457 protein-coding genes, 6 tRNA genes and 1 other RNA gene (2 of these 464 running past the window's edge) are annotated in these 451,599 nt (G+C 58.9%); 171 read left to right on the forward strand and 293 right to left on the reverse strand.

The features are described from left to right. On the reverse strand, positions 1–1,300 hold the 5' portion of the coding sequence (gene ffh / locus msub_RS06885) for a signal recognition particle protein (protein ID WP_048495331.1). The gene continues 89 nt to the left of window position 1, outside the view; the window shows 1,300 of its 1,389 coding nt (coding positions 1–1,300); its start codon is at positions 1,298–1,300; its stop codon lies beyond the left edge, outside the window. A gap of 183 nt (positions 1,301–1,483) precedes the next feature. Here ffh and msub_RS06890 point away from each other — a divergent pair, with 183 nt between their 5' ends. The 5 genes from msub_RS06890 (at position 1,484) to msub_RS06910 (ending at position 7,616) form a co-directional block, all read left to right on the forward strand. Then, positions 1,484–2,290, forward strand: coding sequence for a cytochrome C assembly family protein (locus msub_RS06890; RefSeq protein WP_048495332.1), 807 nt, complete (start codon positions 1,484–1,486; stop codon positions 2,288–2,290). 84 nt (positions 2,291–2,374) lie between these two features. Further along, a complete protein-coding gene (locus tag msub_RS06895) occupies positions 2,375–3,658 on the forward strand; it encodes an HlyC/CorC family transporter (RefSeq protein WP_048495333.1) in 1,284 nt (427 codons plus the stop codon). A 172-nt stretch (positions 3,659–3,830) separates the two neighbouring features. Beyond that, positions 3,831–4,433 (forward strand): Yip1 family protein, encoded by a 603-nt coding sequence (locus msub_RS06900; protein WP_048495334.1) that lies wholly within the window; start codon positions 3,831–3,833, stop codon positions 4,431–4,433. Positions 4,434–4,629: 196 nt separating this feature from the next. Beyond that, complete coding sequence (locus msub_RS06905) at positions 4,630–6,852, forward strand: DUF1631 domain-containing protein (protein ID WP_048495335.1); 2,223 nt, start codon at positions 4,630–4,632, stop codon at positions 6,850–6,852. A gap of 5 nt (positions 6,853–6,857) precedes the next feature. After that, positions 6,858–7,616 (forward strand): energy transducer TonB family protein, encoded by a 759-nt coding sequence (locus msub_RS06910; RefSeq protein WP_048495336.1) that lies wholly within the window; start codon positions 6,858–6,860, stop codon positions 7,614–7,616. A gap of 13 nt (positions 7,617–7,629) precedes the next feature. Here the strand turns inward: msub_RS06910 and grxD are convergent, their stop codons facing one another. Further along, the gene (grxD, locus tag msub_RS06915; RefSeq protein ID WP_048495337.1) at positions 7,630–7,956 is read right to left on the reverse strand and encodes a Grx4 family monothiol glutaredoxin; all 327 of its coding nucleotides are present in this window, start codon (positions 7,954–7,956) and stop codon (positions 7,630–7,632) included. Positions 7,957–8,193: 237 nt separating this feature from the next. On the opposite strand from grxD, the gene argF reads away from it, so the two are divergent. Together argF and msub_RS06925 are read left to right on the forward strand one after the other, a co-directional pair. Then, a complete protein-coding gene (argF, locus tag msub_RS06920) occupies positions 8,194–9,108 on the forward strand; it encodes an ornithine carbamoyltransferase (protein ID WP_048495338.1) in 915 nt (304 codons plus the stop codon). A 4-nt stretch (positions 9,109–9,112) separates the two neighbouring features. Further along, positions 9,113–10,186 carry an ABC transporter ATP-binding protein gene (locus msub_RS06925; RefSeq protein WP_048495339.1) on the forward strand — a complete coding sequence of 358 codons (1,074 nt, stop codon included), beginning with the start codon at positions 9,113–9,115 and terminating at the stop codon, positions 10,184–10,186. A 7-nt stretch (positions 10,187–10,193) separates the two neighbouring features. Here msub_RS06925 and glpK read toward each other — a convergent pair whose 3' ends face one another. The 3 genes from glpK to msub_RS06940 form a co-directional block, all read right to left on the reverse strand. Further along, complete coding sequence (gene glpK, locus msub_RS06930; RefSeq protein ID WP_048495340.1) at positions 10,194–11,675, reverse strand: glycerol kinase GlpK; 1,482 nt, start codon at positions 11,673–11,675, stop codon at positions 10,194–10,196. Positions 11,676–11,933: 258 nt separating this feature from the next. Then, complete coding sequence (locus msub_RS06935; protein WP_048495341.1) at positions 11,934–13,508, reverse strand: ATP-binding protein; 1,575 nt, start codon at positions 13,506–13,508, stop codon at positions 11,934–11,936. A gap of 67 nt (positions 13,509–13,575) precedes the next feature. Then, positions 13,576–14,313, reverse strand: coding sequence for a response regulator (locus tag msub_RS06940; RefSeq protein ID WP_048495342.1), 738 nt, complete (start codon positions 14,311–14,313; stop codon positions 13,576–13,578). 246 nt (positions 14,314–14,559) lie between these two features. On the opposite strand from msub_RS06940, the gene msub_RS06945 reads away from it, so the two are divergent. After that, complete coding sequence (locus msub_RS06945) at positions 14,560–15,321, forward strand: GNAT family N-acetyltransferase (RefSeq protein ID WP_048495343.1); 762 nt, start codon at positions 14,560–14,562, stop codon at positions 15,319–15,321. A gap of 27 nt (positions 15,322–15,348) precedes the next feature. After that, entirely contained in the window at positions 15,349–16,209 is an 861-nt protein-coding gene (locus tag msub_RS06950; RefSeq protein ID WP_048495344.1) for a lysophospholipid acyltransferase family protein, read from the forward strand. On the opposite strand, the gene msub_RS06955 is transcribed toward msub_RS06950, so the two are convergent. The 4 genes from msub_RS06955 to msub_RS06970 all read right to left on the reverse strand — a co-directional run bounded on the left by msub_RS06955 (position 16,127) and on the right by msub_RS06970 (position 20,565). Next, positions 16,127–16,597 (reverse strand): FKBP-type peptidyl-prolyl cis-trans isomerase, encoded by a 471-nt coding sequence (locus msub_RS06955; protein WP_048495345.1) that lies wholly within the window; start codon positions 16,595–16,597, stop codon positions 16,127–16,129. The two genes, msub_RS06950 and msub_RS06955, sit on opposite strands and share 83 nt — an antisense overlap. After that, positions 16,597–18,807 (reverse strand): acetyl-CoA hydrolase/transferase C-terminal domain-containing protein, encoded by a 2,211-nt coding sequence (locus msub_RS06960; protein ID WP_048495346.1) that lies wholly within the window; start codon positions 18,805–18,807, stop codon positions 16,597–16,599. Before msub_RS06960 ends, msub_RS06955 begins: the two co-directional genes overlap by 1 nt. A gap of 171 nt (positions 18,808–18,978) precedes the next feature. Next, the gene (locus msub_RS06965) at positions 18,979–19,302 is read right to left on the reverse strand and encodes a hypothetical protein (protein WP_048495347.1); all 324 of its coding nucleotides are present in this window, start codon (positions 19,300–19,302) and stop codon (positions 18,979–18,981) included. Between the two features lie 225 nt (positions 19,303–19,527). Further along, positions 19,528–20,565, reverse strand: coding sequence for an NADP(H)-dependent aldo-keto reductase (locus msub_RS06970; RefSeq protein ID WP_048495348.1), 1,038 nt, complete (start codon positions 20,563–20,565; stop codon positions 19,528–19,530). 114 nt (positions 20,566–20,679) lie between these two features. On the opposite strand from msub_RS06970, the gene msub_RS06975 reads away from it, so the two are divergent. Together msub_RS06975 and msub_RS06980 are read left to right on the forward strand one after the other, a co-directional pair. After that, the gene (locus msub_RS06975; protein ID WP_048495349.1) at positions 20,680–21,900 is read left to right on the forward strand and encodes a glycosyltransferase family 4 protein; all 1,221 of its coding nucleotides are present in this window, start codon (positions 20,680–20,682) and stop codon (positions 21,898–21,900) included. Beyond that, positions 21,866–22,444: a phosphatase PAP2 family protein gene (locus tag msub_RS06980; RefSeq protein ID WP_048495350.1), complete on the forward strand. Its 579-nt coding sequence runs from the start codon at positions 21,866–21,868 to the stop codon at positions 22,442–22,444. The genes msub_RS06975 and msub_RS06980 overlap by 35 nt, the downstream gene beginning before the upstream one ends. Here msub_RS06980 and dinB read toward each other — a convergent pair. After that, positions 22,441–23,505: a DNA polymerase IV gene (dinB, locus tag msub_RS06985; protein WP_048495351.1), complete on the reverse strand. Its 1,065-nt coding sequence runs from the start codon at positions 23,503–23,505 to the stop codon at positions 22,441–22,443. The genes msub_RS06980 and dinB overlap by 4 nt on opposite strands. 115 nt (positions 23,506–23,620) lie before the next feature. Between dinB and msub_RS06990 the strand changes: the two genes are divergently transcribed. From msub_RS06990 to msub_RS07020, 7 genes are all read left to right on the forward strand, one after another. Continuing rightward, entirely contained in the window at positions 23,621–23,899 is a 279-nt protein-coding gene (locus msub_RS06990) for a DUF1244 domain-containing protein (RefSeq protein ID WP_048495352.1), read from the forward strand. Between the two features lie 103 nt (positions 23,900–24,002). After that, positions 24,003–24,758 carry a septum site-determining protein MinC gene (minC, locus tag msub_RS06995; protein ID WP_048495353.1) on the forward strand — a complete coding sequence of 252 codons (756 nt, stop codon included), beginning with the start codon at positions 24,003–24,005 and terminating at the stop codon, positions 24,756–24,758. Positions 24,759–24,835: 77 nt separating this feature from the next. Further along, complete coding sequence (gene minD / locus msub_RS07000; RefSeq protein ID WP_048495354.1) at positions 24,836–25,648, forward strand: septum site-determining protein MinD; 813 nt, start codon at positions 24,836–24,838, stop codon at positions 25,646–25,648. A 3-nt stretch (positions 25,649–25,651) separates the two neighbouring features. After that, positions 25,652–25,906: a cell division topological specificity factor MinE gene (minE, locus tag msub_RS07005; protein WP_048495355.1), complete on the forward strand. Its 255-nt coding sequence runs from the start codon at positions 25,652–25,654 to the stop codon at positions 25,904–25,906. 157 nt (positions 25,907–26,063) lie between these two features. Beyond that, complete coding sequence (locus tag msub_RS07010) at positions 26,064–26,798, forward strand: START domain-containing protein (protein ID WP_048495356.1); 735 nt, start codon at positions 26,064–26,066, stop codon at positions 26,796–26,798. Between the two features lie 83 nt (positions 26,799–26,881). Then, positions 26,882–27,373, forward strand: a complete 492-nt coding sequence (locus msub_RS07015) for a CBS domain-containing protein (protein ID WP_048495357.1) — start codon at positions 26,882–26,884, stop codon at positions 27,371–27,373. Between the two features lie 24 nt (positions 27,374–27,397). Continuing rightward, on the forward strand, positions 27,398–28,783 hold the full coding sequence (locus tag msub_RS07020) for a PhoH family protein (protein ID WP_048495358.1): 1,386 nt from the start codon (positions 27,398–27,400) through the stop codon (positions 28,781–28,783). Between the two features lie 83 nt (positions 28,784–28,866). Here msub_RS07020 and msub_RS07025 read toward each other — a convergent pair whose 3' ends face one another. The 4 genes from msub_RS07025 to msub_RS07040 all read right to left on the reverse strand — a co-directional run bounded on the left by msub_RS07025 (position 28,867) and on the right by msub_RS07040 (position 35,375). Next, positions 28,867–30,219, reverse strand: a complete 1,353-nt coding sequence (locus msub_RS07025; RefSeq protein ID WP_048495359.1) for a sigma-54-dependent transcriptional regulator — start codon at positions 30,217–30,219, stop codon at positions 28,867–28,869. Further along, positions 30,216–32,030, reverse strand: a complete 1,815-nt coding sequence (locus tag msub_RS07030) for a sensor histidine kinase (RefSeq protein WP_048495360.1) — start codon at positions 32,028–32,030, stop codon at positions 30,216–30,218. Before msub_RS07030 ends, msub_RS07025 begins: the two co-directional genes overlap by 4 nt. A gap of 91 nt (positions 32,031–32,121) precedes the next feature. After that, positions 32,122–34,308, reverse strand: a complete 2,187-nt coding sequence (locus msub_RS07035; protein ID WP_048495361.1) for a TRAP transporter permease — start codon at positions 34,306–34,308, stop codon at positions 32,122–32,124. Between the two features lie 89 nt (positions 34,309–34,397). Further along, positions 34,398–35,375, reverse strand: coding sequence for a TAXI family TRAP transporter solute-binding subunit (locus msub_RS07040; RefSeq protein WP_048495362.1), 978 nt, complete (start codon positions 35,373–35,375; stop codon positions 34,398–34,400). A gap of 334 nt (positions 35,376–35,709) precedes the next feature. Between msub_RS07040 and msub_RS07045 the strand changes: the two genes are divergently transcribed. After that, positions 35,710–37,371: a sensor domain-containing diguanylate cyclase gene (locus msub_RS07045; RefSeq protein WP_048495363.1), complete on the forward strand. Its 1,662-nt coding sequence runs from the start codon at positions 35,710–35,712 to the stop codon at positions 37,369–37,371. A gap of 14 nt (positions 37,372–37,385) precedes the next feature. On the opposite strand, the gene msub_RS07050 is transcribed toward msub_RS07045, so the two are convergent. The 6 genes from msub_RS07050 to msub_RS07075 are packed head-to-tail and all read right to left on the reverse strand — an operon-like array spanning position 37,386 to position 41,996. Beyond that, on the reverse strand, positions 37,386–37,811 hold the full coding sequence (locus tag msub_RS07050; RefSeq protein ID WP_048495364.1) for a secondary thiamine-phosphate synthase enzyme YjbQ: 426 nt from the start codon (positions 37,809–37,811) through the stop codon (positions 37,386–37,388). A 14-nt stretch (positions 37,812–37,825) separates the two neighbouring features. Next, a complete protein-coding gene (locus msub_RS07055; RefSeq protein WP_048495365.1) occupies positions 37,826–38,890 on the reverse strand; it encodes a succinylglutamate desuccinylase/aspartoacylase family protein in 1,065 nt (354 codons plus the stop codon). A gap of 3 nt (positions 38,891–38,893) precedes the next feature. Beyond that, complete coding sequence (gene rimK / locus msub_RS07060; protein ID WP_048497012.1) at positions 38,894–39,799, reverse strand: 30S ribosomal protein S6--L-glutamate ligase; 906 nt, start codon at positions 39,797–39,799, stop codon at positions 38,894–38,896. A 3-nt stretch (positions 39,800–39,802) separates the two neighbouring features. Continuing rightward, positions 39,803–40,294, reverse strand: a complete 492-nt coding sequence (locus tag msub_RS07065; RefSeq protein WP_048495366.1) for an ATP-dependent zinc protease family protein — start codon at positions 40,292–40,294, stop codon at positions 39,803–39,805. Then, a complete protein-coding gene (locus tag msub_RS07070; RefSeq protein ID WP_048495367.1) occupies positions 40,275–41,135 on the reverse strand; it encodes a mechanosensitive ion channel family protein in 861 nt (286 codons plus the stop codon). The genes msub_RS07065 and msub_RS07070 overlap by 20 nt, the downstream gene beginning before the upstream one ends. A 51-nt stretch (positions 41,136–41,186) precedes the next feature. Continuing rightward, positions 41,187–41,996 carry a hypothetical protein gene (locus msub_RS07075; protein WP_048495368.1) on the reverse strand — a complete coding sequence of 270 codons (810 nt, stop codon included), beginning with the start codon at positions 41,994–41,996 and terminating at the stop codon, positions 41,187–41,189. Between the two features lie 178 nt (positions 41,997–42,174). Between msub_RS07075 and phrB the strand changes: the two genes are divergently transcribed. Next, complete coding sequence (gene phrB / locus msub_RS07080; protein WP_048495369.1) at positions 42,175–43,578, forward strand: deoxyribodipyrimidine photo-lyase; 1,404 nt, start codon at positions 42,175–42,177, stop codon at positions 43,576–43,578. Positions 43,579–43,730: 152 nt separating this feature from the next. Here the strand turns inward: phrB and msub_RS07085 are convergent, their stop codons facing one another. From msub_RS07085 to hemA, 4 genes are read right to left on the reverse strand one after another with little or no spacing between them, the layout of a single operon-like run. Further along, positions 43,731–44,477 carry a molybdopterin-synthase adenylyltransferase MoeB gene (locus msub_RS07085; protein ID WP_048495370.1) on the reverse strand — a complete coding sequence of 249 codons (747 nt, stop codon included), beginning with the start codon at positions 44,475–44,477 and terminating at the stop codon, positions 43,731–43,733. Between the two features lie 16 nt (positions 44,478–44,493). Then, positions 44,494–45,363, reverse strand: a complete 870-nt coding sequence (gene prmC / locus msub_RS07090; protein ID WP_048495371.1) for a peptide chain release factor N(5)-glutamine methyltransferase — start codon at positions 45,361–45,363, stop codon at positions 44,494–44,496. Then, positions 45,353–46,441 carry a peptide chain release factor 1 gene (gene prfA, locus msub_RS07095; protein WP_048495372.1) on the reverse strand — a complete coding sequence of 363 codons (1,089 nt, stop codon included), beginning with the start codon at positions 46,439–46,441 and terminating at the stop codon, positions 45,353–45,355. Before prfA ends, prmC begins: the two co-directional genes overlap by 11 nt. Next, positions 46,438–47,727, reverse strand: a complete 1,290-nt coding sequence (gene hemA, locus msub_RS07100; protein WP_048495373.1) for a glutamyl-tRNA reductase — start codon at positions 47,725–47,727, stop codon at positions 46,438–46,440. The genes prfA and hemA overlap by 4 nt, the downstream gene beginning before the upstream one ends. Before the next feature lie 248 nt (positions 47,728–47,975). Here hemA and msub_RS07105 point away from each other — a divergent pair, with 248 nt between their 5' ends. The 9 genes from msub_RS07105 (at position 47,976) to msub_RS07145 (ending at position 55,034) form a co-directional block, all read left to right on the forward strand. Continuing rightward, complete coding sequence (locus msub_RS07105; RefSeq protein ID WP_053077939.1) at positions 47,976–49,721, forward strand: tetratricopeptide repeat protein; 1,746 nt, start codon at positions 47,976–47,978, stop codon at positions 49,719–49,721. After that, complete coding sequence (gene lolB / locus msub_RS07110; RefSeq protein WP_048495375.1) at positions 49,721–50,353, forward strand: lipoprotein insertase outer membrane protein LolB; 633 nt, start codon at positions 49,721–49,723, stop codon at positions 50,351–50,353. The genes msub_RS07105 and lolB overlap by 1 nt, the downstream gene beginning before the upstream one ends. Next, positions 50,350–51,213 carry a 4-(cytidine 5'-diphospho)-2-C-methyl-D-erythritol kinase gene (gene ispE, locus msub_RS07115; protein ID WP_048495376.1) on the forward strand — a complete coding sequence of 288 codons (864 nt, stop codon included), beginning with the start codon at positions 50,350–50,352 and terminating at the stop codon, positions 51,211–51,213. Before lolB ends, ispE begins: the two co-directional genes overlap by 4 nt. Before the next feature lie 19 nt (positions 51,214–51,232). Further along, positions 51,233–51,307: transfer RNA gene (locus msub_RS07120), tRNA-Gln, on the forward strand. A gap of 52 nt (positions 51,308–51,359) precedes the next feature. Further along, positions 51,360–52,310: a ribose-phosphate diphosphokinase gene (locus msub_RS07125; RefSeq protein WP_048495377.1), complete on the forward strand. Its 951-nt coding sequence runs from the start codon at positions 51,360–51,362 to the stop codon at positions 52,308–52,310. A 166-nt stretch (positions 52,311–52,476) separates the two neighbouring features. Further along, a complete protein-coding gene (locus msub_RS07130; RefSeq protein ID WP_048495378.1) occupies positions 52,477–53,121 on the forward strand; it encodes a 50S ribosomal protein L25/general stress protein Ctc in 645 nt (214 codons plus the stop codon). Positions 53,122–53,151: 30 nt separating this feature from the next. Next, entirely contained in the window at positions 53,152–53,739 is a 588-nt protein-coding gene (gene pth, locus msub_RS07135; protein ID WP_048495379.1) for an aminoacyl-tRNA hydrolase, read from the forward strand. Positions 53,740–53,774: 35 nt separating this feature from the next. After that, positions 53,775–54,866 carry a redox-regulated ATPase YchF gene (gene ychF / locus msub_RS07140; RefSeq protein ID WP_048495380.1) on the forward strand — a complete coding sequence of 364 codons (1,092 nt, stop codon included), beginning with the start codon at positions 53,775–53,777 and terminating at the stop codon, positions 54,864–54,866. A gap of 91 nt (positions 54,867–54,957) precedes the next feature. Continuing rightward, positions 54,958–55,034: transfer RNA gene (locus tag msub_RS07145), tRNA-Met, on the forward strand. 21 nt (positions 55,035–55,055) lie between these two features. On the opposite strand, the gene msub_RS07150 is transcribed toward msub_RS07145, so the two are convergent. The 18 genes from msub_RS07150 to msub_RS07235 form a co-directional block, all read right to left on the reverse strand. Beyond that, on the reverse strand, positions 55,056–56,171 hold the full coding sequence (locus msub_RS07150; RefSeq protein WP_048495381.1) for a tyrosine-type recombinase/integrase: 1,116 nt from the start codon (positions 56,169–56,171) through the stop codon (positions 55,056–55,058). A gap of 220 nt (positions 56,172–56,391) precedes the next feature. Then, on the reverse strand, positions 56,392–56,787 hold the full coding sequence (locus msub_RS07155; RefSeq protein WP_048495382.1) for a hypothetical protein: 396 nt from the start codon (positions 56,785–56,787) through the stop codon (positions 56,392–56,394). Continuing rightward, positions 56,784–57,110 (reverse strand): hypothetical protein, encoded by a 327-nt coding sequence (locus tag msub_RS07160; protein WP_048495383.1) that lies wholly within the window; start codon positions 57,108–57,110, stop codon positions 56,784–56,786. Before msub_RS07160 ends, msub_RS07155 begins: the two co-directional genes overlap by 4 nt. A gap of 111 nt (positions 57,111–57,221) precedes the next feature. Further along, a complete protein-coding gene (locus msub_RS07165) occupies positions 57,222–57,482 on the reverse strand; it encodes a hypothetical protein (protein WP_048495384.1) in 261 nt (86 codons plus the stop codon). Then, complete coding sequence (locus tag msub_RS07170) at positions 57,479–58,708, reverse strand: hypothetical protein (RefSeq protein ID WP_048495385.1); 1,230 nt, start codon at positions 58,706–58,708, stop codon at positions 57,479–57,481. The genes msub_RS07165 and msub_RS07170 overlap by 4 nt, the downstream gene beginning before the upstream one ends. After that, positions 58,705–58,980, reverse strand: coding sequence for a hypothetical protein (locus tag msub_RS07175; protein WP_048495386.1), 276 nt, complete (start codon positions 58,978–58,980; stop codon positions 58,705–58,707). Before msub_RS07175 ends, msub_RS07170 begins: the two co-directional genes overlap by 4 nt. A gap of 3 nt (positions 58,981–58,983) precedes the next feature. Continuing rightward, positions 58,984–59,355 (reverse strand): hypothetical protein, encoded by a 372-nt coding sequence (locus tag msub_RS07180; RefSeq protein ID WP_197083798.1) that lies wholly within the window; start codon positions 59,353–59,355, stop codon positions 58,984–58,986. After that, entirely contained in the window at positions 59,336–59,629 is a 294-nt protein-coding gene (locus tag msub_RS07185) for a hypothetical protein (protein WP_227506664.1), read from the reverse strand. Before msub_RS07185 ends, msub_RS07180 begins: the two co-directional genes overlap by 20 nt. Before the next feature lie 6 nt (positions 59,630–59,635). Next, complete coding sequence (locus tag msub_RS07190) at positions 59,636–59,863, reverse strand: hypothetical protein (RefSeq protein ID WP_048495389.1); 228 nt, start codon at positions 59,861–59,863, stop codon at positions 59,636–59,638. Continuing rightward, positions 59,857–60,048: a hypothetical protein gene (locus msub_RS07195; RefSeq protein ID WP_048495390.1), complete on the reverse strand. Its 192-nt coding sequence runs from the start codon at positions 60,046–60,048 to the stop codon at positions 59,857–59,859. Before msub_RS07195 ends, msub_RS07190 begins: the two co-directional genes overlap by 7 nt. Next, positions 60,029–60,289, reverse strand: a complete 261-nt coding sequence (locus tag msub_RS07200) for a hypothetical protein (protein ID WP_048495391.1) — start codon at positions 60,287–60,289, stop codon at positions 60,029–60,031. Before msub_RS07200 ends, msub_RS07195 begins: the two co-directional genes overlap by 20 nt. After that, positions 60,289–60,636 carry a hypothetical protein gene (locus msub_RS07205; protein WP_048495392.1) on the reverse strand — a complete coding sequence of 116 codons (348 nt, stop codon included), beginning with the start codon at positions 60,634–60,636 and terminating at the stop codon, positions 60,289–60,291. The genes msub_RS07200 and msub_RS07205 overlap by 1 nt, the downstream gene beginning before the upstream one ends. Continuing rightward, entirely contained in the window at positions 60,630–61,253 is a 624-nt protein-coding gene (locus msub_RS07210; RefSeq protein WP_048495393.1) for an HNH endonuclease signature motif containing protein, read from the reverse strand. The genes msub_RS07205 and msub_RS07210 overlap by 7 nt, the downstream gene beginning before the upstream one ends. Before the next feature lie 3 nt (positions 61,254–61,256). Further along, the gene (locus tag msub_RS07215) at positions 61,257–61,478 is read right to left on the reverse strand and encodes a hypothetical protein (protein ID WP_048495394.1); all 222 of its coding nucleotides are present in this window, start codon (positions 61,476–61,478) and stop codon (positions 61,257–61,259) included. Positions 61,479–61,482: 4 nt separating this feature from the next. After that, positions 61,483–61,692 carry a hypothetical protein gene (locus msub_RS07220; RefSeq protein WP_048495395.1) on the reverse strand — a complete coding sequence of 70 codons (210 nt, stop codon included), beginning with the start codon at positions 61,690–61,692 and terminating at the stop codon, positions 61,483–61,485. After that, entirely contained in the window at positions 61,685–61,873 is a 189-nt protein-coding gene (locus msub_RS07225) for a carbon storage regulator (RefSeq protein ID WP_048495396.1), read from the reverse strand. The genes msub_RS07220 and msub_RS07225 overlap by 8 nt, the downstream gene beginning before the upstream one ends. Positions 61,874–61,888: 15 nt before the next feature. Beyond that, positions 61,889–62,344 (reverse strand): hypothetical protein, encoded by a 456-nt coding sequence (locus msub_RS07230; protein WP_048495397.1) that lies wholly within the window; start codon positions 62,342–62,344, stop codon positions 61,889–61,891. Between the two features lie 14 nt (positions 62,345–62,358). Beyond that, positions 62,359–62,748, reverse strand: coding sequence for a response regulator transcription factor (locus tag msub_RS07235; protein WP_082146427.1), 390 nt, complete (start codon positions 62,746–62,748; stop codon positions 62,359–62,361). A gap of 170 nt (positions 62,749–62,918) precedes the next feature. Between msub_RS07235 and msub_RS07240 the strand changes: the two genes are divergently transcribed. From msub_RS07240 to msub_RS07250, 3 genes are read left to right on the forward strand one after another with little or no spacing between them, the layout of a single operon-like run. Next, complete coding sequence (locus msub_RS07240; RefSeq protein WP_048497013.1) at positions 62,919–63,185, forward strand: BrnT family toxin; 267 nt, start codon at positions 62,919–62,921, stop codon at positions 63,183–63,185. Next, the gene (locus msub_RS07245; RefSeq protein WP_048495399.1) at positions 63,172–63,468 is read left to right on the forward strand and encodes a BrnA antitoxin family protein; all 297 of its coding nucleotides are present in this window, start codon (positions 63,172–63,174) and stop codon (positions 63,466–63,468) included. The genes msub_RS07240 and msub_RS07245 overlap by 14 nt, the downstream gene beginning before the upstream one ends. 1 nt (position 63,469) lies before the next feature. After that, on the forward strand, positions 63,470–63,859 hold the full coding sequence (locus tag msub_RS07250) for a type II toxin-antitoxin system HicB family antitoxin (protein WP_048495400.1): 390 nt from the start codon (positions 63,470–63,472) through the stop codon (positions 63,857–63,859). Here msub_RS07250 and msub_RS07255 read toward each other — a convergent pair whose 3' ends face one another. From msub_RS07255 to msub_RS07265, 3 genes are read right to left on the reverse strand one after another with little or no spacing between them, the layout of a single operon-like run. Further along, positions 63,860–64,732 (reverse strand): hypothetical protein, encoded by an 873-nt coding sequence (locus tag msub_RS07255; protein ID WP_156182728.1) that lies wholly within the window; start codon positions 64,730–64,732, stop codon positions 63,860–63,862. Continuing rightward, positions 64,729–65,478 carry a HipA family kinase gene (locus msub_RS07260; RefSeq protein ID WP_048495402.1) on the reverse strand — a complete coding sequence of 250 codons (750 nt, stop codon included), beginning with the start codon at positions 65,476–65,478 and terminating at the stop codon, positions 64,729–64,731. The genes msub_RS07255 and msub_RS07260 overlap by 4 nt, the downstream gene beginning before the upstream one ends. A 4-nt stretch (positions 65,479–65,482) precedes the next feature. After that, entirely contained in the window at positions 65,483–65,947 is a 465-nt protein-coding gene (locus tag msub_RS07265; RefSeq protein ID WP_197083799.1) for a helix-turn-helix domain-containing protein, read from the reverse strand. A gap of 103 nt (positions 65,948–66,050) precedes the next feature. Here msub_RS07265 and msub_RS07270 point away from each other — a divergent pair, with 103 nt between their 5' ends. Then, on the forward strand, positions 66,051–66,407 hold the full coding sequence (locus msub_RS07270) for a transcriptional regulator (protein ID WP_048495404.1): 357 nt from the start codon (positions 66,051–66,053) through the stop codon (positions 66,405–66,407). Between the two features lie 97 nt (positions 66,408–66,504). Here msub_RS07270 and msub_RS21505 read toward each other — a convergent pair whose 3' ends face one another. Further along, complete coding sequence (locus tag msub_RS21505) at positions 66,505–66,657, reverse strand: hypothetical protein (protein ID WP_156182729.1); 153 nt, start codon at positions 66,655–66,657, stop codon at positions 66,505–66,507. A 184-nt stretch (positions 66,658–66,841) separates the two neighbouring features. On the opposite strand from msub_RS21505, the gene msub_RS07275 reads away from it, so the two are divergent. From msub_RS07275 to msub_RS07430, 32 genes are all read left to right on the forward strand, one after another. Continuing rightward, positions 66,842–66,913 (forward strand) — tRNA-Met (locus msub_RS07275). A gap of 24 nt (positions 66,914–66,937) precedes the next feature. Then, positions 66,938–67,138 (forward strand): hypothetical protein, encoded by a 201-nt coding sequence (locus msub_RS07280; protein WP_048495405.1) that lies wholly within the window; start codon positions 66,938–66,940, stop codon positions 67,136–67,138. 147 nt (positions 67,139–67,285) lie between these two features. After that, on the forward strand, positions 67,286–67,696 hold the full coding sequence (locus tag msub_RS07285) for a hypothetical protein (protein WP_048495406.1): 411 nt from the start codon (positions 67,286–67,288) through the stop codon (positions 67,694–67,696). 66 nt (positions 67,697–67,762) lie between these two features. Next, positions 67,763–68,509, forward strand: a complete 747-nt coding sequence (locus msub_RS07290; protein WP_082146540.1) for a Rha family transcriptional regulator — start codon at positions 67,763–67,765, stop codon at positions 68,507–68,509. After that, entirely contained in the window at positions 68,506–69,786 is a 1,281-nt protein-coding gene (locus msub_RS21010; RefSeq protein ID WP_082146428.1) for an HNH endonuclease, read from the forward strand. Before msub_RS07290 ends, msub_RS21010 begins: the two co-directional genes overlap by 4 nt. Then, the gene (locus tag msub_RS07305; RefSeq protein ID WP_048495407.1) at positions 69,773–70,447 is read left to right on the forward strand and encodes a DUF6475 domain-containing protein; all 675 of its coding nucleotides are present in this window, start codon (positions 69,773–69,775) and stop codon (positions 70,445–70,447) included. Before msub_RS21010 ends, msub_RS07305 begins: the two co-directional genes overlap by 14 nt. Next, positions 70,444–70,806 carry a hypothetical protein gene (locus msub_RS07310; RefSeq protein ID WP_156182730.1) on the forward strand — a complete coding sequence of 121 codons (363 nt, stop codon included), beginning with the start codon at positions 70,444–70,446 and terminating at the stop codon, positions 70,804–70,806. Before msub_RS07305 ends, msub_RS07310 begins: the two co-directional genes overlap by 4 nt. 151 nt (positions 70,807–70,957) lie before the next feature. Beyond that, positions 70,958–71,269: a hypothetical protein gene (locus msub_RS07315; RefSeq protein ID WP_156182731.1), complete on the forward strand. Its 312-nt coding sequence runs from the start codon at positions 70,958–70,960 to the stop codon at positions 71,267–71,269. Position 71,270: 1 nt separating this feature from the next. After that, a complete protein-coding gene (locus msub_RS07320) occupies positions 71,271–71,603 on the forward strand; it encodes a nuclease domain-containing protein (protein ID WP_048495410.1) in 333 nt (110 codons plus the stop codon). Beyond that, positions 71,603–72,115, forward strand: a complete 513-nt coding sequence (locus msub_RS07325) for a hypothetical protein (RefSeq protein ID WP_048495411.1) — start codon at positions 71,603–71,605, stop codon at positions 72,113–72,115. Before msub_RS07320 ends, msub_RS07325 begins: the two co-directional genes overlap by 1 nt. 240 nt (positions 72,116–72,355) lie before the next feature. After that, complete coding sequence (locus tag msub_RS07330; protein ID WP_048495412.1) at positions 72,356–72,772, forward strand: glycoside hydrolase family protein; 417 nt, start codon at positions 72,356–72,358, stop codon at positions 72,770–72,772. After that, on the forward strand, positions 72,772–73,062 hold the full coding sequence (locus tag msub_RS07335; protein ID WP_048495413.1) for a hypothetical protein: 291 nt from the start codon (positions 72,772–72,774) through the stop codon (positions 73,060–73,062). Before msub_RS07330 ends, msub_RS07335 begins: the two co-directional genes overlap by 1 nt. Beyond that, on the forward strand, positions 73,062–73,493 hold the full coding sequence (locus msub_RS07340) for a holin family protein (RefSeq protein ID WP_197083800.1): 432 nt from the start codon (positions 73,062–73,064) through the stop codon (positions 73,491–73,493). Before msub_RS07335 ends, msub_RS07340 begins: the two co-directional genes overlap by 1 nt. Then, a complete protein-coding gene (locus msub_RS21015; RefSeq protein ID WP_082146429.1) occupies positions 73,494–73,877 on the forward strand; it encodes an HNH endonuclease in 384 nt (127 codons plus the stop codon). An 86-nt stretch (positions 73,878–73,963) separates the two neighbouring features. Next, positions 73,964–74,347 carry a terminase gene (locus msub_RS07345; protein WP_048495414.1) on the forward strand — a complete coding sequence of 128 codons (384 nt, stop codon included), beginning with the start codon at positions 73,964–73,966 and terminating at the stop codon, positions 74,345–74,347. Beyond that, entirely contained in the window at positions 74,347–76,047 is a 1,701-nt protein-coding gene (locus msub_RS07350) for a terminase large subunit (protein ID WP_048495415.1), read from the forward strand. The genes msub_RS07345 and msub_RS07350 overlap by 1 nt, the downstream gene beginning before the upstream one ends. Further along, positions 76,047–77,318 carry a phage portal protein gene (locus msub_RS07355; RefSeq protein ID WP_082146430.1) on the forward strand — a complete coding sequence of 424 codons (1,272 nt, stop codon included), beginning with the start codon at positions 76,047–76,049 and terminating at the stop codon, positions 77,316–77,318. Before msub_RS07350 ends, msub_RS07355 begins: the two co-directional genes overlap by 1 nt. Further along, entirely contained in the window at positions 77,299–78,006 is a 708-nt protein-coding gene (locus msub_RS07360) for a head maturation protease, ClpP-related (RefSeq protein WP_053077940.1), read from the forward strand. Before msub_RS07355 ends, msub_RS07360 begins: the two co-directional genes overlap by 20 nt. 69 nt (positions 78,007–78,075) lie before the next feature. Continuing rightward, complete coding sequence (locus msub_RS07365; protein WP_048495416.1) at positions 78,076–79,311, forward strand: phage major capsid protein; 1,236 nt, start codon at positions 78,076–78,078, stop codon at positions 79,309–79,311. A gap of 60 nt (positions 79,312–79,371) precedes the next feature. Next, a complete protein-coding gene (locus msub_RS07370; protein ID WP_048495417.1) occupies positions 79,372–79,560 on the forward strand; it encodes a hypothetical protein in 189 nt (62 codons plus the stop codon). After that, positions 79,557–80,084, forward strand: a complete 528-nt coding sequence (locus msub_RS07375; RefSeq protein ID WP_048495418.1) for a head-tail connector protein — start codon at positions 79,557–79,559, stop codon at positions 80,082–80,084. The genes msub_RS07370 and msub_RS07375 overlap by 4 nt, the downstream gene beginning before the upstream one ends. Beyond that, positions 80,084–80,605, forward strand: a complete 522-nt coding sequence (locus msub_RS07380; protein ID WP_048495419.1) for a head-tail adaptor protein — start codon at positions 80,084–80,086, stop codon at positions 80,603–80,605. The genes msub_RS07375 and msub_RS07380 overlap by 1 nt, the downstream gene beginning before the upstream one ends. After that, positions 80,602–81,156, forward strand: a complete 555-nt coding sequence (locus msub_RS07385) for a phage tail protein (protein ID WP_048495420.1) — start codon at positions 80,602–80,604, stop codon at positions 81,154–81,156. Before msub_RS07380 ends, msub_RS07385 begins: the two co-directional genes overlap by 4 nt. Before the next feature lie 2 nt (positions 81,157–81,158). Next, positions 81,159–81,620, forward strand: coding sequence for a hypothetical protein (locus msub_RS07390; protein ID WP_048495421.1), 462 nt, complete (start codon positions 81,159–81,161; stop codon positions 81,618–81,620). A gap of 11 nt (positions 81,621–81,631) precedes the next feature. Further along, positions 81,632–82,366 (forward strand): phage tail tube protein, encoded by a 735-nt coding sequence (locus msub_RS07395; RefSeq protein ID WP_048495422.1) that lies wholly within the window; start codon positions 81,632–81,634, stop codon positions 82,364–82,366. 75 nt (positions 82,367–82,441) lie between these two features. Next, positions 82,442–85,525, forward strand: coding sequence for a hypothetical protein (locus tag msub_RS07400; protein ID WP_048495423.1), 3,084 nt, complete (start codon positions 82,442–82,444; stop codon positions 85,523–85,525). Between the two features lie 2 nt (positions 85,526–85,527). Then, on the forward strand, positions 85,528–85,917 hold the full coding sequence (locus msub_RS07405) for a hypothetical protein (RefSeq protein WP_082146431.1): 390 nt from the start codon (positions 85,528–85,530) through the stop codon (positions 85,915–85,917). Beyond that, on the forward strand, positions 85,914–87,395 hold the full coding sequence (locus msub_RS07410; RefSeq protein WP_048495424.1) for a hypothetical protein: 1,482 nt from the start codon (positions 85,914–85,916) through the stop codon (positions 87,393–87,395). The genes msub_RS07405 and msub_RS07410 overlap by 4 nt, the downstream gene beginning before the upstream one ends. 12 nt (positions 87,396–87,407) lie before the next feature. Further along, positions 87,408–89,528 carry a hypothetical protein gene (locus msub_RS07415; protein ID WP_048495425.1) on the forward strand — a complete coding sequence of 707 codons (2,121 nt, stop codon included), beginning with the start codon at positions 87,408–87,410 and terminating at the stop codon, positions 89,526–89,528. Next, positions 89,528–90,454: a discoidin domain-containing protein gene (locus msub_RS07420; protein ID WP_048495426.1), complete on the forward strand. Its 927-nt coding sequence runs from the start codon at positions 89,528–89,530 to the stop codon at positions 90,452–90,454. The genes msub_RS07415 and msub_RS07420 overlap by 1 nt, the downstream gene beginning before the upstream one ends. Then, positions 90,451–92,349 carry a hypothetical protein gene (locus msub_RS07425; protein WP_048495427.1) on the forward strand — a complete coding sequence of 633 codons (1,899 nt, stop codon included), beginning with the start codon at positions 90,451–90,453 and terminating at the stop codon, positions 92,347–92,349. The genes msub_RS07420 and msub_RS07425 overlap by 4 nt, the downstream gene beginning before the upstream one ends. Further along, positions 92,349–92,582, forward strand: coding sequence for a hypothetical protein (locus tag msub_RS07430; protein WP_048495428.1), 234 nt, complete (start codon positions 92,349–92,351; stop codon positions 92,580–92,582). Before msub_RS07425 ends, msub_RS07430 begins: the two co-directional genes overlap by 1 nt. On the opposite strand, the gene msub_RS07435 is transcribed toward msub_RS07430, so the two are convergent. The 13 genes from msub_RS07435 to msub_RS07495 form a co-directional block, all read right to left on the reverse strand. Next, positions 92,579–93,103, reverse strand: a complete 525-nt coding sequence (locus msub_RS07435; RefSeq protein WP_048495429.1) for a hypothetical protein — start codon at positions 93,101–93,103, stop codon at positions 92,579–92,581. The genes msub_RS07430 and msub_RS07435 overlap by 4 nt on opposite strands. 10 nt (positions 93,104–93,113) lie before the next feature. Next, entirely contained in the window at positions 93,114–93,581 is a 468-nt protein-coding gene (locus msub_RS07440; protein ID WP_048495430.1) for a DUF4124 domain-containing protein, read from the reverse strand. Between the two features lie 516 nt (positions 93,582–94,097). After that, positions 94,098–94,904, reverse strand: coding sequence for a DNA adenine methylase (locus msub_RS07450; RefSeq protein ID WP_048494146.1), 807 nt, complete (start codon positions 94,902–94,904; stop codon positions 94,098–94,100). Further along, on the reverse strand, positions 94,855–95,043 hold the full coding sequence (locus msub_RS21020; RefSeq protein ID WP_082146364.1) for a Com family DNA-binding transcriptional regulator: 189 nt from the start codon (positions 95,041–95,043) through the stop codon (positions 94,855–94,857). The genes msub_RS07450 and msub_RS21020 overlap by 50 nt, the downstream gene beginning before the upstream one ends. Positions 95,044–95,190: 147 nt before the next feature. Next, positions 95,191–95,616: a C40 family peptidase gene (locus tag msub_RS07455; RefSeq protein WP_048494145.1), complete on the reverse strand. Its 426-nt coding sequence runs from the start codon at positions 95,614–95,616 to the stop codon at positions 95,191–95,193. Continuing rightward, on the reverse strand, positions 95,613–96,191 hold the full coding sequence (locus msub_RS07460) for a hypothetical protein (RefSeq protein WP_048494144.1): 579 nt from the start codon (positions 96,189–96,191) through the stop codon (positions 95,613–95,615). The genes msub_RS07455 and msub_RS07460 overlap by 4 nt, the downstream gene beginning before the upstream one ends. Before the next feature lie 9 nt (positions 96,192–96,200). Beyond that, entirely contained in the window at positions 96,201–97,148 is a 948-nt protein-coding gene (locus msub_RS07465) for a gp53-like domain-containing protein (RefSeq protein ID WP_048494143.1), read from the reverse strand. Further along, on the reverse strand, positions 97,148–97,735 hold the full coding sequence (locus msub_RS07470) for a YmfQ family protein (protein ID WP_048494142.1): 588 nt from the start codon (positions 97,733–97,735) through the stop codon (positions 97,148–97,150). Before msub_RS07470 ends, msub_RS07465 begins: the two co-directional genes overlap by 1 nt. Then, positions 97,726–98,787 (reverse strand): baseplate J/gp47 family protein, encoded by a 1,062-nt coding sequence (locus tag msub_RS07475; RefSeq protein ID WP_048494141.1) that lies wholly within the window; start codon positions 98,785–98,787, stop codon positions 97,726–97,728. Before msub_RS07475 ends, msub_RS07470 begins: the two co-directional genes overlap by 10 nt. Before the next feature lie 3 nt (positions 98,788–98,790). After that, positions 98,791–99,231 carry a phage GP46 family protein gene (locus msub_RS07480; RefSeq protein ID WP_048494140.1) on the reverse strand — a complete coding sequence of 147 codons (441 nt, stop codon included), beginning with the start codon at positions 99,229–99,231 and terminating at the stop codon, positions 98,791–98,793. Then, the gene (locus tag msub_RS07485; protein ID WP_048494139.1) at positions 99,231–99,860 is read right to left on the reverse strand and encodes a phage baseplate assembly protein V; all 630 of its coding nucleotides are present in this window, start codon (positions 99,858–99,860) and stop codon (positions 99,231–99,233) included. The genes msub_RS07480 and msub_RS07485 overlap by 1 nt, the downstream gene beginning before the upstream one ends. Then, entirely contained in the window at positions 99,854–100,894 is a 1,041-nt protein-coding gene (locus msub_RS07490; protein WP_048494138.1) for a phage baseplate assembly protein, read from the reverse strand. The genes msub_RS07485 and msub_RS07490 overlap by 7 nt, the downstream gene beginning before the upstream one ends. After that, positions 100,887–102,047 carry a DNA circularization protein gene (locus tag msub_RS07495; protein ID WP_048494137.1) on the reverse strand — a complete coding sequence of 387 codons (1,161 nt, stop codon included), beginning with the start codon at positions 102,045–102,047 and terminating at the stop codon, positions 100,887–100,889. Before msub_RS07495 ends, msub_RS07490 begins: the two co-directional genes overlap by 8 nt. A gap of 38 nt (positions 102,048–102,085) precedes the next feature. Here msub_RS07495 and msub_RS07500 point away from each other — a divergent pair, with 38 nt between their 5' ends. Beyond that, a complete protein-coding gene (locus tag msub_RS07500; protein WP_156182732.1) occupies positions 102,086–102,955 on the forward strand; it encodes a hypothetical protein in 870 nt (289 codons plus the stop codon). A gap of 2 nt (positions 102,956–102,957) precedes the next feature. Here the strand turns inward: msub_RS07500 and msub_RS07505 are convergent, their stop codons facing one another. The 38 genes from msub_RS07505 to msub_RS07690 form a co-directional block, all read right to left on the reverse strand. Then, positions 102,958–104,790, reverse strand: coding sequence for a phage tail tape measure protein (locus msub_RS07505; RefSeq protein ID WP_048494135.1), 1,833 nt, complete (start codon positions 104,788–104,790; stop codon positions 102,958–102,960). A 108-nt stretch (positions 104,791–104,898) separates the two neighbouring features. After that, complete coding sequence (locus tag msub_RS07510; protein WP_053077919.1) at positions 104,899–105,300, reverse strand: phage tail assembly protein; 402 nt, start codon at positions 105,298–105,300, stop codon at positions 104,899–104,901. Then, positions 105,300–105,656, reverse strand: coding sequence for a phage tail tube protein (locus tag msub_RS07515; RefSeq protein WP_048495432.1), 357 nt, complete (start codon positions 105,654–105,656; stop codon positions 105,300–105,302). The genes msub_RS07510 and msub_RS07515 overlap by 1 nt, the downstream gene beginning before the upstream one ends. 41 nt (positions 105,657–105,697) lie before the next feature. Continuing rightward, the gene (locus tag msub_RS07520; RefSeq protein ID WP_048495433.1) at positions 105,698–107,176 is read right to left on the reverse strand and encodes a phage tail sheath subtilisin-like domain-containing protein; all 1,479 of its coding nucleotides are present in this window, start codon (positions 107,174–107,176) and stop codon (positions 105,698–105,700) included. Between the two features lie 3 nt (positions 107,177–107,179). Further along, positions 107,180–107,413, reverse strand: a complete 234-nt coding sequence (locus msub_RS07525) for a DUF2635 domain-containing protein (protein ID WP_048495434.1) — start codon at positions 107,411–107,413, stop codon at positions 107,180–107,182. 12 nt (positions 107,414–107,425) lie between these two features. Next, positions 107,426–107,983 carry a phage protein Gp37 gene (locus msub_RS07530; protein WP_048495435.1) on the reverse strand — a complete coding sequence of 186 codons (558 nt, stop codon included), beginning with the start codon at positions 107,981–107,983 and terminating at the stop codon, positions 107,426–107,428. Further along, the gene (locus msub_RS07535; protein WP_053077941.1) at positions 107,983–108,390 is read right to left on the reverse strand and encodes a gp436 family protein; all 408 of its coding nucleotides are present in this window, start codon (positions 108,388–108,390) and stop codon (positions 107,983–107,985) included. Before msub_RS07535 ends, msub_RS07530 begins: the two co-directional genes overlap by 1 nt. Positions 108,391–108,396: 6 nt before the next feature. Continuing rightward, a complete protein-coding gene (locus msub_RS07540; protein ID WP_048495436.1) occupies positions 108,397–108,924 on the reverse strand; it encodes a hypothetical protein in 528 nt (175 codons plus the stop codon). Between the two features lie 71 nt (positions 108,925–108,995). Next, entirely contained in the window at positions 108,996–109,898 is a 903-nt protein-coding gene (locus tag msub_RS07545; RefSeq protein ID WP_048495437.1) for a Mu-like prophage major head subunit gpT family protein, read from the reverse strand. A gap of 22 nt (positions 109,899–109,920) precedes the next feature. Then, positions 109,921–110,352, reverse strand: a complete 432-nt coding sequence (locus msub_RS07550; protein WP_048495438.1) for a hypothetical protein — start codon at positions 110,350–110,352, stop codon at positions 109,921–109,923. 38 nt (positions 110,353–110,390) lie between these two features. After that, a complete protein-coding gene (locus msub_RS07555) occupies positions 110,391–111,512 on the reverse strand; it encodes a phage protease (RefSeq protein ID WP_048495439.1) in 1,122 nt (373 codons plus the stop codon). Positions 111,513–111,731: 219 nt separating this feature from the next. Next, positions 111,732–112,181, reverse strand: a complete 450-nt coding sequence (locus msub_RS07560; RefSeq protein ID WP_053077942.1) for a phage virion morphogenesis protein — start codon at positions 112,179–112,181, stop codon at positions 111,732–111,734. Beyond that, a complete protein-coding gene (locus msub_RS07565) occupies positions 112,181–113,422 on the reverse strand; it encodes a PBECR2 nuclease fold domain-containing protein (RefSeq protein WP_048495440.1) in 1,242 nt (413 codons plus the stop codon). The genes msub_RS07560 and msub_RS07565 overlap by 1 nt, the downstream gene beginning before the upstream one ends. Next, complete coding sequence (locus tag msub_RS07570) at positions 113,422–115,050, reverse strand: DUF935 domain-containing protein (protein WP_048495441.1); 1,629 nt, start codon at positions 115,048–115,050, stop codon at positions 113,422–113,424. Before msub_RS07570 ends, msub_RS07565 begins: the two co-directional genes overlap by 1 nt. Next, complete coding sequence (locus msub_RS07575) at positions 115,044–116,588, reverse strand: terminase large subunit domain-containing protein (RefSeq protein WP_082146432.1); 1,545 nt, start codon at positions 116,586–116,588, stop codon at positions 115,044–115,046. The genes msub_RS07570 and msub_RS07575 overlap by 7 nt, the downstream gene beginning before the upstream one ends. Then, positions 116,585–117,169 carry a DUF3486 family protein gene (locus msub_RS07580; protein WP_048495442.1) on the reverse strand — a complete coding sequence of 195 codons (585 nt, stop codon included), beginning with the start codon at positions 117,167–117,169 and terminating at the stop codon, positions 116,585–116,587. Before msub_RS07580 ends, msub_RS07575 begins: the two co-directional genes overlap by 4 nt. A 3-nt stretch (positions 117,170–117,172) precedes the next feature. Next, the gene (locus msub_RS07585) at positions 117,173–117,469 is read right to left on the reverse strand and encodes a VpaChn25_0724 family phage protein (RefSeq protein ID WP_048495443.1); all 297 of its coding nucleotides are present in this window, start codon (positions 117,467–117,469) and stop codon (positions 117,173–117,175) included. Further along, positions 117,466–117,882, reverse strand: a complete 417-nt coding sequence (locus msub_RS07590) for a hypothetical protein (RefSeq protein ID WP_048495444.1) — start codon at positions 117,880–117,882, stop codon at positions 117,466–117,468. The genes msub_RS07585 and msub_RS07590 overlap by 4 nt, the downstream gene beginning before the upstream one ends. 9 nt (positions 117,883–117,891) lie before the next feature. After that, entirely contained in the window at positions 117,892–118,146 is a 255-nt protein-coding gene (locus tag msub_RS07595) for a hypothetical protein (RefSeq protein WP_197083801.1), read from the reverse strand. Next, the gene (locus tag msub_RS07600; protein ID WP_048495445.1) at positions 118,143–118,394 is read right to left on the reverse strand and encodes a hypothetical protein; all 252 of its coding nucleotides are present in this window, start codon (positions 118,392–118,394) and stop codon (positions 118,143–118,145) included. The genes msub_RS07595 and msub_RS07600 overlap by 4 nt, the downstream gene beginning before the upstream one ends. Continuing rightward, positions 118,381–118,617 (reverse strand): hypothetical protein, encoded by a 237-nt coding sequence (locus msub_RS07605; RefSeq protein WP_048495446.1) that lies wholly within the window; start codon positions 118,615–118,617, stop codon positions 118,381–118,383. The genes msub_RS07600 and msub_RS07605 overlap by 14 nt, the downstream gene beginning before the upstream one ends. A 9-nt stretch (positions 118,618–118,626) precedes the next feature. After that, a complete protein-coding gene (locus tag msub_RS07610; protein ID WP_048495447.1) occupies positions 118,627–118,983 on the reverse strand; it encodes a D-Ala-D-Ala carboxypeptidase family metallohydrolase in 357 nt (118 codons plus the stop codon). Beyond that, positions 118,980–119,510 (reverse strand): hypothetical protein, encoded by a 531-nt coding sequence (locus tag msub_RS07615; protein WP_048495448.1) that lies wholly within the window; start codon positions 119,508–119,510, stop codon positions 118,980–118,982. The genes msub_RS07610 and msub_RS07615 overlap by 4 nt, the downstream gene beginning before the upstream one ends. Positions 119,511–119,691: 181 nt before the next feature. Then, positions 119,692–120,117: a Mor transcription activator family protein gene (locus msub_RS07620; protein WP_048495449.1), complete on the reverse strand. Its 426-nt coding sequence runs from the start codon at positions 120,115–120,117 to the stop codon at positions 119,692–119,694. Next, a complete protein-coding gene (locus msub_RS07625; protein WP_048495450.1) occupies positions 120,110–120,529 on the reverse strand; it encodes a gp16 family protein in 420 nt (139 codons plus the stop codon). Before msub_RS07625 ends, msub_RS07620 begins: the two co-directional genes overlap by 8 nt. Then, the gene (locus msub_RS21760) at positions 120,526–120,894 is read right to left on the reverse strand and encodes a hypothetical protein (RefSeq protein ID WP_197083802.1); all 369 of its coding nucleotides are present in this window, start codon (positions 120,892–120,894) and stop codon (positions 120,526–120,528) included. Before msub_RS21760 ends, msub_RS07625 begins: the two co-directional genes overlap by 4 nt. Then, complete coding sequence (locus msub_RS07635) at positions 120,891–121,310, reverse strand: hypothetical protein (protein WP_048495451.1); 420 nt, start codon at positions 121,308–121,310, stop codon at positions 120,891–120,893. The genes msub_RS21760 and msub_RS07635 overlap by 4 nt, the downstream gene beginning before the upstream one ends. Positions 121,311–121,313: 3 nt before the next feature. Beyond that, on the reverse strand, positions 121,314–121,700 hold the full coding sequence (locus msub_RS07640) for a hypothetical protein (RefSeq protein WP_048495452.1): 387 nt from the start codon (positions 121,698–121,700) through the stop codon (positions 121,314–121,316). After that, complete coding sequence (locus msub_RS07645; protein WP_048495453.1) at positions 121,697–121,945, reverse strand: hypothetical protein; 249 nt, start codon at positions 121,943–121,945, stop codon at positions 121,697–121,699. Before msub_RS07645 ends, msub_RS07640 begins: the two co-directional genes overlap by 4 nt. A 215-nt stretch (positions 121,946–122,160) precedes the next feature. After that, positions 122,161–122,223, reverse strand: an RNA gene (locus msub_RS21025) — hammerhead ribozyme type II. Further along, on the reverse strand, positions 122,222–122,464 hold the full coding sequence (locus tag msub_RS07655) for a hypothetical protein (RefSeq protein WP_048495455.1): 243 nt from the start codon (positions 122,462–122,464) through the stop codon (positions 122,222–122,224). The genes msub_RS21025 and msub_RS07655 overlap by 2 nt, the downstream gene beginning before the upstream one ends. 1 nt (position 122,465) lies before the next feature. After that, positions 122,466–123,092, reverse strand: a complete 627-nt coding sequence (locus tag msub_RS07660; protein ID WP_048495456.1) for a DUF3164 family protein — start codon at positions 123,090–123,092, stop codon at positions 122,466–122,468. Continuing rightward, positions 123,089–123,481 carry a hypothetical protein gene (locus msub_RS07665; RefSeq protein WP_156182733.1) on the reverse strand — a complete coding sequence of 131 codons (393 nt, stop codon included), beginning with the start codon at positions 123,479–123,481 and terminating at the stop codon, positions 123,089–123,091. Before msub_RS07665 ends, msub_RS07660 begins: the two co-directional genes overlap by 4 nt. Next, positions 123,478–123,789, reverse strand: a complete 312-nt coding sequence (locus msub_RS07670; RefSeq protein ID WP_048495458.1) for a hypothetical protein — start codon at positions 123,787–123,789, stop codon at positions 123,478–123,480. Before msub_RS07670 ends, msub_RS07665 begins: the two co-directional genes overlap by 4 nt. After that, the gene (locus msub_RS07675) at positions 123,782–124,168 is read right to left on the reverse strand and encodes a hypothetical protein (protein ID WP_048495459.1); all 387 of its coding nucleotides are present in this window, start codon (positions 124,166–124,168) and stop codon (positions 123,782–123,784) included. The genes msub_RS07670 and msub_RS07675 overlap by 8 nt, the downstream gene beginning before the upstream one ends. Beyond that, the gene (locus msub_RS07680) at positions 124,165–124,800 is read right to left on the reverse strand and encodes a hypothetical protein (protein ID WP_048495460.1); all 636 of its coding nucleotides are present in this window, start codon (positions 124,798–124,800) and stop codon (positions 124,165–124,167) included. The genes msub_RS07675 and msub_RS07680 overlap by 4 nt, the downstream gene beginning before the upstream one ends. Positions 124,801–124,802: 2 nt before the next feature. After that, positions 124,803–125,420, reverse strand: coding sequence for an AAA family ATPase (locus msub_RS07685; protein WP_197083803.1), 618 nt, complete (start codon positions 125,418–125,420; stop codon positions 124,803–124,805). A gap of 143 nt (positions 125,421–125,563) precedes the next feature. Continuing rightward, positions 125,564–127,660, reverse strand: a complete 2,097-nt coding sequence (locus tag msub_RS07690) for a DNA-binding protein (protein ID WP_197083804.1) — start codon at positions 127,658–127,660, stop codon at positions 125,564–125,566. 87 nt (positions 127,661–127,747) lie between these two features. Between msub_RS07690 and msub_RS07695 the strand changes: the two genes are divergently transcribed. Next, positions 127,748–128,011, forward strand: a complete 264-nt coding sequence (locus msub_RS07695; RefSeq protein ID WP_048495462.1) for a hypothetical protein — start codon at positions 127,748–127,750, stop codon at positions 128,009–128,011. On the opposite strand, the gene msub_RS07700 is transcribed toward msub_RS07695, so the two are convergent. The 3 genes from msub_RS07700 to msub_RS07710 are packed head-to-tail and all read right to left on the reverse strand — an operon-like array spanning position 127,992 to position 129,192. Beyond that, complete coding sequence (locus tag msub_RS07700) at positions 127,992–128,420, reverse strand: hypothetical protein (protein WP_048495463.1); 429 nt, start codon at positions 128,418–128,420, stop codon at positions 127,992–127,994. The two genes, msub_RS07695 and msub_RS07700, sit on opposite strands and share 20 nt — an antisense overlap. Next, entirely contained in the window at positions 128,417–128,854 is a 438-nt protein-coding gene (locus msub_RS07705) for a hypothetical protein (protein ID WP_048495464.1), read from the reverse strand. Before msub_RS07705 ends, msub_RS07700 begins: the two co-directional genes overlap by 4 nt. 2 nt (positions 128,855–128,856) lie before the next feature. Then, on the reverse strand, positions 128,857–129,192 hold the full coding sequence (locus msub_RS07710) for a helix-turn-helix domain-containing protein (RefSeq protein WP_053077943.1): 336 nt from the start codon (positions 129,190–129,192) through the stop codon (positions 128,857–128,859). A gap of 214 nt (positions 129,193–129,406) precedes the next feature. Here msub_RS07710 and msub_RS07715 point away from each other — a divergent pair, with 214 nt between their 5' ends. After that, positions 129,407–130,108: a S24 family peptidase gene (locus msub_RS07715; RefSeq protein WP_048495465.1), complete on the forward strand. Its 702-nt coding sequence runs from the start codon at positions 129,407–129,409 to the stop codon at positions 130,106–130,108. 352 nt (positions 130,109–130,460) lie between these two features. On the opposite strand, the gene msub_RS07720 is transcribed toward msub_RS07715, so the two are convergent. The 16 genes from msub_RS07720 to rpsB all read right to left on the reverse strand — a co-directional run bounded on the left by msub_RS07720 (position 130,461) and on the right by rpsB (position 145,299). Further along, positions 130,461–130,537: transfer RNA gene (locus tag msub_RS07720), tRNA-Met, on the reverse strand. A 97-nt stretch (positions 130,538–130,634) separates the two neighbouring features. Further along, positions 130,635–131,321 carry a ribonuclease HII gene (rnhB, locus tag msub_RS07725; RefSeq protein ID WP_048495466.1) on the reverse strand — a complete coding sequence of 229 codons (687 nt, stop codon included), beginning with the start codon at positions 131,319–131,321 and terminating at the stop codon, positions 130,635–130,637. Beyond that, on the reverse strand, positions 131,321–132,505 hold the full coding sequence (gene lpxB / locus msub_RS07730) for a lipid-A-disaccharide synthase (RefSeq protein ID WP_048495467.1): 1,185 nt from the start codon (positions 132,503–132,505) through the stop codon (positions 131,321–131,323). The genes rnhB and lpxB overlap by 1 nt, the downstream gene beginning before the upstream one ends. An 18-nt stretch (positions 132,506–132,523) precedes the next feature. Next, positions 132,524–133,315: an acyl-ACP--UDP-N-acetylglucosamine O-acyltransferase gene (lpxA, locus tag msub_RS07735; protein WP_048495468.1), complete on the reverse strand. Its 792-nt coding sequence runs from the start codon at positions 133,313–133,315 to the stop codon at positions 132,524–132,526. Further along, positions 133,315–133,752: a 3-hydroxyacyl-ACP dehydratase FabZ gene (gene fabZ, locus msub_RS07740; RefSeq protein WP_082146541.1), complete on the reverse strand. Its 438-nt coding sequence runs from the start codon at positions 133,750–133,752 to the stop codon at positions 133,315–133,317. The genes lpxA and fabZ overlap by 1 nt, the downstream gene beginning before the upstream one ends. A gap of 14 nt (positions 133,753–133,766) precedes the next feature. Beyond that, a complete protein-coding gene (gene lpxD / locus msub_RS07745) occupies positions 133,767–134,792 on the reverse strand; it encodes a UDP-3-O-(3-hydroxymyristoyl)glucosamine N-acyltransferase (RefSeq protein WP_048495470.1) in 1,026 nt (341 codons plus the stop codon). A gap of 45 nt (positions 134,793–134,837) precedes the next feature. Then, a complete protein-coding gene (locus msub_RS07750; protein WP_048495471.1) occupies positions 134,838–135,335 on the reverse strand; it encodes an OmpH family outer membrane protein in 498 nt (165 codons plus the stop codon). A 45-nt stretch (positions 135,336–135,380) separates the two neighbouring features. Continuing rightward, complete coding sequence (gene bamA / locus msub_RS07755; protein WP_048495472.1) at positions 135,381–137,699, reverse strand: outer membrane protein assembly factor BamA; 2,319 nt, start codon at positions 137,697–137,699, stop codon at positions 135,381–135,383. Positions 137,700–137,743: 44 nt separating this feature from the next. Continuing rightward, the gene (rseP, locus tag msub_RS07760; protein ID WP_048495473.1) at positions 137,744–139,093 is read right to left on the reverse strand and encodes an RIP metalloprotease RseP; all 1,350 of its coding nucleotides are present in this window, start codon (positions 139,091–139,093) and stop codon (positions 137,744–137,746) included. A gap of 48 nt (positions 139,094–139,141) precedes the next feature. Continuing rightward, the gene (gene ispC, locus msub_RS07765; RefSeq protein ID WP_048495474.1) at positions 139,142–140,326 is read right to left on the reverse strand and encodes a 1-deoxy-D-xylulose-5-phosphate reductoisomerase; all 1,185 of its coding nucleotides are present in this window, start codon (positions 140,324–140,326) and stop codon (positions 139,142–139,144) included. A 2-nt stretch (positions 140,327–140,328) separates the two neighbouring features. Continuing rightward, complete coding sequence (locus msub_RS07770; RefSeq protein ID WP_048495475.1) at positions 140,329–141,168, reverse strand: phosphatidate cytidylyltransferase; 840 nt, start codon at positions 141,166–141,168, stop codon at positions 140,329–140,331. 21 nt (positions 141,169–141,189) lie between these two features. Further along, positions 141,190–141,960, reverse strand: a complete 771-nt coding sequence (gene uppS, locus msub_RS07775; RefSeq protein WP_048495476.1) for a polyprenyl diphosphate synthase — start codon at positions 141,958–141,960, stop codon at positions 141,190–141,192. A gap of 71 nt (positions 141,961–142,031) precedes the next feature. After that, complete coding sequence (gene frr / locus msub_RS07780) at positions 142,032–142,589, reverse strand: ribosome recycling factor (protein ID WP_048495477.1); 558 nt, start codon at positions 142,587–142,589, stop codon at positions 142,032–142,034. 81 nt (positions 142,590–142,670) lie between these two features. Next, entirely contained in the window at positions 142,671–143,399 is a 729-nt protein-coding gene (gene pyrH / locus msub_RS07785) for a UMP kinase (protein ID WP_048495478.1), read from the reverse strand. Positions 143,400–143,584: 185 nt separating this feature from the next. Then, the gene (tsf, locus tag msub_RS07790; RefSeq protein WP_048495479.1) at positions 143,585–144,454 is read right to left on the reverse strand and encodes a translation elongation factor Ts; all 870 of its coding nucleotides are present in this window, start codon (positions 144,452–144,454) and stop codon (positions 143,585–143,587) included. A gap of 92 nt (positions 144,455–144,546) precedes the next feature. Further along, positions 144,547–145,299, reverse strand: coding sequence for a 30S ribosomal protein S2 (gene rpsB, locus msub_RS07795; protein WP_048495480.1), 753 nt, complete (start codon positions 145,297–145,299; stop codon positions 144,547–144,549). Positions 145,300–145,552: 253 nt separating this feature from the next. Here rpsB and map point away from each other — a divergent pair, with 253 nt between their 5' ends. The 6 genes from map to dapE all read left to right on the forward strand — a co-directional run bounded on the left by map (position 145,553) and on the right by dapE (position 152,820). Further along, complete coding sequence (gene map, locus msub_RS07800) at positions 145,553–146,323, forward strand: type I methionyl aminopeptidase (RefSeq protein ID WP_048495481.1); 771 nt, start codon at positions 145,553–145,555, stop codon at positions 146,321–146,323. Further along, on the forward strand, positions 146,324–148,969 hold the full coding sequence (locus tag msub_RS07805; RefSeq protein WP_048495482.1) for a [protein-PII] uridylyltransferase: 2,646 nt from the start codon (positions 146,324–146,326) through the stop codon (positions 148,967–148,969). After that, complete coding sequence (gene dapC, locus msub_RS07810; protein ID WP_048495483.1) at positions 148,966–150,180, forward strand: succinyldiaminopimelate transaminase; 1,215 nt, start codon at positions 148,966–148,968, stop codon at positions 150,178–150,180. Before msub_RS07805 ends, dapC begins: the two co-directional genes overlap by 4 nt. 33 nt (positions 150,181–150,213) lie before the next feature. Beyond that, positions 150,214–150,558 (forward strand): ArsC family reductase, encoded by a 345-nt coding sequence (locus msub_RS07815; protein ID WP_048495484.1) that lies wholly within the window; start codon positions 150,214–150,216, stop codon positions 150,556–150,558. 110 nt (positions 150,559–150,668) lie between these two features. Continuing rightward, positions 150,669–151,697: a 2,3,4,5-tetrahydropyridine-2,6-dicarboxylate N-succinyltransferase gene (dapD, locus tag msub_RS07820; RefSeq protein ID WP_048495485.1), complete on the forward strand. Its 1,029-nt coding sequence runs from the start codon at positions 150,669–150,671 to the stop codon at positions 151,695–151,697. Beyond that, positions 151,684–152,820, forward strand: a complete 1,137-nt coding sequence (gene dapE / locus msub_RS07825; protein WP_048495486.1) for a succinyl-diaminopimelate desuccinylase — start codon at positions 151,684–151,686, stop codon at positions 152,818–152,820. Before dapD ends, dapE begins: the two co-directional genes overlap by 14 nt. A 76-nt stretch (positions 152,821–152,896) precedes the next feature. On the opposite strand, the gene msub_RS07830 is transcribed toward dapE, so the two are convergent. Then, a complete protein-coding gene (locus msub_RS07830; RefSeq protein ID WP_048495487.1) occupies positions 152,897–153,115 on the reverse strand; it encodes a SlyX family protein in 219 nt (72 codons plus the stop codon). A 223-nt stretch (positions 153,116–153,338) separates the two neighbouring features. Here msub_RS07830 and msub_RS22465 point away from each other — a divergent pair, with 223 nt between their 5' ends. Then, a complete protein-coding gene (locus tag msub_RS22465; RefSeq protein ID WP_048495488.1) occupies positions 153,339–153,872 on the forward strand; it encodes a cold-shock protein in 534 nt (177 codons plus the stop codon). 46 nt (positions 153,873–153,918) lie between these two features. Here the strand turns inward: msub_RS22465 and msub_RS07840 are convergent, their stop codons facing one another. From msub_RS07840 to msub_RS07850, 3 genes are all read right to left on the reverse strand, one after another. Continuing rightward, complete coding sequence (locus tag msub_RS07840) at positions 153,919–154,293, reverse strand: hypothetical protein (RefSeq protein WP_048495489.1); 375 nt, start codon at positions 154,291–154,293, stop codon at positions 153,919–153,921. Further along, on the reverse strand, positions 154,265–155,689 hold the full coding sequence (locus tag msub_RS07845; protein WP_048495490.1) for a hypothetical protein: 1,425 nt from the start codon (positions 155,687–155,689) through the stop codon (positions 154,265–154,267). The genes msub_RS07840 and msub_RS07845 overlap by 29 nt, the downstream gene beginning before the upstream one ends. A 98-nt stretch (positions 155,690–155,787) precedes the next feature. After that, positions 155,788–156,228: a VOC family protein gene (locus tag msub_RS07850; RefSeq protein ID WP_048495491.1), complete on the reverse strand. Its 441-nt coding sequence runs from the start codon at positions 156,226–156,228 to the stop codon at positions 155,788–155,790. Between the two features lie 75 nt (positions 156,229–156,303). Between msub_RS07850 and msub_RS07855 the strand changes: the two genes are divergently transcribed. Continuing rightward, the gene (locus tag msub_RS07855) at positions 156,304–157,200 is read left to right on the forward strand and encodes a DUF1853 family protein (protein ID WP_048495492.1); all 897 of its coding nucleotides are present in this window, start codon (positions 156,304–156,306) and stop codon (positions 157,198–157,200) included. A 7-nt stretch (positions 157,201–157,207) separates the two neighbouring features. On the opposite strand, the gene msub_RS07860 is transcribed toward msub_RS07855, so the two are convergent. The 9 genes from msub_RS07860 to msub_RS07895 form a co-directional block, all read right to left on the reverse strand. Beyond that, a complete protein-coding gene (locus msub_RS07860; protein ID WP_227506665.1) occupies positions 157,208–157,786 on the reverse strand; it encodes an AAA family ATPase in 579 nt (192 codons plus the stop codon). Then, entirely contained in the window at positions 157,770–158,183 is a 414-nt protein-coding gene (locus msub_RS07865) for a TA system antitoxin ParD family protein (RefSeq protein ID WP_048495494.1), read from the reverse strand. The genes msub_RS07860 and msub_RS07865 overlap by 17 nt, the downstream gene beginning before the upstream one ends. Before the next feature lie 90 nt (positions 158,184–158,273). Beyond that, positions 158,274–159,350 (reverse strand): hypothetical protein, encoded by a 1,077-nt coding sequence (locus msub_RS07870; protein WP_048495495.1) that lies wholly within the window; start codon positions 159,348–159,350, stop codon positions 158,274–158,276. Next, positions 159,347–160,102: a hypothetical protein gene (locus msub_RS22060; protein WP_227506666.1), complete on the reverse strand. Its 756-nt coding sequence runs from the start codon at positions 160,100–160,102 to the stop codon at positions 159,347–159,349. Before msub_RS22060 ends, msub_RS07870 begins: the two co-directional genes overlap by 4 nt. 51 nt (positions 160,103–160,153) lie before the next feature. Continuing rightward, complete coding sequence (locus msub_RS21775) at positions 160,154–160,474, reverse strand: hypothetical protein (RefSeq protein ID WP_197083805.1); 321 nt, start codon at positions 160,472–160,474, stop codon at positions 160,154–160,156. Further along, on the reverse strand, positions 160,474–160,800 hold the full coding sequence (locus msub_RS07880; protein ID WP_048495496.1) for a hypothetical protein: 327 nt from the start codon (positions 160,798–160,800) through the stop codon (positions 160,474–160,476). Before msub_RS07880 ends, msub_RS21775 begins: the two co-directional genes overlap by 1 nt. A 138-nt stretch (positions 160,801–160,938) precedes the next feature. Continuing rightward, positions 160,939–162,192: a hypothetical protein gene (locus tag msub_RS07885; RefSeq protein ID WP_048495497.1), complete on the reverse strand. Its 1,254-nt coding sequence runs from the start codon at positions 162,190–162,192 to the stop codon at positions 160,939–160,941. Then, a complete protein-coding gene (locus msub_RS07890) occupies positions 162,189–163,442 on the reverse strand; it encodes a hypothetical protein (protein ID WP_048495498.1) in 1,254 nt (417 codons plus the stop codon). Before msub_RS07890 ends, msub_RS07885 begins: the two co-directional genes overlap by 4 nt. Further along, positions 163,439–163,936 carry a hypothetical protein gene (locus msub_RS07895; RefSeq protein ID WP_048495499.1) on the reverse strand — a complete coding sequence of 166 codons (498 nt, stop codon included), beginning with the start codon at positions 163,934–163,936 and terminating at the stop codon, positions 163,439–163,441. Before msub_RS07895 ends, msub_RS07890 begins: the two co-directional genes overlap by 4 nt. 119 nt (positions 163,937–164,055) lie before the next feature. Here msub_RS07895 and msub_RS21515 point away from each other — a divergent pair, with 119 nt between their 5' ends. After that, positions 164,056–164,280 carry a hypothetical protein gene (locus tag msub_RS21515; RefSeq protein ID WP_156182734.1) on the forward strand — a complete coding sequence of 75 codons (225 nt, stop codon included), beginning with the start codon at positions 164,056–164,058 and terminating at the stop codon, positions 164,278–164,280. Here the strand turns inward: msub_RS21515 and msub_RS07900 are convergent. The 4 genes from msub_RS07900 to msub_RS22065 are packed head-to-tail and all read right to left on the reverse strand — an operon-like array spanning position 164,241 to position 168,964. Continuing rightward, complete coding sequence (locus msub_RS07900) at positions 164,241–165,497, reverse strand: hypothetical protein (RefSeq protein ID WP_048495500.1); 1,257 nt, start codon at positions 165,495–165,497, stop codon at positions 164,241–164,243. The two genes, msub_RS21515 and msub_RS07900, sit on opposite strands and share 40 nt — an antisense overlap. Next, positions 165,494–167,731 (reverse strand): hypothetical protein, encoded by a 2,238-nt coding sequence (locus tag msub_RS07905; protein ID WP_048495501.1) that lies wholly within the window; start codon positions 167,729–167,731, stop codon positions 165,494–165,496. The genes msub_RS07900 and msub_RS07905 overlap by 4 nt, the downstream gene beginning before the upstream one ends. Before the next feature lie 41 nt (positions 167,732–167,772). Further along, on the reverse strand, positions 167,773–168,156 hold the full coding sequence (locus msub_RS07910; protein WP_048495502.1) for a hypothetical protein: 384 nt from the start codon (positions 168,154–168,156) through the stop codon (positions 167,773–167,775). A gap of 58 nt (positions 168,157–168,214) precedes the next feature. After that, positions 168,215–168,964: a hypothetical protein gene (locus msub_RS22065; RefSeq protein ID WP_227506667.1), complete on the reverse strand. Its 750-nt coding sequence runs from the start codon at positions 168,962–168,964 to the stop codon at positions 168,215–168,217. On the opposite strand from msub_RS22065, the gene msub_RS21785 reads away from it, so the two are divergent. Then, positions 168,963–169,208, forward strand: coding sequence for a hypothetical protein (locus msub_RS21785; protein ID WP_197083806.1), 246 nt, complete (start codon positions 168,963–168,965; stop codon positions 169,206–169,208). The two genes, msub_RS22065 and msub_RS21785, sit on opposite strands and share 2 nt — an antisense overlap. Positions 169,209–169,449: 241 nt before the next feature. On the opposite strand, the gene msub_RS22070 is transcribed toward msub_RS21785, so the two are convergent. The 4 genes from msub_RS22070 to msub_RS07935 form a co-directional block, all read right to left on the reverse strand. Further along, positions 169,450–170,577: a hypothetical protein gene (locus msub_RS22070; protein WP_048495504.1), complete on the reverse strand. Its 1,128-nt coding sequence runs from the start codon at positions 170,575–170,577 to the stop codon at positions 169,450–169,452. Further along, positions 170,577–174,059 carry a toxin VasX gene (locus msub_RS22075; RefSeq protein WP_048495505.1) on the reverse strand — a complete coding sequence of 1,161 codons (3,483 nt, stop codon included), beginning with the start codon at positions 174,057–174,059 and terminating at the stop codon, positions 170,577–170,579. Before msub_RS22075 ends, msub_RS22070 begins: the two co-directional genes overlap by 1 nt. A gap of 312 nt (positions 174,060–174,371) precedes the next feature. Beyond that, complete coding sequence (locus msub_RS22080; RefSeq protein WP_227506668.1) at positions 174,372–174,887, reverse strand: DUF4123 domain-containing protein; 516 nt, start codon at positions 174,885–174,887, stop codon at positions 174,372–174,374. Further along, positions 174,884–176,956, reverse strand: coding sequence for a type VI secretion system Vgr family protein (locus msub_RS07935; protein ID WP_048495506.1), 2,073 nt, complete (start codon positions 176,954–176,956; stop codon positions 174,884–174,886). The genes msub_RS22080 and msub_RS07935 overlap by 4 nt, the downstream gene beginning before the upstream one ends. A 179-nt stretch (positions 176,957–177,135) precedes the next feature. Here msub_RS07935 and msub_RS07940 point away from each other — a divergent pair, with 179 nt between their 5' ends. After that, positions 177,136–178,161, forward strand: a complete 1,026-nt coding sequence (locus tag msub_RS07940) for an NADP-dependent oxidoreductase (RefSeq protein ID WP_048495507.1) — start codon at positions 177,136–177,138, stop codon at positions 178,159–178,161. A 32-nt stretch (positions 178,162–178,193) separates the two neighbouring features. On the opposite strand, the gene msub_RS07945 is transcribed toward msub_RS07940, so the two are convergent. The 5 genes from msub_RS07945 to msub_RS07965 all read right to left on the reverse strand — a co-directional run bounded on the left by msub_RS07945 (position 178,194) and on the right by msub_RS07965 (position 184,006). Next, on the reverse strand, positions 178,194–179,162 hold the full coding sequence (locus msub_RS07945; RefSeq protein ID WP_048495508.1) for an NAD(P)H-quinone oxidoreductase: 969 nt from the start codon (positions 179,160–179,162) through the stop codon (positions 178,194–178,196). Between the two features lie 81 nt (positions 179,163–179,243). Next, on the reverse strand, positions 179,244–180,983 hold the full coding sequence (locus msub_RS07950; RefSeq protein ID WP_048495509.1) for a sugar phosphorylase: 1,740 nt from the start codon (positions 180,981–180,983) through the stop codon (positions 179,244–179,246). Further along, positions 180,980–182,203 carry a glycosyltransferase family protein gene (locus tag msub_RS07955; protein ID WP_048495510.1) on the reverse strand — a complete coding sequence of 408 codons (1,224 nt, stop codon included), beginning with the start codon at positions 182,201–182,203 and terminating at the stop codon, positions 180,980–180,982. The genes msub_RS07950 and msub_RS07955 overlap by 4 nt, the downstream gene beginning before the upstream one ends. Before the next feature lie 36 nt (positions 182,204–182,239). Continuing rightward, positions 182,240–183,055, reverse strand: a complete 816-nt coding sequence (locus tag msub_RS07960) for an HAD-IIB family hydrolase (protein WP_048495511.1) — start codon at positions 183,053–183,055, stop codon at positions 182,240–182,242. A 12-nt stretch (positions 183,056–183,067) separates the two neighbouring features. Continuing rightward, positions 183,068–184,006: a hypothetical protein gene (locus msub_RS07965; protein WP_048495512.1), complete on the reverse strand. Its 939-nt coding sequence runs from the start codon at positions 184,004–184,006 to the stop codon at positions 183,068–183,070. Positions 184,007–184,081: 75 nt separating this feature from the next. On the opposite strand from msub_RS07965, the gene msub_RS07970 reads away from it, so the two are divergent. After that, on the forward strand, positions 184,082–185,536 hold the full coding sequence (locus msub_RS07970) for a protein adenylyltransferase SelO (protein WP_048495513.1): 1,455 nt from the start codon (positions 184,082–184,084) through the stop codon (positions 185,534–185,536). Positions 185,537–185,623: 87 nt separating this feature from the next. Here msub_RS07970 and msub_RS07975 read toward each other — a convergent pair whose 3' ends face one another. Further along, complete coding sequence (locus msub_RS07975) at positions 185,624–187,138, reverse strand: fumarate hydratase (protein ID WP_048495514.1); 1,515 nt, start codon at positions 187,136–187,138, stop codon at positions 185,624–185,626. A gap of 414 nt (positions 187,139–187,552) precedes the next feature. Here msub_RS07975 and msub_RS07980 point away from each other — a divergent pair, with 414 nt between their 5' ends. After that, positions 187,553–190,930 carry a hypothetical protein gene (locus msub_RS07980; RefSeq protein ID WP_048495515.1) on the forward strand — a complete coding sequence of 1,126 codons (3,378 nt, stop codon included), beginning with the start codon at positions 187,553–187,555 and terminating at the stop codon, positions 190,928–190,930. Between the two features lie 58 nt (positions 190,931–190,988). On the opposite strand, the gene msub_RS07985 is transcribed toward msub_RS07980, so the two are convergent. From msub_RS07985 to msub_RS07995, 3 genes are all read right to left on the reverse strand, one after another. Further along, positions 190,989–191,552, reverse strand: coding sequence for a CoA transferase (locus msub_RS07985; protein WP_227506669.1), 564 nt, complete (start codon positions 191,550–191,552; stop codon positions 190,989–190,991). Positions 191,553–191,793: 241 nt separating this feature from the next. Continuing rightward, entirely contained in the window at positions 191,794–194,421 is a 2,628-nt protein-coding gene (locus tag msub_RS07990) for a penicillin acylase family protein (RefSeq protein ID WP_048495516.1), read from the reverse strand. Positions 194,422–194,535: 114 nt separating this feature from the next. Beyond that, positions 194,536–195,657, reverse strand: a complete 1,122-nt coding sequence (locus tag msub_RS07995) for a CaiB/BaiF CoA transferase family protein (protein WP_048495517.1) — start codon at positions 195,655–195,657, stop codon at positions 194,536–194,538. 185 nt (positions 195,658–195,842) lie between these two features. On the opposite strand from msub_RS07995, the gene msub_RS08000 reads away from it, so the two are divergent. Beyond that, the gene (locus msub_RS08000) at positions 195,843–196,862 is read left to right on the forward strand and encodes an AraC family transcriptional regulator (protein WP_048497028.1); all 1,020 of its coding nucleotides are present in this window, start codon (positions 195,843–195,845) and stop codon (positions 196,860–196,862) included. 10 nt (positions 196,863–196,872) lie between these two features. Here the strand turns inward: msub_RS08000 and msub_RS08005 are convergent, their stop codons facing one another. Continuing rightward, the gene (locus tag msub_RS08005) at positions 196,873–197,718 is read right to left on the reverse strand and encodes a hypothetical protein (protein ID WP_048495518.1); all 846 of its coding nucleotides are present in this window, start codon (positions 197,716–197,718) and stop codon (positions 196,873–196,875) included. A 5-nt stretch (positions 197,719–197,723) separates the two neighbouring features. After that, positions 197,724–199,214 (reverse strand): DNA recombination protein RmuC, encoded by a 1,491-nt coding sequence (gene rmuC, locus msub_RS08010; protein ID WP_048495519.1) that lies wholly within the window; start codon positions 199,212–199,214, stop codon positions 197,724–197,726. 288 nt (positions 199,215–199,502) lie between these two features. Between rmuC and msub_RS08015 the strand changes: the two genes are divergently transcribed. The 4 genes from msub_RS08015 (at position 199,503) to msub_RS08030 (ending at position 203,300) form a co-directional block, all read left to right on the forward strand. Continuing rightward, positions 199,503–199,892 (forward strand): hypothetical protein, encoded by a 390-nt coding sequence (locus msub_RS08015; RefSeq protein ID WP_048495520.1) that lies wholly within the window; start codon positions 199,503–199,505, stop codon positions 199,890–199,892. Positions 199,893–200,039: 147 nt separating this feature from the next. Continuing rightward, complete coding sequence (locus msub_RS08020) at positions 200,040–200,837, forward strand: ATP-dependent zinc protease family protein (protein ID WP_048495521.1); 798 nt, start codon at positions 200,040–200,042, stop codon at positions 200,835–200,837. After that, positions 200,834–202,351, forward strand: coding sequence for an inactive transglutaminase family protein (locus tag msub_RS08025; RefSeq protein ID WP_048495522.1), 1,518 nt, complete (start codon positions 200,834–200,836; stop codon positions 202,349–202,351). The genes msub_RS08020 and msub_RS08025 overlap by 4 nt, the downstream gene beginning before the upstream one ends. Before the next feature lies 1 nt (position 202,352). After that, entirely contained in the window at positions 202,353–203,300 is a 948-nt protein-coding gene (locus tag msub_RS08030) for an alpha-L-glutamate ligase-like protein (RefSeq protein WP_048495523.1), read from the forward strand. A 52-nt stretch (positions 203,301–203,352) separates the two neighbouring features. Here the strand turns inward: msub_RS08030 and msub_RS08035 are convergent, their stop codons facing one another. Further along, positions 203,353–204,942 carry a BCCT family transporter gene (locus msub_RS08035; protein ID WP_048495524.1) on the reverse strand — a complete coding sequence of 530 codons (1,590 nt, stop codon included), beginning with the start codon at positions 204,940–204,942 and terminating at the stop codon, positions 203,353–203,355. A 247-nt stretch (positions 204,943–205,189) separates the two neighbouring features. Between msub_RS08035 and msub_RS08040 the strand changes: the two genes are divergently transcribed. The 8 genes from msub_RS08040 (at position 205,190) to msub_RS08075 (ending at position 213,028) form a co-directional block, all read left to right on the forward strand. Beyond that, positions 205,190–206,836: an FMN-binding glutamate synthase family protein gene (locus tag msub_RS08040; protein WP_048495525.1), complete on the forward strand. Its 1,647-nt coding sequence runs from the start codon at positions 205,190–205,192 to the stop codon at positions 206,834–206,836. A gap of 118 nt (positions 206,837–206,954) precedes the next feature. Continuing rightward, positions 206,955–207,031, forward strand: a tRNA-Pro gene (locus tag msub_RS08045). Positions 207,032–207,385: 354 nt separating this feature from the next. Then, positions 207,386–208,318, forward strand: a complete 933-nt coding sequence (gene cyoA, locus msub_RS08050) for a ubiquinol oxidase subunit II (RefSeq protein ID WP_048495526.1) — start codon at positions 207,386–207,388, stop codon at positions 208,316–208,318. Between the two features lie 4 nt (positions 208,319–208,322). Next, entirely contained in the window at positions 208,323–210,314 is a 1,992-nt protein-coding gene (cyoB, locus tag msub_RS08055; RefSeq protein WP_048495527.1) for a cytochrome o ubiquinol oxidase subunit I, read from the forward strand. Between the two features lie 2 nt (positions 210,315–210,316). Further along, on the forward strand, positions 210,317–210,943 hold the full coding sequence (gene cyoC / locus msub_RS08060) for a cytochrome o ubiquinol oxidase subunit III (RefSeq protein WP_048495528.1): 627 nt from the start codon (positions 210,317–210,319) through the stop codon (positions 210,941–210,943). After that, on the forward strand, positions 210,943–211,269 hold the full coding sequence (gene cyoD / locus msub_RS08065) for a cytochrome o ubiquinol oxidase subunit IV (protein WP_048495529.1): 327 nt from the start codon (positions 210,943–210,945) through the stop codon (positions 211,267–211,269). Before cyoC ends, cyoD begins: the two co-directional genes overlap by 1 nt. Beyond that, the gene (cyoE, locus tag msub_RS08070) at positions 211,269–212,159 is read left to right on the forward strand and encodes a heme o synthase (protein WP_197083873.1); all 891 of its coding nucleotides are present in this window, start codon (positions 211,269–211,271) and stop codon (positions 212,157–212,159) included. Before cyoD ends, cyoE begins: the two co-directional genes overlap by 1 nt. A 257-nt stretch (positions 212,160–212,416) precedes the next feature. Continuing rightward, complete coding sequence (locus tag msub_RS08075; RefSeq protein ID WP_048495530.1) at positions 212,417–213,028, forward strand: Yip1 family protein; 612 nt, start codon at positions 212,417–212,419, stop codon at positions 213,026–213,028. A gap of 37 nt (positions 213,029–213,065) precedes the next feature. On the opposite strand, the gene msub_RS08080 is transcribed toward msub_RS08075, so the two are convergent. The 23 genes from msub_RS08080 to msub_RS08190 form a co-directional block, all read right to left on the reverse strand. Beyond that, positions 213,066–214,553, reverse strand: a complete 1,488-nt coding sequence (locus msub_RS08080) for a DHA2 family efflux MFS transporter permease subunit (protein ID WP_156182807.1) — start codon at positions 214,551–214,553, stop codon at positions 213,066–213,068. Between the two features lie 53 nt (positions 214,554–214,606). Further along, positions 214,607–215,752 carry an HlyD family secretion protein gene (locus msub_RS08085; RefSeq protein ID WP_048495532.1) on the reverse strand — a complete coding sequence of 382 codons (1,146 nt, stop codon included), beginning with the start codon at positions 215,750–215,752 and terminating at the stop codon, positions 214,607–214,609. A gap of 214 nt (positions 215,753–215,966) precedes the next feature. Further along, complete coding sequence (locus tag msub_RS08090; protein WP_048495533.1) at positions 215,967–216,332, reverse strand: MerR family transcriptional regulator; 366 nt, start codon at positions 216,330–216,332, stop codon at positions 215,967–215,969. Further along, positions 216,313–216,615: an integration host factor subunit alpha gene (ihfA, locus tag msub_RS08095; protein WP_007151838.1), complete on the reverse strand. Its 303-nt coding sequence runs from the start codon at positions 216,613–216,615 to the stop codon at positions 216,313–216,315. The genes msub_RS08090 and ihfA overlap by 20 nt, the downstream gene beginning before the upstream one ends. 3 nt (positions 216,616–216,618) lie before the next feature. Further along, complete coding sequence (pheT, locus tag msub_RS08100; protein ID WP_048495534.1) at positions 216,619–218,991, reverse strand: phenylalanine--tRNA ligase subunit beta; 2,373 nt, start codon at positions 218,989–218,991, stop codon at positions 216,619–216,621. Positions 218,992–219,053: 62 nt separating this feature from the next. Continuing rightward, positions 219,054–220,052, reverse strand: coding sequence for a phenylalanine--tRNA ligase subunit alpha (gene pheS, locus msub_RS08105; RefSeq protein WP_048495535.1), 999 nt, complete (start codon positions 220,050–220,052; stop codon positions 219,054–219,056). Between the two features lie 151 nt (positions 220,053–220,203). After that, positions 220,204–220,557, reverse strand: coding sequence for a 50S ribosomal protein L20 (gene rplT, locus msub_RS08110; RefSeq protein ID WP_048495536.1), 354 nt, complete (start codon positions 220,555–220,557; stop codon positions 220,204–220,206). A 49-nt stretch (positions 220,558–220,606) separates the two neighbouring features. Continuing rightward, positions 220,607–220,798 (reverse strand): 50S ribosomal protein L35, encoded by a 192-nt coding sequence (gene rpmI, locus msub_RS08115; protein ID WP_007151842.1) that lies wholly within the window; start codon positions 220,796–220,798, stop codon positions 220,607–220,609. A gap of 94 nt (positions 220,799–220,892) precedes the next feature. After that, positions 220,893–221,438, reverse strand: coding sequence for a translation initiation factor IF-3 (gene infC / locus msub_RS21030; RefSeq protein ID WP_082146433.1), 546 nt, complete (start codon positions 221,436–221,438; stop codon positions 220,893–220,895). Continuing rightward, positions 221,435–223,360, reverse strand: coding sequence for a threonine--tRNA ligase (gene thrS, locus msub_RS08125; RefSeq protein ID WP_048495538.1), 1,926 nt, complete (start codon positions 223,358–223,360; stop codon positions 221,435–221,437). The genes infC and thrS overlap by 4 nt, the downstream gene beginning before the upstream one ends. A 153-nt stretch (positions 223,361–223,513) precedes the next feature. Next, entirely contained in the window at positions 223,514–226,120 is a 2,607-nt protein-coding gene (locus msub_RS08130; protein ID WP_048495539.1) for a TRAP transporter permease, read from the reverse strand. Positions 226,121–226,195: 75 nt separating this feature from the next. Next, positions 226,196–227,179 (reverse strand): TAXI family TRAP transporter solute-binding subunit, encoded by a 984-nt coding sequence (locus tag msub_RS08135; RefSeq protein ID WP_048495540.1) that lies wholly within the window; start codon positions 227,177–227,179, stop codon positions 226,196–226,198. A 185-nt stretch (positions 227,180–227,364) separates the two neighbouring features. Further along, complete coding sequence (locus msub_RS08140; RefSeq protein WP_048495541.1) at positions 227,365–229,749, reverse strand: efflux RND transporter permease subunit; 2,385 nt, start codon at positions 229,747–229,749, stop codon at positions 227,365–227,367. A 46-nt stretch (positions 229,750–229,795) separates the two neighbouring features. Then, positions 229,796–230,890 (reverse strand): WD40/YVTN/BNR-like repeat-containing protein, encoded by a 1,095-nt coding sequence (locus tag msub_RS08145; RefSeq protein WP_227506670.1) that lies wholly within the window; start codon positions 230,888–230,890, stop codon positions 229,796–229,798. A gap of 201 nt (positions 230,891–231,091) precedes the next feature. Then, a complete protein-coding gene (locus msub_RS08150) occupies positions 231,092–232,480 on the reverse strand; it encodes a DUF1329 domain-containing protein (RefSeq protein ID WP_048495543.1) in 1,389 nt (462 codons plus the stop codon). A 188-nt stretch (positions 232,481–232,668) separates the two neighbouring features. Beyond that, a complete protein-coding gene (gene pepN, locus msub_RS08155) occupies positions 232,669–235,311 on the reverse strand; it encodes an aminopeptidase N (protein WP_048495544.1) in 2,643 nt (880 codons plus the stop codon). Positions 235,312–235,393: 82 nt separating this feature from the next. Next, positions 235,394–236,233, reverse strand: coding sequence for a DUF2797 domain-containing protein (locus tag msub_RS08160; protein WP_048495545.1), 840 nt, complete (start codon positions 236,231–236,233; stop codon positions 235,394–235,396). After that, positions 236,230–236,520, reverse strand: a complete 291-nt coding sequence (locus msub_RS08165) for a YeaC family protein (protein ID WP_048495546.1) — start codon at positions 236,518–236,520, stop codon at positions 236,230–236,232. Before msub_RS08165 ends, msub_RS08160 begins: the two co-directional genes overlap by 4 nt. A gap of 173 nt (positions 236,521–236,693) precedes the next feature. Then, entirely contained in the window at positions 236,694–237,548 is an 855-nt protein-coding gene (locus tag msub_RS08170) for a rhomboid family intramembrane serine protease (RefSeq protein ID WP_048495547.1), read from the reverse strand. Positions 237,549–237,591: 43 nt separating this feature from the next. Beyond that, positions 237,592–238,605, reverse strand: a complete 1,014-nt coding sequence (locus msub_RS08175; RefSeq protein WP_048495548.1) for a metallophosphoesterase — start codon at positions 238,603–238,605, stop codon at positions 237,592–237,594. A 2-nt stretch (positions 238,606–238,607) separates the two neighbouring features. Beyond that, positions 238,608–239,492, reverse strand: a complete 885-nt coding sequence (locus tag msub_RS08180; RefSeq protein ID WP_048495549.1) for an NAD(+) kinase — start codon at positions 239,490–239,492, stop codon at positions 238,608–238,610. A gap of 111 nt (positions 239,493–239,603) precedes the next feature. After that, the gene (locus tag msub_RS08185) at positions 239,604–240,851 is read right to left on the reverse strand and encodes a hypothetical protein (protein ID WP_048495550.1); all 1,248 of its coding nucleotides are present in this window, start codon (positions 240,849–240,851) and stop codon (positions 239,604–239,606) included. Between the two features lie 204 nt (positions 240,852–241,055). Next, positions 241,056–243,125 carry an NADPH-dependent 2,4-dienoyl-CoA reductase gene (locus tag msub_RS08190; RefSeq protein ID WP_048495551.1) on the reverse strand — a complete coding sequence of 690 codons (2,070 nt, stop codon included), beginning with the start codon at positions 243,123–243,125 and terminating at the stop codon, positions 241,056–241,058. Between the two features lie 144 nt (positions 243,126–243,269). Here msub_RS08190 and msub_RS08195 point away from each other — a divergent pair, with 144 nt between their 5' ends. After that, on the forward strand, positions 243,270–244,319 hold the full coding sequence (locus msub_RS08195) for an AraC family transcriptional regulator (protein ID WP_048495552.1): 1,050 nt from the start codon (positions 243,270–243,272) through the stop codon (positions 244,317–244,319). 202 nt (positions 244,320–244,521) lie between these two features. Here msub_RS08195 and msub_RS08200 read toward each other — a convergent pair. Both msub_RS08200 and msub_RS08205 read right to left on the reverse strand, forming a co-directional pair. Continuing rightward, positions 244,522–244,598, reverse strand: a tRNA-Asp gene (locus msub_RS08200). A gap of 138 nt (positions 244,599–244,736) precedes the next feature. After that, positions 244,737–245,768: an AraC family transcriptional regulator gene (locus msub_RS08205; RefSeq protein ID WP_048495553.1), complete on the reverse strand. Its 1,032-nt coding sequence runs from the start codon at positions 245,766–245,768 to the stop codon at positions 244,737–244,739. A gap of 263 nt (positions 245,769–246,031) precedes the next feature. Here msub_RS08205 and msub_RS08210 point away from each other — a divergent pair, with 263 nt between their 5' ends. Then, positions 246,032–246,904 carry a MaoC family dehydratase gene (locus tag msub_RS08210; protein ID WP_048495554.1) on the forward strand — a complete coding sequence of 291 codons (873 nt, stop codon included), beginning with the start codon at positions 246,032–246,034 and terminating at the stop codon, positions 246,902–246,904. On the opposite strand, the gene msub_RS08215 is transcribed toward msub_RS08210, so the two are convergent. Genes msub_RS08215 through msub_RS08225 form a run of 3 tightly spaced genes read right to left on the reverse strand, consistent with a single transcriptional unit; the run spans position 246,901 to position 251,604 of the window. After that, complete coding sequence (locus msub_RS08215; RefSeq protein WP_048495555.1) at positions 246,901–248,484, reverse strand: ATP-binding response regulator; 1,584 nt, start codon at positions 248,482–248,484, stop codon at positions 246,901–246,903. The two genes, msub_RS08210 and msub_RS08215, sit on opposite strands and share 4 nt — an antisense overlap. Before the next feature lie 45 nt (positions 248,485–248,529). Next, positions 248,530–249,156: a response regulator FixJ gene (fixJ, locus tag msub_RS08220; protein WP_048495556.1), complete on the reverse strand. Its 627-nt coding sequence runs from the start codon at positions 249,154–249,156 to the stop codon at positions 248,530–248,532. Between the two features lie 39 nt (positions 249,157–249,195). Continuing rightward, complete coding sequence (locus msub_RS08225) at positions 249,196–251,604, reverse strand: Lon protease family protein (RefSeq protein ID WP_048497030.1); 2,409 nt, start codon at positions 251,602–251,604, stop codon at positions 249,196–249,198. Between the two features lie 244 nt (positions 251,605–251,848). On the opposite strand from msub_RS08225, the gene msub_RS08230 reads away from it, so the two are divergent. Beyond that, positions 251,849–252,226: a PilZ domain-containing protein gene (locus msub_RS08230; protein WP_048495557.1), complete on the forward strand. Its 378-nt coding sequence runs from the start codon at positions 251,849–251,851 to the stop codon at positions 252,224–252,226. A 15-nt stretch (positions 252,227–252,241) separates the two neighbouring features. On the opposite strand, the gene msub_RS08235 is transcribed toward msub_RS08230, so the two are convergent. Further along, entirely contained in the window at positions 252,242–252,712 is a 471-nt protein-coding gene (locus msub_RS08235; RefSeq protein WP_048495558.1) for a flavodoxin family protein, read from the reverse strand. A 275-nt stretch (positions 252,713–252,987) separates the two neighbouring features. Between msub_RS08235 and msub_RS08240 the strand changes: the two genes are divergently transcribed. Further along, positions 252,988–253,203 carry a hypothetical protein gene (locus tag msub_RS08240; RefSeq protein WP_048495559.1) on the forward strand — a complete coding sequence of 72 codons (216 nt, stop codon included), beginning with the start codon at positions 252,988–252,990 and terminating at the stop codon, positions 253,201–253,203. Here msub_RS08240 and recA read toward each other — a convergent pair. Further along, positions 253,200–254,246: a recombinase RecA gene (gene recA, locus msub_RS08245; protein ID WP_048497031.1), complete on the reverse strand. Its 1,047-nt coding sequence runs from the start codon at positions 254,244–254,246 to the stop codon at positions 253,200–253,202. The two genes, msub_RS08240 and recA, sit on opposite strands and share 4 nt — an antisense overlap. Positions 254,247–254,412: 166 nt before the next feature. Continuing rightward, positions 254,413–254,913 (reverse strand): nicotinamide-nucleotide amidase, encoded by a 501-nt coding sequence (gene pncC, locus msub_RS08250; protein ID WP_048495560.1) that lies wholly within the window; start codon positions 254,911–254,913, stop codon positions 254,413–254,415. Between the two features lie 81 nt (positions 254,914–254,994). Here pncC and mutS point away from each other — a divergent pair, with 81 nt between their 5' ends. Together mutS and fdxA are read left to right on the forward strand one after the other, a co-directional pair. Beyond that, positions 254,995–257,628, forward strand: coding sequence for a DNA mismatch repair protein MutS (mutS, locus tag msub_RS08255; protein WP_048495561.1), 2,634 nt, complete (start codon positions 254,995–254,997; stop codon positions 257,626–257,628). Positions 257,629–257,779: 151 nt separating this feature from the next. After that, complete coding sequence (fdxA, locus tag msub_RS08260; RefSeq protein WP_008170541.1) at positions 257,780–258,103, forward strand: ferredoxin FdxA; 324 nt, start codon at positions 257,780–257,782, stop codon at positions 258,101–258,103. 72 nt (positions 258,104–258,175) lie between these two features. Here the strand turns inward: fdxA and msub_RS08265 are convergent, their stop codons facing one another. The 5 genes from msub_RS08265 to msub_RS08285 all read right to left on the reverse strand — a co-directional run bounded on the left by msub_RS08265 (position 258,176) and on the right by msub_RS08285 (position 263,852). Then, the gene (locus msub_RS08265) at positions 258,176–258,814 is read right to left on the reverse strand and encodes a LysE family translocator (protein WP_048495562.1); all 639 of its coding nucleotides are present in this window, start codon (positions 258,812–258,814) and stop codon (positions 258,176–258,178) included. A 56-nt stretch (positions 258,815–258,870) separates the two neighbouring features. Further along, positions 258,871–259,905: a hypothetical protein gene (locus tag msub_RS08270; RefSeq protein ID WP_048495563.1), complete on the reverse strand. Its 1,035-nt coding sequence runs from the start codon at positions 259,903–259,905 to the stop codon at positions 258,871–258,873. Positions 259,906–260,045: 140 nt separating this feature from the next. After that, positions 260,046–260,996: a DegV family protein gene (locus msub_RS08275; protein WP_048495564.1), complete on the reverse strand. Its 951-nt coding sequence runs from the start codon at positions 260,994–260,996 to the stop codon at positions 260,046–260,048. 96 nt (positions 260,997–261,092) lie between these two features. Further along, complete coding sequence (locus msub_RS08280; protein ID WP_048495565.1) at positions 261,093–261,941, reverse strand: metal-dependent hydrolase; 849 nt, start codon at positions 261,939–261,941, stop codon at positions 261,093–261,095. A gap of 282 nt (positions 261,942–262,223) precedes the next feature. After that, entirely contained in the window at positions 262,224–263,852 is a 1,629-nt protein-coding gene (locus msub_RS08285; protein WP_048495566.1) for an acyl-CoA synthetase, read from the reverse strand. A gap of 152 nt (positions 263,853–264,004) precedes the next feature. On the opposite strand from msub_RS08285, the gene msub_RS08290 reads away from it, so the two are divergent. Next, the gene (locus tag msub_RS08290; RefSeq protein ID WP_048495567.1) at positions 264,005–265,105 is read left to right on the forward strand and encodes an ATP-binding protein; all 1,101 of its coding nucleotides are present in this window, start codon (positions 264,005–264,007) and stop codon (positions 265,103–265,105) included. Further along, positions 265,098–265,754 (forward strand): response regulator transcription factor, encoded by a 657-nt coding sequence (locus msub_RS08295; RefSeq protein ID WP_048495568.1) that lies wholly within the window; start codon positions 265,098–265,100, stop codon positions 265,752–265,754. The genes msub_RS08290 and msub_RS08295 overlap by 8 nt, the downstream gene beginning before the upstream one ends. Positions 265,755–265,760: 6 nt before the next feature. On the opposite strand, the gene msub_RS08300 is transcribed toward msub_RS08295, so the two are convergent. Further along, the gene (locus msub_RS08300) at positions 265,761–267,176 is read right to left on the reverse strand and encodes an aminotransferase-like domain-containing protein (RefSeq protein WP_048495569.1); all 1,416 of its coding nucleotides are present in this window, start codon (positions 267,174–267,176) and stop codon (positions 265,761–265,763) included. A 233-nt stretch (positions 267,177–267,409) separates the two neighbouring features. On the opposite strand from msub_RS08300, the gene msub_RS08305 reads away from it, so the two are divergent. The 3 genes from msub_RS08305 to msub_RS08315 are packed head-to-tail and all read left to right on the forward strand — an operon-like array spanning position 267,410 to position 269,879. Then, a complete protein-coding gene (locus tag msub_RS08305) occupies positions 267,410–268,216 on the forward strand; it encodes a PhzF family phenazine biosynthesis protein (RefSeq protein ID WP_048495570.1) in 807 nt (268 codons plus the stop codon). Positions 268,217–268,259: 43 nt separating this feature from the next. Then, positions 268,260–269,453, forward strand: coding sequence for a BaiN/RdsA family NAD(P)/FAD-dependent oxidoreductase (locus msub_RS08310; protein WP_048495571.1), 1,194 nt, complete (start codon positions 268,260–268,262; stop codon positions 269,451–269,453). A gap of 18 nt (positions 269,454–269,471) precedes the next feature. After that, on the forward strand, positions 269,472–269,879 hold the full coding sequence (locus tag msub_RS08315; protein WP_048495572.1) for a GFA family protein: 408 nt from the start codon (positions 269,472–269,474) through the stop codon (positions 269,877–269,879). A 36-nt stretch (positions 269,880–269,915) separates the two neighbouring features. On the opposite strand, the gene msub_RS08320 is transcribed toward msub_RS08315, so the two are convergent. The 5 genes from msub_RS08320 to dctP all read right to left on the reverse strand — a co-directional run bounded on the left by msub_RS08320 (position 269,916) and on the right by dctP (position 275,773). Beyond that, positions 269,916–271,445, reverse strand: a complete 1,530-nt coding sequence (locus msub_RS08320; RefSeq protein ID WP_048495573.1) for a malonate--CoA ligase — start codon at positions 271,443–271,445, stop codon at positions 269,916–269,918. Then, a complete protein-coding gene (locus msub_RS08325; RefSeq protein WP_048495574.1) occupies positions 271,442–272,803 on the reverse strand; it encodes a malonyl-CoA decarboxylase in 1,362 nt (453 codons plus the stop codon). The genes msub_RS08320 and msub_RS08325 overlap by 4 nt, the downstream gene beginning before the upstream one ends. 22 nt (positions 272,804–272,825) lie before the next feature. Then, positions 272,826–274,163, reverse strand: a complete 1,338-nt coding sequence (locus tag msub_RS08330) for a TRAP transporter large permease (protein WP_048495575.1) — start codon at positions 274,161–274,163, stop codon at positions 272,826–272,828. Between the two features lie 2 nt (positions 274,164–274,165). After that, a complete protein-coding gene (locus msub_RS08335; RefSeq protein ID WP_048495576.1) occupies positions 274,166–274,687 on the reverse strand; it encodes a TRAP transporter small permease subunit in 522 nt (173 codons plus the stop codon). 87 nt (positions 274,688–274,774) lie between these two features. Further along, the gene (dctP, locus tag msub_RS08340; RefSeq protein ID WP_048495577.1) at positions 274,775–275,773 is read right to left on the reverse strand and encodes a TRAP transporter substrate-binding protein DctP; all 999 of its coding nucleotides are present in this window, start codon (positions 275,771–275,773) and stop codon (positions 274,775–274,777) included. 140 nt (positions 275,774–275,913) lie between these two features. Here dctP and msub_RS08345 point away from each other — a divergent pair, with 140 nt between their 5' ends. Beyond that, entirely contained in the window at positions 275,914–276,588 is a 675-nt protein-coding gene (locus tag msub_RS08345) for a GntR family transcriptional regulator (RefSeq protein WP_048495578.1), read from the forward strand. A gap of 29 nt (positions 276,589–276,617) precedes the next feature. Here msub_RS08345 and msub_RS08350 read toward each other — a convergent pair whose 3' ends face one another. Further along, positions 276,618–277,544, reverse strand: a complete 927-nt coding sequence (locus msub_RS08350) for a universal stress protein (RefSeq protein ID WP_048495579.1) — start codon at positions 277,542–277,544, stop codon at positions 276,618–276,620. A 1-nt stretch (position 277,545) separates the two neighbouring features. Next, complete coding sequence (locus msub_RS08355) at positions 277,546–279,033, reverse strand: SulP family inorganic anion transporter (RefSeq protein ID WP_048495580.1); 1,488 nt, start codon at positions 279,031–279,033, stop codon at positions 277,546–277,548. Between the two features lie 328 nt (positions 279,034–279,361). On the opposite strand from msub_RS08355, the gene msub_RS08360 reads away from it, so the two are divergent. Continuing rightward, the gene (locus msub_RS08360) at positions 279,362–280,642 is read left to right on the forward strand and encodes an MgtC/SapB family protein (RefSeq protein ID WP_048495581.1); all 1,281 of its coding nucleotides are present in this window, start codon (positions 279,362–279,364) and stop codon (positions 280,640–280,642) included. 4 nt (positions 280,643–280,646) lie between these two features. Here the strand turns inward: msub_RS08360 and alkB are convergent, their stop codons facing one another. Beyond that, positions 280,647–281,297, reverse strand: coding sequence for a DNA oxidative demethylase AlkB (gene alkB, locus msub_RS08365; protein WP_048495582.1), 651 nt, complete (start codon positions 281,295–281,297; stop codon positions 280,647–280,649). Between the two features lie 120 nt (positions 281,298–281,417). Here alkB and msub_RS08370 point away from each other — a divergent pair, with 120 nt between their 5' ends. Beyond that, positions 281,418–284,243, forward strand: coding sequence for an HD domain-containing phosphohydrolase (locus msub_RS08370; RefSeq protein ID WP_048495583.1), 2,826 nt, complete (start codon positions 281,418–281,420; stop codon positions 284,241–284,243). Between the two features lie 49 nt (positions 284,244–284,292). Beyond that, positions 284,293–285,072: a co-chaperone DjlA gene (gene djlA, locus msub_RS08375; protein ID WP_048495584.1), complete on the forward strand. Its 780-nt coding sequence runs from the start codon at positions 284,293–284,295 to the stop codon at positions 285,070–285,072. 12 nt (positions 285,073–285,084) lie between these two features. Here the strand turns inward: djlA and msub_RS08380 are convergent, their stop codons facing one another. After that, positions 285,085–285,693 (reverse strand): methyltransferase family protein, encoded by a 609-nt coding sequence (locus msub_RS08380; RefSeq protein WP_048495585.1) that lies wholly within the window; start codon positions 285,691–285,693, stop codon positions 285,085–285,087. A gap of 279 nt (positions 285,694–285,972) precedes the next feature. Here msub_RS08380 and msub_RS08385 point away from each other — a divergent pair, with 279 nt between their 5' ends. Continuing rightward, positions 285,973–287,841, forward strand: coding sequence for a sensor domain-containing phosphodiesterase (locus msub_RS08385; protein ID WP_227506672.1), 1,869 nt, complete (start codon positions 285,973–285,975; stop codon positions 287,839–287,841). Here msub_RS08385 and msub_RS22525 read toward each other — a convergent pair. From msub_RS22525 to msub_RS08395, 3 genes are read right to left on the reverse strand one after another with little or no spacing between them, the layout of a single operon-like run. After that, positions 287,816–287,926 (reverse strand): pseudouridine synthase, encoded by a 111-nt coding sequence (locus msub_RS22525; protein WP_337956241.1) that lies wholly within the window; start codon positions 287,924–287,926, stop codon positions 287,816–287,818. The two genes, msub_RS08385 and msub_RS22525, sit on opposite strands and share 26 nt — an antisense overlap. 51 nt (positions 287,927–287,977) lie before the next feature. Further along, the gene (locus msub_RS08390; RefSeq protein ID WP_048495586.1) at positions 287,978–291,061 is read right to left on the reverse strand and encodes an efflux RND transporter permease subunit; all 3,084 of its coding nucleotides are present in this window, start codon (positions 291,059–291,061) and stop codon (positions 287,978–287,980) included. 5 nt (positions 291,062–291,066) lie between these two features. Continuing rightward, complete coding sequence (locus msub_RS08395) at positions 291,067–292,149, reverse strand: efflux RND transporter periplasmic adaptor subunit (protein WP_048495587.1); 1,083 nt, start codon at positions 292,147–292,149, stop codon at positions 291,067–291,069. 309 nt (positions 292,150–292,458) lie between these two features. Here msub_RS08395 and ilvG point away from each other — a divergent pair, with 309 nt between their 5' ends. Together ilvG and msub_RS08405 are read left to right on the forward strand one after the other, a co-directional pair. Beyond that, positions 292,459–294,159, forward strand: a complete 1,701-nt coding sequence (gene ilvG / locus msub_RS08400) for an acetolactate synthase 2 catalytic subunit (RefSeq protein WP_048495588.1) — start codon at positions 292,459–292,461, stop codon at positions 294,157–294,159. After that, complete coding sequence (locus msub_RS08405) at positions 294,156–294,434, forward strand: ACT domain-containing protein (RefSeq protein WP_048495589.1); 279 nt, start codon at positions 294,156–294,158, stop codon at positions 294,432–294,434. The genes ilvG and msub_RS08405 overlap by 4 nt, the downstream gene beginning before the upstream one ends. A 442-nt stretch (positions 294,435–294,876) precedes the next feature. Here the strand turns inward: msub_RS08405 and cynS are convergent, their stop codons facing one another. The 17 genes from cynS to msub_RS08490 all read right to left on the reverse strand — a co-directional run bounded on the left by cynS (position 294,877) and on the right by msub_RS08490 (position 316,797). After that, a complete protein-coding gene (cynS, locus tag msub_RS08410) occupies positions 294,877–295,320 on the reverse strand; it encodes a cyanase (protein ID WP_048495590.1) in 444 nt (147 codons plus the stop codon). Positions 295,321–295,467: 147 nt separating this feature from the next. Next, the gene (locus tag msub_RS08415) at positions 295,468–296,823 is read right to left on the reverse strand and encodes a phosphohexomutase domain-containing protein (RefSeq protein ID WP_048495591.1); all 1,356 of its coding nucleotides are present in this window, start codon (positions 296,821–296,823) and stop codon (positions 295,468–295,470) included. Positions 296,824–296,906: 83 nt separating this feature from the next. Beyond that, positions 296,907–298,370: a mannose-1-phosphate guanylyltransferase/mannose-6-phosphate isomerase gene (locus tag msub_RS08420; protein WP_048495592.1), complete on the reverse strand. Its 1,464-nt coding sequence runs from the start codon at positions 298,368–298,370 to the stop codon at positions 296,907–296,909. Between the two features lie 96 nt (positions 298,371–298,466). Further along, positions 298,467–299,648 (reverse strand): alginate lyase family protein, encoded by a 1,182-nt coding sequence (locus msub_RS08425; RefSeq protein ID WP_082146435.1) that lies wholly within the window; start codon positions 299,646–299,648, stop codon positions 298,467–298,469. Between the two features lie 33 nt (positions 299,649–299,681). Beyond that, a complete protein-coding gene (locus tag msub_RS08430) occupies positions 299,682–301,106 on the reverse strand; it encodes an alginate O-acetyltransferase AlgX-related protein (protein WP_048495594.1) in 1,425 nt (474 codons plus the stop codon). Continuing rightward, positions 301,103–301,753: an alginate O-acetyltransferase AlgF gene (locus msub_RS08435; RefSeq protein ID WP_156182735.1), complete on the reverse strand. Its 651-nt coding sequence runs from the start codon at positions 301,751–301,753 to the stop codon at positions 301,103–301,105. The genes msub_RS08430 and msub_RS08435 overlap by 4 nt, the downstream gene beginning before the upstream one ends. 11 nt (positions 301,754–301,764) lie before the next feature. After that, positions 301,765–302,916 carry an alginate O-acetyltransferase gene (locus tag msub_RS08440; RefSeq protein WP_048495596.1) on the reverse strand — a complete coding sequence of 384 codons (1,152 nt, stop codon included), beginning with the start codon at positions 302,914–302,916 and terminating at the stop codon, positions 301,765–301,767. Between the two features lie 9 nt (positions 302,917–302,925). Beyond that, the gene (locus msub_RS08445) at positions 302,926–304,362 is read right to left on the reverse strand and encodes an MBOAT family O-acyltransferase (RefSeq protein ID WP_048495597.1); all 1,437 of its coding nucleotides are present in this window, start codon (positions 304,360–304,362) and stop codon (positions 302,926–302,928) included. Position 304,363: 1 nt separating this feature from the next. Then, on the reverse strand, positions 304,364–305,953 hold the full coding sequence (locus msub_RS08450) for a NosD domain-containing protein (RefSeq protein WP_048495598.1): 1,590 nt from the start codon (positions 305,951–305,953) through the stop codon (positions 304,364–304,366). Positions 305,954–305,962: 9 nt separating this feature from the next. Then, positions 305,963–307,402, reverse strand: coding sequence for an alginate export family protein (locus tag msub_RS08455; RefSeq protein WP_048495599.1), 1,440 nt, complete (start codon positions 307,400–307,402; stop codon positions 305,963–305,965). A 5-nt stretch (positions 307,403–307,407) separates the two neighbouring features. Continuing rightward, the gene (locus msub_RS08460) at positions 307,408–308,784 is read right to left on the reverse strand and encodes an SEL1-like repeat protein (protein ID WP_048495600.1); all 1,377 of its coding nucleotides are present in this window, start codon (positions 308,782–308,784) and stop codon (positions 307,408–307,410) included. A gap of 13 nt (positions 308,785–308,797) precedes the next feature. Further along, positions 308,798–309,967: a PilZ domain-containing protein gene (locus msub_RS08465; RefSeq protein ID WP_048495601.1), complete on the reverse strand. Its 1,170-nt coding sequence runs from the start codon at positions 309,965–309,967 to the stop codon at positions 308,798–308,800. A gap of 62 nt (positions 309,968–310,029) precedes the next feature. Then, positions 310,030–311,514 carry a glycosyltransferase family 2 protein gene (locus msub_RS08470; protein ID WP_048495602.1) on the reverse strand — a complete coding sequence of 495 codons (1,485 nt, stop codon included), beginning with the start codon at positions 311,512–311,514 and terminating at the stop codon, positions 310,030–310,032. Between the two features lie 92 nt (positions 311,515–311,606). Further along, the gene (locus msub_RS08475; protein ID WP_048495603.1) at positions 311,607–312,917 is read right to left on the reverse strand and encodes a nucleotide sugar dehydrogenase; all 1,311 of its coding nucleotides are present in this window, start codon (positions 312,915–312,917) and stop codon (positions 311,607–311,609) included. Between the two features lie 598 nt (positions 312,918–313,515). Then, a complete protein-coding gene (locus tag msub_RS08480; protein WP_048495604.1) occupies positions 313,516–314,697 on the reverse strand; it encodes a thiolase family protein in 1,182 nt (393 codons plus the stop codon). Between the two features lie 162 nt (positions 314,698–314,859). Further along, entirely contained in the window at positions 314,860–316,011 is a 1,152-nt protein-coding gene (locus tag msub_RS08485) for an acyl-CoA dehydrogenase family protein (RefSeq protein WP_048495605.1), read from the reverse strand. Between the two features lie 24 nt (positions 316,012–316,035). After that, positions 316,036–316,797 carry an SDR family NAD(P)-dependent oxidoreductase gene (locus tag msub_RS08490; protein ID WP_048495606.1) on the reverse strand — a complete coding sequence of 254 codons (762 nt, stop codon included), beginning with the start codon at positions 316,795–316,797 and terminating at the stop codon, positions 316,036–316,038. 104 nt (positions 316,798–316,901) lie between these two features. On the opposite strand from msub_RS08490, the gene msub_RS08495 reads away from it, so the two are divergent. The 10 genes from msub_RS08495 to msub_RS08540 all read left to right on the forward strand — a co-directional run bounded on the left by msub_RS08495 (position 316,902) and on the right by msub_RS08540 (position 327,313). Beyond that, positions 316,902–317,345, forward strand: coding sequence for a MerR family transcriptional regulator (locus msub_RS08495; RefSeq protein WP_048495607.1), 444 nt, complete (start codon positions 316,902–316,904; stop codon positions 317,343–317,345). A 26-nt stretch (positions 317,346–317,371) separates the two neighbouring features. Further along, positions 317,372–318,541, forward strand: a complete 1,170-nt coding sequence (locus msub_RS08500) for an isovaleryl-CoA dehydrogenase (RefSeq protein ID WP_048495608.1) — start codon at positions 317,372–317,374, stop codon at positions 318,539–318,541. Between the two features lie 207 nt (positions 318,542–318,748). Next, positions 318,749–320,356 (forward strand): carboxyl transferase domain-containing protein, encoded by a 1,608-nt coding sequence (locus msub_RS08505; RefSeq protein WP_048495609.1) that lies wholly within the window; start codon positions 318,749–318,751, stop codon positions 320,354–320,356. A 14-nt stretch (positions 320,357–320,370) separates the two neighbouring features. Next, entirely contained in the window at positions 320,371–321,177 is an 807-nt protein-coding gene (locus msub_RS08510; protein WP_048497033.1) for an enoyl-CoA hydratase-related protein, read from the forward strand. A gap of 1 nt (position 321,178) precedes the next feature. Next, positions 321,179–323,173: an acetyl/propionyl/methylcrotonyl-CoA carboxylase subunit alpha gene (locus msub_RS08515; protein ID WP_048495610.1), complete on the forward strand. Its 1,995-nt coding sequence runs from the start codon at positions 321,179–321,181 to the stop codon at positions 323,171–323,173. Next, on the forward strand, positions 323,173–324,081 hold the full coding sequence (locus tag msub_RS08520; protein ID WP_048495611.1) for a hydroxymethylglutaryl-CoA lyase: 909 nt from the start codon (positions 323,173–323,175) through the stop codon (positions 324,079–324,081). Before msub_RS08515 ends, msub_RS08520 begins: the two co-directional genes overlap by 1 nt. A gap of 145 nt (positions 324,082–324,226) precedes the next feature. After that, positions 324,227–324,805 carry a peroxidase-related enzyme gene (locus msub_RS08525; protein WP_048495612.1) on the forward strand — a complete coding sequence of 193 codons (579 nt, stop codon included), beginning with the start codon at positions 324,227–324,229 and terminating at the stop codon, positions 324,803–324,805. A gap of 50 nt (positions 324,806–324,855) precedes the next feature. After that, on the forward strand, positions 324,856–326,556 hold the full coding sequence (locus msub_RS08530) for an AMP-binding protein (protein WP_082146436.1): 1,701 nt from the start codon (positions 324,856–324,858) through the stop codon (positions 326,554–326,556). Between the two features lie 185 nt (positions 326,557–326,741). Further along, the gene (locus tag msub_RS08535; protein WP_048495613.1) at positions 326,742–327,020 is read left to right on the forward strand and encodes a type II toxin-antitoxin system RelE/ParE family toxin; all 279 of its coding nucleotides are present in this window, start codon (positions 326,742–326,744) and stop codon (positions 327,018–327,020) included. After that, positions 327,020–327,313 (forward strand): HigA family addiction module antitoxin, encoded by a 294-nt coding sequence (locus msub_RS08540; protein ID WP_048495614.1) that lies wholly within the window; start codon positions 327,020–327,022, stop codon positions 327,311–327,313. The genes msub_RS08535 and msub_RS08540 overlap by 1 nt, the downstream gene beginning before the upstream one ends. A gap of 201 nt (positions 327,314–327,514) precedes the next feature. Here the strand turns inward: msub_RS08540 and msub_RS08545 are convergent, their stop codons facing one another. Then, positions 327,515–328,435: a DUF2914 domain-containing protein gene (locus tag msub_RS08545; protein ID WP_156182737.1), complete on the reverse strand. Its 921-nt coding sequence runs from the start codon at positions 328,433–328,435 to the stop codon at positions 327,515–327,517. Between the two features lie 278 nt (positions 328,436–328,713). Between msub_RS08545 and msub_RS08550 the strand changes: the two genes are divergently transcribed. After that, the gene (locus msub_RS08550) at positions 328,714–329,349 is read left to right on the forward strand and encodes a trypsin-like serine peptidase (protein WP_227506674.1); all 636 of its coding nucleotides are present in this window, start codon (positions 328,714–328,716) and stop codon (positions 329,347–329,349) included. Beyond that, entirely contained in the window at positions 329,285–329,659 is a 375-nt protein-coding gene (locus msub_RS22085) for a trypsin-like serine peptidase (protein WP_227506675.1), read from the forward strand. The genes msub_RS08550 and msub_RS22085 overlap by 65 nt, the downstream gene beginning before the upstream one ends. A 508-nt stretch (positions 329,660–330,167) precedes the next feature. On the opposite strand, the gene msub_RS08555 is transcribed toward msub_RS22085, so the two are convergent. From msub_RS08555 to msub_RS08565, 3 genes are all read right to left on the reverse strand, one after another. Then, positions 330,168–330,545 (reverse strand): nuclear transport factor 2 family protein, encoded by a 378-nt coding sequence (locus msub_RS08555; protein WP_048495616.1) that lies wholly within the window; start codon positions 330,543–330,545, stop codon positions 330,168–330,170. 139 nt (positions 330,546–330,684) lie between these two features. Continuing rightward, positions 330,685–330,951, reverse strand: a complete 267-nt coding sequence (locus msub_RS08560; RefSeq protein ID WP_082146437.1) for a DksA/TraR family C4-type zinc finger protein — start codon at positions 330,949–330,951, stop codon at positions 330,685–330,687. 211 nt (positions 330,952–331,162) lie between these two features. Continuing rightward, the gene (locus msub_RS08565) at positions 331,163–331,429 is read right to left on the reverse strand and encodes a hypothetical protein (RefSeq protein WP_048495618.1); all 267 of its coding nucleotides are present in this window, start codon (positions 331,427–331,429) and stop codon (positions 331,163–331,165) included. 120 nt (positions 331,430–331,549) lie between these two features. Here msub_RS08565 and msub_RS08570 point away from each other — a divergent pair, with 120 nt between their 5' ends. The 8 genes from msub_RS08570 to msub_RS08605 all read left to right on the forward strand — a co-directional run bounded on the left by msub_RS08570 (position 331,550) and on the right by msub_RS08605 (position 339,958). After that, on the forward strand, positions 331,550–332,662 hold the full coding sequence (locus msub_RS08570; protein ID WP_048495619.1) for a type III polyketide synthase: 1,113 nt from the start codon (positions 331,550–331,552) through the stop codon (positions 332,660–332,662). Between the two features lie 43 nt (positions 332,663–332,705). Then, positions 332,706–333,368, forward strand: coding sequence for a methyltransferase domain-containing protein (locus msub_RS08575; protein ID WP_197083807.1), 663 nt, complete (start codon positions 332,706–332,708; stop codon positions 333,366–333,368). Positions 333,369–333,373: 5 nt separating this feature from the next. Further along, positions 333,374–334,549 carry an NAD(P)/FAD-dependent oxidoreductase gene (locus msub_RS08580; RefSeq protein WP_082146438.1) on the forward strand — a complete coding sequence of 392 codons (1,176 nt, stop codon included), beginning with the start codon at positions 333,374–333,376 and terminating at the stop codon, positions 334,547–334,549. Between the two features lie 96 nt (positions 334,550–334,645). Next, entirely contained in the window at positions 334,646–335,683 is a 1,038-nt protein-coding gene (locus tag msub_RS08585; protein WP_048495622.1) for a fatty acid desaturase family protein, read from the forward strand. A 170-nt stretch (positions 335,684–335,853) separates the two neighbouring features. Then, positions 335,854–336,414 carry a LemA family protein gene (locus tag msub_RS08590; RefSeq protein ID WP_227506787.1) on the forward strand — a complete coding sequence of 187 codons (561 nt, stop codon included), beginning with the start codon at positions 335,854–335,856 and terminating at the stop codon, positions 336,412–336,414. Further along, positions 336,414–337,178: a TPM domain-containing protein gene (locus msub_RS08595; RefSeq protein ID WP_048495624.1), complete on the forward strand. Its 765-nt coding sequence runs from the start codon at positions 336,414–336,416 to the stop codon at positions 337,176–337,178. The genes msub_RS08590 and msub_RS08595 overlap by 1 nt, the downstream gene beginning before the upstream one ends. Positions 337,179–337,236: 58 nt before the next feature. Then, positions 337,237–337,854 (forward strand): TPM domain-containing protein, encoded by a 618-nt coding sequence (locus tag msub_RS08600; protein ID WP_048495625.1) that lies wholly within the window; start codon positions 337,237–337,239, stop codon positions 337,852–337,854. 118 nt (positions 337,855–337,972) lie between these two features. Then, positions 337,973–339,958: a hypothetical protein gene (locus tag msub_RS08605; RefSeq protein WP_048495626.1), complete on the forward strand. Its 1,986-nt coding sequence runs from the start codon at positions 337,973–337,975 to the stop codon at positions 339,956–339,958. A gap of 35 nt (positions 339,959–339,993) precedes the next feature. Here msub_RS08605 and msub_RS08610 read toward each other — a convergent pair whose 3' ends face one another. From msub_RS08610 to osmF, 5 genes are all read right to left on the reverse strand, one after another. After that, positions 339,994–341,265, reverse strand: coding sequence for an MFS transporter (locus msub_RS08610; protein WP_048495627.1), 1,272 nt, complete (start codon positions 341,263–341,265; stop codon positions 339,994–339,996). A gap of 88 nt (positions 341,266–341,353) precedes the next feature. Then, a complete protein-coding gene (locus msub_RS08615) occupies positions 341,354–342,097 on the reverse strand; it encodes an ABC transporter permease (protein ID WP_048495628.1) in 744 nt (247 codons plus the stop codon). Further along, complete coding sequence (locus tag msub_RS08620) at positions 342,097–343,044, reverse strand: ABC transporter ATP-binding protein (protein WP_048495629.1); 948 nt, start codon at positions 343,042–343,044, stop codon at positions 342,097–342,099. The genes msub_RS08615 and msub_RS08620 overlap by 1 nt, the downstream gene beginning before the upstream one ends. Positions 343,045–343,064: 20 nt before the next feature. Then, a complete protein-coding gene (locus msub_RS08625; RefSeq protein WP_048495630.1) occupies positions 343,065–344,252 on the reverse strand; it encodes an ABC transporter permease in 1,188 nt (395 codons plus the stop codon). 3 nt (positions 344,253–344,255) lie between these two features. Continuing rightward, a complete protein-coding gene (osmF, locus tag msub_RS08630; protein WP_264750646.1) occupies positions 344,256–345,164 on the reverse strand; it encodes a glycine betaine ABC transporter substrate-binding protein OsmF in 909 nt (302 codons plus the stop codon). Positions 345,165–345,368: 204 nt separating this feature from the next. Here osmF and msub_RS08635 point away from each other — a divergent pair, with 204 nt between their 5' ends. Beyond that, positions 345,369–346,445, forward strand: a complete 1,077-nt coding sequence (locus tag msub_RS08635; RefSeq protein WP_048495632.1) for a TauD/TfdA dioxygenase family protein — start codon at positions 345,369–345,371, stop codon at positions 346,443–346,445. Positions 346,446–346,470: 25 nt separating this feature from the next. On the opposite strand, the gene msub_RS08640 is transcribed toward msub_RS08635, so the two are convergent. Then, positions 346,471–346,779 carry a hypothetical protein gene (locus tag msub_RS08640; protein ID WP_227506676.1) on the reverse strand — a complete coding sequence of 103 codons (309 nt, stop codon included), beginning with the start codon at positions 346,777–346,779 and terminating at the stop codon, positions 346,471–346,473. A 118-nt stretch (positions 346,780–346,897) separates the two neighbouring features. Between msub_RS08640 and msub_RS08645 the strand changes: the two genes are divergently transcribed. After that, a complete protein-coding gene (locus msub_RS08645) occupies positions 346,898–347,107 on the forward strand; it encodes a hypothetical protein (RefSeq protein WP_048495633.1) in 210 nt (69 codons plus the stop codon). A 5-nt stretch (positions 347,108–347,112) separates the two neighbouring features. On the opposite strand, the gene msub_RS08650 is transcribed toward msub_RS08645, so the two are convergent. From msub_RS08650 to msub_RS08660, 4 genes are all read right to left on the reverse strand, one after another. Further along, positions 347,113–348,048: a M14 family metallopeptidase gene (locus msub_RS08650; protein ID WP_048495634.1), complete on the reverse strand. Its 936-nt coding sequence runs from the start codon at positions 348,046–348,048 to the stop codon at positions 347,113–347,115. Between the two features lie 265 nt (positions 348,049–348,313). Beyond that, on the reverse strand, positions 348,314–348,472 hold the full coding sequence (locus tag msub_RS22090) for a hypothetical protein (protein WP_227506677.1): 159 nt from the start codon (positions 348,470–348,472) through the stop codon (positions 348,314–348,316). Between the two features lie 85 nt (positions 348,473–348,557). Beyond that, complete coding sequence (locus tag msub_RS08655) at positions 348,558–348,860, reverse strand: type II toxin-antitoxin system RelE/ParE family toxin (RefSeq protein ID WP_048495635.1); 303 nt, start codon at positions 348,858–348,860, stop codon at positions 348,558–348,560. Then, positions 348,848–349,105 (reverse strand): type II toxin-antitoxin system Phd/YefM family antitoxin, encoded by a 258-nt coding sequence (locus msub_RS08660; protein WP_022992576.1) that lies wholly within the window; start codon positions 349,103–349,105, stop codon positions 348,848–348,850. Before msub_RS08660 ends, msub_RS08655 begins: the two co-directional genes overlap by 13 nt. Before the next feature lie 242 nt (positions 349,106–349,347). Between msub_RS08660 and msub_RS08670 the strand changes: the two genes are divergently transcribed. The 3 genes from msub_RS08670 (at position 349,348) to msub_RS08680 (ending at position 351,646) form a co-directional block, all read left to right on the forward strand. After that, a protein-coding gene (locus msub_RS08670; RefSeq protein ID WP_406564694.1) for an IS3 family transposase occupies positions 349,348–350,900 on the forward strand; the annotation gives its coding sequence in 2 pieces (ribosomal slippage) (positions 349,348–349,816 and positions 349,816–350,900; 1,554 coding nt in all). Between the two features lie 187 nt (positions 350,901–351,087). Further along, on the forward strand, positions 351,088–351,399 hold the full coding sequence (locus msub_RS08675) for a BrnT family toxin (RefSeq protein WP_048495638.1): 312 nt from the start codon (positions 351,088–351,090) through the stop codon (positions 351,397–351,399). Next, positions 351,374–351,646: a BrnA antitoxin family protein gene (locus msub_RS08680; protein ID WP_027830482.1), complete on the forward strand. Its 273-nt coding sequence runs from the start codon at positions 351,374–351,376 to the stop codon at positions 351,644–351,646. The genes msub_RS08675 and msub_RS08680 overlap by 26 nt, the downstream gene beginning before the upstream one ends. A gap of 159 nt (positions 351,647–351,805) precedes the next feature. On the opposite strand, the gene msub_RS08685 is transcribed toward msub_RS08680, so the two are convergent. The 9 genes from msub_RS08685 to msub_RS08725 all read right to left on the reverse strand — a co-directional run bounded on the left by msub_RS08685 (position 351,806) and on the right by msub_RS08725 (position 359,123). Next, positions 351,806–352,159, reverse strand: coding sequence for a RidA family protein (locus tag msub_RS08685; RefSeq protein WP_048495639.1), 354 nt, complete (start codon positions 352,157–352,159; stop codon positions 351,806–351,808). 44 nt (positions 352,160–352,203) lie between these two features. Further along, positions 352,204–353,241 (reverse strand): histone deacetylase family protein, encoded by a 1,038-nt coding sequence (locus msub_RS08690; protein ID WP_048495640.1) that lies wholly within the window; start codon positions 353,239–353,241, stop codon positions 352,204–352,206. A gap of 10 nt (positions 353,242–353,251) precedes the next feature. After that, positions 353,252–354,037 (reverse strand): amino acid ABC transporter ATP-binding protein, encoded by a 786-nt coding sequence (locus tag msub_RS08695; RefSeq protein WP_319803304.1) that lies wholly within the window; start codon positions 354,035–354,037, stop codon positions 353,252–353,254. A gap of 37 nt (positions 354,038–354,074) precedes the next feature. Then, entirely contained in the window at positions 354,075–354,728 is a 654-nt protein-coding gene (locus msub_RS08700; RefSeq protein WP_048495641.1) for an amino acid ABC transporter permease, read from the reverse strand. Positions 354,729–354,740: 12 nt separating this feature from the next. After that, positions 354,741–355,397 (reverse strand): amino acid ABC transporter permease, encoded by a 657-nt coding sequence (locus msub_RS08705; RefSeq protein WP_048495642.1) that lies wholly within the window; start codon positions 355,395–355,397, stop codon positions 354,741–354,743. A gap of 104 nt (positions 355,398–355,501) precedes the next feature. Beyond that, positions 355,502–356,305 carry a transporter substrate-binding domain-containing protein gene (locus msub_RS08710; RefSeq protein WP_048495643.1) on the reverse strand — a complete coding sequence of 268 codons (804 nt, stop codon included), beginning with the start codon at positions 356,303–356,305 and terminating at the stop codon, positions 355,502–355,504. 166 nt (positions 356,306–356,471) lie between these two features. After that, positions 356,472–357,104 carry a 3-oxoacid CoA-transferase subunit B gene (locus tag msub_RS08715; protein WP_156182739.1) on the reverse strand — a complete coding sequence of 211 codons (633 nt, stop codon included), beginning with the start codon at positions 357,102–357,104 and terminating at the stop codon, positions 356,472–356,474. Further along, complete coding sequence (locus msub_RS08720) at positions 357,091–357,786, reverse strand: CoA transferase subunit A (protein ID WP_048495644.1); 696 nt, start codon at positions 357,784–357,786, stop codon at positions 357,091–357,093. Before msub_RS08720 ends, msub_RS08715 begins: the two co-directional genes overlap by 14 nt. Next, a complete protein-coding gene (locus msub_RS08725; RefSeq protein ID WP_048495645.1) occupies positions 357,783–359,123 on the reverse strand; it encodes an aminotransferase family protein in 1,341 nt (446 codons plus the stop codon). Before msub_RS08725 ends, msub_RS08720 begins: the two co-directional genes overlap by 4 nt. Positions 359,124–359,137: 14 nt before the next feature. Between msub_RS08725 and msub_RS08730 the strand changes: the two genes are divergently transcribed. Then, positions 359,138–360,226: a LysR family transcriptional regulator gene (locus msub_RS08730; RefSeq protein WP_227506678.1), complete on the forward strand. Its 1,089-nt coding sequence runs from the start codon at positions 359,138–359,140 to the stop codon at positions 360,224–360,226. Positions 360,227–360,237: 11 nt separating this feature from the next. Here the strand turns inward: msub_RS08730 and msub_RS21050 are convergent, their stop codons facing one another. Both msub_RS21050 and msub_RS08735 read right to left on the reverse strand, forming a co-directional pair. Beyond that, positions 360,238–360,717 (reverse strand): GNAT family N-acetyltransferase, encoded by a 480-nt coding sequence (locus msub_RS21050; protein ID WP_082146439.1) that lies wholly within the window; start codon positions 360,715–360,717, stop codon positions 360,238–360,240. A 172-nt stretch (positions 360,718–360,889) separates the two neighbouring features. After that, positions 360,890–361,141 carry a DUF3303 domain-containing protein gene (locus msub_RS08735; protein ID WP_048495647.1) on the reverse strand — a complete coding sequence of 84 codons (252 nt, stop codon included), beginning with the start codon at positions 361,139–361,141 and terminating at the stop codon, positions 360,890–360,892. 359 nt (positions 361,142–361,500) lie between these two features. Between msub_RS08735 and msub_RS08740 the strand changes: the two genes are divergently transcribed. Together msub_RS08740 and msub_RS08745 are read left to right on the forward strand one after the other, a co-directional pair. After that, on the forward strand, positions 361,501–361,725 hold the full coding sequence (locus tag msub_RS08740; protein WP_048495648.1) for a hypothetical protein: 225 nt from the start codon (positions 361,501–361,503) through the stop codon (positions 361,723–361,725). A 180-nt stretch (positions 361,726–361,905) separates the two neighbouring features. Continuing rightward, entirely contained in the window at positions 361,906–362,949 is a 1,044-nt protein-coding gene (locus msub_RS08745; RefSeq protein ID WP_048495649.1) for an IS110 family RNA-guided transposase, read from the forward strand. Positions 362,950–363,413: 464 nt separating this feature from the next. On the opposite strand, the gene msub_RS08750 is transcribed toward msub_RS08745, so the two are convergent. From msub_RS08750 to msub_RS08760, 4 genes are all read right to left on the reverse strand, one after another. Further along, positions 363,414–363,728 carry a HigA family addiction module antitoxin gene (locus msub_RS08750; RefSeq protein WP_048495650.1) on the reverse strand — a complete coding sequence of 105 codons (315 nt, stop codon included), beginning with the start codon at positions 363,726–363,728 and terminating at the stop codon, positions 363,414–363,416. Between the two features lie 14 nt (positions 363,729–363,742). After that, a complete protein-coding gene (locus msub_RS21055; RefSeq protein ID WP_082146440.1) occupies positions 363,743–364,024 on the reverse strand; it encodes a type II toxin-antitoxin system RelE/ParE family toxin in 282 nt (93 codons plus the stop codon). Positions 364,025–364,178: 154 nt separating this feature from the next. After that, positions 364,179–365,348, reverse strand: coding sequence for a reverse transcriptase domain-containing protein (locus tag msub_RS08755; protein ID WP_048495651.1), 1,170 nt, complete (start codon positions 365,346–365,348; stop codon positions 364,179–364,181). Positions 365,349–365,884: 536 nt separating this feature from the next. Then, the gene (locus msub_RS08760; protein ID WP_048495652.1) at positions 365,885–366,214 is read right to left on the reverse strand and encodes a DHCW motif cupin fold protein; all 330 of its coding nucleotides are present in this window, start codon (positions 366,212–366,214) and stop codon (positions 365,885–365,887) included. A 946-nt stretch (positions 366,215–367,160) separates the two neighbouring features. On the opposite strand from msub_RS08760, the gene msub_RS08765 reads away from it, so the two are divergent. Together msub_RS08765 and msub_RS08770 are read left to right on the forward strand one after the other, a co-directional pair. Then, positions 367,161–367,532, forward strand: a complete 372-nt coding sequence (locus msub_RS08765) for a DMT family transporter (RefSeq protein WP_082146441.1) — start codon at positions 367,161–367,163, stop codon at positions 367,530–367,532. Between the two features lie 26 nt (positions 367,533–367,558). After that, the gene (locus msub_RS08770; protein ID WP_048495654.1) at positions 367,559–368,284 is read left to right on the forward strand and encodes an SGNH/GDSL hydrolase family protein; all 726 of its coding nucleotides are present in this window, start codon (positions 367,559–367,561) and stop codon (positions 368,282–368,284) included. A gap of 21 nt (positions 368,285–368,305) precedes the next feature. On the opposite strand, the gene msub_RS08775 is transcribed toward msub_RS08770, so the two are convergent. Beyond that, the gene (locus msub_RS08775) at positions 368,306–369,985 is read right to left on the reverse strand and encodes an NAD-dependent malic enzyme (RefSeq protein WP_048495655.1); all 1,680 of its coding nucleotides are present in this window, start codon (positions 369,983–369,985) and stop codon (positions 368,306–368,308) included. A 364-nt stretch (positions 369,986–370,349) separates the two neighbouring features. Here msub_RS08775 and msub_RS08780 point away from each other — a divergent pair, with 364 nt between their 5' ends. Then, the gene (locus msub_RS08780) at positions 370,350–371,132 is read left to right on the forward strand and encodes a DUF5602 domain-containing protein (protein WP_048495656.1); all 783 of its coding nucleotides are present in this window, start codon (positions 370,350–370,352) and stop codon (positions 371,130–371,132) included. 7 nt (positions 371,133–371,139) lie between these two features. Here msub_RS08780 and msub_RS08785 read toward each other — a convergent pair whose 3' ends face one another. Together msub_RS08785 and msub_RS08790 are read right to left on the reverse strand one after the other, a co-directional pair. Continuing rightward, complete coding sequence (locus msub_RS08785) at positions 371,140–372,798, reverse strand: acetolactate synthase large subunit (RefSeq protein WP_048495657.1); 1,659 nt, start codon at positions 372,796–372,798, stop codon at positions 371,140–371,142. An 82-nt stretch (positions 372,799–372,880) separates the two neighbouring features. Next, positions 372,881–374,494 carry an FAD-dependent oxidoreductase gene (locus msub_RS08790; protein ID WP_048495658.1) on the reverse strand — a complete coding sequence of 538 codons (1,614 nt, stop codon included), beginning with the start codon at positions 374,492–374,494 and terminating at the stop codon, positions 372,881–372,883. An 88-nt stretch (positions 374,495–374,582) separates the two neighbouring features. Here msub_RS08790 and msub_RS08795 point away from each other — a divergent pair, with 88 nt between their 5' ends. The 6 genes from msub_RS08795 (at position 374,583) to msub_RS08820 (ending at position 380,148) form a co-directional block, all read left to right on the forward strand. Continuing rightward, positions 374,583–375,596, forward strand: a complete 1,014-nt coding sequence (locus msub_RS08795) for an AraC family transcriptional regulator (protein ID WP_048495659.1) — start codon at positions 374,583–374,585, stop codon at positions 375,594–375,596. 130 nt (positions 375,597–375,726) lie between these two features. Continuing rightward, the gene (phnC, locus tag msub_RS08800) at positions 375,727–376,575 is read left to right on the forward strand and encodes a phosphonate ABC transporter ATP-binding protein (RefSeq protein WP_048495660.1); all 849 of its coding nucleotides are present in this window, start codon (positions 375,727–375,729) and stop codon (positions 376,573–376,575) included. Beyond that, on the forward strand, positions 376,572–377,435 hold the full coding sequence (phnD, locus tag msub_RS08805; RefSeq protein ID WP_048495661.1) for a phosphate/phosphite/phosphonate ABC transporter substrate-binding protein: 864 nt from the start codon (positions 376,572–376,574) through the stop codon (positions 377,433–377,435). The genes phnC and phnD overlap by 4 nt, the downstream gene beginning before the upstream one ends. An 8-nt stretch (positions 377,436–377,443) precedes the next feature. Beyond that, a complete protein-coding gene (phnE, locus tag msub_RS08810; RefSeq protein ID WP_048495662.1) occupies positions 377,444–378,274 on the forward strand; it encodes a phosphonate ABC transporter, permease protein PhnE in 831 nt (276 codons plus the stop codon). A gap of 9 nt (positions 378,275–378,283) precedes the next feature. Next, positions 378,284–379,294 carry a phosphonate dehydrogenase gene (locus msub_RS08815; RefSeq protein ID WP_048495663.1) on the forward strand — a complete coding sequence of 337 codons (1,011 nt, stop codon included), beginning with the start codon at positions 378,284–378,286 and terminating at the stop codon, positions 379,292–379,294. Further along, positions 379,288–380,148, forward strand: coding sequence for a LysR family transcriptional regulator (locus msub_RS08820; protein ID WP_048495664.1), 861 nt, complete (start codon positions 379,288–379,290; stop codon positions 380,146–380,148). Before msub_RS08815 ends, msub_RS08820 begins: the two co-directional genes overlap by 7 nt. A gap of 19 nt (positions 380,149–380,167) precedes the next feature. Here the strand turns inward: msub_RS08820 and msub_RS08825 are convergent, their stop codons facing one another. Continuing rightward, positions 380,168–380,839: an SDR family oxidoreductase gene (locus msub_RS08825; RefSeq protein ID WP_048495665.1), complete on the reverse strand. Its 672-nt coding sequence runs from the start codon at positions 380,837–380,839 to the stop codon at positions 380,168–380,170. A 211-nt stretch (positions 380,840–381,050) separates the two neighbouring features. Further along, positions 381,051–382,334 carry an NAD(P)/FAD-dependent oxidoreductase gene (locus msub_RS08830; RefSeq protein WP_048495666.1) on the reverse strand — a complete coding sequence of 428 codons (1,284 nt, stop codon included), beginning with the start codon at positions 382,332–382,334 and terminating at the stop codon, positions 381,051–381,053. Positions 382,335–382,514: 180 nt separating this feature from the next. Between msub_RS08830 and msub_RS08835 the strand changes: the two genes are divergently transcribed. Beyond that, on the forward strand, positions 382,515–384,032 hold the full coding sequence (locus msub_RS08835) for an aldehyde dehydrogenase (RefSeq protein ID WP_048495667.1): 1,518 nt from the start codon (positions 382,515–382,517) through the stop codon (positions 384,030–384,032). A gap of 55 nt (positions 384,033–384,087) precedes the next feature. Here msub_RS08835 and msub_RS08840 read toward each other — a convergent pair whose 3' ends face one another. Next, on the reverse strand, positions 384,088–385,452 hold the full coding sequence (locus msub_RS08840; RefSeq protein WP_048495668.1) for a glutamine synthetase family protein: 1,365 nt from the start codon (positions 385,450–385,452) through the stop codon (positions 384,088–384,090). A 257-nt stretch (positions 385,453–385,709) separates the two neighbouring features. Here msub_RS08840 and msub_RS08845 point away from each other — a divergent pair, with 257 nt between their 5' ends. Beyond that, entirely contained in the window at positions 385,710–386,039 is a 330-nt protein-coding gene (locus tag msub_RS08845; RefSeq protein WP_048495669.1) for a hypothetical protein, read from the forward strand. Positions 386,040–386,058: 19 nt separating this feature from the next. On the opposite strand, the gene msub_RS08850 is transcribed toward msub_RS08845, so the two are convergent. The 3 genes from msub_RS08850 to msub_RS08860 form a co-directional block, all read right to left on the reverse strand. Next, on the reverse strand, positions 386,059–387,384 hold the full coding sequence (locus msub_RS08850) for a sensor domain-containing protein (protein ID WP_048495670.1): 1,326 nt from the start codon (positions 387,382–387,384) through the stop codon (positions 386,059–386,061). After that, complete coding sequence (locus tag msub_RS08855) at positions 387,381–387,617, reverse strand: hypothetical protein (protein WP_048495671.1); 237 nt, start codon at positions 387,615–387,617, stop codon at positions 387,381–387,383. Before msub_RS08855 ends, msub_RS08850 begins: the two co-directional genes overlap by 4 nt. A gap of 90 nt (positions 387,618–387,707) precedes the next feature. Continuing rightward, positions 387,708–388,985: a hypothetical protein gene (locus tag msub_RS08860; RefSeq protein ID WP_227506679.1), complete on the reverse strand. Its 1,278-nt coding sequence runs from the start codon at positions 388,983–388,985 to the stop codon at positions 387,708–387,710. 529 nt (positions 388,986–389,514) lie between these two features. Between msub_RS08860 and msub_RS08865 the strand changes: the two genes are divergently transcribed. Genes msub_RS08865 through msub_RS08880 form a run of 4 tightly spaced genes read left to right on the forward strand, consistent with a single transcriptional unit; the run spans position 389,515 to position 393,489 of the window. After that, a complete protein-coding gene (locus tag msub_RS08865) occupies positions 389,515–390,621 on the forward strand; it encodes a polyamine ABC transporter substrate-binding protein (protein WP_048495672.1) in 1,107 nt (368 codons plus the stop codon). Between the two features lie 3 nt (positions 390,622–390,624). Next, positions 390,625–391,743 (forward strand): polyamine ABC transporter ATP-binding protein, encoded by a 1,119-nt coding sequence (potA, locus tag msub_RS08870; RefSeq protein WP_048495673.1) that lies wholly within the window; start codon positions 390,625–390,627, stop codon positions 391,741–391,743. Between the two features lie 2 nt (positions 391,744–391,745). Then, positions 391,746–392,675, forward strand: a complete 930-nt coding sequence (locus msub_RS08875; RefSeq protein ID WP_048495674.1) for an ABC transporter permease subunit — start codon at positions 391,746–391,748, stop codon at positions 392,673–392,675. After that, positions 392,668–393,489 (forward strand): ABC transporter permease subunit, encoded by an 822-nt coding sequence (locus msub_RS08880; protein WP_048495675.1) that lies wholly within the window; start codon positions 392,668–392,670, stop codon positions 393,487–393,489. Before msub_RS08875 ends, msub_RS08880 begins: the two co-directional genes overlap by 8 nt. A gap of 4 nt (positions 393,490–393,493) precedes the next feature. Here the strand turns inward: msub_RS08880 and msub_RS08885 are convergent, their stop codons facing one another. The 14 genes from msub_RS08885 to msub_RS08950 all read right to left on the reverse strand — a co-directional run bounded on the left by msub_RS08885 (position 393,494) and on the right by msub_RS08950 (position 407,323). Further along, a complete protein-coding gene (locus msub_RS08885) occupies positions 393,494–394,798 on the reverse strand; it encodes a TRAP transporter large permease (protein ID WP_048495676.1) in 1,305 nt (434 codons plus the stop codon). Then, complete coding sequence (locus msub_RS08890) at positions 394,788–395,282, reverse strand: TRAP transporter small permease (protein ID WP_048495677.1); 495 nt, start codon at positions 395,280–395,282, stop codon at positions 394,788–394,790. Before msub_RS08890 ends, msub_RS08885 begins: the two co-directional genes overlap by 11 nt. A 61-nt stretch (positions 395,283–395,343) precedes the next feature. After that, entirely contained in the window at positions 395,344–396,354 is a 1,011-nt protein-coding gene (locus msub_RS08895) for a DctP family TRAP transporter solute-binding subunit (protein WP_048497039.1), read from the reverse strand. A 26-nt stretch (positions 396,355–396,380) separates the two neighbouring features. Continuing rightward, positions 396,381–397,376, reverse strand: a complete 996-nt coding sequence (locus msub_RS08900) for a branched-chain amino acid ABC transporter permease (RefSeq protein ID WP_048495678.1) — start codon at positions 397,374–397,376, stop codon at positions 396,381–396,383. A 2-nt stretch (positions 397,377–397,378) separates the two neighbouring features. Beyond that, the gene (locus msub_RS08905; protein ID WP_048495679.1) at positions 397,379–398,266 is read right to left on the reverse strand and encodes a branched-chain amino acid ABC transporter permease; all 888 of its coding nucleotides are present in this window, start codon (positions 398,264–398,266) and stop codon (positions 397,379–397,381) included. A gap of 115 nt (positions 398,267–398,381) precedes the next feature. Next, positions 398,382–399,596, reverse strand: a complete 1,215-nt coding sequence (locus msub_RS08910) for an ABC transporter substrate-binding protein (protein WP_048495680.1) — start codon at positions 399,594–399,596, stop codon at positions 398,382–398,384. An 80-nt stretch (positions 399,597–399,676) separates the two neighbouring features. Beyond that, positions 399,677–400,399: an ABC transporter ATP-binding protein gene (locus msub_RS08915; protein WP_048495681.1), complete on the reverse strand. Its 723-nt coding sequence runs from the start codon at positions 400,397–400,399 to the stop codon at positions 399,677–399,679. Beyond that, positions 400,396–401,181 carry an ABC transporter ATP-binding protein gene (locus msub_RS08920; protein WP_048495682.1) on the reverse strand — a complete coding sequence of 262 codons (786 nt, stop codon included), beginning with the start codon at positions 401,179–401,181 and terminating at the stop codon, positions 400,396–400,398. The genes msub_RS08915 and msub_RS08920 overlap by 4 nt, the downstream gene beginning before the upstream one ends. Positions 401,182–401,259: 78 nt before the next feature. After that, a complete protein-coding gene (locus tag msub_RS08925; protein WP_048495683.1) occupies positions 401,260–402,063 on the reverse strand; it encodes an alpha/beta fold hydrolase in 804 nt (267 codons plus the stop codon). 4 nt (positions 402,064–402,067) lie between these two features. Further along, on the reverse strand, positions 402,068–402,484 hold the full coding sequence (locus msub_RS08930) for a PaaI family thioesterase (RefSeq protein WP_048495684.1): 417 nt from the start codon (positions 402,482–402,484) through the stop codon (positions 402,068–402,070). Next, positions 402,481–404,130 carry an AMP-binding protein gene (locus tag msub_RS08935; RefSeq protein ID WP_048495685.1) on the reverse strand — a complete coding sequence of 550 codons (1,650 nt, stop codon included), beginning with the start codon at positions 404,128–404,130 and terminating at the stop codon, positions 402,481–402,483. Before msub_RS08935 ends, msub_RS08930 begins: the two co-directional genes overlap by 4 nt. Before the next feature lie 158 nt (positions 404,131–404,288). Next, entirely contained in the window at positions 404,289–405,350 is a 1,062-nt protein-coding gene (locus tag msub_RS08940; protein ID WP_048495686.1) for a proline racemase family protein, read from the reverse strand. Continuing rightward, entirely contained in the window at positions 405,350–406,492 is a 1,143-nt protein-coding gene (locus msub_RS08945) for a zinc-binding dehydrogenase (RefSeq protein ID WP_048495687.1), read from the reverse strand. The genes msub_RS08940 and msub_RS08945 overlap by 1 nt, the downstream gene beginning before the upstream one ends. A gap of 132 nt (positions 406,493–406,624) precedes the next feature. After that, complete coding sequence (locus msub_RS08950; protein WP_048495688.1) at positions 406,625–407,323, reverse strand: DUF3592 domain-containing protein; 699 nt, start codon at positions 407,321–407,323, stop codon at positions 406,625–406,627. Positions 407,324–407,538: 215 nt separating this feature from the next. Between msub_RS08950 and msub_RS08955 the strand changes: the two genes are divergently transcribed. Continuing rightward, on the forward strand, positions 407,539–408,396 hold the full coding sequence (locus msub_RS08955) for a formylglycine-generating enzyme family protein (protein WP_048495689.1): 858 nt from the start codon (positions 407,539–407,541) through the stop codon (positions 408,394–408,396). A gap of 12 nt (positions 408,397–408,408) precedes the next feature. Here the strand turns inward: msub_RS08955 and msub_RS08960 are convergent, their stop codons facing one another. The 5 genes from msub_RS08960 to msub_RS08980 form a co-directional block, all read right to left on the reverse strand. Beyond that, positions 408,409–410,991, reverse strand: a complete 2,583-nt coding sequence (locus msub_RS08960) for a hypothetical protein (RefSeq protein WP_048495690.1) — start codon at positions 410,989–410,991, stop codon at positions 408,409–408,411. Then, positions 410,978–411,838, reverse strand: coding sequence for a DUF4123 domain-containing protein (locus msub_RS08965; protein ID WP_048495691.1), 861 nt, complete (start codon positions 411,836–411,838; stop codon positions 410,978–410,980). Before msub_RS08965 ends, msub_RS08960 begins: the two co-directional genes overlap by 14 nt. After that, positions 411,807–413,921, reverse strand: coding sequence for a type VI secretion system Vgr family protein (locus tag msub_RS08970; protein ID WP_048495692.1), 2,115 nt, complete (start codon positions 413,919–413,921; stop codon positions 411,807–411,809). Before msub_RS08970 ends, msub_RS08965 begins: the two co-directional genes overlap by 32 nt. A 132-nt stretch (positions 413,922–414,053) precedes the next feature. Then, positions 414,054–414,533 carry a hypothetical protein gene (locus tag msub_RS08975; RefSeq protein WP_048495693.1) on the reverse strand — a complete coding sequence of 160 codons (480 nt, stop codon included), beginning with the start codon at positions 414,531–414,533 and terminating at the stop codon, positions 414,054–414,056. Positions 414,534–414,535: 2 nt separating this feature from the next. Further along, positions 414,536–414,859, reverse strand: a complete 324-nt coding sequence (locus msub_RS08980; RefSeq protein ID WP_197083809.1) for a DUF883 family protein — start codon at positions 414,857–414,859, stop codon at positions 414,536–414,538. A gap of 267 nt (positions 414,860–415,126) precedes the next feature. Here msub_RS08980 and msub_RS08985 point away from each other — a divergent pair, with 267 nt between their 5' ends. Further along, positions 415,127–415,555, forward strand: coding sequence for a nucleotidyltransferase substrate binding protein (locus msub_RS08985; protein ID WP_048495695.1), 429 nt, complete (start codon positions 415,127–415,129; stop codon positions 415,553–415,555). Further along, entirely contained in the window at positions 415,542–415,892 is a 351-nt protein-coding gene (locus tag msub_RS08990) for a nucleotidyltransferase family protein (RefSeq protein ID WP_048495696.1), read from the forward strand. The genes msub_RS08985 and msub_RS08990 overlap by 14 nt, the downstream gene beginning before the upstream one ends. Positions 415,893–415,982: 90 nt before the next feature. Here msub_RS08990 and msub_RS08995 read toward each other — a convergent pair whose 3' ends face one another. From msub_RS08995 to msub_RS09015, 5 genes are all read right to left on the reverse strand, one after another. Next, positions 415,983–416,282, reverse strand: coding sequence for a CcdB family protein (locus msub_RS08995; RefSeq protein ID WP_048495697.1), 300 nt, complete (start codon positions 416,280–416,282; stop codon positions 415,983–415,985). Continuing rightward, positions 416,282–416,527, reverse strand: a complete 246-nt coding sequence (locus msub_RS09000) for a type II toxin-antitoxin system CcdA family antitoxin (protein ID WP_048495698.1) — start codon at positions 416,525–416,527, stop codon at positions 416,282–416,284. Before msub_RS09000 ends, msub_RS08995 begins: the two co-directional genes overlap by 1 nt. 174 nt (positions 416,528–416,701) lie before the next feature. Beyond that, positions 416,702–417,004 (reverse strand): helix-turn-helix domain-containing protein, encoded by a 303-nt coding sequence (locus tag msub_RS09005; RefSeq protein ID WP_048495699.1) that lies wholly within the window; start codon positions 417,002–417,004, stop codon positions 416,702–416,704. A gap of 176 nt (positions 417,005–417,180) precedes the next feature. Next, positions 417,181–417,486, reverse strand: coding sequence for a BrnA antitoxin family protein (locus tag msub_RS09010; RefSeq protein ID WP_048495700.1), 306 nt, complete (start codon positions 417,484–417,486; stop codon positions 417,181–417,183). Between the two features lie 309 nt (positions 417,487–417,795). Further along, positions 417,796–418,239, reverse strand: coding sequence for a pilin (locus msub_RS09015; RefSeq protein WP_048495701.1), 444 nt, complete (start codon positions 418,237–418,239; stop codon positions 417,796–417,798). A gap of 422 nt (positions 418,240–418,661) precedes the next feature. On the opposite strand from msub_RS09015, the gene pilB reads away from it, so the two are divergent. The 12 genes from pilB (at position 418,662) to msub_RS09075 (ending at position 432,852) form a co-directional block, all read left to right on the forward strand. Beyond that, positions 418,662–420,380: a type IV-A pilus assembly ATPase PilB gene (gene pilB / locus msub_RS09020; RefSeq protein WP_048495702.1), complete on the forward strand. Its 1,719-nt coding sequence runs from the start codon at positions 418,662–418,664 to the stop codon at positions 420,378–420,380. 2 nt (positions 420,381–420,382) lie between these two features. Beyond that, positions 420,383–421,603 (forward strand): type II secretion system F family protein, encoded by a 1,221-nt coding sequence (locus msub_RS09025; RefSeq protein ID WP_048495703.1) that lies wholly within the window; start codon positions 420,383–420,385, stop codon positions 421,601–421,603. A gap of 144 nt (positions 421,604–421,747) precedes the next feature. Further along, a complete protein-coding gene (locus msub_RS09030; RefSeq protein ID WP_048495704.1) occupies positions 421,748–422,623 on the forward strand; it encodes a prepilin peptidase in 876 nt (291 codons plus the stop codon). Continuing rightward, positions 422,623–423,345, forward strand: coding sequence for a dephospho-CoA kinase (gene coaE, locus msub_RS09035; protein ID WP_082146444.1), 723 nt, complete (start codon positions 422,623–422,625; stop codon positions 423,343–423,345). Before msub_RS09030 ends, coaE begins: the two co-directional genes overlap by 1 nt. Then, on the forward strand, positions 423,317–424,432 hold the full coding sequence (locus msub_RS09040; RefSeq protein WP_227506680.1) for a hypothetical protein: 1,116 nt from the start codon (positions 423,317–423,319) through the stop codon (positions 424,430–424,432). Before coaE ends, msub_RS09040 begins: the two co-directional genes overlap by 29 nt. 129 nt (positions 424,433–424,561) lie before the next feature. After that, on the forward strand, positions 424,562–425,305 hold the full coding sequence (gene tsaA / locus msub_RS09045) for a tRNA (N6-threonylcarbamoyladenosine(37)-N6)-methyltransferase TrmO (RefSeq protein WP_048495706.1): 744 nt from the start codon (positions 424,562–424,564) through the stop codon (positions 425,303–425,305). Positions 425,306–425,348: 43 nt separating this feature from the next. Beyond that, on the forward strand, positions 425,349–427,700 hold the full coding sequence (locus msub_RS09050) for a response regulator (RefSeq protein ID WP_048495707.1): 2,352 nt from the start codon (positions 425,349–425,351) through the stop codon (positions 427,698–427,700). Between the two features lie 48 nt (positions 427,701–427,748). After that, the gene (gene yacG, locus msub_RS09055) at positions 427,749–427,937 is read left to right on the forward strand and encodes a DNA gyrase inhibitor YacG (RefSeq protein ID WP_048495708.1); all 189 of its coding nucleotides are present in this window, start codon (positions 427,749–427,751) and stop codon (positions 427,935–427,937) included. Between the two features lie 117 nt (positions 427,938–428,054). Further along, positions 428,055–428,615, forward strand: a complete 561-nt coding sequence (locus msub_RS09060) for a YfaZ family outer membrane protein (protein WP_048495709.1) — start codon at positions 428,055–428,057, stop codon at positions 428,613–428,615. 122 nt (positions 428,616–428,737) lie between these two features. Next, positions 428,738–430,909, forward strand: coding sequence for a hypothetical protein (locus msub_RS09065; RefSeq protein ID WP_048495710.1), 2,172 nt, complete (start codon positions 428,738–428,740; stop codon positions 430,907–430,909). A 92-nt stretch (positions 430,910–431,001) separates the two neighbouring features. Next, positions 431,002–431,937, forward strand: coding sequence for a glucosaminidase domain-containing protein (locus tag msub_RS09070; protein ID WP_048495711.1), 936 nt, complete (start codon positions 431,002–431,004; stop codon positions 431,935–431,937). A 12-nt stretch (positions 431,938–431,949) separates the two neighbouring features. Further along, complete coding sequence (locus tag msub_RS09075; RefSeq protein ID WP_048495712.1) at positions 431,950–432,852, forward strand: acyltransferase; 903 nt, start codon at positions 431,950–431,952, stop codon at positions 432,850–432,852. A 36-nt stretch (positions 432,853–432,888) separates the two neighbouring features. On the opposite strand, the gene msub_RS09080 is transcribed toward msub_RS09075, so the two are convergent. The 5 genes from msub_RS09080 to zapE all read right to left on the reverse strand — a co-directional run bounded on the left by msub_RS09080 (position 432,889) and on the right by zapE (position 441,757). After that, entirely contained in the window at positions 432,889–435,591 is a 2,703-nt protein-coding gene (locus tag msub_RS09080; protein WP_048495713.1) for a helix-turn-helix transcriptional regulator, read from the reverse strand. A gap of 214 nt (positions 435,592–435,805) precedes the next feature. Continuing rightward, the gene (locus tag msub_RS09085) at positions 435,806–437,167 is read right to left on the reverse strand and encodes a DUF1329 domain-containing protein (RefSeq protein WP_048495714.1); all 1,362 of its coding nucleotides are present in this window, start codon (positions 437,165–437,167) and stop codon (positions 435,806–435,808) included. Between the two features lie 33 nt (positions 437,168–437,200). Further along, complete coding sequence (locus msub_RS09090; protein WP_048495715.1) at positions 437,201–439,093, reverse strand: DUF1302 domain-containing protein; 1,893 nt, start codon at positions 439,091–439,093, stop codon at positions 437,201–437,203. Between the two features lie 295 nt (positions 439,094–439,388). Continuing rightward, positions 439,389–440,573, reverse strand: a complete 1,185-nt coding sequence (locus tag msub_RS09095; protein WP_048495716.1) for a thiolase family protein — start codon at positions 440,571–440,573, stop codon at positions 439,389–439,391. A gap of 86 nt (positions 440,574–440,659) precedes the next feature. Next, the gene (gene zapE, locus msub_RS09100; protein ID WP_227506789.1) at positions 440,660–441,757 is read right to left on the reverse strand and encodes a cell division protein ZapE; all 1,098 of its coding nucleotides are present in this window, start codon (positions 441,755–441,757) and stop codon (positions 440,660–440,662) included. 231 nt (positions 441,758–441,988) lie between these two features. On the opposite strand from zapE, the gene msub_RS09105 reads away from it, so the two are divergent. Then, positions 441,989–442,429 (forward strand): YhcB family protein, encoded by a 441-nt coding sequence (locus msub_RS09105; protein ID WP_048495718.1) that lies wholly within the window; start codon positions 441,989–441,991, stop codon positions 442,427–442,429. 227 nt (positions 442,430–442,656) lie between these two features. Here the strand turns inward: msub_RS09105 and msub_RS09110 are convergent, their stop codons facing one another. From msub_RS09110 to msub_RS09160, 11 genes are all read right to left on the reverse strand, one after another. Next, complete coding sequence (locus msub_RS09110; RefSeq protein WP_048495719.1) at positions 442,657–443,400, reverse strand: Nif3-like dinuclear metal center hexameric protein; 744 nt, start codon at positions 443,398–443,400, stop codon at positions 442,657–442,659. A 167-nt stretch (positions 443,401–443,567) separates the two neighbouring features. After that, complete coding sequence (gene hisC, locus msub_RS09115; protein ID WP_048495720.1) at positions 443,568–444,620, reverse strand: histidinol-phosphate transaminase; 1,053 nt, start codon at positions 444,618–444,620, stop codon at positions 443,568–443,570. A gap of 276 nt (positions 444,621–444,896) precedes the next feature. Next, entirely contained in the window at positions 444,897–446,204 is a 1,308-nt protein-coding gene (gene hisD / locus msub_RS09120; protein ID WP_048495721.1) for a histidinol dehydrogenase, read from the reverse strand. A 287-nt stretch (positions 446,205–446,491) separates the two neighbouring features. Further along, positions 446,492–447,133, reverse strand: coding sequence for an ATP phosphoribosyltransferase (gene hisG, locus msub_RS09125; RefSeq protein WP_048495722.1), 642 nt, complete (start codon positions 447,131–447,133; stop codon positions 446,492–446,494). Between the two features lie 29 nt (positions 447,134–447,162). Beyond that, positions 447,163–448,425 (reverse strand): UDP-N-acetylglucosamine 1-carboxyvinyltransferase, encoded by a 1,263-nt coding sequence (gene murA, locus msub_RS09130; RefSeq protein ID WP_048495723.1) that lies wholly within the window; start codon positions 448,423–448,425, stop codon positions 447,163–447,165. 28 nt (positions 448,426–448,453) lie between these two features. Then, positions 448,454–448,696 (reverse strand): BolA family protein, encoded by a 243-nt coding sequence (locus tag msub_RS09135; RefSeq protein ID WP_048495724.1) that lies wholly within the window; start codon positions 448,694–448,696, stop codon positions 448,454–448,456. Between the two features lie 103 nt (positions 448,697–448,799). Next, positions 448,800–449,132 (reverse strand): STAS domain-containing protein, encoded by a 333-nt coding sequence (locus msub_RS09140; RefSeq protein WP_053077945.1) that lies wholly within the window; start codon positions 449,130–449,132, stop codon positions 448,800–448,802. After that, positions 449,129–449,743: an MlaC/ttg2D family ABC transporter substrate-binding protein gene (locus msub_RS09145; RefSeq protein ID WP_406564704.1), complete on the reverse strand. Its 615-nt coding sequence runs from the start codon at positions 449,741–449,743 to the stop codon at positions 449,129–449,131. The genes msub_RS09140 and msub_RS09145 overlap by 4 nt, the downstream gene beginning before the upstream one ends. Before the next feature lie 86 nt (positions 449,744–449,829). Next, positions 449,830–450,279, reverse strand: coding sequence for an outer membrane lipid asymmetry maintenance protein MlaD (mlaD, locus tag msub_RS09150; protein WP_048495726.1), 450 nt, complete (start codon positions 450,277–450,279; stop codon positions 449,830–449,832). 34 nt (positions 450,280–450,313) lie between these two features. Then, complete coding sequence (gene mlaE / locus msub_RS09155) at positions 450,314–451,096, reverse strand: lipid asymmetry maintenance ABC transporter permease subunit MlaE (RefSeq protein ID WP_048495727.1); 783 nt, start codon at positions 451,094–451,096, stop codon at positions 450,314–450,316. Continuing rightward, positions 451,093–451,599, reverse strand: the 3' portion of a protein-coding gene (locus msub_RS09160) for an ATP-binding cassette domain-containing protein (RefSeq protein WP_048495728.1). It continues 306 nt past the right edge of the window; 507 of the gene's 813 nt are visible here — the last part of the coding sequence; the start codon falls outside the window, past its right edge — the gene reads right to left on this strand; it ends in the stop codon at positions 451,093–451,095. Before msub_RS09160 ends, mlaE begins: the two co-directional genes overlap by 4 nt.

A 451,599-nucleotide genomic window follows, 5' to 3' on the forward strand; every position in this document is an offset into this window, starting at 1 on the left:
CCTTTTTGCCAAACTTTTTCATCATTTTCTGCATTTGCTTGTGCTGTTTCAGCAAGCGATTGACGTCCTGGATCTGTGTGCCCGAGCCGCTGGCAATACGGCGCTTGCGGGAATTGTTGATGACATCCGGGTAGCGGCGCTCCTTTGGCGTCATCGAGCAGATGATGGCCTCCATCTGCCCCATGGACTTGTCATTGACCTGCTGCTGGGCCACCTGGGCCATCTGCCCCATGCCCGGAAGCTTGTCGAGCAGACCACCAATACCGCCCATACTCTTCATTTGCTGCAACTGATCCCGGAAATCCTCGAGATCAAAGCTTTTGCCCTTCTTGATCTTCTTGCTGAGTTTCTGGGCCTTCTTCTGATCCAGCTTGCGCTCCGCCTCCTCTATGAGGGAAAGCACATCGCCCATACCGAGAATCCGGGAGGCGACCCGGTCCGGGTAAAACGGCTCCAGGGCATCGGACTTCTCGCCCACGCCCAGGAACTTGATCGGCTTACCGGTAATGTGGCGGACCGACAGGGCCGCACCGCCCCTGGCATCGCCATCGGTTTTGGTCAGCACCACGCCCGTCAACGGCAAAGCGTCATTGAAGGCCTTGGCCGTGTTGGCCGCATCCTGGCCGGTCATGGCATCAACCACAAACAGGGTTTCCACCGGATTGACGGCTTTGTGCAGCCGGCCAATCTCACCCATCATCTGCTCGTCGACATGGAGGCGGCCGGCGGTATCAAGAATGACCACATCGATGTGCTTCTTACGGGCAGCCGCAATCGCGCCTTCGGCAATAGCAACCGGATCCTGATCCGCGGTACTCGGGAAAAACTCGACACCAACTTCACCGGCCAGGGTCTCCAACTGGCGAATCGCGGCCGGGCGGTATACGTCGGCACTGACAACCAGCACAGACTTTTTCTGGCGCTCCTTGAGGAAACGGGAAAGCTTGGCAACCGTGGTTGTCTTACCGGCACCCTGCAGGCCGGCCATCATGATCACCGCCGGCGGCTGCACGCTCAGGTTGAGGGATTCGTTGCCCGCACCCATCACCCGCTCAAGCTCCTGCTGAACGACCTTGATAAACACCTGGCCCGGGGTCAGGCTGCGCTGCACCTCCTGCCCGATCGCACGCGCGCGCACTCCCTCGACAAAATCCTTCACCACTGGCAGGGCAACATCCGCCTCCAGCAGGGCCATTCGCACCTCTCTGAGGGTGTCCTTTATATTGTCATCGGTAAGGCGCGCCTGGCCGGAGATCTTGCGCAGACTGCCGGAAAGTCGATCTTGGAGGTTCTCAAACATGTTGCTCTTCCGTACCCCGGATAAATTGAGTGCCCGAACCAGGGAAGCCACCAGTGGCTCCTTGATTCCAGTTGCATAATCGCGACATTATAACCAGACTATCGCCCTGAAACGACCAGCCCGGTCAAATCGGCTGCCGCCAACGCCGATCCCCCAGTCAGAACAGTGGTTAATAAGGAAGTCATGGGAACGCTGATTCTCGCGGTCACCTCTCTTTTTCTGTACAGCGTTGGTACTGCGCTGCAAGCCCTGCATTTCAGGGGGCGGGTTGAAAGCAATCTCGCCATCACCACGCTTATTGGCCTGCTTGCACTGACCAGCCATGGACTCCTCATCGCCCAGACCGTTCACCACGACGGAGGCTTTGATTTCAGCTTCTTCAAAAGCTCAGTACTGATTTCCTGGCTTATCGCGTTCCTTCTGCTCGGCCTCAATCTGAAAAAGCCGGTTCAGAATCTGTTCCTGGGCGTGTACCCGCTGGCCGGGCTCACGATTGTCATGGTGCTGATCGTCCATGGCCCTTCCCGACTGGTCTCGGACCAGAGCTATGGCATGCTCTCCCATATCGCCTTGTCGGTGACAGCCTACAGCCTGTTTACACTCGCGGCTATCCAGGCGGTGCTTCTGTATTTCCAGAACCGCCAGTTAAAGCACAATTACAACAGCCTCCTGGTACGCAACCTGCCTCCGCTGCAGACCATGGAGTCGCTGCTGTTCGAAATGGTCTGGGCCGGCGTAGTCCTGCTTATTCTGGCGATCATAACCGGCGCCCTCTTTGTCGAAGACCTTTTCGCCCAGAATCTCGCCCATAAAACCCTGTTCTCGATACTCTCCCTGATGGTCTTTGTGGCGCTCCTGGTCGGCCGGTATACCAAAGGCTGGCGCGGCATCACGGCCAGCCGCTGGACCCTGGCCGGCTGCGCACTGCTGATGCTGGCATTCTATGGCAGCAAGTTCGTTCTGGAACTGATTTTCCAGAGAGGCGGCTAGAGCCACCGCCCACGCAGACCTGTTGACACAGCCACCCCCACACCCTATTTTCGCTACTTGTCTGCAATATAAGGACGTTATCTTTTGAACGAAACATCGCTTACCGCGCTGTTTATTCTTCTTGTCGGACTGATCCTGCTTTCCGCTTTCTTTTCCAGCTCGGAAACAGGGATGATGTCCCTCAATCGTTACCGCCTCAAGCATATGGCCAAAACCGGCCATAAAGGCGCCAAACGTGCCCAGGACCTGCTGAAGCGGACAGACCAGCTGATCGGAATCATTCTGATCGGCAACAACTTCGTCAATATCTTCGCCTCATCGATTGCCACGGTTATTGCAATACGCGTCTGGGGCGACGCCGGCATCGCGATCGCCACAGTCCTGCTGACCATCGTAATCCTGATCTTTGCCGAGGTGACCCCGAAATCGCTGGCTGCCCTGTTTCCCGAGAAAATTGCGTTTCCCGCCAGCCACATTCTCGGGCCACTGCTGAAGATCCTTTACCCCTTTGTATGGGCTGTGAACCTGTTTACCGGGGGCATACTGAAGCTGCTCGGGGTTTCGGCGGCAGACGCCGCCAGTGACCACCTCAGCCGGGAGGAGCTCAGGACCCTGGTCAATGAGGCCGGCGCACTGATTCCCGCCAAGCACAAAGACATGCTGGTGAGCATTCTTGATCTGGAAAAAGTGACGGTCAATGACATCATGGTGCCCCGTAACGAAGTGATCGGCATCGACCTGGAAGACGACACCGACACCATTCTTCGCCAGCTCCGCAGCAGCCAGCATACCCGGATGCCGGTCTACAAAGGTGACATCAACAACATCCAGGGCATTCTGCACCTGCGGAGCGTGTCCAAGCTGCTCCAGCATGATGAGATCAACAAGGCCATGATCATGCAACTGTGCCAGGAACCCTATTTCATCCCGGAAAGCACGCCACTGAATACCCAACTGATCAACTTCCAGAAAGGCCGGCGCAGGTTTGGCGTGGTGGTCGACGAGTACGGTGATGTTCTTGGCCTGGCGACACTGGAGGACATACTGGAAGAGATCGTCGGTGACTTCACCACCGATTATGCAGCCACCAGCCCGGACATCATCCCCCAGGACAACGGCACCTTTATCATTGACGGCACGGCGGCAGTGCGCACCATCAACAAGACCCTGGGCTGGAAGTTGCCCACGGACGGACCGAAAACCCTCAACGGCCTGATTACCGAAACCCTGGAAAATATTCCGGACACCAACGTCTGCCTGAAAGTCAGCGGCCACCGTGTGGAAGTGTTGCAGATCAAGGACAATGTCGTGAAGGCCGCTATTGTGCACCCGAAAAAGCGCAAAAAGCGCGCACTTTCGCTGAGCTGAATGGATCCGGCACCCGGCCTTTTCTTATCACCGCTCCTTCCGCCATAGACGCTTCCGCTATAGCCACGCCTCCTGTTGGAAGATCAAAGTTTAACCAGCCGCTTGACCGCCACCAACCCGGCACCAACACTGAAGATGCGTGCGACACAAAATAACCACAAGGAATGCATCCATGAGCCTGACTCATAGTTTTGGCCTGCTTGCCCACCCGGATCGGGAATGGGAAGCGATCCGTAATGAATCCGAATCCGTCACAAGACTCTACGCCGGCCATATATTGTTGCTGGCACTGATACCGGCCGTCGCCGGCTTCTACGGCACTTCCCAGGTGGGCTGGCAAATAGGTGACGGCCAGATCACCCGGCTCTCTGTTGGCAGTGCATTGCAGCTATCGGTACTCTTTTACGCCGCGATGCTCGCGGGCATCTTTGTGCTGGGCAAGTTCATCGATTTCTTTGCTGCCACCTACGATGCGGTTGAGCGGACACCCAGGGGCGTTGCCCTGGCTGCCTACACATCGACTCCTATTTTCCTGATCGGGGTAATTGCGGCTTACCCGAACATCTGGGTCAATATGCTGGCCGGTCTCGCGGCTGCCGCCTACGCTGTCTATCTGCTCTACGAAGGGCTGCCCATACTGATGAAAATCCCGGAAGACCGTGGATTCATGTTTGCGTCCGCGGTGCTTACGGTTGGGCTGGTGATGTTTGTCGCATTACTGGCCATCAGCGTGGTTATCTGGAGCATGGGTATCGGCCCTGTCTACGTGAGCTGAACGCAATTTCTTTCGCCGGGTCAGCAACCTGCATGTAGGTGCCCTGAGGGACACCCCATATTTTGTGATTTCGGTCCAAGGTTAGCGTTTAGTCATGTTAACCTTGACGGAAATGCGGTAAATTTAACCGATAATCAGAATCAAAGGTTCTTAAGCTCGGTCATGTATCCGGTTGAGGCGTAAACAGGAGTCTGCCATGAACAAGCAGTCCGGAATACATTACCTCCGTGAGCATCGGGAAGCGGGGAGTAACAAGCCGGTTCCTGCGGAGGTCACCCGCATCCGGGACACGGTAGTCGCCGGGCTGGGAGATTTGCTCCAGGGCGCCTTTGACGCCGTCGACGATTCACTGTTTGAGCTGGCCAACAACGCGCGCAGCAATAATGAGCAGAATCGCTACTTCGAAGCCATGCGCGAAATCCGCATCAAGCGCAAGGGTGTGGAGCGGCACTTCCAGAATACCGTCGCCCAGTATTTCGCCAACCCGCCCCATGCCGGGGCTGTCCAGGATAATAACCCGGCCGCGCAGGCCAGCGCCGATACCCTGTCCCTGGTGGGGAACGACGACCTGGAAGAGCAGGTTGCACTGAACGCCATGATCACCAAGGCGAAGGCCCATTTTCAGGGCCCGTTACTGCAACTCCAGACCCGCTTCAGCCAGGTTTACCCCGAAGCCACCGACGAGTCGCCGGTCAATCCGATGGCGCCGGAGCATCTTTGCAGCGCCTTTACCGAGGCGATTCAGGCCCTGGAAATCCAGATTCGGGAACGCCTGATTCTGCTCAAGCAGTTTGATCGCTACGTTGTCTCCAATCTCGGCATGCTGCTGGACGAAGCCAACCGCATTCTGATCCAGGCCGGCGTTATCCCCAACTTCCGGTATCACGGCAAAGCCGGGCACCAGCAGGACAGCTCAAAAGCACAAGCGCCGGGCACAGGGACAGCCGGAGCCCCGGACTCCGCAACTCACGCAACCGCCGGCGAATCCGTCCACAGCAGTGCCGTGTTCAACCAGATCCGGCAGATGCTGGCACTTCAGAGGGCCAATGCCGGGATACCGCCCCGATCATCCGATCCCAACGTTCGCGTCGTCAGTGATTCGGAGCTGGCCAGCCTGCTGAACTCGCTGCCTCTGGCCGATGCCCGCCCCAACCAGGGCGACCTGAGTAACGGAGAACCCCTCACCGTCGACCTGAGACAGTTGATGCAGCAACTGCTTGCCAGGGCTGATGCGGGGGATGGCCGGAAACCGGCACTGAACGAAGTTGACGAAGATCTCATCAACCTGGTCTCCATGCTGTTCGAGTTTATCCTCGATGACTACAACCTGTCCGCCCCGGTTCAGGTTCTGATCAGCCGTCTTCAGATTCCGATCCTGAAGGTCGTCATTCGGGACAAGAGCTTTTTCAGCCAGGCCACACACCCGGCCCGACGACTGCTCAACTCCCTTGCGCGAGCGGGCATCGGCTGGAGCAGCAGTGATGAGAAAACCAGGGACAAACTGTATAACCAGATTCACAACATTGTTCAGCGGATTCTCAACGAATTCGACGGCGACGTTGCACTGTTCGAGACACTGAACCAGGAGTTCGAAAAGTTCCTGGAGAGAGAGAACCGCAAGGCTGCACTCGTTGAGCAGCGGACGCGGGAATCGGAAAGAGGACGCATCAAATCCCAGACGGCACAGCAAACAGTTGATAACCTGTTGAAAGAAAAGGTGGCTCGCTACAAACTGCCGGCATCGATTCACGACATTCTGATGAATGGCTGGAGCCGGGTGATGTTTCTCGCCTACCTCAGGGACGACGTTGAACATCGCTGGCACGCGACGGTAAAAGTGGTTGATGACCTGATCTGGTGCCTGCACCCCCATCAGCAAGATGAGGAGCGGGATCAATGGGTTCGGGTTGTGCCGGGCCTTCTGAAAGCCTTGAGATCAGGCCTGGATGAAGTGTCCTACAACTCGTCCAGGATGGATGAAATGATGGGCCACCTGAAGCATGAACTGGCCGAAGCTTTCAGAACCAATGCGGCCATCGAAGCTCGGCAGGACTCATCCGAAGAGGTTGAAGAAGAGGAAATCTCCACCCTGCACCAGACGGCGGTCGAGAGACAGCAGGAACTGGAGGAAGCCGCCATTTCCGAGTATGTCGCCCAGATTGACAGCATTGAAATCGGTAACTGGGTAGAGTTCCGCCTTGTCAATGGGGCCAACTTCCGGTGCAAGCTTTCCGCCATCATCGATGAGGCCGACTGCTTTGTCTTTGTGAACCGGATGGGGCTCAAGGTGATCGAGAAAACCAGGGTCCAACTGGCCCATGAGATGCGCCGTGGTCGCCTGACCCTGCTGGAACAGGGCGCTCTGATCGATCGGGCGCTGGATGCGGTTGTCGGCACCTTGCGGAGCAAGACGGCCTGACATCAATGGTCGAAGAAGGCAATACCAGTGCCGTTCCGGCACGATACCGGATCGGTCTCGCGTTATCCCTGGCGCTCATGTTCCACACGCTCGTGCTCTCCGGCCTGCCTTCTCCGGTGACAGAGCAGAAGGTTGAGCACCGGCAAAGCCTGGAGTTTGAGCTGATCACCCCGGGCACTGACCAGACCGCCCGGCCAGCACCCGACGCCAATGCAACCAGCCGGCCCATACCTCTCATTCCACGTTTCAGCGCGGAACCTGCGTCCGAGCCGGTGGTAACCCGTCAGGCGCCAGAATCCCCGAGGGTTCCGGAACCGGTTATCTCCGAACCTCCGGCCCAAAAACCAGAAACCACAGAGGCTACCCGCCAATCATCACCCAGCCACAGCGCCCGCGCAGGCGAGGTAACACGGACGGAAACGCAAGAGACTGAAGCGACGATCACGCGAATTACCAACTCGCCGGTTGAGCAGGATCCCTACGTGGTGACCCTGGCCACCCATCTGGGCCACCAACTTGAACAGGCCAGGGTTCCGGCCATGCGGGCGCTGTCCCGGATTGTGTCCATGGAAGTAGAGCTGCAACTGCTTGATAACGGCGCCCTGACCCGGGCAAGGGTACTGAAATCGACGGGAATTGACGGTATTGATGAAGCGGCCTACCGGGCAGCCTTGGCGGCAAGCCCCTACCCGAGGCCACCTGAAGGGGAGAACAGCCAGAACCGTTTCGAAGTTGAACTGGTGTTCACCCCAAAACGGCTCTGACTAATGGCCTTGCTCAGGCTTCTGCCTGCTTAGCAGCCTCTTTGACCAACTTGGCCAGCTCACCACTCTCGGACATCTCCAGAATTATGTCGCAGCCACCAACCAGCTCACCATTAATGTAGAGCTGTGGGTAGGTCGGCCAGCTGGAGTATACCTTGAGTGCCTCACGAAGCTCCTGATTGTCCAGGATGTTCACGAATGCGAAGCGCTCGCCACAGGCCATCAGAGCCTGCGAGGTCTTGGCAGAAAAGCCACACTGCGGCGCCTGCGGGCTACCCTTCATATAGAGAATAATCGGGTTCTCATCGAGCTGGCTTTTAATGGTTTCATTGATATCCATGAACATTCCCCTCAGTTGGAACAGTCTTGCCACACGGCAATTCGTTTTACGACATTGTACACGGCTGCCTCACCGCTCACCAAACTCCACGATTTGACCTTTCGCAACACTGCCGGTTCCATGCCTGTTGCGGCGTTGTCATACCTGCTCCGACGGGCTAGACTTGATGCCCCGTTTTTCAGGCAACGTTCAGGCAATCCCGCCAGCCACGGGATTCGTTGAGATAAGGGCCACTTCATGGCGGCAAGACATTTTCTGACATTGAATGACATGACAACCAGTGAGCTGGAAAGCCTGGTTGATCATGCCACCGCGCTTCGCAAGGAGTGGCGGCAGGGTAAGCTGCGGGACTCGCTGAAGAATCGAATTCTTGCAATGATCTTCGAGAAGTCTTCAACGCGCACCCGGGTTTCCTTTGAAGCCGGCATGGCCCAGCTCGGCGGCTCCGCCATGTTCCTGTCGCCACGGGACACCCAGCTTGGCCGGGGTGAACCCATTGAAGACTCTGCCATCGTCATCTCCAGTATGGTGGATGCGGTAATGATCCGCACCTTTGCCCACGAGACGGTTGAACGCTTTGCCGCCGCTTCCCGGGTGCCGGTTATCAATGCCCTGACGGATGAGTTCCACCCCTGCCAGTTGCTGGCCGACATGCAGACCTACCGGGAACATCGCGGCAGCATTCGCGGTGCCACCGTGGCCTGGATCGGCGACGGCAATAATATGTGCCACTCCTACATTAACGCGGCGACCCAGTTTGATTTTCACCTGAATGTGGCATGCCCGGAAGGCTACGAGCCCTCAGACGACCTGATCAAGGTACACGCCGACCGGGTCACGCTGTTCCGCGAACCGGCAGAGGCAGCCCGTAATGCGGACCTGCTGGTCACGGATGTGTGGGCCTCCATGGGCCAGGAAGACGAGCAGAAAGCGCGCCGGGACGCATTCAGTGGCTACCAGATCAATCCGGAACTGCTGGCCGTCGCGGATAGAGACGCCCTCTTCATGCACTGCCTTCCGGCCCACCGGGGCGAGGAGATTTCAGCAGACATGCTGGAGCACCCTGCCTCCGTCGTGTGGGAAGAGGCTGAGAACCGCCTGCACGCCCAGAAAGCCCTGCTTGAGTTTCTAATTCTCAATCGTCTGGACTGACCCCATGAGTACCACCGCTCCACCTCCTGAAGACTGGCTGCTTGAGGTCAACAATCTGTCGTGTGGCTACGGCGGCGATTCCGTGGTCAAGGATGTCAGCTTTGCCTTGAGCCATGGCGACATTGGCTGCCTGCTGGGTCCCAGTGGCTGCGGCAAAAGCACCATCCTGCGGGCCCTGGCGGGGTTTCTGCCATTAACGGGGGGGGAGATCCGCCTTGAGTCCCAGGCCATCAGTCTGCCCGGCCGCACCCTGCCGCCGGAGAAGCGCCGAATCGGCATGGTGTTCCAGGACTACGCCCTGTTCCCGCACCTGACCATTGCCGACAACGTTGGTTTCGGGCTGCGTAATATGGCCAAGGCCGAGAGGCGGCAGAAAGTCATGGAACTGCTCAATGTGGTTCACCTCCAGGATCTCGCGGACAACTATCCGCATGAACTGTCCGGTGGCCAGCAGCAACGGGTTGCACTGGCACGTGCGCTGGCCCCCGAGCCCACCCTGATCCTGCTGGATGAGCCGTTTTCCAACCTCGATGCCGATCTGCGCCGGCGCCTGAGCCTGGATGTTCGTGAAATCCTCAAGACACTGGGCATCAGCGCTATCCTGGTGACCCACGATCAGCAGGAAGCCTTCGCCATGTGTGATCAGGTGGCGGTGTTGCGGGACGGCCGGATCCAGCAGTGGGACGTGCCGTACAATCTGTATCATGAGCCTGCCAACCGCTTCGTCGCCAGTTTCGTCGGCCAGGGCGGCTTCATTCCGGGCAAGGCCCTGGGGCCGGACACCATCGACTCGGAACTGGGCGTCATCCACGGCAACCGCGCCTACAGGTGGTCACCGGGCACCCTTCTGGATGTGCTGATACGGCCCGATGATATCGTCCACGACCCGGACTCGGATCTGCAGCCCAAGGTGGTCGAGAAAACCTTCGCAGGCACGTCCACCCTCTACCGGTTCCGCTGTTCCGAAGACACCGAGTTCGAAGCCCTGTTCCGGAGCCATCTGGATTTCCATCTGGGCGAGCATGTCCCGGTGCGCGTGGAGGCGGACCACCTGATCGCGTTCGAGCGCACCGCCTGAACCAGCGTCAGTTGTTACAGACCCGCTCCACGGCATCAAGCCAGCCGGCATAGAGCGATTCGCGCAGGGCTGGCCGCATGCCGGGGCGGAACCGGCGTTCACACGCCCAGAGCCCGGATATCTGCTCAAGACTATCGAATACGCCGGTCTGCAGCCCGGCGAGGTAGGCGGCCCCGAGCGCCGTGGTCTCTGTTACCTTCGGCCGGTCAACGGTGACATTCAGAATGTCCGCCAGAAACTGCATCAGCCAGTCGTTCACCACCATACCGCCATCCACCCGCAGGGTCTCAAGCCGCGCGCCGTCGTTCTGGATGGCGCGCACCAGGTCCTTGGTCTGGTAACACACCGATTGCAGACCCGCCGTGACGATCTCGCCAATCCCCGTATCCCGGGTCAGGCCCATGATGGCCCCGCGGGCATGAGGGTCCCAGTGCGGCGCACCCAGGCCGGTAAATGCGGGCACCAGATAAACCGGGTTCTCCACCCCAACGGCCTCTGCATGCGCCGCAGACTCATTAGCGTGCGCGATCAGCTTCAGCCCGTCTCGCAGCCATTGCATGGCGGCCCCGGCAACAAAAATACTGCCCTCCACCGCATAACAGGGTTTGCCATTCAGGCGGTAGGCCATGGTCGTCAGCAACCGATTCTCGGAACGAACCGCCTGATCCCCGGTGTTGAGCATCAGAAAGCATCCGGTACCGTAGGTGCTCTTGGCCATGCCCGGACTGAAACAGGCCTGGCCCACCAGGGCGGCGTGCTGGTCGCCGGCAATGCCCGCAATAATGACGGGGCTGCCCAGCCACCGGGATTCCGAAGTGCCGTAATCCGCCGCACTGTCCAGCACCTCCGGCAACAGGGCGCGGGGCACACGGAACAGGGCCAGAAGTTCGTCGTCCCAGTCCTGCGTGTGAATATTGAAAAGCGCCGTGCGTGAGGCATTGGTAGCGTCGGTGCGATGGGACTTGCCGTCGGTAAGGTTCCACAACAGCCAGCTGTCCACTGTGCCGAACGCCAGTTCGCCGGATTCTGCCCGGGCTCGGGCGCCGTCTACGTTATCCAGAATCCAGGCAATCTTGGTGGCGGAGAAATAGGGATCTATCAGCAGGCCGGTGCGCTCGACAACGCTGTCTTCGTGCCCGTCGGACTTGAGCTTGGTGCACCAGGAGGCGGTGCGACGATCCTGCCAGACAATGGCATGGTAGATCGGCTCTCCGGTGGCGCGATCCCAGATGACGGTAGTTTCCCGCTGGTTGGTGATACCAATGCCGGCCAGATCACTGGCTTTGATACCGGCCTTGCCCAGGGCACTCCGACAGACGGCCAGACTGCTGTCCCAGATCTCCCGGGCATCGTGCTCAACCCAGCCGTCTTTGGGGAAATATTGATGGAACTCCTGCTGGTCGGCAGCAACACTGGTGCCCATCTGGTCAAAAACAATGGCACGGGAACTGGTTGTACCCTGATCAATCGCAAGAAGATAGCGGGTCATGGACGGCCTCCTTTTGTTTTCCCGATTCTAGCAGCAGTGCAGCCGGGAAAGAGTGACCAATCCTGAATTTGATGGCGGGCAAACAAAAAAAAGGCCGGAAAACCGGCCTTCAAATGACGAATGAAACAAGGAAAGTTCGTAAGAACTACAACCTCAAAAGTCATCCCTTACGCTTTGAATTATCGGTGGGGATGCCGGAAACTTCAGTAGTGCTTGTGTAGCGGCTTTGTTACATCAGGTGAGGCAATGAGGACTGATTCACACAACGGCTTCCAAAGACTTCTTTCGCGGCCAGACCAGACTGAATCTGGCACCGCCCAGGGTGTCGCTCCTGCCGACGAAAGCCTGGCCGCCATGCCAGTAGAGTATCCGCCGGACGATGGACAAACCGAGGCCGTAGCCGCCTGACGTGCGGGTCCGGCTGTCGTCCAGCCGGGCAAAGGCGGTAAACACCTTTTCCCAGTCCTGCTCCGGAATACCCGGGCCGTCGTCTTCCACGTCGATCCGGCAATTGTCTTCGTCAAAATGACAATTTACGACAACCCTGCCTTCGGCATAGCGGCCTGCGTTCCCTACGAGATTCTGGATCGCCCGATGCAGATAGCGCGGCTCCACATCGGACAGCGCCCAGGTTTCGGAGGCATCTTCGATCTTGCCTTCGATGCTCAACTGGGGCCTTATCAACTGTTGCTCCGCCACGACCTGACGAACAATATCAGTCACCGAGCATTCCTGGAGGGAGAACACCGGTCCGCCCTGCTCGAGCCTGGCGTATGTGAGAATCTCATCAATCAGCTCATCGAGTTCCTGGATATCCCCGTCAATCCCGTCCAGTTGCCGCTGCATCGAGGCCTGGTCCTTGCAGTCCTCAATCATCTGGACGCCAAACCGGATTCGGGCCACAGGGGTACGCAACTCGTGGGACACCGCATGAATCATTTCCCGCTGCACCTGAACCAGCCGTTGCATATGCTCGGCCATACCATTAAAGGACGCTGCGAGCCGGGAAATCAGGGTCCCCTCGCCCGCCTGAACTCTTGCACTCATGTCCCCGCGAGCTATACGAACCGCCACTGACTCAACGGTTCTAAGGTTGCTGTCCACTTCCCGGAGGGCCAGGAACAGGGCCAGGCCAAGCACTCCGCCGAGCACCAGCACCAGCATGAGAACAACGGGCCAGGCCCAGGGGTTGAAAGGCGGGGGCATATCAATCCGGTAAAGCTCCCCATCCGAGAGCCGGATAATCACTCTGCCATCGCCACCGGAGTCCGCCGGATAGAAGGCCAGCCCGCGCTCGGCCACCTGATCCAGCACATCCGGCCCCGGCAGCAGAGCACGGTCATTCAGTGGCCGGACATCCACATGCAAAGCCCGGGCTATTTGCGAGGCAACGTCCGGGCGGTTCGCCAGCGTGGTCGAATCCAGGTGCCAGCGGAAGATCAGGCCGATGGTTTCGGACACATCATGGTAGGGATGGGCAAGACGCAGTTGAAGTACCTGCCCGGAAAGATCGGTGGCCAGCACCCGGTACCCGATGTCACTGTCGATGCTGACAACCTGACCATAACCCAGCCTCTCCAGTGCCACCCGGGACAGGGCGAATTCCGATGCATCGGCAACCCTGAGATCGACCGTCTGCTTCAGCCAGTGATACTGATGTGCCGGTGCCGGTGCGGACGCCAGCCAACGCATCAGCGGCGCCGGGAACTGTTCATGCCAGTACTGCGAACGAACGGAATTGAGGCCGGCAAACAGGAAAACACAGAGCAGGACAACCAGCGCAGACAGGCCGGCAAGGGGGGCATAGAGCTTAAGGAAGAACTTCAGGGGCATTTTACCAACCCTGGCATGGAACACCGGAGTGCAGACTGCCCGCACCCCGGTTCCAGAGACTGAATCGTCAGGCTTCCTTTACGAACAGGTAACCTTTACTGCGAACGGTCTTGATACGTCGAGGGTGGATAGGATCATCCCCGATTTTGGGGCGAATCCGCGACACCCGCACATCTATTGAGCGGTCCTGGCCGTCGTACTCGATGCCGCGCAGTGCGGTAAAGATCTCTTCCCGGCTGAGCACCCGGCCTGCGTTACTGGCCAACAGCCAGAGCAAGTCAAATTCAGCGCTGGTCAGATCAATACTCTGTTCGTTCAGCCAGGCTTCACGCATGGAGCGGTCAACCACAAGGTCATTGAACTGGAGGCGCACCGGCTCTTCACCCGCAGCGTCATCGCCCGCTCCCTGCCCGGTCTCTGTTACTCGCCTGAGCATGGCGCGGATACGGGCCAGCAGAACCCTGGGCTTGACCGGCTTGCCGATGTAATCGTCGGCGCCCATTTCAAGCCCGAGGACTTGGTCCAGATCATCCGTACGGGCCGTCAGCATGATAATCGGGCCGGAATAAAACGGCCGCACCCGGCGACAGATGGAAAGACCATCCTCCCCCGGCAGCATCAGATCCAGCACCACCAGATCGGGCTGCTCGTTGCGGATCCGCTCAACCGCAGGGCCACCATGAGTTTCAAGGGAGACGGTCAACCCGTTGCTTTCAAGGTATTCCCGGGTCAACTCAGCCAATCGCTCGTCGTCCTCGACAATCAGAATTCGCCAGCTTTCGTTTGTCTGTTCCACGCCATCCATCTCTGGTTTTGTTATTCCGGTTTCAGGTCATTCTGTGTACCTGACAATACAGGCAACCTGCTGTAACAGCAATTATACATGCTATTCAGAAATATACATGGAACCGCTGCTTGGTTACAGCCTGTGACACAGCGCCCGGAAAAGTCACCTGGCACGGCGATGTCACAGATACGTCACCTCGTGGTCACCGGTGTGTCACACCGTATTCATAGGCTTTCGGGAAATGGATACAAAAGAGACCACGCCATGACCACACAGACCGCGAAAGCCCGCCGCAATGCACGCCAGCTGAAAGCCGACCTGACCCGGTGCCCGAAAAGGTTGGAGGCGGCGCAGCGCCTGCGCTACCGGGTGTTCTCGGAAGAGTACGAAAGCGATCTCGGAGCGGAAACACCGGGCCTCGATGCCGATGCATTCGACGCCGTGTGCGACCACCTCATTGTGACGGACCAGGACACCGGTGAACTGGTGGCAACCACCCGGATCCTGCATCAGGAAAACTCCCGGGCCGTAGGCGGTTTCTACTCGGCCGGCGAGTTTGATCTGAGCGCCCTGGATAATCTGCCGGGCACAATCGCCGAACTGGGCCGCACCTGCGTCCACCCGGACTATCGCAACGGCGCCACCATCAGCCTGCTCTGGTCTGCCGTAGCCGACTATCTGGTTGAACGGGATGTCGAATATATGATCGGGTGTGCCAGCATCGGTATGTCCGATGGCGGCCTGAAAGCCTGGCGTATTGCCCGCCACCTGCAGAAGGAATATCTGGCCGACCCGGCGTTCCTGGTCAAACCACGCCGGGAACTGCCCCATCTGACCGACACCCGGGACAACGACCGCCCGGTTGACGTACCCGCCCTTATCCGGGCCTACATGCGGCTGGGCGCGAGAGTCTGTGGCGAGCCGTGCTGGGACCCGGATTTCCGCTGCGCGGACCTGCTGGTCCTGCTGGAAGTCCGGAAACTGGCCGGCCGGTACAGCCGGCATTACATGCGTTCGGTGCCCTGAAGCCGGAACCCGCAGGAGGTCAAAAGCATGGGCTGGCTCCGACTGGGCGTTCGCCTCACCACCTTTACACTTTTTCTGGCGGCCACCACGTCCATCGCGACGGCCTTGCGCCTGGCGGATGGCATAACCCGGCGAACCGCCGACCGAACCCCCTGGGCCCGGTTCTGCTTCCGCTGGGCCTGCCGCTGCCTGGGACTGGACATCCACCAGCACGGTGCACCCGCAGACACCAACGTTCTGTTTGTCAGCAATCACATCAGCTGGACAGACATCCCGATCCTGGGCAGCCTGGCGCCGACCCGCTTCCTCTCGAAGGCAGAAGTCGGCCAGTGGCCGCTCATCGGCTGGCTTGCCAGGGAAGCGGGCACGCTCTTTATCAGGCGAGGCGGCGGACAGGCCAGGCGGGTCCGCAACCAGATCAGCGAAAACCTGAAAGCCGGTGAGTCCGTCCTGGTCTTCCCGGAGGGCACAACCAGCGCTGGCCTGACCGTGCTACCTCTCCACGGGCTCCTGCTCAAAGCCGCGTCAGAAAGCAACACGCCCATTCAGCCCGTCACCATCAGTTACCGTCGCGCGGGGCGGCCGGACCATCTGGCCCCGTTCATTGGTGACGATGACTTTCACCGCCACCTTCCGAGAATGCTCCGGCAGCCACCGGCAAGAGTGGATGTGGTTTTCCATCCGGTGGTCACAGTACCGGCAGAGACCGGAGCCGGCGATCTTACCCGCCAGCTACGTGAGGTGATGCTCGAAGGACTCGCCCGCGTTCACCGGGGCGAGCTGGATGATGGCGAAGCGTGCCCGGTCAGAACAGCGGGCGGCCCTGAGCGACCTCATCTTCCGTCGCTTCACGGCGGCCAACAATCTCCAGATCAAAGTACAGGGTGAAACCCGCCAGCGGGTGGTTGGCGTCTACCCTCACCAGATTACCATCGATACCGACCACCTGAACGATTTGCGCCTCATCCCCGGTGTTGGTCTGGAACTTCATGCCCACCTGAAGGTTTTCCACCCCCTCAAACAGTGAGCGGGGCACCTTGCGCACCAGCTCCGGCTTGGGCTCGCCATAGGCCATCGCCGGCGGCACCGTTACCTCCAGACAATCGCCCACATTGCGGTCTTTCACCGCCTGCTGGATGCCCTCGATAATCTCGGGGCTGCCGTAGACAAAATGCAGCGGCTCGCTGCCCTCGGAAGTATCGACCAGCTCGCCAATCTTGTTCTTCAACACATAATGAACGGTAAAAACGTCGGGTCTTGCTTGTGAAGCTGTCATCAGGGTTTCGAGTTTCCTGTATCCGGTGGTGTTTCGAGCTGCTGCAGGCCGTGAATAACCAGTCGCCGGTCCAGCTTGTCCCGCAATCCGGAAGGGCTGGTCAGGCCCATGCGCTCAAGCAGGGCGCCATAGCGGCTTTCGTCGTCCCGGGCCCGGAGGGCCTGCCACAGGGTCGCCAGTTTACCACGGCGAGTCGACGTTGCGGCCTTCAGCCCCTTAAGGGCTTTCCCTAAGGTCAGTTCTTCATCGGTGAAATCCCGGCCAAAGGGGAACGGCGGGAACAGCCCGGTATCGCCACTCAGCGATACTGCATGCCGGACTGCCTCGGGCGTGTTATTGCACCAGGAAGCCGGCAGCCTGAAAGCGGAATCCACCTTGCCCACTTTCTGGGCCTGCTCAAGAAGTTCCTGCTGGAAGCGGGAGTCGGCAATCCGAATCAGCCTCAGATACACCTGTTCATCCGGCTGCCCCCTCAGATCCGCAATGCCGTACTCGGTGATCACGATGTCCCGGAGGTGCCGCGGAATGGTGCAGTGGCCGTAGTTGAACACAATGTTCGACAACACCTTGCCATGGGACTGCCGGGTGCTGCGAAGCGTCAGTATGGACCGGGCACCCGGCAGCTCATGAGCCATCGCCACAAAGTTGTACTGCCCACCTACACCACTGACCACCCGGCCATCCTCCAGCCCATCCGACACGCCGGCGCCGTTGAGGGTGTACATCATCGCCGAATTGATAAACCGGCCGTGAACCCGCTGCGCCGCCTTCAGCTTCTGATCACCAAACCGGTGATCATACAGATGGTTTATAAAGTTCACGCTGGTCATGCTGATCCGGGCACGCTGGTCGTCCGGCAATTCCCTGAGCGACTGGTAGAACCTTTCCGGGCCCACGTAGAAGCCCCCGTGCATGACAATGCCGCCGGTGAGCCGGTCGCCCAGAATCAGGGTCTGAATGGCTTCCCGGGCCTCGGGATCGTCCAGATCGCCTTCCACAGACTGATCCCCCGCACACAGCCGACCACCCCTGAATTCCACGGTGTCCCGGAAGATGCCGTAGCGGATCAACCAGCGCACATCCCGGGCCCGCAAGGGGCTGTCGATCAGTTTCTCCCGGCGCAATACATCCAGCGTCACCAGCGACACCTGCCCAGTGACGTCCCCGCGATTGAGCAGTGCCTGAAGGCCCGCATGGTCATACACCTCACGCCGGAGGATGCCCTGTTCCATCAGGTAGAGAAAGCCATCGACCATCATCTCGCTGCAGCCATAGAGTCCCTGCTCGAACGGACCGGTACCACCTGCTTCGGTGACCACCGGAAAATGCTCGTCAACCCGAAGGTGATCGAAGACAGCACGCCAGGCCTGGTTGTGTCTGTGCCGGAGTATGGCACTGTGAACCAGGGCGGCGCCCAGCGAACCGATGCCGACCTGGAGGGTGCCGCCGTCCTTCAGCAGGGCGCTGGCGTAGAATCCGATCAGATGATCTTCCGGGCTTACCGACATTTCCGGGGCCGAGAAAAGCGGGTAATCACTGGAAGGCTGCTCAAGCACCATATCAAAACGGTCGGCCCCGATAGCGGCATCGTGCCCGAACCATGGCAGATTCCGGTTCAGTTCCGCCACCAGGGCGACGGGCGTGCCCGCCTCTTCCCGCTCCCGCAGCAGCGGGATCAGATCCAGCGTCAGATCCGGATTACAACTCAGGCTCACCTGCCCCGGTTGGCCGTGGGCATCGCCCGGTGCCACCATCTGTGCGACCACATTGACACTCAGGGCCATCAGGTCACGAACCGCGTGGGTGTAGTTGGTACAGACGTAATGGCGCTGCTGGGAACGATTGTTGAGATAGCTCCCGGCCTTGAAAAAGAACTCGGAGACCTGGACGTTTTGCGGCAGGCGATTGGCGGATACGTCCCGGGCATAGGCCAGCTCCGGGATGGCGCCGTAAAGGCGCTCCACGAACGGCCCCAGGAACCGCTGCTCCAGCGATGAACTGCCTTTCGGGGCCAGAAGCGAAAGTGCGGTGACAATGTGCAGGCGGATCTCGGGGTCATCCTTGGCCCGCTGATAGAGCGCATTCACGAACCGGACGGGCTTGCCCAGCCCCAGCGGCAACCCCAGGGTAATGTTTTTGCCGACCCGGCGAATCACCTCATCAACGCAGGCGTTCACATCATTCGAAACCTGCCCTCTTGTCCCTGCCATTACAAAGCTCCTTATCGGCTGAACCACATGTCACCAGAGGGGATGATCACACGAGCTACCAGCTCAGACAATGCGCGAGGTCATGATTGCGAGGCGTGGGACAGAGAGATGTCGTGGCGGGCGAACGCGGGCGCCGGGTAGAAGTAAGTCAGCAGGGAATACGAAAAGCGGTCAGAACTTCCATCTCAGGTTCAGGCAGGCGCCCTCGTTCAGCAGTGCAATTCCGTGGTCGGCCTGGGCGGGGTCGGAGGCATAGTGCTTGCCGGAATCCTTGGAGCGGCTCAATGTAAGGCTCAAAAGGCGCGATCCGATTTCGGTAAAGGCCTCGGACTCGTCGTCCTTGAAATCCCCGGACATCCGTTCCTGCAGCTCATAGAGCTGCTCGGCTGTCGGGGCTTTTTCGATCTCTTCGAACACACGCCCGGCGGCTTCGGCACGGACGACGAAAGCGACGAGATTGAGGGCGAGTAATGCGACAAAGATGCGAATAATCATGACACTGACAGAGACCTTTTTTCCGAAGCGGGAGTCTACGGATACCTATGGCTAAAGTCTAATGATTCAGCGCCAGAAAGATGTGAGTTTGCACACAAACACGCCGCCTTTTTGTCACGAGATCAGCGCTTTTTTGTCAAAAAAAGATCCCCGATGTTTCAGTCTGTAACAACACCCCCATCCATCCGGAGATGGACAGGAGTTCCGCTTATCCAACGGGGACGTTCACGGGCAGGGGTAGGTGAACTCCTGGTGAATCGCCTCAATGGCCTGCTGCACCTCCGGGCTCAGGGTGACACCGGCGGAGCCAATGTTTTCGCGCAGTTGCTCCATGGATGTCGCCCCAATGATGTTACTGGTGACAAAGCTGCGGCTGTTGACATAGGCAAGCGCCATCTGGACCGGCGACAGCCCGTGCTGGCGGGCGAGCTCGACATAGGCCCGGGTGGCTTCCATGCCGCGGCTGTTGGTATAACGGCTGAACCGCTCATACAGGGTCATCCGCGCTTTTTCCGGCCACTTGCCGCCCAGATACTTGCCGGACAGCATACCGAAGGCCAGCGGCGAATAGGCCAGCAAGCCTGCCTGCTCCCGGTGGGCAATTTCCGCCATACCCACCTCGAACGACCGGTTCAGGAGGTTGTACGGGTTCTGGATGCTGGCCACCCGTGGCCAGCTCTTCTCGCGGGCCAGGCGCAGGTATTCCATGGTGCCCCAGGGCGTTTCGTTGGACAGGCCGACATGCCGGATCTTGCCCGCCTTGACCAGTTCATCCAGCGCCCCGAGGGTTTCTTCGATGGGCGTAAACTGTTCGTCCGGGTTGTTTTCATACCCCAGCTTGCCAAAGAAATTGGTCGCGCGGTCCGGCCAGTGCACCTGGTACAGATCGATGTAATCCGTCTGAAGGCGCTGCAGGCTGGCGTCGCAGGCGGCAACGATATGATCGCGGGTCAGGCGCGGCCCGTTACGCAGGTAACTCAGGCCATTGCCGGGGCCGGCGACCTTGGACGCAATCACCAGATCATCGCGCCGGCCTCTCCTGGCCAGCCAGTTGCCCAGATAGGTCTCGGTCAGCCCCTGGGTCTCCGCCTTCGGGGGCACCGGGTACATCTCCGCGGCATCAATGAAGTTGATGCCCTCGGCCATGGCGTAATCCAGCTGCTCGAATGCTTCCTGCTCGGTGTTCTGCTCGCCCCAGGTCATGGTGCCCAGGCAGATCAGGGTAACGTCGATATCCGTCTTTCCAAGCTTTCGTGTTTGCATATCGTCTCCGATTCGTTGCGATTAACGGGTAAAGGGAATGTCACGGGAGTGTCGCAGAACTGTCATGCCAGGTTTCCATAGTAGAAGCATGTCAGAAGAAGCACAGGAAACACCGTGACCAAGACCACGCAGGCCACCCGGCGCCAACAACACATTACCATTGTTTCGGAGACTTTTCCCCCGGAAATCAATGGCGTGGCAAACACGCTCAGGCACCTGTGCCAGGGGCTGATGCAGCGTGGGCACCGGGTAACCGTTATACGGCCGCGACAGCAACATGAGAGCAAGGGGTATTTCGCCAGCGCCGGAGAGGCCCTGTTCAACCGCGAGCATCTGGTTACCGGGTTGCCGCTGCCCGGCTACGCCAATCTGCGATTCGGCCTGGTACGCAGCAGCCGGCTGGAGAGACTCTGGGCAGCGGACCGCCCCGACGCGGTTTACGTGGCCACCCAGGGGCCGCTTGGTGTCGCCGCCACCACCGCGGCAAAGCAACTGGGCATTCCGGTGAGTTCCGGATTCCATACCAATTTCCACAGCTACAGCCGCTACTACGGTGTCGGCATGCTTGAACGGCTGCTCTGCCTCTACGGGCGATGGTTCCATAACCGCACCGCCATCACCCTGGTCCCCACCCGAAAAATGCAACAGAAAACCGGCGCCATGGGCATCCCGGCGACAGGGCTTTGGAGCCGGGGGGTTGATTGTCACCGTTTCAGCCCTCATCTAAGGGATAATGCTCTGCGCCAATCCTGGGGGCTTGAGGCCAACGACCGGGCCATCCTCTATGTGGGTCGACTGGCACCGGAGAAAAACCTTCGCATGGCAGTTGCCTGCTTCGAGCGCATCCGCGGGCTTCACCCCCAGGCAAAGTTTGTGCTGGTGGGCGATGGCCCGCTTCGGCGACAACTGGCCGAACGTCATCCGGACTACATTTTCTGTGGCACCCGCCGGGGCAACGACCTGGCCCGGCATTTCGCATCCGGTGATCTGTTCCTGTTCCCCAGCAAAACCGACACCTTCGGCAATGTTGTTCTCGAAGCCATGGCCAGTGGGCTTGGCGTGGTTGCCTTTGATGACGCCGCTGCCGCGGAACACATCCGGCACGAAGAAAACGGCATGAAAGTGCCGCTGGACCAGGACGAGGCCTATGTGGACAGCGCCCTCCGGCTGGTCGACCAGCCGACACTGCTGAACCGGATTCGGGCCCAGGCCCGCCTGGACGCCCTGGAACTGAGCTGGAATTCGCAAATCGAACAGTTTGAACAACTGGTTTTCAACCAAACCGCAAAGGCCGGATACCATGTCATCAACAAGCAAAGCGTCTCGCTTCTTTGATCTGGCGGATCAGCGGGAATACGCGTTCTGCCAGTCCATCAACCGCGCCGTTCGGTTCAGGGCAGCACTGGGTTACTTGCGGCTGACCAGCCGGCTCGGAGACGGCTGGTTCTGGTATGCCCTGATTCTTGTCATTCCCCTGATCTACCCGGTCTCGGGGCCTGGCCTGGCTCTGCTGATGGCACTGACCGGACTTTCCTGCACTCTTGCTTACAAGCTGCTCAAACGATGGCTGATCCGGGAACGGCCGTTTATTTCATTTCCGGCCATCAACTGCGGCACGCCGCCGCTGGACCGCTACAGTTTTCCCTCCGGCCACACACTCCATGCCGCCTGCTTTCAGGTTATGCTGGCCCTGGCAGAGCCGGTCCTGGCGTTGGCGGTACTGCCCTTCACCCTCAGTGTTGCCGCGTCACGGGTGATACTCGGATTGCATTACCCCAGCGATGTTCTCGCGGGCGCCCTGATCGGCGGACTGATGGGGTACGCAGCCATGGCCCTGGCCTACAGTGATTTTGTATTGCTCTTCGGCGGGGCGGCCTAATCAAACAGACGTAACTGGGTAACCGGTGCGTCATCGTTACGAAAACGCACGCCCAGCCCCAGCAATCGTACCGGTCTTTCCCGGTTAGTCACCAGCTCGGCAAGCAACGGCCGATAATCTTCCAGGGCAGGTTCCCGAATATGCTCGCGCACCCGCTCCAGGGTGTGCGTGGAAAAGTCGCTATATCGGATCTTGATAAACAGCTTGTGGATGGGCTTCTGTCTCGCCTTGCGGGATAGCCGCAGATTCAGGTCAGCCACCAGGGAAGCCATGACCGTCTCGCACGCCGCCATATCCGGCAGATCCTGGGAAAAGGTCTTTTCCACACTGACCGACTTGGCGATCCGCGACACCACCACCGGCCGCTCATCCCGGCCATGGGCCATTTCATGCAGGCGATAGCCCTGTTTGCCGAAACGATCGATCAGAATCTCCGCCCCGAGCGCCTGCATATCACCGCAGGTCTGAACCCCCAAAGCATGCAGTTTCGCTGCAGTCACCTGGCCGACCCCGAACAACTTTTCAACGGGGAGTTGCCGGACAAACCCTTCAACATCCTGCGGCCGGATCACAAACAGCCCGTCCGGCTTTTCCCAGTCGCTGGCAATCTTGGCCAGAAACTTGTTGGGGGCGACACCGGCCGAAATGGTAATGCCGACTTCCTGGCAAACCCGCTCCCGCAAGTGGCGAGCCATGAGGGTAGCGCTGCCCTTGTAGTCGGAAATGTCGGAGACATCGAGGAAAGCCTCATCCAGGGACAGGGGCTCGACCAGATCGGTCAGTTCCCTGAGTATCGCCATCACCTGCTGCGATACTGCCCGATACCGCGCCATATCCGGCGGCACGGTTACCAGCCCCGGGCACAGCCGCCGGGCCTCACTGCCCGGCATGGCGGAGCGAACCCCGAAGGCACGGGCCTTGTAGTTGCAGGTGGTTACCACGCCCCGGCCACCGTCGCCACCCACCGCCAGCGGAACCTCGCGCAGGCTGGGGTCGTCCCGCATTTCCACTGCCGCGTAGAAGCAGTCACAATCCACATGGATGATCTTGCGTTGTGGCATAATCAGGGGGCTCGCGTCGGCATTCTGTACATTTATACAGCCTTGTATCTTAAGCTAACATGCAGAGAATGTCAGGAACCCTGATCACCGGCGCACAATCCACTGCGAGGTCCCTATGAGCAACCCGATTCCCGAATCAGAACGCACCGAAATTGAAGCTGCGGCATTCCGCTATCTGGTCAAGCACCTGCGCGACCATACCGACGTCCAGAACATCGACCTGATGAACCTGGCCGGTTTCTGCCGAAATTGCCTATCCAAATGGTACCGCGCCGAGGCCAGCGAGCGCGGCTTCGAGATTTCCGACCCGCAGGCCCGGGAAGAAATCTACGGCATGCCCTACGAAGACTGGAAAGCCCTCTACCAGACCGGCCCGAAGCAGGACCACAAGTAATGACGGTCAACGCCGCCGGCTGGTCCGGCATCCGGTTTGACGGCGCTCCACTCCGGCAGCGTTCCAACCCATCTGATCACACCACCAGGGAAGACACGCATTCATGAGCGATACCGCCACCTCCGGGGTACAACAGGGTTTTCAGCTAAAAAGCGCCAGCGTATCCATGACCGCCCTGGAGCTCTATTATTTTGATGACCGGGAGTTCGAGGAAATCCTGCGCGACAAGATCAGCCAGGCACCGGGCTTCTTCAAGGACACCCCGCTAATCATCAGCCTGGAAAAGTACCAGGGGCTGGACAGCGAGCTCGATTTCTTCAAGATCATCGGTACCTGCCGACGCAACCATATCCACGTGATCGGTGTTCGCGGTGGCAATGACGACCAGCGCCGGCTGGCCCGGGGCGCCGCACTGGCTCTCCTGCCCGGCAGCGGCCAGCGCGACCGGGCCCATGAAACCGACCAGCCCGCTGCTGCGGAGGCCGAAACCGCCCCCGCACCGTCGGCCAGTGCCGGTGACCCGCCCCCTGCGCGAATCATCAGCCAGCCGGTTCGCTCCGGCCAGCAAATCCACGCACCGGAAGGTGACCTGGTGATTCTGGCGCCGGTCCAGGCCGGGGCCGAAGTACTCGCGGCAGGCAATATTCACGTGTACGGTCCATTACGGGGCCGGGCCCTGGCAGGCATCCACGGGGCGGAGTCCGCAAGGATATTCTGCCAATCCCTTGAGGCAGAGCTTGTGTCCATTGCGGGACACTATAAAATCTCCGAGGATCTTCAGGATAATGGCTGGAAAAGCGCTGTGCAGATCCAGCTCAGGGACGACCTGCTGGTGGTGACGCCACTGGACAAGGCCTGATATTGGAGCGCAATACAATAACTTGACCGGATAATTCGGCAGACACGACGAATCCACCGAGAAACAGGAACAGAACCTTGGCTAGAATCATTGTCGTTACCTCAGGAAAGGGCGGCGTTGGCAAAACCACCACCAGCGCCTCGATCAGCACCGGCCTTGCCAAACGGGGCCACAAAACCGTTGTTATTGATTTTGACGTGGGCCTGCGCAACCTGGACCTGATCATGAACTGCGAGCGTCGGGTAGTGTACGACTTCGTCAACGTGATCCAGGGCGAAGCCTCCCTGAACCAGGCCCTGATCCGGGACAAGCGCGTCAACACGCTGTATATCCTTCCCGCGTCCCAGACCCGGGAAAAGGAAGCGCTTACCAAGGAAGGCGTCGAAAAAGTCATTAACGAGTTGTCCGAGACCTTCGACTACATCGTCTGCGATTCTCCCGCCGGCATTGAACATGGCGCCATGATGGCCCTGTACTACGCGGACGAAGCCGTGGTGGTCACCAATCCGGAAGTATCCTCGGTACGGGATTCGGATCGCATTCTGGGCATCTTGCAGAGCAAATCCCGGCGGGCCGAGATGAGCCAGGACCCGGTCAAGGAGCACCTCCTGCTCACCCGCTACAACCCTTCACGGGTAGAGAAAGGCGAAATGCTGTCGGTGGCCGACGTTGAGGAAATTCTCGCCATCCCACTGCTCGGGGTTATCCCGGAAAGCCAGATTGTGCTGAACGCCTCCAACCAGGGCGTGCCGGTGATTCTGGAGGAAGACAGCGACGCCGGCCAGGCATACGATGACGCGGTCGCACGGCTGCTGGGCGAGGAGCGGGAACACCGCTTCATGACCTCCCAGAAGAAGGGCTTTTTCTCACGGATGTTCAAGGGAGGCTAAGGGATGAGTTTCCTGGATTACTTCAAAGGCAAAAAGAGCAAAAACACGGCCAATGTGGCCAAAGAACGGCTCCAGATCATTGTCGCCCACGAACGGGGTCAGCGGGACCAGCCGGACTACCTGCCACAGCTGCAACAGGAACTGCTGGCGGTTATCCGCAAGTATGTCCAGATCAGCGACGACATGGTTCAGGTAGAAGTCGACCGGAATGAAAGCTGTTCCGTACTGGAACTGAACGTCACGCTTCCCGAACGATAACCACGAACGCCTGCCCCTCCCGGGGCAGGCTTTTGCCCGTCATCAGCGCCCCCCGATCAACAAGCCGTTACCTGGTTCACAATCCCCCGCTTCCATCGCCAAGCCAAGCTGAGCCTCATGCTAGACTCGGCCCACCATCATCAAGGAAGTGTGCGTTATGAGAGAGACCAGAGCCCACGGCACTGCGGGCCGGGCGTCTGCTATCAGAGGGCTGGCATGGGTATGTCTGATTTCTGCACTGGCCGCTTCTGCCCGGGCCGAACTGCCGGCGGAAAATGACAACGCCTGGACACTGCGCAAGGAAGACGGCCAGATCCGTGTCTATACCATCGATCAGCCCGGCTCCAGCTTCAAGGCCTTCAAGGCCGTCGGCGTGATCGATGCCCCCATCGAAAACCTGATGGCAGTAATGATCAACCCCGGTTCCTGTGTTGAATGGGTCTACAACTGCACCGAGTCCCGCGTCCTGGGTGAAGGTGGCTTCCACGACCGGTATGCCTATTCGGTCAATGACATGCCCTGGCCGGTTACGGACCGGGACTACGTGTTGCGCATCCGCACCCGGGGTGACCAGTCGTCCGGAGAAGTGGTCATGGATCTCAACGCCACGCCGAACAAGCTGGCGGCAAATGAGGATCGGGTCCGGGTCGACCGCTCCGACACCCTGTACCGGTTCACGCCCGAGGGCGACAGCACCCGGATGGTCTGGGTCCAGCATACCGACCCCAACGGGTCACTGCCCGGCTGGCTGGTGAACTCCCTGCTGGTGGACATTCCCGTGCGCTCCATGCAGGCACTGGAGCGGGTCGCCAATTTTGAGAAGTACCAGGGATACGAGCTGATCTACGGCCAACAGGGCGAGCTGGTCGGGGTAGACCGGCGAAAACCCTGAGCCAAGGTACTCCGGAAAGGATGACGCCCGATGCATCACACGCTAAGCTGCATGCAGGGACTTCAACAGGCAGGCACCGTTTAATGACCGTTCTCGCTTACGAGATCATGACTCCAAGCATCAAGGCCGTTCCACAATCCTGGACCATGGATCGGCTCGCCCGCTTCCTCACCGACAACGAAATAACCGGCAGTCCCGTTACTGACGATGACGGCGAGATTGTCGGCATTGCCACCCTGAAAGACATCACCGAGTTCCGGTGGAATGCCACCCGCTCCGATGCCGACCGGCACCTGACACCGGAAGAACACGAGGCAGCCCGCCACCTGCGCATGGTTCTCTTTGAAGAAATGGGCAAGGTACCGGTGGAAGTGCGGGATATCATGACGCCCATCGTTTTATCGGTTGACGAGACGACGCCCGTGCGCGACATTGCGAATATCATGATGCGCGAACACCTGCACCGGATCTTTGTCACCAGCGACTCAAAAATCACCGGCATCATAACCACTTACGATATGCTGAAAGTGATCTCGGATAAGGAGCTCACGCAACGCTGTGCCCGTAACGACTGAGCCACCAGAGAGGTAGCGCCACCTATGCCCAGAGCATCGCAAGCTCGCAGAAAGATGTACGTCCTCGACACCAACGTCCTGATTCACGACCCGAACGCCCTCCTGAACTTTGAAGAACACGATGTCATCATCCCGATGACGGTCCTCGAAGAACTCGACAGTCTCAAAACCGGCAAACAGGCCGTGGCCGCCGACTGCCGGCAGGCCATCCGTAACATCGACAAACTGCTGGGCGATGCCAGTCCGAAGGAAATCGAGAAAGGCGTGCCCATCGTTCGGGGCAAGAAGGCCGCCCCCCTGGGCAGTCTGTCGATTCTGATGAGCACGGAGCAGACCGGCGACCACTCTCTCCCCGAGCATCTTAACGACAACAAGATCATCAACACCCTGGCCGCTTTGCAGAACCGGCACAAGTCCCGGGACATCATCCTGGTGTCCAAGGACATCAATATGCGCCTGAAGGCCCGGGGCTTCGGGGTGGAAGCCCAGGACTACCACAACGATCAACTGCTCGACGATATTGATTTGCTACCCAAGGGCTACCGGGAATTCCCGAATTCGTTCTGGGATACCATTGAGAAGGTTGAAACCGTCCAGAGGGAAGGCAGCACCGAGCACATTCTGAAACGCGAGGGCGACCTGGCCAGGCTCAATATCAACGAGTTCGTCGTGGACGAGCTAGGCTTTGTCGGCAAGGTGGTCGACCTGAGCGACACCCAGATCGTGATCAAGGATCTGCACCAGCATGACCTTATGAATGAAGAGGTCTGGGGCCTGGTACCCCGTGACATTTACCAGGCCATGGCCCTGAATCTGTTGCTGGACCCGGACATCCACCTGGTCAACCTCACCGGTTCCGCCGGCTCGGGCAAGACGATCCTGGCTCTGGCTGCCTGCATCGAAATGACCGTGGCCAGCAAACTGTACAAGCGCATCATCGCCACCCGCTCCACCCAGGGGCTGGATGAAGACATCGGTTTCCTGCCCGGCACCGAAGCAGAGAAAATGGAGCCCTGGCTCGGGGCCATCGTCGATAACCTGGAAGCGCTGCACGAAGACGATGAGAACATGACCGCCAGCGTGGACTACATCCTCAGCAAGGTGCCGCTGCACTTCAAATCGATGAACTACATCCGCGGCCGCAGTTTCCAGCACAGCCTGATCATCATCGATGAATCCCAGAACCTGACGCCACACCAGATCAAGACCATCATTACCCGCGCCGGCAACGGCTCCAAGGTGATCTGCCTGGGCAACCTGGCGCAGATCGACACTCCCTACCTGAGCGCCCTGAGCTCCGGCCTGACCTACATGACCGAACGCTTCAAGGGTTTCCGCCATGGTGGCCACATCCATCTGCAGGGTGTGCCGCGCTCGGTTCTGGCCGAGTTTGCTGAAGCAAACCTGTAATCGGAGGTTGGTGAAAAAGGGGTCAGAACCTCGGTTCTGACCCCGTCTTCAGGCAGGCTGGAATCTGGCGCGTACTCCAGGGGTCAGTCCTTGAACTGCGCCTTGTCCAGGCCATGCTTGCGCATCTTGTCGTACAGGGTCTTGCGGGCGATGCCGAGCTGCACCATGGTGTCCTTGATGCTGCCATGGCAGGTGTTCAGGGCGTTGACAATGGCAGAACGCTCGAACCCGTCCATCATCTCGCCCAGGGTCTGGCGACCGGCCACGCTGGCGGTGTCGTTTGGCTCGTTCTCGCTCAGGGCGGCGGGCCCGAGCAGGACATAACGCTCGGCCAGATTCCTCAGTTCCCGGACATTACCGGGCCAGGAGTGCTGCATCAGGCGGGCCGCCTGCCCGGCATCCAGGGGAATACTCTCCCGGTCGTACCGGGCGGCGGCGATCAGGACAAAATGGTGAAACAGCACCGGAATATCGTCCTTGCGTTCCCGTAACGGCGGGATATCCACCTTTACCACGTTCAGCCGGTAGTACAGGTCGGAGCGGAACTCGCCGTCATCGCTGAGTTTTTTCAGATCCGCCTTGGTGGCGGCGATAATACGCACATCCACTTCCTGCACCTGATTGCTGCCCAGGCGCTCCACCCGCTGCTCCTCCAGCACGCGCAGCAGCTTGACCTGCAGCGCCATGGGCATGCTTTCCACTTCGTCCAGGAACAGCGTCCCCTTGTGGGCATGCTCAATCTTGCCGATCCGGCGCTTGTCCGCACCGGTAAAGGCGCCCGCCTCATGGCCGAACAGCTCACTCTCGATCAGGTTCTCGGGCACAGCACCACAGTTAATGGCGACAAAGTTGTGCGCACTCCGGGCGCTGTTCTCGTGGATATAGCGGGCCAGCGCATCCTTACCGGAGCCGGTCTCCCCGTGCAGAAGAATGTTGGCGGAAATATCCAGGAGCGGATCAATGGTCGCCATCACTTTCTGCATTGATGGCGAATCCCCCAGAATCCGCGGCCCGGGCCTGGCCAGGTGCCGCAGCTGGGCTTTCAGCCTACGGTTCTCCAGAGCCAGATGGCGCTTTTCCAGGGCATGCCGGAGCAGCTCGATCAGTTCGTCCTGATCAAAAGGCTTCTCGATAAAATCGTAGGCACCCTGCTGCATGGCGGTGACCGCGGTGCTGATATCCCCCTGGCCAGTCAGGATAATCACCGGAATGGTCTCATCCATGGCACGGATCCGCTCCAGCATCTGCAGGCCGGTCATCTCTGGCATGTTGTAGTCACAGAGCACCACCCCGTCGTAATCGGCGCTGATGCGCTTCAGGGCGGACGGGCCATCTTCAAAACAGCTGACCGGCAACTCTTCCAGAGTCAGGGTCTGGGCAATGGCCTGCCTGATATGGGGGTCATCATCGACAAAAATTACCGAGGGTTCTGTCATTCCGTGGCCTCCCGCTTTTTAAGCGTCAATACGAATTCGGCACCCGGGCCGTCCAGCCGGTTCCGGCCGGTGAGAGTACCGCCAAGAGCATCGACAATCTGGCGGGAAATGGACAATCCCAGCCCGAGACCCTGCTTGACCGATTTGGTGGTAAAAAAGGGCTCAAAAATCTGCTCCGTATTGCCCTGCAGGCCTGGCCCGTTATCCCGCACCAGACACTTCCAGAACGCATCGGTTTGCTCAATATCAATGAGTATCTGCGGCTGCGCCACATCCTCCACCGCCTGCACCGCATTGGCCAGCAGATTCACCATCACCTGCTCGATACGGATCAGGTCACCGTGACACAGCGCGGGACGCTCGGGACGGTGCCACTGCATATCAATATCCGAGCTGGCCTGCTGGGCCGTAATGATCTTGAGCGAGGCGTCGACCGGCAGCCGCAAGTCGACGACTGCCGGCGGCCCCTCGGATTTGCGGGCAAACACCTTGAACTGGCGCGTGAGCTCGGCCATCTTGTCGCACAACTGGACAATCTCCGAGAGGTTGGCATCCACCATGTCGTCCGCGCCCTTCTCCAGGAACCGGCGGCTGTTTCTGGCGTAGGTCTGAATGGCGGTCAGTGGCTGGTTCATCTCGTGGTTCAGCCCGGCCGACATCTGCCCCAGCACCGCCAGTTTGGCGGCCTGGATCAGCTCCTGCTGGGTTTCGCGGAGCTCGTTCTGGGTACGCTCCCGCTCCCGTATCTCTTCCAGGAGCTGCCGGTTCGAACTCTCCAGGTCTGCGGTTCTCTCGGCCACCCGCCGCTCCAGCTGCTCTCCCCGCAACGCAAGTTCCGCTTCCCGGCGATAGCGTTCACGCAGATACAGCCAGGTCAGTAACCCACCGAAAAACAGGGCCGCGCCACCCAGCACAAAGGCAAGGCGCGTCCAGAGAACCGACCGAGTACTGACCATAACCTGCAGGGTCCAGTCCAGCCTGGGCAAGGCGGTACGGACGCTCAGGTACTCCATCCCGTTACCGTTGCCCAGGAGCCGTATTTTCTCAGACTGCTCAGACACGCCCAACGGGCTGCCGAGCTTTTGCATCGGGATAGGCGCAAGATCCCGCCCCGGATATCGCTGATGTGATTCCGCCTCCGGCGTGACGCCCGAATCCGGCTCAAAATCACGGTAAAGCCAGCCTGGCTCACTGGCCAGAAAGCTGATGCCCGCCTTATCCAGCACCACCATTTCCGCTTCACTGAGCGAAGCGGGTCGATGCCACTGGGATTCCAGCTCGTGCACCAGAACCTTCACGACAATAACACCCAGCAATGTGCCGCGGCTGTCCAGTATAGGGTGGGAAAAATACAGCCCGCGTTCACGGGACATCAGCCCCAGGGCGAAATAAATGGCCGAATCCCTGGATTCCACGGCCTCATAGAAGTAGGGGCGAAACGCATAGTTGCTACCAACAAAACTGTCCTCCTGCTGGTAGTTGTTGGCTGCGATGGTCAGGCCGTTCACATCAATCAGGTAGACATCGGAACTGCCAACGATGGTGGCCATCCGCTGCATCTCTTCGTTGGCCTGCAGAATGACTCCCGGCGCATCCGGGTTTTCCAGAGCTTTCTCGAGCAGCGGGTGCTCGGCCATCAGCTCAGGGATCGGAAGGTATCGATTCAGCTCGTTGGCGACGAGCTGGCGGTAGCGGAAAGACTCCTCGAGGCTTTCCTGTTCTACCTGCCGGTAACCGGCCCAGCCGCCCAGTGCCCAGGACACCAGGAGGGTAAGGCCGAAAACCAGAAAGGCTGCAATCCTGAAGGACATAAATCCCGGTTCCTGACAAAATCGCTAGGGTAGCGCCCGGAACCGGGCAGAACAACCACGCCTTGACGCGGCTGCCCTGCCCTTCAATGGATCAGGCGGCCACAGATGCCAACCGCTGCCTGCGCTGACGCTGGGCCAGAAACACGACCACCGCAATCACCACACCGACCAGATCTGTCCAGATACCACCTTCAATCATCAGCAGTGCAGACGCAATCAGCAGGATACGAACCAGCCAGGAAGCCCGGACCTCACCAAACCAGCCCAGAACACCGCCCGACAGCAGGTATACACCAAAGGTTGCGGTTACCAGGGCCCGGGCAATATCGAACCAGGGCGCATCCATCAGCAAGGCGCCGTTATAGAAGAACATGAACGGCACGATAAACGCGGCGATACCGATGCGGAACGAGGCGACCGAGGTTTCCATGGCATTGGCTCCGGAAATGCCTGCCGCCGCATAGGAGGCCAGGGCCACCGGTGGCGTAATGGCCGACACCACGGCGAAGTAGAACACAAAGAAATGCGCCGTGAGTGGTTCTATACCCAACTGCACAAGCCCCGGTGCCACCACCGATGCCGCCACGGCGTAGGCTGCCGTTGTCGGCATGCCCATACCCAGCAGTATCGAAATGAACATGGCGAAAATCAGTGCCAGCAGTTGGCTGGTCGCCGCCACATCAAGCAGCAGAACCGAGAAGCGCGCGCCCACACCCGTCAGCGAGATGACACCGACAATCACACCGGCTGCCGCACAAACCACGATAATCTGGATCGACATCATGGACGCGATATCCAGCGCACGCAGGATTGAACGGAAACCCATCTTGTTCGGCGACAGCCAGCTCACCACAGCCGCCGAGATGGTCGCCAGAGTACCGGCACGGATCACCGAATAGCCCTGAAACAGCGCATAGATAAGAATGATAATGGGGATAAACAGATAGACCTGCTTGATCAGCTTACGCAACTTCGGCAGCTCATCTTCGCGCATGCCCCGCATGCCCATCTTGGCAGCCTCGAAGTCGACCATGAAGTAGACCGAAGCGAAGTACAGGATGGAAGGAATGATCGCGGCGATGGCAATTTCCGTGTAGGGAATGCCGGTAATCTCCGCCATGATGAACGCGCCTGCGCCCATGATCGGCGGCATGATCTGCCCGCCGGTAGAGGCCGCCGCTTCAACTGCGCCGGCGGACTTCTTGGAGTAACCCACCTTCTTCATCAGCGGGATGGTCAGGGAACCGGTGGAGACCACGTTACCGGCGCTGGTGCCGTTGATCATGCCCATCAGGCCGGACGCAAAAATGGCCACCTTGGCCGGGCCACCGCGGGAGCGACCGGCTGCCGCGAAGGCAAAGTTCACAAAGTAATCCCCCACCTTCGAGGCCTGCAGGAAGGCTGCAAAAATGATGAACAGAATAATGTAGGTGGAAGACACCGCCGTGGTTGGCCCCAGAATACCGGCATCGGTATACACCTGGCTGAAAAAGCGCTGCACAGACAACCCCGGGTACCCCAGGAAGCCCGGCAAGTATGGGCCGACAAACACATAAACCAGGAACACCAGCCCGATCACCACCAGTGCCAGGCCGGCAACCCGCCGGGTCAGCTCCATGATCAGCGCCGTGCCAGCGACAGCAGCAAAAGAAATACCCACAGGTGCGAACGAGGTACCCGTGGTCATCCGCATCGTGGTGTTGTAAACCACCAGGAAATACGACGCAACGGCAATGGCACAGACAACCAGCACCATGTCGGGAACGCTCAACCGCGATCGTTCACGCTGGTGGAACCAGCTCAGCACAATCCCGATAGCGGAGGCCGCCAGCAGGGGCCAGCCGAAATGCCAGGTTTCCAGCTCGGGCGGAATACGCATGGCGCCATTGGCAACCATCTGGCTGAAAGAAAACGTCTGATAAAGCGCATAGAGTGCGGGCAACAGTGCAACAGCACCAAACCAGGTAGTCCACCTGTTACGGGCGCCACCGTCCTCTCGGGACACAAAGCGGGCACCGGCAAACAGAACAAAGCCCAACACCAGGGCACCGGCTACGTGAACAATCCGGTAGCTCCAGGTTTCCATCGGGGCAATATTCAGGGTGTAAAGATGGAACGACGAGAACGCAATCGTCAGAGCGGTAACAAATTTCAGCATCCCACCCTCGAATAACCGGCGATTGGGCTCAACCGGCTCTTCGTCGACGTCGTGGGCAAGAATATGGTCATCGTCCGGCAGTGCCGGGGTCGGATCCTTGGGAGAGTGTTCGGTGGTCATGATAAACCCTGCCTACAGGAAAAACTGGGCCGGCATTAAGCCGGCCGGCCGACGGGGGCCAGTGCGGCCCCCTTTACACACAACGGTAGTTACTTGATCTGGCTTTCAGGGATCTCGTAACCGTTTTCGTTGAACCAGCGAGCTGCGCCCGGATGCCAGGGCAGAACGGTGTTCTTGGTGTAGTTTTTCGGGATAGACGTACGGGCCGCCTTGTGGATGGAAACCATCTTGTCATTGTTCTCCATGGTCAGCTTGGTGATTTCATACACCAGGCTTTCCGGAACGTCACAGTTGGCGATGGCAAAGTTCCACATGGAGACCACGCGGGAATCTTTCTCCAGGGACTGATAAGTACTTGCAGGAATCACGAACTCGGAAACAGGGAAGTTGTCAGTGATCTTCTTGGCTTCCTCGTCCGTCATGCCAATGATGTTCACGTCAGTCTGCACTTCCAGCTGGCTGACCGCCGGAATGGGAATACCCGCAGCAAAGGCAACAACGTCGATCAGGCCATCCTGCAGTTGGGTTCCCAGATCGGACCAGCTACCGTTGCGACGCTCGAAGTTCACGCCCAGGGTTTCCATCATGCGCGGGAAGTAGGTATCAGAGGTGGAACCTGCAGGGCCGAAGCCAATGGTAGCACCGTCTGGAATGTCAGAAATGGAGGTAATGCCTGAATCAGACAGTGCGGTTACGGAGAACGGAGTCTCGTACATCGGGAAGATGGCGCAAACGTTGTCCATCTTCACACCCGGCGCCAGCGGGCTGTTGCCTTCCATGGATTCCCGTGCCGGGCCCATGGTGGTCAGGCCAAACTGCAGGTTGCCGGTGTGCACCAGCGCCATGTTCTGCATCGGGCCACCGGTAATTTCGGCGCCACCGGAAATGCCAAGGTTCTCGGCCACAAAGTTGGCCCAGCCAGAACCGTAGGCGAAGTAAGTACCGCCCTGGCTTGCCGTACCCACGGTAAAGCTGTCAGGCCAGCCCTCACGATCCTGTGCGGAAGCCGGATTGGCCACAACCAGAGTAGAAGCGAACGCTGCCGCCATGACGAGTTGGGTTTTCATGAAGAATGCTCCCCGTTTCATTTTGTTTGTTTGGGTATTTGGCGCTGCCCGGTTCGGACCACGCTGCCTCATGCAAAGGCAAGGACCAGGCCAGGTTCTAAAACTGCTTAAAAAACAATTTTCTTTTGAGTAAATCTGGACCATAGGGCTCAGGAATGGGTGAGATATCACCCACCCAATTCTGGCAATGAGTGAAAATCGCCCCAAACTGTCAAATGTTGTGCAACGTCTTCCATTGCCGGAATTTACTGTTCAAACTCTGATCAGGTCAGGGTCACCATTTATATTGTGCCCAGCCCAACCTGGAACAGCTGCCCGCATCAAGGCCAAAGCCATGTCGATTTCCGCAAAGACCACTGCATTGATTGTGCTGATGGGCGTTTTGCTTTCATTATCGGCCTTTGTTGTCCAACGAAGCATTGTCTATCCCGCCTTTCACGAAATCGAGGTCGACTACGCCAGGAACAACATTGACCGGGTGGTCCGGAAATTGGATACCCAGCGACAAGCCATTGATTTCACCGTGTACGACTGGTCGGCATGGAATGATACCTACTCGTTCATACAAAGCGGCGATCCGGAGTACATCGAATCCAATCTGTATCCGGACACCTTCCTCAACTTCGGGTTCGATGTTGCGCTATTTCTTAACCTTGACGGGGAGGTGGTCTGGGGCAGCGTTTACGACTTCCCATCGGACGGCGGCATCGTCGACCTGACCGCAGCCCACCTTGATGACGTAGTGGCGGCTACGGCCAAATTCACTGGCCGAATTGATCCGGAAGAAGACATTGATGACCAGGCAACGAGCGGTGTTGTCCAGGTGGCCGGCATCCCGGTTCTATTTGCCATGCGGCCGATTGTGCAGAGCGACGGATCTGGCCCTCACAAGGGTTATGTGGTGTTTGGCCAGTTTCTGGATGACGAGCTGATAACCACACTTTCAGAGCAGATTGTCCAGGATTTCAGCATCGAGCCAGTCCCGGAAAACACCGCCCCGGCTGCCCCCGACAACTACTCGCTGAAAATCATTGACCAGAGCACGCTCTCCGCCTCGAAGATCTACAGTATCGAAGGCATACCAACCCTGCGGGCAACAGCCATTCTGCCCCGCAACATCACCGAACTTGGCAGAGACATTACCTATTACGGTATCGCCCTTCTAATTTTGTTGTGCATTGCTCTCGCAACGGCACTACTGGCACTGTTCCGCTGGATTGTCGTAAAGCCGATCATGAGCCTGAGGACTGATATATCGAGTATATCCAGTGCCATGGATTATTCTCTTCGGGCCAGTATCAAGAACAACGACGAAATCGGAGCCCTGTCACGGGAGTTCAACTCCATGCTGCAGATGATTGAATCCAACAACACAGAATTGCTGCGGCTGAATGACGAGTTGACCTCGAAGCATCAAACGGTGCTTGAAGTCCAGAGTGACCTACAGGCAGCCAATGCTGAACTGAAACGTCTTTCAGAGCACGACCCTCTCACCGGCCTCTCAAACCGACTGGCCCTCGAGAAGAAATTGGAGCAGGCCTGGGGAATACTCTGCCGAACCGGCGACCCTCTCACCGTCATGCTCGTCGATATCGACTTATTCAAACTGTACAATGACCGTTATGGGCATCAGGCGGGCGACCGAACCCTGAAGCAGGTTGCGGACATCCTGGCGAACGCCATGAAGCGAAAATCGGACATGGCCGCACGATACGGTGGTGAGGAATTCCTTTTGGTGCTCCCGGGCACAAACGCCGAAGACGCCCTGAGTATTGCCGCGTCCATAAGGGAACAAGTCATTGCAGCAAATATTGAGCACGACTGCAGCGCTATCGAGCCCTTCCTGACTATCAGCATCGGAATTTCATCGGTAGTGCCCCACGCTGGTCTTACGACGGGGGATCTTGTCAGGGCGGCAGACAAGGCCCTTTACACAGTCAAAGGGAGTGGCAGAAACAATTTCAGGTACGAGCCAGTTGATACAACTGGCCAATAAAAGCGTCCATCGGCTCACCAACGGCCCTGCAGCGTCGCCACAATCCGGCGGCTGGCTGCACGATCGCGGTGTTCACACAGGTAAATGCCCTGCCAGGTGCCGAGCGCAAGCCGGCCGTGGCTAACCGGCAGCATCAACGAGGGACCGATCAGGATGCTCTTGATGTGGGCCGGCATGTCATCCGGCCCTTCCATGACGTGCTGATAATGCGGCGCGTTCTCCGGCACCATCACGTTGAAGTGGCGCTCCAGATCGCCGCGCACATCCGGGTCTGCGTTTTCATTGACCGCCAGCGAGGCCGAGGTGTGCTGGATAAACAGGTGCAGCAGCCCGACCTCACAGTTGGTCAGTTGCGGCGCCTGGGCAACGATTTCATTAGTCACCAGATGAAACCCCCGAGGTAGGGGCGCCAGTTCAATAAAACTCTGATCCCAGATCATGGCTAACCTCGCGCTTATTTCTGCCGGTCATCCCAGGGGTGAACGGGCACAACAGCATCGCCCACGTCGCTCTCATAGCTGCTGCGGAAATAATCCATGGCCTTTTCCGCCTCACTGAGCTCATCGAACCGGGCAATGTGGTAGATCGCCTCCCCTTCGTTCACCAGGGGCAGGTTATTCACACAGATGACGATGCCGGAACAGGGGGAGAGTACCGCCGTCTCGGACTCACCAAACGGGTCCGCCACCATGGCCAGTTTCTGGCCCTTGCGAACCTTCTGGCCCAGGCTCGCCACCGGGCGCATGATGCCGTCTATGTCGGTTCGCACCCACTGGGAGTTGGCGGCGGTCTCCGAACGCTTTCTTGGCGCCTTCGGGCCCTTCTTGGCGGGGATCATTTCCAGTTCCCGCATCACCCGGATCACGCCCTTCACGCCACTGGAGATCACCACATCGTCGAACCTCAGGGCTTCCCCGCCCTCGAAGGTGACCACCGGAATATCCTGGGAATCGGCGTAGGCCCGCAGGCTGCCCTCGCGCAAGCCGGCATTGATGATGATGGGCGCGCCAAAGGCCTCCGCCATGCGGGTGGTTTCCGGATTTTTCAGTTCGGCCCGGATCTGGGGCAGGTTGAAGCGGTGGATGGCGCCGGTGTGAAGATCGATGATGTGGGTGACCTTCTCCATGATCTGCGTGCGCAGCAAGTAGGCAATCCGGCCGCCCAGGGAACCGGTTTCGCTGCCTGGAAAACACCGATTCAGGTCCCGCCGGTCCGGCAGGTAGCGGGTGCGCTGCACAAACCCGAATATGTTGACGATGGGCACTGCCACCAGGGTGCCGCGCAGGTGGCGCAGCGCGGAATTGGTCAGCACCCGCCGGACGATCTCCACCCCGTTGATTTCGTCGCCGTGAATGGCGCCACACACCATCAGAACGGGCCCGTCGCGCCGGCCATGCACCACTTCCACCGGAATATGCAGTGGTGTGTGGGTGTAGAGTTTGGCCACGGGCACTTCCACGGTCTGGCGGGTGCCTGCCTTGATCTGGGTACCAATGAATTCAAAGGGTGCTCGGGCCATGGTCTAGCCCCTACCCTTGGTTCGGGTTTTCCAGGGCTGCTGATTCTTTTCCAGCCAGTTCACAATCATGCCGGCCACGTTCTTGCCCGTTGCGTTTTCAATGCCCTCAAGGCCCGGGGATGAATTCACCTCCATCACCAGGGGCCCGCGGCTGGAGCGCAGCAGGTCAACGCCCGCCACATTCAGGCCCATGGCCTTGGCGGCAGTGATCGCGGTACGGCGCTCTTCCGGTGTAATCCGGATCAGCGAGGCGGTGCCGCCACGATGCAGGTTGGATCGGAATTCGCCCTCGGCGCCCTGGCGCTTCATGGCGGCAATCACCTTGTCGCCAATCACAAAGCAGCGGATGTCTGCACCACCGGCTTCCTTGATAAATTCCTGCACCAGAATGTCTGCCTTCAGGCCCATGAAGGCCTCGATAACGCTCTCCGCCGCCTTCCGGGTTTCCGCCAGCACAACACCGATGCCCTGGGTGCCCTGCAGCAGTTTGATCACCACCGGCGCGCCGCCCACCATCTTCAGCAATTCCGGCACGTTATCCGGCTTGTTGGCGAAGCCGGTCACCGGCATTCCCACGCCCTTGCGCGCCAGCAGCTGCAGCGAGCGCAACTTGTCCCGGGAGCGGGTGATGGCCACCGATTCGTTAACCGGAAACACCCCCATCATCTCGAACTGGCGCAACACAGCGGTGCCGTAGAAGGTCACCGAGGCCCCGATTCGCGGGATCACCACATCAAAGTTCTCCAGAACCTCTTCGTGATAGTGGATCTGGGGGTTCGCCGAGGTGATGTTCATGGAGCAGTGCAGGCAGTCAATCACCTTCACTTCATGGCCACGGTTAAGGCCTTCCTCAACCAGACGGCGGGTCGAGTAGAGATGGCGGTTTCGCGACAATACTGCAATTTTCATCATTCATTCCTTAGGGGCCGGTTCACCGGCAAGATAGGAAGCTTCAGGATAGATCTGTGAGCGCCCGGCCATGGCGGTTCGGCCCAGCAGCATCCGGAACCGCATGGAATCGCGGTTGGTCAATGTCATTTCAATGGGCCAGCTCTGGCCGCCGATCACCAGTGTGGTTTCGATCACCAGGCGCATTTCCTTGTGCCCCCCGGAATCGGAGACGTTTCGCTCGTCCAGCACCCGGGCATCGCACTCCACCACCTGATGCAGATCGTTCTGCACCGGGTGCACCCAGAAGCGCACACGCCGCTCGCCGTTGGCGGTGTAGGGCTCGGTGCGGAAGGTGTGCAGGCAGGACGTGCGGGCCCCGGTATCAATCTTCGCCTTGATGCGGCGGATATCCAGATCCGGCAACGCCACCCATTCGCGCCACCCGAGGCTGACCTTGTTCTCGGCGGGTGTCGGGGCAATGGTTTTGATGACTTCAGCTGTCTTTGTTGGCATCCAGCAGATCCTTTTCAGTGTTTGTTCCCGGCCCCAGCAACTGAACACGGAAGGGCTCAGAATGGCTACCGGCATACACGCTGGTATGGGGGAACGGGATTTCAATCTCCGCGTGGTCCAGGGCTTTCTTGATAGCGACCATCATGCCGCTCCGGCCCTCAAGTACCCTCTCCTTTGGCACCCAGAAAGAAAACTGCACATCCACAGAAGACGGACCGAAGGCCGTGACAAGCGTGAAAGGCTTGGGCTCTTCCAGGCAGCTCGGGTCTTTTTCCGCCAGTTCCAGGAGCAATGCCTCCACCCGTTCCACATCCTCAGCGTAGGCAATTCCCAGCATCAGGTCGAGCCGGCGGATGGGGAACCGGGAGCGGTTGATCACCCGGGTCTTGATCAGGGTTTCATTGGGAATGCGAACAAACAGGTTATCGGCCGTCCGCAACTTCACGCTGAGCATGTCGATGCCGATCACTTCGCCAAGGGTTGCATCCACTTCGATGAAATCACCAATCTCAAAGGGTTTCTCGACCAGCAGGAACAGGCCGCTGATCATATTCGATGCCGAGGTCTGCGAGGCAAAACCGATAGCCACGGTGAGAATACCCGCCGCCCCCAGAACCACATCCAGGGAGAACCCGGCCTCCCGCAGCGACGCAATACTGAACAGAACCACAATCACGTAAAACACCAGGCGGCGCACCATCACCGTGTGATGGCGGGAAGACCGCCCCGCCATAAACCGGGAAACACTCCGGCCCGCAAGAGACCCGAGAAACAGGCCAAGAACCAGCAAAAAACCAGAGCTCAGCCACTGTCCCCAGGCGATGTCGGTAAAGACCTTCATTGCGCCCGCTTGAATTGACTCCAGCAAAGTATCGACTCCGTCAGATCCGTTTTAACCAAACATCCGGTCGAAGGCCCGCACCAGGCGCCCCCGGGCCAGTTTTTCCCGAGCGTCTGCCACCGGTCGGCAGGTTCCCGCGGCCGCCAGCAGGAATTGATCCACATGCAGGCTGGCAGAATTCATATCGGTTTCCACCTCCACCGTTACCCCGGGCGTCCACAACTGGCCCCGTTCATTCTGGTGCAACGACAGCAACGGAGTGGGCAGACTGAACCGTTCAAGCAACAAGGGCTCGGAGCGCCGGTTGATCAGGGTGACTGGCGTTACCGCTCGCCACGGCCGCTTGGGCACGGCCTCAAGCACCATCCGCGCATAACTCGTTGAGGAATAGCAAAGCTCCCCTTCCATAGTGTTCCGGCCGACCCAGGTCAGCGAGGGGAGCGCCAGCGGGACTTCCGCCAACATGGTTTGCCTTTCACCCACACAGACCTTCATCCATACCGGTGTTCCCACATAGATCGTGCAGCGGCCGCCGGCGGGAATCGTCAGAGGCTGATAGGGGCGGATCACGGTGGGAAGATTGGCGACCGCCGGCACAAAGGTTACCGCCGACGACTGTTTCTCCCGGACAAACCGCTGCAGGGGAACGCTGGCAGCGGGTAATGTATGGCCTATGGTTTCCGTCCAACTGGCCGGATCGGTATCCAGCTCCAGGGTTTCCGAACGAATCTGCCACTCCAGATCGAGCAGCGTCACCCACAGACGGATATGGCCCAGTTGGTGAAACTGGGTCTGACCAGAGGCCAGGGCGTATGGCTGGCCCCAGACGCCGTCACGGCGGTTCTCGTTATTATTCTCCATTCCCGGCACAGAACTCCCCAAAGCGCGACGGCCTGAATTGCAGGCAAGGTTGTAGGCAAAGTTGGCTTAACTATAATCCAATCAGCCACCCCGGGCGAATATCCAAGTCAGTGATTTTATTGAAGCACCGGGATGTAATTACCCCTACGCCCGCTCCTCAGATGACGATGGATTACGGATGACACAACTGGTCTGGTTCCGAAACGATCTCCGGCTCGCCGACAACCCGGCCCTCACGGCCGCCTGCGAGAGCACCGAACAGGTCCGGGCCTGTTTTATCCTCACCCCGGGCCAATGGCAGGTCCACGACTGGTCCCCGGCCCGGGTGCAGTTTGTTATCGCCCACGCCAATGCCCTCGCGGCAGAACTGGCCGGGCTGGGCATACCGCTCTGCTTTATCTACGCCGAACGTTTCGAAGACAGCCTCGGGAAACTGGAAAGCCACTGCCGGGAACACGGCATCCAAACGCTGCACTTCAACGAGGAATATGGCGTTAACGAACGCAAACGGGACAAGGCCATCAAACACCGCCTTGATGAGCTCGATATCGCCGTTCGCAAATACCGCGACCAGACCGTAGCACCGGTGGGCGAGATCCTGACCCAACAAAATGAGCCCTATTCCGTCTTTACACCCTTTTCGAGACGCTGGCGCAGCTGGATAGACGAAACCCATCCTGGCCTGTTCCCGACTCCCACCGCCAGGGGCAATGCGGTTGCCCCGGAAAAGATCGACACCGTTCCAGAGGCCTTTCGAGACGCCCCGGAGCCTCTAGTACCCACCGGCGAAAACGCCGCCCACGATCAGCTCGAACACTTCCTGGAAAAACGCGGCGGAGCGTACAAGGAAAAACGGGACTTCCCAGCCATCGACGGAACCAGCCTGATCTCCCCCTATCTGGCCAACGGCGTTCTGTCCGGCCGGCAATGCCTGATCGCGGCAAGGCAGGCCCAGGGCTCCGGCGGCAACCAGGAGGGCCTGGGAACCTGGATCAACGAAATCGCCTGGCGCGACTTCTACATCAACATCCTCTACCACTACCCCCGGGTCAGCATGCACCGAGCCTTCAAACCGGAAACCGAGAATCTCGAGTGGAACACCCCCGGCGGCCATTTTGAAGCCTGGAAAACCGGCAACACCGGCGTCCCCATCGTCGACGCCGCCATGCGCCAGCTCAACCAGACCGGCTGGATGCACAACCGCCTGCGCATGATCACCGCCATGTACCTCACCAAGAACCTGTTCATCGACTGGCGCCTGGGCGAGGCTTACTTCATGTCCCGGCTGGTGGATGGCTTCCTGGCCTCCAACAACGGCGGCTGGCAATGGAGCGCCTCCACCGGCACCGACGCCGCCCCCTACTTCCGGGTCTTCAACCCGGTCACCCAGAGCGAACGCTTCGACCCCAATGGCGACTTCATCCGCCAATGGGTGCCGGAACTGGCCAGGCTGGACAAAAAACGGATTCACGACCCCGGCGCGAAAGGCGGTGTAATTCCAAAAGGGTATCCCAGACAGATTGTTGATCTTAAGGAAAGCAGAAAAGAGGCCATCGCAAAATTTCAGGCACTTAAAAACTGAAAAAGTTTGGACGGCTGACTCAAAACCCGGAAGCGGGCTTGGCGATGGTCTGCCCAAAACCCTGCGGAGCCATGGATGGCGGAGCGGAGCCTACAGGGACGTATTCACGGCGTGTTTTGGGCAGACCATCGCCAAGCCCGCCGGCACAGAAGTCAGACAGAACAAACCGGACAGGACGGATCCCGGGCCAGCTTCATTTCCCGCCACTGCATCTCCCAGGCATCCAGAATCAGCAACCGCCCGACCAGAGGCGTCCCCACCCCGGAAATCACCTTGATGGCCTCCATAGCCTGGGCCGCCCCGATCATTCCCACCAGAGGTGCAATCACCCCCGCCTCCGAACAGGTCAGATCCTCATTGCCCTGCTCCGGATACAGGCAGTGATAACAGGGGCTGTTCTCCTGCCGGCTGTCATACACCGAAAGCTGCCCCTCGCCCCGTATCGCGGCACCGGACACCAGCGGCACTTTTGCCGCCACACAGGCACGATTCAGCGCAAACCGGGTCTTGAAATTATCCGTGCAGTCCACCACCAGGCTCGCCTCCTCAACCTGCCGGGCCAGTGCCTGCCCCTCAAGGCGCTGGTTCAAGGCAGTCACCGATACCAGCGGATTGATTCGCCGAACATGGTCAGCCAGTTTTTCCGCCTTGTACTCACCCAACTGGCCCTGCTCAAAACCAATCTGGCGCTGAAGGTTGGCCAGCTCAATGGTGTCGTTATCTACCAGGGTAAGATGGCCAACGCCAGCCGCGCCGAGGTAAAGCGCCACCGGGCAGCCCAGCCCCCCGGCACCGATGACCAGCACCCGGGCTGATTTCAGGGCCTCCTGCCCGGCAATGTCGAACCTTGGCAACAGAATCTGCCGGCTGTAGCGCAATAATTCGTCGTCACTGAGCATCTGCATCCCCCTGTTATCAAACCGACCGGTTACCGGGGCCAGACTGGCCCCACTGCCCAAGGGTCATCCGGTCACGACCACCATAGTCCTGCAAGCCCTGCACATTGGCAAACCCCCGGTCACGGAATAGCAATGCGACCGGTTCTGCCTGGTCAAACCCATGCTCCACCAACAACCAGCCACCCTCAACCAGCCAGTCCGGCGCCTGTTCCACAATCAACCGGAGATCATCCAGGCCATCTCGGCCGGAGACCAGGGCCGAGGCCGGCTCGAAGCGCACATCGCCCTCGGCCAGGTGGTGGTCATTGTCCGGTATATAGGGTGGATTGGAGACAATCAGATCAAAACGGGCGGTTTCCAGCTGCGAGAACCAGGAACTCTTGACCACCGACACCGGCAACCCCAGCGATGCGGCATTCTCACGCGCCAGCGCCACGGCCTCATCCACCGCATCGCACGCCGTTACCCGCCAGCCCGGGTGTTCACTGGCAAGTGCCAGGGCGATGGCACCGGTGCCGGTCCCCAGATCGAGAACGCTGGCCCGCTCCGGCAAGGGTAAACCCAGGGCGGTCTCCACCAGGCACTCGGTATCCGGGCGGGGAATCAGGGTGGCAGCACTCACTTTCAGTGCCAGTGACCAGAACGCCTGTTCCCCGAGCAGGTAGGCCACCGGCGTGCCGGCAACGCGTTCGGCCACCAGCCTCTCGAAGGCCTCGGCCTGCGATTCGGTGACTTCACGCTCCGGCCAGGCCCGGAAGCTGGTTCGGCTGAGCCCGGTAATGTGGCTCAGCAGCAGCTCGGCGTCCAGTCTCGGAGAATCGCTGCCAATGCGGGCAGAGGCCTCAGTCAGAAGGGCCTCACAAGTCAGTGAGGGTTTACTGGTCATCGGCAAGGGCGGCGAGGAGCTCCGCCTGGTGCTCCTGCTGCAGCGGCACAACCACGGCATCGAGATCGCCGGCAATGACTTCGTCGAGCTTGTAGAGCGTCAGGTTGATACGGTGGTCAGTCACCCGCCCCTGGGGGAAATTGTAGGTGCGAATGCGCTCGGAACGATCCCCGCTGCCAACCAGGCTCTTGCGGGTTTCCGCCATGGATTTCTGCTGCCGCTCGGTCTCGGCATTCTGCAACCTCGAGGCCAGAAGGCTCATGGCCTTGGCCCGGTTCTTGTGCTGCGAACGCTCTTCCTGGCACTCCACCACTATGCCGGTGGGCAGATGGGTAATACGAATGGCGGAATCCGTCTTGTTAACATGCTGGCCGCCGGCCCCCGAAGACCGGAAGGTATCCACCCGAAGATCCGCCTTGTTGATCTCGATGGCCTCGGCTTCATCGGCTTCCGGCATTACCGCGACAGTGCAGGCCGAGGTATGGATACGACCCTGGGATTCGGTTTCCGGAACGCGCTGCACCCGGTGGGCGCCGGATTCAAATTTCAAGGCCCCGTAGACGCCTTCACCGGCCACCCGGGCAATCAGCTCCTTGTAGCCGCCATGCTCACCTTCGCTCTCGCTCAGCACCTCAACCTGCCAGCGGCGGCGCTCGGCGTAGCGCGCATACATCCTGAACAGATCCCCGGCAAAAATGGCGGCCTCGTCGCCACCGGTGCCGGCGCGGATCTCGAGAAACACGTTCTTGCCGTCGTTCGGGTCTTTTGGCAGCATCAGGCGCTGGAGTTCCTCGTCCAGCTCCTCGTTTTTCTGCTGCGCCAGCTCCATCTCTTCCTTGGCCATATCGCGCATGTCGGCATCACCATCCTTCGCCAACTCCCGGGCAGCCTCGATATCATCGAGCGACTCCCGCCAGGCCTGGAAGCAATGAACAATGGGCTCGATCTCGGCAAACTCCCGGGAAAGGTCCCTGAATTTGTCCTGCTGCGAGATAATCGAAGAATCACTGAGCAAAGCGCTGACTTCCTCGAAGCGGTCTGTCAGCTGCTCGAGGCGGGATTGAATCGAAGGTTTCATAGTTTTTCCGGGGTCGTCGTCGCGTCCGCGTCCAGTGCATCCAGCTGGTGCAACTCACGCAGCCACTCTGTCACCTCGGTGCGACCTTCTGTGGTGGCCTTGCGAACCTGAACAGAAGGCTCATGCAGGAGTTTGTTGGTAAGACCCCGGGCCATGCCACGCAGCACTGTCTCAGGGTCAGCGCCATTGCGCAGGGCGCGCAGGGCTTTTTCGGTCTCGGCATCACGCAGGAGCTCGGCGCGCTGACGGAACTGTTTGAGTGTAGACACCGCATCCAGAGCTCTCAGCTGGCTCAGGAAATCCTGAACCCCCGCGACCACAAGATTCTCCGCTTCCCGGGCAGCGCCCTCGCGGGAACGGATGTTTTCTTCGATCACCTGGCGCAGGTCATCAACGGTGTACAGGTAGACATCGGCCAGCGAGGCCACCTCCGGCTCGATATCCCGGGGCACCGCGATATCCACCATGAAATAGGGCCGGTGCTTGCGCTGCTTCAGGGCACGCTCAACGGCGCCCTTGCCAAGAATCGGCAGCGGGCTCGCGGTGGAGGAGATAATAATGTCGACATCCGCCAGGTGTTGTGGAATATCGGAAAGAATAATGCCCTTGCCACCCCGGGACTCGGCCAGTGCCTGGGCCCGCTCCAGGGTGCGGTTGGCCACCAGGAAATCTTTCACGCCGGCGTCCGCCAGATGCCGGGCCACCAGCTCAATGGTCTTGCCGGCCCCGATCAGCAATGCCTTGTTACGGGACATGTCGGCAAAAATATGGTGCGCCATGCTCACCGCGGCATAGGCAACGGAAACGGGGTTCTCACCAATGGCGGTCTGGGTGCGCACCCGCTTTGCCACTGAAAAGGTGTGCTCAAACAAACGGGACAGGAAGGCACCGCTGGCGCCGTGCTCCCGGGCCAGCACGTAGGCGTCCTTGAGCTGGCCAAGAATCTGCGGCTCGCCAAGCACCATGGAATCCAGGCCGGCAGCCACACGCATCATATGGCGCACGGCATCACCGTCACGATGCAGGTAAAGGGCCTGTTCCAGCTCGGCTACATCCATGTCATGAAAGCCGGCAAGCCAGCGAAGCACCATGGGGACGCAGTCATCATCGCCCGCCAGATAGAGTTCGGTACGGTTGCAGGTGGAGAGAATGGCCGCCTCACTGGCACCGGACGTAGCCCGGAGCTCGGCAAACGCCTCGGCCATGCGCTCGGGCGTGAACGCCACCCGCTCCCGTAATTCAACGGGGGCCGTGCGATGATTGATTCCCAGCGTTACCAGTGCCATTTCGTTGTTACACAACCTTCTGCCGATGAGCGGTGCAAATACGCGCAATTACCAGCCATTTTAACGGCCAGAGGCCCGGGCTGCCACCCAAAACCGCTGCGGCTTCGGCAAGTGCGGACGGGTTGGGCAAGATCAGGCGCTTATGCCATTATAGGGTCTCGGCTGCTGCCGGAACCCGATCTACCTCAAGAAAAGGGGCTGGAGCGTGGTTATTTCTGATGCGTTTTCGACATATCATGGGAAGTTGCATGCACAAATCCGTACCGTTTCTGGCTACCTGCCTGCTTGGCCTGACACTGACAGGCTGCGCCAGCTTCACCGGCACCAGCGAAATGCCCGCCCCCAAAGAAGCCGCCACGACGGAGAAGAAACCAGAGACACAGACTCCGATTGAATACGCCGACTTCGAGCCGGAAACACTGTACCTGCTGCTGTCCGCGGAAATCGCCGCCCAGCGGGGCCGTTACGACATTACGTTGGTGAATTACCTCAAGGCCGCCAAACAGTCCCGGGATCAGGGCGTGATCGAACGCGCCATGCGAATCGCCCAGTCCCTGAATGGCGACAATGCCCAGCGGCAGCTGGCCGAACTCTGGCTGGAGGTCGACCCCAACAACCTGCAGGCGCACCGGATTTCCGCGATCCAGGCGGTAAAGGGCAGCGATCTCAAGACTGCCATCTATCACATGGAGCAGATCATGGAGCAAGGGGGCGATGCCGATTTCGACAGCCTTGCCGCCATGGCCTCCAACCTGCCTCCGGAGCAGCAGCAGGAACTGCTGGCTTTATATGAAGAGATGGCCCAACGCCACCCCGACAGTCCCGAGCTTGGTTACAGCATCGCCCTGCTGCTCAAGGTTACAGGGCAGCCGGAGCAGGCCCTTGACCGGCTCGAGCCGCTGCTGGAAGAGAACCCCAACTTCCAGCCCGCAATAGTTCTCAAGGGCGACCTGCTTTACCAGACCGGCAAAAAAGGCCGCGCCCTCGACTACCTCATGGCCAATACCCGGCGCTTTCCCGACAACCGGCAGTTGGGCACCCTCTATGGGCGGATGCTGATTAACGAAGGTGAACTGCAGGCCGCCCAGGACGAATTCAGCCGCCTGGTACAGCAGCACCCGGATATCCCGGGCCTCCGGCTGTCCCACGCGCTGGTGGCACTGGAAAACGGCCAGACAGACCTGGCAAAAGAAGAGCTGACCCGGCTGTCCGAGCGGGGCCACCACACCAGCGAAGCCAACTATTACCTGGGCCGCATTGCAGACCAGGCCGGCAACACCGAACAGGCCATTGGGTACTACCAGAGCGTCGAAGAGGGCAATTACTACTTTCCCGCACTGGCCCGTGCCAGTTCGCTGCTGGCAGAAAACGGCCAACTCGATGACGCCATTGACAGAATCCGGAGGCTCCGGGATGCCAACCCGAGGCAGTCGGAAAACTTCTGGCTGCTGGAGGTAAACCTGCTTCTGGACGAAGGGCAGCAGCAGGAGGCCCTGAGCACTGCAACCGAAGCCCTGGCGGAACATCCGGACAATATCGAGATCCGCTATGCCCGGGCCATGCTTTACGACACGCTGGATCATCCGGCCAAGGCCGAAGCGGACCTCAGGCAGATTATTGAACAGGACCCTGAAAACGCCGTCGCGCTGAATGCCCTCGGCTATATTCTGACCACCCGAACCGACCGGCTCCAGGAAGCCCGCCGTTACATCGAAAGGGCACTGGCACTGGACCCGGAAAACCCGGCGATTCTCGACAGCATGGGCTGGGTGTTGTTTCTTGAGGGCCAGATCCAGCCCGCACTGAAGTATCTGTCCCGCGCCTGGGCCGCCTATCCGGACCCGGAAGTGGCGGCCCATTACGGCGAAGCCCTCTGGATGAATGGCGCCGAGGAACAGGCCCGAATCATCTGGCAGAAAGGCCTGGACCAGGATCCGGATCATGAAATTCTTAACGAAACCATTGACCGGTTGACGAACGGTGGTGTGCAGTAATGAAACTTGCGCGGACCCTGGCTGCATGCCTCATGCTCGCCACCCTAGGCGCCTGCACCAGCATTCAGGTCGAACCCCTGCCGGAGGGGATGACAGACCAGCCGCCTGAGAACTGGACGACCCGATCGGCCAGTCTCGGGCAACTTGATCACTGGACGCTCTCGGGCAAGCTGGCCGTCCGCCAGCCATCGGACAGCGGCACCGCCATCATCAACCACTGGATCCAGGACGGCGAAGCCTATGATCTGGCACTGTCCTCGTCTTTCCTGGGCATGGGCAGCACCAGGCTCAAAGGCGTTCCCGGGTTCATCGAGCTGACCCTGCCCAACGGGGAGACCTACCGCTCCGGCGACCCGGAGTCTCTGGTGAAAGCGGCCACCGGCTGGCAACTGCCCCTGGACAATCTGGCCTGGTGGATCCGCGGCCTGCCCTCACCCGGCAGCGATTATCGCCTGCTGTTTGATGAACAGGGCAGCCTGGCGATCATCCGGCAAAACGGCTGGGAGATTCGCTACGACCGCTGGCACGAGTTTCTTGCCAGCTATCCGGCACTGCCCGCCCGCATCACGGCCCTGAAAAACGACAAAAGGGTACGGCTGGTGGTGAGCAACTGGCAGGAGCTGCGGCCGTGAGTCCCGGCATCAGCCTGCCGTCACCGGCCAAGCTGAATCTGTTCCTGCACATTGTCGGCCGCCGGCCAGACGGCTACCACGAGCTGCAGACCCTGTTCCAGTTTCTGGAATACGGCGATGAGCTCAGCTTCACCCTGACCCCCGATCAGCCCGGCGTAAGACTTGCCAGCTCCATCCCGAACGTCCCCGATAACGACAACCTGGTCATCCGCGCCGCCAAAGCCCTGATGACACTCAGCGACAAAGGGCTGCCTGGGGTCACCATCACCATCGACAAGCGACTGCCCATGGGCGGAGGCCTCGGGGGCGGCAGCTCCAACGCCGCAACCACTCTGCTTGGGCTGAACCACCTTTGGAACCTGGGCCTCAGCAACGATGAACTGGCCGGTATCGGCCTGACCCTGGGCGCCGACGTGCCGGTATTTGTGCGCGGCCACGCGGCCTTTGGTGAAGGGGTTGGCGAAAAGCTGACCAACGCCAATCCACCGCAAGACTGGTTCGTGGTGATCAAGCCTGCCTGTAACCTGAACACTGGCAAGATTTTTTCCGAGCAAGGGTTGACAAGGAACACCCCGAGAATCAAAATAGCGCCCGCTTTTGAGGGAGACGCCTCGAGGTACCGAAACGACTGTGAGGGTGTAGTTCGCAAACTGTATCCTGAGGTTAACCAGAGCCTGGAATGGCTTTCAAAATTCGGACCTGCAAGATTAACCGGAACCGGGGCTTGCATATTTGGACGTTTCCCGACAGAATCCGCAGCCCGGATCATCTGGGAAAGCAAACCCTCCGGCGTCACGGGGTTCGTAGCTAAAGGGGTGAACATCTCACCTCTACACAAAAAGCTAGCTGAGCTGAAATGATGCCAAAAAAGCACGATACTGGGGTGTCGCCAAGTGGTAAGGCAACGGGTTTTGATCCCGTCATGCGCAGGTTCGAATCCTGCCACCCCAGCCACCTTTCTCCCGCTTCTTCTGAATCAAACGCCGATACTGAGAAGGATGCCGTCGTGTCCAAACTGATGATTTTTGCTGGCAATGCCAACCCGGACCTTGCCAGGGCCATCGCCCAGAAACTGCATATTCCCATGGGCCAGGCCACTGTAGGCCGCTTCAGCGACGGCGAAACCACCGTCGAGATCAACGAGAACGTACGCGGCCATGATGTGTTCATCATCCAGCCGACCTGCTACCCCACCAACGATAACCTGATGGAACTGATCGTGATGGCCGACGCACTTCGCCGTGCATCCGCAACACGCGTCACTGCCGTTATCCCCTACTATGGATACGCCCGCCAGGATCGCCGGGTCCGCTCAACCCGTGTCGCCATCAGCGCCAAAGTGGTCGCCGACATGATCTCCAGCATCGGTGTTGACCGCGTGCTGACAGTCGACCTGCACGCCGACCAGATTCAGGGCTTCTTTGATATCCCGGTAGACAACATCTACGCCACACCGGTGATGCTCGACGACATCTTCAAGCAGCGTTTCGAGAATTTCATCGTGGTATCCCCGGATGTTGGCGGCGTTGTTCGCGCCCGCGCCGTGGCCAAGCGCCTCGACGACGCGGATCTTGCCATCATCGACAAACGCCGCCCGAAGGCCAACGTTTCCCAGGTAATGCACATCATCGGTGATGTCAAAGACAAGACCTGTATTCTGGTGGATGACATCATTGATACCGCCGGCACCCTGTGCAAGGCCGCCAACGCCCTGAAAGAGCACGGTGCCGCCCGGGTGGTTGCCTACATCACCCATCCGGTGCTGTCCGGTCCGGCCATTGACAACATCAACGCCTCACAACTGGACGAACTTGTGGTGTGCGATACCATTCCTCTGGGTGACAAAGCGAAGAATTGTGATAGAATCCGCGTCCTCGAAATGGCGGGCCTGCTTGCGGAGTCTATTCGACGAGTAAGCAACGAAGAATCCATCAGCGCCATGTTCGAGAATGTCTGACCGGCCATCCGGCCCTTTTGTTCAGGCATAACAAGCAGTTACCGGGTCGGGAGCCTACACAGGCTCCCGTCTCTTTTAGTCAGCCGGAAACATCCGGCTTTTCAGAAACATCACCTGATCCAACGCCTGGTCGCGGGCAGTTCAGGTGACGATTGAGGTTAATACCATGTCTCAGGAATTTGTTATCGAAGCATTTCCTCGCGACGATCAGGGGAGAGGTGCGAGCCGCCGCCTGCGTCGTGAGGAGCGTAAAATTCCGGCCATCATCTATGGTGGCGGAAAAGACGCAACTGCGATTTCCATCTGGCACAACGAGCTGAAAAAGGCCCTGGAAAACGAAGCGTTCTTCTCTCACGTCCTGACCGTTGAGCTGAACGGCAAGAAAGAAAGCGTGATCCTGAAGGACCTGCAGCGTCACCCGTACAAGCCGCTGCTGACCCACGCTGACTTCCTGCGTGTCGACAAGGACCACGAGATCCACGTCAACGTTCCGCTGCACTTCATGAATGAAGAAAGCGCACCGGCCATCAAGCTCCAGGGCGGCGTAGCGAACCACCAGATCACCGAAGTGGAAGTGATCTGTCTGCCGCAGAACCTGCCAGAGTTCATCGAAGTGGACATGGCGACCGTGGAAATGGATCAGGTAGTTCACCTGAGCGACCTGAAACTGCCGAATGGCGTCAAGATTGCCGCTCTGCTTCAGGGCGAAGATCACGACCTGCCTGTTGTGGCTATCCACAAGCCGCGCGGTGCCAAGGTTGATGATGCCGAAGACGGCGAAGAAGGTGAAGAAGGCGAAGACAAGGAGTAATTGCTCCTGTACTGAGGAGGGCAGCGGCGAATGGCGCAGGATATTGTCATGGTGGTTGGCCTGGGGAATCCCGGCGCCGACTACGAGAATACCCGCCACAATGCCGGTGCCCTTTTCGTCGAAGCTCTGGCCCGCGCCGCGGGCCAGACGCTCCGCCCCGAAAAGAAGTACCACGGGCTATACGCACGCATACAATGGCAGGGTCTCGACCTGCACCTCCTGAATCCCACCACGTTTATGAATCGCAGCGGCCTGGCCATCAAGGCGCTGGCGGATTTTTTCAAGATTCAGCCCCAACAGATTCTGGTCGCCCACGACGAACTCGACCTGCCCCCGGGTACCGCCAAACTCAAGAAAGGCGGCGGGCACGGTGGACACAACGGCCTGCGGGACACCATCGCTCACCTGGGCACCAACGAGTTCCAGAGACTGCGCATCGGCATCGGCCACCCCGGTGACAGCCGCAAGGTAACCGGTTACGTTCTCGGCCGCCTGGGCAAACAGGAAACCGAAGAGCTGAGCGCGGTAATTGATGAAATCATGCGGGTGCTGCCCGATGCAGCCAGTGGCAAACTCCCTGCCGCGATGAATCGCTTGCACAGCTTCAAACCGGTATAATCCGGCAAAATTTCCAGTACCAGCAGAGGCATTCCATGGGATTTAACTGCGGCATCGTCGGCCTTCCCAACGTCGGCAAATCCACCCTGTTCAACGCGCTCACCAAATCCGGCATCGGTGCGGAGAACTTCCCGTTCTGCACCATTGAGCCCAACGCCGGGGTTGTCGCCATGCCGGACCCGCGTCTGACCAAACTGGCCGAGATCGTGAAGCCCGAACGCGTGGTGCCCACCACCATGGAATTCGTCGACATCGCTGGTCTGGTCGCAGGCGCCTCCAAGGGCGAAGGCCTCGGCAACCAGTTCCTGGCCAACATCCGCCAGACCGACGCCATTGCCCATGTAGTGCGCTGCTTTGAAGACGGCAACGTTATTCACGTGGCCAACAAGGTCGACCCGGCCTCCGACATCGAGGTGATCAACACCGAACTGGCCCTGGCCGATCTGGAAACCGTGGAGAAAGCCATCAAGCGGGTTCAGCGCGTAGCCAAAAGCGGCGACAAGGAAGCCAAGGCCCAACTTGAGATCTTCGAGAAGCTTCTGCCGGTGCTGAACGAAGGCAAACCCGTGCGCAGCATGAACCTGGACAAGGACCGGATGGCTCTGATCCGTGAACTCTGCCTGCTCACCGTCAAGCCCACTATGTACATTGCCAACGTCAGCGAAGACGGGTTCGAGAACAACCCGCACCTGGACACCGTGAAAAAGATTGCGGAATCCGAGAACGCGGTTGTCGTGCCTATCTGCAACAAGATAGAAGCCGAAATCTCCGAACTGGAAGACGATGAAAAGTCCATGTTCCTGGAAGAAATGGGCATGGAAGAGCCGGGCCTCGACCGAGTAATCCGCGCTGGCTACAGCCTGCTGGGCCTGCAGACCTACTTTACCGCCGGTGTGAAAGAAGTGCGCGCCTGGACGGTGAAGATCGGCGCCACAGCGCCTCAGGCTGCGGGCGTTATCCACACCGACTTCGAGCGTGGTTTTATCCGGGCCGAAGTGGTGAGCTACGACGATTTCGTCAAGTACAACGGCGAAGCCGGCGCCAAGGATGCCGGTAAATGGCGCCTGGAAGGCAAGGAATATATTGTTAAGGACGGCGACGTTATCCACTTCCGCTTCAACGTGTAATTTTTCAGGAAAATCCGGGACCAAGTCTTGACACCAAGGGCCCAAATACTGAAAATACGCGCCTCGTTCGGGGCGATGCCCAAAGCGAAATGGCAAGGTAGCTCAGTTGGTTAGAGCACAGCACTCATAATGCTGGGGTCGGCGGTTCGACTCCGCCCCTTGCTACCAAGATTTACAAAGGGTTGCGACTCACGTCGTGACCCTTTTTTTTGCCTCTGTGGGCATTTTGTGCCCAAACCGGAATTTCACCACGGCCACGCCATCGGAATCCGGTCCTCTCTTCTCCGCGATCAGCTCCACCGCTTTCACCAGTTCAGCGACCTCCGCCCCCGAGTAGTGTGTGGTAACCGATCCGCGTTTGTGCCCCAGCAGCTCTGCCCGGGTTTCTTCATTTACCCCTGCGGCCCTCAGCCTCCTGCCGAAGGTGTGCCGGAGATCGTGCCCGCGGACATGTGTGAGCCCTGCCTTCTTCCGCCCTTTCCTCCAGGCGTTATTGAAGATAGAGGCCACCGGCCGGCTGCTGAAGGTAAACACCTGGTGTTCGTGCTTCCCTCGCTGGCGGTTTACCACTGCTCTCGCCGTTGCATTCAGGACCACCAGCCGGTCACAACCGTTCTTCGTGGCGCTGGCGGGCAGGATGAACCCGAACCCCTTACCAGGTAACGACACCTCCCACTCCCACTTCAGAGCGCAGATCTCGCTTTCCCGGCACCCGGTATGAACCGCGAACTCGGCCATATCCTTCAGGTGCTCCGGCAGCTCCTGGAAGAGCCTGCCCTGCTCTGCCCAGGTCACCGGTGCCGGGTCCCGCTTGTCCTTCCAGTCCACATCCGGAATCATCGGGGCGGTTTCCAGCCAGGTCATCCCGTATTCGTCCCGCCACAGCTCCGCGCATAGCCTGAGAATCCTCCGGGCCACGGCCAGCGATCGGTTAACCGTGCCAGCCTTCACCCCCTCTTTCCGGCGCATCTCAATGAAGCGTTGCAGCGTTCCTGAGTGCACCTGGTTCAAGGGCATCTTCCCGATGTATGGATCCAGGGCCTTCAGATCCTGCACGTCCCGCTTTATACTCCGTTTGTGTGCAAACTCCCGGGCGTACCTGAGAGCTGCCTCCCGCCAGATTCGGCTTGGCCGAACACCGTAGACCGAAGCCTGGCGGATTTCCTCGAGCCTTCGGACGAGGTACTGCTCTGCCTCTACCCGATCGCTCGTTCCAGTGCTTTCGCGAATCCTCCGTCCGTTAATTCGCTTCTCGATGTGCCATGTCCCGCCACGGAGGCGGAGACCGTTCCCACTTTTCGACATGCTACTTCACTCCATTTTTGGGCCGGAGCACGCCCTCGCCGAGAAATATACTCGTCCAGGGCACTGTCCAAATCAAGGCGATCGAATCCCTTTCCGATCTCGCCTATCGGAATTTCAGTGAGATACGGCCGAATTTCTTTATTAAAAACTTCCCGCCCCATCCCGCAATAGTCCGGGGCCTGGCCTGCCCGAATGATCCGCGGCTGAATCATTACTTCCGTCATGAAGGCACCCCCTCTGGCAGTGAATAGCGATACTGAAAGCCCCGATAGTTCCCCAGGTGCGGGGATGAACTCCCGAAGTAGACCGGCTCCGCATGAATCAGGCCCCGACTTGCCATCAGGTCCAGGTGCCGCGACAGGGTGCACCTATCAACTGGCAACCCGATCGCCTTGTCCATGTCATACCAATGAACAGTCCCGCCTCTTAGTACCTCTATCACCCGATCCATCAGCCAGAATAGAGTTGGCACCTCCAGAGTGATAAGGCCATGCAGATCTTTGTACTTGGCCAGAAACTCCTCGGCTCGATAGGTCCGAGTTGCTGGCGGCATGTAGCCCCCATGCTCAAAAGTTGGTGCTGGCGGTTCAGAGGCAAACATTTCTATCTGGCTCACGCTGCGTCCTCCCGCTCTTCGGCACAGGTCTCGCAGTAGCCAGACTCCTCCAGCTCGTCAAACCAAAGTTCGCAGCCTTTGCAGGATGGCGGGCTGTCTATAACGTGAGGCTCGCCAGCTGCCAGCTTCTTCTGATCAGCAGCGCGTTCTTTTAGCCAGGCGTCGCGCCCGATTCGGTGCCCGCGAATATCGGTGTATTCGCAGCCATCGCAGACGCAAGACTGGTTGAAAGCCAGAACCTTTGCCTGCCGGAATGATTCGGCGAAAACGAGAGCCGCTCCATCAATGGGTTCGCCAGCGTGCATCATGTAGGCTTTAAGCATTTCTATCTCCTACCAGGCAAATTCAGGCCGCACTGGCGGAAGCCACAAGTGCCGCATGTTTGCATCTTTGATCAGCCGGCTATCCTCCGGGAAAACCTCGAGGGCCAGCCACTAACCGAAACCGCATTCCTTCTTGATCTGCTGAAGCTCATCCCAGGTAATGCCGTCCTTCCACTTCCCGCCGGCCTTTCGCTTAACCCGGTTCACACTCAGCCGGCAATAGCCGCCCCGCTCTGCGAACACCTGGACCATGAACTTTTTGCTGACCAGAACCCGAATCGGTTTGTTGTTGCCCCGGTAAACGGGCCAGCGTTCTTCTGGAAGCTCGGTCAGCTGGCGGGGCAGCGGATCGAGTAACGTTTTTTGGCTCATTGGTCACGCCCCGCCCTGTCGGCTTCGTCGGCTTGCTGGCGGAGTCGTTGGGCAACGTGAGCAGCTGCAGTGCCTATGATTTGTTTCTGAGAAGTCCAGGGGATCTGGAAGTCCTGAGCGTAGGTGACGTCGCCCCCGCAAACCTCGCAGTCATTGTCCGGCTCGTCGAAGTAGCAAGCGCTGCAAGTCATTTCCTCTGTGAATTTAAAGCTGCCCAGCATTTCAGCTTTCATTTCAGAAGTTGGCTTTATCGCCTCAACTGCCTCTGCCTGCTTCCGCAAAATAAATGGGTCGGGGTCGGCTCCGATGCCTTTCGTTATGAGCTCGTACATTTCCTTGCTCAAATTGCCCGCATCCTTCAGGGCCACGGCAATGTTTTCCAGAACGTCAGATTGGACTGCAACCATTGCCTCGGCTGATTCGAGCTGACCTCTCAAAGCTTCAACTTCTCCCCCAGAAGCCACCTCAGCGCCTTTGGCTGATTGTGCTCGATTGTTCCAAAGCTCGACGGCATAGGCTGTATTTGCGTTTTGAACTGCAATCTCAGCAGGGCATCGATAACAGCCAACAGTGCCCCCAGCACCGCCAACATCAGAGGAACCGCAGAACGGGCATGGCAGAGGATCGGATTTAGGCTCAGTTTCTGGAGGCTTGGGATCGTCTTTAAGATGCTCATCATTGAGGCGCCGTTCTTCCTCCATTGCTCCGAGAGCATCTCCAATAGGTACATCAGGCCCCTCAAACAGCGGGTCAATGTCCCTCTCCGGAACAGGCTTGGTACCGCCATCAATGTCGGCACCATCCTCTGAGTCCGCTGGCTCATTGAATCCGCACTCGTTGCAGTACAAAGCATCGCAATATGGATCGGCTGGGTTCGCCTGAGTCATCTTTGCCCCGCAGTCTGGGCAGCTGTAATCAGAGGTATGTTCGGCTGGCGGATCTTCACCTTTATCGCTTTCCAGCCAGGTAACTCGGCCAAGGTCAGAGACCGCTGCCCAAGCTCCTGCCTCGTTCTTCACCAGCACGCCATGAACGGTAGCGCCCATCTGCTCGAGCTTCTTTTGTGCGATGCTGGACAGGCCGCCGCCGGCTGAAGCCATGGCCGATTGCAGCGCTTCGTATTCGTCCTGCCACAGCCGGAAGATTGCTCGGCCTTCCTCGTCTTTAGCGAACTGGTCGAACTCGTGGTTTAGCACGAAGTCTCGGAATTCGTGGTGTTTGCTCACAGCAACCTCTCCTGTATTGCAGTTCTCGGCTCCGGCCTGTTGGTCACGTCCACCAGGTGAACGAACGGCTCCGGCTCGTGGCTGTTGCATATCTCGGTGGCGAACACCTCGGCGCCGTGCAGATCGCACCTGCCCCAGGGTGTGCGTGTTGGTTTTGGTGCGCTGGCGTAGCGGGCCTTGAAGGGGCAGTGCTTGTCCTCGTCCCACCCGACCGGCTTATAGTGTTCGCAGCTATCACAGGCCCGGGGCATCTGTATAAGTGACTGGCTCACGGCCTACTCCTTGAACCCGAAGGTGCATTGCTCTGCCGCAATGGCCCGGCGGATGTCCTCGTTGGTGTTGAAAGTCAGCACCAGGGCCCGGTAATAATTGTGCAGATCGCCAGCCTCGTTGATCTGAATGTTGCCCATGACCTCCAGTCCGGCATGTGGTAGCTTTGCCTCACTGGCCATCTCTGCCCGTGCAGCTTCTTTCCCGGCGTCATAGGCCTTGTGCGCCATCCAGTACACATACCGAAAGTTGGCCCCGCTGGTGCGGTTCATGAGTGCGTCGTCGCCATCCTTCTTCCACCATGCATCGAATTCCGCTGACGCCTTTGGTGCATCTGGGTTATACACTTCCTCGAAATCACTCACTTTCCACCTCATGTTCACGTGGCTTTCCGCGCAGGCACTTACCATCCGGACCCATATCGAACGGGCAGTTACAGTCGGGATAGCTGCACACATTTTCTTTTCGTGACATGTCACGATCTTTGTAAACCAGTGCCAGGATGTACTCGGTCTGGTCGTCGAACTCCCGAAGCCGGGCCGCCTCCTCGATCGCCGCCCGTTCGTTGGCGGCCAACTCCATCGTGAAAAGCTTCATGTCCAGGAACTTGTTCCGCTCACGCTGGCGGCGTTTACGTTCGGTTGGTGTCATGGCCATCTACATATCCCCCAGCACGTTGAGCGCCTTCCGGCCCGCCTTCATCAGGGCCTTTCTGTGGCTGATCTTCTGGATGCCGTTGGCGTTCATGTAGTGCAGCGTCTCGGCAACTTCAGTAAGTGTGCGGACCGGGCTGCTTCCGGCGTTCAACACCATGGACACCTCGCAATCATGGGCGGAAGAACCAATAATCATGGCCACCCTTTTCTTCTGTGCTTCCGTCAGCATGCTTCCCTCTCCTCATTCTTCAGATGCTCCACCCACACTTGCCACTGCTCAGGCTGGAGCCATGTCCCGTCCTTCAGCACCACACAGCCGCTTGAATGGGCATAGGCCAGGCCGGTACTCTCGATGAGTTCGATAATCGCCTCAGCGCGATCCTCGTGGCTCAGATCAGTTACCTGCGTGTGCACGGCGTACAATCCTCGCTATCCGGCTCACGGTATGGCGGCAACTCTCTGCAGAGTCCGGGCGCTTGTGCATCGGCATCCGGCGATCGAGCAGGCAGACCAGGATTTCCCGCTTCATGTGCCGGAGAATCCGCAGTTCGTTCTTCATCTCGGCCAGTTCCAGGAGCGCTTCCCGCTTGCTGGCTTCTGCCTTGTCCCGCTGGTCGTTCAGGCTGAGGATGGTTCTGGCTGTAGTTCCGTCCATCAGTGCACCCAACCTCTTCGAAATTCATCAACGAACCGGCCGGCCACATGTAGAAAATCCTGTTTGGTGTAGGCGCTCCATTTCTTGAGGTCTGCGATCACTTCCTGGAAGTAAGCCTTGCGGTTAATCAGCTGCCCGCCCGTGAGCGGCTTCGGTGAATCCAGGTAGTAAACCTCGCCAGCGCCCTTGCAGACCTCGCAGTCTTTATCCAGCTCGCTGTCGCAGCAGGGGCACACGGAGTAGAAGTGGCCAAATCCATCGCACTCCTCACAGGGAACAGCAGGGTTCTCCTCCTCGAGGACCTGCTTTTTCGCCTCGCGCCACTGCTCATAGCTTGCAATCAACATGTCAGCTCCCGTTTCCGTTTGTTCGCTGCCAGCTTGATCCTGGCCAGGTTGTGGAGAACATCGAAGCTCCCCTCTGGCGGGTTCTCCATGGCGAAGAACTTATTCAGGATCGCGTTCTCCGCCATGCTCACCAGCACCAGATTGTCCGGAGAGAAGTTCTGCTTATCACCATCCTTCAACCGCACAATGTGCTTTAGCGGTACCGGCCGGCCGTGGTATTCCTCCCACTTCATGACGTGCACGAACTTCCAGTTCTTGCGGCTCATCCCTGGCGGCGCATCATCACGAACCTTTCGCTTCAGGTAGCCATCCTTGTCGACCGTCTCGGTACCAACCGGCACGGTCGTTTGCGGCTTGTGCCCGGGCCTGAACTGATTCTCAGCAACACGCCCGCCTGGCTGATAGCTGACGCCCTTGTTCCAGCTTGTTTGTCCTGGCCGAAAGCACCCTGGCCTCTCTCGCTCCAGATATGCCGGAGACTTTTTCAGCCCCAACGTCTGCGCCCGATTCTTGATGGCGCTGTAGGAGCAGCCCATCACCTTGGCGATCGTCCTGTTATTGGTCTCCGGGTACAGCGATCGCAGCCAGTAATCCCGTTGCTCATTCCAGGCCGCCATGGTTCACTCCAGCATCTTCGGGCCGGTGGTCATGCCGTGCTCACGCTTGTACTTCTCGGCATCCAGGACAAGCCTCGCGTTGGAAACCACCTCTTTGCTGACGCCGGTGATCGCCTTGCTCCGCTCGATCTCTTCCTCCAGAAGCTGGCCCTTCAGGTCTTCGTCACTCAGGCGTTCGAGCTGGGCAAAGAGGTGATCATTTAAATCAGACAGTTTGTTTTTCACGGGGTCATTCCTCCCTGGTTTCGTTTTCAATCTGCTCGAGGAGCTCTCGCTCCGTGGATTCACGTTCGATCTGCTTCAGGAGCTCGTCAGAATTCCTGACTGCCGCTTGGTAGGTGTTCAGCGGCGCGGCCCCCATCTTTGCCAGGCCGGTTAGATCCTTGAGCACCTGGTACAGCTCAGGTGCGTACTTTTGCTTTACTGCCAGCTCAGGCATGAGCCTTCTCCCGTCTCTTGCGCAGGTGGATTTCCTCGCGATCGACAGAGACTTTCTGGCTGGCGATCACGCCCATACGCACCTGAGCCCCGCGGTTATCGATGACCACAACCTTGATGGTCTCGCCTGATTCCGTCTCCATAACCAGGGCTTCGCCGGGCCTTCGCGTCAATATCAGCATCTGTACCTCCTCGAGTTATGCCGCGCCTGGGCCCGGCTGGGGAATTTCACGGATACGGGTCGGCATCCGGGCAACGTTGGACTGGGTCTCGCCAACTAAAACCTCCCAGCGCATGGCGCCTTCATAGGCGTTACCGCCGGTAGCCACCCATTGCTTGCCGGTGTCGTCCAGTGCGATGCAGCCAGGCTCCCAGCCACTGGGATGATCCAGCCACCGCCACCAGGCAACGGCCTTGCCTTTGAAAAAGATCACGTAGCCGCCGCTATCAACCTTGTCGTACTGCTTCCGGAAGATGGTCGACTGTCGCTTCATCTGGCTCAGCGATGACCGCCGCACGGCTCGTTCCTTGGGAACCGCCGTGTAGTTGCGCCCATCCCGGGCAAGCCTGAGCTCGCAGCCAATGGACTCCAGCGCCTGCATCATCTGGCCCTGGGTTACCTGCTCCGGCAGTTCGATGGTGAGAGTTGCCATGGTTGTTCTCCTGGTTAAGCGCGGTTTTCACGGATTGCGTTACGGCCAATCACATTGCGCACAGCTGGCGGCCGTGTGCCGGTCATCGGTGTGGGCCTGCTGCGCAGTGCGGGAAGTGTTGAGAAGGCCATGAGAGCCCATGCAAGCATCCGGGCCCGGAAAAGCCCCTGCATCCAGCCCTGGGAAATCAGATCCAGCCGCGTCAAGGCGTGAAACTGGTCCTTGGCCTCGTCCAGGTGCCACTCAACAGTGGCCGGGGAAATGCCCAGCTCCCTGGCAATCGCCTTGCTGCTCATGCCTCGGGCCGCCAGCTTCAAAACTTCAGCGCGGCGCGGTGGCAGCAGCGTGGTGTCCGCCAGCTCCACTTCCATTCGGGGGTAGGTTGGTTTTTGTCTTCTGCCCATGATGTTGTCTCCCTGATCAACGTTATGGCCAAACAATAGCAACGCTATTATTAATATTCAATAGTAGCGCTATTATTTTTTCAAACCTTTTTGCTGACGCCAGCAAAATGGTAGCGCCGACCCTCCGGAAACTGCTTGCCGCCTTCACTTTCTGTATGCACAATAAGCTCATGAACATTGACTTCGACCCCGCCAAGGATGCCGCCAACCGTGAAAAGCACGGCGTGGCCCTATCCGAGGCCGAAAACATGGAATGGGACACGCTGTGGGCGTTCCCGGATGAACGGAAGCACTACGGGGAGGAGCGAATGGTGGGCTTTGCCTACATCGGGTTACGGCTTTACTGCGTGGTGTATACCGACAGGGCCGATGCCCGCAGGGTTATCAGCCTTCGCAAGGCCAATACGCGGGAGATGAAACGCTATGCCGAAGCTTAAACGAGACATTATCTGGCCAACCGACGAAGAAGAGGCCGAAATCAACGCCGGCATTGCCGCCGATCCGGACACCTACGAGCTAACAGACGAAGAGTTCAAGCGGCTGCGCCCTATGGGGAGACCCAAGGCCGAGATCACTAAGGAGCGAATCACAATCCGCCTGTCGCCGGAGGTCGTGGAGACCTTCCGGGCCACGGGCAAGGGCTGGCAGTCGCGGATGGACAGAGCTCTGCGGGAGTACGTGCGGGAGCACAGCCAGTCAGACATTGAGCGGCTGGGATAGCATGCTGTTCCCGGTTTATGTACATACAGGCGACGACAACCACGCCCATGGCGCGGAAGTGCCGGACTTCCCCGGCTGCTTCTCTGCGGCGGACGGCTGGGACGAGCTGGCGGGCAACATCCAGGAGGCGGTAGAGCTGTACTGCGAGGATGAGGACATGGTGGTGCCCTCAGCGACCCCGCTGGAAAAGCTGATAAGCAATCCGGACTACCAGGGCGGAATCTGGATGATGGTAGATATCGACACCGGCAAGCTGAAAACTAAATCAGTTCGGCTGAACGTCAGCCTGCCGGAGGGGTTGTTGCGCCGGATTGATGACGAAGCAAAGAGCCGGCACATGAGCCGGTCGGCCTTTCTGGCGATGTCTGCACAGCGGGAGCTGGGCGCCTGACTAGGCGGCTTCACCATTGAGGATGTGTCGCACGGCGCCTTCCGGGCTCTGCACTCCGTGCACCCTCAGCTCCTGCTGATCTGCCTCTTCCACGAGCTCGTGGAACACTTCGTAAACCCGGTTGATGTCGCTCTCGCTGAAGCTGGGGTCGTTCTTGCCCGGTCGATACAGGATCAGCTCGAAGTTTTCGATCTGAAACAGTCCGGTATGGCCCTTATCCCTCAGGGAGATCAACTCCCACATCTTTGACTTGGCGGTTCGGTTATAGGTGGACAGTCCATTGCCTGGCACGATTCTGGAAAGCTGCGCCACGTAGTTTCCACCCACATAGTCAAACGTTGTGGGAGATCCGCCGGTGTAGAGCTGCAGTTTGCGGCTGAAATTGCGCACCAGTTCCGGGTGCTCCTGAGCCATCGCCTCTTTCACCTGGGTGAGCCATCGATCCGATACGGTCACCTCCACATCGTCATCGGCAGTGAAATCGGCCATACGACTGAGAAAGGCGCTGTTCCTCGCAGTTGTTCGAAGCATCATGGTCAGGTCTTCAACCCGCCCGGATCTGGCTTCGCCGGGATAAACTCCGGTCATAGGTGGTTGCCAGGTGCCCAGCACCGCTCCGGTTTTCAGGTGGTGCTCCAGACTGTTGACGACCAAGTTAATCATTTCCAGAAAGCCCGGTCCCGCGTGGCCCAGCATGCACTTGGCTGTCGATTCCCGAATAACGGGCACCACTTTATAAGCCCGGTCAGCCCCTTGCGCTGCTACCGCGACGCACAGCCGTTCCCCTGAACCGGCTATGGGCTCCATGAATACGGCCATACCCTCGGCCTGGTATTGTGGAAGCTCTGGGAATGGAGAGCTTTTGGCAGTCATGGCAGAAGACCCAGTTGGTTACCGTGCCTGGCAAGCAGTGCCGGCATCTTGGAAAGTCGCGTTTCCAATGATGATAGCGTATCCCGGCACCGTTCATACATCCCAATATATTCACTTTGCGAAGCAATCTGGATCTCTTCCGGGTCAATTTGCCGGCACCTGGCCGCGAATGGACCACTATTTCTATGCATTCGTGCCGGGCCCAGGTCGCCCTCCCAGTCTCTTATGCAGCCAGCGAGAATATTTTCGCACGGAAGGTCCGCCTTCGGCTCTTTGAGCGTCGACCACAGGGATAGCGCATGGTCGATCAGCACCCAGTTATCCTCTCCACCCCACAGAAGATTGCCGCCATGCCTGTCCGGGTTGGCTATCCACTCGTCAAACAATGCCACCTCATGAAGCTTGTCCCAGCTCGACAGCATCTGGACGACAACGGGGTCGTGGCGATTAAGCCACTGCTTGATGGAGGGTGCGCCAGCGTCCTCGCTCCCTGAGAAATAACCTCCGCCAAGCAGATCGCCCGGGTCGCGAACGATATACGCCCTACTCACCGGCAACCCCAGCTCTGTCGCCAGCAGGGACGCCAGGCATTCGGCCAAGATCTCCTCTTTGGTGGTTTTCTTGACGTACAGGCGCCGGTCACCCTCATGTGTAAGGGCGTCGGCAACCCATACCTCTGAAACATTATCCAGCCCTTCAAGGCGGCGTGGCTCGGTATACAGGGTCGCAAACCCAATAGGCTGCATAGCCTTACTCCTTTGCTGCGATCCTATTGGCGATCTGTGTGAGTAGATTAATGTCGGCATCAGTCAGCCGCCCATCCGCGGCCGCTTCGGCGATCTGCATCAGCTGCTTGTACGACCTGAGGGTGGCCTTTGATAAAAGCGCGGAAAATTCCGGCGGCACATTTGCTGGCGGATTATCAGAACCAGGTGCGTAGGGTTGGCCAGTAAATTCAAAGTCGGCAATTCCGTGTTTCGAAAGCTCTGCAGCCAACCTGGGCGAGATATCGGAGGGGCTTACGTCTAATGCGCGAGATATTTTAAGCAGAGCTGGGAGCCCAATCGGGATCTTCCCGTTCAGATATTGATTGAACGCACCCTGAGTTTTCCAGCCACAGCGATATGCAACCTCTTCTTGTGAGATTTTCCCTTTAAATTCGAGCTCCCATAGGCGCTTAAGCCTCTTGGAATCGGCAATTTGTTCTTCGGACAAGTTCCGCTTGGTCTCCATTACGGCATTGAATAGCAAAACTATTACCTCGCACAAATAGCAATACTATTGATCTCTGGTAATAGCATCACTAATATCTCAGATCATGAAGACACTACGCGCATACATGGCCCGCAACCGGGTCACTCAACGGCAGCTTGCTGAGCACCTGAAGGTTACTCAGGGGCTGATCTATCAATGGCTTTCGGGGCATCGGAAGGTCTCCGCCGAAAAAGTTCTTTCGGTTTGCGAAGCCACCGACTGGCAAATCACCCCCCACGAACTTCGTCCGGACATCTACCCAAACCAAACAGACGGCATTCCAATCGAGCTGTCTGCTGACTTTTGGGACCGCCGGAGGGCTGAGCGCCGGGCCGCTGAACGCCGAGACGGAGAACGACGCGATCACGAGCGCCGGGGGCCAGACTCTCCTGTCGATCACGGCCCGGAGGATGCCGCCTGATGGTTTCCATTGAACCACTTACGGGCTGGCGGGATACCCGTCTGACTGCGGGTGTATATCTGTACAGGGTTTGAGTGAAGCGCGAGCTGCAGCGCTATCAGAAGCAGCCGGTAAAGCTGGCCAGGCAGAGGATCGCCGAGGTGCCGACATTGCAGCCGGGGACAGGGTCCCGGCGATAGAACGCCAGCAGACTGAGGCAAAGGTTCCCACGACCACCGCCCTCGCTGATCAGTCCGACTGACTCCCGCAAGGAGTCCGTATCCCCAACTTGTAAGGATTTCTTACACGTTCGGGATGCGTAAAGGGTTGGGAGTTTCCCGGCCGACGCATAAACCGCAATGACATTGCGAACTTGTGGCTCCCACCGGTAGGGGGTCTGGGCTGCCTCCCTTCAAAAGGCATACGGCGGTGGTACCGGATAACCCGCCAGCTATGCAGGCATGGAGAAACGGTGTCTCGCTGGGCTCATAACCCGGATATCGGAGGGTTCGACTCCCTCGCCTGCTACCACCAAACAAAGGTTTTCGAAAATGACACTGGAAGAGCTGCTGAGAACGAAGAAAAAGGGCATCAACGGCGTGAGCAAGCGGGAAGTAGAGGTGCCGCTCACTTTCGTTGTCGATATCGGCCAGGAGCGAGAGGACGGAGTCCACTTCTACATCCACCCAGCCGATGAAAATGGCGAGACCCTGGACTTCCTTGTGAAGGGCAATGAGCTCACACCGATTTAAGTCTCTCGGCGAGTGGAATGCATACGTCGCCGCCGGCGCCGATCGGGAAGAGAGAAAGGCCAGGCTGGCGGAGTGTCCGGAGTCACTACGAGAAAACGTGACATGTCACGTTAAGACAGTTTTTGAATTACGCAGTCGGAGCAGGCAATGCCAGAAAAACTCGAAATCATCCTTCCCTGGCCGCACAAGGCCCTGAGCCCGAACTCAAGAGGTCATTGGGCGAAGAAGGCCCGGGCCGCAGAAGTCTATCGGTACACCTGCAAGATGATCTCCCTGGAAACCATCCAGGCTGGAAAGTGGGATCTACAGCCCCTGCGTGATCTGGTTGGCGCCGGCGGAGAGATTCATGTGTTCCTGGACTTCTATCCGCCCAACCGCCGGGCCCGGGATGACGACAACATTATTGCAGCGTTCAAGTCTGGCCGTGATGGGCTGGCGGACGCACTGAAGATCGATGACTGCCACTTCCGGACACATCCATTCCTGAAACGCGACGAAATCGTTAGGCCGGGCGGAGAGATTCGGGTGGTGGTTACGGGGAAAGGGCCAGAGGCCTAAAAAACAAAACCCCGGGTCATGGGCTGGCAGGCCTACCGGGGTATTGCGGACGAGATAGGAGGAATTATGAATCAACTTGCGACCACAATCAACGATGGCCATCTCACCATGAGCAGCCGGGAAATTGCTCAGGTTGTGGAGTCCCGGCACGACAAAGTAAAGCAATCCATTGAAAGGCTATCACAGCGAGGCCTTGTGAGTTTTACCCCAGTGGGGGAAAAGTCCGACACAGGGCGTCCGGGGGTGGTCTACCACGTCAGCAAGCGTGACAGCTATGTGATTGTGGCTCAGCTGTCGCCCGAGTTCACCGCCCGGCTTGTCGATCGGTGGCAGGAACTGGAAGCGCAAGCCTTGAATCTGCCTGACTTCAGCAATCCCGCGATAGCGGCCCGGGCCTGGGCCGATGAGGTGGAGAAGAGCCAAACCCTTCAGATTGAGAATCAGAAGCAAGCCGCACAGATCGAGTCGCTGCAGAACCTGTTCGTGGACGGCATGACGCCCACGGAGTTCGCCAAGCGCCTGAACGGTGTGAACTGCCAGAAGGCCAACCAGGCTCTGGCCAACCGCAAATGGCTGTACCAAGACTTTGGTGGAGGCTGGCGTGTCAGCTCCTACGCTCGCGATCGCTACCTCACAGAGCGCCAGAGCAACATCCAACGCAATAGCGGACAGGTTGTTGTTTGCTGCACTCCCGTACTGCTGCGCAAGGGCGCCATTCAAATGCACAAATTTTACCTGGCGGGAGAGCTGCCAATGAAACAGACCTGGAACGGGCAGTTCACCCACGACAAAGCCATGCAGGGGGCTGCATGAGCATTATCGAACTGATGGCCCGGCCGATAGCCTTCCAGCGTGCGTTCGTGGATCTCGGCGTGGGCATTGCCGGCGCCCTGATGTTGTCTCAATGCATCTACTGGGCCAAACGTGTCACCGATGAAGATGGCTGGTTCTACAAGTCCCAGCAGGACTGGGAGGAAGAGACCGGCATGAACCGCCGGGAGCAGGAACGGGCGCGGAAAGCGCTGAAGTCCATTGGCGTGCTTGAGGAGAAGCGCCGAGGTGTCCCGGCTAAGATGTACTTCCGTGTCAACGAACAAGCGCTGGAGAAGGCCCTGCTCGGATCGCCGCAGGCCCTGGAGCTTGAGGACGCACTGGAAACCTACAGGTCCACTCTGAACGGCCTCTCGAAGACCGGCCTGATGCGTGCGAAGAAGCTGGGCGCGAAGGCCGAGTACGTCGATTACAGCGCCGTACTGAAGCGCGACGGCATGGTGTGCGGATGCTGCCAGAAGCCGATTGTGTACGGCCCGGGCCAACACGGAAAGGCGCTTTGCTTCGACCACAAGAAGCCACTGGCGGAAGGTGGCGACCATACCGAAGACAACATTCAGCCTGCCCACGTGGCCTGCAACGTGAGAAAGGGCGGCACGTCGCAATCCAGTATGTCTACACAAGACAAACTGAGTATGTCTAGGGTAGAGCAGCCCAGTATGTCTACGGTAGACAAACAAGAGTGTCTACCCAAGGCAAACAAGTCTGCTTTGATCGAGCAAACTATTACAGAGATTACTACAGAGACTACTCCAGAGATTACGGCAGAGAGAACGTCCGGACCTGACCGGCCGGACGACTCCTCGCCCCCTTCCGGCGAAACCAACCCCGAACCCGACCCGGAACCTAACCGGCCAGACGCCGCGATTCAGAACGGCCGCTTCTGGGGCAACCAGGACGACCTGGACCTGGCCGTGTGGATGTGGGATCGGCTGGCGGAGCAGCTGGGGCAGGACAAGCCTCGCCAGCCCAACTTCTCCCGCTGGGCTAACACCATCCGGCTGATGCGGGAACAGGACAACCGCGATCCCCGGCATATCCGGGTGCTCTACAACTGGTGCCGCCAGCACGATTTCTGGGCTGCCAACATCCAGAGCCCCGACAAGCTTCGGGATAAGTGGTCCCAGCTCGTCCTGCAGCGGAAAACTGAGCGCCGAAAGCCGGCAGCGGAATCCCGGGACGATCGCAATGCCGCACTTCAGAGAATTCACGAGCAGAGAAACTCAGGCCAATCGGGGGTGACCTATGAACACCAATGACATGGAAGCATTCGACCAGATCTGGAGTGAGGCTCACGAGGTCTATGGCAGGAAACCGGAGCCGCGGGTTGTGTACATGGTGTTCCAGGCACTGATCTCTTTCCCGCTTCAGGATATCGAGCGGGCGCTTTGCCGGCACCTAACCAACCCGGATACCGGTCAGTACCCACCGAAGCCGGCAGACATCGTCCGCCTGATCCAGGGCAGCAGCCAGACCACCAGTGGCGAGGCCTGGGCAAAAGTCGATCGGGCCATCCGCTGTGTCGGCAACTACCGCACCGTGGTCTTCGATGATCCCAAGATTCACGCAGCGATCGACCGCCTGGGTGGCTGGCAGAAGATCTCCATGACCGACGAGAAGGAATACCCGTTTCTCCGGAACAACTTTCTGAAGCTTTACCAGGGCTTCACCGTCCAGCCCCCGGAGACCTTCCCACGGAAACTGATCGGCACCTGTGAGCACGAGAACAGCCAGCACGATTCGTTCATGCGGGGCAGATCAAAGAATGAGCCGGTAATGATTGGCGATCCGGAGCGGGCCCGGCTGGTTTACCAGGGCGGCGGTGACCAGGGCGTTGCCAAGATCCGCCAGCAAGGGACTCAGGAGTATCTTGAATCAGCGATCGACAACCAGGTAAAGCGCCTTGGGGGTGTTGCGTGAGCATAAGCCGTTTTTCAAAAACGAGGGCGAGGCAGGCTGCCAAGGACTACATGCACGGCGCCAGCCTTCGGGCTGAGTCTGCCGAGCTGTCGGACAAGTGCCTTGCCGGGAAGTTTGCCTGCCATGTAACGACCATCAAGAAGGTCCGGGAGCACATGCCGGTTTCCGCTCTCGATCAGGATGACCAGGAGCTGATCCGGCAGTGTGCGGCTGAAAAGGCCCGCATTGATGTTCAGTTGCCCAGGCTCACCAAGGCGTTTCTCACCCGCCACTACGGAATCAGCACCGAAGCCCTCGATCTCGAGCTGGAGCTGGCGGGCTGGGATGGAAGCTCACGGGAAAAACGAGGTGCGGCTTGATTATCCCTGATGATGTCATCGCCCACTGCCAGGCCCACCCAGGCTGTAAAGGATGTCCTCTTGGGACGTGTGAGGCCCCATTGGTGCCAATAACGGATCCACGCTGGGATAAATGGCTGGCGGACCGGATCAAAGCAGTGAGGGAGGCCAGGTGAAAAAGAGAAGTGGCCCGGCGTTCAACCAGGAGAAGCGCCCGCTCAAGCCCTGCCCGCAATGCCATGGCGCCGGCTTCATCAAGCCGATGTTCTACCAGATGCCCTGCGATCGCTGCGAGGCATCGGGTGTTGTCTGCAAGGAAACCGGTGAAAGCCTCACAAAGGAAGACCTGGTGATTCAGCTCAGAATCCGGCTGACGGAACGTAACCAGGAGCTGGTGGAAGTCAGGAGGCAGATGGCGGCCATGAGGGCGGAGAGCAACGGCCGGGGCTACGGCGCTGGCGGATCCAGATACCACGGGGACTGAGATGCTGCAGAAGACGACACCGATACACTCCAAGAAGATCAGGGACGCAGCCCGGAATCAGCCCTGCACCTTGCAGATAGTTGGCGTGTGCAACGGGGACTGGTCGACAACCGTTCTGGCTCACCTCCCGGACGAGAGCCACGGCATCGCCCGAAAGAGTGACGATCTGTCCGCCTGCTTTGCCTGCGATTCATGCCATAGCGTGATCGATGGCCGAATGAAGTGGCCACCCATGGAGCTGGAGCACAAAGACTGGTACTTCCGCCGTGCCCAGATCCGCACCTGGCGGGTTCTCTTCCAGGAAGACGTTTTCTCGATTAAAGGAGCTGCTTGATGGCCGAGCAAAACCGCAAGACGCCTTACCAGCGCCGGGCCCGGGAGGCAGCCCAGCGGGAAGTAGACCGCTTCATTGCCTACCTGCAAGGGCTGGATACCATCGACCAGCTGGCACACCAGGGCCGTAGCATCATGGGCATGTGGGCTGAGTTTGAGGGCAAGCCGCCCTCTGGATCAGGGTTCAATGGATTCTGCATGCTGGCGGACAAACTGGAGAAGATCCGGCTCCGCCAGATGCCTGAGGAGTTTGCCCGGGCCTACGATCGTTTGAGCCGAATGGCCAGCAGGGCACCAAAGCAGGTAGACGCCCTCTGTGTCGATCGCTTCTATCGTGGGCGTACCAAGGTGGCCATTGATCCGTTCACCGAGAAGCGCTATGAGATCCACTGGAACGACTCCGCGTGTGCGCAGCTGCTGGGTTGCTCCGTGAAGGTGTTCCAGCGGAGGGTGACCAAGGGCTATGGCCAGCTTGAGTGGATGCTTGGATTTCGGGAATCTGCAGCCGCCTGACACTAAATGTTGACTTCAGGGGTCCAACAGATACACTATTTGGTAGCTGGTCAAACTGACCTCAAACGAAACCGCCCTCCCCTCGGAGCTGGCGGTTTTTTTGTGCCCGAATCAGATACGACGTGCGGCCTGCTCGGGCATATCCATAGCCGCTCGGTGAGATTGGCGCCCTCTTTGCAGTTCACCAGCCTCAACCAACCATGACTATTCGCCCGCCACTGAGCGGGCTTTTTTATGCCTATGAATCGCCAACTTCTCAGATCACAGCTGGAGCGCCACGAAGGCCTCCGCCTGAAGCCCTATCGCGACACTGTGGGCAAGCTGACCATCGGCTACGGCCGGAACTTGGAAGACGTGGGTATCAGTCACGATGAGGCTGACTTCATGCTCGACAACGATATCGACCAGGTTGAGCGCCAGCTGGAAACCGTGGACGAGTACAACGAGCTGGACCCGGTGCGCCAGGCCGTGATTGCAAATATGGCGTTCAATCTTGGGTTTCACGGCCTGATGCAGTTCCGGAACATGTGGGCGGCTGTTGGTCGTCGGGACTGGGAATCTGCATCAGAGGAAATGATGCAATCGAAATGGGCCCGCCAAGTTGGCGTGAGAGCCGTTGAGCTGTCGGAAATCATGCGGACTGGCGAGGTGCAGTAGTGGATCAGATGGAATACGACCGGCGCCACTGGCACATCAGTAAGTCGATCAGCATTGGCCATATCATGACGACGTTGACCGCATTGCTGGCGGCACTGTGGTTCTTCGCCCAACAGGATACGCGCATCAGCAACCTGGAGCTCAACGTTAAGCACCTGCAAGCCCAGAATGTTCTGGAGCGCGACCGCACAAATCGTAAGTTTGACGAACTGAAGGCCGACCTGCAGCGGATAAACTCAAAGCTGGATCGCCTGATCGAAAGCATGCTGGACAACAAGCGGAGCAACTGATGAGCCTGACCATCCCTGTAATCGACGGCCTGCTGGATATCGGCGGCAAGCTCATTGATCGGGTGTTCCCGGATCCAGAGCAAGCGGCCAAGGCCAAGGCCGAACTGGTCACCCTCCAACAGCGAGGAGAACTCAAGGAGCTTGAGACGCGGATGAGCGCGATCCTCGCCGAGGCCAACAGCTCAGACCCATGGACCAGCCGCGCCCGCCCCTCGTTCATGTATGTGATCTACCTGATGATTCTCGCGTCCATCCCCATGGGCATCCTGCATGCGGTAAACCCAGAGGCTGCCGTCAGTATTGCCGAGGGTATGAAGGCCTGGCTGGCAGCGATCCCAGACTCACTATGGACGCTGTTCGGCGTGGGCTATGTGGGCTATGCCACTGCCCGCAGTGTTGATAAGCGCAGCATACTCAAGGGTAAGGGCTGAGTGCCTGCCCGTCCTCTCAAGCCCTGCTGCGCCCCTCAATGCAGTGAGCTGGTGCGAGGCCAGCGCTACTGCGACCGGCACCAACACCTGGCAAAGCAACGCGACCCGGTGAAGGATCGGGAGCGTGGCAGTAGCGCCAAGCGCGGCTATGGCAACAAGTGGAAGAAGGCCCGGCTGACCTTCCTGTCTTATCACCCGCTGTGTACGGAGTGCGACAGACAGGGCAGGACCACGGCCGCGACGGACGTTGACCATATCGTGCCTCACCGTGGCGATCCGAAACTGTTCTGGTCGCAATCCAACTGGCAGGCGCTCTGCCGGTCATGCCACTCGGCAAAGACAGCGCGTGAGGATGGTGGATTTGGCAACAGACGCGAGCGATAGGGGGGCGGGTCGAAACTCTACAGCCTTAAAAGGCTCGACCGCGTGCCTAACGCAAATTTTTACATCCGCAAAATCAAGGTTTTGAAATGGCCCGGCCAAGAACCCCGACCAACGTCCTGGAAATGAAAGGCGCGTTCAAGAAAGATCCCCAGCGCGCCCGCCAGGACCCGGAGGTTTCCGGGAAACTGAAGGCCCCGCCGGAGCATCTCACCGAAGTCCAGAAGGCTATCTGGAAGGACATCGTGAAGGCCGCACCCAAAGGGGTGATCACTGAGTCTGACCGGTTCAGCCTTGAGATTTGCTGCATCCTTCTGGCGCAATTCCGGCTCGAACCATTGGAATTTCCGGCGGCAAAGCTGGTGCGGCTCGAGGCACTGCTCGGGAAGATGGGCATGACCCCGGCAGACCGGGCCAAAGTCGCGGGTCCGGCCCAGAAGAAACCCCAGGGCAACCCGTTTGCTGAGCTGTAATGGCTGCCAAAAAACAGTACCTGCTGGTCAAGCAGGCCGAGGACTACGCCCGGGCCGTCATCGCCGGCAAGATTGTCGCCTGCAAGTGGATCCGCCTGGCCTGCAAGCGGCACCTGGCAGACAAGCGAGCCAGCCGGAAACGGGACTATCCCTATAAGTTCGACCCGGCCCTGGCGGAGAAGGTCGCCAAGTTCCTACAGCTGCTGCCCCACACCAAGGGCAAGTGGGCCAGCAAGCGGCAGACCATCAAGCTCGAACCCTGGCAGCTGTTCGCGGTGTGCGTCCCATTCGGGTGGATCCGCAAGAAGGACCGAACCCGCCGGTACCGGACGATCACCGTCTTCGTGCCCAGAAAGAACGGCAAGTCGATCATCGGCGGCGGCCTGGGGCTGTACATGTTCTCCGCGGATGGCGAGTTCGGCGCAGAGATCTACTCCGGTGCCACCACCGAGAAGCAGGCCTGGGAGGTATTCCGGCCGGCCAAGCTGATGGCCGAGCGAACGCCACCGCTCCGGGAGCACTTCGGGATCGATGTGAATGCCTCGAGCATGATCCGGATGGAGGACGGCAGCCGGTTTGAACCGGTGATCGGCAAACCTGGCGACGGCTCCTCGCCCAGCTGCGCGATTGTGGATGAGTACCACGAGCACAACGACAGCACGCTCTTCGACACCATGGAAACCGGCATGGGCGCCCGGGAGCAACCGTTGATGCTGGTGATCACCACGGCCGGCTCCAGTATTGGCGGCCCCTGCCACCAGCTGATCCGCGATTGTGAGCGCATGCTCGAGGGCTCCATCCAGCGGGACGACCTCTGGGCGATGCTCTACACCATCGACGAAGGCGACGACTGGACAAGCGAAGAGGTCCTGAAAAAGGCCAACCCGAATTACGGCGTCTCGATCAGCGGTGACTTCCTGGAAGCGCGGCAACGCGAGGCCATGCAGTCCACCGCCAAGCAGGCCACATTCCGAACCAAACACCTGAACCAGTGGGTGGGTGCCAAGGAAGCCTGGATGAACATGATCAAGTGGCAGCAGCAACCGGAGCGCAAAACGCTCAGTGAGCTGGAAGGCCGGCGCTGCATTATCGGCCTGGACCTGGCCAGCAAGATTGACGTGGCCGCCACCTTGCTGCTGTTCCCGCCGGCGGAGGGTGACCCGAACTGGCATCTGCACGGGCGCTACTACCTGCCCGAAGCGCGGGTGCTTGAGCACGTAGACAGCAACTCCAGCCGGTACATGGAGTTCAACGCCCTGGGCCTGATGTCACTGACGGACGGCGAGGTGATCGATTACGAAGTCATCAAGGACGACCTCCGAGAGTTCGCCGGGCGGTTCGATCTTGAGCAGGTGGCCTATGACCCATGGCAGGCCACCCAGCTGGCACAGGAGATGGAGGCCGAAGGGCTCACCATGGTTGAAGTCCGGCAGACCGTCCAGAACATCAGCGAGCCCATGAAGGAACTGGAGAAGCTGGTGCTTGAGAAGAAGCTGGCACACGGCAACTGCCCGGTTCTCACCTGGATGGCATCCAACGTGGTGGCCAAGATCGATGCCAAGGACAACATCTACCCCAACAAGGAGCGGGCCGACAACAAAATCGATGGCATTGTCGGCGCCATCATGGCGATCAGCCGGGCGATTCGTACCGAGAAAGAGGACGAATACGTGGACACATCTTTCATAGGCCTACTTTGATGCGATTTTTCAACCGGAAGCAGAACATGGAGCGCCTCGAGGCCGAGCTCGAGAACGCCAAGCATGATCTGCAGTCCATCAAGAACGAGACCCAGAACTGGTCCGCTGGCTGGGAATCCCTGCAGGACATGTTCCGTGCCAACGTTGGCCCGGCCGGGGTGCGGGTGGATGAGACCACGGCCATGCGAGTGTCTGCGGTCTATGCCTGCGTTCGGTTGATTGCCGGGGCCCTGGGTAGCCTGCCGCTGCAGATCTACCGGCGCACCGCTGAAGGCCGTGAGAAGGATGTCAAGCACCGGCTTTACCGCGTGCTGCACATGCAGCCAAACCCGGTTGTATCCGCCGTTGTGTTCTGGGAAACGGTGGTCACCCACCTGCTGCTGGCGGGCAACAGTTACAGCCTGATCGGCCGCACCCGCGGCGGCGAGCCCACCACCCTGACCCTGCTGAAACCCAGCCAGGTTGAGGTGCAGGAGAAAGGCGGGCGTCTCATCTACCTGGTGCTGTTCGACGATGGCAAGTGGGCGGCCTATGACCAGGACGACATCCTGCATGTGGCCGGTGTTGGCTGGGACGGCAAGAAAGGGATCAGCGTGATCCGTTCCGTTGGCCAGAACAGCATCGGCACCGCCCTCGCTGCAGACGAGTACAGCGGCCGGTTCTTCAGTAACGACGCCACGCCCCGGGGTTACATCAAGTTTCCCGAGGGCAAGAAGCTCAACGACGAGCAGGCCAAGATCATCCGGGATTACTGGTTTGAGAAACACCAGGGCCTGAGCAATAGCCACCTGCCGGCCGTGCTCCCTGATGGCGGTGAGTTCAAGGAGATCACCATCTCCGCTGAAGACGCCCAGCTGATCGAAACCCGGCGCTTCCAGGTAAACGACATTGCGCGGATCTTCGGGGTACCGCCGCACATGATCGGCGAAACCTCCGGCTCCACAAGCTGGGGCACGGGCATCGAGCAGCAGTCCATCGGCTTTGTGGTCTACACCCTGCGCCCTCACCTCACCCGCATCGAGCAGGAAGTGAACCGCAAGCTGTTCAGTGCGGGCACGCACTACGTGGAATTCAACGTGTCCGGACTGCTTCGGGGTGACACGAAAGCCCGCAACGAGGCTTACCAGATTGCCCTGGGCGGCAACCAGCTGCCGGGCTACATGACCGTCAACGAGATCCGCAAGCTTGAGAACCTCTCGCCGGTAGCCGGTGGGGACGACATTTACCGCCCGCTTACGGGAGCCACGAACAATGAAGAACCAACTGCTTAACCTGATCCGGGATAACGTCCAGGAGAAGCGCGACTTCCGCGTCAAGAACATGGGCGAAGAAGCCACCCTGTATCTCTACGATGTGATCGACGACATGTGGGGCATCTCTGCCGAGATGGTGGCCAGGGAGCTGGCGGACATTACAGCCAGCACCATTCACCTCCGCATCAACAGCCCGGGTGGTGACGTATTCGCAGCGCGGGCCATTCAGACAGCGCTGGCCCAGCACCCCGCCAGGGTCATCGCCCACATCGATGGCGTGGCAGCCAGCGCGGCCACGTTCATAACTGCCGCTGCCGATGAGATCCGCATGACAGATGGCGGCTTTTACATGATCCACAAGGGCTGGACGATCACCATGGGCAACGCCGACGACATGCGATCCGTCGCCGGCTTGCTGGACCAGGTGGACGAAAGCATTGTCCGAACGCTCGTGGCGCGCACCGGCCAGAGCGACACCGACATCCTGCAATGGATGGCAGAGGAAACCTGGATGAGCGCGCAGGAAGCGAAAGACCGGGGCTTTATCGATGAGATCGACGAGGTGTCCAAGGGCAGTGCGGCCCAGAACATGCGGCGCTTCGACCTCTCAGCCTACGAAAAGGCCCCCGAAATCCCCGAACCTGAACCCGACCAACTGGCGGCCCGCGCCCACCTTGAGCGCCGCCTGAACCTACTTGGAGTTTAGCGGGCACCGCTAAGCACCTTCACAGCCGCCTTCGGGCGGTTTTTTTATGGGACCAGAGGAGAACAACCTATGTCCATCCAAGCACTGCGCGAGAAGCGCACTGACCTGGCGGCTAACGCCCGCAAGCTGCTCGATGAGGTTAAGCCCGACGACTGGAAGGCGGAACACAACGAGCGTTACGACAACCTGGTAAACGAGATCGACCAGCTCGACTCCCAGATCGACCGGCACCAGAAGCAGCTGGATATCGAAGCCTCCAACCGCCAGTCCATCCAGGACCGGGCCGAAGAGCGCGGGATCTCCACCGACGAAGCGAACCACATCGCCAACAAGGAAAAGGACATCTTCCTGACCTACATGCGCGGTGGCATCAACGCCCTGGACGATGAGCAGCGTAACCACGTGTTGGCCAAAGCCCGGGAAGTGCGCAACGCCATGTCCACCGGCACCGGCTCCGAGGGTGGGTACCTGGTGCCGCGCGAATTCGCCGCCAGCATGCTGCAGGCGCTGAAGCAATACGGCGGCATGCGCGAAGTGGCCACCATCATCCAGACCGCCTCCGGCGCGGGCATGGACTGGCCGACCACAGACGCAACCTCGGAAGAGGGCGAGATCGTCGGCGAGAACGCTGCCGTCGCGCAGCAGGATGCCACCTTCGGAACCAAGGTGCTGGACACCTTCAAGTTCAGTTCCAAGTCCATTGCGGTTCCGTTCGAGCTGCTGCAGGACAGCGAGATCGACCTGGAAGCGCACATCCGTGAGCGCCTGCAGCAGCGCCTGGGCCGCATCACCAACCGCCTGTTCACCAACGGTTCTGGTACCGGCCAGCCCATGGGCATCGTGACCGCCTCCGGCGCGGGCAAGATTGCCGCCACTGGCCAGACCACCACGGTCACCTACGATGATCTTCTGGATCTCAAGCACAGCGTCGACCCGGCTTACCGGATGAACGCCGCCTGGGCTTTCCACGACCAGACCCTGAAGGCGATCAAGAAGCTCAAGGACACGCAGGACCGCCCGCTGTGGGTGCCCGGCATTGCCATGGGTGAGCCCGACACCATCGACGGCGAGCGGTACGTGGTGAATCAGCACATCCCGCAGATGGCCGCTGGCGTGAAATCCATCCTCTACGGTGACATGAGCCGCTACATCATCCGCGATGTGATGCAGTTCATGCTGTTCCGGATGACCGACTCCAAGTACACGGAGAAAGGCCAGGTGGGCTTCCTCGCGTTCATGCGCTCCGGCGGCAACCTGATGGACGTTGGCGGTGCGGTGAAGGCGTACCAGAACTCCGCTACCTAATGAGGGGGAGGCTCCGGCCTCCCCCTCTCCCTGACCCATTGATTACCCGAGGAGACAACCATGGCAACGGCCAAGAAAAAAGCGCTCGTACTGGTGGACTACCATCCGCTGGGCCTGAACTGCGGCGATTACGTTGAACTGCCCGAGGGCCAGTTGAAAGAGCTGGAAGCGGAAGGCATCGTGGACACCAACGCCCCGGCTCCGAAAGCGCCCGAGAAGACCAAGGACGACGGTGAGCCCATCGAATGATCACCCTGCAGGAAGCAAAATCCCACCTGCGGATTGAGCCGGAATTTGTTGAAGAGGATGCGTTGATCGAGTCGTTGATCAGCGCAGCCATCCTCAGCCTGGAGCACCAGACCGGGCGAGCATTCCGGGACCGGGAAGAGACCCTGATCCTCGACCGGTGGGAACAGCCGGTCCGGCTTCCGTGGTGGCCCGTGCAGGCGATCAACGAGATCACCTATTTTGACGCAGACGGCGTGCAGCAAACCCTGCCGGGGTACTCGCTGGATCTGCGGACTATCCCTGCAACCCTGACACCCTATCCAAACGAGACCTGGCCGGAGGCGAAACAGCGCCCCCAGGCCATTACCATCAAGGTGCAGGTAGGGATGCAGGAACTGCCTGAGGATCTCAAGCGGGCCGCCCTGCTGTTGATCGGTAATCTCTACGAGAATCGTGAGGCGGTTGTGGTCGGAACCATCGTGGCCACTCTTCCCATGGCCGTGGACTTCCTGATCCAGCCCTACCGAATACTGAGGATTGCCTGATGCGCGCCGGCCTCATGTCGTCCCGCCTCCGTGTGCTAGATGCCGGTACCGAGATCGGCAAGCTCTGGGCGGACGTGCGCCCGCCTCTCGATGTAAGCGAGCAGACCAGCCTCAGAGAGAGCGGCCAAACCAAGATACTGGTGCGACCTCATTACACGCTCCGGCCTGGCATGCTCCTCGAGGGCGGCGGCCAGCTGTACGTCATCGACGGCATGGCCGACCGCCTGGTCAAAAAGCAGGACATACACCTGAGCTGCACCCGCCTGCTCGGCCGGCCCGGGGTGTACCGACAGGCCAACACCACCGAGACTACGGCCCGCGTGTTCGTCGCCACCAGCACCCCCTATGTCGGGCTGGACGGCCAACTGATGCAGCACCGGTACCGGCTCGAGATTCCGAGCATTGACCGACCCGCGCCCTGGCACCCGGGAGACAAAATCATTGTCGATGGTGTGGAGTACCCGCTCACCGGCCTGGCCGAGGATGGCGACAACGGTCTGATCGTGGCGTACACCTCATGAGCTACACCCTCCAGACCCAAGGCGCTGATCGCCTGGCCAGCCTGCTGGGTGCATTTGATAAAGAGACCGAGCGGGCCCAGAAGAACGCCCTCAACGCCGCCGCCTCGGAATTCAAGCGCGGCTTCGTCAATGACATTAGCGCCGGTACCGGGCTGAAAAAGAAGCTGGTTAGAGGCCGAATTCGAGTCAGTCGCGCCAAGGGCGCAGCCGGCGAAGCTCGGATAATCCCGGACAGCCAGGGCTTGCCCATTACCGAATACACCTGGCGACCCGAACCTGCCGGCCATCCGACCCGGGCCCGGATTCTTATTCGCTGGTTTGGGGGCTGGAAAGTTGCGGCCGGGTTCATCAACCCCGAATCCGAACGGCCCCTGCCTTTGAAAACGATCACATCAAAAGGCCGCCGGCGGCGCCCTGTTCTGGCTCACGGCGTCAGCGTGGCTGCTGCTTTCAAGCATGTGCGGGACGACGGTCGACTGGATCGATACTCAGCGCGCCTGGCGGAAATATTTGAAGAAAAGCTCGAAGAGCAGATCAACCGGAGAGCCTGACCATGGCCGACCCCAAATCACTGAGGGTGATCAAGCACCTGCAGTCAGCGCTTGAGCAGATAAATACGCCCGACTACAGCACCGATGCAGGCACCCGAATCAGCCGAGGCCGGAAGCGCATCAGCAACCAGGAGACATTTCCCCTTCTGATCATTCACGAGGGAGAGGAAGAAGTCGTCAAAACCGTTGGCATTGAGCAGGTACAAAACCGCTTGAACGTGACCATCGAAGGTTGGGTTCAGGCTGATCCGGTAAACCCGCTCGATGATGCGCATCTGCTGCTGGCAGACATCAAGAAGTCTTTGTTTCCGGCGCTCGAAAATCGCAGCAATCCCGGGCTGATCGTCAGGGTTTCATACCTGGGGCGCGTGATCGATCCGCCCGATGACGGCTCCCGTTCCTGTTCTGTCTCTGTCCTGCTCGCCATTGACTGGACAGAACATCTCACCGACCCCACGAAATAGAGGATCGAACTATGGCTGAGCAAATCAACGAGGCGTATATCGGCTCCGGTATCGTCTACATCAACGGCCGCGACGTAGGCAACTGCTCGAACGTGAACTTCGCGATCGAACAGGAAACCCAATCGCAGCGTAATTACCGGGGCGGTGGCGGCAACTTTGCCTCCGTTACGAATATCACCTCCGTCGCCCTCTCCATGGAGCTGGCAAACTTCAGCAACGCCAACCTGGCGCTTGCTCTTCGTGGTGTTGTGGATGTGGTTGCCGCAGGCTCCGTGGTTGCGGAGAACGTCACGGCCGTTGCCGGTGGCCTGGCCGAAACGGCCAAGATGATCGATATGACCGATCCGGCAACCACCGTCACCGTCAAGGATGAAACCGACACCACCACCTACGTTCAGGGCACGGACTACGAAGTAACGGCCGCCGGCCTCAAGATTCTGAGTACCGGCTCGATTACCGACGGTGAAGTGCTTCACGTGGATTACGACAACAAAGGCACCAACGTTCTGGAAGCCCTGGTGGAATCCGGCTCGGAAGTTCGAGTGGTGCTGGATGGTATCAACGACGCTACCGGCAAGCCGGTGACGGTTAAGGTGCACCGCTGGAAGCCCTCCCCAACCAATGGCCTTGGCCTGATCTCTGACAGCTTCGCGACCTTCAGCATCGAAGGTGAAGTACTGGCCGATGAGACCATCCAGGCTGCTGGCAAATCCAAGTTCTTCAGCCGGGCCGCTGCGACTGCCTGAACCATCACCAACCAGGTGGGGCCGACCGGCCCCGCCTGATCTCCCTCCCCGCATTGACCACCCCAGGACAACCCGATGGCGCTGAAAGACTCGATCATTAACCTGGTCCTCAAAGGCAAGGATCTGATTTCCCCGGCCACGGAATCCGCGTCTGAAAGTGTCAGCAAGCTGCAGGAACGCAGTACCGAACTGAGCGCGGCTCTGGAAAAGCTCACCAATACCGAACGAAATATTTCTCAGTTCCGGCGTCTCGGACAAGAAACCGAGCGATTGAAGGCCAACTGGCAGGATGCTGAATACGAACTGGAACAGCTGAAAGCAGGTTTTGAAGCGACTGAGAAGCCAACAAAGGCTATGGCTCGGGAGTTGCAGCAAGCCGAGAAAGCAGCCGAAGACTCCAAAATTGCCTGGGCCCGGAACAGGCAAGAACTGGACAAGCTCAGCCCTCAACTGAAGGCCGCCGGCGTTAACCTGGAGAACCTCGACCAATCCCAGGACGACGTGCAGCAATCCGCCATGCGGTTGCGCTCTGACCTTACCGCCGTCAACACCCAGCTCAACCGGCAGGAGGCGGCCGCGAAAGAGGCGGCACAGGGCACCGAGGCTCTGGGCGATCAGGCCGACAAAACCTCCGGGGTACTGAGTAAGCTGGGTGCAGGCCTGCAAACCATTATCACTGGTGCGGCAGCACTGGCGGCTGGTATCGGCGCATCCGTCGCCACTCTCACCCTGTTTTCCCGCAGCCAGGCCTCAGTGGCAGACGCCCTGACCAACACCTCAAACGCCATAGGCGTCAACCGCGAGGCTCTACAGGTCTGGCAGATCGCCGGCGAGCGCGTTGGCCTCACGGGTGAAAAGGTCACCGACATCCTGCGGGGTGTTACCGAGCGGCTGGGTGAATTTGCGGCTACCGGCGGGGGCGAAGCCGTCGATGTAATGGAGCGTTTGAATCTCAGCGTTGAGGATTTCCAGGGATTGCGGCCAGAAGGCCAGATGCTCCGGTTTGCCCAGGCCATTGAGGGCCTGCCGAAAGCCGAGCAGGTAGCCCTCCTGGAGATGCTGGCCAGCGACGCCAGCCAGCTCCAGCCCCTGCTGGAGAAGAACGCCGCGGGCCTCAAGGCCATTGCCGCCGAAGCCCGGCAGGCTGGCGCGATTTATTCCGAGGAAGAGCTGGACAAGCTCGTCCGCGCCAACGACATCTACAATACCATCACCACCAAGATCCAGGGCCTCACACGCCGAATCGGCATTGAGCTGGCTCCCGCGGTTGCTGATGCCAGTGACAAGCTGCTCGCGCTGTTCAACCAGAACGAGGGTGCCGACAAGCTCGTCGAGCTGTTCAAGCGGTTGATTACCTGGGCTGGGGAGATGGGAACGAGCCTGATCGAAAATGCCGACAGCATCGGCCGGGCCTTTGGCAAGCTGTGGGACACAATTCAGTCCGGCGCCAGTGGAGCGATGGCGGTGTTCCGTGGCCTGCAGACGGTGGTTGCCGGCTGGGCCACGGGGGTTGCGGGTAGCTTTGCCACTGTGCTCAGCATCGTTCAAGGTGTCGCATTTGCGCTGAATGAAGTTGGAGCGGTCAGTGATCAGGCTTACAACAGCATCCGCGCAAAAGCAGAGGCTGCCAGGGCCACCACCCAGGCGTTGGCGGAGCAGACGGTCGAATACGGACGAAAAGCGATTGAATCCGGGATAGGCGTTGTTACGGCCTTTGATGACGCCGCCAAGTCTGCTGACAAATTGGAGAAAGCCGTCAAGCGTGGGGTGGGCACGCTGGAAAAAATGCCGGACAAGATCAAACCGGTAAAGCAGGAAACCGATAACGCCACGGAATCAGCTGACAAACTCACTGAGGCGTACAAAACGCTGGGCGTCACCAGTCAGGCCGAGCTCAACAAAGCCGCCACCACGGCCCGCGATGCGTTCGCACAGATTTCAGAAAGCGGAACCGCCACCCAGGAGAAGGTGTCCAGCGCCTTTCAGGCCTATGCCCAGGCGGTCATTGAAACCGGCGATGCGGCGAAGATAAAAGCTCTCGAGACTGAGGCCGCGAATCTTGGACTGAGAGACGCGCTCAAAGAGGTCCAGACTCAGGCCGATAAAACAGGAACAACCGCTGCTGGCAACGCGCAGAAAACCGCCGACGAGACCGACAAGGCCGCCAAGTCCACCAAGGACCTGGCCGATGAGACGAAAAAAGCCGCCGCCGAGGCTGAAGAAGCCCGGAACAAATTCAGGGAAACTTGGGGCGCAGCCTTTGCCAAGGCTATCTCCAACGCCCGCGAACAGGTCACCGCCCTGTCAGCTGCTGCCCGCAACCTGTTCGAAATTAAGATCGGCGGCAACGCGTTTGTTGGTGAGACACGAACCGCCGCCGAAGCCCTCGAGCGCGCCACTCAACGGACGGAGGAACTGGCCAGCGCCAGACGCCGGCTGATGTCTAACAGCTTCGCTGCATGGTTTGCGGACACCGCATTGGCGGCGGCCCAGGTGGAAAAACAGTTCTACGCCCAGGCCGTAGCCCTGGAAAACCTCACTGAAAAGGTCAATTCCGGCTCGCTCTCTATGAGCCAGCTCTCCCGCCTCAGTGAAACCGCCTCCAACAAATTCAACCTGCTGGACCAGCAGCGCCTGAGCGGCCTCCAAAGCGCCATCGATGCCGCCAAGCAGAAGATGCAGAGCCTCAGCGATACGGCAGACAGCACCCTCAGCAGTCTGCGCCAGAGACTGGCGGACATCCAGGGCGACACCGAAGAGGCTCAGCGCATCCAGTTTGAACAGGAACGCAAGCGCCTGCAGGAGCAACTGGAGCAAGCTAGGGAAGCCGGTGCCGACGCTGCCGCCGCTGATTACCAGCAGTCCCTAGACACCCTGGAGAAGATCTACCAGGTAGAACAACGCAACCGTCGGGAACAGGAGAACGCCCGGGAAAAGGCCGCAGCAGACAGAGCCCGGGAGCAACAGCTGGCAGAGTTGCAGCGGCAAAAGGCGGAACGATCGGCCAGTACAACCACCAACCGGCAGGACAGTGTGCAATCACGACCTACCCAGACCATCGTACTGCAGGGGCCGGGCGGGGCAAAAACAGAAGTGCAGACCAGCGACCCGTCCGCCCTGCTCCAGGTACTTGAAGAAACCGGTCTACGGAGCTCATAACCATGGATATCACCCTGAGCGATGGCACCACCTCCCTCACCCTGCCACCCGATATGCAGTGGACAGACGAGTTTGGCTGGACCCCGGTGGAGCACAGCACCGACTACAGCGCCACCGGCAGCCTGATTGTGCAGGAGGGCGAGCGACAGGACGGCAGGCCAATCACCCTGGCCACCGGCGATGGCCGTGTGCTCACCCGGGCGGAGCTGCTCCAACTCTATGCGCTGGCCGCAATACCGAACCAGGTGCTGACGCTGACCCTCTGGGGCCGGACCTTCAGCGTTATGTTCCGTCGCCCGGCCCTCGAGGCACAGGAGCTTTACCGGCAGGCCAACCCCGGCACCGATCACCCCTATACCGTCACCATTAACCTGATGGAGATCACCCCATGACAATCACCAGCGACCAGATCGTCCTCTCGGAATCCGAGGTTATGGCCGATACGGATGATGGCGGCGGCCGCATGAGCGGGCGGATCGTCGTCTCCGGCCAGATCAACAACACGTTCCCGGATATCAGCCGGATCGACCGGGTATACGGCCGCGTGAACCTCCGCAAGTTGTACCTGTTCGTGAACGCCGCCAACCAGGACACCCTACTGGGCGCGCACACCATCCTTAGCGACCGGCCTGATGACCCGAACGTCCATGTGCTGCTGTTCAACACCGAGAGCCACACCGACCGCCGGATTGATGCGCAGGACAGAATCGAGAGCTACGTGGTCGCCAGCAACGAGGCGCCGGTCTGGCTGCGGGGACGGCAGCTTGCAGGTCAGCGGGCGATACAGGCCCTGGCCCGAACCAATAACCAGCAGGATCCGGAGCCCGGGCAGATCTATGTGCTAACAGACCTTGACGCCGGCAGCGAGCAGTACGTCCGCATCACCGGCGTCGAGATCAAGGAGCAGACGTTCACCATCGACCGTGGCAGCTATGGCTTCTACAACTTCCAGCTCAAGACCTACGTGATCGAACTGGCCCAGCCGCTGGAATATGACTTCGATGGCAGCGACCCGCACCCGACCGGCAACCTCAAGGACAACATCAAGATCCTGAAAACCCAGGTGGCCGACGCCGCCAAGTATTTCGGCGCCTCCCCACTGGCCGCCCCTGCCGCAGTGGGCGATCGCGTCATCACCGTGCAAAGCACCTATTCCCCGCTGGTGCCCAGCGCCCAGAGCGAGAACGCCATCACCGACCAGGCCGCCGGCGCCCAAGCCGCCATCATCCAGCCGGCCAGCAACAACACCATCACCGTCAGCGCCGACGACGTAACCACCGACACCAACGGCGCTGGCATCTACTACACGGGGCGGGCCATTGTCCCGGGCACTCTGGTGATCTCGGGCAGTAACGGCCAGTACACCGACCAAGGCGGCAAGCTGGTCTACACCGGGGGCAGCAACAACCTGGACACTGAAAACAGCGCGGTCGATTACATCAACGGCGAGATCCGGGCGTTTTACTCGGGCGGCAGCCGATTCAATTCGGTCACGCTCACCTTCCAGCCCGGGGCCGTGGTCAACCAGCAGACCAAGCAGGCCAGTCTGGAGGTCAACCAGCAAACCCGCAGCCTGACGTGGGTGCACCAGACCGAGCCCAAAGCCTCCCCGGCCACACTCACCGTGGAGTACCGGGCGCAGGGTAACTGGTATCTGCTGCGGGATTATGGCGCCGGCGAGCTCACCGGCGACGGCACAGGCACCATCGACTACGCCACCGGCACCGTCAACTTCACCCTGGCCGCGCTGCCGGATGCCGGCACCAACATCATCATCGCCTGGGGTGAGAAGCAGGGCACGGTCATCGAGGCCGGCGCCACCATCCCGGACGCCCCCACCATCCGATTTGAAGTCGGCGAAACCGTTTAAGGAGTTACCCGCATGGGCATGGTCGCACAACCCTATACCTTCGCCAGCGCACAGATTAAGCGCAATCTGTCCGCCGGCAGCGTCGTCGTCAAATGGACGACCGGCGGTACACAGTACACCCTGACCGATGACGGCGCTGGCGGACTGACCGGCGCCGGCACCGGTACCATCAGCTACTCAAACGGCCTGATCTTCATCAACCCGGACCCAGCCCCGAGCCCGGCAGGTGGCGACTACACCATTGAGTACGAGGACTGGCAGGGCACCACCAAGTTGACGGACAGCATCACCCTGGTCACCACTGCCGGGTCTGATACCACCTACAGCCCGGCAGTCGCTATGCGGCCCGGCTCAGTGGATATTCGGCTCAGCGTGCAAAGGATCGCAAAACGCTGGATCTATCTGCCAATATCCGGAAAGACGGACCGCATCGAGTACACCACCGATCAAGTGGCCATCACTGACGACGGGAACGGAAACCTGCGCCGAGAAAAAGGCGGGCCTGTACTGGGCACCGTCAATTATGCAACCGGCGAAATCACCTTTGACGCCAGGCAGAGCTATGACTACAAGATTTATCCCGAAGCTTCCTTAATTGGTAGCGGAATCTATTGGAGAGTCGATACAGAATCGGCGATAGAGTCCTACAACGGAACCACCGCGACCATCGAATGGACAGATCCGGCCGACCCGGTTCAGGTTCGCAGCACCACGCGCCCTATCCCAGGGCTGACCATCGACCTGACGCCGACCAGCAGCCGCACCATCATTCCGAACAGCGTTCTGTTCCAGATCGGCAGCACCCTCTACCGCGACCAGGACGGCGCCATCGTCAAAGACTGGTCGCCTGTCACCAACACCGGCACCGCCGTCGGCAGCATCGACTACGCCTCCGGACTGGCCACGTTGACTGACTACCCGGCGGACACCCCAACCAGCACCCCAGTCACGCTGCTGGCCTGCCTGACAACGCTCAACCAGGCCCCAGCGAACCGAACCATCTTCCGGACCGCCGGATCGCCGCTGCGGGAGGGAAGCCTGATCGTCAACGCCACCGACATCGAGGGCAACCAGGTCACGCTGAACGCTGACACGGCGGGCAACCTCACCGGAGGTAGCATCGTCTCCGGGTTCGTGGATACGCAAACCGGGCTGGTCACGATTCAGTGGTCGGACGACACCGCCTCAAGCGGTCCGCCCGTGGTGCCCAGCACCGTGCGTTACAGCGCCGTCAGCTATACATTCCTGCCGTTGGACGCCGATCTGGTTGGTCTCGATGCTACCCGCCTGCCCAGCGATGGCCGCGTCCCTCAGTTCAACCTGGGAGACGTGATCGTGGTCAGCAACACCCAGAGCACCGAGCTGGCCACCGTCACCGCCGGGCAGGTGGTGGACTTCGGCCGCGTCAATCAGGCCGAGGCCTGGGTGGAGGGTGCTAACGGCAACCGGCTGGATCCGGCACAGTACACCCTCGACACCACCGCCGGCACCCTGACCTTTGCCGACCCGCTGGCGCTGGTCGATGTGGACGCCAACGCCGTCACCGAACCGCTCACCGTCTACAACCGCGTGGAAGACATGGGGTTGGCCACCGACGTACAGATCGGCGGGCAGATCGGCCTGAATATTCCGCTCTCCCAGGACTACACCGCCGGCGAAACCATCGCCAGTGCAGCCGTGCTCTATGGCGACCTACGCGCCCGCACCTATAACGCCTTTCATCAGCAGGCATGGAGCGGCACCTGGTCCGATGATCTGGTCGGTAACAGCACTACCGCCAAGTACAACCTGGTGAGCAACCCCATCGAGATCACCAACCAGGGCGCGATCAAGGAACGCTGGGCAATCCGGTTTACCAGCAGCACCAGCTTTGAGGTAATCGGGGAGACCGTGGGCGTGGTCGCCACCGGGAACATCAGCGCCGACTTGGCGCCAACCAACCAGGCCACTGGCGCACCGTACTTCACCATCCGATCCGCCGGCTGGGGCAGTGGCTGGGTAAGCGGCAACACCTTGCGTTTCAACACAGATGGCGGACAGGCACCCTTCTGGGTGGCGCGTACGATCGTGGCGGGGCGGGCCGTCGAAGAGACTGACCAATTCGCCACGCAGAACAGGGGGGATGCTGACTAATGGCAGAGCAAGCAAGCAAAGTTTCAGGCGTCGTCCAAATTGACGGCAACCCGGCCCAGCGCACTGTCCGCGCATTCGGGTATAGCGCAACTAGCCACAACATCGATGGCCAAGCCGTTGACCTAAGCAGATCCCTTGGTCACGCCTACAGCGACCCAGACACCGGTGAGTACACCATCGATCTGCTGGCCGGCTACGGATACGAGGTTTTCGTAGTGGCCTTCGACGACTACGGCCTAGACTTTGCCCCTGACCTCAACGTGGCCGTGGGCGACCGTGTTCATCCGACCACCCCGAACGGTTACGTTTGGGAATGCACAAGTTCCGGAACCTTGCCGACCGACGAGCCTACTTGGATTGTGGATACTGAGACATCTCAGATATACGGCACCTCCTCGATGATCGCCAAGCCATTCTACCGGCCAATGGTGCATGGGCCAGTAAAGCCGGTAGTTATGGTGGTGGATACACCAACGGTAAATGTGTCGTCGTTCTGGCGCTTATACATAACTGAAAATAGCGGATCGGAAACCAGCTACACCGCAGCTATGGCAGAATTTAAGTTTTTCGATGCTAATGGAACGTATTTCCCGGCAACTTCTGGCGCAGTGTTGTTTAGCAGCCAAAATAACACCACTTCTAATTCCGCAAGCAACGCCTTTGATGACGACGTATCGAACTACTGGTGTTCAAATGGCAGTGATCCGCTACCGCAATGGATTGGCTACGAGTTTCCAGAGCCTTTAGAGGTTTCTGCAGTGACTCTAGAATCTGGCCCGACTTCCTTTTTCGTACAAAGGATGCCGATAACATTCGACATTCAGCGATCAGATGATGGCGTGACATGGGAGACTGTAAAAAGCATCACTGCCGATCCGACATGGACGGAAAATGAAACTAGAACCTACTCGCTAACGGCGTCATGACCTACGCCCCGGAAACCGATCCGCTCTCCGTCGCACTAGACCTCGGCAGCCAGTACAGCCCGGTACTGGACCCGCTCGCGCTGGACTTCGATCTGGCCGAGTCGAGCGGCGGTTTCATCTATCGAAAGCCACCCCTGGCCGTGCCCCACGGCTACCTGAGCGCCCAGGCCAGTCAGCAGGCCAGCGACCGCCGGATTCAGGGGCACGCCCTCGCCAACCCCGAGGACGGCGCCGGCAGGCAGCACCGGAGCGAGCAGGCACGCGTTCTGGGCCTCGACGGCTACGCCAGCGGCTGGGATCGCGTACCACCAAGGGACAAGCGGCAAAACCCTTTCAGCGGCGACGAGGCCACCCCGCTCGATCTCAGGGCCGAACGTGCCCGCTGGGCCAAAGTGCCCGAGCGCGACGCCCCCGCCGGCTACGGCCGACAGGCGTGGGACGTTCAGACGCCGAAGGACCGGCGTGCCGATCAGGGCTTCAACGATCCGCGCGACCACAACGTCACCAGCACCGCCAGAGCTTACGATTCGATCCTGAACTGGCAGGTCCCGCCGCCGGAAGTGGTCAACCTGGAACATGACGAAACCCTGAATCTGGTGCGCTCTCCCTACACCCCGTCCGGGGCGCTGGTAGTCGATTTCGAGCTGGTACCGGAGGCCCTGCTGGTCGAGGTGAAACCCCCGACCCGATCCGTGGACAGTCAGCCCGACGTGCCCGGCTGGTCGCTTAAGGAAGCACTGGACGGGCGCACGATCCACCCGTGGGACAGAAAGCCCCGGCTCGGTACCGAGATCGAAATGCCAAGCGCGGTCATCCCGGACCCGCCAATCAACGAGCCGCCGCCCGCACCGGAAATCAAAAGGACCTACCGAATCATGAACAGCAGCAGCCTGCTCGAAGCCGTTACCGGTACGCCCCTGGAGTTTAAAGGCCTGACAATCGATCTGGACGCGGACAGCTTTGCATGGACCATGAGTTGCACCATCCTCAACCGAGCCAGCATGGATCAGATCCGCCCCACCGTCGCCGGCCCTGCTGAGGTGATCGCGACCATCAACGGCCATGAGTGGCGGTTTGTCATCGAGCGATACAGCCTCAACAAGCAATTTGCCCGGGAGGCTTACACGGTCAAAGGGGTATCCCGTTCCCAGTTGCTGGCGGAGCCTTACGCGCCCAAGCGCACCGGCCGCATCGAGACCCAGACAACGATGATGCAAGCCATCGCCGACCAGCTCCAGTACACCGGCTTTACCGCACAGCTCCAGACCGGGCTCTATGATTACGTGATCCCGGCAGGCGCCTGGGGGTGGGAGGATAAAACCGCCATGCAGGTGATCACCGAACTGGCGGAGTCCATTGGCGCCGTGGTGGTGCCAGACCAGGAGCAGGACATCCTGCACATCCGCCACCGGTACCGCCAAATCGGGCCCTGGAACTACGACACACTGACCGCCGGCGAGATCGACACCATCATCCAGGACGCCATGGTGATCAGTTACTCCGGCCAGTGGGAGCCGCAGCCGGAGTACAACTCGGTGTTTGTCAGCGGCGTCACCGACGGCGTCGCCATCGATGTCATCCGAACAAGCACCGCCGGAGACAAGCCCGCCCCGGACATCTTTGCAGACCTCAACGTCGAGGCGGCACAGTGCCGGCTCCGTGGCCTGACCGCGATCGCCGCCAGCGGTAACCAGGAGATCGTGACCATCGAGACGGTATTGCCAACCAGCGGATCCCCTGGCCTCATTCAGCCAGCCATGCTGGCGGAGTACCGGGATTCAACAGAACCGGCCAACAATTGGCGCGGCAACGTCCTGGGCAACAGCATCAGCGTCAGCAACCCCGGTACTGGCCGCGTCACCCAGACCGTCAAACTTGAAAGGCACTATTACTGATGGCAACCGTTAACCCGTGGAAACGATTTCAGAGGCTGCTCCCGCGAGCCGGCCGATACACCGTCACCATCGACCAGGTAAACGCCGACGGCACAAGCCTGGCCACCCGGCGGGACGGACAACGTGTAAGGCTGAAAGGTGGGCTGGTGTCGGCCGGAAAGAAGGCGTGGGTAGAGGGGGAGCAGATCATCGGCGAGGCACCGGATCTGCCCAGCGCCACGCAGTATGTTTAACCCTTAGATAACACACCCTGAACTGCATCTGCATCCCAGCTGGCAGATCCATCCAGGGTCGGCATGGCTTCAGCTTTCAGCTCTTTGGCGATCTCATCCGGAGAAAGTCCGTCACCGCGGAGGCTTTTTATCAGATCTTTTATTGTCTCAGCCTGAGCGGAGCTGGCTTTTTTAGCGGGTTCCGGGCGCGGCTTAATGGGTGCCGGTGCTTTCGCTGGCGGAGCCTTTAGCTTATTTTCCTTGGCTTGCATGCTCACAAGCTCGCCGAGGTATTCTGCGCTAAGCCTGGTGTTACTCTCGGAGTCCAGAAAAACCTGAATGATCTCCGCAACAGCTATAGACAAAATGACGAATGTAACCGCGCCAACGAACATCCCCCCGGCAACGGCCGTGCTACCGTCATTCCATATCGTTACAATTGCAGAAACGACAAGAACAGCGCCTACCAAGTAACCAAAGGCTTTATACCAGGCAGCAATAATCCTTAGAGCCGGGTACTTTTCTTTATCTGAATTCGCCATAAATCATCCCTTAATACGTGCGGTAATATCCGCTCCAGTCTGAAACGCAACCGTGTTTGAAATAGACGTAGTTGGCAGAGCCACCTGGATAGTGGTAAGCCCACTGTATTGAGCTGCCACCTGTACGCACACTGCTGGGAGGTCCCCAGGACCTGCGGACATCCGCCGGCTTCATACCCCGAGTGATCTTATTCTCGATCTGCAGGCGCCTCATCCGAGTGGAGTTGATATAAGGACATGGATCGCTGGTTGATTCGCTGGCTCGCTTTTCTGGTTCGTAAAATTCTGCATCAGTACCAGTATCGAACCGGCCGCCGATAGCTGGGGCGGGCTGATGATCAAGCTTTTTAGCGTCTTCTCCGCAGGGCTCATCGGAGAACACGGCCTGACCATTGATCGTGCATTTATAGACTGCGGCGTTCGCCGCTGCTGGCATAGCCAACAGCATCGATATAGAAATGATGACTTCCTTGAGCATACTAACCTCCGTTCCGAACACCTTAGCTGAATCACCGGAAGGCGGTTGTTAAAAACTGCAAAATATAAGACAAATATTGTGGGCATACCCCGAAATTTAGGGGTGAATTTTGGAACCACTGTGGGCATTTTGTGGCCACACCATGAACATGGATGTGCATTTATAGGGGAATGTGGGCGAGGGCGTCCGGCATGACCTTAATTAAATCAGATAGTTATAATTGCTGGCAGCACTCATAATGCTGGGGTCGGCGGTTCGACTCCGCCCCTTGCTACCAGTATTCTGAAAAGCCCGACTCGAAAGAGCCGGGCTTTTTTGTTGCTGAATCAATCCCGAAAAGTCCACCAAGTCTTCACTGCTTTTGATTCACCCTCCGGCACACCCAATTAACGTTACCAGCCCTGCTCCGGTTCCACCAGGTATGGCATACTCAATAGCCGAAACCCACAAAGTGTAAACGCGCGCCGGATTTGGCACCGAGTGGCGCCGGACTTGGCACACGCAAACCACGGTAAATCACCGCTCAAATAGACCAGCCTGCCCCCTCGGGACCGGAGCCTTTTCCCAGCTTCCGTAAATGAGCTCAACGCAGCTTGAGGGCTTGTCTGAACCACCCACAGTGTACTGATAATCGACCTCTACAACGTGAAGGCCACTGAAGGCCGATCTGACATCAGGATGGTCGTTGATGCTTATGATCATCTCACCATCGATTGACTTGGCGAGAGACGCCATAGACTCATATTCCTCGAACCCAAAAGGAACTCCGTATCCTTCGGTTTGCCAGTATGGTGGGTCTAGGTAAAACAGAGTGCCGGGGCGGTCGTACTTCTGGATTATCTTTTTCCAGTCGAGGTGCTCGATCGTTGTGCCCGAAAGCCGATAGTGGGCCTCGGCCAGGTCATGCTCAAGTGTGTAGATGTTCCACCGAGGACGGCTGGTGGCGCTTGTTCCAAAGCACTGACCATCGACCTTGCCACCGAACGCCTGCTTTTGCAGGTATAGGAAGCGCGCAGCCCGCTGGACGTCCGTCATGGTCTCAGGCGGGGTCTGGCTCATCCACTCCCAGTGCTGCCGACTCGATAGCAGCCACTTGAACTGTTTGTACAGCTCCTCCAGGTGGTACTTGACCACGCGGTAAAGGTTAACCAAGTCGCCATTCACATCATTCAAGATCTCGACCTTGGAAGGATCCTTCATGAAAAACAGTGCAGCTGCGCCGCAGAATGGTTCTACGTAGCAGCTGTGGTCTGGGAACAGCGGGATAATGTGATCAGCGAGTTTTCGTTTGCCGCCGATCCAGGGTACGAGAGGTTTTGCCATGGGAGTACTTCACATCCTTTTCCATGGGACTCGCGGTCCTCTCGTTGATTTTCCCGCAGCGCGGGCATTTGATTTCTAGTTGTTCAAACAAACCCTTAGCGAGCAGCCTGTTGCAACTACCACAACGGATGTTATGCATGTGAACCTACCTTGTTTCTGGTAGGCTTTCTCGCGCCGTGACGTCGCGGTGAGAAAGCCTTGGCTGGTTCACAGCGCCTAGCTCGCTGTGTTCTGGTGGCCCTCTAGCGTGGCAGCGCTATTGGGTCGCTTTCTCTTTTCTTCAAAATTAATCGATGGCTTCCAGCAGTGGAGACAATAGGATGTCGCGGGGGGTGACCCTCCATACCTTGTCGAAACGGAGCAACGGATGCCCGGCCTGTTGGAAAGCCCAGGCAATCAGCTCAGAACAAAACCAGGAGTCTTGCTCCTGCCAGTTACGGCGAAAGCCCCATCCAAAGATGCCGGGCCAGTCGTAGGGCCGGCCAATCTGGCTGCGGGCGGCCTCAACAACCTCAGCAGGCGCAGCCACCTGGAAGCGAACAGACGCCTTAACCGGCTCGGGATCTCGCACGGAGACACCGAAACGGGCCGTGGCGCCCAGCAGCCGGCCATCGTCCAGAACCAGGTCCACATGGCTGAACGGCGACCAGGTGGCCCAGCGGATCACCCGGTTGCCGATGCCTTTGGTGGTGGAGAATTGCAGGGTGATCATGGTTTCAGGGCTTCTAGCTGGTCTATATAAGGCTGGGCGACCACCTCCATGTCATGTGCGGATGACTGGTCGGTGGCCGCGTCGACAGCGGCTTTCCCAGATAGGCGGATCTGGCGGATGTTACTGAGAACTTGTGTCCAGGCTGCGGCAGTAGCTTCGATGTTCTGGGCCGATTCCTCTGCAGAAATACCTGCAGCGTCTGCCCACACCTGAATATCTGCCGGCACCGAATTTGCCGGACTGCCGGCCGCACGCCACTCTTTTGTGGCCTCCAGCGCCTGGCGATATTCCTGCTCCACCAGTTGGCCATCACTTACGTAGCGTTGGCGGGCTTGTCCCGCAGCCCGGTCGATGGCTTGCTTGGCTGATTTTCGCCGATCGGCCAAAACGGGTATCGGCTTCGACTCCAAGTACGGCCTGCCATCTGAATCAACCTTTATCGTGCTTCCGTCCGCCTGCCCGTTGATCAATGTAGCGTGATCTTCATATGAAATCTCGACAACGTCGGCAGGCAGGTTGTCGTGAATGGCGTCATCGAAAAATCCACCGGCAGTCTTGCTAAAGTAAAGTGCCATATACGACTCCTAGTATCCGAAAGCGAAGTATTGAGCAGCCATCCCTGCCTGCTTGGAAGGGCCTGTAGGGTCGAGCCTGCGTCCCGCGCCTCGAATTTCCGTCAAAGTGCTATTACCGTTGGTTCCGTAAACAGTCGCGGTGTCCGTGTCCCAAAGTCCTCCAGTAGCTGAATCCGCATTTGCCTCAGTTAATACTGCGCCCAAGAACGCGTTTGGGAAGGCGATCGGAAAGAAAGCTGCTATGAAGCCCTGACTATCGGTAGCTGCTTTACCCCATTGAATGATCAGACCACCTGGAAGCCTCTGATAACCACTGTCCGCCAGATTCTGGTTCCCGCCTTTAAATGCTGCCAACAAAGCTGCGCCATCGATCAACCGTCCGGCGTCGAAGGCCTGAGCCTCGGCATCCGTCGCCACCAACACCGGCGCAGTCCAGTCGGTCACACCGTCCGCAATGAGCACTAAGCGCCGGGAAACGGTCAGGGACAGGCTGGCAGCACCCTCGATGGTGTCCGGGTTCGTGCCGTCCGGGGTCACCGTCACGGCGTTGGCGCTGCTGTCGGTGCGGGCGATTGTGTAGCCCAGGCCCTTATTGCCAGCAGAGGCCGGCAAATTCAGTGTCACATCGCCTGCACTAGCATCCACCAGCACCAGCCCGGCCTCGGCCACGGTCAGGGACTTCGGCGAGTCCGCACTGGTAACGGTCGTAACACCACGGGCAGAAAGCCGACTTACAGCTTCGACCACCTGTTGCAAGTCCGTGTGATCCGGTTGCTGGCCTGATTTCGAGACCAAGGCCACCAGGCTCTCCAGAATCATGTGGTACCAGTAAGCACCCGGAATTGTCGCGGGGATACCCTGCGCGGGGTTGCCATCGGTCGGATAACCTGCACTGGGCGTTTGTGGAGCCTGCGGCGCCGACTGCGTTGCATTGCGCTCATAAACTCTATCGACCATCAGTCCTCTCCATAAGCAAATAGAACACGGGTATGCGCCGGCTTCAGGCGCTCAATAACACACTCCAAGCGGTCGTTGCCCCACGTGGCAAGGGCCTCGCCGACGTTGCCGATGACGGAGTGATAGATCACGGTTTCCTCGGCGCTGCGCACGGTGAAAGCCCATCGCCAGGCGATGCCATAGATCGGCTTGTCAACCGGGTCGCCAACGGTATGCGCGGTGTAGTCTTCCACCGCAACGGCGTAACCGAGATCCGCCGCCAGTTCCTGAAAGTACTTGCGGCTGGCACCGCCGGTACTCGTGAACACTCGCAACAGGGCCGCTCGACGCTCTGCGATGGTCTGCTCACGGTCGACACAAGGATCAGGCAAGCCGGCCACTCGCTCCCAGTCGCTGAGCAGCTCATAGGCGGTACGCGGATCCGCCTCGTTGATCAGCACATCCGCCCGACCGTCCAATCGTTCGAACGCGCCAGCCCGAGCAGCCAGAAGTTGCTGCCAAAGGCTCTCGGGCGCTTGCGGCAGAGCTGCCCCGGGCGGAGCCAGCTGATTCATCAGGTCTTTATACTGGTCACGGCTTAAAGCCATGTCGGTGTCCCCAGAACGGCGATTTCGTTAATGGCATGCACCACATCCGTGTCAGGCATCACCAGTTCATGGCGGCTGTCTCCGGCGGCTACGTAGATGACACCGGATAGCTGCTCTCGATATAGAGTGCCACCAGGCTTGGCCACATCGGTCAGAAAGTCCTTGAGTGCGGCACTTACCCGATCGCGGGCTTGCTGGGTGTCAGGCGTTAGACGGATGCTCGGATCTAACGGTTTGGCCACTGGTTTAACAGCATAAAACCCTCTGGCGGCCACCGGACGCTCCCCATCGATGTAGGTCTCGACCGCCTGTATGACGGCATCGGTGGGAATAATGTTGGCCAGTTCGTCGCACACCAGGCGCAGGGACACCTCCCCTTCGTCCGGTTGATGCGGGTAAACCCAGGCCCGGGTCACATCCGGATGCGCCTCGAGGGCCCAGCCAATGTAATCCGCCTCGCTGCCCCCATGGGGCTGCCGGCGAATCCGCTCCAGCAGTCGCTCCCGGAGCCGCTCAATGTCCTCTTGATCGGCGCCGCCAGTGAGCCCCTCTGTATCTACTGTGGCCTCAGCATTCACGCCGCTTACCGGTTCCACAAAACGCAGCGTGGCGCCGGCATCCAGATTGCCGGAGGCACCAGGCTCTACAGCCGTGAGTTGCGCCACCGCATTGCCCTGAGCATCCAGAGTCACGGTGTCGTCCACCGTGTAGACCGCACCGCTGTCATGCTCAAGCTCTGTATCCTGCAACACCTGCGCGCCGGAGGTGCCGGTCAACAGCACCGGGCCAGTGGCAGACACCGCCTCTTCCCGCTCGATCCGCCAGATGCCTGCCCAGCGTTCCAGGTACTCCGCATCCGCAGTGTCGATCATCAGTTGCTTGGCCAGCCACGCCAGATAGCCATAAAGGCCATGAGCCACACCGGCATCCACATCGGCAATCACCCGCAGTAGCGACCGGCGCAACTCCGGACGTGCCGACGACACCCGACCCCGGATATCGGCCCGGACGCCTTCGGCCAGTTCGGTTAAGCTCGGCGAGTTCCAGGGCATCGATTACCTCCACACATAGTCAAATTGTTGCGCCAGGCGCGTGCCGTCACCACGGATCACAGCCACGTCGATCAGCAGCCGGTCACCACCCACCGTGCGCGCTTCCACTTCGATATCGGTGGCCACGCGGTCATCCAGCAACCATTGCAGCGCCTCCCGGGCGTAGCCCTCGGCACGCCGGCGAACTTCCTCCAGATCCTTCTCGCGGCTCAGCAGCCAGAGGCGCGAGCCAAACTGGTCACCCTGCCGATCGGCCAGGGCGTCGGCCCACCAGCCACGCCGGTCGGTGGTGCCGTCTGGCAAGGCGTCGTCCGCACGGGCGCGGCGATCGCTCAGGAGTGACAGCGCCACGGCCGTGCGCATGCCATCGTCAGCCAGTAGGTCGCCGTTGGTACCAAGAGACACGTCCAGCTCCCCATTGAGTCCCTTTAGGCGCACATCCATCAGATCATCCCCTGGTTGGGCGAATCAGTCGGCCCACCGTTGTCGTTTTCATTGTGGGTATGGCTGTTGTAGGTACCGCGCATGTCACTCATGGTGCCTACGCCGTCCTGCACCTGGCCGGCCGCCACCATGTTGCCGCCGGCGTTGATGTTCTGCTCAACCACCAGGTTGCCGGTGGCCGTGGTCAGCGGCGTGTCCAGGGTGACGGACGTGCTGGCGATCACCCGTACCTCCGGCGCCGTCACTTCCACCGCGTTACCGGCGTTCAGGCGCACCACGCGACCGCGCGCGAACACCAGCTCGTCGCCCTCATCGGTGTAAAGCGCCACCTCACCCTCGGCCAAGCCCTTGCGGCGGTACCGGCGGTCGCTGGCCACCAGCGCCACCAGGTGGCCACGGGCACCGCCCACGGCAGCGGCGATGGTCTCCGCGCCCTTCAGCGGTCGAGCCGTAAACCCGTACGGCTCCATGTGCTCCAGGTTGCGGGTTTCGCCCTTGAGCAGGCTCATCTGCAGGCGCTGCAGCCCTGCGCTGGATTCGGTACGGCCAACCACGCCCCGGCTGATCAGCAGGCGCAGGCGGCGCCACAGCGGCGACAGCAGTTTGTAAGCCTCGCGCGCATTCACCACACACTCTCCTCTTGCTCGGGCTCCGGCTGGGCCTGCAGGTCAAAGCTGCTGGGCGGGGCCACACGGATCTCGCTGCGTTCGCCGCGCTCATCGAGCAGCAGCTGCACCTCAGTGATCAGCCACTCCACGCCATCCAGCCCCAGCCAACGATCGCGCACTGGCACGATGTCCCCCGGCCGCCAGATGCCCTGGGCGTGCTGCCAGCCGGCCACCGTGTAAGTCACGCCCCGGGATTCACCCCAGCGCCGGCGCACTTCCCAATCCGCCCGTTGCTTACAGGAGCTGCGATCCACACCGGTGTCACAAACCACCAACGTGGGGCGGTACCGACCAATACCAGTGTCCTTGGCCCGGCCCTCCGGCTCGCTGGCTGTTTCACCCCAGATGGCGTCGTCGGCCACGCTTTGGCCTTGGACAATCACTTCGCTGAACCGGTCCCGATCGCTGAAGCGGCCGCTGGCCGTGCGGATGTTCTCGCCCAGGGCCAGCTCCGTGCTCAAGCGCCCGCGCGGCGGCCGGGTGATCACCAGGCGGCCATCGGCATCCGGTACCAGAATGAGTGCGCGGTAACTGGCAATCTGGGCCAGGGCCTCGGCGTAGGTCTGGCCAGGCTCCACCTCCAGGCTACGAATCGGCCCGCCCACGTTGATCTCGGCCACCACCTCAATGCCAAAAGGCCGGGCCAGCTTGCGGGCGATCTGCAGCACGGTCTGGGACGTCTCAATCGGTTGGGCGGTACCGGAGGCATCCACCAGGTCTGCCGTTTTAGAACGGCCGCTAACCACCAGGCTGTGCGTGCGGGCGTCGTAACTAGGCAGCACGTCGTCGATGTAACCGGTAATCACGCGCTCGCCGTCAATCTCTACCGTCACCGACTGGCCCGGGCGCAGCGGCCGGGGCTCAGGTGAGTCCGCCCATTTCTCGGTCAGGCTTACCTCGAAGGTGTCCGCCATCTGTTTCAGGCTCCGGCGGATGGTCACGTTCTTCCAGCCGCCGTGGAGCTTTCCATCTACGCGCAACATCAGCTCACTCACTCAGCACCTCCAGCTCCGAACCACCGGGCACCGCACCTGGATGACGGACGCGGTTGCGGGCCACGATCTCCTCGCTGCGGGTGGCGTCGCCATACAGGCGATGGGCGATCACCAGCGCCGGCATGGCGCGGCGGGTGTTGAATACAGTCAGCTCTGGCAGGGCGGTACCGCGCCGGCGCAGGTCATCCACCACGGCCGCGCGCAGAGACACCAGGCGTTGAGTGGTTGCCGGTGTGGGTGGCTCCGTGGTGGAGAGCGGGTCGGTCAAGCCACGGTGGATGGTCTCCAGGCTTTGCTGGGCACTGTCGCGGGTGTTGTAGGTCCAGCTGGCAGAGGCACGGGCAGCCGCCACGGCTGAGCCACGGCGAACCAGGTTAACGGCAGCGGTCTGCGCCTGGGCCTGCAGGCGGGTGTCCAGTGGAGCGGTTAGCGATGCGGACCGGGTCTCACCGGCACCGAACAGCGCCTCATAGGAACGCAGTGCCCGCAATGGCTCGGCCAGCCGATCGGCAATGCCCACCAGGCTGTCTATGATGGCCACGCCCAATTCACCTGGCGTGCGGATTACGCGGGCAATGGTGCCGCCGATATCGCCGGCGATGCCTTCCGCGTCTTGAAGGGCATTCAGAATGGCGGTTTCCACCTCTTCCACCCGATCAGCGGCCAGGTCGACGATCTCGAACTGCTCCTCAAACTCCGCCTGCAGGGCATCGAAGGCGCTCTCGGCGCGGTCTTCCACCACCTTCTGGGTGTCTGCCACCGCACGCGGGTACCGGGGCTTGTCATCCGCCCGAACGACGGTAAGGGTTACCCGGGCCATGCCGCCTTCGCGGGTGGTTTCGGTGATGCGCGGCTCACCAATCACCACCACCTGGTGTGTGCCGTAATAGCTGTGGCGCATCTCAAAGGCACCCGGCAGCTCCAGGGCATCCGCCAGGCGGTTGCGCTGTGCGTCGTAATCGTCACCCACCAGGTAGCCGGTGATCTGCCACTCCCGCGCCTTGCGGCCCAGGTCTTCGGCGTAGGGCTCATCGCGCAGGGGGTACTCGTGCACTTCCACACGGCGACCAGGTGAGATGGAGCCGCGCTCCAGGTAAAGCACCACGCCCCGGAACTCGGCGGTGCCGTCTCCGATTCGATCTCTCCAGGTCATTGGGCTATGCTCCTCGGATAGATGGAGGGAGTGTAATGATGAGCAATTGGATTCGAGTCCCGCTGGGAATGCTGGCCGGCCTGTTGATTTACATCGTGGTTTCTCAAGCCGGGGATGACCGCACCTTGGAGATGAAAATCAGCGCCGAACAGGCGACCCAAGAAGACATTCAAAAAGCTAAGGGCTACCTGGCCGGCTTTCTGGAGACCTGCCCAACCCTCTTTAACAAATTCGAAGACCGCATTGTTGAAGGCCCCACTATTGAGTTGAAAAGCCCCATGCCGTATCGAGAAGACACCTACGGCTGGCCCCTGGAAGTGGAAGTCAGTCTCGTGGTTGCCCCTGATGGCGGCGTGGCCAGCGGTCACCACGTTTATTATTACCTGTGGGACGATGTATGGCTTACACAGAAGCATCAGGGGGCTGAGTTTTGCGGCCGCCAAGGAAAAGCCGGCAGAGACACCGTCGTCTACACCAAAGGCGAGCCCAAAAGTAACGCCCCTATCGGCGTCACTATCGACCCGGCCGAGAAAGCCGAATCCGAAGCGATCGCCAGCAAGCTGGGACTCAGCCATGGAGAAAGGTACAGCTATCGCGAGTGGCGGCTGGACACCCTGGAAAGGTTCCGGTACCACCTGCCGGCCATTGGTGACTGCGGCACCTGGACCGAACCTAAGGACTGTGATCGGCAAGCCAGATATGAGGGCGTGGAACTCATCTACTGCTCTCACGGGAAAGACCGATACGGCGCTTGTGTCCGGCCCGGGGATGGCCCCTTTCTGGAGACCTACTACCTGACCGAGCACGATGTGACCCTCCTGGCAGAGGAACACCTGACCGATGAGGGGAGCTACTTCAAGCTGCTGCAACTTGCTGAGGGACGCCAACCAGATATTTACAAAAACTGAGTTCACGGCCAGATCCCCCATGCCCCAGAGTCAACGTCCAGGTCCGGGCCACCCGGACCTTTCTCTGGGGTCGCCCCACGCACTCGACCATCCTGATCGATCTGAATCCTCACAGTGCTCTCGCCACGGCCTTCGTTGTAGCGGATAGCCCGCTGCGCTTCATCGTTGCCGAACGCAGCCAATACGCGGGCCACGCTCTCGCCGATAGCCTCGCCAATGTTGCGGCCGGTCTCAGTGCCCAGCATCCCCTGATCGGTCAGCAACTTATTGCTGACGAGTGAGCCCACTCCATATCCAGCAGCGCCAGCAGCTCCCACTGCCAACCCTGCCGTACCCATCACGCCGAGCCCTGCGGTTGGCAACATTCTCAAAGACGGCGCACGGCGCGCCATGCGCCAGTTGCTGACACGGTTTGCACGGCGCCTGTTACCCCTGGAACCACCAGCCCCGCCACGAGCATCAGCGCCAGCACCAAACCCACCACCCGGCATGTTGACGACATAGACGGGTTGAACTCCGGACGCTTCCTCAAGAGCCTTGCCAACTGCAACACCGGTACCTAAGCCTCCGAAACGTTGCAGCAGCTTGCCGCCACCTTTGGCCAAAGCCAGACCGCCGGCCGCTGCCGCCAGCCCGCCGCCGATCATTTCCTTGCCGCTGAGATTCTGTTCATCCAGAAGATATTTGACTGCGTTTTCTACGGCCTCATTGATTGGCTTTGCGAACTCATCTGCTGCACCAGAGAGAGCATTCTTGAGGCGGGCGACCTGATCAACCGAATTCGACAACGCCTCTTCGAGATCCCTGCTGATCGTGCCAGCGCTGTTCAAAATGTCTCTGGTCTTGGTTCTGGCGCCGGCAATCGCATCCCCGGACAAAAGCGTTCTAAGACCCTTGATTGTGTCGAGGTCAGCATTGCCAAAAGCTGCTTCAATAGCGCCGGCCCTCTGCTGATCGGTCTCCAGCTCCTGATACCTGGATGCAATATCGTCCAGCACGTCGAAAGCTGCACGGCGGTCACCCTCGGCGTTATAGAAGCTAACCCCCGTCGCGTTTTGAGCACGCTCCATGTATTTGGAATTGGTGAATAACCGCAGAGTCGAATCAACTAAGGTAGCCAGACGTTCCGGGTTTCTCTCGATCATCGAGAGCTGCTCGATGAAGCCCAGGGTGTCCGCAAATTCGAGGCCCGCAGATTTGGCATTAACACCGACTCGGGCAAAAATGCTCGACAAATCCTCCAGCTCGGCATTACCCAGTCGTCCGGCTTTGGTCATTTGATCAATCAAGGCCAGCGCTGTTTTCGGGTTAGAAAGGTCAAACTTGAATGCCTCTCCAGCAACTCCAACAGCCGAGGCAAGCACTTCAGCGTTAGAACCGGTCACCGCCATGGCCGGGTTAATGGCCATAATCGTGGCCAGCGCCTGCTCCCAGCTCTGACCAGCCTGAATAAGGCTGTTAAAGCCGTTCAGCAAGGATCCGAGAGACTGGCCAGTCTCCTCACTCATCCGGTGCAGCTCGGCTCTGAGCAACTGAGACTGCTCTACGGTGGCGCCCGCAGTCTGTCGGATCTGGATAAGCTGCTTATCCAACTTGGCGGACTCAACAGCCAGCCGGACACCCGCGTAACCGGCAGCGGCACCGCCGAGCATGGCGGTGTAGCGCCCGCCGAGGGACTCCAGGGTGCGCCCCAAACCACTGGTCACCCGCTGCAGGCGGCTCATGTGCCGGCTGCCGTTGGTGGCCAGCTGGCGCATGGAGCCTTCGTAACGCCTGGCGTTTCGTTCCAGGTTGCCCCGCAGGTTCATCACCACGCTGGCGCGCAATTCGCTCATGCTGAGTCCTTCCGGGTTTGTTGGATGTATCGCATTAACTGGCGCGGTGTCATGCCGCGCTGCTCGGCCTCACTCCAGCCGGTGTGGGTGGCAACCCTCCAGATCGCTTTAGTCAGCGTCCGGACGGCCGCCTTCGCCTCGCCCCCGTTTCACCACCTCCTGCTGCACCTGGTTGATACTGCCGGCGTTGAGGTTGCCGGTCGTGGCCAGCAGCAGGTCGAGGTCTTCGGGGTCCAGCTTGCGCAGCAGCTTCATGTCCAGCGGGCCGCTGATGTCGCCCACGCTGACGATCTGCCGGCGCAGCACTTCCATGCTGCTGCGCGATGGGCTGCTCACCAGCATGGGCTCCACGCCACCGTCGCCGGTGGGCACCATCATCAGGCGCTCGGAGGCTTCCTGGGCGTCCAGAATGTCGCCGGCCGTGGGCTCACGCAGGGTCACTTCCTTGTGCACCTCCTCACCCAGGGCCAGGCCATGGATCAATGCAACGGTGATTCGTGCGCCCGCCATCAGATCCGCTCCACGCCGTAACCGCTCCAGTTCAGCCGCACGCCGCCGTTGCCGCTGCTCAGCTCGACCGTGTCGGTTACGAACGCGCGGCGCAGCATGTAGCCATCCCCGGTGTCGGTCTCAAACAGCACGGTGGCACCGGTAATGCGGCCCAGGGCCAGCAGGTCGGTGTTTTCGGTGTGGCGCACCGTGGTGGTGAGCGTTGGGGCTTCCGGGGTTTCCCGGTGGCCCTGCACACCACGGGGCCCCATCACGGCCTCGCGGCTCACGCCGCCCACGTTCAGGGTGGCGTCCACGTCGGTGAGCAGCTCCTCGCCATCCACCTTGACGGTGGCTTTGCCGGTAATCTGGCTCATGTCTCTTTACTCCTGTCTCTCAATGCCAGGGGCGTCAGGCCTTACTGGCGGAACTGGGTCTGCATGGCGTGGATGCGGTACTGGCCAACCAGCTTGGGCGAGTCAATCACGTTCATGCGCTTGGGGTCGGCCGGGTCGATGTTGGCGGTCAGGCTCTCGGCGTAGCCGGCGTAGTCCTGGGCCCAGCCGCTGGTCATGAAGTCGCGGTACAGGTCCAGCAGCTCCGCCTTGATCACCCGGGGCGTCACGATCGGCTGGCCAGCGCCGTAGTTGCCGGCGTCGGCATCGCCGGCCAGCTTGTGGCGCGGGTACTTCGAGAGGATGCGGCTGATCTGCTCGTAGCGGATCCGCTCCAGGGTTTCCGGCACCTGGATGTCCAGGTAGGCATCGCTGGCCACGCCGGCGCTGTTGGTCTGGAAGGTGGTGATCTCCCGGTTGATCTGCACGGTGCCGTCGTTGGCCACGGTGAAGGTGGCAATGCCGTCGTACAGCAGCAGGTTGCGCTCGGCCTTGGTCCAGGCCAGAGAGGTACGCGGGCCGATCAGCCCTGGCAACGCCAGGTACTGGAGCGGCCGGGCCGGGTCGTTGCTCAGTGAGCCCGCCGACACCATGGCGTAGGTCACCGCCCACAACCAGGTTGGGCTGGCTGCCAGGTTGGTGCCCATCACGGTCAGGTGCGGGTTGTTGTGGCCGCTGCCAAAGGTGCCCGTCTCAGAGTGAGTGCCCCGGAACGCGGTGAACGCCCGGGCACCCTGCTGCACCATTGGGCCCCAGCGGCGGTCCAGCTCGTTCTTGAGCTCTCCCAGGTTGGCGGTGTCGTTGTAGGGGCAGGCGATGTAGTGGTACCACTGGTCACCCATGGCGGCGATCGCAGCGGCCAGATCCGGATTGGCGGCCCCGTTGGCCATCGCCCCAAAGGTCAGGGTGACGCCATTCGGGCTTACCTCGTCCTGGCGGTTGAGATCCAGATCGATGTCGTTGCCGGTCTCGCCAGCCCAGCGACAGGTGAGGTTCACTTTGGTGGTATCCACGCCGTCCACGGCCGCGGTCACCGGCAAACGATCGTCAGCGGTGATGGCCGCAACCATACTCTGGGCGATATCGGCGGCCGCATCGGCGGCGTCAACCGCAACACGCACCCGGTAACCGGCGATGTACAGCGCCAGGGTACCCGGCACGGTGGCCGTGCCAGCCACGGTGATGCTCCCGGTAGCCTTCACGCCGGTACCGTCGTCATCCAGAGGGATGGCCCAGGTTTCCATGTAGGGGTCGATCTCCAGTGCCGCGCGGATCATCTCGGCGATCATGGAGCCGCGGCCGTAGAAGCGGTCGGCCTGTTCGGCGCTGGTGACCCGCTCAACCGAGAGGGCGGGCTTTTCAGCAGCCGCGCTGCGCTGGCCCAGCACCAGCAGGCGGGTCTGCCATACGCCACTGTTGGCCAGGCGGTCATCGAACTCGATGAACACGCCCGGAATGCGCAGCGCGCTGGGGATGTCATTGAATACACCGGCGGTAATCATGGCTTACTCCTGGGTGTCAGTGGATTTGGCGGCGGTTTTGGCACTCGCCTTTTTCGGGGCGGTGGCCGTTACCAGGTCGCCATCGCGCAGGCGACGGCGGATGTACTGGCTGGGTTCTACCCAGGCGCCCTCGTCCGGGATCGGCGTGCCGTTCTCCCGGCGCACCTGCAGCACACCGGCGGCGGGTTTGGCCGGGTCACGCTGGCGAGGCTTCACGTAAATGCGTTCTTTGGCCACGGATCACTCCTCCTACTCTGGCTGGTTCAGATCTGCCCGGCTTTGCAGCTCGGGATCGTCCGCATCACCCACCTGATGGGTGCCGGTGTAAAGCTCAAAATCGTTCAAAGTGTTCACATCAAAGGCGGGCGGGAAGGTCAACCGCAGCCGGTAGGCCAGGCCGTAGATCACCACGCCTTCCTTGTCGAACCGGTCGGAGTACAGGTTGTCGATGCTCTCCAGGCTCAGGCTGCCGATATTGTCCACCTTCAGCCCATGCACGGCAGGCGCCACGCGCTCCACCAATTCGTAAGCGCCCACCTGGCGGCTGTTGCCCCGGCGGCGTTCACGCTCGCCACTGGCGTGGGAGGTCACCACGTAAACCACGTATCGGGCATTGGTGGTGGCCTGGGTGTTGTCGCCACCGCCGCTGCTGCCACCCCAGGCCACGTAAACACCTGGTGTTCTTCGCAGCGCTGCGCGCAGGGTGGCCTCGCTCCAGCGCCCCGGCAGATCCTCCACCGTGCGCACGTGCGCACCCAGCACCGCCTGGCAGCGCTCGATGATGGCGTCCTCAATGGTGGCCAGCATCAGAAGCCACCGCCGTTAAAGGTGCGCCGGCCGGTGTCGAACTGCGCGTCACCAACCGAGGATTCCGTCGGTACCCGGGTGCCCAGCTTTACCTGGCCGCTGGCCACGGAGCGCAGGAACTTGACCGCGTCGTCGTAGCGCTTGGTCACCTGATCAGTTGCCCGGTTGTCGTAGAGCCGGTACCGGGCGATGTCCGTGCAGTAGGCGGTGACGATGCGCGGCACCGGGTCCATCGGCACCGGATAGCCACCGGCAGACACAAAGCCGTCGATCTCGCCACTGGCGTCCTCAATGGCCTTGTCGACCACCGACTGGTCGATGACTGCCCCAGTGCTGTCAGGCACCAGATCCAGCAGCTCGTTCTCGCCGAACCGCTCGATCAGGTCATCCAGGGTGCAGTAGGGCATGATGGCTTACTCCTCGGACTCGGCCGGGTAGGTCACGTCCTCGACAATCAGTGCCGGGTCTTCCTTGATCGCTTTCACCTGCTCGTCGGTGAGGGACTCCAGGTCCACACCGATGGGCTCGCGGCCAAAGCGAATGCCGGCACGCCGGCGACTGCCCACACGGCGGCGGGTACGCACCCACAGCGCGGCCTTCTCGCCCTCGGGCGGGTTGTCGTTGTCGCCCTCCGGGTCTGGGGTCTGCTCGCCCTGGTCATTCTGGTTGCCGGTTTCCTGGGTGTTGTCACCCTGGGCGTCCTCGGGCTTGGCGTCGCCAGCCGGCTCTGCAACGTGCTGCCCAGCCTCGCCCGTGGCGCTCGCACTCTCTGGCGCTTGCGGTGCCTGGGCGTTATCGGTGGTGCCTTCCTTGGCGGCCTGGTCCTTGGCCGGCTCCGTTGCTTCGGTTTCCTTGGCGCCCTGGCCAGGTTGGGTATTCGGTTCCGCTGCCTTGGTGCTGGCGGCGGCCTTGGTTTTTGCGGTGCTCTTGCGTGCTGCCATGATCGGTCTCCTGAAAAAACCCGCCCCACGCGAGGGCGGGTTTTCTAACGCTTTACCGGGTGCCTACTGCCTTAGCTGCTGGGCAGCCAGGAGTTCATCACCAGGGTGGAGGTGTTGGCCCATTCGTTGGTCTCGCCGCCGGCGGCCAGGGCGTTCTGCAGCACCTTGCGCGCGGGGCCTTCCAGGTTGTTGGGCACCATGGTGTGGCTATGGCGCAACGCCAGCGGGCGGCCGTAGTCGCCTTTCAGCTCCTGCAGGCGTTTGCGGGCAGCCTCGTAGTTGGCCGCCGTGAAGTCCTGGCGGGACCGCACCACCAACTGCCACAGGCCGGGGCCTGCGTTCACCCGGGCATCCACGCCGAACAGGAACTTGTCCTTCATGAACACTTCGGAGTCCGTCAGGCTGGTAATCGAGCGGAAGTCATAGTCCCGGCGGCGCTGGAACACCAGCGGCTTGATCGCGCGGGTCAGGTCCATCACGTACCAGGCCGGGCCAACACCGCCCATGTCGTTGCTCACGGACTGTTCCGCGCCGTTCTCATCCAGCACCGGGTGGTCGGTGTCGAACAGCGGCTGGCCGTCGTAGCACTCGGGGTTAGCCGTGAGTACTTCCACCGCCAGTTCGTTCGGATGCTCGCGGGAGCTGCGGCCGAACTCCTGGAACACCGGCCCATACAGACCGTAGGTGTCGTCCTCGATGCTGTCGCGGGGCACGCCCTCGGTCAGCTCGAACTTGCGGTTCTTGATCGAGAAGTCCGCGCCCTCGAGGGAGTGGATAACCCGATCACCTACCCATTCGCGCAAACGCGGCAGGGTTTTGAGGAAGGGGTACACCTCCACGGCGGTGGTGCTGGGCACCACGGTACAGAAGCTCTCGTACAGGGAGCCCTGGTCGCCCAGCGAGGTCATGCCCTGCTGGAAGTTCATTCTGTAGGCCTGGAACAGCGCCTGCAGGCTTGCGTTGGTCAAATCCATCGGATGGCTCCTAGGTTATCGGTTAGGCGTTCACGCCGTTGGTCGGGTCGATGTTTACCCAGACGCCGGTGTCGTCGACGCCATCGACGATGCCTGCCACTGAGCGGGTGGCGGTGGCGTCGGTCTTGGCCACCGTCTGGTTGTCGACGATGTAACAGAGCTTGCCGATGTCGGCGCGCACAACCTCGTCAGCGCCGGCACTGTTGGCAAAATGAAAGCAACCACGGGAAATGGTCACTTCCTTGTCGCCGTCGGCACCGCCTGAGTTATCCACAAACTCGTCGAATCGGCCCAGGGCGGTCAGCCCGGTGGCCGTGATGCCCGGCTCGGCAAAGCCGCCCGCGCCCATTACAGCGATCGTGCCGGCGTAGGCAATCACGCCTGCCTTGACGGCGTGGCCCCGGCTGTAACCGGCGCGGGTCGGGGTGTTTCGGTTTTTGGTGGCCGCTACCATCAGGGTGTCCTCCCGTTATTCGGTCAGTGGTTCAACGCTCAGGCCTGGCTGGCCAGCGTCTCTTTGTAGGTCTTGGGGTCCAGGCCCATGTTCTTGCACACGGCCAGCTGCTCTTCGGTCAGCTCACCGTCGTTGTTGCCTTCAGGCTGCCGGCCGTTGGTCTGGGTGCCCTTGAGGGCGGCAATACCCGGGGCGTCCTTCAGGTGTGCCTTGAGCGCGGCCAGGCCCTGGCTCTTCAGCCATTCGGCGTGCGCCTTGCCGGCGATGCGGCCATCCTTGAGGCCTTCCTCCACCAGGTTGTTCAGCTCCTGCTGGTCACCGCCTTGCTTCAGGGCGGCCAGCTGCTGATTCACTTCGTTGTAAACCGCGCGGGGCACGTACTGGGTCAGGTCTGGTTCAGCGGCTTTGCCGGCCTTGCTCTTGAGCGCGGCCACGGCCTCGGCCGGCTTTTCGTCATCGCCCAGTTCCAGGGCCTGGCGCACTTCGTCTGCCTGGCTGGCTTTGGCTTTCAGGGCGGCCAGGTGCTGGTCGATCTGCTCGTCGGTGGCGTCGGCTTTGAGGCCCAGCGCCTTGATCAACTGTTCACGTTTCACGGAGTCTTCCTCCTCGTGTTCGGCTTCATGGGTTGCCATGCGGGCGGCGGCCAGCTCAGTGATGGCGCCGTCGTCGATGGCAGGCGTGTTGGTGAGTGCGAGATGCAACAGATCCAGCACCGCGCCAGTGCTGGCGTGGTACGGGAACACAGGGGAGAGGTAGCGGTACTCCCGGGCCTCAATGGCGGCGCGCGCCTTGTCGGTCCAGTCGATGCGGCCATACAGGCCGTCCTCCCGCCACTCCAGTGAGCGAGGGTCCACCCAACCGGCCGCCGGGGCCGGCTTGCCGTTGACCTCCGACAGCAGAATCTGGTGCTCGTAGTCGATGGCGATGTCGGTGCTGCGGCTGGACGCCTTGCGGATCACGGCCTGGGCGCCGGCTTCATCCAGCACCCACGGCCCCTGGCCCGCCATGGAGCCCCGGGGCGCATCAAAGCGGCCGGCAGGGATCAGCCGGGTCTTGTCGTCGGCCAGCCGCACTTCCAGGGCGCACACCGCAATGGGTTGGCGGGTGGTGGCCTGGCTGCAGGCTGCAAGGGTCTGGGTGTTCACTGCGTGTCGGTTCATGGGGCCAGATTGCCGGCCCCGGGGTGGAGTCAGGATATAAAGCGGTTTGGTAGTTTTTGAGGTGTGGGTGGGCGCTTCGCGCAACCGTGGGTCAGACTGTCGGATCGGATGGCCCGCTGGAGGAAATCTAACGCGGGTCTAACGGGCCTTTCGGGGTTTTCTGGTGCCATCGCCCCGGGTGGGCTTTCTGAGTCGCTGTAGCGGCTCTGAGGGCGTTGCTTAATTCAAACCCAGGGGGTGGCCCATGAAATCGAGCAGGGTCTGCACGGCAGCACGCTCATCATCCGGTGACAGGCCCAGCCAGGGGCGGGCCGGAATACCGCGCTCATCGTCACCGAACTGGTGGGTAGCTGCGTACACCCGATCGCTGCCGTACTCGAGCTGGTCCGCATCGGCCCGGTAGCGCTGAGTGTCTCGCAGATAGGTGTTCAATACCAGGATCTCATCCTTGCGGCGCTTCTTCCGTTTGCGGTAGGCCTCGCTCAGGGGCTCCCACGGTTCGCCTTCCGGGCTCTCCTGGGCGTCGAACCGGTCGCGGTGGCTCAGCAGCAGGTCTTCGCCGATGGCCTCGAACGCGGGGCGGGCGTTGCCGCCCCGGTCGGCCAGCGCCTGCAGGGCTCGCTCCAGCCGCTCGGTCTCGATGCGCCATTGCAGGTTCACCCCGGCCATCAGTCGTCCTCACCCCGGCGGTACAGCCGCACGCCCTGGCGCAGGCGCTGCAGCTCGGCGTTGTCTTCTCCGGTGGCGGTGGTACCCGCCCAGCCATCGCGGCCCCACTCAAAGATGGCCACGGCCACGCCCTCATCACCTGGCAGCGCAAAACGGGCCAGGTAACGCCGGCGCAACACCGCCCGCTGGTCATCGCCGGGCAGCTCGGCCGCCACCCAGATCTCGTCCGGATCGCGCAGCGCCTCGGCCAGCACGCCCAGGTATCGGCGGTCGGTGCCGGCCGGCAACTGCCAGGCATCGTCAGCGGCCTGGAACAGCGCCTCGCTGATGGGCAGAGGCTCACCAACGGCGTCATCAAAGCGCACGGGTTCACCACCACGGCGGGCACCGAACACACCGAGGAATCGGTCCACGGCGGCCGTGTCGCTCTCCGCCTGGTCCGGCAGATCAACGCCAAAGCGGCGGGGCCCGGGCATCGGGTCAGTCGCTGGCCGGGGCGGGAATGGCCCGCGTGTGCCGCGTAACGGGCCGTCCAGTTGCGGCGGGGTTACGCTGCGCACCCGATCGGCACCCGGGCGGTGCTCAAAGCCGGGGTCGATACCCTTCGGTACACGCACGGTGCGTGGGCTGGGGCCATTGGCCCCCACCACTTTCTCCTCCCACTCGATCTCCGGGCCCTGGTCCAGCACGGTGTAGCCCCGGCGCTCGGCCTCGGCCCGGCTGATCATGTACTTCTTGCAGGTGCAGCCCCAGCCATTCTTCGGGCTCCACACACCCCACCAGGGATCGTCCAGCGGCACCACCTTGCCATCGTTGGCCAGGTGTTCCGGGCGGGGGTTCTCGCTGCCGCCGTGGCGGTAGAGCCCGAACGGCCGCAGGCGGCGCAGCTCCGGGTCCGCCATCTGCGCTTCACGTCCGGCGTTGTAGCTCTGCATCAGGTTGGTTTCGTAGATCACCCGCGTGCGCCAGCCCCGGGAGCCGTTGTAGCTCCAGCCGTGGCGCTCCACGATCTGGTCGAAGTCCTTGCGGAAGTCCTGCAGGGTGGTGCCGTTCTCGATGGCCTTGAGCACCGAGCGCTGGAAGTCCTCCACGATGGCCATGCGATTGGCACCAGCGACCATGAAGGCGTGATCGTTCTCGCGGCCGTAGATGTCGGTCCAGGCGCGGGTGGGCACGGCCACCTTCTCGCGCAGGTACTCGATCTGTTCCCGGAACGGCAGGTTGCCATAGCGCACGGCCATCAGCGCACCTCATCCAGCAGGTCGGCACGACCGGCCAGCTGGGCGGCGGCCAGGGCATCGCCCATCACCTCCGCCAGGTTGCCGATCGGCAGGCTCGCCGACAGCTCCACCAGGCGGTCGCGCAGGTCTTCCAGACTCTCGGCCTGTTCCACCGCCTGGCGAATGGCTTCCACCTGGGCGGTCTCGGCCTCGGCGGCGGCTTTGGCCAGAGTCTCCAACTGTGCGGCCTGCTCCTCGCCATCCAGGTTGGGCTCGTCCTGGCGCAGGGCTGCTATCGGTTGCGGGGTGTCGGGTTGGGCCGTCAGTGCCTGGCGCAGCACACTCAGGCCAGGGGCCTCCGGCTTCTGTTTCGGCTGCAGCACTTCGTCGTCGTCAGCCGCTCGGGGAATGCCGGTGCGCTCATGCAGCCACCAGGTGGGGATGCGCGCACCCATGTCGACAAACACCGGCAATGACTCCGACAGCGTCTTGTAGTCCTCGGTCTCGCCCATGTCGAGGTAGAAGCGCGGGGCCCGGTTGACCTTCTCGATGCCGTAGTTCAGGCAGGCCATCGGCCACAGAATATCCCGGCGAATGGTGCCGGCGTACTGGCGCACGTCGGAACGGATCAGGCTGGCCTGGCCGCGCTCATGAACATTACCCAGAGCATTGGTGTTGGTGCCTTCGCCCGTGCCGCTGGTGAGCGTGCCGCCCAGGATGGCCTTGGCCTTGGCGCGCTCGCACCAGTTCATCATGGCCACGTACACATCGGCCCGGCCCTGGGCCGCTTCCAGGAAGTCGATGGCCATGCCTTCGGGGATGATGCCGGCAGCGTTCTGGCCCAGGGTGACCACCGCCCGCAACAGGGTGGCTTTTTCCTTGTCGGAGGCGTTGCGGGGGTACTTGCCCACCCGCGCCGGCATGCCGTAGATCTCCAGCAGCTGGGCCAGGTCGCCCAGGGCGTAGTTCTGGAACAGGTACGGCCACACCAGCATGCGGTGCAGGCCGCTGCGGGCGATGTAGCCGGGCTTGGCCTTGTGCCGGTGCTGAACCCAGCCCAGTGGCCATAGTGGTGCACCGGTCAGGCTCATGTCACGCAGGGTGAGCTGGTTCTGGTCATCCGGGTGCAGGCGGAACCAAGACTGCGGCCGCAGCTGCGGCTGCTCGATGTAGCGCAGGCTGCCATCACGGCCCCAGGACAACTCCAAATTGGAAAAGCCATGGCCGATGGCGGAGCCCATGTCCAGGATCAGGTCTTCCACTTCCAGCGAGCTGAAAACCTCGGCGGCGTGCTCGGCGGCCTTACGCTCGGCGCTGCTCGCACCATCCGGCGGCACAATCTGCCACTCCAGTTCGGCGGCCAGCTGCCGGCGCTTGCCCAGATCCGCACCGATCTGGGGGTCTTTCTCTTCCATGTCCTCGAACAGTTCGTGCTGGGCCTTGGGATCGCCGTGCTCGGCGGCTTCCAGGATCTCGTACAGCCTGGCCGGGGTCAGCCCCTTGGTGGGGTGCTCCGCAAACTCCCGGCGCAGGATGCCCACGCGGGCCTCCTGGGTCTGCTGTTCTTCCAGGGCCTTGCCCAGGTCTTCCTTGCCTTCGCCGTCATCGCCAAACAGGCGGCCGGCCAGGCGTTTCAGTCCGTTCACCATGCACCACCTCCAATGCCAAAGCCGGATAGATTCAAATTGTCCCCGTCGTCATCGTTGTGGCTGCCCGGGCGGGGTGCCGGGGTGAATTCGATTTCCACGCCGTCCATATCGGAGGCGCTGTCGGCCAGCACGATGGCCATGGCGGCGTCACCGTGGCGGGTGCCGGCCTTGTTGGTCTTGCCCTCCGGCAGTCGGGCCACACCGCGCACCAGGGTAAAGGCGCGGTAGTCTTCCAGCAGCTCGTCACTCTTAGGGATGGTAATGCCGCCATCCTCAAACCGGGCCTTGTGCTTGGGCATGCGCTCGCGGTACCAGTTTTCGGTGGCCATCACCTGGTCCACCAGTGAGCCCCACTCATCCCGGGCGGCCTCGCCCAGGTAACTGCCGTTGCCCCGGCTGTCGATGGCCACGCCGCACAGCCTGGGCAGGCCGTTGCCAACGGCGAACAGCACCTGTTCCTGCTGCTTGAACGGCACGTTGTGCATCTCCACCAGGAACGGCACCGTGCGGTGCAGGGTGGAGCCGATCTCCATGGGGGCAATCACCGACAGGTCACCGCTGCGGGCAAAGTCCTGGCCCAGGGCATGGCGGCGCTGCCGGTCCAGGGTGCGCAGCACGGGCTCCAGGTGCTCGCGGATCCAGTCGCCCATGGCGTCCCGGCGGGCAGGTTCCGGCAGGGCGTTGAACTCGCGGGTACCGTCAAAGCGCAGCACCGGGGCATCGGCCATGCAGGCCTCCACCTGTACCCGTGTCAGGTAGCTGCCGCCACCCAGGGCCGGAATGCAGAACAGCTCCTCGTCTTCGTTGGGCTTGTAGCGGTTGATCAGTTGCTGGCGCCACTGCACCTCCGCCTCGCGGGTCCAGGTCTGACCGGTGACCTGGCAGATGCGCCGGTACAGGCCATCGGCCAGGGCGTTGTCCAGGTCCACACGGTGCAGGCTGTAGTCGTAACGCCCGGCGCGGATGTCGTTGATCAGCGTATTGAACGGGTTGTCCTCGCCGTTGTGGGTGCTGATGATGCGGATCTGGCCGCCCCAGATGGTCATGGCCATGGCGGCCTTCAGCAGCTCCTCGATGTCGTCGACGAAGGCGGCCTCATCAATCACCAGGCGCTCACCGGGCCGGCCCTTGGAGCGCAGGTTGCGCGGGTTGCTGGTGAACGCCTGGATCTGATGGCCGGAATCAAACTTGATAGTGTAGGTGAGGATCTGTTTGTCATCCGCTTCGATCACGGACTCCTCGATCTGGCTGGCAGCAGCCTGGTATGCCTTGGCCCAGCCGGCGCAGTCCTGGATAAACCCCTGGGTCATCTCCTTGTTGTAGGAGATGTAATAGACGTTGGCGCCCTCGTCGCTGGCCGCGTACAGAACATCGTCAGCCGCCTCGGCGTAGGACAGGCCGATCCGGCGGCTTTTCTCAATCACCTTTACAGCGCTGTTATCCGCCACCCACTTCTGCTGGTAACCCAGCAGGATGGCAGCGGTGCTGACCGGCTGGCTCGCGTCGGCCACAGCCTGGGCGAGGGGCTTCTGGTTCATGCCATGCCCTCAAGAATGGCCGCACGCAGGGCGGCCACGCCCTCTTTGGACAGGCCCTGGGCCCGGGCGGCGCTCTCGGCGCTCGCAGCCGCTTCTTCCGCCGCGCGTTCACGTTCCTGTTTGCGGATCTCCGCCTCGCGCTTGACGTTCTCGGAGCTGGCCCGCTCCAGCCGGGTAACGGACAGGGACAGTTCCTTGACCATCTCAATCACCGCCGGCATGGACTCTTCAGTCAGCTCGCCCTCCTGGAGCTTCAGCGCCAGGTCAAAGGCCATGGAGCGGAGCATCTCGTTCACCAGGTTGCCGAGCTGGCCCTGAGGCTGTGCACCCAGCTTGGCAATCCACATCTCCGCCACTTCGCGGCTCTGGCGCAGTTTCTCACCCACCTGGTTCATGCGCACGGCGTAGCGGTTGACGGCGCTCTTGCTCAGGCGCTCTTCGTGCCCTTCCGCCTCCAGGATGTCGTTGATTCGCGCCGTGGCCTGCAACTGGGTAACGCGGGGGTCGCGCAGCAGCGCTTGCAGCTGCTCGCGCACGTCGTCCGGCAGGCGCTCAACACTGCCCGGTCTCACTCGGCCCATGGTTCAGCCCTCCAGGCGCGGCCGCGCCACGCCGGGCACGCGGGCACGGCCCAGGGCCACGTCCTCGCCCCGGGCGGTCAGGCGCGCCACTTGAATGTCTCCGGCCTGTGTCAGCGTCACCAGTCCCTGTTCCTGAAGCCAGGCCAGCTCCGTGCGCAGCGCATCCCGGGACAGCTCATGCCCCACACTGCCCAGAACACCCCGCAATACCGCCTCGTTGTGGCTGTATCCGGGGTCTTCCTCCAGCGCCTGCAGGATTACCAGGCGTTGGTCTGCCGCTGTGTACTGGCGGTAATTCATGTGTCACCCCGCTTCTCGTTTAACAGGTACTCATTGATCATGGCCAACTGCCGGTTCATGGCGACCATCTGGCCGCTCATGTTCTCCATTTGCTCAGCCACCCGGCTCATCCGTTTGTGGGTGATGGCCATGTCGTGGTGCGTGGGTACCACTGTCAGCTGGTGCTCCGCCACGTCCATCCGGCGCTCCAGGTGGCCAACCCGGCTTTCCAGGTGACCGCGCTTTTCGTCATCATCGTCTTCCTTGTCGTCCATGCGCTGGGTGAGCGCTGCCGAGACCTTCTCGATGGCCCGGGCGTTCACCTTGCTGCGTTGGGTGATGTGGGTGTACACGGCCAGCAACACCAGCCCGATCAGCTGCAACAGATCCAGCCCGAGCTTGAGATAGCCGGGATCAACATCAAACCACCCCATAACGTCCCCTTACTGCTGTGGCGTGTGTGTGCTCTGAATGATCGATTCCAGCAGCTCGGCGTAGTCGCGCCGTTGCCGGTCCCGGTTGACCAGTGCGGTGTAGGTTTCGTCGCTCAGGCACTGGAGCTGTTCGCCGCTGACGCTCGGGAGCTCCGGCCGGGGCGGCACTGGTAACGGTGTGGTGACGTACTCAATGGCCGGCGTGGTGCAGCCGGTCAAAAGCACCACGAGAAATAACCACCAGCTCTTTACAAGTGTTCTCACCAGTGGCCCTCCAGGTCATCGCGTTTCTGCGTGTCCGGCTTTGTACGCTGCTCGCGCTGGCGTTTGCCGGTTCTGGCCATGGCCTGGGTGGCGCTGGCCTGGGCATCGCTGGCCGCCCGGTTGTGTTCGGCCCGTCGGGTTTCCGCCTGGCGGGTGGCCTTCTCAGCGTCGCCCCGTTTTTTGAAGGCGTAGCCCAGGGCACCCAAAACCGCGATGGCGGCACCGATCAGCAGCTCAAGTATTCCCACGGCTGGCCTCCATGCTTTTCTGTTTCCACTCACGCCCCACCCAGATGGCGAGGATCAGCGCCACAGCGCTGCCATAGACGCCGGCGTCCATTTGGGGCATCTCGCCCAGCGGGCCCAGGGTCATGCCGGCAATCAGGAATTTAACGGTGACCACCAGCCAACTGATGGCCACGAAGGGCAGCGTGCGGCTGGGGGTACCTCGGGTGTCGGGCCAGGCAATCATGGCGTTCTCCTATCCGCGCCAACGGGCGGGGCCGTTGGTGCGGGTGTCGATGTGGGTGAAGGTGTCATAGCGGCCGATGCTGAGATCGGGGTAGGTTTTCTCCAGCCACTGGCTGACCAGTGGCGGATCCACGCCTTCCACCTGGATGTCAGCGGCACGGCCGCGCAGGTGCTGGCTGTTCGGGCTACCGCCAACATTGGCGTTATGGGATTCACAGCGACAGCCACTGGTGATCGTGATCGGTGCGTTGAAGTGCTTGCGCACGTCCTGCACAACCCGCAGCAGCACGGCGTCTACGGTGTCAAAACCACACCCGCATTTGCAGGCAAACTCGGCGCGCTGGAAGTTCTTGCTGATCTGGCTCATTGGCTCAGCTCCTTTTCGGTATCAATGAGGCGCCGGCCCAGTGCCATCAGCCGGCGCACCTCAGCCAGGTTGTTGGCCTTCTGAGCAGCGGCGATCTGGGCGCTCAGGACTTCGGCGAGTTCACACAGCAGGCAGGCCATCTCAATGGATGGCTTGGCCGGTTCTGGTGCGTTAGAGGTGTGTGTGGTGGCCGGGGTGTCTAACGATTTTTCCACAGTGGGTTTGGCCTTGCCGGCAGCCAGGGCCAGCTGCTCACGTCCCCATGGGGTGAGCTGGAAGCCGGTGCGATCGGGGTTGTCGCGCAATGGCTGCACGTCCAGGTAACCGGTGGTCTGAAGGCCGGCCAGGTTGTTGGCCACCTTGGCCTTGTCCTGTTCGTTGGCTGCGTTCATGGCCACGCAGATCAGAGGTCCGGGAACGGCCGTGCGGCGCTGGCGCTGAAGGTCCGCCACCGTATTGAGCAGGCGACGACGAGCCGCCACCCGGGGCAATACCGGTGATGCGTCGGTGGTGCAGGTTTCAGTCATGATCGCCTCGCCTGATCGTGGGTGGTCAGCAGTTCAGTGACCTTCAGGCTATCGGCGGGGCGCTATAAGGAGGGAATAAAGCGGATTATTAAATGCCCAGCGGTTCAGGCATTTGTCGGAGAATAATTCGGGGGATAATCGGAAAAGAGAAAAGGCGTTGGCCGGGCGACTACCGCGCTGGCTAGTCGCCGAACAGCCCCGGTTGCAGGCGGGCGCGGATCATCTTGCGCTGGCGTGCCAGAATCGAATAAATCTGCACCTCGGTCAAGTGGTAGGCCTTGGCCAGCTCGCTGACGTTGGTGCCGTTGTGGCGCTCCCAGATCTCCCGGTCCCTCAAGGCCGTCTCCAGCTGCTCGCCCTTGGGCACATACAGGCTGCGGCCGCCGGCGAAACCGGCCAGCGCACGCACGGCCCGGAAGGCCAGCCGTCGGGCATCCGCCACCACGGCGCCATCCCGAACGAACGCGGCCTCCAGAATGCTCAGCATGTCGGTCAGCCCCTGGGGCCACTTGGCCAGGATCTCCGGATCGTCCATGTATTCCAGCATAGAATCGTCCAGCTCGTCCTCGAATAGGGCCAGGGTTTGCTCATGGTCGTGATTACCCATTGATTCTTCTCCCGTGTCGCCGTGCGTCTACCAGTAGTCCCTGCATCAGGCGGAATAGCTGGTCATCGTCCAGCCAGTCCACCCGATCCACCTGGAACATGCGCTGGGCCATGCCGTCGGCGTAGGCCCAGGGCCGGCCCGCCTCGGCCAGCAGCGCTTCCACTTTATCCATCACCGCCTTGCGGCTGGGCGGGGTGCGTGGTTTCTTGCGGCCGGCTTTCTTGCCGGGCTTCGGCACCCAGCCCAGGCGGCGGAATTCATCCAGCACCTGGCTGAGCTGCCTCGCGTTCAAATGCTTGGCGCTGCGAACGCCAGCCACCCGGGCCAGCAGCGCCCGATAGGTGTCGTCGTCCATGCCCAGTTCTTTGGCCGCGATATGCACCTGCGCCAGGCCGCGTTGATTGATGCTCATGGCTGCACCCTTGCGGCAGCTCCGGCCTTACGGGCGGCGCGGGATGGCAATAGTGCATAGCAGGCCTTGCAGGGCTGCTGGCTGCGGCCGCCGGCCTGAAAGTAGAACTCTTTGTCGTCCGGCCAGAAGTCGTTGCACTTGGTGCAACGCAGCTCCTGCCCGAGTTCGGTATGGCGCAGGTTCTCGGCCTCCCATTCCAGCTTGCGGATCCGGCTGTGCAGCTTGTTGGCCACCGCTTTCTGCAGGCCTGGCACGTCCAGCGCCGCGCGGCACTCGTCCAGATCAAAGCGCTCGACGGCATAGATGCGATCGGCGGCGCTTTGGGGGCCGTAGCCGTGGTCATTGAGGAAGGGGTTGTCACTCACAGCGTGTCCTCCTGTTTGGCCGGCTTCAGTTCGAGATCCGGGAAGTGTTTCTTCAGGTGCCGTACCAGGCTCTTTGGCGTGTTCCAGTACGGCATGAAGGCGCAGGTTTGCAGGGCCGTCATCTCATCGGCGCGCTTCTTCCCGAACACCCGCTTCAGGCTTTTGTACTCGCTCAGCTTGTAAGGACGGGTGCGGTACGGCCGCCAGAATCGTGCTTGTGGGTGCTCAGGCTCGCCTTCCGCCGTAGCCTTGTACCACTGGCCTTCGATCCAGCCATCCACGTAGACCTCAACCACCAGGCGCTCTTTGTACAGGCGTCTCAAAAACGTCAATTCGTGGCCATCAGCGACAGCCGCCACGCTGCAAAAGAAACCTGACAGGCCTTCTTCCAATTGCTGCCACTTGTTGTTGCTCATAACTCAGCCTCTGATCGTGTAGTAAGTTCCATCGCCTACCCAAAAGAGCCCGTGCTTGTCTTTCAGGTCACAGACAAAGCTGATGCCCTCCATGGTCGGCTCCAAATTGAGCGCCCTTAGAGGCCAGCCTTCGTCTTCCCCGGCGTCATCAATGCAAATCATTCCGTGACGCCTCAAGAGCCCAGTCATTCTTCCGCAGAACCTGGAGTCAACCTTCAGGTACTTGGCTAGATTTTCTGGGCTGGCATTGCCGGCGATATCTCGGGCGTAAAAGATGACCATCAGCAAACGCACGCACAGGACACCTTCGTCCGGGCCGGTCCTAAAAGGCAGCAAAGCGGATAGCCTTGCCAGGTCAACATATGTAGGTTCTTTTAAAATCTTGATCATGCTTCCTCCACCGGCAGCCAGCCGGCTTTGAGCCGCCGGACACCCTCGATCAATTCCGGATCGACGTCTTGCTGCTCCATCCGCAATACCAATTCGGTGCGAGCCTCAGAAAATCGAGTTGACATAAACTCCCAGTCCAGCCGGGCCTGCAACTCACCCGGGAAACGCAGGCCCCAGGGCTCAGCCTCCGCCGCCCTCAATTCGCCGCGATGTACGTCGACGTCATCAAATCCATACACCTTCATGTCCGCTTCCTCTTTCCTTAGTGCCAGGCGTGAACGCTAATCACGACGGCAACTACTGCCCCGAATACGACGCACCATGCGGCCTGCTTTCGAGCGAAGTACTTGCCAGCGTTGAATCCTCGGGCGTACGCCTTGTCCTCTGGCGTCTTTGCAAGGTGCACCCGCAGCTCGTCAGTCAGTCGTTCCATATCAGGCATCGCTCGGCACTCCGGTTTGTTTGGCTGCTCATCAGTACCAGGCCACCACGCCTGGCAGACGCCCCGTAGGGCGTTTCGCTTAGTGACTCTTGGTAGTGGCCACCGGGCGAAGCAGTTGCTCTTCCTTCACCTTGAACATCTCGTGGATGGCGTCGCGTATGGCTTCCACGCCCACCAGTGCCAGGTGCTGCACGGCGGTTTCGTCGCTGCCCAGGCCCCGGTACTTGTCCGCGAAGCTCAGTCCCACCTGGACACCCTGATCGGTCGCCTCGATGGTGATGGTGGCCTGGGTGCCCATTGGCTTTTTCGGTTGCTCGCTCATGTCACACTCCCGCGATATCTAGGCTGATGGCTTTGTACTGGTCGGTTTCGCCCACGCGCTCATACAGGCGGATGTAGCTCTTGGAGCCGGTGACCTGCACCGCGTCGCTGATAGCGTCCATAGCCTTGAGCCAGCGCGCGTCGGAGATGTTCAGGCGGCGCAGGCCCAGCACCTGGCCGGTGCGGATGTTGCCGGCCTGGTCCACACGGAAGGCGTCCTGCACGATGGCGGCTACTTCAGGGCGGGCGTCGGCAGTCCATTCGGTCAGGCACTGGTCAATCAGGGCCTTGGCCGCCTGCAGGCGCTCATCAAAGCTGATGCTTTCCTGAATGGCGCGTTGGATCTTGTAGCGGCCGTCAAAGCTCACCAGCTGGACGTTGCCCTTGCGCCCACCCATCTGCACGCCGTACTCCTGGGCAGAGGTTTCCACGAAGGCGTGAATCTCGCTGAAGGCGTCGCCTTTGAAGTCCCGCAGCTCTTCCCGCAGGGCCTTGGCACGATCCACCAGGCCGTAGACCAGCTCGTCCCGCAGCTTGTCCACTTCCTTGATTTGGTCCTCCGGGATCAGGCGGCCCCGGGCGTCGGTGCGGTAGCCCTCAAGGTTCGGGCTCTTGTTGGCATTGCTCATGATGTTGCTCCTTTGGTTGTTTCAAGTGCCCGGGCGGCCGGGCGGGATTCGGAGATGGTGGGGTAGCTGCAGCGTGGGCAGGCGCCCTCGACCAGGTGATGGTCCACCAGGCCGCACCAGTCGCAGCGGCCCACGGTGGTGATGCAGTACATCGGGCCCTGCATGCTGGCGGCGGTGCGCACGCGCCCATCGGCGATCAGCCCGGCCAGGGCCCGGTCGACCGTCACCACCGGCAGGCGAGTGGCCGCGACAAGTTCCGCGCCAGTGGCACAGCCGCCGTGGGCTTGCAGGCACTCCAGGGTGCGCTCCCGGTGGCGCTGGCGGATCATCTGCTGCAGGAATCGCTCGTCGATCTCGACGGGGTACTGATCAAAGCAAACGATCGTCATGTGCGGCTCCATCCCGGCATGCCTGACGGCTTGCGGCGCGGGTGGCGGTGGTGGTGCAGGATCTCCACCACGGTGCCGTTGCGGCGCGGCAGGTGGTCTACCTCCGCTTCTACCGGCACGGGCACCTCAGCGGCGTCGATACGGGCTTGCGCCTGGCGCTGCTTTGGCAACAGCGGGAAGGGCTCGTCTGCCAGGTGTTCGTAGCGCTGCGGGTTGGCCAGGTACTGCTCCAGGCTTATGCCGTGGCCCTTCAGGTGCAGCTCCACGTAACGGTCGGCGTAGTGCTCAAGGTAGGGAACGCTATACATGGTTCTTGCCTCGCTCGGGGCCGGTGGCCGCCGCGTTGGGGTTGTTGGTGCAGCCCTGGCAGGTGCGCCAGATACGCATGGCCATCGGGTTGTGGGTGGGGGCTGGCCGCTCGCGGTAGGCCCGGCATTGCTCCGTGGTGATCATCTTTCCCTGGGCCGGGCAGTGGATGCCGTCCAGGGCTTCGAGCACCCGGCGCTCCATGCGGTCAGTGCTGGGGCTGGAGTAGTTATTGGCCAGCAGCAGCGACACGGCAGTGCGCGAGATACCGATGCGCTCGGCGGTCCGGGTGCGGTTGCTGGCCCGGACTTCAGCGGCCAGCAGCTCCACCCAGCGCGGGGGCTCCTCGCCCCAGGCGGAGATATCGACGGTGCGTTTCATGCGTCACCTCCGCCGTCGCGGCCGTGGCGGGTGTACACCACCTCGCCGGTGTTGGGGTCGAACACCTGTTTCAGGCGCTGGATCATCGGTGCGCGGGGCCCAGTCCAGCGGCTGGTAATCAGGCGGTACCGGGCGAACCGCCCGGGGCGGCCTGCGCGCACGGTTTGCAGGTACCCGGCGCCGGCCAGCATCACGCAGTATTCGTTGGCGGTTTTCTCGGCCACCGGGAAGTCCGGAGTGCTGGCCGCTCGGGCCAGATCCTGCGAGGTGAACTCGCCGATGATCTTGATGGTGCGCCACATCTGCTCGCGGCCTCGGCCCTGGGTGACTTCGGTGCCGTCCTTGCGAACCCGGGGGGCGTCCAGCCCGCAGTCTTTCACCAGCTCGTACTGCACCGATGGCCCCGGCGCGCCTTCGATGGGGCGCAGGTAGCCGGCGGCCACCAGGCCTGCCATGTAATCGCGCACTCGACCTTTCGGGGCCCACTCGGCACCCAGCATCCACACGTCGCGCACGGTGATCGGCTCGCCGCCCTTGTGCAGCTTGCGCATGATTTCCCACATCGACTGGCGGTCGCCCTTTGGCCCCTGGGCTTCCAGGTGCACGGGTTTGCGGGTGGTGGTCTTCGCCATGATCAACCCCTCCGCGCCGGCGGCTGACCGGTATGGATGGTGCGTTCACCCCAGGTGTCCAGGTCCACCCGCTCCCAGCCGTTGGCCAGTGCCTCGCTGTGGATCCGGTACAGGTTGACGGCCACCCGGCGCAGGCAGCCACGCACCCGGTCGTTCACGGCCTGCAGCAGATCGTCGTCCATGTCCACATCCGGGTAGCTGCGGCTGGCCAGCTCGCGCACGTCGTTCAGGCTGGCCTTCTGGGCAGGCACCCATTCCAGTACCCGGTTGTGCAGGCGCTCCAGGCGTGCCATGGAGGTAGGCACACGCTCCTCGCCGATCAGGATCAGGGTGCCCTGGCTGGCGTTGTAGATGTCGGTCAACACATTGGCGGCCGCCTTGTCGATCACGTACTGGACGTCGTCGACAATCAGCGGGCGAGCGGACCGGCTGAGCTGCTCGGCCACCTGGTCGACCATCTCGCTGAGGGTTTTCATGGGGATGATGCCCATCTCCCGCAGGATGGCGACCAGGAAAGCCTTTTTCGTCCAGCTCTCCCGGCACTCCACGTAGTAGGCGCGGTGCAGGTTGGCGGCGTAGGCGGCCGCCAGGGATTTGCCGTAGCCGCTCGGGCCGTACATCACCACCAGGCCGGGCAGCTCGGGGGCCGGTTGGCCGCGCTCTCCACGGCGTGGGCGAGCAGGCCGACGTTGGTCAGTGGTACAATGGTGTTGACGCTCATATAAACTCCTGAGGTTTTTGCTTGGGTGTCAGGGCCATGCGCTTACATGGCCTTCCGAGTGCCGGCGGGCGCATTCCCGCTGGCACTCATTTCCATCACGCGCTGGATAGCGCGGAATCCGGTTGTTTTCGGGTAGCTCTCCCACCACTTCCGTTCAGCCTCGGCCAGCGTCTCGCCGGCGCTCTGGCGTTTATCCAGGGCGTGCCACAGGTGGTACCGCTGGGTGGGGTCTTCGGGTATCTGGAAGGTTTCGGCCTTCGGTGCCGCCAGTTCGCGGGCCTTGGCGCGGCCGGCTTCCAGCAGCTTTTCGTTGTCGTCATTGGCAGACAGGGGCTCGATCACGCGGATCTCCACGTCCTGGCCGGTGATGGTTTTGGCCTTGGTGCCCAGGCGGTTGAGCTGGCCTTTCACACGCTTGTCAGCGGCGCGCTGGATCATGCTCTGAGGCATTGCCGGGGTGGCGTTGCCGTTCAGTTCGGCCTCGCCCAGCAGCTCGCCCTCCAGGGTGAACACGCCCACGCGGGTCTCGTCGCGGTAATCCCAGGCCACCTTGACCTCTTCGCCGTGGAAGTCCCGCAGCAGGTCCAGGAAGTAAATGCCGCCGTTGATGCGCACTTCGCCCCGGTGCGTCTTGCGCACTTCCTGCGGCCGGGTGAGTGAGGCCACCAGGTCGGCCTCGGCGCTCACCGGCTCCCAGCCTTCCGCCTCGGCGCTGGCCAGCGCTTCCATGGGGCTCTGGTGGCGCATCCGGCCGGTCTCCAGATCGCGGATCTTGGGCAGCGACGAGTGCGGGGTGTGGTTGTAGCGCTCGACGGCGTCGCACAGGCCGTCGTAAAACTCCTGAAAGCTCGGTATGTGCAGCGGCTTCAGCCCGTTTTTGATGGCCTGGCGGGAGAGCTTGTGCACCCGGGTGGCGGCCTCTTTGTCCATGTCCGGGCCGATGTAGCTGTCCAGGGTTTTGGCGTAGCGGATCAGGATGGACTGGTGCGGCCGTTCGATGATGCCCCGGCCCTGGGAGTTGTAGGGCAGCGCGTTGGTGAAGGTGCCGCCCAGGCGGTCGACGACTTCCCGCACCGGGTCGTTGTCAAAGCCGGCGCCATTATCGGAATAGAACACGGCGAACATGCCGTTGCGGGTGATGCCGTCCCGCAGGGCGTCCAGGGTGGCCAGGATGGACTCGGCCAGGTTGACGGCAACACCGACAATGCGCTTGGTGCCCCAGTCGATCACCATGGTGATCTCCGGCTTGAAGGCCTGGCCGGTGATCGGGTTGATCACCTCGCTCTTGAAGGTGTGACCATCGCCCACCCACACATCGTTTGGCCACAAGTGATCGAAGGTGCGGCGCTTGAAAGGTTGAACCGCCTTCAGGTCACGCGGCCCCATGCGGCCACGCTCCCGGGCCTCCGGGCTCATCTTGCGCAATTGCCGGTACACCTGGTCGATGGATGGGTGCGGACCAGGTGAGCGCTCCACAAACATCTGGTAGGCCGCCGCTACCGGGGGCTTCTGGGGGCGCTGATAGAACTTGAGGAACCGGGGCAGCCACTCCGGTACGGTCATGTCAGCCTTGCGCCGCTTCGGGGCCAGGGCCCGCTCGCCGTGCTCCCGGAAGTCGGAGAGCCAGCGCTTGAGGGTGCGTTCGGACAGGTTGCGCGTGGCGGTCTTGCGATCATTCGCCAGCACCGCCCGCTCGGCCAGATACGGCGTTAGATCTCCCAGGGCCGCCTTGGCGACTAACGTTTGAATGGCCTTCTGCTGGGTGGTCAGGGTGCACAGCCGCTCGATCTCCCGCACGAGCGCCACCCGGGCGCCCATCACCTGCAGCTGGGTCTCGTTCAACTGCTCGTAGCTTTCCGGTTTGCGGGCCGGGGTCGGTGTGGCGGTGCTGGTCTGTACCGGATGGTCCGGCTCGGCGCTGTCCACCAGGCGTTCCAGCAGGGCGTCCCGGGTTTCCTGGGGGAGGCTGGCAAAGGCGTATTCGCGGCCACCGCCTTTGCCCTTGCGCTTTTTGAAGTCCCAGCCTTCCGCCTTGGCCCGGCGAATAAGCGCGCTCACGCTGGTGGGTACACCTGGCATTCCTGCCAGCTCAGCCGCCGTGAAATAAGACTGGACCATGGGAGACGTGCGGCAGTTCATGACCGATCCCCCCGGAATTGGCGGGGGCTCACCCCTCCGCTATGGTTAGAGGTGCCAACCAAACCAACCAAGGCAAAAGGAGCCCCCATGGCAAAGGGAACAGATTTTGATATTGAAGAGATGCAGCGCACCCGAGCTGAGAACATGCGGACTGCCGCTGCTGGCGTGTGGCACTCATACTTCGGCCAGTGCGTGGAGAAGCTCATGATGAAAGGTCGACCAGTAACGAAAGAGGCCGTTATCGCTGAGCTGCAGGCTGAAATAGAAGGGCGGCCAGAAAACTCGGATGCCCGGATCATTGCCGAAACGGTCTTACGCAAGGTCGAGAGCATTACTTCCGATCCTTCTTAACATCACCCGAAAGGGAGTTGAAAAGTCCGGCCAGTAACTTTTCTGGCTGGGCTCTCGTCAGAGCTGCCTGGTGCAATATCCGGATGCTCACGGACTGGTCAGTGATCCCCCAGCTCTCATAGGCATACTTGGACATTTCTTTCAGGGCCCAAGTGGCAGGCCCCCAGGTAAAGTCGCTGGCCTCCTGAGGCGCTGCGGTTAGAGCCTCATCGATAATCTGCCCAGCCCTTTCAAGCAGCTTGTAGGGGCCAGACTTCTGTATCCGTACACTGAACTCGACAGCGGTCATGCCCTCTGCGATAGCCTGAGATATAAGGTCACTCATGACCTGTATGGCTTCTTCGCTTCCGAGGCAGGCAGCGACCGCGAATGCCTGGTGGTGATCTTTCGTCAGGTCAGACTGCTTCATTCCTCTTCTCCCATCAGTCGCTTCAGTTCCTTCATGTCGTGCTGCAGCCGGTCCTTCATCTGCTGCATCTTTCCGTACTGCGCCGCCAGCGCCTCTTTTCCGTAGGCCACACGGCCGCCGCGCATGTGCACCATCCAGTCGGTAAAGGCGTGGGTGTGGCACACCTCTTCCAGCAGCGGAACCCGGTACAGCGGAATGTTGTGCTCGCTCCGGCCCGGGCTCGACCAGGCATCCAGCATGTGCTTGGACACGTCGTCGCCAGACAGCCGGCTCATCTGGGCCGCGATCTCGTAACGATCGTGTGGGGAGTGCTTCAAGACAGCGCCCACCAGCTCGCTTACCTGGGCGGCATAGTTTCCACTGCCTGGCAGCGGGACCACCGGCTGGGGCACCTCGAAGATGTCAATCGTGGCGGTGTCTTTGACCCTGCGCATATTTATGCGCTCCGCGCCAGTTGACAGTGCGCGATAGCGTTAGATTTTGTATGCTTAGTGCATACCTGCTCCTTGCGTTCTCCCACATTCGGACGTTCGCGGAGCGGCGCGCCGTGCGGATGCCAGCGGTCGGGCCAGATGTCCTGGGGAGCCAGTTCCAGCTTCCGGGCAATGGCCCGCTCAACACGCGGGTACCGCACGCGCTTGACGTTATTGACAGACTGCCTGGAAACGCCCAGATCCTGGGCAACCTTGGCAAGGGACGATCCACGCATACGGAGCTGGAATTTCACCCACTCCCACAGCAGTTCTGGATCGGTCGGAATCTTGGTTTTCATGCGTCACCTCGGTGGCGTTTTTTTGGGTCGTCTATCGTGTTCTAGGAAATAAACATAGCGCGGATTTATGTGTCGTGCAAGCGGATAAAAGTGCATTAGCTTCAGATAAAAGAATATCTGCATTTTTATGTGTGCATCGCGTCAAAGTTCGAGGCGCGCCATTTACTGGCCGCCTTTAATTTATTTGCATTTTTTTCAATGCTTTAGGGTAACTATGACGGAGCAAGCAGGAGAAATAGACGACGTCAAAGTTGATACAAACAACTTTGACGCATTCAGGGAGCGCCTAAAAATCGCGATGGGTTCCGATAGCGCGCGCGTTTTTGCGCGCAAGTGCCGACTCTCAGAAGGTGCCATACGCAGTTATCTGAGCGGCGAGACCTTCCCGACACTCGATCGCCTGGCGATGATCGCCTCGGCAGCTGATGTTGGTGCCGACTGGCTGGCGTTCGGCTTCAGCAAGGAGGAATTGAAGAGGGAGGTGCCACAACCTGCAGGCATGGAAGACTACGCCTTCGTGCCGCTCTATGATGCCCAGTGCAGCGCCGGAGACGGCGCCTGGAACGAGCACTCCAGGGTACTGACCCACCTGAGCTTTACGCGCTACAGCCTGCGCAAGAAAGGGCTGACGCCGGAGCAGCTCTCCGCCATCCGCATTGACGGCGACTCCATGGAGCCGGTACTACACAGCGGCGACACGGTCCTGATCGACCACACCAGGACCACGATTGAGGGCGAGGGCATCTACGTGTTGCGCCTGGACGATCACCTCTACGCCAAGCGCCTGCAGCGCAATTTCGACGGCGTGGTGATCATCAGTGAGAATAAACAGTACCAGCCCGTCACAGTCCCCAGGGACAGGCTGAACGAGCTGGAGGTAATAGGCAGGGCGGTGTGGTCTGCGGGCTGGCTTTGATCATGACGCCTGGCGTTTTTTCTGATCAGGCCTCGACTCAATTCTGTTTCTGGCCTCGAACAGAATCGGCGCTCTGATCAAGTGCCAAACATCGCGCCAAACTTGAGAGCTTTGATGATATATCGGGCTTATTGTGATTGGCGCTACATTTGGCACAAGCTGGCCGCCCGGTTACTTCTAAATGCCTGATGTGCTTGAATTCTCCCCATTCAATCCCGCTGATTCCCAGCTAATCCCGGTTGTGCCAAACATAACCCTAGTTCACAAATTGGCACAGCGAGGGCGCAGAGAGAATTTCAGGGCAAAAACAAAAAAGGCAGACCAGTAAGTGACTGATCTGCCTTCCTAAATATGGTAGCGGGGGCAGGATTCGAACCTACGACCTTCGGGTTATGAGCCCGACGAGCTACCAGACTGCTCCACCCCGCATCAAACTTTTGCACTGAACTGCACTTACAAAACTGTTTGTTTTCCGGGGAACCCCCCGATCAACGTGCGCGTATATTAAGGATTCGTTCTCGTACTGTCAATCGGTATCTTCAAAAAGGTCGGTTCGGTATTGCAGAGTTTCCGGTTCCGGCAGCACACTTCCCTGATAGAGGCCCACTTCGTCAATAACCTCCTGGACCGGCCGGAAGGAGCGGCGGTGCTCGGGCGTTGCGCCGAGGCGGCGCAGTGCTTCCATGTGCACCGGGGTCGGGTAGCCTTTGTGCTGGGCCAGGCCGAAGCCGGGGAATCGGGCTTCCAGCGCTTCCATCTCGCGATCCCGGGTTACCTTGGCGATGATGGAGGCCGCACTGATTGCCTCTACGCGGCTGTCGCCCTTGATCACCGGCTCCGATGGCCAGTGCCATTTGGGGCAGCGGTTGCCATCCACCAGCACGTACTCGGGCGCAATTGCGAGGCCGGAAACGGCGCGCTCCATCGCCAGCATGGTGGCCTGGTAGATGTTCAGCTTATCGATCTCACGGGCCTCACAGCGGCCGATGCTCCAGGCACTGGCGTGTTTCAGGATATCATCGTAAAGGGCATTGCGGCGCTTTTCGGAGAGCTTCTTTGAGTCCGCCAGGCCCGCGATGGGGCGTTCCGGATCCAGGATAACCGCGGCCGTAACAACCGCGCCAATCAGAGGCCCCCGACCTACTTCGTCTACACCGGCCAGCAGCGAGCCGGTATAACGGCACTCAAACGGGGGCAAGGCAGCTCTGGGCATCAGTTTTTCGCGCCTTCCACCAGTTCCGAGATGGCCTGAGCGGCTTTCTCATCGGCACCCTGCTTCAGGGTGTAATGCAATTCAGTGAAGGCTTCTTTGAGCCGTGCCCGCTCTTCGCTGTTCTCCAGGCGCTCAAGCACTGCGGCGCCCAGGCTTTCGGCGGTGGCGTCATCCTGAAGCAGTTCAGGTACCAGCTGGCGCTTGGCCAGCAGGTTGGGCAGGGCCACGAAGGGTACCTTCACCAGTTTCGAGAGCAAGGCATAACTGAACCCGCTCAGACGGTAACCCACGACCATGGGTTTTTTCAGCAACATGGCTTCCAGCGTGGCGGTGCCGGACGCGAGCAGAACCACATCGGAAGCTGCCATCACATCCCGGGAGCGACCCCGAACGACGGTGACGGGCAACGTCACGTCCAGTGCATCCACAAGGTCCCGGACCTGCTTCTCACGTTCGCGGTTCACACAGGGGATCACCAGTTGAAGATCCGGGCGTTTTTCCTGAATCCAGCGGGAGGCCTCAAGAAACAGGGTGCCAAGGCGCTCCACTTCCCCGGCCCGACTTCCGGGCAGAACTGCCAGCACCGGTGCATTGGCATCAAGGCCGAGGGATTTCCGCACCTCCAGAGTATCGGGTTCAATGGGTATGCGGTCTGCCAGAGGATGACCGACAAACGCCACCGGCACCTGATGCTCTTCATAGAACCGGGCTTCAAAGGGAAACAGGGTGAGCATGAGATTGACGGATTTGGCGATCTTGAAGATCCGCTTCTGGCGCCAGGCCCACACCGAAGGGCTCACATAATGCACGGAAAGGATACCGGCCTCCCGGCAACGCCGTTCGATGGCCAGAGTGAAATCCGGGGAATCGATACCAATAACAACATCCGGTGGTGTCGTAAAAAAATACGCCAGTAACCGGGCCCGGATACTGAACAGCTCACGGATTCTGCCCAGCACTTCCACCAGACCCATCACCGACAGGCGTTCCATGGGCACGAGCGAGTGAAAACCCTCGGCGATCATCTCATCGCCGCCAATGCCAACAAAGCGGGCATTGGGGTAGCGGTACCGGAGGGAACGGATCAGGCCGGCACCGAGAATGTCTCCCGATGCCTCGCCGGCAATGACTCCGAAGGTGATTTTGCGCTTACTGACGAGCGCCTTGGAAGGATGGTCCGTCACCGGCTGGCTCCCGCCCTGTTAGCGGATGATCCCGCGGTCTGCTCCACGGAGGGAGTCTATGAGGGCGCGCACTTCAGGAACATCGGAATAGTCTTTTTCCAGTTCCGTCACAGCTTGCTCGGTGGTCAGGCCATTGCGGTAGATCACCTTGTAGGCACGGCGTAATGCCAGCAGCACTTCCTTGCTGAACCCGCGGCGCCTGAGGCCTTCCACGTTCATACCGTGGGGCTGGGCGGACTGGCCGCTGGCCATTACGTAGGCCGGTATGTCTTTAAGTACGATACTGCCGCCGGCAGCCATACTGTGGGTACCAATGTGGCAGAATTGATGAACCATGGTACCACCACCCAGAATAGCGTAATCACCGACCGACACGTGGCCGGCGAGGGTCGCGCAATTGGCCAGTATGGTGTTGTCGCCTATGATGCAGTCATGGGCCACATGCACGTAGGCCATGAGCAGGTTGCCGCTGCCAATCCGGGTTTCACCGCGATCCTGGACCGTGCCACGGTGGACGGTGCAGTTCTCGCGGATGATGTTGTTGTCACCGATCACCAGGGTTGTCGGCTCGCCCGCGTATTTCTTGTCCTGGCACTCTTCGCCAATGCTACAAAACTGGAAAATGCGGTTGTTGCGGCCAATAACGGTTGGGCCCTTAACCACCACATGGGAAAGAATTTCGGTGCCATCTCCGATTTCCACATTCGGGCCAATATAGCTCCAGGGACCAACCGTTACGTTATTCCCTAGCCTGGCTGACGGGTCCACAATCGCCTGAGGATGGACACCCGACCAGTCATTTGTCGCCATCAAACTTCTCTCTCAGCGGTCAGAATCTCTGCCACGCAGACGACTTCTCCGTCGACCAGTGCGCGACAATCGAATTTGTAAATACCACGCTTTCCTGAGATCAGTTCTGATTCCATACACAATTGATCCCCAGGCAAAACGGGGCGCTTCCAGCGCGCCTTGCTGGCCCCGGCCAGGTATTGTACCACGCCGTCAGAGGGTTTCCGGCCCACGGTCACAAAACCGAGAATGCCTGAGAGCTGAGCCATGGCTTCAATGATCAGAACTCCAGGCATGATCGGGTTGTTCGGAAAATGGCCCTGGAAGAACTCCTCATTAAAGGAAAGGTTCTTGTAGCCCTTTATCGACTGCCCCTTTTCCAGCTCGGTTACCCGATCAACCAGCAAAAACGGGTATCGGTGCGGCAGGTATTCCAGGATTTCTTTGGTATTCATTATCATGTTGATCGGCCTCAGCCCTCTGATTTCTTTTCCAGTTCTTTAATCCGTCGCGCCAAGGCGTCAAGCTGGCGAAAACGGACGGCGTTCTTGCGCCATTGCCGGTTGGTATCCGCGCTGGTTCCGGAAGAGTACACGCCCGGCTCCCGGATATCACCCGTCACCAGAGTCATGCCCGTCAGATGAACCTGATCAGTGATCTCCAGATGTCCGGCCACGCCGGACGCGCCGCCGAAGACACAATGCTTTCCAATACGGGTGCTGCCGGCAATGCCGACCATTGCCGCCATGGCACTGTGCTCGCCGATGCAGACGTTGTGGGCAATCTGGATCAGGTTATCGAGCTTCACACCATTTCCAATGACGGTGTCATCAAGTGCGCCGCGATCGATGGTGGTATTCGCCCCTACTTCCACATCGTCCCCGAGAACAACACGACCCAGTTGCGCAATGCGGTGCCAGACACCCTTTTCGTTGGCAAAGCCAAAACCATCAGAACCGATCACGGCGCCACTCAGGATATGGCAGCGCTGACCCAGCACAACGTCGTGCGCCAGGGTTACTCGTGGCCGGATCACAGTCCCGGCACCAATCCGGGTGCGCGCGCCAATAACCGACCCGGCCCCGATCACCACTTTTTCGCCAACCTCAACCTCCGCCTCGATAACCACGTTCGGGCCGATGCAGGCGTCGTCAGCGAGGCTTGCCGAAGGGTCAATCACCGCCGTTGGGTGAACACCCGGAGAGGCAACCGGTGCGGGATCAAACCAGTGACTGAGCCGGGCATAGCCCAGGTAGGGATTGTCCAGTAACAGGACATTGGTAGGAGCATCTTTTGCTGTGGCGGGCGACGCGATGATCGCCGAAGCCCGGGTGTCCGCCAGATATCTTGCATAGGAAGGGTTAGCCAGGAAACTGATCTGGCCAGGCCCGGCTGCCTGCAAGGTTGCCAGACCCGAAACCCGCACATCAGGATCGCCCCGAAGCTCTGCGCCAAGTGCGCTGGCAATCTCTCCCAGGCAGTAAGACCTTTCTGTCATCAGGGACTCCCAAGCAACTTCAGGGCATCGCATGCCCTTAGCAGGTTAACGGTTCAGTTTTTCAAGAAGCTGGGAGGTCAGGTTCATTTCCGGCTTCACATAAACAACCGCTTCACTCGGCAGAATCAGGTCAAGCTCGTTTTCTTCCAGAAGCTCTTTGACAGCCGCATCCACTTCCGGACGGGCCTCTTCCAGGAATGCCTGCTTGCGCTGGCTGACCGTGGCATCAAGTTTCTGCTTGAGGTAATTGAACTCTTTCACTTTTTCCTGGAATTCACCGGCCAGCTTGTTGCGTTCGGTCTCGTTCATCATGGCGCCGTCTTTCTTCAGGCGCTCCTGGAGCTTACGGGCCTGCTCCTGCACTTCACGGACTTTGGCTTCCTCGCCGGCAAAATCCTTCTGGAGCGATTCACTGAAGGCCTTGGCATCGTCTGAGGAGAACAGTGCCTGCCGCAAATCGACCACACCAATTTTGGTTTCCGCCATGGCAGGGAAAGAAAACGCCATCAGCACAGCGGCGAACATCAATAGGAATCGGGACATTGCTTTTCTCCTGGTTTTCATCCGTAGGTTGTTATTATCCATGCTTTAGAAGGTCTGGCCCAGTGAGAACTGGAACACCTGGGTGTCGTCCCCCGGCTCATCGTTCAGCGGTTTCGCCAGGCTGAAGGCCAGAGGACCGACCGCCGTAATCCACTGGAAGCCAATACCGGCAGACAGCCGCACTTCCCCAAGTTCCGGATCAAACCCACGGTCGGTGTCAAAAACCTGACCGGCGTCCACAAAGAACGATGTTCTCATGGAGCGGGTGTCACCGGCGAAGGGCGTCGGGAAAATCAGCTCAAGACCACCCTCGGTGAGCAGATTGCCACCAAACGGGTCAGGATCAGAAAAGTCGTTGGGGCTATTCGTGGCCCTTTGGCCCAGGGAGTTGGCCTGATAACCACGAACCGAGCCAAATCCCCCGGTATAGAAATGCTCATAAAAGGGCATCTGGTCACGCCCCCCGTAGCCGTCACCGTAGCCAATTTCCGAGCGTGCGCGAAATACCCAGCGATTGTTATCGGTAATCGGGTAGTAGAAATCGGTTTTATGGCTCACTTTGTAGAAAGTCAGGTCACTGCCCGGCACCGCTATATCAAGCGACAAAGACTGGCTGTAGCCGTCAGAAGGCAAAACACCCCGGTTGAGCGTGCTCCGGCGCCAGCTGCCGAACAGGAAGAAGTTATTGAAGGTATCCCCTTCTTCTTCAATGAAATTCGTCACTTCCTGCGAGGTAAAAAGGCCCTGTTTCAGATTGGACTGGGTGAACCCGGCCCCAAAATTCAGCCGGGTGATACTGTCAATCGGGTACCCAAAGGTGACACGGCCGCCGTACTCGTCCAGCAGGAAAGAGGAAATATCTTCATCTTCGTAGTCGGTCTGGCGGGCAAAAAGGCTGAAACCCCGGCTCACACCATCGACGGTGTAATACGGATCGAGATAGGAAACATTGGCACTTTTGACCGAATCGCTGACATTCACCCCAAAGGACACTCGCTTGCCGGTACCAAAGAAGTTGTTCTCAGACACGTTGGCACCAAGAATTACCCCAGAATCCTGCGAGAAGCCCACGGAGGCCGAAAGACTGCCGGTTGGCTGCTCTTCAACCGCGTAGTTCACATCAACCAGATCGTCGGTGCCGGGCACTGGCACCGTCTCTACGTTCACTGTCTTGAAGAAGCCGAGACGTTCGAGCTTGGTCTTGGAGAATTCAATGCGGTCAGAGGAGGCGACACCCCCTTCCATCTGGGTCATTTCCTGGCGAAGCACATCGTCGCGGGTGGACACGTTGCCATCAAAATTAATACGGCGCACATAGGCCCGCTTGCCAGGCTCCACAAAGAAAGTTACCGCAGCGGTATTACCCTCACCCGGTTCAGGAACGGCATTGACACTGGCGAATGCATAGCCCTCACGGCCTAGCCGGAAGGCCAGGGCTTCGGAGATTGCAGTCATGCGCGAGCGGGAGAACACATCGCCCTTTTTCACCGGGATAAGAGACCGCAACTCTTCCTCACCGACAATCAGCTCACCGCGCAGATTGATCTCCGAGATGGTGTATTGGGGGCCCTCATTCATCGCGATGGCGATAAAGACCTTTTGCTTGTCGGGCGAAATGGAGACCTGACTGGATTCCACCGTGAAGTCGAGGTAACCGCGATCAAGATAGAATGATCGCAGCGATTCCAGATCCCCGCTGAGGCGCTCTCGGGCATACTTGTCGGAGCTGGTAAGCGAGTTCCACCAGCTTGTGGTCTGCAATTCAAACAGATCCCGCAACTCCTCGTCGGTGAAATCCTTGTTTCCGATCAGATTGATGTGATGGATCGCCGCCACAGAGCCTTCGTTGATATCCAGGCGGATAGCAACGCGATTCCTTGGCAACTCCTCTGCCGTTGCCTTTACCCGGGCGTTATAACGCCCCTGGGCAATGTAGGACCGAAGAATTTCAAGCTCCAGACGTTCAAGTGTCGCCCGCAGAAAAACCTGCCCTTCCTGCAACCCTGCCCCGGCAAGCGCATCCTTCAGCATATCGGTTTCAATATTCTTGTTGCCCTCGATCTCGATATTGCTGATGGACGGCCGTTCCCGAACCGTCACAATCAGAACGCCACCATCACGGCTGGCCTCGATGTCGGTAAACAGCCCTGTCCGGAACAGGGACTTGATCGCGTCGGCCAGCTCAGCCTCGTCCAACTGTTCTCCGATATTGACGGGAAAGGCCGAGAAAACGGTACCGGCGGGAACCCTCTGCAGGCCCTCCACCTCAATGTCTGCGACTGTGAACTGGTCTGCAAACGCCGGTTTCATGCCGGACACGGCCACAGCGAGGCCAACGGCTACACTTAGAAGAGAACGTCTCATTCAAATATTTCGCCTGGTTAATGCGCGTAAGGAGCCCGCAATTCTCACAACCGCATCAGGTCGTTGTAAAGAGCAAACACCATTAATGTGAGGATCATTGCCATACCAATTCGTAACCCGAATGCCTGAACACCCTCGGAAAGCGGCTTTCCGCGGAGGGCCTCGATGCCGTAGTACAAAATATGACCACCATCAAGGACCGGCACCGGCAGGAGGTTCAGAATGCCCAGACTCACGCTGAGATAGGCGAGAAAGCGCACAAAATCTTCAAATCCCGAGCTCACACTGGCTTCGGCAACCCTGGCAATGGTTATTGGCCCGCTCAGATTGCTGGGTGACAGCAGACCCGTGATCATTTTCTTGATCGCCACGAGGGTCAGCCGGGTGTCGGCCCAGGTTTCACTGAGGGCCACGGGAACCGCGGCAAACGGCCCATAGCTGACTTCGCGAATCACTTCATCCGGCCACGGGATGGCCTTAACGCCGGCTCCGATAAAGCCGACACGCTCGCCGCTATCCTCCTGTTTCGTTTCAGGCGTCACGGGGATGGTACGCCGGGTACCATTGCGCTCAACGGTCATCTGGATGGTCTGCTCCGGGGCATTGCGGACCAACTCGACCAGCTCGAACCAGCTGCTGACCGGCTCTCCATTAATGGAAACGACACGATCCCCGGTTTTCAGCCCGGCCGCCTGAGCCCGACCACCCTCTGAAATCTGGCCCAGCACCGGTGGAACCTCCGGACGCCAGGGGGTAATGCCGAATTCCGCCAGCGGATTCGGAGTCTCCTCGCTCAGACGCCAGCCGGCCAGATCGCCTGTCAGCGTGCCGCGGGCGCCGTCGTCCGATATTTCCATGGAAATCGGCCCCTGCTCCCCGGTTCGCTCGAGAATGCGCATGTTCACGTCGCGCCAGGAGGCAACCTGGTGGCCATCCACCGCATGGATTTCCATGCCTTCCTGCAGGCCGACGCGCGCGGCCACACTCTCATCGGCAACCTGGCCGACAATGGGGGCAATGTGAGTAACCCCCACCACACTCAGCAGCCAATAGGCGAAAATGGCAAAAATAAAGTTTGCCAGCGGGCCCGCAGCAGCTATGGCGATTCGCCGTGAAGGCGACTTGGAGGTAAATGCCTGGTCTTTCAATTCTTCCGGAACCGGCCCTTCCCGTTCGTCCAGCATTTTAACGTAGCCGCCCAGCGGGATCGCGGCGATGGCGAATTCAGTACCGTGTCTGTCGTACCAGGAATACAGCGGCTTTCCGAAACCAACGGAGAAACGGAGTACTTTCACGCCACACCGGCGGGCAACCCAGAAGTGACCATATTCGTGCAGGGTCACCAGGATTCCCAAGGTCAGCGCAAGTGCCAGAACGGATTCAATAATCTGCATATCTTTCCTGATTGATGGCTTCAACCGGGCAGCAATCTGTCCCGGGTATCAGACAGTTAACAGACCAATCTGTTCCCGTGCCCGGGCCCGTGCTTCGGTGTCCTTGGCGAAGATAACGTCAAAACTGTCGGCCGCTTCTACCGGGGTCGCAACCAGCGTTCGCTCTATAATAACGGGGATATCCGCAAAACAAAGGTTACCTTCAAGAAAGGCGGCAACCGCAACCTCGTTCGCCGCATTCAGCACCGCCGGTGCGGTGCCACCCGCCTCGAATGCTTCGGCCGCCAGTCGCAGGCAGGGGAAGCGAACCAGATCCGGGCGCTCGAAGTGAAATCGGCCGATAGTGAACAGGTCCAGAGGCGCGACACCGGCGTCAATGCGTTCCGGCCAGGCCAGGCCATTGGCAATCGGTGTTCTCATATCCGGGCTGCCAAGCTGGGCCAGCACAGAGCCATCGGCATACTCTACCATGGAATGAATGATGCTCTCCGGGTGAACATGCACCTCCACCCGCTCCGGCGTTGTATTGAACAGCCAGCAGGCCTCAATCAGCTCCAGGCCCTTGTTCATCAGCGTTGCCGAATCGACGGAAATCTTTTGCCCCATGGACCAGTTTGGATGGGCGCAGGCCTGGGAAGGCGTGACCGTGCGGAGATCCTCAGCGGTGTGCTCGCGGAACGGGCCACCGGACGCGGTCAGCAGAATCCGGGTGATACCCGCAGCTTCAGGGTCCCGGATTTTATCAGCCGGCATGCACTGGAAAATAGCATTGTGTTCGGAATCGATCGGCAAGAGTTCGGCGCCGGCCTCGGCGACGGCATCCATGAACAGTTTGCCGGACATGACCAACGCTTCCTTGTTGGCGAGAAGTACCCGCTTGCCGGACCGCACCGCGGCGAGCGTCGGCGACAGGCCAGCGGCGCCAACGATGGCCGCCATCACGGTATCCGCCTCCGGCGCGGACGCGACTTCACAAAGCCCCTCCATGCCACCCAGAACCCGGGTATCCGGTACATCGGACAGTAGCCCGGCAAGTTTTCTGGCGGCTTCGGGGTCAGCCATCACGGCGAACCTGGGCCGGAATTCGCGGCACAGAACGGCCAGCTCTTCCACTCGGGTACTGGCAGTCAGCGCATACACCGAGAACCGGCCAGGGTGCCGGCGGATAACATCCAGGGTACTCAGGCCGATGGAACCTGTTGCCCCCAGTATGCTGATATGACGGGTTACCATAATCACCAGTGCCCGGTTATGAGCCAGCCAAGCTGGGTAATGATCAGGGCGAACACGGGAATGGCAGCGGTAAGGCTGTCTATTCGGTCCATGATTCCGCCGTGGCCGGGCAGCAGTTGGCTGCTATCCTTGATGCCGCGGAAACGCTTGAGCATGCTCTCCAACAGATCCCCAAGCACGGAGACGAGCCCCGTCGCCAGGCTGGCAGCCACCAGCAGCAGCGTTTCGCCGGTTCCGGCCGAGGCCAGCGTACTTACCACAAGGGCAAAGATACCCACCGCCACAAGCCCGCCCCAGACACCCGCCCAGGATTTACCGGGGCTGACCCGGGGCGCGAGCTTGGCCTTGCCGAATGCCCGCCCGGCAAAATAGGCACCAATATCGGCGACCCAGACCACGCAGAACACATACAGGATAAGGAGCAGATTACTGGTGCTGTCACCAAACTGGAAGCCACCAGTACGCAAATGATTCAGCCCGACCCAGGCCGGAACCAGAACGAACAGCCCCATGACCGCCCGTGCCGGCACGCTACCCCATTTATCCGATCCCGACGGGTAACTGCGAACCAGCAGAAAACCGACAAACCACCAGACCAGCGCCAGCCATAGCACCGCAACAAAGGAAACGTTCAGCAACCCATACAGGAGGGCAGCCGTTACCAGGGCATAGGCTATGCGGCCAGCCGGGCTTTCAATGCCGGACATGTTCGCCCACTCCCAGGCGCCTGCCGTAATAATTGCCCCGGTAAACAGGGCGAACCCCATGGGTGGGAGAAAGAAAATCCCGCCAATGGCGATGGGGGCAAGGATCAGTGCGGTGATAATTCGGGTTTTTAACACGGTTAACGTCGCTATCGTTCGTTATTGTTGTATGGCCTTGGCCGCTATCTGATCATCTGTCTGGCCAAAACGACGCTGGCGACCGGCGTAGGCCTGCAGGGCCTTGCGCATTTCCTCTTCCTGGAAATCGGGCCAGTACACCGGTGAGAAGTAGAGTTCGGTGTACGCCAGTTGCCACAACATGAAATTGCTGACCCGCTGCTCACCGGCAGTCCGGATCATCAGGTCCGGCATCGGCAGATCACCGATACTGAGATGCTGTTGGATAAGGTCATCGGTGATATCAGAGGGTGCCAATTGCCCGACCCTTACCTTCTCGGCAACCTGGCGGGTCGCCTGGGTGATATCCCAGTGGCCGCCGTAATTGGCAGCAATCACCAGGGTCATTCGGGCGTTATTGCGGGTCAGTTCCTCCGCCGCTTCCATGTGCTCCTGCAGGGCCGGGCTGAAGGCGGAGCGATCGCCGATGATTCTGAGGCGGATGTCATTACGATGGAGCTTGCGCACTTCCCGCTCCAGGGCAAACAGGAAAAGCTTCATCAACGCGGAAACTTCATCCTGGGGACGGCGCCAGTTTTCGCTCGAGAATGCGAACAGAGTGAGCACTTCGACACCTTCACGGGCACAGGTTTCCACCACCGCCCTGACTGCATCCACTCCGGCCCTGTGGCCCGCCACTCCCTTCAGCCGGCGGGCCTTGGCCCACCGGTTGTTACCGTCCATGATAATGGCCACATGCCGGGGCCGGCTGTCTGCCGACACCGGAATCTCTGCGGATACAGTTCCCGTCATGAAATCCCCTGTGCAGCCGGGGCGCGTGGAAGCACCGGCCTTTCAATTCGCTTGCAAGTGAACCCGGACGGTCAAACCGCCATCAGATCCTCTTCTTTGGACTTGAGCATCTTTTCGACTTCAGCAATGTAGCGGTCGGTCAGCTTCTGGATATCGTCCTCACCCTTGCGCTCGTCGTCCTCGGTGATTTCCTTTTCCTTCAACAGCTCCTTGATCATGCTGTTGGCGTCTCGGCGTGCATTCCGGATAGAGACCCGACCGTGCTCGGCATCGGCCTTCGCCTGCTTGACCATTTCCTTGCGGGTTTCCTCGGTCAGCATGGGCATCGGAATACGGATGATGTCGCCACTGGTGGCCGGATTGAGGCCCAGATCGGAGCTCATAATGGCCTTCTCGATGGTCGGCATCAGGTTTTTCTCCCAGGGCGAGACGGTCAGAGTCCGGTTGTCTTCAACGTTAACACTGGCCACCTGCTTCAGCGGCGTCTCCTGGCCGTAGTAATTCACCATAACGCTGTCCAGGATGGACGGGTGGGCCCGGCCGGTACGGATCTTGTTAAACGCCGAGTGCAGAGACTCCAGGCTCTTCTTCATTTTCTTTTCGGCTTCGGCTTTGATGTCGTTAATCACTTCAGCATCCTCAAGTCGTTCGTCATGTCATTCGGTAATCTGGCCCCTCTGGAAACAGGCGAAGAGGCCGGGACAGCCATGTTATTCGATCAGTGTACCTTCTTTTTCACCGGTTACGATGCGGATCAGCGCGCCTGCACGATTCATATCGAATACCCGCAGCGGCATACCGTGATCCCTGGCAAGGCAGATTGCGGTCAGATCCATCACGCCCAGCTTCTTGTCCAGGACCTCATCGTAGGTGAGGTGGTCGTATTTTTCGGCACTGCTGTCGAGGTGTGGATCTGCAGAATATACGCCATCTACCTTGGTGGCCTTGAGCACGGCATCGGCCTCAATTTCAATACCACGGAGGCAGGCGGCTGAATCCGTCGTGAAGAAGGGGTTACCGGTACCGGCACAGAAGATCACCACATCGCCGTCCTTGAGATCCCTCACTGCCCGGCGACGGTCGTAATGCTCGACAATCCCGCTCATGGGAATGGCAGACATCACACGGGTCCGGATGTTGGAACGTTCGAGCGCGTCGCGCATGGCAAGGCCATTCATGACCGTGGCCAGCATGCCCATGTGGTCGCCGGTTACCCTATCCATGCCCGCCGCGTTAAGGGCTGCACCGCGAAACAGGTTGCCACCCCCGATAACCAGGCCAACCTGGACACCGATGCCGATCAGCGCACCGATTTCCAGGGCCATGCGATCAAGAACTTTGGGATCAATACCGAAATCGTGTTCTCCCATCAGGGCCTCACCACTGAGCTTGAGCAGAACACGCTTGTATCTGGGCTGGCTTTTCGATGATGTCGGCATGGTGATCCCCTTTTCGTCTGTTGGCTGCTATCCGGTGTAATACCCGTCGCAGGCTTGTATCTGACATACTCCTTGCAAAAAGGGGTATCTCAGATACAAGCCCGCCACGAGAGCCGGAACTTCCCCGGCTAACGTGGCAGACTCAGCTGGCGCAAAGGCAATAGCCCGCTGCGCCAAAAGAAGGATCAGGCCTTGCCTGTGCCGGCTGCAGCAGCAACCTCGGCAGCAAAGTCTACTTGCTCCTTCTCGATACCTTCACCCACTTCAAGGCGAACGAAGCCGACCAGGTCGCCACCGACAGACTTGATCAGTTCACCCACGGTCTGATCCGGGTTCTTGACGAAAGGCTGCTCGACAAGGCTGTTTTCCTTGAGGAACTTCTTGATCCGGCCACCCATCATCTTTTCAACGATTTCGGCAGGCTTGCCTTCCATATCCGGCTGGGCCTTGATTACTTCCTTCTCTTTCTCAAGTTCCTCGGCAGGCATCTCTTCCGGCTTGCCAACGCGCGGGTTTACAGCCGCAGCGTGCATGGCGATGTCGCGAGCCACTTCCGGATCACCGGCAGTCAGGGCAACGACGGAAGCAATCTTGTTGTTGCTGTGGACATAGCCACCCACAACCGGACCCTCAACCTTGACGATGCGGCGTACAGTGATGTTCTCGCCGATCTTCTGGACCAGCGCCTCACGCTTGGCCTCCAGATCGCCTTCCATCAGCTTGGCAACGTCGGTTTCGCCTTTCTCGAAAGCCACGTTCAGAACATCGTTGGCGAAATTGACGAAGTTGTCGTCACGGGCAACGAAATCTGTTTCGGAGTTCACTTCCAGAATGTACGCAACGGTGTTGTCGTCAGAGATCTTGATCAGCGACACACCTTCAGCGGCGGTACGGCCGGCTTTTTTGGCGGCCTTCAGGCCGGAAGACTTGCGCAGCTCTTCGATTGCAGCGTCAACACTGCCTTCAGCTTCCACGAGTGCCTTTTTGCACTCCATCATGCCAAGGCCGGTACGCTCACGCAGCTCTTTGACCATTGCAGCGGTAATTGCAGCCATGTTCAATCCTCTCAACTGTTCCGAATTCGGTGGGGAGGTATGCCCGGATAGGCCCCGGGCATACCTTACATCTCAAACGTGAAGGTAACGCGTCACTCAGCGGCTGGAGCAGCGCCTTCAGCGTCTTCGCTGACTTCGATAAATTCGTCAGCGCCGGCACCGCCGGCCTGGGCGGCTTCAATGCAGGTGTTTGCCACGGCTTGCACGTAGATCTGGATAGCACGAATGGCATCGTCATTGCCCGGAATGACGTAATCAACACCGTCCGGATCGCTGTTGGTATCCACAACACCGATTACAGGAATGCCAAGCTTGTTGGCTTCCTTGATAGCGATGCGCTCGTGGTCGACGTCAATAACGAACAGTGCGTCCGGCAGACCGCCCATATCCTTGATACCACCGATGGAGCGCTCGAGACGGTCCATTTCGCGGGTACGGTCCAGGGCTTCTTTCTTGGTCAGCTTGTCGAAGGTGCCGTCCTTGCTCTGGGTTTCCAGATCACGGTAGCGACGGATAGACTGACGGATGGTCTTGTAGTTGGTCAGCATGCCACCGAGCCAGCGGTGGTTTACAAACGGCTGACCTGAACGCTCGGCTTCTTCCTTGATGATCTTGGCCGCGGCACGCTTGGTACCAACGAACAGGATCTTGTTCTTGCTCTCTGCCAGCTGCTGAACGAACTTCAGCGCGTCGTTCATGGCAGGAACTGTCTGCTCAAGGTTGATGATGTGAATCTTGTTACGGGCGCCGAAGATGAACTTCGACATTTTCGGGTTCCAGTAGCGGGTCTGGTGACCGAAGTGAGCACCTGCCTTGAGCAGGTCACGCATATTTACCTGAGCCATGATACTTACCTTTTTAGCTTCGGGTTAGTCCTCCACGCGTCCGATTATCCCAACCTGGCTCCTTGTGAAGCAGGAGCAGGCACCCTGGGATAACGTGCCGACACGTGTGTGAATTTGCCGGATTCGTTTCCGGCGGGCGCGTTTATACCACAAACGGGCCCGCAAACGCCATTATTTTTGCGAGCACACTTCCTTGTACCCGGGCATCAGGCCCCTTAAAATGCCCGTTTGATACAAATCAACGGGAAGCTCAATGCAGGTATCGATCAAGACTCCGGAAGAAATCGAAAAGATGCGCGTCGCAGGCCGCCTGGCGGCCAATGTTCTCGAGATGATTGGTGAACACGTCAAGCCTGGCGTATCCACAGAAGAACTCGACCGGATTTGCCATGACTACATTGTGAACGAGCAGAAAGCCATTCCGGCTCCGCTCAACTACAAGGGTTTTCCGAAATCCGTCTGCACCTCGGTTAATCACGTTATCTGCCACGGCATTCCCTCCGAGAAGAAAATCCTCAAGGACGGAGACATCCTGAACATTGATGTCACCGTAATAAAGGATGGCTACCACGGCGATACCAGCAAGATGTGGATTGTCGGCAAGCCGAAACCGGGCACAGAACGCCTGATCCAGATTACCCAGGAATGCCTATATAAAGGCATTGAACTGGTGAAGCCGGGCACCCGCCTGGGAGACATCGGTCACGTTATCCAGCAACATGCCGAGAAGCACCGCTATTCGGTGGTTCGGGACTACTGCGGTCACGGCATTGGCGCGGTGTTCCATGAGGAGCCACAGGTGATGCATTACGGCAAACCAGGTACCGGCATGGAACTGCAGGAAGGCATGACCTTCACCATTGAGCCGATGATCAACCAAGGCAAATACCAGACCAAGCTGCTGCCAGACGGCTGGACCGTGGTCACCAAGGATCACAAGCTGTCAGCCCAGTGGGAACACACTATCCTTGTGACCGCCGACGGCCACGAGATCCTGACCAAACGAACGGAAGAGTCCTTCTAAGTGGACCTGAGCGAGCTGGAATCCCGTATCAGCAATGATCCCTCTCCGGTAAAGGCAGCCCGGGAGCTGTTAAAGGAAAGGTATGATGCCGATGCCGAGGCCTTCCGGCAGGGTGCCGATGTTCGCGCCCTGGTCTGTTCCAGGGCAGACACAGTCGACACCGTTCTCCGGCTGATCTGGAACCGCTATCCCTTCGCCAGCTCGCCGGACATCGCCCTGATTGCCGTAGGCGGCTACGGCCGGGGCGAGCTCCACCCCCACTCCGATATTGACCTGTTGATCCTGACACGGAGCGGTATCGACGAGAGCTGGCACGAAGCGCTCGGCGCTTTTATTACGCTGCTCTGGGACCTGAGGCTCGATATCGGCCACAGCGTTCGCAGTATCGAGGAGAGCAAGGCTGCGGCCCGGGAAGACATCACCATCCTGACCAACCTGCTCGAGACCCGGACCATTGCCGGGCCGGACGATCTGCGCGGGGAACTCAGCGAGCAGGTGTATTCCGATGAGGTCAGCAGCGACCGCGACTATTTCATTGCCAAGCGGGAAGAACAGCAGCAGCGACACCAGAAATACGGCGATACCGAGTACAACCTCGAGCCCAACGTGAAAGGCTCACCGGGCGCCCTGCGTGACATCCAGACCATCGGCTGGATTACCAAGCGGCACTTTGGCCTGCAGAACATCGCCGATCTGACCCGCTTCAGCATTCTGACCGAGGAAGAGCACCAGATCCTGTTTCAGGGCGAGACCTTCCTGTGGCAACTGCGTTACGGCCTTCAGTTGCTGGCCGACCGGAACGAGAACCGGCTGCTGTTTGACCACCAGCGGGCCCTGGCAGAAATGCTTGGCTATAGAGACCAGGGCAAACGTCTCGGTGTCGAGCTGATGATGCAGTCCTACTACCGAACCGTTCTCGCCCTCGCCGAGCTGGCCGATGTGATCCTGCAGTACTACGACGAGGCGATCCTTGGCAGCGCCTCCGAAGATGCGATCCAGCCGATCAACAAACGCTTCCAGATTCGCAACTATTATATAGAAGCCGTCAATAACCAGGTCTTTGCCTACGCGCCCTACGCCATCATGGAAATCTTTGTGCTGATGGCGCAACACCCGGAGATCAAGGGTATTCGGGCCACCACGATTCGCTCCCTGCGGGCCCACCGGCACCTGATTGATGACGCCTTCCGCTCCGACCTGGCGGTTACCACCTTGTTCATGGAGCTGTTGAGAACGCCCCATGCGCTGGACCAGACCCTGTCCGCCATGAAAAAGTACAACGTACTCGGCCGCTACCTGCCGGAATTCGGCCAGATCATCGGCCAGATGCAGCACGACCTGTTTCACATTTACACCGTCGATGCCCACACCATGCGGGTGATCCGCAACATGGTCCGGCTCACCGGCACCGAGGCCCAGACCGAATACCCGCTCGCCTCCCGCCTGATACACCGGCTGCCAAAGCTGGAAGCGCTTTACATTGCCGGCATCTACCACGATGTTGCCAAAGGCCGTGGCGGCGATCACTCGGAACTCGGGGCGATCGATGCAGAAGGCTTCTGCAAACGCCACCACCTCAGCGAGCGGGATACCCAACTGATTGCCTGGCTGGTGGAAAACCATCTGCTGATGTCCATGACGGCCCAGCGCAAGGACATCTCGGATCCGGACATCATCCACGCCTTTGCCAGGGCCGTGCCGAGCCAGGCGCACCTGGATTACCTGTATGTGCTGACCGTCTGCGACATCAGCGCGACCAATCCGAAACTCTGGAATACCTGGCGTGCGTCGCTCCTGCGCCAGTTGTACATCGAAGCGAAGCGGGCATTGCGACGGGGTACCGAAACCCCCATCGACCGGCAGGAGTGGGTGCGTGCCACCCAGGCCGAAGCCCGGGAAATCCTGCACGCCCAGAACATGACCGATGAGCAGATTGATGCCATCTGGGACACCGTGGACGAGGACTACTTCCTTCAGGACTCCACGGTGGATATTGCCTGGCAGACCGCTGCCATTATCCGCCATGGCGATAATTCAGACCCGCTGGTGCTGATTCGCGACACCCGGGGCGGCCCCACCGACGGCTACTCCCAGATCATCATTTACATGAAGGATCGGGTGGCCCTGTTTGCGGCAACCACGGCGGTGCTGGAACAACTCAACCTGAACATCGTCGATGCCCGGATCAGTTCCAGCGAGGGCCCCTACTCCATCAGTTCCTACGTGGTGCTGGATGAAAAGGGCCAGCCACTGGGTACCGACCCCGCCCGCAAGGAGCGCACCCGCATGCGCCTGATCGAGGAACTGGATGATCCCGATGACTACCCGGACATCATTCACCGGCGCACCCCAAGACAACTGAAACACTTCGCCTTTCCCACCGAGGTGACCTTTTCCAACGACACCATCAACCAGCGGACCGTGATGGAAGTGGTCACTCCGGACCGCCCCGGTCTGCTGGCCCGGGTTGGCCAGGTTTTGCTGGAGCACCGGGTTCGCCTGAGCAATGCCAAGATTGCCACTCTGGGCGAGCGGGTTGAGGACGTTTTCTTCGTGACCGACGAGCACGGTGAACCTATACGGGATCCGGCTGTGTGCCAGTCCCTGCAGCAGGACCTTTGTAAAATGCTGGACGACATTCAATGAATCCGAACCTGAACAGACTCCACCCCTACCCGTTCGAAAAACTGGCAAAACTCAAAGCGGGCATCACCGTGCCGGACCATCTCCGGCCGATTTCACTGGGCATCGGCGAGCCGAAACACCCGTCTCCGGACTTCGTCAAGCACGTGATTGCGGATAACCTCGACAAACTCGCCAATTACCCCACCACCCGGGGAATCGACGAACTCCGGGAAGCGATCAGCCAGTGGGCGACCCGACGCTTTGACCTGAAACCGGGAAGCCTCAGCCCCGCCCGACATATTGTGCCGGTAAACGGCACTCGCGAGGCTATCTTCTCCCTGGTGCAGGCGGTGGTTGATGCCAGCAAGCCCGCAACCGTAGTAAGCCCTAACCCGTTCTACCAGATTTACGAGGGAGCGGCGTTTCTATCGGGAGCAACCCCGGTTTACCTGGCCTGCGACGGCTCCAATGGCTTTATTCCGGATTTTGACTCGGTGCCCGAAGCCACCTGGCGCGATTGTCAGGTGCTGTTCCTGTGCTCGCCGGGCAACCCCAGCGGTGCCGTGATTCCCAGAGCTGTCCTGGCGAAGGTGATCGCCCTTGCCGACAAGTATGACTTTATCGTGGCTTCCGATGAGTGTTATTCCGAACTCTATCCCGACGAAGGCAACCCGCCCGAAGGCCTGCTGCAGACCTGCGCCGCCATTGGCCGCGATGATTACGCCCGCTGCGTGGTATTTCACAGCCTGTCCAAACGCAGCAACCTGCCGGGCCTGCGCTCCGGGTTCGTGGCCGGTGATGCACGCATCCTCGACGGCTACCTGAAATACCGCACCTACCACGGTTGCGCCATGCCCATCCACAACCAGTTGGCCAGCATCGCCGCCTGGAGCGATGAAGACCATGTACGGGAAAACCGGGCCGCCTATCGCGCCAAGTTCGAGGCGGTGGTGCCCATCCTGCGGGAGGTAATGGACGTGGACTACCCGGACGCGGGGTTTTACCTGTGGCCCGTCACGCCAATGGATGATGAAACCTTTGCCCGGGAACTGTCCGCCCGGCAGAACGTGCACGTGTTGCCAGGCCGATACCTGTCCCGGACCGTGAACGGTCATAACCCCGGCGTAAACCGGGTAAGGATGGCTCTGGTAGCGCCCCTGGAAGAGTGCGTTGAAGCAGCACGGCGAATTGTTGAATTTGTTAAAGATGGGGTTAAAGATGCGGTCAGATGAACTTTTCGTCTGACCCCATGTTCAAGGTGGAAAATGAAACTCTACGGCATAAAGAACTGCGATACCGTCAAGAAAGCCCGCAAATGGCTGGATGAGAACGGCGTCGACTACGAATTCCACGACTTCAAAAAGGATGGGCTGGACGACGCGTTGCTGTCCCGCTGGGAGCAGGCAATTGGCTGGGAAACCCTTCTCAATCGCCGCGGCACTACCTGGCGGAAACTTCCCGAAAAGGTTCGTGATACCATAAGCGCCCAGAGTGCCCACGAGGTCATGCTGGAGAATCCATCCATCATCAAGCGGCCAGTCGTCGAACGGGACGGCAAGGTGTCCGTGGGCTTTAACGCAGAGGAATGGGCAGACACAGTGGGTGGATAAACCCGCTCATCTGGTCCCGTGCCTCTATAAACAGATTAACTCCGGGGTCAGGTGAAAAGTTCATCTGACCCCATTTTCAGACCCATTTTCAGAACAGGAGCAACCACCTGATGAGTTTTGCATTCGGTATCGGAATCGGCACCCAGAACAACCAGGGCGAATGGCTGGAAGTCTTTTACCAGCAGCCGGTCATGACACCTGGCAGCGCGCTCATGGAAGTCATCAGCAATGCCATGGACTTCCAGGGTGGTAACCAGGCGATCAGCGCCACGGCCGAACAGCTTAGTCAACTGGCCAACGCGCTGCGCCAGGTAGGCGAAACCGATCAGGCGGCCCTTGCGGAAAAGGCTGCGAACAGCAAGCGCCCGGTCGCGGTGACCGTTCTGGAAACCGACGACGCGGCGTCCAGCACACCCGAGGTTTACCTGAAACTGCACCTGATCTCCCATCGGCTGGCAAAACCACACGGTGTCAAGCTGGACGGTATTTTCGGCCTGCTGCCGAACCTGGCCTGGACCAACGAAGGCGCTATTGATCTGAACGAGCTGCCAGCGCGGCAGCTCCAGGCCCGCCTGGAAGGTCGCACCCTGGAAGTGAAATCGGTAGACAAGTTCCCGCAAATGACCGACTACGTGGTTCCCAAGGGTGTGCGCATTGCCGACACCGCGCGGGTTCGCCTGGGCGCCTATGTGGGCGAAGGTACCACCGTCATGCACGAAGGTTTCATCAACTTCAACGCCGGCACCGAGGGCACCAGCATGATCGAGGGCCGGATCTCTGCCGGAGTCATGGTTGGCAAGGGCTCCGATCTGGGCGGCGGCTGTTCCACCATGGGCACGCTATCGGGTGGCGGCAACATTATCATTGCCGTTGGCGAGAATTGCCTGATCGGCGCCAACGCCGGCATCGGCATTCCGCTGGGCGACCGATGCAAGGTTGAAGCCGGGCTTTACATCACCGCAGGCACCAAGGTTGCCCTGCTGGACGACAACAACAAGCTCGTTGAAGTGATCAAGGCCCGGGATCTGGCGAACCAGCCAGACCTTCTGTTCCGCCGCAACAGCCAGACCGGCGCGGTTGAATGCAAAACCAACAAGACCGCGATCGAGCTGAATGAAGAGCTGCATGCAAACAACTGATTCCCCGACACTCGATCTTGCTGTTGATCTGATCAGCCGGCGCTCGGTCACTCCGGACGATGCCGGCTGCCAGGAACTGATGATGTCGCGCCTCGCGCCCCTTGGTTTTGCCGGCGAAAACCTGCGTTTTGGCGATACCGATAACCTCTGGGCCCGCAAGGGCTCGGAAGGCCCGGTACTGGCCTTTGCCGGGCATACCGACGTGGTGCCAACAGGCCCGGAGAAGAACTGGACCCACCCCCCCTTCGACCCGGTAATCAGGGGCGGTTATCTCCACGGCCGCGGTGCCGCAGATATGAAAGGCAGCCTGGCGGCGTTCATCACGGCGTGCGAGCGATTCGTTGGCCAATACCCCGACCACCGCGGCTCCATTGCCCTGCTGATCACGAGCGACGAAGAGGGTCCGGCCCAGCATGGCACTGTGAAAGTTGTTGAAACCCTCGAAGCCAGGAACGAAAAGATTGACTGGTGCCTGATCGGCGAGCCGTCCAGCACCCATGAAGTGGGTGACGTGATCAAGAACGGGCGCCGTGGCTCACTGCACGGTTACCTGACGGTACACGGCGTGCAAGGCCATGTTGCCTATCCGCACCTGGCCGAGAACCCGGTGCATTCGGTGGCTCCTGCACTGGATGCCCTGGCCAGCGAGTTCTGGGACAACGGCAACGATTTCTTCCCACCAACCACCTTCCAGATCACCAAACTGGAAGCCGGAACCGGCAGCAACATCATTCCCGGTGAATGCGTGGTGCACTTCAACTTCCGTTACTGCACCGAGAATACGGCAGAGAGCCTGGAAGAGCGGGTGGTCGCGATTCTGGATCGTCATCACCTCAGGTACGATCTGCAGTGGCATCTGAGCGGTCGCCCCTTCCTGACTGACAAGGGCGCGCTGGTATCCGCCAGCCAGAATGCCATTCGCACAGTCACCGGCCGGGACACCGAGCTTTCAACCTCCGGCGGCACATCTGATGGCCGCTTCATCGCACCAACCGGCGCCCAGGTGGTGGAACTTGGCCCTATCAACGCCACCATCCACAAAGTGGATGAGTGTGTAAAAGCCAGGGACCTCGACACGCTGTCCGAGATCTACGAACAGATTCTGATCGAACTGCTGGCGTAATGCGCGAACTTGGGGTGAGATGAAAACGGGGTCAGTTGAAAAGTTCATCTGACCCCGTTTTCATCTGACCCCACTTTCAGTAGTGCGGTGGAGGTGTTTCGTCCTGCTCGGATTTGATATGCGACGGCGATACATCTTTCAACTGCTTATGAAGCAAGCGCTTGGCCTCCCACAATTCCCGGATATCCATTTCCTGTTTCGCCACATGCTCGCTCAGGGTGTTGATAACATCGTCCTGAAAGGCCAGCCGTGTTTCGAGCTCGTCCAGTCGGGTTTCCAGATCATTCTGGCTCATTGGGTATTGGTTCTCCCCTGGGTGGGTCTCTGAAGAGTGTGATCAACGGCAGTGGTTACCCCGTTGCTTGGTCAGCGCTCGGGATAATCTGGTATCATGCCGGCTTTGCCCGCCAGCGCTTCCATTTTCCGGGGAACTGGCGGTTTCCACCGGCCGGATGCCCGATTTTACCCGATATCCGGTTTTTATCGTTAGCGTTACAAGAATGGAGAATTTTCACTCAATGCGTAATCCATCCAAAGCGATCCTTGTTGCTCTCCTGATCGCCATTCCAGCACCTTTGGTACTTGCCCTGTTGCTGTCATTCACTCCAGAGCCACTTCGCCTTCTAGCTGTTGGCGAATTTGTAGAAGCGCTGGGAAGCACCGGCGGCATCACCGCTTACATTATTACCCTCGTTCTCTTCGGCATTGCGGGCTTTCTGGCCATTGCATTCTCAGCCAAACAGGCGGCCAGCCCACGCAGCGCTGCCCGGCCTCAGAATCAGGCCTCCGGCCAGAGCTATGACGATGACGAAGACGACGGCTACGATGAGAACAGTCCTGAGGGTGACGAAGAAGGCACCGTCAAGTGGTTCAACGTCAAGAAAGGCTTTGGCTTTATTGTTCGTGACAGTGGCGATGAGGTGTTCGTGCACTTCCGCGCCATTCGTGGCCGTGGCCGCCGCGTTCTCCGCCAGGGCCAACTGGTTCGCTTCAGTGTTGTCGAGGCGGACAAGGGGCTGCAGGCCGATAACGTGTCCATTCTGAGCGACTGAATCACCGCCCACTGAAAACAAAGAGGCAGCCCGCGGGCTGCCTCTTTCAGTTCCAGACCACCTGATGTTCGCCCCGGTGATCCAGTCGCCACCACTTCTCCTCTTCCACCGGCTCGCCTTCTTTCCAGTCTCCAGGGCTGCAGCGAATCTCGGTATCCATGGTACGCCAGGCGCTGCGGGCGCAATCAAGATCACTGTTCCAGGGCAGGCGGTCGCCCTCGATGACCAATGACGTAAAGCGTTTGCCGAAAGCGCCCGGATACAGGGCAATCCGTAACCGCTCACCTTCATAGCGGGCGACGCCCTTGACGACGCCGTTTACCTCGCTATCGTCCAGTTTCAGCTCGTCCACGTGGCTCTCAAGCCATCCTGACACCGCGCCTGAGGCCAGATCACGAATATAAATTTCCAGGTCCTGCACCCGCCGTTTCTCCATCCTGCTGCTCACAATGAAGCACATAGTGAACCGGCCCGCGCCGCGCTGCAACCCAGCGTTCCAGCTCCTGTCGCAAATCCTCGATAGACAACTGACGCAAAGTGCCCGCTGCTTTCCGCTCATGCCAGGCCACTTCCGCAGCCGCTCGCTGGAGCTGGATGTCGCCAAGAGACGACTCAATGTCGTCGAGCGGTTCTTTCCTTGCCAGCGCGACCAGAGACTGGCGCCTCAACGTATCGGCCTGCCCGGCATAAGCGACGGCCTCAGTCGGCCCTCGGCGGGCAAACAGATTTAACCGCGCCGCCGCCCGATCCAACCATTGCAACATTCCGCCCGGCGTACTAACGCCCCGGCTCCGTCGCGACGACACAAACCTGATCACCGACCCCGGAATCTGCACATTCCACTGTTTCTCAATCGCTGCCTGATGAGCAGTCAGAATCGCCTGGCGCTGGACCTTGCTTGCAACGGGCATGTCAAAGGTGTCCAGGGATCGGCCAAGGCGATGTTGAAGCGTCGACACACCCTGACTGTTACAGGGCTCGTCCGGACCCAATAACAGAATCGGCCCCGCCCATTGCAGTGTCATGGCAGCGGCCAGGCCATCGGGCAACTCCATCAGGGCAACCAGATCGGCCGGAGACACATTATCCAGCACCAGGACCGGCCAACGTGAGCAGTCGTCCGGCGCGCACCCATCAACCCGACGCCCCGGAAGAACCGGCAAATCACTGGCCATGACCTCCGCTTCACGTCTCAGGTCCAACTCAACGTAATCCAGCTCCATCTCAGATAGAAGCGACTGCAGCCACGCCGTTTTCCCTGCGCCGCGCTCGCCGCGCACCCAGACCAGGGCTGTCGGCGAGGCTGCGAGGCTGACCGCAACATCCTCGGCAAGTTGAAGCCAGGCGACATCCGTCACCACCACAGGCGCACGCTGCACTTCGTCCAGAGGGGCTGGTTCCCGCTCTTCCGTGTGATCAGGCCAGTGGCTGACCAACTCAAGAACCGCCACATAGGCCTTTTCCTGCAAGCGCTCGGCATAGCGAGCCAGGGATTCCAGCAACTGTGACCACCCCAGCCAAGGCGACTCTGTGGCCTCACGGGCCGCAGCAAACCAGTACATCAGTTGGGAGGAAAGCTGCCCCTCACCACCGACTTCGGTCACGATAGGCTGCTCACACTGGATGGTTCGGGTGAGTTCGTCCATATCCACCCCGCAACCCCGCAGAAAGCGAGTAATGCCAGGGCCGGAATCCAGGAGGGCAAGCAGGTAGTCTTCTACGGTAATTACGGAGCCACCACGGCGTTCAACACTTTCGCGGGCATGCAACAAAGCAGTCTGGCACTGGGGATCCAGGCATCCTTGCCAATCTTCCATCAAACATCTCCATGTTCTGAATGCATCATCCTGATGCAAATACTGGGTTTTACGGCCGCATTATACCACTTTCAGCCTTTGGTCAGCCCGTTACCCACTTACCAGGTGCCGGTGTTTTCCATGCTGGCCCAGGGCTCTCTGGGTGACAGAGCCTCGCCTTTTTGCAGAAGTTCTATCGAAATATTGTCCGGGGTACGGATAAAGGCCATGTGGCCATCCCTTGGCGGGCGGTTAATGGTAACGCCATTGGCCTGTAGGTGCTCACACAGTGCGTAGATGTCATCAACACGATAAGCCAGATGGCCAAAATTACGGCCACCGGTGTACTCTTCCGGATCCCAGTTGTACGTAAGCTCGATCATCGGCGCCCTGTCTTCCCGGGCGCGGGCCTCATCTCCTGGCGCTGCCAGGAACACCAGGGTGAAACGGCCCTTGTCGCTACTTTTTCGACTGATTTCAATCATTCCCAGAAGATCGCAGAAGAAATGAAGGGTCTCGTCCAGGTTGCTCACCCGGATCATGGTATGGAGATAGTGCATAAAGCCTCCCTCGGGACAGGATTAATCACGAATTCATCATCTTACCCTGGGCACAGTTTACGGTATTCTGGCCGTATGGATGCAAAAACAGCAAACAACCAAATCCCGGAGCTGAAAACCCCGGCCATCCGGCACCTCGCCTGGTTGTGCCGGGCGCCGCAGCTGCTGCGCTCACCGCTGACGTTTGAGCCAGCTCGCTATCTTCCGGTAGACGCGGACAAAACGCTCCGGCGATGGGATCAAAATCCTGAGACCGCGCCGGCGCTGCTTAAAGAAGCGCCCCAGAAGCGACTGGGCTTTTATTTCGAACGGCTTTACCGGGTATTGCTGCAGGATATCCTGGGCTGGGACATTCTTCTGCAGAACCAGCAGATCCAGTCCAGTGGGCGAACCATCGGCGAACTGGATTTCGTGGTGCACAATGGCTTCGAGGATCGGATTGAGCACCACGAGATTGCCATCAAGTTTTACCTGGGCGTTAATAAGCCGGCCGGGCCGACCTTGTGGTACGGCCCGAACGCCAAAGACCGTCTGGATCTGAAAACCGCCGGCATGCTTCATAAACAGAGTCAGCGAACCCGCCTGCCCGAGGTTCGCACGTTGCTGGCAAACGCCGGAATCACCGGGCCGGTTACACCCCGGATTTTCATGCCGGGTTACCTTTTTTACCCCCCTGCCCAGGAAGCTGTCGCGCCAGAGCATGTTCCAGTCGATCATCTCCGTGGTCAGTGGTGCTATCTCTCGCAGGTGCGACCCTCCGACGTTCCAGGCTGGGTGCTATTGAACAAGCCTCACTGGATTGGCCCCTGGAGACAGCCCGAGCCACCCTCTGCGCAGCCAGTGATGGCGGCGCTGAACATGATCCAGCGTTACGGTGTCCCTCTTCTTTTTGCGAAGCTCGAGCAAGACAGCGCTTCGGGACTCTGGCAGGAGACCCAGCGGCTATTTGTAGTACCAAATAGTTGGCCCTGACAGCCCATCAGGCATCAATAAGATCGCTCGCCCATCCAGGCAGTGTTTCCACAAAGGAGTGCCACTGCCCGTCCTGCCAGACCGCAATTCGAACATAGGGGTGGTCCAGACTGGAGTTGTCGACGAGGTGGAGTTCGTCAACCAACCCGATGCATTGGCGAAGATTGGCCAGGGTTCTCGGAATCCTGGCCTCTATCTTAGCTTCAGGGACGTTATGGCCGCCGGACTTGACCCGCGACGCTACCCGGGCCTTGTTCAGGGATGCCAGTTCCAGGTGGAAGTAAAACAGCCGGACACGAAAGCCGGCGGCTTTGGCAGCGCCAACAAAATCCACCTTGGAGGGGTGGGAAAAGACAGTTTCGAAGCAGAAGCTCTGGCGTTCTTCAAGCAGCCGGAACCGCTCCCGTTCCGCTATCAGCGCCGCCTCGTAACTGTGTTTTTCAGGCGCGTCCGGCCAGACACTGCGGGCAATGTTATCTGCATTCACCAGAGGAATTTTCCGCCGTGCCAGGAACCGCTCATAGAAGGTTGTCTTGCCGGCACCGTTACCGCCAACCAGCAGCCAGAGCTCAGGCTGCGTTGTCACGGTCACTCAATTCCTCAAAACGCCCGTTGCGAAACTGGCCCACTGCGCGGCTGCCATCAGGATAAACCGCCTCCAAATAGCCAGGTTTCTCGCCGGACGCCTGATAAACCGTGCGCCCCCTGCCAATAGAACGCCCCAGGTCACCGCTTTCGCGGGCCCGATCCACCTCAGCCCAGAGGTCATCGCTGGAAACGGACTCAGACACCACCGGCTCAACTTTCACCTGGCGAATGCCCTGGAGAATGGCAATCAGGTCTTCTGCACTCACTTCGCCGGCGACAGCTCGCCCTATCTCCGCCCAATACTCAATCTGCTTGGGCGTCGAGCGCCGATGAACCGCGCCGTCGGCTGCGGCGTGGCGGACCAGAGTGTCGTCGAGACGGACAGCGGTTGTCATGGTGGTCTCCTGAGTAGGGCTAAGTGTTAGTAACAGGTTACCACAGGTGTTGCAATATGCAACAAGCGAGATTTGGCTCCTCGGCAGGCATTAAATTGGCCAGGCACCAGTAGGCCGCAGCTTCCGATACTCCTCCATCGAGATCTTGCCCAATTGAGGCGTCAGCTTGCAGGTTCTGCTTGCCCACGGGTATGAATTCTGGCGCTGATGCACCTTCGTCCAACCCTCTCCCTCCTTCCAGGAATCCAGATCCAGATCCCGCCAGTACCTCGGGTTCCTCCCCGACTTCCTGTCATGCTCAGCGGTTACCGGGTCCAGATGGCGGAAAGGTTCCAGGCGTGGCGTGTCGGGCAGAGGCTGGGATACATCCATGTAGAGCTGCAACATATCCCACATGGCTAATACTTCTGACTTTTCCGACTCGATGGTGCTGAAGCCGGTTTTGTTGAAGGTTTTCTGGGTGTAGCGGTGCACCAGTATCAGGCGGTAGAACACCCCGCTTTGCTGAATCACCCGCTCAATGTAGGCGTCAAATTCCACGAACGGGGCTTCAAAGAAGCGACCGCGACCAAGCGCAATGCGGACCTGACCCGTGAGGCGGTTGAATTCGCTGCATCCATCTTCAAGGGTGGCATCCAGTCTTTTGTTAATGGTGTTTTCAAAGGGCTTGAGGAGGAAGCCTATTCCGGTGCTCATTATCCAGTTGGTTGTAGGGTATGCTATCCAGAAGGCAAATAACATCCACCCAGGTACTAGAATAAAGCCTAACCCGCCTACCAAAATGCCAGACAAATCGTAATATCGGCCTACCGATAACACTCCCCATCCGACGATTGCCGCCCCCCCAATCACTAGTGTGAGAATCCACGTAAACGGGACAACAAAGATTAAAAATTTCAGCCCAATTTTTCCATTTAGGAACCGGATCCTTTGATGGTTCCACCACCAGTTTTTATCGCTGAATTCCGGATCGGTTTTCTCATGGTCCTGAAGTGCCTCAACATCTTGAACCGTGGCGTGATAGGGAATGACTCCCGCGTAAGTGCCGATGGGCTGGAGCTCTTCACCTATCCGTGTGCGTTTCTTCGGGCTTGCAGGCAATGGTTCAACCATACCTGCCCTGAAGGCTGTACTCTCAAAATCGATCTTCACGTCCGTATCTGTCATGCAGTCATCGCAGCTTTGCCTGAAAATTCCTCACTAACCTGAGCAAAGATCTCAGTAACCGGCTTTTGCGGATTCGCTTTTTGCAGTTCCAGCACCCGCTTGCTTTGGCGTTTCAGTTCCTCGCTGGGTTTGGCCCATTGGTCTTCCTGTAGCGGTTCGGACCACTCCGCCATGGCCTTGGGCAGTGCTTTCCGGCTCATGCGTTTGATCTTCCTGACCTCCCACTCCACCAGCCGATTCGGGATGGTCCAGAAGGTCATCAGGTGGTACAGGTACCAGCCGGTCAGGTAGAGCACTCCCCGCTTGCCGTCCCGGTATTCCTCGTGAAGGCGTTTGCGGGCATTGCGGAAAACATGGACACCCTCCCAGGGTGGATCGTCCGGGCCCTGCAGGTCCAATGGATCCTGGATCTCTTTCAGGGTATGCACTTCGTACTCCATGTATGACCGGATGGCCTCCCAGGTGCTGATGGCCTGGGGCTGGCCGTAGGTTTCAAACTCCAGGGTGTATTTCTCGCCCGTGTCCGGATGATAGAAGCCAATCCCAAAGCCATACTGGCGCTGCACGCCATATTCGGTAACGCCCCGGGCTTCCGTCATCCACGCCACCAACTCTTCCCAGGGGACGAAAATCGGCGTCTTCTCTCCCTCCGGCACGAAACACACTTCTCGACGTTGGCGGTTGAAGCGGGTGGGGATAATGGATTCCAGCTTCAGGTGATCTCGGTACGAGATACCGATGCCCAACAACAAGAAGAAACTACACCCCCAAACCGCAATCCAGAATCCATAATCAAACATCTCCTAGAATACTTCGGCTGCAGTCTCCAGCTCTCTACCGTGAGCGATCGCAAGGCCCGATAAAATAAGCGGAATACCAAACGCGCCAAACAAAAAACAAAAAAAGGGCCCACCAAGCGCCATTTGCCAACCAAACACCGGCGGTGTCCCCGCTCCAAAATCCAGGTACCCGTCATTCACCTCCCCCACCGCATGGCCATGATCCACCGGCGGCAGGCCGGTTGGCAGGGGTTTGGGGGATAAAAAGGTCAGCCTGCCACTCGGAAAGGGCTCGGAACGACCCGCACGGGGCGGCTGTTCTGACTGGGCATTCTTGGGGTTCATTAAAGTCCATCCGTTACTATGAGTGGCTGGCGGAGTCGCCACCAGGTAATCTCAGCTTTTGGTGTCTCCTGCACAGGCGTCAGGGGGTACTGAGTGTCCGGAGTCACCTTCAGCATATAAACGGCACCGGTATAGGCTCCATCTTCCTGCAATGTTTCAAGCTTGACCATCAAGCCCAGGTCCCGGGTGCGGAGGCCATGCTGGGTCTTCTCATGGGCCGGTGGCCTGAAGGCCAGTTGCAGGTGACCGGTATCGACCGACTGCTCCAGGCTACCCAGGATGGCACCGGTACAGGGTACCCAGGTTTCCGGTTGGCGGGAGAACATTCCCCTTCGCCCCGGCTGGATGCGCCATGCGGCAATTGAGGGCTTCCAGCGAACCACCGGATTTGAGATTGATGCTTGGGCCCGCCATCGTCACACCGCTCTGACCCAGTTTCAGCAGGCTGTCGCCGGCCGGTTCGGTCATGCCAGCAACGTCTCCCCTTCCCGGGACGCCCGGTACAACGCCTCCAGCATTGCCTCGGGTGCCAGTCTGGGGTTCTTCTTGCGCAGGGATTCCAAGCGGCGGGTTTCAACCTTCAGGGCCTCGGAGGGCCCGGCCCACTGGTCTTCGGGAAGGGGCTGTGACCACTCGTGCAATTCGTCCGGGAGGCTCTTTGGTATCAGGTTGTTGACCCGCCATTCGGTGAGTTTGTGGGCCAGGTAGCGCTGGAAGAACCAGTCGGCCATCTTCTTCCACAGCCAGGCGCCCATTGGCTTTTCCCGGCGTGCCTGGCGGCAGCTTTCCTTGTAGTAGGCCAGGGTGCCGTAGTCCCGGGGGTCGGGGCAGGCTTCCGGGCCTTCTTCCATAAATCGGCGAATACTTTCCCATTGGGCCAGCCCCACGGTCTCGTGCCCCACGGCCACAGAGGCCGCCGCCTTCGCCGTTTCCGGGTTGTCCGGGTCCGGCACGGCTAGGGTCAGCAGGGTGCGTTCGGTAAAGATCGAGGGACCGATATCCTGCTGTTTCTGGACATAGGCCACCAACTGTTCCCAGGGGTGATAAACATACTCCAGGCGGGGCTTGTGTTTCTTGTGTAGGTGCAAGCCGATGAGGATGTAGGGGATGAAGATGAGGCTTTCAAGAAATAATGCACCCAGGCTCCAATACACGAAAGACCTCTGAAATTCATCCAGCGGGCCCTCATGAAGAAACGGCACTATAACACCGAAACTCGTAAAAAGATAAATGGTGTAGATCCCCACAGAAGCGTCCCTGCCCCAAAACGGGATTTTGACCTCCTTCCCCCCCACCCAACACGGCATGGCCACTTCCCGCTTCTGGCGGTTAAGCCGAATGGGGGGGCCTTCCTTGATGGACTTGTTGGTGTTGTAGTAGATCACTATGCCAAAGGGAGCGGTAAAAAACAGGCTGCCAACGACAGCTGCAATAGTTGGCTCCCACACAAACCTATCATTGTGCAAATAAAAAGCAATCGTGACGTATACCATTGCCAAACACAGCAGGATGCACAAACTCAAGAACATCAACGACAATTCAGCCGCAAACACCAGGCTCCCACCCTGCAAATCCATCCAGACCGGGTTCTTGCGGCGTATCCAGTCCGCCGGGTCCGACGGGCGGGCGCCGGAAGCCACCGGCAGCGGGCTGAGGGCCAGCAGGTCTCCGTCGGCTGCCTTCCGGCGCTCTCCGGCTCTCAGGGGTTGCTCAGTCATGCCAGCAACGTATCCCCTTCCCGGGACTCCCGGTACAACGCCTCCAGCAGCGCCTGGGGTGTCAGCTTAGGGTTCTTCTTACGCAGGGATTCCATGCGGCGGCTTTCAACCTGCAGGGCCTCGGAAGGACTGGCCCACTGGTCTTCGGGAAGGGGCTGTGACCACTCGTGCAGCTCGTCCGGGAGGCTCCTGGGGATCAGGTTGTTGACCCGCCATTCGGTGAGCTTATGGGCCAGGTAGCGCTGGAAGAACCAGTCGCCCACCTTCTTCCACAGCCAGGCGCCCGTGGTTTTTTCCTGCCGGGCCTGACGGCAGCTTTCTTTGTAATGGGCCAGGGTGCCGTATTCCCGGGGATCGGGACAGGCCTCCGGGCCTTCCTCCATGAACCGGCGAATACTTTCCCACTGGGCCAGACCCACAGTCTCGTGCCCCACGGCCACGGAGGTCGCCGCCTTCGCCGTTTCCGGGTGGTCCGGGTCCGGCACGGCCAGGGTCAGCATCGTGCGTTCGGTAAAGATCGAGGGGCCGATATCCTGCTGTTTCTGGACATAGGCCACCAACTGCTCCCAGGGGTGATAGACGTACTCCAGGCGGGGCTTGTGTTTCTTGTGCAGGTGCAGGCCGATGAGGATGTAGGGGATGAAGATGAGGCTTTCTATGATCAACGCAGTCACGCTGACCTGAAAGTACCTGAGATTAAAGCCCTCCAGCGGCCATTCACCCGAATAGGCAATGACCACGGCAAAAAAGGTCGCCACATACAGGATATACATGAGTGAGAACGGCTCTTTATCCCAGAGGGGAATGTTCACGTCTTTCCCCCCCACCCAGCCCGGCATGGCCACTTCCCGCTTCTGGCGGTTAAGCCGAATGGGCGGGCCCTCCTTGATGGCCTTGTTGGTGCTGAAGTGGATGACCAGGGCGAACGGCAGACTGCAGAAGATATTGCCAACAAGCAAAAATAACGGCGGGCTCCAATTCCACGCCCCCCTGTCGAGATAAACGGCCAAGGTCATCAACAGTCCGGCAAAGATTGTCAGTAAACTTAAGCTCAAAAACATCAACGACAGTTCAGCCGCAAACACCAGGCTCCCACCCTGCAAATCCATCCAGACCGGGTTCTTGCGGCGGATCCAGTCCGCCGTGTCCGACGGGCGGACGCCGGAAGCCACCGGCAGGGGGCTGAGGGCCAGCAGGTCTCCGTCGGCTGCCTTCCGGCGCTCTCCGGCTCTCAGGGGATGATCGGTCATGCCTTATCCTTTTGCGGGCGCAGTGCCCGGTAGTTTATCAGCAAGGGTTCCAGGCGTTCATCAGGCTTCTCACGGAACCGCATCTGCTGCCAGACCTTGTCTTCGTTGGTTGCAATGTGGGGCACGTTGCCGCGCTCGCCCAGCTCGAGGAGGCAATGGAAGGCTTCGCCGCTCCCCGGCAACCAGCGGGTAACGCCGTCCGGCTTATAGCGTACCGCGATATACAGCCGGTTGACGGTTTCCAGCTCATCAAACAACAGGCTCACCTGCAACGAAACGCCCCCCTGGTCACAGCCTGTGACCAGGAAGCGGTCGCGCCAGTCTTCCGAGGCCCAGGACCACTCCACGCCCTGGCGTTCCAGCACCACCCATTCCGCATTATCAGCGTTCAGGCCGGAGACACCGGGCAGTGTCAGCCGCAGGGCACAGTATCGGAAGCGTCCCTGGAGGGCCTCCCGTTCCGCCATCACACTCAGTTCGGGCTGGTAGATCACCTTGGCGAGCTGGTAGCGCTGTTCGTCGGCGGGCCAGCCCTTCGATGCCTTGCCCCAGGCGCTGTTTTCGCACCACGCCTGGAGTTCGCTTCGCTTGTATCGGTTATAGATGTATTGGGATGGCGCCAGTACAGGGTACCCAGGTTTCCGGCTGGCGGGAGAACATTCCCCGTCGCCCCGGCTGGATGCGCCATGCGGCGATTGAAGGCTTCCAGCGAACCACCGGATTTAGGATTGATGCATGGGCCCGCCATCGTCACACCGCTCGGATCCAGTTTCAGCAGGCTGTCGTCGGCCGGTTCGGTCATGCCAGCAACGTCTCCCCTTCCCGGGACGCCCGGTAGAACACCTCCAGCATTGCCTCGGGTGCCAGTCTGGGGTTCTTCTTGCGCAGGGATTCCAAGCGGCGGGTTTCAACCTTCAGGGCCTCGGAGGGCCCGGCCCACTGGTCTTCGGGAAGGGGCTGTGACCACTCGTGCAATTCGTCCGGGAGGCTCTTTGGTATCAGGTTGTTGACCCGCCATTCGGTGAGTTTGTGGGCCAGGTAGCGCTGGAAGAACCAGTCGGCCATCTTCTTCCACAGCCAGGCGCCCATTGGCTTTTCCCGGCGTGCCTGGCGGCAGCTTTCCTTGTAGTAGGCCAGGGTGCCGTAGTCCCGGGGGTCGGGGCAGGCTTCCGGGCCTTCTTCCATAAATCGGCGAATACTTTCCCATTGGGCCAGCCCCACGGTCTCGTGCCCCACGGCCACAGAGGCCGCCGCCTTCGCCGTTTCCGGGTTGTCCGGGTCCGGCACGGCTAGGGTCAGCAGGGTGCGTTCGGTAAAGATCGAGGGACCGATATCCTGCTGTTTCTGGACATAGGCCACCAACTGTTCCCAGGGGTGATAGACGTACTCCAGGCGGGGCTTGTGTTTCTTTTGCAGGTGCAAGCCGATGACGATGTAGGGGATGAAGATGAGGTTTTCCAGCGCAAAAACGACCCACGTCCAGAATATGAAAGACTTCTGGAAATCGTCGAAAGGCCTTTCATAGAACAACGGCACAACCAATGCGAAAAAAGTAAACAAATAGATGGTGTAGATCCCCACAGAAGCATCCCTGCCCCAAAACGGGATTTTGACCTCCTTCCCCCCCACCCAACACGGCATGGCCACTTCCCGCTTCTGGCGGTTAAGCCGGATGGGCGGGCCCTCCTTGATAGCCTTATTGGTGTTGTAGTGAATGACCAGGGCGAACGGAAGGCTGCAGAGTAAATTGCCCACTATCAGAATTCCCGGTAACCACCAATCGAAATGGGAGCTGTTTCTCCAGGCGGATTCTGCTGACAAAAAGAAAGCTATCGAAATAGTAATTAGGCTTAGGCTCAAAAACATCAACGACAATTCAGCCGCAAACACCAGGCTCCCACCCTGCAGATCCATCCAGACCGGGTTCTTGCGGCGTATCCAGTTCGCCGGGTCCGACGGGCGGGCGCCGGAAGCCACCGGCAGCGGGCTCAGCGCCAGCAAATCTCCGTCGGCTGCCTTCCGACGCTCTCCGGCTCTCAGGGGATGATCGGTCATGCCTTATCCTTTTGCGGGCGCAGTGCCCGGTAGTTTATCAGCAAGGGTTCCAGCCGTTCATCAGGCTTCTCACGGAACCGCATCTGCTGCCAGACCTTGTCTTCATTGGTTGCAATGTGGGGCACGTTGCCGCGCTCGCCCAACTCGAGGAGGCAGTGGAAGGCTTCGCCCTCCTCCGGCAGCCAGCGGGTGACGCCGTCCGGCTTATAGCGTAGCGCGATGTACAGCCGGTTGACGGTTTCCAGCTCATCAAATAACAGGCTCACCTGCAACGAAACGCCCCCCTGGTCGTGGTTTGTAACCAGGAAGCGGTCGCGCCAGTCTTCCGAGGCCCAGGACCACTCCACGCCCTGGCGTTCCAGCACCACCCATTCCGCATTGTCGGGCTTCAGGGCGGATACACCGGGCAGTGTCAGCCGCAGGGCACAGTACCGGAAGCGCCCCTGGAGGGCCTCCCGTTCCGCCATCACACTCAGTTCGGGCTGGTAGATCACCTTTGCGAGCTGGTAGCGCTGTTCGTCGGCGGGCCAGCCCTTCGAGGCCTTGCCCCAGGCGCTGCTTTCGCACCACGTCTGGAGTTCACTGCGCTTGTAGCGGTTATAGACGTATTGGCCCACCAGCACGAGTAGCGTGCCGGCCCATAGCCAGGCGTTCATTCCGCGAAGCAGACCACCGCCGAGTTGAAGCATACTTTTGTGGACTGATGCCCAGGTAACGTCGGCGGCTTGCTTCACAAGGATATGATAAACGCCCGTTGAACCTGTCCAGGCTATACGACCACTTCCGAAGACAATCATTGAATCCCCGGCAAACGTTATTCCAGCACCAGCCCGGGACCCTGCGGTGTTCTTACCATCGAAAACCTCAACTATCTGCTTAATGCCATCCGCACCCGCCGCAAACAAACCACCCCAGGCCGCAATCGTTCCGCCCCAGACGTTAGCCCGGGCAAGGCGCGTGAGCACCGTTTCCGCCTTGCTGACCGACTGGTAGTAGTAATTCAGCCTGGCGCTGGCAACGATGGTGCTGACACTGGCCACGGCACCAACCATTCCAAAACCTCCACTGGCGATATCCAGAGCCTTCGAAAAAGTCTTGTCTTTGTCCCATTTTAGATAGGCATCAACAGTCCCTATAAAACTCACAAGCCCCATAAATGAAACCACCCCAAGCCCCCCGATCCGCTTGGTGATGTCCATCATATCCTCACCATGCACCAGGCCACGGGCGTGGTCGAATACCGCCTTCATGCCGGAGCGGTTTCTCAAGGCCTCCAGTTCCTTGATTTCCGCGTTGACCGCCCTGGCTTCGGCGGTGTTTTGCAGGCCGCCGAGCCGGAGGATACCGGCGTACTGGTTACCCTCCGAAGGGATGAATTTCTGCAGCTTTTCGGCGGCGCCCCTGAATCGGACCTCTTCCAGTTTCCTGGCGTCGCGGAGCCTTCGAATCTCATTGTCGTAGCGGTCTTTATGAGTACGCTGAAGGGCCCGCTTCGAGGCCTGGCGCTCGTTCTCCAGGCGGAATTCCTGCTGTTGCAGTGTTGCGTAGCGACGGGAGTGGGTTTCCATGTCGCTGATAAGGTCATCCACGTTTTTCAACGTGGCCCCATCGGCAATCTCCAGGTCCAGCTTGAAGATCAGTTGGTTGTCCAGCAGGTGGGCGCGCAGGCCCGGTTTCATCCGTTTAAACACGTCGTGGAGCCGCTCGTGCAGCCGTGCGCCGCTGGCCTTTTCCACCAGGTTGAACAGTTCCTGCTTGGCGGAAACGGTTAACTGGGCCAGCCGGTTGCTTAACTCGGCGCTCAGTGCCGGGGTCAGGGTCGCGAATCGGAGCTGCGGATTCTCGGACAGGGTTTGTACCCACTCCTGATGGGCCGAGGCATTGTCATGGGCCGCCACAATCGCGTTATACACACTCAGCACCCTGGCAACGGTGCCGGTGTAGGCGGACGGGTCAATGTCGAAGGCCGCCAGGTGCTGGTGCCCTACCTCACCAAAGTAGTAGGAGCGGATGAAGCTGTAATCGCCAGAGGCCAGGGCGTAGTCGTTCAGGACATTGATCAGGGCATTATCGAGCTTCAGGAAGGCGCTGTAAGCCTCTTCTTCCTGCCGATCATAAAGGTGGCCGAACAGATGGTATTTCGGTAAAAGGGTTTGCAGCGAGCCAATAATCGCCTTTTTTTCACGATCAAACCCTGCCAGCCGGGTTTCGGCGTTTTCCAGGTACTCGTTCATTGCATCAACCTGGACAAAATCACGGATACCACGCTCGCCGCTCAGGCTGCCATGTTCCGCCTCATCCTGGCTCTTGTGCAGGGCTCTTCACCACTCTCTGCCCATTCGTCAAGCCAGCCCACCACGTCATCCTGGTGCTGAGCCAGGTCCAGCATCACGCCCACGTCGTCCTGCAGCACCAGGCACCGGCAATCGTCCGGGTCTTCCACGGCCTGCTGCTTGATCAGCTTGCCGAACCGGGTCTTGTGGTAATAGGGCTGGTTCTCCCAGTGGTAGGGTTCACCTTCCTGTGGATGGGCACCTTCGGGGACAGCCGGCGTATAGTCTTCGGCAAATTCTGCAACCCATTGCTTGGCCTGCTCGGGCGTCAACAGGTGCATGCCGCCACTGATAGGGGAGGCATTGGCCATGTCGATTTTCTGCATGAAGTGCGCCCGTTCCTCATGGCTGTCGAGTATAGAGACTTACTCTCTGTCGGCTCAGTCACGCAGTCATCGCGGTTTGGGCCGAAAACTCCTCACTAACCTGGGCAAATATCTCAGTAACCGGCTTTTGCGGATCCGCTTTTTGCAGTTCCAGCACCCGCTTGCTCTGGCGCTTCAGTTCCTCACTGGGCTTGGCCCACTGTTCTTCCGGTAGCGGTTCAGACCACTCCGCCATGGCCTTGGGCAGCGCTTTCCGGCTCATGCGTTTGATCTTCCTGACCTCCCACTCCACCAGCCGGTTCGGCAGAGTCCAGAAGGTCATCAGGTGGTACAGGTACCAGCCGGTCAGGTAGAGCACTCCCCGCTTGCCGTCCCGGTATTCCGCATGAAGACGTTTGCGGGCATTGCGGAAAACATGGACACCCTCCCAGGGCGGATCGTCCGGGCCCTGAAGTTCCAATGGATCCTGGATCTCTTTCAGGGTATGGACTTCGTACTCCATGTACGCCCGGACAGCTTCCCAGTTGCTGACGGCCTGGGGCTGGCCGTAGGTTTCAAACTCCAGGGTGTATTTCTCGCCCGTTTCCGGGTGATAGAAGCCAATGCCAAAGCCGTACTGGCGTTGCACGCCATATTCGGTAACACCTTGCGCCTCCGTGACCCAGGCGACCAGCTCTTCCCACGGGACAAAGATCGGTTCTTTCTGCCCCTCCGGCACGAAACACACTTCTCGGCGTTGGCGGTTGAAGCGGGTGGGGATTACGTTTTTTAATTTGGCGTAAGCCTGCCAGCGTGGAAGTGAGAGCATGAAAAACCCAAAGAGCCCTCCCCAAACAGCAATCCAGAAGGCAAAATCAAAGGTTACTCGCCACCCCCAAAGAGCATCCTCCCAGCCATTACCAAAAGTAAACCCTCCAAGAAAAACAACGAAAGGAAAAAAGAAAGCACCAAGCAAAAAGCAAAAAGCAAAAAGCAAAAAGCAAAAAAACGGTATCCCCAGCGTGGACTGCCAACCGAACACCGAGGTCGCCCCCGCTCCAAAATCCAGGTAGCTATTATTCACTTCCCCCACCGCATGGCCATGATCCACTGGCGGCAGGCCGGTTGGCAGGGGTTTGGGGGATAAAAAGGTCAGCCGGCCACTCGGAAAGGGCTCGGAACGCCCCGCTCGGGGCGGTTGTTCTGGCTGGGCATTCTTGGGGTCCATTAAAGTCCATCCGTCACTATGAGTGGTTGGCGGGAGAACATCCCCTTCGCCCCGGCTGGATGCGTCATGCGGCGATTGATAGCCAATCAAGCAGTCATCGAGGCCTCACCTGAAAACTCCTCGCCAACCTGGGCAAAGATCTCAGTAATTGGCCTTTGCGGATTTGCTTTTTGCAGTTCCAGCACCCGCTTGCTTTGGCGCTTCAGTTCCCCGCTGGGTTTGACCCATTGGTCTTCCGGCAGCGATTCAGACCACTCCGCCATGGCCCTAGGCAGCGTATTCCGGCTCATGCGTTTGATCTTCCTGACCTCCCACTCCACCAGCCGATTCGGAATGGTCCAGAAGGTCATCAGGTGGTACAGGTACCAGCCAGTCAGGTAGAACATCCCCCGCTTGCCTTCCCGGTATTCTTCATGAAGACGTTTGCGGGCATTGCGGAAAACATGGACACCCTCCCAGGGCGGGTCGTCCGGGCCCTGAAGTTCCAATGGATCCTGGATCTCTTTCAGGGTGTGCACTTCGTACTCCATGTAGGCCCGGATGGCCTCCCAGGTGCTGATGGCCTGGGGCTGGCCGTAGGTTTCAAACTCCAGGGTGTATTTCTCGCCCGTGTCCGGGTGATAGAAGCCAATGCCAAATCCGTAATGGCGTTGCACGCCATATTCGGTAACGCCCTGGGCTTCCGTCACCCAGGCGACCAGCTCTTCCCACGGGACAAAGATCGGTTCTTTCTGTCCTTCCGGCACGAAACACACTTCTCGGCGTTGGCGGTTAAAGCGGGTGGGGATAATAGATTCCAGCTTCAGGTGGTCTCGGTACCAAATACCGAGGCTGAGCAATAGGAAGAAACTACAGGCCCAAAAAGCAAGCTCGAAGGCATAATCAAAGGTTACTCGCCACCCCCATAGAGCATCCTCCCAGCCATTGCCAAAAGAAAATCCTCCAAGAAAGACAATGAAGGGGAGGAAAAAAGCAAAAAGCAAAAAGCAAAAAAAGGGGATACCCAGAGTGGCTTGCCAACCAAACACCGGTGGTGTCCCCGCCCCAAAATCCAGGTAACCGTTATTCACTTCCCCCACCACATGGCCATGATCCACCGGCGGCAGGCCGGTTGGCAGGGGTTTGGGGGATAAAAAGGTCAGCCGGCCACTCGGGAAGGGCTCGGAACGCCCCGTGCGGGGTGGCTGTTCTGGCTGGGCATTCTTGGGGTTCATTAAAGTCCATCCGTCACTATGAGTGGCTGACGGAGTCGCCACCAGGTAATCTCTGCCTTCGGAGCCTCCTGCACGGGTGTCAGGGGATACTGACTATCCGGAGTGACCTTCAGCATATAAACGGCACCGGTATAGGCTCCATCTTCCTGCAATGTTTCCAGCTTGACCATCAAGCCCAGGTCCCGGGTGCGGAGGCCATGCTGGGTCTTCTCATGGGCCGGTGGCCTGAAGGCCAGTTGCAGGTGATCGGTATCGACCGACTGCTCCAGGCTACCCAGGATGGCACCGGTACAAGGTACCCACGTTTCCGATTGGAGGGAGAACATTCCCCTTCGCCCCGGCTGGATGCGCCATGCGGCGATGGATAGCCGGTGGGGCGCGTTGCCTTCCAGAGGCTCCATCAGGCTGTCCGTCGGCAAACCGTGGCAGTTTAACCGTAACCTGGACGTTTCTTCATCCTCGCCGGACACTTCGTCAAGGGTGACACTGTTGCCAATCCGGGCAAAGGCCTCTACATAGTCGTCAAGCGAGCCATTGTGAACCTGCTCGGCCTCCCGTGACCAGGGCGTGGTTTGCAGCCATTTATCCCGCTCGCTCAGGTTGTAACGGTTATACAGCCAGGTACCGCCCAACTCAAAAACCGTGAACACCAGCCCCGCCACGTTCAGACGGGCAAACAGGCCGGACAAGGTCCGGCCTGCAACGGCCCAGGCTTCAGCCCGAGCGATTCCCTTGCTGGCTCGGCGCACGGCCCGCGCCATACTCAAGGTGCGCCCGAATCCATACATATTGGTAACCGCTAAACCGCCACTGCCAACCATCCCCAGCACTGCACCTGCCTGGGCTTCAGCATTGCCAGTCTGAACCGCCTTTAGCCAGTTTTCCCGATGCTTGTAGGCGCTTATTCCAGCGCTGACAGCTCCAAACAGATAGGCAGGACCACCAAGCCAAACATGCAATTTACCCATTCGGATATGCACACTAGTCAAGGCACTGTGCTGCCAGGCACCAGCCAGGGCCTGTGCCCTAGTACCATAAGCTGTATCCGTGATGCCCTGAGCCGCCAGAAAACCGGCCGCTAAGGTAGCCCCAAAACTCTCACCTACGCGTTTCAGGTTATCTTGCAAATTTTTCTGCTTGTTATCCGTTGAAAAAAGCTCACCCAATGCATTTCCAAAAATAGCCAACTGAACCCCAAATACCAAAACCCCAAGCCCATCCCCCATCAGGTTCACCCGGGGAGCTGATGCCAAGCCCTGCCGGAAATGCCCAACCAGTCGTCCAACTTCCTGCTGGGCCAATGGCGGCGGAACCAACGTTATGCCGGCACGGCCGGTGGTGGCCGGTTCCAGTTTCAGGCCGGTGTCGGTTTCCTCAACCGGGCTGAGGGCGGCGGCCACGCGTTTACCGATTTTACGATGCTCTTCGCGGGTAGCCTTGAATTCAGCCACCAATCCCTGGGCTTTTTCGGAAAGATGACCATGGGTGGATTTGGCAACATCGTGCTGGTTCTGAAGCTGTTTCATCCGTTGATCCAGCTGCAGCATCTGCCTGAGGTTGTCCCGGAAGGTCGCCAACTCGCCTGCCGAAGCGAAGCGGAATTCCGCCTTGCCCTGATCTATGGCGTCCAGCATGCGCCGCTTGAAAAAATACGGCAGGTCCCGAAAGAGGTCATCCAGCTCCGGCAGGGTCTGGCTGTCGATGGCCTTGTAGAGCTCCCCAACAGCGCGCCCCTTGGCCCGGGCAATAGCCGGGGCGAGGGTGTCTCCCACTCCTTCTGCTTTCTGTTGGATCTGCTGCGAGTAGTGGGAATAATCCGGAAGCTTGCCCTGCTCCGCCGCTTTTACCCGTTGGATCCACTTCGCCGCCTTTGTAACCACAGCGTAGCCAGCGGAGCCAACCGCCACGTAGGTCTTGGCCAGCTCACCGTCTTCCGAGCGGTCATTCTTTGGCAGGGTCTGGAACAGGGGGAGACTGTATTGGGGGTTCTGTTCCAGCCACTCCAGCACGCCGTCACTCGCCTCGTCGGAACGGCAGATGTCCTTGCGGCAGGCGTACTCCAGATCCAGGGCCGCCTCAATCTGCATTTCGTCTTCCGGGTCAAAATACCACGCGGCCTGGTGATAGAGGTTGTCTGTCAGCAGTTGAATACGATCACTGGTTATATCCGTCAGCAGTGACTGCCAGCGGGCCAGTTTCGCACGCTGGTCGGCCATGTACTGGTCCATGGCTTCTCGGTCGATCAAGTCGTTGATTCCGCGATGGCCGAAACCACGCCCCTCCAGAATCGCCTTCAGATTATCGCGATGCGCCTTTTCCAGGGCGACAATGCCTTCTATATGGGAGTCCACAAAATCCGGCCTGGCCCCTTCCATGGCTTGTCGCAGGTACCACTCGTCCACCGCTCTCTGCATCTTGGGAAGGATGCCGTAGGCGTTGGTTCGGTTGGCTGTACTCCGGATCTCTTCAACCCTTGATTTAACGTCAGGGGGAAGCGACGCATCATTGGGGCCGGGTCTCGCTTCATCCTCGAGTTGTCTCAATGCTGCCAGTAATGCGGACTGGGTGTTTGAACGGTCGCTTTCCGGCATGGCTTTCAGGTCCTGCCGCATGGAGAGAATGGCAGGGTGGTCCGCATTGGCCACCATGGCATCCAAGCCCTGTTCGTCCAGCAGGGTCATGGACTCAATCAGTGCACCAAGGAAATAGTCTCGCTCGTCGTCTCCCTCACTTGTCCAGCTTTCTATCCACCCCACCACATCGTCCTGATGCTGGGCCAGGTCCAGCATCACGCCCACGTCGTCCCTCACAACAAGGCAGAGGCAATTGGACACATCATCAATGGACTGCTGTTTGATCAGCTTGCCGAACCGGGTCTTGTGGTAATAGGGCTGGTTCTCCCAGTGGTAGGGTTCGCTTTCCTGGGGGTGGCCGTTTTCGGGGGCATCCGGCGTATAGTCTTCGCCAATTTCAGCCACCCATTGTTTGGCCTGGTTGGGCGTCAACAGGTGCTTGCCGCCGCTCCGCGGCGAGGCGCTGGCCAGGTCAATTCTCTGCAGCAGCGCATCACGCTCCTGTGGGTCGTCCAGTACCTGCGCTTTCTTGCGGGCAGTCCATGCCAGTTCCGAGAAGGCAACGTACAGCGTATGGGATACCGGGTACTCCAGCTTGCCGTCGCTATGGCCCGTCAGTTCACCATTTTCATGCAGGTACTCGTGGAGCTCTGTGGTATCCGCATCCAGTACATAAAGGTAACCATTCCTTAGGAGGCGGTAGCCAAGGGGGCGGGAGGTCAACGAGTAAGGGTATCCGGGGTCTGTATCGGCGGGGGTAACTTCCACCCGGCCATACCGAATAGGCAGCAGATGCACGGTTTTCAGCAGTGGGCATGACGCAGGCGCATCAATGGGGGTTCCTGGCTGTTCCCAGCACAAAAGATCGTTACTTGCCCGGTCGTCAGTGGGGCGCTGTATCCGTGTCATTGTTCATCCTTGATCCAATGGGGACGCCGTTTCCGTCACGGCATTTCTATCGGCTTGTCGCGGCAATCTGGCGAACAGGAATTGCATGACCTCCCGCAGGTTGCTGCACCCGCTGCCAAGTGCCTCTTCCAGCATTCTCCAAAGTGCGGGGTAGGCATCCCTCAAAGCCGGGCCACCCAACTGGTTGCGCACTGGCTCATCCAGGTTGTTCCATATCTGTAATGCGTCTTTGCGCCGATTGAAAGCTTTGAAAGCGTCCTTCAAGTTCGGCGAGACCATCATTTTTCCGGGCTTGCCACCTGTGCTGCCTGGCTAAACCGCCGGAGGCTCGACAAGGTGCCATTGTTTGCTGATACGATCCGGAACTATCAGCCGATCCACGGCTCTGGTGGGAAAGCCGGAAAGGTTGCCCCCGATCACTGTTCGTGCCAGCGCTGGATGGCCAATGCGCACCAGTTCTTCGCAATCCGGCGCCATTTCTACCTGCAGGTGGGACCGCATCCAGCGGGCACAGGTAGCACGGTCTGTGGCTGATATCAGCAGGTACCCCTGCTCATGCTCGGCCCCCTGCGCCAGAAAGCCTTCCAGCACCGGATCTTCCGGCCCACTGAGCCATACAAGCCACGGGGACAGGTCCGAAACCGCCTCCCAGCGGGTTGCAACGTACATGCACTCCGCATTAAAGGGCTGGTCACCGACCCACTGGTATATCTGTTCACCGAGCCCCGGAATAGCGACACCATCCAGGACAAGCCCAACCGGGCGATGGTCAGGCCAGTGAACATGGGCAAACGGCGATTCCGATACGGGCCCGTAATCCTGTTTCATGAGCTCTGTTCCTCACAAACCGGGCAGGTTGCATTCCCCTTCCTGAGCGCCGCAATCTGGGACTCGACATTGATGGCCGGCGCGTTTTCCCGCTGCCCAACCTCAGCCAGTGCCTGCTGCTCGGGCTTGTGGGGCTGGCCACCCTCAATCACCTGCGGCATTTCCGCCATCATCACACTCTGCCCCGAACCACTACCCGGCGCCCCACCCGAATTAATCTTCACCCCCGGCCCTGCCAGCGTCACCCCACTCGGATCCAGCTTGAGAAGACTGCCACCCGCCGAAATGGTAAGTTCGGCGCCGGCGTCCAACACCACTTTTGCGCCCGCTTTATGGTGAACTTCGGTGCCGGCTTCGCTAAGGGTTCCCTGAGCGGACTTCTGGTGGTAGGTGCCGCCGATGACAAGGCTGCAATCGGCGCCCACCGATTCCCGTTTTTCACCACCTACCGTGCAGTGGTCATCGCCCTTGATCTGGCTGAACCGGTCATTCCCAACGGTCAGGTGGCTATCGTTTTTGATGACCTCGGTGCGATTGTGTTCGGTGAGCAGGTCCAGATCCTTCTGGGCGTGCACATAGATCTGTTCCTGATCCGCTTCGTCCTCAAACCGAAGCTCGTTGCTGCCCTCGCCCTTGTGGGTTTTGGTTTTCAGGGTGGTGCGGGTCTTGTGTTCCGGCAACGGGTACGGCGGGGTGTTGGTGGCGTGATGGGTGCGGCCGGTGATGATGGGTTGGTCCGGGTCGCCGTCGAGAAATGAGACAATCACCTCATGGCCGATTCTTGGCAGTGCCATGAAACCATACTGGCCACCGGCCCAGCCCTGGCTTACTCTGAGCCAGGCGCTGCTGTGTTCATCGTTTTTCGAGTATCGGTCCCAGGGGAAACGGACCTTTACCCGGCCGTGTTCGTCGCAGTGGATCTCTTCGCCTTCAGGCCCCGTGACAATGGCAATCTGCGGGCCGTCCATCAGGGGGCGGTGGGGTGTTTGTGGCCGCCAGGTGCGGTCGGCGGGGATGGCCGTGAAACGATTGTGATAGGTGGTGGGTTCGCTGCCACCCTCTTCTTCCAATGCCTGGGGCTGGGTCCCGGTGTGGGTAACTGCGGTCAGCAGCCATTCCCGGTTCAGGGCGTCGCTGTCGTGCTCCGTCAGTTCAATCTTGGCGCCGGCGCTGAAGTCCGGGCGGTTACTCTCACCGGAGGCGGTGCTGGCGTCGTTACGCAGGGCCTGAAGCCGGGCTTCGGTAAAAGGCTGGCCACTGGCGTCGGCCTTGAAGCGACCGGGGTAGTCGAAGTGCTGGTAGTCTTCCCGATGGTTTAATCCGCCGGCCGCTTGTTCGTGCATCAGGGCGTAAGCGGGATTCTGGAAGGTGTAATCCTTCATCGCCACGGAGGCTACCCTTACCCGCTCCTCATACCGGAACCGGTAGACCACGGGGCGCCGGGTGCGGCCACCGGCCTTGGCGTTGTATGCTGCCGGCTCCAGTTTCGGTGTATCGCCGTGGTGGTCGGCAATAACCAGCGCGGGCTGAGTCTCGCCATCCACGCTGCCGTGTTCGTAGCGGTAGTGCCAGCCTTCCTCGGCGGCCAGGCGTTCGAGAAAGGCCAGGTCGCTTTCCCGGTGCTGAACACAGTATTCCCGCTGCTGTGGCGGGCGCTTCAGATCGAAGGCCGAATCGATAATGCCGCGCTCCTCAAGTAGAGTGCGCACGATGGCATCGGTGCTCTGGGTCTGGAAGATTCGGCTGTTGTGCATCAGGCCCAGGCGCCAGAGTGGTGGCTGGATGACCAGTTCATAGCGGGTGCGCCGGTGGCCGGAGTCGCCCCGGGCAAATTCGTTGACCACGCCGGTAAATCGCCGCAGCGGCGCGCCGTCCTGCCAGATCACGAGATCGACCGATTGTTCCAGTATCTCGGAGGCCTGAATCGACGGGTCGGTACTGGCCAGCTCAAGGTGGCCGTGAAACACCCCGGAGAGGCGCTCGGTCAGTATGAAGCCGACCACGGAGAATAAATCAGAGGGGAGTTCGCCAACACGGGCGGTAAACTGCAATCCGCTTGCCTGGGGCATGTCTTCGGTCCCTGAAGAAAAGTAGGTTATCCGGCTCGTCCTGAGCCCGTGTGAGATTATAATGATCAAACCTGAGAATGAAACCCCAGGCCGGCCTCGGTGCTGAAAGATGAGAGGTTGACCAGCGTTACATTCTCCTGCACCCTAATCTGGTTTCATTATGCAACCGGAGAGAACGAGTGAGCGAATACACGAACCGAGCCGTTGTGCTCAAACAACGTCCACAGGGCGAAATCCAGCAGGGCGACCTGGTACTCGAAGACCGCCCGGTCCGATCTCCCGACGAAGGCGAAGTTGTTGCCCAGGTGCTGTGGTTGTCACTGGACCCTTACATGCGCCCCCGCATGAACGACGCCAAGGGTTACATGGACCCGATCGGCATTGACGAGCCCATTGTTGGCGAAAGCGTGGCGCGGGTGGTCGAATCCAGATCCGATGCCCTGAAAGTCGGCGACCTCGTTACCTGTTATTCCGGCTGGCAGGAGTATGTCACTTTCCCCGCCGACGCGCCGATGGTCTACAAGATCCAGCAGCGCGACAAAGTGCCCCTGCAGGCCTATCTCGGCGTTGCCGGCATGCCCGGGCGTACCGGTTACTGCGGCCTCATGTACGTGGGCAAGCCAAAAGCCGGCGAAACCGTGGTTGTCTCTGCCGCCTCCGGCCCGGTGGGCACCGTCGTTGGCCAGACTGCAAAATCAGAGGGTTGCCGGGTGGTCGGCGTTGCCGGCGGGCCTGAAAAGTGCAATTACGTGGTCAATGAGCTGGGTTTTGATGCCTGTGTCGACTACAAGGCAGGCAACCTGGATGCGGACCTCAAAGCAGCCTGCCCCGACGGCATCGACATTTACTTCGAGAACGTGGGTGGTGCCGTCACGCGCGCCGTTGCCCCGCTTTTGAATGCCGGTGCCCGGGTGCCTATCTGTGGTTATGTTTCGGCGTACAATGCGACGGACATGGCCAGCGTGGAAACCCCGTTCCATGTTCTGAAGGCGCTGGCCCCGGTTCCCGAGCACCGGTTTTTCCTGGTAACCGAATGGCAGGACCGGCACCAGGAAATCACCGGCATCCTCGCCTCACGGGTTGCTTCCGGTGAGCTAAAATACCGCGAGACCGTTGCCGAGGGCCTGGAAAATGCCATTGATGCCTTCAAAGGCATGCTCAAGGGCAAGAACTTCGGCAAGCAGTTGGTCCACATCGCGGACTGATCGCTCAGTTCAAGGCGCGAAGGCCGGAGTGTTCAGTCCGAGATTTTCAGGAGCACCTTTCCGATGTTCCTGTTCTCGGCCACGTAGGCCATCGCGTCTTCCACCTTCTCTATCGGCCAGGTGCTATCAATCAACGGCTCGATCTGGCCGGCTGCGAGCAGTGGCCACACATGCCGGTGGAGCGCCTGCATCACCTTGCCTTTATCATTTACCGTGCGGGAGCGCAGGGTGGAGCCAATCAGGCGCTGGCGTTTAATCAGCATGATGCCGAGATCCACTTCGGCCTTCCGGCCACCCAGCAGCCCGATCAGCACAATACGGCCGTCGACATTCAGCACCTTCTGGTCGTCGGCAATGTAACTGCCGCCCACCGGGTCCAGCACCATATCCACGCCACCCCAGTGCTTGACGGTCTCGACAAACGATCCTTCCTGACGATTCCAGACGCCGCTGGCGCCCAGCTTGCGGCAGATTTCCAGCTTGGCGTCGTCGCCGGCAGTGGCGAATACCGGGTTGCCAAAGGCCGTCGCCAACTGGATAACAGCGGTGCCAAGACCACTGGCGCCGGCGTGCAGGAGTACCCGCTCACCGGGTTTCAGCGCCGCCTCCTGGTAAAGGTTCAGCCAGGCTGTTGCGAACACCTCGGGGATCGCTGCAGCCGTCTCCAGCGACAAGCCTTTGGGAGTCGGCAAAACCTGGACTTCCGGCACCACAACCCGGGTAGCGTAACCTCCCCCTGTCAGCAAGGCGCATACTTCGTCGCCGGGCTTGAAGGTAGTGACACCGGGGCCAACGGAAGCAATCCGGCCACTGACCTCCAGACCGAGAATATCTGACGCCCCCGGCGGTGGCGGATAAACACCCGCTCGCTGCATAAGATCGGCGCGATTTATCGCTGTCCAGACCACTTCGATTTCGACGTGATCGGCCGGGGGTTCCCCCGGCCCTTCCCAGGAATCCCAGCTGAGGTTGCCCCCGGTTACCTTGATTGCTTTGATCATATATGACGTCTCGGCCTTGCCCATATAGCCACAGGATACCCTATGTTTTTCGAGCATTGCACAAATGACGTTGTCAGATGATCAGACGGTAACGTCCAGGTTGGACAGCCATACACTCTGGTAGGGTTTCAGGGTGATTGAGCCGGACAGGTCATCGATCGTCATCCCGGAAATCAGGTCCTGCCATTGGTCAGTGCCGATCAGGTTGATGTCGCTCAGGGCTACCTGCTGCACCTCGTTGCTGATGTTGTGAATGCAGAAGATGGACTGATCCCGGCGCATACTCTGGCGCCAGAAGCCGAACAGCTGGAGGCCCAGATGCAGGGTGAACTGGGTGGCATTGGGGTGGAACGCCGGCTGCTTCCGCCGAATGGCGATCAGGCGTTTCAGCTCCCGGAACGCCTTGCTGTGATGGCTCAGGGGGTCCGCGAGCTTCTGCTCCAGCTCATCCAGTTGCCACTGGCTGCGGTTGATAGAGCGCAGGCGCCCGGTGTGCTTCACCCTTTCGTGATCATTCTCGGTGGCCAGCAGGCTGTGGATGTAGAACGCCGGAATCCCCTCCAGCGCCAGCATCACGGTGTGAGCGCAGACAAAGCGCTGCAGTTGCCAGTGATCCCGGCCAGACTCCGCCGTGCCCTGAAGTGCATCGTACAGGGCAATGTTGATTTCGTAGGGCTGGTCCCGGCCATCCGGCGTGCGCCGGTACGATACCTTGCCGCCGAACGAGTCCATGGTGTTGATCAGCCGCTGCTTCTCTTCCTCAGTCAGCAGACCATCCGTCGGCCGCATACCGATGCCATCGTGGGAGGCAATAAAGTTCAGATAGGTGGTGCCCATCTGCGCCGGCGGCATGCTCATCAGCCAGGTTTTCAGGTGTTTGCAGTCACCAGTGACCAGGGTATTGATCAGCAGTGGTGGCAGGGAGAAATTGTAAATTTCGTGGGCTTCGTTGGCGTTGCCGAAATAGGTGAGGTTTTCCCGGTTGGGCACGTTGGTCTCGGTGATAACCACCGCATCCGGGCTATGATGCTCGATCAGCAAACGCAAAATCTTGATCAGCTCGTGGGTTTGCTGCAAATGGATGCAGGGCGTGCCCGGTTCCTTCCAGAGAAAGGCAACCGCATCCAGCCGGAACATGATAATGCCCCGTTCCAGATAGTGCCGGATGATGGCGGTAAATTCGATCAGCACCTTCGGGTTGGCAAAGTTCAGATCGACCTGATCCTCACTGAAGGTGCACCAGACATACCGTTCGCCATCATCGGTCTGAACGGGGGTCAGCAGTGGCGAGGTTCGGGGACGCACGACGGCACTCAGATCATCCCTCGGATTGCCTTCAAAGAAATAGTCCTTGCCCGGGTCTATCCGTTTGCGGAAGTTCTCGAACCAGCGGCTGCGGGCCGACATATGGTTGATCACCAGGTCCGCCATCAGCTTGTAATCCCGGGCGATGCGTTCAATATCCTCCCAGTTTCCGTGGGACTCGTTAACCGCCAGGTAGTCCATTACCGAGAAACCGTCGTCGGAGCTGTAGGGGAAAAACGGCAGTATGTGCACCGACGAGACCGAATCTGACAGGCAATCGCCCAGGAAACGATGCAGTGTCTGCAGCGGCTTTTCGTCCGCCCGCTGCACCGTGTCGGCGTAGGTGATCAGCACCACATCGGATTCATCCCAGTTGTTCTGGTGCGCCGGCGGTGGTGCCTGGTCGGGCTCCAGCCCCATGGTGGTCAGCAGTTGTTCCGAGAGAAAGTCGCAGTCCAGCTCCGGGTACACCAGCTCCAGCATGGCCACCAGTTTGGCTTTCAGCGGCTGGGTCATGGCCGGAATTCCTCGTTATCCAGCTCGACCGCCTCCAGTAACTGCTCCTTGATGTCCGGTATCGCGCTGGTCACCCGGTTCCAGCTGGGAATGAAAGGCGTATCCATCGGGTTATCCAGAAAATAGGCCCCGGCCCGCATCACATTCTGGGCGAACAGCTCCACGGCTTTCTCTTCTTTATGACGGTCGAAGGTCAGGCCGTTAATGATGGCATCGTTCTGGTAGGTCTCGACGAAATCCAGGGCAATCCGGAAATAGCTGGCCTTGATGGTGCGGAATTTCTCATTGGAGAAGATTTCTCCGTTGGTCGCCAGCTTTCGGAACAGCGCCTTGGCAATGTCCATGCTCATTTTCGACAGTCCCTTGCTCGCGTCCTCCGGTGAAAGCTCCTGGTGCTTGTGATCGTAGACATCGGCAATATCCACCTGGCACAGGCGGTTGGTGGCGTAGTTGCGCTTCATTTCCGACAGCACGCCGATCTCCAGGCCCCAGTCACTGGGAATGCGCAGATCATTGATCACATCGGTACGGAACGAGAACTCCCCGGCCAGGGGGTAGCGGTAGCTGTCCAGGTAATCCAGGAAATCGTTGGGCCCGCAGACTTTCTTCAACGCGCGAATCAGCGGCGTCACCAGCAGGCGGCTCACCCGTCCGTTCATTTTCCCGTCCGCCACCCGGGCGTAGTAGCCTTTGCAGAACATGTAGTTGAAGCCGGGGTTGGCCACCGGATAGATAAGGCGGGCCACGAGATCCCGGGAATAAGTAAGGATGTCGCAGTCGTGTAATGCAACGGACTTGCTCACGCCAGACGCCAGTACATAGCCAAAGCAGTACCAGACGTTCCGGCCCTTGCCCATTTCTGTCGGCGCGAGGTTCTGCTCCCGGAGCTTGAGATCAATGGCCCTCAGGCGCGGCCCGTCGTTCCAGAGCACCTTGAAGTTTTGGGGCAGCTCCGAGAAGTACTCCAGGGCGTGGCGATACTCGGCTTCGCTGGCCCGATCCAGGCCGATGACAACCTGATCAAGATAGGGAACCTTGCCCAGCTCCTGAACGATATTTTTCAGCGCCGGGCCTTCCAGTTCAGAGTACAGCGAAGGCAGCACCAGTGACATGGGCCGGGCTTTGCGAAAACTCATCAGCTCCGCTTCCAGGTCCTCCACCGGGCGGCGAACCAGGTTATGGAGGGTGGTGATAATGCCATTCTGGTAAAAGTCGCCCATGGCGGCTCTCCTTCTTTGTACCCGCACTCGAACGGGTCAGTACCCGTACTCAAAGAGGAGATTGAGTACGCACTCATTCCAGCCTTCGGGGCCGGGCTTGAGGGAGCGCATGGCGTGCTTTGCCGAAGGCAACCGCACTTTTTCACTGTTTACACCCCGGATCACCACTGAAATATCCGCCGATTCCAGCATCTGCTGATCGTTGGGGCTGTCACCCAGGGCAATCGCCAACACTGGCGCATCGCCATACTGCTCCCGGTATTGCTCTTTATATTTGTTTAGCAAGAACCGGGCCCCATCGGCCTTATCGAAAATACCCATGGCATGGAGGAAACGTCCGCCCGGCACCAGCCTGAGATCTTGCTCCGCCAGGGCCACCTCAAACCGGGCAAGTTCCTCCCCGGTGCCCTGCCAGATCAGCGGCTCGGTGCCCAGACGCTGTTTGGCCCGCTCGGCTGCCGCCGGCTCCAGGCCGGTTTCCGCTGACAGCTCGTCGGCAGACATGTCATCGAAGCCCCTGAACCGGGCGCCCTTTTCGCGCTGCGCTCGCAGTACTTCCAGCACGCGATCCCGGGTTGCACCAAAATTCATCACCTCCTCGCTGGCGTTGCCGAAGGTATGGGGCGGAATAACGACTGCTGCACCGTTTTCGACAATAAACGGGTCGGTATTACCCAGCTCCTCCCGTAACGCCCGTATTTCCGGCAGTGTTTTACTGGAGTTAATCACCAGGGGGATGCCGGCGGCCCGGAGCTTTGCCAGCGCCGGGCCCGCGGGCTGCCAGCGGTAATCGTCGTGATCAAGCAGGGTGCCGTCGAGATCGGAAAAGATAAGCAGGCGGGGTCTCGCCATATTGCGTCTCCGTTAACCAGTGCGAAACTGCGGAAGCCCGAGGGAATGGTCCTCGGCCACATCTATAAGCACATCTGCCCTGCCCGGCATCTCCGCCAGACAGGCCCGGGTTACACGCTCGTAGTGCATCACGAACCGGGCGACCTCCTTGTCATTCATAACGCGCAGTTGCTGTGCGGGATCCGCGTCAACGCCCTGTTCTGGTGCACTTCGGGTTTTTCGCGCCAGTTTCTGCTCCTGGAGACTGCGCCATTCCAGAACACAGGCTATTGAGGGCGCTTTCAGCATCACGAGGCAATCGATCTGCCGGAAAAAATCGTGGTACTCACCTTTCAACTGTTCATTGACGTAGGTGCGCCAGGTTCCCCGAGGGTCTTCCTCAGCCTCCAGACTGTTGATCGGGGTGACCAGTGCCTCGTCAGCCTCCGGGCGTGCCCCCAGGCACCACCCTTCCACCAGGATGACCTCTGCCCGACCGGAGAACTCCGGCCAGGCGCTGGCTGGAACCCGATCGTCCCTGGATTTGTCGAACGAAGGGAGCGGAATGCTCTCCTCGGGCCGAGCTGATCGAAGTTGATCAAGCAACCTCTGCCCGAGTGCAACATCGTGGGTACCGGGTACGCCCCGGGTTATAAACAGAGGGTGCACATGCTCAGCGAGGTCCTTTCGTTCGGCTCTGGTAAGGTAGATATCATCCAGCGAAAAATTGGCGGTGGGGCAATTCCGATGCCGGGCCAGAATTTCCCGCAGAAACAGGGTGAGCGTTGACTTTCCGGTGCCCTGGGCACCGTGGATACCGACCACAACCGGGCGCTGCTTCGTATCATGAAGCGCCAGGATATGGTCCGCCAGCGGCAGGATGGTCTGTTCCACGGTTTCGGCGTAGGTCTCAGGCAGGTCTTCCTGTGCAATCAGGGACCTGATGGTGTGTTCGAGCAATTGGTCAGACACGTTGAATTTCCTGGTTTTGACAGACAGTTAGAGAGAAAGCAGCAGAATTCATACCAATGGGAGTATAGGCATTTTATGAGTAGCAACGAATTTCGCGTGGAGCATCGCTACCTGGAACTCCCGGACAGCTTTTACACGCGCGTCCAGCCATCGCCCCTGAAAGACGCCAGGATGGTGTGTTTCAACCACAAGCTCGCCGAGCAGATGGGCTTCCACGCCCAGTCTGAGTCCGACTGGACCGCCGTGGGCGCAGGTGCGGAATTGCTTGAGGGTATGGACCCGGTGGCGATGAAATACACCGGGCACCAGTTCGGCGTTTACAACCCCGACCTGGGGGACGGCCGGGGGCTTTTGCTCTGGGAAACCACCGGGCCGGATGGCCGCCGCTGGGACTGGCACCTGAAGGGCGCCGGCATGACGCCTTACTCCCGCTTCGGCGATGGCCGGGCGGTGTTGCGCTCCACCATCCGCGAGTACCTGTGCAGTGAGGCCATGCATGGCCTGGGCATTCCCACCACCCGGGCCCTGTTCATGATAAGCGCCAGGGACCCGGTCCGCCGGGAATCCATTGAAACCGCCGCCGCGCTGGTTCGGGTAGCCCAGAGCCATATCCGCTTCGGGCATTTCGAGTTTGCCGCCCATCATGTAGGCCCGGAATCGGTCAAAACCCTGCTCGAACACGTGATCTCACTGCACTTTCCGCACCTGATCAACCTGCCAGACGGCGAGCGCCACACCCGGTGGTTCGAGGAAGTCGTCGAGCGCACCGCCCGGATGATTGCCGACTGGCAGGCCGTGGGCTTCTGCCATGGGGTTATGAACAGCGACAACATGTCAATCATCGGCGACACCTTCGATTACGGCCCCTACGCCTTCCTGGACGATTTCGATGCCGGCTACATCTGCAACCATACTGACCAGGGCGGGCGCTACGCCTACAACCGCCAGCCACAGGTGGGCTTCGAAAACTGCCAGTACCTGGCCCGGGCCCTGCTGCCAATCATGGACGAGGATAGCGTTCGCCGGGGCCTGCGGCACTATGAAACCGCCTACAACGCCCGGTTCCTCCAGAACATGCGCGACAAACTGGGGCTGGCCAATGAGCAGGACACAGACCTGAGCCTGATCATGGATACCTTCAGCATGCTGCACGAGCACCATGTGGACTACACCGCGTTCTTCCGGGCCTTGTCCAACCTTCAGGCCCGGGGCCATTCGCCCGTGCGGGACCTGTTTGTTGACCGCAGCGTGGCAGACCAGTGGCTGGAACGGTACGAGGAAAGGCTAATGAGTGAAACCCGGGCCCACGATGAGCGGGAGTACGCCATGCGTGGCGTAAACCCCAAGTACATACTGAGGAATTACCTGGCCCAGCAGGTTATCCAGGAAGCCCAGAACGGCGATTATCAACCGATGAAAGCGCTGCTGAAGGTGTTGGAGCGCCCCTTCGATGAACAGCCGGAAAACGAGGCCTACGCGGCATTGCCGCCAGATTGGGGCAAGCATCTTAATATTAGCTGCTCGAGCTGACGGAGGGTAAAGTTGGGGTCAGATGAAAAAGGGGTCAGATGAAGATTTCATCTGACCCCTTTTTCATCTGACCCCATTTTCAGGTCTTCAGACTGCCTTGGCAGCAATAATCTTCTCGTGCCACTCAGCCGGGCCGGTCTGGTGCACCGAGGAGCCCCGGGAATCCACGGCGACGGTGACCGGCATGTCTTCCACCTCAAACTCATAAATCGCTTCCATCCCCAGCTCGGGAAACGCAACGACTTCGGCGTGCTTGATTGCCTTGGACACCAGGTAGGCCGAGCCGCCCACCGCCATCAGGTACACTGCACCAAATTCCTTGATGGCATCGATCGCCACCTGGCCGCGCTCGGCTTTACCGATCATGCCGGTAAGGCCGGTTTTCTCCAGCATGGTGTGGGTGAACTTGTCCATCCGGGTTGCGGTGGTCGGGCCGGCTGGGCCCACCACTTCTTCACGCACCGGGTCCACCGGCCCCACGTAATAGATAAAGCGGCCCTTCAGATCGACCGGCAGCTGCTCGCCTTTCTCGATCATGTCCACCATCTTCTTGTGAGCAGCATCGCGGCCGGTCAGCATCTTGCCGGACAGCAGAACGGTTTCACCCGGCTGCCAGTCCCTGACCTCCTCCGGCGTGACGGTATCCAGGTTCACACGGCTAACGTTCTCGCCCACTTCCCAGGTAATCTCCGGCCAGTCTTCCAGGCTCGGCGGGGTTTGCAGGGCCGGGCCGGTGCCGTCCAGGGTAAAGTGTGCGTGGCGGGTGGCGGCGCAGTTCGGGATGATAGCGACCGGCTTGTTCGCCGCGTGGGTCGGGTAATCCTTCACCTTCACATCCAGAACGGTGGTCAGGCCGCCGAGCCCCTGGGCGCCAATGCCCAGATCGTTAACCTTGTCGAACAGCTCCAGGCGCAGCTCTTCAGCGCGATTGGAGGCACCGCGGGCTTTCAGATCGTGGATATCGATCGGATCGAGCAGGGATTCCTTGGCCATTTCCATGGCCTTCTCGGCGGTACCACCAATGCCAATACCCAGCATGCCCGGCGGACACCAGCCCGCGCCCATTTGCGGCACCATTTTCAGCACCCAGTCGACGACAGAGTCTGAAGGATTGAGCATCGCGAACTTGGATTTCGCCTCCGAGCCGCCGCCCTTGGCCGCCACGTGCACCTCTACCTTGTCACCCGGCACCATCTTGTAGTGGATAATGGCCGGCGTGTTGTCACCGGTGTTCTGACGTTTGCCATCCGGGTCCGCCAGGATCGAGGCCCGCAGAACGTTATCCGGATGCGTATACGCCCGGCGCACGCCCTCATTGATCACCTCATCCAGCGGCAGCTCGCAGTCCCACTGGACGTTCATACCAATGTTCACGAACACCGTGACAATACCGGTGTCCTGGCACAGCGGCCGATGGCCCTGGGCGCACATGCGCGAATTGATCAGAATCTGGGCCATGGCATCCTTCGCCGCCTGGGACTCTTCCCGCTGGTAGGCTTCATGAACCGCGTCGATGAAATCCTTGGGGTGGTAATAGGAAATGAACTGCAGCGCGTCCGCTACGCTTTCAATCAGGTCGTCCTGGCGGATTACGGTGGTCATAGGCGCCTCATCAGCTAGCTATCGTTATGGTGGTTCATCAGAAATCGGGAGGCGAGAGTTTACCAGAAAATCGGCTGGGCGAGGGAGCCGCCAGATGGCGAAGCATTTTTGTCAAAAACGGCGAACCGACGGGCCTGAGAGGTCTCGACAAAGGGGCGGCCGACGTCTACTTTTCTCAGAAGCCGGTTTCCAATCGAACGAACGGGATTCAAACTGTCAGAATCACACTTTTGGCTGATCAACACTTGCCACACTGCCGCTATAGTCGAAGATACAGAAATTGGTTTAGAGCGCTGGCCACAATTTCAAACAACAGTTTAAGCAGAACAGGCCACTGACAACGGGCTTACCGGATCAGACCGGCCCCTTCAGCTGCCGAACATAACGACACAACAACAGGAAAAGGTTCCACCCATGTTCAAGAAAACTCTAATAAGTCTTGCCGTGGCGTCTTCCGTTGGACTTACCGGCTGCCTGAGCGGCGGTGACGAGGGGGCGAATGCCAATCCGGAGTATCAGATCAGTAACCCGGCCATTGATGGAAAGGTGTGGCCACAATTCAATCCGGTTACCGGCCAATTGCCAATCCCGAACGACCTCATCTTCCAAGGTGATGATCTTGCGACGGTGAATGTGAACGAGGCGGATGGAACCTTTAAAGTCGCGGACAGCACGCCCCCCGTGACCACGGCGCTCAACAAGCTGAGCGGCGCATCAACGGTTGCTCCTATTGATATTGCCATGAACGGCATGATCGATGCGGACTCTGTCGATGGCCAGCCGTTTGTCGTTGACGCAAATGGCGACCTGGTCCTTAACTCAGGCGTGCCGATTCCGAACCCCAAGCAGAACGTCTTTCTCCTGGAGCTTGACTACGCCAGTGGCGATCCTCTTCAAGCCCTCAGCCTTGGTGAGCCACCGACCATCCCGTTGGCCCTGCCGTTTGTCGCTCTTAAAGCGGGTGACACGAGCCAGGTTACGGCCGCCAACACCGTTGCCAGAGCCGCCGTTGACCAATACAAGGTATCGGTCGTGACGCAATCTGACGACGAAGGCGAGCACAGCGTCATCCGTATTAATCTGCTGAAGCCGCTCGACCCCAAAAAGCGCTATCTCGTCGTGGTAACCAAGGACGTAACCGCCGGCGGTGAACAAATCATTGCATCACCGTCCTACGCCAATGCCACTGACGCGACCCAGCCGCTTGGCTCATCCAACCTTGAGCCAGTGCGCAAGATCATCAATTCCTTCTGGGAGCCGGTGGCGGAAAATTACTTTGGGCTGACAAACAGCTCCCGCGCAGCGAACTCCCTGCCCGCACTGTCCGCAAAGGACATTGCGTTCAGCATCTCTCTGACGACATCGGCTGATGAGGAAATCCTGCCCTACATGGCACAGCCGAATAAATGGTTCACCGACCAGCTGCGCTCCGTGATCCGTCTTGGTGCCGTCCGCAAGGTGGCGGGCGCCGCAAGCGTTCTGTCCAAGGTTTCAGGCGGCATGGCGCTGGAAGACGTGCTCAAATCGATGCGCAAATCAGCGAAAGAGGTTGGTCCGAACGATACCAACGGCAACGGCGTTATCGACGCCCTGGATTTCGACTTCAACGGCGATAACAACCTGACCCCGGCCGACTTTAATCTGTCGAGCACCGGCGATACCGCCAGCTCGCCTTTCAACTATTACGATGTGCAAGCGGCCATCGCGGCGGCCGAAGGAGCATTTCCTCCGCCCGCATTGAGCGCTGCGCTGCCCACGCTGTTCGGCAGTGGTGCCCCATGTGATACCGGGTTCGACACCGGCACTACGTGTGGTGGCACCGCCCTTGCCGGAAACTACGCATCGCTGCTGCCTAGCATTGGTGACAAGAGCGCCTCCGTGTCTCTGCCAGCACTGAGCTCTGGCTCAATCGCAGCGCTGCTGACACCGGCCGTGAGTTCAGTCACAGGTTCTAGCACAGCACTTGTCCTTCAGGGCAGCATTTCGATCCCCTACTTCCTCGGCGTACCGAGCGGTTCTGATGGATCAACCATCAATACAAGTACCTGGACCGCCAACCACGCACTTGCCGAAAAGCTGAACCAGGACTTCGGAGCACTTGGGCTCCAACTGGCACAAGGCGTGAAGTCGCCGCTGACGGGCGACTACGCCAGTGATGCGGTGAACTACCTGTTCCCGTTCCCGGCAAAAACCGGCACGACAGACCAGAAGATCCCGATGTTGGTTATGCTTCCGCGACCTGGAGTCGCCACCGATGGCGGCGCGTTCACCTGGGACGGCTCATCGCAGCTTCCGGTTGTTGTATTCCAGCACGGCATCACCACGGACCGGAGCGCCGCGCTTTCCGTAGGTTCAACTTTGACATCCCAGGGCTACGGAGTCGTTGCCATCGACCTGCCGTTGCATGGGATTGATGCACAGGATCAGTCTGACAAGACCTCCGGGACAGCGCAGGAGCAGCAAGCATTGGCCTCGGCGCTGTTGAAGGGGTTTGACAGCCAGAGTGGCGGTGCTGTGCCTTCCCAGAACACTTCGGCGAACGTCACAGCACTGATTAGCCAGACTTACCTGAGCCAAGTCATCGCATTTTTGCAAGCAGCACCTTACAGCTGTACATCTTCAGACCCGGCAACTATTGCGGGAGGCGGTGGCGGTTGTGCCAACAGCACGGTGGATGCGCTTGCCGCAAAGTTCGTCGGATTTGCCATCGGCGCTCAGAATTCCGTCAAGAATTACACAAGCGTCATCCCGGGCATCGCCAGAACCAGCTTCGAACGCCACTTCAATTTCACCGCGGATGCCAGTGGCAATCCGACCGCGATGAACTTTGATACCGGCGTAGGTTCGTCTGGTAGCCTCTATATCAACCTCCAGAACTTCTTCAACAGCCGTGATAAGAACCTTGAGTCGCAAATTGATTTGGTTAATTTGGTTGCTTCTTTGGGCGGTATAAAGCCGACGGGCTCTTCAGGGCCGATCTTTGATCCAAATAATGTCTTTATGGTTGGTCACTCTCTGGGAACAGTCGCAGCAACCGGGGCAGCCGCCACTTTGAACCAGTCTACCGATCTCCCGGATGTTGTCGGCACGGTACTGTACGCTCCGGCGTCAGGCATTACTCGAATGCTGGAAAATTCACCCAGCTTTGCAAGCCTGATTCTGAACGGCCTTGCCGCCAAGGGCGTGGAACAGGGCTCTGCTAACTATGAGACCTTCATGCGAGTGGTTCAAAACGCAATTGACCCGGCGGACCCGATCAACCTGGCGGACGATCTGGCTGGCTCTGGAAAAGGCGTGCTGGCGTTCAACGTGGTGGGTACGGAAGACGGTAACGGCAACACGCTGTACAAGTCTGATCAGACCAACGTTATCGAAGCCGCCAACACTCAGCTGAACAGCGCGTTCCCGGACTATCTGGCGGGTGCGCTGCCGCTCTCGGAAGAGCTGGGCGCGAAAAACGTGGTCTCCATCAGCGGCGGTGAAAAGGTCCTGGCGACTGACCTCGCCTACGGCAACCACGGCATGTTCGTACTGCCCTCTGAGAACTCGGACATCAAGGACGATGCACAGCGCGCGGCAGACTTCCAGCGGCAGAGCGACGCCTTCAAAGAGTCGCTCCTCGAGACAGCGGAGTTCCTACTCAACGATGGCACGCTGATGGGGCCGGTCGATGCCGACACTGGACGAATGGGCTCTCCGAGCACCACACCGATCCTTGACAGCCGCGACATCCCGAACGCCCAGGATGTTATCGACTCCGACAACACGGACGAGCTCAAGCAGTTAAACTGATTGACACAGCGAAGACCTTTAAGCCCTCACCCCAGGTGAGGGCTTTTTTATTCCGGATTCACCGAGCCCCAAACCGAATCGCACACCCCAACTGCCGCTGCATCACCCCACCCCCCCGATCCGCCTCAACCACCATGCCCCTCGCCTTCAACTGCGGATGCTCCGCCGCTTCGGAAATGGTCAGCACCGGTTCAACACAGGCATCCTGCCCGGCGAAAATCGACTGCCATTCTGCAAGATCCTTGTCCCGGATCTTCCCGGCGATCGCCTCTTTCAGGGCTTTCTGGTCAAACGCCTTCTGACTGAGCGCCAGACCTTTCATCTCCGACAGACCAAGCGTGTCGCACAACCGGGCAGAAAACTGAGGTTCGAGGCTGCCAACAGACAACCAGCGTTCATCCCGGGTCTGGTAATAGTCGTAGAAGGATCCGCCGTTAAGCAGGCCGGCCTCCGGCTTCTGCTCGACACCACCAGCCAGGCATGCGGCACCGGCCATGGCGTTCAGTGCAAACGCCGCATCGGTCATGCTGATATCAATAAACTGCCCTTCCCCGGTCTGCTGGCGCTGGATTACGGCTGCCAGGATGCCCATCACGGCCTGGTGCGATGATCCACCCGCCACATCCCCAATCTGGTGACCAGTTCAGCCACCTGAGACAGGTATTCTGGAACCTGAAGGGCGACGCGTTCGTGGGCCTGGGGCCAAGACATGCACGGACAGGCACCTTTGCCACCATGTGTGAACTGGTGATTGACTGCCCTCCCCTGGAATCGGTGTACCGGCAGACTTTCCAGTTTTCGCGGCTGGAGGGTGTATATGCCCTAAGCTGAAAGTGCAGGTCGAATCTCCCCTGCTTAAAAACCTACTGAGAAATCACCGTCTCGCCCTGGGGCAAGAGGTTGGCCTCTATCTCCCGCTCGGTAAACGGAATCTGGCGGTATTCCTTATTGGCGTACTGCACGCTCTGATCACTGAAATAGGGCGACATGGCATCGGTGGACTGGGAGTAACTAACGAGCCCGTAGGCTTCGGGGCCGTGATCGGTAAACTCCAGGCCAAAATGCCAACTGGTACCCCGGGCCATGAGCCAGCCGTCTATACCCTCTGACCCATCAGACAACCCGGCCGTGTTAGCAATCACCTCCGGGGCAATCCGCGGGAACCGGGTGTCTTCGGCGAATTCGCTGGTGACCACACCTACGGCATTGAAGGTGCCGTCGATGTTGCCGTCACCTCCGTGCCAGGGGATTGGCTGTATCTGGAAGACCGGCATTGCGCCACTGCCCGGGGCTACCCCGCCAGAGGGTCGATAATATTGAAGGTCACCCAGCGGCTCGTCAGGCCCAATCCCCTGGGATTGCAAAGCGAGCACGCCGCTGGCAAGCGACTGCAGCATGGTATCGTTCGGGGTTCCCGCATTCTCCCGGGCGGGATCAGCGGGGGTTTCCACCGGGTTCTCCGGGTTGAAAGGCGTGGTCAGGTCTGTGTCCATCACGTTTATGTAATTTGCCATGAAGACCCGGAAAATATGGGCGCCGACGCTGTCGCTGTTGTACAGCCCATCCCACCCCTGCAATGCCTGGCACCAGGAAGACAGATCAACGCCGTTGACCGGTGTCGAACCGATTGCCTCACACCGCTGCCGAAGTTCTGGGAGGAACTGCTCCGCGTACCAGGCACGGTTGTTCCAGATAACACCGATCAGCTCCTGCGCATTGAACTTGCCGTCCTGGCCCGCCGGAAGAGGTGCAGCGGGGAAGCCGGGCGCCATCGGATTCTGAAGCATTTTGAGCCCCAGCCGGGTGCGGGCATTGATCGGCGCCCGCTCCTCTCCGAAAAGCGGAGAAAAGCCGGTCAGGAACTCTGCGGGATTGGTGGACCAGTAGCTGCTGTTCGAGTTCTGCACCCAGTCCGTGCGCACCAGCTTGGGCTTCTGGTCATAGGGCACCAACGGCCCGCATTCGGTGTCCACCCAGTCTTCGGTTGACGTGCTGCCATCCAGCAACGTTACGCCCTCGTCAAACAGCATCCGATATAACGGGCTTCCGGCCCGGCGTGCGTTCACAAGCGCTATCGCCTGCTCGGAGAGGTTAGGCACTGAACTGCTATCGATATAGAAGGCATTGCCCTTGGCGTCGGCGTAGGTGGTGTTGGTCCAGAGTGTGGAGCCGCAATTCTGGAACACGCGCTGGAACTGGTTGAGGTTATTGGCCCGGCTCATTTGCAACCAGGTATCCAGGAGGCCTCCGGTGTTGGCGTTGGCATCCCGGTAGGTCATCGCCACCGGGCTCTGCGGGTTCAGGGCGCCGCTGTCGCCCCACGCCGGCAGATTGCGGTCTATGGCATTGGCGGCGATCATAGGGCCGTACTCGGAGAAATAGAATTCCCGCTCCAGCACCACAGGCTCACTCATCCCCATATCCACTTCGATCTGATAGGTCTCCGTTCGTATGGGCGTTTCCACGCCATCTTTCACATAGGTCAGGTTGTCGCCTGCTTTCAACACCAACTCGTACCAGGTGAAGCGACGACTGGTCGATACCGTATGGGACCAGGCCAGTGTCTCATTGAAGTTGATCAGTGGAATGGCCGTACCAAGAAGGCCAGCCCCGTGAACATTCAGATAGCCGGGAACGGTCATCTGAACCTCGTATAACCGCCGGGGACCGGTGTAGGGAAAGTGCGGGTTGGCCAGGAGTGCGCCCCGCCCCTGCTCGGTCATGGTCTTGCCCAGGCCCCAGGCATTGCTGGCGAGCCCCATATCGGCGATCTTCTCAATTGATCCGGCGCCTGCCCGGGCCGTGGCCACCACCTGGCGTTTCAGCTTTTCAAGGGTCTCCGACTCCGTGACGGAGGCCACCACCCTCGGCGCGGGACTTACGCCAGGGGGCACGGCAAGAAACAGAGCCCCCGTCGCAAACTGCTCTCCGCTGGCGTACTGGCCAATCAAACGATAATGCGCAAGCAAGTCTACCGGCGTGATCTCGGTTACCCAAGGTTGATCACGGCATTCACTCGGAAGATCCCCGGGCGCGGTTTCCCTTACATACCGGTTGTAGCCTTCGGCAAAACCCTCGGTTAATGCACGGCTTTCGTCACTCAGCGTGCGATATTCCCGCTCGGCACCACTGTATATGCCCTGCGCCTTGTAGCTGAAATCATTAATGATGTTCAGCCCTACGCCCAGTGCAGTGTCTGGCCCCGGGCCAAAATACCTGGCGCGCTCACTGCGTGCTTTGACGATCGCTTCAGCCAACACACAGACATTATCCTGCGCCTGGGCATAGCCATGGCCGAAGGCTGCAGACTTCAGGTTATCGGCGGTGATATGGGGCACCCCACCGGTGGTCCGGCGGATGGTGGCCTCAAGCTTTCCGTCCACCGGAAAAAGCTTGGCTTCAAAACAGGCTGTCAGTAATGCACTTCCAGCGAACAGCACAGCAAGACCGAAAGCCCGGCGTGAGCGGTCAGATATCGTCCTGATCTTCATGGCGTCATCCTTGATACAAGTTGTCTATAAATTCACCGTTATGGTGTTATTAATAAAATTAGCAGAGCCCATCCGTTAGGCCAGAATAGTGAATGGGTTTTTACGCCGGGCACGTCATAAATAGTCGGCGTTGTCCGCTCCCAACTTCCTGCCAATCCACCGCGCCTCGGCCTCTGTTTTCTCAAACTTGATCGGGAAACCAATCTGCTTCTGCTGGGTTCCATCGCCCCGGTCAACGCCGATCACCATGTCCCGCGCCTTCAACTGCGGATGCTCCGCCGCCTCGGAAATGGTCAGAACGGGTTCCACGCAAGCGTCCTGGCCGGAAAAAATCGCTTGCCAGTCGGCCACCGACTTCGCAGCAATTTTTTCCTTCAATGCGGCTTTGAGCTGTTGCTGGTGTTCCGGTTTCTGGCTCGTGGCATAGCTCGCCATATCCGGGATTCCCAAGGTTTCGCAAAGACGGGCGGAAAACTGGGGTTCCAGGCTACCAACCGACAACCAGCGGCCATCGCTGGTCTGGTAGTAGTCGTAGAAGGAGCCACCGTTAAGCAAGGTACTTTCCGGTTTCTGCTCCTGGCCGCCAGCCAGGCATGCGGCGCCCGACATGGCGTTCAGCGCAAATGCCGCATCGGTCATGCTGATATCAACAAACTGCCCTTCTCCAGTCTGCTGCCTGTGGATGACCGCCGCCAGTATGCCCATGACTGCGTGATGGGAGCCGCCTGCCACATCGGCAATCTGAATGCCCATCGGCGGTGGCCCGCTGTCGGCACGGCCGCAGTGGCTGCTTACACCCGCCAGGGAAAGGTAATTGATGTCATGCCCGGCGCGGTTCCGATAGGGGCCGGTCTGGCCGTAGCCGGTGATAGCACAGTAGATAAGATCCGGCCTGACCGCCTTCAGAGCCTCGTAACCAATGCCGAGACGGTCCATCACGCCCGGTCGAAACTGCTCGATGACGATGTCATAGCCTTTTATCAATTCGAGGATCTTTTCGGCACTCCCTTCTTCTTTAAGGTTGAGCCCGATAGACATCTTGCCACGGTTCAGAAAACTGTGGGCCGTGCTCACGCCCGCATCGTGAGGCGGCATAACCCGGGTCAGATCGACCCGATCCGGCGCCTCCACCCGCAATACCTCCGCCCCCATATCCGCCAGCAGCATGGTGGCGTAGGGCCCGGGCAATAAGGTGCTGAAGTCCAGAACTTTCAGTGAGGTGAGCGGACCGGCCATGGTAATCTCCTTTGATTGTCAGAATGGGTATTGTTTTCTCCATGCTGCCCGGTTTTGCCTTTGGGGCCAACTGCCGGTTCCATCATTCCCATTGGCCGTTTCTGCCAGTCGGCTCTGTCGCCTTCGGTTGCATTGTTCTGCCGGGGTTTTATGATGGGTTTCGTTTTCATGGAATGGCGAGCGTGATGTCTGATCTGACGGTTTCGAAGCACTTTGTTCAGGCCGCCCTGGTGGGTGCCGAGAGGCTCCGTTTTGATACCCGAGAGATGCTTCTGGAAGCAGGTATTTCTCCGGATTTGCTCCGGATTGAGATGGCCAGGGTCAGCAGTGATCAGTTCAGCCACCTGATGCAGGTACTCTGGAACCGGATGGGCGACGAATTCATGGGCCTTGGCCCCCGGCAGGCCCGGACGGGCACGTTTGCGACCATGTGCGCGCTGGTCATGGACTGCCCCAACCTGGAATCCGTGTATCGCCAGGCCTTCCAGTTTTCCCGCCTGTTCGAGCCCATGGTCACGATGGAGCTTGAAATCGGGGAGGACAAGGCGCAACTGGTTACCCGGATTGAGGGGGAGATTCACGACCCCTGCTTTTTCCTGAGGGAAAGCATCCTGGTGATCTGGCACCGACTGGGCAGTTGGCTGATCGGGCAGCCGGTTGAGCTGGTGAAAGCCGAGTTTGATTACCCGCGGCCGCCCCACGGCGATGAATACCGGCACATTTTCCATTGCCCACTGGCGTTCGAGTCGGATAAAACCGCCCTCACCTTTGACAAGCGATTCCTCTCGGCACCGGTGATCCGTGACAGGCCCGAGATGCGGCAGTTCCTGAAAACCTCGCCCGCCGATCTGTTATCCCGCCCCGATGAAAGCAATACGTTTACCGGACGCATCCGGGCGTTGATCGGCCGGGATTTCTCAAAACCGCTGCCGGATTTCGAATGGATTGCGGCCGAACTCCACACCAGCCCGCAGACTCTGCGGCGGCGGCTGAAACAGGAAAATACTTCGTTCCAGGAGATCAAGGATCTGTTGCGCCGGGACATGGCGATTTACTACCTGAGCCGGCATGAACTTCCCATCAATGACATCGCCGCGAAGGTGGGATTCACCGAGCCCTCAACCTTCCACCGCGCCTTCAAGAAATGGACCGGGGTAACACCGGGCGCTTACCGGGAAGGCGAGAGAGGCAACCTTCCCGCCTGATTCAGTAATCCTATTGCGTCTGGGTGCTACGGATAAGGAGCCCGAGTGTGTCGGCGATGTCCCGGGCATATTCCCGGTTCAGGGCAAGCTGGAACAGCCGGGAACCATCTCTGGGATCGTATACCCAACAGGTTGATACGGCAGGCTCACAGCGCCATTCCACTTGCGGGTTAATGCCGAAAACCGGGATCGATTCGGTGCTTCGTACAACCCGACCGTCGTCGCCGCGCCGCACTTCCTGAATCTGGAGTTCACCGCCCAGAACGCTCACCCGATATTCCACGTCGGCGGGCCGATCAAGCCGGACCACCGTCTGGTCCTGCCGCCAGCCCGCCAACTCCAGCAGGCTGTTGATGTGCAGCGTGAGCGCCTCGCGGTCTGAATCCGCCAGATAGAGCTTTCGAAGGGAAGCCACCCGGCCATCTCCTGCCGGCTTGATCACAGCAATCCTCTCCGGTTCACCGGCACCGGGAGCCGCCAGGGCACTTTCTTCTCTCGCCTTCTCAATATCGGTAATCAGCTGCAGGGATTCCTGGTAATGGCTTCCTTCGGCTCCCGCGCGGGTCACGTAGTTTTCCAGGGCTGCCTGGGCCTCATTGAGGTGAGACGAATGCTGCATTACCCGGCCACGGTAGAAATAGTAATCGACCGGCTTGTCCCCTTTCAGTTGCTGCAACCGGTTCAGGTACTCGGCGGCCTCGCCCCATTTCTGCGCCTCTACCGCTTCCTGCGTTGCCAGCATCAGTCTGCGGGTTTCATGCTCTGGCGCCAGCGCCAGTGCGTGCCCGGCCATAAGCACCGAGGCAAGGATGGCCCCACGGGCCAGCCGGCGACCTGTTCCAAACGATACTGACATGGCTTTTACTCCTGCTTGTTATCCGCACCCACGGTCTGCTCTTCAGTATCAGGCAGATCAGCGTGATATGCGATTCCGGACTCTTCGCCGTCGTCCACTTCGGCCTGATCCATGATCGCTTTCGGTAATTCCTTTTTAACCCGAACGCCCAGTTCAACAAAGCGGTTTGCCTGGGAAATCAGGTTACCACGGCCCCTGGTCAGGGTGTTCATGGCCGAATCGTAGGATCCTTGTGCAGTATGCAGCTGGCTGCCCAGACGTTCCATTGCCTCAACAAACACCCGCAGCTTGTCATACACCGCGCCCGCCCGTTCGGCAATACGCCGGGCGTTCTGGCTCTGGCGCTCGTACCGCCAGATGTTTTCAATAGTGCGCAGTGTGGCCAGCAGTGTGGTGGGTGTTACCACAATAATCTTTCGCTCGAAGGCTTCTGCGAATAGGTTCTCGTCCTGCTGAAAAGCTGCCACAAACGCCGGCTCTATGGGCATGAAAAGCAGTACGAAATCCGGCGAATGCAAACCATGGAGCTGGCTGTAATCTTTCTCGCTGAGGGTGCGGATATGGTTCCTGACCGCATCCACATGCTGCTTCAGGGCCTCGTCTCTTGCCTCGGTGTCTTCTTCCTCGATAACCCACCGCTGGTAGGCCACCAGCGAGACTTTGGAATCGACAATCAGGTTCCGGCTGTCAGGCAGGTGAACAATCACATCCGGCCGGTAGAGCTGGTTATCGCCATCCCGATAGCTCCCCTGGGTATCGTATTCAATCCCTTTCCTCAAGCCAGACTTTTCCAGAACCCGCTCAAGGATCAGCTCACCCCAGTTGCCCTGGATCTTCTTGTCGCCCTTCAGTGCACGAGTGAGATTGGAGGCCTCCTCAGTAATCTGGCGGTTCAGATCCTGCAGCGATTTGATCTCACTGCGCAGGGCCTGCCGGTCCCGGGTTTCCGTGGTGTAAACGTCCTCCACCCGCTTCCGGAAGTCCTGTAACTGGTCCCTGAACGGGTTGAGCAGCGTATCCAGGCTGGTGCGTGTCTGCTGACTGAACCGCTCACTTTTCTGCTCAAAAATCCTGTTGGCCAGGTTCTCAAATTCCTGTTTCAGGGCGTCACGATTGCGTTCAAGCAACTCCAGTTTCTCGGTGGTGGACCGGCGCTCGTTGGCGAGCGTTACCTCCTGCTCCCGCAGGGAAACGCGAGCCTCTCCCAGCTCCCGGGCGAGTTGGTCCGCTTTTGCCTGCAGGCCCTGGCGCTCACGCTCCAGTTCACCGATTCGCTGCTTGCGGCCTTCCAGCTCTGACTCCGTTGCTGCCAACCGGTTCTCCAGGTTCGTCGCTTGCTGTCGCCAGTGTTCGATAGCCTGCTCATCCCGCCGCCTGGCAGCCGCTCCCCTCAGCAATAGCCCGGCCAGCACGAGTGTCAGAATAATAAACCCGAGCACCAGCCCAGACATCAGGTCAGGCCGGGACAACATCCATTCCGTGATGGCTTCAGGCACCGCGCAGCACTCCCCTTGGAAATCATTGAATAATCAGACGATAACTGTTCTTGAAACTGCAAGACAGTCTACCTCAGGAAGGGAACCTTTTACCCGGGGCGCCGCCAAACGGGATGCTTGCACGAAAAAGACCAGGACTGTTCAGCAATTATGCAAAGCGCCGGCATCCATCTCTGGACGCACAGCGTAATATCGTCTAAAAGGGTAAAATGTTCCGTGCCTTGATGGTTATTACCTTTTTTTAACCGCATTCCGGGCAAGAACCAGATCAAAAACGGATAACCGATCATGCTGAAAGAACTGTGGCGAAAACTCGGGGCGGACCTACTGCAGGCAGACTGCCCCATTCAAGAAAGCCACGCGGATTATTTCGGCGAGGGTTCTTCCGGGCGCCGGGGTGAGTTCCGCATTCTGCCTCACATTACCCACACCGGAGAGTTCCACCTCGAACGGCTGACCAACATTCTCGAATCCCGGTATGGCAAAAACTTCGGCATGCCCTCAAGCCGTGATGACAGCGACGAGGGTATCCGGAACCTGATCAGCTTTGCCGCCCGGATTCAGGATCAGGACGTGCAACGGGAGTTGCTGCTGTTCTATCTGAACTGCTCGCCGGTCATTCAGGAATACCTCCGGTCTGAAACGGTACTGGGCGAAGGCCACTTGCTGTCACGGTAAACAAGATCCCCCCCTTAAACATCTGTAAATCAACCACACAGGTTGGATGCTGTATACTCCCGCCCCGGTTTTATCTGGATTGACATACACAGTCCGTCACAAGCGCCTGATTCCGCGCATGACAGACTGCCGGCTCGGGGGATTTTCATGGGTTTTAAACGTTTTCGGGCCGGTCTGCAAAAGCTTCCCGTCGTTCTGATCACAGGCAGCATCCTGCTCTCGGGCTGTTCGGCAGACCGCTATTTTATGGTGCCAAAAACCGATCTGAACGAGCTCGGAGCGTCGGTAAAAATCCAGCGGGCGACCCTGGTTACCATGGAGAGCAACGCCTCCATCCGCCACCAGCAGGTTATGACCCAGAGCCAGTCGGCCACTCAAGCCATATTGCAGGCGATAGCCACCCAGGTAGAGAAGCCTGAATGCCCACCGATACCCGCCCGGAGAGCCTGCCCCGCAACAGACTCCTCAAAAGGCCGGGCAGACCGGCTCAAGGGTAAAGTCATTGTTGGTGAAGTCGAGAATTTCTATCTCGCCGGCCCGGGTCTGATCTACAAGGCCCGGATCGACAGTGGTGCGGAAACCTCCTCTATTAATGCCCGCAACATCACGCGTTTTGAGCGCGACGGCAACAACTGGGTACGGTTTGAGGTTCCGGTGCCCGGCACTGATGAGTTTGTAACCCTCGAAAAGGAGGTTTCCCGGCGGGTGCGGGTTATCCAGGCCAGCGCTGAAGAAGCGGAGCGCCGGGTGGTGGTCGAGCTTCAGTTCTTTATCGGCGACCATCAACAGGTGGCCGAGTTCACCCTGGCGGACCGGAGCAACCTGACCTATGAAGTTCTCATCGGGCGGAACGTCCTGCGCGATGTGATGCTCATTGACGTTGGCAAGGAGTACGCAACGGAGTTGCCTGAATCCATCCGCACCAGCAACGGGGACGAATCGTGACCGGCCGTTCCCGCCTGCCCTTCTATGTCGCCGTGTTCCTGCTGATTACCGCTGGCATTTCATTGGCCGTCTGGCGCCACATTGAGCTCGGAATCCCCTGGCTTACCGGCGAGCAACGCCCGGTCTGGATGGTCGAGGCACGAGTGGACTTCGATGCGGGCAATGGCCCGGTGCTGGCCAGCCTCAACATTCCGCAACAACCACCGGGCTTCAGCATTCTGTCTGAACAGGCCGCCTCGCCCGGTTACGGCTTTTCGATCATCGACAGCTCCGGCAGCCGTCGCGCGGAATGGAGCAAGCGGGAGGCCTCGGGCCCGCAAACCCTGTATTTCAAGGCCCAGTTTGTTCCGGACCCCACGGCACAGCCCGCGATACCCGGCCGTAAGCCAGGCACCCGACGGGTATTCTGGGAAGAGCCCGAGGCTACGGCGGTGCGGGAAATACTGGCTCAGGCCAGAGCCCGTTCGAGTACGCCAGAGAGCATGACCCGCGAGTTGATCCGGCTGATGCAGCCGGACACCCGAACGCAGAACACCACGCTGCTGATCGCCGAGGAGAACTACCTGGATCTGCTGGTCGGTATGCTGAACCATGCCGGCATCGCCGCAAGAACCGCCGACGGGCTCCAGCTTGAAGACGCCCGGCGACGGCAGCAGCTTATGCCCTTCCTCCAGATTTTCAATGGCAGGGAGTGGCTGACCTTCAACCCGAAAACCGCCGAGCAGGGCGTGCCGGAGAACCTGCTGCTCTGGCGCCAGGGGTCGTCCTCGCTGCTCGATGTGATTGGCGGAGACAACTCCGAAGTCAGCTTCTCCATGCTCCGGCAAACGGTTCCGGCACTGCAGCTTGCCAACATGCAGTCCGCATCCAGCGGCCTGGGTTTCCTGAGCTTTTACGAGCTGCCCATCGAAGAACAGAGCATGTTCCGGATGCTTCTTCTGCTGCCTCTGGGCGCGCTGATGGTGGCCTTCATGCGGATCGTGATTGGTATTCGCACCTCCGGCACCTTTATGCCCGTTCTGATTGCCGTGGCGTTTGTCCAGACAACCCTGGTCCCGGGCCTGATTGCGTTTCTGTCGGTGGTCGCCATCGGCCTGTTGATGCGGGGCTACCTGTCGAGCCTCAACCTGCTGCTGGTTTCCCGGATATCGGCATTGATTATCCTGGTGATATTCATCACCGCCGGGCTTAGCATCATCGGCTACCAGATGGGGTTCAACACCGGCATGACGGTCACCTTCTTCCCCATGGTCATCATTGCCTGGACCATTGAGCGCATGTCCATCCTCTGGGAAGAGGAAGGCGCGCGCGAGGTCGTGGTCCAGGGCACGGGCAGTCTGTTTGTCGCTATCTGCGCCTATTTGCTGATGAGCGCGCCTCTTGCCGGCCACCTGACGTTCAATTTTCCGGAATTGCACCTGGTCATCCTCGGGCTGATTCTGCTGATGGGCCAGTACACCGGCTACAAGCTCAGCGAACTGAAGCGCTTCACACCGATGAAGGTCTACGACTGACATGGACTGGATATCGCCACGAGCGCTCAATCGCCTGGGAATGCTCAACATGAATCGGCGCAATGTGGATTACATTGCCCGGTACAACGAACGCTCGTCCTACCCGCTGGTGGACAACAAGCTGAAGACCAAACTGGTGGTGGCCGAATACGAGGTCAAGACTCCCAGACTGCTTCAGGTGGTGCGCCAGCAGCACGAAATCTCCCATTTCCGGGAAATGGCGGAAGACCTGCAGGGATTTGCCATCAAACCGGCCAAGGGCTCTGGCGGCAAGGGCATTACCGTGATTACCGGCCGCGACGGTGAGGAGTATGTCAAGGCGTCCGGAGCCCGGGTTAACACGGCCTATCTTGAACTCCACCTGTCCAATATCCTGGCCGGGCTTTACTCCCTGGCGGGAACGCCCGATGTGGCGATTGTTGAAAGCCTGGTGGAGTCCGCGCCTTCCCTGGCCAGGTATTCCTTCCAGGGGGTTCCGGACATCCGGATCATCGTATTCCGGGGCTACCCGGTGATGGCCATGCTCAGGCTTGCCACTACCGCTTCTGATGGCAAGGCAAACCTTCATCAGGGCGCCGTCGGCGTCGGCCTGGACATCGGCAGCGGCAGGAGCCTGAACGCGGTGCAGTTCAACCGCCCCATCACGCTTCATCCGGATACCGGCCTGGCGCTTGGGAGTATAGTCATTGATGCCTGGCCCCAAATGCTGGAAATGGCCGCCCGCTGCTATGAAGCCACGGGGCTGGGCTACATGGGAGTCGATCTGGTGATCGACCACAGGGAGGGCCCCCTGCTGCTGGAGCTGAATGCCCGGCCCGGGCTGGCGATTCAGATGGCCAACGGCCGTGGCCTGTTACCCCGCTTGCACACCATTGAAAAGCTCAAACGCCCGCACTTCACGCCTACCGAACGCGCCCATTACGCCATGACCACGTTCGCCAGCGTGTAACCGGGCACAAAAAAACCGGGGTCGAAACCCCGGTTTTTCCGGTCACTGGCACTCAGAGTTCTCCGCGCGCCACCAGCAGTTTGCGTTCATGGGTAAGCCCCTTGAGCAGGCTCCAGGTCATGATCAGCAGGATGACGGTAAACGGCAAGCCCGCGGTAATCGCCGTCGCCTGAATCGCACCCAAGGCATCCTTCCCGCCACCGAAAATAAGCGCTGCGGCAATAGCACCTTCCATCACCGCCCAGAAAACCCGCTGGCTTACCGGCGCCTCAACCTTGCCACCAGCGGTGATGCTGTCGATGACCAGGGAACCGGAATCCGAGGAGGTAACGAAGAACACCAGCACCAGCACGATACCCAAAAACGAGGTAATGGCCGTCAAAGACACATGTTCGAGCATCTGGAACATTGCCAGGGAAACATCCGTGATGCCTTTCTCCGCCAGCACACCAACGTTGTTCTGAACCTGTTCCAGCGCGGTTCCACCAAAGGCACTCATCCAGACAACGGTGATGATGGTTGGAATCAACAGCACTGCGGTAATGAACTCACGAATCGTGCGGCCGCGGGAAACACGGGCAATGAACATTCCCACGAACGGTGACCAGGAAATCCACCACGCCCAGTAGAACACAGTCCAGCCGTGGAACCAGGCTTCGTCTTCCCGGCCAAACGGATTACTCAGGGCCACCATATTGCCGATATAGCTGCTCGAGGTGGTCCACATGGTCTCGAAGATGGTCATGGTGGGGCCGGCAAAGATAATGAAAAAGAGCAACAGCCCCGCCAGGCCCATATTGATGTTACTGAGCACCTTCACGCCACCGTCAAGGCCGCGGACCACGGAGATCAGGGCCACGAAGGTGACGCCCGTAATAATCGCCATCTGGACATTGACGCCCGAGGAAATCCCGAAGAGATAACTCAAACCTGAGGCGGCCTGCTGCGCACCAAAGCCCAGTGACGTTGCCAGCCCGAAAATGGTTGCGAGCACCGCGAGAATATCAATGATATGGCCAGGCCACCCCCATACCCTGTCTTTCAGCAGCGGGAAGAAGGCCGAGCGAATCGTCAGCGGCATGTTCTTGTTAAACGCGAAGAAAGCCAGAGACAGGGCCACAATTGCGTAGATAGCCCAGGGATGCAGGCCCCAGTGGTACATGGTCGCGCCCATGGCCAGATCGGCCGCCGCCGGCGAATTCGCCGCAACGCCCAGTGGCGTCTTGTACCAGCCGGTATAGTAGGCAACCGGCTCCGCCACCGCCCAGAACATCAGGCCAATACCCATGCCCGCGGCGAACAGCATCGCAAACCACGACATGGTGGAAAACTCTGGTTTGGCGTCCATGCCGCCAAGCCGTATCTTGCCGACCGGCATGAAGATGAGGGCCAGGCACACCACCACGAAAATATTGGCGCTGATCAGGAAAAACCAGTCGAACATCGCGATGGTATCCCATTTGGCGCCGTCCAGAAGCTTCATCGCCTCGGCCGGAAACATCAGGGTTCCCACAACGAACGCCACTATCAGAAATGAAGTGATCAGAAAGACCGGCGCATGAAGGTCGAGCCCTAATGGATTGATGTTATCCTGGCCCGCCACGTAGTCAGTTTGATATTCGTCTTTTACTACCTCGCCCACGTTTGGCGCCTCCTGCTTGGATGGATCGTTAAACGTTTCGTAATTCAGACCTTACAAAACGAGCATGATAATGTTTTGACCTCAAAATATCAAAATGCGAAAGTTTTTACGCAGCACAGGGTAATAATAGACCATAACCCGACCCGAAAAAGGCTGGAGGCCCGGCAACCGGCCTCCGCCGCACGCCGCACGTTTATGCTTCCAGGCACGCCCGAGCGATTGATACCTGTAACCAGCAGAGGAATTCATGAAAAAAACAGCAACATTCCCGATGCGCTATTCCGCGTATGCGCTCAGTATTGCCGGCTTCGCCGTCTCGCTGGCCCTGAGTGTATGGACGGGCGAAGGTTTCTGGATACCCGCGGTGTTCGGCGTACTCGCAGCTATAGGCACGGTCGACCTGCTGCAAAGCAAGCACACCATTAACCGCAACTATCCGATCCTGGGCAACGTTCGCTATTTCCTGGAATCCATCGGTCCGGAAATACGCCAGTACTTTATCCAGTCGGATACCGAGGAACGGCCCTTCTCGAGGGAACAGCGGGCCGTCGTTTATCAGCGCGCAAAAAACGTACTGGACAAGCGCCCGTTCGGCTCCCAACTCGACATGTACAGCGAAAGCTTCGAGTGGATGAACCACTCGCTCACCCCCACTCACCTGGACGACAGCAACTTCCGGATACGCATCGGGAAACAGTGCAGCAAGCCATACAGCGCAAGTGTCTTCAACATTTCCGCCATGAGTTTCGGTTCGCTTTCCGCCAACGCGATCCTGAGCCTCAACGCTGGCGCAAAGCTCGGCGGCTTCTATCATGACACCGGCGAGGGATCGATTTCCCGCTACCACCGCCAGCCCGGCGGGGATCTGGTCTGGGAAATCGGCTCCGGCTATTTCGGCTGCCGGCACGAGGACGGATCCTTCAATCCGGAGATGTTTCAGAAAAACGCCGTTGTCGATCGGGTAAAAATGATAGAGCTCAAACTATCTCAAGGAGCAAAACCCGGTCACGGCGGCATCCTGCCCGGGGCAAAAGTCACCCGGGAAATTGCCGAGGCACGGGGTGTGACACCCGGAGAGGACTGCATCTCGCCATCCAGCCATTCCGCGTTCTCGACGCCGATCGAACTGCTGGAGTTTATTGACTACCTTCGCGAGCTTTCCGGCGGCAAACCGGTGGGCTTCAAGCTGGCCATTGGCCACCCCTGGGAATGGTTCGGCATTGTAAAGGCAATGCTGGAGACCGGGCGCCGGCCCGATTTCATTGTGGTAGACGGCGGCGAGGGCGGCACCGGCGCGGCGCCGCTGGAGTTCATCAACCGGCTCGGGATGCCGATGACCGAGGCCTTACTGATAGTCCATAACACCCTCGTTGGCACCAATCTGCGGGAAGACATTGCCATTGGTGCCGCCGGCAAGATTACCTCGGCCTTCAACATTGCCCGCGCAATGGCCCTGGGCGCCGACTGGTGCAACGCGGCCCGGGGCTACATGTTTGCCCTGGGCTGTATCCAGTCACTCAACTGCCATACCGGTCGCTGCCCCACCGGTGTAGCCACCCAGGACCCCAGGCGCGGCAGCAAGCTGGATGTCGGTGACAAAAGCCAGAGGGTGTACAATTTTCACAAGAATACCCTCGATGCCCTGAAAAACCTGCTCGAAGCCTCCGGGCTCAAGCATCCGTCTGAGCTTGGCCCGGAACATGTGGTAAGGCGGGTTTCGGAAACCGAGGCCCAATCCTACCTGGATCTTTTCCCCTTCCTGGAACCCGGCGCCCTCCTGCAGGAGAGCAAAACCGGCCTGTCTGTGTTCGACAAGTACTGGGATACCGCCCGGGCTGACACGTTTGAGCCGCCACAATTCATTCTGAAACTCCGGGAGACCAAACTGCGGTAAAAAAACGGTGATCAAATTCAATCAGGGATGTTTATTTTTCCCATGGGCTCGTGTAGACTTCGCTCCCGCTAAGCCACTGAGAACACTCTCAAGTTTTCTTGTCTGGCCAACAGCGAATCGGGGCGTAGCGCAGCTTGGTAGCGCACTTGCATGGGGTGCAAGGGGTCGTAGGTTCAAATCCTACCGTCCCGACCAGATTTTCGACAAAAAGGGGCATGTCTACGGACATGCCCCTTTTTGTTTTGGCTGCCTTCAAACCATGACAAATGCCCCGAAGGCGGCCGCCCAAAGCCGCAAAAGCCCGGAAAACAAGGCTCTCGCCTCGACCCAAGCCCCGGAATTGATTTAAGTCAATTCGAGACTGGAATCCTGCCGACACTTACACCAATATTCACGCCGTTTTCAGCGTGGGGTCCGATCCTCGCCGGCAGTTCGTAACCACAGGGCACACTGCCCGCGTTGAGGCATTCGAATACCCACTAAAAATAGCTAACTACATGTGAGCCTCGCACCAGCGTCCCACCTGCGTTGCTCAAATGAGGTTGATAAATGAGAGAAAAGAAATACGTGCGCACCCTTGGTGCGTTGCTGGCAGCGGCTTTGCCACTCCTGCTATCGGGATGCAGCTCGGCGCTCATGGATCCGAAGGGACAGGTCGGAGAGGAGCAGCGCGTCCTGATTATTACAGCGTTCGTGCTGATGCTTATTGTTGTCATTCCCGTCATTGTCATGACGCTGCTCTTTGCCTACCGCTATCGCGAAGGTAACAAGGAAGCGTCATACAAGCCGAACTGGGCCCATTCCACTGCCATTGAGGTGGTTGTCTGGCTGATTCCCTGCCTGATCATCCTGGTACTGGCCATTCTGACATGGGTTACCTCCCACAGCCTGGACCCGATGAAACCCATCACGCCGGATGACAATCAGGACGCCATCGAAATCCAGGCGGTTTCGCTGGACTGGAAATGGCTTTTCATCTATCCGGAGCAGGGCATTGCCACCGTCAATGAAGTGGCGTTCCCGGTCGACAAGCCAATCCACTTCAGCATTACCTCCGGCTCTGTCATGAACTCTTTCTGGATACCCACGCTCGGCTCGCAGATCTATGCCATGGCAGGAATGGACAGTGGCCTGTACCTGATCGCGAATGAGAAAGGCACCTTTGCCGGCCGCTCGTCCAACTACAGTGGCGCCGGCTTCTCGGAAATGACCTTTAATGCCCTCTCTGTGTCACCGCAGAATTTTGACGATTGGGTATCGAAAGTCCGGGCCTCGGATAAGTCCCTGTCTTTCACCAGCGGTTATCAGGAACTGGAGGAACCGACGGTGTCAGCACCGGTTCAGTACTTCTCGGAGGTTTCACCAGAGTTGTACGGCAACATTCTTGACAGCTTCCGCAAGGCAAAGGAAAGCAGCGGCGAGCATGGTGAAAACAGCAACGCGGAACACGGCGAGCCCATGAACGCAGAGGCAGCGGAGTAAGACTATGTTCGGAAAATTATCACTGGATTCAATTCCGTTCCATGAGCCGATTATCATGGTCACGGTGGCCGTCATTGCCATTGTTGGCGCAGCCGTCGTCGGCTGGATCACCTTCAATCGGAAGTGGGCCTACCTGTGGAACGAGTGGATCACGTCCATCGACCACAAAAAACTGGGCATTATGTATTTCCTGGTCGCGCTGGTCATGCTGATCCGTGGTTTCTCGGATGCCATCATGATGCGCACCCAGCAAGCCATGGCCGCCGGCGGCGCGGAAGGCTACCTGCCGCCCGAGCACTACGACCAGATCTTCACCGCACACGGTGTGATCATGATCTTCTTCGTCGCGATGCCGATGGTTATCGGCCTCATGAACCTGGTGGTTCCACTGCAGATTGGTGCCCGCGATGTCGCCTTCCCGTTCATGAACAACCTGAGCTTCTGGCTGTTTGCGGCGGGCGTGGTCCTGGTGAACGTATCCCTGTTCGTCGGTGAATTCGCCAAGACCGGCTGGCTGGCCTACGCGCCGCTATCGGAGTCATCCTACAGTCCCGGGGTCGGTGTCGATTACTGGATATGGGCGCTGCAGATATCGGGGATCGGTACCACCCTCACCGGGATCAACTTCTTCGTGACCATCATGAAGATGCGCACCAAGGGCATGACCCTGTTCCGCATGCCGATCTTCACCTGGACCTGTCTGGTCACCAACGTGCTGATCATTGCAGCATTCCCGATCCTGACAGCAACCATCGCCCTGCTGACCCTGGATCGTTACCTGGATTTCCACTTCTTCACCAATGATCTTGGCGGCAACATGATGATGTACGTCAACCTCATCTGGGCGTGGGGCCATCCAGAGGTGTATATCCTGATTCTGCCAGCGTTCGGCGTGTTTTCCGAAGTTATTTCGACCTTCGCCAAGAAGCGTCTGTTCGGTTACAACACCATGGTCTGGGCAACCCTGGCGATCGGCATCCTGTCGTTCATCGTCTGGCTGCACCACTTCTTCACCATGGGTGCCGGCGCCAATGTCAACGCGTTCTTTGGCATCATGACGATGATCATCGCCATTCCGACCGGCGTGAAAATCTTCAACTGGCTGTTCACCATGTTCCGCGGGCGCCTGGAATTCACTTCCCCGGTACTCTGGACACTCGGGTTCATAATCACCTTTACCCTGGGTGGTATGACCGGCGTCATGCTGGCCGTGCCAGCGGCTGATTTCGTGCTGCATAACAGTCTGTTTGTTATCGCCCACTTCCATAACGTCATCATCGGCGGCGTGGTCTTCGGGATGATGGCCGGTTACACCTTCTGGTTTCCCAAGGCCTTCGGCTTCAAACTGGACGAGAAGTGGGGCAAGCGGTCTTTCTGGTTCTGGATTATCGGCTTCTACGTGGCGTTCATGCCGCTGTACATCCTGAGCTTCTATGGCGCAGTTCGCCGCATGCAGTCTTACGCCAATGCAGAATGGCAGCCACTGATGTTCGTTGCCTTGTTTGGTGCGGTGCTAATCCTGTGCGGCATTCTTTGCACGGCGATTCAGCTAGTCGTCAGTATCCGTGACCGCAAGAAAAACCGCGATATCACCGGGGATCCCTGGGATGGCCGCACCCTGGAGTGGGCCGTGTCCTCGCCGCCCCCCTACTACAACTTTGCCCATCTGCCCGAGATCCATTCGATCGACAGTTTCTGGGAAGACAAGCAGAAGAATCAGGGCAAGGCACAGTTGGCAAATCCGGAGACCATCGAATATGAAGACATTCACATGCCTCGCAATACTGTTGCAGGACCAGTGATGGGTGCCTTCAGTATCGTGATGGGCTTTGCACTGGTCTGGCATATCTGGTGGCTGGTCGGCGTAGGCGCCCTCGGTATCTTTGCGGCCTTCATGGGCCGGGTCTTTAATGATGATATCGATTACCACGTCCCCGCTGCAGAAGTGAAGCGGATCGAAACCGAACACCATAACCAGGTGGAGATGCAGGCGTAATCATGACAACCGATACCATGACTAATCACGATTTGGCCGCCCACGGCGGCCACGATGACCACGACCACCACGATGTAACTGGCACGAAGATGTACGCCTTCTGGATCTACCTGATGAGCGACCTGATCATCTTCGGCTCATTGTTTGCCACCTACGCCGTGCTGCACAATGGCACGGCCGGCGGCCCGACTTCGACGGACCTGTTCGAGCTGGACTTCGTCCTGATCGAGACGATCTTGCTGCTGCTCAGCAGCTTCACCTACGGCCTGGCCGTACTGGCCATGAACAAGGACCGACTCCAACAGCTCAAGGGCTGGCTGGCAGTCACCTTCCTGTTGGGTGCCGGCTTCGTCGGCATGGAAGTCTATGAATTCCATCACCTGATCATTGAGGGTTTCGGCCCGGATCGCAGCGGCTTCCTGTCGTCCTTCTTCGCTCTGGTGGGAACCCACGGGCTGCACGTAAGCTTCGGTCTGCTGTGGATGCTGATCATGCTTATCCAGCTGTCCACCAAGGGCCTGACCGACAAGACCCGCCCGCGCATCCTGTGCCTGAGCCTGTTCTGGCACTTCCTGGACATCGTCTGGATCTGCGTATTTACCTTTGTCTACCTGATGGGAGCCCTGTGATGAGTACTTCTACATCCCACGACAGCGGAAACCATGGCAGCGTCAAGTCCTACATCACGGGCCTGATCCTGTCGATTGTACTGACCCTCATTCCGTTCGGTATGGTCATGAAGGGCGGATTTGATGAAACCACGGTAGTGGTGACCATCTCCATTATGGCGGTGCTGCAGGTTCTCCTGCAGCTTATGCTGTTCATGCATATGAACCTGAAGACCCAGGAAGGCCGGGAGTCCGGCTCTTTCGTCTTCTTTACCGCCCTGATTCTTGCATTGGTAATTGGTGGCTCAGTGTGGATTTTGTATCACCTCAACATCAACTTGATGTAATGCCGGGAGCGTCTGTAAAGGACGTGCTCAGGCAATTCATCGCACTTACCAAACCGGGTATTATTTTCGGAAATTCTATCTCGGTGATGGGCGGCTTCTTCCTGGCCGCCCAGGGTGAGTTCAACCCGGGCCTGTTCATCGCAACGCTGATCGGGCTGGCCCTGGTTATCGCCTCCGGGTGCGCGTTCAATAATCTTATTGATCGCGATATTGATGCGCTGATGGAACGAACTCTGGACCGGCCCCTGGTTCGGGGCACCATCACTCCGGCAACCACGTTTGGCTTTGCAACGGTGCTGGGGATGGCCGGTTTCACCCTGCTGCTGGGGATCAATCTCCTTACCGTCGGCCTGGCGGCATTCGGGTTTGCCATCTATGTCGGAGCGTACAGCCTGTACCTCAAGCGTCGTTCGGTGCACGGCACTCTGGTCGGCAGCCTTTCCGGGGCGATTCCTCCCGTGGTCGGCTATTGCGCTGTCACCGGCGTGTTCGATACAGGAGCTCTGATCCTGCTGGTAACCTTCTGTTTGTGGCAGATGCCACATTCCTATGCCATCGGCATCTTCCGGTTCCGAGACTACCAGCGAGTCGGGATTCCGGTTCTGCCGGTCGCTGAAGGGATAAAAACCGCCAAACATCACAGCCTGGCCTATACGGTCGCCTTCACAGTGTCGGCCCTGAGCCTGAGCGTGGCTGGATACACGGGCATCGCCTACTTCGTGGTCGCCCTGCTGATGGGGCTGTACTGGATAAAGATCGGTCTGGCCGGCTACCAGACAACCGACGATATAAAATGGGCGAAAGGCAATTTCGGGTTTTCGATCCTGACCGTTTGCGTCCTGAGCCTGATGATGTCACTCAACGGCTACCTGCCTACCTTCCTCGGCTGAATAGCCCGAAGCGAACGCTCCCGGCGTTCGCTTTTTTTAATCTGACCTGCCCTTACCTGCGCCGACTCCCGATTCGTTTCAGGCGACTCTTGATTTATGTGAATTATCACCGGCACGGTGTTACGCAATTCTCTCCGTATTCAGCTATACCTTTAAGGAAGAAGTCTGGACTGCGGACGGCTTCTCGGGCTTTATCCGGGAGCACAGGCCGCAGTCCGGAAGTTGATGAAGACCAGCCAGATGATGAGGTTGAAACTATGCTGACACATGTATGGGGCCTGTTGACCCATCCAAGAATGGAATGGGCAGAGATTGACCGGGAGCACGAGTCTGTCCGCCACCTCTATGCACACCATGTGCTGATCATGGCGGCCATTCCGGTGGTGAGCGCATTCATCGGTACAACCCAGGTCGGCTGGGGATTCGGCGGCAATCACCCGTTCATCAAACTGGACCTGTTAAGCGCCTTCCTCGCGGGCATCGCGTTCTATGTCGCGATACTCGGGGCCGTCGTTCTGGTCGGCCACGTCATCCGCACCATGGCCAAGCGCTTCAAGAAGCCACCCAGCTCACGGCGCTGCGTCATTTTTGCCGGTTACATCGCCACACCCATGTTTCTGAGCGGCATCGCCGCCGTCTATCCGTTGATCTGGCTCTGCCTGCTGGCCGGCACCATAGGGCTGTGCGTCAGTGGTTACCTGCTGTATCTCGGCATTCCGCACTTTCTGGGCATCAGCTCGGAACAGGGCTTTATCGTCTCCAGCACCACACTGGCCGCCGGCGTTCTCGTTCTGGAGGGACTGCTTGCGGTAACCGTCATACTCTGGGGCTATGGCGAGGTCTTTCTGCCCTGGTTATTCAGGTTCTGATACCCCCTGTTGCCGGTGCCGCGAGGCACCGGTCCTCTCATGCTTCCTGCGGCTCGGCTTCGGCACTTTCCTGTTGGCCCGTGTTACGCGGCGCGCTCCGGAATAACAGAATCAGCGGGATCGCTGCCAGGGTCATCCAGGCCATAATCTGGAAGTCATTGAGGTAACCGATGGCAGCCGACTGGCGCGTAAGCTCCTGGTTCAGCAAGGCCAGGGCATTGTCTCCGCTGAGACCCGCACCCTGCCCGTCCATAAACTGCTGTACCGGCGCGCGGAACCGGGTGAGCTGCTCCCCGAGCACCGCGTGGTTGACCTGGGTGCTGCGGGCCGCCAGAGCGACCATCACCGAGATCCCGATGCTGCTGCCGATATTCCGCATCAGGCTGAACATGGCGGTGCCCTCGGTACGGTAGCGCCGGTCGAGGGTGGAAAAGGTGACGGTGCTCAGGGGAACAAAGACAAATCCCAGACCAAGACCCTGAATGATTCCGGTCCGCACCAGCGCCATGGGGCTGATATTGAGGTTGAACTGGGCCATTTCGAACAGGGAGACGGACGTCAGGGTCATACCGATCGCCACCAGCAGACGAACGTCAATCCGGTTGACCAGCCTGCCTACCAGCAACATCGCAATCATGCTGCCAATCCCTCTGGGCGCCAGAACCTCGCCGGTGGTGATAACCGGAAAGCCCATCAGGTTCTGCAGGAACGGCGGCAGCAGGGCCAGAGTCGCAAGAAGCACGACACCAACGATGAAAATGAAGATCAGCCCCATCACCAGATTACGGTCCCGGAACAGCCCCGGCTCCAGAAAGGGCTCCCGGGCGGTCATCATATGGGACACGAACATATAAAAGCAGGTCGCGGCCACCATGCTCTCAATGACGATCTCCGGGGAAGCAAACCAGTCCAGGCTCTGGCCCCGGTCCAGTAGCAGCTGCAACGATCCGATCGCCAGGGACAGCAGGGTGAACCCGAACAGATCAAACCGGCGCCTGACGGTCTCGGTTTCCGGAACGAAGCTCAGTATTCCAGCCAGGGCCAGTATGCCAACGGGCAGGTTGATCAGGAACACCCAGCGCCAGTTGTAATATTCGGTGAGATAACCCCCGAGCGTTGGCCCGAGAATGGGCCCGACCATCACACCCACGCCCCAGATTGCCATCGCCGACCCGTGCTTCTCTTTCGGGAAGGTATCCAGAAGGACGGACTGAGACAGCGGGACCAGTCCGGCACCGAATATGCCCTGCAGCAGTCGGAAAAGGACAATCTGCTCAAGCGATACAGCCATTCCGCAGAGCAGCGAAGTAAGCGTGAAGCCGGTCACCGAGATCACGAAGAGGCGCTTTCGGCCAATGCGGGCAGAGAGAAACCCGGTCATCGGGGTCATGATGGCGGCGGCGACAATATAGGAAGTCAGTACCCAGGCAATCTGCTCGGAGGTTGCCGACATGGCGCCCTGCATATGTGGCAGGGCGACATTGGCGATCGTCGTATCAACCGCCTGCATGATGGTTGCAAGCATGATCGATACGGTAATCAGGGCCCGGCTGGGGCCGGCTCCGGAGGACGCCTCGCTCACCGGCCAGTCTCTGCTCGTTCAGACGCCGCGGCCGTTCCGACGAACCCCTGGAACCAGGAGGTCAGCGGTTCCAGAAAGGCCGGACCGCGCTGGTGCCAGCCAGTATCAACCGCCACCGACACACTCATGCCCGAGCGAAGACGGGCTTCCGCCGGCGGATTGTCCAGCCGGATGCGCACCGGCACCCGCTGAACCACCTTGACCCAGTTTCCAGTGGCGTTCTGGGCGGGCAAAACCGAGAATTCCGAGCCGGTGGCTGCGGCCAGGCTGTCCACATGCCCGGAGAGCACCAGATCCGGATAAGCGTCCACCTCGATCTCGACCGGCTGGCCCACTCTAACCTGGGCGAGCTGGGTTTCCTTGAAATTGGCATCCACCCAGAAGTCATCCACCGATACCAGGCTCATCGCCGCGCGGCCGGGACCGGCATACTGCCCCGCCACGGGCGTTTTCGAGGCGAGGCCACCAAACCGGGCCACCACCGAGGTGTCCTGCAGGTTCTCGCGGGCCGCCGCCAGTTCCGCCTGGGCTTTGCGATACATCGGATGCTCTTCAACGGCGATGTCGGGATCGCCGGCCAGTTCAGCACGAACCCGCTGCAGGGCTTTTCTTGCCTGCTCAACGCTCTGTTCGGCAAGTTCCTGTTTATGGCGATAGCTGTCCAGCGTGGAGCCGGAAACCGCATGGCTGCGGGACAATTCCACCTGGCGCTGATATTCGCGGGTTGCGTAGGCCAGATTACTGAGCGCAAGCTGAAGCTGCTGCTTCTGCTCGTCGTACCGGGCTTTCATGACCGCGATCCGGGTTCGCACATCGGCCAGTGCCGATTCGGCCTCCACCACGGCTATCCGGTAACGTTTCGGGTCAATGGTAAACAGAGGATCGCCGGTCTGAACCCGCTGATTTTCCGCCACGGCTACATCCGTAATGGTGCCGGGCACCTCCGGAACCACTGAAATCATGTCAGCATGCAGGTAGGCGTTCTCGGTATCCACAAAGCGGCCACCCACCAGGTACATGACGCCCGCAGCCACAAGAATAACAAGCGGGATCACCACTAATAGCATGAACCGCAGGTATGTGCGGCCCAAGGCCCAGTTGAGCTGCCCGGCCAGGGGAAGCTTGCTGGTGTTTTGTGTCATATCGGTTTCCCGAAGGCTGGTTTAGTTACGTATTTTAACCTCATTGAGAGGGCATATATTATAAGCATGCTTACGGTTATTTGATACAAAAGGATCAATTAGAGATGCGGAAACCGTTCAGGGCCGCGATTGAAGCCGCCGGAACCGGTATTGCTGGTATAAAAAAGCCGGAGCAGCGAACGCTGCCCCGGCTTTTTTCGGAACGGAAGGTGTTCTATCTGGACGGTGCGTTAAGTACGTCAAGAACCTCTTCGAGTTCGGTAATCATCTGGCGGATGATCTGCTTGTACTGGGAGGTATCTTCTTTCACTTCATGGCTGCTCAGCTTCTGCTTGGCCCCACCAATGGTGTATCCCTGGTCGTACAACAGGCTGCGGATCTGACGGATGGTGATCACATCCGCCCGCTGATAATAACGGCGGTTGCCCCGGCGCTTGACCGGCGACAACTGAGGAAATTCCTGCTCCCAATACCTCAGGACGTGCGCTTTAACGGCGCACAGATCCGCCACCTCACCAATAGTGAAATAACGTTTTCCCGGGATGGCGGGAAGTTCGTTGTTATGACTGGGTTCCAGCATAGGCTTCTACTTTCTGCTTTAGTTTTTGTCCCGGGCGAAACGTAACGACACGCCGTGCACTGATTGGAATCTCTTCCCCGGTTTTCGGGTTCCGTCCCGGCCGCTGTTTCTTGTCGCGCAGATCGAAGTTACCAAAACCGGACAACTTCACCTGTTCGTTATGACTGAGAGCGCCTCTGATCTCATCGAAAAAAGCTTCCACCATTTCCTTGGCTTCGCGTTTGTTCAGGCCCAATTCCTCATACAACCGCTCCGCCATTTCCGCTTTCGTCAAAGCCGCCATCTCTCAACTCCTCAGTGTTGCCCCCAACTCTTCTTTCAATGCGTCGATCACACCGTTGAAGAGCGAATGCACTTCATCTTCGTTCAGCGTGCGTTCGGGATGCTGCCAGAACAGGCTCAGGGCCAGGCTTCGATTACCCTCACCCAGACTTTCGCCTTCATAGACATCAAACGCACGTAACGCCGTCAGGCGCTCACCGGCATGCTTTTTTGCCACACGCTCCACATCCGCAAACGCCACATCGCTCCCGATAATAATAGCCAAATCCCGACGAACTTCCGGGAATTTTGAAATTTCTTTGAAATTAGGCACATATCCAGTAACGATCGAGTTCAAGAATAGCTCAAACATCAGGATCGTGCCATTAAGTTCAAGATTTTTCTGAACTTGTGGATGCAGGGTTCCCAGCCAGCCGACATGCTCGCCATCCCGCATCAGCTCTGCGGTCTGCCCCGGGTGCAAGGCAGGATGCTGACTGCCAACGAACTGAATTTCGATTCCCAGCAGACGGAACAGGCTTTCCAACTCCCCTTTTACATCAAAGAAATCGGCAGTTCTGCGACCGTTGACCCAGTTTTCAGGATACTGGTTTCCAACCACGACGCCCGCGAGCATGGGCTTTTGATCAATACGCTCACCCTCCTTGAGGAACCGCAGGCCGGTCTCAAAAAGGCGAATACGGGCCTGCTGCCGGTTCTGGTTATAGGCCACCGTTTTCAGCAAGCCGCTCCAGAGGCTGGTGCGCATGACCGAGAGGTCCGAGGAAATCGGGTTAGCCAGCGCGATGCCCTCACGCTCAGGGTCAACCAGTTGCTGCACCTTCGGGTCCACGAAGCTGTAAGTCACCGCTTCCTGATAGCCGTGGTCGACAAAGAAGTTGCGAATGGCCGCTACCGGGCGAACCGCCTCTTCTTCCGGCCGCAGACCGAGAGCGCCCGTCGGCTCAGTCACCGGCAGGTTGTTGTAACCGTAGATCCGGCCCACTTCTTCAATCAGGTCTTCTTCAATCGAAATGTCCGGACGGAAGCTGGGCACGCTCACCCGCCAGCCGTCTTTCAGAAGCTTGTCGATCCGAAGGCCCAGTCGGGTCAGGATTTCCTCGACCGTGGTGCGGTCAATTGCCATACCCAGGACATCATTGAGGCGGCCTGCGCGCAGGTCGACAACGCGATCCTCAGGAATATCGTCAGGGCTGGCCACCTCGACAATCTCACCCGGCTCACCGCCGACTATGTCCATCAATAACCGGGTTGCCCGCTCCATGGCCTCGCGCGCCAGCTTGTAATCGACTCCGCGCTCAAACCGGTGAGAGGCATCAGTGTGCAAGCCATAGTGGCGCGCCTTGCCGGCCAGGGTGATGGGGTCAAAATACGCCGACTCCAGAACCAGATCCCGGGTTTTCGGGCTGACACCCGAGTGCTCTCCACCCATCACGCCGGCAATGGCCACAGGCTTTTCGTGGTCGGCAATCACCAGCGTACCCTGGGTGAGCTCGACTTCCTGACGGTCCAGCAGAATGAGCGTTTCCCCGGCACGGGCCATGCGCACAACAATGCCGCCATGAATCTCGTCCCGATCGAAGGCATGCATTGGCTGGCCCAGTTCCAGCATGACGTAGTTGGTTACGTCCACTGCTGCATCTATGGAGCGGACCCCGGAACGGCGTAGCTTTTCCTGCATCCACAGCGGCGACTCGGCCTGCAGGTTTACGTTCCGCAGAATCCGACCCAGATAGCGCGGGCAACCGGCTGGCGCCTCGACACGGATATCAGGAACTTCGGAGTGCACAGCCTCAACCGGCTCAATGACCGGGGCGTCAACCAGCACGCCAGTGAGCACCCCCACTTCCCGGGCAAGCCCCTTGATCGAGAGACAATCGGCGCGGTTGGGAGTCAGATCGACATCAATGGTAACGTCGTTCAGTTTCAGGTAATCCGCAACCTCCTGACCAACCGGCGCGTCGGCCGGTAACTCCATCAGTCCGTCGTGATTCTCGGACAGGCCCAGCTCGGCCTCTGAGCAGAGCATTCCCTCCGAGGACTGGCCTCGCAGTTTTGCTTTCTTGATTCGGAAATCACCGGGCAGCACCGCGCCAACCACAGCAAAAGGCACCTTGAGGCCTTCCCGGACGTTGGGAGCGCCACACACGACCTGAACAGTGTCTTTGCCATCAGTCACCTGGCAAAGCCGAAGCTTGTCGGCATCCGGATGCGGCTGGACAGATTGCACTTCACCGACAATCACGCCACTGAACTGGCCGGCCACCGGTTCAAAACCGTCGACCTCCAGACCGGCCATGGTGATCTCGTCCATCAATTCCTGGGTTCCGATTTCCGGGTTAACCCACTCGCGCAGCCACTGCTCACTGAATTTCATGGTTATTGCCTTGTCCTGATGCGGTTATGCCTGTTTATTTGAATAGCCTGAACGCTGTCCGTTCAACGGAACTGGCGCAGGAAGCGCAGATCATTCTCAAAGAACATGCGCAGATCGCTCACTCCGTAGCGGAGCATGGCCAGACGCTCGACGCCCATCCCAAAGGCAAAGCCACGGTAGTCCTCGGCATCAATTCCGCAATAATCGAATACTTTGGGATGCACCATGCCGCAGCCCATTACTTCGAGCCACTTGATGCTGCCATCGGCTTCCCGGCCCCATTCAATATCCACTTCAGCGGAGGGCTCCGTAAAGGGGAAGTAGGACGGACGAAAACGAACCTGAAGATCCTGCTCGAAAAAGACCCGGAGAAATTCCTCAACGGTGCTTTTCAGATCCGCAAAGCTGACGTTTTTCTCGACCAGCAGACCTTCCACCTGATGGAACATCGGCGTATGGGTCATGTCCGAATCGCAGCGGTACACCCGGCCGGGGCAGATCATCCGGAATGGCGGTTTGCCAGCCTCCATGGTGCGGATCTGGACCGGTGAGGTATGGGTTCTCAGCAGAGTGCCCGGATTGAAATAGAAGGTATCGTGCATGGCGCGGGCCGGATGGTGCCCCGGAATATTCAGGGCTTCGAAGTTGTGATAATCGTCTTCGATCTCCGGCCCCTGCTCAACGGTATAGCCCGCCCTGGAGAAAAACTGCTCAATGCGCTGCAGAGTTCGGGTAACGGGATGCAGCCCCCCCAGCTCCTGGCCCCGGCCAGGCAGCGTCACGTCAATGGACTCGCTGGCAAGCTTCTGTTCAATGGCGGCGCGTTCAAGATCACTCCGTCGTGCGTTGATCGCCTGCTCCACCCGCCCCTTGGCTTCATTGATCTTCTGGCCGGCGGCCGGACGTTCTTCAGCGGACAGCTTGCCCAGGGTTTTCGCCTGCTGGGTAATCGCACCCTTTTTGCCAAGATACTCAACGCGAATTTGATCAAGTGCCTGCAGGCTATCAGCTTTGTCTACTGCCGCCAGACCGTCCTGAACCAGTTGCTCCAGGTTTTCCATTGACCCTGCTCCAAACCAGAAATGGGAGTGCTAAATATGCAATTTCACAAACAAAAATAGGGGAAGAGCGTGCCCTTCCCCTATCACAGGGCGCCATCATGATGTCACGAGGCGCCCGGATCGATCAGTAACCGATGAAAGAGCTAAGCGATCACAGGGACGCTTTGGCCTTCTCAACAACGGCAGCAAACGCCTGCTGCTCGTTCATGGCCAGATCGGCCAGAACCTTACGATCGATTTCAACGTTAGCCTTTTTAAGGCCAGCGATCAGACGGCTGTAGGACAGACCGTTGGCGCGGGCGCCAGCATTGATACGGGCAATCCACAGCGCGCGGAAAGCACGTTTACGGTTACGACGGTCACGGTATGCATACTGGCCGGCCTTGATAACCGCTTGCTTGGCTACACGAAATACCCGGCTGCGAGCGCCGTAGTAACCTTTGGCCTGATCGAGAATCTTCTTGTGACGACGGCGTGCGACCACACCACGTTTTACACGAGCCATACTTTAATCCTTCTACCTTAAACCTTTGCAGGAATCGTTAGCGGCTGAATCAGCACGCGGTCATACGCTTGATGGAAGCCACATCAGACTTGGCAATCAGCTTGGTACCACGGAGCTGACGCTTACGCTTGGGGCTCTTCTTGGTCAAGATATGACTGGTGAAGGACTGCTTGTGCTTGAAGCCGGTCGCGGTTTTCTTGAACCGCTTGGTGGCTCCGCTTTTGGTTTTCATCTTGGGCATTTTTTAAAACTCCGCATTCTATTTTGGATAAACAATAATGTATCCCTGAACGACAAATCCCCCGCATGCGCGGGGGACAAGCACCCGATCAGGTTTACTTCTTCTTGCGGGGCGCCACAACCATGGTCATCTGCCGGCCTTCCATTTTCGGCCGCATCTCTACCTGGGCTAGCTCATCAATGTCTGCTTCGATGCGCTGCATGAGTTGCATACCAATTTCCTGGTGTGCCATCTCACGGCCTCGGAAGCGGATCGTGATTTTGCCGCGGTCCCCGTTTTCAAGGAAACGTACCAGGTTGCGTAGTTTGACCTGATAATCCCCTTCTTCAGTTCCTGGACGGAACTTAAGCTCTTTGACCTGCGTCTGCTTCTGCTTCTTCTTGGCAGCCGCTTTCGCTTTCTTCTCGTCGAAGATTTTCTTGCCGTAGTCCATTATTTTACAGACGATCGGATCGGAATCCGTAACCTGGACCAGGTCAAGAGATGCCTCTTCCGCTTGCTTCAGGGCATCCTCTATTGGTACTACACCGACCTGATTGCCTTCGGCATCGATCAGTCGGACTTCGGTTGCGTCAATATTCTCATTGATCGGCGCCTTAGGTGTGCGCCCACCCCGATTCGTTCGCTGTTTAATAATCAGATCTCCGTCTTGGTTCTGCCCTTGCGTTGGATGTCATCAGCCAATAGCTGCTCAAACGCTTCAAGCGACATAGTTCCCAAATCCTCACCTTTGCGGGTTCTCACCGCAACGGCGTTGTTCTCGATTTCTTTGTCTCCGACAACAGCCAGAAAGGGAACTTTATTAATAGTGTGCTCGCGGATTTTAAAGCCGATCTTCTCGTTTCTCAAGTCAGCATTAACCCTCAAGCCCAAAGAATCCCACTTTTTCGCCAGATTCTGGCAATAATCGCGCTGATTATCGGTGATATTGAGGATGGCGACCTGGGTCGGGGCCAGCCATGTCGGGAATGCACCTTCGTATTCCTCGATCAGAATGCCGATAAAACGCTCGAAGGACCCCAACACCGCCCGATGCAGCATAACCGGCGTTTTCCGCTCGGAATTATCCGCAACATACTGCGCACCCAACCGGCCCGGCATGGAAAAATCGACCTGAATGGTACCGCATTGCCATACCCGGCCGATACAGTCCCTCAGGGAAAACTCGATTTTAGGTCCGTAAAAGGCACCTTCGCCCGGCAACAACTCCCAGTTCACACCTTCGCGATTCAGCGCTTGCTCCAGGGCAGCCTCGGCCTTGTCCCAGACCTCGTCAGAGCCGACCCGCTTCTCGGGCCGGGTGGACAGCTTGTACAGAATTTCGGTAAACCCAAAATCTGTGTAGATTTCGTGCAGCATTTCAATGAATGCCGACACTTCCTTCTGGATGGCATCTTCTTCACAGAAGATGTGCGCATCATCCTGGGTAAAGCCGCGAACGCGCATCAGCCCGTGGAGCGCACCAGAGGCCTCGTTACGGTGACAGGATCCAAATTCTGCCAGCCGCAGGGGCAGGTCCTTGTAGCTCTTCAGGCCCTGATTGAACACCTGTACGTGGCAGGGACAGTTCATTGGCTTGATGGCGTAGTCGTGCTTCTCCGACTCGGTGGTGAACATATCATCCTTGAACTTGTCCCAGTGGCCGGATTTTTCCCACAGGGTACGGGACACCACCTGGGGCGTCTTGATTTCCTTATAGCCATGTTCCTGCTGTTTGCGGCGCATGTACTGCTCAATCTCCTGGTACAGCGACCAGCCATCCGGATGCCAGAACACCATGCCAGGCGCTTCTTCCTGCATGTGGAACAGGTTGAGCTTCTTGCCGACCTTGCGGTGGTCCCGTTTTTCCGCTTCTTCCAGACGGTGCAGGTACGCCTTGAGGTCTTTCTTGTTGCCCCAGGCGGTGCCATAAACCCGTTGCAGCTGTTCGTTGCTGGTGTCACCACGCCAGAACGCACCGGAAACCTTGGTCAGCTTGAAGGCCTTCAGTTTGCCGGTACTCGGCACGTGGGGGCCGCGACACAAGTCAATAAAATCACCCTGGCGGTAAAACGAAAGATCCTCATCACCGGGAATATCCTCGATGATGCGCACCTTATACTCTTCGCCCATTTCGTCAAACAACCGAACCGCGTCTTCCCGTGACATCACCGACCGGGAAACCGGAATATCCTGCTTCGAAAGCTCCTCCATCCGCTTCTCGATCCGCGCCAGGTCCTCGTTGGTGAACGGGCGGTCGAACTTGAAGTCGTAATAGAAGCCGTTGTCGATAACCGGGCCAATGGTGACTTGCGCAGCCGGAAACAGTTCCTTGACTGCCATGGCCAGCAAATGCGCCGTGGAGTGACGAATAATATCAACGCCGTCATCATCACGCTCGGTGACAATCGCCAGCTCGGCATCCTGTTCGATACGATAGCTGGTGTCCACCAGCCGGCCATCCACCTTTCCGGCGAGGGCGGCCTTGGCGAGGCCGGCACCAATATCGGCGGCGACGTCATGAACGGTTACGGGTTCGGCAAAACTGCGATGGCTGCCATCGGGCAAGGTTACGACGGGCATGGAAAGCTCCTGTTGGTTGCTCAGCGGTGATCTATACCAGAGACCACATGGTGACGGCACTGCGCGATACAAACCGCGGGCCGGTTCGAGCGGAAGTCTATCAGAAAAAAGCCCGGCAGGTTAATGCCGGGCTTTTACGGTCAGCAACACTATTCAGGCGGACTGCGGGGCCCCCTCTTCCCGGGCTCTTCGGCGCAACTGGCCGAACGCAACCAGTCCCAGAAGGATCAGGGCCGGAATGAACATCAGCTCCTTCGGCGGGCGCTCGAGCGGCACCTGAAAGGAGTCAATCGTCCAGTCAAAATACAGGCCGGCATTTTCTGCCACACTGCCGTAGGAGACATAATCAACAACCATCCTGTCGCCGTCCTTGCGCAGGCCAAGGCCAGACTCCTGGAGCCGCGCCACTGGTGTTTCACCTGCCGGCAAAGGCAGTTGCAGGAACGTAGATTCCTCCTCGCCATCGATGGTCATGCCCGTGGCCTTGATCACAATGTCCTCGCCCGCCGGAACTGTCTCGATGTACTCCATGATCCGGGTTCCGGGGCGGCTTTCTACCGGAGGATAAACCATGTCCCACCAGAACCCCGGGCGGAAGAGCGTGAAGGTGATCAATAGCAGGCACAGGGTTTCCCACCAACGGCTCCTGACGAACCAGAAACCCTGGGTCGCGGCAGAGAACACCAGCATGGCCGTCACCGCACTGAAAATCGTGACCAGCAGATCAAACCAGCCAGTCAGCCCGATCAGCAACAACTGGGTGTTGAAGATGAACATGAACGGCAGGATCGCCGTCCGGATATCGTAGGTGAAACCCTGAATCCCCGTTCGAATCGGGTCGGCCCCGGAAATGGCAGCGGCGGCGTAGGCCGCCAACCCCACGGGTGGCGTATCGTCCGCCAGTATCCCGAAATAGAACACGAACATGTGCACCGCAATCAGGGGCACAATCAAGCCGTTCTGGGCGCCCAGGGTCACAATAACCGGGGCCATCAGGGTGGATACCACAATGTAGTTGGCGGTGGTCGGCAACCCCATCCCAAGGATCAGACTGATCACGGCGGTGAAAACGAGCATGAGCATCAGGTTGCCACCCGAGATGAACTCGACGAACTGGGCCATCACCAGCCCGATACCCGTCAGCGTTACCGTACCCACCACGATGCCGGCAGTAGCGGTCGCAACACCAATGCCAATCATGTTTCTGGCGCCGGTTGCCAGTGATCGCACCACATCCACGCAACCCTGCCAGAATGCCGCCCCCAGGTTTCCCTGCTTGCGGAAAAAGTTCTTGAGCGGAACCTGAGTAACCACAATAAAGATCATCAGCAGGGTCGCCCAGAACGCCGAAAGCTGGGGTGAAAAGCGCTCTACCGTAAGACACCAGATCAGCACCACAACCGGCACGAGGTAATACAGGCCGGTTTTGACAGTCCGCCCCAGGGGTGGCAACTTGTCCATCGGGTCTTCCGGATCGTCTTCCTCCAGGTCCGGGTATCTGGACGCGTACGCCACCAGGCCGATGTAAATGAGCAGCAGGACAGGCCCCAGAATCCAGGCCGCCTGATCGCCAAACACGCCTTTGGTCCAGCCAACGCCGTAGTACACCGCCAGGGTCAGCACCGCCAATCCCAGTAACACGAACACCCAGGTAAGCATCCGCTGGGCCAGTGTTGGCTTTTTCGGACGTTCGAGGCCCTTCATGTTCAGCTTGCAGGCCTCCAGATGAACGATGTAAACCAGCGCGATGTACGAAATGAGTGCCGGAAGTATGGCGTGCTTCATGACCTCCAGATAGGAGATACCCACGTACTCAACCATCAGGAAGGCCGCGGCCCCCATCACCGGTGGCGTAAGCTGGCCATTGGTCGACGCAGCCACCTCTACCGCACCGGCTTTGGTGGCAGGAAATCCGACCCGTTTCATCAATGGAATGGTAAAGGTACCGGTCGTTACCACGTTGGCAATGGAGGAGCCGGAAATGATCCCGCTCAAACCACTTGAAACCACGGCTGCCTTCGCCGGACCTCCCTTCATGTGCCCCAGCGAGGCATAGGCCACCTGGATGAAGTAGTTGCCGGCGCCGGCCCGCTCCAGCAAGGCACCAAAGAGGACGAACAGGAACACGAAGCTCGTGGAGACGCCGAGTGCGACCCCGAAGACGCCCTCAGTCCCCAACCACTGGTGCGATGCCAGTTTTTCCAGGCTGGCACCCGCATGGGAAATCACTGCCGGCATATAGGGTCCGGCGAGCGAATAGATAATGAACACGGCGGCGACAACGGTGAGCGGCAGGCCAAGTGCACGGCGTGTGGCCTCCAGCAGGAGTAACAGACCGACAATGGCGACAATCAGGTCTTGCAGAATCGGCGCGCCCGGCCGGGTCGACAGCTGATCGTAAAACAGATAAAGGTAGGATGAGCAGAAGGCCGCCAGCCCTGCCAGAATCCAGTCATAAAACGGCACCCTGTTGGAGGTTTCATGCCGCCCTTTAATCATCGGGAATGCAGCAAATGCCAGAAAAGACGCAAACGCCAGGTGAATCGAGCGTGCTTCTGTCGAGTTGAACATCCCTACTTCAAAAATGTAGGGCAGCGGTGACGCAATCCACAATTGAAACAGCGACCAGACCACCGGAATAACAAACAGAATCACCGCGGCAGGACCGGTTCCAGCCCGGCCGCCGGTTTCTGACTGCAGGAACTTTTCAACGGAGGAGGTATCTACGGAATCCCCGAAATCGGGATCTTTACCGGTCATAGGTATGTCCTGTGAAGGAAGGAAAGGAAACAACAGTCGGGGCGGCACAGGCCACCCCGACTGTCCGACTGGTCGTTACTTGATCAGACCGGCTTCCTTGTAGTACTTCAGGGCACCCGGATGCAGCGGCGCACTCAGGGCGTCAGAGACCATTTCGGTCTTGTCCAGATTGGCAAACGCCGGATGCAGTCGCTTGAAGCTGTCAAAGTTCTCGAATACAGCCTTGACCACCTGGTAGACCACCTCATCGGGCACATCGGTCGAGGACACGAGGGTCGCTGCGACACCAAAGGTAGCCACGTCCTCATCCGTTCCGCGGTACATGCCGCCGGGGATGATAGCCTTGCGGTAGTACGGGTTCTCCTTGATCAGCTTCTGGCTGGCGGGGTTATCCACCTCAACGATAACGCTGTCACAGGAAGTGGTCGCTTCCTTGATAGCACCGGACGGGTGCCCGACGGTGTAGAAAAATGCGTCAATGTTGCCATCACACAGAGCCTGCGACTGTTCTGCGGCCTTGAGCTCCGCCGCCAGTGAGAACTTGTCGAGGGTCCAGCCCATTTCGTTCATCAGTACTTCAGCAGTGGCTCGTTGGCCAGAACCCGGGTTACCGACCGACACACGCTTGCCCGCAAGGTCTTCAAACGTCTTGATGCCGGAGGCTTTGCTGGCGACCACGGTAAACGGTTCCGGATGCAGCGAGAATACCGCGCGAAGCTCCTTGTTGGGGCCATCATCCTTGAACTGACTGGTTCCATTATAGGCGTGGTACTGCCAGTCGGACTGGGCAACCGCCAGATCCAGCTCGCCCTGACGGATGGCATTCAGGTTGTAGACAGAGCCACCGGTACTCTCCACGGAGCAGCGAATGCCGTGCTCTTTACGATCCATGTTCACCAGGCGACAGATAGCACCGCCGGCCGGATAATAAACACCGGTCACGCCACCGGTACCGATGGTCACAAACTGTTGCTCCTGTGCGCTAGCCGGAGCTGAGGCAATGCCCAAGCCTACAGCGGCGGCAACGGCAAATGCGGAAGCTTTGAGTTTCAGTCTCATGTGCGTTCTTCCTTTTTCTGTTCGTTATAATTAATTGCCTGCTTGGGAGGGCAGACAAACGACATGGTCGTTTAAGAACATAGACCACCAGCAAGCATAAATAAAGTATGAATGAGCTTGCTAAACGATTGAGTGATCAACAAAAAAGCCCGCAATGCGGGCTTTTTTGTGTCTGGCTGCGAATATTATTTCGCAGCGCGGGCTTTTGCAAGCATCTGGTCCGGCCTCAGCAGGAAGCGGGCCAGTGCGGGAAGCAGCCAGATGGCACCAACCATGTTCCACAGGAACATAAAGAACAGGAGGAAGCCCATGTCTGCCTGGAACTTGATCGGCGAGAAGATCCAGGTCACCACACCGAGGCCCAGTGTTACGCCGGTGAAAATCACCGCTTTACCGGTTGAGCGCAACGTTTCGTAATAGGCATCCTGCAAGGTCTTGCCCTCTAGCAGGAACTTCTCGAGTTTGCTGTAGATATAAATGCCGTAATCGACCCCGATACCAACCCCGAGTGCAATGACCGGCAAGGTCGCCACCTTGATGCCAATACCGGAGACGGCCATGATCGCCTCACAGAGGACAGAGGTCAGGCCAAGCGGTATTACGATACACAGCACGGCTCTTACCGAGCGGAAGGTCACCAGGCACAACAAGCTGACCACCCCATAGACCAGCAACAACATCTTGTCCTTGGCGTTGGCGATGACCTCGTTGGTGGCTGACTCAACGCCCGCGTTACCGGCGGCCAGCAGGAAGGTGTGGTCTTCGGTGTTATTATTGGCAGCAAACTCCTCGACACGACTGACAACCGTCTGAAGTGTTTCAGCCTTGTGATCCTCCAGGAACACCAGCACCGGGGTAAGGCTGCAATCGGTATTGATCAGGCCGGAAGGAGCACTCCGGATCGAGGCGTTGATGATGGTCTGGTTCCGGGAAATCTCATACCACTTCCAGTTACCTTCGTTCAGCGCCTTGGTGACAATTTTCGAGACATCCGCCAGAGACGCGGAAGACTGAACGCCCGGTGTGTTTTCAAGCTCCCATTGCAGGGCATCCATGGCACGCAGCACCTCATACTGGGTGCACTGCTCCACCGGAGTCTCCACCATCACCACCAGAACATCCGCACTGGTCGAGTAGTTATCAATGATGAAAGCGTTGTCGGTGTTGTACCTTGAATCGGCCCGCAGTTCCGGCGCGCCGCGATCTAGGTCACCCACTTTCAGATCCTGCTTGTAGTAGAGCCCCAGACCGAGACCAATCAAGCCGATCAGAAGGGAAATCGGCGCCACCCCCGGATGGGAAAAGTAGGACATGACACGCCACTTGCGATCCTGCTTTTCACCGTGGTTCTGGACATGGCGAATGCCGCCCTTTGAGATTCCTACATAGGACATGATCAGAACATGCAGTACCAGGTTGGTGATGATCACAAAGGCCACACCTATACCGGCGGCAACAGCCAGATCCCGGATTACGTCAATCTCGATAAAGAACAGTGTGAGGAACCCGAAGGCATCTGAAATCAACGCCAGCATCCCCGGAATATAGAGCGCCCGGAACGCCAGGCGGGCAGCGGTGGCTGAATCGAAGCCTTTGGCCGATTCGACGGCAATGGAGTTAACGATCTGTACGCCGTGACTGATACCAATGGCAAACACGAGGAACGGCACCAGAACCGAATAAGGATCCAACCCGTAGCCCAAAAGCCTCAAGGTACCCAGTTGCCAGAAAACGGCAATGATTGAGGTAAAGACCGGAACCAGCGTTCCGGTAATGGACCGGGAGTACCAGTACAACAGCAGGGTCGTCAGAATGATGGTGATGCCGGCAAACCAGGCAATCGAACCAATCCCTTCGATCAGATCGCCGACTTTCTTTGCGAAACCGACAATATGGATCTCGACGTTCGGGTTCTGGGCCTCGTATTTCTCGCGAATCTTCTCTTCGAGTTGGCGGGAGAACTCGCCGTAATCCAGCGGCTCACCTGTTTCCGGATTCTTTTCGTACAGGGGCGCATAAACAATGGTGGACTTGAAATTATCCGCCACCAGGCGGCCCACCTCGTTCGAACGCAGAACGTTCTGGCGGAGCTGTTCCAGGCTGGCATCCGAGCCATCGTAACTGTCCGGGATGACCGTGCCGCCCTGGAAGCCTTGCTCGGTCACCTCTACCCAGCGCACGTTCGATGTCCAGAGGGATTTCAGGCCGGAACGGTCGACCCCGTTCAGGTAGAAAACCTCATCGGTAATCTGCTTCAGGGTCTCCATGTATTCCTTGGTGAAGATATCCCCCTCTTCCACTTCAACCGCGATCCGCACGAAGTTGCCTAGGTTCTGCAGATCATCGCGGTTCTCCAGCATATTCACGATATAGGGGTGCTGCAGCGGAATCATCCGCTCAAAACTGGCATCAGGCTGAATCTTGATGGCGTTGTAGCCCAGAAACAGGGTCAGCAGAAAAAAGGCGATCAGAATGATGGCGCGGTTATTGAAAATGACCCGCTCCAGGAACGGTTCCGCATTGGGCGTCGTCAGGTAATGCTCGCCCTTGTCATGCTTCGGATTGGACATTCAAAAGCCCCTCTATTTTGCGTTCGGTTGTTGCCACATCAGGGCGTTATTGAAGGTTCTTTCCGCGGGCGTCCGTGATCGTCGCACCGCCTTCACCCACGATCAGAAGCCCGGTACCCGAGATCGGAACCACGCTCATGACACCTTCGCGGTCACTCCGGAAGTAGTCACGAAACAACTCGGCACCATTGCTGCTGGTCAACACCACGCCGCTATTGCCGACGAGTATGATGCGGCCATCGTCGACCACGGCACCATTGTTCAGAGTGGCGTCGGCGGTGCTTGGCACAACACGCCAGGTTTTACCGAGGTCATCTGAAAACAGGATGGTGCCTCGAAGACCGTAGGCCAGAATCTCGTTCACCTGTCCGGTTCCCATCACACCGAACAGGGAACCTTCGTAGGGGCTTTCCCGACGCTCCCAGGTTTGTCCGCCATCTACTGACACGTGAATCTGGCCAGCCTCACCGACGACAACCAGCGCACCGCCGGTGATCTGCGAGATGCTGTTGAGGTGAAAGTTGGTGGGGTTCTCGATGCGGGGAGCCCAGTCCTGCCAGGTCTCACCGCCATCGGTGGTGCGCAGAATCATACCGTAGGCACCGACTACAAAACCGTCGCTCTCATTCTTGAACCAGACGTCCAGTAAGGGGTTTACCGGCCCGATGTCGAGGTCCGACTGCATGGTTTCGATGGCAAAAAGGAGGTCGTCACGCGCCCACTCAAGGTCGCCTTTCTCTGCTTCGGGAGCGGCATCAATCCGCTCTTCCATAGCGGCGACCTGCTCTTCCTTGGACCTGATAGCGAGTTCAAGGGCCTGGACACCGGTAAGCTGCAGGCTCCAGGTTTCGCCGGCATCCCCGGAATGCAGGATTACGCCACTGTGGCCCACCGCCCAGCCCTCTGTGGCGGATCCGAAATCCACCGCGGTGAGCGTCACCGACACCGGCACTTGGCTCTGGGTCCAGGTTTTACCCTCATCATCGGAGTAGATGATGTGGCCCCGCTCGCCGACCGCCACGATGCGGTCACCCGCTTTCGTAACATCGTTAAGCAGCCGCTCAGGCGCCAGTTCGGTGGGCCGGGCCGGGGTTTCTATGACATCTGCAAGCGCAAACGCCGCCGGTGCTGACCACATCATGGAAAGCCCAAGGCAAACTGCTCCCAACGTCTTGCACATCAACCTTTTAGCCATTCAATTGCCTATTCATGTTGTTTTGAACTGTGTGTCTCTGGCCGGTCGTGCCGGCAATCATGATGAACATACCGACAGCCTTCCGGTTGCCGGTATGTTCATCACCATGTCTTTTGAGCGGAGACGCATCCCGCATCCGCCAGCGCCTTAGCGAACACTCCTGCGGCGCAGAGATGCCGGAGAGAAGTAGCGTGTATTCGGAACCTCATTGGTGAATACGCGGGTATTGGGCTCTTCAGTATCAAGCCCGAGCACGTGGTAACGGCGCGCCTGAAGGTCATGATAGACGTCCAGCACGGTCCACACACCCGGAAGTTCATAATAATTTTTCGGCAACCCCATGGTTACCCGCCAGAGTTCACCCCGCCCGTCGTACTGGTCGAGCAGAACCGTGTTCCAGCTGTCCTCATCGATATAGAAGCGACGCTTGGCGTAAATATGGCGCTCGCCCTCTTTCAGGGTAGCCGTGACTACGTGGACCCGGTGCAACTCCCAGCGGGTGAGGTCCGGATTGATGTGGTGAACACCCAGAATTTCGGAGTAAGGCGTGCCCTTTTCGCCAATCCGGTAGTTGTTATAGGGCATGTAGATTTCCCGCTTCCCTTCGTAGGTCCAGTTATACCGATCCAGAGCCCCGTTGAAGATATCGGTGTCATCCGCGGTACGCAGATTGTCCGATGCCGCGATCGGCGAGTCATAGCCCAGGTTAGGCGCCCTGCGCACGCGGCGCTGGCCCGCATTGTAGCCCCAGCCATTGCGCGGATTAATGATCTGGTTCAGGGTCTCGTGAATGAGAATGGCGCCGCCGGCAAGCCGGGGCGGAGACTGGGTAAACGACAGATAATAGAAAATAACGTTATCCAGCGTTTTCTCGCTACCCTCGGGGTTGTAGAAGTTGAAAAACGCTTCCTGCTGGGAGGTTACGAGGGAATACTCGCCATCGGTCTGGACCGCCACTTCACTGGACCGGCGGGTCACATAAACACCACGCCAGCGGGTCAGGTGGTTCCAGATGGCCTGCCAGGCCTTTTGCTCATCGTTACCATGCAGAATGGGAAACGGATAGCCTCCGAAGGCACCATCGATACCGGCGCCCTCACCAACAATTTCCGCGCTCACGGCGTTCTCGCGGGTATTCTTTGCCACCCAGTCAGGAACCGCATGGGTCCTGCGGGTCTGGTACACCGGAATACGGAAGGTCGTGGGATAGGTTTCCAGCAGGGCCTTCACGCCATCGGTAAGGAATTCCTCGTACTGGTCCATGTTGGCCGGCGTGATGGTAAACAGGACCTTATCATCCGGAAACGGATTGATATGGTGTTGCCCGCTCCCTTCATAGCCGGGAGGGGGCTCGGTAAGCCCGCCGGTCCAGGGAGGGATTGTGCCGGCACTGTTGCCGGCCTTGGGTGAGCCAAAGGGAGTCAGTTCCTGGCCGAGGCGCGCTGCTTCACTGGGGGATACACCTGCCAATGCAGTCGATGATGCCATGGACAGAGCCAGCAGACCGCCGAGAATCGCATGTTTGTTGTATGTCATCGTGAAACCTTAAGTGCGTCTGGGAGCCTCTTCAGAGGCTTTTTTATTGTCGTCTGCAAGGAATGCAGACCTTCACCCAGACTAACGAATCACGGTTTAAAGTCTATCGACCGAAAGTGCGATTTTGTATCCGGCTGTGACAAAGCTCCCGGTTACAGCAGCCAGGCTTGCTGAACCGGGCCCGGCGCTCAGCCGGCGAGGCTCTTGTGTACCACCTCGTAGACATCCCGGGACAGGCCGTCTTTGTCGCGAATGCGCTCCAGGGCGGATTCCATCTGCCCGCTGTAGACCGGCGCGAACTTCCGCCAACGGGTCAGTGGCGTCACCAGACGCGCAGCGATCTGCGGGTTTGTGTCATCCAGCCGGCAAACCTGATCCGCCAGGAAGTCATAACCGGAACCGTCCGGATTGTGGAAGGCCGACAGGTTCTGCCCGGCGAAGGCACCGACTACGGAACGGATCTTGTTCGGGTTCTTCCAGTCGAAGGCCGGATGCTCCAGCAACTTCCTGATATCCGCCAACTGTCCGGCGCGGTCGCTGGCTGCCTGAACGGAGAACCACTGCTCAACAACCTGTGGATCGTCCCGGAAGCCGCCGTAGAACTGGTCCAGGGCCTGCCGTCGGTCTTCCTCGAAATCGGAGTTGACCAGCGCGCGCAGGGCACCCATCCGGTCTGTCATGTTGTCCGCGTCGTTCAGCTGGCTCTCGGCCAGGGCGCGACCTTCTGGATCGTTGATCATCAGCAACCAGGCGAGCGCGGTATTACGAAGGCTGCGCCGGGCGATCGTCTCCGGAGTCACCTCATAGGGACCGGTTTCAAGATTACGTTGATAACAGGCCTTGAGCTCGTCCTTCAGGGCGCGCGCAAGGCTCTGCATTACGGTCTCACGGGCCCGATGAATCGCCGGAACATCGGCATCTTCTGCCAACTCGATGAGGTAGGCCTCTGAGGGCAACTGAAGCATTTTTGCCACCAGAGCCTGGTCGAGTTGCGCGTCGGTGACCAGTTTTCGGTAGGCCTCGACCAGCCGCGGTTCAACCTCGGCATCGTCGGCAGCACCCACCAGGGACTGGATCACATCAACCGCCAGCCGCTGGCCAGCGTCCCAGCGGTTGAAGCCGTCCGGATCGTGGCTCATCAGGAACAGCAGCTGCTCGCGGGTCCACGGATAGCGAACCCGCACCGGTGCCGAAAAGTGCCTCAGCAGGGAAGGCACCGGGCTGGATTCAAGGCCGTGAAACTCGAAGGTATGGACCGCCTCGGTAAGCTCAAGCACCCGCTCGGCAGGCGCCTCCGGTGCGCGGTCTTCAAGCTGCAGGGGCAATGGCTGGCCATCCTGTCCCAGCAGGCCCAGGGCAAAGGGAATGTGCTGGGGCTTTTTGTTGCTCTGGCCCGGGGTGGCCGGGATGCTCTGCTCAATGGTCAGGCGATAGATGCCCTTGCCGGCATCGAACTCATCGGAAACCGTCAGTACCGGCGTGCCGGCCTGCTCATACCACAAACGGAACTGTCTGAGGTCACGCCCCGATGCATCTTCCATGGCCCGGACAAAATCGTCGGTGGTGACTGCCTGGCCATCGTGGCGCTGGAAGTAAAGATCGCTGCCCTTGCGGAACATCTCCGGCCCCAGCAGGGTATGGATCATGCGCACCACTTCCGCGCCTTTTTCATAAATAGTCAGGGTATAGAAGTTGGAGATCTCCATATAGGAGGCCGGACGGACCGGGTGCGCCATGGGGCCGCCATCTTCGGCAAACTGGGCAGTACGCAGCAGAGTGACATCCTCAATGCGCTTGACCGTTGGCGAACCCATGTCCGCTGAGAACTGCGAATCCCGGAAAACCGTAAAGCCCTCTTTCAGGCTGAGCTGGAACCAGTCCCGGCAGGTGACCCGGTTACCCGACCAGTTATGGAAGTATTCATGGGCAACGATGGCCTCGATGCGCTGGAACGCCAGGTCGGTCGCGGTTTCCTGGCTGGCCAGAACGCAGGAGGAGTTAAAGATGTTGAGCCCCTTGTTCTCCATGGCCCCCATGTTGAAATCATCAACGGCCACGATCATGAAGATGTCCAGGTCGTATTCCCGGCCGTAGACTTCCTCATCCCATCGCATGGACCGCTTGAGGGAGTCCATGGCGTGATCACATTTTTCGGCGTTTCTGGGCTCCACATACATGCGCAGATCAATGTGCCGTCCAGAGCAGGTGGTAAAGCTGTCACGCCTCTCCACCAGATCACCGGCCACCAGGGCAAAGAGGTAGCAGGGCTTGGGGAACGGATCTTCCCAGGTTACAAAATGACGGCCATTTTCCAGCTCGCCCTTTTCGACGTCGTTGCCGTTGGACAGCAGGATTGGGTAGGCCGCTTTGCTGGCCTCGATACGGGTGCGGAAACGGGCCATGATATCCGGCCGGTCCGGGAAGAAGGTAATGCAGCGGAAACCTTCGGCCTCGCACTGGGTACAAAACATTCCGGAGGATTTGTAGAGCCCCTCCAGCCGGGTATTGTTCTGCGGCTCGATCCAGGTCACAACCGTCAGCCGGAATTGATCGGGAACGGTCCGGATCACCAGCTGATCGCCGCGATCCTCATAGTCACTGGCGACCAGCTCGATGCCATCAAGGGCAACGGATTCCAGCGTCAGGCTGTCGCCATCAAGTTCCAAGGGCGCAGATGCCTCATCGGACTCGGGATTGCGCCGGAGCTCCAGCGTGCTGTGTACCCGGGCGCCATCCTCAAAAAGCTCGAATCTCAGGTCCACGGTATCGACCAGGTAGGCGGGCACCCGGTAATCACTCAGGTAGATGGTTTGTGGCTGGCTGGTGCGCATTGGTTTTCTCCAGAATTCGCTGCCTGCGTGTGCCGGAGTTTCTGGCCCACGGGCGTGATTGGGTCGGCCGGGAGGGGGCTGCTCAGCCCTCCATAACCCGGAAACGGACTTCATAACCGGTGAACTTACGGATGTTGATCACACCGGTATCGAGAATAAGGTACTGGCCCTTGATGCCCTCAAGAACGCCTTCAACCTCCGGCGTTTTATCAAGGTTATGGGTTTTGATCTTTTCTGGCCAGGTCACCACAGGATAGCTCAGACCAAGACCCTGCTCATCCACTTCACGAATAGAGTCCGGGCCGTGGGCGTCTCTGAGCGCCGCGATATCCCCGGCAATCAGGCTGAGCACTCTGCGGCGTTCTTCGGCCAGGTCCAGCTCCGGAACATCGCCCTTGAGCATCGCCCGCCAGTTGGTTCGGTCGGCAACGTAGGCCTTGCAGGCCACTTCCACCAGACCGGCAATATACCGGGTTGCAACCCGCACCATCGGAATGGCATCAACCGCCCCCTGGTCAATCCACCGGGTCGGCACCTGGGAGGCCCGGGTAATACCGACCTTCAGGCCCGAGGAGTTCGCCAGGTAAACCACGTGTTCCACCATGCAATGAGTCTCGCCCCACTCCGGCTCACGACAGGTACCGAGATGGTAGTGGCACTTTTCCGGACTCATAATGCAGCTGTCGCAGGCAGCCAGTTTACGGAAACAGGGATAGCAGAATCCCTGGTTGAAGCTTTTATTGGTCTTTCTGTCGCAGTGAATGCAGCGAATGGTTCCACCAAAATCGAACCGCAACGAACGGCCAATCAGGTCATTCAGGGGCACACGGGTATCGCCGACGGCAATGGTGTAAGCCACCGGGTCTCCCGCTTCTGCCGGCATTTTGCGAAGCCGGCCGGTTACATCAATCAACCCGCTCAAGACTTGACCTCAACAAACTGTTCCGGATCAACATCGCCGATACTCTGGTTACGCTGTACCGAGGGGTCGCAGGCAGTTCCGGCTTTACTGCCCCGGTCGAGGTAACCGACACGTTCCTGTTCGGGAATGCCGTGCAGGTTTTCGTAATAGATGACCGCCTCCAGGCTGATTTCGCGCTGCTCAGGCGTCAGCTTGCGGCCATCCGGCCATTTGCCGAGTTCAATCGACTGGCGGAGGCTCCGGTAGACATTGGGGTCCAGTCGCTCAATCAGTTCTTCGTAAGTCATCCCGCTCTCCTGAAAAAAAGTTCATATAAAAATGGCGGAATCGTTTGACAGAATCAAACGATAATGATTATCATTACTTCACCAAATGACGACGGTCGTATCATTTGGTCTCTCTCATCAGGAGCTTTCAGCTCTTTTTATGCCCCGCCTCTGGCGGGGCTTTTTTATGCGCCTCACCGGGTTCTTACGGGCAGAATGAGCGCGAGGGCCAGCCCCGCAACAAATCCCCCCAGATGAGCCTCGTTCGCCATGCGACCGAGCCCCAGCATTTCGGGCAGCGCGGTAAACCCGATCACCATCCACGCCACCGCAAAGGTGACCAGTGCCGGCGGGAACTGGAACCTTGGCACCGACCGCTGGCTCAGCCAGCAGTAACCGAGAATCCCGTAGACAACACCCGACAGCCCGCCAAAAAGTGGACCTGAAACAACATACTGCAGGCCATTGGAAACCAGGCTGGTGACCACAAACAGGGTAATCAGGCGCCCCCGGCCGTCAAACCACTCAACCTGACTGCCCAGGAACCAGAGCATGACCGAGTTGAAAATAATATGGGTCCAGCTGAAATGCAGGAAATCCGGCGTCAGCAAGCGCCAGACCTGGCCAGTGGCCAGGGTTGCGGTTAACGCCTCAATACGACCGGCCATGCTACTCCAGTCGTAAGCTCTCGGATCAACGATCATCAGGGCCGCAGCCAGTTCATTCTGGCCCATGGCGGTGAGCCAGACCATGATGACCGCAAACACGATAATGCCCAGGACCAGAGGCGCATGGCGGGGCGAAGGCTGCCAACGCCCGCCAACAAAAACCGGCGAATCGTTCTGGCGGTCGACCGCCTCCCGCAGCTCCGGCTCCGCCATGAATCGATCAAGCGCAGCAAGGACCGGCTCGGCGTGGGTCGGGTCCTCCAGCCAGAGTACCTGGAAGCCGCCCTCCTCGGTGATTCTGTGGGTCACTCCCTGCCCTTTCAGCCAGCGGCTGAACGTGGCCAGATTGACCGTGGTATCCAACTGCTTTACTCGATACACAGCTTATTCCGCCTCCGGAAATGGGTGGGCTTTGCGGCCAGAACTAGCGCGCGAGACTGTCTTCACTGGTGGGATAATCCGGCTGTTCCGGCCGGTCCACCTCTACCCAGACAAACTTGTCCCGGGAAAGTGCCCGTTCACCGTCCATCCGGTAAGCCACCAGCCGGCCGTACTTCACGGCACTGAAATCGATACAGGCAACGTTGGACTTCAGCGGAGCCGGCTCACCTTCCATCCAGTAATGCCCGACAAACACCGGCGGGGCATCCAGCGGGTAGCTGATTAACTGCTTTCGCTCGCCTGGCGTCAACACCCGGCGCGCCACTTCCGGCGGAAGCGGGTCCGGCTGGAACACCACATCGGCGTAGGTACGGGGATTATCCGCCCAGAATTTGGTGCGGAAAAACTGCCGCACATAGCCATCTCGGCCGGTAATTGCCATACCTTCAGGCAGGCGCAGATCGGTGCCCCGCAACAGGGTATCCATCACCTGGCCGGCGAACGACTCAATGGCCGCCGAGGCGTGCAGGAAGTCCTCGTCAATACAGGCACCACCCTGAACGCGCCGGAATTTCTCGATCAGGTCGCCATCCCAGCAGGCATGCACCGCGCGGAAGTCCTCGTCCTCGATGAACAGGGGAATGGTGTAAAACCATTCGAGAAACTCGTTCCACTCATGGGGATAGGCTTCGAACTGATCCAGCGTTTCTTTGATCAGTCTGTCATGGCGGGCATTGTGTTCCCGCAGCCATTTCCTGCCACTGCCCGCGCGGGCGCGGGTGCAATAGCCCAGGGCATTGTATTCGTGGTTGCCCATCACGATGCGGGCCGAGCCGTGCTCCACCATATCCCTCACCAGGTGAAGTGCTTCGCGGATACGGGGCCCGCGATCAATGATATCACCGATGAAAATGGCCTGGCGGCGCGGATGCTGGTATACGCCGTTGATCCTGCGATAGCCCATCTGATCCAGCAACCGGGCAAGCGTGTTCGCGCAGCCATGAATATCGCCAATAATGTCATAACCGCGACTTGCGGCCTGTCGGGTTCCAGCCATGCTCAACTCGCTGATATTTCGCTAGCCCAGCCAAGCTTGTCACGGCAGGTGGCGTAGAAATTGTGATCGGTGGGATGAATCAGCCGAATCTTGAACGGCTTTTTGGTGATGCGAATGATATCGCCCGGCGCGCAGGCAATGTTCATCTGCCCGTCGAAACTGATTTGCGGATAGGTTTCGTTGGTCTCCCCGATCACCAGTTTGATCTCGCTCTTGCCATCGACCACGATTGGCCGGCTGCTGAGCGTATGGGGAAACATGGGCACCAGAACAATGGCATCCAGCTTGGGATGCATGATCGGCCCGCCCGCTGACAGCGAGTAGGCGGTGGAGCCGGTTGGGGTGGAGACGATCAGGCCGTCCGAGCGCTGGCTGTAGACAAAGTGGCCATCAATGAACAGATCAAAGCCGATCATCCGGGTGGATTTACCGGGATGCAGCACGACATCGTTGAGGGCCGTTCCAAAACCCAGGGGCTGACCGTTCCGCTCGACGTTGCCATCCAGCAGGAAGCGGGCCTCCTCCATGTATTCACCTTCCAGAACCTTGCCGAGACGTTCCTCAAGGTCCGCCGGTGAAATATCAGTCAGAAACCCCAACCGGCCACGGTTTACCCCGAGCAGGGGAATCTTGGATTTTGCCAGTTCCCGGGCCGCGCCCAGCAGACTGCCGTCGCCGCCAACCACAATCACCAGGTCACAGATTTCGCCCAGCAGCTTTTTGCTCGCCACCTGCAGGCCGTGGCCGGGCAACATGCTGGCCGTGTCTTCCTCGAGAATGACGTGGTAGTGATTGGCAATCAGATACTGTTTGAGCTGGCGCAGCGACTCAACCACTTTGACGCTGCCCATCCGGCCAATCACACCAATATTCCTGAACTGATCCATGAAGTTTCCTGCGGTGTCGGAAAGCGGCGGGGCCAGACGAATCCGTTACCCCGGTGACAATCTGGCGTACAGTTTAACGAAAGTCACCCGATACTGAAAAAAGTTCCGGCCTCAGGCCTGGTGTTTCTCGCAGCGATCATCGGTCCCGGGGCGGAATTCCGCCGGCTGGCTGACCCGCACGATGGGCTCACCACAGGCCTTGCCATCCTTGCCTTCGTGCTTGCAGACCGGGTTTTCGTAGTGCTCCAGCCATTCCCGGTAGGCCGGCTCGTTCATGCCGCAGCGATCGGCCGCATAGGCGGTGGGGTTATTGAAGTAGGTTTCGATATCGTCGTAGGGCAAGGTGATGTGCCCCACACCGGCGTGATAGGCCACCAGGAACACCGACTGGCGCTTCAGGTGGTCCAGAATGGAGTTCTCGGCAGGCTCACGGTGCCGGAGATCGTGGTTTTCCTGCTCAAGAGCCACGATCTTGTCGTCCCTGAGCTCCAGCTCCCTCTGGCGGCGTTCAAGTTGCTCCCGGAGCAGCACCAGTTCTGCGCTGGCGTTGGCTTCGTCCCGTTCCTTGTCCTCACCTCCGGATGCCATTTGCTCCTGCATGGTGAGGTACTGCTCATTGCGTTCAGACAGGCGCTTCTTGAGCTGGTCATTACTCAGGCGCTGGCGTTCATACTTCTGCTCCAGGGTTGCCATCTCATTGCGCAGACCCTGCATTTCCAGACGATGCTCGCGCTGAATGTCAGACAGGGAATCGCGATGGACGCTTTGCAGCGTCTTGATCCGGAGGCGCTGCTCGCGGATCAGCTGGGCAAGACGGGAGCGATCCGCTGACGCTGCGCCACCTTCGGCTCCGGCAGACTCCTCCGCCTCCGGATTCAGCAGCGGAATATTCTCCTCCTGAACCGGTTCTATCTTGCGGAATTTGAGGCTGTTGGCCTCGATGGCCTTTCGAATCGACTGGAAGTGGTTATTGCCCGGCGTCATGTCCGGGTCCCAGAGATCTTCCTTGTACTTGGGATCGGGGCACTGGCTTCGACAAACCAGGCGGATAGCGCCACCGCCCATGTCCGGCCCCTTGGCGCCGCGCCGAGCCAGCTCCTCAATGGGCACATTCCAGTGGCTGTCTGCCCGGCCTTCTTCGTCAAACCAGATCCGGAAGAACACCAGTGCCTGCACGAGGAGATCGCCACTCAGCTCGACCAGAACGGCCCGGACGTCCGTTTCGGCCAGATCAGACAGGCCCACATAGCCGTCCAGGAAGGCACCGAATTCGCTGGCCCGCATCTCGCGTGCCACCTGGCCCCCATCCATGAAAAATACCGCCGAATAACCATCGGTTGCCTGGTCGGCAGACACCATTGCTGACTCCCACGATTCAAAGATTCGACACCCAGACGACGCACCGGTTAAAAGTGTTCCATCAAACTACGGTATCGGCGACTCCACCCCGACGGGAAGGCCTCGGGGCGGAGATGCAAACTGACAGACTCAAAGCCAATAGTCTAGCCAGTCAATCCTTGCTGCACAGGGAAAAACTGCAACAATTTGTGATCGTATCAGCGGTTAAAGTTCCGCGGCCAGGCGGCTGCCCTGATTGATCGCCCGCTTGGCATCCAGCTCCGCGGCAACATCCGAGCCGCCAATCAAATGAACCGGCAGGCCTGCCGCTTCCAGCTCCGCCTGCAATTCCCGCAACGGCTCCTGGCCGGCACATACGATAATCGTATCCACGGGCAATACCCGCTCCTCACCCCGCTCGGCACCTTTTGGCGTGACGGTGATGTGCAGCCCCTCATCATCAATCTTGCGATAGGTAACACCCGGCACCATCTGAACCTCACGATTCTTGAGAGAAGCCCGGTGAATCCAGCCGGTAGTCTTGCCCAGGTTCTTGCCCACCTTGGACGCCTTGCGCTGAAGCAGGTAGACCTCCCGGGCAGGTTCCGGCACTTCCGGGGTTACGCCCTGGATACCACCGCGGTGCTCGACGGTGAGATCGACACCCCACTCGCGCATGAAGTGCCCGGTATCAAGGGCCGCCGACGTGCCTTTGTGGACAATGAATTCCGAGACATCGAAACCGATACCGCCGGCGCCGATCACGGCAACCTTCTGGCCAACCGGCTTGCGCTGCAGCAGTGCATCCAGGTAACCGATCACTTTCGGATGATCAATGCCCTCGATGTCCGGGGTACGGGGCTTCACCCCGGTCGCCAGAATCACCTCGTCAAAGCCGCCGGCCTTGAGCTCTTCGGCAGTCACCCGGGTATTGAGGCGAACGTCCACCTGATGCTTCTCGAGCATCACGCGGAAATAACGCAGTGTTTCATAGAACTCCTCCTTGCCCGGTATCAGCTTGGCCACATTGAACTGGCCACCAATCTCGCTGCCAGCGTCAAACAGGGTCACCTTGTGGCCCCGCTCCGCAGCAACCGAGGCAAATGTCATCCCTGCAGGCCCGGCACCAACTACAGCAATAGATTTCGGGGCCGCTGCTTTCACGTAAGTCAGTTCGGTCTCATGGCAGGCACGGGGGTTCACCAGACAGGAGGTCAGCTTACCGCTGAAGGTGTGATCAAGACACGCCTGATTACAGCCGATGCAGGTGTTGATTTCGTCGGCGCGGTCCTCTGCCGCTTTCAGCACCAGATCGGCGTCCGCCAGGAACGGCCGGGCCATGGAGACCATATCGGCATCGCCTTCGGCGAGAATCTTCTCGGCAACCTCCGGCATGTTGATCCGGTTGGTGGTCACCAGCGGAATGCCCACCTCACCTTTCAGCCGTGCGGTCACTTTGGTAAAGGCACCCCGGGGAACCGACGTGGCGATGGTGGGCACCCTGGCCTCGTGCCAGCCAATGCCGGTATTGATGATGGTGGCGCCAGCCTTCTCGATTTCCTTGGCCAGGTGAACCACCTCGTCCCAGGTGCTGCCATCCTCAATCAGGTCCAGCATGGAGAGGCGGTAAATCAGGATAAAATTCTCACCCACCCGCTCACGCACACGGCGCACGATTTCGATGGCCAGGCGGATACGATTCTCGTAGCTGCCACCCCAGCGGTCGGTCCGGTGATTGGTATGGGAAACGATGAACTGGTTAATGAAATAGCCTTCCGACCCCATGACCTCAACACCGTCGTAGCCGGCACGTTGCGCCAGGGCAGCGCAATCCGCGTAGTCCTGGATCTGCTTTTCGATGCCCGCCTCGTCCAGCTCCTTCGGCTTGAACGGGTTGATCGGCGCCTGGATGGCGGAAGGTGCCACCAGCTCCGGCGAGTAGGCGTATCGGCCGGCATGAAGAATCTGCATGCAGATCTTGCCATCGGCTTCGTGCACCGCGTCAGTGATGATCCTGTGCTTGTCGGACTCTTCGTTGGTGGTCATCTTGGCGGCGTGCTGAAATACACCGCCCTCGACATTCGGAGCAATCCCGCCGGTGACGATCAGGCCGGCACCGCCACGGGCACGCTCTGCGTAAAATGCCGCCAAGCGCTCGAATCCGTTCTTCGCCTCCTCAAGCCCCGTGTGCATGGAGCCCATCAGCGTGCGATTGCGCAGTTTGGTGAAACCAAGATCCAGCGGCTCAAGCAGATTCGGGTATCGCGCTACACCTGGGGTCGTGCTCGTGGTCATTTCCTGTCTCCTCATCGTGATCGGTGGCGGGCCTCCGGAGCCCGACTCATTATTGAGCTCTAAACTACGCGTGGATCTTGCCCTCCACAATATCCGGGGATAACATTTTATTATCCCTGGATAACATGTCTGACAAAGGCTTCCATGAGCAGTCAACACGCACCCCCCCAAACCCGTCAAAACTCGCTCGGAGACATCAGTGTTCTCTATGTTTCCGCCCTGTTGCGTGCCGCCGAGGCCGAAGGCGCCAACGTTGCCGAACTGGCAGCGCGCTTCCAGCTTGATCACCAGACCGTGGCGTCCCCGGAAGCACGGATCAGCATTCCCCGCTTCATGCGCCTGGGCCATGCGGCGATCAGGGAAACCGGAAACCCTGCGCTTGGCTTGCGCATGGGCGCACTGTCACGACCCGTGGATGCCGGTATTGCGGGGCTTGCCGGGGAAACCGCCGACACTGCCGGGTCGGCGATCAGCACCCTGATCCGTTACGCGCTGCTGACCAGCCGCAATAGCCGGGGTGTTCCGACCATTCGGCCCGACACCCGACAGGCGCAGTTCCATTCCATCCGACCCTATAACGGCTTCAACTATTTCGTCGTGGATTCGGTACTGGCCGCCTGGACCCAGTTCCTGCGAACGGTAACCGGCCGCTATGATGTTCTGGAGAAGGTCACCATCGAATACCGTTCGATCGGTGACGATGAGCTGTTCGAGAGCTGGTTCCGCTGCCCGGTGCAGTTCGGGGCACCAGCAAACGCCATCACTGTGCGCCCTGATATCTGGCAAAGCGAGAGCCTGCAGGCGCAGCCGGCGATGCACGAAAAGCTGGCGGAACTCTGCGAGCGGGAGATGCAGCAAATCCGGCGGGGATGGACAATGGCAGATCGGGTGAAGAATCTACTGACACCTCTGCTCCGGGGCAAAACGCCGGGGCTGGACACCATTGCAAGGAAACTTGGCGCAGCGCCGTGGACACTGCAGAGGCAACTGGCGGCGGAGGGAACAGGGTTCCGGGAACTGGTGGATGAAACGCGAAAACAGTTGGCCCGGGACTACATCCGCGAGACCGACTCATCATTGGCGGAGATTGCCTGGCTTCTGGGGTTTGCCAATCCTGCGGCCTTCCACAAGGCCTATCGACGCTGGTTCAGCCTCAGTCCGGGCGAGCACCGGAAGCAGATCAGAAGCGCCTAGAGCTCAGTCGCGTCGTCCCAGCCTTCGTCGTCTTCGTACTCTTCGTACTGGTTTTCAATCAGCTCGTCTTCGTAGTCTCGCATGGCAGTTTTCCTTTTTCCCGATTCAGGAACAGGCTAGAGGTGATGTATGACAGATAAATGACAAATAGAGACGCGAGCGAAGATAGAAGACTAAACAAGGGGCAAACGGGAAGGAAAAATGGCGGAGCGGACGGGACTCGAACCCGCGACCCCCGGCGTGACAGGCCGGTATTCTAACCAACTGAACTACCGCTCCGTGCGGGTCATCACGTTCTGCCTTCGGGAGGCGGCGCAATCAGGGGTGTGACTGCTTGGTGACAACGAGGGCGCATTATAAAGAGGCGCCCCGTTATGTCAACGCTTTTCCCGAAAAAAGTTCGCAAGTCTTATGCGGTTACATGGCATCGACCATGGCGTCCTTGCCCTGCGCGGTTTTACGGTATTCGATGGGAGTCATTGCCGACCAGCGTTTGAAAGCCCGGTAGAAGGTGCTCGGCTCTGAGAAGCCAGTGAGATAGACGATTTCATCAATGGATTCATCGGTGGTGGCCAGCAGTTGACGGGCCAGCCGATACCGGAAATCAGCCAGCACCTGGTTGAAGCTGGTTTCAGCCTCGGTGAGGCGGGTACGCAACGTACGAGGCTTGATGCCGAGGCGCTCGGCCACCGCATCCAGGGTTACCTCGCCGCTGTCCAGCAGCTCCGCGATAATCCGTTCAACCTGTCCGACAATGTCTTTCTTCTCGAGCCGAGCCACCTGCTCGCTGGCAAACCGCTCATGGAGATCCAGAAGCTCTGGCTCAGCATGGGGCGATGCATGGGATAACAGCGCCACGGGGAAATACAGCCGGTTCTCCTCAGCGCCGAAGGAAACGTCACAGCCGAGCACTACCCGCACATGGTCCTGGCCTTCGGCCCGTTCATGCTCAAACTCGATGCGGGAGGGCTGGAAGGTATCGTCGGTGATCGAACGAAAAAAAGTAATCAGGCCCTGAACAAAACATTCATTGAAGTGCTTAAGCCGGCGGACATCATCCGACGCGGCATCCAGTACCATGCAGGCATTGTCACCCTCAATGAAAAAATCGGTATTGGCCGCATCGCTCAGCAGGCGCTGGTAGTTCTGGGCTCGCCGCAACCCCTCGCCGAAAGTCGGGCTGCTCAGAAAAAGGTATTCCAACACCTGGCCTTTATAGGCGGGTAACAACTGGCCAAGATGCAGCCCGACATCAGGATCGCCGGAAACATCCTCAACGGCCTGCCAGAAGTACATCTGGGCGCTGTGGGGCGTTCGAAGCTGCTCGGTATAAACGTATTTCTCATCCACGCCAAGACGGCTGAAAATGGCATCGGTGTCGATTCCCTTCTTTTTCATCGCCTCATAGATCAGGCGCAACATCACTCCCGCGTCACGAAGTTCCTGCATAAGATCCCGCTTTTTATTGGTTTACTGCTACTTTGACCGACCGGACACCCGTCCGGGTACGCCAGGCCAATGCCTGTTCCGGCGGGGTTTGCCAAACTTGCCGGGCCCCAATACTGCGCCCTGTAAGACAATCGTCTTATAGTAGAGCATATCAGGCCACGAACACAGAGTTGTACCAGATTGTAAGCAGGACTAGCCCGATAAGACACCACCAAGCCACAGGTGCCATAATGACCAGCGTCGGATGTGACGGAGAACAAGCCATGGCAGAAACTCTCGTTTATCACAATTCGCCACCCTCACTACTGCCGCTCTACGGCAAGGCACTGCTGGCGAGGCAGGAAAAGGGCGGGAGCATGACAATCCCGGACTTGTCGGCGTGCCTGCGGGGCGCCAGCACAGGCGGCGATAGCCTCAAGCGTTACCGGAAGGTATGCGGATTCACGCCGCACAGCCACCTGCCGCTCACCTGGCCCCATGTACTGGCATTCCCCCTGCACCTGAAACTCCTGACCGACGATCGCTTTCCACTGCCATTGCTGGGGCTGGTCCACCTGCGCAACACCATCACCCAGTACCGGCGTGTCGGCGCCGGGGAAAACCTGGATATCAGCGTCTGTCTGGGCAATGAAACGCACACCACCCGGGGTGTGGAGTTTGATCTGATTACCGAAGCCCGTTCGGCAGGCAGGCTGGTCTGGGAGGAAGCAAGCACTACCCTGTTTCGGCAACCACAGAAAGATGGCGAACCGACGGGCAAGAAGGCACCACCAGAACTGGAGCGCTATCCCCACACAGTGAGCCTGTCTGCACCAGAATCCATTGGCCGCCAGTACGCCCGGGTATCCGGCGACAGCAACCCGATCCACATGCACGCCCTCAGCGCCAAAGCCTTCGGTTTCCCCCGGGCAATTGCGCACGGCATGTGGACCAAAGCCCACGCACTGGCAGTGCTGGAGCAACAGAAAGGCTGGCGCCCGGGCGCGATCAGGGCAGCCTGTCAGTTCAAGAAGCCGCTTTTTCTGCCGGGCACGGCTCAGCTGAACTGGAAGACCGGGGAATCAGGCTGGGATTATCAGGTGCTGAACGCGAAAGGCGACGCGCCGCATCTGAGCGGGCGCATCGACTGGCTCTAGGCTTTTGGTGCCGCGTCCTCCGGGGTGCAGGGAGCACCCTGGGCGCCGGCAACCGGAAGGGTAAAGTAAAAACAGGCACCGCCGTCTTCCGGGCGCTGGAAACCGATATCCCCGCCCTGGGCCTGAATCAGCGAGCGGCAGGTAGAGAGCCCGATGCCCATACCATCATCCTTGGTGGTAAAAAACGGCAGGAACAGCTTTTCTTCGGCATCTTCCGGCAAACCCACACCGTGGTCGCGAACCTGGATTCGCACACAGGTATCGCCCTGCCTGCTGGCCGATACCTCAACCGGCGCGGCAGAGCTCACACTACTGGTCGCCTCCAGGGCATTCCGTATGAGGTTGAGCGCCACTTGCTGGACCTGAATCGGATCAGCCATCACATCCGGCATATCGTCAGGTACCACAAGCTCTATGGCACCTTTGTTATTGCGCATGTCCACCTCGGCAAACTGCCGGGTGTCCTCCAGAAGCGCCGAGACCGAAAGCACTTCCTTGCCGGTTACCGGTTTCTTCATGAACCGCCGGATCCGGCGGATAATTTCGCTGGCCCGATGGGATTGCGCCTCGATCTTGTCCAGGGTCTCCTGAAGCAGCCCCATATCCGCGGTTTCTTTCGCCATCATCCGCTTGGCGACCCGGGCGTAGTTGGTAATCGCCGTTAACGGCTGATTCACTTCGTGGGCAACACCGGCGGCCATTTCACCCATGGTGGTCAGGCGTGAGGTATGCGCCAGCTGGTCCCGCTGCTCCTGAACCAGATGCCGGGCCTCTTCCAGGGCCCGCTCGCTGTCCAGCTCGGCAGTAATGTCCCTGAACACCACGACAGCGCCATGGAGCTCGTCGCCGTCCAGCTTGGGGGTAGACCGATATTCCGCCGGAAAGCCGGTGCCATCGGCCCGCAGCATGCGGATATCCCGCTGGTTCTCGGCTACCCCCTGCTGGCAGGTTGCTTTTACCGGAAGACTGTCCGGATTATCCCCGGCCGTGGCGAAATGGGTTGCAAAAAAGTTGCGGCCGATCAGCTCCTCCACCGGAGCCCCCATAATGAGCGCCGCCGCCGGATTCGCGAATTCGATCAGGCCATTCTCATCAAGGCCGTAAATGCCCTCGCTGATCGAGTTAAGGATGCGGGCCTGGTCACTCTGAAGCTCACGGTTACGGGCTTGCAGCTCTCTTTCAAGGCGGATGACCGAGGCGTGGGTCTTAACCCGGGCGATCACTTCCTGGGATTGGAACGGCTTGGAAATATAGTCAGCGCCGCCCAGGGAAAAGCCCTTTACCTTGGCCTGCAGGTCATCAAGGGCAGACAGGAAGACAACGGCGCAGTCGGCCGTCTGGGAATCGGCCTTGAGGCGCTCACAGACTTCATAACCGTCCATCTCCGGCATCATGATATCCAGGAGGATTACTTCAGGCTGGTGGCGGTGGGCAAGATCCAGTGCCTTTTCGCCTTCATTGGCAATCAACAGCCGGTAACCTTTATCTTTCAGGGTCTCATAAAGGACTTTGAGGTTCTGCGGATTGTCGTCCACAAGCAGAACCGTCACCTCTGAGTTCTCGCTGACAGCTTCAGTCATATATTCAGGGCCGGTTAAAAAAGTAACCGTATGATGCCGGCGGGATCACCCGGCGTCGATAAGGTCCTTTACGGACAGGACCATACGGACAAGATGTGCAAGGGAATGGGTGCCCATCTTGTGCATGACGCGGGAGCGGTGAATCTCCACAGTGCGCTGGCTGATCTCCAGCTCAATGGCGATGACCTTGTTGGCCTGACCGGCAATCATACGGTCCATGATTTCGTGCTCTCTCGGAGTCAGGCTGTTGATACGCCGAATAATTTCCTGCTTCTCATCCAGCGATTTGCGCTGTTCCAGGTCCTGCCTCAGCGCCGCCTCGATCTTTTCCAGCAGCGCCTCTTCCCGGTAGGGCTTCTGGATGAAATCTACAGCCCCCTCTTTCATGGCATCTACCGCCATGGGCACGTCACCGTGGCCCGTGACAAAGATAATAGGCAGAATTGAATGCTTTTCGTTCAGTTTCTTCTGCAACTCCATACCGTCCATGCCGGGCATTCGGATATCCAGCACAATGCAGCCGGCCATCCTGTCGGTATAGTCCTTCAGGAAAGCGGTTGCACTCTCATAGGTCTTGACCGGCTTGCCGTCGGATTTAAGCAGTAGCTCCAGGGAGTCGCGGACTGCCTCATCGTCCTCTACCACGTACACGGTTTGCTGAATATCAGTCATGGATGTGTTCTCTCCTGTCCGTTTTCTTGTGATTGCCGGTCAGTGAATTGACGGGTCTTTGTGGTCATCACGGGCATGTTCCTGGCGCTCGTGTTCCCGCATTTTTTCAAGTCGTTGCTGGATAATGCCAAAAACGCTCTGCTTCGGGTACCTGCCTTTTTCATCCACCTTGCCCGCCGGTTTTCCAAGCAGCAGGGTTATGGCCTCCTCCACACGGGCAACCGAATAAACCGCAAACCGGCCTGCGCGCACCGCCTTTACCACTTCGCTGTCGAGCATCAGGTTCTGCACGTTGGTGGCGGGCACAATGACCCCCTGGGTGCCTGAAAGCCCGCCCTTGAGATGGCAGGTGGTGAAAAAACCTTCCACTTTCTCATTCACGCCACCGATCGGCTGAACCTCGCCGAACTGGTTGACCGACCCGGTAATCGCCAGGTCCTGACGCACCGGAATTCCCGACAGGGAAGAAACCAACGCACACAACTCTGCAAGGGAGGCACTATCACCATCCACCTCGCCGTAATTCTGCTCGAAGGTCAGGCTGGCCGACAGGTGCATCGGGTCATTAACCGCAAAGTGCGAAGCCAGCCAGGAGCTAAGAATCATCACGCCCTTGGAGTGAAGGTTACCGCCAAGCTTTACATCCCGCTCGATATCCATCACCGCGCCATCTCCATAATAGCAGGTAGCGGTGACGCGATTGGAAAGGCCGAATTCGAAACCGCCGGTAGACAGAACCGACAAGGCATTCACCTGCCCCACACAGGTTCCTTCCGTAGTGACAAGGGTCGAGCCATCCCGGATGGAATCATAGAACTGGTCGCGGATCCGGCTACTCCGGTATTTGGCGCTTTCCAGCGCCCGCTCCACGTGCATATCCTGGATCAGACGCGCGCCGGCCTGCCTGGCCCAGAAATCCGATTCCCGCAACAGGTTGGCGATATCCGCCGCATGCAGGGACAGACGGTCCTGATGCTCCGCCATGCGCGCGCTGTGTTCAATAACCCGGGCAACCGCCTTGTTCGAACAGTGCAGCAATTTTTTCTCGCTCACCAGGCTGGCAATGAACTTGGCATACAGCAGTTGGCTGTCATCGGAGCGGTACATCTCGTTTTCAAAATCCGCGGTTACCCGGAACAGCTCGGCAAATTCCGAATCGTACTCCTGCAACAGCATCCAGGTTTCGCGGTCACCAAACAGGACAATCTTGACATCCAGCGGGACCGATTCCGGCTCGATGGAAATGGTGCCGGACAGCGTCAATTCACGCTCGAGAGAGTTGATCTGAATCGACCTGGAGCGCAAGGCACGCTTCAGGCCATCCCATACGAACGGCTGCTCCAGTACCTTGATGGCGTCCATAAGCAGATAACCACCATTAGCCCGGTGCAGGCTGCCCGGGCGAATCAGTGAGAAGTCGGTGAATACGGTGCCCTTGTAGGTAACATTTTCAACGTAGCCGAACAGGTTGTGGTAGGTGGGATTATCCTCAACCACCATGGGCACTTCGTTGGTCTTCTGGTGGACCAGCACATTCACCAGATAACGACGGGGCATCTTCTTGTCGAGGGATGCGTAGGCAATCGCTGCCTGCTCCTCGTTGTCGTCCAGGAATATCTCAAGGTTCTCCACCATATCGGCCCGGACTGCCTCGAAATAGGCAACCACGTCGGGAAGGTCCTTGTATTTCTCGATCAGTTCATCGACCTGGTGGCCTGAGATACCCTCCAGGGTCTCCTGGTTCAGCGCCTGCTGTTTATCCGCGTATTCCTGCTCCCAGTCCGCAAGCTTGCGCAGGGCCTGCCGGAGTTTTTTCTCCAGCTTGTTAATGATGTCTTCAAACTTGTCACGCTGCTCATCGGTCAGCGCCTGGAACGATTCAACTGTGTGCGGCTCGTCGCCATTCATGGCAACCAGCCGGTAACCACCGGGCGTGGTTACGGTCAGGCTGACCTTTTTACGCCTGGCTTGGGCGGCCACTTTTTCGAGCTCATCTTCCTGCTTCTTGCCGTATTCGTTCTTCAGTTGTTCGGAGCGCTCAAGAAAACTGTCGCTGTCAAAGGTCTGGGGAATGACCTTGACCAGCCGGCTCATCAGCTTTTCCATATCCTGTTTGAGTTCCGTTCCCCGGCCTGCGGGAAGCTGTAGCAGCTTCGGAATCCGCGGATCCTTGAAGTTGGCCACATAGCACCAGTCATGGCTTTGCTGATCGGTATCCACATGATGTTCCAGGTAACGCAGCATCATGGTGCGCTTTCCCAAACCATTGCGACCAACGGCATACACGTTGTACCCGCCATGGGGCATGGCCAGGGCGAAACGCACGGCTTCCTGGGCCCGGTTCTGGCCCACGATTTCGGCCAGGGGTTCCAGTTGCCTGGTGGTTTTAAACGGCAGATCTTTCAGAACACAGGCTTTGTAAAGCTGGTGCAGGGACAGTGACTTCAAGGTTCGGTCCTGTAACGGTTGACTCATTGGCCGGTCATTGTAGATTCTGCGGTCGGCCCTGTCGCGTTTGGCGCGCAGATTTCTGGCGTTGCCCGCAATACCCGGCAATATGCCGGGCAGTTCACAGTTTTGCCGATGTTCATTTTTCAGGCAGTTGTTCCGGGACTACACTTCATCTCCCGGCGGTTCAGAAACCTCCGCGCCGGGCAACAACAACGACAATGCACGCAACGGATGCCAGCGTATGACCAGCGATTCCGCAGAGCGCAGAATCAAGGATCGTTATCCCGCTTCCTGCCTGAAGGTGCAGCTTCGGGAACGCGGTTTTTTGGGCCGCGGCAAGCACCCGACCCCGGTTTCCTGCCTCGACATGAACCGTTACGGCATGGCCGTGCTCTGCCCCAGGCCCGTGGAACCGGGCGTTCGCCTGTTTATGGATTTTAATGGTAAATACATCAGCGAATCACGGGTGTGCGCCCGGGTGGTGGAATGCCACCCTTACCAGACCGGTTATCGCCTGAGCGTCCAGTTCAGCTATTGTCTGGACAAGAAGGGCTATTCACGCACTGTCGACAATGCCCTGTCGCGGATTGAAGGCTTCTACAACCGGTTTGCCAGCTGAGCCAGCCGTTCAGGTTCACACCAGCCCGGCGTCGAGGCTTGCAGCGACATACATCCCCAGTTCCCGGCATTGATCTTCAAACTCAGCCCGATACTCACCCCGACAGATCAGAGGCTCCTGGATCAGTTTCCAGCGTAGCCCGGTGGTAATGCTTGCAATTGCCCGATTGGTGCCCGTGCCGTCATGTCCGGCGCGGATATAGTAGGCAAAGGGCAAGCCCTGGGTTTTCTCGAGGCATGGATAGTAGCTGCGATCGAAGAAGTCCTTTAAGGCACCACTCATATACCCGAGATTCTCAGTAGTACCCAGAATGATGGCATCACACGCGAGAACGTCTTCTGGGCCGGCGTCCATGGGGGCAAGTACCTTTACCTCAACGCCTTCAATGTCTTCATGGCAGGCGCCCTGCTCGGCCGCCTCTCGAAGCTTGAGTGTGTTTGGGGAAGGAACATGAGCGACGATCAGTAATCTCTTTTTTGCTTCCATACCGACTCTGATTTGTAGCTGAAGAGAAAAAGTGAGCGCTCATTGAGTATGAATTCATTCTGCCGCCAGCTCAAACCAGAGGGAGAGACAGAGAGCACAGATGCTTAATATTTGAGCAGCACAGAGCAAAAAAAAGGCGATCTGTTACGAGAGCTTTTAAAGGATCTGGACCGATACCCCACAAAGACTTCTGCTTACCATAGATTGGACAATCAGAGGAGGAGAAGTCGATGCGATATCTAAACAGTAAAAAACTGCAGGAACTCTATCGTCGAATGACATACAGGAAGTGGATCAAGAGTCAGTTGCAGCAGGCTGGTGGCGAAGAGTACCTCAAGCGCCTGGAGGTCGACATTGGTGCTGAACCGGGCCACTTCAGGAGGGAGCTGGAAAAAGGGTTATTACCTGGCAGGAAAGTCGAGGGTAACAATGGCGCGGCAGGCCTGGATTTACGCCTGCCGCCCATAGTGGCTTTGCTTAAAAAGGTTTAGAGCAACTCGCCGCTCGCTTCTGCAGGCGCTTCTTCGGCTTCTTTTTTGGAGACCGGCTTCGGCATCAGCTTGTCACGAACCGCCGCTTCAATTTCGTTGGCAATATCCAGGTTTTCTTCCAGGAACTTGCAGGCATTGGCCTTACCCTGGCCAATCTTGTCACCCTTGTAGGCGTACCAGGCACCGGACTTGTCAACAAAGCCTTCCTTCACGCCCATGTCGAGCACCTCAGCCATGTGATAGATGCCCTTGCCGTACATGATCTGGAACTCGGCCTGCTTGAACGGCGGGGAGACCTTGTTCTTGACCACTTTAACGCGGGTCTCGTTACCGACGACCTCATCGCCGTCCTTCACGGAACCGATGCGGCGGATGTCGAGGCGGACGGAAGCGTAGAATTTCAGGGCGTTACCACCGGTGGTGGTCTCGGGACTGCCGAACATAACACCGATTTTCATACGGATCTGGTTGATGAAAATCATCAGACAGTTGGCGTGCTTGACGTTGCCCGTCAGCTTCCGCAGCGCCTGGGACATCAGTCGCGCCTGCAGGCCAACGTGGCTGTCGCCCATCTCGCCTTCGATTTCGGCTTTCGGCGTCAGGGCAGCCACGGAATCCACGATGATCACGTCGACCGCGTTGGAGCGCACCAGCATATCGGCAATTTCCAGCGCCTGCTCACCGGTATCCGGCTGGGAGACCAGCAGATCGTCAACGTTAACGCCCAGCTTTTCCGCATAGATCGGATCCAGAGCGTGCTCGGCATCAACAAAGGCACAGGTTTTACCTGCTTTTTGAGCCTCGGCAATCACCTGCAGGGTCAATGTGGTTTTACCTGAGCTTTCCGGGCCATAGATTTCACAGATCCGGCCGTAAGGCAGGCCGCCAATGCCCAGGGCAACGTCCAGCCCGAGGGAGCCGGTGGAGACCGCAGGAATGGCTTCACGGGGCTGATCGCCCATTTTCATCACGGCGCCCTTGCCGAACTGACGTTCGATCTGGCCCAGTGCTGCGCTCAATGCTTTCTTGCGGTTGTCTTCCATCAGTGCAAAACCCTCTGTCGCCCGGGCCACCGGAAGCCTTTGGCACTTCGGCGGCGAAATAGTGAATCGGGAGGCCGTACAGCGTAACCGGCCAATTCCCTGTATATTTGAACAGTATTAAAACATAACCTGCGGATGAGACCAACCCCTCCCGATGTGAAAGCGGTCAGGGTTCATCGAGAAACCCGTTAACTCCTTGAAGCGCAAAGAGAACGGACTGCCGCCGGACCTGATCCCGATCACCCTCGAAGTGTTGTACCACCGCCATGGTGGTTGCCGGACTGCTGCCCCAGGCAAACCAGACCGTACCCACGGGCTTTTCCTCGCTACCGCCCCCGGGCCCTGCCACACCGCTGATGGCAACCGCAATATCGGCACCCGTGGCCACCAGGGCACCGGCCACCATTTCCCGCACCACCGGTTCACTGACGGCACCGTGTTCATCCAGCGATTTCCGGGTCACTCCCAATAGTCCCTGCTTGGCCTCATTGCTGTAGGTTACCAATCCTCCAAGAACATAAGCCGAGGATCCGGCCCGGTCGGTCAGTACCTTGGCAACCCAGCCGCCGGTGCAGCTTTCCGCGGTAACAACCGTACGGCCCAGTTGAGCCAATCGCTCACCGAGGCGATTGCCCGCGTCTTCCAATTCGTGATCGCTGGCCAGCATAATGACCTCCTTCGTTTCATCGCGGCGGTTATTTTCTTACAATTCACGCCTTCATCCAAAGCAAGGCTACCGGACCCGTTCATGTCAGCAGCTCAGACCGATCTTTCCAAGCACACCCCGATGATGCAGCAGTACCTGAAGATCAAGGGCCAGCACCCCAGTGAACTGGTGTTCTACCGCATGGGGGATTTCTACGAGCTGTTCTACGAAGACGCCAAGAAAGCGGCCGAGCTTATGGATATCACCCTCACCGCGCGGGGCCAGTCCGGGGGCAACCCGATCCCCATGGCGGGCATCCCCTATCACTCCTCTGAGGGTTACATTGCCCGGCTGGTGCGGGCAGGTCAATCCATCGCCATTTGTGAACAGATCGGCGACCCGGCGACCAGCAAAGGACCGGTTGACCGGCAGGTGGTGCGGATCGTTACCCCGGGTACCCTGAGTGACGACGCCTACCTGGAAGACCGTCGCGACAACCTGCTGGTGGCCATCTATAACCATCGGGAACAGTTCGGTTTTGCCTCGCTCGATATCTCCAGCGGTCGCCTTACCGTCTCAGAGCTGGAAAACCTGGATGGCCTGCAAGGAGAGCTCCAGCGCCTTCGGCCTGCGGAAATCCTGATCAGTGAGGATTTTCCCTACCAGGAGGTACTGGAAGGCTTTACCGGAATTCGCCGCCAGGGCCCCTGGCTGTTCGAACCCGACACAGCGCGGCGGGTGATCACCCAGCAGCTGCAAGTGAGGGATCTGACCGGTTTCGGCTGCGAAGACCTGAACCTGGCAGTCTGTGCGGCAGGCTGCCTGCTGCAGTACGCCAAGGAGACCCAGCGCACAGCCCTGCCCCATATTCGCAAGCTGACCCGTGAACGTCGCGATGAAGCGGTGATCCTGGATGCCGCCAGCCGCCGCAATCTGGAAATCGACACCAACCTGATGGGCGGCCACCAGTACACCCTGGCCTGGGTGATGGATCGTACCGCCACCTCCATGGGTGGTCGGGAATTGCGGCGCTGGCTGAACCGACCGCTGCGGGATGTGGCGATTGTCCGCCAGCGCCAGCAGGCCGTTTCGGCGCTCCTGGACGGGTTTCACTACGAACCCGTGCACGATCTGCTGAAAGCCGTGGGGGACATTGAGCGGGTACTGGCACGAGTCGCCCTCCGTTCAGCACGACCGCGGGACCTGGCGCGGCTTCGAGACGCCTTCCAGGCCCTGCCAGACCTGCAGGAAACCCTGAAACCGGTCAATTCCCACCATGTCGTCAAGCTGGCCACCACGATCGGCGAATACCCCGAACTGGCGGACCTGCTGGAGCGATCCATCATCCACAACCCGCCGGTGGTTATCCGTGAGGGCGGCGTCATTCGGGAAGGCTTCGACGAAGAGCTGGACGAGCTTCGCAACATCAGCGAGAACGCCGGCCAGTACCTACTGGATGTGGAAACCCGGGAACGGGAACGCACCGGCATCAGCACTCTGAAGGTAGGCTACAACCGGGTACACGGCTACTACATCGAAATCAGTCGGGCCCAGTCGGACCAGGCGCCGGTGGATTACATTCGCCGGCAGACCCTTAAGAACGCCGAGCGCTTCATCACGCCGGAACTGAAGGAGTTCGAGGATAAGGCCCTGAGCGCCAAGAGCCGGGCCCTGGCGCGGGAAAAAGGCCTGTACGACGAGGTACTGGAAACCGTCGCCGGACAGCTTGCACCCCTGCAGGACGCGGCCCAGGCGCTTGCCGAGCTGGATGTGCTGAGCAATTTTGCCGAGCGTGCCACCTCCTTGCGCTTTTCGGCCCCGGAATTCAGCGAATCCCCGGGCTTTGACATCGAGCAGGGCCGCCACCCGGTGGTTGAGCAATTGCTGGATGAGCCTTTCGTGCCCAATGATCTGCTGATGGATACCCGGAGGCGCATGCTGGTGATCACTGGCCCGAACATGGGCGGTAAATCCACTTACATGCGCCAGGCGGCACTGATTGCCCTGCTCGCCTACACCGGCAGCTTCGTACCCGCCAACCGCGCGGTGATCGGCCCGGTGGACCGGATCTTCACCCGGATGGGCTCCTCGGACGACATCGCCGGCGGCCGCTCCACCTTCATGGTGGAAATGACCGAGACCGCCAACATCCTGCATAACGCCACCGAGCACAGTCTGGTTCTGATGGACGAAGTGGGCCGCGGCACCAGCACTTTCGATGGCCTGTCACTGGCCTGGGCGACCGCGGAGCACCTGGCCCGGGAAATCCGCTGCTACACCCTGTTTGCCACCCACTATTTCGAGCTCACCCAACTGGCCGATGAGCTGCAGCACGCCGTCAATGTGCACCTCACGGCCACCGAGCACGATGACAGCATCGTGTTCCTGCACAATGTCCATGACGGCCCGGCCAGCCAGAGTTACGGGCTGCAGGTGGCCAAGCTCGCAGGCGTGCCTCAGGATGTGATCCGCAACGCCAAAACCCAGCTTTCCCATCTGGAAGGCAGCGCAAGCCCGGCGGCGCCGGCAAAGACGCGCACCACGCCAACAAAAAGCGACGCAGCCCAGCCGGCACCGGCCAGGCAGGTTAGTGAACCCGTCTATCAGGGCGACATGTTTGCGAGCGTCGAACCAAGCGCCGTGGAAGAAGCCCTCAAAGACCTGGACGTCGACGGATTAACCCCCCGCGAGGCGATGAACCGGCTGTACGAATTGAAAGCCCTGATGAAGAAATAGCGGAAAATTGATCTGTGTAATAAGGTTATAGCAGCCTAACGCTTGCGGCAGTGCGGGTCGCTCCCTACAATATCGCGCACCAAAATATAACGGCGGCGCTCGAACGGCGCTCCTGATGAGACTGACCGACCACTGGACCAGGGATCTGACTATGGCGTTTATCGTTACTGATAACTGCATCAAGTGTAAATACACGGACTGCGTGGAAGTCTGCCCGGTAGACTGCTTCTACGAAGGCCCGAACTTTCTGGTAATTGACCCGGACGAGTGTATCGACTGCGCCCTGTGCGAGCCAGAGTGCCCGGCCGAAGCCATCTTCTCGGAAGACGAGCTGCCCGCCGATCAGGTCCAGTTTGTGGAACTGAATGCCGATCTGGCCGCAAAATGGCCGAACATCACCGAGAAGAAAGACCCGCTGCCGGACGCCGAAGAATGGGATGGCAAGCCGAACAAGCTCCAGTACCTGGAGAAGTGATAGCGCAGATCGGGGTATGAAAAAGGGAAGCCGCGGCTTCCCTTTTCTTTGCCCGATTGATTTTCGAAGGCGTCAGATGCTGGCCAGCTTCGCCCCCATGGCCACGAAGAATCCGCCGGTCAGGCCGTTCAGCACCCGCTTCATCCGTGTGGTCATGCCCAGCCCCCGGAAAGTGACCATCACCCAGGCCAGACCGCACTGCCAGAGCATCGCCAGCAGAAAATGCACGCCGGCCAGCATCAGGGACTGCTGAAAGGCGTTACCCGCCGGGTCCACAAACTGTGGCAACAGGGCCATATAGAACAGTGCCGTCTTCGGATTCAGTACATTCGACAGCAAGCCCTCCCGGAAGGACACCGCCACGGTCAGCTCCCGGCGGGCCATCGGCTCCGCGTTTGCCGCCGGTGCGGCACCACGGCGAAGGGCCTGGCGTAGCGAGCCGATGCCCAGCCACACCAGATAACAGGCTCCGGCCCATTTCAGGGCCGAAAAGGCCCAGGCGGTTTCCACCAGCAGAAGGGAAATACCCAGAGCCGAGAGGGCAGCATGAATGAACAGCCCACTGCAGATACCCACACTGGTCACGCAACCATCCCGAAAACCGCCACGGCCGGTATTGCGCATCACCAACAGGGTATCAACACCGGGCGTGATGGTAAGCAAGGTAATGGCGACCAGATAGGCCCAGAACAGATCCGGGATCAACATCATGCCCTCTCAAACTCTGATACGAAACGCTCCAGAAGGCCCGACCCCTCATCGAAAAATCAGGCCTCCTGCTGGAGAATCCTGCGCACGGCAGCGGATTTGTAAAAAGGTGCAAGCCGCCGACGAAGCAGGGCCTCAACATAACCCTCTTCCCGCAAGACGTCTATAACCGGAATTGCGTAGGCATCGATCTCCGCCATCACCACTTCCCGGGTGACACCCATGTCCCCCAGCAGATCCGTGATCGGGCGCTCGCCATACTTCACAAACAGGTGAGAGACCACAGCCCGGGCGCAGCCCTCGAAGTAGCCGGTCTTGCGAAACTGCAGCCAGAACTCGTAACCCAGCACCACAAACTCCTGCAATTCCACATCGCCAAGACCCTCGTGCAGTTCCGCGATGGTGCGGTCCTCCAGCGACACCCAGGCGGCCATCACGCTGTCCCGCAGCTCGTCATCCGACAAGGCACGATGCAGGAACTGCTCACTGCGGCTGATCAGGCCGGGCAGGCTGTCCGACAGCCAGGTCTTCAGACGCCGCTCAAAGGTTTCATCCAGACCGGGCACGGCCCTGTTGGCCATGCGCTTGCCAAACTTCATCATCGAGCCAACACCCGGTACGGACTTGGTGATCAGGTTGTCTTCGTACAGATAGTTGACCAGGCCGTGGTAGACCACGTTGGACACCAGTTCCTGGTAAACCGGGTGGGCCATGATCTCGCTGATCACCCGGTCGCGCTGCTGCCGAAGTTCCAGAGCCTCCTCGAGAAAGCCCGTCGCCTGTTCACGGGTGATGATCTCACCCAGGGTGGTTCTGGACTGCACCTCGGCGTTGAGCACTTCGGTGGCCATTTCCGCTGCAAGCTCGGGAATGCCGGCATCCAGTTCCATATCCATGACTATGCGCTGGATGACGCCCATCACCTGCTCTTCAGAGGTGATGCGGTTCAGGGTTATCTCACCGGCATAGCCCCAGAGCTCATCCAGCTCCTGCTCCAGAAACTTGCGCAGCTTTGCGCCTTTGAGCGAGGCCAGCTCATGCTTCACATGCTGCTCCAACAGTTGGCTGGCGAGATCCGCTTTGCCTTTGGTCATGGCGTCAGTTGTCCTGTGGTTGGATTAAAAAACAATGCACAGAGGCTAACACGAAGCCCCGGGTCAGCAGTTTGCCAAAACTACAGGAGAGCGGCTGCGGCCGGGCCAGTCGAAGCCGGCCGCAGGTTATGGTGAGGTGATTACTGGAATTCGCTGAAGCTGTGCGGCTCGGCGGCCAGCGCCAGGCACAGGCTGCCAGGACCGACGTAGATACTGCTGGTGATGCCCATCTGGGAGAGTAACAGTTCCACGCCATTGCGCTCGCAGGCATCCCGAAGTCGGTTGAGCCCGGGGAGATCCTCGATCTCGGTCCAGGTCAGGCCACAAGAGAGGCTCACGTAGGGCGTCAACAGGCCGGCTTCCACTCGGGCAGCGGCATAATTCATCACCTTCTCCACCGCCATATCAAAACTCCGGGTTTTGACCGCCGGCAAGCCATCTGCGCCCTGCCCGAAGATCACCGGGGTAATGTTCAGCGCCTTGCCCAGGAAGGCGACCAGCGCCGACACACTCTTGTCGCCACGGCGCCGGGCCCGTTCACGGATATAGTGCAGGTCCCGGGGAATCACGCAGGTGTAAATCTTGTCGGTAAAGGTTTCGACTTCGTGACGAAGGGCATTCTTCGATAACTTCTGGTCAATCAGGCTGAGGGTGTGCGCCGCCAGCAAGCCCTGGCCGGCAAAAATCTGTTTGCTGTCAATCACCCGCATGAAGAACCGGCCCTCGCGTCCCGCCGCGTCCCGCGCCTTCTGGTAATTCGACAGCACGCTGTTCATGGCCTCGGTAGCGTTCTGGAAAATCAGGCTTCGGGTTTTTGTGACCGTTTCACAAATGGCGAGATCAAACTGGGTAACAATTTTTTCCATGAACAGATCATGGATCTGCTCGGCGGTGTAAGCCCGAGTTTCCGCCTGGTGGCCTTTCTGCAGCAAGCCACTCTGGTAAAACTCCTGGGTTCGCACCGGGTCATGCTCGTCGGTGTAGGTCTGGCCGTCAATCACCGCAGTAACAGGAAGGATGAACAGGTCGTGTTTGCGGCTGAATTCGTAAGGCAGGTCACAGGCAGAATCAACGATCAAACCAACTCGCATGGTGGGCCTCCAGCTCAGGGCTGCCCCTTAACCGGAAGCGCCCTTTCTTGTCATTATTTTTTATGCCGATCAGTCTTGCATAACCTGGCCGGAATTTCAGCACCCCTCCGGTTTTCCTGCAGAGAATGTCATATCCAGCTCGCGGAGGTTGCGCCTGAGGAGTTCCCGGTTGTCCTGCTGCCAGGGGTGAAAGCCCTCGCGAAAGTAGGCCAGAAATTCCGGCAGGCACTGGCGCAGAACCCCGGGCTTGCCCCAGAGAAAATTGATGCCGCCGGCCCAGGTACGGAGGCTCCAGAGTTTGCCATCCGCCTTCAGAAGGCTGCAGGTGTTCAGGAAGGTGTACTTGAAGAAGTTCCAGGTAACGAACAGGAAGACAACCCGACGCAGTCGTTCATTGCCGACGCATTGCCGGTAAACGTCAAAGGCAACGGATTTATGTTCGGTTTCCTCGATGGCGTGCCAGCGCCAGAGCTGTGCCATGGCCGGGGAGGCCCCTTCCATCCACTCCGGATGACTCAGGATGGCATTGGCCAGAACGGCTGTGTAATGTTCGGCACCACAGGTGCCCGCGAGCTGCCGGCTCGGTGGCAGCTTTGTCACCCATTCCATGTGTTTTCGGAACCGCCTGTCCAGGGCATCAATATCATAGCCCCGGGCCTTCAGTGCCTCGTTGTAGCCCTTGTGTTCGCGGCTATGGAGCGCCTCCTGGCCAATGAAGCCGCGAATCTCGGCCTTCAGCTTGGGGTCGTCGATCCGGTCCCGGTACAGACGAACGGCATCGATGAACTGCTGCTCTCCGTCCGGAAACTGTAGCGAGAGGGCATTGAAAAACGCCGTCCGGAAGGCGTCGTTGCCGTGCCAGAGCGTTTTAAGATCTTCACTGACATCAAACCGCAGATGCCTCGGCTCAACGGACACGCCCTCGGGCGTGGAGCTGATGGTCATGACTGCCTCCTGTTTTTTAATCTTGTTATCCGTAATGAACAGTGGAGAAAAATTGATCAGCGCCGATCAGTTTAAACCTGAAATCCGGGACGAAGGAAGGGAACCCGGGTAAAGCTTCGACAAATTGTCACAAAATGACATATCGCCAAAACCGAGCCCGGAGATTGAAACCGGAAACCAGCAGCCAGGAAGAAAAAAGGAGGCACAAGGCCTCCGAAGGACACACAGGGGGTTGGCGACAGAGGCGCTGGCTGCACCAGAGCGGCGCCGCCAGCCAGCGAATCAGTCCAGGTCTTTGGCCTGATCCCTCAGCACGAACTTCTGGATTTTGCCCGTGGAAGTCTTGGGCAGCTCCGAGAAGACGACGGTTTTGGGTACCTTGAACCGCGCCAGATGCTCGCGACAGAAGGCGATAATGTCTTCCTCGCTCACCTGGCCGGCCTCCGGCTTGAGGGTTACAAAGGCGCAGGGAGTTTCGCCCCACTTCTCATCCGGCCGTGCAACCACCGCCGCCTCGAGAACGGCCGGGTGGCGGTATAGGGTATCCTCGACCTCAATGGTGGAGATGTTCTCACCACCGGAGATGATGATGTCCTTGAGCCGGTCCTTGATTTCCATATAACCGTCTTCGTGCCACACGGCCAGGTCACCGGTGTGGAACCAGCCGCCCCGGAACGCTTCTTCGGTGGCCTTGGGGTTCTTCAGATAACCTTTCATGACGGTATTACCGCGCAGGAAGATCTCACCGATGGTCTTGCCGTCTTTGGGCACCGGTTCCATGGTGTTCGGGTCACCGACCATGGTGCCGGCCAGAGTGTGATAGCGAACCCCCTGGCGAGCTTTCTTGCGGGCACGATCATGCAGTGGCAGCGAATCCCACTCGGACTTCCACGCGCAAACGGTCACCGGACCATAGACTTCGGTCAGGCCGTACACGTGAGTCACCTGGATACCCATTTCTTCGATGGCTCCAATGACCTGTGCGGGGGGCGCCGCACCGGCTGTCATGGACTTCACGTCGTGATCGATGCCCGCCTTGGCGGATTCCGGCACGTTCAGCAGCGCGTTGAGGACAATGGGAGCACCACACATGTGGGTGACCTGGTGATCACGAATCAGCTGCAGGATCTTCTCCGGATCAACGCGGCGCAGGCAAACGTGAGTACCGGCCATGGCGGTGATGGTCCAGGGGAAGCACCAGCCGTTGCAATGGAACATCGGCAATGTCCACAGGTACACCGGGTGCATGTCCATGGACCAGACGGCCTGGTTGCCAAGGGCATTGAGGTAAGCGCCGCGGTGGTGATAGACCACACCTTTCGGATTGCCGGTAGTGCCGGATGTGTAGTTCAGGGAGATTGCATCCCACTCGTTCTCAGGGAAGCTCCACTGGAACGCCGGATCGCCTTCCTGCAGGAAGGCTTCGTAATCGAGATCGCTGACCTGAACGCCCTCGCCGTACTCGGGATCGTCCACATCAATGACCAATGGCTTGGTGTCCAGCCTGCTGACGGCGTCCTTGATCACCTCACCGAATTCCCGGTCGGCAATCACAACCCTGGCCTCACCGTGCTCCAGCATGAAGGCAATGGCCTCGGCATCCAGACGAACATTCAGGGTATTCAGCACCGCACCGATCATGGGAACCCCGAAATGGGCTTCCACCATGGCGGGAATATTCGGCAGCATGACGGCGACGGTATCACCGCGTCCGATGCCGCGCCCTTTGAGGGCAGAGGCCAGACGGCGACAGCGCTCGTAGGTCTGCGCCCAGGTGTAACGGATGGCCCCGTGAATTACCGCGGGGTACTCCGGGTAAACGGTAGCGGTACGTTCGATAAAATCGACGGGAGATTGAACGGCGTAGTTGGCGTCGACGGGCGCCAGGCCCTGATCAAATATCGAGGTCATTGCGTGGTCCTCTTCAGTGCTGTTGTTCTTATGGCGTATTCAGGAATATCGCTAAACTGGCTATACTTCGGGCTGGCCAGAATAGTATTGGATAGAATAAATACTAGAAATTATACCAATGTATTATAGTTACTTTACTATAAAGATAAGCCATGAACGATGTTCCCCCTTCAAGTGTATTTAGTTTGCACGACGCTGACCCGCAACCCGGATTGATCCTGGATGGGGCGGGTACCGTCATGGTGGGGAACCGTGCCGCCAGGAATCTGTGCCAGACAGCCGGCCTGACTTCGCCCCACAGGCTCCTGCCAACCAACGCCCAGGCACTGGTGAACGCTTCGCTGGAGCAGAACCGTGCTATTGAAAACGTGGAATCCCGGATTCCCTCGGAGCTTTCCGAAACCATCCTGATGTGGACATTCATCCCGGATGCCGAAACCGCCCGGGTTCTGGCACGGGCACGAGACGCCACGCAAGATGTCCTGACCCAGGAAGAGGCCACCCGTTCCAACCGCCTGTACCGGCTGATCACAGAGAACACCACCGATCTCATATCCCGCCACGCTCCGGACGGACGCTTTATCGATGCCACGCCCGCCTCATGGCGACTGCTGGGCTACTGGCCGGAAGAACTGCGGGGCAAACCGCTCGAAGAGGTCTTTCGCGGCAACCACGTCACTCAGAAACTGACGGAAACCCGCAATCTGCTCCGGGATGACGGCTACGCCACCATGACCCTGGAGATCATCCACCGGGACGGATCCCGCCGCTGGTTCGAGATTGCCAGTCGGGCTATCCGGGAAACTTACACCGGCGCCGTAATTGAGGTCATCAGCGTATCCAGGGATATCACCGCCGATCCGGTGCTGCTGGAACAGGTACTGATCAATCTGATCCGCAACGGCATTGAAGCCACGATCGAAGCCCGGGGCGAAGAAGCCCAGAGCGCACCTGCGCAGATTGTCATAACCACCTGCATCAACGATCAGAACGAAACCCTCATTGAAGTCACGGATGAAGGTCCGGGCCTGGACGAGCAGGGCATCCGCCAGATGTTTCAACCGTTCTACACCAGCAAGCCCCAGGGACTGGGCCTTGGCCTGTCCATGAGCCGTTCGATCATTGAAGGCTTTGGTGGCTTCCTGGATGCCCGCCCGGCCGCAACCGGTGGCCTGTCCCTGATCTGCCGGTTCCCGGCAAGCCAGAGTCAAAAGCACAGAACCGCAACCACGGAGAACCAGCCCAATGCGTGAACACTCTGCCTCGGACGCCACCACCGTCTACGTTGTTGACGACGACGCCGGCATGCTGGAATCCACCCAATGGTTACTGGAATCGGTCGGCCTGAACGTGGAGGCCTACAGTGACGGCCGGAAATTTCTGGACGCGGTGGGCAACAAGACAGCCGGCTGCGTGGTATTGGATGTGAGGATGCCGGGGCTCGGCGGCCTGAACGTTCAGGAGGAGCTTCAGAAGCGAGGACTGGACCTGCCCATCATCTTTGTCTCCGGCCATGCCGATGTGCCCATTGTAGTCAGGGCGTTCAAATCCGGTGCTTTCGATTTTATCGAAAAGCCGTTCAACGAACAGCTGCTGCTGGACAGCGTTCAGCAGGCCCTTCAGGAACATCACCAGTCCGGCACACAGCTTCAGGGCGATGAGGCAACCGAAGCCCTGCTGGCCACCCTCACCCGGCGGGAAAAGGACGTGTTTCTGCCACTGGCCCAGGGTTACACCAGCCGGGAAATCGCCGACCAGCTGGATGTCAGTGTAAAGACGATTGACCTGTACCGGGCGCGGGTGATGAAACGCCTGGGCGCGGATCGGCTACCGGATGTCACCGGTACCGCCATTGCCGCCGGGCTGCTCGACCCGCTGGACCTGCGTAGGGAAAAGAACTGAACGGCCCTAACCCGCCGCAGCCTGAACATCGTGAGCCAACACTCCCAGCCTTGCCACGGCCTGCTCTATACGTTCACACCAGGGGTTGGCGCTGTTCAGTCTCAGGCAGTTCTCGTATTTATTGGCCGTGGAGAACATCAGCCCCGGTGCCACGTTGATGTCTTCGGCCCTGGCCCTGTGGTAAACCTCCGTGCCGGAAACACGGTCCGGCAACTGCACCCAGAGTACAAACCCGCCCTGGGGTCGACTCACAGCGGTACCTTCCGGAAATGCCCGGGCCACGGCTGTGCGCATACGCTCTGTCGACTCGCGATAGTGCTGACGAGCTGACCGCAGATAGCGATCATAACCGCCCTGCTCAAGAAAATGCGCCACCGCCATCTGCGGAATGGAAGACGTGGCCAAGTTGACGAAATACTTGTGCTGCCGGGCGCTGGCCATATAGCGGCCAGGCACCATCCAGCCAAGACGCAGACCCGGTGAAATGGTTTTCGAAAAAGAGCTGCAGTAAATCACATTATCGGTGCGATCAAAGGCCTTGGCCGGTCTCGGCCGGTCCCCGGAGTGATGCAGATCACCATAGATATCGTCTTCAATAAGCGGAACAGCGGCAGCCGCCAGCATGGAGACCAGTTGCTTCTTACGCTCGTCGGACATTCGCGCGCCCATGGGATTGCTGTGATTGGTCACCACCACACAGGCTTTCAGGGGCCACTGCTCGAGCGCCAGTTGCAAGCCTTCAAGGCTCAGACCCTCGGATGGATGCGTCGGGATTTCGATAACCTTCAGCCCGACCACTTCCAGGGCCTGCAGAATGCCAGGGAATGACGGCGACTCCACCGCCACAATGTCACCCGGCTGGGTAACCGCACGCAGCGCGAGGATGATCGCCTCCTGGGCACCGTTGGTGGCGAGCACATCGTCCGGGGTTACCGGCACCCCGAGGGTCGCCATCCGCTGGGCAATCTGCCGCCGGAACGATTCCTTGCCCGGAAAGGCATAGTCCAGCGTTTCCAGGCCCCGTCGTGCCGCCCAGAGCGTGCTGTGCTGGATCTGCCGCAGCGGCAGGTAATCCGGGTGGGGAATCGCCGTGGCCAGCGGCACCATGCGCTTCTGCTCGTCGGCGCACAGGTCCAGGGTCATTTCCCGGGCGCTGACTGGCACCGGGCGGCTGCGGTGCCGGCGCATGACCGGCTCGGGTGCATCCACGGTCGGCAGCCTTACGAAGTAGCCACTGCGCTCTCGGGCCTGCAGAAAGCCCCGGGCTTCGAGGGTCTGGTGCGCCTGAAGGATGGTCGAGATGCTCACGCCGAACTGCCGACTGAGCATGCGCACGCCCGGCAATCGATCCCCGTCGCGGTAGACTCCGTCTCGGATCAACTCCTGGATCTGATCCGCCACCTGATTGTAAAGAATGCCCATGAACAGTTCCCCGTGTTCGGACGCCACCGATATATTGCACCAGAACGGAAGCCTGTCCGTGCAGTACAGACACCCTCGAAAATGACCGGTACAGATACCTTCAATTTTAACCTGTACCGGTTCAAAAAGAGATTGTCTGGGTCTGTTATGACAGTCCGCTCACTCTCTACAATAATCGCAGCATCAGAGACAGCTTTCCGAGCCAACTAAACAACAGATCAGGAGAAAAGACCATGATTCAGCCCCTCTATCAGGTTGATGCTTTTACCAGCAGGATTTTCGGTGGCAACCCGGCCGCGGTTATGCCGCTGGAAAGCTGGCTTCCAGACGAAACCATGCTAGCGCTTGCCATCGAGAACAACCTCTCCGAAACCGCCTTTTTCGTGCGGCTGCCGGAAGGGGACGAAGCCGATTTTCACATTCGCTGGTTCACTCCGGGCATCGAAGTACCCTTGTGCGGCCACGCCACCCTGGCCAGCGCCTGGGTCATCTTCAACAAACTTGGCTGGAACAAGGAGCAGATCCGCTTTCGCTCCAAAAGCGGCCCACTCTCCGTCCGGCAGGCAGATGATGGCTGGCTGGTGTTGGATTTTCCGAATTATGCTTGCCAGGAGCAGCCAACGCCGGCACTGATTCGGGAAGCCCTGGAAGGTGCGCCTGATACCGCGTTCTTTGTTCCAAACGACACCAATTACATGGTGGTTCTCGAAGACGAAGCTGCTGTGCGGGCTGCCCAGCCGGATATACGAAAACTGAAACAACTGGGCAATCTGGGACTGATTGTGACCGCACCGGGTACGGCGTGCGATTTCGTCAGTCGTTACTTTGCTCCGGGTGGAGGCATTGATGAGGACCCCGTGACAGGCTCCATTCACAGCGTACTGGTGCCCTACTGGTCAGAAAAACTGGGCAAGACGCGGCTGGACGCCCGGCAGATTTCGGCCCGGGGCGGTGTCCTGCGCTGCGAACTGAAAAGCGATCGGGTCGACATCGCCGGTCAGGCGGCCTTCTACATGGAAGGCTCCGTCTACCTGCCCTGAGACTGGTATACTGCCCGCCGTTTTCCTTCGATTGGCGGGCAGTATGGCGGCAGGTTCAGCATCACAGTACGACGTAATCATCCTCGGTGCCGGCGCCGCAGGGTTGATGTGCGCGGCGACCGCCGGCTATCGCGGGCGCCGGGTGCTGGTGCTGGACCACGCCAACAAGCCGGGCAAGAAAATCCTCATGTCCGGCGGGGGGCGCTGCAACTTCACCAACCTGAACAGCACGCCCGCCAACTTCCTGTCGGACAACCCGCACTACTGCATTTCTGCACTCAAGCGCTACACCCCCCAGGACTTTCTGGAACTGGTGGAACGCCACGGCATTGAGCATGAGGAGAAGGCGCCCGGCCAGTTGTTCTGCAAGGACAGCGCCAGGGACATCCTCAACATGCTGCTGACCGAATGCGAGTGGGCAGGGGCGGAAGTGAGAATGAAAACAACGGTCGAACGCATTACTGAAACCGACACCGGCTATCGCCTGCGCGTCGGCTCCGGCGATCTCACCTGTGAATCCCTGGTGATCGCCACCGGTGGCCTTTCCATCCCCACCATGGGCGCCACCGCCTTTGGCTACCGGGTAGCCGAGCAGTTCGGCCTGGAAATACTGCCCACCCGCGCAGGCCTGGTACCCTTTACCTTGCAGCCGGAGCTGAAAGAACAGCTCGCACCATTATCCGGTGTCAGTTGCCCTGTCGATGTGCAATGCCACGACCAGCAATTCCGGGAACCCATGCTGGTCACCCATCGCGGGCTCAGCGGCCCGGCCATGCTCCAGATCTCCAGTTTCTGGGAACCGGGCGACAGCCTGGCCATCAATCTGCTGCCGGCCTGCCGCATCAAGGATGACCTGCTGAACCTGCGGAAAACCCGCCCGCAATCGACCATTGCAAACTACCTGACCCAGCACCTGCCAAAGCGGTTTGCCCTGGCCTTCAACGAATTGCAGGGCTGGACCGGTCCCTTGCAGGGCTACAAGAATAGCGATATTGAACAGGTTGCCGATGTTCTGGGCCGATGGTCGATCAAGCCGGCTGGCACCGAAGGGTACCGCACAGCGGAGGTCACGCTCGGTGGCGTCGACACCCGCCAGCTCTCCTCCAAAACCATGGCAGTGCTGGAACGTCCAAACCTGTATTTTATCGGTGAGGTGGTGGATGTAACCGGGCACCTGGGTGGCCACAACTTCCAATGGGCCTGGGCGTCTGGTGTAGCGGCAGGCCACAATGCCTGATCAAACCTGGAGATAACCATGAAAAACACAGGACACTGCCTTTGCGGCCGGATCACATTCGAGATTGAGGGCAAGCTGGCACCGATCGAATTGTGCCACTGCAGCCAGTGCCGCAGAGCCCAGGGCACCGCCTTTGCGGCCAATATTCCGGTGACGGCGAGCAGGTTCCACCTGCTCACCGGAGAGGAGAGCCTGTCTCGTTTCGAGTCTTCACCGGGCAAGGAGCGGGTCTTCTGCCAAAGCTGTGGCTCCCCGATTTTCAGCAGAAGAAATAGCTTTCCCGATGTGCTTCGTGTGCGTGCGGGGCTCCTTGACGGACCGCTGGATGCGCCATTGGCAGGCCACGCGTTCACCGATTCCAAAGCGGACTGGTGGCAGATCACCGATGACCTGCCCCAGTTTCCCGGTAAGCGAAATGAACCCTGACGCGGGGAAACCCTTGTGGGCGCCAGCGAAGGCCAGTCAAACGTCCTGATAGATGTCCCTGTACTGATCCCGGAGCTGCTTCTTCTGGACCTTACCCATGGTGTTGCGGGGCAAGGCTTCCACAAAGAAGACCCGCTTGGGCTGTTTGAATTTGGCCAGATGACCCGCCAACGCCTTGATGACACCGGCCTCTTCCAGCTTCTCCCCCGGCAGGAGCACCACAATGGCTGTCACACCCTCGCCAAAGTCCGGGTGCGGTACACCAATGACCGCCGACTCCATCACTTCCGGCATGGCATCGATCACCTGTTCCACTTCTTTCGGATAAACGTTGAAGCCACCGGAGATCACCAGGTCCTTGTCGCGGCCTACGATCTGGACATAGCCACGCTCGTCGACCAAAGCCAGATCACCGGTCACGAAGAACCCGTCATCGAGCAATTCTGCCTTGGTCTTCTCCGGCATGCGCCAGTAACCCTTGAAAACGTTCGGGCCGCGCACTTCCAGCATGCCGATTTCACCCTGGGGTAAGGGCTGATGGTCGCCGGTTTCCGAATTGGTAATGCGGACTTCCACGCCGGGAAGGGGCATGCCCACGGTTCCGGCGATACGGTCGCCTTCGTACGGGTTCGAGGTGTTCATGTTGGTTTCCGTCATGCCATAACGTTCCAGAATGGCATGGCCCGTACGCTGCTCGAACTGCTGGTGGGTTTCCGCAGTCAGCGGCGCCGAACCCGAGGTGAATAACCGCATGTTGGCGGTCAGTTCCGGGGTCAGGCGGTCATCCTGGAGCAGCCTTGTGTAGAAGGTTGGCACCCCCATCAGCGATGTGCCCTCCGGCATGGCGGCAATTATCGTATCCACGTCGAATTTCGACATGAAGTACATGCTGCCGCCGGCCAAAAGAATTACGTTGCAGGCGACGAACAGGCCGTGGGTATGGAAGATCGGCAGGGCGTGAATCAGCCGGTCGTTTTCTGTGAAGCGCCAGGCCTCGACCAGGCTCATACCATTCGAACGCAGGTTCCTGTGGGTCAGCATGGCCCCCTTGGAACGACCGGTGGTGCCCGACGTGTAGAGAATGGCTGCCAGGTCATCATCGCTACGCGCTTCAATACCCTTGAACGGCTCGGCATTGGCAGCAACATCCATCAGTGAGCCGTCGGCATTGGTGCCGAGCGTTTCAACACAGGGGCACCCTGTTTCGGCGGCAACGGCCTTTGCAGCCTCCAGGGCCGCCGGCTGGCACACAAACAGCGCAGGCTCGGCATCGCCCAGGAAATAGCCAATTTCATCGGCGGTATAGCCAGTGTTCAGGGGCAGGTATACACCGCCCACGCGCAGAGTCGCGAGGTACAGGAGAATGGCCTCCGGGCTTTTGTCGACCTGAACCGCCACCCGGTCGCCGGGTTTGACTCCAAGCTGCTTCAGGGCACCGGCAATCCGCTCGGTGATACCCAGCGCGTCTGCGTAAGAATAGATTTTGCCCTCAGGGGTGGTGATGAAGTTCGCCGTTCCGCGGTCCTCCATCCTGGTGGCGAAGGTATCAAACAGGTTCTGGTTCATTTCTCAAGTTCTCCCTGGAACAGTTTCCGGCCAAGCTTGCTCAGTTCACGCACACTGGAGGAGCAGACAATCTCACCCCTGGTCGAGTATTTTTCGTTATTGCGCTCGATATTTTCCAGTACATACAGGTAGTTAACCATTAGCCCTGCAGACTGTTTCATGCCACTCTCCGAGACATCGCCAAGCCAGTTAATCCGGTGCAGCTCGGCGCCGTTACCAAGGTGAAACCGGGCTACCGGGTTGAGCGGCAGATTTGATCCGTTCTTTTCCTTCAACAGGTAGCGGGCAGCCAGTGGCCGTACCACCTCGTTCAGGCGTTCTGCCAGTTCCGGTTGGCTGGTCCATTCCGGGTTATCCAGATGGCTCAGTACCTCCTGGGCTTCAGGCGTCAGCAGGCCCGAATCCGGATGATAGGTTTTCTCCAGCCAGCTGCGGAACATAGGCAGTGGCGACAGGGTCACGAAGTTCTTCAGGTTCGGCAGTTCCTGCTTCAGCTCCTGCACAACCTGCTTGATCAGGAAGTTGCCGAAGGAAATTCCCCGCAATCCGGTCTGGCAATTGCTGATCCCGAAGAACGCCGCCGAGTCCGCCAGTTGGGGGGCTTCGATGTCGTAACGGTCGTGGGCCAGAATGGGCTGAATCTTGTCGGGAATGCCCTTGGTCAGCGCCACTTCCACAAAAATCAGCGGTTCATCACCGATGGCAGGGTGAAAAAAACCAAAGCAGCGCCGATCACGGTTATCCAGCCGGCGTCGCAGGTCCTCCCAGCCCTGAATCTTGTGCACGGCCTCGTACCGGATGATTTTCTCCAGAATCGAGGCAGGCGTGGTCCAGTCAATGCGCCGGAGTACCAGAAAGCCCCGGTTGAACCAGGATCCGAAGAGGTGGATGAAGTCCGCGTTTATCGGCTCAAAATCCTTGTGACCCTGCATCAGTTTCAGGAAATCCTGGCGCATCTTCACCAGCTCATAGGTCGCCCCCTGGGCAAGGTTGAGCCGCCGAAGAAGCTCCTGCCGGAGCGGTTCACTGACCGCAAACAGCTTTGCCAGGTGCTTGTTGCAACGGTCCGCTTTGTACAACCGGTAGGCTTCGTCGATCTTGTCCGGATCGGCTGCAAAGTTTTTCGCCAGCGACCCGAAAAACGCCCGCTTGTTGTCGTCATCAAGCGACTCGTAGATGTCCAGCGCGCGGCTGGCCATAACGATACTGGCCGCCTCACCGTCACTGTTGAGCAACTCCTGACAGGCAGTCTCCAGATCCTTGTGGTCGTAGGCCGTCTTCCTGGTGCCGAATTTTCGCTGCAACGCCTCACGCTGAGTGATGCTGCTGAACAGCTCTTGCAAGAAACTCATATTCATAGTGATGTCTCAGGTTCTGGTGTCAGGTGCCAACGCCCATGATGAGATTCGGCAGCCACAGGGCAATCTGGGGGAAGAAGCAGAGCAGGACGATGCCCAGAATCATGCAGAGTGCATAGGGCAGGCTTCCCATAAGAATGTCCCTGAGCGCGATATCAGGAGCAATACCCTTGATGATGAACAAATTCAGACCCACCGGCGGCGTAATCAGGCCGATCTCCAGGTTGATGGTCAGAATGACCGCAAACCAGTAGGGATCGAAATTCGCTGCGACAATGATCGGTAACAGGATCGGCGCCGCCATTACAATGACCGCCACCGGCGGCAGGAAGAAACCGGCTACCAGCAGGAAGAGGTTGATCACACCCATCAGTACCCAGCGGTTCACTTCAAGGTCGGCAATGGCCTGGGCGACGGTCTGGGTGATGAACAGGGACGACAGCGCAAAAGCGAAGATCTCGGCAGTCGCAATGATCAGCATAATCATCACGCTCTCGCGAAGGGCATCGCGCATGATGTTGCCCAACGGCTTGACCTGCCACATACGATACACGATGACCGCAAGACCCAGGCACAGGAAGGCTCCGACGCCGGCCGCCTCGGAAGGGGTAGCCACCCCGCCATAGAGCGCAAACAGAATCCCCATGACCACCAACAGGAACGGAATCACCCGCACCAGGGCCTTGAGGTTGCCTTCGACATTTTCCTTGATCTGGGCGGCCGCCTCAGCCACCGGGTTCGGGGTGTTATAGCCACCGGCGAGCTTGCAGGCAATCAGGGTCCAGACCATGAACAGCCCCGCCAGCATGAGCCCCGGGACAGCTCCGGCGATAAACAGGCGGCCGATTGAGGTCTCGGTCGAGATGCCGTAGACAATCATGGTCACCGAAGGTGGGATAAGAATGCCGAGGGTACCACCGGCCGCGATACAACCAGCCGCCACGCCGTCGGGATACCCGCGCTTGCGCATCTCGGGAATACCCAGCTTGCCGATGGCAGCACTCGTTGCCGGCGATGATCCGGAGAGCGCTGCGAAAATCGAGCAGGCGGCAATGTTGGAAATCGCCAGGCCGCCCGGCAGCTTGCCCATCCAGAGGTCCAGCGAACGATACAGGTCACGGCCCGTCGGCGAGGACGCCACCGCCGCACCCATCAGGATGAACATGGGTATGGCCACAAAGCCGAAAGAGGCCACACTGGCGAAAAAGGTTTCACCAAAATAGATCAGTTCTCTGACACCACGATCAAGAACCAGAGCACCCAGCGAAACAGCCCCGAGCGCAAACGCGATCGGCGTTCCGATAGCCATCAACACCAGCAAAACCACAACAACGAGAATACCGCTAGTTACCGGATCCATGATTAGAGCTCCAACCGCAGAATTTCAGCGACGTATTGCAGCGACAACAGCGACGCTCCGACTGCCACCGGCAAAATTGCCGGCCAAAGCGGCGGATTCCAGACGGTGCCCGTGGTCCAGTCGGCGGCATAGGCCTCATAGAAGTAATACCAGCACCCGTATGCCAGAGCCAGACAGAAGGCCAGGCCCACCAGGGACGCCGATATACGCATCAGTCGTTTGGGCAATCCCTTCAATGCATCGGGCAAGACCGTTACCGCAACATGCCCACCTGTTTTAAGCACATAGGGGGTTCCCAGCAGCATGGAGGCGCTGATGGCAAAGGTGGTGAATTCGGTTTGCCAGACAGTGCTCTCACCCATCACGTAGCGCATGAACACCATGTGGACAACAGAAAGAACACCGAGGGCAAGGAGGGCGCCCGCCAGAATAGCGGAGGCAACCGATATGGCGTCCATGCAGCGGATATACCCACCGGGTATACCGCGCTCCGAAGCTCGACGATAACTGGAAGATTGGGACATAAACGAAAACCGGCGAAAGTTGTTACAACCCCGCCCGGCGAAGGCCGGGACAGGGCGTGATGCACTACAGAATCCGTAACCGAGGTGTTATTCCACCGCCAGCGCGGCATCAATCAGGGCTTGCCCGTTGGGGACATTTTCCGCGAAGGTTTTGTAGGAGCTCTTCTTGGCGATATCGAGCCATGCCTGATAGTTTTCCGGAGACATGTTGACCACTTTCACGCCATTCTCGGAGAACACATCAATCATCTTCTGGTCGAGCCCTGCAGCTTCTTTTGCGAAGTACTCTTCCGCCTTCTGGCCAGCCGCGGCCAACGCCGCCTGCTGCTCCTCATTCAGGTTGTCCCAGCTACGCTCGGAGATCAGCACAGGCTCATACATGAACCAGAGTGCGTTCTCGCCCGGCGCCGTCAGGCAGGTGACCTGCTCGTAGATGCGGTAGGATACGAAAGAACCTGAGGAGGTGTTGGCACCATCGAGCACGCCTGTCTGCATCGCGGTGTAGATTTCGGATGACGGCATGGAGGCAATCGATGCGCCAGCGGTTGCCAGCATTTCGTCAAACGCCGGACCGGCGGCGCGCAGGGTTTGTCCCTCAACGGTGTCTGGTGAGGTAATGCACTGTTTATTGGAGGCGAAGCCGCCTGCAAGCCATGCATCCGCCAGCACCCTGGCACCCGCGTCGTTAATGACTTTCTTGATCATATCCATGAACTTGGAATCGTTCAGACGCTGGGCACGCTCATGGTTGCGCACCAGACCCGGCATCAAGGTTGCCGAGAACTCCGGGTGACGACCACTGGCATAGTCCAGCGGCAGAGAAATCATGTCGACCCGGCCACGCACCAGGGCACCCCACTGTTCTTTGGCTTTGAACAGCGACTGGCCCGGATAGACCTGAAGCTCCAGACCCACGTCAGCTTTGGCGACTTCCCGGGCCATCAGCTGGACCATTTCATCCCGGACATCCCCTTTACCACCCGGGAACTGGTGTGAAACGCGCAAAACGGTATCCGCCGCAGCAATACCGGAAAAAAACACGGAAAGGGAGGCCGCTATGGCCAACTTAGCGAAAGGCATTTTCATCGTTTTGTCTCCGTAATTGTTTTTGTAGTATCAATCAGACTGATCTGATGTATACATCATTAGACTTGATGTATATTCTTGTCAACACCTATTGACTAAAGTATGACCAAAACGGTTTTACCACGGGCAGGGAAAAAACAATGAAACGCTCGAATACCCAGAAGCTGAAAGACGCTCTTGAAGAAGACATTATCAACGGCCGCCTGTTGCCAGGTGAAAAGCTGGACCACGATGCCCTCGCCAGACAATATGGCGTGTCCAGGACGCCCATTCGCGAAGCCGTACAGCAGTTAGTAGTGAGCGGCCTGGTGAACGTACAACCGAAAAGAGGCACGTTCGTCGCCAAAATGAGCCTGGATCAGTTGATCGAGATGTTTGAAGTCATGGCGGAACTGGAGGGTATGTGCGGCCGGTTGGCAGCAAGAAGGATTCAGGCCGCTGAGCTGGAAGCCCTTCGTGCAGCCCTGCTTCGCTGCGAAGATCCCGAAGTCATGGCTGAGCCTGACGACTATTACTACGAAAATGAAGAATTCCACAACTGCATCTACACCGCCAGCCACAACCAGTTTCTTGCAACCGAGGCACGCCAGCTCAAACAACGCCTGAAGCCCTACCGCCGTCTGCAACTGCAGGCTCGCAATCGGGTTTCCAACTCAAGTGAAGAGCACCGGAAGATCTTTCGGGCCATAGAAACCGGCCAGGAGCGGGAAGCCGAGCAGTACCTGAAAGAGCATGTGCTGATCCAGGGCACCCGGTTCAGCGACTTCGTCTCCCAGGTCAAGGCCTTTGGCAATTCCTCCCAGCTCGCTTCCTGAGAGGGCCAGAGAAGAATTGCCAGAACGGGTTAGCGCAGAATAACCAGCGGCTTTTTGGCGGTTTTCAGCATGGTGGTGGTGGTACTGCCCACCAGAAACTGCCGGATGCGGGAATGGCCATAGGCGCCCATAACCAGAATGTCGATGCCGTGCTCTTGCTGGTAGGCGTGCAACGCGGGCTCCACATCGCCGGCCCGGATTGCCAGAGTGATCTCGGATTCCAGCCCTGCCAGCATTTTCTCGGCCTTCCTTAGCTGCTCCCAGCGGTCGTTGGTATCCGGTCCAATCATCACCAGATGCAACGGCATGCCTTTCAGAACCGGGCTGCCGGCCAGCAATTCCACGCCCTTGAACGCTGTGGCACTGCCATCAAACGCCAGCATGGCGCTGCGGGGCGCGGTATATTCGTCCGGTACCAGCAGGATTGGGCGGTGCATACTTCGAATCACCGTCTCCAACTGGCTGCCGATGTGGATATCACGCTCGGAGCTGCTCTCGCCATGCAGGCCCATGACCAGGAGGCGGGTCTGATTTTCCAGCGCCAGCAGGGACTCGGTCAGGTCGCCGTGGCGCTGACGCTGGACCACGTCTGTGATACTGGCTCCGCTGACCCGTTTCTGTGCCTCATCCAGCATGTGATGGCCGTGCTCCAGGGCCAGCTTGGCGCGTTTGCGGTCCAGTTCTGCCAGATCTTCGAGCAGCTGTTCACGACTGCCCAGGCCGATGTTTCCGGCGAGATCCGGTTCTGCCGGGTAACGTTCTTCATCAAGCACATGCAGCAGCAGCATGGGCGTTTCCATGTGCTTGCTGGCCCAGGCGGCGTAATCGCAGACCGCAGGGGCGGCCTGGGAGCCATCAATACAGGCAACTACTCGTAACATCTCAACCTCGCCCTCATGATCCTTGTGATTGTTATTCTGGCTGCCATCGTTGTTGGATTCTCTGGTCTGTGTCATGTCAGTGCCCCATCAGCTGGTCAACGGCGTCCGGCTTATCGTGCACGCCAAACCGGTCAACAATCGTGGCACTGGCTTCGTTCAGCCCGATAACCTCAACTTCTGCGCCTTCACGGCGGAATTTGATCACGGCTTTGTCCAGGGCACCCACTGCCGTGATATCCCAGAAGTGCGCCCGGCTCAGGTCAATCACCACATTATCGACTGCTTCCTTGAAATCAAAGGATTCCGTGAATTTTTCCGAGGAGCTGAAGAACACCTGGCCCACAACGCGATAGGTGCGGGTGTCGGTGGCCTCATCCAGCTCGGAGGCCACCAGCATGTAGTGGCCCACTTTGTTAGCGAAGAAGAGGGCTGCCAGCAGCACGCCGGCCAGCACACCGAAGGCCAGGTTATGGGTGGCAACCACAACCACAACCGTTACCAGCATTACGATATTGGTGGAAAGAGGATGCTTGCGCAGGTTGCGGATGGAATCCCACGAGAAGGTGCCAATCGACACCATGATCATCACCGCCACCAGGGCGGCCATGGGAATCTGAACCAGCCACTGGTCCAGAACCATTACCATCACCAGCAGGAATGCACCGGCAGTCAGCGTTGAAAGTCGTGTCCGCCCACCTGACTTGATGTTGATAATGGACTGCCCAATCATGGCGCAGCCGGCCATACCACCGAGCAGGCCAGAGCCGATGTTGGCAATGCCCTGCCCCTTACACTCACGATTGCGGTCACTGGTGGTATCCGTCAGGTCGTCCACGATGGTTGCGGTCATCATGGATTCCAGCAAACCAACAACGGCCAGCCCCACGGAATAAGGCAGGATAATCATCAGGGTTTCCAGGTTCAGGGGCACATCGGGCCACAGGAAAATCGGCAGCGTATCCGGCAACTCGCCCATATCACCTACGGTGCGGATGTCCAGATTCAGGTACATGGCAACGCCGGTCAGAACAACGATGCACACCAGGGGTGACGGTAAAATCTTGCCAATCCTGGGCAGCAGCGGGAACAGATAGATGATGCCCAGGCCGGCTGCGGTCATCGCGTAAACATGCCAGGTGACATTGGTCAGCTCTGGCAACTGCGCCATAAAAATCAGGATCGCCAGTGCGTTTACAAACCCGGTAACCACCGACCGGGAAACAAACCGCATCAAGCCGCCAAGCTGCAGGTAACCGGCCGCAATCTGGATAACACCAGTCAGCAACGTTGCAGCTAAGAGGTATTCAAGGCCATGCTCCTTGACCAGCGTCACCATCAACAGGGCCATGGCGCCCGTCGCCGCAGAGATCATACCCGGGCGCCCGCCCACGAAGGCAATAATCACCGCAATACAGAAAGAGGCGTAAAGACCCACTTTGGGATCGACCCCGGCAATGATCGAGAAGGCAATGGCCTCCGGGATCAGTGCCAGCGCCACGACAATACCGGCGAGTACATCGCCACGAATGTTGGAAAGCCAGTTGGCTTTTAAGGAATTCACCATAATCTCGGGTTTCCAGATTGCTGAGAAAAAAAATGAGACAAAAGCGAGATGGCACCCAACCTATCTCACGTTGGCTACAGGCATATTGCTCAGGGTATTAACCGGAGGAAGAGGAGTCTGAACGCTAGGGCGGAAGGATCGTCACGGTTCTGGTTTGCTGCACGGTTGATGATAATCAGGTAACTGCGAATTTCAGGGTCGCGAAGCTTACCAGACCGCCACCCGGAAAGTAAGGCGGTTAGGGGTATACTCTTAGAGGCCTAACGACCGACTCCCTCTGCTGCTATCATCAGAACATTCATTGTTTAAGAGGAGCTTGCACCACCCCATGGATGACGTTGCTTCCCAGTTTCTGGCCGGAAACCAGACCACCCTCAACCTGGCCGTTGCCCTTTTGTTGGGTGCCATCATCGGCCTGGAGCGGGGCTGGGATGCCCGGGAACAGAAATCCGGCGAGCGGATTGCCGGCATCCGCACCTTTGCCCTGGTGGGCCTGCTGGGCGGTATGTCGGCATTACTGGCCCGGGAAATTACCGAGTGGGCGTTTCCCGTCTTGCTGATCAGCGTGGTGGCCATGGCGGTTGTGGCCTACAGTGAGCGGCTGGCGCATATTCGCAATTTCAGCATCACCGGCATGGTGGGCATGGTGCTCACCTTCTGCTTCGGCGCAGTGGCGGTTGCCGTCGACCCTGTGATCGCCTCCGCCGCCGCGGTTGTCACCGCCATCATTCTGGACAAAAAGGAAGAGATACACGGCTGGGTCAACAAGCTGAAAGATTATGAGCTGGACGCGGGGCTCAAGCTGTTGCTGATTTCCGTGGTGATGCTGCCCCTACTGCCCAATGAGAAAATGGGCCCGGGCGGTGTGCTCAATCCCCGGGAAATCTGGTGGATGGTGGTGATGATCGCCTCCATCTCCTTTGTCGGTTACTTCGCGATCCGGCTGGCCGGCACGCGCAAGGGCATCCTGTTTACCAGCCTGTTTGCCGGGCTGAGCTCCTCCACCGCCCTCACCCTGCACTTTGCCCGCCAGGCCTCGAAAAATCCGCATCTGAACGCCCAGTTTGCCACCGGCATCCTGATTGCCTGCGGCACCATGTTTCCCCGAATTCTGGTTTACTGTTTTGTGATCAACCGGGACCTGTTGCCCAGTCTGATCTGGCCAGTCGTGGTGATGAGCGCCCTGCTGTATGTGCCGGCCTTTTTCATCTGGCGCAGGAACAATCGCGAGCTCCAGGTCAGCCAGCCAACCCTGAACCAGAACCCTCTGGATCTCAGTTCGGCCCTGGTGTTCGGGCTGTTGCTTACCGCCATTCTGCTGTTAGGCGAGTTTCTGGGAAACTGGCTGGGCAACGCCGGCATCTACGCCCTGGCCGCCACGTCCGGGATTGCCGACGTAGACGCCATTACCCTGTCGCTCACCCGCATGTCCAACAACAGTCTGGCCATGAACACGGCGGTGATCGGTATCGTAATCGCCGCCGCCACCAATAATCTGGTCAAATCCGGCCTGGCCGGTTTCATTGGCAACCGCCAGACCGGGCTGTTGGTGGGCGTGCCGATGGGACTGTCCCTGGTGGCAGGCCTGCTGGCCGCCTGGTTGCAGTAAAGAGTTACCGGGCTCTGCGGAAAGTCAGGTTGTAGCGGCAGGCCCCGGTCAGCGGGTGCTCGCCCGCCTTCAGGGTTAACACCCCGTGATACCGCAGGCGGGCCGGACCACCCCACACCACCACATCACCATGGGCGAGCGGAACCTTGATGGGGCGCTCGTTGCGTTTCAGCCCGCCAAACTGGAACACCACCGGCAAGCCCAGGGAAACCGATACGATGGGCTGGCTGAAATCCTGTTCGTCCCTGTCCTGGTGCAGCCCCATTTTAGCGCCCGGCCGGTAGCAATTGATCAGGCACGAGTCCGGCTCAAAACCCGGAAAACCCGCGGCATCCGCCGCCCTCCCGGCAAACCTGTAAAGAGCTTCCGGCATCGCCGGCCAGGGCTGGTCAGAAACCGGGTCCTCTGGCTGGTAGCGATAACCCCGGCTGTCGGTCACCCAGCCCTGCTCACCGCAGCAACTCATGGCCACCGACATGGTGTGGCCGCCGGGGGTCTTCATCTGCCGAAGCGGGGCCTGGGCCGTCACTTGCCGAATGCCGGCCAGAAGCTGATCCGTCTCCGCCAGGGCGAACTGGCGCAGCACCACGGCACCCTCCATCAGGCTTTCGCAGGTCGGCTCCGGTGGCAGTTCCGCAAACAGGTCGTGTGTCATAACTTGTGACTTTTCATGGAAAAACAGAAAAAACAGCGGCGAGGGTCTACGCTATTTACTATCGAGTGCCACGGCGATGCCCTGTCGTCTTACGCCAATGTACACCCGCAAGGATCAACCATGCATCGAAAACGCCAGTCGGCCCAGATATCACTGGCCCTTCTGATTGCATCGGCGATCACCCTCGGCATGCTCGTGCTGACGGTCGTGTTAATTGCCCAGAGCTTCCGGGGCATGGAGGCCGCCAAGGTATCCGCCGCCAGCGCCACGGCAAAACAGCTTGCGGTCAGTGTTGATGACCGGATTCATTCCATCACCGCACCGCCATCAACCGCCCTTGCGGTTCTCAGTCACGATTCCCTCGCTGGCGCACAGACGTTGGCCCGCCGCCTTGAGCGATTGCCGGTACTGGCAGACATTCTGCAGAGCAGCAACATCGTCAGCGCGGTCTACGCCGGTTATCCGAGCGGCGACTTCGTTCTCCTGCGCAAGGTTCGAAGTTCGGGCACCCTGCAGTTTCCCGACGCCCCGGAAGCAACCCGCTATGTGCTCCAGACCATTACCCGGAGTTCCGGTGAGATCCCGGGGGAATGGCGGTTCTACAACGCCGACATGCAACTGATCAAGCGCATCCCGGTGCCCGCCTACACCTATGATCCCCGGACTCGCCCCTGGTTCAAGGCGGCGAAGGTGTCCGAATCAACCGAGCTGTCCGCGCCCTATGCCTTTTTCACCACCCGGGAGACCGGCATTACCCTCTCCCGCAAAGCGTCGCCGGAGACCGGCGGCGCAGGCACCATCTTCGGGATCGACGTCACCGTCACTGACCTGAGTAGCCAGTTGGCGGAGCTGCGACAAACCCCCAACACCCGGATTGCGATTGTTAACCGGGAGCACCAGGTGCTGGCCGATTCCGGCAACCGCAACCACCCCGGCCCGGCCATTGCCGGGGCACTGAATCAGGCGGGAGAGGACATTGCGGGTAGCCCCGTGAACCAGTTCACGGCCGAAGGGCGGGACTGGTACGGCATGACCGAGCCGCTCGGCGCGCTTCAGCAAGAAGAGCTGACCATCGCGGTGGCGATTCCGGCCGACGAACTGCTGGCCGAGGTCTGGCAGGCCCTGGCCCGGCAAACGGTCATCGCCGGCCTGATTGCCCTGCTTCTGCTGGTGGTCGGCTGGTTCCTGGGCCGCCAGGTCGGCCGCCCGCTGGAGCACCTCACCGACCAGGTCAGCCGGCTGTCGCGGTTCCGGTTTGATACGCCCATCCGGTCCGATTCCCATATCCGGGAAGCCCGCCAGCTCAGTGTGGCGCTGGATGATATGGCCAAAACCATCCGTAGCTTCCAGAGCATCGCCACCGTGCTCAATCGGGGCCAGGACCTCAACAACCTGCTGCAGGATATCCTGGAGCAGATCGTTCACATTCTTGGCCAGGAGCGGGGCGGCATTTACCTGTTCAGCCGCCAGCAGGAGCGGCTCACGCTGGCCGTGAAGCAGAAACTGGAACTGCCGGAAACCATCGACGGGCTGCCGGCAGACAGTGACGATAATGAAGTTATCCGGCTGCTCCGCCAGCGCACCTCCGGCCACCCGGTATTTGCCATCCTGCGCAACCGGCGCAAGCGGCTGATCGGCGTGCTGGCAATCGAGATGGAACTGGGCGCCAACACCCAACTGAGTGATGACCTGATTGTGTTTGTCGATGAGATTGCCGGTTCCGCCGCCGTTGCCATAGAAACCCGGGAGCTAATTGAAAGCCAGCAGGCCCTTCTGGAAGGCATTATCCGGCTGGTGGCCAACGCCATCGACGCCAAATCGCCCTATACCGGCGGGCACTGCGAGCGGGTGCCGAAGCTTGCCCAGATGCTGGTCGACGAAGCCCTGGTCAGTGACGACCTGGCTTTTGGTTCCTTCAGCATGACCGAGGAACAACGGCAGGAATTCCATCTGGCCGCCTGGTTGCACGATTGCGGCAAGATCACCAGCCCGGAATATGTGGTCGACAAGGCCGTCAAACTGGAAACCATCCACAACCGGGTCCATGAGATACGCACCCGGTTTGAAGTGCTGTGGCGGGATGCGGAAATCCATTATCTCAACCGGCTCCTGGTCGGTGACTATGAATCCGCGGCAGAGCGGGAACGCCGGGAAACCCGGGCTCGCCTGCAAGACGAGTTTGAATTTATCGCCCGGTCCAATCAGGGCGGCGAGTTCATGCACGAGGCGGACATCGAACGGATCCGCACCATCGGCCGACAAACCTGGCTGCGCCATTTCAGCGACCGCCTTGGCCTGTCACCGGATGAACAACAGGCCCTGAAGGATGTTCCGGCGCCGCCACTGCCGGCCACCGAACCGCTGCTTGCAGACAAACCGGAGCATCTAAGGCCCTGGGGAGAACATATTCCTCCGGTTCGCAGGGACGACCCACGCAACCGCTGGGGCTTCGACATGGCGCTGCCGGAATACCAATACAACCGCGGCGAGCTACACAATCTTACCGTGGCAAAAGGCACTCTGACCGACGAAGAGCGCTTCAAGATCAACGAGCATATTGTGCAGACCATCTGCATGCTTGACGCCCTGCCCCTGCCAGACCGGCTGGCCAATGTGCCAAGACTGGCAGGAACCCATCACGAGCGGATGGACGGCAACGGCTACCCCTGCGGCCTGACCGCCGCCGAGATGAGCGTTCCCGAGCGGATCATGGCGATTGCCGATGTGTTCGAGGCGCTGACTGCCGTGGACCGGCCCTACAAGGAGGGCAAGACTCTCACCGAGTCACTGACCATCATGGACAGGATGGTGGAGGACGGCCATCTCGATCGAGCTGCCTTTGAGCTGTTTGTCCGATCAGGCACCTACCAACGCTACGCCGAAGCGCACCTGCGCCCCGAGCAGATCGACCCCGTCGATGAAAGCCTTTTCATGAAGCCGGGCTGAAAAACACGTATATTCTGTAAGCTGATCCATTCCTGGTAAGGACAATTTAATGCTGTTTGCAATCATCGTTGGCGGCCTGATCGGTTACGCCTTTGGCAAATTCACGGGCTTTCTGGTGGGTGCGGCAATCGGCGCCTTCGCCTTCAATCGTCTCAAGCGCCGTTTGGTCGGCAAGCTCCAGAGCATCCAGTCCGGCTTTGTTGACTCGGTTTTTGCGGTAATGGGCGCACTCTGCAAGGCCGACGGGGTTATCTCCCGGGATGAAATCCAGATGGCGGAGACCATGTTTGTGCGCTTCCGCCTGAACGAAGAGCAAAGAGCCAGGGCCAGGGCCGCATTCAACCGGGGCAAGGAGCCGGGCTTCGATCTGGAGGCAGAGCTCAATCGGTTCCTGCAGGCCAGCGGCCGGCAGCCCGCTTTCCTGCAGATGTTCCTCCAGGTGCAGGTTTCCGCGGTGGCCGCAGACGGTGTGGTGCATCCGGCCGAACATGAGATGCTGGTACGAATTGCCCGGGGCCTGGGCCTGCCCGAGAGCCAGGTCGACCAACTGGAAGCGATGCTCCGGGGTGCCCACACCCATCGGGCCGGCGCCGGCCAGCCCTCCTCGGCGGACCAGATCAGTGATGCCTACAAGGTTCTGGGCGTCGCGCCCTCTGCCAGCGATGTGGAGCTCAAGAAGGCCTACCGCAAGCTGATGAGTGAAAACCATCCGGACAAACTGGCAGGTCGCGGCTTGCCCGAAAGCATGCGGGAAATGGCCGAGGAGCGCACCCGGGAAATCAGCCATGCCTACGATGTGGTCAAGGAAGCGCGGAAGAAGTCCGCGTAACGTCTTGCCCGGTCAGAACCAGCGCGGCACCCGCACCCGGTAACGCTCGTAGTCCTCCCCGAATCTGTCCGCCAGTGCCTTTTCTTCCTCCCGGGCCTGGCGGGTAATCACCAGCACGCCGGCGATGAGGCACACCAGGGAAAACACACTGGGCAGGGCCAGGAAAAACCCGAACTGCCCCGCCATTACCGCCAGGAACACCGGGTTCCGGGAACGCGAGAAAGGCCCTTCGGTCAGCAGTTTTTGCTGGTCAGTGCCGGGGGCAATACCGGAGCGCCAGTCCTCGTGCATATAGGCCTGCAGGTAGTTGGCGACGGCGAACGCACCTAACAGTAACAGCATGCCCGCCAACAGCACCGGCCAGTGATAGAGCCAGTCGAATACGCCCAGCCAGCCGTCAATGTCGGCAAAAATCCGCACCACGCAAACACCCAGGATAAGTGCCCGGAACACGTTGAAGATATGCCGGTGCCACCAGGGCGCACTGCCACGCTCACCATAATTGATGTGGGAAAACTGCATGCGCCGGAACAGTCCCAGGCTCCGGCCGGCAAACTGCAGGCCGATCATCAGGAAAAAGATGCCAAGGAAGTGGCGTACGAGAGGTTCTGTAAATTCCATCGGGGTCGCTGACAATAAGTTAAGGCTGCCAGCTTATTACCTGACAGGGTTTATGAAAAGTGCCAGGAAGGAGCGACTGATTCAAAACTCAGTCATAGCTACGCAAAATGACATGTTGCGATCTTTTGCAATGCAGTAGAGTGAAAGCGACGGATCCGCTCTGAATTGGACACAGATACCGACAACTGCCATATTTTACAGGAAGTTCGGCAATAAACTGCCCTCTGCACCGAACCAAGACCCAAGGCCGTTCGTATTTCAAATGAAAAGGACATTGTATTGAGCCCGGCCATGCGTGACAGCGAAGTCCTGGTGACCCATCACAAGGCGCTGATGGAACTGAGCCACAACATTGGTTTCATCGAGATGGCCCGCCCCCGAAAGCTGGCCGCCCTCACAGAATTGTGTACCCGGCTGCTTGGCGTGAAGCGGGCCAGTGTCTGGGTGTTTCCTCCCGAGCGCGACCGCATAACCTGTGAATGGTTGCACGATGAGGCGCAGCCCGGCAGCAATAGTTGCGTCCCGCAGGACGACTCCGGCGTCAATCTGTTCCGGTCTGACCACCCCGAGTACTTTCGTGCCATTACGGCAGAACGGGTGATTGCGGTGGACGATGCCCAGAATGATCCCCGCACCCGGTCTTTCGACCGGGGCTACCTGTCGGTCCAGAATATTCACGCCATGCTGGACGCCCCCATCTTCGATGGCGAACATCTCAGCGGCGTGATCTGCCTTGAATCCCATAAATGCCGGGAGTGGTCCGTTCCCGACATTTCTCTGGCGGTCGCCATTGCTGACACCGTCAGCCTGATGAATACCCACGAAGCCTGGCTACGATCGAAACGCGCCCTCGACTACGTCAAGCGTTACGACTCCCTCACCGGCCTCGCCAACATGGACTCACTGCGGGATCGCATCGGCCACCTGGTGCACAAGATCAGGCGCCGGGGGTCTGGCAGCCTGGCCTTGCTCTGGATTGATGTGGACCGCCTGAAGGTTATCAACGACGGGCTTGGCCCCCAGGCGGGGGATCAGGTTATTGCCGATATCGGCCAGAGGCTGAAAGAGATTCAACTGGCCGGCAAGGACTTCCTTGCCCGTATCGGCGGCGATGAATTCGCGATGGTCATCCGCAACTACACCCTGCCCGGCTTCCTGGAGGAAGTAACCCGGGAAATCCAGAGCCGCATTCGCCAGCCGATCCGGGTGTCCGAACAGAGCCTGAACGTTAGCGCCAGTATGGGCATCTGCCATTATCCCGGAGACTGCCAGGAACCGGAAGAACTGCTCCGGGGCGCCGAAGCCGCCATGTATCACGCCAAACGCCAGGGCCGGAATCGATCCACTCTGTTCGATTCCGAAATACAGATGACCGCGCGCTCGCGTTTCGCCCTGGAAAGTGACCTGCGTGAGGCCTTGCAATCCGGTTCTCTGGATGTGTTCTATCAACCGATTATGGACAGCACAGGGCGAGCGGTTGAAAGCATGGAAGCGCTGGTTCGATGGCAACACCGGGAACGCGGCTGGCTCTCGCCCATTGAGTTTCTGGATGTGGCGCGCAACGCCGGGCTGATGTACCAGTTGGGAGCCTGCGTGTTGAAACGTGTCTGTGCCAACTGGCGCGAAGCCAGAGAGAGGGGCATCCACCTGCCGACCATCTCGGTCAATCTGTCTGCAGAGCAGGTACTGGTTCCGGAGCTGCCGGAACTGGTTCAGCAGATTTGCAGGGACCAGCAGATGCCGGTCAGCGCACTGCAGTTCGAAGTGACCGAGGATTCCATTCAGGGCGACTTCGGGGTGATCGGCAAGGTACTGGAGCAGTTGGTCGCGGCCGGTGCCGAACTGGCTATCGACGATTTCGGTACTGGTTACTCCTCGCTCTCCCGGCTCAAAAGCCTGCCGTTTTCCCGGATCAAGATCGATCGGTCGTTCATCAAGGGCCTGCCGGATGATGAGAACGACTGTGCCATTACCCTCTCCATCATTGGTCTGGCAGGGGGACTTGGGCTGTCGGTAGTAGCCGAGGGGGTTGAAACCGAAGCCCATGAAACCTGGCTGTTCGAGAAAGGCTGCGACTACCTGCAGGGTTACCGGTACAGCAGGCCCCAGCCGTTTTCAGACATTATCCAGCGTTATTTCGCGGGCTGATCCGGCACCACATGGCAAACACCAGGATCCCGGACGTGGGCCGGTCCAGGTGGTGTACCGGGTAGACATGCCGGTTTGTGGACAATCAGCAGGTGCGCGTCGTGGAACAGAACCGGGAGTGGATTCGTCGCTTGTTTCAGCGATTGCTACCCCTGCCAAACCACCTGCCGAGGGCCTGGCCCGAGCGGTTACCCAGCACCAGCAGTGCCGGTGTCAGCAGCAGCGTCAGTATGGTGGCAAAGGTCAGGCCTCCGGCGATGGCGCTGGACAACTGCGTCCACCACTGGGTGGATGGTGCCCCGACGCCGAGGGAAGGCGTCAGGAGATCGACATTCACCCCCAGTACCATGGGCATCAGCCCCAGCACTGTGGTGATGGCGGTGAGCAGGACTGGCCGCAAGCGCAGGCAGCCGGTTTCCAGGGCGGCCTCATAGGCCGCGAGCCCCTGCTTGCGCATTTCGTTGTAGGTATCGATCAGGATGATGTTGTTGTTCACCACAATACCCGATAGGGCGATGATGCCCATGCCGACCATCACGATGCCGAACGCCTGCCCGTTGACCAGCAACCCCAGAAGCACCCCGGCGGTGGAAAGCACAATGGCCGACAGAATCAGGAAGGTCTGGTAGAGCGAATTGAACTGGGTGACCAGGATCAGCAGCATAAGGCCGATGGCCACCAGAAACGCCGTCACCAGAAAATTGGCGGCCTGCTGCTGATCCTCGTTTTCACCGGCGAATGTTACCGAAATGCCCTCGGGAAGTTCGGGCATTTCCGCCTGTAGCGAGCGCAACAGTTCGTCCACGCGACGGCCCGGGGCCAGATCGGACTTGATGGTCACGGTGCGCTGGCCATCCACCCGGACAATACTCCCGGTCTTGTTTCCCGGCTGAAGATCGACGAACTGCGACAGTGGCACCTGGCCCCGGGCAGTGTGAATGGTCTGCCGCTGAAGGTGGTCCAGCTCCCGCCAGTTGTTGGGCACCCGCACCACAATATCCACCTCATCCCGGACATCCTCCGGGCGATAGGTCGCCAGCATCAGACCATTGGTCACCAGGCGCACCGCACTGCCAATACCCAGCACATCAGTTCCGAACCGGGCTGCCGCCTCCCGATCCACCTGCAACCGCCACTCGATGCCAGGCAGGCTCCGGTCGTCCTCGATATCTACAAAACCACCCAGATCCCGCATATGAGCTTCGATTTTGTCCACATAGCCATTGAGATTGTCTGCCGAGCGACTGCTCACCTGCAGCTCGATGGGTTTGCCCTCGTTCGGGCCACCCTCCTGCTTGCGAAACTCCAGCTCAACGCCCGGAATGTCTGCCGTCAGCGCGCGGAAATCCTCCAGAATGGCACTGGCGGGGCGCCGGGTGAACCAGTCAGTAAACTGGAACTGCAGAACTCCGATCACATCCGGTGCCATCTGGGTACTGGCACTGACCATGGAACGCGCGTAGAGAGCCTTAACCTCCGGCATACCCTGTAGCCGCCGCTCCACCTCACGAACAATCGCATCCCGCTCCCACACCGACAGATCGCCTCTGGCGCGCACCTGCACCTGGGCCGAATCCGGTTCAACACTGGGAAAGAATTCCACGCCATGATTGAAACGGGCATAGGCGGCGTAGATCAGCGCGATCACACACAACACGCCAACCAGTGTCAGCCCCGGCCACTTCAACAGCACCGACAGCAAACCGCGATAGCCTTGCATCAGCCGGCCGGTTGTCTGCCCCTGCCGGACCCGACGACCACCGCTGATGCTGCCCAGTACCGGCAGGAACACCAGTGCCATCGCCAGCGATGCCGCCAGACAGATAATGACCGTCAACGGCAGGAACTGCATGAACTCGCCCACCACGCCGGGCCAGAACAGCAAAGGCACGAATACCGCAAGCGTGGTCGCCGTGGAGGCAATGATCGGCCAGGCCATCCGGCTCGCGGCTTCGGCCCAGGCGCCTTTCACCGTCTGGCCATCCGACAGGTTCCGGTCCGCCAGTTCAGACACCACAATGGCGCCATCGACCAGCATGCCGGCCACCAGGATCAGGCTGAACAGCACCACGATATTGAGGGTGAGCCCCATACTCCAGATCACCAGAATCCCGGTCAGGAATGCCCCCGGGATGGTGAGCCCTACCATTACCGCGGAACGCGGGCCCATGGCGGCAATGACCACAATAATCACCAGCACAATGGCCGTGAGGACGTTGTTCAGCAGGTCGCTGAGAATGTCACGCACTTCCTCGGACTGATCCATGATGTAGCGGATCTCAAGGCTGTCCGGAAGCCGTTGCCTGGCCTGGGCAACAAGCTCCCGGATCTGGGCAATGGTTTCGATGATGTTGGCCCCGGCGCGCTTGGAAACTTCCAGCACCAGGGCCGGCTCCCCGTTTATGCGGGCAAAACCGGTCGGGTCCTTGAAGGTGCGCTGGAGCATGGCGACATCCCCGAAGGTCACCACGGTATCGCCATCCACCTTGACCGGCATGGACATCACATCCTCGATGGTCTCGATCACCCCGGGCACTTTCAGGGCCATGCGACCGTGCCCGGTGTCCAGGGAACCGGCCGCCACCAGCTGATTGTTGCGCGTTACCAGTGACGCCAACTGGTCGAAATCAATGCCATAGCTTTCCAGAACCTGGGGATCCACCACGATTTCCAGAAGATCTTCCCGATCACCGCCGATCTCCACTTCCAGCACTTCCGGTATGGACTCTATGGCATCCTGGAACCGCCGGGCAATGGTTATCAGCTCCCGCTCGGACAATGGCCCAGACAACCCGATAGACAGCACCGGAAACAGCGATACGTTGATCTCGTTCACCCGGGGCTCGTCGGCTTCCCGGGGCAACTTGGCGCGTGCGGTGTCCACTTTCTCACGCACATCCTGCAGGGCTTTGTCCGGATCAAAGCCGGCATCAAACTCCAGCATCACCGAGGCATGCCCTTCCGATGCTATACCACGCATTTCCTTGATCCCCTCGAGGGATCGCAGCTCCTGCTCCATGGGCCGCACCAGCAGGCGCTCGGCGTCCTCCGGGCTGATGCCCTCCAGGGTCATGGACACATAGATCATCGGAATGGTGACGTCGGGATTGGCTTCCTTGGGGATAGCCTGAAATGCGGCGATGCCACCGAGAATCAGAAACAGCAGGGTCAGCAAGGTGGTACGGCTGCGGTCAATGGCCGCAAAGATCAGCGCGCGCATTCGGCCTAACCCCTGTCTTCGGCTGCGTTAACCGGCACCACCCTCTCCCCGGCACTGACGAAACCGCCGCCCCGGGTAATGAGGCGGATTTCATCCGGCAAACCGGTAACCCAGGCCCCCTCGGTGGATACGCTCAGAAGTCTCACCTCACCAAAAGCAACACGGTTCTCGCCGTTCACGTATTTCACCCCTGGGCGTCCATCGTCGCCCAGCGAAAGGTAGGCGGGTGAAATAAACATCGCCTTCACCTCTGGCAGTGCGACCCGGAGACTGGCGCTGCCGCCGGCTACCCGTCGCCGGTCGGGGTTTTCAACGGCAACCTGCACCGCAAAGCTCCGGGTCTCCTCGGAGGCTGCGCTGGCGACAAATGTCACCACCCCGGACAACCGTCTGCCATCGAGCAGATCGACGCGAACCGGCCGGCCGGGGACTACGTTGGCCACCGACTGTTGGGGAATCTGAGCGGTCGCCTTGAGCCGGTCGACCTGCACCAACTGGAACAGCGGTGAGCCCACCTGCACAAAATCGCCGGTGTCCACGGACTTGCTGTTGATGACTCCATCGAAGGGTGCTTCCGGGGTCAGGTTACTGACCGCCTGCCGGGCAACTGCCAGTTCGGCATTGGCTGCCGCCAACTCGCTTTCAAGGGTCAGAACGTCAGACTGGGCAGCAAGATTGTCGGCCCTCAACCGGCGGGCGGCAGCCAGGTCGGCTTCCAACTGACGTACCCGGGACTGCCAGCGGAGCACTTCAGCGCTTCGCCCCTCATCGGAAATCGTAAGCAGTGTCTGGCCGGCCCGGACCTGCTCGCCCAGCCCAACCGCAAGGGATTCCACCCGGCCAGACACCTGGGCACTGAGCATGACCGAATTCCAGGGCTCCAGTTGGCCCTGCAACAACAAACCCGGCTCATAGAGCCTTGCCGTCAGGGTTTCCACCTGCACCCGTGTCAAATGCTGGTCTTCGCCGCCCTGGCGTTCCGGAGCCTCATCACGGGCCACCTCCACCTCGCCAGCGGCCAGCCAGACCACCAGGGCAATTACAATCAATAGCGACAGGCCGAGAGAACCCCATTTTGTTTTGGTCATGGAAATTTTGAGTCCTTTCGTGAAGCTGTCAGAAAAAACCGATAATTATCGGTTGCATCAGGCTAAAAACGTGGGGTAGATTCTACACAGAATCTTTTAACGAATTCAGAGCTGACTGTCGATTTTATGAATCTCAACGCAGTGATTGTCCTTGTGAAGCTTGTCCTGGTGGTCGTGGTACCGTCCGGGGGCTTCTGCGTGGACAAGCGGGTGAGATAGCGACAAACCTGACAAGACACCAGAAGCCCCCGGCACCGAAAGGTCCCGGGGGTTTCTTTTTTTAGGGCAAAAGAAAAGGGAAAAACGACCATGAACGGCGCACAGCACATTCTTGACGCGTTCCACCGCCACAACATCCGCACGGTTTTTGGCTACCCGGGCGGCTGCATCATGCCGCTTTACGACGCGCTGGTGGATGATGTGGGTGTGGAGCATGTGCTGTGCCGCCACGAACAGGTCTGTGCCCTCGCCGCCGACGGCTATGCCCGGGCCAGCGGCGAGCTGGGGGTATGTATTGCCACTTCCGGCCCCGGTGCCACCAACCTGATCACTGGTGTTGCCAACGCTCACCGGGATTCCATCCCCATGCTGGTGATCACCGGCCAGGTGCCTTCGGGCCTGATCGGCACCGACGCCTTCCAGGAAACCGACGTACTGGGCATGACCCTGGGCATCGTCAAACACAGCTACCTGATTGACGACGCGGACAGCCTGCCCGCCGTCATGGAAGAGGCGATCGAACTGGCCCAAAGCGGTCGCCCCGGGCCGGTCTGGATTGATATTCCCAAAGACCTGTTGCTGGCCGACGTTGCCGATGCGCCTCTCCCGCAGCCCGAAGCTCAGATCAGCAATTGCCCGGACATGACCGAAGCCCTGGCCATGCTGCGCTCAGCCCGCAAGCCCCTGCTCTATACCGGCGGTGGTATCAGCCTGGCCCACGCCGAGGACAGCTTCCGGACCTTTGCCGAATCCTCCGCCCTGCCAGCGGTAGTGACCCTGAAGGGCATCGGCAACCCCGGCAAACACAATCCTTACAACCTCGGCATGCTGGGCATGCACGGCTCCCGGGCTGCCAACAAAGCCGTGGACGAGTGCGACCTGTTGCTGGTCATCGGCGCCCGCCTGGACGATCGCGCCACCGGCAAACTGGATGGCTTCGCCCCCAACGCCAGAATGATCCACATTGACGCCGATGCCGCCGAAATCAACAAACTGCGCCCGGCCGACCTGGCCATCCGCGGGGAGTTGAATGACATTCTCGAGGCGTTGACCAAAGCATTGCAGGACAGGCCACTGGCCATCAGCGACTGGCAGAAACAGTGCCGAACCTGGCATACCACGGGCGGCTTCCATGCGGCGGATAACGATGATCCGATGGCCCCGATCACCGGCCCTGCCTTTATCCGCCAGCTCTCCCGGATTGCCCCGGATGATACCGTGATCGCTTGCGATGTCGGCCAGCACCAGATGTGGGTCGCCCAGCACTACGAATTCGATCACCCACGCCACCACCTCACCAGCGGCGGCCTGGGTACCATGGGGTTCGGCCTGCCAGCCGCCATCGGCGCCCAGTTTGCTGACCGCAATAGCACCGTCATCAACGTGACCGGTGATGGCTCGTTCATGATGAACGCCCAGGAACTGGCCACCATCCGCCGCTACAACCTGCCGCTGAAACTGATCGTCATGGACAACCAGTGCCTGGGCATGGTGCGCCAGCAGCAGGAACTCTTCTACAACAACCGGGAAAGCCAGATAAACCTGGACGACAACCCGGATTTTGTCGCCATGGCCCGGGCCTTCGATATCCCGGCCCTGCGCATCGAACGCACCGACCAGATCCGCCGCGGCATCGAAACCATCCTGGCCTACAACGGCCCGATGCTGCTGCACGTGGCCATCAGCCGGGAAGAGAACGTCTGGCCCATCGTCAAACCTGGCGCCAGCAATACCGACATGATCGACGAAACCGCCCGCACGTCCAAAGCCAGCAAGGAGCATGTTGCATGAACCCGAAAAGCCAGCCTTCGACACCCAGCTATACCATCAACTGCCGCATGACCCAGGAAGCCGCGGCCCTGGAGCGGCTCTGCCAGGTAGTCCGCATACGCGGGTTCCGGATTGCCACCATGGCAGTGGAGACCGCCGGGGAGTATCTGGATATCGTCCTGACCCTGGAAGGCACTCGTCCGATTGCGATGTTGCAGTCGCAACTGGAGAAGCTGCATACGGTTGCCGAGGTTGCCTTGGGGTCTGGTTCTGTGGCCCGGTCTCGTTCGGCCTGAGGCTTCGGGGGTATCGTCCTTTCTGCAGCCTGAGATTTGTCGGGCAGGTACGGGGGTGGGGGTATCTTGTCTTCGGGGAAAAGCAACTCGCTGCGCTCAGACATCTTTTCCCTGTCAGAAAAGATACCCCCACCCCCTACCGACGGGCAGCATCGATATTTCTGAAGAACAAGTTTGTAGGTCGGATTAGCGAAGCGTAATCCGACAAAAACTGCTGGATTACGCCTGCGGCTAATCCAACCTACAAAAGCACACAAATCTTTAAACCTGTGAACCCGCGTTGCACGTCGGCGCGGGGTGGCTTGTGGATTTTTCGCCGGAAAAAGATGTCTGAGCGAAGCGAGTTACTTTTTCCAAGAAAAACTCCACCTGCCACCCCGCAAGCCCGCCCCTCAACCCACAGGCTACAGGGACGGAAACTCCGAAGTTAAAGACCCTGACGTTACCAGGCCTTATAGGGCAGGAACTTCCCGTTCATGGTCACAACAACACGGTCACCCTTCGGATTCTCTTCCTTCTCGATATCCATGGTGAAGTCGATGGCACTCATGATGCCGTCACCGAATTTCTCATGGATCAGTTCTTTCATGGTATCGCCGTAGACGCCAACCACCTCATACAGGCGATAGATCAGCGGATCCTGCGGAACGGCACCATCCCAGGCTTTCTTCGGGCACACTTGCAGGGCCTCGGCCACGGACTTGTCCAGGCCAAGGGTTTCACAGAGCGCCAGGGCCTTGTCTTCCGTCAAACTATTCATGCCCAGGCACGCCGACGTGGTAAACACCGGGGACATGCTGATGGCCTTGGCCAGGCCCTCCCAGGAAACGCCCTGGGTAGCTTTGGCTTCAAGGATCTTCGCGGTCATCAACTCCTTGTTCATCATGACTGGTTCCTCTCATTGTGATTGAAATAGGGCACGCGCCCCGCCCTGAACGGGCTTTCTGCACTGTTAAGGTGCAGGCTTCCTTGTGCGGGCGCGTACGGGACACACTGAGAGGTTACTCAGCAGAGTTTGTACCAACTTTTGCGGTCAGTTGCGGCCGGCCTGCTCCATGGCAGTCAGCAATTCCATGGTTTTCTCCTTCATCAGGGCGATATCGCCCCGGGATTCCACGTTCAACCGGACCACCGGCTCGGTGTTGGACATGCGGAGGTTGAACCGCCAGCGTTCAAATTCCACGCTCAGGCCATCGACATGGCCGACCGAGACCGCATCGGCGCCGTAGATTTCTTCGATGGCCTCGATCAGCCGGGCGGGATCGTCCACGGTCCGGTTGATCTCGCCACTGGCCGGGTAGGCCTCTATGCGGGCATCAATCAGCGATGACAGGGTCTGGCCGCTCTGGCACAGGCGCTCGGCAACCAGGAGCCAGGGGATCATGCCACTGTCGCAGTAGGCGAAGTCGCGGAAGTAGTGGTGTGCGCTCATTTCGCCCCCATAAAGGGCGTCTTCATCACGCATCCTCTGTTTGATAAAGGCATGGCCGGTTTTGCACTCGATGGCCTTGCCGCCTGCGGCCTGCACCAGATCCCGGGTGTTCCAGGTCAGGCGTGGGTCGTGGATAATCCGGCCACCGCCCATTTTGCGCAGGAACTGGTCTGCCAGCAGGCCGACGATGTAATAGCCTTCGATAAACCGGCCCTTCTCATCAAAGAAGAAGCAGCGGTCGTAGTCGCCATCCCAGGCAATCCCCATGTCCGCACCTTCGCGCAACACAGCCTCGGCGGTTACCGCCCGGTTCTCTTCCAGCAGGGGATTGGGCACACCGTTGGGAAAATGGCCATCGGGCTGATGATGCAGCCGCACAAACTCGAACGGCAGCCGTCGGGCAAGTGCATCAATCACCGGCCCGGCACCACCATTGCCGGCATTCACCACGATTTTGAGCGGGCTCAACGCTCCCTCGTCTACAAGCCCCAGCAGGTGATTGATGTAATCCACTTCAATGGTCAGGCATTCCGAGCGCCCGAACGTCGGCGCATCTTCAAACGGCCCGTGAACCCGGTCGCGAAGGGTGTTGAGACCATTATCCGAACTGATCGGCCGGGATTCCGGCCCCACCAGTTTCATGCCATTGTGGTCTTTCGGATTGTGGCTGGCGGTAACCATGATGCCGCCATCCATGTTGTAGTAACTGGTGGCGAAGTACACCTGTTCGGTGCCACACAGCCCGATGTCGTAGACGTCAGCGCCCGCTGCCTTGAGTCCGGCGCTCAGCGCGGTGGCGATCTCGGGGCTGGAAAGCCGGATATCGTAGCCAACAACCACTCGCTTCGCGGCCGTCAGATCGACATAGGCACGGCCGATGCGCTCGGCCAGTTCGGGGTTCAGTTGATCCGGCACACGGCCACGCAGGTCGTAGGCTTTAAAACAGGACAAATCCATAACAGTGTCTCCCAAAATTCCTGTTAACATCCATCACGCACGCTCCGCCCGGGCAGGCCCGGGAACGGAGTTTGCGAGCCGTTTCACACCCGTTCGGACATCACCGGAATTGCCTGTTCCTTCACATCCGCCTGCGGTGTGGACCGGCCATACCGGTCGTCCAGGCGTTCGATATCGTCTTCACCCAGGTAGGCACCAGACTGCACCTCGATCAGCTCCAGCGGAATCCGTCCCGGGTTGAACAGGCGGTGCACCGAGCCGATAGGGATGTAGGTGGATTCGTTCTCCGACAACAGAAAGGTCTCTTGATCGCGGGTCACCTCGGCGGTACCACGAACAATGATCCAGTGCTCCGCACGGTGATTGTGTTTTTGCAGCGACAGCCGTTCACCGGGCTTGACGGTGATGCGCTTGACCTGGAACCGGTTGCCAGTATCGATGCTGTCGTAGCTGCCCCAGGGGCGATAGACCTGCCGATGAGTCCGGGTTTCCGGGCGCTGTTGGCCGTTCAGCCGGGCCACCAGTTTTTTCACATCCTGGACATTGTCCCGGTGGGCCACCATCACCGCATCCTTGGTGTCGACCACGACCAGATCCTTGACCCCCAGCAGGGCAACAAGTTTGTCCGAGGCATGCACCAGGCAGCCACTGGCACCTTCCAGGCAGGCGTCGCCCACCACTGCGTTGGCCTGGTCGTCCTTGGTGGTCACGTCCCAGATCGTTGACCAGGAGCCAACATCGCTCCAGCCGGCGTCCATGGGCACCAGCAGGGCCCTGGAGGTCTTTTCCATGACCGCGTAGTCAATGGAGTCGTCCGGGCAGTGTTCGAAAATTTCCGGCGGAATACGGGTGAAGGCCATGTCCCGGCTGAAGCTCCGGGCCGCCAGCAGGCAGGTGTCGTAGATATCCGGGCTGTGTTTCTTGAGCTCCGACAGATAGCTGTCTGCGCGGAACATGAACATGCCGCTGTTCCAGTAATAGCCGCCGGCCGAGAGCAACGCAGCGGCCTTTTCCGCATCTGGCTTCTCGATAAAGCGCGATACCGGCCTGGCCCCGCCGGGCGCCGCTCCCGACTGACCGGCCGCGATATACCCGTAACCGGTTTCCGGGCGCGTGGGTGTGATGCCAAACAGCACCAGGCCACCGGATCGGGCCACTTCCTCCCCTTTGACGACCGCAGCGCGGAAAGCCTCGGTATCTTCTATGGCATGATCTGCCGGCAGGATCAACATAATCGCTTTGGGATCCTTGCGGGCGACCTCTATGGCGGCCAGCGCAACCGCCGGTGCGGTATTGCGCCCGAATGGTTCCAGCAAAATCGACATGGGCTCCCGGCCGATCGCCGCCAACTGCTCCTTGACGATGAACCGGTGCTCGTCGTTGGCCACCACCACCGGCGCTTCAAGATCATCAACGGGCAGCCGGCTCAGGGTCTGCTGCAACATGCTTTGCTCTCCCACCAGCGGGAGAAACTGTTTCGGGTAGGCCTGGCGCGACAGCGGCCAGAGTCTGGAACCGCTACCACCTGAGAGAATGACTGGAATCATTGTCCTGCTCCTTTGCTCTTCGATTGGCTGCCCCGGAGATATTCCGTGGGCAGGTTCCGGGGCGACCGAAGACGGCTCCGGGCCCCTCAGGGATATTTATGTGTCACGTAATTTGAGATCGCCCGGCGGGTTGGGCCTCGCGTCGACGGGCCATAACGGGTCAACCCGGTACAGATAGGAAATGTCCCCACCCAGCCGGGTGGATTTCATCGGCCGCAGGTCTTCCAGGAAGCCAGACATGCCCTCGACATCCCCCCACATCACCTGCCAGGGTTCCATCCAGGCGAGTGACCAGGACTTGTAGAGCCCGTCTGTGATCTGTTCATACCCCACCAGGTCACCGACAAGTTCCGGAGATTCAAGTCCGGCAACGACGTTTCTTGCCAGCGCGTGGAACTCACTCTGGTAGTCATCATGCAGCGGGTAGCCGTTCACCTCCGCAAAGGTCGCGATCATCGTCAGGGGCTGCATGGCGTAATTAAGGTATTCCAGGGCCCGGGTTTCCCGGCTGAGCTCTCTGGGCAGGTAACCCTCCGGGTTGATCTGCCCCATGGCTTCGTCAAATTTCGCCAGCGACCAGCTCCAGTCACCACATTCCTGGGTCGCCACCGCCGCCGACATGACCGCCCAGGCAGCCCAGTAATCATGGTTGTTGACCTTCTCGGGGTCTCGGTCGGTGTAGTAGGCGCGAACGCCATCACTGAGCTGCCGGAACCAGCGTTCAATCCGCTCTGACTGAGCGGCGTCAAGCGCCCCTTCGGGCGCAGACGCAGCGGCCCGCAGATAGGCGTTGGCCGCGGCCGCCAAGGCCCATTTCCGCACCGCCTGGCCAACATGATTGATATCGTCGGTCAGCAGCGCATCCGCACTGGCCCAGGCATCCAGATTGTCCATCACGCAATTCAGTGCGGGTATGCCATCGCCGTCCACCTGATAATCGTCCGTGGCGGCGATCACGGCTTTCTCAAAGCTGCGAATCTTTTCGGTGGCCTCCTTGTAGGCCAGCTGGGCCTCCTCGTTGAGTTCGTTTCGGGCATCGTCGCTGCCCTGATACTTGCTGGTGAATGACAAGCCACCCACATGGGGCTCCACCCGCTCGCAATCGTAATCGCCACCGTCATCCCGCGCCGGAATCTGGTAGTAGCCCGCCGGTGCGCGCAGTTCGCCCTCAATGCACTGGCCGGCGTGGACCGTGCTTACTCCGAAAACTGTGGATACCGCTGCCGTCAAAAGTGTCCGGCGCCATTGTCCCGGCCCGGACCGTTGTCGGATCTTCATGGCTATCCTCTCCTTCCACTGGGTGAATGTGCGTCAGATATCCTGACGCCGACATATCTTCGCAGTGACCGTGAGCCCCTCACTGACCTGCTCGGGTTCAAGTTCGAGATCCAGTGACATGAACTTCTCGTCGTTCCAGTCCGGACCTTCCGGGAGCTCGAAAACGAATCGCCCCGGGGTTTCCACGCGATCGCCATATTCCATGTCCACCCGGTCATTGCGACCGAAGACGAACCAGATGGAGGCTTCCACTTCCTTTACGGCGGGGTCACTGAACTGCAGGTCCACCACATAGTCGTCGCTGGGCATCTCGATGAACTGGCCACCGCCGTTGTAGAGCACCTCGTTGACACCGGATTCTATGGTTGTGGTTTCCTGCAATACCGGCTTGGTGCCTTCACAACCGCCACTGACCAACGGCGTCACCTGTCGATAAAATTCGCTGCTGTCCAGGTTGTGGTAGGCGGGCACCTCCCAGATCAGAATCTTCGGGGGTGACTGGCGGAAGTTGTCAGACATCAGATACTCGAACATGGATCCGTCATAACTGCCCCCGGCAACCGCCACGTTGAGGATCTCCACGCCCAGGAATTCCTGGAGCGAGCCCACAAAGTTGTAATCCTGGGCGCCCTTGCTGTTACTGGTTCCCACCAGTGTGATCGGTGGCAGCCCCTGGTCACCAAACAGCGCACTGGCGCCCGCTGCCGCCCCGGTACCGGAAGATTCCGTGCGGAACTCGTCGACATACTGGGAGCCGTAGGCGAACCCACAGATTCGGCGCGCCGCATCCTGCAGCGAACCGTCCTTGCGGATCAGGCCGGACCGGTAGGTAACGAACTCCTGTTTCGAAAGCGACTGGTACACGGGCATTTTTTTGATCCTGTCAGCCACCAGTCTTGCGGTGCGCCGGGCACCGTAGGGTGTCCAGTGGTGATCACGCTTGAAGTAATAGGCCTCCTCGCCGGTCGGCTGCCCCAGCAACGGGGTCAGATCCGGCACCACCAGCCCGGCCTGGCGAAACCGTTCGAGCGCCGCCCCATAGCTATGCCGGGCCAGGCTCCAGTTAAACGGCACCGGTGAGGTGTCCGGCAAGCGGTCGGGATGCACCAGCCCTTTCGTCGGCTGGAATACCATCACCAGCTCCGTGCCGGTGGTCTTTTTCAGGTGCTGCGCAAACCGTTTGAGGTGCCTGAGACCTTCCAGGTCAGGCCCGAACTGCTCCACCAGTTCGGCCTCAGACCTGAACAGCCAGCCGTCCTCCCCCGGTACCAGCATCTTAAAGTTCTTCAGATAACTGGTGTCGTAGCTTGCCGGGGAGGCGGTCGCCGGGCACAAATCACAGCATCGCTGGATGTCGTACTCCGGCGGCTCAACAGCGCTGGACGACGAGGCCCAGCCGCCGACCAGAGCGGCCAGTAACAGCAGCCAGAACCCGCGATATGGCAAACCCTGCTTCATACCGAGGTATCCACCCGGTTCTCAGCCACCACCAAACGTGGCGAACCACCGACATCAATGGCAAACACACTGAATACCTTGCCCCGCTGAAGGCTGATCTGAGGGGTTTTGGCGAGCGGCTCACCACTCTGGAAGGCACCCAGCATGATCTTGACGGCATTGATCTCGCGATTATCGACGTTGAGCGAATCCACCGATTCAATGACAGCAACCTTGCCATCTGCCGTTCTCAGGCTCACACCACCCTCGCTCGTCAGGTTGTAGAACGACAGCAGTGCTTTTCGGGGGTTATCGAAGGTCACGTCCTTGAGCACTTTCGTCTCACCGGAATCCAGCACAACCGCGGTGTAGAACTCGTTTTTTCCCATACGAACCGGGGTTGAGTGGCCTGCAACCTCAAGCTGGTAGGTACCGGCCGGAAGGTAGATGTAGGGGCTCGCCGCCAGGGGCTCCACTTCAGTGATAAGCTTGCCGCCAATCGCAGCCTGGGCCAGCGAGCCGCTGGCATCGGCGTTCACTACTCGGATAAATGCCGCACCGTCCGGTGCTTCGGCCGCGTACAACGCATCCTCGCCGGCCTGGGCTGTGTTAACGGCGACAACAAGACTGATCAAAACTAACAAGGCAGAGTGCATTAGCATTTTCATGGTGATGATCCTCACGGGTTGGTTTCAGAATTGCGGCCGGACTTGGCGGCCAGCAGGTTATCCGCCTGACGGAACCATGCCAGGGCCTGGTCAGACTCCAGCGGCTGCGCCAGGTAGCGCTCAGGAAATTCCCAGATCACCAACCGGGGCGGGTGATCCTGAAAATCGGACGATTGCAGGTAGTCGGTCATTGGCTGGATCGGCCCTTTGCCCTCATCCGCCACATTGATCAGATCCCGTCCCAGGTGCTGCCGTAACGCCCCCGGGAAATTCCAGAGGCGATTGGCACTGTAGCTGGTGCCCACCAGCACCGTTGCGGCCCGGGTTGCGCCAAACAGGGCTCCGGCATTGCTGGCGGGGCTGGCAGCCAATTCGGTTGTCCGTGGCTTGAGCAGATCCGGTTTCGGGCCGAGTTCGGAAAACGCCGGGGCCACCGGGATGTAAGTCAGCAGATCCCCCCGGTGCTTGATCGGCTCCGCCACCGAGGTGACATAGGTCTTTTCTCCCCAGGACTGCTGTGGGAAACGGTCACGGATAAAACTCGCCGCATGCCGGGCAAACAGATCCGCACCCACCGGCGTCCAGTGGGTATCGGTGCGCAGGAACACCCGCTGCCCCTCCCGCTGGGCCTGCTCCATTGCCGGGGCCAGATCCGGCGCCGCGACGTTTGCGGCCGTCAGGGTTCTCAGGAACCGCTGGTAAAGAGATGTCATCACAGGCTGTGGCCGGGTGTCGTCGAGCTTTTCCGAGTAGATGCGGGCCTTGGCCGGCACCACCAGTAGCACCAGCGGGATACCCCGGGCGCGCAGGTACTGGCTGACCCGGGTTACCCGTTCGAGATTAAGGCTAACCAGATGCTGGTCAGGCCTGGCCGGATAGAACTCCTCGTCACTGAACAGCCAGTCCTGGCGGCCAACCACGACCCCGAGCCGGCCCTCCTCAAACAGCGAATAGTTGATGGCAGCCCAGAGATTGGTGCCCAGGTCACGGGCCGGGAACCGGTCGTCGTAGTGGCTCTCCAGGTCCCTCGCCCATTCGCCATTGACCAGGCTCAGGTTGTCCGGCCCCTCATAGCCAGCCAGGGGCCGGACGGACAGCACCCCGAGTACCAGCACCAGGGCGATAAACAGAAAGGCGGTCAAGGTTGCGGCAGATTTGGTCATCGCGCCCTCTCAGAACTGGAAATAAAGGAATGGTGAAAAGCTCTCGGCGGACAACTTGAGCACCGCCAGGGCAAACACCGGAACCAGCAGCGGTCCGGTCGCAGAGCGCCAGGCCGGTGCCATGCCCCCCATGGCACCGGGATCGAGCAAACCCCGCCGGCCCAGGCGATCGCGCAATCCCATCAACGCAATCACACCGTAGGCGAGTGCAAGAATGGCCAGGTTAAGATCACGAATTCCCTGAAGGTACAGGCTACTCAGGCCAGCACCGTCAAAACTGAACATGGCGCCGTAGAACCCGAAGGCGTCACCCAACGTGGCCGCCCGGAAGGTCACCCAGCCCAGCATCACGAACAGAAACGTGCTTGCCCATCGGAGCCACCGGAAATCGGCCGGATTACCCGGGACACCCAGCCGGCGCTCGATCGACAACAACAGGCCGTGCCAGGCGCCCCACAACAGGAAGGTCCAGTTGGCACCGTGCCAGAGGCCACCAAGCAGCATGGTGAGCAGCAGGTTTCGGTAGGTTTTGAAGGTGCTGTTGCGATTGCCACCCAGGGGGATGTAGAGATAATCCCGCAGCCAGGTCGACAGGCTGATGTGCCAGCGCCGCCAGAACTCAGTAATACTCTGGCTGATGTAAGGCTGATTGAAGTTTTCAGGAAACCGGAACCCCATCATCAACCCGAGGCCAATGGCCATATCCGAGTAACCGGAAAAATCGAAATACAGCTGCGCCGTATAGGCCAGGATGCCCAGCCAGGCATCCGCCATGGTGGGATCGGCCAGCGCAAAGGCGTTGTCCGCCAGTGGCGCGATGGAGTCGGCAATGAAGACTTTCTTGATAAAGCCCTGCATGAACCTCACCGAGCCTTCACCAAACTTCTCCAGGGTGTGGGTGCGCTCGTTAAACTGGTCCGCCAGGTCCTTGTAGCGCAATACCGGGCCGGCAATGAGCTGGGGAAACAGCGCAATGAACGCTGCAAAGTCGACGAACCTCCGTGTGGGTTCAGTGTCACCGCGATAGACATCCACCACGTAGGAAATCGCCTGAAACACATAGAACGAAATGCCAATCGGCAGAATGATGTTGGCCATCTCCAGCGGCTCACTGCCCGCAGCCACCAACAGCTCATTCAGGCTCTCGACACCGAAATTGGCGTATTTGAAATACGCCAGGGTGGCAAGATCGCCCGCGACCCCCACGGCAACCCACTTGCGGGCGCCGGCGGTTCCAATACCGGCCCGGTGAATCCCCAGGCCAATCAGGTAATTCCACACGGTGACCGCCACGAACAGCACCAGGAAATCGACCCGCCACCAGGCGTAGAAGGCGTAGCTGCCAATCAGGATCACCAGTGAGCGGTGCCTGAACGGCGTCAGGTAATAGATCCCCAGAAACAGCGGCAGGAACAGGAACAGGAAGATATTGGAGGAAAAGACCATGTCAGTTCTCCACCTGCGTAACCTTGCCTGTCACAGAGGCCGACGGTTTGATGAAAACCGCCTGGTCCTGATTCAGCAGGGCGTCGAAAATCTGCGTCTGGAAGTGCCCGAGCACACCCTCAAAATGAATGCCCGCGTCAGATCTTGGGAACCGCATACCCACGTTGTAGAGGGCAATATACTCAGGGTTATCCGATGAAATGGGCCCGCTGGCATTGGAAGCCAGCTCGCCGCCGACCACCGCCATCGAGACCTCGTAATCGTAGAAATCCTCCTTGAAGTTACGATCGGTGGCCGACAGGTCTTTCAACTGACCGTATATACCCCAGGTGCCATTGAGCACCGCTACGTTGTGGTACAGATCCACGTTGGTACTGTTGCGCACCCGGATACCATTGCGGAGGTTATTCATCAGCCGGTTGCCCCAGAGCAGGTTGTCCGGAGACTCATACAGCCCAATACCGTCGCCATGATTGTCAAAGGAGACGTTATTGGCCACCACGTTGTTACGGCTTTGACGATCCAGCACGATGCCGGACAAGCCGTTGTTATAGCTCCGATTTCCAATAATCCAGCTATTATTGACCTGGCGGGAGATAATGATGCCGTGCTTTTCCCGGGTGCCGTACACCTCATTGCCGGCGATAATCAGGCCCTCGGAATAATCGTGGGGGTCGATGCCGTACACGATGTTGTCCCGGTAGACGTTATTGACGACGGCCACGTCTTTGGCTTCATAGCAGTAAAAGCCGTAGTAAAGGTCCTCGAAGGTAGACTCCACCACCCAGGCATGGGGCGCACTGCGTTGCAGGCGGGCGTTGTCAAAGTCCGAATACTGGGCAATGGCAAAACCATAGGACTTACTCTGGTGGTATCCCAGGCTGGCCATGGTGGTTCCCAGAATGAAGGTCTCACTGCCGCCCCAGCCAACGAAAAACGGGCGGAAATCCGTTTTTTTCCGGAAGGTGGCCGGGCCGTTGGCTTGTTCCCGCCAGCCCAGGATTTTGCTGTCGATGACAAACAACCAGCCATCATTTGCGAAGAACGCCCCCCGCTCCTCGGACAGCCGCAGCGTCTGGTCACGAATCACCAGCGTCGCGCCATGGCGGACCACAAGCGGCAGCCGGACAATGTAAGTGCCGTCGCCCACCCGCTCCATATAGCGGGCGTCATCGACCTGCCGGTAAACGTCTTCCAGCGTTACCTTGCCGCTGTTCACCAGGATTGCCTGGGGGTGGGAGAACTGGCGGATTACCCATTCCCGGGCCCGGCCCTCGTCGACAAAGTCGCCCAGTGCACTGACATCACCGATACGTTCCACCGTGACGCTGGGTTCCTGATCGGGGCGCCCGGCCAGCCGGGACTCTATCGCCTCACGGGTAAAGCGGGACAGGTCCGGAAGCACGGGATCAGGCCGGTACAGGGCCTCGCCGGACTTGATCTGCAAGCCATAGTCTTCAAGCGCTGGCGCCTTTGCCGGAGGCGGGGTGACGGTTTCGCCGGCAATCCCGGCGGCTGCGCTCGCCGGCCCCGGTACCAACAGGACCGTGATCAACAGAGACAGAACCCTCAATGTTTTCGGGGTTTTCATGCGTTCTCCTCAAAACCGTTTGGACACATCCAGAACCACCCGATGCCTGAGGTCATCGGCCTGCTCGCCATAGGCATCGCCCGGCATGAACACGCCACCGCTCAGACGGACATCAAAAGGTGCCCACGAGGTGGCGTCATCGCCGTAGTAACCCAGCACCAGATCCACCGATTGGCCAAGGTCGTCGCTGGTGCCGGTAAAGCCGGGCTCGATGAGATCCGAGCGGAGGGTGCCGGCCTGGTCGGCCAGCCAGTAACGGTGGTAGATCAGGTTGGCATCCCAGGTATCCCGGTCAGATAGCGCGGTGTAGATCGTGGCCACCTTGAGATTGCTCCATTCCGGCTGGATTGCCTCACCAAAGCGCTGGACCTGCGAGCGGGTGCCGGTGAAGCGCGAGCGGTTGCTCGCCAGGCTGGTCTGCCGGAACGCGTCCGTATCGCCCCGTTCACTGCCACCGGAGGCATAGGCACCGTGGGCACCGATAACCCAGCGGGGCGTATCCATCAGTTGGGCCCGCACACCCAGATCCGCCGCCCACCCGGCAACATCCCGTTCCCGGGCCCGGTAGCCACTGGGGGCAGCGCTGTCCTGGCCAACCACGGAATCGGTGCCTCGCACCGCCCCAACCTGGGCGAAATACTGAAAAGCATCATGGGAGTGCCAGTCGAAGTAGGCCTGATCGGCCTGAACCGCCGCCCAGGTGAGTGATTCGGTATACATCTCGTCAGACGACTGGCCACGCTCTGCGGCTTCTTGGGCCTGGTCGCCGGAACCCTGGCCATGGGTCACCAGAAATCCCAGGTAATGATTCTTGCGCCACTGCCAGCGGGTTTTCGCGAAGAAGCGGGTAATTTCCTGTTCCTCATCCTGGAGTTCATTGCTGTCCGTGCGCATTTCGGCGAACTTCCGGGCCACACCGACGGTGCTGTCCAGTAGAGAGGTATCGAAGATCCAGCGGACCAGCGTGATGTCGTCGTCCCACCACAGGCCGGTGTTTTCTTTCAAGCGTTCACGCCCGAAACGAATAGACTCGCCCGGGTAGTCACTGAGCCCGTTGTAGTCCAGCCAGGCTTCCCGCAGGGCAAAAAACCCGTCGGTGGTGGTACCGCCGATTTCGTCGCTGACATCAACCTGACCGGTGGCACCAAAGGCCTGAAGACGCAATTTGGATCGCCAATTCGGTGAGAGCTGCCAGACCCATTCCGGCTTGATATCGAGCCCTGCTTCGGTCGATTTTGTTCCGCCATCCGGGCCCAGGCCGAGGCGCCGGTCGCCCTCACTGATGATGCTGACTTTGGACCGGACGCTTTGCTCCACCAGTCTCGGATAGCTCTGATCCAACTCACTCTCATCATTGGACTGGGCCAGGGCCGGTGTTGCCCCCAGAGTGGCCAGGCAACTGACCGAAAGCGCGAGGCGCTTAACCCGAAAATATTTTGCAAGCTGCATTGAGCTTATCCTCCTTGTTCTGAGTTCATGGCGGCGCCGTGAGTACTTTCTGCGAGCATCTGGCGGCGGGCCGCGCGTTCTCGCCTGTGAAGCGCTTCGGCCGCCATTTCGAGGTCGTGTGGCATGGTCGGGACCATCTCCAGCAGCAGGGCCTTGGCGCGTTTAACGCCACCTTCATGGGCCAGCAGGGCAAAGCTCCAGGCATAGCGCCGATTGACTTCGATACCCTTGGCCTCCCAGAAGAGCTCCGCGAGTGCATAATCCGCTTTCGGGAAGCCCCGGCGGGCTGCGTTCAACAGATAGAACCTGGCCTTCTCCGGGGCCGGCTCGCCGAGATAACCACGCTTGTAGACGCGGCCCAGCAGGTAATCCGCCGAGGGGTACTTTTCCCTCGCCTCCATGGCATATTTGATGGCCTTCTTTGGGTCCGCTGTGACGATATCGCCCCGTTCATAGGCCCGCGCCAGCGACAGCGAGGCCTTCAGGTCACCGTTGGCCCGGGCCCGTTCGAGCATGTCCAGCACCACCTTCGGTTCCGCCAGGTAGGTGTTCTCCATGATCAGCCTGGCCCTGGCGGTCAGCGCCGGGACGTAGTCGGGGATCAGCAGGTTGAAGAGTTCGTTGCTGGTGGCGACCTGCTTCTGCGGCGATTCATCGTCCGACAGCCAGCGGGCAAACAGGTAAAGATCCCGATCCTCGATCGTGCCTTCACGCCACGCGCTGGTGGCCCGGTCAACCAGCGCCTTGAGGTCGTCGCTGCGCCCCTGGGACAGATAGACCCGGGCCAGTAGCTGAAAACAGTCGGGCTGAGCCTCGGCAATGGGCACGCACAGGGCTTCGATCTCTTCCGCCCGAGCGTCGAACTGGCCGTTCAGCAGGTAGTAGCGCGCCAGGGCCATATCGCCACGGGGGTCGCCGGCGGAACGGGCCTGTTTGATCAGTTCCAGCGGCTCGCGGCCGGGAAATTCCCCGGGGTAGTTCATGTACAGGTTCACCAGCGGTATCAGCGCCGACTTGTCGCCTTCCGCCAGTGCTTTCCTGAGGTATTTCGCACCGTTGGCCCGCTGTTCGGGGGTCATGCCCTCCCGGGCATTCATTTTGCCGATCCGGATGCTGGCGCGTTCACTGCCCTGTTTGGCCGCTTTCCGGTACCAGCTCAGGGCTTTTTGACGGGCCTCCGGCGTATCCGCCTCGGCGTATAGATCCCCAAGTTCAACCTGGGCATCGGCCAGGCCAAAACGGGCCAGCTCCTCAAGCTGTGCCCGGGCCTGTTCGACATTGCCGCTGGCCGCTGCCCGCTCTGCCCGCTGAATGTCGGGGAGATTGCCACACCCGGCCAGGGCCAGGGATAGAAGGCTTATAACGCATCCTTGACGGAACATGCTTGGCAACCCCTCAGCCTTCCACAAACCGATCAACCACTTTATCCAGACTCGGCAGCCGGAACTGATCGACCGTGACCCCGATAGGACGCCCAATCGCACCTGTCGGCAGGGGCTGGTCAGACTCAATGAAGGCGCTGATAACATCAATCGCCCCCCCCTGAGCCTGGCTGTTCACATACAGCGAGGTGATGTGGCCGGTCTGTTCCACGCCATTGGGCAACCGCAGTGTCACCTGTTGCCCTTCCTCAAGCTTTTCGCCCTGTTCAAACAGGAAGTTGGCGATCACATGGGCGGTGGCATCCATGGGCGCCACAATCGCGAGCTGCTCACCTTTGCTCATGTACTGGTTTTCCGCCGGCCGGAGATTAAGCACCTTGCAGTCACAGGGGCTGGTCAAGGTTCCGCGCACCCGCTGATCCAGCAATTCCTCGATCTGCCCGACGCTGTAACTACCCTCGCCCACCAGGTCATTGACGTACGACAGCATGGGAGCGTCGAAGGTGGCGATGGCTTCCCCCGCCTTGACCTCCTGGCCCTGCTTGACCAGCGTGGTGACCTTGGCATCTTTGGGAATGCGCACAGGAATCTGCTCGGACGCCACCATCGCGGATTCCGCCTTGGTCACGAAATAGATATCCCACAGTTCAGAGGCCACGAAGCTGATGGCAAACAGCCCGATCAGCATCACAATCAGACTGCCAACCATGGCCCTGAGCTTGCCGAAAAAACCGAGGTCCTGGCTGCCCTTGCTTTTCCGCGCCTTGGTGAAATTCTCGCGGGACAAGGTGTTGAGAACGTCACCGGCAGACACCACTTCGCCACTGAGAAATGCTGTTATCAGGTAACGCAATGCCGAGACCTCGCGGGCTCCCAGATTCTGGAACTCGCAACCGCAACGGTCATTGCCGGAATCGAAATTCCGGGGCACGAAGCTGACTTCTATTGCAAAATCAAAGCCGTCGACCTTGAAAACCAGACGCCCGTTGTAAACTCTCCCCTGGCGGAAGGATTCCAGCCCGGTGTTCACACTGAAGCCTCCAGCAGAGAGGTCGGACACCGGAAATTTGTGCGTGCTGCCGTCAAGTTTCACGAATAACCGTGCGGGTATTCGGACCCGGGCATACTGCCGCTGAGCCTCGGATTCGTGAACGAATTGCGGTGCAATTGCTGCCGTATTCATTGTTCTAGCCCTTATCTGTTTTCATTCGATGATGGATGCATGAGAGAACATCTCCTGCCGCTTCAGACGAGTTTCATGACGACCGCCAGAAAAACGCTGCCCGCAGACAGAGTCATGATTCGCGACGACCAGCGATTCATCCTTTGCTGGAACGACGCTTTGTCGGAGCTGAAACGGGTTTTCTGTCGCGTCCAGGACTGGCGATCGAGCCGGAAAAAGACATAGATTTTCACCAGTGACCCGAAGATCTGATTGAAATAGAGAATGCATGGGTAGGCCGGCCCCACCGGGTGTCCGGTGGCAGTCAGCAAAAGGCTCAGCAACAACCGGGTCAGACCGATCCACAACAGGTAGGCCACCAACACCAGCCCGGTATACTTGATCGCAGCCACAATCGCGGCGGTCAGGCCCAGAATGCTGGTCCACATGGAGATGCGCTGATCGAACAGCACGTACCAGGTAAACCATCCCAAGCGCCGTGGGCCCAAACCGGTTGCCCTGGAATTCTGGCGCAGTGAGTTGCCGTACCAGCGGAACATCAGTTGCCGGGCAGACCGGAGGAAGCTCGGATCGGGTGGATGTTCCACGGTACGGATGGAAGCGTCAGGCACATAGAAGGTGTCGTACCCCAGGCGCATCATGCTGTACCAGCTGGACTTGTCATCGCCGGTGAGAAACCGGAATTCCCCCAGCCGCCAATGCTTCAGAGAGTCGTATTCCACATCGGCAATAAACTCCGGGCGGGTTACCACACTGGCCCGGAACATCGACATCCGGCCGGTGAGTGTGAGCACCCTGCGTGCCAGCCCCATGGAGCACATATTCATGTGCCGCTGGGCAAACCGCAGCTTGTGCCACTCGGACATCAAATAGCTGCCACGAACCTCGCAGAATTCATTGGTGGTAAGCGCGCCGACATCGGGCATCAGCCGGAAGTAAGGGGCGGTTTTACGGACTACGCCGGGCTCCAGCACCGTGTCGCCGTCCACCACGGCAACAATGGCGTTTTCATCCGGCAGGTCCCTGGAAATGGCGCGGAAGCCATAGGCCAGACCATCGCGCTTGCCGGTACCGGGAATGCGCACAATCTTCAGTTGAACGTGGTCGGGCGGGGCCATCTTCCGCCACAGAGCCCGCATGATCATTTCATCCGAGAGCTCCACCACCGATGCCACAACCGTGACAGGCCACTGGCATTCAATGGCCTCGCTGATAATTGAGCGATACACCATGGCGGTGGTACCAGAATCAATCCGGAAACTGGTCACCATCAGATAGACGTGCGAAGGCGCAGCCAGTTCGCCGAGCGCCCGTGCCTGGCGCCGAAGCCGGGGATACGCCCATTTGAGGAAATACATTGCACGCAGAAAGTGCGTGATACCCACGGAATACCGCCAGATACCAATCACACCGATCACCAGAAGAAAGTGCGCCCCGCCCCTCACGGTGTAGGTGCTTGGCAGGGAAACAGCCAGTGCTCCGAGTGCCGCGAGAAACAGCAGCCAGCCACCGGCTCTGGATACTGGATTGTCGGAAATGTAAGACATGCCGCAGGTTCCTGAAAGTTCGTTCCGTGCCTGTGCCAGTCCAGACGCCCCCCGCCCTTCAACAGGCGCCGGGGGCATCCGCAAACCGGTCACTACCAGCAGATGCCTTCGAGCACATCGTTGGTTGTGGTCTTCATGAAGCCCACCAGGTCGACAACCCGTTTGCCTTCGGGAACCTCCGCGATCACCGTCTCGAACAGTTCATCGTTGTTGCCCACCACAATCACATCGGCGTGGTCGATCACACTCCGCAGATCGCTGTGCATCAGGTTCGAGAGATGGGGAATTTTCTGGTTGATGTATTCCCGGTTAGCGCCGTGGGTTCGGGCGTAATCCACATTGCGGTCAAAGATCTGCAGGTCGTAGCCCTTGCCAATCAGCATCTCGGCCAGCTCCACCAGCGGGCTTTCGCGCAGATCGTCGGTATTGGATTTGAAGCTCAGGCCGAGCATGCTGATCTTGCGGCTGCCGTAACCGGCCAGGATCTTGAAGGCATGCGACACCTGCTCGTTATTGCTGCTCATGATTGAGCTCAGCAGGGGGTGCTTCACATCCATCTGGCTGGCGCGATAGGTCAGCGCCCGCACATCCTTTGGCAGGCAGGAGCCGCCGAAGGCAAAACCGGGGCGCATGTAATAGCGGGAGATGTTGAGTTTCTTGTCCTGGCAGACCACGTCCATCACATCGCGGCCGTCGACCCCCATGGATTTGGCAATATTGCCGATCTCGTTGGCGAAGCTCACCTTGGTGGCATGCCACACATTGCAGGTGTACTTGATCATCTCGGCCACTTCGATGGGCTTGCGGATGATGGGAGCGTCGAGATCCTCGTAGATACTCGCCAGAAGCTTCCCTGAGCGCTCATCCAGCTCGCCGATGACGGTGATGGGCGGGTGATCGTAGTCCTTGATTGCGGTGCTCTCGCGGAGGAATTCCGGGTTCACGCAGACCCCGAAATCGATCCCGGCCTGCTTGCCGGAGGCCTGCTCCAGGGCGGGAATAACCACGTTGCGAACGGTGCCCGGCAGAACCGTGCTGCGCACCACCACCAGGTGCCAGCCACCCTTGTCGCGCAGCGCCCTGCCGATATCACCGCAGACCTTTTCCACGAACTGGAGATCCAGGTCACCATTAGGCTTGCTGGGGGTGCCCACACAGATCATCGAGAGTTCGCTTTCCTGAACTGCGACGTGGCCGTCAATCACGCCGGTGATATAGCCGTTCTTGCGGCCTGTCTGGAGCAGGCCCTCCAGCCCCGGCTCGACAATCGGCGATTTGCCGTTGTTGATCAGGTCAATCTTGACCGGAGAGACATCCACACCAACCACGTGATGCCCACGCTGAGCGAGGCTGGCGGTACAGACCGCACCCACATACCCCAGACCAAAAATACTGATTCGCATTTCCCTAACTCCCTGACTGTCGTTTTAGTGGCCCGCCAACGGTGAACCTTGCAGAGCCCGATCAGATTCGTTGGCGAAAGCAATGCCAGAACCCTCGGGGCGAATTGGGAGAACGCAGTGGCAGGGGCCAACCCGGACATGGCTTTGCCTCACCACCGCGTTCCGACAGCCAGAAACCTATCGTAACGAAACGTTAAACTCCGCTTACAAAAAGATAATTTTTACCATCTAAATCAAATACATGTATTTATTTTAGGTGTGAATTCAGGATGTACAGAAAGCAATCAAGGCACTGATTTTCGGTGATTTATAAATGCCCGATGACACAGCCTGTCGCCATCGAAGATGCATTTTGAGGTAGAATTTTCGGTTTGATATTTCGAAATCGAACAACGGGGGCGGGACGATATTCAGAATTCGTCTCAGGCGGGATTTTTTCGGATGGAACGGAAATCGGAACCAGCTCGTGACATTAGGCTGCCACTCCAAAAAACCAGCGGTTTCAGGCACCGGATTGGCGCCAATAGAGTGCTCATGGGAGGCATTTGTCGGGGCTCGCTCCCGCGCGAAGCGAGCCCCAAACTTACGGAGTGGACTTCTACATCAGTTCAATCGCCACGGCAGTTCCCTCACCCCCACCAATACACAGCGAAGCCACACCGCGTTTGAGGCCACGCTGCTTCAGGGCATTGATCAGGGTAACGATGATCCGTGAGCCGGAAGAGCCAATTGGATGCCCCAGTGCACAGGCACCGCCGTGCACATTAACCTTCTCAGCCGGCAGCTTGAGCTCGTTGATCGCCGCCAGAGTGACCACCGCGAAGGCTTCGTTGATCTCGAACAGATCCACGTCATCCACGCTCCAACCGGCTTTTTTGAGTACCTTCTCGATGGCGCCGATGGGCGCCAGGGTGAACTCGGCCGGCAAACGGGCGTGGGTGGCGTGGGCCACGATGCGGGCCTGGGGGTGCAGGCCGCGGGCGTCGGCTTCGACGGCAGAGGCCAGCACCAGGGCGGATGCGCCGTCGCTGATGGAGCTGGCGTTGGCGGCGGTTACCGAGCCGTCTTTGGCGAAGGCGGGTTTCAGGTGCGGGATTTTTTCCGGTTTGGCATTGCCCGGCTGTTCGTCGGTATCGACTTCGGTGTCACCACCCCGGCCGGACACGGTCACCGGAACGATCTCGTCACGGAACCAGCCATTTTCGATGGCGGCCAGGGATTTTTGCAGGGAGCCAATAGCAAATTCGTCCATGGCCTGGCGGCTGATGTCGTATTTGTCAGCGGTGCGCTGGGCGAAGACGCCCATCAGGCCGCCTTCGTAGGCATCTTCCAGGCCATCGAGGAACATGCTGTCCAGCACCTGGCCATGGCCCATGCGCATACCGGCGCGGGCTTTGGGCAAGAGGTACGGCGCCTGGCTCATGTTTTCCATGCCGCCAGCGATCATGATGTTGTTGGTGCCGGCCTTGATCTGGTCGTGGGCCATGATCACGGCCTGCATGCCGGAGCCGCACATCTTGTTGATGGTGGTGCAGCCGGAGCTGTCCGGGATGCCGGAAGCGCGGGAGGCCTGGCGTGCCGGGGCCTGGCCCAGGCCGGCAGGCAGCACGCAGCCCATGATGACTTCCTGAACATCCGCTGGCTGGAGGCCAGAGCGTTCGATGGCGGCCTTGATGGAGATGGCGCCCAGGTCCGGGGAGCGCACCGAGCTAAGGGAGCCCATCATGCCGCCCATGGGAGTTCTTGCTGAGCCTGCTATTACTACGTCGTTACCATTCATTTTAAATGCCCTCGAATTTGGTGCTGGGCCAAGTGCCAGACGCCTTTCCGGGACACGCTGTGAATACGTCCCTGTAAGCTTGACTGCAGCATCCATGCTGCAGACAGTCCCGGAAAGGCGTCTGGCACTCGGCCCTTCAGCTTGTGAGTTCGTCTGCCTTAATCAGGCTTTGCCCAGCACAGACCGGGCAATAATTTCTTTCATTACCTCCGAGGTGCCGCCGTAAATCCGCTGCACCCGCGCGTCGATGAAGTTCCGGGAAATCGGGTATTCCGTGGTGTAACCATAACCGCCAAACAGCTGCAGGCAGCCGTCGGCGACGCGGCACTGCATTTCGGTGGCGCTGTACTTGGCCATGGAGGCCGTGGGCGCATCCAGCTCGCCGCGGTCGTACTGGTCGATGCACTGGTCCACGAAGGCCTTGTTGACCCGGTAATCGGTTTCCATACGGGCGATCTCGAAACGGGTGTTCTGCAGTTGGGCCAGCTTCTGGCCGAACAGTTCCCGTTCCTGGGCGTAGGCGATGGTCAGGTCCAGCGAACCGCGCGCGGCGGCGACGCCGAGGGCACCGATCACCAGGCGCTCCCGGGGCAGCTCACGCATCAGGTAAACGAAACCCTGGCCTTCTTCACCCAACAAGGCAGACGCCGGGATGCGCATGTCCGAGAAGAACATCTCGGAGGTGTCACCGGAGTGCTGGCCGATCTTGTCGAGGTTCCGGCCCTTGCTGTAACCCGGCAGCGAGGTATCCACCAGGAACAGGCTGATACCGCGGGCACCGGCCTTGGGGTCGGTCTTGGCGGCAACGATCACCATGTCCGCATGCTGGCCGTTGGTGATGAAGGTCTTGGAGCCGTTGAGGATGTAGTCGTCGCCATCCTTCAGCGCGCTGGTGCGGATTGCCTGCAGGTCACTGCCGGCACCCGGCTCGGTCATGGCGATGGCGCCGACCGCTTCTCCGGAGACCAGCTTGGGCAACCATTGCTGGCGCTGCTCCTCGTTGCCGATGTGGCTGAGGTAAGGCGCAACAATGTCGGAGTGCACCATCACGTTGGTGGACAGGGCGCCGAAGCCCATGCGGGCAAGCTCTTCGCCCACCACCACGGAGAACTGGAAGGGTGCACCGATGCCGCCACAGTCTTCCGGCACATCAACACACAGCATGCCGGCGTTGCCCAGGGTGTTCCAGAGTTCCCGGGGTACGATGCCGGACTTTTCCCAGGCTTCGTAGTGCGGCGTCACTTCCTTTTCCAGGACCTTGATCACCGAGTCCCGGAACATTGCCAGTTCTTCTTTATCAACAGGCATGGTCATGAATGTCTCCTGCAATTGAATGCGTCACTTGGGCGCCATGCGAAGCGCGCAGTCGAGGCGAATCACTTCGCCGTTGAGAATCGGGTTGCGCACCATCTGGTCCACCATCATGCCGAACTCCTCCGGTTTGCCGAGGCGTTTCGGGAACGGCAGCGTAGCCGCCAGGCTTTCCTGAACTTCCTCGGGCATACCCGCCATCATGGGGGTCATGAACAGGCCCGGCGCAATCGTATTTACACGGATGCCCTCGCGGGCCAGCTCCCGGGCCGACTGCAGGGTCAGCGATACCACGCCGCCCTTGGAGGCACTGTACGCAGCCTGGCCAATCTGGCCCTCATAGGCGGCCACCGACGCGGTATTGATGATCACGCCCCGCTCGCCATCGGCGTTCGGCTCACGCTGGGCCATATCCGCCGCCGCCAGCCGAAGAATGTTAAAGGTGCCGATAAGGTTGACCTGGATAACCTTGCTGAAGTTCTCCAGGGGCATCACACCGTCACGGCCCAGAATCTTGCCTGCGGTGGCAATACCGGCGCAGTTCACCGCGATACCGCAGGGGCCGTGGGCCTCTCTTGCGGCGTTGATCGCTGATTCGGCGCTGTCTGGCGAGCTGACGTCGCATTTCAGGAAGATCCCGCCGATATCCGCAGCGACCTTTTCACCCTGCTCCTGTTGAAGATCCAGGATGGCCACCTTGCATCCGGCAGCGGCCAGTGCCCGGGCCGCACCCTCGCCCAGCCCGGACGCCCCGCCTGTTACAATGGCTGCCACATTTTTGAATTCCATCGTTCGCTCCCCTTTTCAGGATTCTGTTTATTAAAAATCTGACCAGAAAACCACTTTACGTTTACGTAAACTTTATCTAACCTAAGTCTAAAAAGGAAATCGTCATGATCGAAAAAAGAACCTTCAGCATCAGTGAGCTCTCGCAGGAGTTCGATGTAACGACGCGAAGCATCCGCTTTTATGAAGACCAGGGCCTGCTCAAACCCAGGCGCCGCGGGCAAACCCGCATCTTCAGCACCAAAGACCGGGTGCGCCTGAAGCTGATTCTCCGCGGTAAACGCATGGGCTTCACCCTTGCAGAAACCAAGGAACTTTTCGATCTGTGGGACGAGACCCTCACAGGCAACGAAAAACAGCTTCTGAAAATGCTGGAAATCCTGGAAGGCCGCAGGGCCATGCTGGAGCAGCAGAAGAACGACATCGCACAAGCGGAAATGGAAATTGAGACAGCCGAAACCCGGTGCCGTGAAGCCCTGGACGAGCTGCAGAAAAAAAAGAAACAGCAGGCCCCGGCCAACGACGAAGCCAGGCAGGCCGCTGAACACTAATGACAGAAGATCAAAGGTAGCCAACGATGAAATCACAATACTCAGAGCTCAACTTCGGCCTCGGTGAAACCCTCGACATGCTCCGCGAGCAGGTCAACGGCTTTGCCGCTGCCGAAATCGCACCCCGCGCCGAGGAAATCGACCGCAATAACGAGTTCCCCATGGACCTGTGGCGGAAAATGGGCGACATGGGCCTGCTGGGTATCACCGTGAGCGAAGAATACGGCGGCTCAGCCATGGGCTACCTTGCACACGTCATCGCCATGGAAGAAATCAGCCGCGCCTCCGCCTCCGTTGGCCTCTCCTACGGTGCCCATTCCAACCTGTGCGTGAACCAGATTCACCGTAACGGCACGGAAGAACAGAAACAGAAATACCTGCCCAAGCTCGTCAGCGGCGAGCACGTTGGCGCCCTGGCCATGTCCGAGCCCAACGCCGGCTCCGACGTCATCTCCATGAAACTGACGGCCAAAGACGCCGGTGACCACTACGTCCTCAACGGCAATAAAATGTGGATCACCAACGGCCCGGATGCGAACACCTACGTCATCTACGCCAAAACCGACATCTCTGCCGGCTCTAAAGGTTTGACCGCCTTCATCGTAGAACGCGACGCCCCGGGCTTCAGCCGCCACCAGAAACTCGACAAACTCGGCATGCGCGGCTCCAACACCTGTGAGCTAGTATTCGAAGACTGCAAAGTACCCAAGGAAAACGTCCTTGGAGGCGTTGGCAACGGCGCCAAAGTCCTCATGAGCGGCCTCGACTACGAGCGCCTGGTACTCTCCGGCGGCCCTCTGGGCATCATGCAGGCGGCCATGGACGTGGTCGTTCCTTACATCCGCGAGCGCAAACAGTTCGGCCAGGCCATCGGTGAGTTCGAACTGGTACAGGGCAAAGTCGCTGACATGTACACCTGGATGAACACCGCCAAGTCCTATGTCTACATGGTCGCCATGTCCGCCGACCGCGGCGCGGAAACCACCCGTAAAGACGCCGCCGGCGCGATCCTCTACTCCGCCGAAATGGCCACCAAGATGGCCCTGGACGCCATCCAACTGCTCGGCGGTAACGGCTACATCAACGAATACCCGACAGGCCGACTGCTGCGGGACGCCAAACTGTACGAAATCGGTGCCGGCACGTCCGAGATCCGCCGGATGCTGATCGGTCGAGAGCTGTACCTGAACAAGTAAAACAGCTTCAAGCCACCGGCTCCCGGGGCCTTTTACGGTTCCAAGGAAGCCAGCACCCAAAGTATGACGGAGGGGGCGGTGGCAGGGCAGTCCGGGAATGTAGAGGGCCATGGATGGCCCGAAACAAGCGCACATGGATGTGCTCGTAGCGGTTCCCGGACTGCCCTGCCGCCGGCCCCGACTCCCCGAGGTCAGGAAGTCAAAACCATGACAATACTGCAAAGCAAGATTAACCCCAGGTCCGAAGAGTTCCAGGCCAATCAGGAATCCATGGCCCAGGCCGTAGCCGACCTGCGCGACAAAGTTTCCACCATCCAACAGGGTGGCGGCCCCTCCTACCAGGAGCGCCACATCGCCCGAGGCAAACTCCTGCCCCGGGAACGCATCAACCGCCTCCTGGACGACGGCTCCCCCTTCCTGGAAATCGGCCAGTTTGCCGCCTACAACGTCTACGGTGAAGACGTCCCGGCAGCAGGCGTCATCGCCGGCGTGGGCCGCGTCTCCGGTACCGAATGCATGATCATCGCCAACGACGCCACCGTAAAAGGCGGCAGCTACTACCCGCTGACCGTGAAAAAACACCTGCGCGCCCAGGAAATTGCCCTGGCAAACCGCCTGCCCTGCATCTACCTGGTCGACTCCGGCGGCGCCAACCTGCCCCGCCAGGACGAAGTCTTCCCGGATCGTGACCACTTTGGCCGCATCTTCTACAACCAGGCCCGCATGTCCGCCGACGACATCCCACAGATTGCCGTCGTCATGGGCCTGTGCACCGCCGGTGGCGCCTACGTGCCCGCCATGGCCGACGAATCCATCATCGTCCGCAACCAGGGCACCATCTTCCTGGCCGGCCCCCCGCTGGTAAAAGCCGCCACCGGTGAAGTGGTCAGCGCCGAAGACCTCGGCGGCGCCGACGTACACTGCAAGATCTCCGGTGTTGCCGACCACTACGCCGAAAACGACGCCCACGCCCTGGAAATCGCCCGCCGCTGCGTCTCCAACCTCAACCGCCGAAAACCGGTTCCGGTGGAAGTCCAGAAGCCCCGCGCGCCGCTGTTCGACGCCGAAGAAATCTACGGCATCGTCGGTACTGATCTGCGCAAACAGTTCGACGTGCGTGACGTGATCGCCCGGGTCGTCGACGGCTCCGAGTTTGACGAATTCAAACGCTACTACGGCCAGACCCTCGTTACCGGCTTTGCCCACATTCACGGTTACCCCGTGGGCATCATCGCCAACAACGGCATCCTGTTCGGTGAGTCTGCCCAGAAAGGCGCCCACTTCGTCGAGCTCTGCTGCCAGCGCAATATCCCGCTGCTGTTCCTGCAGAACATCACCGGCTTCATGGTAGGCCAGAAATACGAAGCCGAAGGTATCGCCAAACACGGCGCCAAGATGGTCATGGCCGTGGCCTGCGCCAACGTGCCCAAGATCACCGTACTGATCGGCGGCAGCTTCGGTGCCGGCAACTACGGCATGTGCGGCCGCGCCTACAGCCCCGACTTCCTGTGGATGTGGCCCAACGCCCGCATCTCCGTGATGGGCGGTGAACAGGCCGCCGGTGTGATGGCCACCGTCAAGCGTGAAGGCATGGAGCGCAAGGGCCAGGACTGGAGTGCCGAGGAAGAGGCCCAGTTCAAGCAGCCGATCATCGACACCTACGAGCATCAGGGCCACCCCTACTACGCCAGTGCACGGCTATGGGACGACGGCGTCATCGACCCGGCCCAGACCCGCGAAGTGGTGGCCCTGAGCCTCTCTGCCACCCTTAACCGCCCGGCCAAACCGACACGCTTCGGCGTGTTCCGGATGTAATGGGGGAGACTGACATGACCGAACAGGAAAACGCGGTTCTGCTCAACCGCCGCCCCGAAGGTATCACCGAGGTGGTCCTGAACCGCCCGGACAAGCGCAACGCGTTTGACGACGTGATCATCCAGCAGTTGATCACCGCCCTGACCGAGGTGAACCAGGACGCAGACACCAGGGTGGTTATCCTGCGCTCCGAAGGAAAACACTTTTCCGCCGGGGCCGACCTTGGCTGGATGCGCCGGATGGCCGAGAACAGCCGCCAGGAAAACCTCGACGATTCCCGGGAACTGGCCCGGTTGATGAACGTGCTCAACCACCTGTCCAAGCCAGTGATCGGCCTGGTGCAGGGTGCCGCCTTCGGGGGCGCCGTGGGTCTCGCCGCCTGCTGCGATATCGTCATCGCCACTGAACAATCCAGCTTCTGCCTCAGCGAAGTTAAGCTCGGCCTGATCCCGGCGGTGATCAGCCCCTACGTGCTGCGCGCTATCGGTGAGCGCCAGGCCCGCCGCTACTTCATCTCGGCCGAGGTGTTCACCGCCCGGCAAGCGCAGGAGTACGGGCTGGTGCATATCGTTTGTGATGACCTGGAAGCCATGGACCTGCGCTGCAATGAGCTGCTGCAGCACTTGGCCATGAACGGCCCGGAGGCCATGAAAGCCGCCAAGGATCTGGTGTTCGCCGTCAGCCACAAGCCCATTGATCACACCGTGATTGACGACACCGCGCACCGCATCGCTGACATCCGCGTGGGTGAAGAAGGCCAGGAAGGGCTCAGCGCCTTCCTGAACAAACGCCGCGCAAACTGGACTCCGGAGAGCAAGTAACATGTTCAGCAAAATTCTGATCGCCAACCGGGGCGAAATCGCCTGCCGGATCATCCAAACCGCCCACCGCATGGGCATTCGCTGCGTCGCCGTCTACTCAGAGGCCGACGCCAACGCCCGGCACGTGGCCATGGCCGACGAAGCCTTCCACATTGGCCCTGCACCCAGCTCCGAGAGCTACCTGCGGGCTGACAAGATTATCGAGATTGCCAAAAAGAGCGGTGCCCAGGCGATTCACCCGGGCTACGGCTTCCTCTCGGAAAACACCGGCTTTGCCGAAGCCTGTGAAGCCAACGATCTGGTGTTCATCGGCCCGCCCTCCTCGGCCATTGCCGCCATGGGCTCCAAGTCCGCCGCCAAGGCCATCATGGAAAAAGCCGGCGTGCCGCTGGTGCCTGGCTACCACGGTGATGACCAGTCCCCGGACACCCTGCGCAAAGAAGCCGAAAAATGCGGCTTCCCGTTGCTGCTGAAAGCCGTCGCCGGTGGCGGAGGCAAAGGCATGCGCGTGGTTGAGCGCATGGAAGACTTTGACGACGCCCTGGCCGCCGCCAAACGGGAATCGAAGAACGCCTTTGGCAATCCGGACATGCTCATCGAACGCTACCTGACCCAGCCACGGCACGTGGAAATCCAGGTGTTCTGTGACCAGGACGGCCACGGCGTGTACCTGGCCGAGCGGGACTGCTCCGTGCAGCGCCGCCACCAGAAAGTGCTGGAAGAAGCACCGGCCCCGGGCCTGAGCGAAGAAACCCGCAAAGCCATGGGTGAGGCGGCGGTTAAAGCCGCCCAGGCCATCAACTACGTGGGCGCCGGCACTGTGGAATTCCTCTACGACGTGGACGGTTCCTTCTTCTTCATGGAAATGAACACCCGCCTGCAGGTCGAGCACCCGGTCACCGAAATGGTCACCGGCCAGGATCTGGTGGAGTGGCAATTGAAAGTCGCCTGGGGCGAGCCCCTGCCGCTGGAACAGTCCCAGGTAAAAACCCGGGGCCACGCCCTGGAAGCACGCATCTACGCAGAAGACCCGGACCAGGATTTCCTGCCTGCCACCGGCAACCTGCGCTACCTGAGCACTCCGGATGAGAGCGCGCATGTACGGGTGGATACTGGCGTTACCGAAGGCGACGACATCAGCATCCATTACGACCCGATGATCGCCAAACTGATCGTGTGGGACGAAACCCGCGACCAGGCCATCAACCGCATGGTCCAGGCCCTGGAGCACTACCGTATCGCCGGTGTGAAAACCAATATCCGGTTCCTCCACGCCCTGGCCGACGCCCAGCCGTTCCGGGAAGCGGAGCTGACCACTGGGTTTATTGAGGATCACCGCGACCTGCTGTTTCCGGCATCGAAACTGGATACCCACAAGGCCCTGGTACTGGCTGCCGGCTTCGTGCTGGAACAGCGCAAATCCCGGGAAGTGGTCAGCACCGACCCCTGGTCGCCATTTGGCCGCCAGAACAGCTGGCGCATGAACTCCGAATACGCCCAGCCGCTGCAACTGCAGGTGGGAGAAGACATCCACGATCTCAAAGTGCTGGAGCGGGACGACCGCTACCAGGTCTACGTGGGCGACAGTGTGTACAACCTCACCGCCCGTCTGGATGACGACTACCTGCAGGCAGTGATCAACGGCCACCGCATCAGCGTCCACGGCAACCTGCACAACGACCAGCTGGTGCTGTTCTACGAGGGCGACACCTTCAACTGCACCGTGTACAAGGAAAGCTACGGCTTCGAGGAAATGGCCGGCGAAGGCAGCCTGGCCGCGCCCATGAACGGCGCCATCGTCGCCGTACAGGCCAAGGTCGGCGACAGGGTTACCGCAGGCCAGAGCCTGGTGATCATGGAAGCCATGAAGATGGAACACGCCATCAAGGCCCCGGCCGACGGCGTAGTCACCGAGATCTTCTTCGCCGAGGGCGACCAGGTCTCCGAAGGTGCTGAACTGATTGCCATTGAAGTCGATGAAGAGGAGGCAAGCTGATGGCCTTTCCCAAACAGGTTCGCCTGGTGGAAATGAGCCCCCGGGACGGACTCCAGAACGAGCCCGGCCCGGTGATTGCCACTGCCATCAAAACCGGCCTGATCGACCGCCTGGCCGACAGCGGCCTGAGCCACATCGAGGCCGCCAGCTTTGTGTCCCCGAAATGGGTGCCACAGATGGGCGACGCCGCCGACGTTATGGCCGGCATCAATCGCCAGGCCGGCGTGCGCTACTCGGTGCTAACCCCCAACCTCAAGGGCTTCGAAAACGCCCTGGCGGCGGGCGTGGACGAAGTGGCCGTGTTCGGTGCCGCCTCCGAATCCTTCAGCCGGAAAAACATCAACTGCTCCATCGCCGAAAGCCTCGACCGCTTCCTGCCAGTGATGGAAGCCGCCGGCAAGGCCGGCATCCCGGTGCGCGGCTACGTCTCCACCGTGCTGGGCTGCCCCTACGAAGGCGACATCGCCCCCGAACAGGTCGCCACCGTCGCCAAGGCCCTCTACGACATGGGCTGCTACGAAATCTCCCTGGGCGACACCATCGGCGTGGGCACCCCGATTAAAGCCAAACGCATGCTCGAAGCCGTCGCCGCCCACGTGCCGATGGACAAACTGGCCGCCCATTTCCACGACACCTACGGCCAGGCCCTGGCCAACCTGTATGCGGTTCTGGAAGAAGGCGTCAGCGTGATCGACGCTTCCGTCGCCGGCCTCGGCGGCTGCCCCTACGCCAAGGGTGCGTCGGGCAACGTCGCCACCGAAGACGTGCTATACCTGCTTAACGGTTTAGGCATCAAGACCGGCGTAGATCTCGAGAAACTTGTGGCAACGGGAGACTGGATATGTGGTCAGCTAAAACGTCAAAACGGCTCCAAGGTCGGCCAAGCCATGGGCGGTAACTGCCAATGATTGAACTGGCAGGTGGGGTGCAACCTCCCGGGACTGTCTGCAGCATGGATGCTGCAGTCAAGCTTACATGGACGTATTCACAGCGTGTCCCGGGAGGTTGCACCCCACCTGCCAACGCACCATACAAAAAGGCTGGGAATAACCAATGAACCAGAACAAAAACGTAGTGGCGCTGGATCTGCCAATTCCCGGGATCAGCGACATGCCGGAGGACACCCAGAAGTACTTCCAGATCTGCCAGGAAAAGCTCGGCATGATCCCGAACGTACTCACCGCCTACAGCCAGAACCTGAAACAACTGGAAGGCTTCACCCGCCTCTACAACGAGCTCATGCTCGGCGAAGGCGAACTCTCCAAACTGGAGCGGGAAATGGTGGCCGTGGTGGTCTCCTCCGAGAACAAATGCTTCTACTGCCTGGTGGCCCACGGCGCCGCCGTACGGGTACTGAGCGGCGATCCCCAGCTGGGTGAGCACATGGTGATGAACTACCGCAGCGCCAAACTCGACAAGCGCCAGCGGGCCATGCTGGATTTTGCATCCCACCTGACCCGCTCACCGGCCACCGTCACCGAAGACGACATCCAGGCCCTGCGGGATGCCGGCCTCAGCGACCGCGGCATCTGGGATCTCAGCAACCTGATCGGTTTCTACAACATGTCCAACCGCGTGGCAATTGCCAGCGATATGCAACCTAATCCCGAATATCACAGTCAGAGTCGCTAGCAGGCAAAAACCTGCTCGCCCTCGAATACAACAACAATGGAGGCAGAGATATGAGCAAGACTCTACCAAGCACCTATCCCAGTTATACGAGCGGAACCGCCGAAGCCCCCCTGCTGGGCATGACCATTGGCGAAATGCTCGACCGCACCGCCGAACAGTATCCGGATAACGAAGCCCTGGTGTGCCTGCACCAGGACATTCGCTGGACCTACAAAGAATTCGTTGAAAAGGTCGACGAAGCCGCCCGGGCTTTCATGGCCATCGGCGTCAAGCGCGGCGACCGCGTGGGCATCTGGTCTCCGAACCGCTACGAGTGGACCGTTACCCAGTTCGCCACCGCCAAAGTCGGCGCCATCCTGGTAAACATCAACCCGGCCTACGGCGTGCACGAACTGCAATACGCCCTGAACCTGGCCGGCATCACCACCCTGGTAACAGCGGACAGCTTCAAGGCCTCCAACTACCGGGAAATGATCTACGAGCTGGCCCCGGAGCTGAAACGCAGCGCCCCCGGCAAGCTCAAGGCCGACCACGTACCCGAGCTGCGTGCCGTGATCAACGTGCACGAAGACAAACACGATGGCATGTGGACCTGGAAGGAATTCCTCGGTTTCGCCGGCGACGTATCCCAGGACGAGCTGAACAAACGCCAGAGCGAACTGCAGTTTGATGACCCGATCAACATCCAGTTCACCTCCGGCACCACTGGCAACCCCAAAGGCGCCACCCTCACCCACCACAACATCCTGAACAACGGGTACTTCGTGGGCGAGAGTCAGCTTCTGACGGAAAAAGACCGCCTGGTGATTCCAGTGCCCCTGTACCACTGCTTCGGCATGGTGATGGGCAACCTGGGCTGCATCACCCACGGTGCCGCGATGATCTACCCCTCCGAGGGATTCGAACCGAAAGCCGTGCTGCAAGCGGTCCACCAGGAAAAGGCCACCGCCCTGTACGGCGTACCCACCATGTTCATCGCGGAGCTGGGCGACCCGGACTTCGAAAGCTATGACCTCTCGCACCTGCGCACCGGCATTATGGCAGGCTCCATCTGCCCGGCGGAGATCATGAAGAAAGTAAACAGCAAGATGAACATGAAAGAAGTGCAGATTGCCTACGGCATGACAGAGACCAGCCCGGTGTCCACCCAGACCAGCTCACTCGACCCGTTCGAGAAGCAGGTCACCACCGTGGGCCGCACCCAGCCGCACCTGGAAACCAAGATCGTCGATCCGGCCAACGGCAACGTCGTTCCCCGGGGCGAGATCGGCGAGCTCTGTACCCGTGGCTACAGCGTAATGCTGAAGTACTGGAACAACGAAGAGAAAACCCGCGAAGCCATCGACAGCGCCGGCTGGATGCACACCGGCGATCTGGCCACCATGGACGAAGAGGGCTACATCCAGATCGTTGGCCGCATCAAGGATATGGTCATCCGCGGCGGCGAGAACATCTACCCGAAAGAAATCGAAGAGTTCCTCTACACCCACCCGGCCATCGAAGAAGTACAGGTAACCGGCATTCCCGATGACAAATACGGCGAAGAGCTGATTGCCTGGGTGAAGCTGGCTCCAGATGCTGCGCCCGTTACGGCAGAGGATCTGCAGGCCTTCTGCAAGGGCAAGATCGCCCACTTCAAGATCCCGAAGAACTACAAGTTCGTGGATGAGTTCCCGATGACCGTCACCGGGAAGATCCAGAAGTTCAAGATGCGGGAGATTTCGATTGAGGAGATGGGGCTGAAGAAGTAAGCGCCCCTTCCCCATCCCGCTCCTGACTCAAACCCCAGCCATGTGCTGGGGTTTGTGCTTTGTGTACGACCTCAGAGAAGCTGGAACCATACAAGTCGCGTAAGGCGGACGTCCCTGACGGGCCGCCGCTTCGCTCAGCGTTAAGCCCTATTGTTGCGTGGTGCGCAACATGCTAGCATTCCCTCATGATTAAATCATTCCGTCACAAAGGACTGAAGCGGTTTTACTCGACCGGCCACACGTCTGGCATACAACCCGACCATGCCAAGAAGCTGCGTATGGAGCTGGCTGCTCTGGATACGGCGACTTCAGTGGAAGACATGGATATCCCTGGTTTTCGACTTCATCCATTGAAGGGCAAAGACAAAGGCCGGTGGTCGATTAGGGTTAACGGAAATTGGCGCATGACGTTCGAATTCCAGGACGGCAACGCCTACATTCTTGATTATGAGGATTATCACTAATGACTATGCATAATCCGCCGCATCCTGGTGAATTCATTCGGGAGGTGTACCTGGAGCCTTTCGGTATCAGTTCCCGTCAGCTTGCTTCCAGTCTGGGGGTCTCTCCCTCCACTTTGTCTCGGCTGCTCAAAGGGGATAGTGGTATTAGCCCGGAAATGTCGCTTCGGCTATCCAAGGTTCTCGGACGTTCTCCTGAGAGTTGGTTGGCGATGCAAGATGTGTACGATCTATGGGTGGCCCGCAACACGGTCAACCTGGATGGAATCCATCCCCTGGACTTCGAGGCAGCTTAACCAATGGCTGTTGTCGGACGCGCCTGCGCTGGCGCTCCGGCACGCCGCAAAGCCAGGCGTTATGTGGGCGTTCCCATAGAGAATCCATATGGCATTCAGTAAGTTCGAAGCAAAGAAAATTGAGCGGGCCGCCTCTGAATTTCTTGAAGACCGGAGGCCGCCAGTCGAGATCCGGCCCAGGTTAGATGCTTCCAACTTCGGTTAGAGAGGAAGAACCGAAAACTCCCCTTTCGCCAAAAGCTCGCCTTCCTCTGTGACCACCTCAACTCTCCAGTCTCCCACCATGTGTCGGTCGATATACTTGGCTGAGGATGCGCGCATGGGGTCAACCGACGGCCTGATTTCCACTCGCGCAACCCGTTCATCCTCCAGGTACCAGTCGTGGAAGTGCAACTGACCTTCCATGCCCTGGATTTCGGTAAACAGGTAAATTCGGATCAGTCCGTCACTGTTCATCGTCAAAACGTTCGGGATTTCGTCAATTGGCTCTTTTTCCTCCAGGCCGGTACTCAGTTGCGCCCGGATTATGTGATCAGAAAGGAGCTCGATGGAGGCAGCATCTTCCCGGGACGGTTCGGATTCTCCTGCCGCCGGCGCCGGAAGGGAGGCGGGCTCTACCGATGCAGTTTCGGACACGGCGACAGGCGTCTCGACCACTTCAGTTTGAACTGAATTTGTCTGGTCCGGCATGACAGCGTCTACGCCAGATTCAGATTGTTCTCGTGATGCGGTCTGCGGTAACTGGATAGATGCAGGCTCGGCGGACGCGGGCTGGTCGACAAATACCGACGGGAGAGAAGGCGCCTCCACTCCCTGATTCTCTGCCAGCGCTTCATTTTGCTCGCCGGTGCCAAAGATCTCTAAAGCGCCCCAGATTATGCCCCCCACCACCAGAATTAATACGAAAAGAGCAGCAAAGATGCGCCCCCAAAGATACACAACAATCTCTTCGGGCTCTTTGGGCTCACGCAGGCGGGAGGACTTACCTGAAAAACGTTGATCTTGCGGTCTTGCTGTTTTCACCGGTCGTTCTTCCTTGAAGCGGGAAAAACACACTATAGCAAACTCATGCAAGCAAGAGGTGACGGTGCCATAATTATCGGAGACGATTTGTTTCGCCAAGGGATTTCATCGGGCGTTAAGTATCCGAGTTACCCACGAACAGTAATCTTCAGTAGCCACCGCACAGACGGCGACAACGGCCACGTCGAACTGGTCAACCTTTGACCACTCCGCAGTAAGAACTAGACTAACTAATGCCTCTGATGTTCGCTGGAGAGTCTTGTCCCCGGTGGTGCACAAGACGATTTTGCTGGATGCACACAAAACCGGGGCAGGTTCAGCGCCGGCCCCGTCTGGCGCTGGAAGCCATGGTTTAGCGTTCAAAAAAGAACTTTAAAATGGCCAGCAAAGATAAAGCGAACGATGAATCCCCTCTCTCTGCCTCCGAGGTTGCCGAACGTTTCGACAAAAGTCCGAAAGGCAAAATACCAAAAGATCTGCAGTCCATGTTGCTGCCGGAACCAAAGCCCTACAAGTATAAAGGGATTGATGCCGAACGGGATTCGCAGTCTGACGCAACACCTACCGCGCCAATGATCCCCAAGTGGTTTGGGGTAAGCGCCCTACCCTGCAGGGAGAAGCCGCTAATACCGCCTCGTGTTCTTCTGAATGGAAAAGACCTCCGGCCTCTGACTGTTTTTAATCCGGAGGATCGCAGAATCTACAACGACATCAGCTACCCATGGGGAACCATTTGCAAGGTCCTGACGTCGTCCGGCAGCGGATCGGGTGTCATTGTTGGCCCCAGACATGTGCTGACGGCAAGTCATGTCGTTGACTGGAGCTCAAATGGCGCAGGCACCGTCGAGGTTCATCGATCCGGCGGTTCAGTCCGTGCCGTCACCGCCAGGGTCTGGTTTTATACAAAGGTGACCGGCAGCGTTGGCTGGTTTGAGCTCGACGAGGACTATGCGGTTCTGGTCACTGCTGATCGTATTGGCGATCTGTTCGGATGGATCGGCACGCACGTATAACAGTTCGTGGGATGACGAACCATACTGGTTCAATATCGGCTATCCCGGCAGTATTGGCAGCGCCTTGCGCCCGACCTTTCAGCGCGACAAGACGCTGAATGAGCCCTGGTATGATCTCGGCCCCGCTCGTTCCATGGAAACCCATGCGGACCTGACACCCGGAAACTCCGGAGGCCCCATGTTCGCTTTCTGGAGCGATGGCCCCTATGGTGTGGCGGTGGTATCGGCTGAAGATACCGACGAAAACTGGTGCGCTGGTGGTTCCTGGTTAACCAAACTTGTGCGCCATGCACGGGATCAGGATTCGTAAAGGGCCCGGCCGGATCTGAGTAACGGGATCCAGAAGATTATCGCGGTAATGGGGCGGCAACTGAACCATCGCTTGTCACCCTCCCATCGCCATGCTTCACTTCCGGAACCCGTACCCACATCCCAACTGGAGACTACTGTATGTCCAATCCTGTCACTGTCAGTTCGTTAACGCCGACCGTTGCCCGTCGGCTTTGGCTGTTGCTGCTCAGTGTCGTGCTCCTGGGCGAGTGTTCCACGGTATACTACAAAACCATGTAAAAATTCGGGTATGAAAAGCGCGACATTCTGGTAGACCGGGTGGAAGACGCACGAGACAGCCATCGAGGAAGTGCAGGTCACCGGGAAGATCCAGAAGTTCAAGATGCGGGAGATTTCGGTTGAGGAGATGGGGCTGAAAAAGTAACCCCCTCCCCCATCACAGACGCTACCTTCGGACCCTGGCCAGTTGTCGGGATCCTCTCATTTTGGGCCATTGTATATCCGACAACCCATCATCGTAATAGCTTTCAGCCGGCTGAAGGCAGGTTGCCCCCCAGCATGTTCTCAACCACAGCCGCATTATAGAAGGCTTCAACCGTCTGTATCTTGTCTTCCCGTACACGAAACCAGACGGCAAGCCGCACATCCCCGATCGGTTCAAAGTTGGTCCGGTAGTCCAGAATCGCGAACACGTGCTCGCCGTCGGCACTGAGCTGGCGAAGGACCAGGTCTTTCTGGATGGCAACCATGCCGAACTGGTAAGCCAGCATGTCGTCCCGGCTGAGGAAGCGCATATTCGGTCCGACATATTCAAACCCGTCCGGCGCCAGCAAACTCTTCGCTTCATCAAGACTCTGGGCCTGAATATCGGCAATAAACTGAGCCACAATCTCTTTTGGCTGCATGAATAGACTCCGCTTCTAACAGGGGAACGATCCCGGTGCTTGGATTCAGGTAAATGCCATGAAAGCGTTGCACACCTGTTTCACCTGTATATCAAAAAGCAGGTGATGACAAATGAGTTCGTGGGCAAAGGGCTGCGGATTACCTGAGTTGACTGTCCTTGCTGCCACGGCGATTAATGCCGCTGGCATAGGTTTCCTGCTTTTCGAGGGCTGACTGACACGCAATGCAAAGGCGAACGCCAGGAATCGCCTTTCGGCGCGCTTCCGGGATAGCGCAATCGCACTCGTCACAATGAACCGCGCTCTCACCAATAACCAACTGGCTCCGTGCGCGTTGCACGCCATCGTCAACGCTTGCATCAATTTGATCTTGAACGGCACCGTCCCGTGACCAACCACCTGCCATGGCATTCTCCCATCTCTGAATGATTAATGTAGTCAGGGGTTCAGCTTGACACCAAGTTCTAGCGTAACCAAGCCCCACAGGCGGATGAGGGCTGCCAGCAGGTTTAAGGCGCACTAAAAAAACGGCCTGCGCTGGGCGCGAGGCCGATCAAATAAGGCTCTGGGGGTCCATAGCCATACTGCCAAAGAGAGGCCGCATTAACGGCTCCAACTCACCGAAAGCCGAAAAAGGAAAGAATCACCAAAATGATAACCACGGCACCGACGATATAGACAATCCTGTTCATGTGCAGATCCTTTTCTTCCGAATTCTGGTTACGCCTCATCCTTGCGGCGCGTGATGTAACGTCCTGTTTTGGCTGCTCCATCGCCTCATCTGTAGCTATCATGGGGTTTTGGTGTGGTTCGGTCTGTTCGCTGTCACACGAAGTGCGAAAGAGATCGAAGGCGACAGCGGCAGGCTGTCTGTTACCGAACATACGGCCCTTCGGCTCAAGTTTATTCTCATTCCATCTGACGACCCATTTTTCTGTCGCCAGTGTCAGTAAAGCTCAAGCTTTACGCTGAGCTGAAAGTTGCCATCAATCTGCGAGAATGGAATGACAATAGCCCACATTAACGGGATCGGCACAGCAGTACCCGAACACGACATTCATCAGCCGATTAATGCGGTGCTGCGCACCATGCTCCCCGATGAGCGCACACGTCGGGTATTCGACCGCATGGCTGAGCATTCCGCTATTGGCCATCGTTATTCCTTTATGGGTGCGGACGGACGAACCGATGGACAGGAGGTAGATGCAAACGGCTTTTACCGGCGAGGCAACTTTCCCGGCACTGGTGCACGCATGGCACTCTACGAAACGGAAGCCCCGCGTTTGGCGAAACGTGCGGTGGCGGCACTGGAACGTGAAATCCCAACGGGCGTGCTGGATGGCATCACTCACCTGGTGGTTGCATCATGTACAGGCTTCACAGCGCCGGGCCTGGACCTGCAACTGGTGAAAGATCTGGGCCTGCGACCCGACGTACAACGTACTCTGGTTGGCTTTATGGGCTGCTCTGCGGCCATACCCGCCCTGCGAGTGGCGTACCAGGCGGTACATACGAATCCCGCCGCCCGCGTTCTGGTCGTCAATCTGGAGTTGTGTTCGCTTCACCTGCAAGAGACCACAGACCTGAACTCCCTGTTATCACTGACCCTGTTTGCAGACGGTGCCAGTGCCGCACTGGTAACGGCGCAGCCTGGAGGCATTGCCCTGCTTGATTTCCTGGCGATGATTATTCCCGACAGCGGCGAGCTCATGACCTGGCGTATTGGCGACCAGGGGTTCAGCATGCACCTCTCGGGTCAGGTTCCGCAACGAATCAAGCAGACCTTGCGCGAAGAAATGGAGCAAGCCGGAGCCAATAAGATATTGCGTGGAGAGAAGGTCCAGGATTTTGACTTATGGGCTGTACATCCTGGTGGCCGATCGGTGCTTGACGCTGTTGAGACCGGGCTGGGGCTTACCTCTGACGACCTCAGCAGCTCACGCCGCATACTGCACAACTTTGGCACTATGTCCTCGGCAACCATCATGTTTGTGTTGCAGGACATGCTGCGGCTACACCAAAACCGTCACAACCATCACGACGAAGCGCGAGGTCTGGCGATGGCCTTTGGCCCGGGCATGGTCGCTGAGACGTTCCGCTTCCAGATGGCGGCCTAAAACCATGAGGTTGCTGAGAGAGCGCAGTTCCGAGCCCGAGCTGATGGATAATGACGACATCAGCAACGAAGATTACAACCAATGCCTGGCCGATCTGGCCTCTGTCAATCGTATCACCCGAACTCATCAGGCAACATTGCACTGGCTGGATCAGGCCATACGCTGTTTACCTGTGAACACGCCCATTACCATCCTGGATGTCGCCTGTGGACAAGGTGACTTGCTGCGGGTGATTCACCGTTTTGCCGCTGAGCGAAATTTCAGGATCACACTGCAAGGCCTGGACATGAATCCAAACAGCGCCATAGTCGCGCGGCAGGCCACCCCGTCGAGCATGGATATTGCCTATTTCACGGGTGATGTCTTTACGTTCACCCCTGCACCACCTCCTGACTTCATTGTGAGCTCGCAGTTCACCCATCACCTTAGCGATAGTCAGGTCCTGACCTTCCTGCAATGGATGGAGCGGCATGCAAGTCATGGATGGTTTATTGCCGACCTGCATCGTCATCCACTGGCCTACTATGGCTATTCACTGTTGGCGGGGTTGGCACGCTGGCACCCCATCGTCCGGCATGACGGGGCAATCTCTGTTGCCCGCAGTTTTCGGCGTGCTGATTGGCAGTCTTTTCTGGCACAAGCGGGCATTCTGGCGGATATCCGCTGGCATGTGCCGTTCCGTCTGTGTGTAGGACGGCTGAAATAACGGCCATGGAAACCACTGCTTCCACAAAAATGCTACCAACGACAGCCGAAGTGGTCGTCGTCGGTGGTGGCCTGGCTGGAGCTGGCGCGGCTTGTGTCCTGGCGAAGGCAGGTCGTGAGGTGATGCTGGTGGAGCGTGAGGCCTCTGCCACCCACAAAATTTGCGGCGAATTTCTGAGCGCGGAAACACAAGGCTATCTCAGGCGACTTGGTCTGGATTTGGGTGCACTGGGCGGTCACGTTATCTCCCACTTGCGCCTCGTCCGCCAGAAAACAATCGTGGAAACGGCCTTGCCGTTTAATGCACTCGGGCTTTCGCGCTATCGTCTGGATGAAGCCCTGCTGAATCATGCATCCCGGAGTGGCGCGTTACTCTGGCGTGGCCAGCGTGCCAGTGTTTCTGACATCAGGGGGCCTGTTATTGATGTCGACGTTCAAAGCGCTGGAACGATCAGAACCAACACCTTATTTCTGGCCACGGGCAAGCATGATCTGCGCGAACTGCGGCGTCACCCCGAAACCCCTCCGGAAGACCTGGTCGGCTTCAAGATGCATTTCGACGTTGACAGCGCGCAACGTGACGCTCTCGCCAACCATATCGAGCTGGTCTTGTTTGCGCACGGCTACGCAGGACTGCAACGCGTTGAGGATGGCCGGGTTAACCTCTGTCTATTGGCCGAGGGTAGCTGGCTGAAAGCATGTGGCGGCAGCTGGGAGGGCTTACTGGAAGAATTGTTGCGCACCTGTCCGCACCTGCAGCGGCGCTTATCCAACGCCGTACCCCTGCTCTCACAGCCCCTGACTATTTACCGCGTACCTTATGGTTTTGTGTATAACCCGCCTGCCAATAGTGCGGACAACATCTATCGATTAGGCGATCAGGTTGGGGTGATTCCTTCGTTTTCAGGTGATGGGATGGGCATTGCGCTCCACAGTGGAGTAGTCGCTGCCACCCACTATCTCGCGGGTTCAGGCGCGGGCAATTATCACCGCCAGATTCGTCACGATATTGCCAGCCAGATCTGGCGGGCCGGTCTCCTCTATCGCGCCAGCCGTTGGGCGCCCGGCCAGCGGCTGTTCATGGGCTGGGCTGGTTTGACACCGCGCAGTCTGAGTCTCGCCGCCAGCCTGACCCGAGTACCTCCTTCTGCCGTGACGCGGGCCATGGGGCTTATGTCTTAAGGGAAACCGGGCATACGGTATTTCACCAACGCCGCCATCCAGCCATTGGAAATCACCTGCCAAAAGGTCTAATTTTACCGCAGGGAGGGACGGACCATGCGTCAGGACAATGTCCAGGTATCGGACGACAACTTGCCGGAACACAGCGAGGGCATCCGGGTGGGCCGGGAGTTGCTCGAGGCCACAAGGCCTTACGTTGAAGAATCATCTGTCACAAGCTGGTGGCACGTCAGCTCCACCTTTGTGTTGATGATTGCCGCACTGACCGCCGCCGGAGTGATCCCGTGGTGGCCCCTCAGAGTCGTGTTTTCGGTACTGGGCGCCCTGCTGATGGTGCGCGCCTTCATTACCTTTCACGATTACCTGCACGGGGCAATTCTCAAAGATTCCCGGGTTGCCTACTGGCTTTTCCATGCTTTTGGCGCCCTGATGCTGACACCAACACGCTCCTGGAGTGCCAGCCACAATTATCACCACGGCCATGTGGGCCAGATTTCGGACGCCAGTGTCGGTGCATTTCCACTTATAACCGCTCGTATGTGGCGGGACTCAACACGCTGGCAGCGCTTTACCTATCGCGCCCAGCGCACCCCCCTGGTGGTGCTGTTGAGCTACCCGGTTGTTTTCGGTTTGAACATCACACTGATGCCCTTGCTGAAGACCCCCCGCAAACACCTAGACTCCCTGACAGCCCTGGTCAGCCATTTCGTGCTGATCGCCGTGGTGTGGGCACTGGGCGGGTTCGGTCTGGTCTTCTTTGTCATCCTGCTACCCATGACCCTCGCCGCCGCGATGGGGTGCTATCTGTTTTTCGCGCAGCACAGTTTCCGGTGCATGCAGATTGCCTCGCCGGAAGCCTGGAGCTATTACCGGGGCGCCATGGAGTCTTCGAGCTATATGCGGATGAACCGGGTCATGCAGTGGTTTACCGGGAATATCGGCTACCACCACATTCACCATCTCAACGTCCGCATCCCCTTCTACCGCCTTCCGGAAGTGATGGCGGCCATTCCGGAGCTGCAATCGCCGTTAACCACAACCCTGGCCCCCCGGGACATTGCCGACTGCTTCCGATACGCGCTTTGGGACGAAGACAAGCAGCGTATGGTCTCCTATCAGGAAGCCGGCGGTTGAGGGTTCACCTTGAAAACAATGGCTTTGCCCCAACAGATAGAGAAGTTCAAAGTCTCCGGCCGCGGGTCGGGCATCCTGCCTTTTTCATCCAACCACGTCAGGGAAAGATCGCTATGGGAACCCTTCACACACCGCTTCAGCAGCGGAACTTCTGGCAACTGGCATCGCTGATGGCGCTGGTTCTGTTCCTCAGTGGCTGCGGCCTCAATAACATCCCCACCTACGATGAGCGGGTCACCGCCACCTGGGCCCAGGTGGAAAACCAGTATCAGCGCCGCGCTGACCTGATTCCCAACCTGGTGGAAACCGTCAAGGGCTTCGCAGCCCAGGAGCAGGAAACCCTGACCGCGGTGATTGAGGCGCGGTCGAAAGCCACATCGATTCAGGTGGACGAGAGCATTCTCAGCAACCCCGAGAAGCTGAAGCAATTCCAGCAGGCCCAGGGCGAGCTGAGCAGTGCCCTGAGCCGTCTGATGGCGGTCTCTGAACGCTACCCGGACCTGAAATCGAATCAGAACTTCCTGGCCTTGCAGGCACAGCTTGAAGGCACGGAGAACCGGATTGCCGTTGCGCGCCGGGATTTCATTCAGGCGGTGCAGCAGTACAACACCGAGCTGCGTACCTACCCGGGGAAAATCTGGCACAGCCTCCTGTATAGCGATCTGCAGCCGAGGGCCAACTTCGAAGCCACCGCGGAAGATGCCGAAGAAGCCCCGGCGGTGAAGTTCTGATGGCGGGACTGCCGCGAAAAAGTCTGCTGCTGGCGTTACTGCTGGTGCTCCCGGCCATTAGCTGGGCCCAGTCAACGCCGGACTTTCCCGAACTGACGGGCCGGGTGGTCGACCGCGCAGAGATGCTCTCCCCTGAAGTGGAAGCGCGCCTGACCCAGATGCTTGCGGCCCATGAGCAGGCCAGCACCGAACAGGTGGTGGTGGTCACACTGCCAGACCTGCAGGGCTTTCCGATTGAGGATTTCGGCTACCAGTTAGGCCGGCACTGGGGGATCGGCCAGAAAGGCGAGGACAACGGCGCCCTGCTGATCGTGGCACAGGAGGAGCGGAAAGTGCGCGTCGAGGTAGGTTATGGCCTTGAAGGCCGGCTTACCGACGCCGAATCCTCGGTGATCATCAATCAGGTGATCACCCCGGCTTTCCGCCAGGGGGATTTCCAGGCCGGTATCGTCAACGGCGCCGCCGCCATGATCCAGGTTCTCGGTGGCAAGCCGATGGCAGTTCCCGAGGGCCTGCAGACCGGCTCGGCCCAGAAAAAGCCCCACGCCGGCATGGTGGCGCTGTTTTTTATCATCATGATGTCGGTGGTTTTCTTTATCGGCAGTCGCGGTGGCCGTGGCGGGCGCGGGGGCAGAGCCCTGTTGGGCGCGGCATTGCTGGGCGGCCTCATGGGCGGCCGTGGTGGTGGCGGTGGCTTCGGTGGGGGCGGTTTTGGCGGCGGCGGTGGCGGCTTCGGTGGCGGCGGTGCGTCCGGCGGCTGGTAAACCTTCAAGGCATTCCCGGAGATAAGCTCCCTCACCTGCACATGAGAATCACAGAATCATGACATTACTAAGTAAAAGCGATCAGGAAGCCGTTTCCGGTGCCATCAAAGCGGTGGAACGGGAAACCAATGCCGAACTGGTCACCGTACTGACGGCCCAGTCCGATAACTACAGCTATATTCCGCTGCTCTGGGCCGGCATTCTGGCCCTGCTGTTGCCGGGCATTGGCAATTACTTCGGCAACTGGTTCGGGGCCGACATGCTGATGCTGGTGCAGTGGGTTACCTTCATTGTGCTCAGCCTGCTGTTCCGGATGCCCGCCATTAACACCCGCCTGATTCCCCGGCAGGTACGCTACTGGCGGGCCTCCAACCTGGCGCGGCGACAATTCCTGGAGCAGAACCTGCACCATACCGGGGGCGCCACTGGCATGTTGATCTTCGTTTCAGAGGCGGAACGCTATGTCGAGATCCTGGTGGACCAGGGTATCGCTGATGTGCTGGACAACTCGGTGTGGGAAGCCATCGTGGCGGATTTCACCGCGAAGGTGCGCCAGGACCAGACCCGGCAGGGGTTTCTTGACTGTATTGCGGCATGCGGCACGCTGCTGAAGGAGCACTTGCCCGCCACCCACGAGCGCAACGAACTGCCTGATCATCTGGTGATTCTACCCTGATCACACGGGCAGCCATCAGGCGCCCTGAACTGTGAGCATTGGATTTGTGAAATTGCTACGACGTTCTACTCTGCCGGTTGATGCTATGGTGATCTAAACGGAACAGGGAGCCAAAGCCATGGGGCGCCAAGAGGCCAATTCTGCACTCGAGCCGGTATTAAGGCTGTTTGATAACGCGCTGGCTGACTTTGCCCGTGCCCGCCGCACGGATGCCAAGGCCTCCAGCCTTGGACTGCTGGAGCGCGCCCGAATGCTGATGACATTGCCGGGCGGTTTTGATGCGTTGTACCGGCGGGTTCGCTCGCTGGAATCCGCCGGTATTTTCGGCACCAGCGACTGGGCCCAGCCGGACATCCTGCAGCCCGCACTGGCCAAGTACTCGCTCCGCGAGGCGGGTGCTGTCACCACGATTGTCGAGGCGATCAGCGAGCTGCGGATGCTTGCCGTTAGCCGGGGGGATTACTTCCACCCTGGTATTTCCGCAGAACAGGCCCGCCATTTCCTGACCCAGGTGATGGCACTGAACCTGGACCTGCTGTCTGGCCAGCTCGCCGAGGCAGACAGGGAACGCCCGAAGCAGCTTGGCGTGATTGTTCAGGAACTTTACCGGTATCTGATTTCCCACCTCGGTTATGAAAGCCTGCTGGACAGTCTGGTGGCGGAGGTCTGGCGGTTGCTGGACCAGGGCCCGGTGCAGGTCGACAGCATCTGCGAAATGGTCGGCCAGATCGCCAAGTGCCTGTACGACCCGAAACTGAAAACCACCGGTACCGCCGACGCCACCCGCCTGGTCAATGCCCTGTTTGCACCCACACCGGGCAGCGCTGAAGACCCGGGCCTGCAGATGTATGAGCAACGGATTAGCGACATGGACGACGTAGGGCTCTCTTCCGAAGCCACCTACTTTGCCCGCAGCATGCACGACACCGGTCTTGCCTCCCCTTACCACGCGGTGATGCTGAGATTCCTGCGCACCACTGATCAGGACGATCTGATACCCAGCGCGCTGGGGCTGACCATGACAGGCATGGACGATTTCTACTGCTACACCGAGCTGGTACAGGCACTGATTGACGAAGCCATCTTTCCGGAGACCTGCCAGGCGGTTTATGGCCTGACCATGATGCTGGAAAGGGGCTCGCTGTTCACCCCTTCCGTGGCCCGGGCCCTGTGGCGACAGATCAAGCTGCCCCTGTCACCGGAAACCGCCCACACTCTTCAACAGGCCTTTGGTAATGCCCTTCCGCCCCGGGTGTTCCTGCTGGCCGGCGTGCTCAACCTGCTGGGGCAGCCGCTGGGTGTGGGCCAGGGCAACAACCCCACCTGCCAGTCTGCCATCGGCCTCTCGGTGTGGGCGGAAAACGAGGCCGATTATCTGCTTCAGCTACTGGCCTGGGCTGCCCGGGACAACGAGGTACTGAGTCGCTTTGAAGGCGAAAATGTCTCATCCAGGAATCTGGAACCCGGGCTAGTGAAAGAAACGCCGGTGGATGTGGACCCGGTATCGCTGATCCTTATTCCCCACCTGGACCGCCTCTACGGGGAAATGTGGCGCCGCTGTGAGGACCGTGACGACGACGCCCACCGCTGGATCAACCCGGAGTTCTATGGCTGGTGGGTCAGCCATGGCTTCTGCGTGGTGGCCGATGTCCATACCGGAGAGGTGCGCGACTACGAGGGCTTTATCCGGCACTTCTATGCCAGCTACCATCCGTTCTACAACGGGCAGCTGCCGGTGATCCACGCCCAGCCGGCGGGCATTGCCGTAACAGACAGCGGCGCACGCTTTGTCGGCCGCCACGCCATCAACATCCTCAGGGTCGGGCTCAGCCCCCAGGATGAGATGCGAGTCTACTTCTTCAATCCCAACAACGACAGCGGCCAGGACTGGGGCCAGGGCATCACCTGCTCCACCCGTAACCACGGCGAATTCCGCGGCGAGGCCTCCCTGCCGATTGCCGAGTTCACCTCACGGCTTTACGCCTTCCATTACGATCCGCTGGAGCTCGGCGACCTGTCGGCCATTCCCGATGAGGAGGTCGCCCGGGTGATGGACCTGGGCTACACCAGCTGGGCGGCACCCTCCGACTCATCCCCGGATTAACGCCCGTCGCCAGGCATTGTTTTCATAGCTCGCAGTTAATAGCTTTCGGTCTTTCCGGTAACCGGCGTCAGCGGCTCACCTTCCTCGTTCTGAAGCTGATAGTCGTACGCCGCCTGCAGGCCGGTATCCTCTTCGGTCTCCTCCTCCGGCTCATACTCCAGATACCGCGGGTAAAGCGGCGAGAGCATGGCCACGACAATGCCGATTGTGCAGAACATGGCAAAGGCATCGGCATAACCGACCTCACTCACCAGCAGGCCGACCACCGGTGAGCCCGCAGCCTGGCCAAGGGACACCGCCATGAACGGCAGCACCGGCCCCATGGACAGCCGCCCCGGCAGCAGGCGGATACCGGTCATCAGATAGAGCCCCGTCAGACTCATATAGGCAAGCCCGAAGACCAGCGCGGAAAACGCCGAAATTATCAGGTTGTCAGGGCTGGCAGCCAGCAGTGCCAGGCTCGCCGCCAGCATCATCAGCATCAGAGCCTGGGTAATGGGCGGGTTGTTGCGATCGGCCAGGTCGGCCACCACCGCACCGCCGAGACCGGCGACACCAACCGCCAGCCACAGCCAGCCGGTTGAATCGGAAGACATCTTACCGAGGTTGACGACCAGATCCGGCGCGAAGATCCAGTAGGCGGCTGAGACAAAGCCCATCATGAAGGCAAACAGTGACAGCCTTAGCAGGCGCCACCACTGATCCGCGCTGATCGGAGGTGGTGGAGCGGCATTGGCCGGGGTAACCCGGGATACCGAAGGAATGAAAAGCCAGGTGGCCAGCACCCCGAGGAGCGCGAGGATAGCAAAAGACGCGTAGGCGTAGCGCCAGGCTCCGGCCAGAAACAGAATCGTCGGCACCGCAACCATTACGCCAATACTGGTTCCCGCATTCATCACCGAGCTAACCCGGCCATGCAGGGAACGTCTTACCAGGGCCTGCATCGCCGCGGTCAGCGCCGGCATCATCAGGCCCGTGCAGATGCCACAGGCAACCACCCCCACTCCCAGGGATACCGCGCCAGAAGCCTGGCTGATCAGCGCCAGGCCGACAATGCCAAAAACACCCGACGCCATGGCGGTGTTGCGGGCACCGAGACGATCAGCGGACACTGGGGCAATCATGGTGGCGAAAACAAAACTGATCAGCGGCAGCGCACCGATCATACCGATTGTTTCCGGGGTAAGGCCCAGTTCGGCCCGGATCGGGGGCACAAACAGGCCGAACGCAAAGCGCGCGAGCCCGTAACTGATTGCGATCAGTGCTGCGCCGAGGAGTGCAAATGACGTGCTCGAAGGAAACTTCATATCGCTGTGCTCCTTGCGCTGTGCATCCCCCGTCAGCCTAGACAGCAAACCAGCATTTTTAAAGCATCACTAGCCTCGGCAACGGATATCAGCCGGCCGTCTGTGGCAGCAGCCGTCGATCCCAGACACGCTCAGCGGCTTCGAACAGGCTGTCCACGGTAAGCGCCAGCAGGCCAATCAGGATCGCACCCTGCAGGACATAGGCCGTGTTCCCGTTCACCAACCCGGCGATCACGGGGTCACCGAGGGTGCGGGCACCAATGGTTGAACCAATGGCGGCGGTGGCAATATTGATGGTGACCGAGGTTCGGATGCCCGCCAGAATTACCCTGCCCGCCAAAGGCAGCTCCACTTGCAGCAGCACCTGAACAGGCGACATGCCCATGCCCAGCGCTGCCTGCCGCACCGTGGCATCAACACCCTCAAGACCCACCAGGGTGTTGCGGAGAATGGGCAGCAAGCCATAAAGAATCAGCGCCAGAAGAATCGGTGCTTCACCGAACCCGAGCACCGGCACCGCCAGGGCCAGGACCGCCACCGGCGGAAACGTCTGGCCAATGGACGCGATCTGGCTCACCAGCGGCAGGAAATCCTGGCCAGAGGGGCGGGTTGCGAAGATACCGCCCGCCACCGCAGCGATGGTTCCGACAAAGGCGGAAATCACTACCAGCAGCAGGTGGTTCTGGAGCAGAAACAGGAAGCTCTCCCGATCGTAGATCACACTCTGTTTATCCGGCTGGACCCACTCGAACAATGGCTCCAGAGCCGGCATACCCGCACTGAAACCACACAGCAGCAAGGCCAGCAGAACCGGTGGCAGCCAGATCCGCATCAGGCACCTTCCCCGATAATGCGTTCCCGGGTGATCGTTCCGGTTTCCTGACCCTCGGCATTGAACACCAGTACCTGGTGGCAGTCCTGCCAGAGCATCATCGAGAGAGCCACTCTCAGACTGTCATCTTCCTTGAGGCCCTCGGCGCCCGGTTCCGGTTGCCTTGGCTCCGGGTGAATCTGCATCAGATCACGCACATTGCGCAGACTCATCAGTTTCAGGCCCCGGTCCTGCTTGCCCACAAGGTTCTCCACGAATTCAGTCGCTGGCCGGCGCAGGATATTCTCCGGCGTGTCGTGCTGGATGATACGCCCCTGATCCATAACGGCAATCCGGGTTGCCAGCTTCAGGGCTTCATCGATGTCGTGGGTCACAAACACGGTGGTTTTGCGCACCTGCCTCTGGATACGCAGCATCTCGAGCTGCAGGTTTTCCCGCGTGATGGCGTCCAGCGCCCCGAAAGGCTCGTCCATCAGCAAAATATTGGGGTCGGCCGCCAACGCCCGGGCAACACCCACCCGCTGGGCCTGGCCGCCGGATAATTGCTGGGGATATTTGTTGGCGTGAGTGGCCGGGTCGAGATCCAGCAGCGTCAGCAATTCATGCACACGTTCATCAATCCGCTCCCGGGGCCATTTCAGAAGCTGGGGCACCATGGCGATGTTCCGGGCCACCGTCCAGTGCGGAAACAGCCCCGTGCCCTGGATAACATAGCCCATGTTCAACCGCAGCTGCTCCGGGTTCATGGTGGTAATGTCCTCGCCATCCACCAGAATCTCCCCCTCGCTGAGGGGCAACAACCGGTTGATCATCCGCAGGGTGGTGGACTTGCCGCAGCCCGAGCTGCCCACCAGCACGCACACTTCCCCGGTTTCGACCGTCAGGTTGATTCGGTCCACGGCCACGGCATCACCGAAACGACGGGTCACATTTTTCAGTTCGATCATCCGGACAAATCCTCTTCCTGTCAGGCCGTTGCCGGTATCGGCTTCAAACTGTCCGCAAGCATCGTGAGCAGCGCATCGGCCAGCAGCGCCAGGGCAATCGTCGGCAAGGCGCCGAGCAATACCAGATCCATCGCCGCCTGCCCCAGACCCTGGAAGATAAAGCTGCCAAACCCCCCGGCCCCGATCAGCGCAGCCACCGCCGTCAGGCCGATGGCCTGAATCGTGGTAATGCGAACGCCCTCCACGATCACCGGCAGCGCCAGCGGCAGTTTGAGTTTGAAAAACAGCTGCTTCTCGTTCATTCCCATGCCCCGCCCGGCATCCGCCAAGGTCTCCGGCACTTCGGTCAGCGCGACAAAGGTATTGCGCACCATCGGTAGCAGGCTGTAGGCCACCAGCGCCAGCAAGGCTGGCGCCCAGCCAATACCACGGATGCCCATGGCCTGAAGGGCGGGGAAAGCAGCCGCCAGTGCGCTGAGCGGCGCGATCAGCAGCCCGAACACGGCCAAGCTGGGAATGGTCTGGAGAAAGCTGACAGCGCCCAGGATGGGCCGGCGCCAGGCGGTGCTGCGAATCATCTTCAACGCCAGCACAAACGCCAGACAGGCGCTGATGCTCACCGCACCGAAGGCCAGCGCCAGATGTGTCCAGAGCGCCTGCTCAAACTTCTCTGGCCGGGCGTTGAATTCGCGGACCAGGGACAGACTTTCCAGGCCGTCGCCCTGCAGCATCCACAGCCAGCTGCCGCAAATGGCCGCCAGGATCAGCAGCTGCAGCCCTCGCCCGCTTCCGAGGCGCCCAAGGATTTCGATCAGCATCAGTGACAGCAGGAACAGCAGGCACCAGAAACCCGCACCAATGGACGAGCGCGCATAGGGGGCGTTTTCCGGCAGATGCCGGCTGGCGAAGACATCAAGAAGTAACGGCATCAGCGCCAATGAAAGGCCTACCAGAACCAGGAGCGGCAGGTATCGCCGGCGAACAGGCAGAAGAGACATCAGAACACAGCCAGCCAGAATCACCGTGACCAGGCCAGCCCCTATCCCGCCAACGGCAGACAACAGGCCGTGCCCGGTCCCCGGAACAATCCGGTTGGGCTGGATAACACCCAGATCCAGAAACCAGACCAGCGCCAGGGCAAGCACCCCCAGCACGGGCAGGACACGGTTCGGCAGTGAGTCCGGGGAAACGGAGCTGAAAATCGACAAACCTCAGTCCTGGGCCAGGGAGTCCAGATAATTACGGGCGACCGTGTCTGCCGGCACACCGTTCACCGCCACCTGGCCGTTCAGCCGCTGAAGCGTTTCCAGATCCAGCGATTCGAAGATGGGCCCAAGCACCTCGCGGATCTGTGGATAGGTTTCCAGCACTTCACCACGCACGATGGGCGCGGGCTGATAGACCGGCTGAACGCCCGCGGTATCTTCCATCACCTTCAGATCCAGCGCATCCAGGCCGCCATCGGTGCCGTAGGTCATGGCCCCGTTCACATCGTTGTTGTTCAGGGCCGCCGCGCGGAGGGTGGCCGCCGTATTACCACCCGAGAGAATCAGCAACTGGTCGGATTCAAGCTCGAAATCATAGGCCTCCTGGAACGCCGGCAAGGCACTGGGGGATTCCACAAACTCGGCGCTGGCCGCAAACTTGAACTTGCCGCCCTCATTGATATAGCGTGCCAGATCTTCCAGAGTGGCTAGGTTGTGCTCCCTTGCCAGATCGCCCCGCACACTCATGGCCCAGGTATTGTTGGCCTCTGCCGGTTGCAGCCAGACAATGTTGTGGGCCTCTTTATCAAGGCGAGCAGCGGCCTGGTAGGCTTTGTCGGCATCCTTCCAGATATCCCGCTCAGCCTGATCGTGGAAAAAGGCGGCATTGCCGGTGTATTCCGGGTAGATATCGATTTCGCCGGCCTTGATCGCATTACGGACAATGCTGGTGCCCCCAAGCTGGAGCCTGTTTTCCACCGGAATACCCGCCGCTTCAAGGGACTGCAGTATCATCTGCCCCAGTACCGAGCCTTCGGTATCAATCTTGGAAGACACCACCACCGGATCACCAGCCAATACTGAGCCAGAAATCACAAACGCTATCAATGCCGCTGTGCGGCGAACAAGGGTTATGGGAGTCACGGCTGTTCCTCTGGATTTTTGGTTTCTCTATCAGTCTATCGGCCCCGTCTACGAAGGCAAATGCGAATTGGTCTTGCCGTTGCCGATGCTCCGGGGGCGGGGTTCAACATCGTTCATCCCGGACGCCCGATTTGTATTCCAAAAAGCGGCTGCGTTACGCTGTCTAAAAAACGAGCAGCTTGGTAGGTGATCGCTATGGCACAGCCCCTGGAAACAACCCTCGAGCAGACCCCCACCGTAGAGCCCCTGAACCCTGAGAACGTGGCACTGCTTGAGCAGGAAGGCTTGTCTGTCCGGCAGCTTGATCCCATCGGTGTAGAAATCTACGGCGCGGATGTCCGCAATCGCTTATCGGAGGCTGCGATAAAGGCACTGGAAACTGAAATGGCGAATCGCGGATTCATCGTTTTCAAGCGCCAGGCGGGTCTTTCGCCGGAAGAGCTGATCGATTGCTGCAAATGGTGGGGCGGCCGGGAGATTCACTCCACCCACGGCATTCACCCGGCCACACCGGGCCGTAACCGGCATATCTTCCGTTGTTCCAACGATGGCCGCCAGGGCATTCTCGGGGTTGGGCCCCAATGGCACAACGACGGCAGTTTCGAGGCTGCCACCTTTTCCCACAGCGCCTATTACATGGCCCGGGCGCCGGAAAACGGCGGCGGTACCCACTTCGCGCACCAGGGAGCCGCGTTTAATGCCCTTCCGAAAGAGAAGCAGGAATTCTGGGAACGCCTCGTTTCAGTTAACTCAGCGTCAAGCGTGACCCACCCAGTCGTTCATACCCACCCGATTTCCGGTCGCAAAAGCGTGTGGCTGCACCTGGGCATGACCGGCGCAGTCATCGAGCGACTGCCAGACAATGACCTGACACTGGAGCAATTGAAGAGCCTGCCCGCATCCGCCGATAGCTTCCGGCTGCTGGATGAAGCCGCCATGAAGGACCTGTTCAACGATTACAACGACCTGCTGAACGATTCCTTCGAAGCTGGCTACGGCATTCGCTACGAATACGATACCGGCGATCTCCTGTTTATCGACAACTGGGCTGTTGCCCACCGCGCCGCGCCAGAGGCCCACAGGCCCCCGGAACAACAGGGCCTGCGGATTATGGATCGGGTGACCATCAAGGCACCCCGCAACCTGGCGCCTCAGTTCGGCCTGCCCCAATACATCAATATGGCCGGGCACCATCCCTTCAATAAAGATGGAGTCTGGCAGACGGGTGGTGTGGGATTCCGGTGGAAAAACGATATACGCATGCAAAACTGACCCTTGCGTTTACATGCGGTCAGTGTCACTGCACCGGCTGGCAGCCCCTGACGGCCAGAGAAATGTTCGTCGCAGCCTTGATCTGGTCATAGTATCTGGCAGCAGTTTCCACGCCCATACTGGCATAATTTCCGGCGCTCGGACTGATCATCGCACCGAGCTGTGCCCAGGCAGCGGCCGATTGCCGGTCCCGATTATAGGCAGAGAACGCCTGATGGATTTCATTGCAGGTAACGCCATCACCGTCCATGGCTGCAGATGACACTTGAGAGGATGTCTGGCAGCCCGTCACTGCTGCCGCTGCCACGATGATCATCAGACCAATCAACTTCATAAACAGACTCTCCCGGGAGCTATTATAAGGGTTATGAAAACAGTGCCGCCCGCAATTGACCACAGGTGTTGCCCGTCGATTCCTGCTACTGTTGAGGCTGGCTAACGAGGATCACATTATGACAGAAGCACCTCAGAAACACTCCGGCACCAGCGGCTATTCCTGGAAACTGTCTGCAGTTGCCGCGGTGGCATCGCTGATTGGCGCCGTTGTTACCTTTGGTGAGGTATCACCCATCATCACCGGATTGATTCTGCTGGCCGCCGTTGGCTGGGGATTTACCGCCAGAGACAACAAACGGGCCGGGGAACAGGAACACGAGTCCTGAGATCTTCACTCGGCGGTTTCTTGATGAGCCAGCCCATAGTCAATCGCCGCACACACGGCGGCAGCCTGCGCGGCATTACATTGCTCGGGGGTTACACGGGGGCTATCCGGGTAAACCTCGGTGGTGGTCCGGTAGGGAGCGCGGGTAATACCGGCGCACAGGCCCCATTGCGTAAGCGGGTACGCGATCACGCCCCGTGCGACCACCGGAGAGCCAAAGATCTCGCCGCTCTCGTCGGCAGGCGCAATATGCGTAACCTGCTCCACTGCCCTGATTAACGCCTGCTGAAATTCCGGCTGCGGATGCTCGCTGTCGTCGACCACATAGAAGCCATCAGGAATCCCGGCCGGCTCGAAGGGTTTACCGTCGCGCGCAGCCAGCGCCGGGCGAAACTCGGTTTCGTCGGTATCGGTGGTCTCGTGAAGGTCGATATGAATCAGTGCGCGATCACGGACCGGCGCCACCAATCGCCTGAGTGCGGCCGACTCCCCGACCGGGCTGTCCTCGTGGAACGAGCGGTTGGGATCAATCGCGTTCGGGTTCCAGCGATGAATCCGCTCGTAAGCCCAAGGACTGACACACGGTGCAACCAGCAAATTCACGCGGCCCGCATAATCTGCCGCGTGCTCATCGAGGAACTGAAGCGCGCCATGAACCCCGCTGGTTTCGTACCCGTGAACCCCGCCCGTTATCAGCACCACCGGCAGATCGTTGTTCCAACCGCGGCTGCGAATCGCCATCAGCGGATAGTAATCCGGGCCGTAATCCAGAGCGCCGTACTCTTCCACCTCAAAACGCGAGCGCAGGCGCTCGATCACACTCAACACCTCGGCCTCGTAACTGCGCTGACGGGTCTGATGTGACAACCACTCGGCGCGTTCCGCCTCTCCCCAGGGAGTGCCGGGGGTGCCGATTGGATAGGGTGTTGGAGCTGAGTTCATATCGCTTTTTTTCTCCGATGGTTGTCAATGCGACTTCCCAGTAATGACCTTCCGGATCCTGAAAGTAACCGGAGTAACCACCCCAGAAAACCTCCTCCGCCGGTTTGATCAGTTCCGCGGCGGCACCAGTACAAAGTTTCCAAACTGTGTCTTCTTGAGACATTCCTGTTCCGCAATCGCTATATCTTTCAGCTTGAACGTTTTTGCGGGCAAAGGACGTATCTCACCCCTTTCAATGTAGTCGATGAGCTTCGGAAAGATTGGCTCATCCCAGGCCCCTGACAGAATCCAGCTTACTTTCGCCGGCTATGGCGATCACATAGGCACCCCGGCGCTTGGCCAACTGAACAACCGCTGATCCAACACCGCCCGACGCACCGGTAACCAGCACCCGGTCAGCGCTGTTAACGCCTGCCCGATGCAACCTATTTTCCGCCGTTCCATACGCACAGGGAATGTGACTTTGACGTAGCGAAGCGGAGACAAAGGCATCCGAGTGACACGCCTGGTTAGCTGTTCCCAAGCATGAACGCACGAAGCTCCCGCTCCTCTCGCATAACAAAGAGGACGAGAACCCGCTGCTCATCCTCACGATAAAAAATGCGACACGGTGGAATCACTACCTCCCTGTATACCGAATTAGGGAGCTCTGGAGGAATCCGTCCGGATTGGGGGAAATCTTGCAACCGCCCGGTCTTATCGAAAACTTCCTGGACCAGATGACTTGCCGCAGTAGGATTATCCAGGGCAATGTACTCAGCGATGGCGTCCAGTTCTTGAAGGGCGGGCTCTGTCCAGACTACTTCAGCCATTTACTCATTTTCTCCCTGGCCTCACTTTGGCTGTACGTTCTTCCCTCAAGTACAGCACGCTCTCCCCTTGAGAGCCCTTCAAGCAGTTCAAGTCGGCGCTGCATGAACTCGTAATCCTGAACATCGACAAGGTATGCGGATGGCTGACCATGCTCCGTGATCAGTATCGGCTCCTTGGACAAGTGCAGATCTGCCAGAATCTTTGTGGCTTGGCGCTTGAGGTTCGTAACAAGCTCAACTTTCATGGGCTCACCCTGAATCAGACTAATAGTGATACTATAGTATCACTTTGCACCTGAGGCAATCACAGCTAATCGGGATAGGGAGCCACCTCACGATGCCCCTCCTCCCACATCACCGGGCATACGGATCACGTACCACGGCGATTCAGTGATTTGATTCAACTGCGTCCCGTACGGGTTCCCCCTCTGGCAGGATAGTTGGCACTACTTAATTTTTAACCAGTTGGGCGGTTCAGGTGTTGATAGTGCCTCGTTATTCCGATGAACGTAAAGCCGCAGTGCTGGCGAAGTTGTCGCCGCCCCACAGTATGACCGTAGCCGCTCTGGCGCGGGAAGAAGGCATTTCGGATCAAACCCTTTACAATTGGCGGACACAAGCCAGAGATGAAGGACGCCCGGTGCCCGGTTCCAAAGCCAAGTCAGACCAGTGGTCAGCAGAAGCAAAGCTGGCAACCGTGATTGAGACAGCCGCGCTGTCCGAAGAAGAACTCAGCCAGTATTGCCGGGAGAAAGGGCTTTACCCTGAGCAAGTCCGGCGCTGGAAAGAAGAGTCCCTGCAAGGCTTCCAGCGCAGTGCCGAGCGGGACAAGCAACTGCGCAAGAAGAGTCAGGCAGACCAGAAGCAGATCAAGAAACTGGAGCGCGAATTACGCCACAAGGAAAAGGCTCTGGCCGAAACTGCTGCACTGCTGGTGCTGCGAAAAAAGCTGGATGCGCTCTGGGAGAACGACAACGGGGACGACTGACCCCGGTCCCTGAGCGCAGGATAACGATTGACTTGATCCAGGAAGCCAAGGACGCTGGAGCCCGATTATTCCGGGCCTGTGGTGAAGCCGGCATTGGCTTGCGCACCTATCGGCGCTGGTTCCGTGAAGGCGCGGTGCAGTCGGATAAGCGCCCGGAAGCGGTACGCCCCAGTCCTGTAAACAGACTCAGTGAAGAGGAGCGACAGAGGATCCTATCGACCTGCAACTCGGCCCGTTACGAGAGTCTTCCGCCGTCTCAAATCGTACCATCGCTGATGGACGAGGGGCTGTACCTTGCCTCTGAGTCGTCGTTTTACCGGATACTGAAAGCTCACAACCAGTTGAACCATCGGGGGCAAAGCCTCGCGCCGCAGCGCTCCCGGGAAGCGACCACACACCATGCCTCCGGGCCTTGTGAGCTTTGGAGTTGGGATATTACCTACCTGGCTTCGACGGTGCGTGGGCAGTTCTACTACCTGTACATGTTTGAAGACGTCTACAGCCGGAAGATCGTGGGTTACGAGGTCTATGAGGCTGAGAGCGGCGACTACGCCGCCGGACTGTTACAACGTTGCCTGCTGCGGGAGAAGTGTCTCCACCGGCCTCTGGTGCTGCACTCGGATAACGGAGCCCCAATGAAGGCCCAGACCATGAAGGCAAAGCTGGAAGAGCTGGGCGTACTGCCTTCGTATAGCCGACCTCGGGTCAGCAATGACAATGCGTTCTCGGAATCCTTGTTCCGGACTCTGAAGTATCGCCCTGACTGGCCCTCGGCTGGCTTTAAGAGTCTGGACGACGCGCGACGCTGGGTAGACGGCTTCGTGAACTGGTACAACACGGAACACAAGCACAGTAAGTTGAGGTTCGTAACCCCGCAGGAGCGGCACAGTGGCGAGGATGTCGCCATCCTGGCCCAACGCCAGCGGGTACTGGAACAGGCCAAACAACGGACACCAAACCGCTGGGGAAGCCGTCCGATCAGGAACTGCGAGCCCGTTGGACCAACGACCCTGAATCCGGAAAAAAGGGCAGCGGAGAAAGACGCGGCTTAAACAAAAAACAGTGCCAACTAACTTGAAAAACACCGGGTTTCTTGGCTATTGAGGCCGTGGAGATGATGTCCATAGCCTCGTACCTGTAACCCTCGAGTGGAGCCGAACGCGCAATGTAAAGGGCGTCGCCGAGCCTGCATTGGTTAGCACTTGTTGACGCTTGCGTATATGCTGATAATATACTTTTATGATCAATTGGGCACAAGTTACTGGCTTTGACTGGAACGAAGGCAACTCCCGAAAGAACGCGGAGAGGCATGGCGTCAGCCAGTCCGAAGCGGAAGAAATTTTCTTTAATGAGCCGCTTCTGGTGCTGGAAGACTCCAAACACAGCCAGACTGAGGCCCGGTTTCATGCCCTTGGTGAAACCGATGATGAGAAATTACTCCACATCACGTTCACACTGAGGCAGAACGGTACGCTGATTCGGGTGATTTCCGCTCGCGACATGCACCGAAAAGAGAGGGCTGTTTATGAGCAAACTAAAAAAGATGCCTGAGTTCAAAACTGAAGCAGAAGAACGGGAATTCTGGGAGACTCATGATTCCACCGACTATCTGGATTGGAGTCAGGCCAAGCCGGCATCGTTCCCGAAGCTGAAACCCTCAACCAAGACAATCTCACTCCGGTTGCCCGAAACCCTGCTTGATCGGATCAAAATCGAAGCCAACAAGCGGGACATGCCTTATCAATCGCTGATCAAGGCTTGGCTTGCGGATGACGTAAACGACAGTCGTCGCACTTGAGGTGCTAACGAGGCTGTAGAAAAACCCGGTTCCGAGTCGTCCCCAGCGCCTGGCTCCTAAAATTTTTGTAGCGGCCACTGGCCCTGCACCTTCTTCCTGCCTCGCAGGCTGAAGCGATTGAGCCTCTTGTTCGTACCGATGTTACCGAACACCGGTTCCTCAAGCGGGAATGGCGGCAATGACCATAATTTCCACTTTCCATTCCGGTTTGGCCAGATTGCCTGTGACACAGGCACGAGCTGGGGTACGTCCTGGTGTAACCCAGGCATCCCAGGCCGTGTTCATTTCCTGGAACTCGGCCATGTCAGTTACCCAGATGGTCGCAGACAGGATGTGGGATTTATCAGTACCGGCCTTGGCGAGCAGTTGATCGATGCCTTCCAGAATCTGTTCGGTTTGTCCGCGCATGCCGGCACTGGCGTCATGAGCTACCTGACCTGCCAGATAGGCCGTGTTGCCATGCACGACGACCTGACTCATACGTTGGTTGCTGTCGATGTAACGATCACTCATAAAATACACTCTTTCTAGTTGAATAAAGCGGGAAGCCCGCGCCATTAACCACAACGGAAGCCCTGCAAGAAGGCGGCAAGATTATCACCAAGGCTGTCAGTTGGATATCCGCCCTCCTGAACGATCACTTTCGGGCCTTTGACCTGCGCCAGGCGCTGGCCAATGCGGTAAAAATCCTCGGTTTCCAGCGTCATCCCAGCCAGGGGGTCATCCTTATGGGCATCAAGCCCGAGTGCGATGACGATGGCCTGAGGCTGAAATTCGGCAAGCGCTGACAACAGGCGCGACAGGGCCTGTAAAAAATCAATGCCATTGGCACCCAGTGCCAGAGGTACATTTCGGTTATACCCCTCGCCATCACCTTCCCCCACTTCATCCGCCGCACCCCAGTAAAAGGGGTAGAAATCCGCAGGGTCGACGTGGATCGATCCAGTCCAGACGTCGTTTCGTTGCCAAAAAATGTCCTGGGTTCCGTTGCCGTGATGGACATCGACATCGACGATGGCTACGCGCTCAAAGCGCTCACGCAATACGGTGGCTGCCAGAGCCGAGTTGTTCAGGAAGCAGAAGCCGCCTGCCCGTTCCGGCCCGGCATGGTGGCCCGGCGGTCGACACAGAGCATAGCTGGCAACCTCGCCCTGCAGCACGGCATCCGCCGCTGCCTGTGCTGTTGTTGCACTGGCGAGAATGCCGGTATAACTGCCTTCATCCATCGGGCACGCCATATCATTCATGTGCCACCCTGCCTGGCCGATTATGTGGCGAGGGTAAAAACGGGCATAGCCACAAGGATGTACATTGGGAGCAACCACATCGGAAGCACCGGGCATGGCCCGCCAACGCTCCACCACACTCTCAAGGAAGCTAAGATAGCGAGAGGTGTGAATACGCTTCAGCCGGTCCAGAAGTAGCGTATCCCTGGTAAGCGGTGGCAACAGAATCAGACTGGCACTCGTCGCTTCAATCGCCGCTTTCAGGCGCTCAGAGCGAACCGGTTGCTCTGGTGAGGGCGCGGGTTGGCCACGGAGTAAATAGTGCTTGGGGGCGTGAGATTTTTGCGCCTCATGGTAAAAACATTTCACGGTTCACCGCCTAGTGATGATCACCGAGGTGTTTGCTCAGAAAGTTGCGCGTTCGCTCCTGATCCGGATCACTAAACAGCTTATCCGGGGTGCCTTCTTCAACGACGACTCCCCCATCCATAAACATGGCCCAGTCCGAAACATCACGCGCAAATCCCATCTCGTGTGTCACGATCAACATGGTCATATGTTCTTCTGCCAGGCCGCGCATTACCCGGTTAACTTCGTCGACAAGCTCCGGATCCAGTGCTGAAGTCGCCTCGTCAAAGAGCATCACTTTGGGCTGCATCGCCAGCGCCCGGGCGATAGCCACCCTTTGCTTCTGGCCACCCGACAACCAGTTGGGAAACACCTCAGCTTTCTCGGCAAGACCAACCCGGTCAAGCAATTCCATGCCTAACTCCCGGGCCACGTTTTTATCCATACCTTTCAGTTTGCGTGGTGCCAGGGTGACGTTGTCGATCGTGGACAGGTGAGGAAAGAGATTGAAGTGTTGAAACACCATGCCCATGTTCTGACGGATATGGTTTATATGGCGTTCAAATGCCAGGCCTTTCTTATCGGGGCGGTTCACCTGAACGCCGTCGAGAAGAATCTTACCCTGGTCTATTACCTCCAGTTGGTTCACCGAGCGTAACAGCGTGCTCTTGCCGGAACCGGAAGGACCAATAACGGATATGATCTTTCCGCGATTTACCGTCAGGTTGATGCCCTTCAAAACTTCCAGATCGCCAAACCGCTTGTGCACGTTGCGGATTTCGACCATCGGAGTTTCGGTTTGATGTTCAGTGCTCATGGGTTCTCCCGCCTGTCATGCTGCAATAGATTAGGGATTAGCGACGATAGGCCGTCTGCCGCTCCAGCCAGGCTTGGCCTAGCTCCATAAAAATGTTGATCAGGTAGTACAGCATGGCGATAACGATGAAAAACTCGAATGGCCGGAACGTTACGCTGATCGCATACTGGGAGGCATACACCACCTCAGCCACACCAATGGCGGATAAGACGGACGTATCTTTCACCATTAAAATCATATTGTTACCAAGTTGCGGGATCGCGCGAATAAAGGCCTGTGGCACAATAATGTAGAAAATGGTGGCACCATGCCCGAAGCCGAGGGACCGTGAAGCTTCATACTGGCCGTCGGACACTGACTTGATGGTGGCAATGAAAATGTCGGCATTGTAGGCCATGTAGTGAAAACCCAGCCCAAGAATGCCAACCAGGATGGCGGGAATCAGAATCCACTCGCCGAGGCCAAAATACAAAAAGTAGAGTTGCAACAGCAGTGGCGTGGTCATGAACAGCCAGATAAAAAAGCGCAATGGCCAGCTCAGAACCTTATTGATATAAATGGAAATCACCGCCACCACCAGCCCACCCACAATAGACATGAATGCAACTACGAGGGCCACCAGAGAACCCACACCAAGGCCTTTCAGCAAGGTAGGGAAATAGGTTATTACCGGACCGAAATCAAATTCCATCTCTGCGTCCTTCTATTGGGTTGTGTAGCGCGTCGCGCGACGATAGGCCAGTTCGATGATGCCCATCACCGCGTAGACAATGACGATGTACATCAATGCACTGAGGGTGAAAATCTCCAGCGGCTTGTAGGTCGAACCAATCAGGCGCTGAGCCTGATACGTCAACTCAACCACCGAGATAATGGAAACCAGAGAGGAGTTTTTCACCAGTACAATGGCCAACACCCCGACAGAACGAATCATCAGTGCGGAAGCTTGCGGCAACACGACAGACACCATCGTTTGTACCTTGCCAAACCCCAGTGACCTGGCGGCTTCCGCCTGACCTTTATCCACCGATTCAATGGAGCCGCGAATCGCTTCACTCATATAGGCGCCAATATTGAAAGCGCCCACGACAACACCACACGTGAAGGGGTCAAGCTTTAAACCAATACTGGGACCACCATAAAACACCAGCAACAATTGGACGAAATAGGGCGTCCCGCGAACCACGCTGATATAGCCACGGGCAAACCAGCGGATGGGTGCAAAGCGAAAAGACTGCAAAAAGACCAGCCCACAGGCGACGAAAAACCCAAAGAACAGTGCACGGGCTGAGATGTCGATCGTGACCAAAGCCGCCCTGATCAACAAGGGTGTGACCTCGGCCATCAAGCTGAAATCCATGGTCTTACCTTTTTCGCTGTTATTGGTAATACAAGGTTCGACGTGTTGACCCGGGGGTGAGCCTTAAAGTGCAGACTGCAACTGGCTCCCCCCTGGCCTGGCCTTTACTGGATGTTGGCGCCTTCGCCAATCCACTTATCGACAATGTCCTGGTAAGTGCCATCAGCCTTGATCTCTTTCAGGGCCGAGTTCAGAGCCTTCAGCAGCTCAGGGTGATTCTTTTGAATGGAAATGGCGGCAGGCCAGCGTGGCAAATCACCAACGTCTACCATCTTGATGTCGGGTGCGTTTTCCTGCATGGCAACCAGTACGGGCACGTCGTCAGCGATCATGGCATCGATGCGGCCTGTGGTCAGGCCATTCATCATGTCAGGTAAGCCCTGGAAGGTCTGGTTACGCCATTTGCCGTCCGCGTTTTCCACCGCCCACTGGTTACCGGTTTCACCCAGAGTGGAACCAATACGCTTGCCTGAAAAGTCATCGATGCTATTGATATCGTCGGTATCTCCTTGCACCCAGACTGAGAGACCCGCGCTGTAGTAGGGATCGGTAAAATCAACCGCCTGCCGACGTTCTTCGGTGTTGCTCATGCTGCAAATGCAGGCATCAAAACGGCCACCGACCAGGGCGGCGATGATGCCGTTCCAGGGGGAGGACTGTACGTTAACCTCAACACCCATCTTTTCAGCCAGAGCCTCAGCAATATCAACGTCAAAGCCAACCAGGTTGCCCTGGGTATCGACAAAACTGAAGGGAGGGTAAGCGCCGGAATTTACCACCTGGAATACGTCGTCACGAATTTCAGACAGATCACGCGCCTGTGCCGGCATGGCAACCATGACCGCTGCGCTTGTGACGATTGCTGCGACAGCCAGAGATTGAGAGAACTTTTTAGTAAGAGCCTTCATATTATTCTTCCTGTTCAGACTTTTTTATAAAGCAATGCACACATCGATGCATCGCACCTCTTCACACTGGTTAATGACCGTACCCGTTGAACCAGGATTGATCGTTTTCATGCGTCCAGATCAGTATAGGTTTAACTACCTTGTATGCTGCGATGGTCACCTCCTCTCACGTGGCAAACGTCAGCTCCGCTTCGGTCCGGGCCTGCAAATCGGCGTCACTGATCTCGACCAGTTTTTCGCGCACCACCAGACCTTGCGGGGTAACATCCATTACAGCGAGGTCGGATACTATGCGGCTGACGCAGGCTTTGGCAGTCAACGGCAGGCGGCAAGACTTCAGGATCTTGGGTCGCCCGTGTTTGTCGGTATGGGTTGTCAGCACGACGATGCGCGGCGTCTTTTGTGCCAGCTCCATGGCACCACCAATCCCCGGCGAAAATTTGCCCGGAATTTTCCAGTTGGCTAGGTTGCCCAGCTCGTCGACTTCGAAGGCGCCAATCATGGTCAAATCCAGGCGAGCGCGACGAATCAGGGCGAAAGAGACAGCGCTGTCGAACAGACTGGCGCCTTCGCGAAGGGAAACATAGGCACCGGCGGCATCAATGAGGAAGGGGTCCATTGCCTCTGGTGGACTCTGCTTCCAGGCACCCAGAATGCCGTTCTCTGAATGGATCTGTACATCGAAGTCGTCCGGTAGGTAACGGATAACCTGCGTGGGCAAACCAATGCCCAGATTGACAATGCTGCCCGGGGTGATTTCATTCACCGCCCGGCTCAAAATGCGCTCAGCGGCGGACATGATGTTCCAGGACCCCGTATTCAGAGGTGAGTGATTCCAGCGGTACAATGCTGTCGACAAAGGCACCCGGCGTATGCACGTGTTCCGGCTTGAAACGGCCCGGCGCACCGAGATCCGGCGTCTCGACAATAACGTGGTTCGCAGCCATGGCCATCAGAGGGCTGAAATTGATAGCCGAGCCCTGATACACCAGATTGCCGATCCAGTCCGCCTGTGCGGCATGAATAAGTGCGTAGGCAGCCGGCAACGCCATCTCGACCTTGTAGGTCTGGCCTTGCCATTCGAGCAGATCTTCTGGCCCGGTAATCTCGGAATCAATACCGATGTCAGTTAGGAAACCAAAGCTGCCGGCACCGGCAGTGCGAATCTTTTCGGCCAGCATGCCCTGGGGATGAAACGCGACCTCGAGGTCGCCCTGATTCATCAGCTCAATCACGCCTTTGTTCAGGCCAATGTGCGTGGTGATCAACTTGCGCACCTGGCCATTCTCGATCAGCCGGCTCAAGCCATGACCGGGTTCATTGGCATCGTTCTTGATGATCGTCAGACCGGTCTGCCCCTGACGCACCAATTCGTTGATCAGGCTAAAGGGCGTACCCGGGTTGCCAAAACCACCGACCATGACCACAGCCCCGGAGGGAATGGCGGCGATGGCATTTTCCAGGGTCTGGTTCTTTTTCATGAACAGACCTCCAGCTCCAGCGACGCTTGTTCGAAGGCCGCGAGGCTGTCATCCAGCAGGGCGATTATGTCGTCAATGTCTGAAGCGGTGACCGTCAGTGGCGGCGTAATCAACACATGATCCCCCTCCAGGCCATTCAGGGAACGCCTCGGGTAAATCAGCAGGCCACGGGCCTTGGCCAGGGCCGTGAGCTTGTCGAAAGCATTGAACGAGGCCGGGAACGGCTGTTTTCTGGCCTTGTCCTGCACCAGTTCCACCCCCTGCAACAAGCCAACCCCGCGTACATTGCCAATGCAATCGTACTTCTGAGCCAGTTGGTCAAGTTGCTGGCGAAGATAGGTACCCTGCTCTGCGGCATTGCTAACCAGCCGCTCCGAGTCCATCACATCAATAACAGCAAGGCCCGTGGCACAGGCCAGGGGGTTACCGGCGTAGGTATGACCGTGCATGAAACCACCACTGCGGCTCACCTCATCAACCAGCTCCTGACGCGCCATCATGGCGGCTATGGGGTAATAGCCGGAACCGAGCCCTTTGGCCAGCGCGATAATGTCGGGCACCACACCAAAATGCTGGTAAGCAAACCAGGCGCCGGTGCGACCCATGCCGCTGAGCACTTCGTCCATGATCAACAGGCAACCGTAACGGTCACACAAAGCCCGCACCCCTTCCATATAGGCCCTGGTGACCATGCGCCCTCCAGTGCTGGCACCGCCCACCGGCTCCAGCGCCACGGCGGCAATGGTTTCCGGGCCCGCCGCCAGAATGGCGCTTTCGGTCTGTTCCAGCACCGATGCAATGTGTTCTTCAGCGCTGGCTTCCTGGTAACGGTACAAGTCCGGAGAGGGCACTTTGACCGAGCCAAGAGTGATTGAGCGATAAGGTGCCTCCAGGGGTTCGTATCCGGTCAGCCCCAGTGCTCCGATGGTACTGCCATGATAGGAAGGGCGCAGCGACACAAACTTGCAACGCTCCGGCTGCCCTTTGGCGACGAAATACTGGACCGCCAGTTTGATTGCACTCTCGACCGCTTCTGAACCACTGCCGACAAAAAAGACTTTGTCGAGCTCACCGTCGGTGAGATCGACCAATCGAGCTGCCAGGTCGAGCGCGACCTGGCTTTCGAACTGGGTGCGATAGCTGAAAGCAACCTTATCGAGCTGCTCAACCATGGCGCGTTTTACGGTGGGGTGATTGTGGCCAATATTACAGGTGATGGCGCCTGAGCAGGCATCGATGTAACGACGACCTGTGGTATCCCATATATAGATGCCATCGGCATGGCTGACCAGCGGCATGTCATTACTGGTCAGGTAGAACAAAGCGTTGCTGGACATTGCATCAACGGCCCTTGAAAAATCGGTGTTTTTTTAATCTGTTTTCATTAAAGAACAGCTATAACTTAATTTCAATGCATAATGTTTATTCATTATTTGATGATTTATACTCATGTTTTGGGCCAAAAAAACACCGCTCGGGACCAGCCACTATGAGCGACATAAATCTTAACTCTCTGAAATCTTTGCTCATTTTTAAAACGCTTTATGAGACCGGCACCGCCACACGGACCGCCAAGGATTTAGGCATTACCCAGTCCGGCGTCAGTCGATCTCTGGCGCAGTTGGAAGAAAATATTGGAATTCCGCTGTTCATGCGGCACAAGAAGCGGCTAGTCGCTCTGCCGGAGGCCGATGAGCTCTATGGTGAGATTCTTGGTTTGCTGAGCAACCTGGAGAACATGAAGCACAGCATTGTGTCACTGCGAGAATTTGGCGCTTCGCGCATCCGCATCGCCTCGGCACCGGCTCTGGGTTTTGCCTATGTCCCCAAAACCATCGCCCGCATCCTGAGTGACAACCCTAAATACAGCATCTATCTGGACATCATGCCCAGCCCGGAAGTGGTGCGGGCGGTTGAAGCGGGTTATTTCGATGTCGGATTTGTCACCCTTCCGGTTACCAGTCAGGTGTTGGCGGTTGACGAGTTGATCTCAACCGAAGCCGTGTGCCTGATGCCCAAAAACCACAGCCTGGCCAAAGCCGAAATGATCACAGCAGAGGACCTGAAAGGCCAGCATCTGGTCATACCCAACCAGCCCAACCTGGCAGCCGACCAGCTCCTGCTGCACCTGTCGGAGAAGAACATTCGCATTGCCGGTAAAACCGAAGCCAACATCGCTGCCATTTGCTCACTGGTCGCAAACGGGGTCGGCATCACCCTGATCAACCCCATTACAGCTTACGACCACCAGGCGGCCCGCAATGACCTTCTGATAAAGCCGTTCAAGCCGGCCTTTCACTATCGTTTTGGACTGGTGTACAAGCAGAAATGGGCGAACAATCGGTTGGTCGGTTTACTCAAGGAAATGATACCGGAGTTACCGGACCACCTCGTGGCGAAACAGATGCACTCCGGAGTCATGGAAACTCCGACCACCTGAACCATTTAGCTTCAGCTCTCAGCCAAAGAAAGTAACTCGGGACCAGTTAACTGATAGCCAATCCATTCACTTTTGGGTTTAGCACCAAGTGATTTATAAAATTCAATAGCAATTTCGTTCCATTCAAGAACACTCCATTCAAGCCTTCCACACTGATTATCCAAAGCAATCTTAGCCAAATATTTTAGAATGCACTTTCCTGCCCCCGTACCTCGCTCCGTACGAGTGACATACACATCTTCAAGGTAGAGACCATGCCTTCCTAACCAGGTTGAATAATTGAAAAAATAAACAGCAAAACCAATTGGCTCACCTTTTTTCTCACAAATAACAGCTTTTGTAGGAGAATCTTTAGCAAAGATCGAATTCTCAATAGACGACTCAGTAGCGAGGACTTCATTTTCAGAGTTCTGATATTTTGCTAATTCTTTAACAAACCTGAGAATTAAACCTGAGTCATCTTTATTTGCTTCTCGTATTACAACTGACATTGCCGCTCCGATCTGGTTATTTTATAAAGGACATGCTCAGAAATTGGGTGACTGGGTGCTATATCCGGGTGCTTAAAACCATTGTGAGTGTTGGTCATGCCCAACGGCGAGCGACGCAGTAGCGAGTCCGGGGAAAGCCGTAGCGAATTGATGCTCTTTGTTAAACATGGCTTCATTCCTGCGAAGAACTATCTATAGGCACTATTTCGAATTTGGTTAGGTCTTCCCACTGGCTCGTCCACTGGCTAAAGAGTTCGAAATCGGAGGTTTCCATAAGCTGATAGCATACGCCGAGCTCCTTGTTAACCCATGAGTTCACGTAATGAAGCCCCTGTGGCAACATCCTCCCTTGAGCGCCGAGCCGTTCATACACATCCCCGACGCACCCCGGCTTGAAGCGTTCTATCACCATGTACTGCTTCATATGCAAATGCTCATTTGCTTGCTTAACGCCGCTAACCACGCGCGGTTACGGAATGGAGGCGGAGCCGCAATGCAGTAACTGTCGCCGTGACTTGCCTGGTGTACGCCCAGCATGGGCATGAACTAATGGGGTGAACGTCCCCTGTGGGAAGATCACCGTTCAGCCGGTTTTACCCGATTGAACGCTAACCACTAGCGAATGGCAAGGGCCGATCCGCGAGGAAAGGTCTGGAGGAAGCCGCTAGCAAAACTGCGAGCTGATGAACAAGAACATCATACGAGGCGTAGGCTGAAGGCGAGTTGGCACCAGACGACAAAGCCACGTGATCTAACGGCCACCGTAAATGATGCAAGAGCCGGGTGGTCAGAACCAATGACAGCAAGTTCCTGGGCTTCACCTTCAAGGGAACCCAGATCCATTGGCACCCGGACACGCTACGCAAGTTCAAGCAACGTATCCGGGAACTGACGAATCGGAACTGGGGTGTGTCGATGCACTACCAGCTTTTCAAGGTAAGCCAGTACCTTCAGGCTGTCCAACTGATGGGGTCCACCTCAGAGCTCCTCCACGCCATCAAACACTAAAATACCAAAATTCATGCCCCCTCCTTGAGCAGTTAACGCTGGCGTAACGGGCCGATTTGTGGAGCGACAGCGGAACAAAACGGTCCCGTTGGCGCACTTGATACTGATTGAGCCTTCTCCCCAGCCTCGCGGTTGCCCGCTAAGCTGGAAGGCGACCAAGCACTACAAGGGAGAAGACTCATGAACTTTTACCATAGCACTCACCGTTATTATTGTGGAATCGATCTGCACGCCCGCAGCCTGTATGTCTGCATCATCGACGAGCAGGGTGAAGTGTTGCTGCACAAGGAAATCAAAGCCCGCCCGGAACCGCTACTGGCCCTGCTTGAACCGTTTCGTGATGATCTGGTGATCGGTGTCGAATGCATGCACTGCTGGTACTGGATCTCGGATCTGTGTGAAGAACACGGCATCCATTTTATCCTGGGCCACGCCCTGTACATGAAAGCCATTCACGGCGGCAAAACCAAGAGCGACCGCATCGATTCTTTCAAGATCGCCATGCTCATGAAAGGCGGCAACTTCCCTCTAGCGTATACCTATCCCAAAGAGATGCGGGCCACACGCGACTTGCTACGCCGGCGTACCCGCATCGTCCAGCACGGGGCCATGCTCAAAGCCCATGTGGTGAATACCACCAGCCAATACAATCTGCTGCCCAACAAGGCCAACCTGAAGAATATCGGTGCCCGGGAACAGGTCCGGGCGACGTTTGCCGACCGGGATGTCCAACACAACATCGATCTCGACCTGGCCATCATCGAGTGCTATCACCGTGCACTCAGCAAGCTGGAAGAGCATCTGGAGCGACAGGCCAAACAACACGATCCTGCCTCCCTGAGCGTGTTGCGGATCATTCCCGGTGTGGGCCGCATCCTCACCCTGACGATGCTCTACGAAATCGGCGATATCCAACGATTTGAGACAGTGCAGAAGTTTGCTTCTTACGCCCGGCTCATCAAGTGCAAAGCCGAATCTGCCGGCAAAGTCTGCGGCACTCAGGGCAACAAGATCGGCAACGCCCATCTGAAGTGGGCGTTCTCGGAAGCCGCCGTGCTGTACCTGCGAGGTAATGACAAAGCCCAGCGCTACCTACAGAAACTCCAGAAACGAATGAACAAGCCCAAGGCGCTGTCCGCGCTGGCCCACAAGCTGGGCCGGGCCGCCTACTTCATGCTCAAGCATCAGAGGGTCTTCGATGAACAACGATTCCTGAAGGGTTAGTCACGCCACGGGGTGAGCATGACGTCTAACTGGATCAAACAGGATGATGACCGAAAGCCGGGAGTCCGCTGACTGGTACTCGATGCCAAACCGGCCTTCTATCACTGCCGTTGAAGCCAGTCGCTTTGATTAGCCACCCCGTGGGCGTGCCTTAATACCATGAGCCAGTGCGCTTACACCGGTCCTGAGCCTGGAACTAACTGGAGCTATGCAGCCCGACACCTTGAATAGTGCCAGTGACCGGTTAACTGATGAATGTCTGGTGCCCCTGACCAACCGAAGGAACGACTGGTCAGGCCGTGGTCTAAAGCCACGTAAGAGAGCCCCTATATGTGTTTGCTGTGAGTGCCTGACAGCCCCGCGAGACTGACGAAGCAGGCGTTCTCGCTCATGGGTTTAGGTTGGCCGCTGGCGCGGCCAAAAAAATGACTATTGCCTATTGATTCCGAGAAGGCTCATATGAGTTATGCAACATGTAGCGGCTTGATCCGATCCACTTCTTCCTTGACCGACTGAGCGGCCGTCCAAAGATCAACAGATCGCTGCGCATTCAGCCAGAATTCCGGCGAATTACCAAACAAACGTGCAAGCCTAAGCGCCATTTCAGGACTGACAGCACGACGCTCGCGCAGTAATTCATTAACTGACTGGCGAGAGACACCCAGAGACTCAGCCAACCCCGAAACAGTCAGGCCATAGTCCGGAATAAAATCCTCCCTCAGCATTTCGCCAGGATGAGTCGGTTTGCGCTGCATACCGGCAGTATTAAGAATAGCCATAGTCATCACCTCACTCAGTGGTAGTCACACACTTCGACTTCATACGCATCGCCGTCTTCAAAACGAAAACAGATACGCCACTGATCATTTATTGAAATTGCGTGCTGCCCCTGCCTGTTTCCGGACAGTGGGTGAAGGCGATTGCCGGGCGGCACTTTCAAATCCTCAAGCTGTACGGCCAGATCCACGTATTCAAGTTTTCTAGCGGCTCTCGGTGTAACATCCGCAGGAAATTTCTTTGACTTTCCCTTAGAGTAGAGTTCTTGGGTTCGTTTGTCAGCGAAGGATTTGATCATGAGGAGGAGTGTATTGTGTCACGTGACGCTTGTCAACATGACCTGGAAATGAAAGCATAATCGGGATAGGGAGGCACCTCACGATGCCCCTCCTCCCACATCACCGGGCATACGGATCACGTACCACGGCGATTCAGTGACTTGATTCAACCTGTTACCGTACTGCCAATTCCGGCAGTCCATAGCTCCGGAACAACCGGGCCGGTAAGGCGTGCCGCAGTGCCGGCGAATGACTCAGCCGCCACGGGCCGTGGGCCGATTTGGCGGTGTTCCAGGCCAATCGGACCGAGACACCCCGCTTTCTGAGCTCACGATACCCCCTTCGACCCCATTGCTTCCACACGTAACTTCTCATTCTCCGCCGTATCCACTTGTCCAGGTCCCGCAGCGGGCTCAGTTCTTCGGCTTCGTCGAAGTACGCTTTCCAACCAAGCAGGGTCTCTTTCAGATCTGCGATCACCCGGGCCAGTGAGTGGCCCCGTGTTCGGCGGCTCAGTATCCGGATCTGGGTTTTCAGCTTCGTGATGGCTTTGCTAGCCACCTTCAAGCGCTGCCCTTTCCGGCTGAGGGTGAAGCCCAGGAAGCTACGCTTCCAGGGCCGGTCCACCGCGCTCTTTCGTGTATTCACTGTGAGCCTCAGCGAGTCCTCGATAAAGCGCGTCAGACTCACCATCACCCGCTCTCCTGCACGGCAACTGCCAACGTGGATCTGGCAGTCATCCGCGTAGCGGGCAAAGTGCAGGTTGCGCCGTTCCAGCTCCCAATCCAGTTCATCCAGAACCACACTCGCCAACACCGGAGACAGTGGCCCACCCTGCGGTACGCCTTCGAGTGTGGGCTCTTTGTGATGGTCGATCTGGACGCCTGCTTTCAGGTACCGGTTGATCAACCTGAGCAGCGGCCTGTCCGGCGTGTGCCGTTTCAGCCGTGTCATCAGGCGATCATGGTTTACCCGGTCAAAGAAGGCTTCCAGGTCCAGATCCACCACCGTCGGGATACCCAGAGGGCGGGAACCGCCGTTGGCTTTGGGGATGGTGACCCGCCGGACCGGTTTGGGTCGGTAGGTCTGCTGGAGCAACTGCTGCCGGATCTCCGGCCAGTGTTGGCGCAGATAATCCGGCAATCCATCCACGTTCATGCCGTCGATGCCCGGCGCTCCCTTGTTACGTCGAACCTGTTTCAGGGCGCGATTGAGGTTGTCCCTGCTCAATACACGCGCCATCCACGGTGAGGGTTGAACGGAGTGCGAGTTCTCCCGCTTTCCGGCAACGGGTTCATCCCCTGGCTTTACCAGGGGCAGCGCAAGCTGCTTTGCGGATGCCATCCCGTTTCCCTGCACGGACACTCGACTCCTGTCTCTGTTCGGGCCTTCGGTTCACGGGCGAACCTACTATGCCCTCTGCTGATTTCTGCCACGCGATCAGAGGCGATCGCTCGTCTCTCAGTGGGTCCGTCCACACATGGCAGACCTCCCGGGGTAAGGCACAGAGCTTTCACGGCGTGAACGCCCGATTTATAAAGCACATCCCGGTCGCAGAAGGAGGGCTTCGCGGTCACGTGCCCGCTCGCCCCGGATGTACCACACCTCATATCGGGTTCCTGTTCGTCGCCCCGCCGCTTTGGATTGGGCTTACTTCCGGCCGGCGCCCCGGAGACCCCACCTCGCGATGACGCCCTTGCCCTTCTCCTAGCCTTCGGCTCTGCGAACACCTGGCAGGAGGACTTTCACCCGGGCGGCGCTCCGCTCCCTAGTTCTGTGCCATGCCCGGCACACACGCCAGCCATAAGCGGCGGCCTGACAAGGGCGTCCGGTGGAGGCCCATCGGCCCGGAACAACCTTAATGGCCTTGTTATGTGGATTTAGTCGACAACGAATAACTTGGCTCCTTGCTCCGTCGAAGAACGGTGAAGCTCCGCATTATCTGCGACCTGATAGCTCGAACCGGGACTGAGCACGAAACGCCGGCCGTCTTCCAGTTCAGTATGAAGCTCGCCTTCTAGACAGAGAAGTATGTGCCCCTTGGCACACCAATGATCGGCGACATAGCCTGGGCTGTACTCAACCATCCGCACTCGGATATCGCCGAAGTTCCGAGTTTTCCAGTAAGCCACACCCTCTTCCCCGAAGTGCTCGGTCTTCTCAACCTCCGACCAATCAGTAACCCCAAAAGGCAAATCCGTGATCTTCAAAATTGCTCCTCCTTAAGCACATAACGCTGGCAACATGCGCGCCCACGGAATGGAGCCGAAGGCGCAATGTAGTGGGCGTCGCCGTGCCTGCACTTGTCAATTGTTTCTTGTAGACAAAACGGCATCTCTTTTAAATGCCTTGATATATATAAATCTTAAAGCGTAATAGAGCGAAATACAAACAACACACAACGTACTTAATGGCATTAAATATAAAAATAGTACAATTGGATGACTTGCATTGTTCATATCGATTTCTATCCCTGAATTTTGATAGAGAAGAAATAAAGAGACAAGAATAATCGCTATTTTCGCATAGAATAGCGATTGCTCTAACATTATCCTGCTTATTAGCATACCTTCTCGAGGCGTAGGACTAACAGTGCTCCCCAAGCTTTTAATTAGAAAATTATCTGGAAAATATTTGGCGATCACTAGAAATATTGCTGGAACTAACTGAAGTAGAAATGAAATATAATGCCCTCCAACGAGACTCAGAATAGCAGCCAGCAATAATCCTATTGATATACCAATTATTACGAAATGCACTTTAATCCTTAGCGGTACTTAACATGATTTTACGTGAGGTCATATTACAATTAACATTTGTATATGAGTCCCAACAATCACTTCTCCCACGACTCATATCTCAATTCAACAGTCCTCAAAAGCTAGGCAGAAAATCCCTTCAGGTCAATAACTTCGAGTGGTTTTCAGCTCTTTGGCTCCAAGCAGAAATGATCATAGAGACTAATATCCCGTCTCTTCCAGGAAAACCTAACCAACTGATTAATTTGAAAAATCATAAAACCTACAGGGCTATCATCAGTTCGTGATCACCGTGGCCATTTTTCGTGCCCCCCGGAACGTTCGAGGCGTCAGTAATAGTCCTCGCCGTCTTCGTGGCTTCCACAGCCACCCTGTCCGGCGGCGTTGTGGGCTGGTATTGTCTGGCCCCAAATTCGCACGGTACTGGAGATTCACTGTGAAAAGTTGGTTATTTCTGGGCATTGCCATTGTGGCAGAGGTGGTGGCAACCAGCGGGCTGAAAGCCAGTGAAGGGTTTACCAAACTCTGGCCCAGCCTGCTGGTAATTGCAGGCTATGCCGTTGCGTTTTACTTCCTCTCGATCACACTGAAGGAAATCCCGGTGGGCGTGGCCTATGCCATTTGGGCGGGGCTTGGGGTTGTGTTGGTGGCGCTTATCGGCTGGCTGATTTACGGGCAGAGTCTGGATGCTGCCAGCGTGATTGGTATGGTGCTTATCATCACCGGCGTTGCGGTGATCAATCTGTTTTCCAAGTCAGTCGCTCACTAAACTGTCGATAAGACCGGAGCCTCCCGATGCACCTCCCTTTCTGGCTGACCACCGCCCTGCTCTTCCCGGTACTTCTGTACCAGGGCAAGCGGGCTCGCCGCACAACGCCCAGGCTGCCAGAGGCCGAGGGCTCGCCGTACGGTCAATACGGTGAAGGCGCCCCCGCCAGGCGAATCCTGGTGATTGGCGAGTCCACGGCGGCCGGTGTCGGTGTTGAAACCCACAATCAGGGTCTGGCCAGCCAGTTGGCACGGCAGATTCACGAGCGCACCGGGCAGACCATTGCCTGGCACACCTTCGGGATCAACGGCATTCGGCTTGGTGCCTTGGTTCGAGAGCTGGAAACCACCGAATTGCCAGAGGCGGATGTAGTGCTGTTGAGCATGGGGGTGAACGACACCACGGGGTTCACACCCCGTTTTCGTTTCCGCAGGCAATTGCGGGAATTGCGCCAATTGCTCGCACCGCGGCACTCGGGGCCCATGCTGCTGCTCAACGTGCCGCCCATGCATCTGTTCACGGCGCTGCCTTCGCCACTTCGGTACGTGTTGGGTTGGCGGGCCCGGCAGCTGGATAACCTCTATATCCGCGTGGCAAAGCAGTTTCCCGAAGACTTCCGCTACGTGAACTACCCGGTGGTCACCGACCCTGAGCTTCTGGCCCGTGATGGTTATCACCCCGGCCAGCGGGGCTACCAGTACATTGCGGAAGCGCTGGCTGCCGGGTATGCATTGGGTGACGGCTCTCCCTAGCTTCAAGAGGAGGTCCAGCCGTCAGATGGCGCGCCGCAGGTAACGCCGGTAGCGCGGTCGCCAGAAATTGCGTTCGATGGATTGGCGGATGGTCTCTTCATCAGATCTCAGAGCGACACCCTCCTCCTGGGCCTGCCAGGCCACATCGAAGGCGATGGCGCGGCTGATTTCCTGGATACCGCCCAATTCCGGCAACAGCCGATCCCCGGTGCCCTGCACGATCGGGGCCCGCTTTGCCAGGGCGTTGGAGGCGGCTGTGAGCATGGTGTCCGTTACCCGGGAGGCGCCGACCGCCACCACACCCAGGCCAACGCCGGGAAAGATGTAGGCGTTGTTGCACTGGGCGATGGGGTAGGTTTTGCCATTGAGTTCCACCGGCTTGAAGGGGCTACCGGCAGCCACCAGCGCCTTTCCGTCGGTCCACTTCAGGATATCCTCGGGTGTGGTCTCCACCCGGGAGGTGGGGTTGGATAAGGGCATCACCACGGGTTGCTCACAGCCATGGTGCAGCGTTTTGATCACGTCCTCGGTGAACAGGCCGGGTTGGCCGGAGACACCAATGAGCACCGATGGCTTTGCCTGTTTGACCACATCGATCAGTTCCCGGCCTGACCAGTCCTTGAGCCGCTCCGGATCCTGGGCCAATGCTCTCTGGAAATCCTGCAGGCCGTCCTGATCGTTGGTCAGCAGCCCGTACCGGTCGATCATGTAGACACGCTGGCGCGCCTCATGCTCTGACAACCCCTCGTTGGTCATGGCAACAATGATCTGCTCGGCAATGCCGCAGCCGGCGGAACCGGCGCCCAAAAACGCCACGGTCTGATCACTGACCTTTTCGTTCTTCGTTTTGCAGGCGGCCAGCAACGTGGCCAGGCATACCGAGGCGGTACCCTGGATATCGTCGTTGAAGCAGCAGGCCTGGTCCTGATACTTGTTCAGTATCCGCATGGCGTTGTTTTGCGCGAAGTCCTCAAACTGCACCAGCACGTTGGGCCAGCGACGCTTCACCGCCGCCAGGAAGTCGGCCACGAAGGCGTCGTATTCTTTCTGGCCGATGCGCTTGTGCCGCCAGCCCATGTACATGGGGTCATCCAGCAAGTCCTGGTTGTTGGTGCCCACATCCAACATGATGGGCAGGGTATTGGCCGGGCTGATGCCACCACAGGCGGTGTACAGGGACAGTTTGCCGATGGGTATGCCCATGCCGCCGATGCCCTGGTCCCCCAACCCAAGAATGCGCTCACCATCGGTGACCACGATCACTTTGACCCGTTCCTTGGTGGCGCTGCGCAGCAGGTAATCCAGGTGCTCGCGGTCCGGGTAGGAGACAAACAAACCGCGATGGTTGCGATAGATGTTGGAGAACTCCTGGCAGGCATCACCTACCGTCGGCGTGTAGATGATCGGGAGCATCTCCTCCAGATGATCTTCGAGCAGTCGGAAAAACAGGGTTTCGTTGTCGTCCTGGATCGACCGCAAGGTGATATGGCGGTCGAGATCGTTCTGGCTCAGTTTGTACTGCTTGTAGGCCCGCTCGGCCTGCTCCTCGATGGTTTCCACGTGCTGTGGCAGCAGGCCGATCAGGTTGAAATCCATGCGCTCCCGGTTGGTAAAGGCACTGCCTTTGTTCAGCAAAGGCATCTCCAGCAGGGTCGGGCCGGCGTAGGGGATGTAAAGCGGGCGTTTTTCCGTATCTGTCATGATCACCTCGTGAAGCAGGTGGGCTACGAACGAATCGAAGTCGCCACTCCGTATGTGATTGGTCGCACTATAATTAAAAGCATAGTCGCTGACGTCCAGTTCGTCCCGCGGCGGCTTCTGGCATAGAAATCAGGTGGGCTCAAAAAACCACTTCCCGGTTTTGAAACTGGTGATATATTAATCAAACCCAGCCAAAACCTGTTCTGGTGGTAGTGAGACCAAGCGTGCCCAACGGTTGCGTGTTTGCTGCTGTCACCCCGCCCGCTACTTGTGATCTCGTCGGAGTCAGCCCGAAGGGCGATGGCTTCCCGGCCATTATGGCCTTTGATAATGCCGAACGGCTCTGTCATGGAGGAATGAGATCATGAAGCCTTCTGTCGGTTTGTTTTGTCCTGCCCGCACACTTTGCGTGCTGGCATTTCTCAGCTTCGCGGGTACCACCCAGGCCGCTGAGCCTGCGCTTCATACCGGCACGCCCGTAGCGGTGGGTAATGGCACCGCGCGGGTGGTGGTAGCCACCAACGGAATGAACGAGCCTGAGTCTGTGTCTGTCGTTATGACTAAAGACGCACTGCAAGGACTTCCTGCGGTTCAGGGCGAAAAGATGGTTTGGGAGTTTTCACTACCCATGCCGGAGACCGGTCCGCGCACGGGCTACGACCACGTGATGCTCGACTGGAATCCTGCCGGGCATATCCCGGAAGGGGTCTACAACGTTCCCCATTTCGACGTGCATTTCTATCTGATCAGCGGGGGTGAGCGTGAAGCCATAACCTTCCACGGCGAGGGCCGTGAGCTGGCCATGACGGCGCCAGACCCACAACTGGTTCCGGCTGGCTATGTCATCCCCCCGGATGCGGCCGTGGATCGGATGGGAATGCATGGCCTGGACCCCGCCGGGCATGAGTTCCATGGCCAACCGTTCAGCCACAACTTCATCTACGGCTATTACAAGGGCGAGCTGATGTTCGTTGAGCCGATGGTATCGCTGGCCTTTCTGGAGTCGCTTCCGGAAATGACCTCACCGGTAAAGCAACCCCAGCGGTACAGCTACCCTGCCTGGTATCCGGCCGCCTACCGGATTGGATTTGATGCCGGTAAGGGTGAGTACACCATCGCGCTCCAGAACCTGGCCAGGTCTGACTGAATCTGCCTCAGGGCGCCAGCTTGCGCTTCAGCGCCCTGGAGACCGACAGCGGCAGACTGGGCAATGAGCGCAGCATCCACGGCAGTATGCGGCGCTTCACTCCGCTCAGGGATTCCGGAATCACGGCCTCAATGAGATGTGGTCCCGGCATTCTCTGGGCGTATTCCACGGCTTTTGCCATTTCCTCGGCCGAGTGTACCCGCACCGCGTGAACGCCCATGCCGTTGGCCATTTCCGCGAAGTTGATCACCGGCCCACGCAGGTCCAGCTGGGATTTGGCTTTCTCACCGGCCTCTTCCGCGCCCACCCGCTCCAGTTCGATGTTGAGCACGGAGTAAGAGGCGTTGTTGAAGATGATGGAGGTTACGTTCAGCTGTTCCCGGGCCATGGTCCACAGGGCCTGGATGGTGTACATGGCGGTGCCATCACCAATCAGGGCGATGACCGGCCGGTCCGGGCAGGCTACGGCAGCGCCCACGGCGTTGGGCAGGCCCTGGCCGATGGCGCCGCCGGTGAGGGTGATCATGTCGTGGCGGGGCGCGCCGGCGGTCATTACCGAGAGCATCAGGCTGGAGGTGATGCCTTCATCCACGATGATGGCGTTCTCGGGCATCAGTTCACCCACTGCTTTGCAGACTTTCTCGGCGGTCAGCTTGCCTCTGGGCCGGCCCGGTCGCTTTGCCGGTTGCAACTTCGGCTGCGCCTGGCTGGCGCCTACGGCGTCGTTGAGTTTGTTCAGGCTGGCCAGGATGTCCTGGTCGGGCGCCACCAGCGTGTGCACCTGGCAGGTATCCGGCACCAGGTAGCTCTTCTTGCCGGGATAGGCAAAGAAGGAAACCGGTGCCTTGGCGTCCACCAGAACCAGGTGTTCCACGTCCGTCAGTTGCACCGTGGCCAGCTCGGCCAGGTAGGCCAGGCGTTCGATGTAAGGCAGGCCGGCGCCCCGCTCCATGCGGGTGGGGAAGGTTTCCGCCAGCAGGGTAACGCCGCTGTGCGCGGCCAGCTTGGCGGCCGCCAGCATGCTGGGCTCACGCAGGGAATGGCCGCCCATCAGCAAGGCAGTTTTCTTGCCGGAGCGGATGGCCGAGGCAATGGCCTCCACCGTGGCATCGTCTGCCGGTGCTGGTGTCGGCGGGGCCAGGGGCGCGCTGGGCACACCGCCCTCCCCCCAGGACACATCGGCCGGCAGTATCAGGGTCGCGACCTGCCCGGGCGCCGTGCGGGCAGCGGCGATGGCTTCGGCGGCATCCTGGCACAGGGTTTCCGTGCTCTTGGCTGTGCGTACAAACCCCGGCGAAACGTTGCGGGCAACGGTCTCGATGTCGGATTGCAGCTGGGCATCGTATTTGACGTGGTAGGTGGCGTGGTCGCCAACAATGTTCAGCACCGGCACCTTGCCCTTGCGGGCGTTGTGCAGGTTGGCCAGGCCGTTGCCCAGCCCGCAGCCCAGGTGCAACAGGGTGACGGCGGGTTTGTCGGCCATGCGGGCATAGCCGTCGGCGGCGCCGGTGGCGACTCCCTCGAACAGGGCAAGAACAGCCCGCATCTTGGGCTCGTCATCCAGCGCTGCAACAAAGTGCATCTCACTGGTGCCGGGGTTGCTGAAGCAGACCTCAACACCGGCGTCCACCAGGGTTTTCATCAGGGCTTGTGCGCCGTTTGTCATTGTTGTTCTCCAGCTTGTTCACTTGCAGTGTGTTGGTTTCGGGTGCAGTGCCTTCCCGGCTTCAGAGTCCCGATCATGGCGGTCATCCTCCTGCCACAATGGAGCGCACCGACGCCCGGGCAGTCATGATGCACCCGGGCAGGAAGGTGCCTTCCAGGGAGCGTTTTCCGTTAGCACCGCCGCCACCAAAGCCGGCGGCCTCGCCGACACAGTACAGGCCTTCAACAGGCGTTCCTCCGGCGTTGAGGATGCGGCTCTGAAGATCGGTTTGCAGCCCTCCCAGACTCTTGCGGGTAATCAGCTGCATGCGGATAGCGATGTAGGGACCGGAACCCGGTTTCTGCAGCGGCGCGGGTTTGCAGGTGCGCAGCCGGTCCGGCTTCCATTCCCGGGCGTGCTGGATCTTCCGGATCTGAGCATCGTTATGGAGACTGGTGCCCCTGGCGAAATTGGCATCGAAAGCATCGGCGGTGGCCTGGAGCGTGCCCGGGTTGATGTCGTGGGAACAGGTCAGCGCGTTCATCTTGCCGGCCAGCTCGCCGAGGTTATCCGCCACCAGGAAATCCCGGCTTTCATGCTGCATCTGTCGCACCAGGGCGTGGTTGCCCAGCAACAGCTCTTTTACAAACTGAGGGAACTGTTTGTCCCGAATCCGCGCGTTGTGTTCGGCGCCGGAGATGGCAAATTCCTTGGCGGCAATGCGCCAGTTCAGCAGGTGCCAGGTCCAGGGTTTTTCCTGTTCTGCCACCCGCTGGCACAGCCAGTGGGTATCGAAACCGGTCACCAGGGGCTCCGGGCCAATCCGCTCGCCCCGATGGTTCAGCCACAGGGCCGATTTGCAGGGAATGGTGGAAAGGCCATGGCCGGTAAAGTGCGGGTACGGATGCGGGAAGCCCGCCGCGTAATTCCACATTTCGCCGGCGTGGGTAATCTGGCCCCCGAGAGTGTTGGCCACCCAGTGGTGCATGTGGCCGTCCGCATAGGGGTGCGCACCGTTCAGCATGCGGGTGGGTTGTGGCCGGTCAACCGGCCAGTTGGCGCGGCATTCCTTGTGGCTGCCGTTGATGCCACCGGTGGCCAGCACCACGGCCGGAGCGGCCAGGCGGACTTCCTTCCCGGTTGCCTCGTTGATGGCCAGGGCGCCACTCACTTTGCCCGCTTCGTGGTCCAGTTCGGTGATGCGGTGCTGGTGCAGCAGGGTGAGTTTGCCGCTGGTGTTTTCCCGGTGCAGCGCCGTCACCAGGCAACGGACCAGCTCCCGGGCGGTGCCCCAGACCACATGGTAGCGGGGCAGACGGTTGCCATCGCCAAAGCGGCCACGCTCAACCCAGTTCACCGCCGGCAGGAATTTTATGCCTTCGTTGCTGAGCCAGTCGTAAACCTCTGCACGGGAATGCTCCACGTAGTACCGGGCCCACTGCAGGGGCAATTCATCGTCGGGGGCCAGCTCGCCAAAGCTGAGCCAGTCGCCCAGGGCAATCTCCGGTGTGTCGGCAATCTTCATGCGTTTCTGCAGTGGCGTGCCCACCAGCATCATGCCGCCAAAAGCCCACAGCGCCAGGCCGCCCATCCGTTCTTCGGTATCCCGGTCTGCCAGGGTCACGGATTTGCCGGCGCGCAAGCCTTCAAGCGCCGCGACAATGCCCGCCAGCCCGCCGCCAACCACCAGAATATCTGAGGAAATCACCTTGGCCATAGTGCATCCGACCTGATCGCAATGAGTTGTCAGCTTTAAAGATATACCGGTACCATGGCTTTAAAATTGACTTCAGAGGCCAGCAAAATTGACATTAGAGGCCACGGTTTCCATCGGCTGGGTAAATACCGTTATCGCGGCGGCGCAAAGGCTGTCTGTGAATGAGGGTACTTTGCTGACAACCGCCGGTATTCCCGAGGCTGCCGGTACCCGGGAACGCTGGCCCATTGATGACATCACGCGGCTGTGGCACGCGGCAGAGCGTTGCACCGGCGATCCCGGTTTTGGCCTGAAAGTCGGGGCCGAGTTCACCCCGATGAGCATCAGTGGTGTGGGCTTTGCGCTGCAGTCTGCGGCTACCCTGCGCGAAGCCATTGTGATGGGGCAGCGCTTCCAGCGGCTGATCTCCGACGGCGGGCGTTTCCAGATCCTGGCAGGCCATTCCGCAACCTGGCTGGTTTACCATCCCCGGCAGGGGAAGCTGGCTTTCAGCCCACATCAGATTGAGGCGGTGCTGGCCGCGGTGGTCGGGTTTGCCAGTTGGGTAACCGGTACCCGCATGCAGGCTTCACGGGTGCAGTTCAGCCAGCCGCGGCTCGGGCCCCTGGCGGGATACCAGGCCGCGTTTAACTGCCCGGTGGAATTCGAGCAGGCGTTCAGCGGTGTGCTGGTAGACAATGCCATTCTGGACCAGCCCCTGCCCCAGGCAGATCCGGAACTCGCGCAGGTGCACGAACGCTACACCACCGCCCGGCTGGCCGCGCTGTCCATTAACAGCGCTTCCGTGCCGGAGATACGGAGGTGGCTGATGGCTCGCCTGGGCCCGACCCTTCCCCGCCGGGCCGAGGCAGCCGAGGCGTTAGGTATCAGCGAACGGACTCTGGCGCGGCGGCTGCAGGAACAGGAGCAGACGTTCGATGCCCTACTGGACGACGTGCGCCGTGAAAAAGCCCTTCACGCGGTTGCGGATACCACGACTACCCTGCCCGAAATCGCCGAGGCACTGGGCTTTGCAGAAGTAAGCACCTTCTACCGGGCCTTCCGCCGCTGGACTGGACTGCCTCCGGTGCGCTGGCGTAAGCACCGCGGCAACACTACCTGATCGCTATCCAACCGAAACACAAAAGTCACTGACTTGTCACCTCCGTGACACGGCACTGTCACCTGCCAGGTTTACCTTTTGCATTGTAAGTCGCAATCAAGCGCGCTTATTTATTGCAAAAGGTGATCTTATGACACCCGCTCCTTCCTCCTTCAACACCATGCTCCGGATTGACGGCATGGGGGTAACCTACCCCGGCAATGTCCTGGCATTGCGACCCACAACCATTGAGTTCAGCAAAGGCGAATTCACCGTGCTGCTCGGGCTGTCCGGGGCCGGTAAATCGACCTTGCTTCGGTCGCTCAATCACCTGGTCCGGCCGACTTCGGGCAAGGTTATTTCCAGCGAGTTCGGTGTGCTGGATAACCGCAGAACGGTGCGACAGCATCGCAGCCGCACGGCCATGGTTTTCCAGCACCATCAACTGATCGAGCGCCACACTGCGCTGCAGAATGTTCTCACCGGCCGGCTTGCATATCACAGCACCTGTCGCAGCCTGCTGCCCCTTCCCAGGGCCGATCTGGAGCTTGCCTACCATTGCCTGGAACGGGTCGGGTTGGCCGACAAGGCTATAGCCCGGGTGGACCAGCTTTCCGGCGGACAGCAACAGCGCGTTGGCATTGCTCGCGCCCTGGCCCAGCAGCCATCCATGATTCTGGCTGATGAACCGGTCGCCAGCCTGGACCCGGCAACCTCGGCACGGGTACTGGGCCTGCTCCGGGACATCTGCCGCGAGGACGGCATCACCGCTGTTATTTCCCTGCACCAGCTGGAATATGCCCGGCGCTTTGCTGACCGAATTGTAGGCCTGGCCAACGCCCGAATTGTGTTTGACGACACACCAGCCCATCTGCGGCAGGAACACCTGAATGAGATTTACCAACAGGAGGCGAACCCGGCGTCCGGCCCGGCCCGAACACCTGCGCTCGCCCCTGTAGCCATCACCCCCCAACCCAAGCAAATGGAGATAGCCCGATGAAACCGATACTGAATGCTCTTATCTTACTGTGCCTGATCACCGGCCTTGCCCCCCATGCCCAGGCGGCCGATCCAGACCCGGATGTGCTGAAGGTCGCCCTGCTACCAGATGAAAACGCCTCGGCACTGATCAAACGCAACCAGCCCCTGAAAGACTACCTGGAAAGCACCCTCGGCAAGAAAATCGAGCTGATCGTGACCACCGATTACTCCTCGATGATTGAAGCCATGCGGTTCGGCCGCATTGATCTGGGCTACTTTGGTCCGCTCTCCTATGTGATGGCCAAGAGCAAAAGCGACATCGAGCCTTTCGCGGCCATGATTGTGGACGGCAAACCCACCTACCGTTCCGTCATCATTGCCAATGCCGATTCCGCCGTGGAGTCCTACGCCGATATCAAGGGCAAGAATATGGCTTACGGCGACCCGGCCTCGACGTCCAGCCACCTGATTCCCAAGACCGTGCTGCTGGAAACCGCGGGGCTGGAGGCTGGTCGTGACTACGAGGCGCATTTTGTTGGCTCCCACGACGCCGTGGCCGTGAACGTTGCGAATGGCAACGCCGAGGCGGGCGGGCTGTCCGAGGTGATTTTCCAGCATGTAATGGATCGCGGCCTGATCGATCGGAGCAAGGTTCGGGTACTCGGTTACAGCGGTGAGTTTCCCCAGTACCCTTGGGCAATGCGCTCCAACCTGAATCCAGAGCTCAAGGCAAAGGTGCGTGATGCGTTCCTGAGTATTGACGACAAAGAGATCCTCAGCAGCCTGAAGGCCGAGGGCTTCGCTGCCATCAGTGACTCGGACTACGACGTCATCCGCCGTATGGGCGGCCTGCTGAATCTTGATTTCGCGAAGATGTGAGGAGCCTGATGTCTCAGACCACGACGGACCCGGCGACACTGTCGCCGGTGCCGTCAGCCTCCATTCTGGATGATCACGCCCGGGGCTGGCGGAAAAAACTCTGGCGGGCGAGCCTGGTTGGGGCGGTGATTCTTGTGGCCAGCTGGTACGTGGGGCTGCTCGATTTCACAACCCTGGCCAACGGTGTACCTGCCATTGCCACCCTGTTGGGAGAATCCCTGCCGCCGGATTTCACCAACATCACGGACTGGGTGGCGCCGCTGATCGACACCCTTGCCATGAGCGTTGCCGGCACTGCCATTGCCGTGGCCGCGTCGGTTCCGCTGGCCTTCCTGGCGGCCCGGAACACTTCCCCTCACCCGGTCGTATTCCACGTCACCAGGACCTTTCTCAACGGCCTGCGCTCGGTGCCGGAGCTAATCATGGGCATCATCTTTGTCGCCGCCGTCGGCTTCGGTGCCTTGCCAGGCGTGCTCGCCCTAGGCTTGCACTCCATAGGTATGGTGGGGAAGTTCTTTGCCGAAGCCATCGAGCATGTCGATGAAGCGCCAGTGGAAGCGGCCGACGCCGCCGGCGCAACCCGGCTGCAGGTTCTCTGCCATGCGGTGTTGCCACAGGTCCTGCCCCAGTTCGCGGATGTCTCGATTTACCGCTGGGAATACAACTTCCGGGCCTCCACCGTCATGGGTATGGTGGGCGCTGGCGGCATCGGTTTCGAGCTGATGGGTTCCCTTCGAATCATGCAGTATCAGGAAGTCAGCGCCATCCTGATTGTCATCCTCCTGATGGTGACCCTGGTGGACAGCATCAGCGGTTACCTCCGTAAACGATTCAAATAAGGACAGCAAATGAAACCCAGAGTCGTCATCACCCATCGGGTATACGATGAAGTACTGGCAAAACTGGAGCCCTACTGCGAGCTGGTGACCAACCAGTCGGTCACCAGCCTGCCGGCGGACTCCGTGCGGGCAAGCGCTGCCAAGGCGGACGCCATGATGGCCTTCATGCCGGATACCATCGGCGAGGATTTCCTGCGGGCGTGCCCGAACCTGAAAGTCATCGGTGCAGCGCTCAAAGGCTTCGACAACTTTGATGTAACGGCCTGCACCCGGCACGGTGTCTGGCTGACCTTTGTGCCGGACCTTCTGACCGTGCCCACGGCCGAACTGACAATCGGTCTTACGGTTGGCTTGACCCGCCGGGTCCGCGCAGCGGATGAATTTGTCCGCTCCGGCGAATTCCGGGGCTGGCAGCCAAGGTTCTACGGCCTTGGCGTGGAAGGCTCCACCATTGGCATCGTAGGTATGGGTGCCATCGGCCAGGCCGTGGCACGTCGTTTCCAGGGCTGGGGGGCAAATCTGCTTTACTCACAGCCCGAAGCCCTGAGTGCACCAGGTGAAGCGGAGCTGGGCGTTACCCGCGCCAGCATCGACGACCTGCTGTCCCGCTCTGACATCGTAATCCTCGCCCTGGCGCTCAACACCCAGACGCTTCATATCATCAACGCCACCCGCCTGGCCCAGCTCAAACCCGGCGCCTTCCTGATCAATCCCTGCCGCGGCTCCGTGGTAGACGAACACGCGGTGGAAGATGCGCTCGTATCCGGGCAACTTGGTGGCTATGCCGCTGATGTGTTCGAGATGGAGGACTGGGCCCGAACCGACCGGCCACAGCAGATCAGCCCCGCCCTGCTGTCCCACCCCAACACGCTTTTTACCGCCCACATCGGCTCGGCGGTCCGGGACGTACGCCTAGCCATCGAACACCGCGCTGCCGACAATATCCTGCAAGCGCTGTCCGGCCAGCGCCCGATGGATGCCATCAATTCACCCGCCGGCTGCGAGGGCGCTTCATGCTGAACCTGGTCTGGCTCAAGAGCTTTTTGTCACTGGTCCGGCACCAGAGTTTTCAGGTAGCAGCGGAGCACCTTGGTATTGCCCAGCCCACGCTGTCTCAACACATCCAGAAACTGGAACAGCAGCTCGAGGTGATGCTGATCCGTCGTGGCAAGGCCCGATGCGAGCCCACCCGGGCCGCACTGGCGCTGGTTCCGTTCGCGAACAGCATGCTTCGGCTCGACCGGCAGGCCCGGGCGGCCGTACACGGCTCGGGGCTTCGGGTAGGCGCAAGCTCCAACATTGGCATCTACATGCTGCAACCCAGCATTCGCGCCCTCCGGGATTCACCGTCAGCGCCTGCGGTTGACCTGGTGATCGACACCAACCCTGCAATCGCCCGCCAGCTGTCCAATGGCGAACTGGATGTGGCGGTTATGGAATGGTGGCTGCCGCAACCAGGATTCCGCTCCATGGAGTGGCGCCGAGAACCGGTGGTACTGATTGTACCGCCCGAACACCCCTGTGCGGACCTGCCGGAGATTGACCGGGAAACCCTTGCCGGTATGACGCTGCTGGGCGGGGAACCGGGGACAGGCACCGGCCGCCTGTTGGCGGAGTTCTTTGGCAACGAGGGTCCTTTTCCGACGGTTTCCATGCAACTGGGCAGTACCGAAGCGGTCAAACAGGCCATCAAAGCGGGCCTCGGCATCTCCCTGGTGCTGGCCGCCTGCGTGCGGGAGGAAGTCCGCAGCGGCAGCCTGAGGGCCATCCCGGTGAGCGATCCCGGCTTGGCCAAAGAGCTGATGGTGGTGTGCCCGGACGCGTTTCTCGATCACCCGCCGGTGGCCACTTTTGTCAGCCACCTCTGCCATTGATTGATTGCCCTTGCGTCCGCTACCAGGGCAGCTCTTCACCATTGCTGTGCCAGAAGGAGCCGGTGTTCTCCAGGCTCAGGCCTTCAATCCTGGCCGCCAGGCCCTTGGCTGATTCCTCGGGTGTGATCAGCCCGCCGAAATTCACCATGCGGGTTTGCACATACCCTGGGTGCAACTGCGCCACCGCAATCCCCCGGGGCTTCAGGTCCATGGCGAGGGATTTGCCAAAGGCGTTCAATGCCGCTTTTGAAGCACGGTAACCGTAGCGCCCACCGGAATCGTTATCCGCAATCGAGCCCATGCGGCTGGTAATATTGGCAATCTTGCCGCCAGAAGGAATTTGCGAGACCAGCGCTTCGGCCACCCGCAACGGCGCGTAGGCGTTGATCTCCATCTGGGTGCGGATGGAATCGAAATCGATGCTGCCCAGCTTTTCATCCTGTAGCAGGCCGGCGTTGTTGATCAGCAGATCAATGGGTTGCCCGGCCAGCTCTTCGGTGAGCTTCCGGATGCCTGCGTCAGTCGTGACGTCAACGCCATCGATCATCCTGGCCGCAACCTCCTCAAGCTCGCTGGAGGATTGCCGACAAACGCCGATCACCGCCCAGCCTTCGGCGGCATAATGCCGGGCAAGCTCCAGGCCGATGCCGCGATTGGCGCCGGTAATAATTACAGTTTTGTGGTCTGGCATGGAAACCTCCTTTGCTTTGGTAAAGACTTAAATAAGGCATTAAAACCTTTTCATTGGTACAAAGACCACGTTCTCATCGGCGCCCGGGAAAACGGTCTACCGACCGAATACATTGCACAGATCGAAGCCGTTGAATCCATCGATGATCCCAAACCTGAACGGCATGAACGCGAACTATCCATTTACAGTCATTCCAGGGCCCGCCGGTGACTCAAACCCCCAACCTGTCCCGCAACGCGTAATACCAGGCTCCCATTGCTGTCAAAGGTACCCGGAAGGTCCGGCCGCCCGGAAACGGGTAATGCGGCAGGCTGGCGAAGGCATCAAAGCGCTCGGCCTGGCCCTGAATGGCCATGGCCAGCGCCTTGCCCGCTACGTGGGTGAAGGTAACGCCGTGGCCGGAACAGCCCTGGGAATAGAACACGTTGTCCTGCAGCCGGCCCATTTGCGGCAGGCGGGACAGGGTGAGCAGGAAGTTGCCGGTCCAGGCGTAGTCGATGTTCACGCCGGCCAGCTCGGGAAAGGTTTTCAGCATGTTAGGGCGAATCAGCCGTTCGATGTTGGCTGGGTCGCGGGCGCCGTAGACCACACCGCCGCCGTAGATCAGGCGTCGGTCGCCGGAGAGGCGGAAGTAATCCAGCAGGTAGTTGCAGTCTTCCACGCAATTGTCTTCGGGCAACAGCCGCTTTGCAGTCGCTTCATCCAGCCGCTCCGTGGCAATAATCTGCGAGCCGCAGGGCATGGACTTGGCGCCCAGCTCAGGCACCAGCCCGCCCAGGTAGGCATTGCCAGCCAGAACCACGAACTGCGCCCTGACCTCACCGTCACGGGTCTTGACCGTCGCGGGGTCACCCGGGACGATCCGGGTAACCTCGGAATGTTCGTGAATCACCCCACCCCGGGATTCCAGCGCCGCCGCTTCGCCGAGAGCCAGGTTCAGCGGGTGGATGTGCCCGCCGGTATGATCGATGGCGCCACCCACATAACGATCGGTTCCGACCCGGGCCCCGATGCCGTGCCCGTCCAGCAGTTCCAGCTTGTCGTGGCCAAACCGGCGCCATAGGGCCTTCTGGGATTCCAGATGCTGGAGTTGGCGTGTATTCAGGGCAGCGAAAATGCCCCCCTCTTTCAGGTCGCATTTTATGCCGTAATCCCGCACCCTCTTGCGGATGATCTGGCTGCCCTCAAAGGCCATCTCCGCCAGCAGGCGCAGGTGGTCCGGCGTGGTCTGGCGCTCGATCGTGTCCAGGTCCCGGCTGAAGCTGTTGACGATCTGGCCGCCGTTGCGGCCGGAAGCACCCCAACCCACGGTCGCCGCTTCCAGTAACACCACCCGGAAGCCTGCCTCCGCCAGAAACAGCGCCGTGGACAGCCCGGTGTAACCGGCACCCACAACGCATACATCCGCGCTGCTCTGGCCTTTCAGCGCTGGCCGAAGCGGCGCCCGATTGGCGGACGCGGCGTAATAGGAGGGAACCGTGGGGTGCTGGGTCATAAAGTGGCGCCATGAAGGATAACGGAACGTGCCGGAAGCGGCCGCAACAGACGCCGCCGAGGCCAGTCTATGCCAGGCCCCGGCATTCGGGAAGACACGTTCTTCTACCTATACTGGAGGCCGCGATTGCCGGCAAAACTGCTGCTATGATGAGTCCATTCCCTTGCCTGCGAGACGGCCATGAATCATTCCAAACCTTCCCACACACCCACCGATCAGACTGGCTGGCAAGCTCTGGCCAGTCAGCTCACGCTGGAAGGCCGGGCCTGGCTGGATGGCGGCTATCAAGGGGCCAGCAGCGGTGAAACCTTTGCTTGCATCAGCCCGGTGGACGGGCGTGAACTTGCCCGCGTTGCCAGTTGCGACCAGTCCGACGCAGACCTGGCGGTTGCTGCCGCCAGAAAGGCTTTTGATAGCGGCGTGTGGAGCCACCTGGCGCCCACCAAACGCAAGGCCGTTCTGCTCCGTTTCGCCGATCTGATCGAGGCCCACGGCGACGAACTGGCCCTGCTGGAAACCCTGGATATGGGCAAGCCCATTCGCCATGCCCGCACCGTGGATGTGCCGGCCACCGCGCGCGCCACCCGCTGGACTGCCGAGGCCATCGACAAGGTGTATGGCGAACTGGCGGCCACACCCCACGACCAGATCGGCATGATCTCCCGGGAGCCTATCGGCGTTGTGGCGGCCATTGTGCCCTGGAACTTCCCGATGATCATGGCGGCCTGGAAGATTGCCCCGGCCCTGGCCACCGGTAATTCGGTGATTCTGAAACCCTCCGAGAAATCTCCGCTCACCGCCATACGCCTGGCGGCCCTGGCAAAAGAAGCGGGTATTCCCGATGGCGTATTCAACGTGCTGCCCGGCTATGGCCACACCGTGGGCAAGGCCCTCGCCCTGCATATGGATGTCGACTGCCTGGTGTTCACCGGCTCCACCAATGTCGCCAAACAGCTGATGATCTGCGCTGGCCAGTCGAATATGAAACGGGTGTGGCTGGAGGCGGGCGGCAAGAGCCCGAACATCGTCTTCGCCGATGCGCCGGACCTGAAAAAAGCCGCCGCCGAGGCCGCCAGCGCCATTGCCTTCAACCAGGGCGAAGTCTGCACCGCCGGCAGCCGGCTGCTGGTGCAGGAAACCATCCGCACCGAGTTCATCGGCCTGATCCGCGAGGCCCTGAAAACCTGGCGCCCCGGCCATCCCCTCGACCCTGCCACAACCTGCGGCGCCATTGTTGACCAGGCCCAACTGGATCGCATCATCGAGTACATTGGCATCGGCCAGTCGGAAGGGGCAACTCTGGTAGAGGGCGGCAAGCGGGTAATGGAAGAGACCGGCGGGCTGTTCGTTCAGCCCACGGTGTTTGATGGGGTAAACAACCGCATGCGCATTGCCTCGGAGGAAATCTTCGGGCCGGTGCTATCGGTCATCGGGTTCAGCACCGCCGAGGAAGCTGTCGCCATTGCCAACGACTCCATCTATGGCCTGGCAGCGGCGGTGTGGACCTCCAACATCAACACCGCCCACAAGGTTGCCAAGGCGTTGCGGGCTGGCAGCGTGTGGATCAACCATTACGACGGCGGAGACATGACCGCCCCCTTCGGCGGCTTCAAGCAATCCGGCAACGGCCGCGACAAGTCCCTGCACGCTTTCGACAAGTACACCGAAGTCAAGGCCACCTGGCTGGTACTTGAATAGCCCCCAAAATGAAACGGCGCCTCGCGGGCGCCGTTGATCACTACGGCTTAACCGTTTACACGGTGTGCAGATACCACAGGTATTCCAGATCCGAGATGGTCATCTCGAACTCGTTCAGCTCGTGCTCCTTGCAGGCCACGAACACATCCAGGAACTGGCTGCCGAGATAATCCGCCATCACGGTTGACTGCCCCAGCTCCCGCAGGGCATCCCGCAGGTTGTTCACCAGTGTTGCCTCGTGCTGCTCATGGGCATTGCCCACAGTGACAGGTGGCGGCTCGATCCTGTTGGAAATGCCGTAATGAATGCCGGCCAGCACGGCGGCCATCAACAGGTAGGGGTTGGCATCGGCACCGGCTACGCGGTGTTCAATGCGCAGCGCTTCTGGGTCGCCGCCCGGCAGCCGCAAGGAGGCCGTACGGTTGTCCACCCCCCAGGTCGCCGCACTGGGTACGTAATACTCCGGGCTGAACCGGCGGTAGGAATTGATGTTGGGGCAGAAGAGCCCCATGGCGTCGTTCATGGTGGCAACCAGCCCGCCTATCGCCCAGCGCAACATGTCGTTGGGCTGCTCGGCATCGCCGGCGAAGATATTGTGCCCGTTCCCGTCTACCAGACTCACATGCAGGTGCATGCCGCTGCCGGCCTGATTGTGATAGGGCTTGGCCATGAAGGTGGTGTCCATCTCGTGATCGTAGGCCATGTTCTTGATCAGGCGCTTGAGCAGAGTGGCGTGGTCACAGGCGCGCACGGCGTCGTCCACGTAATGCAGGTTGACCTCAAACTGGCCGGGAGCAGATTCCGCCACCAGGGCATCGGCCGGCAATTCCTGCTCATGGGCCGCATCTAGCACATCTGCCAGGAATTCAGCGTACTCATCCAGATCATCAATGGAATAGGCCTGGGTACCCGCCGGACGCTTGCCGGAAATGGGCGACTTGGGCGGCTGGGGCCGGCCTGCCAGGTTCTCCTGATCGATCAGGTAAAACTCCAGCTCAAAGGCGGCAACCGGCGTCAGCCCCAGTTCCTCAAAACGCCTGACGATGTTCTGCAATACCACCCGTGGATCGGCAAAAAACGGTGTCTCGCGATCCAGCTCATACATGGTCAGCAACAGTTGCCCGGTAGGGCGCTTCTGCCAGGGCTCCATCGTGAGGGTGCCCTCAATGGGCAGGCACACCCGGTCGGCTTCGCCGATATCCAGGCCCAGGCCGGTTTCTTCCACGGTGGTACCCTGGATGTTCAGGGCAAAAATGGAGGCCGGCATGGCAACGCCGCGCTCAAATACCTTGAGCAGCGTGGACGGGTCCACCCGCTTGCCGCGAACAATGCCATTCATATCCGGAATCAGCAGATCAACAAACTGCAACTCGGGGTGCGCCTGAAGGAACGCATCAGCGCTCACAAAACCAGAACCCATAGGAAAAGCCTTCCAAAACTGACACAGGCCTGTGGCGAGGGGCCGGCACAGGGCATTTTACCGCTCCTTTATCCGGTTTTTCTGCGCGTTTTGCAAGATAGGCATATACCGTATGCGTTGGCGATGGGTGCATTGGCAGGCAAAGGCGGGCAGTTAACGCGTGACAGAAAAGTCATAGAGGAACGCGTTTAGAGCATGTAAGGTTCATAGCTAGCCATTTACCTTACATTCACTGTCTTTCCAGGGAGTCACACCCCATGAAAACAGCCATTGGCCTAGCCGTATTTCTGGTCGCATTCAGCCTCAACAGCCAGGCCCAGGAGATCGATTACAACAAGCGCAACAAGCATATTTTCTGCGCGTCTCAACTCGCGGTCGTCAGTGAAACGCTTGATGAGAGCGCTGATCAGCGCGAGGCTCTGCTTTACCTGTCGGGCATGCACCGCGATGAAGCCAAGAAGCTGGGCGCCACCAAGCAGCACTTTCAAGACGTCTTCGATTACCTGGAAAACATCCGAATCAGTAACAAGCCGAAGTGGCAAGAGCTCTCGGCCCAGAGCAAGCGGGTCTGCTTACCGAATTCCTGATACCGGAGCAAAAAAACGGTCAGCGCCTTTTGCCCAGATACATGTTCGCGTCGGCCTTGCTCAGCAACTCCCGGGCAGTAGCGCCATCCTCGGGATAAAGCGCGGTGCCGATGCTGCATGAGGCATGAAAGGTCTTGCCGCCAATCTTCATCGGCAACGACATGAACTCACGGATCTTGCCGACGGCTGCCTCGACGGAAGCACGGCCATGCACATCGCTCAGCAGCACCGTGAATTCATCGCCCCCGATGCGGGCGACCGTATCCGTGTCACGGGTGCAATCCTCCAGCCGGCGGGCCATTTCGATAAGCATCTTGTCTCCCGCCTCGTGGCCCTCTGTGTCGTTGATCTTTTTGAAGTCATTGAGATCAAGGTACAACAACGCCAGACGGCCCTCGTTCCGGCTGGCCGATCGAAGGGCCGTTTCCAGGCGATCATAGAACAATGAGCGGTTGGTCAGTCCCGTCAGGGGGTCATGGTGCGCCAGGAAGCGCAGACGCTCGTCCGCCCGCTTGCGCTCAAACATAATCGCAAGCTGGGTCGCCATGAACTGCAGGAGCTCCTGGTCTGCCACGCCATAGCGCGTACCCGGTGTCGGGCTTTCAATAACCAGTGCACCAAGAACCGCATCCCGGGATATCAGGGGCACACCCAGCCAATCGGCGGCTGCCGACTCTGACGGGTTGATCCGGCCCATGCCCGGGCGAGCCGGATCACCGGAGGCCACCAAAACCCGGCCCGTACCGATCACCTCGGCAATAGCCGTTCCTGGCTCCATGGGGCTCTCTGCCCAGCCCTTCCCCTGGTCGACCGACCAGTCCGGAACGCTGAGGGTGTTTTCCTCGGCGTCGTTAAACGCCAGGTACAGGCTCGAATTCGGGAACAGCTCGCTGATCACCTCACGCACACCATCGCACAGTGCCCGCAGGGTTTCTGCCGCATGAGCGGCTTCAGAAATCCGGTACAACGCGTTCCGGGTCTGCTCTGCCTGGTACAAAGCCGTGACATCCCGCGCCACGGCGATCCGTAACTGGTCCTCCCCCGACCAGCGGGCGGACCACAGGATATGCACCACCCGGCCATCCTTGTGAATATAACGATTCCTGAAATCGGTGTGGGGCTGGCCCCGCATCACTTTGCCGGCGGCAGCGACGGTGCCTTCCCGATCGTCAGGATGGATGTAGTCCAGAACCAGCGTGCCGGTAAGCTCTGCAGCGGAATACCCCAGCAACTGCTGGCAGGCATCACTGACAAACACAACGTTGCCGAGCTTATCCACAACGAACACGGTATCGAGCAACAGGTTAATCAGCTTGGGAAAAAGGGCGTCGATGTTAATGCTCACAAACCGTCCCCTTTCACGCCGAGCCGGTCCAGGTAGAGGTGAAGCTCCGCCTCACTCATATCCTCATACTCCAGCACCCGCCCGTACAGCATGGCAGTGGGGACGTTACGGCCGTTGCGTTCCCGTTGGGTTTCCCGGAGTACGTAAAGGACAATGCGTTCGGTGCGGGTGAGGCCATCGCGGACATCCGGGATGACGTCCAGAAGGGTTTGCAGGCGGTCTGAGTCGGGCATTGTACACTCGGCGCGAAGAGCTGACCGGTACATAATAGCAGCATGGCAGCGGCACGCCCAACACGGGTGCCGCTGCCTTTTTTTACCAGATCAGATCTGCTTGTAAACAACCTCCGACAGCCGGCTGCGGTTACCCGCCGTATCCAGGGTGCGGATGGCGAAGTACCAGGTACCCTGGGTGAGCCCATCGACCAGCAGTTGATCGACCGAGGCATCGCCAATGGCAATGCTCTGATCCAGAGTGTCGGCGCTGGCACCGTAGACCACTTCAAAGCCGGCAATTTCACCCATGGCGAGACTGTCACCGTTCTCGCGGGTCAGTGGCGCAGTCCAGCTCAGCAGGGCCGCATCAGCGGGAATGGTCTCTGCCGGGGCAGTCTCCGTGACCGGTGGCTGGGTAGTTTCGATGGCGCCGACCGTTCCGGTCGTGCTGTCCGTGTTCACGTCGGCAATGGTCTTGAAGCGCTGAACGTTGCGGCTTTCAACCACCGCCAGTTTCTGGCTGATGATGCTGGAGTCTGTGGTGGCCTGCAGCTCGGAGGCCTGCAGCGCTGCCGCAGAAACAAGGTCCGCAAGCGCTATGTTGGTGGCATCACCCACCACACTGATCTGGCCGGCGGCACTGACCTGGGCGGTAAGGTTGTTCAGAACATCAGAAATCGAGCTCCACCGGGTATCACTGTTCACCAGAGCCAGGAAGGCGGCGTTCGCGATCGCAACCTGAATGGCATCAGCGGAAACACTGGTCATTGCATCAAGCCGGCTCAAGTCGGGCGGGGTAAGGCGCAGGGCGCCGGCCGGGAGCCCGAACCACTCTTCCACCGTCGTGTAGGCGCCTGCAAGTGCGCCTGGCGACAGCCCGTTGCCACTTCGCTCGGCCAGGGCAACGGCCAGGTGTGTCAACGGTGTGAGGTTGACAGTCTCCATGCTCAGGTCGCCAGCGCCACGCAGGCGGAAGTCGCTGTCCAGGGCCATTGGCTGGCCGAATGCAACGGGTGCCGAGCCGGCCTGGTCGCACTGGGGCACCACATCGCAGATCATCCGGGTGCTGCTATCCGCGCTGAGCTCTACCAGGGCCCAACCTTCGGCCTTGCCCCGAAGCTGCCATTCATAACTGCCGTCCTCAGCCGTACGCACGGGTTTGGCGGCCTGGCGCTGCGGGGCGTAGTTGCCCTGGTTATCCGCGATCAGGCGATTTGCAACCACAAGACCCTGCTGGATAACACCTTTCACGGCCGCACCGGCAATATGAACGGTCGGTTCGGTCACACTCGGGGATTGCGCCTCTGTCGTGGTCGCGTCGTTAGTGATGTCCAGACCGCAGCCCGAAAGCAGAACCGCCGCCGGTAACATCAGCAACCATTGCATTGATATTTTTTTGCCACGAAATGACATTGTATGCACCAATTTATTGACGGATTTCGACGAATCATACCGCGGCGATTTTCAGGTATGTGCGGCCTGGTTCCGGATTTACCCGGTTGAAATCGTCAGGAAATTGGCGCTTACGGAGGGATACACGCTGTCATTGAGCGTTACATCTTGAGGGCCGGGTTATTTGCGGTTAACACCCTGTTTTGGCTATTTTTTATTCAATGATGACCGGTCGATCCAGGAACCGGCCCGGGAGAGGCCGGCGGAAGGTGGTTACAAATTCAAACAGTGGTGACCGGGCCGGGATAAGCACAAGCCCCCATACCGGGCACCAAAAATTTTCTGGCGTGCCGGAAATTCTCGTGCTAAATATCGCGCGAATACGGTCGGATATTCACCACCGTTTCCAGGACAAGCCTCAAAGGAGTTGCCCGAAGGCGACCTTCCCTCAGCAGACCTGCACAACACCGCGTGCGTCCTGCACGTTTTGTATCAATCCCTTTTGAGTGAGGGACACCATCCAATGTTCAAGTTGTGTAAGCCACAGGCGCTGGCCGCCTCTGTTGCGTTGTCTCTGTGTGCGTTCTCCGCGGCTGCGGCTGAGGAGGTGCGTGTCTACAATTGGTCTGATTACATCGCTGAGGACACCCTGGCGAAGTTCACGGAAGAAACCGGCATCAAGGTGATCTACGACGTTTACGACAGCAACGAGATCCTCGAAGCCGCGCTGCTCTCCGGCCGCTCCGGTTATGATCTGGTTGTGCCCTCCAACCACTACGTCGCCAAGCAGATCTCTGCCAAAGCCTTTGTACCACTGGATCACAGCAAGCTGCCGAACATGGCAAACCTGAATCCGGATCTGATGGACGACCTGGAAAAGGTTGATCCGGGCAGCCAGTTCTCCCTGCCCTACCTTTGGGGCACGAACGGCTATGGCTACAACGAAGGCCGCATCCAGGAAATCCTGGGCGACGACGCGCCGACCGACTCCTGGGCCCTGGTGTTTGATCCGGAAGTGACCGGCAAGCTGGCCGCCGGCGGCTGCGGCATTGCCATGCTGGATTCCGGCGAGGAGATGGTGCGCGCCGCCATGGCCTACATCGGCCTGAACCCGAACAGCAACAACGCCGACGACATCAAGAAGGGCGGTGAGGTGATCAAGGCGGTTCGTCCGAACATCACCTACTTCCACTCTTCCCGCTACATTGGCGACCTGGCCAACGGTGACCTGTGCGTCGCTGCCGGCTACTCCGGCGACATCCTGCAGGCCGCTGCCCGCGCCGAGGAAGCCGGTAACGGCAACGTGATCCGCTACACCATTCCCAAAGAAGGTGCGGTTCTGTGGTTCGACATGATGACCATTCCGGCCGGCGCCCCGAATGTGGAGAACGCCCACAAGCTGATGAACTTCCTGATGCGCCCGGAGATCATTGCGGAGATCACCAACTACGTGTGGTACGCCAACCCCAACAAGCCGGCCAACGAATTCGTTGCCCCGGAAATTCTGGCGGACACCAGCATTTACCCCACCGATGAAGTGATGAAGAAGCTGTACATCATGGAAGGCCGGCCGCAGGACGCCCAGCGCCTGATGACCCGCACCTGGACCAACGTGAAGTCCGGTCGTTAAGGGGTGGAAAACGGCACGCACACCTCCGCGCAAGCGGAGGTGTTACTCAGCATCCGGGGCATCTCCAAGAGCTTTGATGGCACGCTCGCCGTAGACAGCGTGGACCTGGACATCCACAGGGGTGAGATCTTTGCTCTTCTGGGCGGTTCCGGTTCCGGCAAGTCGACCCTGCTGCGCATGCTGGCAGGTTTCGAAGCACCCAATGCCGGCACGGTTGTGCTCGACGGCCAGGATATTACCGGCCTGCCGCCCTACCTTCGGCCCACCAACATGATGTTCCAGTCCTACGCCCTGTTCCCCCACATGACGGTGGAGCAGAACATTGCCCTGGGCCTGAAACAGGACAAGCTGGGCAAGGATGAAATCCGCGATCGGGTGGCGGCCATGCTCAGGCTGGTCAAGATGGAGCCTTACGCCAAACGCAAACCCCACCAGCTTTCTGGCGGCCAGCAGCAGCGCGTCGCCCTCGCCCGATCACTCGCCAAGCGCCCGAAACTGCTGTTGCTGGACGAGCCAATGGGCGCCCTGGACAAGAAGCTGCGCACCGAAATGCAGCTGGAACTGGTGGAAATTCTGGAAAATGTCGGCGCCACCTGCCTGATGGTCACCCACGACCAGGAAGAAGCCATGACCATGGCCAGCCGGATTGCCATCATGGCCCAGGGCCGCATCGTTCAGGTGGGTTCCCCCATTGATATCTACGAAAGCCCGAACAGCCGCATGACGGCAGAGTTTATTGGCTCGGTGAACATTTTCGAGGCAAATATCCGCGAAGACGAGGCCGACAGCGTCACGCTCACCAGTGGCCTGCTGGACGCCCCGGTATTCATTGACCGGGGGGTAACCACACCGGCGGAAACCACGGACACGCTGATCGCGCTGCGCCCTGAGAAAATTTACCTGACAACGGAGAAACCCGATAGCGACCACAACTGGAGTTGCGGCACGGTGGACAACATTGCCTACCTGGGCGACATCACCTCCTACTACGTGAAACTGGCCAGCGGCAAACGGGTTCAGGCGACCATGGCAAACGTGGAGCGCCGGGGCGAACGGCCAACCTGGGGCGACAGGGTCTTTGTCTCCTGGGAAGCCTCCAGCCCTATTCTGCTCTGGAACTGACCATGAACCGGAAGCTGCTTCCTGCCCGCCTGACCGAGCAGATCCGTGGGCTGCTGTTCAACCGCAGGGCAGTATTTGGCGTCCCCTTCCTGTGGCTGCTGTTGTTCTTCCTGCTGCCCTTTGCGCTGGTACTGAAGATCAGCCTGACCTCGGCGGTGATGGCCATTCCCCCTTACGAGCCGGTATTCAGGTGGATGGACAACACGCTGTCGGTGGTAGTGAATACCGGGAACTATCTGTTTCTGCTGTCCGACAGCCTGTATATCGATGCTTACTGGGGCTCGGTAAAAACCGCGTTCCTGGCAACCATAGCGTGCCTGCTGATCGGCTACCCCATGGCTTACGCCATGGCCCGGGCTCCGAAACACTGGCAACTGGTGTTGCTGTTGATGGTGATGCTGCCCTCCTGGACGTCGTTCCTGATCCGGGTCTATGCCTGGATGGGCATCCTCGGTAATCAGGGCCTGCTCAATAGCTTCCTGATGTGGCTGGGCGTGATCGAGGAACCCTTGAAGATGCTGAACACCAACTTTGCGGTGGTGCTGGGCATTGTCTACGCCTACCTGCCATTCATGGTGCTGCCCATCTACACCAACCTGGTGAAGCTGGACGTGCGCCTGCTGGAGGCGGCATCAGACCTTGGTTGCCGGAGCCTCACCACCTTCTGGGCCATTACCCTGCCATTATCAAAGGCCGGTATTCTTGCCGGTTCCATGCTGGTGTTTATCCCGGCGGTGGGCGAGTTCGTGATTCCGGAACTGCTAGGCGGACCGGACACGCTGATGATCGGCAAGGTGTTGTGGGAGGAGTTCTTCAACAACCGCGACTGGCCGGTGGCGTCTGCCCTGGCGATTGTCATGCTGGCGCTGCTGCTGGTGCCCATTGTGCTGTTCCACAGGTTCCAGGCCCGGGAGATGGAAAAGCATGGTTAGGTCCCGTTCGTTTAGTTTCTCGAAGGTCATGCTGGTTCTCGGCCTGCTGTTCCTCTATCTGCCGATGTTCGTGCTGATTGTGTATTCGTTCAATGCCTCCCGACTGGTGTCGGTGTGGGCCGGGTTCTCCACGCACTGGTATGGCGAACTGTTCCGTGACGAGCAGATTCTCTCTGCGGTGTGGATGAGCCTGCGGATTGCCTTCTATGCCGCCAGCATGGCGGTCTGCCTGGGTACACTGTGCGCGTTCGTGATCACCCGGTTCAAGAACATGCGCGGCCGCACCCTGCTGTCCAGCATGATTACGGCACCGCTGGTTATGCCGGAGGTAATTACCGGCCTGTCGCTGTTGCTGCTGTTCGTACAGATGGCCCAGACCATCGGCTGGCCAGTGGATCGCGGCATGGCCACCATCTGGATTGCCCATACCACCTTCTGCAGTGCCTATGTGGCGGTGGTGGTGTCGGCCCGGCTACAGGAAGTGGACCTCTCGATTGAGGAGGCGGCCATGGATCTGGGGTGCACGCCCCTGAAAACCTTCTTTGTGATCACCCTGCCAGTGATTGCCCCGGCGCTGGTTTCCGGCTGGCTGCTGGCCTTTACCCTGTCCCTGGATGACCTGGTGATCGCCAGCTTCGTGTCCGGCCCGGGCGCCACCACCTTGCCGATGGTGGTGTTTTCATCGGTGCGCATGGGGGTTTCGCCCAAGATCAATGCCCTGGCCACACTGATCATTGTCGCCGTTTCGCTGATCGCACTGGTTGCCTGGTATGTCATGCGCCGGGCGGATAAGAGGCGTCAGGAGGGACACTAACGCCTCACCACTTCCCGACAACAAATCCCAATTGCTCTGGCAGCCAGAGGGCAATGGCCGGGAACAGCATTACCAGCAGCAGACTTACCGCCATGGCCGCAATAAATATCGCGGCCCAGCCCAGGGTATGCTCCAGGCGGATATTGGCGATACGGGTCGTCACCATCAGGTTGACCGCCACCGGCGGCGTGAACTGGCCAATGGCGATGTTCATGGCGAGCAGGATGCCGAACCAGACCGGGTTCCAGCCGAAGTGGTTCATCAATGGAATGATGATGGGGGTCAGAATCAGGTAGATCGACACTGCATCCAGTAACATGCCAGCGATCAGCACCAGCACCATCACCAGGCCCAGCAGCACCCAGCTGTTTTCAGAGAGCGACAGCAGAGCATTGGCCAGATGCTGGAAGGTGCCCAGAGTAGTACCGGCCCAGGCGAAGATTCCTGCCAGGGCAATGATAAACATCACGACACCGGAGGTAACGGCTGCCTCCGTCGCCAGGGTGTATAAGTCTTTGAGGCTGAGGTTGCGATAGACCAGGCAACCGACGGCCAGGCCATAGGCCACTGCAACCACCGCCGCCTCGGTCGGAGTGAACAGGCCGGATCGCAAACCACCGAGAATGATCACCGGCGCGAACAGGGCCGGAATCGCCGCTCTGAAACTGGGCCAGAACTCCGGCCGCTCAACTTCTTTCGGGTCTTCCCAGCCGTACCTCCGGGCCAGGTAAAGCGCGGGCACCAGCAGCGACAGGCCGGCAAGGATACCCGGGAATAGTCCTGCGGCAAACAGCGCGCGTAGGTCGACACCCGGTACCACAATGGAATACAGAATCAGCGCGATGGAGGGAGGAATCAGGATTGCGGTAGAGGAGGACGCGGCAATCAGGCTGGCGGAAAACGGTTGTGGGTAACCCGCCTTGCGCATACTGGGTAGCATCACCATGGCCACTGCCGCCGCATCCGCCGGCCCGGAGCCACTCATGCCGCCCATAATCAGACACACCAGCACGGCGACGACTGTCAGCCCGCCATGCCGGGGACCGATAATCGCCTGGGCAAACCGCACCAGGCTGGCCGCCACGCCGGCCCGCTCAAAAATCAGCCCGGTGAAAATGAACAGGGGAATGGCAATCAGCGGGTACTTGGCCACGCTGTTGTAGGTGTTGGTACCCAGGGTCCCCAGCATCACCGTTGGCAGACCGGCCACAATTCCGACCACGCCGCCCAGCCCCAGGGCAATAGCCACGGGCACCCCCAGCAGCAAAGCGATCAGGAAGGTGCCGATCAGCAAGAGGTCAGGACTCATGGATGACCTCCGGATCTACCCTGCCCCTGAGACGATCCACCAGGTTCTGGGTCATCCGGACCAGAATCGCCGCTGACAACAGGGGCAGCCAGACCACGTAGATCCAGTTGGGCAAACCCAACCCGGGGGAGAGCGAGTGCCATTGGTACTCCTCAAGCGCAAACTTGCTGCCGTACCAGGTCATCAGCCCGAGCACCACCACGCCGGCCAGCCACTGCAGTACGAAAACAACTTTTCTAGGGCCCGGTGGCAGGTAGTGTTCAATCAGCTCTATCCGGATGTGCTGGTTGTGGCGTGCCGCCACCGAAGCCCCGGCAAAGGTCAGGATAACCAGCAGGAACACCGAGAATTCCTCGGTAAAGGCAAAGGAGGCATCGGTGGCATAGCGCACGATCACGTTGCCGAGGCTGATGGCACAAATGATGATCAGGGCCAGGGAGGCGAGCAAAGCGTCCAGGCGGAACTTCGGAGGGCGGGCAGACATGAAGGCTCCGTATCAAACAACGGCGCCCGCCATGAAAGACGGGCGCGGAAACACTACGGGCTTATCGGGAGCGGTTGGCGACGGCCTCTTTCGCCATGTCCACCAGATCTTCACCGATTTTGGGCGTCCAGGTATCGTAGACGGATTTGGTGGCTTTCACAAAGGCATCATGCTGTGCATCGGTCAACTCGGTAACCTGCACACCGCGCTCCTTGATTTTCTCCAGGGTCTCGTCCAGTTCCGCGCGAGATTTTTCGATCTCCCATTGCCCGGCGTCGATGGCAGCCTGCTTAAGCAGCGCCTGGTCTTCCGGGCTGAACTGGTTCCAGATGCGGTTACTCACCGCGAACACCAGAGGGTCTGCCATGTAATGCCAGAGCGTGAGGTAATTCTGGCCGACCTGATCAATACGGGCCACATCGAACACCGACAGCGGGTTTTCCTGCCCGTCGACGGCACCGGTGGTAAGCGCGGGTTTGGCATCTGCCCAGCTCATCTGCGTGGGGTTTGCGCCCAGGGCGTTGAAGGTATCCTGGAACAGGGGCGAGCCGACTACCCGGATCTTCAGGCCATCGAGGTCCGCGGGCTCGTCAATCACACGCTGGGAATTGGACAGTTCCCGGAAGCCATTCTCGCCCCAGGCCAGTGGCGTCACACCACGCTCCTTGATGGCCTCGAAAATAGCATCTCCGGCGTCACCCTGGGTGATCGCATCAATGGCTGCATAATCCGGCATCAGGAACGGCAGGGAAAACAGGTTGAGCTGAGGCACCTGGGGCGACCAGTTGATGGTCGAGCCAACCGCCATATCAATCAGCCCGGACCGCATGGCCGAGAACTCCTTGGTCTGGTCACCCGAAACCAGCTGGGAGTTGCTGTAGATCTTCATGTTGATCCGCCCGTCCGAGCGCTCTTTCACCAGCTCGACCCACTTGTCGGCAGCCTGCCCCCAGGGAAACGCGGATGGCAATACGGTGGATACGGTGTATTCGTCCTTATACTGGGCAGATACCACAGAGCTGAACAGCACTGACACGGCAGCGACAACAAGAAGCGTTTTGGATTTCAGCATCAGACCTTCCTTTTTTGTCAGGGGCATTACCCCAGGTTCTTCTTCACGAACTTCTGGATCTCACCCACGATACCGCTGCGGAATGCCAGAACCGTCAGCACAAAGATACCACCAAGAATTGGATCCACCCAGTCCCGAAGCGGGCCCTGGGACAGCTGATACTCGATATTGACCACAAAGGTCGCCCCGACAACCGGACCAAGCAGAGTGCCCATCCCGCCAACCAGGGTCATCAGAATGACTTCACCGGACATGTGCCAGTGTGCGTCGTTCAGCGACGCCAACTGGAATACCACCGATTTCATGGAGCCGGCAAGGCCTGCCAGTGCCGCGGAAATCACAAAGGCAAGCACCTTGTAGCGATTCACATTGTAGCCCAGTGATATCGCCCGGGGCTCGTTCTGCTTGATCGCTTTGAGGATCTGGCCGTAGGGGCTGCTCACGATTCGCTGGACCAGCAGATAGCAGCCAAGGAACACAGCCAGAACGAAGTAGTACATGTTGTAGTTGTCGTCGAGATTGATCAGGCCGAACAGTTTGCCGCGCGGAATGCCGTGCATTCCATCCTCGCCACCGGTGAACTCCGACTGGACAAAGAAAAAGAACACCAGTTGTGACAGCGCCAGGGTGACCATCGCAAAGTAGATACCCTGCCGGCGAATGGACAGCAGCGCGAACGCCAGGCCCAGGGCGGTGGCAACAGCGGTGCCGGCAATGATGCCCAGCTCGGTCGTCAGGCCGGAATAGTTGCTTAGCAGATAGCCGGTTGTATAACTGCCGGTTGCCAGGAAGGCGGCATGGCCAAAGGACAGCAGCCCGGTAAACCCGAACAGCAGGTTGAACGCCACGGCAAACAGGGCGAAACACAGGATCTTCATCAGGAACACCGGGTACATGGCAAACGGGGCTGCAAGCAGAAGCAGCAGAAGCACACCGTTGAGTATCATTTTTTTCCGGTTGTCCGCATTTTGCTGTTCCAGGATGGCCTTCTGGATCTCGGCTTGGTTGACTGGCTGAGTCATGGTTACGCCTCCTTTCCAAACAGGCCACTGGGGCGGAACATCAGGACGACCACCATGACCAGGAAGATCACCGCGGAGGACGCCGGCGGATAGAAGGTCTTGGTAAGCCCCTCAATCACACCCATTAGAATACCGGTGATAATGGCGCCGCCAATCGAGCCCATACCACCAATCACCACCACCGCAAACACGGTTATCAGAATGTGCGATCCCATTACCGGCGTGACCGAATAGATGGGCGCCGCGAGAACGCCGGCGAACGCTGCCAGCATTACGCCAAAGCCATAGGTAAGGCTGATCAGCAACGGCACGTTGATGCCGAAGCCCTGCATCAGCTGTGAATCTTCCGTTCCGGCCCGCAGATAAGCCCCGAGCTTGGTTTTCTCGATCATGAACCAGGTGCCGAAACAGATCAGCAACGCAAGCACGATCACCCAGACCCGGTAATAGGGAAGGAACATGAAGCCAAGCTTCATTCCCCCCTGGAAAACGTCAGGCATGGAATAACGGAGCCCGGATACTCCGTAGATGTTCGTTAACACCCCCCCGATAAGCAACGCCACACCAAAGGTGAGCAGGAGGCTGTAGATATGATCCTGGCCCGCAATCCTGCGCAGCAGAAAGTATTCGATCACCACACCAAATGCACCGACCAGAAGTGGCGCGACGAAAAGTGCGACCCAGTAATTGATACCCAGCGCATCAAAAAGGATGACCGTGGACATGGCGCCCAGCATGTACATCGCGCCATGGGCAAAATTGATGATCTTGAGCAGGCCGAATATAACCGCCAGCCCGAGGCTCAGGAGCGCATAAAACGCGCCATTAATGACCCCGATCAGCAGCTGGCCAGCCAGCACAGCAAGGGGGACGCCAAAAATCATGGACATGTTGCTCACTCCAAAAGCAGCGCAAACGTGGTACCGGGAAGCATCGTTGCGAGTTCCCGGGGCGACCCTTCCCGACGGGAAGGGGCCCCGAGGATTACCATCTTCTTTCTATGCGTTATTTGCTGGTCACCAGCGGGCACTTGCTCTCGGAAAGCGGACGGAAAGCCTCTTCCGCCGGGATGGTGCGGACGATGTCGTACAGGTCCCACTCGCCCTTGGACTCGGCCGGGGTCTTGACTTCGGCCAGGTACATGTCGTGCACCATGCGGCCGTCCTCACGAATGCGGCCGTTCTTGGCGAACATGTCGTTGATCGGCGTCTCCATCATTTGCTTGCGCACAACCTGGGCAGCGTCGGAGTCAGTCGCATCCACCGCTTTCAGGTACTGCATGGTGCTGGAGTAGATGCCGGCGTGAACCATGGTCGGGCGAACGCCGGTTTTTTCCATGAAGCGATCGGCCCAGGCGCGGGTTTCCTCGTTCATGTCCCAGTACCAGCCGGTTGTCAGTTGAATTCCCTGAGCGGCTTCGACGCCCAGCGCGTGTACGTCCGTCAGGAACAGCAGCAGAGCGGCAAGTGTCTGGCCGGACTGGGTCACGCCGAATTCACTGGCGGTGTTGATGGCGTTGGTGGTATCCGAACCGGCGTTTGCCAGGGCAACCACATCCGCGCCAGATGCCTGGGCCTGCAGGATGAACGAGGAGAAATCAGGTGTCGGGAACGGATGGCGCAGGGTACCGATGATCTCGCCGCCGTTGGCCTCAACCACACGTCTGACGTCGCCTTCAAGGGCATGACCGAAGGCGTAATCCGCGGTGAGGATATACCAGGTTTTTCCACCCTCTTTTACCACCGCACTGGCGGTACCGTTTGCCAGCGGGTAAGTGTCGTACACATAGTGGATGTGGTTGGGCGTGCAGTGCTCATTGGTGATACTGGAGGCCGCGGAACCGGAAACAATGCCGAGTTTGTCGTTCTCCTGGAGAATGTCACTGACGGCAATGGAAACCGAGGACGCAACGAGGCCGGCCACCATGTCGACGTTTTCGTTCTCCAGCCAACGGCGAACCGTGCTGGAAGCCACATCCGGGCTGTTCCGGTCATCGGCGCTTACCACCTCAATTTTGGCGCCGTTCACCTTGCCACCGAAATCGGCGATGGCCATTTCCAGGGCGGCCAGACCATTGGGGCCGGCCAGGTCCCGGTAGGTACCGGACATGTCCGCCAGGTAGCCAATCTTCACGGTGTCATTGGAAATTTCCGCCTGGGCGCCGCCCACCATCATCGCGGTTGCCACGGCTGATGTCAGAAGCTTTTTAATCATTGTCATTGTTATATCTCCGCTACTGTCTTGCGTAGGTTGTTCGGGTTGTTGTTGCTGTTCTGGTTGTTGCTCTCAGCTATCCGGTGCTACACACCCAAATAGTCGTTCAGCAGCGACTGCTTGGCTTCAAGCTCGTCGGCGCTAATCTCTTCCACAATCTGGCCGTGCTGCACCACGTAGTGGCGATCGGCCAATGGCGCAGCAAAGTGGAAATTCTGTTCCACCAGGACAATGGTCAGGCCCTTGTTCTTGAGCTTGATCAGCACGTCGCCAAGCTTTTCGACAATGACCGGTGCCAGCCCCTCGGTGATTTCGTCAAGCAGCAGCATATTGGCGCCGGTTCTCAGAATCCGGGCCATGGCCAGCATCTGCTGTTCGCCGCCGGACAGCTTGGTGCCCTGGCTGAATCGGCGCTCATAGAGGTTGGGGAACATGGTGTAGATTTCTTCCAGGCTCATGCCGCCGCTGCGCACCACCGGTGGCAGCGTGAGGTTTTCCTGGACATTGAGTGCGGAAAAAATGCCCCGATGCTCAGGGCAATACCCGACACCCAACCTGGCAATATGGTGCGGCGCACAGGCCATGGTCTCTTCGCCGTTGATCATGATGGAACCGGTACGGCGGCCGACCATGTTCATGACTGCCTTGAGCGTGGTGCTCCGGCCGGCCCCATTGCGCCCGAGCAGGGTGACCAGCTCACCGCGATGAACCACCATATCGATGCCATGCAGGATATGGGACTCTCCATAAAACGCATGCAGCCCGGAAACCCGCAACTGCTCGTATTCTCCGCCCGGACCGCGACTCATTGTGTTGCCTCCTGCTCTGCAGGGGCTTTGTCCTTGGCGGTGCCCATGTAGACTTCTCGCACCCTGGGGTCGGCAGACACTTCGCCATACTCTCCTTCGGTCAGGACCGCGCCCTGGGCCAGCACGGTAATGCGATCGCAAAGCTTGCTGACCACGCTGAGGTTATGCTCCACCATCAGAACCGTTCGACCTTGAGCAGCCTTGCGGACAAGTTCCACCACACTGTCTACGTCTTCGCCGCCCATACCCTGGGTAGGTTCGTCGAGAAGCAGCAATTCGGGCTCCATGGCCAGGGTGGTAGCCAGTTCCAGCGCCCGTTTTCTGCCATAGGCCAGTTCCACGGTTGTGGTGTTGGCAAACTCGGCAAGCCCTACCGAATCCAGCAGCTCCATGCAACGCTGATTCAGCTTGTTCAGCGATGCCCCGGACTTCCAGAAGCTGTAGGAATTGTTTTCTGCCGTCTGCAGGGCCACCCGGATGTTCTCCAGTGCCGTCATATGAGGGAAAACCGCGGAGATCTGGAACGAGCGGACAATGCCCCGACGGGCAATGGCCGCGGATTTCAGAGGTGTGATGTCCTTTCCCTTGAACAGGATCTGGCCCCGGGTCGGAATCAGGAACTTGGTGAGCAGGTTGAAGACCGTGGTTTTGCCGGCGCCATTGGGGCCGATCAGGGCATGAATATGGCCTTTACGAATCTTCAGATTCACGTCGTCGACCGCAACGAAGCCCTTGAACTCCTTTACAAGGTTACGGGTCTCCAGAACGTACTGTTCACTCATGAGCCAATCTACCTTTGTTATTGTTGTACATGTCATCTATTTCACAGATTAGATTGACGTATACGTAAACGTCAATACTTAATTCTGATTTCTCAGTACCATCTCGCTGCGCAAAAAGTCCGAGATCAGAGCCACCACCTGGTCGGTTTTTTCCAGATGAGGCGAGTGGCCGGCGTCCTCCAGCAAGACTTCCCGGGCACTGGCACCAATACCGGTCGCGATATCAGCCACCTGCTCCGGCACACCGTACTCGTCGTTCTCCCCCTGAATGATCATAGCCGGACATTTGATCGCCGCCAGCCAGCGGCTGAAATCCATGGACGCCTGAAATCCCTCGTCGCGCCAGACCGTCTGCCAGGCATTGAACAGATCATCGGTGCGGGGGCCGTGGTAGCGGGCCAGCCGCTCCCGGATATCGGTCTCCCGGTAGCGAACGGCCATTTCTTCGATTCCGGCAAGGGTCAGGTGGTCGGCGTAGATATGCGCCGCCATTGTCACCAGTGCCTTCACACGGCGCCCCATGGCGCCTGCACCAGCCAGGGCAATGGAACCGCCGTCGCTGTGGCCGATCAGCACAACATCCCTGATTTCAAGCGCGTCCAGCAACCGGGGCAACCACTGATGACCGGCAACCTCAAGGTAATCGTGCGGGCGCGGGAGCTCTTCGTCGGAAGAACGGCCATAACCCTGCCGGTTGTAGATCAGCGCATCGCAGCCGGTGGCTTTCGCCAGCGTTTCCGGAAACTTGCGCCACAGCGCGATGCTGCCAAGAGACTCATGCAGAAACACCAGCACCGGCCCTTTCGGCTGCTCATGCTGTATCCGCCTGACCTCCAGTTCAACGCCGTCACCCACCGGCACCATCATGTCTCTTACGTGCATGGGATTACCGGTTCGGAGGAATCGAGTAGGTCATGGTGGAATGAGCCACCGGCTCTTCCGCACCTTCGGAGTAAACGAACACTTCGCCCACACCCATGGTACGGCCCACCTTCAGCATCGTGGCCCGGGCCCAGATCGGCTGGTGTGCCACCGGTTTGCGCAGGAAGTTGATGTTGAGATTGGTGGTTACCGCCAACGGCACCAGGCCGATCTTGCTAAGTAGCGCGGCATACAGGGTGACATCCGCCAGCCCCATCATCGCCGGTCCGGAAACGGTGCCCCCGGGCCTGAGATGCTCCTCATCCACTTCAAGCTTCATTTCCGCCCAGCCGTCCCCGAGCTTCTGCAGGGAGCCGTAGGCGGCCCCCTGCGGAAACTGCTCATCCAGGAAGGCCTGCAACTCTTCGAACGTGATAATCATGCGCCGGTTTCGTCCTTGGCCTGATTACGCAGGACAAACCGCTGGATTTTCCCGCTGGGCGTCTTCGGCAGCTCATCAACGAATTCGATTTCCCGGGGGAAGGCGTGGGTGGACAGCCGGCGACGCACCAGTTCCTGAAGTTCGTCTTTAAGGGCCTGCTCGTCTCCGCCGGCATAATCGCCCTTGATCACCACATACGCCTTGATGATGGAACCACGCTTGTCATCCGGTTTGCCGACAACACCGGACTCCGCCACGGCGGCGTGCTCAAGCAGCGTGCTTTCAACATCCGCCGGGCCCACACGGTAGCCGGCGGTGGTGATGATGTCATCATCCCGGCCGCTGAAGGAGAAGCAGCCGTCGCCATGACAGACCACCATGTCACCAGTGAGGTAGTAACCGTTCACGAACGGATCCTTCTCACCCCAGGTGTAGCCGTCAAAGTGGAACAGCGGCGAGGCTTTAACGTCCACCGCCAACTGGCCAACCTCGCCAGCGCCCACTTCCTCGTTCTTCTCGTTCAGGGCAACCACTTTATGGCCGGGGGAGGCATAGCCCATGGAGCCATCGCGAACGGGATGCGCAAGTTCGTGGAAGTTGCAGCAGGTCATGCCGGTTTCGGTCTGGCCATAGTGATCCTTGACCGGGCAGAAATGACGATTGCGGATCCAGTTTACTACCTCCGGGTTGAGGGGTTCGCCGGCACTGCTGGCAACCCGCAGGCCCAGGTTCTCACCTTCAGGCAGTACGTGATCGTTGGCCTTGAGCAGACGATAGGCCGTCGGCGCCGCTGCCAGGTTGGTGATCCGGTATTTACGGATCATGTCGTAAGTGGTTTCCGGAGTGAAGCCGCCCGGGTTGAAATGCGTGGCGTGCCCCATCAGCAGCGGCCCTACCACCGCATAATACAGACCGTAGGCCCAGCCGGGGTCGGCGACGTTCCAGAACCGGTCTTCGTCCCGCAGGCCAATGGCGTATTTCATGTACACATAGAACGCCAGCAGCGCCTTGGCCGGCACGGCAACGCCCTTGGACTTACCCACGGTCCCCGAAGTAAACATCTGAAGGAACGGGTCATTGCCCTTGATCATCACAGGCTCAAATTCGCTGGACTGGGCTGCCAGGGTTTCTTCGAAATCGGGAATGGCTGCACCGATATCACTGGCGTTGACACCAACAACCGGCGGGCAAACCTTGACATCGTTCAGCTTGGGGTAGTTTTCCGGGTTGGTCACGACCAGCCTGGTGCTTGCCCGTTCAAAACGGTACTCGATAGCCCCGGAACCGAATGCCGTGAACAGGGGCTGATAGACAGCACCGGCGCGCAGGGTACCGGCGATAACGATCAGAAGTTCTGGGGTACGCGGCAGGAGTGCAGCCACCCGGTCGCCCTTCCCGATCCCCTGGGATTTCAGGTAATTGGCAAAGCGCGCCGATGCGTCTTTCAGCTCGGCGAACGTGAGAGTGCCGTCACCACCCCCCTCTTTTTCGTAGTAGAGCGCGACCCGGCTGGGGTCACCCGCCCACTTGTCGCAGATTTCGTGGCATACATTGAGCCCGCTATCGAGACGTCCATCCAGGATGTCCGCTTCCAGAGCAGCAGGATCGAAGTTGTTGTAAACGTCGGTATATTCCGGAAGGCTCATTTTCAACTCCTGTTGTTTTTATCATTGAAAGCACGGATCAAGGTTTAGCATAGGCTTCACTTTACGTAAAGGTAAACTTTAGGCCAAATAGTAAGGAAGTCTGCAGGCGTTATAAGCTGGAAAATGGGCGCCGCGGTCGACGGCGCCTGGCAGGGGAATCAGGATTGTGGCGTGATCTTGCCCGGGCGACGACTGGACAGGATATGGTGCAAGGAACCGCACTCCACCATGGGGTCATCACAGTTTACAACGATGTCTGACCGGGCGATGACATAGCCCTTTCCGGTAATGCTGTTCCTGATCACCTGGTACTCGCCCTCATCCTCCACCGAGGTAAATTCGCCGATAAACCCGGTTTCTCTCAGTGATACGGTTTCCAGTTTATCGCCGGGCCGGATACTGCCCTCGTAGTTCATCAACGCCAGCCGCGCCGAGGTGCCGGTACCCGTGGTGCTCCGGCAGATAACGCCCGGGTGCACATAGGTGGCGGAGCGGGAGCGATAATAGCCGTCCGCCACATGCTCCACCGGCCCCATGAAATGCAAGAACGGCAGCGGGCCGACATCGCCCAGGGTGTAATGGGAGAAGCCCCGTTCGGCCTGAATGGCCTCAACAATGGCGTGGGCGGCTTCTGCCAGCTTGCGTTCTTCGTCCAGGGTCAGATCAAACCCCATGCTGGCCGCATCCACCAACGCATAAAAGCCGCCACTGTAGGCCACGCTGTAGGTGATCTCACCCAGCGAAGGCACATCAATGCTCGCTTTGTAGGTATGGATATAACTGGGCAGGCCTTCACAGGTGATGGCCTCCACCACGCCGTCGTGCACAGTCGCCTCGATCTGCACCAGGCCAGCGGGAGACTCCAGGATAAAGTTCTGTTTGCCTTCCTGCTTCGGCACGATGCCCGATTCCAGCACTGCGGTGGCCGTGCAGATGGTGTTGGAGCCGGAGTAGATCGGGTACCCCATCACCTCCATGATGATATAACCGGCCGCGGCCCGGGGGTCCGTAGGCGGCACCAGCAAATCCACCGACATTTCCGGCACGCCGTAAGGCTCCTCCAGCAAAAGCCTGCGCAGGCCATCGGCATCATCACGCAGGTATTCCATCTGGGCCCGCACGGTGTCGCCGGGTAACCGATCAATACCACCCGTCACGATACGGCTGACATCACCTCCGGCATGGGTATCCATCAGCTGAATGGTCAGTTCCGGTTTCATCAGGCGCTCTCCAGAGACCAGGGTTGGCCATGTTCTTCCCATTGTGAGTCGGGAACAATCACGATCTTGCCGAGATAATTGCTACCCCGGTTCATAAAGTAATGCTCCGCCCTGTGCAGATCAGAAAGTTTGAAGGCACCGTGCAGAACGGGTTTCAACTGCCCGCCCCGGATCCAGGCCATCAGTTGCTCCGCTTCCTCACGGGTACCATGGGATACGCCAAAAATCTGTACCTGGTACAGGTAGATCCGGGTCCACAGGATTTCGCTGATATTACCGCCACTGGCGCCGGCAATACTCAGGCGGGGATAGCTGCTGCGGGCGTTCATATCAAAGATCATGGTGTCGATGAACACATCGGTCATTTCACCGCCGACCAGATCCATCACCGCATCAATGGGTTTGCCGCCGGTTTCCGCCCTGACCCGCTCCACAAAGGTGGTCATGTCGGAGCGGTCCAGCACCGCCTCGGCGCCCAGCTTCAGTAGTGGTTCGGCCTTGTCCTGTTTGCTCAGGGCGTAGGGAATGGCCCCCATGATCCGGCAGAGCTGGATCAGCGCCGTGCCAACGCCGCCACTGGCACCGGTAACCAGCACCCGTTCGCCAGCCTTGATGTTGGCGGAAGTGAGCATATGCATGGCGGTCTGATAGGAGCACATGCCCATGGACGCGACTTCGGCATCCGCCAGTTCCGGGTTGGGAATGTGATAAAACTGATCCGCCGGAAGCACAACGTACTCGGCGTAACCGCCGTCTGCCCCATGGCCGAAGTAATCGGGAGTGAGATTGATGTCTCGCCGGTCATTGGCGTAGATGTTGAAGTCCAGCAGGCCACGTTCGCCAATGCGGGACTCATCCACACCATCACCAACGGCCACGACACGCCCGGCAATATCCGCGCCCTGTATCCGCGGGAAAACCAGCGTGGGCTTGCCACCCATCTGGAAGGATGTCATTTCGCCTTTTTTGGTAGGGTAAAGCCCTTCCCGCGCTTTGCGGTCGGTGTTGTTCTTCGCCGTAGCCGTCACCTGAACAAGCACCTCGCCAGCCCCGGGCCTGGGTACAGACACGTCCTGATATTCGAGTTTGTCGATATCACCGTGACCGGTGAGAACCATGGCTTTCATGGTATTCGGGATCATGGGCAGACGATCCTCCCTGGCTACTGAATGTAAGGTCTCCAAAGAGGATAGGTGAGTTTCCGCAACGTGTCAGTGCGTCTTGCGGGTATCCATTATGCTTGCCGGCTCACTTTCAGAGGTGTACCCGCGAGCTCAAGCAGCGATCCTCGGCAAGAAGGAGGTATCGACCCAGTAGCGTTTGGGATTTTCCGGGTTGATGTAGACCGGTATCGACTCCCTCTGGATATGCTCCGACGGGTCAAACCAGAGGTTGCCGCTTCTGAAGACATGGATATCGGACGTGACCGGATTCTGCCACTGGCAGACGATCTGATAGGGACTTTTGCCGTTCATTACGATCATCTGGTTTTTCTCGACGCCTTGAAACATGCCCTGAACCAGCTGTCCGGTTTTTCGAAGTTTGGCCGCCCCACTGTTTCTGACAGCGGACACAACAAACATTCCTGCTCCGATCATGAAGAAAACACCGCCCAATACGCCTACGATCAGGGTCGCCCCCCACAGCGAAAAGAATCCGTCGATTCTTGCCGACTCAGCATCGCCAGGCATGAACAACACACGCACCGTCTCCCCGCGGCTGTAGCTGGGCGGATTACTGCCGCTGGACGAGAGAAACTCAGTGAGCCTGCCCTGCTCGTCTTCAAAGCGGACGAGTGGATAATAGGCATTTGAATCGCTGGAGCGCGATCGAATCAGATCGGTGACAACACCTGGCGTGGCTGTCGCGGTTTCAAGAAAGGTTGAAGTGCTCTGGAAAGAGAAAAAGGCGCCGACAAGCATGCCGACACCCACGAGCGCAAAAATCACCCGCAGCGTATTGAAGGTTTTCATAGTCATTCCTTTGAAGGTTTGTTTCTTCCTTGCCCGAAAACGCCCTGTTTTCGGGAGCTGAAATTATACTCGAAACGGAAGGGCTTGAAAGGCACAAAGTGAGACCTGTCTCGACCAATGAGCACAAACTGTCTCTACGGTAATTCTGTTACATCACGCGAATTGGTAGAATGAAGCCAACACATGGAGTGTTAATCCCAATGCACGGAGCAAGCATGCGTTTCCTCGTTTTTTCTTCCCTTGTTGTTACTTCTGCCCTATCAGGCTGCAACCTTTATTACGAATCCCAGGCTGAAGACATGGTTCAACGGCAGATGGATGCCATGGTTTTTGTCGAAGGTGGGGAGTTTATGATGGGGAATCCCGGGGGGTGGGATGGAAGCAGGGACAGCTGGCCGCCCCATAAAGTGATTCTGGATGATTTCTATATTCAGAAGTACGAAGTAACACAAGGGGATTTTGAGTTGTTTATGGCAGTTACGGGGCATGAACCCTCAGATACCCGTTATGAGCAAATGCGTGATGAAACCCCGAAGAGATTCTCGGATGGTTTGCCGGCAATTGCATCATGGAGAGATGCAAAGGCGTTTTGCCAATGGTTGAAACAGGAGACGGAAGTAAAAACGTCATTGCCCACGGAAGCACAGTGGGAGTTTGCAGCTCGTTCACGGGGAAAACTGACTAAATACGCGACCTTGGAAGGCCAAGCAATACCAAATAAGACGATGGCCCCTGGCCCGGACCTATTTGAACGAGATGGTCACCCGTTTGAAGGAATGCTACCCCTAAAACCGGGGACATTTCCGCCAAACGCAATCGGTTTGTACGACATGTCCGGCAACGTGAGTGAATGGGTAAACGACAAATATCTCAAGGACTATTATGAACGGTCCCCGACAAAGAACCCCAGAGGCCCAGACGAGGGCCAGAAAGATATCTTTGACGGAGAACTCTACCGTGTCGTTCGTGGCGGCAACTTTCACGATTTTGAAGGAAACACTACTGTTAGCCGTCAAAAAGGTTCGGAAACCCTGGCTGCAGAAACCAGAGGGTTCAGGTGCGCGATGAATTAAAAAGGATCCAGATTAAGCGACTGGGGCGGCATATAAATCAGACAACCATCTTTCAGCTGTCAGAGCATGCTCTGATCGAAACAGGCGCTGCACAAATAGTTTAACGTAATTCTTCTTTAGGTCCTGAAAGCTGCCTTTTTGTTGAGCGCCGTTCCCCATAAGCTTCAATATTTCTATCAACTCCCTTTGACTCTTTACAGAGCTTACAACTTTCATGGCCGCTTGATCTGCCACTTTTCGGTAGGGGTCATCAAAGCTAAAAGAACCAGCTCCATCTCTCACGAGAATGGCCAAAATATCAGCCTTAGCACCAGGCGTGAGGTCAGAGACGTTTTCGCTATCTATGACACGTGCTGCAACATTCTTCAGGTTTGTATCTGGCGAGCTTAAACGTTGCCAGAAACTCTCGATTTTATCCAACCCTTGTTCGACGATCTCCGAGAAATCCGTACTCGTGAAGACAAACGTTTTGAGCAAAAGCTCAAGCTGTGCGAATGCCCCTCGATCAATCCAATCCAAAAATCGGAAATCACTACGTTCTAGAGACCACCGAACGAATTTCGCCAATTCCCAAATCTGCTCCCCATTCAGTTCTGCCGCAACCCCACCACCTCCGCCGGGTCCGATTACGAGGCGCCCCTTCAGAGTCATGTGCAATTTGCCGTCAACAAGAAAAACCCGATAGTCGAAACCGGCTCCTATCCCGGTTGATATGGCGAATTCAGGTTTAACCTCCAACAAAGATCGAAAATCTGAATCTACATTACGCTGACTATCTGTGACCTCTGAAGTCGTCTTCTCCTCATCTTGATAAGCCGCCTTCCACTTGATCCCAAATCTGGCCTCATTACTCAATGTCGCTCCGGCAAACGCCTCTCCATTCGTCTCTCCGGAGACACCAACCTCCCCGGGCGCGCTGGATAACCTTGCATTTGCAGAAAGCGAAAGACAGGCGCCCGCGAACCCCTGAATTCGGTACTCCGCATCGGCCCTGAAGTAACCACAATGAAGCCTTTTCTGATTTCCCTGATAATCCTCGTATTCGAGGACTACCTTTGCTCCGGTTTCATCCGGTATCCGGGCGGCAAAGGTTGCCTCTCCCTGCAGCAAACTGTAAGCACCCTGCATTTGAGTGCCGATGTAGGCCTCCCCCTTCCGGGGATCGTAATTGGCCTCCAGGCTGCACTGCGCTGCAAACCGGAACATCTGGGCTTCTGCACTTGCTGCGAAGCGCCCATCTTCGGTCGAAATTTCTTTCTTAAATAATTCGATTTCCAACTGGTTGAAGAAATTGTCCTCTTTGCTCTTCCATTCGGCGAACTTCAACTTTAGTGATCGATTATTCTTCAGCGCCTCCTTCGCCTCGCCCCAGGCTCGCTCAAAGTCGGCAGCCCTCATCACTGCACGAACATCCGACGCCTTCAACGGCTTCCAGTTATTGCGTAATTGATTCAGAACTTCCTGGCGGGCGTAGCGGTAACCCCCGCCACCGGTGTGCTTTAGTTCAACCAGGGGGCGCGCCTTCATTGAGCGAAGGTTTGGTTTGGCAACAACCTCGACAATTGATGGAGGACTTGTTTCCACAAGCCGCCTGATCGTCCTCTCAATATCGACGATCAAATCCCGACGCTCTTGCTGCTCCCGACGATGTTTCTCCACTTCTTCGTGATGAATGAGATTCCAAAGCCGCACGGCCCAGGAGACTTTTTCGGCATATTCGCTGACGTAATCCATATATGGAATCAGCTCATCATCAAGCTTGCTCAGCCGCTTCTTCTTGTTTACCAGGGACTGGATATCAGACTCTGCAATGAAGTCCGGCCAACGAGTGTATTTTTTCAATTCTTCAGCTTCATACCTGATCTGGCGAATTTGCTGGCCGTCTAAAGTGTTATCACCCTGAGCCAGCCGGAACTGAATTTCTGCCTCCAGCGCCGCCCGAAAAAACCTGAGCCTTTCATCCATTGCGTCCAGGTCTAGCTTGCTGACATTAGTGATCAGTTCGTGGGCCTCAACCTTGGCCTTTACACCAGGCAGTGTCGCCTCCAGTTCTGCACAGTGCGTTGCAAACACTTTTACTGAGAGCTGGTCCCTGATATCTGTCAGAGTCCGTTGGCTGGCCGGAAACAGAATCTGGTTCCGGACCTGATTGATCTCATATTCAATCCGCTTTTCCCGTCGGCGTTGATGTTCAAGCCGCCGCTGCTCTCTTCTCCAGCGAGCCTCGTAGTCCCTGAGCAGCTCCTTTGCGGTGGAGCTGTGTTCCGGCCTGGGGAGCGCCCCCAACTCTCTGAGCTTGTTCCAGGCCGTTTCCCGGGCCGCCGGTATGTTCTCTTTCGGCCCGGCTTCCGCGGCTTTCAGATCAATCAGTGGCCCGTTAAGTGTTTCAATCTCCCGCTGCAGATCTTTTAATTGGGTCCTGGTCGGTGCATAAACCGTCTCTTCCTCGCCCGTGAGATGGACAAGCGCCTCACACACGATCGAGCATTGGGAGCATTCGAGATCGTCTCTCGTATCATCGTTGGCAGACTGGGCCGGGGGCAAAGAGGTGGTATTTGACGGGGCTTCCCCGGGCTGAATTTTATGCTGTGACATCCATGCTCTCCGATAGGCTTTCCATAGCGTTCAAACGGTCCACCGGCGTCATATCCGGCGCTTTCATGATTTCTTGAAAATCCGCCTTCCCAAGTAGACTGGAGCCAATGCGAATATTAAGCCGCAACCAGCGCTCTTGTAGTGAGGTAGTTGCAAAACCAAGGTCTGAAGCTTCCTGGAGCCGCTCCAACACCCAGATTCTTCGGTTTCCGGTTTCTGGCAGACAGTTCCGATAAACTTTCTCATAAGCCATTGCGCGATCTGCCGATCGAAAGGCCGGTAACTCCGAGAGTTCAGCCTGGACCAGCAAAGGTTGTTTCGGGAGTTCGCTTCTCCACAAATGATCAGGAGACTGGTATCCCTGCCAATCCGTTCCGCTATACCAATGGATTGTCGCTCCAGGAAACACCCACTGCTTGGCGTGCTCTGCGAGCGTAGCCAGCAGTGGCCGAAAAGACCTTGGATCGTAAAAGCGGAAAAGACGTTCATCCGACTCTGCGAGTCCTAGCAACCACCACTGAGCCCAGTCAAAAACCTGCTTCGAGCTTCCAGGTGATGCAATCAAAACTCCAAGTGGCAACCGGACCAAGCGCGCTTTGAGCTTTTCCAGGAATTGACCATCACTACCGAAGGACAGAAGCACCGGCCCCGTTTTCCACGAAGCCTGCCATCGGGTATTTTCCAGAAGGCTCCACCACTGAACGGTGCCCTGCTGGTCAGCTTCATAAATAAACTGAAGAAGCCGATCATCGAGTGCCAGGTCAATGATGGCATAGTCTGCGTGAAAGGGTTCCTGGGACAGCAACTCCAGACTATCAAGCGTGCTGATGTAGTTTGCAGCGTCCATTCTCATCAAACTCGCAATCGGAAACGACAGACGCTCCCTGGTTGGCTGATTCCTTCAGCAATGTTGAGTGATCTGACAAAACCTGTGGAGCACTCATCCCTGTGTAACGTTGGTTGGTTGTCCCAAGTCGAGTGGAATCCGAGCGCTCCTTATTGGCAGCAATCCCCGCAGGTAGCTCCGGGAGTTTATCTGCCATCCCACTACCACTACCCGGCCCACCCCCGGAATTCATCCGTACCGAAGGCCCCGATACCGTCACGCCACTGGGATCCACCTTCACAAAGCTGCCCCCAGCTTTAAGCGTCACTTCCGCACCGGCTTCAATAACGATCTTCATACCCGCCTTGTGATGAATCTCGCTGCCAGCTTCGATGAGCTGGTTTTTTCCCTGTTTGCTGTGGCGACTGCCGTTAACGGTGAGGCTGCAATCGCCGCCCACCGATTCCCGCTTTTCTCCATCAACGGTGCAGTGGTCATTACCTTTGATATGGCCGAACCGGTTGTTCTCGACAGTGAGGTGGCTATCGTTTTTGATGACCTCGGTGCGATTGTGTTCGGTGAGCAGGTCCAGATCCTTCTGGGCATGCACGTAGATCTGTTCCTGATCCGCTTCGTCCTCAAACCGAAGCTCGTTGCTGCCCTCGCCCTTGTGGGTTTTGGTTTTCAGGGTGGTGCGGGTCTTGTGTTCCGGCAGCGCATAGGGCGGCTTGTTGGTGATGTGATGGGTGCGGCCGGTGATGATGGGTTGGTCCGGGTCGCCGTCAAGAAATGAGACAATCACCTCATGGCCGATTCTTGGCAGTGCCATGAAACCATACTGGCCACCGGCCCAGCCCTGGCTGACTCTGAGCCAGGCGCTGCTGTGTTCGTCGTTCTTGCTGTATCTGTCCCAGGGGAAGCGGACTTTCACCCGGCCGTGTTGGTCGCAGTGAATCTCTTCGCCTTCAGGCCCCGTGACAATGGCAATCTGCGGGCCGTCCATCAGGGGGCGATGCGGAGTCTGCGGGCGCCAGGTGCGGTCGGCGGGGATGGCCGTGAAACGATTGTGATAGGTGGTGGGTTCGCTGCCACCCTCCTCTTCCAGGGCCTGGGGCTGGGTCCCGGTGTGGGTAACTGCGGTCAGCAGCCATTCCCGGTTCAGGGCGTCGCTGTCGTGCTCCGTCAGTTCAATCTTGGCGCCGGCGCTGAAGTCCGGGCGGTTACTCTCACCGGAGGCGGTGCTGGCGTCGTTGCGCAGGGCCTGAAGCCGGGCTTCGGTAAAAGGCTGACCACTGGCGTCGGCCTTGAAGCGGCCGGGGTAGTCGTAGTGCTGGTAGTCTTCCCGATGGGTCAATCCTCCGGCCGCTTGTTCGTGCAGCAGGGCGTAGGCGGGATTCTGGAAGGTGTAATCCTTCATGGCCACGGAGGCGACTCGTACCCGCTCTTCATAGCGGAAGCGATAGATGGCCGGTTGCTGGCTGCTGCCGCCAGCACGGGCGTTGTATTGGGCCGACTCAAGCACCGGCGCATCGCCGTGGTGATCGGCGATGACCAGCGCTGGCTGGGTCTCACCATCCACACTGCCGTGTTCGTAGCGGTAGTGCCAGCCTTCCTCGGCGGCCAGGCGTTCGAGAAAGGCCAGGTCGCTTTCCCGGTGCTGGACGCAGTATTCCCGCTGTTCCGGGGGACGCTTGAGATCAAACACCGAATCGATGATACCGCGCTCTTCCAGCAACGTGCGCACGATGGTGTCAGTGCTCTGGGTCTGGAAAATGCGGCTGCTGTGCATCAGGCCCAGGCGCCAGAGTGGTGGCTGGATGACCAGTTCATAGCGGGTGCGCCGGTGGCCGGAGTCGCCCCGGGCAAATTCGTTGACCACGCCGGTAAAGCGCCTAAGGGGTGCACCGTCCTGCCAGACAACGAGATCCACCGGTTGTTCAAGAATCTCCGGTGCCTGGATCGACGGGTCGGTACTGGCCAGCTCAAGGTGGCCGTGGAACACCCCGGAGAGGCGCTCGGTCAGTGTGAAGCCGACCACAGAGAGTAAATCAGAGGGGAGTTCGCCAACACGGGCGGTAAACTGCAATCCGCTTGCCTGGGGCATATCTTCGGTCCCTGAAGATGAATATGACTTTCCGGCTCATCCTGAGCCAGTCGCGATTATAACCACCTACCCTGGCAATGTAACCCCCAGGGCGAGGTCGGGGTCAGATGAAATCTTCATCTGACCCCATCTTCAAGTCTTCACGTTAACGTCACCACCCTCAGCCTCAGAAGAACCGCTCTCAGCCTCCTTCATCAGCACCATCCCACCCTGCAGCAGCAGCGACCGAAGGCGAGGATCGCTCTGTTCAACCACGCCAAGGGCAAACGCGGTCATCGCCGATTCAAGTGGATTTTCGCGAATAAGTTTCCGTAACTGACTCACCGGCGAGGCACCTTCCTTCCCAGAGTGATCGGAGCGCTTGGACGCAGCACGCCCCGGGCGAATCAGTAGCCAGAAAATACCAACAACGAGCACCAGGCAGACAGCGCCCGTCACCGCCAGTGCGGCGGGTTCACCCCACACGGGAATCAGCGCCAGAGTCAGGGCGCGCAGCAACAGGTAAAACCCCGCCAATACGAGTGCTGTCAGCAAAGCCACGGCCAGCAAAATTCCGACAATGGCCGCCACGCCCCTGCGCAACAGGCTCTGGATACGTGCGGAATCCGGCATGGTTAGCGGTCTAGCAGCTTACCGACCAGCAAACCCGCCAGGAACATGATGATAATACTGAGGAATGGGCGCTCTTCAATTTTATGCTCAACGTCGTGCACCGCCTTCTCGCCCGCGTTACGCGCAGAATTCAGCGCTTCATCGCCAGTCTGGCGGACACGGTCGAATGCTTCCCGGCTTTCCCGCCGGATCTCATCCCGCAGGCTGCTGATATTGCCCTTCTGATTGTCGGCAACCGATTTACTGAGCCGGGCAAGGTCTTCTCTGAGCATGCGCAGATCGTCTCTTACCTGATCGTATTCGGATTGAGCGGGCTTGGCTTCCATAATCTGTCTCCTTTTTGGATTTGGTAACCGGGTTTGCTCAGTATTCAGGGTAGCTTGGGAATGGCGCTTCGTCCATGACGCCAGGATTGCCGCTGGAGCTGCCGGCCCAGACGGCTTTCCTGCCGGGCTTTGACCACTCCGGTGGCAGGCAGATTTCAGCTGGCTTATGAAAGTCAGGCTGGTGCCTGTCCATGATCATCAGCCGAATCTGCTCCGGTCCTGCTTGGCATGATAAGCTTGAGCGGATGGATTATCAGAGGAAAGAACATGCCAGATCCGGATATTCGTTGGCTCCAGCGCCTCAGTAACTTCAATAAAGCATTCAACCAGCTGGACTCCGCAGTGCAGTTGTGCCAAACACGGGAGTTGTCCGATCTGGAGAAGCAAGGGCTGATTCAGGCGTTTGAATATACCTACGAACTGGCCTGGAACGTTATTCGGGATTATTTCCGGTGGCAAGGCAACACTGGAATCACCGGCTCCCGGGACGCGATACGCGAGGCTTTCGCCAACGGCCTGGTTGAGGACGGTGATGACTGGATGCGAATGCTGCAAGACCGGAACCGCACGTCGCACACCTATAACGAAGATACCGCCCGCGCCATACTGAATAACATACTCGCGCAGCACCACAGCCTGTTCAAGAAACTACGAGCGCGCATGGACGATGAGGTAAAGAAACATGGCCTTGCCTGACCAAGCCGAGCCTGCAGACAAGTTCGGACTACCGAGCCATGTGATGACGGAGCTGAAATCCCTCTTCGCCAGGCACCCTGCCATAGAAGAGGTCACCCTGTACGGCTCCCGAGCCAAAGGCAACTATCGATACAACTCCGATATTGACCTAATGCTGACCGCACCCGGACTTTCGTGGCCAGAGTTCAATGAAATCGAGCTGGAAATTGATGACCTGTTACTGCCCTGGAAGGTGGACCTGGCACTGAAACACCAGGTTGATAACCCCGAACTGCTCGAGCACGTTAGAAGAGTCGGCATTCAGGTGGTAAACGCGAAGCCCTGCTGGGCGCGCTAGTTGAGCGCCAGATCGCCGGTGAAGGAGATCCCCTGAAGTTCTGGGCGAGCAGGCTTGGGGTCAGAAGAACGCCTTCTTCTGACCCCATTTTCAAAAGCCCAGAAACAGCATGTCCAACGCCGAGGAAATTTCATCTTGCTGCTCAGCAAGGCTTCCAGCTCCAAACCGCAATTCGCCTTCAGGCACAGCCGCCATATACTGAGTGGCCATTACTAATTCCTGGCCCTCGACGGTAAATACAGGATTCAGCCCCTGGGCAGGGAACGGCGCCGAGGACTTGGGCAGCAGTGGCACGACAACTCGAGTGTTCAAGCCACTTAGAAGATCTGACTGAACGTCCAGCAGATACCCAGCCCCATCATTATTTTCAAAGATATCGAAACGAGCCATCAGAACTGACGGTGCCGTTCGAGAGGCAGACCGTTAGCTTCAACATATGCGTTCGAGCTCGCGAGCGCCCTGGCATTATCTTTCAACCACTTCCTCTGCTTATGAAGCTTCACGGCCTCCGCGATCCCTGCCTCTGCTGACCGCGATACATTGATTCCCAACATTTTTGCCTCTTTGAGAAGGGCACTATCAAGCGACAGGTTCGTTGGCTTTCGTATGGATTTGGTAGTTTCAGCAGCTTGCATGGCTCAGTCCTCACGCGAAATGGCACACCAATTATATGCGCATATTGTTTGCGCATCAAAACTGCACAATAAAGGCCTTGGTGCTGGCGTTAGAGGATAATACTAGTGCCGGACGCAAGGCTGTGCCTGTCCATTATCTATACTGCCTGTAGCCACTGCCTGTGGCCCAAACGCTCAAAGCGGAATGGCGTGATGAGTCCCGTCAGGAAGCTCAATATCCAAACGGACTTTCGCACCCGCACTCTCGACGTATCGTTTAATGGATGACAGCTTCAAGTCTCTACCGGCCTTTTCCATATTCGCGATCGTAGGCTGGGTTACACCCATGGCTTCCGCCATATCTTTCTGGGTTTTCTGCAACAAAGCACGCACTTCACTGAGTCGAATCTCCAAAAGAATGCGATCTGCTTTGATCTGCGCTCGTCTGACAACGTCTGGATTTTCATTAGCCAGCAGTGCGTCCAAAGAATTCGCCATCTCAATTGCCTCCCTTGAGCTCTTCCAAATGGGCGGTGAATTCTCGATCTGCCACTGGAATCATCTCATCGTAAAACCGGATCAGCCGGAGTGACAAACGCGGCGCTATTGATGAGAAGGCGCTGCCAATTCTTGGCCAGGCTAGTGCCTGTCCATGATCCAATGATCCATGTCCACTACCCCAACCTTTCGACATCCGACTGGCTGTGGGTTTTAAGGTATTCCTGCAATGCCTTATCCATACGGGTTTGCCACCCGCTGCCAGTAGCCCGGAACTTTTCAACGACTTCCGGTGAAAGCCGGATGGTTATCCGCTCCTTAGTGACCTCAGCTTTTGGCCGCCCCAAAGGCCGAAGCTGCTGAAACTCCTGGTCTGTGAGCTCCCTGGTATCTGGGTCTCTCGCAATGCCGGCATTAATATCAGACTCTTCCTGATCCGACGGCAGCTCAAACACCCGCCCTGATTTAGATTTTGTCTGCATATAGCCTCACCTCAAACAGTCCCACTCGAGCATCGCAGCATCAGCCAAAGAAACACCCTGTTTCGTGGTGTTTATGGAATCCTTCCCTGGATCAAATTCGATTTTCATAGCTCTTATTGTACATACAAAAAGTACAACAATAAACGGTATGGCGTTAAAGAACCGCTTCTTACACTTTTGGACATAACACTGAAATGGACGCAGAGAGACCGAAAGCCAGAAACGACAAAGGCCCGGAGGTCGAAGCCGCCGGGCCTTTTGGGATCTGGTCAGACTAGAGCCTGTCCATGATCACTCTTACGTGATGCTTTACTTACATCCGGTAGGCATCAGTTCCGAAATCGCAGCATTTGTGGGCGCACAAGTGAAGGCGTTATTAGCAGTGTCATATGTCAAGTCTACTGTCTCACTTTGGAGATCAGCGCTCACACCTGAAGCTGCAAAAGTCGCAGTGTAAACTGGTTTGGCTGGATCGGTCAGGTCAGATGCCATACTCGCAACGTACTCTCCTGACTGTGTTACATTTCCCAGATCTGCCAAAGCCGGAGCAGTACCCTCCGTCAGATAATATTCAACAATCGGTGTTTTCAATGCACCCAGCAGAGAAACCGCTTCTGACGCTTGCGCACGAGCCGTATAATCTTGATAAGCCGGAATAGCTATCGCCGCCAAAATACCAATGATCGCAACAACGATCATCAGTTCAATCAAGGTGAAACCCTTCTGAGCGTGATTAATTTGCATGTTTTTCATTATTCGACCTCTGTGTTTGTCGTTGATCAACTCTCTTTGGCCCGGGCCCGGTGGAGTCGCGCCCCGTGACCGGTGATTTGAGCCTGCAGGAGCTAATGCACTGGGTATGCCAATGTTGATTATTCGCAACATTCCGATATTTTCTGGATTGAATTCAGGGCCCTGCAGCACTTTGGGACGCAGTTCACAGTGCGGAAATTGACTGACTCAGCTGCCCGGTGGCGTCAGTGGGTGACAAATTTGGTCACCATTTGTGGGTTGGAGGCGAGCTTGGTGAAAGGCTGAAGGCGGGGTCAGATGAAAGCTTTCATCTGACCCCTATGACCCCTGATGGCTTTCCAAAGCTGCGCCAGCCATCTAAACTCACTGCAATTGACAAAACTCCCGATTCAGTTACTTAGGCTGCGTTCTTTACTCAATTTATGTCTACCAATAAAAGCACTATCACGCTCACCGGCCTGGCAAGGCGTTTCGTGGATGACGGCCTGCTGGATGAGGCCACGGCGAAAGATGCCTTCATTCAGGCTTCCCAGAACCGGATTCCGCTGATCACCTACCTCACTCAGAACCAGTTGGCGGACAGCTCAAAGCTCGCATTTTCCGCGGCCATGGAGTTCGGGGTGTCCGTGCTTGATCTGAGCAGTTTTCTGCCGGAAATGATGCCGGAGAAGATTGTTGACGAGAAGCTGATCCGCAAGCACAACGCCCTGCCGCTTTATAAACGGGGAAACCGCCTGTTCATTGCGGTTTCAGACCCCACCAATCTTCAGGCGCTGGATGAGATCAAGTTCAACACCGGGCTGAGTACCGATGCGGTTCTGGTTGACGACGCCAAGCTTCGGGAGGCCATCGACAAATACCTGGAATCCCACGACACCACCATGGGTGACCTGGACGATGCCGACCTGGAGGGCGTGGAAACCGAAGGCGGAGAACAGGACGACGAGGGCGCGGTTACCGCCGCCAATGAAGTGGACGATGCGCCGATCGTTAAATATGTCAACAAGATGCTGCTGGATGCCATTCGCGGCGGGGCTTCGGATATTCATTTCGAGCCGTATGAAAAGGTGTACCGGGTAAGGTACCGCACCGACGGCATTCTGAAGGAGGTTTCCCGGCCCTCCATCAAACTGGCCCCGAAGATTTCCGCCCGCGTGAAAATCATGGCCCAGCTCGATATTTCCGAGCGGCGAGTGCCCCAGGATGGCCGCATCAAGATGAAGCTGTCCAAAACCAAGGCGATTGACTTCCGGGTGAACACCTTGCCTACGCTGTGGGGCGAAAAGATCGTGCTGCGGATTCTGGACCCGAGCCAGGCCAAGTTGGGCATTGACGTGCTTGGCTATGAGGAGGATCAGAAGAAGCTGTTCATGGATGCCCTCGCCCAGCCGCAAGGCATGATTCTGGTCACCGGCCCCACGGGCTCTGGTAAAACGGTGTCTCTCTATACCGGCCTGAACATTCTGAACACCCCGGGCATTAACATCTCCACGGCGGAAGACCCGGCGGAAATCAACCTGGAAGGTATCAACCAGGTAAACGTGAACACCCGGGTGGGCCTGGGATTTGCTGAAGCATTGCGCGCTTTCCTGCGGCAGGACCCGGACGTGATCATGGTGGGCGAGATCCGGGATCTGGAAACCGCCAACATTGCCATCAAGGCCGCGCAGACAGGCCACCTGGTGCTCTCCACCCTGCACACTAACAGCGCCGCAGAAACCCTCACGCGGATGATGAACATGGGGGTACCTTCGTTCAACATTGCCACCTCGGTGAGCCTGATCATTGCCCAGCGCCTTGGCCGGCGGCTGTGTAGTGCCTGCAAACAGCCCTTTGAGGTGCCAAATGAGGTTCTGGTAGAGGAAGGGTTCACACCGGAACAAATTGATACAGGCTTCACGTTGTACCGCCCCAAGGGCTGTGATAAATGCAATGGAGGATATAAAGGCCGCGTCGGTATTTACGAGGTGGTCAAGATTACCGACGAGCTGGCGAACATGATTATGGAAGAGGCCAGTTCCATCAAAATTGCAAAACAGGCTCAGGCAGAAGGCTTCCGCACGCTGCGGCAATCCGCTCTTCGCAAAGTGATAGAGGGGGTTACCAGTCTTGAGGAAGCCAACCGCGTGACGAAGGATTAAGCATGGCAGAGAAAGCGCAGAAGCTGGAATCGTACGTTTGGGAAGGGAAAGACCGCAGGGGCAACAAATCCAAGGGTGAGCTGACCGGCTCGAACCTCGCGCTGGTGAAGGCACAGCTTCGCAAGCAGGGCATTATCCCGGACAAGGTGAAGAAGAAACCCAAGCCGCTGTTCGGTGGCAGCAAGAAGATTACGCCGTTTGACATCGCCATGCTGACCCGCCAACTGGCGACCATGATGAAGGCGGGCGTACCTCTGGTGCAGAGTTTTGACATCGTTGCCGATGGCCTGGAGAACAGAGGGCTTCAGGAGCTGGTGATGAGTATCCGGAATGATATTTCTTCGGGTACCAGTTTTGCCGGGGCGCTTCGAAGGCATCCCAAGCACTTCGACAATCTGTACTGCAACCTGGTGGACTCGGGCGAGAAAGCCGGTGCCCTTGAGACGATGCTGGACAGGATCGCCACCTATCTTGAGAAAACCGAAATTCTCAAGAAGAAAGTCAAAAAAGCAATGACCTACCCCATTGCGGTTGTTGTTGTGGCGATTATTGTTACAGCCATTCTGCTGGTGAAAGTTGTGCCGCAGTTTGAGAGCCTGTTTCACGGCTTCGGGGCGGAATTACCGGTGTTTACCCAGATGGTCGTCAACTTGTCTGAGTGGATGCAGAAATGGTGGTTTGTGGTTCTTCTGGGAATCGTCGGTACCATCTTCCTGTTCAAGGAGGCCGTTCGCCGGTCCCAGAAGTTTTCGGATCTGGTTGATAAATACGTTTTGAAGCTACCGATAGTCGGCGAGATCCTCGACAAATCCGCCGTTGCCAAGTTTGGCCGGGTACTCTCGACCACCTTCGCGGCCGGTGTCCCTCTGGTAGATGCACTTGATTCCGTGGCTGGGGCCACCGGTAACGCGGTTTACCGGGATGCCATCGACCGCATCAAGAACGATGTTTCCAGCGGTACCCAGTTGCAGGCTTCCATGCGCCAGCAGGATGTCTTTCCGGTGATGGCGGTTCAACTGACGGCGATTGGTGAGGAATCCGGTAACCTGGATGAGATGCTTGCCAAGGTTGCCGAGCATTACGAAGGCGTGGTGGATGATATGGTGGATAACCTCACCGCACTGATGGAGCCGATGATCATGGCGGTTCTGGGTGTGCTGGTGGGTGGCCTGATCATTGCCATGTATCTGCCGATCTTCCAGATGGGTCAGGTTGTTGGTTAGTGACGTTGGGGTCAGATGAAAATGGGGTCAGATGAAGGCTTTCATCTGACCCCGGGTTCAAGCCCGCGTTCACAGTTTAAAAGTGGGGTCAGATGAAGACTTTCATCTGACCCCGGGTTCGCTCGCCAGATTCCCGGATAATTGATGCTCACTCTTGAAACTTTTCTTGCCACTCCCTGGCTTGTTTACCTCACCGTTACCCTCGTTTCCCTCTGCATCGGCAGCTTCCTGAACGTCGTGATTCTTCGTTTGCCGAAGATGATGCATCAGGACTGGCGTTGCCAGTGCGAGGAGTTTCTCGAGCTGCCGGAAAAACAGCGGAAACAGGAGGAGCGGATTACACTCTCGAAACCGGCTTCCACCTGCCCCGCCTGCGGCCATGGCATTCGTGCATGGGAGAATATTCCGGTGGTGAGCTGGCTGTTGCTGCGGGGCAAGTGTGCTTCCTGCAAGGCGCCTATCTCACCCCGTTATCCGATCATCGAGACGGCGACGGCCATTTTCTCGGTGGTGACGGTTGCGATTATCGGGCCCAACGAAGCCGCGCTTTGGGCGTTGTTGCTGGTCTGGGCTCTGGTTGCCCTTACCGTGATTGATTTCGACACCCAACTGCTGCCGGATAACATTACCCTGCCCCTGATGTGGCTGGGGCTGGTGTTGAATTATTTTGGTGTGCTGACGGACTTTACCAGTGCCTTCTGGGGTGCGGTGGCGGGTTATCTTTCGCTCTGGTCGGTTTACTGGCTGTTCAAACTGGTGACTGGCAAGGAAGGCATGGGGCATGGGGACTTCAAGCTACTGGCCGCGCTGGGCGCCTGGTTGGGCTGGCAGTTGTTGCCGGCGGTGATTCTGCTGTCGTCGGTGGTTGGCGCGGTTGTCGGCATCAGCCTGATGGTGTTCAAGAAACATGGGCGGGAGGTGCCGATTCCGTTTGGGCCTTATCTGGCGACGGCCGGGTTGATTTGTTTGTGGTTTGGTCGCGAAATTCAGGCGTTCTGGTTTGGGTTTTTGGGGGTTTGATGGTGGGGTCAGGTGAAAATGGTGCGGGTGAAAATGGGGTCAGAGCAAAAGCGCTTCGCGATTTTGGTCTGACCCCGTCGGGCCTAAGCATTGTTGGCCTGACCGGCGGAATTGGTTCCGGCAAATCGACTGTGGCCCGCCTTTTTGGCGGTCTCGGCGTGCACTGGGTGGATGCGGATGATGTGGCCCGGGAAGTGGTTGAGCCGGGGGCGCCTGCGCTGGCGCGGATTGCGGAGCATTTTGGGGAGGGGATTCTTACTTCCGAGGGCGCTTTGGATCGGGGGCGGCTTCGGGGGATTGTTTTTGAGAATCCTGAGGAGCGGGCCTGGCTGGAGAGGCTTTTGCATCCGGTGATCCGGGAAGAACTGGCTCGGCAGCTTGAACAGCCCTCCTCTGCTGGCGCCTCTCCCGCGAGTGACGAGGGAGACAAGTATTCGCTGCCTTATGTAATTCTGGTATCTCCCCTTCTGCTCGAAACCGACCAGCACCAACTGGTCGATCGCATTGTGGTTGTCGATGTGCCCACGGACGTCCAGATTGAGCGGACCATGGCCCGGGACACCAACTCCCGGGAGCAGGTTGAGCGGATTATTGCAGCTCAGATGCCGAGAGAGCGGCGGCTGGAGCGTGCGGACGCTATAATTGATAATAACCGCCCAATGGATGAGGTGGTGAGCCAGGTGCGGGAGCTACATGAGCAATTTTTGGTGGACTTTGGCTGACTGTTCGTCTCGCTGCCGGCTTGCCGGTTTTGCCGCCGCGCTTACCCTGATGTTCCCTTCTCCAGGCTACAGCATCGAGCCGGAAGCGGAGGTTCCGCAGCCGTCTGTGGCCGAGTTGCTCTCGCCTGAGCGGCTTCCCATCGGGTTTTATACCTTTGAGCCGGCTGAGTACTGGGCGCAGCCCCGGGATTCCTACTGGCTGAAATTCAGCAACTGGGTTCTGCGCCAGGAGCGCATCCAGGGGCCGAGGGTGCAATCGCTTGGCCAGTGGGCGGATCGCACGCTCTCCGGCACTGAGCAGAGCCTTCCCAACAATGAAAGCTATCTGCGGATCGGCTTTGCCACCGAATCCGAGTATGGCAATCTGGCGCAGTTTGAGCCGGAAGCGCGGTTCCGGCTGGATATTCCGACGACCAAGAAGAAACTTCGACTGGTAATTGAGAGCGAAAGCGAGGATCTGATTCCACTGGCAGAGCGCCAACGCAACCGGCAACTGATCGAAACCCAACGGTCTGATACCCAGGCCACCGGTGCATTTCGCTACCTCACCCAGATCGGCGACGCGATCAATTTCTCCAATGACCTGGGTGTACGCCTTCGGCTTCCCCCGGACGCATTCTGGCGGGCGACGGCAGGGAAACGCTGGCGCCTGGATGAAGACTGGGTTCTGAACGCGCAACAGCGCTTCTACTATTTCCACCAGGATGGCTGGGGCGAGCGCACCTGGATCGGCGTTGGCCGGGCGGTGGGGAACGGCTGGCATTTCAGTTCGTCATCCGAGCTGGAGTGGGTGCACAATGACCGCAAATTCGTGGCCGCACAGATTTTCAGCCTGCGCAAGCGTACCAATAACCGCCTGATCATTGCGCCCCGGCTAGGGGTGCTCGGCGAAAGCCAACCAAACTGGCGCACCACCTCGGCGTTTGCAGACCTGACCTTTCGCTACCGGCTGCACAGCAACTGGCTGTATGCGGAGCTGATTCCGGCCCTGGAATTCCCGAGAGAGGAGGATTTCAGGGACCAGGCTTCGGTGGTTTTCCGGATTGAGATGTTCTTCTCGGGCATGATTGAAGAGGATCGTCTGTAACTCTGAGGGCGGGGTCAGATGTGAAGGTGGGGTCAGATGAAAGCGTTCATCTGACCCCGTGTTCAAGCGTTAAATTGGGGTCAGATGAAGGCTTTCATCTGACCCCAGATGTTCCGTTCCGGAGATCAGATGTCCCGACACCCATCAAAACCTGCTGCTGAAGCGCTGACACTGACGCCGATTGCCATCACCCGCTCCTGCTTCCGGGACAAGTTCGGTGTGCCGCGGCAGCCTGGGCTGACCCGCCATGCCAGGGCGGATCTGGTTATCCAGCCGCCGTTTGACCGGGAAGATGCCTTCCGGGGCCTGGAGACCGCCAGCCATCTCTGGTTGACCTTCCAGTTCCACGAGGCGGTGCGCGCTGAATGGCGGCCGGTGGTGCGCCCTCCCCGCCTGGGCGGTAACCGCAAGATGGGCGTATTTGCCAGCCGGTCGCCCTTCCGGCCCAACAGCCTGGGCCTGTCAGTGGTTCGCAATGAGGGGTTGGCCCGAATTGATGGCAGGCTGGTGCTGCGCATCCGCGATCATGACTTGATCGAGGGCACGCCGGTTCTGGATATCAAACCTTACCTGCCGTTTGCCGATTCGGTGCCTGAGGCCACCCTGGGCTGGGCTGATTCGCCGCCCACGGAAAGACTGGAGGTTGTGTTTCTGCCGGAAGCGGAGCAGCAGATCCGCCAGCTTGCACCGGAACGTTACCCGGAACTGCGCCCGCTGATTGAAGACGTGGTGGCTTACGACCCTCGCCCGTCGTTTCGCCGCGGGCGGGAGGAAGATCGCATATACGGCGCCCACCTGTACGACCTGAACGTGCGCTTCCGGTTTGTGAGTGATCATTCACCGAAACGTGTCGAAGTGCTAACGGTCTGTTAAACTCATTTTGATGATTTTGTAGTCGACACAGGGAATTTGTGCCTTGCCTTCAACGCGGTTGTTCAAACGATTGGGAATCCGGCCACTGGCGGCAAGGCTGCTCGTCTACGTACTGCTGTTCAGCCTGCTGTTATCACTGGTGGCTACCGGCGTTCAGATGATCGGCGAGTTCGAACGCCGGAAAGCAGACTTGCTGAGTACCCAGACCCGGGCCGCGGAGCTGGTTTCCGGCACCATGAGCAATAACATCTGGCTGATGAATTTCAGCGAGGTAGCCAACAGTCTGGACGATATGAAGGCCGTTCCTGCTGTCCAATACGCCCGTGTAATCACCAGCACCGGTGAGGAATTCAGTACCGGCACCTATCCCGCAGGCCGCGTAATTTCCCAGAGCTTTCCCCTGGTTTTTGATCGCTCCATCAACCGCAACCCCGAAAAGGTAGGCACGCTGACGCTTACCTCCTCCATCGATCAGATTTACGCAGAGCTGCGCAACCGGGCCCTGCTAAACCTGTTGTTCCAGTCTATCGTGGTGATGCTGGGCACCCTCGGGTTATTGGTGATCGTACGCCTGACCCTGTCCCGGCATCTGGAAGCCATGGCCGACTACGCCGCCCGGCTGAACCTGGATGCCCTGGTAGACCCGCTCAAACTGAAACGCAAGCCCCGGAAAACGCCGGACGAACTCTCAGAACTGGAGCAGGCCCTGAACAAGATGCGCCTGCAGATTCTGGAAGACACCCGCTCCCTGCGCCAGACCACGATCCAGTCCCAGGGCGAGCGGGACCAGGCAGTGCGGGCCAATCACGCCAAGAACCAGTTTCTGGCCAATGTCAGCCACGAACTGCGCATTCCCCTGCAGTCCGTGCTGGGTTATGCCAACCTGCTGACAGACACGCCCCTGGATCAGGAACAGAGCGAGTATGTCCAGACGCTGTTGAGTGCCTCGGAGAGCCTTTCCGCCATCATCAACGACCTGCTGGATATTTCGAGTATGGAAGCCGGCAAGCTGGTGCTGGATAACATTCCGTTTGATCTGCGGGAAACCCTGAACGACCTGGTACACATGCTCGGCTCCCGGGCCCGGGAAAAAAGCCTGGCACTGGAGCTGCGCATAGACGAGAACCTGCCCTGGGCCCTGAAGGGCGACCCGGTGAGGATCCGCCAGATCCTGCTTAACCTCACCTCCAATGCCATAAAGTTCACCGATTCCGGCCACGTACTGATCAGTATTGAAGTTCTGGGCCGTCGGGACGACAGGGCCCGGCTTCGTCTGGCGGTGGAGGATACCGGCGTCGGCATCAACCCGGAAGATGTGCCCCTGGTGTACGAGCCTTACGTGCAACTGGGCCAGCAGTTTCAGCGCCAGCTTCCCGGTGCGGGCCTGGGCCTCACCATCTGCCGGCAACTGGTGAACCTGATGGATGGCTCACTGGAGCTGGAGAGCCGCCCGGGCGAAGGCTCCACCTTCTGGATGGAACTGACCCTGCCGGTTGCACCGGAGAACGCCACCCGGGTCAGGCCGGACACCCGCATGGTCAAGAACCGCCGGATTCTGGTGGTGGACTCCTACGAACTCTCCCGCAAGATCACCCTGGAAATGCTGTCGCGCCACGAGGTGCATATCGAGGCGGTAAAGTCCGCTGGTGAGGCACTGACATCCCTGCGTACCGCGTTCGATGGTCAAGAGCCGTTCGACGCCATTATTCTCGACGGCTTTGTGCCGGATATGGACAGCGACCTGTTGTGCCGGCAGATTCGTAGCAATCCGCTGTGGGCGGATATGCGCCTGCTGATTCTCTCGTCCAACCCGCAGCGGGGCGATGCCGAGCATTTCCGGCAGGCCGGGGCCGATGCCTTTCTCAGCAAATCCCTCCGGGAATCCTGCCTGCCCCCCATCCTGAATCAGTTATTTGCCGACACTGCGCGGCATGAACGGCGTTTCCTGACCCGTTTCTCGCTGCAGGCGACCACTGACTCGGCCCGGCGGCGCGAGTTAACCTGCGGTCGCATGAAGGTACTTCTGGTGGAGGACAACCCGGTAAACCGCACCCTCACCCGACGGCTTCTGGAGAAACTGGGGTGTGATGTGATGACCGCCAATGATGGTGAGGCCGCCACCAGCCTGTGGCAATGGCACCCCTTCGACCTGATATTCATGGATTGTGTCATGCCCAGGGTAGACGGCTTTGAGGCCACCCGCCGGCTCCGGGAGTGGGAACAGACCCAGAACCAGGAACGTATTCCGGTCATCGCCCTGACCGCAAGCGCCATGGAAGAAGATGAAGAACGCTGCCGCCGCTGCGGCATGGATTTATTCGTTGCCAAGCCTGTCAATATTGAAATGCTACGGGCAGTACTGGAACAATACTGCAAAGCGTCCGCCGCCTCCTGAATCCCGGAGCGGGGACACCCAGTTACGTTTCGATAACCCAAGGCAGCCATGAACGTTCAATGCCCTACCTGTAAAAAGTCCGTGGAATGGATTGAATCCAACCCCTGGCGCCCGTTCTGCTCGGAGCGCTGCAAGATGATCGATCTGGGCGCCTGGGCCAATGAGGAATACCGGGTACCCGCCGAAAACGCCTCACCGGAGGATCTTGACCAGGGCGGGGAAACCACCCGGCACTGAACACCGGCAATCGGAAGCTGCAGGTTAACGGCGACTTACCGCCATTTAAGTTGAGTGGTTTCTGGCGCCCCGTTAACATACGGCCAAATCTATTAATAACTTACCGAAGGTGCACATATGAAAGCGTCCCGGATTTCCCTGATGATTCTGTCTCTGGCAGCCACACCCGCGTTTGCCGCAGATCTAGACCTGAGCCTGACCAACGAATCAGTAAAAGGTCAGGTCAATTTCTTTGGCGCCAGCAATGATATCCAGGTCGGCACGGGTTACACCTATCACGAAGGCGGCCGTGACATATTCAATGCCGATTTTCACGCTCAGGGTCGAACCGCCATTGGCAACCTGCCAACCACGGCCGGCCTCGGCCTGCGCGGCATCTACTGGGATCAGAGCCGGGCAAACGGCGGTGCTGTTGGGCTTGGCGGGTTCGCGACCGTGAATATTCCAAGGGTTCCTGGCCTGTCGTTCACCGGCGGCCTGCACTACGCGCCCAGCATTCTTTCCTTTGGCGACTCTGAAGACATGACCAGCCTGGAACTGCGTGGCAGCTACCGGGTTATCCGGAACGCAGAAGTGTTTGCCGGATACCGTTACCTGAACACCGAACTGGATTATGCCGGTAGCGGTGACGTGAATCTGGACGAAGGCGTCATGGCTGGTTTGAAAATTTTCTTCTGATTACTCACCTCGGAATCGGGCGCCCTCCCGCTCTGGACGCCCGATTCGTGCCTTCCCTCACGCTTTCCCTGGAATTCGATTGTTAGACTGCGTTTCTGTACTTTCACCATGGACAGTCACGCATGCGATTTCCACTCGGTTTGCTCCTCTGCACCACCCTGTTGCTCACGGCGGGGTGCGGAAGCGGCGAAGATGCCATTGAAGGCGCAGGTGCCCAACCTAACGACTTTGCCGACAGCAAGAATCCGGCAAACGACTTCAGCCCGGGCAGCACCGGTGACTCCACTAACGCGGGCGGGCTGGCAACCAACGAAGTCCGGGTTACCATGGAGGTACCGGGCGGTGTCACCACCGAGGGCACCCCAACCCGCCGCAACCTCAGGATCGTCCAGCCCGACAGGGTGAGTGTTTACTACACCAACACGGCCCTGCAGAACCTGGGTGAGCCCCCGATTTCGACCCGCACCGATAGCGACGGCTTTACCATCATTGAGTTTACTGAGGGCCTGCCCCTGGGCCCGAACGTGATCATTGAGGCTGTCTACGGCAACACCCGCATGCGAGCGCTCGCCGCCGATGCGGACCAGGATGTGAAGGTTAACCCCTTCTCCGAATACCTGGTGGCTACCGCCCTCAGCAACTACACCTCAGGGGAGTTCCAGACCATTCTCGATTGCGTGGCAGACCAGGGGGGCGAGCTGTGCCTCAACAAGTATGTCTGGTCCACCCTGGCGGATCAGGTTCACGATTTTGAGATCGACATTCCCTCCAACGCCGATTTGCAGGGCGCCTTGAGCCTGCTCTCCGAACGGGCTGATTTCGCCCGCTACGTGAGTGCCATGGCGGGATACGCCGTACTGGATGCCTCGTCTTCCGGCAAGATCAGCGCCAGTTCGGCGGACTACAACGCGGTTTTCCTGGGGATCGAGCTGGACCAGACCTTTCTGGAACCCTCCCTGGCCGGGTCGGGCCAGTGGGGTACTCGCACGGCTCAGGAAGAAGTGCTCAGCGATGTTAACGGCACGGGGTATGTCTATCCGGCCCTCACCCTGACCAGCTTCGATGCCTTCAACATCCGGGTCACCTCCCTGGCGAATGATATACCCTATGGCCGCGAAGCCCTGATTCATCAGGATGGCAACAATTTCTACGTGCGCGGCTCTGAAGCCTGGGAGCTCAATGTTCACTCCTCGGCTCCCGGCGCCGCCACGCTGCTGGACAACACACGCTTGCTGGCAGGCCGGGCGCTGTTCCAGAGCATCACCGGCAGGGGCAGCTCAAAGGTCATTGGCTGGACCCGCAATCCCTATTACCTCAACGCCTTCACCAGCGTCCCGGTGGATGAAACGACCGGGCCGGACCGGGTGGTCAGCGGATATTTCAGCGCCGGCAAGGCCATCGAACTGCAGGCCGAGGGCGACCAGTTACGGCGACTTGGCACTCTGGAAGAACAGTACGTCTCGGTACTCGAGATTGACCTTTTGCGCAAGCAGGGCTTCGACGCCAGCTCACTCAATGGCCGGGATTACAACATGGTTTACCTGGCTACCCGCTTCAGTGAGGGCAGCGTGCCCATGGCGGTGGAAACCGGCCTCGGCCAGTGGCAGATCGTCTCCGGCACCGTCGACCAGTCCAACACTTCCACAACGGTCCAGCGCGGCAGCGCCGGCGGGATTACCACAATTACCACCGGCCCCGGCACCGAGTCCTGGACCCTGAGCAACCGCACGTCCCGGCTGAGCACCAAAGACGCGAATATTGGCCGGCTGAACCTGGATATATCCGACCCCTCCGGTGACTTCGAGCAGCCGGATATCGGCATTGGCGCCAGCACTCCGGACGGCTCGCTGCTTGCCTTCAACCTGGATGACAGTCCCATGGGGGACGGTTTGCTGATTGCCGCCGAACAGACCAGCCTAAGCGCCCCTGCCAGCGGCCGCTTCCGCTTTCAGGGTATGGCGCTGGGGCTGGCGCCGGGCTCAAACCGGCTCAGGCACTTCGACAATGCGCTGCTGACAATTGACTCAGCCAGCACGGCAACGCTCTCGCCCGTTACCCTGACCAGCAAGCATTCGGTGGACAACGAGACAGTCACACCTCCGCGGCTTGAACAGAATCCGAGCATCGCCCTGACCTACACCCAGACCGGTGACGGCCGCGTTCAGTTCAGTGCCGGCAATCTGGTGCTCGAAGGGTTTTATACCGCCAGCCAGGACCAGTTCTACCTGAGGCTCCTGGCTGCAGACGCGTCCGAGGAACAGGCAGGGCTGGTGATCGCCACGCGAGCGCCCTGAGCCGGCCTTCGCCCGGCCATAAAACCCAACTGGCAGTTTCGACCGTATAACCTGTTATAATTATTGCCATATCGACGTTGACGAGAGGTTTTATGTCTGCAGGTACACGGGCGATTATGCTAATGGTCCCGCTGATTGCGTTTGCCATCGGGGGTGGACTTTATACACCGTCTGAAAGTTCGGGCCAGAGTCGTTCCGACAACAATGGGTCCGAGCCCGCACTGTCATCCCTGCCCCCTCTTCCCGAATGGGCCAACGATGAGTTGCCGGATTTCACACAGTACCAGGACACCACCGAAAAGAAGGCCGCGTTCTTTGCATTCCTGTATCCCCGCATTGTTCTGGCCAACTCGCGAATTCTCATCGAGCGCGATTACCTGGAGAGCCTCTCCAAAAAAGAGAAACTGACAGCCCGGGAGTACCGCTGGCTGGCGCAGGAATCCGAACGGCTGCGGGTGGATGCCGAACCTGGCAGCAAAGAGCAGTTTGCCCTGCTTCGCAAACGCCTTGATGTGATTCCTCCGTCGCTGATCATGGCTCAGGCTGCCAATGAATCCGCCTGGGGCACTTCACGCTTTGCCATCAAGGGCAACAACCTGTTTGGCCAGTGGTGCTTTTCGAAAGGCTGCGGGCTGGTGCCTCGCGGGCGGGCCGAGGGCGCCAGCCATGAGGTGGCGGACTTCGCCTCACCCTACCGCTCGGTGCGGGCCTACATCCAGAACCTGAATCGCCACCCCACCTACCAGACGCTTCGGGATGTGCGCCTGAACGATCGCCGCAACAGCGAGCCACTCTCCGGCGTTGAGCTCGCCGAAGGGCTGCTTGGCTATTCCGAACGTGGCAAGGAGTACGTTGAGGAAATACGGGCGATGATTCACTACAACAATCTGGAATTTTACGACGATGACTTCCGGAACGTGATCCGGGATCTGACGCCGGACAGCCTCGAACGACTAGCCTCTACCGAGGCGGAAATCCGCCTGCTGCCCCGCCAGTCGTCACTGAACAGCACCCCGACGGAAGGCTAGAGACACCCCTGCATGCTTGATTTGCTCCCTGCGCCGCTGAAGGGAACTCTGGCGGCCCTGCTCATTCTTTGTAACACGTTTATCCTGTTCCCGGTTCTGCTGGTGTTCGCCCTGCTCAAACTCGTTCTGCCTCTGGAGGCCGTTCGCAAAGGCTGCACGGTGATCCTGAACACGATCGCCTGGCTTTGGATTGGCTTCAACAATCTGCTGATGGACCTGCTTCACCGGGTAGCCTGGGAGGTGCGGGGAGCGGAGAACCTGAGCCGTGAGCACTGGTACTTCATTACCTGCAACCACCAGAGCTGGGCCGACATCCCGGCTATTCAGTACGTTCTGAACAGCCGGATACCCTTGCTGAAGTTTTTCCTGAAAAAAGAGCTGATCTGGATACCGTTTCTGGGCATTGCCTGGTGGGCCCTGGATTTTCCGTTCATGCACCGGCACACCAAGGAGCAAATCGCCAAGCGGCCAGAGCTGAAAGGCAAGGATGTCGCCGCCACTCACGCTGCCTGCGAAAAATTCCGCTACACCCCGGTCACCATTTTCAACTTCATGGAAGGGACCCGCTTTACCCCGGAGAAACAGCGCCGCCAGAACTCGCCCTACCGCCACCTGCTAAAACCCAGGGCCGGTGGTACCGCCTTTGTGCTTGGCGCCATGGGCGAGATGATCCACACCATGCTGGATGTCACCATCGTATACCCGGAGGGACGAGCGGGGTTCTGGGATTATCTGTGCGGGCGCATCCGCAGGATCATCATCGACATTCGGATTCGTGAGATTCCGGGGGAATATCTGGGGATGGATTACGAAAACAACCGGGAAACGCGGGCCTCGTTTCAACGCTGGGTCAGCGAAGTGTGGGCTGAGAAGGATGCGCGGATTGAGGTGCTGCGGGCCGAAGCTAAAAGCTGAAAATGGGTTCTGACCCCGTGGGGTCAGACCCCTTCTTCATAGCAAGCCGAGTTCTCTGGCCCGCACGATCGCCTGAGTACGGGACTTCACCTCCAGCTTGGCATTAATCCTTCGCGCGTGGGTTTTCACGGTGTGAAGGGAGATGTGAAGCTTGTCGGCGATTTCCTGGTTCGATAGCCCTTTAGCGATCAACTCCAGGACACCCTGCTCCCGGTCACTGATCGGTTCTGCCAGGGCTTCGGCACCGCCAACCGCCGGTTTCAGTTCGAACAGTTCGCCAAGGGCATCCTTGAACGGGCCTTCAGGAAGCTGGCCGAAACCCTTCTCCATCAGCCCCTGAAGCTCGCCCCGCAACTCCGAAAACGGGCTGATAAAGTGCTCGCGGGCGGCTTCGGTAACAACGGCAACCAGAATTTTCTGTGCAACCACCGGGCCTTTCTCGTCCTGGACAATGACCGCCTCAAGCAACCGCATATGCAATTCAACTCCCCACGGGATCGCGCCTTCGTATCGCTCGCGAATGCCCTGCAGGGTTTCCCTGGCGCGTATCAGGTCGCCACGAGCCAGATCAACCCGGACCTGCAGGCAATCCAGCAGGCCTGGCATCATGGGGAACAGTTCCGGCACGCAGCCCGCCTCACGGTAAGGCGCCAGTTTGCTGACCGCCTGACTGGCGCTATCAACCTCATTCAGGGCCAGCCAACAACTGGCCTTCAGGGCCTCCAGAACCGGCACAAACAGCGATTCGTCCACCTGCCACGAGTGCATGGTTCGCTCGGCCCGGCCAATCCAAACAAAGGCATCGTCCAGCCGGCCCTGGGCCCGGCACATCAGCACCCGGATGGTCATTGCCAGGAGCAGCCCCAGATCCCGGGTCTGTTCAGCATGCCGGCCGCAGTTAACCAGCAGCCTGTCAGCCTCGGCTTCCCGGCCCTGATGCCAGAGCACCAGCACCAGATTCAACTGAAGCCGGGTTTCGCCAATCCGGGCCGGGCGAGCCAGCTCCTGCATTGCCGTATCCAGTCCAGTACGCAGCAGTTGCTCAGCGTGTTTGAGGGCACCCTTGCCCAGCTCGATACGGGCATGGGCGTATACTGCCAGCGCTTCCGAGCCGGAATCGCCCGCTACCCGGGCCAGCCGCGCCGCCGCCCGGTTGGCGTCCCGGGCCTCCTGAAAACGCCCCGCAGCACACAGGGCGCTCGAACGCACCATCTGGGTGACCAGTTGGCCCTGGGTACTGAGCTCACCTTCGGCCAGGGCCCTGTCGGCCATGGCCAATGCCGGGGCAACGCTGCCCTCTGCCCTGAGAATAAAGGCCTCAAGAGCACAAATCCGAGCCACGTGCTCTTTCCGCTCGGTCTCAGACAGCCCCTCGATAAGTGTTCGGGCCTGGCGGAACTGACCGCCAATCGCATGAACCCAGCTGTATACGATTCTCAGGCGGGCACTGCGCTCCAGAAGCCGGGCTGGCATGCTCTTGCGAAGCCTGAGCAGTGACGCGGTATCCTGGCCCAACAGCAGGGCCTCGGAACCCTCGGAGGCGATTCGGATAACCTCGTCCGCATCGCCCGCCAACAGCGCATATTTCAATGCTTCCGGGAACTGATCACGCGCGCCAAACCAGCGACTGGCCTGAAGCATTCGCTCGGCGTAACCCACCATAACAGGCTCTCTGAGCCATTCCTGCAGCAGCGGGTTGAGCCGGTACCAGCGGCCACGGCCCGGCATGGGTTTGAGCGGGAGGCCTCGCTCGACAGCCTGGGACGGAATGATACCGGTATCCGGCAACAGCGGTGCCAGCGCCAGGAACAACTCATCGGAACATAGCTCCAGCTCGGCAATACCACGCATGGAGCGGAACTGGCCCGGTGTCAGGCCGCCAAGCACCGACTCCTTGAGGAACCGCTCAACACCGGCCGTTTCCTGTATCGGTTTGCGCTCGGTATTGCCCGCTAATTCCCGCCGATAAAGCGCCAGTGGCGTTGCCCAGCCTTCGGTTATGTCGTAAAGATTGTCGACGGCTACGCTGGTCAGCTGGCTTGCTGTCATGGCCGGTTTGAAAAACTCGAAGGTTTCCGAGCGAGAGAACTCCAGAACTTCGGCGCCTATTCGGGTAAACCGGTTTTCAAGTTCGAGACCATGGGTTTCAAACGGCAGCGCCTTTCGGGAGATAAGGACGATAGAAGAGTCGGGCGGGAAGTCTGCAATCAGCTGTTGGAGCAGCTCGACCACGGCCGGGTTGCCCAGGTTCTGCAGGTTGTCAAGAACCAGAATCCGGGGCTTGTCATCACTCTTCCGCGCCAGCGCCACCAGCATCATCGCCAGGGTATCGGCGAAGTTTGCGCCACTCTGGTGCCCCTGATCAGGTGTTTCGGGCAGATCCAGGGCAATGGCAAGCAGTGCCAGAAAACGCGACGGTGCGTTGTCCTGGGTATTCAGCGATATCCAGCGCACCTGATCGCTCGACACACCAGAACCACCCAGCGCACCGACCACCGCATGGGATTTGCCGTAACCGCAGGGCGCTTCCATATACAGAACGCCACCTTCGTTCAGCGCCTCGGTAATCCTGCCTTCAAGCTTGGGCCTCGCCAGTGAGTCCGGTGGAACGGCTGGAATCTGAACTCTTTGCCTGAGCAGGTCTCTGACCAGTTCACCCCGCGGAAGACCACTGTTTGCTGATTGAAATTCATCGTTGGCTGCACAGCCATCATTGAATGGTTTCACGCACTGCCCCATTTAAATCCGGCTGAAATGCCTTGAACTGCCGGAAAAGTGGATCTTTGCACTGACTTTTGAGTGGCGACCGGCTTCGGGTACGCCTTTAGTATGATAGGAAGGTTAAACCAATTGAGGGGCGGGCTGCAAAATTTTGACGTGAAAGGATTTTATTACATGATAAAAAACGGCAGGCCCGAAGGCCTGCCGTATTCAACAACATCACCAGTAGCGCTTACCGGACACCCGCTCGGCGCAGTGCTGCCGGCGTATAGTCCCTCGAACTGCGCTCAATGCCGAAGACGTAAGGATCCTCTTCTTCGTTGGTCAGGCCCAGGGCCAGATAACGGCCGGAGAGAAGGTCATACAGAACCTCGATCGCGTACCAGGGTACAACCTGATCGTAAAACTGCATGGCATGGGCTTCCGCAACACGCCAGAGTTCGCCGCGGCCATCGTAATGGTCAATCACCGAGGCTTGCCAGGAGTCTTCATCGATGTAGAAGTCACGTTGGGCATAGACGTGGCGCGCGCCCTCTTTCAGGGTTGCCCGCACATGCCACACCCGGTGCAGTTCGTAACGGGTCAGCTTCTGGTTGATGTGGCCGGCATTGATAATCTGATCATAGCTCAGGCTCGGATCAACCAGCTTGTAGGAGTTGTACGGAATGTACATTTCCTTCTTGCCAACCAGTTCCCAGTTGTAGCGGTCCGGCGCACCGTTGAACATGTCGAAGTTATCAGAGGTACGCATGCCATCAGCCGCAGTACCCGGCCCGTCATAGGCAACCTGGGGCGCACGGCGAACACGGCGCTGACCGGCGTTGTAGACCCACGCACGGCGTGGTTCAGCCACCTGGTCAATGGTCTCGTGCACCAGCAGCACGTTGCCCGCCAGTCGTGCCGGACCAGTGATCGCCTGCTTGAAGTAGAACAGCACGTTGGGATCTTCTCCCGGATTGTAATCTTCCAGGTAGGTACGCCAGGTCAGCTCATCCTGGAATTTCACAACTGAGAAGTCACCATCAACCGTAGGCGTTACCTGGCCGACATTACGAAGTACAGAGCCACCGCGATAGCGGGTAATGTGGTTCCAGATCACTTCAAGACCGTTCTGGGGGATCGGGAAGGGCGTGGCAGACTGGTAGTTACCAAGACCATTACCGTCCTTGATGAGCTCGACAGTCGTTGCATTCTCGACCGTCTTCTCCATGACCTCCTTCGGGTAGGCCGCAGAACGATGGGTCTCGTACACCGGCATGAAGTAGTCATCGTAACGCTTGATCATGGCAACCTGCCCCGGGGACAGCTTGTCTTTGTACTGATCAACGTTACTCTGGTCAATAGTGAACTTCGGCTCTTCGTTGGGGTACGGGTTAACGTAGATACCGTCGCCCTTGTAGTTGGCCGGAGGAGCGGTCAGGCCACCGGTCCAGGCCGGGATTTCACCGCCATTGCCGGCTTTCATTGCGCCCATCGGGGTCAGCGATTCACCCAGCTTTGCCGCCTCTTCAGCAGAAACCGCACCCCAGGCCTGGCCTGCAAACATGCTTGCAGCCAGTACACCTGTAGCCAGTAGTTTCTTGTTCAATTTCATTTAAATTCCCTCGTTCAACGAATTCTTGCCGATTCAGAATGAGTACGAAACGCTGGCACTCACAAAATCACGGTCAGTCAACTCGTTATACGGCTTGCCGCCGAAAAAGTTTGTGTAGCCGATTTCACCGGTGATCTTGTTCTGATACACCGCCTCCAGTGACAGGCCGATCGCCTTGCTACCCTCGTTGAATGCACCTCCGGGTTGCGGGCTGTAGCCTTCCACGTCGTGACTCCAGGCCAACTGCGGTGACAGGTTCACACCGGCAAGGGCATTCGGATAGTCCCAAACCAGCCGTGTACGGTAACCCCAGGAGAAGTCGGTTGTGAAGCCTTCATTGTTGCAGTAGGAAACATTGATGTTTTCGGCACCCGCGCTCCCCTCACCGCTGCAAAGATCTCCGACTGTACTCGGGATGACACCCACACCAAAAGTCCCGGACCGACCATAACGTGCCTCATCGTAACTCGGTAGATCATGAACGTAAGTGGCACCAAATTCAGTGATCAGAGAAAGGCGGCTGGCACCCATTACCTGATCGAAGAATTTGATCAACGTAAACTGGGCTTGCGATACGTTGAACCGGTCGTAACCGGAAACCGCCTCGCCGGCAAAGTTACCATTACCGGAATCGTCAAGCAGCTGTTGCTCGAGAAGGCTCAGAACCTCCCCATTCGGTCCACGTTTCTGTGCACCACCGTAAAGCAACTCAAACGCGTTCCACTGCAACGGCATGTTATCGCGGAAGCTGTACTCCGCGCCCAGCGACCAGCCACCCGGGGTAGTGGTGTTGATGCTGATCCCGTAAAGATTGATATTTTCCGGATACTCGATGAAGTAGCTCGGGAAGGTGGAATATGGTTTTGACGGGTCGTTTTTCTGCGTCCCAGTTGGACTGGAAGGATTACTCACGACGCCACTGACGTAGGGCAGACGGCTGTTGTACTTGATGTAGTAGAAACCCAGCTCGGAATCGTTCAGGGCAGGTACATACCAGCGCAGAGCTACACCGAACTGGTCTTTCGCATCGGCTTCTTTATCGCCAAGGCGCGGGGAAACAAAACCCTGTGCATACGCCTGGGAATCCGACAACTGACCAGCCAGGAGTACCGGGCCACAGCCATCGGCGGCGAAGTCGTTAGTGGAGAAGAAGGTGCCACAATCGTCCGGGCGTACTGGCTCCCAGTCGGTCTGGACGAACGTTTCCAGGGTAATGTTTTCCAGTATGCCGGCCGACATATAGAACATCTCAACGGGCAGCAGCGCGTCTTTCAATTGGGAGCCCGGGGCCCGGAAGGCCGGAACATCCACCGGGTTGATGGTATTGATCCCGCCTTGGATGAACGTACTCTCACCCCAGCTCAGAACCTGCTGACCATAACGCAGACTGACCGGCACGTTGCCAAAGTACCAGTCGGAAAACACGTAGGCATCCAGAAGCTCTCCACCGGAGGCATTATCCGCGGCTTGGGGGTTGAGCTCCCGCTGCTGACCAACGTAATCCACAGCGCGCTGCTCGTCTTTCAATTCGAAATCGTACCAGTAGCGACCACGCAGCAGACCGCCTACCCGCGTCAGCATATCGCTGTTCACGTCGTAGTTAAGAAAGAGTTCACTGTTGCCTTTGACAATCTTGGAGTAGGTATCCCATTGCTCGAAGTTCAGGTTACCGTCATCGTAGTTGTTGGTTGAAGCACCGGTAGTGGTGTTCGCGAATTGCGGGCCCAGGTTACCCTGGGCGATCAGCCGGGCATCACGATCGGCAACCCGCCAGCCTACACCGGCAGACAATGTGGTGTTGAACTGGGCGTCCACGTCTCCCAAATAGAATGAATAGGCAGCCGCCTGACCGGACATTCCGGCTGCAACTGCGACGGCCAGCGGCAATTTGGTCCAACGCTGCCATTGGTGTGTTTTTCTTGTCATTGGAAGGCTACTCCATTGTTGTTCTGAGTCGCTGCTCTGATTATTGGTGTTCACGATGTTTTGGAGGCTTCATGCACAGTGCTCGTGATGTTGGCACTATAGCTAACGCCTTCGGGCGCTTTGATCAGTCAAAAGTATGATTTTGCCCTCACACCCCGTTTACCGCCGGGATTCGTCGCACTGAATCACTATAGACAACAATGTTGTGGGCAACCAATAAAGCGGAACCCAAGAAAACGGGGTCAGATGAAAGCTTTCATCTGACCCCGTTTTGAAGCCAGCTCCGCAATCAGCCTTAGAGCATTTCGATAGCCATAGCCGTGGCTTCGCCGCCGCCAATGCAGAGCGCAGCGACGCCCTTCTTTTTGCCGTACCGCTGCAGAGCATACATCAGGGTAACCAGCAGGCGGGACCCGGTTGACCCGACGGGGTGCCCCTGGGCGCAGGCGCCACCGTGGATATTGACTTTTTCAGGGTCCAGGCCGAGTTCGCGGATGGGCATCATGGCCACCATGGCGAAGGCTTCGTTGATTTCGAACAGGTCGACGTCCTCCTTGCGCCAGCCGGTCTTGCCGAACAGGGTTTCGATAGCGCCAACCGGCGCGCAGGTGAACTCTGAGGGGTGCTGGGACTGAGTACTATGGCCGGCGATGCGAGCCAGGGGCTTGAGGCCGCGCTTTTCGGCCTCGGATTCGCGCATCAGGACCAGTGCGGAGGCGCCGTCGGAGATGGAAGAGGCATTGGCCGCAGTCACGGTGCCGTCTTTGGCAAACGCCGGGCGCAAGCTCGGAATCTTGTCGATGTTGGCGTTGTGGGGCTGCTCGTCATCTTCAACAACCACCTCGCCTTTGCGAGCCTTGACGGTAACCGGAACGATCTCGTCCTTCAGCAGACCTTCTTCAATGGCTTTCTTGGCGCGGGTCAGTGAAGTAATGGCGTACTCGTCCATTTCTTCCCGGGTGTAGCCCTTTTTGTCCGCCATTTCCTGGGCGAAGGCACCCATCAGGCGGCCGGTTTCGGCGTCTTCAAGTCCGTCCAGGAACATGTGGTCCTGTGGTGCCTGCCCCGGCCCCATGCGATAGCCGCTCCGCACACCCTGGAGTATGTAGGGGGCATTAGACATGCTCTCCATACCGCCGGCCACCATGATGTCATTGCTGCCGGCCTTTATCAGATCATGGGCGAACATGGCGGCTTTCATGCCGGAGCCGCAAAGCTTGTTGATGGTGGTGGCACCGGTATGATCCGGCAATCCGGCCTTGCGCATGGCCTGGCGGGCCGGGCCCTGCTTGAGGCCGGCAGGGAGAACGTTGCCCATGATGACTTCCTGCACATCCGCAGGCTGAAGGCCGGCCCGTTTCACAGCTTCGGCGATGGTGATGGCACCCAGGTCAGTGGCACTGACACTGGCCAGGCTGCCCTGGAATCCGCCCATCGGAGTACGGACGCCGCTTACGATCACTACGTTGTCACTGCTCATATCTGACTCTCTCCTAAAAGTGGGGTCAGATGAACTTGGGGTCAGATGAACTTTTCATCTGACCCCAAGTTCATCTGACCCCGATTTCATGGTTTGTGGGGTGCCTCGAGGTATTCTCTGGACTGCATCTCCAGCAGGCGGGATTCGGTGCGCTCGAATTCGAAACTCAGCCGGCCGCCGGTATAGAGCCCAGTAATGGGGGCGGCTGCGGAGATGATGACCTTGACGTTGCGGTCGTAGAATTCGTCAATCATGTTGATAAAGCGGCGGGCCTGATCGTCATTGTCCTTGCCGAGAACCGGAACGTTGCTGATGATGATGGCGTGGAACTGGCGGGCCATTTCGATGTAATCATTCTGGCTGCGGGGGCCGTCGCAGACGGCCTTGAAATCGAACCAGACCACATCATCCGCGTGGGCCTGGGCGGGAATCTTCCGACCATTGATTTCCATGGTTTTACTGTGTTTGCCGGCTTCAACCGCCAGTCCGTCGAAGCTCTTCCGGAGGCTGATGTCCGCGTCCTCATCCAGAGGCGAATGGAACAGCTCCGCCTGCTCAAGGGTCCGCAGCCGGTAGTCCACACCACCGTCAACGTTCACCACATCGGTGTGCTTTTTGACCAGTTCAATCGCGGGCAGGAAGCGGGCACGCTGAAGCCCGTCCTTGTAGAGCCCGTCTGGCACGATATTGGAGGTACACACCAGGGTCACACCCCGGCTGAACAGGCCGTCCATCAGGGTCGCCAGTATCATGGCGTCGCCGATGTCCGAGACGAAGAATTCATCAAAACAGATAACCCGGGTCTCGTCCGCGAACTTTCTGGAAACCAGCTCCAGGGGGTTCTTCTCTCCCTTGAGGGATTTGAGTTCGTTGTGAACCCGCTGCATGAACCGGTGAAAGTGCACCCGCATCTTGCGATCGAACGGCAGCGACTCGTAGAAAGTATCCATCAGGTAGGTCTTTCCGCGGCCTACACCGCCCCAGAAATACAGCCCCTTGACCGGCTTTTCGCGACCTTTTTTCAGTTTGCGGCGCAGTTTGGTCATTGCCTTGTTACGATCGCTTTCGGCTTCCACCAGTTTGTCGTACAGTGACTGCAGGCGCCTGACGGCATCTTCCTGGGCCGGGTCCTTCTGAAAATCCGGGCGCTCAAGATCCTTCTGGTAACGTTGCCAAGGGGTCAGGGTCGCACTGGTTTCGGAGGACATCGCAGCTGTCATCAAGGTATTCCCGGAAGTTGGTCGAAAATTTGGGCGCCGTATTGTCTCGCATTTGGCGATTTTTCGCCACGTCGGACGTCAGAGGAGCAATACGACGATTGGCGCAAGCGACAATCATGGGATGATGGCGCCCGGGGCGTTATACTCGTTAAGCAAGGGCTTGGCTCATTTCTAGGTAAAAGGACGACACAGCATATGACAAACCTGATTCTGGCAGCGATTGCCGCATTGGTTGTTGGCATTGTCATCGGGGTATTTGTTGGCCGTTCCGGGCAGGGAACGACGCTTCGGCAGCGCCGGGCGGAACAGCAGATTGACGAACTGAGAAGCGAATATACCCGCTACCAGGCCCAGGTGAATGAACATTTCATGGAGTCGGCCCACCTGCTGCGCCGGTTCAATGATGTCTACCGGGATGTAAACCAGCATCTGGCCCGTGGTGCCAATCGTCTTTGCAATGACGAGGACTGGATGGAGGAACTGGCGCAGGAGACCTCCAAGAAGCGCCTGGAGGAAGTCCGCGAGGATGCGGCCGAGCCGCCACGGGATTATGCGCCGAAGTCGGATCCGAAGGATACCGGGACGCTTGCTGAGGACTTCGGTCTGAAGAAGGGTGATAAGGCTCAGCAGGCCTGATTACTGCTAAACCCTCTAGAGCCTGTTAGCTTTTGTGCAGGAGCGGGCCAGAATGTGCTTTCCAAAACCCGCTCCTTGCGGCACGTCCCTGTGACGCTTGGGCTCCGCCATCCATGGCTACGCACAGTTTTGGAAAGCACATCCTGACCCGCTCGTTCTGACTGCAGTGCTATTCGCCTTTGAATCAGGGGTCAGATGAAAGCTTTCATCTGACCCCGTGTTCGCCGCTATACCGGATTGTCGCAATCGATGAATTGATGATTTACCCCGAACGCCTCAGCTAATGCCTTTCCGAGAGCCTGCACGCCATAACGCTCAGTGGCGTGATGACCAGCTGCATAGTAGTGGATACCACATTCTCTGGCCGTATGCGTCGTCGGCTCGGAGATTTCACCACTGATATAAGCGTCCAGGCCAGCATCCAGCGCGGTATTGATAAATCCCTGGGCAGCACCGGTGCACCACCCTACCCGTTTGATAGTTGCCGGACCCTCGCCAACCCAGAGCGGTTCCCGGTGAAGTTGCCTTGCGAGATGGAGACCGAATTTCTCGGGAGACATTGCCTCGTCCAGCTCACCTTCCCAGACCAAACCACCGAGTGGACGCGGATTCTTGATACCCAGAACGTCCGCTAACTGGCGATTGTTGCCATACTCCGGATGATCATCCAATGGGAGGTGGTAGGCGACAAGATTGATGTCGTTGTCCAGGAGTTGCTTCAGGCGTTCACGCTTCATTCCCTGAATGCGTTGGTCTTCGCCTTTCCAGAAGTAGCCGTGGTGAACGAGGATCATATCTGCGTTCGACTCGATGGCGGCTTCGATCAGCGCTTTTGAGGCGGTGACACCCGAAATAATAGTATTGATCTCGGACTTGCCTTCAACTTGGAGTCCGTTGGGGCAATAGTCCTGAAAGTCCCCCGGCTGCAGCCATTCGTTGATTTTATTCAGGATGTCGTTTCGGTTCGCCATAAATGCTTCACTCCGGACTATTTCAGAAAAGCTCAGACGAGCGAGGTAGGCGCCCCTTTCCGGGAATGTAGAGGGCCAAGGATGGCCCGAAACAAGCGCACATGGATGTGCTCGTAGCGGTTCCCGGGAAGGGGCGCCTACCTTGCTCTACCCGCCAACTAAACAGGCTAGAGAGACCGGAGCCCCCCAATCAATGCGTCATTCTGCTCGACCGTGCCAATGGTAATTCGCAGGAATTCGCTAATTCGGGGCTTGTTAAAGCGCCGGACAATAATGCCCTGCTCCCTCAGGCCTCTGGCCAAAACTTCCCCCGACTGCTCTTTATGACGGGCAAAGACGAAGTTCGCCTTTGAGGGTAACACCTCGAACCCAAGATCCTCGAGGGCGGCGGTTACACGCTCGCGCTCGGAGATCACGCCATCGCAGCACTTCCGGAACCAGGCTTCGTCCTCGTAAGCTGCTTTCGCACCGGCCAGGGCCAGGCGATCCAGCGGGTAGCTGTTGAAACTGTTTTTGACCCGGTTCAGGGCTTCGATCAGATCCGGATGGCCGACTGCGAAACCTACCCGTAAACCGGCCAGCGACCGGGCTTTGGAAAGCGTTTGGCAGACCAGCAGGTTCGGGTATTTGTCGACCAGGGTGATGGCACTCTCGCCGCCGAAGTCCACGTACGCCTCGTCAACCACGACGACGCGATCCGGGTTGGCCACCAGGATGTCTTCCACATGCTGCAACCCAAGATATCGCCCGGTCGGGGCATTCGGGTTCGGGAAGATTACCCCGCCGTTGGGCTGTTTGAAATCATCCGGGTTGATTTCGAAGCTTTCCGTCAGCGGTACTGTTTTGCTCTCGATGTTATAGAGGCCGCAGTAAACCGGATAGAAACTGTAGGTAATGTCCGGGAACAGGATTGGTTCGCCGTGCTGGAACAGGCCAAAGAAAATGTGGGCCAGCACTTCATCCGAACCGTTGCCCAGGAAGACCTGTTCCGGTTTCACCTTGTGGTAGGCCGCGATGGTCTGGCGCAGGCTTTCGCCTTCCGGGTCCGGATAAAGACGGAGGCCATCATTCACTTCGGCCCGGATGGCTTCGATGACTCTTGGTGAGGGGCCGAAGGGGTTTTCGTTGGTGTTCAGCTTCACCAGGTTGGCCATTTTTGGCTGCTCGCCTGGGACATAGGGAACCAGGTCGTTTACCAGGGGGCTCCAGAATTTGCTCATCGTTTTTGCACTCCATTTGGTGCTGACGGTCGCCTGTCAGGTTCCCTCCCGAGAACCGCTACAAGCACATCCATGTGCGCTTGGCTCCGGCCATCCATGGCCTCCGACATTCTCGGTAAGTGACCTGCCCGCCACCCTGCATACTTTGGGAGATAAACCACAGTCGGATTACGGCTTCGCCTAATCCGACCTACGGGATACCTGCGTCATTGGGTGATGTCGTCATGTAGGTCGGATTAGCGAAGCGTAATCCGACAACGAGTCCGACACTTAAACTTAATCCTTGATCCGATATTCCGCCGACCGCGCGTGGGCTGTTAACCCCTCGCCCCTGGCCAGAACCGATGCCACGCGCCCCATCCGGTCAGCACCACTGGCACTAAAGCCGATGATGGAGGACCTCTTCTGGAAATCGTAGACACCCAGAGGTGAGGAGAACCGTGCTGTGCCACTGGTGGGCAGCACGTGGTTCGGGCCTGCGCAGTAGTCGCCGAGCGCTTCCGCGGTGTAGCGGCCCATGAAGATGGCGCCGGCGTGGCGGATGTCTTCGAGCATCGCCTCCGGGTCTTCTACCGACAGCTCAAGATGTTCCGGCGCGATCCGGTTGGAGACGGCCGCGGCTTCTTTCAAATCGGCGACCTGGATCAAAGCGGCGCGGTCGGTGATGGAGGTACGGATTATGTCGGCACGCTCCATGGTTGGCAGTAATTTGTTGATGCTGGCTTCCACCGCATCCAGGAATTCGGCGTCCGGGCTGATCAGGATGGACTGGGCCTGCTCGTCGTGCTCGGCCTGCGAGAACAGATCCATGGCGATCCAGTCCGGGTCGGTTTTGCCGTCGCAAATCACCAGGATTTCCGAGGGGCCGGCGATCATGTCGATACCGACCACGCCGAAAACTTCCCGCTTGGCGGTGGCAACAAATATGTTGCCTGGGCCGACGATTTTATCGACGGCAGGGATGGTTTCGGTGCCATAGGCCAATGCGCCTACGGCCTGAGCGCCACCTACCGTGAATACCCGGTCGACACCGGCTATCGCTGCGGAGGCCAGCACCATGTCATTCACCACACCATCCGGTGTCGGGACGACCATCACTACTTCGCTCACCCCGGCAACTTTCGCGGGAATGGCGTTCATCAGCACAGACGACGGGTAAGCGGCCTTACCGCCGGGCACATACAAGCCGGCTCGATCCAGAGGTGTAACCTTCTGGCCAAGCACCGTGCCGTCTTCGTCTTCATAGTGCCAGGACTTCTGGTTCTGCCGCTCGTGATAGTCCCGGATCCGCTCAGCCGCCTTCTCAAGGGCGATGCGCTGGTCCCGGGGAATCACTTCCAGAGCTTGCTGCAAACGGCTTTGATCCATTTCCAGCTCGGCGACAGAGCCAACCTTCAAGCGATCAAACTTCTCGGTAAATTCAAGAACCGCCTGGTCACCGCGGGTTTTCACCTCATGCAGGATATGACGTACCGCCTCGTTCACCTGATGATCAACGCTGTCGTCCCAAGCCAGCAGTTTGGCCAGAGAACTGTCGAAGTCACTTTGGGAGGCGCTCAATCGCTTGATGGTTACGTCGGTCATTTCATCGTTCCTGCTGCAGGAGAACATTACTTTGGTCTTGATGCTGCTGCCAAATTTCCGGGGTCAGAAGAAAGCTTTCTTCAGACCCCTACTTCCACACGGGGCTTTCCAAGCAAAACTGTCTGACGAAGTGATCGGGGCAGGCATTCCAAAACTGTGCGGAGCCATGGATGGCGGAGCCCAAGCGTCACAGGGATGTGCCGCAAGGAGCGTGTTTTGGAATGCCTGCCCCGATCGCTTCAGCCCCAAGGTTCAAGTTGGAAAGCCTTTCTGAAGCCAACCCTACCTCAGAGCCGGCGCTTGTCCACAGCTGCAGACATCTTTTCGATTATGGGATTAATACGCTCGTGTTTCATCTTCATGGACGCGCGATTCACCACCAATCGGCTGCTGATATGCTCAATCAGCTCACGGGCTTCAAGGCCATTCGCCTTCAGCGTGTTCCCGGTATCAACAATATCCACGATCTCATCAGCTAAACCAAGAATAGGAGCCAGCTCCATGGCCCCATAGAGCTTGATGATATCCGCCTGCCGGCCCTGGGCCGAGTAGTACCGGCGAGCGAGGTTCACAAACTTGGTTGCCACCTTGATACGACCGGGGGGCGGCGCCTGATCTTTCGGGCCGGCGGTCATCAGACGGCAACGGGAAATATTCAGATCCAGCGGTTCGTAAAGCCCCTCACCACCGTGCTCCATCAGCACATCCTTGCCGGTCACACCAAGATCCGCGCCGCCGTATTGAACATAGGTCGGCACGTCCGTGGCCCGGATAATGAGCACCCGCACGTTGGGGTCCGTGGTCGGGAACACCAGCTTGCGGGACTTCTTGACGTCGTCAATCAGTTCAATACCTGCTTCTGCAAGCAGCGGCAGGGTTTCCTCAAGGATTCTTCCCTTCGACAAGGCGATGGTGATGGAATCTGTCATGGATTCTTCCGGTTTCCCGTTAATGTCTTTCACGCCGGCAGGCGGCGGATGGTGGCACCCAACAGCTGCAGTTTCTCTTCGATGCATTCGTAGCCGCGATCTATATGATAAATGCGGTCTACGATGGTATCACCGTCTGCCATCAGGCCGGCGATGACCAGGCTGGCGGACGCCCGGAGATCGGTCGCCATGACGGGAGCGCCGGTCAGGTGGTGAACGCCTTTGATGATGGCTGCGTTACCTTCCAGGGTGATGTCCGCGCCCATGCGGATCAGTTCCTGCAGGTGCATGAACCGGTTCTCGAACACGGTTTCCACAATCGTGCCGGTGCCCTCGGCGACGGCGTTCATGGCCGCGAACTGGGCCTGCATATCGGTCGGGAACGCCGGATAGGGCGCGGTGCGCAGGCTTACCGCTTTCGGGCGGTTACCTTTCATGTCGAGCTCGATCCAGTCCGGGCCGGTGCTGATATGGGCACCCGCCTCCTCGAGCTTGAGCAGCACCGCTTCCAGCAGTTCTTCGCGGGTATCCTTGAGTTTCACCCGGCCGCCCGTGGCCGCCGCGGCAACCAGGTAGGTACCGGTTTCGACACGGTCCGGCAGCACGTTGTAGTGGCAACCGTGCAGTCGCTCGACGCCGTTGATTTCGATGGTAGCGGTGCCATGCCCCTTGATATCCGCACCCATGGCGATCAGGCATTCAGCAAGATCAACCACTTCCGGTTCACGGGCGGCGTTCTCCAGGATGGTTTTCCCATCCGCCAGTGCCGCGGCCATCATCAGGTTCTCGGTGCCGGTGACGGTAACGGTATCCAGGAAGATGTGGGCACCTTTCAGGCGACCATTGGTTTTGGCCTTGATATAGCCATTTTCAACCTTGATATCCGCGCCCATCATTTCCAGTCCGTGGATGTGCAGGTTGACCGGCCGGCTACCGATGGCACAACCGCCAGGCAGGGACACTTCCGCTTCACCAAAGTGCGCAACCAGCGGCCCCAGCACAAGAATCGAGGCCCGCATGGTTTTCACCAGCTCGTAGGGCGCGTGGAAGTGCTTGATGGTGTTGGCGTGAATTTCAACGCTCATCTTTTCATCAATGATCACCTCAACGCCCATGCGACCCAGAAGCTCGATCATGGTGGTCACGTCGTGCAGGTGCGGCAGGTTGCCGACGGTTACCGGCTCGTCCGCCAGCAGGGTGGCCGCCAGGATTGGCAGTGCTGCGTTCTTGGCGCCGGAAATACGGATTTCGCCATCCAGAGGCGTGCGGCCCCTGATCAGAAGTTTATCCACAATAAATATCCTGTCTTTTAGGGGCTCTTCAGCCCTGGCGCGCAGCCCATTCAGCCGGAGTAAATGCTTTCGGATGAAGTGCGTGAATTGCCCCATCCATGATCTGCTGGAACAGCGCCTTGTTGATCAGTTGCTGGCGCTTGATGGTTGGCAGGCCTTCAAACACATCCCCCACCACCACGACCATATAATGGGTACCATCAACCTGTACCTGAACCTCGCAGCCGGGCAGTGCTTGTTTGACCAGCTCGGTCACTTCGGTGGCATCCATAAGAATCCTCGGGCGTTTTGAAATCAGGGGCGAGATTGTAACCAATTCCGCGGCCCGGGTCAGCTTTACTGTCCTGTAACCCGGAGCCCACAAACCGGAGGGATCAGTGGGCGGGATGGACCGATTCGGCGCCGAAGCCGGCAAGCTGGTCGTCCAGGTTGCTCAGCGCAGCCAGTGAGGCCAGGCGACCGCTAACGCCCCGGAAAGAAAGGGAAATGCCCGTCTGGTGCGCCAGCCGCTGCCAGCAAAGCAGCATCGACAAGACGACGCTGTGGGCGGTCGCGAGGCCGCCCAGGTCGACCACCAGATTGCCAGAGGCGGCGGCGATAAGCTTCTCACCCTGGCCCCTGAGGGCAACTACGGTATTGGCGTCCACACCTCCGGTAACCACCAGCGCTCCGTCCACCAACCGGGCCTGCGGTGCAGCGGAGGTCACGACTTGCCCACGTCGTGCTCGAGATTCAGGGACTTCGCCGCATCACTCCAGCCATCAATCACGACCTGAACCTGCCCCCCGTTCGCTTCCATTTCCTGACTGAAACGGTCCCGGAACGCGAGCCCGATGTTGACCCCTTCCACAATAACGTTCTCCATCAGCCAACGGCCCTCGGAGTTCTTGTACATGGAATAGGTAACCGGGTAACGGTTGCCCGAGGCACTGATTACCTCCATCTGAACCGATGCCCTGCCCTCATCGCTGGGATGAATAGTCGCTTCCTTGACCTCGATCTCGAAATCTTCAGCGCTCACCAGTGCCTGGGCGTAACTGTCAAAGAGGCTGCGCTTGAACCGCACTACAAACTCATCCCGCTGTTCCGGAGTGGCCTGACGGGCATAACGCCCCATCACTCTCGCGGCAATCCGGCGGAAGTCGACAAAGCCTGCCAATGCCTTGTCCATGCTCTCGTAGAAGGCTTCGGGATCTCGCTCATACAGGCCGCGTTCCTGATTGAGCTTCTCTACCAGCCGCTGCGTGTTCTGGTCAACATATTCGCGCAACTCCTCGGCCTGGCCAGCCTGAACCGTCGCCACCAGAAACAGGGCCATAAACAAACCAGCAAAGCCGGCAAAAAAGGGGTGTTTCTGTGCAAACATCTGAGTCTCCTGTCTCATCGCTATCGACCGGTCCATGCTCACCGGCCGGAAGCAAAGTTGCTGATCAGTCGCTCAAGGTTCATGGCCGACTGGGTAGAGTAAAAGGTATCGCCCGCTTTCAGCGAATCCATCTCGGCACCAATGGATATATCAATGTACTGCTCCCCGAGCAGGCCGGATGTACGTATAACTGCGGAACTGTCCGACGGAATATTGTTAACGTCAGAGGAAATCGACATTTCAACCCGCGCCTGAAAGGTTTCTGTATTCAGCGTAATAGACTCGATGCTGCCAATGGTAACGCCCGCCATCGATATCCGGCCACGGGGCGTCAGGCCACCGGTATCGTTGAAGTTGGCATACAGGGTGTAAGTGCTCTCAGCGGACTTTGCCGACAGGCCGCTTACCTGAAGCGCCAGAAACAGCAGGGCCGCGCAGCCTGCAACCATGAACAGGCCAACAATGATTTCAGTCGTTCTTTGTGCCATTTCCGGCTCCGGTATTGTCTCGTTAATCGATAATTCAGAAATCGCCAAACATGACAGCGGTCAGTACAAAGTCCAGCCCGAGCACCGCCAGTGAGGAATAAACCACGGTTTTGGTGGTCGCCGAACTGATGCCCGCGGAAGTCGGTGCGCAGTCGTAGCCCTGGTAAACAGCAATCCAGGCACAGACAAAGCCGAATACGATGGTTTTGATCACGCCGTTGAGTACGTCGTCAACAAAGTCCACCGACGACTGCATGTTGCCCCAGAACGATCCCTCGAACACGCCCAACCAGTCCACGCCCACCAGCATACCGCCCCAGATGCCGATAACCGAGAAGATCACAGCGAGCACGGGCATGGCAATAAAGCCGGCCCACAACCGGGGCGCCACAACCCGGCGAAGCGGGTCCACCCCCATCATTTCCATGCTGGACAACTGCTCCGTGGCCTTCATCAGGCCGATCTCGGCCGTCAGCGCCGAGCCGGCGCGTCCGGCAAACAACAGCGCGGTAACCACGGGCCCAAGCTCACGGACCAGAGTCAGGGCTATCATCTGGCCGATGGCAGCTTCAGAACCGTAATCACTGAGAATGGTAAAGCCCTGCAACCCCAGCACCATGCCGATGAACAGGCCGGAGACCACAATAATCGGTAGCGACAGAACGCCGACCGAGTACAACTGCTTCATCAGCAAAGGAAACCCCGTGGCCGGCCTGGGAACGCCTGCGAGTACGCCAGACAGGAAGCGGCCGGATCGACCGAAAGATGAGAGTATGTCCAGGCCCAGGCGACCGAACGCGGCAATTCTGTCAATCAAGCGACACCTCCGGAAAGCCCGAAATCCTGCGCAGCACCGTCCGCAGGATAATGAAAAGGCACCGGACCATCTGGCTGCCCCTGCAGGAACTGCTGGACCTGCTCGGACGGATGCTCCCGAAGCTCCTCCGGCTTGCCTTCACCTATGATTTTGCCATCGGCGATGATACAGGCGTAATGGCAGATGCTGAGGGACTCCGGCACATCGTGGGACACCAGAACACTGGTCAGCCCCATGGAACTGTTCAGATCCCGGATCAGCTTGACCAGAACCCCCATGGCGATGGGGTCCTGGCCGGCAAAAGGCTCATCGTACATGATCAGCTCCGGATCCAGCGCAATGCTTCGCGCCAGGGCCACACGCCGCGTCATGCCACCGGACAGTTCCGACGGCATCAGGTGCCGGGCGCCTCTTAGCCCCACGGCTTCCAGCTTCATTAATACGATGTCCCGGATCATGTCTTCCGGCAGACCGGTGTGCACTCGCAGCGGGAAGGCGACGTT

It is taken from the genome of Marinobacter subterrani (assembly GCF_001045555.1).
Classification (GTDB): domain Bacteria; phylum Pseudomonadota; class Gammaproteobacteria; order Pseudomonadales; family Oleiphilaceae; genus Marinobacter; species Marinobacter subterrani.

What these genes read in the sequence shown, in the direction of transcription:
- msub_RS06890 (WP_048495332.1), top strand. Translation starts at nt 1,484, where the DNA reads ATGGGAACGCTGATTCTCGCGGTCACCTCTCTTTTTCTGTACAGCGTT.
- msub_RS06900 (WP_048495334.1), top strand. Translation starts at nt 3,831, where the DNA reads ATGAGCCTGACTCATAGTTTTGGCCTGCTTGCCCACCCGGATCGGGAA.
- msub_RS06905 (WP_048495335.1), top strand. Translation starts at nt 4,630, where the DNA reads ATGAACAAGCAGTCCGGAATACATTACCTCCGTGAGCATCGGGAAGCG.
- msub_RS06910 (WP_048495336.1), top strand. Translation starts at nt 6,858, where the DNA reads ATGGTCGAAGAAGGCAATACCAGTGCCGTTCCGGCACGATACCGGATC.
- grxD (WP_048495337.1), bottom strand. Translation starts at nt 7,956, where the DNA reads ATGGATATCAATGAAACCATTAAAAGCCAGCTCGATGAGAACCCGATT.
- argF (WP_048495338.1), top strand. Translation starts at nt 8,194, where the DNA reads ATGGCGGCAAGACATTTTCTGACATTGAATGACATGACAACCAGTGAG.
- msub_RS06925 (WP_048495339.1), top strand. Translation starts at nt 9,113, where the DNA reads ATGAGTACCACCGCTCCACCTCCTGAAGACTGGCTGCTTGAGGTCAAC.
- glpK (WP_048495340.1), bottom strand. Translation starts at nt 11,675, where the DNA reads ATGACCCGCTATCTTCTTGCGATTGATCAGGGTACAACCAGTTCCCGT.
- msub_RS06935 (WP_048495341.1), bottom strand. Translation starts at nt 13,508, where the DNA reads ATGCCCCTGAAGTTCTTCCTTAAGCTCTATGCCCCCCTTGCCGGCCTG.
- msub_RS06940 (WP_048495342.1), bottom strand. Translation starts at nt 14,313, where the DNA reads ATGGATGGCGTGGAACAGACAAACGAAAGCTGGCGAATTCTGATTGTC.
- msub_RS06945 (WP_048495343.1), top strand. Translation starts at nt 14,560, where the DNA reads ATGACCACACAGACCGCGAAAGCCCGCCGCAATGCACGCCAGCTGAAA.
- msub_RS06950 (WP_048495344.1), top strand. Translation starts at nt 15,349, where the DNA reads ATGGGCTGGCTCCGACTGGGCGTTCGCCTCACCACCTTTACACTTTTT.
- msub_RS06955 (WP_048495345.1), bottom strand. Translation starts at nt 16,597, where the DNA reads ATGACAGCTTCACAAGCAAGACCCGACGTTTTTACCGTTCATTATGTG.
- msub_RS06960 (WP_048495346.1), bottom strand. Translation starts at nt 18,807, where the DNA reads ATGGCAGGGACAAGAGGGCAGGTTTCGAATGATGTGAACGCCTGCGTT.
- msub_RS06965 (WP_048495347.1), bottom strand. Translation starts at nt 19,302, where the DNA reads ATGATTATTCGCATCTTTGTCGCATTACTCGCCCTCAATCTCGTCGCT.
- msub_RS06970 (WP_048495348.1), bottom strand. Translation starts at nt 20,565, where the DNA reads ATGCAAACACGAAAGCTTGGAAAGACGGATATCGACGTTACCCTGATC.
- msub_RS06980 (WP_048495350.1), top strand. Translation starts at nt 21,866, where the DNA reads ATGTCATCAACAAGCAAAGCGTCTCGCTTCTTTGATCTGGCGGATCAG.
- dinB (WP_048495351.1), bottom strand. Translation starts at nt 23,505, where the DNA reads ATGCCACAACGCAAGATCATCCATGTGGATTGTGACTGCTTCTACGCG.
- msub_RS06990 (WP_048495352.1), top strand. Translation starts at nt 23,621, where the DNA reads ATGAGCAACCCGATTCCCGAATCAGAACGCACCGAAATTGAAGCTGCG.
- minC (WP_048495353.1), top strand. Translation starts at nt 24,003, where the DNA reads ATGAGCGATACCGCCACCTCCGGGGTACAACAGGGTTTTCAGCTAAAA.
- minE (WP_048495355.1), top strand. Translation starts at nt 25,652, where the DNA reads ATGAGTTTCCTGGATTACTTCAAAGGCAAAAAGAGCAAAAACACGGCC.
- msub_RS07010 (WP_048495356.1), top strand. Translation starts at nt 26,064, where the DNA reads ATGAGAGAGACCAGAGCCCACGGCACTGCGGGCCGGGCGTCTGCTATC.
- msub_RS07015 (WP_048495357.1), top strand. Translation starts at nt 26,882, where the DNA reads ATGACCGTTCTCGCTTACGAGATCATGACTCCAAGCATCAAGGCCGTT.
- msub_RS07020 (WP_048495358.1), top strand. Translation starts at nt 27,398, where the DNA reads ATGCCCAGAGCATCGCAAGCTCGCAGAAAGATGTACGTCCTCGACACC.
- msub_RS07025 (WP_048495359.1), bottom strand. Translation starts at nt 30,219, where the DNA reads ATGACAGAACCCTCGGTAATTTTTGTCGATGATGACCCCCATATCAGG.
- msub_RS07030 (WP_048495360.1), bottom strand. Translation starts at nt 32,030, where the DNA reads ATGTCCTTCAGGATTGCAGCCTTTCTGGTTTTCGGCCTTACCCTCCTG.
- msub_RS07035 (WP_048495361.1), bottom strand. Translation starts at nt 34,308, where the DNA reads ATGACCACCGAACACTCTCCCAAGGATCCGACCCCGGCACTGCCGGAC.
- msub_RS07040 (WP_048495362.1), bottom strand. Translation starts at nt 35,375, where the DNA reads ATGAAAACCCAACTCGTCATGGCGGCAGCGTTCGCTTCTACTCTGGTT.
- msub_RS07045 (WP_048495363.1), top strand. Translation starts at nt 35,710, where the DNA reads ATGTCGATTTCCGCAAAGACCACTGCATTGATTGTGCTGATGGGCGTT.
- msub_RS07050 (WP_048495364.1), bottom strand. Translation starts at nt 37,811, where the DNA reads ATGATCTGGGATCAGAGTTTTATTGAACTGGCGCCCCTACCTCGGGGG.
- msub_RS07055 (WP_048495365.1), bottom strand. Translation starts at nt 38,890, where the DNA reads ATGGCCCGAGCACCCTTTGAATTCATTGGTACCCAGATCAAGGCAGGC.
- rimK (WP_048497012.1), bottom strand. Translation starts at nt 39,799, where the DNA reads ATGAAAATTGCAGTATTGTCGCGAAACCGCCATCTCTACTCGACCCGC.
- msub_RS07065 (WP_048495366.1), bottom strand. Translation starts at nt 40,294, where the DNA reads ATGCCAACAAAGACAGCTGAAGTCATCAAAACCATTGCCCCGACACCC.
- msub_RS07070 (WP_048495367.1), bottom strand. Translation starts at nt 41,135, where the DNA reads ATGAAGGTCTTTACCGACATCGCCTGGGGACAGTGGCTGAGCTCTGGT.
- msub_RS07075 (WP_048495368.1), bottom strand. Translation starts at nt 41,996, where the DNA reads ATGGAGAATAATAACGAGAACCGCCGTGACGGCGTCTGGGGCCAGCCA.
- phrB (WP_048495369.1), top strand. Translation starts at nt 42,175, where the DNA reads ATGACACAACTGGTCTGGTTCCGAAACGATCTCCGGCTCGCCGACAAC.
- msub_RS07085 (WP_048495370.1), bottom strand. Translation starts at nt 44,477, where the DNA reads ATGCTCAGTGACGACGAATTATTGCGCTACAGCCGGCAGATTCTGTTG.
- prmC (WP_048495371.1), bottom strand. Translation starts at nt 45,363, where the DNA reads ATGACCAGTAAACCCTCACTGACTTGTGAGGCCCTTCTGACTGAGGCC.
- prfA (WP_048495372.1), bottom strand. Translation starts at nt 46,441, where the DNA reads ATGAAACCTTCGATTCAATCCCGCCTCGAGCAGCTGACAGACCGCTTC.
- hemA (WP_048495373.1), bottom strand. Translation starts at nt 47,727, where the DNA reads ATGGCACTGGTAACGCTGGGAATCAATCATCGCACGGCCCCCGTTGAA.
- msub_RS07105 (WP_053077939.1), top strand. Translation starts at nt 47,976, where the DNA reads ATGCACAAATCCGTACCGTTTCTGGCTACCTGCCTGCTTGGCCTGACA.
- lolB (WP_048495375.1), top strand. Translation starts at nt 49,721, where the DNA reads ATGAAACTTGCGCGGACCCTGGCTGCATGCCTCATGCTCGCCACCCTA.
- msub_RS07130 (WP_048495378.1), top strand. Translation starts at nt 52,477, where the DNA reads ATGTCTCAGGAATTTGTTATCGAAGCATTTCCTCGCGACGATCAGGGG.
- pth (WP_048495379.1), top strand. Translation starts at nt 53,152, where the DNA reads ATGGCGCAGGATATTGTCATGGTGGTTGGCCTGGGGAATCCCGGCGCC.
- ychF (WP_048495380.1), top strand. Translation starts at nt 53,775, where the DNA reads ATGGGATTTAACTGCGGCATCGTCGGCCTTCCCAACGTCGGCAAATCC.
- msub_RS07150 (WP_048495381.1), bottom strand. Translation starts at nt 56,171, where the DNA reads ATGTCGAAAAGTGGGAACGGTCTCCGCCTCCGTGGCGGGACATGGCAC.
- msub_RS07160 (WP_048495383.1), bottom strand. Translation starts at nt 57,110, where the DNA reads ATGCTTAAAGCCTACATGATGCACGCTGGCGAACCCATTGATGGAGCG.
- msub_RS07165 (WP_048495384.1), bottom strand. Translation starts at nt 57,482, where the DNA reads ATGAGCCAAAAAACGTTACTCGATCCGCTGCCCCGCCAGCTGACCGAG.
- msub_RS07180 (WP_197083798.1), bottom strand. Translation starts at nt 59,355, where the DNA reads ATGAGGTGGAAAGTGAGTGATTTCGAGGAAGTGTATAACCCAGATGCA.
- msub_RS07185 (WP_227506664.1), bottom strand. Translation starts at nt 59,629, where the DNA reads ATGACACCAACCGAACGTAAACGCCGCCAGCGTGAGCGGAACAAGTTC.
- msub_RS07190 (WP_048495389.1), bottom strand. Translation starts at nt 59,863, where the DNA reads ATGCTGACGGAAGCACAGAAGAAAAGGGTGGCCATGATTATTGGTTCT.
- msub_RS07200 (WP_048495391.1), bottom strand. Translation starts at nt 60,289, where the DNA reads ATGGACGGAACTACAGCCAGAACCATCCTCAGCCTGAACGACCAGCGG.
- msub_RS07205 (WP_048495392.1), bottom strand. Translation starts at nt 60,636, where the DNA reads ATGTTGATTGCAAGCTATGAGCAGTGGCGCGAGGCGAAAAAGCAGGTC.
- msub_RS07210 (WP_048495393.1), bottom strand. Translation starts at nt 61,253, where the DNA reads ATGGCGGCCTGGAATGAGCAACGGGATTACTGGCTGCGATCGCTGTAC.
- msub_RS07220 (WP_048495395.1), bottom strand. Translation starts at nt 61,692, where the DNA reads ATGCCTGAGCTGGCAGTAAAGCAAAAGTACGCACCTGAGCTGTACCAG.
- msub_RS07225 (WP_048495396.1), bottom strand. Translation starts at nt 61,873, where the DNA reads ATGCTGATATTGACGCGAAGGCCCGGCGAAGCCCTGGTTATGGAGACG.
- msub_RS07230 (WP_048495397.1), bottom strand. Translation starts at nt 62,344, where the DNA reads ATGGCAACTCTCACCATCGAACTGCCGGAGCAGGTAACCCAGGGCCAG.
- msub_RS07235 (WP_082146427.1), bottom strand. Translation starts at nt 62,748, where the DNA reads ATGGGCAGAAGACAAAAACCAACCTACCCCCGAATGGAAGTGGAGCTG.
- msub_RS07240 (WP_048497013.1), top strand. Translation starts at nt 62,919, where the DNA reads ATGAACATTGACTTCGACCCCGCCAAGGATGCCGCCAACCGTGAAAAG.
- msub_RS07245 (WP_048495399.1), top strand. Translation starts at nt 63,172, where the DNA reads ATGCCGAAGCTTAAACGAGACATTATCTGGCCAACCGACGAAGAAGAG.
- msub_RS07250 (WP_048495400.1), top strand. Translation starts at nt 63,470, where the DNA reads ATGCTGTTCCCGGTTTATGTACATACAGGCGACGACAACCACGCCCAT.
- msub_RS07255 (WP_156182728.1), bottom strand. Translation starts at nt 64,732, where the DNA reads ATGACTGCCAAAAGCTCTCCATTCCCAGAGCTTCCACAATACCAGGCC.
- msub_RS07260 (WP_048495402.1), bottom strand. Translation starts at nt 65,478, where the DNA reads ATGCAGCCTATTGGGTTTGCGACCCTGTATACCGAGCCACGCCGCCTT.
- msub_RS07270 (WP_048495404.1), top strand. Translation starts at nt 66,051, where the DNA reads ATGAAGACACTACGCGCATACATGGCCCGCAACCGGGTCACTCAACGG.
- msub_RS07280 (WP_048495405.1), top strand. Translation starts at nt 66,938, where the DNA reads ATGACACTGGAAGAGCTGCTGAGAACGAAGAAAAAGGGCATCAACGGC.
- msub_RS07285 (WP_048495406.1), top strand. Translation starts at nt 67,286, where the DNA reads ATGCCAGAAAAACTCGAAATCATCCTTCCCTGGCCGCACAAGGCCCTG.
- msub_RS07290 (WP_082146540.1), top strand. Translation starts at nt 67,763, where the DNA reads ATGAATCAACTTGCGACCACAATCAACGATGGCCATCTCACCATGAGC.
- msub_RS21010 (WP_082146428.1), top strand. Translation starts at nt 68,506, where the DNA reads ATGAGCATTATCGAACTGATGGCCCGGCCGATAGCCTTCCAGCGTGCG.
- msub_RS07305 (WP_048495407.1), top strand. Translation starts at nt 69,773, where the DNA reads ATGAACACCAATGACATGGAAGCATTCGACCAGATCTGGAGTGAGGCT.
- msub_RS07320 (WP_048495410.1), top strand. Translation starts at nt 71,271, where the DNA reads ATGCTGCAGAAGACGACACCGATACACTCCAAGAAGATCAGGGACGCA.
- msub_RS07325 (WP_048495411.1), top strand. Translation starts at nt 71,603, where the DNA reads ATGGCCGAGCAAAACCGCAAGACGCCTTACCAGCGCCGGGCCCGGGAG.
- msub_RS07330 (WP_048495412.1), top strand. Translation starts at nt 72,356, where the DNA reads ATGAATCGCCAACTTCTCAGATCACAGCTGGAGCGCCACGAAGGCCTC.
- msub_RS07340 (WP_197083800.1), top strand. Translation starts at nt 73,062, where the DNA reads ATGAGCCTGACCATCCCTGTAATCGACGGCCTGCTGGATATCGGCGGC.
- msub_RS07345 (WP_048495414.1), top strand. Translation starts at nt 73,964, where the DNA reads ATGGCCCGGCCAAGAACCCCGACCAACGTCCTGGAAATGAAAGGCGCG.
- msub_RS07350 (WP_048495415.1), top strand. Translation starts at nt 74,347, where the DNA reads ATGGCTGCCAAAAAACAGTACCTGCTGGTCAAGCAGGCCGAGGACTAC.
- msub_RS07355 (WP_082146430.1), top strand. Translation starts at nt 76,047, where the DNA reads ATGCGATTTTTCAACCGGAAGCAGAACATGGAGCGCCTCGAGGCCGAG.
- msub_RS07360 (WP_053077940.1), top strand. Translation starts at nt 77,299, where the DNA reads ATGAAGAACCAACTGCTTAACCTGATCCGGGATAACGTCCAGGAGAAG.
- msub_RS07365 (WP_048495416.1), top strand. Translation starts at nt 78,076, where the DNA reads ATGTCCATCCAAGCACTGCGCGAGAAGCGCACTGACCTGGCGGCTAAC.
- msub_RS07370 (WP_048495417.1), top strand. Translation starts at nt 79,372, where the DNA reads ATGGCAACGGCCAAGAAAAAAGCGCTCGTACTGGTGGACTACCATCCG.
- msub_RS07375 (WP_048495418.1), top strand. Translation starts at nt 79,557, where the DNA reads ATGATCACCCTGCAGGAAGCAAAATCCCACCTGCGGATTGAGCCGGAA.
- msub_RS07380 (WP_048495419.1), top strand. Translation starts at nt 80,084, where the DNA reads ATGCGCGCCGGCCTCATGTCGTCCCGCCTCCGTGTGCTAGATGCCGGT.
- msub_RS07385 (WP_048495420.1), top strand. Translation starts at nt 80,602, where the DNA reads ATGAGCTACACCCTCCAGACCCAAGGCGCTGATCGCCTGGCCAGCCTG.
- msub_RS07390 (WP_048495421.1), top strand. Translation starts at nt 81,159, where the DNA reads ATGGCCGACCCCAAATCACTGAGGGTGATCAAGCACCTGCAGTCAGCG.
- msub_RS07395 (WP_048495422.1), top strand. Translation starts at nt 81,632, where the DNA reads ATGGCTGAGCAAATCAACGAGGCGTATATCGGCTCCGGTATCGTCTAC.
- msub_RS07400 (WP_048495423.1), top strand. Translation starts at nt 82,442, where the DNA reads ATGGCGCTGAAAGACTCGATCATTAACCTGGTCCTCAAAGGCAAGGAT.
- msub_RS07405 (WP_082146431.1), top strand. Translation starts at nt 85,528, where the DNA reads ATGGATATCACCCTGAGCGATGGCACCACCTCCCTCACCCTGCCACCC.
- msub_RS07410 (WP_048495424.1), top strand. Translation starts at nt 85,914, where the DNA reads ATGACAATCACCAGCGACCAGATCGTCCTCTCGGAATCCGAGGTTATG.
- msub_RS07415 (WP_048495425.1), top strand. Translation starts at nt 87,408, where the DNA reads ATGGGCATGGTCGCACAACCCTATACCTTCGCCAGCGCACAGATTAAG.
- msub_RS07420 (WP_048495426.1), top strand. Translation starts at nt 89,528, where the DNA reads ATGGCAGAGCAAGCAAGCAAAGTTTCAGGCGTCGTCCAAATTGACGGC.
- msub_RS07425 (WP_048495427.1), top strand. Translation starts at nt 90,451, where the DNA reads ATGACCTACGCCCCGGAAACCGATCCGCTCTCCGTCGCACTAGACCTC.
- msub_RS07430 (WP_048495428.1), top strand. Translation starts at nt 92,349, where the DNA reads ATGGCAACCGTTAACCCGTGGAAACGATTTCAGAGGCTGCTCCCGCGA.
- msub_RS07435 (WP_048495429.1), bottom strand. Translation starts at nt 93,103, where the DNA reads ATGGCGAATTCAGATAAAGAAAAGTACCCGGCTCTAAGGATTATTGCT.
- msub_RS07440 (WP_048495430.1), bottom strand. Translation starts at nt 93,581, where the DNA reads ATGCTCAAGGAAGTCATCATTTCTATATCGATGCTGTTGGCTATGCCA.
- msub_RS07450 (WP_048494146.1), bottom strand. Translation starts at nt 94,904, where the DNA reads ATGGCAAAACCTCTCGTACCCTGGATCGGCGGCAAACGAAAACTCGCT.
- msub_RS21020 (WP_082146364.1), bottom strand. Translation starts at nt 95,043, where the DNA reads ATGCATAACATCCGTTGTGGTAGTTGCAACAGGCTGCTCGCTAAGGGT.
- msub_RS07455 (WP_048494145.1), bottom strand. Translation starts at nt 95,616, where the DNA reads ATGATCACCCTGCAATTCTCCACCACCAAAGGCATCGGCAACCGGGTG.
- msub_RS07460 (WP_048494144.1), bottom strand. Translation starts at nt 96,191, where the DNA reads ATGGCACTTTACTTTAGCAAGACTGCCGGTGGATTTTTCGATGACGCC.
- msub_RS07465 (WP_048494143.1), bottom strand. Translation starts at nt 97,148, where the DNA reads ATGGTCGATAGAGTTTATGAGCGCAATGCAACGCAGTCGGCGCCGCAG.
- msub_RS07470 (WP_048494142.1), bottom strand. Translation starts at nt 97,735, where the DNA reads ATGGCTTTAAGCCGTGACCAGTATAAAGACCTGATGAATCAGCTGGCT.
- msub_RS07475 (WP_048494141.1), bottom strand. Translation starts at nt 98,787, where the DNA reads ATGCCCTGGAACTCGCCGAGCTTAACCGAACTGGCCGAAGGCGTCCGG.
- msub_RS07480 (WP_048494140.1), bottom strand. Translation starts at nt 99,231, where the DNA reads ATGGATGTGCGCCTAAAGGGACTCAATGGGGAGCTGGACGTGTCTCTT.
- msub_RS07495 (WP_048494137.1), bottom strand. Translation starts at nt 102,047, where the DNA reads ATGACCTGGAGAGATCGAATCGGAGACGGCACCGCCGAGTTCCGGGGC.
- msub_RS07500 (WP_156182732.1), top strand. Translation starts at nt 102,086, where the DNA reads ATGAGCAATTGGATTCGAGTCCCGCTGGGAATGCTGGCCGGCCTGTTG.
- msub_RS07505 (WP_048494135.1), bottom strand. Translation starts at nt 104,790, where the DNA reads ATGAGCGAATTGCGCGCCAGCGTGGTGATGAACCTGCGGGGCAACCTG.
- msub_RS07510 (WP_053077919.1), bottom strand. Translation starts at nt 105,300, where the DNA reads ATGGCGGGCGCACGAATCACCGTTGCATTGATCCATGGCCTGGCCCTG.
- msub_RS07515 (WP_048495432.1), bottom strand. Translation starts at nt 105,656, where the DNA reads ATGAGCCAGATTACCGGCAAAGCCACCGTCAAGGTGGATGGCGAGGAG.
- msub_RS07520 (WP_048495433.1), bottom strand. Translation starts at nt 107,176, where the DNA reads ATGATTACCGCCGGTGTATTCAATGACATCCCCAGCGCGCTGCGCATT.
- msub_RS07530 (WP_048495435.1), bottom strand. Translation starts at nt 107,983, where the DNA reads ATGCTGGCCACCATTGAGGACGCCATCATCGAGCGCTGCCAGGCGGTG.
- msub_RS07535 (WP_053077941.1), bottom strand. Translation starts at nt 108,390, where the DNA reads ATGCCCTACTGCACCCTGGATGACCTGATCGAGCGGTTCGGCGAGAAC.
- msub_RS07540 (WP_048495436.1), bottom strand. Translation starts at nt 108,924, where the DNA reads ATGGCAGCACGCAAGAGCACCGCAAAAACCAAGGCCGCCGCCAGCACC.
- msub_RS07545 (WP_048495437.1), bottom strand. Translation starts at nt 109,898, where the DNA reads ATGGATTTGACCAACGCAAGCCTGCAGGCGCTGTTCCAGGCCTACAGA.
- msub_RS07550 (WP_048495438.1), bottom strand. Translation starts at nt 110,352, where the DNA reads ATGGTAGCGGCCACCAAAAACCGAAACACCCCGACCCGCGCCGGTTAC.
- msub_RS07555 (WP_048495439.1), bottom strand. Translation starts at nt 111,512, where the DNA reads ATGAACCGACACGCAGTGAACACCCAGACCCTTGCAGCCTGCAGCCAG.
- msub_RS07560 (WP_053077942.1), bottom strand. Translation starts at nt 112,181, where the DNA reads ATGGCCGGGGTGAACCTGCAATGGCGCATCGAGACCGAGCGGCTGGAG.
- msub_RS07565 (WP_048495440.1), bottom strand. Translation starts at nt 113,422, where the DNA reads ATGGCCGTGCGCTATGGCAACCTGCCGTTCCGGGAACAGATCGAGTAC.
- msub_RS07570 (WP_048495441.1), bottom strand. Translation starts at nt 115,050, where the DNA reads ATGGTGAACGGACTGAAACGCCTGGCCGGCCGCCTGTTTGGCGATGAC.
- msub_RS07575 (WP_082146432.1), bottom strand. Translation starts at nt 116,588, where the DNA reads ATGAACCAGAAGCCCCTCGCCCAGGCTGTGGCCGACGCGAGCCAGCCG.
- msub_RS07580 (WP_048495442.1), bottom strand. Translation starts at nt 117,169, where the DNA reads ATGGGCCGAGTGAGACCGGGCAGTGTTGAGCGCCTGCCGGACGACGTG.
- msub_RS07585 (WP_048495443.1), bottom strand. Translation starts at nt 117,469, where the DNA reads ATGAATTACCGCCAGTACACAGCGGCAGACCAACGCCTGGTAATCCTG.
- msub_RS07590 (WP_048495444.1), bottom strand. Translation starts at nt 117,882, where the DNA reads ATGGGGTGGTTTGATGTTGATCCCGGCTATCTCAAGCTCGGGCTGGAT.
- msub_RS07605 (WP_048495446.1), bottom strand. Translation starts at nt 118,617, where the DNA reads ATGATTGCCTGGCCCGACACCCGAGGTACCCCCAGCCGCACGCTGCCC.
- msub_RS07610 (WP_048495447.1), bottom strand. Translation starts at nt 118,983, where the DNA reads ATGAGCCAGATCAGCAAGAACTTCCAGCGCGCCGAGTTTGCCTGCAAA.
- msub_RS07615 (WP_048495448.1), bottom strand. Translation starts at nt 119,510, where the DNA reads ATGACTGAAACCTGCACCACCGACGCATCACCGGTATTGCCCCGGGTG.
- msub_RS07620 (WP_048495449.1), bottom strand. Translation starts at nt 120,117, where the DNA reads ATGGGTAATCACGACCATGAGCAAACCCTGGCCCTATTCGAGGACGAG.
- msub_RS07625 (WP_048495450.1), bottom strand. Translation starts at nt 120,529, where the DNA reads ATGAGCATCAATCAACGCGGCCTGGCGCAGGTGCATATCGCGGCCAAA.
- msub_RS07635 (WP_048495451.1), bottom strand. Translation starts at nt 121,310, where the DNA reads ATGAGCAACAACAAGTGGCAGCAATTGGAAGAAGGCCTGTCAGGTTTC.
- msub_RS07640 (WP_048495452.1), bottom strand. Translation starts at nt 121,700, where the DNA reads ATGATCAAGATTTTAAAAGAACCTACATATGTTGACCTGGCAAGGCTA.
- msub_RS07645 (WP_048495453.1), bottom strand. Translation starts at nt 121,945, where the DNA reads ATGAAGGTGTATGGATTTGATGACGTCGACGTACATCGCGGCGAATTG.
- msub_RS07655 (WP_048495455.1), bottom strand. Translation starts at nt 122,464, where the DNA reads ATGAGCGAGCAACCGAAAAAGCCAATGGGCACCCAGGCCACCATCACC.
- msub_RS07660 (WP_048495456.1), bottom strand. Translation starts at nt 123,092, where the DNA reads ATGAGCAATGCCAACAAGAGCCCGAACCTTGAGGGCTACCGCACCGAC.
- msub_RS07665 (WP_156182733.1), bottom strand. Translation starts at nt 123,481, where the DNA reads ATGACGATCGTTTGCTTTGATCAGTACCCCGTCGAGATCGACGAGCGA.
- msub_RS07670 (WP_048495458.1), bottom strand. Translation starts at nt 123,789, where the DNA reads ATGTATAGCGTTCCCTACCTTGAGCACTACGCCGACCGTTACGTGGAG.
- msub_RS07675 (WP_048495459.1), bottom strand. Translation starts at nt 124,168, where the DNA reads ATGAAACGCACCGTCGATATCTCCGCCTGGGGCGAGGAGCCCCCGCGC.
- msub_RS07680 (WP_048495460.1), bottom strand. Translation starts at nt 124,800, where the DNA reads ATGGCGAAGACCACCACCCGCAAACCCGTGCACCTGGAAGCCCAGGGG.
- msub_RS07685 (WP_197083803.1), bottom strand. Translation starts at nt 125,420, where the DNA reads ATGTACGGCCCGAGCGGCTACGGCAAATCCCTGGCGGCCGCCTACGCC.
- msub_RS07690 (WP_197083804.1), bottom strand. Translation starts at nt 127,660, where the DNA reads ATGAACTGCCGCACGTCTCCCATGGTCCAGTCTTATTTCACGGCGGCT.
- msub_RS07695 (WP_048495462.1), top strand. Translation starts at nt 127,748, where the DNA reads ATGGCAAAGGGAACAGATTTTGATATTGAAGAGATGCAGCGCACCCGA.
- msub_RS07700 (WP_048495463.1), bottom strand. Translation starts at nt 128,420, where the DNA reads ATGAAGCAGTCTGACCTGACGAAAGATCACCACCAGGCATTCGCGGTC.
- msub_RS07705 (WP_048495464.1), bottom strand. Translation starts at nt 128,854, where the DNA reads ATGCGCAGGGTCAAAGACACCGCCACGATTGACATCTTCGAGGTGCCC.
- msub_RS07710 (WP_053077943.1), bottom strand. Translation starts at nt 129,192, where the DNA reads ATGAAAACCAAGATTCCGACCGATCCAGAACTGCTGTGGGAGTGGGTG.
- msub_RS07715 (WP_048495465.1), top strand. Translation starts at nt 129,407, where the DNA reads ATGACGGAGCAAGCAGGAGAAATAGACGACGTCAAAGTTGATACAAAC.
- rnhB (WP_048495466.1), bottom strand. Translation starts at nt 131,321, where the DNA reads ATGCCCAGAGCTGCCTTGCCCCCGTTTGAGTGCCGTTATACCGGCTCG.
- lpxA (WP_048495468.1), bottom strand. Translation starts at nt 133,315, where the DNA reads ATGGCGACAAATGACTGGTCGGGTGTCCATCCTCAGGCGATTGTGGAC.
- lpxD (WP_048495470.1), bottom strand. Translation starts at nt 134,792, where the DNA reads ATGACAGAAAGGTCTTACTGCCTGGGAGAGATTGCCAGCGCACTTGGC.
- msub_RS07750 (WP_048495471.1), bottom strand. Translation starts at nt 135,335, where the DNA reads ATGTCCCGATTCCTATTGATGTTCGCCGCTGTGCTGATGGCGTTTTCT.
- bamA (WP_048495472.1), bottom strand. Translation starts at nt 137,699, where the DNA reads ATGAGACGTTCTCTTCTAAGTGTAGCCGTTGGCCTCGCTGTGGCCGTG.
- rseP (WP_048495473.1), bottom strand. Translation starts at nt 139,093, where the DNA reads ATGCAGATTATTGAATCCGTTCTGGCACTTGCGCTGACCTTGGGAATC.
- ispC (WP_048495474.1), bottom strand. Translation starts at nt 140,326, where the DNA reads ATGGTAACCCGTCATATCAGCATACTGGGGGCAACAGGTTCCATCGGC.
- uppS (WP_048495476.1), bottom strand. Translation starts at nt 141,960, where the DNA reads ATGACGGGAACTGTATCCGCAGAGATTCCGGTGTCGGCAGACAGCCGG.
- pyrH (WP_048495478.1), bottom strand. Translation starts at nt 143,399, where the DNA reads ATGCCGACATCATCGAAAAGCCAGCCCAGATACAAGCGTGTTCTGCTC.
- tsf (WP_048495479.1), bottom strand. Translation starts at nt 144,454, where the DNA reads ATGGCTGCAATTACCGCTGCAATGGTCAAAGAGCTGCGTGAGCGTACC.
- rpsB (WP_048495480.1), bottom strand. Translation starts at nt 145,299, where the DNA reads ATGGCTCAGGTAAATATGCGTGACCTGCTCAAGGCAGGTGCTCACTTC.
- map (WP_048495481.1), top strand. Translation starts at nt 145,553, where the DNA reads ATGCAGGTATCGATCAAGACTCCGGAAGAAATCGAAAAGATGCGCGTC.
- dapC (WP_048495483.1), top strand. Translation starts at nt 148,966, where the DNA reads ATGAATCCGAACCTGAACAGACTCCACCCCTACCCGTTCGAAAAACTG.
- msub_RS07815 (WP_048495484.1), top strand. Translation starts at nt 150,214, where the DNA reads ATGAAACTCTACGGCATAAAGAACTGCGATACCGTCAAGAAAGCCCGC.
- dapD (WP_048495485.1), top strand. Translation starts at nt 150,669, where the DNA reads ATGAGTTTTGCATTCGGTATCGGAATCGGCACCCAGAACAACCAGGGC.
- dapE (WP_048495486.1), top strand. Translation starts at nt 151,684, where the DNA reads ATGCAAACAACTGATTCCCCGACACTCGATCTTGCTGTTGATCTGATC.
- msub_RS07830 (WP_048495487.1), bottom strand. Translation starts at nt 153,115, where the DNA reads ATGAGCCAGAATGATCTGGAAACCCGACTGGACGAGCTCGAAACACGG.
- msub_RS22465 (WP_048495488.1), top strand. Translation starts at nt 153,339, where the DNA reads ATGCGTAATCCATCCAAAGCGATCCTTGTTGCTCTCCTGATCGCCATT.
- msub_RS07845 (WP_048495490.1), bottom strand. Translation starts at nt 155,689, where the DNA reads ATGGAAGATTGGCAAGGATGCCTGGATCCCCAGTGCCAGACTGCTTTG.
- msub_RS07850 (WP_048495491.1), bottom strand. Translation starts at nt 156,228, where the DNA reads ATGCACTATCTCCATACCATGATCCGGGTGAGCAACCTGGACGAGACC.
- msub_RS07855 (WP_048495492.1), top strand. Translation starts at nt 156,304, where the DNA reads ATGGATGCAAAAACAGCAAACAACCAAATCCCGGAGCTGAAAACCCCG.
- msub_RS07865 (WP_048495494.1), bottom strand. Translation starts at nt 158,183, where the DNA reads ATGACAACCGCTGTCCGTCTCGACGACACTCTGGTCCGCCACGCCGCA.
- msub_RS07870 (WP_048495495.1), bottom strand. Translation starts at nt 159,350, where the DNA reads ATGACAGATACGGACGTGAAGATCGATTTTGAGAGTACAGCCTTCAGG.
- msub_RS21775 (WP_197083805.1), bottom strand. Translation starts at nt 160,474, where the DNA reads ATGAACCCCAAGAATGCCCAGTCAGAACAGCCGCCCCGTGCGGGTCGT.
- msub_RS07880 (WP_048495496.1), bottom strand. Translation starts at nt 160,800, where the DNA reads ATGTTCTCCCGCCAACCGGAAACCTGGGTACCCTGTACCGGTGCCATC.
- msub_RS07885 (WP_048495497.1), bottom strand. Translation starts at nt 162,192, where the DNA reads ATGACTGAGCAACCCCTGAGAGCCGGAGAGCGCCGGAAGGCAGCCGAC.
- msub_RS07890 (WP_048495498.1), bottom strand. Translation starts at nt 163,442, where the DNA reads ATGACCGATCATCCCCTGAGAGCCGGAGAGCGCCGGAAGGCAGCCGAC.
- msub_RS21515 (WP_156182734.1), top strand. Translation starts at nt 164,056, where the DNA reads ATGGCGCCAGTACAGGGTACCCAGGTTTCCGGCTGGCGGGAGAACATT.
- msub_RS07900 (WP_048495500.1), bottom strand. Translation starts at nt 165,497, where the DNA reads ATGACCGATCATCCCCTGAGAGCCGGAGAGCGTCGGAAGGCAGCCGAC.
- msub_RS07905 (WP_048495501.1), bottom strand. Translation starts at nt 167,731, where the DNA reads ATGAACGAGTACCTGGAAAACGCCGAAACCCGGCTGGCAGGGTTTGAT.
- msub_RS07910 (WP_048495502.1), bottom strand. Translation starts at nt 168,156, where the DNA reads ATGCAGAAAATCGACATGGCCAATGCCTCCCCTATCAGTGGCGGCATG.
- msub_RS21785 (WP_197083806.1), top strand. Translation starts at nt 168,963, where the DNA reads ATGAAAAACCCAAAGAGCCCTCCCCAAACAGCAATCCAGAAGGCAAAA.
- msub_RS22065 (WP_227506667.1), bottom strand. Translation starts at nt 168,964, where the DNA reads ATGCTCTCACTTCCACGCTGGCAGGCTTACGCCAAATTAAAAAACGTA.
- msub_RS22070 (WP_048495504.1), bottom strand. Translation starts at nt 170,577, where the DNA reads ATGAACCCCAAGAATGCCCAGCCAGAACAGCCACCCCGCACGGGGCGT.
- msub_RS22075 (WP_048495505.1), bottom strand. Translation starts at nt 174,059, where the DNA reads ATGACACGGATACAGCGCCCCACTGACGACCGGGCAAGTAACGATCTT.
- msub_RS22080 (WP_227506668.1), bottom strand. Translation starts at nt 174,887, where the DNA reads ATGAAACAGGATTACGGGCCCGTATCGGAATCGCCGTTTGCCCATGTT.
- msub_RS07935 (WP_048495506.1), bottom strand. Translation starts at nt 176,956, where the DNA reads ATGCCCCAGGCAAGCGGATTGCAGTTTACCGCCCGTGTTGGCGAACTC.
- msub_RS07945 (WP_048495508.1), bottom strand. Translation starts at nt 179,162, where the DNA reads ATGATCAAAGCAATCAAGGTAACCGGGGGCAACCTCAGCTGGGATTCC.
- msub_RS07950 (WP_048495509.1), bottom strand. Translation starts at nt 180,983, where the DNA reads ATGACCCAGCCGCTGAAAGCCAAACTGGTGGCCATGCTGGAGCTGGTG.
- msub_RS07955 (WP_048495510.1), bottom strand. Translation starts at nt 182,203, where the DNA reads ATGGGCGACTTTTACCAGAATGGCATTATCACCACCCTCCATAACCTG.
- msub_RS07960 (WP_048495511.1), bottom strand. Translation starts at nt 183,055, where the DNA reads ATGGCGAGACCCCGCCTGCTTATCTTTTCCGATCTCGACGGCACCCTG.
- msub_RS07970 (WP_048495513.1), top strand. Translation starts at nt 184,082, where the DNA reads ATGAGTAGCAACGAATTTCGCGTGGAGCATCGCTACCTGGAACTCCCG.
- msub_RS07975 (WP_048495514.1), bottom strand. Translation starts at nt 187,138, where the DNA reads ATGACCACCGTAATCCGCCAGGACGACCTGATTGAAAGCGTAGCGGAC.
- msub_RS07980 (WP_048495515.1), top strand. Translation starts at nt 187,553, where the DNA reads ATGTTCAAGAAAACTCTAATAAGTCTTGCCGTGGCGTCTTCCGTTGGA.
- msub_RS07990 (WP_048495516.1), bottom strand. Translation starts at nt 194,421, where the DNA reads ATGAAGATCAGGACGATATCTGACCGCTCACGCCGGGCTTTCGGTCTT.
- msub_RS07995 (WP_048495517.1), bottom strand. Translation starts at nt 195,657, where the DNA reads ATGGCCGGTCCGCTCACCTCACTGAAAGTTCTGGACTTCAGCACCTTA.
- msub_RS08000 (WP_048497028.1), top strand. Translation starts at nt 195,843, where the DNA reads ATGTCTGATCTGACGGTTTCGAAGCACTTTGTTCAGGCCGCCCTGGTG.
- msub_RS08005 (WP_048495518.1), bottom strand. Translation starts at nt 197,718, where the DNA reads ATGTCAGTATCGTTTGGAACAGGTCGCCGGCTGGCCCGTGGGGCCATC.
- msub_RS08015 (WP_048495520.1), top strand. Translation starts at nt 199,503, where the DNA reads ATGCTGAAAGAACTGTGGCGAAAACTCGGGGCGGACCTACTGCAGGCA.
- msub_RS08020 (WP_048495521.1), top strand. Translation starts at nt 200,040, where the DNA reads ATGGGTTTTAAACGTTTTCGGGCCGGTCTGCAAAAGCTTCCCGTCGTT.
- msub_RS08030 (WP_048495523.1), top strand. Translation starts at nt 202,353, where the DNA reads ATGGACTGGATATCGCCACGAGCGCTCAATCGCCTGGGAATGCTCAAC.
- msub_RS08040 (WP_048495525.1), top strand. Translation starts at nt 205,190, where the DNA reads ATGAAAAAAACAGCAACATTCCCGATGCGCTATTCCGCGTATGCGCTC.
- cyoA (WP_048495526.1), top strand. Translation starts at nt 207,386, where the DNA reads ATGAGAGAAAAGAAATACGTGCGCACCCTTGGTGCGTTGCTGGCAGCG.
- cyoB (WP_048495527.1), top strand. Translation starts at nt 208,323, where the DNA reads ATGTTCGGAAAATTATCACTGGATTCAATTCCGTTCCATGAGCCGATT.
- cyoC (WP_048495528.1), top strand. Translation starts at nt 210,317, where the DNA reads ATGACAACCGATACCATGACTAATCACGATTTGGCCGCCCACGGCGGC.
- cyoD (WP_048495529.1), top strand. Translation starts at nt 210,943, where the DNA reads ATGAGTACTTCTACATCCCACGACAGCGGAAACCATGGCAGCGTCAAG.
- cyoE (WP_197083873.1), top strand. Translation starts at nt 211,269, where the DNA reads ATGCCGGGAGCGTCTGTAAAGGACGTGCTCAGGCAATTCATCGCACTT.
- msub_RS08075 (WP_048495530.1), top strand. Translation starts at nt 212,417, where the DNA reads ATGCTGACACATGTATGGGGCCTGTTGACCCATCCAAGAATGGAATGG.
- msub_RS08080 (WP_156182807.1), bottom strand. Translation starts at nt 214,553, where the DNA reads ATGCTTGCAACCATCATGCAGGCGGTTGATACGACGATCGCCAATGTC.
- msub_RS08085 (WP_048495532.1), bottom strand. Translation starts at nt 215,752, where the DNA reads ATGACACAAAACACCAGCAAGCTTCCCCTGGCCGGGCAGCTCAACTGG.
- msub_RS08090 (WP_048495533.1), bottom strand. Translation starts at nt 216,332, where the DNA reads ATGCTGGAACCCAGTCATAACAACGAACTTCCCGCCATCCCGGGAAAA.
- ihfA (WP_007151838.1), bottom strand. Translation starts at nt 216,615, where the DNA reads ATGGCGGCTTTGACGAAAGCGGAAATGGCGGAGCGGTTGTATGAGGAA.
- pheT (WP_048495534.1), bottom strand. Translation starts at nt 218,991, where the DNA reads ATGAAATTCAGTGAGCAGTGGCTGCGCGAGTGGGTTAACCCGGAAATC.
- pheS (WP_048495535.1), bottom strand. Translation starts at nt 220,052, where the DNA reads ATGGAAAACCTGGAGCAACTGGTTCAGGACGGTCTGGCGGCAGTAGAC.
- rplT (WP_048495536.1), bottom strand. Translation starts at nt 220,557, where the DNA reads ATGGCTCGTGTAAAACGTGGTGTGGTCGCACGCCGTCGTCACAAGAAG.
- rpmI (WP_007151842.1), bottom strand. Translation starts at nt 220,798, where the DNA reads ATGCCCAAGATGAAAACCAAAAGCGGAGCCACCAAGCGGTTCAAGAAA.
- thrS (WP_048495538.1), bottom strand. Translation starts at nt 223,360, where the DNA reads ATGCCCGTCGTAACCTTGCCCGATGGCAGCCATCGCAGTTTTGCCGAA.
- msub_RS08130 (WP_048495539.1), bottom strand. Translation starts at nt 226,120, where the DNA reads ATGACCGGTAAAGATCCCGATTTCGGGGATTCCGTAGATACCTCCTCC.
- msub_RS08135 (WP_048495540.1), bottom strand. Translation starts at nt 227,179, where the DNA reads ATGAGACTGAAACTCAAAGCTTCCGCATTTGCCGTTGCCGCCGCTGTA.
- msub_RS08140 (WP_048495541.1), bottom strand. Translation starts at nt 229,749, where the DNA reads ATGTCCAATCCGAAGCATGACAAGGGCGAGCATTACCTGACGACGCCC.
- msub_RS08145 (WP_227506670.1), bottom strand. Translation starts at nt 230,890, where the DNA reads ATGATGTGGTCAGCACCGGCGGCGTTTGCGCTTGCAGATGTCATAGAA.
- msub_RS08150 (WP_048495543.1), bottom strand. Translation starts at nt 232,480, where the DNA reads ATGACATACAACAAACATGCGATTCTCGGCGGTCTGCTGGCTCTGTCC.
- pepN (WP_048495544.1), bottom strand. Translation starts at nt 235,311, where the DNA reads ATGCGCACCAGCCAGCCACAAACCATCTACCTGAGTGATTACCGGGTG.
- msub_RS08165 (WP_048495546.1), bottom strand. Translation starts at nt 236,520, where the DNA reads ATGACTTACGAAGAACTGATTGAGCGACTGGACCCCAATGTCTACCGG.
- msub_RS08175 (WP_048495548.1), bottom strand. Translation starts at nt 238,605, where the DNA reads ATGGCTGGAACCCGACAGGCCGCAAGTCGCGGTTATGACATTATTGGC.
- msub_RS08180 (WP_048495549.1), bottom strand. Translation starts at nt 239,492, where the DNA reads ATGGATCAGTTCAGGAATATTGGTGTGATTGGCCGGATGGGCAGCGTC.
- msub_RS08185 (WP_048495550.1), bottom strand. Translation starts at nt 240,851, where the DNA reads ATGGTGTCTGCCGACCAGGCAACCGATGGTTATTCGGCGGTATTTTTC.
- msub_RS08190 (WP_048495551.1), bottom strand. Translation starts at nt 243,125, where the DNA reads ATGACCACGAGCACGACCCCAGGTGTAGCGCGATACCCGAATCTGCTT.
- msub_RS08195 (WP_048495552.1), top strand. Translation starts at nt 243,270, where the DNA reads ATGAGCAGTCAACACGCACCCCCCCAAACCCGTCAAAACTCGCTCGGA.
- msub_RS08205 (WP_048495553.1), bottom strand. Translation starts at nt 245,768, where the DNA reads ATGCAGGAACTTCGTGACGCGGGAGTGATGTTGCGCCTGATCTATGAG.
- msub_RS08210 (WP_048495554.1), top strand. Translation starts at nt 246,032, where the DNA reads ATGGCAGAAACTCTCGTTTATCACAATTCGCCACCCTCACTACTGCCG.
- msub_RS08215 (WP_048495555.1), bottom strand. Translation starts at nt 248,484, where the DNA reads ATGACTGAAGCTGTCAGCGAGAACTCAGAGGTGACGGTTCTGCTTGTG.
- fixJ (WP_048495556.1), bottom strand. Translation starts at nt 249,156, where the DNA reads ATGACTGATATTCAGCAAACCGTGTACGTGGTAGAGGACGATGAGGCA.
- msub_RS08230 (WP_048495557.1), top strand. Translation starts at nt 251,849, where the DNA reads ATGACCAGCGATTCCGCAGAGCGCAGAATCAAGGATCGTTATCCCGCT.
- msub_RS08235 (WP_048495558.1), bottom strand. Translation starts at nt 252,712, where the DNA reads ATGGAAGCAAAAAAGAGATTACTGATCGTCGCTCATGTTCCTTCCCCA.
- msub_RS08240 (WP_048495559.1), top strand. Translation starts at nt 252,988, where the DNA reads ATGACATACAGGAAGTGGATCAAGAGTCAGTTGCAGCAGGCTGGTGGC.
- recA (WP_048497031.1), bottom strand. Translation starts at nt 254,246, where the DNA reads ATGGAAGACAACCGCAAGAAAGCATTGAGCGCAGCACTGGGCCAGATC.
- pncC (WP_048495560.1), bottom strand. Translation starts at nt 254,913, where the DNA reads ATGCTGGCCAGCGATCACGAATTGGAAGACGCGGGCAATCGCCTCGGT.
- mutS (WP_048495561.1), top strand. Translation starts at nt 254,995, where the DNA reads ATGTCAGCAGCTCAGACCGATCTTTCCAAGCACACCCCGATGATGCAG.
- fdxA (WP_008170541.1), top strand. Translation starts at nt 257,780, where the DNA reads ATGGCGTTTATCGTTACTGATAACTGCATCAAGTGTAAATACACGGAC.
- msub_RS08265 (WP_048495562.1), bottom strand. Translation starts at nt 258,814, where the DNA reads ATGATGTTGATCCCGGATCTGTTCTGGGCCTATCTGGTCGCCATTACC.
- msub_RS08270 (WP_048495563.1), bottom strand. Translation starts at nt 259,905, where the DNA reads ATGACCAAAGGCAAAGCGGATCTCGCCAGCCAACTGTTGGAGCAGCAT.
- msub_RS08275 (WP_048495564.1), bottom strand. Translation starts at nt 260,996, where the DNA reads ATGCGAGTTGGTTTGATCGTTGATTCTGCCTGTGACCTGCCTTACGAA.
- msub_RS08280 (WP_048495565.1), bottom strand. Translation starts at nt 261,941, where the DNA reads ATGACCATCAGCTCCACGCCCGAGGGCGTGTCCGTTGAGCCGAGGCAT.
- msub_RS08285 (WP_048495566.1), bottom strand. Translation starts at nt 263,852, where the DNA reads ATGACCTCGATATTTGATCAGGGCCTGGCGCCCGTCGACGCCAACTAC.
- msub_RS08290 (WP_048495567.1), top strand. Translation starts at nt 264,005, where the DNA reads ATGAACGATGTTCCCCCTTCAAGTGTATTTAGTTTGCACGACGCTGAC.
- msub_RS08295 (WP_048495568.1), top strand. Translation starts at nt 265,098, where the DNA reads ATGCGTGAACACTCTGCCTCGGACGCCACCACCGTCTACGTTGTTGAC.
- msub_RS08300 (WP_048495569.1), bottom strand. Translation starts at nt 267,176, where the DNA reads ATGGGCATTCTTTACAATCAGGTGGCGGATCAGATCCAGGAGTTGATC.
- msub_RS08305 (WP_048495570.1), top strand. Translation starts at nt 267,410, where the DNA reads ATGATTCAGCCCCTCTATCAGGTTGATGCTTTTACCAGCAGGATTTTC.
- msub_RS08310 (WP_048495571.1), top strand. Translation starts at nt 268,260, where the DNA reads ATGGCGGCAGGTTCAGCATCACAGTACGACGTAATCATCCTCGGTGCC.
- msub_RS08315 (WP_048495572.1), top strand. Translation starts at nt 269,472, where the DNA reads ATGAAAAACACAGGACACTGCCTTTGCGGCCGGATCACATTCGAGATT.
- msub_RS08320 (WP_048495573.1), bottom strand. Translation starts at nt 271,445, where the DNA reads ATGAACCAGAACCTGTTTGATACCTTCGCCACCAGGATGGAGGACCGC.
- msub_RS08325 (WP_048495574.1), bottom strand. Translation starts at nt 272,803, where the DNA reads ATGAATATGAGTTTCTTGCAAGAGCTGTTCAGCAGCATCACTCAGCGT.
- msub_RS08330 (WP_048495575.1), bottom strand. Translation starts at nt 274,163, where the DNA reads ATGGATCCGGTAACTAGCGGTATTCTCGTTGTTGTGGTTTTGCTGGTG.
- msub_RS08335 (WP_048495576.1), bottom strand. Translation starts at nt 274,687, where the DNA reads ATGTCCCAATCTTCCAGTTATCGTCGAGCTTCGGAGCGCGGTATACCC.
- dctP (WP_048495577.1), bottom strand. Translation starts at nt 275,773, where the DNA reads ATGAAAATGCCTTTCGCTAAGTTGGCCATAGCGGCCTCCCTTTCCGTG.
- msub_RS08345 (WP_048495578.1), top strand. Translation starts at nt 275,914, where the DNA reads ATGAAACGCTCGAATACCCAGAAGCTGAAAGACGCTCTTGAAGAAGAC.
- msub_RS08350 (WP_048495579.1), bottom strand. Translation starts at nt 277,544, where the DNA reads ATGACACAGACCAGAGAATCCAACAACGATGGCAGCCAGAATAACAAT.
- msub_RS08355 (WP_048495580.1), bottom strand. Translation starts at nt 279,033, where the DNA reads ATGGTGAATTCCTTAAAAGCCAACTGGCTTTCCAACATTCGTGGCGAT.
- msub_RS08360 (WP_048495581.1), top strand. Translation starts at nt 279,362, where the DNA reads ATGGATGACGTTGCTTCCCAGTTTCTGGCCGGAAACCAGACCACCCTC.
- alkB (WP_048495582.1), bottom strand. Translation starts at nt 281,297, where the DNA reads ATGACACACGACCTGTTTGCGGAACTGCCACCGGAGCCGACCTGCGAA.
- msub_RS08370 (WP_048495583.1), top strand. Translation starts at nt 281,418, where the DNA reads ATGCATCGAAAACGCCAGTCGGCCCAGATATCACTGGCCCTTCTGATT.
- djlA (WP_048495584.1), top strand. Translation starts at nt 284,293, where the DNA reads ATGCTGTTTGCAATCATCGTTGGCGGCCTGATCGGTTACGCCTTTGGC.
- msub_RS08380 (WP_048495585.1), bottom strand. Translation starts at nt 285,693, where the DNA reads ATGGAATTTACAGAACCTCTCGTACGCCACTTCCTTGGCATCTTTTTC.
- msub_RS08390 (WP_048495586.1), bottom strand. Translation starts at nt 291,061, where the DNA reads ATGCGCGCGCTGATCTTTGCGGCCATTGACCGCAGCCGTACCACCTTG.
- msub_RS08395 (WP_048495587.1), bottom strand. Translation starts at nt 292,149, where the DNA reads ATGACCAAAACAAAATGGGGTTCTCTCGGCCTGTCGCTATTGATTGTA.
- ilvG (WP_048495588.1), top strand. Translation starts at nt 292,459, where the DNA reads ATGAACGGCGCACAGCACATTCTTGACGCGTTCCACCGCCACAACATC.
- msub_RS08405 (WP_048495589.1), top strand. Translation starts at nt 294,156, where the DNA reads ATGAACCCGAAAAGCCAGCCTTCGACACCCAGCTATACCATCAACTGC.
- cynS (WP_048495590.1), bottom strand. Translation starts at nt 295,320, where the DNA reads ATGATGAACAAGGAGTTGATGACCGCGAAGATCCTTGAAGCCAAAGCT.
- msub_RS08415 (WP_048495591.1), bottom strand. Translation starts at nt 296,823, where the DNA reads ATGGATTTGTCCTGTTTTAAAGCCTACGACCTGCGTGGCCGTGTGCCG.
- msub_RS08420 (WP_048495592.1), bottom strand. Translation starts at nt 298,370, where the DNA reads ATGATTCCAGTCATTCTCTCAGGTGGTAGCGGTTCCAGACTCTGGCCG.
- msub_RS08425 (WP_082146435.1), bottom strand. Translation starts at nt 299,648, where the DNA reads ATGAAGATCCGACAACGGTCCGGGCCGGGACAATGGCGCCGGACACTT.
- msub_RS08430 (WP_048495594.1), bottom strand. Translation starts at nt 301,106, where the DNA reads ATGAAGCAGGGTTTGCCATATCGCGGGTTCTGGCTGCTGTTACTGGCC.
- msub_RS08435 (WP_156182735.1), bottom strand. Translation starts at nt 301,753, where the DNA reads ATGAAAATGCTAATGCACTCTGCCTTGTTAGTTTTGATCAGTCTTGTT.
- msub_RS08440 (WP_048495596.1), bottom strand. Translation starts at nt 302,916, where the DNA reads ATGACCAAATCTGCCGCAACCTTGACCGCCTTTCTGTTTATCGCCCTG.
- msub_RS08445 (WP_048495597.1), bottom strand. Translation starts at nt 304,362, where the DNA reads ATGGTCTTTTCCTCCAATATCTTCCTGTTCCTGTTCCTGCCGCTGTTT.
- msub_RS08450 (WP_048495598.1), bottom strand. Translation starts at nt 305,953, where the DNA reads ATGAAAACCCCGAAAACATTGAGGGTTCTGTCTCTGTTGATCACGGTC.
- msub_RS08455 (WP_048495599.1), bottom strand. Translation starts at nt 307,402, where the DNA reads ATGCAGCTTGCAAAATATTTTCGGGTTAAGCGCCTCGCGCTTTCGGTC.
- msub_RS08460 (WP_048495600.1), bottom strand. Translation starts at nt 308,784, where the DNA reads ATGTTCCGTCAAGGATGCGTTATAAGCCTTCTATCCCTGGCCCTGGCC.
- msub_RS08465 (WP_048495601.1), bottom strand. Translation starts at nt 309,967, where the DNA reads ATGAATACGGCAGCAATTGCACCGCAATTCGTTCACGAATCCGAGGCT.
- msub_RS08470 (WP_048495602.1), bottom strand. Translation starts at nt 311,514, where the DNA reads ATGTCTTACATTTCCGACAATCCAGTATCCAGAGCCGGTGGCTGGCTG.
- msub_RS08475 (WP_048495603.1), bottom strand. Translation starts at nt 312,917, where the DNA reads ATGCGAATCAGTATTTTTGGTCTGGGGTATGTGGGTGCGGTCTGTACC.
- msub_RS08480 (WP_048495604.1), bottom strand. Translation starts at nt 314,697, where the DNA reads ATGAATGGTAACGACGTAGTAATAGCAGGCTCAGCAAGAACTCCCATG.
- msub_RS08485 (WP_048495605.1), bottom strand. Translation starts at nt 316,011, where the DNA reads ATGACCATGCCTGTTGATAAAGAAGAACTGGCAATGTTCCGGGACTCG.
- msub_RS08490 (WP_048495606.1), bottom strand. Translation starts at nt 316,797, where the DNA reads ATGGAATTCAAAAATGTGGCAGCCATTGTAACAGGCGGGGCGTCCGGG.
- msub_RS08495 (WP_048495607.1), top strand. Translation starts at nt 316,902, where the DNA reads ATGATCGAAAAAAGAACCTTCAGCATCAGTGAGCTCTCGCAGGAGTTC.
- msub_RS08500 (WP_048495608.1), top strand. Translation starts at nt 317,372, where the DNA reads ATGAAATCACAATACTCAGAGCTCAACTTCGGCCTCGGTGAAACCCTC.
- msub_RS08505 (WP_048495609.1), top strand. Translation starts at nt 318,749, where the DNA reads ATGACAATACTGCAAAGCAAGATTAACCCCAGGTCCGAAGAGTTCCAG.
- msub_RS08510 (WP_048497033.1), top strand. Translation starts at nt 320,371, where the DNA reads ATGACCGAACAGGAAAACGCGGTTCTGCTCAACCGCCGCCCCGAAGGT.
- msub_RS08515 (WP_048495610.1), top strand. Translation starts at nt 321,179, where the DNA reads ATGTTCAGCAAAATTCTGATCGCCAACCGGGGCGAAATCGCCTGCCGG.
- msub_RS08520 (WP_048495611.1), top strand. Translation starts at nt 323,173, where the DNA reads ATGGCCTTTCCCAAACAGGTTCGCCTGGTGGAAATGAGCCCCCGGGAC.
- msub_RS08525 (WP_048495612.1), top strand. Translation starts at nt 324,227, where the DNA reads ATGAACCAGAACAAAAACGTAGTGGCGCTGGATCTGCCAATTCCCGGG.
- msub_RS08530 (WP_082146436.1), top strand. Translation starts at nt 324,856, where the DNA reads ATGAGCAAGACTCTACCAAGCACCTATCCCAGTTATACGAGCGGAACC.
- msub_RS08535 (WP_048495613.1), top strand. Translation starts at nt 326,742, where the DNA reads ATGATTAAATCATTCCGTCACAAAGGACTGAAGCGGTTTTACTCGACC.
- msub_RS08540 (WP_048495614.1), top strand. Translation starts at nt 327,020, where the DNA reads ATGACTATGCATAATCCGCCGCATCCTGGTGAATTCATTCGGGAGGTG.
- msub_RS08550 (WP_227506674.1), top strand. Translation starts at nt 328,714, where the DNA reads ATGGCCAGCAAAGATAAAGCGAACGATGAATCCCCTCTCTCTGCCTCC.
- msub_RS22085 (WP_227506675.1), top strand. Translation starts at nt 329,285, where the DNA reads ATGCGGTTCTGGTCACTGCTGATCGTATTGGCGATCTGTTCGGATGGA.
- msub_RS08555 (WP_048495616.1), bottom strand. Translation starts at nt 330,545, where the DNA reads ATGCAGCCAAAAGAGATTGTGGCTCAGTTTATTGCCGATATTCAGGCC.
- msub_RS08560 (WP_082146437.1), bottom strand. Translation starts at nt 330,951, where the DNA reads ATGGCAGGTGGTTGGTCACGGGACGGTGCCGTTCAAGATCAAATTGAT.
- msub_RS08565 (WP_048495618.1), bottom strand. Translation starts at nt 331,429, where the DNA reads ATGTTCGGTAACAGACAGCCTGCCGCTGTCGCCTTCGATCTCTTTCGC.
- msub_RS08570 (WP_048495619.1), top strand. Translation starts at nt 331,550, where the DNA reads ATGACAATAGCCCACATTAACGGGATCGGCACAGCAGTACCCGAACAC.
- msub_RS08575 (WP_197083807.1), top strand. Translation starts at nt 332,706, where the DNA reads ATGGATAATGACGACATCAGCAACGAAGATTACAACCAATGCCTGGCC.
- msub_RS08580 (WP_082146438.1), top strand. Translation starts at nt 333,374, where the DNA reads ATGGAAACCACTGCTTCCACAAAAATGCTACCAACGACAGCCGAAGTG.
- msub_RS08585 (WP_048495622.1), top strand. Translation starts at nt 334,646, where the DNA reads ATGCGTCAGGACAATGTCCAGGTATCGGACGACAACTTGCCGGAACAC.
- msub_RS08590 (WP_227506787.1), top strand. Translation starts at nt 335,854, where the DNA reads ATGGCGCTGGTTCTGTTCCTCAGTGGCTGCGGCCTCAATAACATCCCC.
- msub_RS08595 (WP_048495624.1), top strand. Translation starts at nt 336,414, where the DNA reads ATGGCGGGACTGCCGCGAAAAAGTCTGCTGCTGGCGTTACTGCTGGTG.
- msub_RS08600 (WP_048495625.1), top strand. Translation starts at nt 337,237, where the DNA reads ATGACATTACTAAGTAAAAGCGATCAGGAAGCCGTTTCCGGTGCCATC.
- msub_RS08605 (WP_048495626.1), top strand. Translation starts at nt 337,973, where the DNA reads ATGGGGCGCCAAGAGGCCAATTCTGCACTCGAGCCGGTATTAAGGCTG.
- msub_RS08610 (WP_048495627.1), bottom strand. Translation starts at nt 341,265, where the DNA reads ATGAAGTTTCCTTCGAGCACGTCATTTGCACTCCTCGGCGCAGCACTG.
- msub_RS08615 (WP_048495628.1), bottom strand. Translation starts at nt 342,097, where the DNA reads ATGCGGATCTGGCTGCCACCGGTTCTGCTGGCCTTGCTGCTGTGTGGT.
- msub_RS08620 (WP_048495629.1), bottom strand. Translation starts at nt 343,044, where the DNA reads ATGATCGAACTGAAAAATGTGACCCGTCGTTTCGGTGATGCCGTGGCC.
- msub_RS08635 (WP_048495632.1), top strand. Translation starts at nt 345,369, where the DNA reads ATGGCACAGCCCCTGGAAACAACCCTCGAGCAGACCCCCACCGTAGAG.
- msub_RS08640 (WP_227506676.1), bottom strand. Translation starts at nt 346,779, where the DNA reads ATGAAGTTGATTGGTCTGATGATCATCGTGGCAGCGGCAGCAGTGACG.
- msub_RS08645 (WP_048495633.1), top strand. Translation starts at nt 346,898, where the DNA reads ATGACAGAAGCACCTCAGAAACACTCCGGCACCAGCGGCTATTCCTGG.
- msub_RS08650 (WP_048495634.1), bottom strand. Translation starts at nt 348,048, where the DNA reads ATGAACTCAGCTCCAACACCCTATCCAATCGGCACCCCCGGCACTCCC.
- msub_RS08655 (WP_048495635.1), bottom strand. Translation starts at nt 348,860, where the DNA reads ATGGCTGAAGTAGTCTGGACAGAGCCCGCCCTTCAAGAACTGGACGCC.
- msub_RS08660 (WP_022992576.1), bottom strand. Translation starts at nt 349,105, where the DNA reads ATGAAAGTTGAGCTTGTTACGAACCTCAAGCGCCAAGCCACAAAGATT.
- msub_RS08675 (WP_048495638.1), top strand. Translation starts at nt 351,088, where the DNA reads ATGATCAATTGGGCACAAGTTACTGGCTTTGACTGGAACGAAGGCAAC.
- msub_RS08680 (WP_027830482.1), top strand. Translation starts at nt 351,374, where the DNA reads ATGAGCAAACTAAAAAAGATGCCTGAGTTCAAAACTGAAGCAGAAGAA.
- msub_RS08685 (WP_048495639.1), bottom strand. Translation starts at nt 352,159, where the DNA reads ATGAGTGATCGTTACATCGACAGCAACCAACGTATGAGTCAGGTCGTC.
- msub_RS08695 (WP_319803304.1), bottom strand. Translation starts at nt 354,037, where the DNA reads ATGAGCACTGAACATCAAACCGAAACTCCGATGGTCGAAATCCGCAAC.
- msub_RS08700 (WP_048495641.1), bottom strand. Translation starts at nt 354,728, where the DNA reads ATGGAATTTGATTTCGGTCCGGTAATAACCTATTTCCCTACCTTGCTG.
- msub_RS08705 (WP_048495642.1), bottom strand. Translation starts at nt 355,397, where the DNA reads ATGGATTTCAGCTTGATGGCCGAGGTCACACCCTTGTTGATCAGGGCG.
- msub_RS08710 (WP_048495643.1), bottom strand. Translation starts at nt 356,305, where the DNA reads ATGAAGGCTCTTACTAAAAAGTTCTCTCAATCTCTGGCTGTCGCAGCA.
- msub_RS08715 (WP_156182739.1), bottom strand. Translation starts at nt 357,104, where the DNA reads ATGTCCGCCGCTGAGCGCATTTTGAGCCGGGCGGTGAATGAAATCACC.
- msub_RS08720 (WP_048495644.1), bottom strand. Translation starts at nt 357,786, where the DNA reads ATGAAAAAGAACCAGACCCTGGAAAATGCCATCGCCGCCATTCCCTCC.
- msub_RS08725 (WP_048495645.1), bottom strand. Translation starts at nt 359,123, where the DNA reads ATGTCCAGCAACGCTTTGTTCTACCTGACCAGTAATGACATGCCGCTG.
- msub_RS21050 (WP_082146439.1), bottom strand. Translation starts at nt 360,717, where the DNA reads ATGTCAGTTGTAATACGAGAAGCAAATAAAGATGACTCAGGTTTAATT.
- msub_RS08735 (WP_048495647.1), bottom strand. Translation starts at nt 361,141, where the DNA reads ATGAAGCAGTACATGGTGATAGAACGCTTCAAGCCGGGGTGCGTCGGG.
- msub_RS08745 (WP_048495649.1), top strand. Translation starts at nt 361,906, where the DNA reads ATGAACTTTTACCATAGCACTCACCGTTATTATTGTGGAATCGATCTG.
- msub_RS08750 (WP_048495650.1), bottom strand. Translation starts at nt 363,728, where the DNA reads ATGGCTATTCTTAATACTGCCGGTATGCAGCGCAAACCGACTCATCCT.
- msub_RS21055 (WP_082146440.1), bottom strand. Translation starts at nt 364,024, where the DNA reads ATGATCAAATCCTTCGCTGACAAACGAACCCAAGAACTCTACTCTAAG.
- msub_RS08755 (WP_048495651.1), bottom strand. Translation starts at nt 365,348, where the DNA reads ATGGCATCCGCAAAGCAGCTTGCGCTGCCCCTGGTAAAGCCAGGGGAT.
- msub_RS08770 (WP_048495654.1), top strand. Translation starts at nt 367,559, where the DNA reads ATGCACCTCCCTTTCTGGCTGACCACCGCCCTGCTCTTCCCGGTACTT.
- msub_RS08775 (WP_048495655.1), bottom strand. Translation starts at nt 369,985, where the DNA reads ATGACAGATACGGAAAAACGCCCGCTTTACATCCCCTACGCCGGCCCG.
- msub_RS08780 (WP_048495656.1), top strand. Translation starts at nt 370,350, where the DNA reads ATGAAGCCTTCTGTCGGTTTGTTTTGTCCTGCCCGCACACTTTGCGTG.
- msub_RS08785 (WP_048495657.1), bottom strand. Translation starts at nt 372,798, where the DNA reads ATGACAAACGGCGCACAAGCCCTGATGAAAACCCTGGTGGACGCCGGT.
- msub_RS08790 (WP_048495658.1), bottom strand. Translation starts at nt 374,494, where the DNA reads ATGGCCAAGGTGATTTCCTCAGATATTCTGGTGGTTGGCGGCGGGCTG.
- phnC (WP_048495660.1), top strand. Translation starts at nt 375,727, where the DNA reads ATGACACCCGCTCCTTCCTCCTTCAACACCATGCTCCGGATTGACGGC.
- phnD (WP_048495661.1), top strand. Translation starts at nt 376,572, where the DNA reads ATGAAACCGATACTGAATGCTCTTATCTTACTGTGCCTGATCACCGGC.
- phnE (WP_048495662.1), top strand. Translation starts at nt 377,444, where the DNA reads ATGTCTCAGACCACGACGGACCCGGCGACACTGTCGCCGGTGCCGTCA.
- msub_RS08815 (WP_048495663.1), top strand. Translation starts at nt 378,284, where the DNA reads ATGAAACCCAGAGTCGTCATCACCCATCGGGTATACGATGAAGTACTG.
- msub_RS08820 (WP_048495664.1), top strand. Translation starts at nt 379,288, where the DNA reads ATGCTGAACCTGGTCTGGCTCAAGAGCTTTTTGTCACTGGTCCGGCAC.
- msub_RS08825 (WP_048495665.1), bottom strand. Translation starts at nt 380,839, where the DNA reads ATGCCAGACCACAAAACTGTAATTATTACCGGCGCCAATCGCGGCATC.
- msub_RS08830 (WP_048495666.1), bottom strand. Translation starts at nt 382,334, where the DNA reads ATGACCCAGCACCCCACGGTTCCCTCCTATTACGCCGCGTCCGCCAAT.
- msub_RS08835 (WP_048495667.1), top strand. Translation starts at nt 382,515, where the DNA reads ATGAATCATTCCAAACCTTCCCACACACCCACCGATCAGACTGGCTGG.
- msub_RS08840 (WP_048495668.1), bottom strand. Translation starts at nt 385,452, where the DNA reads ATGGGTTCTGGTTTTGTGAGCGCTGATGCGTTCCTTCAGGCGCACCCC.
- msub_RS08845 (WP_048495669.1), top strand. Translation starts at nt 385,710, where the DNA reads ATGAAAACAGCCATTGGCCTAGCCGTATTTCTGGTCGCATTCAGCCTC.
- msub_RS08855 (WP_048495671.1), bottom strand. Translation starts at nt 387,617, where the DNA reads ATGCCCGACTCAGACCGCCTGCAAACCCTTCTGGACGTCATCCCGGAT.
- msub_RS08860 (WP_227506679.1), bottom strand. Translation starts at nt 388,985, where the DNA reads ATGCAATGGTTGCTGATGTTACCGGCGGCGGTTCTGCTTTCGGGCTGC.
- msub_RS08865 (WP_048495672.1), top strand. Translation starts at nt 389,515, where the DNA reads ATGTTCAAGTTGTGTAAGCCACAGGCGCTGGCCGCCTCTGTTGCGTTG.
- msub_RS08875 (WP_048495674.1), top strand. Translation starts at nt 391,746, where the DNA reads ATGAACCGGAAGCTGCTTCCTGCCCGCCTGACCGAGCAGATCCGTGGG.
- msub_RS08880 (WP_048495675.1), top strand. Translation starts at nt 392,668, where the DNA reads ATGGTTAGGTCCCGTTCGTTTAGTTTCTCGAAGGTCATGCTGGTTCTC.
- msub_RS08885 (WP_048495676.1), bottom strand. Translation starts at nt 394,798, where the DNA reads ATGAGTCCTGACCTCTTGCTGATCGGCACCTTCCTGATCGCTTTGCTG.
- msub_RS08890 (WP_048495677.1), bottom strand. Translation starts at nt 395,282, where the DNA reads ATGTCTGCCCGCCCTCCGAAGTTCCGCCTGGACGCTTTGCTCGCCTCC.
- msub_RS08895 (WP_048497039.1), bottom strand. Translation starts at nt 396,354, where the DNA reads ATGCTGAAATCCAAAACGCTTCTTGTTGTCGCTGCCGTGTCAGTGCTG.
- msub_RS08900 (WP_048495678.1), bottom strand. Translation starts at nt 397,376, where the DNA reads ATGACTCAGCCAGTCAACCAAGCCGAGATCCAGAAGGCCATCCTGGAA.
- msub_RS08905 (WP_048495679.1), bottom strand. Translation starts at nt 398,266, where the DNA reads ATGTCCATGATTTTTGGCGTCCCCCTTGCTGTGCTGGCTGGCCAGCTG.
- msub_RS08910 (WP_048495680.1), bottom strand. Translation starts at nt 399,596, where the DNA reads ATGACAATGATTAAAAAGCTTCTGACATCAGCCGTGGCAACCGCGATG.
- msub_RS08915 (WP_048495681.1), bottom strand. Translation starts at nt 400,399, where the DNA reads ATGAGTCGCGGTCCGGGCGGAGAATACGAGCAGTTGCGGGTTTCCGGG.
- msub_RS08920 (WP_048495682.1), bottom strand. Translation starts at nt 401,181, where the DNA reads ATGAGTGAACAGTACGTTCTGGAGACCCGTAACCTTGTAAAGGAGTTC.
- msub_RS08925 (WP_048495683.1), bottom strand. Translation starts at nt 402,063, where the DNA reads ATGCACGTAAGAGACATGATGGTGCCGGTGGGTGACGGCGTTGAACTG.
- msub_RS08930 (WP_048495684.1), bottom strand. Translation starts at nt 402,484, where the DNA reads ATGATTATCACGTTCGAAGAGTTGCAGGCCTTCCTGGATGAGCAGTTT.
- msub_RS08935 (WP_048495685.1), bottom strand. Translation starts at nt 404,130, where the DNA reads ATGAGCCTTCCGGAATATACCGACGTTTACAACAACTTCGATCCTGCT.
- msub_RS08940 (WP_048495686.1), bottom strand. Translation starts at nt 405,350, where the DNA reads ATGAAACCGGAACTGACCATTCAGCTGATGGATACCCATGCCGGAGGT.
- msub_RS08945 (WP_048495687.1), bottom strand. Translation starts at nt 406,492, where the DNA reads ATGATCCCGAATACCATGAAAGCCATGGTTCTCACCGGTCACGGTGAT.
- msub_RS08950 (WP_048495688.1), bottom strand. Translation starts at nt 407,323, where the DNA reads ATGAAAACCTTCAATACGCTGCGGGTGATTTTTGCGCTCGTGGGTGTC.
- msub_RS08955 (WP_048495689.1), top strand. Translation starts at nt 407,539, where the DNA reads ATGCGTTTCCTCGTTTTTTCTTCCCTTGTTGTTACTTCTGCCCTATCA.
- msub_RS08960 (WP_048495690.1), bottom strand. Translation starts at nt 410,991, where the DNA reads ATGTCACAGCATAAAATTCAGCCCGGGGAAGCCCCGTCAAATACCACC.
- msub_RS08965 (WP_048495691.1), bottom strand. Translation starts at nt 411,838, where the DNA reads ATGGACGCTGCAAACTACATCAGCACGCTTGATAGTCTGGAGTTGCTG.
- msub_RS08970 (WP_048495692.1), bottom strand. Translation starts at nt 413,921, where the DNA reads ATGCCCCAGGCAAGCGGATTGCAGTTTACCGCCCGTGTTGGCGAACTC.
- msub_RS08975 (WP_048495693.1), bottom strand. Translation starts at nt 414,533, where the DNA reads ATGCCGGATTCCGCACGTATCCAGAGCCTGTTGCGCAGGGGCGTGGCG.
- msub_RS08980 (WP_197083809.1), bottom strand. Translation starts at nt 414,859, where the DNA reads ATGGAAGCCAAGCCCGCTCAATCCGAATACGATCAGGTAAGAGACGAT.
- msub_RS08985 (WP_048495695.1), top strand. Translation starts at nt 415,127, where the DNA reads ATGCCAGATCCGGATATTCGTTGGCTCCAGCGCCTCAGTAACTTCAAT.
- msub_RS08990 (WP_048495696.1), top strand. Translation starts at nt 415,542, where the DNA reads ATGGCCTTGCCTGACCAAGCCGAGCCTGCAGACAAGTTCGGACTACCG.
- msub_RS08995 (WP_048495697.1), bottom strand. Translation starts at nt 416,282, where the DNA reads ATGGCTCGTTTCGATATCTTTGAAAATAATGATGGGGCTGGGTATCTG.
- msub_RS09000 (WP_048495698.1), bottom strand. Translation starts at nt 416,527, where the DNA reads ATGCAAGCTGCTGAAACTACCAAATCCATACGAAAGCCAACGAACCTG.
- msub_RS09005 (WP_048495699.1), bottom strand. Translation starts at nt 417,004, where the DNA reads ATGGCGAATTCTTTGGACGCACTGCTGGCTAATGAAAATCCAGACGTT.
- msub_RS09010 (WP_048495700.1), bottom strand. Translation starts at nt 417,486, where the DNA reads ATGCAGACAAAATCTAAATCAGGGCGGGTGTTTGAGCTGCCGTCGGAT.
- msub_RS09015 (WP_048495701.1), bottom strand. Translation starts at nt 418,239, where the DNA reads ATGAAAAACATGCAAATTAATCACGCTCAGAAGGGTTTCACCTTGATT.
- pilB (WP_048495702.1), top strand. Translation starts at nt 418,662, where the DNA reads ATGTCTACCAATAAAAGCACTATCACGCTCACCGGCCTGGCAAGGCGT.
- msub_RS09025 (WP_048495703.1), top strand. Translation starts at nt 420,383, where the DNA reads ATGGCAGAGAAAGCGCAGAAGCTGGAATCGTACGTTTGGGAAGGGAAA.
- msub_RS09030 (WP_048495704.1), top strand. Translation starts at nt 421,748, where the DNA reads ATGCTCACTCTTGAAACTTTTCTTGCCACTCCCTGGCTTGTTTACCTC.
- coaE (WP_082146444.1), top strand. Translation starts at nt 422,623, where the DNA reads ATGGTGGGGTCAGGTGAAAATGGTGCGGGTGAAAATGGGGTCAGAGCA.
- msub_RS09040 (WP_227506680.1), top strand. Translation starts at nt 423,317, where the DNA reads ATGAGCAATTTTTGGTGGACTTTGGCTGACTGTTCGTCTCGCTGCCGG.
- tsaA (WP_048495706.1), top strand. Translation starts at nt 424,562, where the DNA reads ATGTCCCGACACCCATCAAAACCTGCTGCTGAAGCGCTGACACTGACG.
- yacG (WP_048495708.1), top strand. Translation starts at nt 427,749, where the DNA reads ATGAACGTTCAATGCCCTACCTGTAAAAAGTCCGTGGAATGGATTGAA.
- msub_RS09060 (WP_048495709.1), top strand. Translation starts at nt 428,055, where the DNA reads ATGAAAGCGTCCCGGATTTCCCTGATGATTCTGTCTCTGGCAGCCACA.
- msub_RS09065 (WP_048495710.1), top strand. Translation starts at nt 428,738, where the DNA reads ATGCGATTTCCACTCGGTTTGCTCCTCTGCACCACCCTGTTGCTCACG.
- msub_RS09070 (WP_048495711.1), top strand. Translation starts at nt 431,002, where the DNA reads ATGTCTGCAGGTACACGGGCGATTATGCTAATGGTCCCGCTGATTGCG.
- msub_RS09075 (WP_048495712.1), top strand. Translation starts at nt 431,950, where the DNA reads ATGCTTGATTTGCTCCCTGCGCCGCTGAAGGGAACTCTGGCGGCCCTG.
- msub_RS09080 (WP_048495713.1), bottom strand. Translation starts at nt 435,591, where the DNA reads ATGGGGCAGTGCGTGAAACCATTCAATGATGGCTGTGCAGCCAACGAT.
- msub_RS09085 (WP_048495714.1), bottom strand. Translation starts at nt 437,167, where the DNA reads ATGAAATTGAACAAGAAACTACTGGCTACAGGTGTACTGGCTGCAAGC.
- msub_RS09090 (WP_048495715.1), bottom strand. Translation starts at nt 439,093, where the DNA reads ATGACAAGAAAAACACACCAATGGCAGCGTTGGACCAAATTGCCGCTG.
- msub_RS09095 (WP_048495716.1), bottom strand. Translation starts at nt 440,573, where the DNA reads ATGAGCAGTGACAACGTAGTGATCGTAAGCGGCGTCCGTACTCCGATG.
- msub_RS09105 (WP_048495718.1), top strand. Translation starts at nt 441,989, where the DNA reads ATGACAAACCTGATTCTGGCAGCGATTGCCGCATTGGTTGTTGGCATT.
- msub_RS09110 (WP_048495719.1), bottom strand. Translation starts at nt 443,400, where the DNA reads ATGGCGAACCGAAACGACATCCTGAATAAAATCAACGAATGGCTGCAG.
- hisC (WP_048495720.1), bottom strand. Translation starts at nt 444,620, where the DNA reads ATGAGCAAATTCTGGAGCCCCCTGGTAAACGACCTGGTTCCCTATGTC.
- hisD (WP_048495721.1), bottom strand. Translation starts at nt 446,204, where the DNA reads ATGACCGACGTAACCATCAAGCGATTGAGCGCCTCCCAAAGTGACTTC.
- hisG (WP_048495722.1), bottom strand. Translation starts at nt 447,133, where the DNA reads ATGACAGATTCCATCACCATCGCCTTGTCGAAGGGAAGAATCCTTGAG.
- msub_RS09135 (WP_048495724.1), bottom strand. Translation starts at nt 448,696, where the DNA reads ATGGATGCCACCGAAGTGACCGAGCTGGTCAAACAAGCACTGCCCGGC.
- msub_RS09145 (WP_406564704.1), bottom strand. Translation starts at nt 449,743, where the DNA reads ATGGCCCTGTTTCTGGTGGCGACGGTTCAGGCTGGCCAGGCCGAGGAG.
- mlaD (WP_048495726.1), bottom strand. Translation starts at nt 450,279, where the DNA reads ATGGCACAAAGAACGACTGAAATCATTGTTGGCCTGTTCATGGTTGCA.